Origin of the sequence: Deinococcus peraridilitoris DSM 19664 (assembly GCF_000317835.1) — a bacterium.
GTDB lineage: Bacteria > Deinococcota > Deinococci > Deinococcales > Deinococcaceae > Deinococcus_A > Deinococcus_A peraridilitoris.
In genome coordinates this window covers 2,023,690-2,474,540 of record NC_019793.1, presented here as the reverse complement: position 1 = coordinate 2,474,540, position 450,851 = coordinate 2,023,690, and the positions used below count along the sequence as shown (strand labels likewise).

The 450,851-nt window shown below is 64.7% G+C and carries 429 protein-coding genes, 9 tRNA genes, 1 pseudogene and 2 riboswitches (2 of these 441 only partly in view); of the genes and pseudogenes, 184 read left to right on the top strand and 255 right to left on the bottom strand.

Features of this window, described 5'->3' with window-relative positions; translation table 11 throughout:
* Window positions 1–518, bottom strand: the 5' end (the start) of a protein-coding gene (locus DEIPE_RS12035; protein ID WP_015236240.1) for an aldehyde dehydrogenase family protein. Its footprint begins 916 nt before the window's first position; the window shows 518 of its 1,434 coding nt (coding positions 1–518); it begins with the start codon at window positions 516–518; the stop codon falls past the left edge of the window.
* 189 nt (window positions 519–707) lie between these two features.
* Between DEIPE_RS12035 and DEIPE_RS22315 the strand changes: the two genes are divergently transcribed.
* The 7 genes from DEIPE_RS22315 (at window position 708) to DEIPE_RS12000 (ending at window position 8,379) form a co-directional block, all read left to right on the top strand.
* The gene (locus DEIPE_RS22315) at window positions 708–2,714 is read left to right on the top strand and encodes a PAS domain S-box protein (RefSeq protein WP_015236239.1); all 2,007 of its coding nucleotides are present in this window, start codon (window positions 708–710) and stop codon (window positions 2,712–2,714) included.
* A 170-nt stretch (window positions 2,715–2,884) separates the two neighbouring features.
* Window positions 2,885–3,481, top strand: coding sequence for a M23 family metallopeptidase (locus tag DEIPE_RS12025; RefSeq protein ID WP_015236238.1), 597 nt, complete (start codon window positions 2,885–2,887; stop codon window positions 3,479–3,481).
* Between the two features lie 87 nt (window positions 3,482–3,568).
* Window positions 3,569–4,651, top strand: a complete 1,083-nt coding sequence (locus tag DEIPE_RS12020; RefSeq protein WP_015236237.1) for an agmatine deiminase family protein — start codon at window positions 3,569–3,571, stop codon at window positions 4,649–4,651.
* A complete protein-coding gene (gene aguB, locus DEIPE_RS12015; RefSeq protein ID WP_015236236.1) occupies window positions 4,632–5,528 on the top strand; it encodes an N-carbamoylputrescine amidase in 897 nt (298 codons plus the stop codon). Before DEIPE_RS12020 ends, aguB begins: the two co-directional genes overlap by 20 nt.
* A 107-nt stretch (window positions 5,529–5,635) precedes the next feature.
* Window positions 5,636–6,508 carry a hypothetical protein gene (locus DEIPE_RS12010; RefSeq protein ID WP_015236235.1) on the top strand — a complete coding sequence of 291 codons (873 nt, stop codon included), beginning with the start codon at window positions 5,636–5,638 and terminating at the stop codon, window positions 6,506–6,508.
* A gap of 313 nt (window positions 6,509–6,821) precedes the next feature.
* Window positions 6,822–7,760 (top strand): acyltransferase, encoded by a 939-nt coding sequence (locus DEIPE_RS12005; RefSeq protein WP_015236234.1) that lies wholly within the window; start codon window positions 6,822–6,824, stop codon window positions 7,758–7,760.
* A gap of 43 nt (window positions 7,761–7,803) precedes the next feature.
* Complete coding sequence (locus tag DEIPE_RS12000) at window positions 7,804–8,379, top strand: 5-formyltetrahydrofolate cyclo-ligase (protein ID WP_015236233.1); 576 nt, start codon at window positions 7,804–7,806, stop codon at window positions 8,377–8,379.
* A 53-nt stretch (window positions 8,380–8,432) separates the two neighbouring features.
* Here DEIPE_RS12000 and DEIPE_RS11995 read toward each other — a convergent pair whose 3' ends face one another.
* The 3 genes from DEIPE_RS11995 to DEIPE_RS11985 all read right to left on the bottom strand — a co-directional run bounded on the left by DEIPE_RS11995 (window position 8,433) and on the right by DEIPE_RS11985 (window position 11,474).
* The gene (locus DEIPE_RS11995; protein WP_041230878.1) at window positions 8,433–9,632 is read right to left on the bottom strand and encodes a YbfB/YjiJ family MFS transporter; all 1,200 of its coding nucleotides are present in this window, start codon (window positions 9,630–9,632) and stop codon (window positions 8,433–8,435) included.
* 173 nt (window positions 9,633–9,805) lie between these two features.
* Window positions 9,806–10,192, bottom strand: coding sequence for a hypothetical protein (locus DEIPE_RS11990; RefSeq protein ID WP_015236231.1), 387 nt, complete (start codon window positions 10,190–10,192; stop codon window positions 9,806–9,808).
* Window positions 10,193–10,301: 109 nt separating this feature from the next.
* Window positions 10,302–11,474: a nitric oxide synthase oxygenase gene (locus DEIPE_RS11985; RefSeq protein ID WP_015236230.1), complete on the bottom strand. Its 1,173-nt coding sequence runs from the start codon at window positions 11,472–11,474 to the stop codon at window positions 10,302–10,304.
* Between the two features lie 250 nt (window positions 11,475–11,724).
* Between DEIPE_RS11985 and hemC the strand changes: the two genes are divergently transcribed.
* On the top strand, window positions 11,725–12,705 hold the full coding sequence (hemC, locus tag DEIPE_RS11980) for a hydroxymethylbilane synthase (RefSeq protein WP_015236229.1): 981 nt from the start codon (window positions 11,725–11,727) through the stop codon (window positions 12,703–12,705).
* Window positions 12,706–12,787: 82 nt separating this feature from the next.
* Window positions 12,788–14,305, top strand: coding sequence for a uroporphyrinogen-III C-methyltransferase (gene cobA / locus DEIPE_RS11975; RefSeq protein ID WP_015236228.1), 1,518 nt, complete (start codon window positions 12,788–12,790; stop codon window positions 14,303–14,305).
* 102 nt (window positions 14,306–14,407) lie between these two features.
* On the opposite strand, the gene DEIPE_RS11970 is transcribed toward cobA, so the two are convergent.
* Both DEIPE_RS11970 and DEIPE_RS11965 read right to left on the bottom strand, forming a co-directional pair.
* A complete protein-coding gene (locus DEIPE_RS11970) occupies window positions 14,408–16,603 on the bottom strand; it encodes a discoidin domain-containing protein (RefSeq protein ID WP_015236227.1) in 2,196 nt (731 codons plus the stop codon).
* Window positions 16,604–17,255: 652 nt separating this feature from the next.
* Window positions 17,256–17,648 (bottom strand): hypothetical protein, encoded by a 393-nt coding sequence (locus DEIPE_RS11965; protein ID WP_015236226.1) that lies wholly within the window; start codon window positions 17,646–17,648, stop codon window positions 17,256–17,258.
* 220 nt (window positions 17,649–17,868) lie between these two features.
* Between DEIPE_RS11965 and DEIPE_RS11960 the strand changes: the two genes are divergently transcribed.
* From DEIPE_RS11960 to DEIPE_RS11950, 3 genes are all read left to right on the top strand, one after another.
* On the top strand, window positions 17,869–18,423 hold the full coding sequence (locus DEIPE_RS11960) for a precorrin-2 dehydrogenase/sirohydrochlorin ferrochelatase family protein (RefSeq protein ID WP_015236225.1): 555 nt from the start codon (window positions 17,869–17,871) through the stop codon (window positions 18,421–18,423).
* Window positions 18,420–19,472: a glutamyl-tRNA reductase gene (gene hemA / locus DEIPE_RS11955; RefSeq protein WP_015236224.1), complete on the top strand. Its 1,053-nt coding sequence runs from the start codon at window positions 18,420–18,422 to the stop codon at window positions 19,470–19,472. Before DEIPE_RS11960 ends, hemA begins: the two co-directional genes overlap by 4 nt.
* A 726-nt stretch (window positions 19,473–20,198) precedes the next feature.
* A complete protein-coding gene (locus tag DEIPE_RS11950) occupies window positions 20,199–21,491 on the top strand; it encodes a hypothetical protein (RefSeq protein ID WP_015236223.1) in 1,293 nt (430 codons plus the stop codon).
* Window positions 21,492–21,621: 130 nt separating this feature from the next.
* Here the strand turns inward: DEIPE_RS11950 and DEIPE_RS11945 are convergent, their stop codons facing one another.
* The 4 genes from DEIPE_RS11945 to DEIPE_RS11930 all read right to left on the bottom strand — a co-directional run bounded on the left by DEIPE_RS11945 (window position 21,622) and on the right by DEIPE_RS11930 (window position 25,151).
* A complete protein-coding gene (locus tag DEIPE_RS11945) occupies window positions 21,622–22,218 on the bottom strand; it encodes a histidine phosphatase family protein (protein ID WP_015236222.1) in 597 nt (198 codons plus the stop codon).
* 98 nt (window positions 22,219–22,316) lie between these two features.
* Window positions 22,317–22,709, bottom strand: a complete 393-nt coding sequence (locus DEIPE_RS11940; protein ID WP_052326788.1) for a VOC family protein — start codon at window positions 22,707–22,709, stop codon at window positions 22,317–22,319.
* A 130-nt stretch (window positions 22,710–22,839) separates the two neighbouring features.
* Entirely contained in the window at window positions 22,840–23,733 is an 894-nt protein-coding gene (locus DEIPE_RS11935; RefSeq protein WP_015236220.1) for an RIO1 family regulatory kinase/ATPase domain-containing protein, read from the bottom strand.
* Window positions 23,734–24,260: 527 nt separating this feature from the next.
* Window positions 24,261–25,151, bottom strand: coding sequence for a DMT family transporter (locus DEIPE_RS11930; RefSeq protein ID WP_015236218.1), 891 nt, complete (start codon window positions 25,149–25,151; stop codon window positions 24,261–24,263).
* A 200-nt stretch (window positions 25,152–25,351) separates the two neighbouring features.
* On the opposite strand from DEIPE_RS11930, the gene DEIPE_RS23165 reads away from it, so the two are divergent.
* Both DEIPE_RS23165 and DEIPE_RS11920 read left to right on the top strand, forming a co-directional pair.
* Window positions 25,352–26,233 carry a DUF2171 domain-containing protein gene (locus DEIPE_RS23165; RefSeq protein ID WP_015236217.1) on the top strand — a complete coding sequence of 294 codons (882 nt, stop codon included), beginning with the start codon at window positions 25,352–25,354 and terminating at the stop codon, window positions 26,231–26,233.
* Between the two features lie 154 nt (window positions 26,234–26,387).
* Window positions 26,388–27,062: an SRPBCC family protein gene (locus DEIPE_RS11920; RefSeq protein ID WP_015236216.1), complete on the top strand. Its 675-nt coding sequence runs from the start codon at window positions 26,388–26,390 to the stop codon at window positions 27,060–27,062.
* 62 nt (window positions 27,063–27,124) lie between these two features.
* Here DEIPE_RS11920 and DEIPE_RS24020 read toward each other — a convergent pair whose 3' ends face one another.
* Both DEIPE_RS24020 and DEIPE_RS11915 read right to left on the bottom strand, forming a co-directional pair.
* Window positions 27,125–27,280 (bottom strand): hypothetical protein, encoded by a 156-nt coding sequence (locus DEIPE_RS24020; RefSeq protein WP_157448850.1) that lies wholly within the window; start codon window positions 27,278–27,280, stop codon window positions 27,125–27,127.
* 176 nt (window positions 27,281–27,456) lie between these two features.
* Window positions 27,457–28,422: a threonine ammonia-lyase gene (locus tag DEIPE_RS11915; RefSeq protein WP_015236215.1), complete on the bottom strand. Its 966-nt coding sequence runs from the start codon at window positions 28,420–28,422 to the stop codon at window positions 27,457–27,459.
* Between the two features lie 854 nt (window positions 28,423–29,276).
* Between DEIPE_RS11915 and DEIPE_RS11910 the strand changes: the two genes are divergently transcribed.
* Window positions 29,277–30,347, top strand: coding sequence for a M20/M25/M40 family metallo-hydrolase (locus DEIPE_RS11910; RefSeq protein WP_015236214.1), 1,071 nt, complete (start codon window positions 29,277–29,279; stop codon window positions 30,345–30,347).
* A gap of 66 nt (window positions 30,348–30,413) precedes the next feature.
* Here the strand turns inward: DEIPE_RS11910 and DEIPE_RS11905 are convergent, their stop codons facing one another.
* Window positions 30,414–30,638, bottom strand: a complete 225-nt coding sequence (locus DEIPE_RS11905) for a hypothetical protein (protein ID WP_015236213.1) — start codon at window positions 30,636–30,638, stop codon at window positions 30,414–30,416.
* A gap of 131 nt (window positions 30,639–30,769) precedes the next feature.
* On the opposite strand from DEIPE_RS11905, the gene DEIPE_RS11900 reads away from it, so the two are divergent.
* Complete coding sequence (locus tag DEIPE_RS11900) at window positions 30,770–31,990, top strand: aminopeptidase (RefSeq protein ID WP_015236212.1); 1,221 nt, start codon at window positions 30,770–30,772, stop codon at window positions 31,988–31,990.
* A 32-nt stretch (window positions 31,991–32,022) separates the two neighbouring features.
* A complete protein-coding gene (locus DEIPE_RS11895) occupies window positions 32,023–33,582 on the top strand; it encodes a Na/Pi cotransporter family protein (protein WP_015236211.1) in 1,560 nt (519 codons plus the stop codon).
* A 55-nt stretch (window positions 33,583–33,637) separates the two neighbouring features.
* On the opposite strand, the gene DEIPE_RS11890 is transcribed toward DEIPE_RS11895, so the two are convergent.
* From DEIPE_RS11890 to DEIPE_RS11880, 3 genes are all read right to left on the bottom strand, one after another.
* A complete protein-coding gene (locus tag DEIPE_RS11890) occupies window positions 33,638–33,958 on the bottom strand; it encodes a hypothetical protein (RefSeq protein ID WP_041230875.1) in 321 nt (106 codons plus the stop codon).
* A 240-nt stretch (window positions 33,959–34,198) separates the two neighbouring features.
* On the bottom strand, window positions 34,199–36,796 hold the full coding sequence (locus DEIPE_RS11885) for a DUF2339 domain-containing protein (RefSeq protein ID WP_015236210.1): 2,598 nt from the start codon (window positions 36,794–36,796) through the stop codon (window positions 34,199–34,201).
* Between the two features lie 70 nt (window positions 36,797–36,866).
* Window positions 36,867–37,793: a tRNA dihydrouridine synthase gene (locus DEIPE_RS11880; RefSeq protein WP_015236209.1), complete on the bottom strand. Its 927-nt coding sequence runs from the start codon at window positions 37,791–37,793 to the stop codon at window positions 36,867–36,869.
* Window positions 37,794–38,150: 357 nt separating this feature from the next.
* Between DEIPE_RS11880 and DEIPE_RS11875 the strand changes: the two genes are divergently transcribed.
* The 3 genes from DEIPE_RS11875 (at window position 38,151) to DEIPE_RS11865 (ending at window position 39,744) form a co-directional block, all read left to right on the top strand.
* Complete coding sequence (locus DEIPE_RS11875) at window positions 38,151–38,669, top strand: GNAT family N-acetyltransferase (protein WP_015236208.1); 519 nt, start codon at window positions 38,151–38,153, stop codon at window positions 38,667–38,669.
* Between the two features lie 106 nt (window positions 38,670–38,775).
* Window positions 38,776–39,540 carry an acetylglutamate kinase gene (argB, locus tag DEIPE_RS11870; protein ID WP_015236207.1) on the top strand — a complete coding sequence of 255 codons (765 nt, stop codon included), beginning with the start codon at window positions 38,776–38,778 and terminating at the stop codon, window positions 39,538–39,540.
* Window positions 39,541–39,670: 130 nt separating this feature from the next.
* A tRNA-Gln gene (locus tag DEIPE_RS11865) sits at window positions 39,671–39,744 on the top strand.
* A gap of 129 nt (window positions 39,745–39,873) precedes the next feature.
* On the opposite strand, the gene DEIPE_RS23160 is transcribed toward DEIPE_RS11865, so the two are convergent.
* The 3 genes from DEIPE_RS23160 to DEIPE_RS11845 are packed head-to-tail and all read right to left on the bottom strand — an operon-like array spanning window position 39,874 to window position 42,382.
* Window positions 39,874–40,782, bottom strand: coding sequence for a DUF4238 domain-containing protein (locus DEIPE_RS23160; RefSeq protein ID WP_015236206.1), 909 nt, complete (start codon window positions 40,780–40,782; stop codon window positions 39,874–39,876).
* A gap of 32 nt (window positions 40,783–40,814) precedes the next feature.
* Window positions 40,815–42,152 (bottom strand): tyrosine-type recombinase/integrase, encoded by a 1,338-nt coding sequence (locus DEIPE_RS11850; protein WP_015236205.1) that lies wholly within the window; start codon window positions 42,150–42,152, stop codon window positions 40,815–40,817.
* A gap of 2 nt (window positions 42,153–42,154) precedes the next feature.
* Window positions 42,155–42,382 (bottom strand): helix-turn-helix domain-containing protein, encoded by a 228-nt coding sequence (locus DEIPE_RS11845; RefSeq protein WP_083865803.1) that lies wholly within the window; start codon window positions 42,380–42,382, stop codon window positions 42,155–42,157.
* Window positions 42,383–42,554: 172 nt separating this feature from the next.
* On the opposite strand from DEIPE_RS11845, the gene DEIPE_RS11840 reads away from it, so the two are divergent.
* The 5 genes from DEIPE_RS11840 (at window position 42,555) to DEIPE_RS11820 (ending at window position 48,550) form a co-directional block, all read left to right on the top strand.
* Entirely contained in the window at window positions 42,555–42,893 is a 339-nt protein-coding gene (locus tag DEIPE_RS11840; protein ID WP_015236203.1) for a hypothetical protein, read from the top strand.
* Between the two features lie 52 nt (window positions 42,894–42,945).
* On the top strand, window positions 42,946–43,212 hold the full coding sequence (locus tag DEIPE_RS11835; RefSeq protein WP_015236202.1) for a hypothetical protein: 267 nt from the start codon (window positions 42,946–42,948) through the stop codon (window positions 43,210–43,212).
* 295 nt (window positions 43,213–43,507) lie between these two features.
* On the top strand, window positions 43,508–44,590 hold the full coding sequence (locus tag DEIPE_RS11830) for a DNA-methyltransferase (RefSeq protein WP_015236201.1): 1,083 nt from the start codon (window positions 43,508–43,510) through the stop codon (window positions 44,588–44,590).
* A 910-nt stretch (window positions 44,591–45,500) separates the two neighbouring features.
* Complete coding sequence (locus DEIPE_RS11825) at window positions 45,501–46,574, top strand: hypothetical protein (RefSeq protein ID WP_157448849.1); 1,074 nt, start codon at window positions 45,501–45,503, stop codon at window positions 46,572–46,574.
* Window positions 46,575–46,594: 20 nt separating this feature from the next.
* Window positions 46,595–48,550 carry a DUF2357 domain-containing protein gene (locus DEIPE_RS11820; protein ID WP_041230870.1) on the top strand — a complete coding sequence of 652 codons (1,956 nt, stop codon included), beginning with the start codon at window positions 46,595–46,597 and terminating at the stop codon, window positions 48,548–48,550.
* Window positions 48,551–48,996: 446 nt separating this feature from the next.
* Here the strand turns inward: DEIPE_RS11820 and DEIPE_RS11815 are convergent, their stop codons facing one another.
* The 6 genes from DEIPE_RS11815 to DEIPE_RS11790 form a co-directional block, all read right to left on the bottom strand.
* Window positions 48,997–50,013 carry a hypothetical protein gene (locus DEIPE_RS11815; protein WP_015236198.1) on the bottom strand — a complete coding sequence of 339 codons (1,017 nt, stop codon included), beginning with the start codon at window positions 50,011–50,013 and terminating at the stop codon, window positions 48,997–48,999.
* Between the two features lie 38 nt (window positions 50,014–50,051).
* Window positions 50,052–50,450 (bottom strand): hypothetical protein, encoded by a 399-nt coding sequence (locus tag DEIPE_RS11810; protein WP_015236197.1) that lies wholly within the window; start codon window positions 50,448–50,450, stop codon window positions 50,052–50,054.
* Entirely contained in the window at window positions 50,447–53,182 is a 2,736-nt protein-coding gene (locus tag DEIPE_RS22310) for a bifunctional DNA primase/polymerase (RefSeq protein ID WP_015236196.1), read from the bottom strand. The genes DEIPE_RS11810 and DEIPE_RS22310 overlap by 4 nt, the downstream gene beginning before the upstream one ends.
* A 115-nt stretch (window positions 53,183–53,297) precedes the next feature.
* Window positions 53,298–53,531, bottom strand: a complete 234-nt coding sequence (locus DEIPE_RS11800) for a helix-turn-helix domain-containing protein (protein ID WP_015236195.1) — start codon at window positions 53,529–53,531, stop codon at window positions 53,298–53,300.
* 243 nt (window positions 53,532–53,774) lie between these two features.
* Window positions 53,775–54,458, bottom strand: a complete 684-nt coding sequence (locus DEIPE_RS11795) for a hypothetical protein (RefSeq protein WP_015236194.1) — start codon at window positions 54,456–54,458, stop codon at window positions 53,775–53,777.
* A 358-nt stretch (window positions 54,459–54,816) separates the two neighbouring features.
* A complete protein-coding gene (locus DEIPE_RS11790; protein WP_015236193.1) occupies window positions 54,817–55,266 on the bottom strand; it encodes a hypothetical protein in 450 nt (149 codons plus the stop codon).
* 174 nt (window positions 55,267–55,440) lie between these two features.
* On the opposite strand from DEIPE_RS11790, the gene DEIPE_RS11785 reads away from it, so the two are divergent.
* From DEIPE_RS11785 to DEIPE_RS24015, 12 genes are all read left to right on the top strand, one after another.
* Complete coding sequence (locus DEIPE_RS11785; protein ID WP_015236192.1) at window positions 55,441–60,753, top strand: HAMP domain-containing protein; 5,313 nt, start codon at window positions 55,441–55,443, stop codon at window positions 60,751–60,753.
* Between the two features lie 217 nt (window positions 60,754–60,970).
* Window positions 60,971–61,801, top strand: a complete 831-nt coding sequence (locus tag DEIPE_RS11780; RefSeq protein WP_015236191.1) for a CheR family methyltransferase — start codon at window positions 60,971–60,973, stop codon at window positions 61,799–61,801.
* Entirely contained in the window at window positions 61,802–63,523 is a 1,722-nt protein-coding gene (locus tag DEIPE_RS11775) for a PAS domain S-box protein (protein ID WP_015236190.1), read from the top strand. It abuts the gene before it with no gap.
* A gap of 65 nt (window positions 63,524–63,588) precedes the next feature.
* Window positions 63,589–64,338: a bifunctional demethylmenaquinone methyltransferase/2-methoxy-6-polyprenyl-1,4-benzoquinol methylase UbiE gene (ubiE, locus tag DEIPE_RS11770; RefSeq protein WP_015236189.1), complete on the top strand. Its 750-nt coding sequence runs from the start codon at window positions 63,589–63,591 to the stop codon at window positions 64,336–64,338.
* A gap of 235 nt (window positions 64,339–64,573) precedes the next feature.
* Window positions 64,574–64,981, top strand: coding sequence for a hypothetical protein (locus DEIPE_RS11765; protein WP_157448848.1), 408 nt, complete (start codon window positions 64,574–64,576; stop codon window positions 64,979–64,981).
* Window positions 64,982–65,073: 92 nt separating this feature from the next.
* Complete coding sequence (locus DEIPE_RS11760; RefSeq protein WP_015236187.1) at window positions 65,074–65,928, top strand: sulfurtransferase; 855 nt, start codon at window positions 65,074–65,076, stop codon at window positions 65,926–65,928.
* 82 nt (window positions 65,929–66,010) lie between these two features.
* Entirely contained in the window at window positions 66,011–66,793 is a 783-nt protein-coding gene (locus DEIPE_RS11755) for an FAD-dependent oxidoreductase (protein WP_015236186.1), read from the top strand.
* Window positions 66,790–67,749, top strand: coding sequence for a tRNA (guanine(46)-N(7))-methyltransferase TrmB (gene trmB, locus DEIPE_RS11750; RefSeq protein ID WP_015236185.1), 960 nt, complete (start codon window positions 66,790–66,792; stop codon window positions 67,747–67,749). The genes DEIPE_RS11755 and trmB overlap by 4 nt, the downstream gene beginning before the upstream one ends.
* 19 nt (window positions 67,750–67,768) lie before the next feature.
* The gene (priA, locus tag DEIPE_RS11745) at window positions 67,769–70,078 is read left to right on the top strand and encodes a replication restart helicase PriA (protein WP_041230865.1); all 2,310 of its coding nucleotides are present in this window, start codon (window positions 67,769–67,771) and stop codon (window positions 70,076–70,078) included.
* 47 nt (window positions 70,079–70,125) lie between these two features.
* Window positions 70,126–70,608: a hypothetical protein gene (locus DEIPE_RS11740; RefSeq protein WP_015236183.1), complete on the top strand. Its 483-nt coding sequence runs from the start codon at window positions 70,126–70,128 to the stop codon at window positions 70,606–70,608.
* Window positions 70,609–70,653: 45 nt separating this feature from the next.
* Window positions 70,654–71,115, top strand: a complete 462-nt coding sequence (locus DEIPE_RS11735; protein ID WP_015236182.1) for a hypothetical protein — start codon at window positions 70,654–70,656, stop codon at window positions 71,113–71,115.
* A 67-nt stretch (window positions 71,116–71,182) separates the two neighbouring features.
* Window positions 71,183–71,323 carry a hypothetical protein gene (locus DEIPE_RS24015; RefSeq protein ID WP_157448847.1) on the top strand — a complete coding sequence of 47 codons (141 nt, stop codon included), beginning with the start codon at window positions 71,183–71,185 and terminating at the stop codon, window positions 71,321–71,323.
* A 65-nt stretch (window positions 71,324–71,388) separates the two neighbouring features.
* On the opposite strand, the gene DEIPE_RS11730 is transcribed toward DEIPE_RS24015, so the two are convergent.
* Complete coding sequence (locus DEIPE_RS11730) at window positions 71,389–72,576, bottom strand: glycine C-acetyltransferase (protein ID WP_015236180.1); 1,188 nt, start codon at window positions 72,574–72,576, stop codon at window positions 71,389–71,391.
* 96 nt (window positions 72,577–72,672) lie between these two features.
* On the opposite strand from DEIPE_RS11730, the gene DEIPE_RS11725 reads away from it, so the two are divergent.
* From DEIPE_RS11725 to tsaE, 5 genes are all read left to right on the top strand, one after another.
* Window positions 72,673–72,891, top strand: a complete 219-nt coding sequence (locus DEIPE_RS11725; protein ID WP_041230864.1) for a hypothetical protein — start codon at window positions 72,673–72,675, stop codon at window positions 72,889–72,891.
* Window positions 72,892–72,939: 48 nt separating this feature from the next.
* On the top strand, window positions 72,940–73,719 hold the full coding sequence (locus DEIPE_RS11720; RefSeq protein ID WP_015236179.1) for a roadblock/LC7 domain-containing protein: 780 nt from the start codon (window positions 72,940–72,942) through the stop codon (window positions 73,717–73,719).
* Window positions 73,716–75,353: a hypothetical protein gene (locus DEIPE_RS11715; RefSeq protein WP_015236178.1), complete on the top strand. Its 1,638-nt coding sequence runs from the start codon at window positions 73,716–73,718 to the stop codon at window positions 75,351–75,353. The genes DEIPE_RS11720 and DEIPE_RS11715 overlap by 4 nt, the downstream gene beginning before the upstream one ends.
* A 102-nt stretch (window positions 75,354–75,455) precedes the next feature.
* Entirely contained in the window at window positions 75,456–77,447 is a 1,992-nt protein-coding gene (locus DEIPE_RS11710) for a hypothetical protein (protein WP_015236177.1), read from the top strand.
* Between the two features lie 38 nt (window positions 77,448–77,485).
* The gene (tsaE, locus tag DEIPE_RS11705; RefSeq protein WP_015236176.1) at window positions 77,486–77,914 is read left to right on the top strand and encodes a tRNA (adenosine(37)-N6)-threonylcarbamoyltransferase complex ATPase subunit type 1 TsaE; all 429 of its coding nucleotides are present in this window, start codon (window positions 77,486–77,488) and stop codon (window positions 77,912–77,914) included.
* On the opposite strand, the gene DEIPE_RS11700 is transcribed toward tsaE, so the two are convergent.
* On the bottom strand, window positions 77,911–78,921 hold the full coding sequence (locus DEIPE_RS11700; protein ID WP_015236175.1) for a helix-turn-helix transcriptional regulator: 1,011 nt from the start codon (window positions 78,919–78,921) through the stop codon (window positions 77,911–77,913). The two genes, tsaE and DEIPE_RS11700, sit on opposite strands and share 4 nt — an antisense overlap.
* 86 nt (window positions 78,922–79,007) lie before the next feature.
* Between DEIPE_RS11700 and DEIPE_RS11695 the strand changes: the two genes are divergently transcribed.
* Entirely contained in the window at window positions 79,008–79,502 is a 495-nt protein-coding gene (locus DEIPE_RS11695; RefSeq protein WP_015236174.1) for a DinB family protein, read from the top strand.
* 103 nt (window positions 79,503–79,605) lie between these two features.
* On the opposite strand, the gene DEIPE_RS11690 is transcribed toward DEIPE_RS11695, so the two are convergent.
* Window positions 79,606–81,006 (bottom strand): hypothetical protein, encoded by a 1,401-nt coding sequence (locus DEIPE_RS11690; protein WP_015236173.1) that lies wholly within the window; start codon window positions 81,004–81,006, stop codon window positions 79,606–79,608.
* Window positions 81,007–81,277: 271 nt separating this feature from the next.
* On the opposite strand from DEIPE_RS11690, the gene cdaA reads away from it, so the two are divergent.
* From cdaA to fmt, 4 genes are all read left to right on the top strand, one after another.
* Window positions 81,278–82,033, top strand: coding sequence for a diadenylate cyclase CdaA (gene cdaA, locus DEIPE_RS11685; protein ID WP_015236172.1), 756 nt, complete (start codon window positions 81,278–81,280; stop codon window positions 82,031–82,033).
* Between the two features lie 37 nt (window positions 82,034–82,070).
* A complete protein-coding gene (locus tag DEIPE_RS11680) occupies window positions 82,071–83,015 on the top strand; it encodes a CdaR family protein (protein ID WP_015236171.1) in 945 nt (314 codons plus the stop codon).
* Window positions 83,016–83,103: 88 nt separating this feature from the next.
* A complete protein-coding gene (def, locus tag DEIPE_RS11675) occupies window positions 83,104–83,733 on the top strand; it encodes a peptide deformylase (protein WP_015236170.1) in 630 nt (209 codons plus the stop codon).
* Between the two features lie 12 nt (window positions 83,734–83,745).
* Window positions 83,746–84,660, top strand: a complete 915-nt coding sequence (fmt, locus tag DEIPE_RS11670; RefSeq protein ID WP_015236169.1) for a methionyl-tRNA formyltransferase — start codon at window positions 83,746–83,748, stop codon at window positions 84,658–84,660.
* A 14-nt stretch (window positions 84,661–84,674) separates the two neighbouring features.
* Here fmt and DEIPE_RS11665 read toward each other — a convergent pair whose 3' ends face one another.
* The 3 genes from DEIPE_RS11665 to DEIPE_RS11655 all read right to left on the bottom strand — a co-directional run bounded on the left by DEIPE_RS11665 (window position 84,675) and on the right by DEIPE_RS11655 (window position 86,353).
* Window positions 84,675–85,109 (bottom strand): hypothetical protein, encoded by a 435-nt coding sequence (locus DEIPE_RS11665; protein ID WP_015236168.1) that lies wholly within the window; start codon window positions 85,107–85,109, stop codon window positions 84,675–84,677.
* 2 nt (window positions 85,110–85,111) lie between these two features.
* Window positions 85,112–85,993 (bottom strand): CAF17-like 4Fe-4S cluster assembly/insertion protein YgfZ, encoded by an 882-nt coding sequence (gene ygfZ / locus DEIPE_RS11660; RefSeq protein WP_015236167.1) that lies wholly within the window; start codon window positions 85,991–85,993, stop codon window positions 85,112–85,114.
* Window positions 85,994–86,068: 75 nt separating this feature from the next.
* A complete protein-coding gene (locus tag DEIPE_RS11655; protein ID WP_169316602.1) occupies window positions 86,069–86,353 on the bottom strand; it encodes a hypothetical protein in 285 nt (94 codons plus the stop codon).
* An 18-nt stretch (window positions 86,354–86,371) separates the two neighbouring features.
* Between DEIPE_RS11655 and DEIPE_RS11650 the strand changes: the two genes are divergently transcribed.
* Window positions 86,372–86,779 carry a hypothetical protein gene (locus DEIPE_RS11650; protein ID WP_041230862.1) on the top strand — a complete coding sequence of 136 codons (408 nt, stop codon included), beginning with the start codon at window positions 86,372–86,374 and terminating at the stop codon, window positions 86,777–86,779.
* A gap of 144 nt (window positions 86,780–86,923) precedes the next feature.
* Here DEIPE_RS11650 and ribH read toward each other — a convergent pair whose 3' ends face one another.
* The 4 genes from ribH to ribD are packed head-to-tail and all read right to left on the bottom strand — an operon-like array spanning window position 86,924 to window position 90,378.
* Window positions 86,924–87,388, bottom strand: a complete 465-nt coding sequence (gene ribH, locus DEIPE_RS11645) for a 6,7-dimethyl-8-ribityllumazine synthase (RefSeq protein WP_015236165.1) — start codon at window positions 87,386–87,388, stop codon at window positions 86,924–86,926.
* Between the two features lie 54 nt (window positions 87,389–87,442).
* Window positions 87,443–88,630 (bottom strand): bifunctional 3,4-dihydroxy-2-butanone-4-phosphate synthase/GTP cyclohydrolase II, encoded by a 1,188-nt coding sequence (locus DEIPE_RS11640; protein ID WP_015236164.1) that lies wholly within the window; start codon window positions 88,628–88,630, stop codon window positions 87,443–87,445.
* Window positions 88,627–89,265 carry a riboflavin synthase gene (locus DEIPE_RS11635; RefSeq protein ID WP_015236163.1) on the bottom strand — a complete coding sequence of 213 codons (639 nt, stop codon included), beginning with the start codon at window positions 89,263–89,265 and terminating at the stop codon, window positions 88,627–88,629. The genes DEIPE_RS11640 and DEIPE_RS11635 overlap by 4 nt, the downstream gene beginning before the upstream one ends.
* Window positions 89,266–89,301: 36 nt before the next feature.
* A complete protein-coding gene (ribD, locus tag DEIPE_RS11630) occupies window positions 89,302–90,378 on the bottom strand; it encodes a bifunctional diaminohydroxyphosphoribosylaminopyrimidine deaminase/5-amino-6-(5-phosphoribosylamino)uracil reductase RibD (RefSeq protein ID WP_015236162.1) in 1,077 nt (358 codons plus the stop codon).
* Window positions 90,379–90,481: 103 nt separating this feature from the next.
* A riboswitch (FMN riboswitch) is annotated at window positions 90,482–90,673 on the bottom strand.
* Between the two features lie 215 nt (window positions 90,674–90,888).
* Between ribD and pulA the strand changes: the two genes are divergently transcribed.
* The 3 genes from pulA to DEIPE_RS24990 all read left to right on the top strand — a co-directional run bounded on the left by pulA (window position 90,889) and on the right by DEIPE_RS24990 (window position 96,540).
* On the top strand, window positions 90,889–94,191 hold the full coding sequence (gene pulA, locus DEIPE_RS11625) for a pullulanase-type alpha-1,6-glucosidase (RefSeq protein ID WP_015236161.1): 3,303 nt from the start codon (window positions 90,889–90,891) through the stop codon (window positions 94,189–94,191).
* A gap of 519 nt (window positions 94,192–94,710) precedes the next feature.
* The gene (locus DEIPE_RS24995) at window positions 94,711–95,469 is read left to right on the top strand and encodes a hypothetical protein (protein ID WP_041230861.1); all 759 of its coding nucleotides are present in this window, start codon (window positions 94,711–94,713) and stop codon (window positions 95,467–95,469) included.
* A gap of 33 nt (window positions 95,470–95,502) precedes the next feature.
* Window positions 95,503–96,540, top strand: a complete 1,038-nt coding sequence (locus DEIPE_RS24990) for a sensor histidine kinase (RefSeq protein ID WP_052326692.1) — start codon at window positions 95,503–95,505, stop codon at window positions 96,538–96,540.
* Between the two features lie 196 nt (window positions 96,541–96,736).
* Here DEIPE_RS24990 and DEIPE_RS11610 read toward each other — a convergent pair whose 3' ends face one another.
* The gene (locus DEIPE_RS11610) at window positions 96,737–97,657 is read right to left on the bottom strand and encodes an AEC family transporter (RefSeq protein ID WP_015236160.1); all 921 of its coding nucleotides are present in this window, start codon (window positions 97,655–97,657) and stop codon (window positions 96,737–96,739) included.
* Window positions 97,658–97,755: 98 nt separating this feature from the next.
* Here DEIPE_RS11610 and DEIPE_RS11605 point away from each other — a divergent pair, with 98 nt between their 5' ends.
* The 5 genes from DEIPE_RS11605 to DEIPE_RS11585 all read left to right on the top strand — a co-directional run bounded on the left by DEIPE_RS11605 (window position 97,756) and on the right by DEIPE_RS11585 (window position 101,968).
* Complete coding sequence (locus DEIPE_RS11605) at window positions 97,756–98,604, top strand: SDR family oxidoreductase (protein WP_015236159.1); 849 nt, start codon at window positions 97,756–97,758, stop codon at window positions 98,602–98,604.
* The gene (locus DEIPE_RS11600) at window positions 98,601–98,888 is read left to right on the top strand and encodes a hypothetical protein (protein WP_015236158.1); all 288 of its coding nucleotides are present in this window, start codon (window positions 98,601–98,603) and stop codon (window positions 98,886–98,888) included. Before DEIPE_RS11605 ends, DEIPE_RS11600 begins: the two co-directional genes overlap by 4 nt.
* Entirely contained in the window at window positions 98,878–99,888 is a 1,011-nt protein-coding gene (locus DEIPE_RS11595) for an NADPH:quinone oxidoreductase family protein (protein ID WP_015236157.1), read from the top strand. The genes DEIPE_RS11600 and DEIPE_RS11595 overlap by 11 nt, the downstream gene beginning before the upstream one ends.
* A gap of 393 nt (window positions 99,889–100,281) precedes the next feature.
* Window positions 100,282–101,184 (top strand): ABC transporter ATP-binding protein, encoded by a 903-nt coding sequence (locus DEIPE_RS11590; RefSeq protein WP_015236156.1) that lies wholly within the window; start codon window positions 100,282–100,284, stop codon window positions 101,182–101,184.
* Window positions 101,174–101,968 carry an ABC transporter permease subunit gene (locus DEIPE_RS11585; RefSeq protein ID WP_015236155.1) on the top strand — a complete coding sequence of 265 codons (795 nt, stop codon included), beginning with the start codon at window positions 101,174–101,176 and terminating at the stop codon, window positions 101,966–101,968. The genes DEIPE_RS11590 and DEIPE_RS11585 overlap by 11 nt, the downstream gene beginning before the upstream one ends.
* A gap of 29 nt (window positions 101,969–101,997) precedes the next feature.
* On the opposite strand, the gene DEIPE_RS11580 is transcribed toward DEIPE_RS11585, so the two are convergent.
* From DEIPE_RS11580 to galE, 3 genes are all read right to left on the bottom strand, one after another.
* Window positions 101,998–103,128 (bottom strand): site-2 protease family protein, encoded by a 1,131-nt coding sequence (locus tag DEIPE_RS11580; protein WP_015236154.1) that lies wholly within the window; start codon window positions 103,126–103,128, stop codon window positions 101,998–102,000.
* Window positions 103,129–103,302: 174 nt separating this feature from the next.
* A complete protein-coding gene (locus DEIPE_RS11575; protein ID WP_217218444.1) occupies window positions 103,303–104,388 on the bottom strand; it encodes a Gfo/Idh/MocA family protein in 1,086 nt (361 codons plus the stop codon).
* A gap of 15 nt (window positions 104,389–104,403) precedes the next feature.
* Window positions 104,404–105,420 (bottom strand): UDP-glucose 4-epimerase GalE, encoded by a 1,017-nt coding sequence (gene galE / locus DEIPE_RS11570; RefSeq protein WP_015236152.1) that lies wholly within the window; start codon window positions 105,418–105,420, stop codon window positions 104,404–104,406.
* A gap of 790 nt (window positions 105,421–106,210) precedes the next feature.
* Here galE and DEIPE_RS11565 point away from each other — a divergent pair.
* Window positions 106,211–108,082 carry a discoidin domain-containing protein gene (locus DEIPE_RS11565; RefSeq protein WP_015236151.1) on the top strand — a complete coding sequence of 624 codons (1,872 nt, stop codon included), beginning with the start codon at window positions 106,211–106,213 and terminating at the stop codon, window positions 108,080–108,082.
* An 83-nt stretch (window positions 108,083–108,165) separates the two neighbouring features.
* Here the strand turns inward: DEIPE_RS11565 and DEIPE_RS11560 are convergent, their stop codons facing one another.
* Window positions 108,166–109,254: a substrate-binding domain-containing protein gene (locus DEIPE_RS11560; RefSeq protein WP_015236150.1), complete on the bottom strand. Its 1,089-nt coding sequence runs from the start codon at window positions 109,252–109,254 to the stop codon at window positions 108,166–108,168.
* A gap of 152 nt (window positions 109,255–109,406) precedes the next feature.
* On the opposite strand from DEIPE_RS11560, the gene DEIPE_RS11555 reads away from it, so the two are divergent.
* Window positions 109,407–110,585, top strand: a complete 1,179-nt coding sequence (locus DEIPE_RS11555) for an MFS transporter (RefSeq protein WP_015236149.1) — start codon at window positions 109,407–109,409, stop codon at window positions 110,583–110,585.
* Window positions 110,586–110,596: 11 nt separating this feature from the next.
* Here DEIPE_RS11555 and DEIPE_RS11550 read toward each other — a convergent pair whose 3' ends face one another.
* The gene (locus DEIPE_RS11550) at window positions 110,597–111,817 is read right to left on the bottom strand and encodes a citrate/2-methylcitrate synthase (RefSeq protein ID WP_015236148.1); all 1,221 of its coding nucleotides are present in this window, start codon (window positions 111,815–111,817) and stop codon (window positions 110,597–110,599) included.
* An 80-nt stretch (window positions 111,818–111,897) separates the two neighbouring features.
* Between DEIPE_RS11550 and DEIPE_RS11545 the strand changes: the two genes are divergently transcribed.
* Entirely contained in the window at window positions 111,898–113,241 is a 1,344-nt protein-coding gene (locus DEIPE_RS11545) for an isopropylmalate/homocitrate/citramalate synthase (RefSeq protein ID WP_015236147.1), read from the top strand.
* Between the two features lie 439 nt (window positions 113,242–113,680).
* On the opposite strand, the gene DEIPE_RS22305 is transcribed toward DEIPE_RS11545, so the two are convergent.
* Complete coding sequence (locus tag DEIPE_RS22305; protein ID WP_015236145.1) at window positions 113,681–114,742, bottom strand: GGDEF domain-containing protein; 1,062 nt, start codon at window positions 114,740–114,742, stop codon at window positions 113,681–113,683.
* A gap of 425 nt (window positions 114,743–115,167) precedes the next feature.
* Here DEIPE_RS22305 and DEIPE_RS24010 point away from each other — a divergent pair, with 425 nt between their 5' ends.
* Both DEIPE_RS24010 and DEIPE_RS25280 read left to right on the top strand, forming a co-directional pair.
* On the top strand, window positions 115,168–115,632 hold the full coding sequence (locus DEIPE_RS24010; protein ID WP_052326690.1) for a hypothetical protein: 465 nt from the start codon (window positions 115,168–115,170) through the stop codon (window positions 115,630–115,632).
* 489 nt (window positions 115,633–116,121) lie between these two features.
* Window positions 116,122–116,253 (top strand): hypothetical protein, encoded by a 132-nt coding sequence (locus tag DEIPE_RS25280; protein WP_281167987.1) that lies wholly within the window; start codon window positions 116,122–116,124, stop codon window positions 116,251–116,253.
* A gap of 1,382 nt (window positions 116,254–117,635) precedes the next feature.
* On the opposite strand, the gene DEIPE_RS11525 is transcribed toward DEIPE_RS25280, so the two are convergent.
* Both DEIPE_RS11525 and DEIPE_RS11520 read right to left on the bottom strand, forming a co-directional pair.
* The gene (locus DEIPE_RS11525; RefSeq protein ID WP_015236143.1) at window positions 117,636–119,828 is read right to left on the bottom strand and encodes an MMPL family transporter; all 2,193 of its coding nucleotides are present in this window, start codon (window positions 119,826–119,828) and stop codon (window positions 117,636–117,638) included.
* A gap of 21 nt (window positions 119,829–119,849) precedes the next feature.
* The gene (locus DEIPE_RS11520) at window positions 119,850–120,356 is read right to left on the bottom strand and encodes an SRPBCC family protein (RefSeq protein ID WP_015236142.1); all 507 of its coding nucleotides are present in this window, start codon (window positions 120,354–120,356) and stop codon (window positions 119,850–119,852) included.
* A gap of 275 nt (window positions 120,357–120,631) precedes the next feature.
* Here DEIPE_RS11520 and DEIPE_RS11515 point away from each other — a divergent pair, with 275 nt between their 5' ends.
* Window positions 120,632–122,470 (top strand): glycosyl hydrolase family 18 protein, encoded by a 1,839-nt coding sequence (locus DEIPE_RS11515; protein WP_015236141.1) that lies wholly within the window; start codon window positions 120,632–120,634, stop codon window positions 122,468–122,470.
* 75 nt (window positions 122,471–122,545) lie between these two features.
* Here DEIPE_RS11515 and DEIPE_RS11510 read toward each other — a convergent pair whose 3' ends face one another.
* From DEIPE_RS11510 to DEIPE_RS11445, 14 genes are all read right to left on the bottom strand, one after another.
* Entirely contained in the window at window positions 122,546–123,223 is a 678-nt protein-coding gene (locus DEIPE_RS11510; RefSeq protein WP_015236140.1) for a V-type ATP synthase subunit D, read from the bottom strand.
* A gap of 95 nt (window positions 123,224–123,318) precedes the next feature.
* Window positions 123,319–124,737, bottom strand: coding sequence for a V-type ATP synthase subunit B (locus DEIPE_RS11505; RefSeq protein WP_015236139.1), 1,419 nt, complete (start codon window positions 124,735–124,737; stop codon window positions 123,319–123,321).
* Window positions 124,734–126,488: a V-type ATP synthase subunit A gene (locus DEIPE_RS11500; protein WP_015236138.1), complete on the bottom strand. Its 1,755-nt coding sequence runs from the start codon at window positions 126,486–126,488 to the stop codon at window positions 124,734–124,736. Before DEIPE_RS11500 ends, DEIPE_RS11505 begins: the two co-directional genes overlap by 4 nt.
* Before the next feature lie 110 nt (window positions 126,489–126,598).
* The gene (locus DEIPE_RS11495; protein ID WP_015236137.1) at window positions 126,599–126,946 is read right to left on the bottom strand and encodes a V-type ATP synthase subunit F; all 348 of its coding nucleotides are present in this window, start codon (window positions 126,944–126,946) and stop codon (window positions 126,599–126,601) included.
* Between the two features lie 181 nt (window positions 126,947–127,127).
* Window positions 127,128–128,111, bottom strand: coding sequence for a V-type ATPase subunit (locus tag DEIPE_RS11490; RefSeq protein ID WP_015236136.1), 984 nt, complete (start codon window positions 128,109–128,111; stop codon window positions 127,128–127,130).
* Between the two features lie 10 nt (window positions 128,112–128,121).
* Window positions 128,122–128,679 carry a V-type ATP synthase subunit E gene (locus tag DEIPE_RS11485; RefSeq protein ID WP_015236135.1) on the bottom strand — a complete coding sequence of 186 codons (558 nt, stop codon included), beginning with the start codon at window positions 128,677–128,679 and terminating at the stop codon, window positions 128,122–128,124.
* A 3-nt stretch (window positions 128,680–128,682) separates the two neighbouring features.
* Window positions 128,683–128,997 carry a V-type ATP synthase subunit K gene (locus tag DEIPE_RS11480; protein WP_015236134.1) on the bottom strand — a complete coding sequence of 105 codons (315 nt, stop codon included), beginning with the start codon at window positions 128,995–128,997 and terminating at the stop codon, window positions 128,683–128,685.
* Between the two features lie 90 nt (window positions 128,998–129,087).
* Window positions 129,088–131,067: a V-type ATP synthase subunit I gene (locus DEIPE_RS11475; RefSeq protein ID WP_157448844.1), complete on the bottom strand. Its 1,980-nt coding sequence runs from the start codon at window positions 131,065–131,067 to the stop codon at window positions 129,088–129,090.
* Window positions 131,064–131,381 carry a V-type ATPase subunit subunit G family protein gene (locus DEIPE_RS11470; RefSeq protein ID WP_041230859.1) on the bottom strand — a complete coding sequence of 106 codons (318 nt, stop codon included), beginning with the start codon at window positions 131,379–131,381 and terminating at the stop codon, window positions 131,064–131,066. The genes DEIPE_RS11475 and DEIPE_RS11470 overlap by 4 nt, the downstream gene beginning before the upstream one ends.
* A 347-nt stretch (window positions 131,382–131,728) precedes the next feature.
* Complete coding sequence (locus tag DEIPE_RS11465; RefSeq protein WP_015236131.1) at window positions 131,729–133,048, bottom strand: ammonium transporter; 1,320 nt, start codon at window positions 133,046–133,048, stop codon at window positions 131,729–131,731.
* Between the two features lie 20 nt (window positions 133,049–133,068).
* Window positions 133,069–133,446, bottom strand: coding sequence for a P-II family nitrogen regulator (locus DEIPE_RS11460; RefSeq protein ID WP_015236130.1), 378 nt, complete (start codon window positions 133,444–133,446; stop codon window positions 133,069–133,071).
* A 239-nt stretch (window positions 133,447–133,685) separates the two neighbouring features.
* Entirely contained in the window at window positions 133,686–134,732 is a 1,047-nt protein-coding gene (locus DEIPE_RS11455) for a M42 family metallopeptidase (protein ID WP_015236129.1), read from the bottom strand.
* A gap of 48 nt (window positions 134,733–134,780) precedes the next feature.
* Window positions 134,781–135,425, bottom strand: a complete 645-nt coding sequence (gene pth / locus DEIPE_RS11450) for an aminoacyl-tRNA hydrolase (RefSeq protein WP_015236128.1) — start codon at window positions 135,423–135,425, stop codon at window positions 134,781–134,783.
* Between the two features lie 10 nt (window positions 135,426–135,435).
* Window positions 135,436–135,840, bottom strand: coding sequence for a hypothetical protein (locus DEIPE_RS11445; RefSeq protein ID WP_015236127.1), 405 nt, complete (start codon window positions 135,838–135,840; stop codon window positions 135,436–135,438).
* A gap of 183 nt (window positions 135,841–136,023) precedes the next feature.
* On the opposite strand from DEIPE_RS11445, the gene DEIPE_RS11440 reads away from it, so the two are divergent.
* The 3 genes from DEIPE_RS11440 to DEIPE_RS11430 all read left to right on the top strand — a co-directional run bounded on the left by DEIPE_RS11440 (window position 136,024) and on the right by DEIPE_RS11430 (window position 137,295).
* Window positions 136,024–136,518, top strand: coding sequence for a DUF1999 domain-containing protein (locus tag DEIPE_RS11440; protein ID WP_015236126.1), 495 nt, complete (start codon window positions 136,024–136,026; stop codon window positions 136,516–136,518).
* 54 nt (window positions 136,519–136,572) lie between these two features.
* Entirely contained in the window at window positions 136,573–136,746 is a 174-nt protein-coding gene (locus DEIPE_RS11435) for a hypothetical protein (RefSeq protein WP_052326786.1), read from the top strand.
* Between the two features lie 252 nt (window positions 136,747–136,998).
* Window positions 136,999–137,295 (top strand): DUF503 domain-containing protein, encoded by a 297-nt coding sequence (locus DEIPE_RS11430; protein ID WP_015236124.1) that lies wholly within the window; start codon window positions 136,999–137,001, stop codon window positions 137,293–137,295.
* Window positions 137,296–137,364: 69 nt separating this feature from the next.
* On the opposite strand, the gene lepB is transcribed toward DEIPE_RS11430, so the two are convergent.
* On the bottom strand, window positions 137,365–138,129 hold the full coding sequence (gene lepB / locus DEIPE_RS11425; protein ID WP_015236123.1) for a signal peptidase I: 765 nt from the start codon (window positions 138,127–138,129) through the stop codon (window positions 137,365–137,367).
* 249 nt (window positions 138,130–138,378) lie between these two features.
* Here lepB and DEIPE_RS11420 point away from each other — a divergent pair, with 249 nt between their 5' ends.
* Entirely contained in the window at window positions 138,379–139,131 is a 753-nt protein-coding gene (locus DEIPE_RS11420) for a serine/threonine-protein kinase (RefSeq protein ID WP_041231450.1), read from the top strand.
* A gap of 25 nt (window positions 139,132–139,156) precedes the next feature.
* On the opposite strand, the gene DEIPE_RS11415 is transcribed toward DEIPE_RS11420, so the two are convergent.
* The 6 genes from DEIPE_RS11415 to queF all read right to left on the bottom strand — a co-directional run bounded on the left by DEIPE_RS11415 (window position 139,157) and on the right by queF (window position 142,779).
* Complete coding sequence (locus DEIPE_RS11415; protein WP_015236121.1) at window positions 139,157–139,639, bottom strand: single-stranded DNA-binding protein; 483 nt, start codon at window positions 139,637–139,639, stop codon at window positions 139,157–139,159.
* 180 nt (window positions 139,640–139,819) lie between these two features.
* Window positions 139,820–140,287 carry a hypothetical protein gene (locus tag DEIPE_RS11410; protein ID WP_015236120.1) on the bottom strand — a complete coding sequence of 156 codons (468 nt, stop codon included), beginning with the start codon at window positions 140,285–140,287 and terminating at the stop codon, window positions 139,820–139,822.
* Between the two features lie 149 nt (window positions 140,288–140,436).
* On the bottom strand, window positions 140,437–141,144 hold the full coding sequence (gene queC / locus DEIPE_RS11405; protein WP_041230858.1) for a 7-cyano-7-deazaguanine synthase QueC: 708 nt from the start codon (window positions 141,142–141,144) through the stop codon (window positions 140,437–140,439).
* Window positions 141,144–141,836, bottom strand: a complete 693-nt coding sequence (locus DEIPE_RS11400; protein WP_015236118.1) for a 7-carboxy-7-deazaguanine synthase QueE — start codon at window positions 141,834–141,836, stop codon at window positions 141,144–141,146. The genes queC and DEIPE_RS11400 overlap by 1 nt, the downstream gene beginning before the upstream one ends.
* 40 nt (window positions 141,837–141,876) lie before the next feature.
* Window positions 141,877–142,287, bottom strand: a complete 411-nt coding sequence (locus DEIPE_RS11395) for a 6-pyruvoyl trahydropterin synthase family protein (protein ID WP_015236117.1) — start codon at window positions 142,285–142,287, stop codon at window positions 141,877–141,879.
* Window positions 142,288–142,296: 9 nt separating this feature from the next.
* Window positions 142,297–142,779 carry a preQ(1) synthase gene (gene queF, locus DEIPE_RS11390; RefSeq protein ID WP_015236116.1) on the bottom strand — a complete coding sequence of 161 codons (483 nt, stop codon included), beginning with the start codon at window positions 142,777–142,779 and terminating at the stop codon, window positions 142,297–142,299.
* A gap of 449 nt (window positions 142,780–143,228) precedes the next feature.
* Here queF and DEIPE_RS11385 point away from each other — a divergent pair.
* The 3 genes from DEIPE_RS11385 to tig all read left to right on the top strand — a co-directional run bounded on the left by DEIPE_RS11385 (window position 143,229) and on the right by tig (window position 144,946).
* Window positions 143,229–143,305, top strand: a tRNA-His gene (locus DEIPE_RS11385).
* Window positions 143,306–143,366: 61 nt separating this feature from the next.
* Window positions 143,367–143,451: transfer RNA gene (locus DEIPE_RS11380), tRNA-Leu, on the top strand.
* Window positions 143,452–143,569: 118 nt separating this feature from the next.
* The gene (gene tig / locus DEIPE_RS11375) at window positions 143,570–144,946 is read left to right on the top strand and encodes a trigger factor (RefSeq protein ID WP_015236115.1); all 1,377 of its coding nucleotides are present in this window, start codon (window positions 143,570–143,572) and stop codon (window positions 144,944–144,946) included.
* Between the two features lie 76 nt (window positions 144,947–145,022).
* Here tig and murA read toward each other — a convergent pair whose 3' ends face one another.
* The 8 genes from murA to DEIPE_RS11335 form a co-directional block, all read right to left on the bottom strand.
* Window positions 145,023–146,312 carry a UDP-N-acetylglucosamine 1-carboxyvinyltransferase gene (gene murA / locus DEIPE_RS11370; protein ID WP_015236114.1) on the bottom strand — a complete coding sequence of 430 codons (1,290 nt, stop codon included), beginning with the start codon at window positions 146,310–146,312 and terminating at the stop codon, window positions 145,023–145,025.
* Between the two features lie 269 nt (window positions 146,313–146,581).
* Window positions 146,582–146,818 carry a ferredoxin gene (locus tag DEIPE_RS11365; RefSeq protein WP_015236113.1) on the bottom strand — a complete coding sequence of 79 codons (237 nt, stop codon included), beginning with the start codon at window positions 146,816–146,818 and terminating at the stop codon, window positions 146,582–146,584.
* 161 nt (window positions 146,819–146,979) lie between these two features.
* Window positions 146,980–147,765, bottom strand: coding sequence for a nucleotidyltransferase family protein (locus tag DEIPE_RS11360; protein WP_015236112.1), 786 nt, complete (start codon window positions 147,763–147,765; stop codon window positions 146,980–146,982).
* A 26-nt stretch (window positions 147,766–147,791) separates the two neighbouring features.
* The gene (locus DEIPE_RS11355; protein WP_015236111.1) at window positions 147,792–149,129 is read right to left on the bottom strand and encodes a HAMP domain-containing sensor histidine kinase; all 1,338 of its coding nucleotides are present in this window, start codon (window positions 149,127–149,129) and stop codon (window positions 147,792–147,794) included.
* 126 nt (window positions 149,130–149,255) lie between these two features.
* The gene (locus DEIPE_RS11350) at window positions 149,256–149,915 is read right to left on the bottom strand and encodes a response regulator transcription factor (protein WP_015236109.1); all 660 of its coding nucleotides are present in this window, start codon (window positions 149,913–149,915) and stop codon (window positions 149,256–149,258) included.
* A 176-nt stretch (window positions 149,916–150,091) separates the two neighbouring features.
* Window positions 150,092–150,661: a hypothetical protein gene (locus DEIPE_RS11345; RefSeq protein WP_015236108.1), complete on the bottom strand. Its 570-nt coding sequence runs from the start codon at window positions 150,659–150,661 to the stop codon at window positions 150,092–150,094.
* Between the two features lie 340 nt (window positions 150,662–151,001).
* Complete coding sequence (locus tag DEIPE_RS11340) at window positions 151,002–152,813, bottom strand: ABC transporter ATP-binding protein (protein ID WP_015236107.1); 1,812 nt, start codon at window positions 152,811–152,813, stop codon at window positions 151,002–151,004.
* Window positions 152,810–154,582 (bottom strand): ABC transporter ATP-binding protein, encoded by a 1,773-nt coding sequence (locus tag DEIPE_RS11335; RefSeq protein ID WP_015236106.1) that lies wholly within the window; start codon window positions 154,580–154,582, stop codon window positions 152,810–152,812. Before DEIPE_RS11335 ends, DEIPE_RS11340 begins: the two co-directional genes overlap by 4 nt.
* A 132-nt stretch (window positions 154,583–154,714) precedes the next feature.
* On the opposite strand from DEIPE_RS11335, the gene DEIPE_RS11330 reads away from it, so the two are divergent.
* The gene (locus DEIPE_RS11330; protein ID WP_015236105.1) at window positions 154,715–155,854 is read left to right on the top strand and encodes an LLM class flavin-dependent oxidoreductase; all 1,140 of its coding nucleotides are present in this window, start codon (window positions 154,715–154,717) and stop codon (window positions 155,852–155,854) included.
* Between the two features lie 93 nt (window positions 155,855–155,947).
* Here the strand turns inward: DEIPE_RS11330 and DEIPE_RS11325 are convergent, their stop codons facing one another.
* A complete protein-coding gene (locus DEIPE_RS11325) occupies window positions 155,948–157,459 on the bottom strand; it encodes an SLC13 family permease (protein WP_015236104.1) in 1,512 nt (503 codons plus the stop codon).
* Window positions 157,460–157,756: 297 nt separating this feature from the next.
* On the opposite strand from DEIPE_RS11325, the gene DEIPE_RS11320 reads away from it, so the two are divergent.
* On the top strand, window positions 157,757–158,983 hold the full coding sequence (locus tag DEIPE_RS11320; protein WP_041230856.1) for a lipase family protein: 1,227 nt from the start codon (window positions 157,757–157,759) through the stop codon (window positions 158,981–158,983).
* A gap of 14 nt (window positions 158,984–158,997) precedes the next feature.
* Here DEIPE_RS11320 and cobU read toward each other — a convergent pair whose 3' ends face one another.
* From cobU to DEIPE_RS11225, 19 genes are all read right to left on the bottom strand, one after another.
* Window positions 158,998–159,522: a bifunctional adenosylcobinamide kinase/adenosylcobinamide-phosphate guanylyltransferase gene (gene cobU / locus DEIPE_RS11315; RefSeq protein WP_015236102.1), complete on the bottom strand. Its 525-nt coding sequence runs from the start codon at window positions 159,520–159,522 to the stop codon at window positions 158,998–159,000.
* A complete protein-coding gene (locus tag DEIPE_RS11310) occupies window positions 159,522–160,928 on the bottom strand; it encodes a cobyric acid synthase (protein WP_041230855.1) in 1,407 nt (468 codons plus the stop codon). Before DEIPE_RS11310 ends, cobU begins: the two co-directional genes overlap by 1 nt.
* 7 nt (window positions 160,929–160,935) lie before the next feature.
* A complete protein-coding gene (locus tag DEIPE_RS11305; RefSeq protein WP_015236100.1) occupies window positions 160,936–161,964 on the bottom strand; it encodes an aminotransferase class I/II-fold pyridoxal phosphate-dependent enzyme in 1,029 nt (342 codons plus the stop codon).
* Complete coding sequence (gene cbiB / locus DEIPE_RS11300) at window positions 161,957–162,865, bottom strand: adenosylcobinamide-phosphate synthase CbiB (RefSeq protein WP_015236099.1); 909 nt, start codon at window positions 162,863–162,865, stop codon at window positions 161,957–161,959. Before cbiB ends, DEIPE_RS11305 begins: the two co-directional genes overlap by 8 nt.
* Complete coding sequence (locus DEIPE_RS11295) at window positions 162,862–164,238, bottom strand: cobyrinic acid a,c-diamide synthase CobB (protein WP_015236098.1); 1,377 nt, start codon at window positions 164,236–164,238, stop codon at window positions 162,862–162,864. Before DEIPE_RS11295 ends, cbiB begins: the two co-directional genes overlap by 4 nt.
* Window positions 164,235–166,094 (bottom strand): VWA domain-containing protein, encoded by a 1,860-nt coding sequence (locus DEIPE_RS11290; RefSeq protein WP_015236097.1) that lies wholly within the window; start codon window positions 166,092–166,094, stop codon window positions 164,235–164,237. The genes DEIPE_RS11295 and DEIPE_RS11290 overlap by 4 nt, the downstream gene beginning before the upstream one ends.
* Window positions 166,091–170,446, bottom strand: a complete 4,356-nt coding sequence (locus DEIPE_RS11285; protein WP_015236096.1) for a cobaltochelatase subunit CobN — start codon at window positions 170,444–170,446, stop codon at window positions 166,091–166,093. Before DEIPE_RS11285 ends, DEIPE_RS11290 begins: the two co-directional genes overlap by 4 nt.
* Window positions 170,447–170,510: 64 nt before the next feature.
* Window positions 170,511–171,617 carry a CobW family GTP-binding protein gene (locus DEIPE_RS11280; RefSeq protein WP_015236095.1) on the bottom strand — a complete coding sequence of 369 codons (1,107 nt, stop codon included), beginning with the start codon at window positions 171,615–171,617 and terminating at the stop codon, window positions 170,511–170,513.
* Window positions 171,614–173,218: a precorrin-3B C(17)-methyltransferase gene (gene cobJ, locus DEIPE_RS11275; RefSeq protein ID WP_015236094.1), complete on the bottom strand. Its 1,605-nt coding sequence runs from the start codon at window positions 173,216–173,218 to the stop codon at window positions 171,614–171,616. Before cobJ ends, DEIPE_RS11280 begins: the two co-directional genes overlap by 4 nt.
* Window positions 173,215–173,961, bottom strand: coding sequence for a cobalamin biosynthesis protein (locus DEIPE_RS11270; protein WP_015236093.1), 747 nt, complete (start codon window positions 173,959–173,961; stop codon window positions 173,215–173,217). The genes cobJ and DEIPE_RS11270 overlap by 4 nt, the downstream gene beginning before the upstream one ends.
* Entirely contained in the window at window positions 173,958–174,725 is a 768-nt protein-coding gene (gene cobM, locus DEIPE_RS11265) for a precorrin-4 C(11)-methyltransferase (RefSeq protein ID WP_015236092.1), read from the bottom strand. The genes DEIPE_RS11270 and cobM overlap by 4 nt, the downstream gene beginning before the upstream one ends.
* Window positions 174,722–175,540: a precorrin-2 C(20)-methyltransferase gene (gene cobI, locus DEIPE_RS11260; protein ID WP_245557531.1), complete on the bottom strand. Its 819-nt coding sequence runs from the start codon at window positions 175,538–175,540 to the stop codon at window positions 174,722–174,724. Before cobI ends, cobM begins: the two co-directional genes overlap by 4 nt.
* 60 nt (window positions 175,541–175,600) lie before the next feature.
* Entirely contained in the window at window positions 175,601–176,725 is a 1,125-nt protein-coding gene (cbiD, locus tag DEIPE_RS11255) for a cobalt-precorrin-5B (C(1))-methyltransferase CbiD (protein WP_015236090.1), read from the bottom strand.
* Complete coding sequence (locus DEIPE_RS11250) at window positions 176,725–178,317, bottom strand: precorrin-8X methylmutase (RefSeq protein ID WP_015236089.1); 1,593 nt, start codon at window positions 178,315–178,317, stop codon at window positions 176,725–176,727. The genes cbiD and DEIPE_RS11250 overlap by 1 nt, the downstream gene beginning before the upstream one ends.
* Window positions 178,314–179,000 carry a cobalt-precorrin-7 (C(5))-methyltransferase gene (locus DEIPE_RS11245; protein ID WP_015236088.1) on the bottom strand — a complete coding sequence of 229 codons (687 nt, stop codon included), beginning with the start codon at window positions 178,998–179,000 and terminating at the stop codon, window positions 178,314–178,316. Before DEIPE_RS11245 ends, DEIPE_RS11250 begins: the two co-directional genes overlap by 4 nt.
* 10 nt (window positions 179,001–179,010) lie before the next feature.
* On the bottom strand, window positions 179,011–179,709 hold the full coding sequence (locus DEIPE_RS11240) for a HoxN/HupN/NixA family nickel/cobalt transporter (protein WP_041230852.1): 699 nt from the start codon (window positions 179,707–179,709) through the stop codon (window positions 179,011–179,013).
* A gap of 73 nt (window positions 179,710–179,782) precedes the next feature.
* Window positions 179,783–180,415, bottom strand: coding sequence for a cob(I)yrinic acid a,c-diamide adenosyltransferase (cobO, locus tag DEIPE_RS11235; RefSeq protein ID WP_015236086.1), 633 nt, complete (start codon window positions 180,413–180,415; stop codon window positions 179,783–179,785).
* A 108-nt stretch (window positions 180,416–180,523) separates the two neighbouring features.
* Entirely contained in the window at window positions 180,524–181,393 is an 870-nt protein-coding gene (locus tag DEIPE_RS11230) for an ABC transporter substrate-binding protein (RefSeq protein WP_015236085.1), read from the bottom strand.
* A gap of 148 nt (window positions 181,394–181,541) precedes the next feature.
* A riboswitch (cobalamin riboswitch) is annotated at window positions 181,542–181,684 on the bottom strand.
* A gap of 17 nt (window positions 181,685–181,701) precedes the next feature.
* On the bottom strand, window positions 181,702–182,892 hold the full coding sequence (locus tag DEIPE_RS11225) for an aminotransferase class I/II-fold pyridoxal phosphate-dependent enzyme (protein WP_015236084.1): 1,191 nt from the start codon (window positions 182,890–182,892) through the stop codon (window positions 181,702–181,704).
* A 91-nt stretch (window positions 182,893–182,983) separates the two neighbouring features.
* Between DEIPE_RS11225 and DEIPE_RS24985 the strand changes: the two genes are divergently transcribed.
* Both DEIPE_RS24985 and DEIPE_RS24980 read left to right on the top strand, forming a co-directional pair.
* Window positions 182,984–183,496: a transposase family protein gene (locus DEIPE_RS24985; RefSeq protein WP_342663260.1), complete on the top strand. Its 513-nt coding sequence runs from the start codon at window positions 182,984–182,986 to the stop codon at window positions 183,494–183,496.
* Window positions 183,423–183,818: pseudogene (locus DEIPE_RS24980) on the top strand (transposase family protein); the annotation flags it as partial. The gene DEIPE_RS24985 and the pseudogene DEIPE_RS24980, both read left to right, overlap by 74 nt.
* Window positions 183,819–183,849: 31 nt before the next feature.
* On the opposite strand, the gene DEIPE_RS24005 reads toward DEIPE_RS24980, so the two are convergent.
* From DEIPE_RS24005 to DEIPE_RS22285, 3 genes are all read right to left on the bottom strand, one after another.
* Window positions 183,850–184,215, bottom strand: a complete 366-nt coding sequence (locus DEIPE_RS24005) for a hypothetical protein (protein ID WP_157448842.1) — start codon at window positions 184,213–184,215, stop codon at window positions 183,850–183,852.
* A gap of 10 nt (window positions 184,216–184,225) precedes the next feature.
* Entirely contained in the window at window positions 184,226–185,326 is a 1,101-nt protein-coding gene (locus DEIPE_RS11210) for an IS4 family transposase (RefSeq protein ID WP_015231253.1), read from the bottom strand.
* A 112-nt stretch (window positions 185,327–185,438) separates the two neighbouring features.
* Window positions 185,439–186,113, bottom strand: a complete 675-nt coding sequence (locus DEIPE_RS22285; RefSeq protein ID WP_245557530.1) for a transposase family protein — start codon at window positions 186,111–186,113, stop codon at window positions 185,439–185,441.
* 317 nt (window positions 186,114–186,430) lie between these two features.
* Here DEIPE_RS22285 and DEIPE_RS11200 point away from each other — a divergent pair, with 317 nt between their 5' ends.
* Both DEIPE_RS11200 and DEIPE_RS11195 read left to right on the top strand, forming a co-directional pair.
* A complete protein-coding gene (locus DEIPE_RS11200) occupies window positions 186,431–187,759 on the top strand; it encodes a lipase family protein (protein WP_015236082.1) in 1,329 nt (442 codons plus the stop codon).
* A gap of 131 nt (window positions 187,760–187,890) precedes the next feature.
* On the top strand, window positions 187,891–188,682 hold the full coding sequence (locus DEIPE_RS11195) for an HAD-IIB family hydrolase (protein ID WP_015236081.1): 792 nt from the start codon (window positions 187,891–187,893) through the stop codon (window positions 188,680–188,682).
* 87 nt (window positions 188,683–188,769) lie between these two features.
* Here DEIPE_RS11195 and DEIPE_RS11190 read toward each other — a convergent pair whose 3' ends face one another.
* Window positions 188,770–189,009: a hypothetical protein gene (locus DEIPE_RS11190; protein ID WP_015236080.1), complete on the bottom strand. Its 240-nt coding sequence runs from the start codon at window positions 189,007–189,009 to the stop codon at window positions 188,770–188,772.
* Between the two features lie 194 nt (window positions 189,010–189,203).
* Between DEIPE_RS11190 and DEIPE_RS11185 the strand changes: the two genes are divergently transcribed.
* Window positions 189,204–189,737: a hypothetical protein gene (locus DEIPE_RS11185; RefSeq protein ID WP_015236079.1), complete on the top strand. Its 534-nt coding sequence runs from the start codon at window positions 189,204–189,206 to the stop codon at window positions 189,735–189,737.
* 269 nt (window positions 189,738–190,006) lie between these two features.
* On the opposite strand, the gene DEIPE_RS11175 is transcribed toward DEIPE_RS11185, so the two are convergent.
* Complete coding sequence (locus DEIPE_RS11175; protein ID WP_015236077.1) at window positions 190,007–190,549, bottom strand: histidine phosphatase family protein; 543 nt, start codon at window positions 190,547–190,549, stop codon at window positions 190,007–190,009.
* A gap of 240 nt (window positions 190,550–190,789) precedes the next feature.
* On the opposite strand from DEIPE_RS11175, the gene DEIPE_RS11170 reads away from it, so the two are divergent.
* The gene (locus tag DEIPE_RS11170; RefSeq protein WP_015236076.1) at window positions 190,790–191,983 is read left to right on the top strand and encodes a hypothetical protein; all 1,194 of its coding nucleotides are present in this window, start codon (window positions 190,790–190,792) and stop codon (window positions 191,981–191,983) included.
* 137 nt (window positions 191,984–192,120) lie between these two features.
* On the opposite strand, the gene DEIPE_RS11165 is transcribed toward DEIPE_RS11170, so the two are convergent.
* Window positions 192,121–192,555: a hypothetical protein gene (locus tag DEIPE_RS11165; RefSeq protein ID WP_015236075.1), complete on the bottom strand. Its 435-nt coding sequence runs from the start codon at window positions 192,553–192,555 to the stop codon at window positions 192,121–192,123.
* A gap of 252 nt (window positions 192,556–192,807) precedes the next feature.
* Here DEIPE_RS11165 and DEIPE_RS11160 point away from each other — a divergent pair, with 252 nt between their 5' ends.
* Window positions 192,808–193,488, top strand: coding sequence for a hypothetical protein (locus DEIPE_RS11160; RefSeq protein ID WP_015236074.1), 681 nt, complete (start codon window positions 192,808–192,810; stop codon window positions 193,486–193,488).
* Between the two features lie 55 nt (window positions 193,489–193,543).
* On the opposite strand, the gene DEIPE_RS11155 is transcribed toward DEIPE_RS11160, so the two are convergent.
* From DEIPE_RS11155 to DEIPE_RS11080, 16 genes are all read right to left on the bottom strand, one after another.
* The gene (locus tag DEIPE_RS11155) at window positions 193,544–194,470 is read right to left on the bottom strand and encodes a nucleoside hydrolase (RefSeq protein ID WP_015236073.1); all 927 of its coding nucleotides are present in this window, start codon (window positions 194,468–194,470) and stop codon (window positions 193,544–193,546) included.
* Between the two features lie 191 nt (window positions 194,471–194,661).
* On the bottom strand, window positions 194,662–195,096 hold the full coding sequence (locus DEIPE_RS22280) for a helix-turn-helix domain-containing protein (RefSeq protein ID WP_015236072.1): 435 nt from the start codon (window positions 195,094–195,096) through the stop codon (window positions 194,662–194,664).
* Between the two features lie 49 nt (window positions 195,097–195,145).
* A complete protein-coding gene (locus DEIPE_RS11145; protein WP_015236071.1) occupies window positions 195,146–195,442 on the bottom strand; it encodes a type II toxin-antitoxin system HigB family toxin in 297 nt (98 codons plus the stop codon).
* 79 nt (window positions 195,443–195,521) lie between these two features.
* The gene (locus tag DEIPE_RS11140; RefSeq protein ID WP_015236070.1) at window positions 195,522–197,045 is read right to left on the bottom strand and encodes a CoA-acylating methylmalonate-semialdehyde dehydrogenase; all 1,524 of its coding nucleotides are present in this window, start codon (window positions 197,043–197,045) and stop codon (window positions 195,522–195,524) included.
* A gap of 67 nt (window positions 197,046–197,112) precedes the next feature.
* A complete protein-coding gene (locus DEIPE_RS11135) occupies window positions 197,113–198,483 on the bottom strand; it encodes an aminotransferase class III-fold pyridoxal phosphate-dependent enzyme (protein ID WP_015236069.1) in 1,371 nt (456 codons plus the stop codon).
* Between the two features lie 62 nt (window positions 198,484–198,545).
* On the bottom strand, window positions 198,546–199,373 hold the full coding sequence (locus DEIPE_RS11130; RefSeq protein ID WP_015236068.1) for a PucR family transcriptional regulator: 828 nt from the start codon (window positions 199,371–199,373) through the stop codon (window positions 198,546–198,548).
* An 8-nt stretch (window positions 199,374–199,381) separates the two neighbouring features.
* Complete coding sequence (locus DEIPE_RS11125; RefSeq protein WP_015236067.1) at window positions 199,382–200,689, bottom strand: Zn-dependent hydrolase; 1,308 nt, start codon at window positions 200,687–200,689, stop codon at window positions 199,382–199,384.
* 185 nt (window positions 200,690–200,874) lie between these two features.
* Window positions 200,875–201,939 carry an ABC transporter substrate-binding protein gene (locus DEIPE_RS11120; RefSeq protein WP_015236066.1) on the bottom strand — a complete coding sequence of 355 codons (1,065 nt, stop codon included), beginning with the start codon at window positions 201,937–201,939 and terminating at the stop codon, window positions 200,875–200,877.
* Between the two features lie 50 nt (window positions 201,940–201,989).
* Window positions 201,990–202,970, bottom strand: a complete 981-nt coding sequence (locus tag DEIPE_RS11115; protein WP_015236065.1) for an ABC transporter permease — start codon at window positions 202,968–202,970, stop codon at window positions 201,990–201,992.
* Window positions 202,946–203,845: an ABC transporter permease gene (locus DEIPE_RS11110; RefSeq protein ID WP_015236064.1), complete on the bottom strand. Its 900-nt coding sequence runs from the start codon at window positions 203,843–203,845 to the stop codon at window positions 202,946–202,948. The genes DEIPE_RS11115 and DEIPE_RS11110 overlap by 25 nt, the downstream gene beginning before the upstream one ends.
* Before the next feature lie 36 nt (window positions 203,846–203,881).
* Window positions 203,882–204,709 carry an ABC transporter ATP-binding protein gene (locus DEIPE_RS11105; protein ID WP_015236063.1) on the bottom strand — a complete coding sequence of 276 codons (828 nt, stop codon included), beginning with the start codon at window positions 204,707–204,709 and terminating at the stop codon, window positions 203,882–203,884.
* Window positions 204,706–206,115: a dihydropyrimidinase gene (gene hydA / locus DEIPE_RS11100; protein ID WP_015236062.1), complete on the bottom strand. Its 1,410-nt coding sequence runs from the start codon at window positions 206,113–206,115 to the stop codon at window positions 204,706–204,708. The genes DEIPE_RS11105 and hydA overlap by 4 nt, the downstream gene beginning before the upstream one ends.
* A 78-nt stretch (window positions 206,116–206,193) precedes the next feature.
* The gene (gene preA / locus DEIPE_RS11095; protein WP_015236061.1) at window positions 206,194–207,573 is read right to left on the bottom strand and encodes an NAD-dependent dihydropyrimidine dehydrogenase subunit PreA; all 1,380 of its coding nucleotides are present in this window, start codon (window positions 207,571–207,573) and stop codon (window positions 206,194–206,196) included.
* The gene (locus DEIPE_RS11090) at window positions 207,566–209,008 is read right to left on the bottom strand and encodes an NAD(P)-dependent oxidoreductase (protein ID WP_015236060.1); all 1,443 of its coding nucleotides are present in this window, start codon (window positions 209,006–209,008) and stop codon (window positions 207,566–207,568) included. The genes preA and DEIPE_RS11090 overlap by 8 nt, the downstream gene beginning before the upstream one ends.
* Window positions 209,009–209,817: 809 nt before the next feature.
* Window positions 209,818–210,702 carry a hypothetical protein gene (locus DEIPE_RS11085; protein ID WP_015236059.1) on the bottom strand — a complete coding sequence of 295 codons (885 nt, stop codon included), beginning with the start codon at window positions 210,700–210,702 and terminating at the stop codon, window positions 209,818–209,820.
* 149 nt (window positions 210,703–210,851) lie between these two features.
* Complete coding sequence (locus DEIPE_RS11080; RefSeq protein ID WP_157448841.1) at window positions 210,852–211,490, bottom strand: CAP domain-containing protein; 639 nt, start codon at window positions 211,488–211,490, stop codon at window positions 210,852–210,854.
* Between the two features lie 110 nt (window positions 211,491–211,600).
* Between DEIPE_RS11080 and DEIPE_RS11075 the strand changes: the two genes are divergently transcribed.
* Genes DEIPE_RS11075 through DEIPE_RS11065 form a run of 3 tightly spaced genes read left to right on the top strand, consistent with a single transcriptional unit; the run spans window position 211,601 to window position 213,023 of the window.
* Window positions 211,601–212,149, top strand: a complete 549-nt coding sequence (locus DEIPE_RS11075) for a TetR/AcrR family transcriptional regulator (RefSeq protein WP_015236057.1) — start codon at window positions 211,601–211,603, stop codon at window positions 212,147–212,149.
* Window positions 212,146–212,643 (top strand): DUF2867 domain-containing protein, encoded by a 498-nt coding sequence (locus tag DEIPE_RS11070; RefSeq protein WP_015236056.1) that lies wholly within the window; start codon window positions 212,146–212,148, stop codon window positions 212,641–212,643. Before DEIPE_RS11075 ends, DEIPE_RS11070 begins: the two co-directional genes overlap by 4 nt.
* Complete coding sequence (locus tag DEIPE_RS11065; RefSeq protein ID WP_015236055.1) at window positions 212,640–213,023, top strand: DUF6463 family protein; 384 nt, start codon at window positions 212,640–212,642, stop codon at window positions 213,021–213,023. The genes DEIPE_RS11070 and DEIPE_RS11065 overlap by 4 nt, the downstream gene beginning before the upstream one ends.
* A gap of 28 nt (window positions 213,024–213,051) precedes the next feature.
* Here the strand turns inward: DEIPE_RS11065 and DEIPE_RS11060 are convergent, their stop codons facing one another.
* The gene (locus tag DEIPE_RS11060) at window positions 213,052–213,237 is read right to left on the bottom strand and encodes a hypothetical protein (protein WP_041230849.1); all 186 of its coding nucleotides are present in this window, start codon (window positions 213,235–213,237) and stop codon (window positions 213,052–213,054) included.
* Window positions 213,238–213,328: 91 nt separating this feature from the next.
* Window positions 213,329–213,811: a response regulator gene (locus DEIPE_RS11055; RefSeq protein ID WP_015236053.1), complete on the bottom strand. Its 483-nt coding sequence runs from the start codon at window positions 213,809–213,811 to the stop codon at window positions 213,329–213,331.
* A gap of 329 nt (window positions 213,812–214,140) precedes the next feature.
* On the opposite strand from DEIPE_RS11055, the gene DEIPE_RS11050 reads away from it, so the two are divergent.
* Entirely contained in the window at window positions 214,141–215,922 is a 1,782-nt protein-coding gene (locus tag DEIPE_RS11050) for a PAS domain S-box protein (RefSeq protein ID WP_015236052.1), read from the top strand.
* 21 nt (window positions 215,923–215,943) lie between these two features.
* On the opposite strand, the gene DEIPE_RS11045 is transcribed toward DEIPE_RS11050, so the two are convergent.
* The 4 genes from DEIPE_RS11045 to DEIPE_RS11030 all read right to left on the bottom strand — a co-directional run bounded on the left by DEIPE_RS11045 (window position 215,944) and on the right by DEIPE_RS11030 (window position 219,712).
* Window positions 215,944–216,222, bottom strand: a complete 279-nt coding sequence (locus DEIPE_RS11045) for a hypothetical protein (protein WP_015236051.1) — start codon at window positions 216,220–216,222, stop codon at window positions 215,944–215,946.
* 166 nt (window positions 216,223–216,388) lie between these two features.
* Window positions 216,389–217,024: a flavin reductase family protein gene (locus DEIPE_RS11040; RefSeq protein WP_015236050.1), complete on the bottom strand. Its 636-nt coding sequence runs from the start codon at window positions 217,022–217,024 to the stop codon at window positions 216,389–216,391.
* 8 nt (window positions 217,025–217,032) lie between these two features.
* Window positions 217,033–218,250: a DUF790 family protein gene (locus DEIPE_RS11035; RefSeq protein ID WP_015236049.1), complete on the bottom strand. Its 1,218-nt coding sequence runs from the start codon at window positions 218,248–218,250 to the stop codon at window positions 217,033–217,035.
* 19 nt (window positions 218,251–218,269) lie between these two features.
* Window positions 218,270–219,712 carry a DEAD/DEAH box helicase gene (locus DEIPE_RS11030; RefSeq protein ID WP_015236048.1) on the bottom strand — a complete coding sequence of 481 codons (1,443 nt, stop codon included), beginning with the start codon at window positions 219,710–219,712 and terminating at the stop codon, window positions 218,270–218,272.
* Window positions 219,713–219,821: 109 nt separating this feature from the next.
* Between DEIPE_RS11030 and DEIPE_RS11025 the strand changes: the two genes are divergently transcribed.
* Window positions 219,822–220,499 carry a M48 family metallopeptidase gene (locus tag DEIPE_RS11025; RefSeq protein ID WP_015236047.1) on the top strand — a complete coding sequence of 226 codons (678 nt, stop codon included), beginning with the start codon at window positions 219,822–219,824 and terminating at the stop codon, window positions 220,497–220,499.
* A gap of 15 nt (window positions 220,500–220,514) precedes the next feature.
* On the opposite strand, the gene DEIPE_RS11020 is transcribed toward DEIPE_RS11025, so the two are convergent.
* Window positions 220,515–221,159, bottom strand: coding sequence for a GNAT family N-acetyltransferase (locus tag DEIPE_RS11020; RefSeq protein WP_015236046.1), 645 nt, complete (start codon window positions 221,157–221,159; stop codon window positions 220,515–220,517).
* Window positions 221,156–221,779 (bottom strand): FMN-binding negative transcriptional regulator, encoded by a 624-nt coding sequence (locus DEIPE_RS11015; RefSeq protein ID WP_015236045.1) that lies wholly within the window; start codon window positions 221,777–221,779, stop codon window positions 221,156–221,158. Before DEIPE_RS11015 ends, DEIPE_RS11020 begins: the two co-directional genes overlap by 4 nt.
* Before the next feature lie 98 nt (window positions 221,780–221,877).
* Between DEIPE_RS11015 and DEIPE_RS22275 the strand changes: the two genes are divergently transcribed.
* Window positions 221,878–223,485, top strand: coding sequence for a sensor histidine kinase (locus DEIPE_RS22275; protein ID WP_015236044.1), 1,608 nt, complete (start codon window positions 221,878–221,880; stop codon window positions 223,483–223,485).
* A 10-nt stretch (window positions 223,486–223,495) separates the two neighbouring features.
* On the opposite strand, the gene DEIPE_RS11005 is transcribed toward DEIPE_RS22275, so the two are convergent.
* The gene (locus DEIPE_RS11005) at window positions 223,496–224,677 is read right to left on the bottom strand and encodes an aminotransferase class I/II-fold pyridoxal phosphate-dependent enzyme (RefSeq protein ID WP_041230848.1); all 1,182 of its coding nucleotides are present in this window, start codon (window positions 224,675–224,677) and stop codon (window positions 223,496–223,498) included.
* A 225-nt stretch (window positions 224,678–224,902) separates the two neighbouring features.
* Between DEIPE_RS11005 and DEIPE_RS11000 the strand changes: the two genes are divergently transcribed.
* Window positions 224,903–226,006, top strand: a complete 1,104-nt coding sequence (locus DEIPE_RS11000) for an acyltransferase family protein (RefSeq protein ID WP_015236042.1) — start codon at window positions 224,903–224,905, stop codon at window positions 226,004–226,006.
* A gap of 67 nt (window positions 226,007–226,073) precedes the next feature.
* Here DEIPE_RS11000 and DEIPE_RS10995 read toward each other — a convergent pair whose 3' ends face one another.
* The 3 genes from DEIPE_RS10995 to DEIPE_RS10985 all read right to left on the bottom strand — a co-directional run bounded on the left by DEIPE_RS10995 (window position 226,074) and on the right by DEIPE_RS10985 (window position 229,547).
* Entirely contained in the window at window positions 226,074–227,012 is a 939-nt protein-coding gene (locus DEIPE_RS10995; RefSeq protein WP_015236041.1) for a nucleoside hydrolase, read from the bottom strand.
* A gap of 231 nt (window positions 227,013–227,243) precedes the next feature.
* Window positions 227,244–227,489, bottom strand: a complete 246-nt coding sequence (locus tag DEIPE_RS10990) for a hypothetical protein (protein ID WP_015236040.1) — start codon at window positions 227,487–227,489, stop codon at window positions 227,244–227,246.
* 174 nt (window positions 227,490–227,663) lie between these two features.
* Entirely contained in the window at window positions 227,664–229,547 is a 1,884-nt protein-coding gene (locus tag DEIPE_RS10985; protein ID WP_015236039.1) for an AfsR/SARP family transcriptional regulator, read from the bottom strand.
* A gap of 46 nt (window positions 229,548–229,593) precedes the next feature.
* Here DEIPE_RS10985 and DEIPE_RS24000 point away from each other — a divergent pair, with 46 nt between their 5' ends.
* Window positions 229,594–229,773, top strand: coding sequence for a hypothetical protein (locus tag DEIPE_RS24000; protein ID WP_157448840.1), 180 nt, complete (start codon window positions 229,594–229,596; stop codon window positions 229,771–229,773).
* 239 nt (window positions 229,774–230,012) lie between these two features.
* On the opposite strand, the gene DEIPE_RS10980 is transcribed toward DEIPE_RS24000, so the two are convergent.
* Window positions 230,013–230,097: transfer RNA gene (locus DEIPE_RS10980), tRNA-Leu, on the bottom strand.
* A gap of 136 nt (window positions 230,098–230,233) precedes the next feature.
* Here DEIPE_RS10980 and rpsO point away from each other — a divergent pair.
* The 5 genes from rpsO (at window position 230,234) to DEIPE_RS10955 (ending at window position 233,066) form a co-directional block, all read left to right on the top strand.
* The gene (rpsO, locus tag DEIPE_RS10975) at window positions 230,234–230,518 is read left to right on the top strand and encodes a 30S ribosomal protein S15 (protein WP_015236038.1); all 285 of its coding nucleotides are present in this window, start codon (window positions 230,234–230,236) and stop codon (window positions 230,516–230,518) included.
* Between the two features lie 127 nt (window positions 230,519–230,645).
* Entirely contained in the window at window positions 230,646–232,010 is a 1,365-nt protein-coding gene (locus tag DEIPE_RS10970) for a nitrilase-related carbon-nitrogen hydrolase (RefSeq protein WP_015236037.1), read from the top strand.
* Window positions 232,011–232,164: 154 nt separating this feature from the next.
* Window positions 232,165–232,252 (top strand) — tRNA-Ser (locus DEIPE_RS10965).
* Between the two features lie 72 nt (window positions 232,253–232,324).
* Window positions 232,325–232,413: transfer RNA gene (locus DEIPE_RS10960), tRNA-Ser, on the top strand.
* A 293-nt stretch (window positions 232,414–232,706) separates the two neighbouring features.
* Entirely contained in the window at window positions 232,707–233,066 is a 360-nt protein-coding gene (locus DEIPE_RS10955; RefSeq protein ID WP_015236035.1) for an HU family DNA-binding protein, read from the top strand.
* Between the two features lie 189 nt (window positions 233,067–233,255).
* Here DEIPE_RS10955 and DEIPE_RS10950 read toward each other — a convergent pair whose 3' ends face one another.
* Window positions 233,256–234,452, bottom strand: coding sequence for an alanyl-tRNA editing protein (locus tag DEIPE_RS10950; RefSeq protein WP_041230846.1), 1,197 nt, complete (start codon window positions 234,450–234,452; stop codon window positions 233,256–233,258).
* A gap of 114 nt (window positions 234,453–234,566) precedes the next feature.
* Entirely contained in the window at window positions 234,567–234,842 is a 276-nt protein-coding gene (locus DEIPE_RS10945) for a hypothetical protein (protein ID WP_015236033.1), read from the bottom strand.
* Between the two features lie 172 nt (window positions 234,843–235,014).
* Here DEIPE_RS10945 and DEIPE_RS10940 point away from each other — a divergent pair, with 172 nt between their 5' ends.
* Window positions 235,015–235,836 carry a histidinol-phosphatase HisJ family protein gene (locus DEIPE_RS10940; protein ID WP_015236032.1) on the top strand — a complete coding sequence of 274 codons (822 nt, stop codon included), beginning with the start codon at window positions 235,015–235,017 and terminating at the stop codon, window positions 235,834–235,836.
* A 45-nt stretch (window positions 235,837–235,881) separates the two neighbouring features.
* Here DEIPE_RS10940 and DEIPE_RS10935 read toward each other — a convergent pair whose 3' ends face one another.
* Entirely contained in the window at window positions 235,882–236,865 is a 984-nt protein-coding gene (locus DEIPE_RS10935) for an aldo/keto reductase (protein ID WP_015236031.1), read from the bottom strand.
* A 132-nt stretch (window positions 236,866–236,997) separates the two neighbouring features.
* Here DEIPE_RS10935 and dnaE point away from each other — a divergent pair, with 132 nt between their 5' ends.
* Together dnaE and DEIPE_RS10925 are read left to right on the top strand one after the other, a co-directional pair.
* Window positions 236,998–241,092 (top strand): DNA polymerase III subunit alpha, encoded by a 4,095-nt coding sequence (dnaE, locus tag DEIPE_RS10930; protein ID WP_015236030.1) that lies wholly within the window; start codon window positions 236,998–237,000, stop codon window positions 241,090–241,092.
* Window positions 241,093–241,189: 97 nt separating this feature from the next.
* Window positions 241,190–241,849: a DUF2270 domain-containing protein gene (locus DEIPE_RS10925; protein ID WP_015236029.1), complete on the top strand. Its 660-nt coding sequence runs from the start codon at window positions 241,190–241,192 to the stop codon at window positions 241,847–241,849.
* A 68-nt stretch (window positions 241,850–241,917) separates the two neighbouring features.
* Here DEIPE_RS10925 and DEIPE_RS10920 read toward each other — a convergent pair whose 3' ends face one another.
* From DEIPE_RS10920 to DEIPE_RS10900, 5 genes are read right to left on the bottom strand one after another with little or no spacing between them, the layout of a single operon-like run.
* On the bottom strand, window positions 241,918–243,102 hold the full coding sequence (locus DEIPE_RS10920) for a vWA domain-containing protein (RefSeq protein ID WP_015236028.1): 1,185 nt from the start codon (window positions 243,100–243,102) through the stop codon (window positions 241,918–241,920).
* The gene (locus tag DEIPE_RS10915; protein WP_015236027.1) at window positions 243,099–245,420 is read right to left on the bottom strand and encodes a DUF5682 family protein; all 2,322 of its coding nucleotides are present in this window, start codon (window positions 245,418–245,420) and stop codon (window positions 243,099–243,101) included. Before DEIPE_RS10915 ends, DEIPE_RS10920 begins: the two co-directional genes overlap by 4 nt.
* Window position 245,421: 1 nt before the next feature.
* Window positions 245,422–246,507, bottom strand: a complete 1,086-nt coding sequence (locus DEIPE_RS10910; RefSeq protein WP_015236026.1) for an ATP-binding protein — start codon at window positions 246,505–246,507, stop codon at window positions 245,422–245,424.
* On the bottom strand, window positions 246,504–248,003 hold the full coding sequence (locus DEIPE_RS22270) for a DUF5691 domain-containing protein (RefSeq protein ID WP_015236025.1): 1,500 nt from the start codon (window positions 248,001–248,003) through the stop codon (window positions 246,504–246,506). The genes DEIPE_RS10910 and DEIPE_RS22270 overlap by 4 nt, the downstream gene beginning before the upstream one ends.
* Window positions 248,000–249,373 (bottom strand): SWIM zinc finger family protein, encoded by a 1,374-nt coding sequence (locus DEIPE_RS10900; RefSeq protein ID WP_015236024.1) that lies wholly within the window; start codon window positions 249,371–249,373, stop codon window positions 248,000–248,002. Before DEIPE_RS10900 ends, DEIPE_RS22270 begins: the two co-directional genes overlap by 4 nt.
* 180 nt (window positions 249,374–249,553) lie before the next feature.
* Here DEIPE_RS10900 and DEIPE_RS22265 point away from each other — a divergent pair, with 180 nt between their 5' ends.
* Entirely contained in the window at window positions 249,554–251,407 is a 1,854-nt protein-coding gene (locus DEIPE_RS22265) for a diguanylate cyclase (protein ID WP_015236023.1), read from the top strand.
* 14 nt (window positions 251,408–251,421) lie between these two features.
* Here the strand turns inward: DEIPE_RS22265 and DEIPE_RS10890 are convergent, their stop codons facing one another.
* On the bottom strand, window positions 251,422–252,414 hold the full coding sequence (locus tag DEIPE_RS10890; RefSeq protein ID WP_015236022.1) for an aldo/keto reductase: 993 nt from the start codon (window positions 252,412–252,414) through the stop codon (window positions 251,422–251,424).
* 183 nt (window positions 252,415–252,597) lie between these two features.
* On the opposite strand from DEIPE_RS10890, the gene DEIPE_RS10885 reads away from it, so the two are divergent.
* The 5 genes from DEIPE_RS10885 (at window position 252,598) to DEIPE_RS23995 (ending at window position 256,671) form a co-directional block, all read left to right on the top strand.
* Entirely contained in the window at window positions 252,598–253,239 is a 642-nt protein-coding gene (locus DEIPE_RS10885; RefSeq protein ID WP_041230844.1) for a hypothetical protein, read from the top strand.
* Window positions 253,181–254,008, top strand: a complete 828-nt coding sequence (locus DEIPE_RS10880) for a choice-of-anchor Q domain-containing protein (RefSeq protein ID WP_041230843.1) — start codon at window positions 253,181–253,183, stop codon at window positions 254,006–254,008. Before DEIPE_RS10885 ends, DEIPE_RS10880 begins: the two co-directional genes overlap by 59 nt.
* A 186-nt stretch (window positions 254,009–254,194) precedes the next feature.
* Window positions 254,195–255,307, top strand: coding sequence for a DmpA family aminopeptidase (locus tag DEIPE_RS10875; RefSeq protein WP_041231423.1), 1,113 nt, complete (start codon window positions 254,195–254,197; stop codon window positions 255,305–255,307).
* A 158-nt stretch (window positions 255,308–255,465) separates the two neighbouring features.
* Window positions 255,466–256,059 carry an SMI1/KNR4 family protein gene (locus DEIPE_RS22260; RefSeq protein WP_015236020.1) on the top strand — a complete coding sequence of 198 codons (594 nt, stop codon included), beginning with the start codon at window positions 255,466–255,468 and terminating at the stop codon, window positions 256,057–256,059.
* A 153-nt stretch (window positions 256,060–256,212) separates the two neighbouring features.
* Window positions 256,213–256,671: an SMI1/KNR4 family protein gene (locus DEIPE_RS23995; protein WP_157448838.1), complete on the top strand. Its 459-nt coding sequence runs from the start codon at window positions 256,213–256,215 to the stop codon at window positions 256,669–256,671.
* Window positions 256,672–256,693: 22 nt separating this feature from the next.
* Here DEIPE_RS23995 and DEIPE_RS24695 read toward each other — a convergent pair.
* From DEIPE_RS24695 to DEIPE_RS10850, 3 genes are all read right to left on the bottom strand, one after another.
* A protein-coding gene (locus DEIPE_RS24695; protein WP_217218443.1) for an IS630 family transposase occupies window positions 256,694–257,720 on the bottom strand; the annotation gives its coding sequence in 2 pieces (ribosomal slippage) (window positions 256,694–257,596 and window positions 257,598–257,720; 1,026 coding nt in all).
* Window positions 257,721–257,759: 39 nt separating this feature from the next.
* Window positions 257,760–258,398, bottom strand: coding sequence for a TVP38/TMEM64 family protein (locus tag DEIPE_RS10855; protein ID WP_015236017.1), 639 nt, complete (start codon window positions 258,396–258,398; stop codon window positions 257,760–257,762).
* 294 nt (window positions 258,399–258,692) lie between these two features.
* Complete coding sequence (locus DEIPE_RS10850) at window positions 258,693–260,372, bottom strand: M3 family oligoendopeptidase (RefSeq protein WP_015236016.1); 1,680 nt, start codon at window positions 260,370–260,372, stop codon at window positions 258,693–258,695.
* 167 nt (window positions 260,373–260,539) lie between these two features.
* Here DEIPE_RS10850 and DEIPE_RS10845 point away from each other — a divergent pair, with 167 nt between their 5' ends.
* The 4 genes from DEIPE_RS10845 to DEIPE_RS10830 all read left to right on the top strand — a co-directional run bounded on the left by DEIPE_RS10845 (window position 260,540) and on the right by DEIPE_RS10830 (window position 264,486).
* Entirely contained in the window at window positions 260,540–261,007 is a 468-nt protein-coding gene (locus tag DEIPE_RS10845; RefSeq protein WP_015236015.1) for a CBS domain-containing protein, read from the top strand.
* Window positions 261,008–261,076: 69 nt separating this feature from the next.
* On the top strand, window positions 261,077–261,331 hold the full coding sequence (locus tag DEIPE_RS10840) for a hypothetical protein (RefSeq protein WP_015236014.1): 255 nt from the start codon (window positions 261,077–261,079) through the stop codon (window positions 261,329–261,331).
* A gap of 272 nt (window positions 261,332–261,603) precedes the next feature.
* Complete coding sequence (locus DEIPE_RS10835) at window positions 261,604–263,775, top strand: family 1 glycosylhydrolase (protein ID WP_015236013.1); 2,172 nt, start codon at window positions 261,604–261,606, stop codon at window positions 263,773–263,775.
* A 60-nt stretch (window positions 263,776–263,835) separates the two neighbouring features.
* A complete protein-coding gene (locus DEIPE_RS10830) occupies window positions 263,836–264,486 on the top strand; it encodes a response regulator transcription factor (RefSeq protein WP_015236012.1) in 651 nt (216 codons plus the stop codon).
* A gap of 51 nt (window positions 264,487–264,537) precedes the next feature.
* On the opposite strand, the gene DEIPE_RS10825 is transcribed toward DEIPE_RS10830, so the two are convergent.
* Window positions 264,538–265,266, bottom strand: coding sequence for a hypothetical protein (locus tag DEIPE_RS10825; protein WP_015236011.1), 729 nt, complete (start codon window positions 265,264–265,266; stop codon window positions 264,538–264,540).
* Window positions 265,267–265,386: 120 nt separating this feature from the next.
* Between DEIPE_RS10825 and DEIPE_RS10820 the strand changes: the two genes are divergently transcribed.
* Together DEIPE_RS10820 and DEIPE_RS10815 are read left to right on the top strand one after the other, a co-directional pair.
* Window positions 265,387–265,893 (top strand): hypothetical protein, encoded by a 507-nt coding sequence (locus DEIPE_RS10820; RefSeq protein WP_015236010.1) that lies wholly within the window; start codon window positions 265,387–265,389, stop codon window positions 265,891–265,893.
* Between the two features lie 65 nt (window positions 265,894–265,958).
* Window positions 265,959–266,861 (top strand): aminoglycoside phosphotransferase family protein, encoded by a 903-nt coding sequence (locus tag DEIPE_RS10815; RefSeq protein ID WP_015236009.1) that lies wholly within the window; start codon window positions 265,959–265,961, stop codon window positions 266,859–266,861.
* A gap of 33 nt (window positions 266,862–266,894) precedes the next feature.
* Here the strand turns inward: DEIPE_RS10815 and DEIPE_RS10810 are convergent, their stop codons facing one another.
* From DEIPE_RS10810 to DEIPE_RS10800, 3 genes are all read right to left on the bottom strand, one after another.
* Window positions 266,895–268,298, bottom strand: coding sequence for a flavin monoamine oxidase family protein (locus DEIPE_RS10810; RefSeq protein WP_015236008.1), 1,404 nt, complete (start codon window positions 268,296–268,298; stop codon window positions 266,895–266,897).
* A gap of 157 nt (window positions 268,299–268,455) precedes the next feature.
* Window positions 268,456–271,758 (bottom strand): glycosyl hydrolase, encoded by a 3,303-nt coding sequence (locus tag DEIPE_RS10805; RefSeq protein ID WP_015236007.1) that lies wholly within the window; start codon window positions 271,756–271,758, stop codon window positions 268,456–268,458.
* A 570-nt stretch (window positions 271,759–272,328) separates the two neighbouring features.
* The gene (locus DEIPE_RS10800; RefSeq protein WP_015236005.1) at window positions 272,329–273,585 is read right to left on the bottom strand and encodes a TCR/Tet family MFS transporter; all 1,257 of its coding nucleotides are present in this window, start codon (window positions 273,583–273,585) and stop codon (window positions 272,329–272,331) included.
* Window positions 273,586–273,819: 234 nt separating this feature from the next.
* On the opposite strand from DEIPE_RS10800, the gene DEIPE_RS10795 reads away from it, so the two are divergent.
* Together DEIPE_RS10795 and DEIPE_RS10790 are read left to right on the top strand one after the other, a co-directional pair.
* A complete protein-coding gene (locus tag DEIPE_RS10795; protein WP_015236004.1) occupies window positions 273,820–274,629 on the top strand; it encodes an SDR family NAD(P)-dependent oxidoreductase in 810 nt (269 codons plus the stop codon).
* 162 nt (window positions 274,630–274,791) lie between these two features.
* Window positions 274,792–275,031 (top strand): hypothetical protein, encoded by a 240-nt coding sequence (locus DEIPE_RS10790; protein ID WP_015236003.1) that lies wholly within the window; start codon window positions 274,792–274,794, stop codon window positions 275,029–275,031.
* A 282-nt stretch (window positions 275,032–275,313) separates the two neighbouring features.
* Here DEIPE_RS10790 and DEIPE_RS10785 read toward each other — a convergent pair whose 3' ends face one another.
* The 3 genes from DEIPE_RS10785 to DEIPE_RS10775 all read right to left on the bottom strand — a co-directional run bounded on the left by DEIPE_RS10785 (window position 275,314) and on the right by DEIPE_RS10775 (window position 277,956).
* Window positions 275,314–275,850 (bottom strand): SRPBCC domain-containing protein, encoded by a 537-nt coding sequence (locus DEIPE_RS10785; RefSeq protein WP_015236002.1) that lies wholly within the window; start codon window positions 275,848–275,850, stop codon window positions 275,314–275,316.
* Between the two features lie 23 nt (window positions 275,851–275,873).
* A complete protein-coding gene (locus tag DEIPE_RS10780; RefSeq protein ID WP_015236001.1) occupies window positions 275,874–276,212 on the bottom strand; it encodes an ArsR/SmtB family transcription factor in 339 nt (112 codons plus the stop codon).
* 400 nt (window positions 276,213–276,612) lie between these two features.
* A complete protein-coding gene (locus DEIPE_RS10775; RefSeq protein ID WP_015236000.1) occupies window positions 276,613–277,956 on the bottom strand; it encodes an erythromycin esterase family protein in 1,344 nt (447 codons plus the stop codon).
* Between the two features lie 440 nt (window positions 277,957–278,396).
* Here DEIPE_RS10775 and DEIPE_RS10770 point away from each other — a divergent pair, with 440 nt between their 5' ends.
* The 4 genes from DEIPE_RS10770 to DEIPE_RS10755 all read left to right on the top strand — a co-directional run bounded on the left by DEIPE_RS10770 (window position 278,397) and on the right by DEIPE_RS10755 (window position 282,729).
* A complete protein-coding gene (locus DEIPE_RS10770; RefSeq protein WP_041231418.1) occupies window positions 278,397–279,647 on the top strand; it encodes a cation:proton antiporter in 1,251 nt (416 codons plus the stop codon).
* Between the two features lie 183 nt (window positions 279,648–279,830).
* Entirely contained in the window at window positions 279,831–280,799 is a 969-nt protein-coding gene (locus tag DEIPE_RS10765) for a mechanosensitive ion channel family protein (RefSeq protein ID WP_015235998.1), read from the top strand.
* The gene (locus tag DEIPE_RS10760; RefSeq protein WP_015235997.1) at window positions 280,796–282,130 is read left to right on the top strand and encodes a DUF2254 domain-containing protein; all 1,335 of its coding nucleotides are present in this window, start codon (window positions 280,796–280,798) and stop codon (window positions 282,128–282,130) included. Before DEIPE_RS10765 ends, DEIPE_RS10760 begins: the two co-directional genes overlap by 4 nt.
* Window positions 282,131–282,186: 56 nt before the next feature.
* The gene (locus DEIPE_RS10755; protein WP_015235996.1) at window positions 282,187–282,729 is read left to right on the top strand and encodes a DUF421 domain-containing protein; all 543 of its coding nucleotides are present in this window, start codon (window positions 282,187–282,189) and stop codon (window positions 282,727–282,729) included.
* Here the strand turns inward: DEIPE_RS10755 and DEIPE_RS10750 are convergent.
* Complete coding sequence (locus tag DEIPE_RS10750; protein WP_015235995.1) at window positions 282,618–283,565, bottom strand: metallophosphoesterase; 948 nt, start codon at window positions 283,563–283,565, stop codon at window positions 282,618–282,620. The genes DEIPE_RS10755 and DEIPE_RS10750 overlap by 112 nt on opposite strands.
* Window positions 283,566–283,729: 164 nt before the next feature.
* Between DEIPE_RS10750 and DEIPE_RS10745 the strand changes: the two genes are divergently transcribed.
* The gene (locus DEIPE_RS10745; RefSeq protein WP_041230841.1) at window positions 283,730–284,098 is read left to right on the top strand and encodes a hypothetical protein; all 369 of its coding nucleotides are present in this window, start codon (window positions 283,730–283,732) and stop codon (window positions 284,096–284,098) included.
* A 394-nt stretch (window positions 284,099–284,492) separates the two neighbouring features.
* Entirely contained in the window at window positions 284,493–284,810 is a 318-nt protein-coding gene (gene yidD, locus DEIPE_RS10740; RefSeq protein ID WP_015235993.1) for a membrane protein insertion efficiency factor YidD, read from the top strand.
* Window positions 284,811–285,086: 276 nt separating this feature from the next.
* Here yidD and DEIPE_RS10735 read toward each other — a convergent pair whose 3' ends face one another.
* Complete coding sequence (locus DEIPE_RS10735) at window positions 285,087–285,977, bottom strand: PhzF family phenazine biosynthesis protein (RefSeq protein ID WP_015235992.1); 891 nt, start codon at window positions 285,975–285,977, stop codon at window positions 285,087–285,089.
* 411 nt (window positions 285,978–286,388) lie between these two features.
* On the opposite strand from DEIPE_RS10735, the gene DEIPE_RS10730 reads away from it, so the two are divergent.
* Both DEIPE_RS10730 and DEIPE_RS10720 read left to right on the top strand, forming a co-directional pair.
* On the top strand, window positions 286,389–287,303 hold the full coding sequence (locus tag DEIPE_RS10730) for a LysR family transcriptional regulator (protein ID WP_015235991.1): 915 nt from the start codon (window positions 286,389–286,391) through the stop codon (window positions 287,301–287,303).
* Window positions 287,304–287,575: 272 nt separating this feature from the next.
* Window positions 287,576–288,328 carry a DsbA family oxidoreductase gene (locus tag DEIPE_RS10720; RefSeq protein ID WP_052326687.1) on the top strand — a complete coding sequence of 251 codons (753 nt, stop codon included), beginning with the start codon at window positions 287,576–287,578 and terminating at the stop codon, window positions 288,326–288,328.
* A 63-nt stretch (window positions 288,329–288,391) separates the two neighbouring features.
* Here DEIPE_RS10720 and DEIPE_RS10715 read toward each other — a convergent pair whose 3' ends face one another.
* Together DEIPE_RS10715 and DEIPE_RS10710 are read right to left on the bottom strand one after the other, a co-directional pair.
* Window positions 288,392–289,411 (bottom strand): aldo/keto reductase, encoded by a 1,020-nt coding sequence (locus tag DEIPE_RS10715; protein ID WP_015235989.1) that lies wholly within the window; start codon window positions 289,409–289,411, stop codon window positions 288,392–288,394.
* A 162-nt stretch (window positions 289,412–289,573) separates the two neighbouring features.
* Window positions 289,574–290,464 carry a peptidoglycan-binding domain-containing protein gene (locus tag DEIPE_RS10710; RefSeq protein ID WP_015235988.1) on the bottom strand — a complete coding sequence of 297 codons (891 nt, stop codon included), beginning with the start codon at window positions 290,462–290,464 and terminating at the stop codon, window positions 289,574–289,576.
* A 200-nt stretch (window positions 290,465–290,664) separates the two neighbouring features.
* Here DEIPE_RS10710 and DEIPE_RS10705 point away from each other — a divergent pair, with 200 nt between their 5' ends.
* The gene (locus DEIPE_RS10705; RefSeq protein WP_015235987.1) at window positions 290,665–291,558 is read left to right on the top strand and encodes a DMT family transporter; all 894 of its coding nucleotides are present in this window, start codon (window positions 290,665–290,667) and stop codon (window positions 291,556–291,558) included.
* A 456-nt stretch (window positions 291,559–292,014) separates the two neighbouring features.
* Here the strand turns inward: DEIPE_RS10705 and DEIPE_RS10700 are convergent, their stop codons facing one another.
* A complete protein-coding gene (locus DEIPE_RS10700; RefSeq protein ID WP_015235986.1) occupies window positions 292,015–292,236 on the bottom strand; it encodes a DUF350 domain-containing protein in 222 nt (73 codons plus the stop codon).
* Between the two features lie 115 nt (window positions 292,237–292,351).
* Window positions 292,352–292,864, bottom strand: a complete 513-nt coding sequence (locus DEIPE_RS10695) for a GreA/GreB family elongation factor (protein ID WP_245557529.1) — start codon at window positions 292,862–292,864, stop codon at window positions 292,352–292,354.
* Window positions 292,865–293,036: 172 nt separating this feature from the next.
* Here DEIPE_RS10695 and DEIPE_RS10690 point away from each other — a divergent pair, with 172 nt between their 5' ends.
* The 3 genes from DEIPE_RS10690 (at window position 293,037) to DEIPE_RS10680 (ending at window position 296,822) form a co-directional block, all read left to right on the top strand.
* Window positions 293,037–294,692 carry a DUF3592 domain-containing protein gene (locus DEIPE_RS10690; protein ID WP_015235984.1) on the top strand — a complete coding sequence of 552 codons (1,656 nt, stop codon included), beginning with the start codon at window positions 293,037–293,039 and terminating at the stop codon, window positions 294,690–294,692.
* A 191-nt stretch (window positions 294,693–294,883) separates the two neighbouring features.
* Window positions 294,884–296,242, top strand: coding sequence for an MATE family efflux transporter (locus DEIPE_RS10685; protein ID WP_015235983.1), 1,359 nt, complete (start codon window positions 294,884–294,886; stop codon window positions 296,240–296,242).
* A 73-nt stretch (window positions 296,243–296,315) separates the two neighbouring features.
* Window positions 296,316–296,822 (top strand): GerMN domain-containing protein, encoded by a 507-nt coding sequence (locus tag DEIPE_RS10680; RefSeq protein ID WP_157448837.1) that lies wholly within the window; start codon window positions 296,316–296,318, stop codon window positions 296,820–296,822.
* A 52-nt stretch (window positions 296,823–296,874) separates the two neighbouring features.
* Here the strand turns inward: DEIPE_RS10680 and DEIPE_RS10675 are convergent, their stop codons facing one another.
* The 7 genes from DEIPE_RS10675 to DEIPE_RS10645 all read right to left on the bottom strand — a co-directional run bounded on the left by DEIPE_RS10675 (window position 296,875) and on the right by DEIPE_RS10645 (window position 303,565).
* Window positions 296,875–297,690, bottom strand: a complete 816-nt coding sequence (locus DEIPE_RS10675; protein ID WP_015235981.1) for a nucleotidyltransferase domain-containing protein — start codon at window positions 297,688–297,690, stop codon at window positions 296,875–296,877.
* Between the two features lie 169 nt (window positions 297,691–297,859).
* Window positions 297,860–298,429, bottom strand: a complete 570-nt coding sequence (locus DEIPE_RS10670) for a hypothetical protein (protein ID WP_015235980.1) — start codon at window positions 298,427–298,429, stop codon at window positions 297,860–297,862.
* A gap of 48 nt (window positions 298,430–298,477) precedes the next feature.
* Complete coding sequence (locus DEIPE_RS10665) at window positions 298,478–299,023, bottom strand: hypothetical protein (RefSeq protein WP_015235979.1); 546 nt, start codon at window positions 299,021–299,023, stop codon at window positions 298,478–298,480.
* A 71-nt stretch (window positions 299,024–299,094) separates the two neighbouring features.
* Window positions 299,095–300,369 (bottom strand): peroxiredoxin-like family protein, encoded by a 1,275-nt coding sequence (locus tag DEIPE_RS22255; RefSeq protein WP_015235978.1) that lies wholly within the window; start codon window positions 300,367–300,369, stop codon window positions 299,095–299,097.
* Between the two features lie 121 nt (window positions 300,370–300,490).
* Window positions 300,491–301,822, bottom strand: coding sequence for an MFS transporter (locus DEIPE_RS10655; RefSeq protein ID WP_015235977.1), 1,332 nt, complete (start codon window positions 301,820–301,822; stop codon window positions 300,491–300,493).
* Between the two features lie 402 nt (window positions 301,823–302,224).
* Entirely contained in the window at window positions 302,225–302,707 is a 483-nt protein-coding gene (locus tag DEIPE_RS10650; RefSeq protein WP_245557528.1) for a hypothetical protein, read from the bottom strand.
* 129 nt (window positions 302,708–302,836) lie between these two features.
* Window positions 302,837–303,565, bottom strand: a complete 729-nt coding sequence (locus tag DEIPE_RS10645; protein ID WP_015235975.1) for a Stf0 family sulfotransferase — start codon at window positions 303,563–303,565, stop codon at window positions 302,837–302,839.
* 260 nt (window positions 303,566–303,825) lie between these two features.
* On the opposite strand from DEIPE_RS10645, the gene DEIPE_RS10640 reads away from it, so the two are divergent.
* Together DEIPE_RS10640 and DEIPE_RS10635 are read left to right on the top strand one after the other, a co-directional pair.
* Window positions 303,826–305,613: an ABC transporter ATP-binding protein gene (locus DEIPE_RS10640; RefSeq protein ID WP_217218442.1), complete on the top strand. Its 1,788-nt coding sequence runs from the start codon at window positions 303,826–303,828 to the stop codon at window positions 305,611–305,613.
* Window positions 305,610–307,451: an ABC transporter ATP-binding protein gene (locus tag DEIPE_RS10635; protein WP_015235973.1), complete on the top strand. Its 1,842-nt coding sequence runs from the start codon at window positions 305,610–305,612 to the stop codon at window positions 307,449–307,451. Before DEIPE_RS10640 ends, DEIPE_RS10635 begins: the two co-directional genes overlap by 4 nt.
* 14 nt (window positions 307,452–307,465) lie before the next feature.
* Here DEIPE_RS10635 and DEIPE_RS10630 read toward each other — a convergent pair whose 3' ends face one another.
* Window positions 307,466–308,119 (bottom strand): AIM24 family protein, encoded by a 654-nt coding sequence (locus tag DEIPE_RS10630; RefSeq protein WP_052326686.1) that lies wholly within the window; start codon window positions 308,117–308,119, stop codon window positions 307,466–307,468.
* A 69-nt stretch (window positions 308,120–308,188) separates the two neighbouring features.
* The gene (locus DEIPE_RS10625; RefSeq protein ID WP_015235971.1) at window positions 308,189–308,617 is read right to left on the bottom strand and encodes a PaaI family thioesterase; all 429 of its coding nucleotides are present in this window, start codon (window positions 308,615–308,617) and stop codon (window positions 308,189–308,191) included.
* Window positions 308,618–308,817: 200 nt separating this feature from the next.
* On the opposite strand from DEIPE_RS10625, the gene DEIPE_RS10620 reads away from it, so the two are divergent.
* The 7 genes from DEIPE_RS10620 (at window position 308,818) to DEIPE_RS10590 (ending at window position 319,397) form a co-directional block, all read left to right on the top strand.
* Window positions 308,818–309,699 (top strand): aldo/keto reductase, encoded by an 882-nt coding sequence (locus tag DEIPE_RS10620; RefSeq protein WP_041230839.1) that lies wholly within the window; start codon window positions 308,818–308,820, stop codon window positions 309,697–309,699.
* A 470-nt stretch (window positions 309,700–310,169) separates the two neighbouring features.
* The gene (locus tag DEIPE_RS22250; RefSeq protein WP_015235969.1) at window positions 310,170–311,000 is read left to right on the top strand and encodes a PrsW family intramembrane metalloprotease; all 831 of its coding nucleotides are present in this window, start codon (window positions 310,170–310,172) and stop codon (window positions 310,998–311,000) included.
* 8 nt (window positions 311,001–311,008) lie between these two features.
* Window positions 311,009–311,593 carry a hypothetical protein gene (locus DEIPE_RS10610; RefSeq protein WP_169316601.1) on the top strand — a complete coding sequence of 195 codons (585 nt, stop codon included), beginning with the start codon at window positions 311,009–311,011 and terminating at the stop codon, window positions 311,591–311,593.
* A gap of 8 nt (window positions 311,594–311,601) precedes the next feature.
* Window positions 311,602–313,245: a S1C family serine protease gene (locus tag DEIPE_RS10605; RefSeq protein WP_015235967.1), complete on the top strand. Its 1,644-nt coding sequence runs from the start codon at window positions 311,602–311,604 to the stop codon at window positions 313,243–313,245.
* A gap of 127 nt (window positions 313,246–313,372) precedes the next feature.
* A complete protein-coding gene (locus tag DEIPE_RS10600; RefSeq protein WP_015235966.1) occupies window positions 313,373–314,725 on the top strand; it encodes a hypothetical protein in 1,353 nt (450 codons plus the stop codon).
* Complete coding sequence (locus DEIPE_RS10595; RefSeq protein ID WP_015235965.1) at window positions 314,722–317,610, top strand: outer membrane protein assembly factor BamB family protein; 2,889 nt, start codon at window positions 314,722–314,724, stop codon at window positions 317,608–317,610. The genes DEIPE_RS10600 and DEIPE_RS10595 overlap by 4 nt, the downstream gene beginning before the upstream one ends.
* Window positions 317,607–319,397, top strand: coding sequence for a hypothetical protein (locus DEIPE_RS10590; protein ID WP_015235964.1), 1,791 nt, complete (start codon window positions 317,607–317,609; stop codon window positions 319,395–319,397). The genes DEIPE_RS10595 and DEIPE_RS10590 overlap by 4 nt, the downstream gene beginning before the upstream one ends.
* Window positions 319,398–319,655: 258 nt before the next feature.
* Here DEIPE_RS10590 and DEIPE_RS23140 read toward each other — a convergent pair whose 3' ends face one another.
* Window positions 319,656–319,910 (bottom strand): zinc ribbon domain-containing protein, encoded by a 255-nt coding sequence (locus tag DEIPE_RS23140; protein WP_083865794.1) that lies wholly within the window; start codon window positions 319,908–319,910, stop codon window positions 319,656–319,658.
* Window positions 319,911–320,106: 196 nt separating this feature from the next.
* Here DEIPE_RS23140 and DEIPE_RS10585 point away from each other — a divergent pair, with 196 nt between their 5' ends.
* The gene (locus DEIPE_RS10585; protein ID WP_015235963.1) at window positions 320,107–320,787 is read left to right on the top strand and encodes a hypothetical protein; all 681 of its coding nucleotides are present in this window, start codon (window positions 320,107–320,109) and stop codon (window positions 320,785–320,787) included.
* A gap of 116 nt (window positions 320,788–320,903) precedes the next feature.
* On the opposite strand, the gene DEIPE_RS10580 is transcribed toward DEIPE_RS10585, so the two are convergent.
* The 3 genes from DEIPE_RS10580 to DEIPE_RS10570 all read right to left on the bottom strand — a co-directional run bounded on the left by DEIPE_RS10580 (window position 320,904) and on the right by DEIPE_RS10570 (window position 326,623).
* Window positions 320,904–324,011 (bottom strand): hypothetical protein, encoded by a 3,108-nt coding sequence (locus DEIPE_RS10580; protein WP_015235962.1) that lies wholly within the window; start codon window positions 324,009–324,011, stop codon window positions 320,904–320,906.
* Between the two features lie 171 nt (window positions 324,012–324,182).
* Window positions 324,183–325,727 carry an AMP-binding protein gene (locus DEIPE_RS10575; protein ID WP_015235961.1) on the bottom strand — a complete coding sequence of 515 codons (1,545 nt, stop codon included), beginning with the start codon at window positions 325,725–325,727 and terminating at the stop codon, window positions 324,183–324,185.
* The gene (locus DEIPE_RS10570) at window positions 325,724–326,623 is read right to left on the bottom strand and encodes an SDR family NAD(P)-dependent oxidoreductase (protein WP_245557527.1); all 900 of its coding nucleotides are present in this window, start codon (window positions 326,621–326,623) and stop codon (window positions 325,724–325,726) included. The genes DEIPE_RS10575 and DEIPE_RS10570 overlap by 4 nt, the downstream gene beginning before the upstream one ends.
* A 46-nt stretch (window positions 326,624–326,669) precedes the next feature.
* Here DEIPE_RS10570 and DEIPE_RS10565 point away from each other — a divergent pair, with 46 nt between their 5' ends.
* Window positions 326,670–327,575, top strand: coding sequence for a diacylglycerol/lipid kinase family protein (locus DEIPE_RS10565; protein WP_015235959.1), 906 nt, complete (start codon window positions 326,670–326,672; stop codon window positions 327,573–327,575).
* Between the two features lie 337 nt (window positions 327,576–327,912).
* Here the strand turns inward: DEIPE_RS10565 and DEIPE_RS22245 are convergent, their stop codons facing one another.
* Window positions 327,913–328,227, bottom strand: a complete 315-nt coding sequence (locus DEIPE_RS22245) for a DsrE family protein (protein ID WP_015235958.1) — start codon at window positions 328,225–328,227, stop codon at window positions 327,913–327,915.
* A 113-nt stretch (window positions 328,228–328,340) separates the two neighbouring features.
* On the opposite strand from DEIPE_RS22245, the gene DEIPE_RS10555 reads away from it, so the two are divergent.
* The 5 genes from DEIPE_RS10555 to DEIPE_RS25530 all read left to right on the top strand — a co-directional run bounded on the left by DEIPE_RS10555 (window position 328,341) and on the right by DEIPE_RS25530 (window position 331,982).
* Window positions 328,341–329,096: an ABC transporter permease gene (locus tag DEIPE_RS10555; protein WP_041230837.1), complete on the top strand. Its 756-nt coding sequence runs from the start codon at window positions 328,341–328,343 to the stop codon at window positions 329,094–329,096.
* On the top strand, window positions 329,093–329,857 hold the full coding sequence (locus DEIPE_RS10550; RefSeq protein WP_015235956.1) for an ABC transporter ATP-binding protein: 765 nt from the start codon (window positions 329,093–329,095) through the stop codon (window positions 329,855–329,857). The genes DEIPE_RS10555 and DEIPE_RS10550 overlap by 4 nt, the downstream gene beginning before the upstream one ends.
* Window positions 329,854–330,813: an ABC transporter substrate-binding protein gene (locus tag DEIPE_RS10545; RefSeq protein WP_015235955.1), complete on the top strand. Its 960-nt coding sequence runs from the start codon at window positions 329,854–329,856 to the stop codon at window positions 330,811–330,813. Before DEIPE_RS10550 ends, DEIPE_RS10545 begins: the two co-directional genes overlap by 4 nt.
* 169 nt (window positions 330,814–330,982) lie before the next feature.
* Window positions 330,983–331,228: an AAC(3) family N-acetyltransferase gene (locus tag DEIPE_RS10540; protein WP_041230836.1), complete on the top strand. Its 246-nt coding sequence runs from the start codon at window positions 330,983–330,985 to the stop codon at window positions 331,226–331,228.
* A 556-nt stretch (window positions 331,229–331,784) separates the two neighbouring features.
* Window positions 331,785–331,982, top strand: a complete 198-nt coding sequence (locus tag DEIPE_RS25530) for an IS66 family transposase (protein ID WP_425387732.1) — start codon at window positions 331,785–331,787, stop codon at window positions 331,980–331,982.
* A 228-nt stretch (window positions 331,983–332,210) separates the two neighbouring features.
* Here the strand turns inward: DEIPE_RS25530 and DEIPE_RS10530 are convergent, their stop codons facing one another.
* Entirely contained in the window at window positions 332,211–333,116 is a 906-nt protein-coding gene (locus DEIPE_RS10530; RefSeq protein ID WP_052326685.1) for a carbohydrate deacetylase, read from the bottom strand.
* 223 nt (window positions 333,117–333,339) lie between these two features.
* On the opposite strand from DEIPE_RS10530, the gene DEIPE_RS23985 reads away from it, so the two are divergent.
* On the top strand, window positions 333,340–333,510 hold the full coding sequence (locus tag DEIPE_RS23985; protein WP_015235953.1) for a hypothetical protein: 171 nt from the start codon (window positions 333,340–333,342) through the stop codon (window positions 333,508–333,510).
* Between the two features lie 257 nt (window positions 333,511–333,767).
* Here the strand turns inward: DEIPE_RS23985 and DEIPE_RS10525 are convergent, their stop codons facing one another.
* Window positions 333,768–334,868, bottom strand: coding sequence for an IS4 family transposase (locus tag DEIPE_RS10525; protein WP_015231253.1), 1,101 nt, complete (start codon window positions 334,866–334,868; stop codon window positions 333,768–333,770).
* Window positions 334,869–335,191: 323 nt separating this feature from the next.
* On the bottom strand, window positions 335,192–336,292 hold the full coding sequence (locus DEIPE_RS10520; RefSeq protein ID WP_015231360.1) for an IS4 family transposase: 1,101 nt from the start codon (window positions 336,290–336,292) through the stop codon (window positions 335,192–335,194).
* Window positions 336,293–337,147: 855 nt separating this feature from the next.
* Between DEIPE_RS10520 and DEIPE_RS10515 the strand changes: the two genes are divergently transcribed.
* Complete coding sequence (locus tag DEIPE_RS10515; protein ID WP_015235951.1) at window positions 337,148–337,348, top strand: hypothetical protein; 201 nt, start codon at window positions 337,148–337,150, stop codon at window positions 337,346–337,348.
* Window positions 337,349–337,541: 193 nt separating this feature from the next.
* Here DEIPE_RS10515 and DEIPE_RS22240 read toward each other — a convergent pair whose 3' ends face one another.
* Entirely contained in the window at window positions 337,542–340,424 is a 2,883-nt protein-coding gene (locus DEIPE_RS22240; protein ID WP_015235950.1) for a PAS domain S-box protein, read from the bottom strand.
* A 136-nt stretch (window positions 340,425–340,560) separates the two neighbouring features.
* On the opposite strand from DEIPE_RS22240, the gene DEIPE_RS23130 reads away from it, so the two are divergent.
* Window positions 340,561–340,698, top strand: coding sequence for an ATP-binding protein (locus DEIPE_RS23130; protein ID WP_083865793.1), 138 nt, complete (start codon window positions 340,561–340,563; stop codon window positions 340,696–340,698).
* Between the two features lie 116 nt (window positions 340,699–340,814).
* Here DEIPE_RS23130 and DEIPE_RS10505 read toward each other — a convergent pair whose 3' ends face one another.
* Complete coding sequence (locus DEIPE_RS10505; protein WP_217218486.1) at window positions 340,815–341,600, bottom strand: enoyl-ACP reductase FabI; 786 nt, start codon at window positions 341,598–341,600, stop codon at window positions 340,815–340,817.
* 135 nt (window positions 341,601–341,735) lie between these two features.
* Here DEIPE_RS10505 and pgeF point away from each other — a divergent pair, with 135 nt between their 5' ends.
* The 5 genes from pgeF (at window position 341,736) to DEIPE_RS10480 (ending at window position 347,287) form a co-directional block, all read left to right on the top strand.
* Complete coding sequence (pgeF, locus tag DEIPE_RS10500; RefSeq protein WP_015235948.1) at window positions 341,736–342,497, top strand: peptidoglycan editing factor PgeF; 762 nt, start codon at window positions 341,736–341,738, stop codon at window positions 342,495–342,497.
* A gap of 55 nt (window positions 342,498–342,552) precedes the next feature.
* Window positions 342,553–343,059 carry a YqeG family HAD IIIA-type phosphatase gene (locus DEIPE_RS10495; protein WP_015235947.1) on the top strand — a complete coding sequence of 169 codons (507 nt, stop codon included), beginning with the start codon at window positions 342,553–342,555 and terminating at the stop codon, window positions 343,057–343,059.
* A gap of 51 nt (window positions 343,060–343,110) precedes the next feature.
* Complete coding sequence (locus DEIPE_RS10490; protein WP_015235946.1) at window positions 343,111–345,777, top strand: ATPase, T2SS/T4P/T4SS family; 2,667 nt, start codon at window positions 343,111–343,113, stop codon at window positions 345,775–345,777.
* Window positions 345,778–345,827: 50 nt separating this feature from the next.
* Window positions 345,828–346,979: a type IV pilus twitching motility protein PilT gene (locus DEIPE_RS10485; RefSeq protein WP_015235945.1), complete on the top strand. Its 1,152-nt coding sequence runs from the start codon at window positions 345,828–345,830 to the stop codon at window positions 346,977–346,979.
* Window positions 346,980–347,071: 92 nt separating this feature from the next.
* Window positions 347,072–347,287 carry a hypothetical protein gene (locus DEIPE_RS10480; RefSeq protein ID WP_015235944.1) on the top strand — a complete coding sequence of 72 codons (216 nt, stop codon included), beginning with the start codon at window positions 347,072–347,074 and terminating at the stop codon, window positions 347,285–347,287.
* Between the two features lie 289 nt (window positions 347,288–347,576).
* On the opposite strand, the gene DEIPE_RS10475 is transcribed toward DEIPE_RS10480, so the two are convergent.
* Window positions 347,577–347,861, bottom strand: coding sequence for a hypothetical protein (locus DEIPE_RS10475; protein ID WP_015235943.1), 285 nt, complete (start codon window positions 347,859–347,861; stop codon window positions 347,577–347,579).
* A gap of 304 nt (window positions 347,862–348,165) precedes the next feature.
* Here DEIPE_RS10475 and DEIPE_RS10470 point away from each other — a divergent pair, with 304 nt between their 5' ends.
* Both DEIPE_RS10470 and DEIPE_RS10465 read left to right on the top strand, forming a co-directional pair.
* Complete coding sequence (locus DEIPE_RS10470; protein WP_015235942.1) at window positions 348,166–348,624, top strand: MarR family transcriptional regulator; 459 nt, start codon at window positions 348,166–348,168, stop codon at window positions 348,622–348,624.
* Window positions 348,625–348,818: 194 nt separating this feature from the next.
* Window positions 348,819–349,811, top strand: coding sequence for a metallophosphoesterase family protein (locus DEIPE_RS10465; RefSeq protein WP_015235941.1), 993 nt, complete (start codon window positions 348,819–348,821; stop codon window positions 349,809–349,811).
* A gap of 51 nt (window positions 349,812–349,862) precedes the next feature.
* Here DEIPE_RS10465 and DEIPE_RS10460 read toward each other — a convergent pair whose 3' ends face one another.
* Window positions 349,863–350,723 carry a sulfurtransferase gene (locus tag DEIPE_RS10460; protein WP_015235940.1) on the bottom strand — a complete coding sequence of 287 codons (861 nt, stop codon included), beginning with the start codon at window positions 350,721–350,723 and terminating at the stop codon, window positions 349,863–349,865.
* Window positions 350,724–350,874: 151 nt separating this feature from the next.
* Here DEIPE_RS10460 and DEIPE_RS10455 point away from each other — a divergent pair, with 151 nt between their 5' ends.
* Window positions 350,875–351,312 (top strand): SufE family protein, encoded by a 438-nt coding sequence (locus DEIPE_RS10455; protein ID WP_015235939.1) that lies wholly within the window; start codon window positions 350,875–350,877, stop codon window positions 351,310–351,312.
* Between the two features lie 197 nt (window positions 351,313–351,509).
* Window positions 351,510–353,153: a RecQ family ATP-dependent DNA helicase gene (locus DEIPE_RS10450; protein ID WP_015235938.1), complete on the top strand. Its 1,644-nt coding sequence runs from the start codon at window positions 351,510–351,512 to the stop codon at window positions 353,151–353,153.
* A gap of 49 nt (window positions 353,154–353,202) precedes the next feature.
* On the opposite strand, the gene DEIPE_RS10445 is transcribed toward DEIPE_RS10450, so the two are convergent.
* The 3 genes from DEIPE_RS10445 to DEIPE_RS22235 all read right to left on the bottom strand — a co-directional run bounded on the left by DEIPE_RS10445 (window position 353,203) and on the right by DEIPE_RS22235 (window position 354,637).
* The gene (locus DEIPE_RS10445; protein WP_015235937.1) at window positions 353,203–353,586 is read right to left on the bottom strand and encodes a hypothetical protein; all 384 of its coding nucleotides are present in this window, start codon (window positions 353,584–353,586) and stop codon (window positions 353,203–353,205) included.
* Between the two features lie 109 nt (window positions 353,587–353,695).
* Window positions 353,696–354,115 (bottom strand): hypothetical protein, encoded by a 420-nt coding sequence (locus DEIPE_RS10440; protein ID WP_015235936.1) that lies wholly within the window; start codon window positions 354,113–354,115, stop codon window positions 353,696–353,698.
* Between the two features lie 99 nt (window positions 354,116–354,214).
* Window positions 354,215–354,637, bottom strand: coding sequence for a response regulator (locus DEIPE_RS22235; RefSeq protein WP_015235935.1), 423 nt, complete (start codon window positions 354,635–354,637; stop codon window positions 354,215–354,217).
* A 160-nt stretch (window positions 354,638–354,797) separates the two neighbouring features.
* Here DEIPE_RS22235 and DEIPE_RS10430 point away from each other — a divergent pair, with 160 nt between their 5' ends.
* Together DEIPE_RS10430 and DEIPE_RS10425 are read left to right on the top strand one after the other, a co-directional pair.
* Entirely contained in the window at window positions 354,798–355,007 is a 210-nt protein-coding gene (locus DEIPE_RS10430) for a hypothetical protein (RefSeq protein WP_015235934.1), read from the top strand.
* 11 nt (window positions 355,008–355,018) lie between these two features.
* Window positions 355,019–355,339: a hypothetical protein gene (locus DEIPE_RS10425; RefSeq protein WP_015235933.1), complete on the top strand. Its 321-nt coding sequence runs from the start codon at window positions 355,019–355,021 to the stop codon at window positions 355,337–355,339.
* Window positions 355,340–355,404: 65 nt separating this feature from the next.
* Here DEIPE_RS10425 and DEIPE_RS10420 read toward each other — a convergent pair whose 3' ends face one another.
* The 9 genes from DEIPE_RS10420 to DEIPE_RS10380 form a co-directional block, all read right to left on the bottom strand.
* The gene (locus DEIPE_RS10420) at window positions 355,405–358,044 is read right to left on the bottom strand and encodes an eCIS core domain-containing protein (RefSeq protein WP_041230833.1); all 2,640 of its coding nucleotides are present in this window, start codon (window positions 358,042–358,044) and stop codon (window positions 355,405–355,407) included.
* Window positions 358,045–359,167: 1,123 nt separating this feature from the next.
* Complete coding sequence (locus DEIPE_RS10410) at window positions 359,168–359,626, bottom strand: phage tail protein (RefSeq protein WP_015235931.1); 459 nt, start codon at window positions 359,624–359,626, stop codon at window positions 359,168–359,170.
* Window positions 359,627–359,798: 172 nt separating this feature from the next.
* The gene (locus DEIPE_RS23980; protein WP_015235930.1) at window positions 359,799–359,972 is read right to left on the bottom strand and encodes a hypothetical protein; all 174 of its coding nucleotides are present in this window, start codon (window positions 359,970–359,972) and stop codon (window positions 359,799–359,801) included.
* Window positions 359,969–360,409, bottom strand: a complete 441-nt coding sequence (locus tag DEIPE_RS10405) for a hypothetical protein (protein ID WP_015235929.1) — start codon at window positions 360,407–360,409, stop codon at window positions 359,969–359,971. The genes DEIPE_RS23980 and DEIPE_RS10405 overlap by 4 nt, the downstream gene beginning before the upstream one ends.
* Window positions 360,410–360,541: 132 nt before the next feature.
* Window positions 360,542–360,985: a phage tail protein gene (locus DEIPE_RS10400; RefSeq protein WP_015235928.1), complete on the bottom strand. Its 444-nt coding sequence runs from the start codon at window positions 360,983–360,985 to the stop codon at window positions 360,542–360,544.
* Between the two features lie 128 nt (window positions 360,986–361,113).
* Window positions 361,114–362,697, bottom strand: a complete 1,584-nt coding sequence (locus tag DEIPE_RS10395; RefSeq protein WP_015235927.1) for a phage tail sheath family protein — start codon at window positions 362,695–362,697, stop codon at window positions 361,114–361,116.
* A gap of 473 nt (window positions 362,698–363,170) precedes the next feature.
* Window positions 363,171–364,139: a type I phosphomannose isomerase catalytic subunit gene (locus DEIPE_RS10390; protein WP_015235926.1), complete on the bottom strand. Its 969-nt coding sequence runs from the start codon at window positions 364,137–364,139 to the stop codon at window positions 363,171–363,173.
* Window positions 364,136–365,119, bottom strand: a complete 984-nt coding sequence (locus tag DEIPE_RS10385; protein WP_015235925.1) for an acetylxylan esterase — start codon at window positions 365,117–365,119, stop codon at window positions 364,136–364,138. The genes DEIPE_RS10390 and DEIPE_RS10385 overlap by 4 nt, the downstream gene beginning before the upstream one ends.
* A 41-nt stretch (window positions 365,120–365,160) precedes the next feature.
* A complete protein-coding gene (locus DEIPE_RS10380) occupies window positions 365,161–366,000 on the bottom strand; it encodes an ROK family protein (RefSeq protein ID WP_245557526.1) in 840 nt (279 codons plus the stop codon).
* Window positions 366,001–366,242: 242 nt separating this feature from the next.
* On the opposite strand from DEIPE_RS10380, the gene DEIPE_RS10375 reads away from it, so the two are divergent.
* The gene (locus DEIPE_RS10375) at window positions 366,243–367,262 is read left to right on the top strand and encodes an aldo/keto reductase (protein WP_015235923.1); all 1,020 of its coding nucleotides are present in this window, start codon (window positions 366,243–366,245) and stop codon (window positions 367,260–367,262) included.
* A gap of 271 nt (window positions 367,263–367,533) precedes the next feature.
* A complete protein-coding gene (locus tag DEIPE_RS10370) occupies window positions 367,534–368,478 on the top strand; it encodes a C40 family peptidase (protein ID WP_015235922.1) in 945 nt (314 codons plus the stop codon).
* On the opposite strand, the gene DEIPE_RS22230 is transcribed toward DEIPE_RS10370, so the two are convergent.
* The 4 genes from DEIPE_RS22230 to DEIPE_RS10350 all read right to left on the bottom strand — a co-directional run bounded on the left by DEIPE_RS22230 (window position 368,437) and on the right by DEIPE_RS10350 (window position 375,169).
* A complete protein-coding gene (locus DEIPE_RS22230; protein ID WP_052326682.1) occupies window positions 368,437–371,469 on the bottom strand; it encodes an EAL domain-containing protein in 3,033 nt (1,010 codons plus the stop codon). The two genes, DEIPE_RS10370 and DEIPE_RS22230, sit on opposite strands and share 42 nt — an antisense overlap.
* A gap of 562 nt (window positions 371,470–372,031) precedes the next feature.
* Window positions 372,032–372,733 (bottom strand): SDR family NAD(P)-dependent oxidoreductase, encoded by a 702-nt coding sequence (locus tag DEIPE_RS10360; RefSeq protein ID WP_015235920.1) that lies wholly within the window; start codon window positions 372,731–372,733, stop codon window positions 372,032–372,034.
* 23 nt (window positions 372,734–372,756) lie between these two features.
* Window positions 372,757–374,124, bottom strand: coding sequence for an MATE family efflux transporter (locus tag DEIPE_RS10355; RefSeq protein WP_015235919.1), 1,368 nt, complete (start codon window positions 374,122–374,124; stop codon window positions 372,757–372,759).
* A 145-nt stretch (window positions 374,125–374,269) separates the two neighbouring features.
* Window positions 374,270–375,169, bottom strand: coding sequence for a DMT family transporter (locus DEIPE_RS10350; RefSeq protein WP_015235918.1), 900 nt, complete (start codon window positions 375,167–375,169; stop codon window positions 374,270–374,272).
* Between the two features lie 180 nt (window positions 375,170–375,349).
* On the opposite strand from DEIPE_RS10350, the gene DEIPE_RS10345 reads away from it, so the two are divergent.
* From DEIPE_RS10345 to DEIPE_RS10335, 3 genes are all read left to right on the top strand, one after another.
* A complete protein-coding gene (locus tag DEIPE_RS10345) occupies window positions 375,350–375,601 on the top strand; it encodes a hypothetical protein (RefSeq protein WP_015235917.1) in 252 nt (83 codons plus the stop codon).
* Window positions 375,602–375,801: 200 nt separating this feature from the next.
* A complete protein-coding gene (locus tag DEIPE_RS25275) occupies window positions 375,802–377,136 on the top strand; it encodes a S8 family serine peptidase (RefSeq protein ID WP_015235916.1) in 1,335 nt (444 codons plus the stop codon).
* 76 nt (window positions 377,137–377,212) lie between these two features.
* Window positions 377,213–378,277, top strand: coding sequence for a tetratricopeptide repeat protein (locus DEIPE_RS10335; protein WP_015235915.1), 1,065 nt, complete (start codon window positions 377,213–377,215; stop codon window positions 378,275–378,277).
* Window positions 378,278–378,716: 439 nt separating this feature from the next.
* Here DEIPE_RS10335 and DEIPE_RS10330 read toward each other — a convergent pair whose 3' ends face one another.
* The 3 genes from DEIPE_RS10330 to DEIPE_RS10325 all read right to left on the bottom strand — a co-directional run bounded on the left by DEIPE_RS10330 (window position 378,717) and on the right by DEIPE_RS10325 (window position 383,182).
* Complete coding sequence (locus tag DEIPE_RS10330; protein WP_015235914.1) at window positions 378,717–379,544, bottom strand: class I SAM-dependent methyltransferase; 828 nt, start codon at window positions 379,542–379,544, stop codon at window positions 378,717–378,719.
* 30 nt (window positions 379,545–379,574) lie between these two features.
* Entirely contained in the window at window positions 379,575–379,742 is a 168-nt protein-coding gene (locus tag DEIPE_RS23975) for a hypothetical protein (RefSeq protein ID WP_015235913.1), read from the bottom strand.
* Between the two features lie 83 nt (window positions 379,743–379,825).
* Complete coding sequence (locus DEIPE_RS10325; protein ID WP_169316600.1) at window positions 379,826–383,182, bottom strand: ATP-binding protein; 3,357 nt, start codon at window positions 383,180–383,182, stop codon at window positions 379,826–379,828.
* A gap of 128 nt (window positions 383,183–383,310) precedes the next feature.
* On the opposite strand from DEIPE_RS10325, the gene DEIPE_RS10320 reads away from it, so the two are divergent.
* Together DEIPE_RS10320 and DEIPE_RS10315 are read left to right on the top strand one after the other, a co-directional pair.
* Window positions 383,311–384,102 (top strand): carboxypeptidase-like regulatory domain-containing protein, encoded by a 792-nt coding sequence (locus tag DEIPE_RS10320; protein ID WP_015235911.1) that lies wholly within the window; start codon window positions 383,311–383,313, stop codon window positions 384,100–384,102.
* A complete protein-coding gene (locus DEIPE_RS10315) occupies window positions 384,099–386,258 on the top strand; it encodes a tetratricopeptide repeat protein (RefSeq protein WP_015235910.1) in 2,160 nt (719 codons plus the stop codon). Before DEIPE_RS10320 ends, DEIPE_RS10315 begins: the two co-directional genes overlap by 4 nt.
* A 390-nt stretch (window positions 386,259–386,648) precedes the next feature.
* Here the strand turns inward: DEIPE_RS10315 and DEIPE_RS10310 are convergent.
* From DEIPE_RS10310 to DEIPE_RS10295, 4 genes are all read right to left on the bottom strand, one after another.
* A tRNA-Lys gene (locus DEIPE_RS10310) sits at window positions 386,649–386,724 on the bottom strand.
* 179 nt (window positions 386,725–386,903) lie between these two features.
* The gene (locus DEIPE_RS10305; protein ID WP_015235909.1) at window positions 386,904–389,402 is read right to left on the bottom strand and encodes a beta-mannosidase; all 2,499 of its coding nucleotides are present in this window, start codon (window positions 389,400–389,402) and stop codon (window positions 386,904–386,906) included.
* Window positions 389,403–389,930: 528 nt separating this feature from the next.
* Window positions 389,931–390,007 (bottom strand) — tRNA-Met (locus DEIPE_RS10300).
* 43 nt (window positions 390,008–390,050) lie between these two features.
* Window positions 390,051–390,126, bottom strand: a tRNA-Ala gene (locus DEIPE_RS10295).
* A 211-nt stretch (window positions 390,127–390,337) separates the two neighbouring features.
* Between DEIPE_RS10295 and DEIPE_RS10290 the strand changes: the two genes are divergently transcribed.
* The 14 genes from DEIPE_RS10290 to DEIPE_RS10235 all read left to right on the top strand — a co-directional run bounded on the left by DEIPE_RS10290 (window position 390,338) and on the right by DEIPE_RS10235 (window position 396,750).
* The gene (locus tag DEIPE_RS10290; protein WP_245557524.1) at window positions 390,338–390,712 is read left to right on the top strand and encodes a ComEA family DNA-binding protein; all 375 of its coding nucleotides are present in this window, start codon (window positions 390,338–390,340) and stop codon (window positions 390,710–390,712) included.
* On the top strand, window positions 390,712–392,532 hold the full coding sequence (locus DEIPE_RS10285; protein ID WP_015235907.1) for a ComEC/Rec2 family competence protein: 1,821 nt from the start codon (window positions 390,712–390,714) through the stop codon (window positions 392,530–392,532). The genes DEIPE_RS10290 and DEIPE_RS10285 overlap by 1 nt, the downstream gene beginning before the upstream one ends.
* Window positions 392,510–392,659, top strand: a complete 150-nt coding sequence (locus DEIPE_RS23970; RefSeq protein WP_015235906.1) for a CopG family transcriptional regulator — start codon at window positions 392,510–392,512, stop codon at window positions 392,657–392,659. Before DEIPE_RS10285 ends, DEIPE_RS23970 begins: the two co-directional genes overlap by 23 nt.
* Window positions 392,660–392,896 carry a hypothetical protein gene (locus tag DEIPE_RS10280; RefSeq protein ID WP_015235905.1) on the top strand — a complete coding sequence of 79 codons (237 nt, stop codon included), beginning with the start codon at window positions 392,660–392,662 and terminating at the stop codon, window positions 392,894–392,896.
* A complete protein-coding gene (locus tag DEIPE_RS10275; protein ID WP_015235904.1) occupies window positions 392,893–393,171 on the top strand; it encodes a hypothetical protein in 279 nt (92 codons plus the stop codon). Before DEIPE_RS10280 ends, DEIPE_RS10275 begins: the two co-directional genes overlap by 4 nt.
* A gap of 59 nt (window positions 393,172–393,230) precedes the next feature.
* Entirely contained in the window at window positions 393,231–393,542 is a 312-nt protein-coding gene (locus DEIPE_RS10270; RefSeq protein ID WP_015235903.1) for a hypothetical protein, read from the top strand.
* 29 nt (window positions 393,543–393,571) lie between these two features.
* A complete protein-coding gene (locus tag DEIPE_RS10265) occupies window positions 393,572–394,291 on the top strand; it encodes a DNA cytosine methyltransferase (RefSeq protein ID WP_015235902.1) in 720 nt (239 codons plus the stop codon).
* A 26-nt stretch (window positions 394,292–394,317) separates the two neighbouring features.
* Window positions 394,318–394,776 carry a DUF5662 family protein gene (locus DEIPE_RS10260; RefSeq protein WP_015235901.1) on the top strand — a complete coding sequence of 153 codons (459 nt, stop codon included), beginning with the start codon at window positions 394,318–394,320 and terminating at the stop codon, window positions 394,774–394,776.
* Between the two features lie 296 nt (window positions 394,777–395,072).
* Window positions 395,073–395,264 (top strand): hypothetical protein, encoded by a 192-nt coding sequence (locus DEIPE_RS10255; protein WP_015235900.1) that lies wholly within the window; start codon window positions 395,073–395,075, stop codon window positions 395,262–395,264.
* Between the two features lie 13 nt (window positions 395,265–395,277).
* On the top strand, window positions 395,278–395,529 hold the full coding sequence (locus DEIPE_RS10250; protein ID WP_015235899.1) for a hypothetical protein: 252 nt from the start codon (window positions 395,278–395,280) through the stop codon (window positions 395,527–395,529).
* A 7-nt stretch (window positions 395,530–395,536) separates the two neighbouring features.
* On the top strand, window positions 395,537–395,857 hold the full coding sequence (locus DEIPE_RS10245; protein WP_015235898.1) for a hypothetical protein: 321 nt from the start codon (window positions 395,537–395,539) through the stop codon (window positions 395,855–395,857).
* 16 nt (window positions 395,858–395,873) lie between these two features.
* Window positions 395,874–396,095, top strand: a complete 222-nt coding sequence (locus DEIPE_RS10240) for a hypothetical protein (RefSeq protein WP_015235897.1) — start codon at window positions 395,874–395,876, stop codon at window positions 396,093–396,095.
* Between the two features lie 13 nt (window positions 396,096–396,108).
* A complete protein-coding gene (locus tag DEIPE_RS23965) occupies window positions 396,109–396,285 on the top strand; it encodes a zf-TFIIB domain-containing protein (protein ID WP_015235896.1) in 177 nt (58 codons plus the stop codon).
* 282 nt (window positions 396,286–396,567) lie between these two features.
* Window positions 396,568–396,750 carry a hypothetical protein gene (locus DEIPE_RS10235; protein WP_015235895.1) on the top strand — a complete coding sequence of 61 codons (183 nt, stop codon included), beginning with the start codon at window positions 396,568–396,570 and terminating at the stop codon, window positions 396,748–396,750.
* 51 nt (window positions 396,751–396,801) lie between these two features.
* On the opposite strand, the gene DEIPE_RS22220 is transcribed toward DEIPE_RS10235, so the two are convergent.
* From DEIPE_RS22220 to DEIPE_RS10005, 50 genes are all read right to left on the bottom strand, one after another.
* On the bottom strand, window positions 396,802–397,734 hold the full coding sequence (locus tag DEIPE_RS22220; protein WP_015235894.1) for a tyrosine-type recombinase/integrase: 933 nt from the start codon (window positions 397,732–397,734) through the stop codon (window positions 396,802–396,804).
* A 244-nt stretch (window positions 397,735–397,978) separates the two neighbouring features.
* A complete protein-coding gene (locus DEIPE_RS10225) occupies window positions 397,979–398,479 on the bottom strand; it encodes a hypothetical protein (RefSeq protein WP_015235893.1) in 501 nt (166 codons plus the stop codon).
* 69 nt (window positions 398,480–398,548) lie between these two features.
* Window positions 398,549–399,061, bottom strand: a complete 513-nt coding sequence (locus tag DEIPE_RS10220) for a hypothetical protein (RefSeq protein ID WP_015235892.1) — start codon at window positions 399,059–399,061, stop codon at window positions 398,549–398,551.
* 38 nt (window positions 399,062–399,099) lie between these two features.
* Complete coding sequence (locus DEIPE_RS22215) at window positions 399,100–401,223, bottom strand: Ig-like domain-containing protein (protein WP_015235891.1); 2,124 nt, start codon at window positions 401,221–401,223, stop codon at window positions 399,100–399,102.
* 8 nt (window positions 401,224–401,231) lie between these two features.
* Window positions 401,232–401,657, bottom strand: coding sequence for a M15 family metallopeptidase (locus tag DEIPE_RS10210; protein ID WP_015235890.1), 426 nt, complete (start codon window positions 401,655–401,657; stop codon window positions 401,232–401,234).
* Window positions 401,654–402,067 (bottom strand): hypothetical protein, encoded by a 414-nt coding sequence (locus DEIPE_RS10205; protein ID WP_041230829.1) that lies wholly within the window; start codon window positions 402,065–402,067, stop codon window positions 401,654–401,656. Before DEIPE_RS10205 ends, DEIPE_RS10210 begins: the two co-directional genes overlap by 4 nt.
* Window positions 402,064–402,459, bottom strand: coding sequence for a hypothetical protein (locus tag DEIPE_RS10200; protein ID WP_015235889.1), 396 nt, complete (start codon window positions 402,457–402,459; stop codon window positions 402,064–402,066). The genes DEIPE_RS10205 and DEIPE_RS10200 overlap by 4 nt, the downstream gene beginning before the upstream one ends.
* Window positions 402,460–402,543: 84 nt before the next feature.
* A complete protein-coding gene (locus DEIPE_RS10195) occupies window positions 402,544–403,629 on the bottom strand; it encodes an SGNH/GDSL hydrolase family protein (RefSeq protein WP_015235888.1) in 1,086 nt (361 codons plus the stop codon).
* Window positions 403,630–403,845: 216 nt separating this feature from the next.
* The gene (locus DEIPE_RS10190; protein WP_015235887.1) at window positions 403,846–405,915 is read right to left on the bottom strand and encodes an SGNH/GDSL hydrolase family protein; all 2,070 of its coding nucleotides are present in this window, start codon (window positions 405,913–405,915) and stop codon (window positions 403,846–403,848) included.
* Window positions 405,916–405,923: 8 nt separating this feature from the next.
* On the bottom strand, window positions 405,924–406,436 hold the full coding sequence (locus tag DEIPE_RS10185; RefSeq protein ID WP_015235886.1) for a hypothetical protein: 513 nt from the start codon (window positions 406,434–406,436) through the stop codon (window positions 405,924–405,926).
* Between the two features lie 8 nt (window positions 406,437–406,444).
* Window positions 406,445–406,963, bottom strand: a complete 519-nt coding sequence (locus DEIPE_RS24495) for a hypothetical protein (protein WP_015235885.1) — start codon at window positions 406,961–406,963, stop codon at window positions 406,445–406,447.
* On the bottom strand, window positions 406,960–408,564 hold the full coding sequence (locus DEIPE_RS10175) for a hypothetical protein (protein WP_015235884.1): 1,605 nt from the start codon (window positions 408,562–408,564) through the stop codon (window positions 406,960–406,962). Before DEIPE_RS10175 ends, DEIPE_RS24495 begins: the two co-directional genes overlap by 4 nt.
* A 98-nt stretch (window positions 408,565–408,662) precedes the next feature.
* Window positions 408,663–414,962: a phage tail tape measure protein gene (locus DEIPE_RS10170; protein ID WP_015235883.1), complete on the bottom strand. Its 6,300-nt coding sequence runs from the start codon at window positions 414,960–414,962 to the stop codon at window positions 408,663–408,665.
* A gap of 62 nt (window positions 414,963–415,024) precedes the next feature.
* Window positions 415,025–415,366: a hypothetical protein gene (locus DEIPE_RS10165; RefSeq protein WP_157448835.1), complete on the bottom strand. Its 342-nt coding sequence runs from the start codon at window positions 415,364–415,366 to the stop codon at window positions 415,025–415,027.
* A 26-nt stretch (window positions 415,367–415,392) separates the two neighbouring features.
* A complete protein-coding gene (locus DEIPE_RS10160; protein WP_015235881.1) occupies window positions 415,393–415,854 on the bottom strand; it encodes a hypothetical protein in 462 nt (153 codons plus the stop codon).
* 17 nt (window positions 415,855–415,871) lie between these two features.
* Window positions 415,872–416,240, bottom strand: coding sequence for a hypothetical protein (locus DEIPE_RS10155; protein WP_015235880.1), 369 nt, complete (start codon window positions 416,238–416,240; stop codon window positions 415,872–415,874).
* A complete protein-coding gene (locus DEIPE_RS10150) occupies window positions 416,240–416,455 on the bottom strand; it encodes a hypothetical protein (RefSeq protein ID WP_015235879.1) in 216 nt (71 codons plus the stop codon). The genes DEIPE_RS10155 and DEIPE_RS10150 overlap by 1 nt, the downstream gene beginning before the upstream one ends.
* Window positions 416,455–416,940: a hypothetical protein gene (locus DEIPE_RS10145; RefSeq protein ID WP_015235878.1), complete on the bottom strand. Its 486-nt coding sequence runs from the start codon at window positions 416,938–416,940 to the stop codon at window positions 416,455–416,457. The genes DEIPE_RS10150 and DEIPE_RS10145 overlap by 1 nt, the downstream gene beginning before the upstream one ends.
* A 3-nt stretch (window positions 416,941–416,943) precedes the next feature.
* The gene (locus tag DEIPE_RS10140) at window positions 416,944–417,180 is read right to left on the bottom strand and encodes a hypothetical protein (protein ID WP_015235877.1); all 237 of its coding nucleotides are present in this window, start codon (window positions 417,178–417,180) and stop codon (window positions 416,944–416,946) included.
* A gap of 2 nt (window positions 417,181–417,182) precedes the next feature.
* Window positions 417,183–417,560, bottom strand: a complete 378-nt coding sequence (locus DEIPE_RS10135; RefSeq protein WP_015235876.1) for a hypothetical protein — start codon at window positions 417,558–417,560, stop codon at window positions 417,183–417,185.
* A complete protein-coding gene (locus DEIPE_RS10130; protein ID WP_015235875.1) occupies window positions 417,557–417,955 on the bottom strand; it encodes a hypothetical protein in 399 nt (132 codons plus the stop codon). The genes DEIPE_RS10135 and DEIPE_RS10130 overlap by 4 nt, the downstream gene beginning before the upstream one ends.
* 3 nt (window positions 417,956–417,958) lie before the next feature.
* The gene (locus tag DEIPE_RS10125) at window positions 417,959–418,348 is read right to left on the bottom strand and encodes a hypothetical protein (RefSeq protein ID WP_015235874.1); all 390 of its coding nucleotides are present in this window, start codon (window positions 418,346–418,348) and stop codon (window positions 417,959–417,961) included.
* A gap of 1 nt (window position 418,349) precedes the next feature.
* The gene (locus tag DEIPE_RS10120; protein WP_015235873.1) at window positions 418,350–418,742 is read right to left on the bottom strand and encodes a hypothetical protein; all 393 of its coding nucleotides are present in this window, start codon (window positions 418,740–418,742) and stop codon (window positions 418,350–418,352) included.
* 8 nt (window positions 418,743–418,750) lie between these two features.
* Entirely contained in the window at window positions 418,751–418,894 is a 144-nt protein-coding gene (locus DEIPE_RS23955) for a hypothetical protein (protein WP_015235872.1), read from the bottom strand.
* Window positions 418,895–418,898: 4 nt separating this feature from the next.
* Window positions 418,899–419,720: a phage capsid protein gene (locus DEIPE_RS10115; RefSeq protein WP_015235871.1), complete on the bottom strand. Its 822-nt coding sequence runs from the start codon at window positions 419,718–419,720 to the stop codon at window positions 418,899–418,901.
* A 13-nt stretch (window positions 419,721–419,733) separates the two neighbouring features.
* The gene (locus DEIPE_RS22210; RefSeq protein ID WP_015235870.1) at window positions 419,734–420,318 is read right to left on the bottom strand and encodes a phage scaffolding protein; all 585 of its coding nucleotides are present in this window, start codon (window positions 420,316–420,318) and stop codon (window positions 419,734–419,736) included.
* Between the two features lie 33 nt (window positions 420,319–420,351).
* Window positions 420,352–421,716 (bottom strand): hypothetical protein, encoded by a 1,365-nt coding sequence (locus DEIPE_RS10105; protein ID WP_015235869.1) that lies wholly within the window; start codon window positions 421,714–421,716, stop codon window positions 420,352–420,354.
* A 10-nt stretch (window positions 421,717–421,726) separates the two neighbouring features.
* Window positions 421,727–422,980, bottom strand: a complete 1,254-nt coding sequence (locus DEIPE_RS10100) for a PBSX family phage terminase large subunit (protein ID WP_015235868.1) — start codon at window positions 422,978–422,980, stop codon at window positions 421,727–421,729.
* Window positions 422,964–423,476, bottom strand: coding sequence for a terminase small subunit (locus DEIPE_RS10095; RefSeq protein WP_015235867.1), 513 nt, complete (start codon window positions 423,474–423,476; stop codon window positions 422,964–422,966). The genes DEIPE_RS10100 and DEIPE_RS10095 overlap by 17 nt, the downstream gene beginning before the upstream one ends.
* Window positions 423,477–423,485: 9 nt before the next feature.
* The gene (locus DEIPE_RS10090) at window positions 423,486–423,701 is read right to left on the bottom strand and encodes a hypothetical protein (protein ID WP_015235866.1); all 216 of its coding nucleotides are present in this window, start codon (window positions 423,699–423,701) and stop codon (window positions 423,486–423,488) included.
* 1 nt (window position 423,702) lies between these two features.
* The gene (locus tag DEIPE_RS10085; RefSeq protein ID WP_157448834.1) at window positions 423,703–423,906 is read right to left on the bottom strand and encodes a hypothetical protein; all 204 of its coding nucleotides are present in this window, start codon (window positions 423,904–423,906) and stop codon (window positions 423,703–423,705) included.
* Window positions 423,903–424,058, bottom strand: coding sequence for a hypothetical protein (locus DEIPE_RS10080; protein ID WP_015235864.1), 156 nt, complete (start codon window positions 424,056–424,058; stop codon window positions 423,903–423,905). Before DEIPE_RS10080 ends, DEIPE_RS10085 begins: the two co-directional genes overlap by 4 nt.
* A 137-nt stretch (window positions 424,059–424,195) precedes the next feature.
* Window positions 424,196–424,738, bottom strand: a complete 543-nt coding sequence (locus DEIPE_RS10075) for a hypothetical protein (protein WP_041230826.1) — start codon at window positions 424,736–424,738, stop codon at window positions 424,196–424,198.
* A complete protein-coding gene (locus tag DEIPE_RS10070) occupies window positions 424,735–424,917 on the bottom strand; it encodes a hypothetical protein (RefSeq protein ID WP_015235862.1) in 183 nt (60 codons plus the stop codon). The genes DEIPE_RS10075 and DEIPE_RS10070 overlap by 4 nt, the downstream gene beginning before the upstream one ends.
* A complete protein-coding gene (locus tag DEIPE_RS23950; RefSeq protein WP_015235861.1) occupies window positions 424,914–425,072 on the bottom strand; it encodes a hypothetical protein in 159 nt (52 codons plus the stop codon). Before DEIPE_RS23950 ends, DEIPE_RS10070 begins: the two co-directional genes overlap by 4 nt.
* Window positions 425,069–425,413 (bottom strand): VRR-NUC domain-containing protein, encoded by a 345-nt coding sequence (locus DEIPE_RS10065; RefSeq protein WP_015235860.1) that lies wholly within the window; start codon window positions 425,411–425,413, stop codon window positions 425,069–425,071. The genes DEIPE_RS23950 and DEIPE_RS10065 overlap by 4 nt, the downstream gene beginning before the upstream one ends.
* Window positions 425,410–425,826 carry a MarR family transcriptional regulator gene (locus DEIPE_RS10060; protein WP_015235859.1) on the bottom strand — a complete coding sequence of 139 codons (417 nt, stop codon included), beginning with the start codon at window positions 425,824–425,826 and terminating at the stop codon, window positions 425,410–425,412. The genes DEIPE_RS10065 and DEIPE_RS10060 overlap by 4 nt, the downstream gene beginning before the upstream one ends.
* Complete coding sequence (locus tag DEIPE_RS10055) at window positions 425,826–426,149, bottom strand: hypothetical protein (RefSeq protein ID WP_015235858.1); 324 nt, start codon at window positions 426,147–426,149, stop codon at window positions 425,826–425,828. Before DEIPE_RS10055 ends, DEIPE_RS10060 begins: the two co-directional genes overlap by 1 nt.
* Window positions 426,146–426,322 carry a hypothetical protein gene (locus DEIPE_RS24490; protein WP_015235857.1) on the bottom strand — a complete coding sequence of 59 codons (177 nt, stop codon included), beginning with the start codon at window positions 426,320–426,322 and terminating at the stop codon, window positions 426,146–426,148. Before DEIPE_RS24490 ends, DEIPE_RS10055 begins: the two co-directional genes overlap by 4 nt.
* A gap of 77 nt (window positions 426,323–426,399) precedes the next feature.
* Window positions 426,400–427,272, bottom strand: a complete 873-nt coding sequence (locus tag DEIPE_RS10050) for a hypothetical protein (protein WP_015235856.1) — start codon at window positions 427,270–427,272, stop codon at window positions 426,400–426,402.
* Entirely contained in the window at window positions 427,269–427,829 is a 561-nt protein-coding gene (locus tag DEIPE_RS10045; RefSeq protein WP_015235855.1) for a hypothetical protein, read from the bottom strand. Before DEIPE_RS10045 ends, DEIPE_RS10050 begins: the two co-directional genes overlap by 4 nt.
* On the bottom strand, window positions 427,826–428,110 hold the full coding sequence (locus DEIPE_RS10040; RefSeq protein WP_015235854.1) for a hypothetical protein: 285 nt from the start codon (window positions 428,108–428,110) through the stop codon (window positions 427,826–427,828). The genes DEIPE_RS10045 and DEIPE_RS10040 overlap by 4 nt, the downstream gene beginning before the upstream one ends.
* On the bottom strand, window positions 428,107–428,886 hold the full coding sequence (locus DEIPE_RS10035) for an ATP-binding protein (protein ID WP_015235853.1): 780 nt from the start codon (window positions 428,884–428,886) through the stop codon (window positions 428,107–428,109). The genes DEIPE_RS10040 and DEIPE_RS10035 overlap by 4 nt, the downstream gene beginning before the upstream one ends.
* Entirely contained in the window at window positions 428,883–429,686 is an 804-nt protein-coding gene (locus tag DEIPE_RS10030; RefSeq protein WP_015235852.1) for a hypothetical protein, read from the bottom strand. The genes DEIPE_RS10035 and DEIPE_RS10030 overlap by 4 nt, the downstream gene beginning before the upstream one ends.
* Before the next feature lie 203 nt (window positions 429,687–429,889).
* Window positions 429,890–430,699: a recombinase family protein gene (locus tag DEIPE_RS10025; protein WP_015235851.1), complete on the bottom strand. Its 810-nt coding sequence runs from the start codon at window positions 430,697–430,699 to the stop codon at window positions 429,890–429,892.
* Window positions 430,696–430,917 carry a hypothetical protein gene (locus tag DEIPE_RS10020; RefSeq protein WP_015235850.1) on the bottom strand — a complete coding sequence of 74 codons (222 nt, stop codon included), beginning with the start codon at window positions 430,915–430,917 and terminating at the stop codon, window positions 430,696–430,698. Before DEIPE_RS10020 ends, DEIPE_RS10025 begins: the two co-directional genes overlap by 4 nt.
* A complete protein-coding gene (locus tag DEIPE_RS10015; RefSeq protein ID WP_015235849.1) occupies window positions 430,914–431,120 on the bottom strand; it encodes a hypothetical protein in 207 nt (68 codons plus the stop codon). The genes DEIPE_RS10020 and DEIPE_RS10015 overlap by 4 nt, the downstream gene beginning before the upstream one ends.
* Window positions 431,117–431,407: a hypothetical protein gene (locus tag DEIPE_RS10010; protein ID WP_015235848.1), complete on the bottom strand. Its 291-nt coding sequence runs from the start codon at window positions 431,405–431,407 to the stop codon at window positions 431,117–431,119. Before DEIPE_RS10010 ends, DEIPE_RS10015 begins: the two co-directional genes overlap by 4 nt.
* 60 nt (window positions 431,408–431,467) lie before the next feature.
* Entirely contained in the window at window positions 431,468–431,599 is a 132-nt protein-coding gene (locus DEIPE_RS25270; protein ID WP_015235847.1) for a hypothetical protein, read from the bottom strand.
* Complete coding sequence (locus DEIPE_RS10005; RefSeq protein WP_015235846.1) at window positions 431,596–431,802, bottom strand: hypothetical protein; 207 nt, start codon at window positions 431,800–431,802, stop codon at window positions 431,596–431,598. The genes DEIPE_RS25270 and DEIPE_RS10005 overlap by 4 nt, the downstream gene beginning before the upstream one ends.
* A gap of 185 nt (window positions 431,803–431,987) precedes the next feature.
* Here DEIPE_RS10005 and DEIPE_RS22205 point away from each other — a divergent pair, with 185 nt between their 5' ends.
* The 7 genes from DEIPE_RS22205 (at window position 431,988) to DEIPE_RS09975 (ending at window position 436,558) form a co-directional block, all read left to right on the top strand.
* Window positions 431,988–432,479 carry a helix-turn-helix domain-containing protein gene (locus DEIPE_RS22205; RefSeq protein ID WP_052326681.1) on the top strand — a complete coding sequence of 164 codons (492 nt, stop codon included), beginning with the start codon at window positions 431,988–431,990 and terminating at the stop codon, window positions 432,477–432,479.
* Between the two features lie 11 nt (window positions 432,480–432,490).
* Window positions 432,491–433,138, top strand: a complete 648-nt coding sequence (locus DEIPE_RS09995) for an ImmA/IrrE family metallo-endopeptidase (RefSeq protein ID WP_015235844.1) — start codon at window positions 432,491–432,493, stop codon at window positions 433,136–433,138.
* Window positions 433,139–433,182: 44 nt separating this feature from the next.
* Window positions 433,183–433,527 carry a hypothetical protein gene (locus DEIPE_RS23945; RefSeq protein ID WP_015235843.1) on the top strand — a complete coding sequence of 115 codons (345 nt, stop codon included), beginning with the start codon at window positions 433,183–433,185 and terminating at the stop codon, window positions 433,525–433,527.
* A gap of 250 nt (window positions 433,528–433,777) precedes the next feature.
* The gene (locus DEIPE_RS23940) at window positions 433,778–434,020 is read left to right on the top strand and encodes a hypothetical protein (protein WP_015235842.1); all 243 of its coding nucleotides are present in this window, start codon (window positions 433,778–433,780) and stop codon (window positions 434,018–434,020) included.
* Window positions 433,962–434,372, top strand: coding sequence for a HEPN domain-containing protein (locus DEIPE_RS25525; RefSeq protein WP_083865788.1), 411 nt, complete (start codon window positions 433,962–433,964; stop codon window positions 434,370–434,372). Before DEIPE_RS23940 ends, DEIPE_RS25525 begins: the two co-directional genes overlap by 59 nt.
* A gap of 119 nt (window positions 434,373–434,491) precedes the next feature.
* A complete protein-coding gene (locus DEIPE_RS09980) occupies window positions 434,492–435,982 on the top strand; it encodes a recombinase family protein (protein ID WP_015235841.1) in 1,491 nt (496 codons plus the stop codon).
* 69 nt (window positions 435,983–436,051) lie between these two features.
* Window positions 436,052–436,558, top strand: coding sequence for a ComEC/Rec2 family competence protein (locus DEIPE_RS09975; RefSeq protein ID WP_041230823.1), 507 nt, complete (start codon window positions 436,052–436,054; stop codon window positions 436,556–436,558).
* A gap of 44 nt (window positions 436,559–436,602) precedes the next feature.
* Here DEIPE_RS09975 and DEIPE_RS09970 read toward each other — a convergent pair whose 3' ends face one another.
* The 4 genes from DEIPE_RS09970 to DEIPE_RS09955 form a co-directional block, all read right to left on the bottom strand.
* Entirely contained in the window at window positions 436,603–437,064 is a 462-nt protein-coding gene (locus DEIPE_RS09970) for a hypothetical protein (RefSeq protein ID WP_157448832.1), read from the bottom strand.
* 177 nt (window positions 437,065–437,241) lie between these two features.
* Entirely contained in the window at window positions 437,242–437,481 is a 240-nt protein-coding gene (locus tag DEIPE_RS09965) for a hypothetical protein (RefSeq protein WP_015235839.1), read from the bottom strand.
* 178 nt (window positions 437,482–437,659) lie between these two features.
* Complete coding sequence (locus DEIPE_RS09960; RefSeq protein ID WP_015235838.1) at window positions 437,660–438,751, bottom strand: LptF/LptG family permease; 1,092 nt, start codon at window positions 438,749–438,751, stop codon at window positions 437,660–437,662.
* Window positions 438,748–439,806 (bottom strand): LptF/LptG family permease, encoded by a 1,059-nt coding sequence (locus DEIPE_RS09955; RefSeq protein ID WP_041230821.1) that lies wholly within the window; start codon window positions 439,804–439,806, stop codon window positions 438,748–438,750. The genes DEIPE_RS09960 and DEIPE_RS09955 overlap by 4 nt, the downstream gene beginning before the upstream one ends.
* A 366-nt stretch (window positions 439,807–440,172) precedes the next feature.
* Between DEIPE_RS09955 and DEIPE_RS09950 the strand changes: the two genes are divergently transcribed.
* Window positions 440,173–441,225: a S8 family serine peptidase gene (locus DEIPE_RS09950; protein WP_015235836.1), complete on the top strand. Its 1,053-nt coding sequence runs from the start codon at window positions 440,173–440,175 to the stop codon at window positions 441,223–441,225.
* Window positions 441,226–441,251: 26 nt separating this feature from the next.
* Here the strand turns inward: DEIPE_RS09950 and DEIPE_RS09945 are convergent, their stop codons facing one another.
* Together DEIPE_RS09945 and DEIPE_RS09940 are read right to left on the bottom strand one after the other, a co-directional pair.
* A complete protein-coding gene (locus DEIPE_RS09945) occupies window positions 441,252–442,067 on the bottom strand; it encodes a hypothetical protein (RefSeq protein ID WP_015235835.1) in 816 nt (271 codons plus the stop codon).
* A 67-nt stretch (window positions 442,068–442,134) separates the two neighbouring features.
* Entirely contained in the window at window positions 442,135–442,935 is an 801-nt protein-coding gene (locus tag DEIPE_RS09940) for an HpcH/HpaI aldolase family protein (protein WP_015235834.1), read from the bottom strand.
* A gap of 342 nt (window positions 442,936–443,277) precedes the next feature.
* Here DEIPE_RS09940 and DEIPE_RS09935 point away from each other — a divergent pair, with 342 nt between their 5' ends.
* Window positions 443,278–444,138: a phytanoyl-CoA dioxygenase family protein gene (locus DEIPE_RS09935; RefSeq protein WP_052326679.1), complete on the top strand. Its 861-nt coding sequence runs from the start codon at window positions 443,278–443,280 to the stop codon at window positions 444,136–444,138.
* A gap of 63 nt (window positions 444,139–444,201) precedes the next feature.
* Here DEIPE_RS09935 and DEIPE_RS09930 read toward each other — a convergent pair whose 3' ends face one another.
* Window positions 444,202–445,293 (bottom strand): Gfo/Idh/MocA family protein, encoded by a 1,092-nt coding sequence (locus tag DEIPE_RS09930; protein WP_015235832.1) that lies wholly within the window; start codon window positions 445,291–445,293, stop codon window positions 444,202–444,204.
* Window positions 445,290–446,303, bottom strand: coding sequence for a zinc-dependent alcohol dehydrogenase (locus tag DEIPE_RS09925; protein WP_015235831.1), 1,014 nt, complete (start codon window positions 446,301–446,303; stop codon window positions 445,290–445,292). The genes DEIPE_RS09930 and DEIPE_RS09925 overlap by 4 nt, the downstream gene beginning before the upstream one ends.
* A 435-nt stretch (window positions 446,304–446,738) precedes the next feature.
* Here DEIPE_RS09925 and DEIPE_RS09920 point away from each other — a divergent pair, with 435 nt between their 5' ends.
* The 4 genes from DEIPE_RS09920 to DEIPE_RS09905 all read left to right on the top strand — a co-directional run.
* Window positions 446,739–447,713, top strand: a complete 975-nt coding sequence (locus tag DEIPE_RS09920; RefSeq protein WP_015235830.1) for an ABC transporter substrate-binding protein — start codon at window positions 446,739–446,741, stop codon at window positions 447,711–447,713.
* Between the two features lie 178 nt (window positions 447,714–447,891).
* Window positions 447,892–449,451 (top strand): sugar ABC transporter ATP-binding protein, encoded by a 1,560-nt coding sequence (locus DEIPE_RS09915; protein WP_015235829.1) that lies wholly within the window; start codon window positions 447,892–447,894, stop codon window positions 449,449–449,451.
* On the top strand, window positions 449,444–450,448 hold the full coding sequence (locus tag DEIPE_RS09910) for an ABC transporter permease (protein ID WP_015235828.1): 1,005 nt from the start codon (window positions 449,444–449,446) through the stop codon (window positions 450,446–450,448). Before DEIPE_RS09915 ends, DEIPE_RS09910 begins: the two co-directional genes overlap by 8 nt.
* Window positions 450,449–450,475: 27 nt before the next feature.
* On the top strand, window positions 450,476–450,851 hold the beginning of the coding sequence (locus DEIPE_RS09905) for an ABC transporter permease (RefSeq protein ID WP_015235827.1). Its footprint extends 620 nt past the window's final position; 376 of the gene's 996 nt are visible here — the first part of the coding sequence; its start codon is at window positions 450,476–450,478; its stop codon lies off the right edge, out of view.

The following is a 450,851-nucleotide window of genomic DNA, read 5'->3' as shown; positions in this document are numbered from 1 at the left end:
GCCAGCGCCGGGCCGACCTTGTGCAGCGCAAGGTTGAGAGGAAAATTGAACGGGCTGATGGCAGCCACGATGCCACGCGGAGCGCGCACGGTGAAGCCCAGCCGCTGTTCGCCAAAAGCGCTGGCGTCGAGCGGGATACCTTCTCCGGCAAGGTCGCTGGCGGCGTCGGCGGCAAAGCCGAGGTTCTCGACGCTGCGCGCCACCTCGACGCGCGACGCCTTGAGCGGTTTTCCGGCTTCCTGCGCGATGGTGCGCGCAAAGCGCTCTGCCTGGCCCGCGAGCAGTGTGGACGCGCGGCGCAGCGCTGTGGCGCGTTTGTGAGCGGGCCAGCGGCGCAGTTCTTCAAACGCGACTTGCGCCGCGTCCAGCACACGGCGCAAATCGGCCTCGGTGCCGCGTGCCACCTCGTACAGGGGGGCGCCCGACAGCGGTTCGAGCACGACATCGTGCTCGCGGCCGCCCAGGCGCACGCCGGCAATGAAGTGAGGCACCTGCTGAACGCTCGTTTGAGAAGTCATGTCTCAGTGTAGGGCGCGCCGGACGCGCGCAGGCCAAGTCAGGGCAGAAGCCGGCGCGAGCAGTTGAGAGACGGACAAGGTACGTGCCGAACGCCGTCTTTCCGCGACCAGCGTCCTGGAGAGCCTCCCAAATATTAAGTTGTCAAAAGAACAATCTCACTTAACTTAGCCGCTAGATTAAGTCTACTCATGGCTTCCCCGTCAAGTTCGTTGTCACAGGCAGAGTTCGGACCGTTCGAACTGCTGCCACAGATCGTCTGGTGCAGCGACCCGAACGGCGCCAACATCTTCATCAACCGTGAATTTGAGAGCTTCACAGGACGCACGCGCGAAGAGCTGCTCGGCTACGGCTTCAAGCATGCCATCCACCCGGACGACCGTGAACGGGTGCTGGAGCGCTGGCAACAGTCCTGGCTGGATGGGCATCCTTACGAATGCGAATTTCGCCTGCGGCGATTCGACGGCACCTACCGCTGGTTGTGCGCCCAGGCCCGTGGTGTGCTCGATGAAACTGGCCTGCTGCTGTATTGGGTGGGGACCTGCCATGACATTCACGCCCTCAAGACCGCCGAACAACACGAGCGCACGCTGCAGCGCATCACCTCGGCCCTGTCCACGAAAATCGAGGCGGCTGAGGTAGCCCGGATCGTGACAACCGAGTTGCGTGCCGGCCTGGGCGCGCTGGGCGGAGGGGTGTTGTGCTGTCAGGACCGTTCCGCGCCCATCGTCGTCGGTGCGCTCGGCCACGATGCGGCGGCCTTCCTTCACTGGAGCGGCATCAGAATGGAGGGTGGCGAGACCCTGGCGCAGGTGGTGCACGGGGGCCAGCTCGTGGTGACGCAGGCACTGTTGCCGGAACCCGACCCTTCATCTCACGACCCCCTGCTCCTCGCCTGCGTTCCGCTGATGTTCGAGGAGCGGGTGATCGGGGCCCTGGTGGTGACCTTTGGCGATCCGCGTGAACTGCCGCGTGAGGATCGCGCCTTGCTGGAAAAGGTGGCCGCCCAGACCGCGCAGGCGCTGGAACGGTCACGCTTATGGCACGGCGAGCAGCGTGCCCAGGGCGAGCGCGAACGGGTCATGGCGCAGCTTTCCTCGGTGCTGGGTGCTGCGCCGGTCGGTCTGGGCTTTCTCGATCGGCAGGGGCGCTTCGTGCGGGTCAACGAGCAACTGGCTGCGTTTCACGGTGTCAGCGTCGAGGCGCACACCGGGCGCACGCTGGCAGAGGTAGTGCCGCAGCTGGCCACGTGGGCCGAACCCCTGATCGCGCAGGTCCAGCAGGGCGCACGTGCCCTGCTGGACCTGGAGGTGCGGCTGCCCGCCAATCCCACCAGTCCCGAGCGTCACTGCCGCGTCAGTTTTTATCCCATTCCCGGCCAGCGGGACAGTGGCGTGGATGGGGTGGGCCTCATGGTGCAGGACGTGACCGAACAGCACGAGTCGGCGCAGGCCCTGCAGGCACTCAACGCCGCACTCGAAGGGCGTGTCGCCGAGCGGACCCGCCGCTGGCAGGACCTCAACGCCGAACTGCGTGCGCTGACGAGTTCCCTCGCCAACGATCTCGAAGAACCGCTGCGCCGTATTGGCAGCGTGCTGGCGCTCATCGAGAAGCGGGTGAATCAGCAGCTCGGCGGGCAGCTCGATGAGCGGACGCGCTACCATTTCAGCCTGGCACGCGATGAAACGTCACGCCTGTCGCACCTGGCAGGTGATCTGCGGCATCTGGCGCAACTGGAAAACCGTCAGCTGCGCCTCACACCGGTGGCCCTGACGCCGCTGGTGGTGCAGGTCCGCAGCGACCTGGAACCCATCAGCCGTGGACGGCACCTGACGTGGCGTGTACACGAACTGAGCAGCGTGCAGGGTGACCCGCTGCTGCTGCGTCAGGTTCTGGCCGAGCTGCTGCTCAACGCGCTCGAAGCCACCGCCGGACGTCCGGACGCCCTGATCGAGGTGGGTTGCTGGGAAGAGCCAAACGAACTGGTGGTGTGGGTTCGGAACAACGGCACGGGCTGCGAGTCCCATTTGGCCGAGGATCCGTTCACGACGGGCCTGCGCAGCGAGCACGCCGGCCATGGCATTGGCCTGCCCAACGTGCGCCGCATCATGGGTCGGCACGGCGGTCGTGCCTGGGCTGAATTTCGTTCCGATGACGGCGCGACCTTCTTTCTGGCCTTTCCGTCGACACCACGCTGATTCGAGCCGCCTGGCAGGGCCGCATCGTCACGTTCCCGTCTCCCGTCACGTTCCGGGAACAAGCGAAGCGACGGGCGGCCTGACCAAGCGCACTGCCTGACCAAGCGCACTTTGGCGCTGGTCCTGGCGGACTGTGCGGGTCCTCATCGGTCTGGGAGAGCATGAGGCACATGCGCCGCCTGCTGCCCACCCTGTTTACCCTGACGCTGCTGGTCACGCTGGGCTATTTTCTTTATCCCTACCTGAAAAACGCGGCCCGTGTGGCCCAGCTGTGGCGCGCGTCGCCGCCCACAGCGGGCAGCCTTGAGCATCCGCTCCCCGGACAGCGCTTCTCGGACACCTGGGGAGCGGCCCGGGGCAACGGGCGACGCCATGAGGGCGTGGATATCTTTGCTCCACGTGGCACACCCGTGCACGCCACCACGCGCGGGATGGTCATACGGGTCGGCGAAAACACGCTGGGCGGCCACACGGTGATGGTGATGGGCCCCGCGGGATACCGCCATTATTACGCGCACCTGGACCGACCGTCGGGGCTGTCTCCGGGCAGCTGGCTGAAGGCGGGCGACGTGATCGGGGTCGTGGGAAGCTCGGGCAACGCGCGGGGCACGCCGCCGCACCTGCACTACGGCGTCTACAGGCCGTCCGGAGAGGCGGTGAATCCTTATTCCCTGCTTCGGCGGGGCGAAGCGCCGGACGGCACGGGCCCACCCGGGCTTCGCCCCACACGCGGTGACCTGGGTCACATGCCGCGTTCCCCAGGGTGATATAAGGGGGATTCGTGATGCGCGTGAGGCTGGGGCATCCCTGACTCGCACCTTGCCCCTCGAAACTTCGGCCTTCAGGAGAACACCGTGAAGCACCTCAACGCCTCCCCGACCCCGCTCGAACTCGGATTCCGCATGCCCGCCGAGTGGACCGAGCACGCCGCCACCTGGACCAGCTGGCCTGCCGACGATGAGTTGTGGTTCGGTGCGCTCGAAGGGGTCCGCACGGAATTCGCGCAACTGGTGCGGACCATCAGCCAATTTGAGGCTGTGCATCTGCTGGTGCGCGACGAGGAGTCCGAACGCGACGCGCGCGCGCGGCTGGAGGGCGTGCGCGTAACCCTTCACCGTGTCCCCCTCGATGACGTGTGGTTTCGTGACAACGGCCCCCTGTTCGTGACCCGGCCCCGGGAGAGTGGGCCGGACGAGGTGTCTTTTGTCAATTGGGAATTCAACGCCTGGGGCGGCAAGTACCATTACCGGCGCGACACCCTGGCTCCCGAGGCGCTCGCCGGGTATCTGGGCGCTGCCCATTGGGATCAGGGCGTCGTGATGGAAGGCGGCAGCCTGGAACTCAACGGTGAAGGCGTGGCGCTGACCACCCGCTCGTGCCTGCTGTCCCCGGAGCGTAATCCGGGCCTCACCAAGGACGGCATTGCCGCGCTGCTGCGTGACTTTCTGGGCATCGAGAAGCTGCTGTGGCTCGACGAGGGCCTGGAGGGCGACCACACCGACGGCCACATCGACACCATCACCCGCTTCGTCGGTCCGCACACCCTCGTCACCAGCGTCGAGGAGGATACGCGGGACGCCAACCACGCCACCATGCAGGCGAACCTCGAACGCCTCAGGACGTTTACCGACCTTCAGGGACGTCCCTTCGAGATCGTGGAGCTGCCACTGCCGCGGCGCCGCCTGGAAGGACCTGAGGGACGCCTGCCGCCCACGTACGCGAACTTCTACATCGGCAACGGTTTCGTGGTGGTACCGACCTACCTCGATCCCAACGACGAGCGGGCCCTCGACATTCTGCGTCCGCTGTTTCCGGGACGCGAAGTGATCGGTTTGCCCTCACGCGAGATCATTCGCGGGGGCGGCAGTTTCCACTGCGTAACGCAGCAGCAGCCCATCGGCAGCATCTGGAAAGGTGATGACCTTGACGAAAGTTGACACTGCAAAACTCGCCGTCGTGCAGATGAGCATGAGCGATTCGCTCGAGGAGAACGTCACGAAAGCCGAACGCTTCGTGCGGGAAGCTGCCGCTCAGGGCGCCAACATCGTGCTGTTGCCCGAATTGTTCGAGAATCTGTACTTCTGTCAGGTCGAGCGTGAGGAGTACTTCGCCCTGGCACACGACGTGGAAGGCCATCCGTTCCTGCAGCGCTTTCAGCAGCTGGCGCGCGAGCTCGGGGTGGTGCTGCCCATCAGCTTTTTCGAGAAGAGCGGGCAGGCGCACTACAACAGTCTCGCCATGATCGACGCCGACGGGACCTTTCTGGGCGTCTACCGCAAAAGCCATATTCCTGACGGTCCCGGCTACGAGGAAAAGTACTACTTCAACCTGGGCGACACCGGCTTCAAGGCCTGGCAGACCCGCTACGGCACCATCGGCGTGGGCATCTGCTGGGACCAGTGGTATCCCGAGACGGCACGGGCCATGACCCTGCAGGGCGCCGAACTGCTGCTCTACCCCACCGCCATCGGCTCGGAACCGCAGGAAGTCGAGACACCCAACACGCACTTCATGTGGCAGCGCGCCATGCAGGGTCACGCGGTCAGCAACGTCGTGTATCTGGGTGCGGCCAACCGCATCGGTACGGAGAATGTCGAGGGGCACGAGCAGACCTACTACGGACACTCGTTCCTGGCCGACTTCACCGGCGAAAAACGCGCCGAGCTCGGTCCGCAAGAAGAAGGCGTGCTCCTGATGGACCTCGACTACGCCAAGGCGCGGCAGTTCCGCGCCGGAATGGGTTTTTTCCGCGACCGGCGGCCTGAGCTGTACGGCACGCTGCTGACCCTCGATGGCAAGACACGCTGTTCCTGAAGAACATTGGTCTGGCTGACGCCTGGTTCAAGTGACCCTGCGCCCTACTTACCGATCCGCAGCGGGTGGGGCGTAAGGCATGACACAATACAGCGAGGAAGTCGCTGATGAACCGAACCAATGAAACGCCAGTCTCGACCGCAGGCCACACCATCGTCACCTGGCTCACTGTTTTGCAATGGGTCAGCGTGGCCTCGGCCCTGCTGTTCCTGCTGACGGCCCTGACAGGACAAAGTTCCACCCTCGCGCCCGGCCTGCCGCGCTCGCTCGATCTTGCCGTTGCCGGGCTCCAGTTGCTCATGGCCCTGATCTATTTTCTGGTGATTCAGTGGACCAAGGGCTGGATGACAGACGTCCAGCGCTGGGCCACGGGCGAAGGCACGCCCGATAAAAAGCGCCTTGCCCGCGAGACGAAAACGTTGCGAGGCTGGATTCTGTTCGGACAGTGGGCTCCCCTGCCGCTGCTGGTCCTGCTGGGGGCCGGGCTGTACCTGTCGCTCGGGCAGATCGACCCGGCACTCCTGGCCACGCCCGAGGTGTCGAACACCGGCCTGACGCCCGACCAGCTGCGCTCGCTGGCGCAGACGAGTGCGGTACTGGCCCTGGTCGGCGTCGGCCTGCCTTCTTTCGTGATCAATTTCGTGGTGCTGGGCTGGGTGCGCCGCTGGATGACCGGGGTGGCCGACGCGGCACTGGAACGCGAAGTCAGTGAAACCCGGCTGCCCGAACTGGCCAGTTCGCTCGGTCGCTGGTTCACCTTCTTCCAGGTGCTGCTGGGCCTGATGATCGCCATGGTCCTGATCACCCCACTGCTCCCCGCTCCGGAAAACACCGACGGCATGCCTTACCGCCTGCAGCTGCTGGCCAACTTTCTCAGCCTGGTGGCGATGGTGGTGCTGCTGCAGGCGTCAAAGACCTTCCTGGCCGCCGTCACACCCCGCGCGCACGCCAAGCGGCGCGCTCTTGAAAAATCTGCCTGAGCGTTCCGTGGACCAGGCGCCGGGATTCACGTCCGGCGCCTGCTGTCTTGCCTGGCAGCTTCGTTTGGCTCAATCTTCCGCACCCGCATGGACACCCCGAGAACGGCCAGCTGTCTAGGGTTGATCGGGCACAGCCCAGCCTGGAATCCTGCCCTGCCTGCAAAAGCCTACACGGGCCACCGTCCAGAACACCAAAAAGGGCATGGATTCACATGACCCGCGGAACGGTGCCGATCTGCTCCGCAGTTTCAATTGAGACTTCAATTGAGACACGCACCGCTCCGCGTTTTTAAGACGTTGTTAAGATGCCCGCATGCCGTGGTTGCGCGCCCTCTCGATTCCCCATCATGCCCAGAGTGAGTTCTCCTCTTTGCTCCGTGACCTCGACGCGCAGCTTCGTGATCCCACCACCGACCGCAACGTGCTCGTGCGCGATCTGCTGGCCCAGTTCCTGTACGGCCGGAGCTACGAGGCGCTGCACGCCGACGCACCCATTGCGGCACTCAACTGCGACCCGCGCAACGTCACCCTGGAAGCCGAGTACTACGAGGCCACCGACCCCGAAAAGTTCGCGCGCGTGAAACCGCTGCTGTGGCTGTGGAAGAACTTCGATCTGTCACCCGGCGGACAGAGCGCGACGTTCGGCATTGCTTTTCGGGAAGTGCTGGCCCGCCATGTCTTTCGGCGCGTCGGACGCAACTTCAAGTGCTGGCAGCATGTCGAGTTCAGCGTCGGCTACAACATGGACGTCGGCGACGACGTGGTGGTGCACCGCCATGTCCTGCTCGACGACATCGGGGGCATCGTGCTGCACGACGGTGTGTCGATCAGCGACTACGCCAACGTGTACAGCCACAGCCACAGCGTCCTTGACATGCCCGACGTGACCTTGCGCACGACCGTACTGGGTCGCCGGGCGCGCGTCACGTATCACGCCACCGTGCTGGCCGGCAGCGTCATCAGCGACGACGCGATGGTGGCGACGGGCGCTTTGGTACGCGGCCCGATTCCGCCGCATGCCATCGCCATGGGTGTACCCGCACGCGTCTCGCGCTTCAAGGACCGCGCGCCTTTTGAGGGCTACCAGGTCGACAGCCGCCGCGACGCGCCCGACGAAGGCCGCAAGGCCAACCTGGATTTCCCAGGGCCCACCCCGGCCCAGACCCGCACCAGCGAACCGCAGGCAGCGGCAGACCATCAGCGCGATCAGACTCCCGAGCGCGGTCTGGAAGACTACGCTCCCAAGAGCTGAAACGCAGGTACACGCTTCGCTTCGCACTAAAATTCCCGTCATCATGGCCGAGCTCATCAAGCCAGGGCAACTGCGCGACGAAATCTGGGGCACGCTGATGCGGGCGCGGGCCGTCGGCTATCCTCTGCCGCCTCACGGACACCATCCGAACTTCACCGGCGCGACTGACGCGACGCGTGCGCTGCTGGGTCATCCGACGCTGGGAGCACTGCGGACACTGATCGTCGGTCCCGAGCGGGTCCTGTATACCTTGCGCAAACTGGCGCTGCAGCAGGGCAAGGTGCTGTACGTACCCGATCAGCGGCGCGAAGGCTGGTATGTGCGCTTGGAACACCAACCGAAGGGCGCCGAGCTCAAGCACATGTCCAAACTCGGCGAACCCAGACTGCACCCCGAAGACGCGCAGGGCGTGGTGCTGGCCTGTGTGGCCGTCGATCAGACCGGGGCGCGTCTTTCCAAGGGGTTCGGGTGGGGTGCTGCCGGGCTGAAGCTCGGTCTGCCCGAGTTCACGCTGGCCCATCCGCTGATGCTGCGCGAGGAACTGCCTTGCGTGGCCGACTCGCGGGTGGAACTCATCGCTACGCCCGGAAAAGTCTGGTCTCCGCTCAGCACGTCCTGAACGCACGGCGACGAGAAAGCACACAGGCTGACACGCGCCACTCGGATTTGGAATCAGTGCGGTGAACCGCTCGGCGCGGGCGCCTGTTGCCCCAGGGCAATCACGGCTCCCAGCAGCAGCAGCGCTGCCGAGCTTCCCAGGCCCACCGACAGCCCCCCGGACAAATCGGCTGCCCAGCCAGCCAGCACCGGACCCACCATCTGAAAAACCGCGAAGACCACGGTGAAGGCCGCGATGCCCGCACTCCAGTCGTGCGGTGGCAGGTGGTGACGGACCAGGGCGGTGGTGGCCGCGACCACCGATAAAAACGTACCGCCGAACAGCACCGCCGAGAACAGCGAAGCCAAGGTGGAGCTCCAGACCACCGGCAGGGCCGCACCCAGCGACAGGGTGAACATCAGCATCGCCAGCGCCCCTCCACCCTGAACACGCTGCAGCATGCGGCCCCACACCAGCGGTGCCACCATGCTGGAAGCGCCCAGGGTCATCCAGAACAGGGTAACCTGGGTGTCCGTGGCTTCACGCGTGCGCAGCAGGGCGACTGCAAAGGTCATGTATGCGATGTATCCGCAGGCAAAGAGTGCGTACGCCATGAAGGCCGGCAACAGGGAGCGCCACCTCACCACCCGCGGTCCGGTGACCGCGGGTGGGCCGGTCTTGTCCGAAGGGGGCACGGCCCAGGCTGCCACCAGCAGTGCCAGCAATCCGAGAATGCCCAGACCGAGCCACCCGGCGGGCCAGGCACCTGGACCGTACCTTGCCAGAAATCCGGGAAGCACCAGGCCCGAAGTCAGAATGCCCAGGCCACCTCCGGCGTAATAGACGCTCAGGACCGTGCCACTCGACGACGACGGCGCCCTTGACGCCACCCGCGCGGCCAGCACACCCCCTGCCGTGAACGTCAGCGCGCCCCCCAGCCCGGCCAGGGCGCGAATACACAAGAGCCACACGAGCGACGTGCTCGGCGCGGTGCACAGCAGCGCGACGGCCGTCATCAGCATGCCCCCCAGAAAAACCGCTCTCGCCGGTACCCGGGCAAGCAGCCCGGCCGAAAGAATGGCCCCCAGCAGGTAGCCGGCGGCGTTCGCGGTGTTCAGGCTGCCGGCCGTGGTGTAGGACCAGCCCAGATCAGCGCGCATGGCCGGCACGAACAGCGCATAGGCAAAGCGGGCGAAGCCCAGGGCCACGACCACACCCAGCGCCAGACCAAATGCCGAAAGGAGTGGTGAAGACCTGCCGGGGGACAGCTGCATTCCGGAGCGCCCGCTCATACGATTCGCTTGCCGGCGGGAACACGAGAGGCTGGCGTGGCCGCCCGAACAGAACTCATGACCTCACGGTACAGGACTTGACGACGGCGGCCACCAGACCCGCCTGTGGCCGCCGGACACTCACACAAGAAGGTGCTGGCCCTGCACCCGCGGCATCACGACATGGAGTGGAGCTGATCGTTGAGCGCGGCTTCCATACCGATCACGGCTTCGCGGACGCTGATCGAAAAGATTCCGGCCTCGTTGCGCTCAAACGCTTCCCGCCACGTCCGGTAGCCTTCCAGATCGAGCACCTCGGTGAGAAACCCGTCCAGATGCAGCACGCTGCCACGTACGGCCTCCTCATTGAAGGGCAGGTGTCCGATGGTGTCGGACACTCCACTCTGGGAACGCGGGTTCTGCAACCGCAGGCCCAGCACCGCCACGTGCACGATGGTGCCCAGGTTGGCGTCATGCTCGACTTTCAGGACCACCAGGCGTGAACCGTCGTCCTGAGGACGCGCGCGGTACTGCCAGACCTGACCGGCGGCAAAAGGCGGCATGGGTTCAGTGTAATTCGCTTCGCGCGGCTTGCCCTGAAGCAAACACAAGCCAAGTTTGAATGAAATTCACCCCCATCGGCACACAAAGTGCTCATGCACTGGCTGACACTCAGGGGTCTCGGGGAACATGAAAGGGACACCGGGCAGGCGCCTGGCGCCGTGAAGGCGCCCACAGACGGGTTTGCGGATAAAAGTTCGGGTTGTCGTGGCGGTCTTCGTAGCGTCGGTGATACACCGGCGTGGTGGCAGGCGAAAGTGGCGGGACGAGCCAGCTCCAGCGGCCTGCCACCCGACGGCCTGCCTGGCGCTCGCGCTCCTCGAAGCGCACGAAGTGACGCGTGACCGTGTGGTGATCGCTGATCTTGACCCCAGCCGCATCAAAGGAGTGCAACACCGCGACGTTGAGCTCCACCAGCGCGCGGTCCTGCCAGAGCGTGCGTGCCCGACGAGTATCGAGGCCCATCCCCCGCGCGACGGCGGGCAATTGATGGTAACGGTCCGCGTCGGCCAGATTGCGCGCCGCAATTTCGGTCTGCAGGTACCAGCCGCTGAAGGGCGCGCAGGCAAAACGGAGCCCGCCCATTTCCAGGCGCAGGTCGCTGATCACCGGCAAGGCATGCCACTTCAGGCCCAACTCCGTAAACCAGGCAAAGTCCGGGTGCGAAAGGGGCACCTCCCGTACCGCGTCTGCGGGCAGCTCGTAGAACTTTACGCTGCCGTGGGACTCGATGGCGATGGGCAACACGTCGAACGGCGTGCCAGGTCCGCCCGACCAGCCCAGGTGCTGCAGATACCGGGTCAGCTCGGCATTTTTCGGGTCGCCCAGCACTGTTCCATCGGCCTGACAGTACCCGGCGTAGCGGATGAGCTGGTCGTTGACGACGCGCACTCCCGGCCCGAAGACGCTCATGAGCGCCCGAATCTGGCCACCGTTCCAGGCGTCGTGCAGATGAGTCACCAGATGTGCAAAGACCTCGTCGGGCCGGGTCACGGTGCGCAGATCGCGCACTACCAGCGACGGCCAGTACGAACGGCCCACACAGCGGGCGCTGTTGCGCCAGGCCAGCTTGGCCCCGTAAGTCAGCTCTGCGCTGGTGGGCGTCCAGCATGCGGTGCGCTGAATCTCGGCTCGCACCTCGCTCCAGCGCGCCGCCCAGCCGCTCCAGCCCTGCTCCGCATAGACCACGCGGAGGAATCGTCGCGCTTCTCGGATCAGAGACTCGCCCGAAGGTACGCCCTGATGACCGGGATCAGGCGAGAAATCGGCTCGGCGGGCTTCCACGGAAGAAGTCTGGCCAGCATAGAGCGGCAAAATGTCCCGACGGCAAGCCCAGCCGTGAGATTGTAGCCCACACCAATATGCGGGCGGCGCAGTGGTCGCCAGGTCGGTGGCCCCAGGAGCCAGTTGGGCACTTGGCCGCTTTTTTGGGAAGAACTCCCTATAATGTCCGAGTTATGCGCCCCATTGCCGAACCGCGCGGCTTTCTCCAGCCGGAATCGAATCTGCGTCCCACGCCCGCGAGCGTGACGCCATGACCGGCTTTGGCAGCGACGCAGGCCCGACGAGCAGCTCCCGCAAACGTGCGATCACCATTGGCACCCGCGGCAGCGCGCTCGCCCTCGCCCAGACCCGCTGGGTGGTGGCACGGCTGAAAGAGGAGTGGCCCGAAACCGAATTTCGCATTCAGACCATCCAGACCCACGGCGACAAGGACCGCCGTTCACTTTCACAGGCCGTGAAAGGTGACAAGGGATTTTGGGTCGGAGAAATCGAGCAGGCCCTGCTGGCCAGCCGTATTGACATCGCCGTGCACAGCCTCAAGGACCTGCCGACCGAGCAGCCCGAAGGCCTGGAAGTCTCGTCGGTCCCCAAGCGCGTGGACGCCCGCGACGTATTGATTGGAAAAGAAGGACTCAAGAGCCTCGGCGCCCTGCCTCCCGGGGCGCGCATCGGTACGTCGAGCATTCGCCGCAAGGCCTTTTTGCGGGCTTTCCGACCGGATCTGGAAGTCAAGGACCTGCGCGGCAACGTCGATTCCCGGATCGCCGCCCTGGCCGGTGACGAGTACGACGCGATCATCCTGGCCGCTGCCGGGCTGATCCGGCTGGATTTCCGCAACCGCATCGACGAGTTCGTGGCGCCCGACGTGCTGCTGCCGGCCCCCGGTCAGGGCGCCCTGGCGCTCGAAACGCGCAGTGACGACGATCTCTCGATCGAACTGGCCTACGCCATTCACGACCGCGCGACCGACGACCGTACAGTCGCCGAGCGTGAGTTTCTGGCGGGTCTGGGTGCCGGCTGCATGGCCCCGGTGGGCGCGCTGGCCAACATCAAGGGGGGCACGCTCACGCTGGAAGGCTGGATTGGCAGCCTGGACGGAACCACGGTCATCAAGGCCACCATCGAGGGCGATCCTGAGGAGTGTGCCGACCTAGGCGCGCAGCTGGCCGAGGACATGCTGGCGCAAGGCGCGGGTCCCCTGATCGCCGCGGCCAAAGCCGAACTGTCCTGAAGGCAATACGGCTGAGAAGATCGCCGAATCGGCGATCTTCTCAGCGCATTTGTCCCGGCGCAAGGACGCTAGGCTGAAAACCATGACGGCCCAAGCGCGTGACGACGACCCGACATTCCGGCCCTCGCGGGCATTCGTTTCCCTGATCGGTGCGGGTCCTGGTGACCCGGGTCTGCTCACGCTGCGCGGCAAGGCCGCCCTGGAAGCGGCGGATGTGGTCCTCTACGATTACCTCGCGGCAGGCGAACTGCTGCAGTTCTGTCCGCGGGCCGAGCGCATCGATGTCGGCAAGAAAGGCTACAGCGAGTATGTGTCGCAGGAGGACATCAATGCGCTGATGGTTCTCAAGGCCCAGCAGGACGGTGGCAAGCGCGTCGCGCGCCTCAAGGGCGGCGACGTGTTCGTCTTCGGGCGGGGCGGTGAGGAAGCGCAGGCGTGCCGGGCTGCGGGCGTGCCTTTCGAGGTCGTTCCGGGTGTAACGAGTGCCATCGCCGCGCCCGCGTACGCGGGCATTCCGGTGACGCACCGGGGGCTGGCTTCTTCGTTTGCGGTCATCACCGGGCGGGAAAAGGAAGGAGACGCCCTTTACGGCAACCTGTCCGGCGTGGACACGCTGGTGCTGCTGATGGGCGTGCGCAATCTGGACAGCGTCGCTCAGAAGCTGATCGACACCGGTCGCTCGCCGGCTACGCCCGCAGCCACCGTGCAGTGGGGCACCACTTCCCGACAGCGGGTCGCGCGCGGCACGCTGTCGACCATTGCCGAGGAAGTCGCGCGCGCCGGGCTGGAGGCGCCCGCCGTGACCGTGGTGGGCGAGGTCGCCAGCCTGCGCGACACGCTGCAGTGGTTTGACACCTCTCCCCTGTTCGGCAGGACGGTCGTGGTGACCCGCACGCAGGAGCGCAACAGCGCCCTCGCCGATGTGCTGCGCCTTCGTGGCGCGCAGGTGGTGGAACTGCCGCTCATTCGCCACGAGAAAACGGGAGATCCGGGCACGCTGTACCGCGCGCTGTCGCAGCTTCACTCGTTTGATTGGACGTTGCTGACCTCCCAGCAGGCCGTCCACGAACTGTTCTGGCACCTGGAAGAAATGGGACAGGACGCCCGCGCTTTTGGTCGTGGCCGCGTGGCCGCGGTGGGGCCGGCCACCGCGCGGGCCCTGGAGGCACGCGGCATCCGTGCGGACTTCACGCCCGCGACCCCCGGCGCGGCGCACCTGGGACGTGAGTTGCCCGCCCGCCCGGGTTCACGCCTGCTGCACCTGGCGTCCCACCGGGCCGAGGACGCCCTGGAAGAGGCACTGAGCGCGCGGGGGCTGAACGTGGAGCGCGTGGAACTCTACCGCACCGAGCCACGCGAGCCCGACGAGGCGGCCCTGCGGGCCCTGCACAGCGCGGACGTGGTGACCCTGGCTTCAGGCAGTGCGGCGCGCGCGCTCGCAGAGGTGGCCGGTACGAAGTACCGGGTGGCGGTGATGGGACCGCAAACCGAGAAAGCCGCGCGCGAGGCGGGCTTCTCGGCGATCACGCTGGCACGCGAGGCCAGCCTGGACGCGCTCGCTGACGCTGCAGCGCAGGTGGTGACCGCCCGTTTCGAGTAATTATGGTGTGAGTTCGCGTTATTGAAAGAGAAAGCCGAAGACCAAGGTCTTCGGCTTTCCTCTTTCGGGGCGCGGTGTGATGGAGGCTGGGGTCCCGGAGGGTTACTGGGGGAAGACGCCGGCGGAGGGCAGTGGGGCGCCGAGCAGACGGGTGAAGTCGAGCGCGGCGGGGCTGGTGAACTTGGGATCGCCCCAGAAGCTGCTTCCGATGCGGTTGCGGTCCTTGACACCGGCGATGGTGACTTTGTACTGACCGTCAAGCTGCCAGAAGACGTTGTTGCTCTGGTCAAAGGCGCCGTCGGTCCAGAGGGTGTCTTTGGTCGCACCGGCACGCGTGACGATCACGTTGTTGTGCATGGACAGGATGTCAGGAGCGCAGCCTTCACCGCAGAAGACACCCAGGTTGCTGTTGTAGACGGTGTTGTTGTTGAAGACCGTTCCGGGGTTCGCGCCCCAGCTGCTCTTGCGTCCACGGATGACGAGCGCTTCACCACGCCCGTTGGTGTTCATGGGCGCGTAGAGGTTGAATTCGAAGCGGTTGTTGCTGGCCCACTTGCTGCTGTTGCCGCCCAGTTCAGTGAAGGTGGTGTCGTTGATCGAGGTGTTGTGGTGCATGTTGTTGTTGCTGCCCTTGTAGATTTCCAGCGAGGCACCTTCGACACCGTAGTCTTCGCTGCAGGCGGTGTTGCCTTCGAAGTAGTTGTAGGCGATCTCGTTGTTGTCCCCGTTCAGGAGCACACCCCAGGCGCCACTGTCGTCGTCGTACTTCTGCGCGGGAGGGGTGTTGGCGCTCATGATAGTGTTGTTCACCAGGCGGTTGTGGAACGCGTTGTTGTTGCTGGAGCCTTCGGCGAAGTGAATCGCGGCGGTCAGGCCGGTTCCGAGGCTGTGGCGCACGGTGTTGTCGCTCGACCCGCTGGCAAACATGAAGCCAGTGCGCCAGCCCATCGGCGTGGTCTTGCAGTTGACGGCATTCGGGTTGGGGCCGGGAATGCTGTTGGTGGTGACCTGCAGGTGCTCGAGCACCTGGAACTGACCGCTGATGTTCACCGAGGTGCTGCCGCTGCGAATCCAGGGGTTGGCGCCTTCGCCGTACGCACCGATGGTGATCGGGTTGGTGCTGGTGCCGCTCCACTTGGCGCTCAGGGTACCGCTGTAGCTCGTGCCGCGCTTGAAGAGCAGCGACTCACCGGGAGCAAGTACGGCCGCGTTGGCTTTACTGAGGCTCTTCCAGGCCGTTGCGGGAGTCAGGCCGTCGTTGCTGTCGCTGCCGTTGGCGCCGTCGACGTAAAAGGACTTGAAGGTGGGCAGCACGGGCGCCGGGGCCGGTGCGACTTCGACGACCGGAGCCACGTACAGGCCGGTGGGGCTGGTCGTGGTAAAGCTCACTTCGGTGTAGGCAGCGGCGGTGTTTTCGGTGTTGCCGAGGTTCACGACGCGCAGGTAGCGGGCGCCCGTGGCCGGAAAAGTGAAGGTCTGCGCAGCGAGGGTGGTGCCCGAGGACTGCCCGTTCGTGATGACCTTGGTCCAGGAAGCCGCGTCCGCGCTGACTTCGACGTCGAAGCTGGCCTTACGGACGTTGCCCTTCAGGAAGGCGATCGAAACGTTGTCGAGTGTCGTGCTCTTGCCGAAGTCATAGCGAACCCACTGGCCCACGCCGTTGGCACTCCACCAAGTGTCGAGTTTGCCGTCAACACTATTGGCGGCCGGGTAGCCCGAGTTGGCGGCACTGGCGCTCACGGCGGCGGGAATCAGGGCTTCGACTTCCAGGAAACGCACTTCGGTCAGGCTGATGGCCGTGTTTTCGGTGTTGCCGAGGTTCACGATGCGCACGAAGCGGGCCGAGGTGGTGCCGGGGAAATCGAACGACTCGAGGGCGTCGGTGGTGCCGCTCGACTGGGTGCCTGCCAGCACTTTGGACCAGGTCGTGCCGTCGGCGCTGACTTCTACGTCAACGGTGGCCTTACGGTTGGCGCCGCGGTAAAAGGCAATCTGAATTCCACCCACGCTGCGCGCCTCACCAAGGTCGTAGCGAATCCACGAACCCAGACCGTTCGCACTCCAGCGTGTTGCCAAGTCACCATCAATGCTTTGCACGGGTGCGTAACCGGTGTTGCTGGAGCTGGCTTCGACGCCGACAGTGTTGAAGGCCAGCGTGCTCACCGTCTGCTGATGAGCGGCACTGGGCACCGGGGCGCTGGTCGATCCACAGCCGGCGAGGAGCAGGGCGCAGCTGAGCAGTCCACCGATGGTGGCGAAGCGCGTGGAAGTGAAGGCGGAAGCAGCGGTTTTTGACATGAGAGACCCCTCTTGATGGAACTCAAGACTGTAGAAATCGGAGTTGTGTCGGACGAAAGCCGGTCGCACCAATGGCTCGACTCGTTCCAGGTGCCCGTGGTTACGGAACGAGGGTCGTCGCCTCTGTTCGTCAGAGAAGTCTCTGCTAAGAACAAGATGAGGTTACAGGTTAACCTCAACTTAATGCAAGTACTAATTTGTCCTAATTTGTTTTTGTGCAGCGACTCTCATCATAAATTTGAAATAACTCACACCCGAAGCGGCTGTTTTGCACATATTGCTCATAAAACGCCGACTTTTATTTGAAAAACGCACACATTGTGAGAGTGTGAGCTTTTACGCAGTGCAGTAAAGTATGACAGAACTTTACAGCGCCTTCACAAAGCAATCAGCCGTGGCCATCGCTGCCCGGAGCGGGGAACGGGTGAGTACCTGCAGTGGCAGGATGAAAGAGCCAGTCCCGGGTAGCCAACCCAACTGTCTACCGCTTCAGTTCTTCCGTCCTGGGAACAACACCCAGAACTCCAGAACCCAGCGGCAGACACGCTTCCCCGACTCGCCTCCGCCCGCCCCACGTGTTGGGAGAACACCAAAACTCAAGTGGGAGCTACTTAGCTGACAGCCTGGCACGGCCCCTGAGGCTTCCAAAGGGTCAGTCGCTGTACTCTGCCAGTTCCAGTGAGATGGCCTCTCCCAAATCCAGTCCCAGCAGACGACTGAATTCCCGCGAGAGTTCGGCAAGCGGCCGGCGCTTTGCCTTGGGTAGGGTATGAATCTGGTAATGCGCCAGTCTTTTGTGAAAGGCCACGATGGTCAGGTAGTCCAGCGCGTCCTGCGAGGGCACGGTCAGGCGCTCGCTCGCCACCTGCCTGCCTGCTGCCGCATCAAGGCGCGCTCCTGTGGCAGCACAGTACGTAAAGCCGCCCCGTACGGTAACAATCCGGTCATCGTGCGCTTCCACGCGAGTCAGTCGCCAGGGCCGACCCAAGCGCTCTACGATGACGAAATCATTCTCCTTGACATTGTCCAGGGTCCGCCGGGCCATACGACTCAGAATGACATTTCAAGATGAACGGCATCAGCGTTTTTGCGTTTTGGCTGCCCATTGCGACATAGATAGACACTTTCCCGACTGTTGGTCCGCTCGCCACGCAAGTCAGGGAGCCGCTGCCGGTGCCTGGCAGCGGCGAGGCGCTGAGGCACAGGCGTGAAGCGGGGACGTTCATCCTTACAATGCCCCCGGAGGACGCCGGTATACTGCATGCGTGACGCTGTACCCGGTGTTTTTCGACTTGAGGGGCCAGCGAGCGGTCGTGGTCGGCGCGGGCGAGGTGGCCCTCCGGAAGACCCGGGGGCTGCTGGCCGCCGACGCGCTCGTGACCGTGATCGCACCCGAAGTGCACCGCGACTTCGAAAGTCTGGATGTGAACATTCTTGCGCGAGGCTATCAGCAAGGCGACCTGCAGGGCGCCCGGCTGATCTTTGCCTGCACGAGCCAGCCAGACGTGAACGACGAGGTGGCTGCCCACGCGCGCGCACTGGGTGTCTTTTGCAACCACGCCTCATCTCCGGAACGCGGCGACCTGCGGCTGGGCGCAGTCCTGATCCAGGGTCCGCTGCAGGTGGCCGTCAACAGCGGCGCTGAATTGCCGCACCTCGCCCAGGCCCTGCGGGACAAGCTGAGCCACTGCCTGCCCACCGATTTGCCCATCCCTGCCTGGAGCGCCCGGCGCGAAGCCGCCCTGACCCTGCCCGAACCGCAGCGGGCGCTGGTGCTTTCTACCCTCAAAGCCGAAATCCGCAAGGCGGTCGGGCTGTGAGCTCACCGCTTGATTTCGCGGTGATCGGTCTGAACCACAAGACCGCGCCCCTGGGCGTCCGCGAGCGGGCCAGCGTGCTGCCGCAGGAGCAGGAAGCCATTCTGTCCCACCTCGCGCGTCACGCCGATGAGGTGATGCTGCTGTCGACCTGCAACCGCACCGAGGTTTACCTGGCGTCCGTGCACGGTGACCCGCTTTCGGCCTTTGAAGGTGCCTGGGGTCAGGCCCTGCGCCCTTACCTGTACCTCTATGAGGGCGACGAGGCCGTCCGTCATCTGTACCGCGTCGCGGCAGGTCTCGACAGTCTGGTAATCGGTGAGACGCAGATTCAGGGGCAGGTCAAGCGTGCCTGGCAGGACGCCAGCACCCAGTCGCTGACCGGCGCGCTGCTCAACAAAGCAGCCCAGGGTGCGCTGCGCGCCGGCAAGCGCGTGCGCAGCGAGACCGGCGTGTCCGACAAGGTGCTGAGCGTGTCGAGTGCGGCCGTCGAATTGGCGCAAAACATCTTCGGCGCGCGCGAGCACGGCGTCAAGGACACGCTGGCCGGCCGCACCGCCATGATCATCGGCGCGGGAGAGACGGCCGAGCTTACCCTGACCCACCTGCGCGCCGCGGGCATCGAGAACGTCATCGTCGTGAACCGCACGGTGGAACGCGCACGGGCGCTGGCCGACAAGCTCGGCGGGCAGGCCTGCCCCGTCGAGCTGGTTCAGGAAGTCCTGCCGCGCACCGACGTGGTGATCGCCTCGGCGGCCGCTCCGCACTACGTGCTGTGGCCGGACCTTGTGTCAGCGTCGCTGTCCGCAAGAGCGCACCCGATGTTCCTCATCGACATCAGCATGCCGCGCATCATCGATCCGGCCTGTGCCAGCGTGCCCGGAGCTTACCTGTATAACCTCGACGACCTGACCCGCATCGTCGAGCGCAATCTGGCCGAGCGGCTCTCGTTTGTGCCAAGGGCCGACGCCATTGTGGAAGAGGAAGTCGGCAACTTGAGACGCTGGTGGAGCTTCCGGACCACAAAACGGACGCTGGCTGCGTCCTGCTGACGCCAGGCCACTTGCACGAGGAGCGCGTCGGCGGAGGTCGGCGTTTCTGCTTCAAAGCGGTGGCCAGAAGAACTGATCGAATTCTGGTCGACCATATTGGCTGAGTGGAACGCGCAGTGCTAAAACCCCATTTGGGCACACCATGAGTGTTGGAACTGAATAAGCCATGTGCTGGAGTGGGCAGGCGACCCCGGATCGCTCAGCACCACAGAGGGGTCGTTCGGCAGACCGAGGCAAACCCAGCCAAGGAGTCGGTCAATGCCGGATTTGATAAGTCACCCGTCGTACAGGGCGTAGAGAGACAGCACACGCCCAGATTGCAGCGAAGTTACGCAGTGACGTGCCAACGTCGTTGTGCCAGGTGGCCATGTACTGTTGCCCATCCTATTTGGCATGCCATTTGTTGTGCCCTTCCCGCCAGGCCTTGCAGCCCATGACGTGCAATGTGATGCATCCTCTACAGCGCCATATTTCCTTGAATGAGTTAAAAATTAAGATACTATTCTTATATTACTCACTCTGATTATATGTACTCAGCTGGAAAGAGGCGCCCCTTGGCGCAAATGAGCATATATATCAAGCAGATTTACTGTCCTTTATTATTAATCGATAATTAAGCCGTTTTCCCGTATCTTTTCAATTAAGTAAGCCTAATCGACATATGGCTGAGAAAGGAGTTAAGTTGAAGCATTCAACTCGACTCAATTATTAGACGGGGGTAAAATTATGAAAGCAGCATTTCGGTACATCGGTCTGGGCCTTTCGGCAATGGTCTTGGCGGCGTGTGGAAGCACGCCCTCAAGCCAGAATTCCCAGAACAGTTTTTCATCGCTCACCACTTCCTCTGGCTCGTTCGAGGTCACCAAGACCGCCGTCGGTTACCGTGAAGAGACGACCGGCACAGACTGGCAGCTCACCAAAACCGTTACCCCCAGCAGCCTCCACTTGGCGCGCGGCGAGAGCGGCACCCTCACCTACACCCTGGCCTATGCCCAAAGCCAGGGCGCCTCGGAGGTCTATGGCGTACGCGGCGAAATCTGCGTCAAGAACATCAGCGCCACAACAACGGCGGACCTCAAGATCAAAGATGTCGTGCAAAAGACCTTTGACGGTGCAGGGTCATGGTGGGATTACGAAGGCGTCTCCATGTATGTTGACACCAGCGCCAAACCGAAACTCGCACCCGGAGAGCGCTACTGCTACGCCTACGACCTGCCGTTCGTCCCAGTGAACGAGCCTGGCAAGACGTTCCGTTACCGCAATACGGTGCAGGTCACCAGCCATGCCCACAGTGGCGCCGGCACGCTCGCTGCTCCCGTCCCGTTTACGCTGCCAAGCAGCACCGCCAGGGCCCTGACCGTCAGCACCACGCCGCCTGTCCCTGAAGACGCCACCTTGCTGGACACCCTGCTGTGTCCGGAAGGATTTACCTGCACTCCATCGGCCGACTACAACGGGTGGGGCCGCATTACCGGCAGTGGCAGCGTGATGTACACTGTGCACGTCACGAACGTCAACGCGGACTGCAACATGACCTTCAACCTGAAGAACACCGCAGTGCTGACGCCTGCAACTGGCGCATCCGTCGACGCTGACGCGACTGTCACCATTACCACCCCGGACTGCACGGTTTCCTCGGGCTGCACCCTGGCACAGGGCTACTGGCGAACCCACTCGAAGTACGGCCCCGCACCCTTCAACAACACCTGGTCTAAGATCGGCGAAGATACGACGTTCTTCCTGAGCGATCAATCGTACTACCAGGTGATCAACACGCCCTCGGCCGGCGGCAACGCGTACTATATCCTGGCCCGTCAATACATCGCCGCGCGACTGAACATCCTCAACGGAGCTTCCGGCACGGAAATCAGCACGGAAATGAGCGAAGCAGAAGCGTTCTTCGGTGCCCACACTCCAAGCACTTCCCTGGACGCCAGCACGCGCGAAAAAGTCGTCGCCCTTGCCACGACCCTCGCCATGTACAACGAGGGAGAGATCGGGCCCGGACACTGTGAATAATTGAACTGTGAATAATTGATACTGTCCGATCAAAAGAAGCGCTGCCGTGTGGGGCAGCGCTTCTTTTGATTTTCACGTGTCTTGCCGGCCTCAGGGATTTTGCCCTCCGGCTCGGCAGTGCTTCCGCAATTCAACCAACGCTGCGGGTCGCGCCCTCCGGAATGACGGTTCCTACCCGGCGCAAGGACGGCCACTCGAGCGTCAGCAGCATTGGCATGGCCAGCTCCTCGCGCCAGAAACGGTAGGCGTCGAGATGATTGGCCCGTGCGACCAGCAGGCTGAGCACCGTACCGTGCGTCACCACCAGTTCGTCCCCGGTCTTTTCCTGCATCAGGCCGGACAGCGCCGCGGAAAAGCGCGCGTGCGCCTCGTCCGCACTTTCCTCGCCGAACACCCGAGCTCCGGGATAAGCAAAAAAAGCCTGCAGGGCGGCTTGAAAGTCCTGTTGACGCGCGAAAAAGGGAGCGGTTACCCGCGCCTGCTCCTGCACGCCTGGCAAGATCACCACGGGCACCGCGAGGGCCACCGCCAGGGCCCGCGTGGTCTGCAGGGCTTTGGGCTCTTCGCTGCAGACCACGCGGGCAAAACGCCCGGGAAAGCGGGTCATCAGGTGACGTGCGAGCGCGGCCGCCTGATCGAGCCCTTCATCGCTCAGGCCCCAGGTGTGCGCGGGGCGGTCGGGTTCGAGGCGTGAATGTGCATGACGCACGAGGTGCAGGAAACGCATGCAGCTCACTTTACCGGCCGCCCGAACGACGCGCCCGAACGACGGCACGGGCACCCGTTCTTCGGCGCACGCCCGAACGCCCCTTGCGCTGCACCTGCTCAATGCATCTGCGAAAGTCCCCAGATCCGCGCGGGTGCCAGTTCCAGCAGGTTGCCACTGGGATCACGAAAGTAGAGACTTTCACCGCGGTCATCCCAGCGGTAGCGGGTCACGCTCACGCCCGCTCTTTCCAACTTGTCCTGCCAGACGTCCTGCTCTGCACTTTGCACCTCGAAGCACACGTGACCACCACTCGCGCCCGCGTGGGCCGGGGTACGGCCCACCATCGCACTTGCCGCAGGATCGAACAGCAACAGCATGGCACCCTCGGCGTATAAAAACAGGTGACGGCCCGTGACCTTGCCCTGCACGGCAAAGCCCAGCACGCCCACGTAAAAGGCTTCCGCCTGCTCCAGGTCATTCACGTACAGACAGGTTTCCAGAACACGCATGCCCAAGAGCATATCGGGCCAGGCGAGGTGGTCCACGGGCTTCGCGGCAGCGGGGCGGATCAGGACAGGTGTGAATAAAATTCATGGGGCCTTTCAAGGTGCAGCGGACGAACGTGGCGTCCAGCGTCGGTCAGGGAAGCTGCAGGGAGGTCTGCGGAACGCTGCGGGCGCGTTTGCGCACTTCACGCAGGGCGTTTTCGGGAGATTCACGCAGGCCCAGCCGTGAAAAGGACTGGGTCAGCGAGCGCACGTCGCGTTCGAGCAGCGTGTCAAAGGCGCGACTTTCCTCGCGCAGGACCATCTGAGGCAAATCGATCACGATCACTGTTCCTTCCCACCACAGCAGGTTGTAGGTGCTGTAATCCCCGTGGACGCGGCCCAGCCGCAGCAGGGCCGCGATGATATTCAAACTCTGTTCCCAGGCGCTGCGGGCCTCGTGAGGCGTGAGGCGCGCGTCGGAAAGCCGCAGCGCCGGACCGTCCTCGCTGCCGACGTACTCCATCACCACAGCCCGGCCCGCCTTGGCGCACTCGGAGAGGTCTGGGCCCACCAGGGGTTTCGGGACGGGCAGGCCAGCATTCCAGAGCGTCCACAGTTGCGCGTACTCGTGCATCACCCAGATCGACTGCTGCGCGTCTACGCCCGTGGAGGTGCGCTGCCGGATGGCTTTCTCGATGCGCGCGTCCCCGACGAACCGCCCCTCGCGGTAAATGGCGTCGTTCTTGAACGAACGCACGGTGAGTTCCTTGTAGAGCTTGACGGCCGTCAGACCGTGTGGGCCGCGCGCCAGATAGACGGTGGCTTCCTTGCCACTTTTGAGTTCGCCGATCAGCTCTTCGAGGTGCCCCAGCTGATGCAGCGTCTCCAGGGTCGGGTCATGGAAAGCAGCATCATCCTGACCGTCTTCGCTGATCAACGCGTTCACCGAACGCCGACCCTGCGGCTTGCGCTCCTTACGGCGCAGACGCTGATGCGTTTCCTCGAAATCCAGGGAAACGAGGTCCTTCGGGTAATGACGGGCCATCAGGCGGCCCGTTTCGTCAGGCGTTTACAGGCGCAGTTCCCGTAGCGCGAATTGCAGGGCTTAAATTTTTGGCGGACCTGCCCGCGTGAAGCCGAGGTGGAAGGGTGAAACAAAATGCACGCTCCTGTGGAGTGAGGACGCAGGGACGAAGGCCTCGTCGGAAACTCGGATCAGGTTGTCGGTCATTTGCTTCACCTCCTCGAAACCTTTCCATGTGGAAAGGTGATAACGACACCTTAGACGCCGCACACGCACATTGCAACATAGGCAAAAAGCATTAGCAGCGCCGGATGGGGCGCTGCTCATACATCCGTGGAAAAGTCCAGGCCCGCCGCGTCTCTCCCGGGTCTATGGAATTTACTTGACGCTGCGGTCGAGGTAGGCATCGGTGAAAAATCGCTGGCTTTGGCCCCCGCGGGCACTTTCTCGTTCTGCTGCAAGAACGTCACCGCCCGCTGCCAGTTGGTCGCGCCGATCTCCCACCACCGCGCCACCTTTCATCAGTGCCACGGACGCCTGCAAGATATTCAGACCACCACTGCAGGCTGCGGCGCACGACGGGCCCTTCCGAGGGTGTTCACCAGAATCACGCCCAGCAATGCGATGCCCCCGCCAATCAGGCTGACCGGATGGGGCACTTCACCCAGCCACAGCCAGCCGATCAGAATGGCGAAGACCGGTGAAACGTTCAGAAAGCTGGTGGTGCGGCTCGCGCCAACCCGCGAGAGCGCGTAAGTCCAGGTCAGGTAAGCCAGCGCCGCCGGAAAGAGCCCGATGTACACGACTGCCAGGTGAGCCTTCAAGGGCGCGCGGGTCAGTTCAGCGCCGAAGCCAGGCAGAAAGATCAGCAGGGGAAGCGTGCCCAGTATCAGGCTGTAGACCGTGAAGCGCAGCGAACCGACACGCGCCACCACCCCACGCTGAAAGACGAAGTACAGGCTGGTCACCAGCGCAGCGAGCAGTATCAGCAGCGCCCCACGTGTGAACTCCAGGCTTTCACCGCTGCCCAGCACGATCAGCGCCACGCCCGCCAGGGCGATCAGGGTACCGAGCCATCCCAACGCCGGGCGCCGCTCGCCCATGAACCACGCGCCCAGCAGCGCGGTGATGACCGGACCGGCTGCGACGATCAGACTCGCCGTACCGGCCGGGACAGTCTGCTGACCGTAATTGAGCGCCAGATGATAAGCGGTGATCCCCAGCAGCGACAAGCCGAAGATGCGCGCGAGGTCACGCGGCGAAGGCGGTTTCAGCCGCACCGCCAGGGCGTACAGACCAAGCGCCAGCGAAGCCACCAGGAAACGGTAAAGCGTAAGGTGACCGGGATCAAAGGCTTCCAGGCCGGCCCGTATTCCCGCAAAGGCCGAAGCCCAGAAAACGATGGTCACAAAAATTGCGCCGAAGCTCAGGGCGTCCATACCGTTTCAGGCTACTGCAGTCTTTGCAGGCCTCAGACGCGTATGAGCGTACGGCCCAGCAGACGCGCACGGGTGCGCTAAGGCTCGCTTCATTCCTGAAACGCCCCTCAAAGTTTCTCGGGAGAACGCACACGCGGCCTATAGGGAGCGTCCCAAGAATTAAATTACGAAAAGTGCGCTTCTTTTCGTAGGAGGAACGCATGAACCCCAGCGACATTCACGAGCACATGATGGTCCACGCGCGTGGCGAGGGCAGCATGATGGGCGCCCCGGGTGTGCACGTGGGAACCATCGACGGCGTCGACGGTAATTTCCTGAAGCTCACCAAGAATGACTCTCCCAATCACGAACACCGCTGGATTCCGATTTCCTGGGTCGATCACATCGACGAGCGCGCGGTGTACCTCAACCGCACCGCCGATGAGTTTCAGCAGGGCGCCATGACCAGCGATCCCAACGATCACACCGGCCAGGCCGCGCTCAGCGGGACGCCCTCGGGTATGAGCGGCAGCGAAGCGCTGGGCAGCGCGGGTGGATCGATCATCAGCGACCGCGACCTTGAGGTGAGCGGGCAGGAAAGCCCGATGGGTGACCGGAGCACCACGCTCGGCGGGCACCCGAACGAGGGCAGCACGACCGATTCTTACACGGCAAGTGGGGTGGGCAATACCATGGCAGACCAGGAATTGATGAGCGGTGCGGGCGCAGCCTCCGGGCAGACCGGCGACCGCAATGCCAACACCGGCGCGCAGGGAAACGTCAGCAGCGAGGACGGCCTGCCGGGTCAGGGACAGGACACCAGCTCAGGCAGCTTCGCGCAGACTCAGGGCAGCGCGCAGGATCAGGCTCAGGTGCAGGGCATGCAGGGCTACGACACCAGCTACAGCGGCGGCTCAAACGCCATGCCGGGAGAGGGTGGCCTGGTGGGTGGCAGCGCCGCGACGCCCAGCAGCACCATGAACACCAACCTCGACCCCGCGCTGGCCGGCACCGACTTCGATCAGCAGGCGATGGGACAGGCGGTCGACGAGCGTCAGAACGACGCTCCGGACAGCGAAGGCGACCCCAACCGCCCGGAGTGAGGGCGCCTCAGTGCGTCTTTCCCTCCCAACGCTAAAGATCCTCACGGATTCCTTTCACGGTCCCCGAACGTTCCCGGGACTGCAATTGGGTCAACATGAAGAGGTTAAGAGTTGGGAGTCCCGCTTGGGGCACTCGACTCAACAAGGAGGCATGATGGAAACCAATGTCAGCAGCAACGAACGACTGATTTCATCCCTCGGCGGCGGACTTCTCGCCATTCTCGGCCTGCGCCGGCGCGGCCTGGGTGGGCTGCTGCTCGCCGCCGCAGGTGGTTACCTGATCTTCCGGGGCGCCAGTGGGCATGATCCCGCTTATGCGGCGGCCGGCATGAACACGGCTGGTGAAGGCGCGGTTTCCAGCAAACCCGTGTTCGTGGAGCACTCGGTGGTGGTGAACCGCCCGGCCCGTGAAGTCTACGCTTACTGGCGTAAGCTGGAGAACCTGCCGCGCATCATGAGCCACCTCGAAACCGTCACTGAAATCGACGAGCGCCGTTCACGCTGGGTCGCCAAGGCCCCCCTTGGTACCCACGTGGAGTGGGAAGCTGAGATCGTGAACGACAAGCCTGGCGAACGCATCGGCTGGCACTCGCTGCCCGGCGCCACGGTCGACAACGCCGGCAGCGTGCAGTTCGAAAGCCTGCCGGGAGACAGCACCCGCGTGCACGTGGCACTCTCTTACCGCCCTCCGGCCGGAGCGCTGGGCGCCGCCATCGCCAAACTGTTCGGCGAGGAACCCAGCGTGCAGATTGCCGACGACCTGCAGAACTTCAAGAGTGTGTTCGAAGGCAGCACGGGCTCGGTGCCCACCCCACGCACTCAGGCCTGAACCGAAAAAAGAGAGGAAAACGCGCATAGCGCGTTCTCCTCTCTTTGGTGCGAGGCCGCCCTTCAAATGACCCCAAGGTCCGGTGCCTTGAGCACTGCGCGGGTCCGGTCACGCGCCCCGAGCCTGGAGAGCACACCCTCCTGCTCGGAGTTCGCCGTGGTGACAGGCAGTCGATTCGGGGCGGTGACGACCAGGACGACGAGGTCCAGAGCGTGCATGGCGTCCGCGTCGTTGCCGTGCGATGAGGGGCATAAAGTACCGAATCCCGCCTTCAACGGTTCGGATCAAGTCTCCCTGGATGCGTCCGCACTCGTAGATGGAGAGGCGCGCCTCAGGGAGGCCGCTCGCGATCTGGCAGATCGCTTCCAGCAGGTATGGGCGGCTGCGGTATTTCTCAATCTTCCGCGAGAACCGAGGCGAGCAGCGACGCCTCGACCGTGCCCCCGCTCAGGATGGCCACGGTGGGTCCCTGGGGCAGTTCGCCACGCCGGAAGAGCCCAGCCGCGATGGTCACGGCGCCGCTGGGTTCGGCTACCAGACGCGCTTCGAGCATCGTGCGGCGCATGGCGGCGCGAATCTCGTCCTCGCTGACCGTCACGACATCGTCGACATAAGCCTGAATGTGCGGCCAGTTGAGCGTACCGACGCGCTGCACCCGCAAACCGTCTGCCAGGGTCCGGCTGACCTGCGCGGCGTCCCACTCCACTACGGCCCCGGCGCGGAAGCTCGCCTGGGTGTCGGCGGCCAGCTCGGGCTCGACGCCGATCACGCGCACCTCAGGCCGGGAAAGCTTGATGGCAGTGGCCACTCCGGCCAGCAGGCCTCCCCCACTCACGGGGACCAGCACGGTCTGTACCTCTGGAAGGTCCTCCAGAATTTCCAGGGCGACTGTGCCGGTTCCAGCGATGATGTTGCGGTCGTCATAGGGCGGTACGGGCGTCAGGCCGCGCGCTTCCTGCAGTTCACGCGTCTTTTCGAGTCGTTCGCGGCTGGCCTTGCCCACGATCACCACCTCCGCGCCGTAGGAGCGGGTGCGTTCCAGCTTGATGCCCGGCGCATTTTCGGGCATCACGATCACCGCGTGTACCCCCAGCTGCCGCGCCGCGTACGCCACGGCCTGTGCGTGATTGCCGCTCGAGTGCGCCACCACGCCCCGAGCACGCTCCTCATCCGAAAGGCTCAGGATGGCATTGAAGGCGCCGCGCAGCTTGAAGGCGCCCGTGACCTGCAGATTCTCGGCTTTCAGTGTCAGGTCGGCCCCGGGAAAGACCACCAGCGGTGAGCGGGCGACAAGACCGTGCAGCCGCTCACGGGCCTGCTCGATGTCGTGCAACGTGACGAGACTCTCGGCAATGGTCATGCTTCAGGCTAACGCAAGATGGCTCAGGAGGCCTGGTGTGGGGTTGTCCCAGAATGTAACACTGATCGCGTTGCGCCGCTCAAATCTCTTTATACTCTTTTCTTGGCCCTGCGCAAAAGATGTTCAAGGCACGACGCCGCAATGCATGCGAAGTGGCGTTGAATTAGGGAGGCGTCCACCTCGACAAGTTGAAGGGTGTCATGGATATTTGCCCAGATGGGCAATGGCTGACCACACCGGACGACTTTGGATTAAAAGACGGGCGCACGAGCAGGACCAAGCGTAGGTCGGTGCAACTCCGACAACCTGCACCATCAAGGGAAGCCAAGCGGCTTCCCTTTTTCATGTCCTGAGGGCGCCAGATTTACAGCAGCCCAAGGCAAAAGGCATAGCGAGTTCCGCACCAGGTGGCGGTCACTCCCTAGGTAGTCTGACCGTGGTGTGCGTGAGCGAGGGCAAGGCAGCAAGGCAACGGTATGACATGACGGCAACGTTCCCTGGCAAGCCAGAACAAGCTTGACCGTTTGACGACGCCCATCGCAGCAGATCACGCTTCAAGCGGATGCCTGCGTTACCTCGAGCCGCTTGAGTTCATACTCAATTCGTTCGAGATCATCTGCCACCATGTCTTCTCGGTACTTTCCTCCGCACCGATATCATCGGTAAATTCCCGGACCAGCGCCCTGACCCGAATGCACTCCTCGTGTGAGAAATCCAGGCTGCGTGTCGTCCAGTACTACATTCTGGCCAATTGCCTCAAGGTGGAATACGCCAGGGTCATGTCCGTTGTCATTCCTTGACTTAGTGAAGCGGCGTCATAGCTGAAAGTCGCGCTGCTCCTATACACTGACCGGGTGCCGCTCGATTACCTCGTTCGTATCGCCCAGACTCCCGCCCCGACTTTTCATGAGGGTGAACGGGCGGCGCTGATGAGCCGGTTATGGCGCGCGCTGGGGCACGAGCCGGAGCAGGATGAGGTCGGCAACGTCGTGCTGCGCCTGGGCCCTCCGGAAGGCAAGGCCCTGGTACTCGCGTCACACCTCGACACCGTGTTTGCCGGGGACACTGACCTGACCGTTCACGAAACACGCGGACGGCTGAGCGGTCCCGGCCTGGGCGACAACAGTGCCAGCCTGGCGGTACTGACCGCCTTCCTGCGCGATCTGCAGCTTGAGCGTCTGCGCCGCCCGCTGTGGCTGGTCGCCAACGTTGCCGAGGAAGGTCTGGGCGATCTGCGAGGCGCCAAACATCTGCTCGCGCAGCATGCCGAACGCATCGGTGCTTTCGTGGCCGTCGACGGTTACCTGGGGCTGGCCGTCACGAAGGCTGTCGGCGTGCGCCGTTTCCGGGCGACCTTCAGCGGTCCCGGCGGGCACTCGTGGGGTGACAAGGGCCCGAGCGCCCTGCATGCGCTGGGGCTGGCTATCACGGCGCTTTACAGCCTGCCCTTGCCGCACAGTCCACGTACCACCCTCAACGTCGGAGAAGCGCGCGGCGGCAACAGCATCAACTCGATTGCCGCGAGCGCGCAGTTGCTGCTCGATTTGCGCTCTCTCGATCCCTACGCGCTGGAAACCCTTCAGGAACGCGCCCGGTCCGCCATTGAAGGTGCGGCCCGCACGGCTGGCGTGCAGGTGACCCTGGAGCAGGTAGGCGACCGTCCTGGCGGTGACCTGTCCAGCGAGGCCCTCCTGAAACTGGCCCGCCGCGCTGCCGAGAGCGTGGGCGTGGAACTGCGCACTGCGGCCAGCAGCACCGACGCCAACGCCGCCGCTCCTCATCACATTCCCGCACTGGCGCTGGGCGTGTACCGTGGTGGCAACGCGCACCGCGAAGATGAATGGGTCGCTCCGGACAGCCTGGCGACCGGGCTCAGGATGTTGTGCAAATTCGTCGATCTTTACCAGGAACGGCCGCTGGATTGAAGAGAAAGAAGGGCAGATCGGCGAATGCACGCCGATCTGCCCTCTGAGGCTCCACGAACCCTCCGGTCAGAAAATGCCGCCGCCGAGCATCAGGCGCAATCCGGCCAGCAGCAGCACCACCACGTTCAGCACCGTTCCGGCCCGACCACGGCCGATCAGGCCCAGGACCAGCCCGAGCAGCGCGGTCGGAACTGTCAGAATCCAGTTCAGCCAGCCAAAAAAGGGCAGGATGCCGAGCAGCAGGAAGAGGCCGGCGACCACGCCCGCGACGATGGAGAGTACGTTCAACATATCTGTAGATACGACACGACCACAGCAAAGGTTGCGAGGACTCGCGCCGGTTGTGCCGCGGTCATGCGGCGATGGCCCGGCAGGGTGCGGACAGCGAGCCGGAGGGTGGGCCTTGTAGGGTATGGTGCAGCATGCTGTCTTTTCAGGAGAAACTCGAACGCTACGCTGACCTGCTGGTGCGAATCGGCGTCAATTTGCAGGCGGGCGGCAAGCTGCAGCTGAACACCCCACTGGAAGCCGCGCCGCTCGCTCGCCTGATCGTGCGCAAAGCCTACGAGGCCGGCGCGCGGGCAGTCAGCGTACGTTATGACGATCCACAGCTGACGCGGATCCTTTTCGAGACGGCACCTGAGGAAGCGCTCGAATACGCACCTGAATGGCAGGTCCAGGAAACCCTGCACAAAATAAGTGATGGGTACGCTTTTCTGTCCATTGCCGGCAATGATCCCGACCTGCTTTCGGGACTGGACGGTGAGCGCATCGCGCGGCGCTCCAAGGCGCTCGCGCAGGCCAACAGGCCGGTCGCCGAACACATGGGCTCGTTCGCGGTGAACTGGAGCATCGGCGCGATGCCCGTGCCCTCGTGGGCGCGCAAGGTCTTTCCGGACCTCAGCGAAGAAGAGGCCATCGCGCGCCTGTGGGACGCCATCTTCACGGTCACGCGGGCCGACCGGCCTGACCCGGTTGGGGCGTGGCGAGCCCACACCGAGGCGCTGGCCCATCGGCGCGAGTACCTGAATCAGCGCCGTTACGAGGCGCTGCACTTTCGTGGTCCCGGCACCGACCTCACGGTGGGGCTCGCGAACCCACACGTCTGGGTGGGAGGCGCCTGGCCCGCGCAGAACGGCATTCCTGGCGTGCCGAACCTGCCCACCGACGAGGTCTTTACCGCGCCGCACCGGGAACGCGTGAACGGCACCGTGCGCGCCACCAAACCCCTCAGCGTACGCGGCACCCTGATCGACGGCATCGAGGTGCGCTTTCAGGACGGGCAGGTGGTCGAGGCCCGTGCGAACAGCGGTGAAGCAACCTTGCACTCCCTGCTCGACACCGACGAGGGTGCCCGGCGCCTGGGCGAGGTGGCCCTGGTCGCGGCGTCCGCGCCCGTGGCACGCACGGGCCTGCTCTTCTACAACACCCTCTTTGACGAGAACGCCGCGTCGCACATCGCACTGGGACACGCTTACGCCTTTAACGTGGAGGGTGGCCAGGGCGCGATGGGTGCTGCGGGCGCCAACGACAGCCTGATTCACGTGGACTGGATGATCGGCTCGGCAGAGGTGGACGTGGACGGCGTCACGGCAGACGGCGCGCGCGAAAGCGTCATGCGCGGCGGCGAGTGGACTTTCTGAAGCGCAGCGGCAACGTGATATAACCACGTTCTATGCTGCTGCTGCTCGGCGGACTGGCGCTCTTTTTGTTCGGGGTGCGCCTGGCCGGAGAGAACTTACAGGCGCTGCTGGGCACCGGCATGCGGCGCCTGCTCGCCAGCGCTACACGGTCAAACGTGGGCGCGGCTCTGGTCGGCACCCTGGTCACCGCGCTCGCACAGTCGGCGACCCTCATCACCGTGCTGACCGTGAACTTCGTAGACGCCGGCGTGTTGAGCCTGACCCGCGCGCTCGCGGTGGCGCTGGGAGCCGGGGTGGGCGGAACCTTCACGGTGCAGCTGCTGTCGCTCCACGTCGGGCGGCTCACCATGCCGCTGCTGGCCTTGGGCTTGCTGCTCAGCTGGCCGCGCCTGCTGGGTGGTCGTCTGGGCCGGGTATCGCTGGGGTTGGGATTGTTGTTTCTGGGGTTGGAAACCCTGCTCGCTTCGCTCGAGCCGCTGGCACAAAACGCACTGTTCGGCCAGGTGCTCTCGGCACTGGCAGCAAGTTCGCTGGTGGGAGGGCTGCTGGGTTTCGCGCTGGCCGTGCTGGTGCAGAGCAGCAACGCCGCCGCGACCCTGGCCCTGGCTTTTGTCGTGGGTGATCTGCTGACACCCGCCCAGGGTGTGGCGATCGTGGTGGGCGCCAACGTCGGCACCACCCTCACGGCGGCGCTGGTCAGCCGGTCAGGCAGCGTCGAGGGGCGGCGGGTGGCGTACGGGCACTTGGGGCTCAAGGTCCTCGGCGCGTTGGTGGTGATCGCCGTGATCGATCCGTTCACGAGGCTGCTCGCCAGTCTGGAGAGCGAACCCAGCCGGTTGATCGCCAATGCGCACACCCTGTTCAACGTGATGGTGCTGCTCGTCGCGCTGCCCTTCGGTTCGCTGCTGTCCCGTCTGTTGCGGCGCGTGCTGCCCACGCCGCCCAGCGAGGAAGGTCCGCGCTACCTGACGCCGGACGCCCTGAACGATCCCACGCTGGCCTACGGCCTGGCCTTCCGCGAGACGGTGCGCGTCGCCGAGGCCGTGCAGCGCATGTACCTGCTCGCAGCAGGCACCGTCACCCTGCGCAACGATCAGGCGAACGGGGTACAGCGCGCGGAAATCATTCGCCAGGAAAACAGGGTCGACGAGCTTGTACACGCGGTGGTACTGTATCTGGGGCAACTCAGCGGCAGGGTGGACTCAGGCCAGTTGTCCGCCCTGCTGGGCATTGCGAGTGAGCTCGAAGCCCTGGCTGACCTCAGCAAGCGCCTCGCGCGGCAACCCCTGAAGCTCGAACGGCACGGTGGACGCTTCTCGGATGCCGGTGGCCAGGCCCTCGCGCTGGTGGCCGGTGAACTCGCCGAGCGCATGCACCGGACGTTCACCGCGCTGGCCCTGCGACAATCGGACGCACACGAGGACGCGGCCTTTTCGGTCCACCTGGGTCAGCAGCGCCTGAGGCACCTTGAACGGCTGGCGCAGAATCCGGATTCGCAACGGTCGAGCAGCGTGCATCTCGACGTCCTGACGATTCTGGAGCAGATGAGCGCCGGGCTCAACCGGATTTCACGTCTGGCAGCTCAGCTCTAACGCGTTCAGGCCGCGCGTTTGTCCCGGTCAGTCGTGTATGAGTTTACGCCGCTTCTCAGGCTTCGACCAGCTTGAAATCGGCTTCGGCACCGCCCGGACGGGGTTTCGGTCCAGCTGGAACGAGCACGCCCGAAAGATCGTCGTGGTCATCCAGACGATCCGGCGTCGCCCGCCAGACCAACACGACACGCCGGGACGACTGAATTTCATTGCCTTTCGGGCGTGTCAGTCGGTCCTGGTGAGGCACACCCCCAGGTGCAAAGAAACGCATCGGTCCTGCAGGTGTCTTGCCCTCCAGGCGATGTTCTGCAGCGCTGGCAGGTTTGAACTGCTCTTTCTTGCTCGGACTCGGCTTCCAGCTGGAGAATCCGTTCATACCTCAGGCTACGCTCAAGTCATGGCGAGAGGATTGATGTAATTCCCGCCTGGGCTTCATCAACTGATGGTCTGAAACTCATGACACCATCCAGGTAGTCTGCCCGGCAAACGAAGAACGTCCCAATTACTTTGAGTTGTTCTATGGGTTTCACTGCGCCACAGGAAGCAGGAACCGTATATCTGCCGCACAACCGGCCTCTGGAGCGAAGCGTCCGATCCGCAATGAAAGCGGCAGGACTCAGCGGGACGTGCGGTCCCGAGGAGGCGCGGGTGAGAGGTAGCCGATCAGCAACAGCAGTGCCCCCACCGAAACGAAACTGACGATGCGCGCGAGCGCGGATGACCCGGCAAGATCGACCAGGAACAGCTTGACGGTCACGGCCACCAGCAGAACGGCCCCGACCAGCCAAACGCCACGTGCGCTTCGCTCGTCGGACTGGCCAGCCCGCCGTGCCCACCACATGGCGCCCATGCCCAGCCCGGTCCAGACGAGACTCAGGGTGGTCTGTACCGCACCCGAGCCAAGCAGCGCCGCCGCTTCCCACGGCACCCCGCCCAGAAAATGGACGCCCCGCAAGGCGGCGGTGCTCAGGCCGAGCAGGGCGCTCACGCTGAGCAGCCACGCGAAAGTGTGCGGCCGCTGCGCCGACCAAACGGGTTCCAGCGCTTCTGACAGTCCTGGTGTACGTCGCGTGCCGCTGCGTGTCAGGACACGCCAGGCCACGTACCAGCTGCCGGCCAGGGCCAGGTCGAGCGGGTTCAGCAGCGGCACAGGCCAGGACCCCATGCGTCCACTGTGCCCACTGGCCAGCCAGAACCACACCAGAATCGATCCCAGCACGGGCAACACTCCCAGACGCACGAAGGCTGCGAAGTCCCGCCGAATCCAGGGCACCCGCCGCCCCTCCGTCACGATCAACGCGACGCCCAGAGCCGGTACTGCCCCCCAGGCACACAGGGCCCACACGCCGCCCCAGGCGGACGCCGCACTCCACGCCAGGATCAGCAGGACAAACCAGAAGGCTAATGCGTGAAAGAGCACGCGAAAACGCGCCGGAAAGGCCAGCGCACGCCATTCCAGCACGGTCAGCTGCGCAGCCACTGCAACCGGCACAGACAGCCACCCCAAATCCGTCAGGGGTGACGTACCCAGCCAGGCCAGCTGGGCGACGATCGCCACCGGTAAAGGCAGGTACGCGGCTGCACGCAGCGCCGAAAGGCTCCACCGGGCCCCCAGGACGCAGAGGACGACGGCGCTGAGCGCCACATACACCACCAGCAGCGCCAGGGCCGGACGCCCGGCGTGTTCAAGAAACAGACCGTAGGCACCGCCCAGAAGCCACCACACCATGCCTGCGCCCGCGAATGCCCGCGCGAGAGGTGGCCATACGGATTGCACAAAGCGGGCGCTGAGCAGCGCGGCCATCGCCAGCAATGCGGCCAGGCCCCAACCTTCCAGCGCAATCGGCGGACCCTCACCGAGGGCCTTCCACAGCACTGCCAGGCCCGCGCCCGCTTGCACCACAGCACTCCAGATCGACCAGGCACGGGACCGCTTGCGCGCGGCGTACCACGCCAGGGCCGCGCCCTCCAGCGCCCAGGCAGCCGGGGTAAGGTTGACGCCCAGCGCAAACGGTAACCCCAGCGTCAGGGCACCGACCGCAATGGCCGCGTGGGCAATGCGCCAGCTTGCGGTGCGCGTCGCCAGCAAGGTGTAGAACGCGCTGAGGCCCAGGCAGGAGAGCGCCATGACTTCGCGTGCTCCTCCCGTCAGCGCCGCCTGCAAGCTCAGGAAGACCACCGGGGTCGCAAAGAGAAGCGCCACCGCCGTGCCCCTGGGGCCGGTCTCGCCGAAGCGCGCCCGCGCGAGCGGCAACAGGGCGTACATCAAAAAGAACAGCAACAAAAATGGCTCAGCGACCGCGAAGCTGTCCGGGCGGTATGCCAGGACACCCCACACGGTAGCTAGGCCAAAGGTCGCAGCAAAGCCCAGCAGCGGCAGTCCTTCCCAGCCGAAACGCACGCCCAGTGGCAGGGCCAGCACGTTGAGCAGGGCGTAATAGGCAAAGAGCTGTACACCGTTGGCCTGACCGGACGCGCTGGAGGCAGAGGTAAGCAGCGGCGCCAGAAAACCGCCCAGCGTGCCCAGCACGGCCAGCACCTGCGAGCGCTGCACGGTGGCCAGGGCGGCCAGCAGCCCACCCAGCAACGCCAGCAATGCAAACGCCCGACCCGTTGAAAGCAACCCGTAAAAATGCAGTGACGCGAACACCGTGAGGTACCACACGCCAAACGCGGTGCCCATCAGCGCGGCGGCGTACGCTGCGCGCACTTTCCTGAGGCGCCAGCCCACTACCAACAGCGCTCCTCCCAGGGCCACCACACCCCACAAGCGCAACGGCAAACCCAGCAGCCCGAGGTCTGCGGCGTACTTGAGGCCAAGACCTACGCCCACCAGCAAGACGACGGCACCGAGTCGCGCAAAAGCGCTTGGGCCACTGAAAAAACCGGTCAGCCAACGTCCGAGGCCGAAATCAGCCTTTTTGACAGTTTCGGTGGTGACAGCGGGTTCGAACGGACCGTGACTTCCTACAGCGAACTCTGCGGGAATCTGGGTGAGCTCGCCCGCACTGCCGCTCAGCGTTTCTTTTGTCGTGGGAGCAGGCTCAGCGGGATCCGGCAACGAGGCGCCGGCTTCGGGCCGCACCCGCCGCAACCGCAGTTGGCGCACTTCCCGTTCGAGCTCACCGATCCGGCGTTGCGTGTTCAGGGCTGAGATCAGCGCCCACAGGGGCGCCACCACCCACAGCACCACCAGCAGCGTGACAACTTCCATAGGCCTCCCCGCCCGCACTTCGGTCCGCGACACTCCTTGACCGTGTTGATGCCCGCTCGGACCTCACCGGTCAGGCAGCCACGTCCACGCACCCCAGCACCTGACGCAACCCGGCCAGGGTGTCCACGCGGACCAACGAATCACGCCATTCAGGCCGCGCCGGAAAATAGCGGGGCAGCACCTTGCGCAGCTGTCGCAGTCCTGTCCGCTCCCCGTAAAAGGCTATGTTCAGTGCCGCATGCCGCAAGGCCACCTCGACACGCTCGTCTTCGCCTGGAGCCGTCCCGCCACGTGCCTGACGAAAGATCCACGGATTCCCGGTGGCGCCGCGGCCCACCATGACGCCCGCCACGCCAAGACGGCGTTTCTCCTGTGCCTGCTCTACGCTCGTGACATCCCCGGACCCCACCACCGGCACCGGCACACTGGCAGCCACCTGCGCGATCGCGTTCCAGTCCGCCTGCCCCTCATAGCGTTGCGCGGCCGTGCGGCCATGCACGGCGATCAGGTCTGCCCCGGCCTCTGCCAGACCCTGCGCGATCTCGACCGACCGGTCAATGTCCCACCCCAGGCGCATCTTGGCACTGATGTCGCACGGAACCGCTGCGCGCATGGCCGACACCAGCCCATACGCCCGCTCGGGAGTCTGCAGCAGGCAACTTCCGCCCCTTCCACGGACTTTGGGCACCGGGCATCCCAGGTTCAAATCGATGGCCTCGGGGCAAAAAAGCTGATAAAGGCGTGCACTCGCTTCGGCGAGCAGTTCGCTGTCCGCGCCGAACAGCTGAATGACGCGGTCACGCTCACCGGGCAAGGGTCGGCCGAGGTCCAGGGTCGCGTCACCGTTCACGACACCACGGGCGCTCATCATCTCGCTGACCGTCCAGGCGGCCCCCAGTTCGCGCGCCACAGCGCGGAAGGGCGCATCGCTGTAACCGGCCATAGGCGCGAGGATCAGCCCCCCTGTGGCCAATTGGCGCGCGTAAAACCCCTGCATGGCGTCACTCTAGCAAAATGCCGGTGACTTTCCGGGAGCAGACTGGCTACAGAGCACTTCTCTGAAGGAACCGTTCCAGGCAGATTGAGCGCCTGCATGCTTTCGGGCAGGGCCCCTGCTGACAGCATCAGGCAGATGTCCCAGACTGAAAGGCGTTGGTCATTTATACGCCAAGAAAGTCCCAGCCAATTCGAAAGGTGCTCTTTCTCATTCCAGGCTTTCCAGGCAGTACACTGAATCCAACACATGTCAACGTATTCACGAGGGTCTCGCCCTGCGCTTGCGCCATCGCCCCACACCGGGCGGTCCGTCAGGCCAGGAGCGTGGCCATTACAAAAACGAATCAGGAGGAACACAGTGCTGGAGGAACGGGTACTCAAAGTTCAGGAAACAACCCTGCACGACGCGCCCTTGATGCACCAGCTGTACCTCGATACCCCACAGTATTTTGAGATGCTCGGAACCCCCATTCCCACCTTGCTCGAAGTGCAACGCGAAGTGGAGTTCGCGTTGCGTGATCCCAGGCGCCGATTGGAACTGCTCTTCGACGGTGAGCGTGCTATCGGCTGTCTCGATTACAAACTGCACTACCCGGCGCGCGGGGACATCACCATCAACCTGCTGATGATTGCCGGTCCGGCACAAAACCGCCGGTACGGTTCGCTGGCCCTGGGTCACCTGGAAGAGCGTCTGCCTGCCGGAACCCGGCGCCTGCTGGCCAGCGTACTGGGCAACAACGCCCGTGCGGCACGATTCTGGGAACGGCACGGCTTCAGTTTTGCCATCGATGCGCGCCCCGTGATGGAGTGGTACGCCAAGGAGATCGGCGGGTCGACCTCTCCCATGAGCCTCCGGCAGACCAAACTGCCAGCCTGAGCGCCCGAGCCACCTGCCTGGCCTTGCGCCTGCCCTGCGCCACACGTTTTGCGTTCCTGGCCCGCTTGTAGACGTCCGGTGCTGCCTGAGCTCTAAGCTGAATTCCATGATCGTGAAATACGGCGGAAACGCCATGAAATCCCTTGAGCTGCGCCGCGTTGTCGCCCGGGAAATCGCTGCGCTGCGCGCCCACCTGCCGGTCGTGGTGGTGCACGGTGGCGGGCCCGTGATCGAAGCGGAATTGAGCGCACGCGGGGTGCCCAGTGAATTTCGCCAAGGTCTGCGCGTCACGTCCCCGGAAGCGATGCACGTCGTGGAGATGGCGCTCGCCAAACTCAACAAGGAACTCAGTGCCGACATCGGGCAGGCGCTCGGGCTGATGGGCCGCGACGCCGCCCTGCTCGTCGGGGAGTTGCTGCTCGACGGGGCAGGCCTGGCCACCTTCGGCCGGGTGGGACGCGTGACCGAAGTGAACGCTGCCCTCTTGCGTACCTTGCTGGGAGTCGGGCTCACTCCGGTGGTGGGGTGCGTGGCCGTCGACGTTCAGGGAGAACCACTCAACGTGAATGCCGACTGGGCGGCGGGCGCCGTAGCAGGCGCCCTGGAAGAAGGCATCGTCTTCCTGACCGATGTGGACGGAGTGTACCGGGCGTACCCGGATCCCGACAGCCTGGTCCACATGCTCGGGGCGCAGGAAGTACGCCTGGGCATCGACGAAGGCTGGATCGCAGGAGGCATGATTCCCAAGGTGCAAGCCGCCCTGGAGGCACTTTCGCGCGGAGCACCCTTCGCGACGATCGCGTCGGGCATGGCCCCCGGTGTGCTGACACGCGCCGCCACCGGAGAAGCCGGGACACGCATCGTGCCCTGAGGGCGCTGGAAATTCTCTTTGAAGCCGCTTCGGAATGCCGCTGCCACTGCCTTGACCGTCTCCATGAGAGCCGCTATACTTCCCCTGCCCTGAGCAGTCCTGCGCTGAGGGTGAAGGGCGAAGCAAGCGGTGGGGCATCGTCTAACGGCAGGACAACGCTCTTTGGAAGCGTCGATCATGGTTCGAATCCATGTGCCCCAGCCAAGAAAGAACCGCGTCCTAGACGCGGTTCTTCTTCTTTACTCTCCTGCGCTACGAGGCAAGGTGAGGTGCTTTGGCGTAGTAGTGGCGTAATAGATCAGTAAGAGGGCTCAACCAAGTTAGCGCGTGCGCTTATCCCTCTTTGGGGAACTGCACATGGAGCTTCGCTGCTTCGGCTCTGAGCCGTTCCAATGCACTCTCGACTTCAGCACGTGTCCTCCCAATTGCTTGCTCAGATGCCATCCCTGCAATTATGAAGTTATAGTGATCCACCAGCTCTGGGGGAACGGCGAGCACGGCATTTTCTCCCTCATGCCCCTTTTCGTGGAAGCTTATGAAGTCCGTGGTATGCAGGAGAAATTCTGGGCTGATCGGAAACAGCACCTGCGCGTCATATGTGGTGAAACCAACACCCATCCATGGTGCGAGGGGTTGACCCAGCAACATCACCGGTGCGTCGTTCGTCATAAACGATCTACCTTCAGGCGCTTGGCTGATACGCCAAGCATGTCTATACAGAATTTCTGCAATAGTAGCTATTAGGTCATCTGTCAAGCCGAGCAGGAGGTGGGTTCGCGCTTCTACATTTGGGACGAGCTGAAGGTCGGGCGGTGCGCCCTCTACAACGTGATGAGCCAAGCGGCCAAGTACTTCGCCCAAGCGTTCGAGGTTGCCCCTCAACGCTTCACGGAACGTAGAAGTGCGAAGGTACTGCATAGCCATATGCTCGGCCAACCGTCTTTTATGCTTAGGGTCGAGCTCATTGCCTAATCTGAAATGGGCTACAACTTCTCTCAGAAGTGCGGCTAAGTCCCCTTCGACTTCCTGAGAAAAATACTTTTCGAGAACTTGCTCATGATCGTCTGGCCCTAGGTCATAGAACAGGGCTCGACTAGCGACACTATGAAGGGGAACCTCGACAATTCGAGCATTACGTGTGATGAGGGTCCATGCCCGCTCCACGCCTGAATTGGGAGAAGTCGAGGCAAAGTTTCTCAAGTAGGCTCGTGGAACGAAGTGCTGCCGAATCGTTCTGGTCATAGAACCTCTCCTCCAACCTGTATAAAGGGCCTTCAGTTGAGGGCCGCAACCGCTTCAGGCTCTCGCCTTGGTGGCATCGTTTCAAAGAGGTCCACCACATGCGCCCGCTTCTCGTTCTCGAAGACGTGGCGGTAAGTGTCGAGGGTAATACTCACGCTCGCGTGCCCCAGGATTTTGCTGACGACTTCCACCGGCACTCCTCGCTTAAGGGCCAGCGTTGCGTATGTATGCCGCAAGTCGTGAGGAGAGCGGCTGGGAAGCTTCTGTCCCTTTCCACCTGCCAGAACCTCTGCGCGTAACCTGGCAAGGGCTTCTGGGGACGTGCTGATTGCAAGGTGCCGGGCCTTCTCTTCGAACCTGTCTGGGTCGCTCCACTCAATCACGCGCTTCATGGTGCGGTTCAGGTTGTCTGGCGCTACCGGGCCACCTAACTCGCCTGCAATCACGTAGCCCGAATTTTCCCAGGCAGCTCCCGCCGCCTTACGCTCGCGCTCCTGCTTGGATTGCAGCTCCTTCAAAACCCGCACAAGGCTTTGAGGCATTGGAATGTCACGCCGCGAAGCCAGGGTTTTAGGCTCGCCTGTCACGGTGCCCTTCACGCCACCCGTGCGAACCTCGCGCACGCTGAGAATGCCACGCTCCAAGTCCACATGCTTCCACAGCAAGCCCGCCACTTCTTCGCGCCGCAAGCCCAGGGAAACGGCCATAAACAGGGCCGGAAACAGGCGGCATATTCCGACTTCTTCAAGCGCCCAACCGATTGCCGCGAAGCGCTGCATCTGCTCTTCGTCGAAGACTTCACCGGCTGAGATTGGGGCCGTGAGCTTGCTCCGCTTCACGCTGTCCATTGGGTTCACGTAAATGATCTGATCGCTTACAGCTTCGCGGAACATCGAGCGCAGCTTGGCGCGGATGTGCAGGAGGGTGCGGGGCGCCATCGTGCCGCCTCGCTTCATCTCACGGGCCGCGAGAGTCGCCATCAGGTCTTTCAGGTGCTGGGGTCGCACATCGCGCAAACGCTTCTTGCCGATGTGTTCGAGCGCGTAGGCCAGCAGCTCACCCGCTCGCTTTTGCGTCTTGGGCTTTACGTCGTGCTGGCGTTTCAGCCAGCGGGCCGCGTATTCGGCCACCGTCACATCATCGCTCGCGCCGATCAAACCGCGCTTGTAGTCCGTCAGCATCGCATTCCTGGCGTCCTCGGCTTCCTTCTTAGTGGAGGCGTAGCCAGAGCGTGAAATGCGCGTGCCGTCCGCACGGAAACCGAGCGTAATTTCCCAGCGCCACTTTTTCCCTACCTGGCGCACGGTCCCTTGCCCATTGCCGCGTTGCTTGGTCTTGCGCTCCTTGGGCACTGTTTGTGCACGCGCCATGATTACTTCTCGCCTTCTTCCCAGGTGAATACGTCGGCAGCGGTGAGGGGCTGCTTGGTGAGGCGGCGCAGGGCGTGAATGACTCTCTCTACCACGGGGAAGTCAATCCGTGTCGGCTTGCCGTCGTACATGGCACGGACCGTGTTCATGGCAATGTCTGCTTCCTTCTGAAGGGCGTACCGCGTCACACCATAGCGGTCCATCGTTTGCCTGAGGGTCCACCGGAACATTTGGTCAGGGTAAGGTATGGTTTCCACTACTTAATAGTAGGCTATTAATAGAAACTATTCAACTAATTGACAAGTATTCAATTAGTTGATACTATTGGGATACAAGGAAAGCGCGCCCCAGTCGCCAAACGAAGAGCGCGCTCCTTGAATCCCCCCTCAGCAGGAGAAGATCATGACTCAGCATACCAGCACAGCCCGCAGCTTCACCCTTCCCTTTACTGGAGTTGTCTTCGATGACCGCACGACCGGCGAGCGTGCCGAAGTCACCGCCCAGGGCCAAGCGCTCTACCGCCTGAACAGCCACAGCCCTGAAGAACTCGTCACCGTCACCCGTGGCCGCGCCCTCGCCTGGGCTCTGCGGGTCCGTGAGGCGCTGGACAGCGGCGCTCAGGGCTTCCTGTTCGGCGGGCTGGGCCTGACCCTGGAGAAGGAGCTGAGCTTCGGGCAAGCGGGCCTATTCGCCCTGCCCCAGTACAAGCCCGCCGACGATCTGGCGCAAGCGGCCGACTGAAGCAAGACGGGCCGGGACACCCTCGGCCCTCACTCCCTGAAAGGACGAAGCCATGAACGAATTGGACACCTCACCGACGCTACCCGAGAAGGGGATGGCATCACCCTGCATTACCTCGGCCGAAGGTCAGGAAGGCCAGCAGCACACCCAGCCGGGCGCACCCTTTGCCCTCACCGGTCGAGGCTCTGAGGAAACCCGTACGCTCTGCCTGCTCGAGGAGCTGACCCAGGATGGGCAAGGCCTCCGCTACGTCACCAGCTTCAAGGCGAGGCTCAGTCCGGCCACCTGGCGCACCCTCGCGCCGCTGCTCAGTGGTTAGGAAGCCCAAGCATGAGCCACTTCCAAAGCTAGAACCTGATAAATCCTGACACCCCGGCCCACTCGAGCTGGGTGTTCTCGTGCTTCCAGGTTCGATACCCCATGACAGGGATACGCCCCGGGTACCCCTTGATAGATCCACAACTACTTGAGCTTCAACGAGGGTTTGGGGTAAGAGGGATATGAGCCCCAGAACTTAGGCGGTTCAGCATCCACACCGTAAGCTGGGGCAGGCCGCTTCAATCCCTCGTACCTGACCAGTCACAGGTAACCTATTGAAGTTCCCACCCACGACTATGACCCAACTCCAAGAAGCTTCCCCAACGACCGCACCGGACGTAATCCTGCCGAACACCAGGGCTAACCGTGCCTTACGGCCTGAAATCACTTCGCAAGAGCTGTTCACCAATACTAACCTGATCGCACGTGCGTATTACGCCGATGAGTCCACATTGATTTTCAACGCCGATGCCCGTACGGCCCTGGGCTGGCTAGCCGAGGCTGGTCTTCAGGTGGATTGCATCGTTACCTCGCCGCCGTTTTATGGCCAGCGAGACTATGGAGCAGAAGGGCAGATTGGTCTGGAAGAGCATCCCAAGACCTTCGTTCAGAACCTCGTGGACACCTTCGAGGCAGCCCGACCCGTCTTGCGGGATACGGGAAACCTCTGGGTCAACCTGGGCGACACCTACTGGAGTGGAAAGGGGCAGCACCGCAGCGACGAGAAGAAGCAGAGCGCTCGCCGCTTCGGGCTAAGGCCCCAGGACCGGACCGGCGACGGCAAGTGGTGTCGGCCCAAGCAGCTGCTGCTAATCCCCCACCGTTTTGCCATCGCCATGCAGGACGCGGACTGGCTCGTCCGCAACGACAATGTGTGGGTCAAACCCAACCCGATCCCCGATCAGGTGCGCGACCGCTGCTCCATATCCCATGAGTACGTGTTCCACTTCGCCAAGGAGCGTTGGTACTACTTCGACCGTAAGGCGGTGGGCCGCAAGAGTGAGAAGGGCAAGATATTACCCCCACTAGACACCTGGGTGGTGCCCCCCTCACGGCAGAACAACGGCCACAAGGCGACCTTCTCCGAGGACCTTATAAGCATTCCGATTCGGGCCACCACTCCTAAGAATGGTATTGTCCTTGATCCCTTCGCCGGAAGTGGTACAAGCCTCCGGTTGGCCCGCAAGCTCGGCTTTCGCGCTATTGGCATTGACATCAGCGCGGCGTTCTGCGAGATGATGACGACTGAGGCCCGTCAGATAGCTGGGCAGCTGTTGGAGGCACCCCCCGAGGCAGCCACTGAGACCCCTGATCTTGAAGAGATGACGCAGGCCGTGGATCAGGCCACCCACACAACGGATGTTCTAGAAAATGCCTAGTTATGTAACTGCCAAACGTATAGAAGAAACTATAGAGCGTTTAGGTCGAGCAAGAGTTCGCGGTACCCTACTTGATTTTCTGATACTTAAGCGTGCTCTAAAGCTAAAAAATGAAGATGCCCTGCCACTTAAGAAAACTGAGCCCGCACTTATACAGGCTGTTAACGAGTATCTATCCACTCAGAAACCAGCCTCAACGTCAATCTCAATAAAAAACTTTAATTTTTTCAATCCAATTAAATCGGAGCACAAAACAAAGGGGTACAATACGAACGATTATTACTCCAATGGTTTTCCTGATACCATAGGGGGAGGGACGTTTGCTGGTATTATAGACGTTAAAACTTTGGGAGTTAGGCACGCCAGCCTATCTCAAGATTACCTATCTCATCTTGGTGATATTGTTACAACAGACAAGAGTAGGCAATTGCCAAGAATAGATGATGTTGCCCTATGGTATTATAGAGATCACGACTTAGACAAATACGTATCTTCAAAAACGCCCTTGGAAGCAATCGAATTTATAATAGAAGATTATAAAACGGACGGTAATATAACAGACGAAGAGGTAGAGACTCTATTCCAGCGGGTCGAAGCAACTGAATACACAGACTTCTCCTGGGTGACAGCAGAGGTTGCTGATCCACAGATTTACCTCCCCCCACGTGGCGCAAGGGCACAAAGTACGCCTCCCCAGACGACGGCCCCCACTCCCACTTCACCCACTCCATTGTCAGTTCCCACCGCTCCAAGCAGTCCAGTAAGCTGCTCGTTTGACCTCGTGGTGGCCCTAGCTGCTAGGGGGTTCGTCATCCTCAGCGGACCGTCTGGAACTGGGAAATCCCGAGGCGGTCTCCAATTAGCCGGGGCCCTCAAGATCCAACTTGACGATCAAGAACTCCTCGCGTTCGTGCCGGTAGGCGCTGATTGGACCGACACGCGACACATCCTGGGTTACCGCAACCCCTTCGGCCCTCCCCGTCAGGTGGGCGGCGTCGAAACCCATGAAACGTACCAGTTGGAAGAACCGCTGCGCCTCCTGCTGCGGGCCGCGCATCCGCAAAGGGAACACATCCCGCACCTGCTGCTGCTCGATGAGATGAACCTGTCCCACGTGGAGCGGTACTTCAGTCCCTTCCTGTCGTTGATGGAGTCCGGGCGCACGGAGGAGGGCCAGGGCGTTCCCCTAATCAGTGCCGACAACATCGCCCTGATTAGCGACGTGCTGGAGCATGTAGAGCCAGGCAGTTCCGAAGCCGAGGCAGCGCAACACTTAAAAACCGCTGGGCGGGGACTCACCCTGCCACCCAACGTCTTCATCATCGGGACCATCAATGTGGACGAGACCACGTATATGTTCTCGCCCAAGGTGCTCGACCGTGCCCAGGTCATCGAAATCCTCAGTGTGCCACCCAAGGTCTACCTGGACCCCAGCCACACGGAAACCGAGCTGACCCTGAGCGGTGCCGCCGCGCTGGCCGTGTTGCGACCCTTGGCCCCGACCTCCCTGAAGACCAGGCCCAACCAGGCTTTCCTGACGAGAGCGCAAGAACTTGGCTTCCCCGACCACTGGGCCAGCGATGTCTCCAAGACTGTCGAGTACGTTCTGCAAAAGGCTTACGAAGTGCTCGAACAGGTGGGGTTCGCTTTCGGCTACCGCCTGGTCAACGAGGTGTTCGCCTACCTTGAGGTCTGGATACTCGCACAGAAAGAGCAGTGTGACGAGACCGGGCAAGCCCTCAGCACGGACGGTTGGCACGACGCCCTGGACAAGGTGTTCTCGCAAAAGGTCCTGCCCAAGATTCACGGCAACCGCAGGCAACTGAATGACAGCCTCACGAAACTGGAGACGTTCTTGCGAGGGCTCAGCACCCAGGGCGTGCCGAATCTCGGCACCCCGGACCCCATGCCCGTGAGTCGTCAAAAGCTGGAACGTATGAACCGCCGTCTGAACGCCACCGGCTACACCACCTTCGTCGAATGACCCAGGGGCCGTCTTCTTCCATGCAACCCTTTCACCGTCTGGTCTTCCAGTGGGGGGAAGCTCTCGCGCTCGACCTCTCATGGAGAGAAGGCGAGGAGGGCGAGGAGCTGGCTCCACCCCCTGTCCCCGGGCTGTGGCAAGCCATCGAGGAGCGGAAGCAGGATGAGTTCGGGGTGCGGGGCATCCCGCCGATCTGCTGGCGTGATACCCAGGATGTCCTCTTCGAGGCGCTGCAACTCCGTGAGGCCACCCCCTACCTGCTGGACGTAACGGTGCCGCTGTCCTACGAGGAGGCTATCCGTCAGGCGAAGTCCTCACCCACCTGGCCGTTCTCTCGTGCGCTGGAGAAGTATTACCGGCGTGACCCGGAGCGGCGCTGGAAAGATGTTCCGGGTGGCGTCCGTATCGGGGGGTCCTTGAACTTCGGCTCGTCGGTCGGCATCGCGGACTTGGGCTTGGCGCCGTTCAGGACTGGGCCGGTGCGTGTGGAGGTGGCCTGCGCAAAGTTCGGGTACTTTGATGACCTGCGTGCCCTGCTTGATGCCCTGGCCGAGGAGGCGGTGTCCCTGCTGCTGACGGTAGAGGGGCCCACCTTCGCGCCCCTCGATTGGAACGAACTTGAGGACGCCGATCCCCTCGCCCTGCTGTTCAACCTGCGGCGCATCATGGGGGGCGGCGGCCTGGAGAACGCGGTCGAGACCGTGCTCCGGGCACCCCACAATGTCATGCGCTCACGCGAAACGCTGACCCTGCTGGCACTGGCGACTCAGCCTGCCATTGATTTGATTCCCACCCGGCTCTCGGGGGAACATCTGAGACCAGGCGGGCCGCTGGAGTCCCTGTTTCGTGGCTTCACGCCGACGCACCTACCGGAACGTCATGTGGCGGAGACGTTCGACACCCCCGAGAACCGTTTTGTCAAAGCGGTCCTGCTTGACCTGGAACGGCTCACGGAGGACCTATCCAGGCGACTGACTCTGGCGAAGAAGCCACTGAGCGCCCGGGTGGTCCAGGTGTGGGGCCAGCAGGTGCAGGACTGGCTGAGCGAGCCATTCTGGCGTGATGTGGGGGAGTTGCGGCATCTTCCCACCAACTCCCAGGTGTTGCAACGCCGTGAAGGGTACAAGGATATTCTGGCCGCCGATCTGAGTTTGCAGCTCGGCCTGCGCCTGCCTTGGAAGCGCGGCCAGGAGCTGGCGGACGGGCTGGACGGCCAGTTGAGGCCCATCAGCGAGCTGTACGAATACTGGTGTTTCTTTGTGCTCCGGGCGTGCCTGCGCGAAGTCTGTGGCCCTGAACTGCCTTCACCCCGCCCGCTGTTTAAAGAGGTGCCCGGAGGCTTCGGGCTCGACCTCCAGCAAGGGAAGCAGAGCCAGGTGAAGTTCCAGTACGCCTCCCCGTGCGGGAGGAGTGCGACGGTCTCACTCTATTACAATCGCCAGTTTAACCATGAGGTCAGGACCAACCCGGAGTGGGAGGGCAGTTACTCGGCCAAGTTCCACCCGGATTACAGCGTGCTGTTTCAGATGGAGGAGGCCCAGGGGACCCGCAGGCACTGGCTGCACTTCGACGCCAAGTATCGGCTGGACGGCTCGAAGTGGAAGGCCGTGCTGAGAGATGCCGCCGAAGAGGTCGAGAACGACCTTGTGGAGACCTCCTTGCCATTGAACCGGGAGCAGCGCGATACCTACAAGCGGGGCGACCTCTACAAGATGCACACCTACCGTGATGCGCTGCTGGGCACGCGCGGTTCTTACGTGTTGTTCCCAGGCTCCGGGGAGGACGAGACGATCTTCCTCCGTCACCCCACGGAGGAGTACCCTGCGAACTTCTTCTTCCCGGGTGTCGGTGTCTTCCAACTCCGGCCATCCGCGACGGACGTACATCGCCAGCGGTTACGCTCGTTCCTTGAGCAGGTCTTCTTGCAACTGGCTCAGGCCCCCGCTGACTATCAGGAGGAGTTGGGCTACTTCTAAGCGTTTGACCTGACTACCGTTGAAAACGAGGCGCGGTGCCAGCGATAGCAATGCGAAAACCTGCACGCGGCGCTGAGAACTTGAAAACCAGGCGGTCAATCTCGAAGACACTGGGCTCACGAAGGTGCGCACGTCTCGACCTTACACGTTGCCGTGTCGCTCGCCTTTGTGTGGGCGTATCTCACTGGCTAGTTCGAGGCAGCCCGTCACGCCTGAAGCGCAAAAGTATGGCTATGCCGAGATCCGCGTGTTCCGGCCGGGCCTCGATACCCTCCAAGACCACCTTCAATACCCTCGCCAGCATCTTGGCGTACTCTCGCTCTCACGTCCCGTTTCAAAGGATAGTCAGGATAGCTCCACCATTCCCAGCCGGAGGGAGGCCGCGTTCTACACAGAACGCGGCCTCCCTTGGAGGATGATTTTACCCAGGGCGCCGTCCCTGGGGCTCACGGAGTCCCGCCCGGCACTTCCCCGTGAACCTCCAGCCGGGCCAACGGCGTGGCGTTCCCTTTGCGGCGTTCCTGAATGGCTTCCAGCTCGTGCAGCGCCTTGTAAAGCTGTCGCTCGAGGTGCGCTTCATAGCGCTGTAGCTTCTCGAGGGTACGGTCATCCGGCAGCACCCGCGCCGCGTTGTTCCTGAGTTGCTCAGCCCGTGCCAGGTAGGCGGGCAGCAAGGCCGCTTCCCGCTCCCAGGTGCAGAGCGTGAAGTGGGCTTCCTGGGCCAGTTTGTCGCCCAGCACCTCGCGGGCGAGGGCCAGCACGCCGGGCAGCTCTGCGGCTTCCCATTCCCAATCCCCGTCCTCGATGGACTCCACCTGTTCTCGTCCCGGCTTGGACACACCCAGCGCTGCCCCGGCAATCCGCTTGGCACTCACGCCTTTCTTCTTCAGGGCTTTCATGGCCCACTCGCCCAGCATAAAGCGGGCCGCTTCACTCTCCGGGTGTGAAGCTTCTTGCCCTGCCACGAAGGCCCGCAGGAAGGCAGCAGCTTTCAGGCGTTCCTCGGCTTCTTCCTGTATGTCTGCTGCCCCGTTGGGCCTCAGGACGTGCTCGCTGCTCAGGTGCGGCAGGACGTAACGCAGGGCCGCCCGTAAGTCTTCAGCGTCCATGTATTCCACCGGGGCGTATAACCGGGCTTTGCTTTCGGCCATCTTCCGCAGAAAGGCGTCATGCTCGCCCAGCACCAGGCCGGACACCGCTTTTCGGGCCTGGGCGCTCAGGTGCGCCGCTTCCCAGCCTTCCAGCCTTGAGAGGCGCCACAACGTCATCGCCACCCGACCCGCGAGGCGTTCCTCGAGGTAGCCGACCGGCGCCAGGCTTGCCAGCACCCCGGACCGGTGCAGCTCGTAGGTTTCCCGTTCGTGATCGGGCACGTTTTCACTCATGGCGCCGTGCTTGACGGGGTTCAGGGCGCGCGGATCGGGTAAAGTTTGTTTTGTAATTTTGAGGTGTTCAGCGGTCATGCTGCCTCCCGTGGTGCGTAATTGTGCGTGGTTGGGCGTCATGCGGGCTTCCAGGCCTTATATGCGGCTTCCAGGCAGGCGAGGGTGTGCCTCGTGTTGCTTCCTGTCGCGTAGGTGGCGGCCCAGGCCAGCACGTAACCGCCCAGGTCGGGCACGAAGCCGCTTTCAAGCTGGGCCATGTGCCCAAGGTGCCCACTCGCCGCCGCATGCACCAAGCGGGCGAGGGTTTCGGGGAGTAGCGGCAAAGTGCTGTCATTTGTAGTCATTCCAGCCGGAACACTCAGGCTAGCGATCAGTGCGGCCTTGTGTTCGCGCAGCTCGGCCACGAGGTCGGGCGGTACACGGCTAGCCGGTTCAAGCCTCAGATTGCCACCAGGGGTGAGCGTGGCCCGCACGCCCAGGCCGTCGAGAGTGTCGAGCAATACACGCGCGCTCACAGCTCCACCGCGTCTTCGCCGTCTTCTGGCTGACCCACGAATAAAACACCTGAAACACCTGAAACACCTTGCGTGCTGTTCTGGCAGCACTCCACGTCCCGGTGTTTCTCCGGTGTTTGGGCGGGCGTCTGGAGAAACACCGCAGAAACACCGGGTGTTTCTGGCGGGGTCGCTTTTTCTGGGAAGACCGTTCCCACCGGCGTTTCTCGCCCCTCGCCCGGTGTTTCCGATGTTTCAGGTGTTTTATTCCACCCCTCGCCCACCGGCACCACCCGGTACGCCGCATTGCCGGTCGCAGTCTTACCAGCGGCACGCACCCGGAAGCCTCCGAACACTCGGTCCCGGCGCTGGGTAACGGCCCGTCCCACCCGTCGCAGGGCCGAAGCGCGCGTCTTGCCTTCCCAGTAGTCGGAGCAGGCGTCAAGGCGCTGCATAGCTGCCTGAAATTCACGTGCGCCAATGCTTTCCGCCCCGTGTTGCTCGTATAGCACAGCCAGCACCGCCGCCCACTCTTGCGGCTCGGCGTTGGCCGTTTCATACAGGTGTTCACGCCCGGTTAAAAAGCCCAGCACCCCCGCCACGTCGAGTATGCCGCCCATCGTCGCCGCCCAGCCTTCATAGCTGCCCAGCTTGCCCGTACCAATTGGCCGCCCCGCCCAAAGCCAGGCGGATACTAGGCTGAGACACGCCGACACCAGCGCCGGGCGGTTCTCCTTCACCCAGCCCAACAGGTTTTCGTGCCTGAAGCCGGTACGCTCTTCGGGACGTTCCACGCCGGGGTCGAGCCGGATGGGCACGATGCGTCGGGGCATGTCGTCGTCTAGGGCCACGTTGTTGCCGGTCGCCAGCCATAGAGCGTCATTGGGTAGGGTGAGCATTTCGCTTTTGCCCAGCCGTCGCCCCTTCCAGGTCCGGGCCGTCAGCGCGGCGGCCAGCGCCTCACCCTTGAGGGTGTGAACGTTGTCGAGCAGGATGATTCGCGCGCCTTCCAGCAGGGTGCTCGTCACGCGCTTCTCGAATTCGTCCCCGTCTTTGGGTTGCACCATCACGCCCGCCGCGTGCCCTAGCGACACGTGGGCGATCACCTCGGAGAGCAGCCCCTTACCGGTGCCGCGCGTAGGCGCTTCGATCAGGTGCAAGGGGGTCGGGCCGTCGATCATGGGCCGCACAAAGGGCAGCAACAGCGCGGCCAGGGTGTGTGCGAAGCCCGCTTCACCCGTGAAGGGAAAGTCGCACAGCAACTCGCGCAGCAAGGCGAGGGCTGAAGACGTGGAAACATCGTCGCACACGTTCTCCAGTCCTCTTGAGGCAAGGTAGATGCCGCTCTCGGCGTGATAGCCCTCTTCGCACACCAGCTCGCCGCCTTCGCTGAACAGGGGCGAGGTGGCGAGAATTCGCAGGCTGGGCAGCGGCAGGCGGTCCACACGTGCCAGGAGGTCCGGGGCGAGGTCGGCGGGCGGGCGCGCGGGCTTCACTTCCTCGACCACGCTCTTGCTGCCATCCTCGCCTTTTTCCACGCGCTCTTCGAGCTTCACGAAGTCTGCCGTACGGTCAAGCACGCCCTTGAGGGCCACGGCATCGAGAGGCACGGCGCGCGCATCTTCTTCTTGGTCGAGGCGCACCACTGCGCCCCCCCGCCGAAAGAGCGTGGGCGGGTCGTTCGCGCCCTCCAGTGCCCGCACCGCGTCTTCAGCAATCTCACGCAAAAAGCGCCCGTTCACGACGATTTCCGGCCGTTGTTCGGCAATGTCCGTCTGTGTTTGTGCTGAGCTTCTGCGCCGGGTCGCGTGGCCGCGCTGCCAGGCTTCGCGCGCCGGGGCGCTGTACGCTTGCCGGAGGCTCGCCTCAAACTCGTCCAGGGTATACGCCTCGTTTTGCCCTTTGGTGTTCTCTTCGGGCGTGTAGTCGAGGTAGCGCCGTCCAACGTCTCGTGCCTCCACTTCGCTATACCCGTTGTCGCGCAGCTGACACGCCAGCCAGAAGCCGCCATTATTGCGACCACTTGCGGCGGCTTCCTTCAGCGCACCCTCAAGGAGCGTTGCCTCGTCGGGCCGCTTGCCCCGCGAGGATTGGACGCGACCCGCAAGGCCCAAGCGAGCAGTCGGGGGCTGAGGCTCTTGCGGCGGCGCGATCAGGCCCAGGAAGGCGCGCAACTCTTCGGGCAAGGATTCCAGCGGCTCAAGGTCCGAGAAGTTGCGCAGTTGCTCGTAAGGCCCGCTGACGTTCTTCGATGGGGGCAAGACCGCATAGCCGCCATCGGCGCGAATGTCGAGGCCGGGGTAACGCTGGCCCAGTTCTGCTTTGGACTTGCTGTTGAGGGTTTGCACCTTCCAGCCGGGATGTGGAAAGTACACATGGAAGCCGCCCGAACCCGTTCTGACGTGCGGCTGGAGGTTCAACTGCTTGAGCAGGGCGGCGCCCGCCTGGCCGTCGAAGTCGAGCACGATGACACCCGACAGCTGGCCGGTGATGACGGCCACGCCCTTCCCCCTGATATGACTCAGCCAGGTGCGGACGTACTCTGGGGTGGGCCGCTCGCGCTGCAAAGCTTCCCAGGACGGGGCCAGCTTGCCTTCTTCCTTGCCGGGCTTGCTGTGGCCTGTGTCGGTGAGGCAGTAGTGCGGCTTCTTGGCGTACTCGCCCTCATTCGCCACCGGCAGCACTGACCAGCCGCGCTCAAGGGCGGCGAGGGCGGCTTCTAAAACCGGCGGGTAAGTCTTCACCGCCGTCACGGTGTTTCCCCTTGATGTTCGGCCAGCCACAGTAGGGAATCGAGGGCGCGGGACAATTCGGCGGGGAGTTGAAGGGCGGCGGTCATACTTCCGCCCCCGGCAAAATCGGCGGCACTTAGTGCCCTCGGCTGAGGAATTCGTCGAGGGCACTTTTCGGGATAAGCACCCGCGCTCCGGCCCGAACGGCGCGCAGTTCGCCCATCTTGACCATTTTGTAAATTAGGTTGCGGCCCACGCCGATGATGTGCCGGGCCTCTTCGGGCGTGTAAGTCGCTTTTTTGCGCTCTTCGCTAGTCGCGTCAGGTGTGGTCAAATTGTGGTGCTGTCGCGCGTTTTCCTGTACTGTCATAAGGCAACCTCCCAGGTTGCGAGAACGCGCTACGGGTGCTCTTCCGCCAAGATTGCACACCCGTAGCGCTGCCGTTTTGCCGCTGAGCCTTGGTACGCCAAGGTATCCTGTAGCTCACACAGGCATTCTACGCAATACGCAGGTTCGAAACAAGAAAAAGTACGTGCCAGTCAGTACTAAGGCATTAGTACCCAAGTATATAGTTCGGAGTTTTGTAGTAAGTGCATAACTCCGAACATGACATCAGAATGGTAGGTCATCCCAAGGAGACGGCTCTCCCTTGGAGCGCGCAACGGCTTCTTCTAGTTCCCATGCGAGCCAGCGCATACCCTGCTCGTGTTCCCGCTCGTATTGTTCTTGAGTTGTTGCTTCACCAGTGGACAGGTCAAGCAGCACTCCTCCCGACTCTTCAAAAGCCGCGATGCCATGAGAGTAAGTTTCGTGTAGTTTGGCGCGCTGCTGGCGCAGCTCCCACACACGCTTACGCCAGTATTCCTTTTGCGCCTCCTCGAGCACTTGGCGCCGCGTCTTGCCGTGTTCCTTCTCGAATACAGCAGCTTCACGGCCGATCACAGAAAGCTTGAGGTGCGACGTTCGACGGTTCGGCCCTAATCCGGGCGTGCGCGGCTGATTTGCATACGCACCGTCATAGGCCGGAACAAGCAACCCCCGTTTCACCAGCGCGCCAAGGGATTCCGAGATGGTCGAACGGCTGAGGTCAAGTTGAGCGACGCGCATAAAGGCTTTCGCACTCCAGGGAACGCCGAGCTTGGCAAGTTCACGTCGTCCTTTAAACGACCCGTCCTTGAGGCGCTGCTCTTCAGCAAGCACCCACACAAGAATTTTTCGTTGCAGTTGCGAAAGCTGGGCGTCCTTTGCAGCCTTGCCACGCTTGTACTGGGCGGGTTGCCCTGTCAAGGTTGCCATGCCCCATCATACCGTCTCGTGCCTTCTGCTTTTTATCGTCTCAGCGCGGCTGAACAAGCTCTGAAGCTTGGCGTAGTAGCGGCGTAGTAGCCCTGTAAACTCGCCCAAAACGGGCAGTTACGCGAAAACACACGAAGAGACGCGAGCCCCGTGCAGCGCGGCATTTTCTAAACCTTCCCAACACCGGGCAACATGCCCGTCCCGCTCTTTGGAAGCGTCGATCATGGTTCGAATCCATGTGCCCCAGCCAAGGCAAGAGTCTCGACAGTGTCGAGGCTCTTCTTTTTGCCTCCTTCTCACACGCAGCTTCTGCCCGTCGAGCTAACAACCTGAAGCCGACCTGCCGACGAGGTTCGCATCAGCGCGGCGCCATTTCCACGCGGCGCGTCAGCGTCCATCCCGGCAGCCTCGGTGTCAGCCGACGCCAGAAGTCACCTGACCGGCGCGCCTCCAGACTTGCTTCAGTGGGCAGCATGGGGAGCAGCTCGCGGCAGTGCCGACTGATCTGAGGGTTGGAATGCGACGTGCCGGCCTGCACTGCCGGGCGTGCCAGGACCCCCGCGGCGGCCAATGCTGCCCGCGCCTGGGTGCAGACGCGCTCATTTCGGGAGGCAAGCAGGGCCACCAGTTCCTCGGGTGAGAAGTTGGAGGACATGCTGCTATTGCAGCGCAGCAAGTTCTCATTTACATCCCGGCAAAAGCTTAAGCCAGAGAACGGGTACAGCAGCCTGTTGACCGTTCCGGAAAGTGAGTCAATATCACCGTGCTGGAAGCGAATTTTTTCATAGGAACCCCGGGTGGTCGGCACTCGCCACCCTCATCCCGCCCAACGGTGCCTTATGGCTTTCTTTAGCGAATAGGTAACTCACTTTAAGACTCGCTAAAGGCCGCTAACATTGTTTCAGAAACCGCCAAAACGCGCGGACGGGACCCGAGCACCTGCACGAGGTACCCGCCGCGCACTGGTGCCAAGGAGCCCCAAGTGACTCTCCCCGCGGAAACTTCCCAACTCGACGAAAAGCAACTGCTGGCCGCCTTGACGGCCTTTAAAAAAGGTGATTTCACCGTCCGCCTGCCCGTGGACTGGACGGGCATTGCCGGCAAAATCGCCGACGCCTTCAATGACGTGCTGGAACTCAGCGAGGGCATCTCGCAAAATCTGGAACGCGCCGGGCGGGTGGTTGGCAAGGAAGGCAAGGTCACGCAGCGCCTTCCCCTCGGCACCGCGAGTGGTGCCTGGATGGGCCTGATCGAGTCGGTCAACACCCTGGTCGATGACCTTGTGCGGCCCACCTCGGACATGGCGCGTGTGATCACGGCAGTCGCCAGCGGGGACCTGTCGCAGACCATGGCACTGGAGGTCGACGGACGGCCCATCGAAGGACAGTTTTTCCAGACGGCCAAGACCGTCAACACAATGGTGGACCAGCTGAATGCCTTCGCGGGCGAGGTGACGCGCGTGGCGCGTGAAGTAGGTACGGAAGGCAAACTCGGCGGACAGGCGCAGGTGCGTGGCGTCGCCGGGACCTGGAAGGACCTGACGGACAGCGTGAACGGCCTGGCAGGCAACCTGACTTCGCAGGTGCGCAACATCGCGCAGGTCACCACGGCGGTGGCGAACGGTGACCTGTCCAAGAAGATCACCGTCGAGGCGCAGGGCGAGATCCTGGAACTCAAGAACACCATCAACACCATGGTGGACCAGCTCAACAGCTTCGCCGCCGAGGTGACGCGCGTGGCGCGTGACGTGGGCACCGAGGGCCGCCTCGGTGGTCAGGCGGACGTGAAGGGCGTGTCGGGGGTCTGGAAGGACCTGACCGACAACGTGAACAGCATGGCCTCGAACCTCACGACCCAGGTGCGCGGCATTGCCAAGGTTGTGACGGCCGTCGCCAACGGCGACCTGGAGCAGCAGCTGACCCTGGACGCCAAGGGCGAGGTCGCCGCGCTAGCGGACACCATCAACAGCCTCTCGGACACCCTGGGTGTGTTCGCCGCCGAAGTGACGCGTGTGGCGCGCGAGGTGGGTACGGAAGGCAAGCTCGGCGGACAGGCCGTCGTGAAGGGCGTCTCGGGCACCTGGAAGGACCTGACGGACAGCGTGAACGGCCTGGCAGGCAACCTGACTTCGCAGGTGCGCAACATCGCGCAGGTCACCACGGCGGTGGCGAACGGTGACCTGTCCAAGAAGATCACCGTCGAGGCGCAGGGCGAGGTACTGGAGCTCAAGAGCACCATCAACACCATGGTGGACCAGCTCAACGCCTTCGCCTCGGAAGTGACCCGTGTGGCGCGCGAGGTAGGTACCGAGGGTCAGCTGGGCGGACAGGCCGAGGTGAAGGGTGTCTCAGGCACCTGGAAGGACCTGACCGACAACGTGAACTTCATGGCCGCCAACCTGACGACCCAGGTGCGCAACATCGCCTTCGTCACGACCGCGGTGGCCACGGGCGACCTTTCCAAGAAGATCACCGCCGACGCCAAGGGCGAGATCCTGGAACTGAAGAACACCATCAACACGATGGTGGACCAGCTGAACGCCTTCGCGGGCGAGGTGACGCGCGTGGCGCGTGAAGTGGGTACGGAAGGCAAGCTGGGCGGTCAGGCCGAGGTGCGTGGCGTTGCCGGAACCTGGAAGGACCTGACCGACAACGTGAACTTCATGGCCTCGAACCTCACCAACCAGGTGCGTAACATCGCCTTCGTCACGACCGCGGTGGCCAACGGCGACCTTTCCAAGAAGATCACGGTGGACGTGCGTGGAGAGCTGCTCGAACTGAAGAACACCATCAACACGATGGTGGACCAGCTCAACAGCTTCGCGGGCGAGGTGACGCGCGTGGCACGTGAAGTAGGTACGGAAGGCCGCCTGGGCGGTCAGGCCAACGTGCCCGGCGTCGGCGGAACCTGGAAGGACCTGACCGACAACGTGAACGGCATGGCGACCAACCTGACCAACCAGGTGCGCGGTATCGCGCGGGTCGTGACGGCAGTCGCCAACGGCGACCTGAAAAAGAAGCTCACGGTGGAGGCCAAAGGCGAGATTGCCGAGCTGGCCGAAACCATCAACTCCATGACCGAGACCCTGGCGACCTTCGCGGATCAGGTGACCGGCGTGGCGCGAGAGGTGGGCGTGGAAGGCAAGCTGGGCGGTCAGGCCAGCGTGCCCGGCGCGGCAGGCACCTGGAAGGACCTGACCGACAACGTGAACCAGCTGGCCGCCAACCTCACCACGCAGGTGCGCGCCATCGCGGACGTGGCCACCGCCGTGACCAACGGCGACCTGACGCGCTCGATCACCGTGCAGGCACAGGGCGAACTCGATTCGCTGAAGCAGAACGTCAACCAGATGATCTCCAACCTCAAGGAGACCACCGAGAAGAACACCGAACAGGACTGGCTCAAGACCAACCTGGCGCGCTTCACGCGCATGCTGCAGGGCCAGCGCGACCTGCTGACGGTGTGCCGCCTGATCCTTTCGGAACTCGCGCCCCTTGTGAAGGCCAACCACGGCGTGTTCTACACCTCGGACGACAGTGCCAACGAGCCTACCCTGAAGCTGCAGGCCAGCTACGCTTACCGAGAGCGCAAGGGCCTGGCCAACCGTTTCCGAGTGGGCGAGGGCCTGGTCGGCCAGTGCGCGCTGGAGCAGGAGCCTATCCTGCTGACCAACGTGCCCAATGACTACATCCAGATCAATTCGGGCCTGGGCGCCGCCGCTCCCATGAACATCGTGGTGCTGCCGGTGGTGTTCGAAGGCCAGACCAAGGCGGTCATCGAACTGGCCTCTTTCGAGCGTTTCAGCGCCACGCACCTGACCTTCCTGGAGCAGCTGACCGAATCGATCGGGATCGTGCTCAACACCATCGAGGCGACCATGCGCACCGAGACGCTGCTGGTGCAGTCGCAGGGCATGGCCCAGGAACTGCAGAGCCAGCAAGAGGAGCTGCGCCAGACCAACGAGGAGCTGGAGGAAAAAGCCCGCCTGCTCGCGCAGCAGAACCAGGAAGTCGAGCGCAAGAACAGCGAGGTCGAGGCCGCCCGGCAGGCGCTGGAGGAAAAAGCCTCGCAGCTGGCGCTCACCAGCAAGTACAAAAGCGAATTCCTGGCCAACATGAGCCACGAACTGCGCACCCCGCTCAACAGCCTGCTGCTGCTCTCGCAGCAATTGCGCGACAATCCCGACGGCAACCTCTCGGACCGTCAGGTGGAGTACGCCCGCACGATTTTCGCCTCCGGCAACGACCTGCTGACCCTGATCAACGACATTCTCGACCTCAGCAAGATCGAGTCGGGCACCGTCACGGTGGACGCGGCTCCCGTGGCCTTCCGCGACCTCAAGAACGCGCTCGCGCTCACCTTCCAGCCGGTTGCGGAAGCCAAAAAGCTCGCTCTCAACCTCGATTTCGATCCCCGTCTGCCAGGAGCCCTGCAGACCGACGAGAAGCGCCTGCTGCAGATTCTCAAGAACCTGCTCTCCAACGCCTTCAAGTTCACCGAGCGCGGTGAGGTCAAGGTGCGCGTCGCGAGCGCCTCGGGCGGCTGGAGTTACGATCACCCGGTGCTGTCACGCACCGAGCACGTGGTGGCCTTCAGCGTGATCGACACCGGCATCGGCATCGCTCCCGACAAGCAGCAGGTCATTTTCGAAGCCTTCCAGCAGGCCGACGGCACCACCAGCCGCAAGTACGGCGGCACCGGTCTGGGCCTGGCGATCAGCCGCGAGCTCGCGCGCATTCTGGGCGGCGAGATCCGCCTTGAGAGCGTGCCGGACCTGGGCAGCACCTTCACGGTGTACCTGCCGCTCACCTTTACACCCGTCTCGGGCCCCAGCAACTTCGCGCCCGGGGTGGGACCGCGGCCCAGCAGCACGGTTTTCAATGATTACAGAAGTTCGGGGCACAATCCGCATCCTCAGGAGTCTGGCGTCTCCCCCACCCAGGAAGCCACCCCGTTCCCGTCTCCTTCCGTGGACGATGCCCCGCGCGTCGCACGCCGCGAGGAAATGTACAGCGCGCGACGCGACGAGCATTATGAGTCCGAGCAGGGCGCTCCCGCCGTGGAGGCAGAGCTGCTCGATCCGGTGCTGGCCGACGACCGCAACGAGATCAGCGCCGGAGACCGCACGCTCCTGATTGTCGAGGACGACCCGGCGTTTGCGGCCGTGCTGCTCGACCTGGCGCGTGAGCGTGGCTTCAAGGGCCTGGTGGCCGCGCGAGGTGACCAGGCGTTGGCGCTCGCCCAGCGCTACCGCCCCAGCGCGCTTACGCTCGATCTGCATTTGCCTGACATCAGCGGCTGGTCCGTACTCGACCGTCTCAAGCACGACCCGACCACCCGTCACATTCCGGTGCATATCATCTCCAGCGACGAGGAAGCGCTGCTGGGGCGCAAGCTGGGCGCACTCGACTTCCTGACCAAGTCTCCGGACAAGGCAGCGCTGGAGCGCGCTTTCGGCAAGCTCGAAGACTTCCTGGCACGACGCGTCAAGAATCTGCTGGTCGTCGAGGACGACGAAGCGCAGCGTGAGCGCATCGTGGACCTGATCGGCAACGGTGACGTCAAGACCACGGCCGTCACCACCGGCAAACAAGCCCTCGCCGTGCTGAAAGAGCAACCCTTCGATTGCCTGGTGCTCGACCTCAAGCTGCCCGACATGACCGGTTTCGAGCTGATTCACAAGATGCAGAAGGATCCCAGCCTGAAGACACTGCCGGTGATCGTGTACACCGCACAGGAACTGACCCGTCAACAGGAGACGCAGCTGCGCAAGGTTGCCAAGAGCATCATCGTCAAGGACGTGCGCTCGCCCGAGCGGCTGCTGGACGAGGTGACCCTTTTCCTGCACCGCGTGGAGGCTGATCTGCCCCAGGCGGCACGCGCGCTGCTGGAAAACGTCCGTAAAAACGATCCCCTGCTGGCGGGCAAGCGGGTACTGGTGGTGGACGACGACATCCGCAACATCTTCGCGCTGACGGCGGTGCTGGAGCGCCACTCGATGCAGGTCTTCACGGCCGAGAACGGCAAGGACGCCATCAGCCTGCTCGACAGCACCCCGGACATCGACATCGTGCTGATGGACGTGATGATGCCCGAACTCGACGGCTATGAAACGACCCGCCTGATTCGCGGCAATCCCAAGTACAAGAACTTGCCGATCATCTCGCTGACGGCCAAGGCGATGCTGGGTGACCGCGAGAAGTCCATCGAGTCGGGCGCGAGTGATTACATCAGCAAACCGGTCAACACCGAGAAGCTGCTGTCGCTCCTGCGGGTCTGGTTGTACCGTTCGTGAGGCACCAGGCCGGGTGAAGGGATCAGGCGTCCCTTCACCCGGCCTGACTTCAGGCTTTTTGCTTCAGACTTTTTCAAGGGCTTCAGGAAAGAAGTGAAAAACTTCTGTGAACACTCTTCACACGCGGCGGCATGACGGTCAGCAGACACTTTGTATGGGAAGGCCAATGCTCTATCCTGAGGCGCGCCCGTCTCACCATGAACATCCTCGTGTACGCATGATTCACACTGCCCCCGACCTGGAACACATCGAAATTCAGCTGCTGCTGGAAGGCATCTATCAGCGCTACGGCTTTGATTTCCGTCAATATGCCCCGGCCACCTTGCGCCGCAGGGTGTTGCACGCCTTGCGCGAAGAGAAGCTGGCGAACGTTTCCAGCCTGCAGGCGCGGGTGCTGCGCGACGAGGCGGCCTTTGAGCGGCTGGTGGCCTGCCTGGCCGTCAACGTCACCGAGATGTTTCGTGACCCTCAGTTTTATCAGGCCTTTCGCCAGCAGGTCGTTCCCGTGCTGCGCACGCACCCGTTTCTGCGCATCTGGCACGCGGGCTGCTCCAGCGGTGAGGAAGTCTACAGCATGGCCATCTTGCTTCAGGAAGAGGGACTGCTCGAGCGCAGCCGGCTGTACGCCACCGATCTCAGCACTGCCAACCTGGCGCGGGCACGCGACGGCATCTACCCGCAGCGTCACCTCGCGCAATACGCCAAGAATTACCGGGCGTCGGGTGGCCAGGGTGATTTGGAAAGTTACTTCACCTCTCAGTACGAGCATGCCATCATTCGCACGGAACTCAAGCGCAATATCATCTGGGCGCAGCACAATCTCGTCACCGACGGTTCGTTCAACGACTTTCACGTCATTCTGTGCCGGAACGTGCTGATCTACTTCAATCAGGATCTGCAGGCCAAGGTGCACCACCTGCTGCACGACAGCCTGGCGCCCTTTGGTCTGCTGGCCCTGGGGCGCTTCGAACCGCTCGATATGGGCCTGCTCGCAGGGCGCTACAGCACCCTCGACGCCCGCGAAAAGCTTTACCGAAAGGTGGCCTGAGTGGACGCACAGCAAGTATTGCCCGGCAGCGGACGCAGTGACGGCGGGCGCGTGAACATCCTGCTGGTCGACGACAACGACTCCAAGCGCATGGCGCTTGAGGCCGCGCTCGAACCGCTCGGGCAGAACATCGTGCAGGCGGAGTCCGGGCGTGACGCGCTGCGTCTGCTGCTGAACGAAGACTACGCGGTCATTCTGCTCGACGTGCGTATGCCCGGGATGGACGGTTTCGAAACGGCCGCGCTGATTCGCAGCCGCCAGCAGACCGAAAGTACCCCCATCATCTTCGTGACAGCCTACGACCGCGCCGAAACCGACATGCTCGACGGCTACGCCCTGGGGGCGGTGGACTACATCTTCGCGCCGGTCGTGCCGGAAATTCTGCGCGCCAAGGTTTCGGTGTTCGTGGACCTCTACAAGAAAACCGAGGCCATCAAGCAACACGAGCAATTGAGGCGTGAACACGAGGCCCTCAAGGCCCGCCGCACACAGGACAAGCTGAAGCGCGAGACCGAACGGGTCCGAAAAAGTGCCGAGCAGGAAATGCGCAAGCTCTCCAGCGCGCTCGAACAGACGGCTGACCCGGTCTTTATCTGCAACCAAAGCGGCCTGATCGAGTACGTCAATCCCGCCTTCGAGCGTGTGACGGGCTACAGCAAGGCCGAAGCGATCGGGCAGCCGCCCGAGAAACTCCGCTCGGCACCCAACGACGACAGCTTCACGCAGCACCTGCGCCGGGTTCTCAGCGAAGGGCGGGTCTACCGCGGCGAGATCGTGCAACGCCGCAAGGACGGCACGCTGTTCGTCGAGGAGAACACCATCACGCCCATCAAAGACGAGCATGGTCAGATCACCCATCTCGTCTCGACCGGGCGCGACGTGACCGAACGCAAACGCACCGAAGCGCAGGTGCGGCAGCTCAACGCCGCCCTGGAAGAACGCGTGCGTGAGCGCACCGCGCAGCTCGAGGATCTCAACCGGGAACTCGAAGCCTTTGCGTACAGCGTCTCGCACGATCTGCGCACGCCCCTGCGGCACATGGCGAGCTTTGCCGAGCTATTGCGCAAGGAACTGGGGCCTGATCCTTCGGACAAGGCGCGGCGCTACCTTGACATCATCGGCACGAGCGCGGGCCGGATGGACGCGCTGATTGCGGACCTGCTGTCCTTTTCGCGGACCGGCCGGCAGGATCTGCGCATCGTTCCGGTTGACCTCGGCCTGCTGGTGCAGGATGTGTGGCAGGAATTGAGCAGTGAAATCACGCACCGCCACGTCGAGTTTCGTCCGCCCGACCTGCCAACCGTGGCCGCCGACATCCCGACCTTGCGTCAGGTCTTCGTGAACCTGCTCTCGAACGCCCTCAAGTACTCGCGCACCCGTGAGCTGGCGTGTATCGAGGTCGGTTATGCCCAGGAAGGCCCGGAGCACGTGCTGTACGTGCGTGACAATGGTGTAGGCTTCGACCCGGCCTACGCGCACAAACTGTTCGGCGTGTTTCAGCGCCTGCATAAAAGTGAGGACTTCGAGGGTACCGGCATCGGCCTTGCCAACGTGCGCCGCATCGTCACCAAGCACGGAGGACGCACCTGGGCCGAAGGACGCCCCGGTGAGGGCGCGACCTTTTACTTCTCGCTGCCCCGGCGTGAGAATCTGCAGCTGACCACGGCGCCGGCACGCCGGGCCAGTGAAAAACGCACCGTGTCCACGGCCCGCGAACAGTGAGTCCACGAACAGTGGCCGTTTCCGGACGGCCTGCAGCACCGCCCGATTTGCTATAGGCTCGAAGCATGCCGCTTGATTCGCCGAGCCCGCACCTCAACCCCGTCAAGCCGCCGGTGGGGGAGCACGCCGAAAAAGCGCAGGACGTACAGGCGATGTTCGCGCAGATCGCGCCACGCTATGACCTGCTCAACCGCGTGCTCAGCCTGGGCGTCGATGTCCGCTGGCGCCGGGCAGCTGCGCAGGAAGCGCTGCTGCTCCGACCAGAGCGCGTACTGGACGTGGCGACGGGCACTGCGGATTTCGCGCTGGAACTCAAACGCCGCGCTCCCGAAGCGCAGGTGATCGGTTGCGACTTCGTGCCCGAAATGCTGGAAATCGGCCGCCGCAAAGCCGTGCAACAGCAGCTCGACATCCGCCTCGAGGAAGGCGACGCCCTGGCCCTGCCTTACCCGGACGCCTGCTTCGACGCGGTCACCTGCACGTTCGGATTCCGGAATTTTGCCCGTTACGCCCAGGGACTGAGCGAGTTTCACCGGGTGCTGAAGCCCGGCGGGCGGGTGGTGATCCTGGAGTTTCCTCCACCCTCGCCGGGCGCCTTCGGAGCGCTGCTGCGCTTTTATTTTCGGCATATCCTGCCGCGTGTGGGTGCTCTGGTTTCGGGCAATTCCGGTGCCTATACCTACCTGCCAGAATCGGTGCTGGCTTTTCCAGACCCGGCCCGTCTGGCGCTGCTGATGCACGCTGCGGGATTTGATCCCCGCTATCGCCTGCTGACTTTCGGTATTGCGGCGCTGCACGTGGGGGACAAACGCTGAATTCCGGTCCGGGCAACCGGCCGAAGAGCGCTCCACGCGCCTGACAAGCAAAAGAAACGCTTAACGTCCGGTGGAGACTTGGCCTTTTCGGCGCTCTTTCGGGGCGGCGTACCCTGAAAGGGAAGTCGCACAAAGGCGGTGGGACATGAAATTCTCGTTGGCCACACGACTGCTCTCTTCAGGTCTGCTCCGGCCAGGCCTCCTTTGCGCCTGCCTGCTGTCCGGTGGTCAGGGTTTGGCTCAGAGTCCAGCCCCAAACCCGGTCCGTCCGGCCCAGAGCGCACCCGAGGCGACGGAGCGCGTCACCCGGCAGGGGCGCTCGGTCGTGCAGCAGTTCTACGCAGTAAAAATCGACTCGGTCTGGGCCACCTTCACGCCCGAACTGCGTGCCTCGCTGGGCAGCCTGGCCGCGTTCCGGGCCTACCGCGAAGCGGGCGTTCGGGAATATGGCGCTGAAACCCGCGTGCTGAGCGAGCGTCTCCTGGAAGCCGACGGTCTGCGCTATTACGTGCGGACGGCAGTCTTCGAGCGTCATCCCGGGCAGGCGTGGTCGGTGATCGTGGGCTTTGACGCCAAGAATCGCGTGGCTGCCTTTACCATCTTGCTGGCCGGTGAACTGGAGGAGGAGGAGGTGCGAACCTGACCGGCGGTGCTCTCGCCGTGAACCGACGGTTAATCTTCTCATCAGTTGTGGGCTGGGGTCTGAGCGTACACTGAGACTTCGGAGGAACCGTTGTGGCTCAGGGACCGCTGGTAAGCGCCGACTGGCTGATCGAGCATGCGCGCAGCGACAAGGTTCGCGTCGTGGACTGTCGCTTTTCACTGAGCGACCCCGAAGCGGGCCGCCGTGCCTACCGTGCCGGACACATTCCGGGCGCGCTGTATCTGGATCTGGAGCAAGCACTTTCTGCACCAAAACGGCCTGACGGGGCAGGCGGGCGCCACCCTCTGCCGGACCCGGAGGCGCTCGCGGTCTGTCTGGGGCAGGCGGGCATTGGCGGCGAACACCTGGTCGTTGCCTACGACGAACCGCCCGGCGGCGGAATGTACGCCGCGCGCCTGTGGTGGCTGCTGCGCTGGATGGGGCATGACGCCGTCGCGGTGCTCGACGGCGGCCTGAGCGCCTGGATCGAAGCGGGCGGCGGGCTGGATGTTTCCGTGGTCCGTCATCCACCAGCGAGCTTCACCCCGCGCGTCCGACCGGAGCTGGTCACCGACGCCTCGGGCGTCATGACTCGCGCGGAGAACGTCACCCTGATCGATTCACGCGCCGCCGCGCGGTACGCTGGAGAGACCGAGCCGCTGGACAAAAAAGCCGGCCATATTCCGGGGGCCGTCAACATCGACTGGTCCGCGTCACTCGATGAGCATGGGTATTTCCGAACGCCGCAAGAGCAGCGCGCGCGCTTTGGGCCGCTGCTGGAACAGCAGGCCATCGTGTACTGCGGCTCGGGGGTCAGCGCGACCGTCAACCTGCTGGCGCTGGAGCTGGCCGGCAAGCCACCAGGCACGCACACTCGCCTGTACGCCGGTTCATGGAGCGACTGGGTCAGCGACGACGCGCGGCCCATTGCCACCGGGCACCGCTGAAGCGTTCGTGCGGGCAAGCGCGTCCGTTTGTCAAGTGCGCGCTCCCCCACCGTGAGAACATGAGAGGCATTAGACTCCTGGGGTGTTTCGCTCGGTGACTCCCCGCTCGCTTCCCCAGCCGGGGCATCTGTATGACGTGGCCATCGTCGGGGCCGGCCTCGCGGGCAGCGAACTCGCCTGGCGCCTCGCGGGCGCGGGGCAGGATGTGCTGCTGGTCTCACAGGCGCTCGACAATGTCGGCAACCTCTATCACCAGGAGGTGGACTTTGGCTTTCCGCCGGGCAGCCTGTTCGAGGAAGCCCGTGAGCGCGCTCTGCCGGAGCGTACCAACTGGGCCCTGCACCGTCAGGTCAAGTTCCTGCTGGAGATGACTCCGGGCGTCCACCTGCTGCAATCCTGCGTGTCGGCCTTGGAAGTTCAGCCGGAAGCGCCGTACCAGTTGCGCACCTGGGAAGGTCCGCTGCTCAGTGCCCGGCGGGTGGTGCTGGCCGTCGGAAGTTTCTTGCGCGGGCGCCTGCTGATCGGCCATGTGGAGGAGGAAGCGGGGCGCCTCAGCGAGGTGGCGTACGACTTTCTGGCGCACAACCTGGCCGATCAGGGCCTGCAGTTCGCAGAGCGTCAGGACGAGGCTCCGGGCGAGTCGGGTGGCATGCCTTATCAGGTGCGTTATCTGACCCTGTCGGCCGGGGAACTCCAGGACTTTCGCGTGACACGCTGGCCCGAAGTGTACGCGCTGGGCCGCTGTGTGCCAGGTGAACTCGATTACGCCGCGACCCTGCAGGCGGCCGCGCGGCTCGCTTCGCACCTCACCGCGCAGCTGCCCGTCTCACCCCCCGCCTCACCGAACGAGGAGCACTCCGCGTGATTCTGCGTCTTGCGGACTTCCGCTTTCCCGACGCTCCCGAGCGCCTGTATCCCGAGAATCCCAATGGCGACTGGGTACTGGAGATCGGCTTTGGTGACGGACGCTTCTGGGCCGAACACGGTCCGAACGAGGCCGACGCGAATTACCTCGGGGTAGAGCTGTCCGGCGTGAGCCTCCTCAAGGCGCAGCGGCGATTGACGGCGGCCGGCCTGAACAATGCGCACCTGACGCGTCTGCCCGCCTCCACCCTCGTGCGCGCGGTGACAGGGCCCGGCAGCCTGGCGCGCATCATCGTGAATTTCCCGGACCCCTGGCCCAAAGCGGGCCACGAAGAGCACCGCCTGCTGCGCGCGCCTTTTTTCACGCTGGCCGCCAGCCGCCTGCGCCCGGGCGGTGAGGTGTGGTTCACGACCGACCACGAAGAGTATTTTCAGTTCGCGCTGCAAGAAGCGCAGAAAAGTGGCTGCTTCACGGCCACGTTCCCTGAGCCCCCGGCAGCGGCGCTGCGCACCAAGTACGCCCTCAAGTGGCGTGAGCTGGGCCTGAGCGTGCACCACGTGCGCTGGCGGGCGGTGCAGTCCCCGAACGTTCCCGTGCTGCCCGTGGAAGACAGCCAAGGAGATCATGTGCCCCACGCCATCGTGCGCCTGCCCGAAGACTTTCAGCTCAGCAACTTCCGGAAGACCGTGGACCGCACGGGCGAGCACGTGGTGGTGGTGCTCGACGCTTACCGGCACGCTTCGCGTGACCAGTGGGTGCTGCTGACCCACGTCGAGGAACGCGACCTCACGCAGGAAGCGCTCGTGAGCGTGACCGTACGCGAGGACGGCAGCGCGCTCGTGCGTCTGGAGCGTTTCGGTGGCCCGATCATCACGGCAGGTCTCAAGGCGGCGGTGGGGGTGGTGACGACGTTCCTCGAGGAGCGCGGCGCCAGCGTCACGCACCGCTCTTACTGAGCCCCCTTCGGTCATTCTTATGCCTGCCCTGCCCGCTTCTCCTCCGGCCGTCCTGACCTGGTCGGTGGCCGTGCCGCTGCCGTTGCCACCGTACGATTTCGGGGTGCCGCACGGATTTTCAGGTCCTGTACCGGTAGGACACCGGGTGATGGTGCCCTGGCAGGGCGAATTGCGGGTGGGCATCGTGCTGGGGCCCGGCAAAGAAGCGGGCCACCGGCTGCGCGACGCCGTGGCGCTGCTCGATTCGCCCGCCGAGGCGCCCTGGGTGGGGCCTGCATTTCTGGCCGCCCTCGCGGAGGAAGCGCGCCTGTCACGTGTTCCGCTGGGCCTGCTGCTTTCCGACATCCTGCCGGTGGGGCTGAGTCCGCGTCTCTGCCACCGGGTACGCGCGGTGGAAGACGCCGACCTCAGTCCCTTCGGCCAGCAGGTGCCAGGGCCGGTGTGGCAGGACGCCAGCGCGTTCGACGCCGCACTGCTCGACTCGGTTCGGGCGCAGGGTCTGCTGGAAGAAGACCTGCGCCCCAAAGCACGCACGGTCAGCGTCGTTCGGGTCAGTGACCGCGAGGGCGGGACGCCGCTCACACCCAAGCAGAAGGTGGCCTGGGCGTGGCTGCGCGAGCAAGGTCACGTGGAGAGCCTCAGCACGTGGGCTCAGGGCGCGGGCGTGAGCACTTCGGTGGTCACCGGCGTCATGACCCGTGGCTGGGCCGAGCGGGCCGAGCACCCCGCGCCGTTGCCAGTACTCACGCCGACCGGCGAAGCCCCCAAACTCACCCTGGACCGTCTGCCGGAGGCGCGGGAGTGGCGCCTGCACGGTGGGCGTCCGGCAGTGCGTCACCGTCTGCTGGCTTCCCGCCTGGCGCGCGAGCTTGACATCGGGCGGAGTGTAATCGTGGCCGTGCCCGACCACGCCACCCTGCGGCGCACCTGGACAGCGCTCTCGGGCCTGAGCAGCGAGCAGCGTGGACGGGCCGTACAGCTTTCGGGCCAGCTGTCCGAAGAAGAGCGCGAGCACGTCTGGCAACTCATCCGCAGTGGCGAGGCGCGTCTGGTGATCGGCACCTGCACCGCCCTGTGCGCGCCCGTGCACGATCTGGCCACCGTGGTGGTCAAAGAGGAAGGCAGCGACGCGCACAAGCTGCTGTCGGGCAGCCACGCCTTCGTGCCTGAGCTCGCGCGCCGTCTCGCCCGGCACGCCGAGTGCCAGCTCGGCTGGACCGGCAGCGTGCCCAGTGCCGAGGTGCTCGACGTGCCAGGGCAGGTGCTGCCCCCACCGGTCGCGCGCGTGCACGTGGTCGATTACGCCAACCCCATCCAGGCACCGGCGCTGGGGCCGCTGTCGCGCGCGGACCTGAAGCCCGGCGCGCAAGGCTATCCCCTGTCGCACGATTTGCAGAAGGTGCTGCGGCAGGTGGCCGAGCGCGGACGGCAGGCGGTGCTGCTCGCTCCCCGCCGGGGATACAGCGCCCTGCTGCGCTGCCCCAGTTGCGAACACACCCCCATGTGCAGGCACTGCGACGTGCCCTTGCGCTTTCACCAGGAAACGCGTGAACTGACCTGTCACCAGTGCGGCTACCGCGAGCGGCTGCACGAGCGCTGCGCCGAGTGCGGCGAACGGATGTGGCAGGCGCGCGGGCCCGGCACCGAATGGATCGCCCAGGAAGTTCGCAAGCTGCTGCCCGACTTTCCGGTACTGCGCTTCGACCGTGACCGCCAGGACGACCTCAGCGCCCTGCAGCAAGGCCACAGCGGCGTGGTCATCGGCACCCAGGCGCTGCTCACGCAGGACGCACTGCCCGACCTGGCGTTGATCGGCGTGACGCTCGCGGACACCTGGCTGAACGTCAGCGACTTTCGCGCCTCGGAGCGCTACCACCGTCTGCTGCGCCAGCTGATCGAATGGCACCCGGTTCGCGCGCCGCTGCTGGTCGTGCAGACCTTTCAGGCCGGGCATCCGGCCCTCAGGTGCATCGTCGACGGACACGACGCGGGCGCCTACCCCGCGCAGGAACGCCAGGGGCGCCAGCTGCTCAGGTACCCGCCGTTTGCACGCCTCGCCCAGATCGAAGTCGCCGCGAGGGACCAGGGCAAAGCACACGCGGCCGCCACGGCGGTCGCGCAGGCGCTGTATGGCAAGGGCGCGGTGGACGGGGAGCTGCTGGGGCCAGCACCCTCTCCCATCGCGCGCCTGAGGGGCGTGTATCCCTATCACCTGCTGCTGCGCGTGCGTGACGACGCTCGCCTGGAAGTACTGCTGAGCGCCCTTGACCGTTCGTTTCCAGGCCGGGTGCGGGTGGATGTCCATCCGCGCGGCGTGTTCGGCGCCTAAGCCGGATGGGCAATGGGCAGACAGGAAAGGGCCGTTTAACGTAAGGCATGAGCGATCAAGCATTCGTACAAGGCTGGCTCGACGTCCTGCAGGAAGCCTGTGAGGGTGGGCAACCCGGACAGGGCACCGGTTTTCTCGACGGCACCAGGGCCGACGGCAGCGGTAACCACGGCCTTTTTGCCACCTTGGACGCCCTGAGCGCGACGCAGGCGTCCGATCCGACCCTGCTGGGGCTGAGCGTTGCCGCGCACGCCGCGCACACGGCCTTTCACCTGGAAGTCGGCGTCCGCTGGGCTCAGGGTGAGCGCGGTCCGTTTGACTGGCCGGGCAGTTTCGAACCTCGCACGGTGGATGAAGCTGCTTGGCAGGATGTGCGTGCACGGGTCCGCGCGGCCTACACCGGCCTGGTGTCCCTCGCACGCCGCACGAACGACTGGGACGAGGACGCTGCGGGCGGTCTGGCCGCCGCCCTGGCCCACGTGAGTTACCATCTGGGCGCGGTCCGGCAGATAGTCAAGCTGCTGGCCTGACTCCGCCGCGCTGCACTCCTGAAAAGCGCCCGCTATCCTGATCGCATGGAAGCGTCGACTTTTCTCCAGGGTTACCTCGCCGTGCTGCAGGAGACCTTCGAGGGCGCGCAGCAGGAATGGTCGTGGTACCTCGATCAGGACAAGAACGCCGGTCTGCTCGCCACCCTGAGCGGTCTCTCGGCCGAGCAGGCGTCACGGCCCACCCCGCTGGGCCCCAGCGTCATTGCGCATACCGAACACGTCCGCTTTCACCTGTCGGCCACCACCGCCGCGCTGCGCGGCGAGACGATGGCGCTGGACTGGGCGGGCAGCTGGGCCGTGCAGCAACTCGACGACCGTGGCTGGCGCGAGTTGCGTGGGCAGCTTCACGACGGGTACCTCGAACTGCACCAGTTGGCCCAGGACCGCGTGAATTGGGATGCCGACGAGGCGGGCGGGGTCGTCGCGGGCCTCACGCACGTCGCGTATCACCTCGGGGTGATTCGTCAGCTGATCAAGTTCCTCTGAAGTGCCGGTGAAGTCCGCTTGATGACCCGCATCACCGAAGATTCACACCATGCGGCAGACTGCGGGCATGAAACGACTTTTGGGGTATCTGCTGTGCGGAGCGCTACTGGTCACGGCCCTGGCCGGCTGCCGTCAGGACGACGACGGCGATGATGACGGGGGCAACGGCGGACAGGACGGTCGCGTCGCCATTGTACACGTGGTGTAGGAAAGCCTGCTCAAACGAAAGCGGGGAGGCACACGGCACCCCCGCTTTCGGCTGATCGCCGGCGCTCAGCCCGCGACCACGCCCAGCTCGCGTCCGACTGCTTCGTACGCCGCGAGTGCCCGGTCAAGCATGTCCCTCGTGTGCGCTGCGGTAACAATGTTGCGAATACGCGCCGAGCCGCGCGGCACGGTCGGAAAGCCGATGCCCACCGCGAACACCCCACGTTCCAAGAGCAGGCGGCTGGCCTCGAACGCCGCGCCCGTCTCACCGAAGATCACTGGAGTGATCGGCGTTTCACTGCCAAAGGTATCAAAGCCCAAACGGGACAGTTCGGCCTTGAAGTAGCGGGTGTTGTCCCACAACGTCTCCATGATGTGAGGCTCGCGCTGGATCAGTTCAACGGCGGCGCTGAGCGCTCCGACGACGGCTGGCGGGTGACCGGTACTGAACAGGAACGGGCGCGCCTTGTTGATCAAAAGGTCACGCAGATCACGCGTACCGGCCGCGTAGCCGCCCACCACGCCCCAGGCTTTGCTGAGGGTGCCGATCTGGATGACGTCGTCGGCGTGCTCGAAACCGAAGTGATGCACGGTGCCGCGTCCCGCTTCACCCAGCACGCCCGAACCGTGAGCGTCGTCGACGTAGGTGACGGCGCCGTAACGGCGCGCGATCTCGACGATCTTGTCGAGGGGCGCGATGTCTCCGTCCATGCTGAACACGCCGTCGGTCACGATCAGTTTCAGGCCGTCCGTGGGGTTCTCCAGCAGTACCCGCTCCAAATCCTGCATGTCCTTGTGTTTGAAGACCTTCTTGGTGGCCTTGGCCAGGCGCAGGCCGTCGATGATGCTGGCGTGGTTGAGTTCGTCGCTGACGACCAGGTCACCTTCCTGCAGCAGGCTCCCCAGCACACCCTGGTTGGTGGTGAAGCCGCTGTGCAGCACCAGGGCACTGCCGGTGCCCTTGAATTCGGCCAGCTGCGTTTCAAAGTCCTCGTGAATGGAGAGCGTGCCGGCAATCGTACGCACGGCGCCCACGCCCGCGCCCCAGGTCTCCAGAAACTGCCGGGCGCGCTCTTTCAGGAACGGGTGATCGGCGAAGCCCAGGTAATTGTTACTGGCGAGGTTTACCACCTCGCGCCCCAGCACGCGCGTGATGGGTCGCTGCGGCGCTTCGAGCACCCGGGGAGAGATGTAGAGGCCCGCGCTGCGCAGGCGCTGCAGTTCGGCGTCAATACGTGAGGTCAGGCTGGTCACGCTTCAGTGTAGCCGGGAAAAAGCCTCATGCAAACGAGCGTTAGGTGAAGCGTTCAAATTCGGGACACAAAGGCGCCTCAAGGCTTCGATTCCGACGTGGCGCTGCTGACGGCTCTGGCCCACGTCACGGGCGCCGGCAGGCATCAGTGCGGGTGGGTCTTCAGCCCGGTCGACGTCTATCCTTACAAGGAGGCCTGGACGCCGCAGGAGGCCTTACAAGAGGTGAGGCGAGGAGCTGGCGCTCAGTTCGATCCGCTGCTCACCGAGCAGTTCATCAGCATGGTGAAGATGAGCAGCAGCACGAAAAAAGCTTGAAATTTAATCTTTAAAATATGAGATATCGCTTATAGTAGGTTTACTTTGATGCAGAATCCCGTCTATACCCTGGTGAGCGAGGCGCTGGCACGCGTGGTATCCGAGCGAGCGGCCGACCATATGCTCCGTGCCGCCCTAAGGGACGCGCGGCTGTCTCCCGAAGAGGTAAGCGCGGAGGAAATGCAGCGTGTGCTGGCCGGTCCTCTGGAAAACCGCTTGCGGGCCGTCATGCCGGTCGCCCGCGCCAAGCTGGAACTCAGCGCCCTGGCCAGCCACGTCCAGCAGCAGTACCCCAAAGCGCCCACGCTGTTTCCCAGCGCCGCTCCGCCTGCAGCGGCCACCCTCGCGGTGTCCGCGGCCCACCAGGGTGTGCAGCTGGCACCCACGGCCAGCCCGGTCCCAGTGGACGCCGCCCCGGAAGACGACATCGAATTCGACCTCGACGACTTCGAACTCGACGATCCGGGTGAGGGCACACGCCACACGCTGCCCGAACGTTTCTACGACCTTTCGAACGTCAGTGGCCAGGACGCGCTGCTCGCGGACCTCGCACGCTTTGACGGGGTGCTGGGCGTGGTGCTGTGCGACGCCAGCGGCAAGGTGCTGCGCACGCGCGCCCAGCGCGGCGCCGAAGCGCTGGGCAGCGTGATGGTGACCACTGCCGGGCTGCTTCGTCACAAGCCCTGGCGAATGCTCAGCGCCGATTTGGGACAGCAGACCGTCTGTGTCCGTCCGCTGGGCAGGCACTTCGTCGCCCTGCTCGCGAACAACACCACCAATTTCGGACGGCTCATCGCGGAGCTGTCGGTGCTCAAGGAGTCCGCATGACCGTTGCCTCGTTCCACGCTTCCCGGAAGGCCTTCGGGCTCCGTGTGGGCGCCCTGACCCTGTGCCTGCTGAGCGCAGCCCAGGCACAAAGCGCGCTGACCCTGAATGCGGCGCAGTACCGCGCGATCACCGGCGCGGTCGATTCGGCGCTCACGCAGCGTGGCCGCGCCCCGGCGTCCAGCCTGGCCGAACTCGATCGGGCGCGCACGCTGTTCGGCGAGGCTATACCGGAGGCCAACAACTCACCGCTGGCCAGCGGGGTGCGCACCGCCCTGCAAAACGCGCGCATCGCGGTCAGCCGCTCGCAGGCCGACCTGGAAGCCCAGACGGCCCAGGTACGCGGACTGCTGCGCAAGATCATGCACGACAGCGCCCTGGAAGCGCTCAGCCGCGCCGAAGCAGGCGCCGTGAGCAACGTCGGGCTGCTGGCCGACGACTTCGGAGTGCGCGGTGACGCGCGCGCAGCGCTCGTCGGTGCGGCACGCGCCGGCAACGTCGACCTCGTGCGGGCCCAGTTCGAACGGACGGCGGCCAGCAAAATCAGCGCCTCGCTCAAGCGTGCCAACGGCGCCGGGCGCGCGGATGCCTACCTGGAAATGGCGCGCGCCACCAGCTGGTTCAGCGTCGTGCAGGATTCGCCGCGCACCGGTGAGCTCAGCACCCGCACGTTTGTCGAAGCGATCACCAGCCTGACCGCCGGCAACACCGACGCCTTCCGCGAACAGTTGGCAGCACTGCAAAGCGGCACCGACCGCTTCGCGAGCGCGGCCAGCCAGGCAGTCCGGGCCGCCGGGCGTGCGCCACAACAGGCTCCGGTTCAGAATTCTGCGCCACCACAGGAGCCTGCCGCGTCCCCGGCCACCACACCAACCACAGCGCCTGGCGCACCGGCAAATCCGGCACCCAGTGGCCCGGCGGGCAGCGCTGCCGACCTGGGCGCCGTGTACGCACCGCTCGCTCGCGCGCTGGTCGCCAGCGGGCACGGTGACAATCGCGCCGCCCGCGAAGCGCTCGCGGACGCCCTGCGCCAGCTTGGCACGCTGCCCCCGAATGTCGGCAGCACGCCCGAAGTGCAGCGCCTGCGCGCCCAGGTCGAACGGGTCCGTGATCTGAGCGCCCTCCGTCCGGATGATGTGCGTGCCCTGCTGGGCACACTCGGCAACGCTGAGGCTGCCCGTGCGGGCACGGCGACGAGTGCGGCCGAAAGTGTCAGCAGCACGCTCAACCGCGGCCTGGGTGGCCCACTGCGCGCCGGGCTGTTCATGCTGCTGGCGCTGCTGGCCGTGTACCCCCTGTACCTGCTCAATCTGGCCTTTGGTGGGCGCAATCCATACTGGCGTGCGATCAGCGCGGCCCTGGTGGTGCTGCTGCTGCCGGTGATGCTCGAGGGCGTCGCCTCGCTGGGCGCCCTGCTGGGGGACGTGACGGGCGTGAGCGCCCTGGGCAGCCTGGCCAATCTCAGCATTCTGCAATCCCCCCTCGGCACGCTTGCCTGGGCGCTGCTGGCCGCGCTCGCCATCGGGCTGGCCACCTGGGGATTCCGGGGAATCTGCCTGCAGTTTGGACTGTTCGGACGGCGCGCCAGTGAAGTGCCCGGCCAGCAGCCCGCCGTGGAATGGGACGAGGAACTGTAATCCTGCGGCAGTCACGCTCGCAGCCGACCTGACCCCGTTCCCAACCCGCCTCCGGGACCGTTTCGTGCCATCCGCCTTTCTCTTTCTCCTGTGAGGTCTGCCGTGCTCTACCGCACCCCTTTGCGCATGCTGGGCGATCTGGTTTCTCCCAAAGCACTCGAGCGCATTTTCGAAAGCAGCGCCCATGCCCGCGGCAAGGCGCTGGCCGACCTCGACCACGGTGACCTGGCCGAGATCCTCAAGCGTGACATCTTCAAGCGCCTGCAACTGAGCGTGCCCGCGCCGCTGGCCAAGAAACGTATTCAGGATGTGCTCGAAGTGCTTGAGCAGGACGGCCTGAAAAACACCATGATCCGCAACGAGGACGCCATGCTGGCCGGCCTCGAGCAATCGGTCAAACGCTTCTCGCTGTATTTTGACTGGCCGGAGGCGCAAAAGCTGCGCGCCCTGATTGGGGTGGCCCGCACCGAAATGGACGCCGGCAAGAGCGTGCCCGGCCTGCTCGACGAGGGCATGGCGCTCGTCGCGAGCCTGGAACGGCGCCTCAACGAGGGACTGGTCGCGCAGGCCAACGAACTCGCCGAGCTCAAGGCCGAACTGACACGTTTCATGGGCGTGGGTGGTCCCAAGCTGCGCCGTCTGGAAGGCCTGATCGCCCAGATCGAGACGGCACAGGCCCAGGACACCCTCTCGCTTGCGGAAATCGAGCGGGCCCGGCACATCGCCCTCAATCTGCGCAAGCTGGTCGAGTCGTCGGTGATCAGCGCCGATCCGCTCAACATGGCGCAGGAGCTGCCCGACACCTCGCTGCTGCCGCTTGATGCCCAGCTGCGCATTTCCGAACTCGACCGGGAAAGCGAGGCACGCGACCTTCACGACCTGGCGCGCGATTACGACGTGCTGCTGCGTACCCGTCCTGACCTTGGGCAACAGCTGATGGGCCTGAGGGTGCGCAATGAGGCGGGCGAGGTGCTGGGGGCCAGCCTGGCCGGATTCAAGGAAAGCCTCAATCACGAGCGCAACATCGTTCTGGCGTCACAACGCGAGCAGATCAAGACCCTCGCGGTCCGGGTGGACGCGCTGGGCGCCAACGTGCCGGGCACCACGCGTGACGAGGTACGCCTGGCGCTGGAAGTCGCGCGCGGCACCCTGAGCGGGGGCGCGCTGGCCAGCGGCGAGATCGAGCGTCTGGAGGACATGCTGCGGACCCTCGAAGGGCAGGCGCACGCCACCGCCGAGCGCACCGGTGCATTGCTGGCCCTGCAGCGGGAACTCTACCAGCTCGAAGGCTCGGCCCGAGGGGTTCGCGGCGCCGAAGCGGACCTCGCCCCGCGCATTGCTGAGGCGCGCGCGGCGATCGCACGCGGTGAGCTGGTCAGCCTGGACGACCTGTGGAGTGCGCTCGAACGCCGTATGGGGCAGCTCGCGCAGGAACGCGAAAGCTTCGACGCCCGTGCCGACTACGTCGTGCAGGAGTACGACCGTTACCGCCACCTCGCCGGGGAAACCGTCCAGACCCTGGGGCGCCTGGCCGACAACCTGCGGCGCGTGCGCCGTCTGGGCACGCTCTCGACCGAGGCCAGCGGCAAATACGAGGACACCCTGATCCAGGCCGAGGCACTGCTCGGTGAGGCCCGTGCGGAATTCGAGGCGGCGCGTGAGCTGACCAGCACCTTTGGTGCCGACGCCCTCGAGGGCTTGCTAGGCGTCTTCGATTCGGGGGGAGCGCTGGACAGCCTGTTCGGAACGGACACGCCCAGCGCACCTGCCCTGTCCGTAGTCCGCACCGCCAGCGAGCCGCTGGCGCTGGCGCTCGAAGCGCTCTCCGCGCACGGCGGAGCGCAGCTCGCCTTGCTGCGCTCGGGCACGCTCAGCTGGGGAAAGCTTGACGCGACCAGTGAAAAAGCCGCCCTGAGCCTCGCGGGTGCCGGCGCGCTGCTCGGTGGCACCCGCCTTGCCACGCTCGAACTCGAAGACGGCGGGCTGCTCGCCCTGCCGCTGCGTGACGCCATCCTGATCGCCCGGGTGGACGGCGCCGAGTCGCTGGCCGCGTGGCGCGAGCAGCTGCTCGAAGCGCGCGCCTCGCTGGTCTGACCGGGCACAGCGTGCCATTGGCGCGCTAGCATCACGCCATGCACCGTGGAGAAATACGCCTGCTGCCCGACGAACACGCGCAAGAGGCATGCGGAAGGGCGCTCGCGAGCGCCCTTCCGCATGGCACGGTGGTGTTTTTGGAAGGCGAACTGGGCAGCGGCAAGACGACCCTCACTCAAGGGCTGGTGCGCGCGCTGGGTTTCGGGGGCGAGGTCAGCAGCCCCACGTACGCCTTGATGCAGTTGTACCCGACTTATGAGGGGCCGGTCCTGCACGTCGACGCTTACCGGATCAGGCACGCGGCGGAGCTGTACGCGATGGACCTCGAGCGCCTGATCGACGAGAGCCGGCTGTGCGTGATCGAGTGGGGGCAGCTGTTCTACGAGGACTTTCCCGAGGCCTGGCTGCTGCGCCTGGAATACCTGGACGGCGGGCGGGCGGGCCGGCAGATCACCCGGCTGCGTTAGCTCAGGACGTCTGGCAGGCCCCGAGTCCACACCGGCGCCGGACCGGGTTCGGGGCCTTCGCCCGCCGCGCAGCGGGCGGCCCGCGCTGAAAGCCGCGCGAATACGGTGTGCAGCTCCTGGGGAGCGTGGACGGTAAAGTCGCAGCCCAAACCCAGCAGCATCGCGGCGAAGGGCTCCAGATGTTCGCGGGTGCAGCGCAACCGCGTACCATCTCGCTCGCCCTGCAAGGTCACCCTCCAGGGCGCCAGCAGGGACCGTGCCTGCGTGAGTGGCATGTCCAGCCAGACCTCAACGTGATGCGGCGTGTACGCGAAAGGCAAGGTCGCCTGCAGGTAAGCGCGCGCGTCGAAGTCCTCGGGACGTTGAAAGGTGGCGTCCTGCACTTCCAGGTTGGTGACACGGTCCAGGCGGAACGTGCGCAGCGCCTGACGCAACTGGCAGCGCCCCACCAGGAACCAGCGGCCGTCCTGGTGCACCAGACCGTACGGCTGAACCACACGCTGCCCGGCCGTCCCGGCGTGCGCGCGGTACGCGAAGGTCACTTCCCGGCGCGCCCGCACTGCCGTCGCTGCCCGGACCAGCGCTTCCACGGCCACCTCGACCGTCCAGACCGGATCGCTGAGCTGGGTGGCGGCTTCCACGTCACGCACATGCTCACTCACCGCGCGGGGCAGCACCCGCTCCAGCTTCGCGCCCGCGCCCTGTGCGGCGGGCGCGAAGGCGCCCAGGCCCAGATGGCGCAGCGCCCGCAGCCCGAGCGACAGAGCCAGCGCCTCGTCTTCACTGAACATCATGGGAGGCAGACGGAAACCAGGACGCAGGCGGTAGGCACCACCCGTGCCCCGCGTTGATTCTACTGGTATGCCCAGGTCCTGCAGGCGGGCCACATAGCGCTGTACGGTGCGGGAACTCACTTCCAGACGGCGCGCCAGTTCCGGCCCGGTGACGCGCTCGCGGGCCTGCAGCAGCTCCAGTACCGCCAGTACCCGCATCGAGGGGTCGTACATGACACCAGCATGCCACGCCAACACGACAGGTTCTGACGGGAACCCCACTTAAGCTGCCCTTGGCACACCAAGATCCAGGAGGTCTCATGACGAACGCCGTAGAATCCAGCGCACAAACCTTACCGTCATCTACCGAACTGCTGGCCCACTGGGAAGGTCATCGCCGTCTGACCCGGCGCACCATCGAACGCTTTCCCACAGACGCCCTGTTCACTTTTACGCCTGCACCACCGATGCGCCCCTTTGGAACCATGATGCTGGAGGTGCTCGGCATGGTGCAACCCACCCTGCACGGCCTGCTGCATGGCGTCTGGGAACGCTCGCTGCAGGATTTCAGTGCGGTCGAGACCAAAGAGGCGCTGCTGGCCGCCTGGGACGAAACCGGCAGCTGGCTGCAGGCGCAGTGGGCCGTTCTGCCGGCGCAGCGGCTCGCCGACGTCGAGAGCGTGTACGGCATGCCCCGTCAGACCAACGTCCACGTCGTACTGTACCTGCTCGACAACGAAGTGCACCACCGCGCCCAGGGTTTCGTGTACCTGCGCTTGCTGGGCATCGAGCCTCCCGCTTTTTACGAACGCTGAGGAAGCCGCTCACCCTGCGGATGGGGCCACACCCACACTCACGCGCAAGAGCAGAGCGTCGGGTCCGGATCTCCGGACCCGACGCTCTGCCACACCCGACGAATTACGAGCGCAAGCTGGCCGGAAGGCGCGCTTCGGCGTTGAGCCGCACACGCAGGCCCTCGGCATACTCGCCCAGACCGCGCAGCATGTCGTGCACGTCGGCACGCAGGTAGTACTGACCGTTGCCCAGCGGACTGAGCGCCGAGAAGGGTGCGCTGGCCAGGGTCTCCAGCACGCCTTTCAGCTCGGCGATGTTGACGCCACTGCCAAGACGCTCGGCCAGCCGGGCGGTCGTCACGACGCTGTGGGCAGGCTGCTGAGCGAGCGACAGCAACACAAAGGAGAATACCCCGCGCTGCGAAAGCTGGGCACTCACCAGCTCGGCGACACTCGCGGCGCTTTCCAAATCGAAGCTGCCCGCGTTCCAGTAGCCGCGCAACTCGATGGGTGTGAGTTGTGCCAGACGTGCATTTTCCAGAATCGCGCCGAGGGCCTCACGGGTCAGGCGCGGCAGGCCCTGAGGCCGCTCGGCCTCGCCCACGACCACTGTCAGGTAGTCGGCCTCGCTGCGCCACTCCGGGCGCGCGGTCGCGGCGAGATCGAGGGCCACCAGCACGCTGTAGCTCTGCGCGCCCAGTTCGGCTTTCAGGCGCACGACCCCGTCGGTCAGCCGCTCCAGGCGGTAGCCGATCCGTTGCGCGAGTTCCTGCAGCATCTCTTCGGTGCTGGCCTCACCCGAAACGCGAGTCGGGGGTGCGAAGGGCGCCACACTGTCGCTCGGAGCGGCCCGTGGTGCGGCGGGCACGCGGCGGTCCGCGATTGTTGGCGTGGCGCTCACCGGCGTGCCGGAATTTGTTTCCCGCATCGATGACGCAGCCGGGCTGCCGGCCCTTGAGGTTGTCGGCGTGCCAGCAGGCAACCGCGAAGAAGCAGGTTTGGCCGTTTCCGGGACGGCGGGCGCCGCGGGTGCCACTGGCGTCTGCTCAGGTGTCTGCACAGCGCCTCCCTTGTGTCCTGCCTCGCTGTACGCTGCGGGGGCAGTGGCAGGCGCCTCGACGGAGCGGACTCCCGACGCCGGACGACGTTCCAGGCGCACTTCGCGTACATATGGGCTCTCACTGACCACCACGCGCTGCGGCGCGTCGCTGGACCGCCCCCGGGCCAGTGTGGCCTGGCGGTCACTGATGGGCTTGACCACACACTCCACCTGAAAGCGCCCTTCTGCCAGGGGGGTGATCAGCAGCACATCATTGACGCCGAGGTTATGGCGGTGGTAAAGGTCCTGCAGACCGTACACCCGACCAGCCGAACGGTCCACGCGCGCCTGATGCTCAGCACCGCGTTCGTCGAGCAGGCTGACCGGACCGTCGGTGGGGAACACCGAATCAAGATATTTGAGCAGACGCACACTGCCTTCGGACAGGCAGGGGCGGGTGATGATGTAGCGCACGGAACCCTTCATGCGGTGCCTCCCATTCAAGACGCGGCCCCGCCCGTCAGGTGCGGGAACACGATGAGAACTTCTTCAAGCTCGTTTTACAATACCAGTTTTCCCCCGCGTGCTGCACGCGGTTTCCTGAGGGCACCAGGGGAATTCTGTTGGCACCCGAAGCCAGTGCACTCCTTCGTGTATCACCGGATTTCCGCATGCCCTACCGCCTGCCAACCCACCGTATATTGAGAGCATAAACCTGCCGTGCGCAGGCATCATTACGACCAACGCAGGAGGAAGCGTGCTGAATTGGGGGACCGGAGCGCTGGGCGTCAAGGACATCGTAGACATTGCGCTCGTCGCCACCCTGATCTACCAGGGGTACCTGCTGGTGAGCGGAACGCGCGCCGTCAACGTCGTGCGTGGTGTCATGGTCTTCGGCGGCGTGTGGCTCGCATCGAACCTGTTGAGCCTCACCACCCTCAGCTACCTGCTGGGCCGGGCCGGCACCGTCGGGCTCTTCGCGCTGGTCGTGGTGTTTCAGCCCGAACTGCGCGCAGCGCTGGAGCGCATCGGGCGGCCACGCGCGCGCGGCGCGACCGACCTGGGCGCTACCCTGCAGGAACTGGCGCGCGCCGTCGAGCGGATGGCCGAGCGCAAGATCGGCGCGCTGATCGCCATCGAGCGCCGCACGCCGCTGGGCGAGTACGCCGCCACCGGCGTGCCGCTCGACGCACAGCTCAGCACGCCTTTTCTGGAAGCGCTCTTCGCCCGCAACGCGCCCCTGCACGACGGCGGGGTGATCGTGCAGGGCTCACGGGTGATCGCGGCCGCCTGCCTGTTTCCCTTGCAGTCGAGCGACGGCCTGTACCGCCGCTACGGCACGCGCCACCGCGCGGCGCTGGGCCTGAGCGAGGTGTCCGACGCGGTGATCGTGGTGGTCAGCGAAGAGCGCGGTTCAGTGCGAATCGCGCTCTCGGGGCGCCTCTCGCCCGAGTTGTCGAGCGGCGAAATGCGCGAGCGCCTGCGCGAACTGGTCTACGAGGAAAACGCGTGAGCGCGCCCTGGCCCACGCAGGTTTGCAGGAGGTGCGCGTGAAACCCCGGGCGCTCGCGCACCGGGCCTGGCGGCGTACGCTGCACAATCTGCCCCAGAAGTTGCTGGCCGTGCTGGCGGCGCTGGGCCTGTGGTTCGTGGCCACCTCGGACCGCCGCGACACCATCGAGCGCTCGTTTGCCACCCCGCTGCAGATCAACGACGAGACCGCCAACGCCCCACAAGGCGAGCGGCGCTCGGTGACCGGCGTGGCAGCCCGCACGGTGCGCGTCACCATGCGCGGACCGCGCAACCAGTTGCTGAACCTCAGCGGTGAGGACATCGAGGCGTCCATCAGCGTCACCGGGCAGCCGGCCGGAGCCTTTCAGGTGCCGGTGCGAGTCCGCGCCCCGGGGGGCTTTCAGGTGGTGCGTTTCGATCCGGCCTCGGTGAGCGGCTTTATCGATTCGGAAATCACCCGCACCCTGGGCGTGCAGCTGGCCACCACCAACCTGCCCGAGCGTGCGCTGCCCACCTTCGAGCTGACTCCCCGCACCGTGCAGGTCAGCGGCGCGCAGCGGGTCGTGCAGGACGTGGCCAGCGTCGCTACCGTGCCGGTCAGTTTGCCACGCGGCGCCACCGCCGAAGTGCGCCTGATCGCCATCGACGCGACCGGACGCCCGGTCACCGACGTGCGCCTCAGCCCAGCCACCGTGAACGTGGCCCGCACCGACAGCGCCGATCTGCCCATCAAGACCGTCGACGTGGAACTGCCCGAGCCACCCGCCGGTCTGGAAGTGGTTTCCGCCGAACTCAGTCCGCCGCGCGTGCGGATTCTGGGCGACCAGCAGACGCTGGCCAATCTCTCGGCAGTCACCGCACGCGTCAATTACCGCGCAGGGCAGTACAGCGCCCGCGCCAGCCTGAAGTTGCCCGCTGGGGCGCGCAGCCTGGAGACGGTCACGATCACGCTGGACGTGCGGCGCCGCGCCGAAACGCCCTGAGTGGGCAGGAGTGGGCAGGTGCCCGAGAGGAGATCGCCCCGAGACGTTACGATGCCACACGCCACGACTTGATAGAACTAAGGGCATTGTGCCGACCATCTACCCCATTCGGTTGTACGGCGATCCGGTGCTGCGCGGCAAAGCGCGACCGGTGAGCAACCTGGACGCGCCCCTGCGGGTGCCGGGCTTCGCGGCCTCGTCCCTGCGCGAAGTGGCGCGCAACATGCTCGAGACCATGTATGAAGCGCGCGGCGTGGGCCTCGCCGCGCCGCAGGTCGGTCTGCCGGTGCGCATGTTCGTGGCAGCCGAATACGCGGACGACGAGGATGAAAACGAAGGCAAGGAGACCCCACTGCGCTCGCGGGTGCTGCGGGAACTGGTGATCGTGAATCCGGTGCTGGAAGTCATCAACCGGCGCAAGGACACCGATTACCAGGAAGGCTGCCTGTCGATTCCCGGCATCTACGAGGAAGGCGTCGCGCGTGACCGGGCCGTGCGCCTGCGCTACCAGGACCTGAGCGGCGCCGTGCAGGTCATCGAGGCCGAAGACTACCTCGCGCGGGTGTTTCAACATGAGTTCGATCACCTGGAAGGCCGGCTCTTTCTGGACCGCCTGCCCCCGGCTGTGACCGAAACGCACCGCAAGGCGCTGGCCGGTATGCAGCGCGACGCCAAGGCGTACCTGCGCCGTCTCGGGGTGGCGGACCGTGGACTGTAAGGACACGCCGTCATGAGGGTCGCTTTTTTTGCCTCGCCGGCCTTTGCACTGCCCGTGCTCGAAGCCGTCCGTACGCACTTCAAGGTGGTGCTGGTGGTAACGCAACCGGACAAGCCCGTCGGTCGTGGTCTGAAACTGACCGCGCCTCCGGTCGCCGCGCGCGCCCACGAACTGAATCTTCCGCTCGCGCAACCTGCGCGGCTGCGCCGCAACACCGAGTTTGAAGAACAACTGCGCGCTTCGAGCGCGGACGTCGCCGTGACCTGCGCCTACGGCAAGATTCTGCCCGCATCGCTGCTGGCCGTGCCAAAGCACGGTTTTCTCAATACCCACACCAGCCTGCTGCCCAGGCTGCGCGGCGCCGCACCGATCCAGTGGGCCCTGATTCACGGCGAAACGGTCACGGGCACCACCATCATGCAGACCGACGAAGGCATGGACACCGGGCCCGTGCTGTTGCAGGAGCCGCTGCCCATCGCGCCCCACTGGACGAGCGTGGAACTCTCGCACGCCCTCGCGCAGCAGGCCAGCGGCCTGATCGTGCGCGCCCTTCGGGAGATCGAGACGCTCACACCGCAAGCCCAGAACGACGCAGAGGCGACGCACGCTCCCCTGCTGTCCAAGGAGGACGGCGTGGTGCGCTGGCAGGAAAGCGCGGCGGCCGTCTACAACCGCTTCCGGGGAGTGTATGCCTGGCCGGGCACGACCGCCTCGTGGGGTTCCGTGCGCGTAAAGCTCAACGCCCTGCGACCCACCGATGGCCAGGGAGAGGGCGGCGAGGTGATCGGGACGCGCGAAGGGTTGATCGTCGCGTGTGGAGAGGGGGCCGTCGAAGTGCTCGCCCTGCAAAGCGAAAGTAAGAAATCACTGCCGGCCCTGGAATGGTGGCGCGGCGTGGGCGGCAAAATCGGTGAACGCTTCGCTTGAGACAGGGGCCGGCCTCAGGGACGCGACAGCCAAAAACCTACCATGAAGATCAGCAGCGCGAGACTCCACAGCGCCATGACCGCACTTGCCTGACCCAGCAGCGCGCAACCCATCAGAAACGGAACGGCGGGCGCCGCCACGAGCTGAAAACAAGCCCGCACCGCACCCGCCAGCGGCGTCTCTTCCTGGGCTTTTCCGCGCGCGGCCAGCCAGATGGCCAGCAGGGCCAGCAGCGCAGCCAGCACGAGCAGCACGATCACAAAAGCGCCATCCAGACGCAAAGCCCGGCCGAACATCAGGCCCAGCAGCAGGCCTGGCGCTGCCAGCAACCCAAAGGCCGTCAGGTAAGCCTCCCGCAGGGCCGCACGCACCTGAGCAGGATCAGGTGATTTGCCCAGGCTGCGCAGACGCCCGAACAGCCCGGTCCGCCCGGAGTTGGCCGCGTTCACCGTTACCTGCCGGGCTCGAACGACGCCACGACCGGGGCTCTGGCTTCGGTGACACGCGCCGTGACTCCGCCCACCTGTACCTCGCTGCCCAGCTCGACTTCCTTGCGAAGCTTCACCAGCACCCGCTCACCCACCGAGTGTCCGCTCTGTCCGACGACCTTTCCGTTGAAGACGACCTCGGAATACGACGGCAGGTCCTCGCCTTCCAGCGCCGCCAGCCGTGAACGGGTGTTGCCGCGCGCCTCCAGGCGGGCCATGATTTCCTGCCCGACATAACACCCCTTGCGGTACGAGATCGCGTCATCCAGGCCAACCTCCTGCAGCAGGCTGCCCTGCCAGCGGTCCCGCGTCGTGTCGGCCAGACCCGCCAGCACCCGCGCCCGCTCCAGATGTTCGAAAGAACGTTCGACGCCTCCCAGCGCTGCCAGCACCGCGCCCAGCTGCCGGGTCAGCACGTGCAGATCCACGCCCAACTGCCCCGTGCGGTTCACGCGCGCGCCCAGCACGCTGCCACCGGCCAGCTCGAACTGCTGCACGTCCGCCCCCGCACTGTCCCAGTTGGGAAAATCCTGCGACCACACGTGCAGGGTGGTGAGCGTCTCACCGAGGTCCTCGATTTCGACCTGGTCGAAGATGATGTAGCGGCGCAGCCGGGCCTGCAGCGCCACCGCCTCACCCTCGGCAAGGTGCAGGTACACGTCGTCCGGACGCCGGTAGACCCGCGCGAAGAACTCGATCTGACCACGCACGTTGAGAAAGAGGGCCGGCACCATGCCTGGCACGGGCGCGCGTTTGAGGTCGCCCGTCATCTGACCCTGCACGAAGTCCAGTCGGTCGGTACCGGTCAGTTGCAGAGCAGAACTGGGAAGGCGGGTGAAGTTCATGATGTCAAGGTAGCGGACCGGGAAACGGGCGTTTGGTCGCGCGTTACAGGACGGCCGCCCACCTGGCGGGAGATCTTACCGGGGCTCAACCACCCGCTCGATTTCCCGGAGCAGCGTTTTGTACCCTTCGATATCGTGCGGTTTGTCATGATAAGCGGCGGCGCCTGCAGCCAGGGCACGCTGGCGTTCTTTGGGATGTGCGTGACCGCCCCAGACCCAGATCGGGACCGCGTGCAAAGCACACAAGTCACTGACCAGTCCCTCCCAGGACACATCATGAAGGGAAGGGCTCACCAGGACCAGCTGAACGTTGCCTTCCTGCAAGAGACGCCTGACCTCTGCAACGTCAGGGGCAGCCACGATGTCCACACAGGAGCCTTGCAACTCGCAGACTTCCTGCAACAACAAGGTATCGAGCCTTCCCGGATCTGCGCACAGCACCTGTCCGGCAACTCGGAGAGACTGCCCTGGCAGCGCGTGGTTGACCTGCGTCAACACCGGGCGGCCGCCTTGTCCGTCACCGGCGGCCAGAAGGTCGGGCCCGGTGTGGCTGAAGCCTGTACTGCGCTTCCGGCTGAGAAGATGGCCTGTCACCGAACGCCTCGCTCGCTTGAACGCGAGATCCGGGCGATCACCGGTGACACCTGGACGTGCAGAGACGACAACACGAAAATCATTCGACCGTCGATTGCCATGTCCATCAGATGCGCTCCTTTTCTGGGCGGTACGACTGTCCTCAGGTTAAAAAGGCTGCTGTCACCAGCTTCTTACAAGGGGCTCATCTGAAGGTTATGTGAAGTGTTCTTTTGGAGCAGCTGAAGGCAGGCGTCCGCTCACGCTGCCAGTTGCCCGGACCGTGCCAGCAAGCTTGAAGAGCGTCTGTCTCACAGCCGCTGTTGTCGGGCTGGTGCCTGCAGTTTTACCCAGCGATCAGCCAAGTTGCCGCAGCAGGTTGGCCGTCTCGATTACAGCGAGTACGGCCTCGGCCCCTTTGTTCCCTGCCTTGGTGCCGGCCCGCTCGATGGCCTGCTCGATGCTGTCAGTGGTCAGGATGCCGAACGCCACCGGAATCAGGGTGTCCAGCGAGACGCTCGCCAGCCCCGAAGCGGCGTTGCCTGCCACGAAGTCGTAATGGTCGGTGGCGCCCTTGATGACGGCTCCCAGGCAGACCACACCGTCGTAGCGACCGCTCTGCGCCAGTTTCTTGGCCAGCAGTGGCACCTCGAAGGAACCAGGCGCGGTCACCAGGGCCAGGTTTTCCTGGTTTCCACCATGCTGCACAAAGGCAGACACGGCCCCCTCGACAAGACGGTCGACGATGAAGTGATTCCAGCGGGTATTGACGATGGCCAGCTTCAGGTCGGTGGCGAGCAGGGTGGCTTCGATTCGTTGCATGAGTGCTCCTTGAAGGCGGGCCAGACAACACGTCTGGCCCGCACTGAAATGAGGTTACAGCAGGTGGCCGAGTTTCTCGGCTTTGGTGTTCAGGTAACGCTGGTTGTGTTCGTTGTGTCCGGAGTGCAGCGCCACGCGTTCCACGATCTCCAGGCCAAAGCCTCTGAGGGAGTGCAGCTTGCGCGGGTTGTTGGTCAGTACCCGCAGTTGACGCGCACCGAGCTGAGTGAGCATCTGCGCGCCCAGACCGAAATCTCGCGCGTCGGCCGGAAAGCCCAGCTGCAGATTTGCCTCGACCGTATCTGCCCCCGCGTCCTGCAGGGCGTAGGCACGAATCTTGTTGAGCAGGCCGATGCCGCGTCCTTCCTGACGCAGGTAAATCAGGATGCCCCGTCCCTCCTCGGCGATGGCCGCAAGGGCCGCGTCACGCTGCGCGCCGCAGTCGCAGCGCAGGCTGTGCAGACCGTCTCCCGTGAGGCATTCGCTGTGCACCCGCACCAGAATCGGTTCGGGCGTTACCTCTCCTTTCACCAGTGCGACGTGCTCGGCGCCGGTGAGGGTGTCCTCGAATCCCACCAGACGAAAGTGGCCGTAGGCGGTGGGCAGGTCAGCTTCCGCGACTTTCTGGACAAAGCCGTCGAATTGCAGGCGGTAGGCGATCAGGTCGGCAATCGAGCCCACCTTGAGGTCGTGCTTCTCGGCAAAAAGAAGCAGTTCGGGCAGGCGTGACATGGTGCCGTCGTCGCTCATGATCTCGCAGATGACCCCGGCCCCCGCGTGACCAGCAAGGCGCGCGAGGTCGACGGCCGCTTCGGTGTGCCCGGCGCGGCGCAGCACGCCTCCCTTGCGCGCCACCAGCGGAAAGATGTGGCCGGGACGGCGGAAATCCGCAGGCTGCGCCTGCGGATCGATCACGGCCGCGATGGTCGCGGCGCGGTCGAAGGCGCTGATGCCGGTGGTGTTGCTGACATGGTCGACGCTGACCGTGAAGGCCGTGCCGTTGGGGTCGCTGTTGACGTTCACCATGGGCGTCAATCCGAGCGTCCGGGCACGCTCCTCGGAAAGCGCGAGGCAGATCAGCCCGCGGCCCTCGCGCGCCATGAAGTTGACCCAGTGCGGGGTGGCGTGCGCGGCGCTGATCACCAGGTCGCCCTCGTTCTCGCGCGACTCGTCGTCGACCAGAATGACCGGACGGCCCGCGCGCAGCTCGGCGAGCAGCTCCTGAACCGAAGCGAAGCTCACGCGCCCACCTCCTGCAGTTCACGCACCGCCAGCAGGCGTTCGACGTATTTGGCCAGCTGATCGGCTTCGAGGTTCACGCTGTCTCCTGCCTTCCAGTGCTGCAAACTGGTGACCTGCAGGGTGTGCGGCACCAGCCAGAGGGTGAATTCGTGAGGCGCAAGGTCGGGGCGAGACCCCGCCGGGCCGCCCACGTCCACCAGGGTAAGGCTCACGCCGTCCACCGTGATCGAGCCCTTGGGAACCAGGTACCCGGCGAGCGAACGCGGAGCGCGCACCCGGATGACGTAGGCGCCACCCTGAGCGTCGATGGAGACGATCTCGCCGGTGCCGTCCACGTGCCCGCTGACGAGGTGCCCGCCCACGCGGGCGCCCAGGCGCATGGCGCGCTCCAGGTTGACCAGGGCGCCCACCGTATAGCACGGCGCGGTCTTGGCGACGGTTTCGCGCGACAGTTCCACCGTGAAGTCCTGCGCGGTCCATTCGGTGACGGTGAGGCAGGCGCCGTTTACGGCAACGCTCTCGCCGAGCTCCACGTCCGTCCACATCTGTTGGGGGGCGACGGTCAGGCGGAGGTTTCCGCCGTCCTCTATAGCGCGCGAAACGCGGCCGGTCTGTTCGATGATGCCTGTGAACATGCTGCTCCTTGAACTGCCACAGCGGGCAGCAAACACTCAGATGGTCTGGATTTCTTCGGGGGTGAGGGTGGATACGGTCGGCAGGGGATGCAGAAAACCGCGGATCAACACGTCATGACCGACCGTTTCCGTGCGGACGCCCTGCAGCTCGCGGGCCTGCGCCATGAAGTCATGCAGCGGCCCCCCGAGCGGACTTTGTCCGGCGCCCAGCAGCTTCGGCGCGACGAACACCCGCACCTCGTCGACCAGATCGGCTTCCAGGAATGCGCCTGCCAGAACCGGCCCACCCTCCAGCAGCACGCTGGCAATGTCGAGTTCGCCCAGGGCGCGCAGGGCGCCCGGCAAATCCTCATGGGCGATCACGGTGGTGCCGTAAGCCTCGAACGGCCGCGGGTCGGTCTGCGCCGAGGTCACCAGGACGCTGCCCGGCCCCAGGGTGCGCGCGGCGGCGGGCACGCGGCCGCGCCGGTCGAACACCACACGGCGCGCGTCGCGCCCGCCGGGCACACCACGCGTGGTGAGCTGCGGGTCATCAGTCAGCACCGTCTGGGCGCCCACCGCAACGGCGTCGAGCTCGTCACGCCAGCGGTGCACCAGCGTGCGCGCCTCCTCCGAGGAGACCCAGCGGCTGTCGCCGCTGCGGGTGGCGATGGTGCCGTCGAGGGTCATGGCGTACTTGAGCACTGTCCAGGGCCGCGCGCGCGTGATCAGGCTGCGAAACCCGGCCTGCTGGCGTGCGGCCTCGTCCTGCAGCACGCCCACCGAGACCTCGATGTCCGCCTCGCGCAATTTCCGCACGCCCCGACCCGCCACCCGCGGATTGGGGTCGAGCGCCGCCACGACCACGCGGCGCACGCCCGCAGCGATCAGGGCGTCCGCACAGGGCGGGGTGCGTCCGAAGTGGCTGCAGGGTTCGAGCGTGACGTAGGCTGTCGCGCCGCGCGCGCGCTCGGCCGCCTCACGCAGCGCGAAGACTTCCGCGTGCGGCTCGCCGGCCTTAGGGTGAAACCCGCGCCCGACGATCTCACCTTCCCGCACGACCACGCAGCCGACGCTGGGATTGGGCGAAGTGCGTCCCAGTCCGCGCGCGGCCTGACCCAATGCCGCGCGCATAAATTCCTCGTCGTGAGGATGGCCGGGAATGTCGGGGGGACCCTGTCCTTGGTGTTCTCTGGTTCTATACACGCTCGACGTCAACCCGCCGGGTGCGGGTTGACTCCTCCTTCTCTCATCCGGACTAAGAGGCAGCGTCTGTCTGAACGCGGCTTCGTCACCGTCGGCCCCGGAGTTGCACCGGGTCGGGCCTCGCCGTCTTGCAATCTGGCTTGGCTTCGCGGGCTGACAGACCAATTCTTCTCTCGGCCTGATCACCGCCGGTGGGGAATTTCACCCCGCCCCGAAGGATGGCTTGCGCCACGTTTACTGTAGCGTGCCCGGTGGGGCGGACATGTTGCCCAACTCACGCTATGGAATCAATAGCGTCACTCATCGGGGTACTCCCCGAATGCAGGGCTCGCCGTGATGACAAAAAGGTGAAGCTTCGGAAACCGGTCCCCGTGGTGCGCTCGCCAAAAACGGAAGCGATTCCGTAAGATGGTGCGAACTGCCCGACAAGGAGACCCAATGCACAAACTGGCCATGCTCATGACGCTCGCGCTCGCCGCGACGGCTGCCGCCCAACCGCCCATTTTAAGCGGCAGCGCGCGCATTCACTATCTGCGCGAGGACCACGATTATCAGGACTGGGGCCTGCACGTCTGGGAAGACACCACCGAGGTGGTCGAGTGGACCAGGCCGCTGGCCCAGAGCGGCAAAAGTGCAAGCGGTGTGTACTGGGACGTCAAGCTCAAGCCGGACGCGAAGAAGCTGGGCCTGATCATTCACAAGGGCGACACCAAGGATCCTGGCGAGGACATGTTTGCCAACGTCGCCGAGGCAAAAGAATTCTGGATCGTCAGCGGCAAGAACGAGCTGCTGACCAAAAACCCCGTGCAGGCCGCTCCCGCCGTCCCGGCAAACACCGTGCGCGTCAACTACTTCCGGCCCGACAGGAACTACCAGGACTGGGGCCTGCACATCTGGGGAGACACCACCATTCAGGGCGTGGAGTGGACCAAACCCTTTGCGCAGACTGGTGTGAACGACTTTGGGGCCTACTGGGACGTGCCGGTCAAGGCTGACTGGCAGAAGCTGAATTTCATCGTGCACAAGGGTGACGAAAAAGATCCCGGTCCCGACCAGAGCGTGTCGCGCGAGCAGGGCAATCAGGTGTGGATCGTGTCCGGACAGAATCAGGTGTTCACCCAGAAACCCGACGTCACCGTGCGCCAGATCGGCGACCTGACCAAGGCGCAGGCGCACTGGCTCAACCGCAACACGCTGGCCGTCAAACCCCGGCTGACCGAAAACGGCGCGCTCGTCAACCTGCACTACAGCCCGGCAGGAGAACTCAAGCTGGGCGCACGGGGCATCGAGGGCGGCGACAGCATTCCGCTGATTCCACTGGACGGCGGCATGAGCGCCGCACTCAAAGCCAAATACCCGCACCTCGCGTCTTACGCCCTGGTGCAGATTCGCCCGGAGGAAGCGGCGCGCATTCCCGAAATCCTGCGCGGCCAGTTCGCGGTGTCCTCGGTGGGCCTCGACGACAAGGTGGTCGAGGCGACGGGCGTGCAAGTCAGCGGCGCGCTTGACGACCTCTATGCCTACCAGGGTCCCCTGGGCGTGGAGTGGAAGGGCAGTGCCCCCACGCTGCGCTTGTGGGCGCCCACCGCACAGAGCGTGAAACTGCACCTTTTTGAGGCCCCCTCCGGTGGTCAGGCGCGCGTGCTCGACATGACCCGCAGTGCGCAGGGCGTCTGGAGCGTGGCGGGAGACCCGAGCTGGAAAAACCGCTCTTACCTCTACGAGGTCACGGTGTACTCCCCCTTTTCCCAGAAGGTCGAGAAGAATTTCGTGACCGACCCCTACTCGCTGGGCCTGAGCCTCAACAGTACCCGCAGCCGCCTGGTCAACCTCGCCGACGCCGCGCACAAACCGCAGGGCTGGGACGCCCTGAAAAAACCCGAGCTGCGCAGCGTGAGCGACCTGTCGTTCTACGAACTGCACCTGCGCGACTTCAGCGTGCGTGACGCCAGCGTTCCCGCGGCGCAGCGCGGCACCTACCTCGCCTTCACGCAGGCGGACAGCGACGGCATGAAGCATTTGCGCTCATTGGCGGCGGCAGGCCTGAAGGCCGTGCACCTGCTGCCGACCTTTGACATCGCGACCATCAACGAGGACAGGAAAAGCTGGAAGTCGCCGGGCGACCTGTCCAAGATGCCCCCGAACGGCGAGGGTCAGCAGGCAGCCGTGAACGCCATCCGCGATCAGGACCCCTTCAACTGGGGATATGACCCCTTTCACTACACCGTGCCCGAAGGCAGCTACGCCGTGAACGAGGCCGAGCGCACCCTGGAGTACCGCCGCATGGTGCAGGCCCTGAACGGCGCGGGCCTGCGGGTGGTGCAGGACGTGGTGTACAACCACACCAATGCGAGCGGTCAGGGCGAGAAGAGCGTGCTCGACAAGATCGTGCCCGGCTACTACCACCGCCTGAACCTCGACGGCGCCGTCGAGACCAGCACCTGCTGCGCCAACACCGCGAGCGAGCACAAGATGATGGAAAAGCTGATGATCGACTCGCTGCTGGTCTGGGCGCGTGACTACAAGATCGACGGCTTCCGCTTCGATCTGATGGGTCATCATATGCTCGTGAACATGCAGAACGTCCGCAAAGCCCTGGACAGCCTGACCTTGCAGAAAGACGGCGTGGACGGCAAGAAGATCTACCTGTACGGCGAAGGCTGGAACTTCGGAGAAGTCGAGGGGGGCAAGCGCGGCGTGAACGCCTCGCAGCTCAATTTGTACGGACAGGGCATCGGAAGCTTCAACGACCGCGTGCGTGACGCCATCCGGGGCGGCAATCCTTTCGGCGGTCTGCAGGACCAGGGATTTGCCACCGGCCTCTTTACGCTGCCCAACGGCAAGACGCAGAACACCGACAAGGCCAAGTTGCTGCGCCTCAGCGACCAGATCAAGGTTGCCCTCAGCGGCAACCTGCGCGATTACCGCTTCGTGAACGCCGAAGGCAGAACGGTCAGCGGCAAGGACGTCGATTACAACGGCGCGCCTGCAGGCTACGCCGCCAGCCCGCGCGAAACCATCAACTACGCCAGCGCGCACGACAACCAGACGCTCTTTGACGCGGTGCTGCTCAAGGCGCCCCCGAGCGCTTCAGGCGCGCAGCGCGTGCGCATGCACAACCTCGCCACCAGCCTCGTGGCGCTCGGGCAGGGCCTGCCCTTCTTCCACGCCGGCGACGAACTGCTGCGAAGCAAGAGCTTTGACAACGACAGCTACAACAGTGGCGACCACTTCAACGCCATTTCCTGGACGGGCACCGATAACGGCTTCGGGCGCGGCCTGCCCATTGCGGAGAAGAACAGGGACAACTGGCCGCTCTACCGTACGCTGCTCGGCAACGCCGCCCTGAAGGTCAGCGCCGCCGAGCGCGCGCGCGCCGCGGACCATCTGCGCGAGCTGCTCGCGGTGCGGGGCAGCTCCCCGCTCTTCCGCCTGTCAAGCGCGCAGGAAGTGCAGCAGAGCCTCAGCTTCCTGAACGGCGGCCCCGGCCAGACGCCGGGCGTGATCGTGATGAAACTCAGTGCAAAAGGCGCGCCGGGGGGCGCCTACAAGGACATCGTGGTGGTCTTCAACGCCAGCGCGAAGACCGTGAACGTCACGGACCCCAGCCTGAAAGGTCTGCAGCTCAACTTGCACCCGGTTCTCGCCCGGTCCAGCGACGCGGTGGTGAAGCAGAGCCAGGCGCGAAGCGGCGCGCTCAGCGTACCGGCATTCACGACCGCGGTGTTCGTCGGGAAGTAAACCGGGGAACAAGCCACGGTCACCCCCAGGAATCACCCGAAAGCAGAGAAGCAGGGCGCCTCCGGCGCCCTGCTTCATCTGTGAAAGTTCGGGAGCTCACGCGACCCCCTGGCACCCGATATTCTTGGCGCAGGCCATGACCTTCCCTAAGCATCCGGAGCACCTTCCGTTCCCCAGTGCTCCCTACCTCCTCTTCGGAGAGGGCACGGAGATGGGCTCGCTGATGCGCAACTTTGACTGGGAGCGCACGCCTCTCGGCTCTCCCGAGACCTGGTCCGCCGCGCTGCGCACCTATGTGCACCTGATGCTGGTGTCGAAGCAACCCATGTACCTCGGCTGGACGCACGACCTGATCGCGCTGTACAACGACGCCTACCGGCCCATCCTCGGCGCGGACAAGCATCCCTGGGCTTTGGGGCCCGCACCGCCGATATCTTCGGACGGGACGGCTACCCGGGCCTCAAACCCATTTTCGACGCCATACTCGAACGGGGCGAAAGCGCGTCCTTCGAGGCCCTCATGGTGCCCCTGGTCCGCCACGGCTACATGGAGGAATGCTACTTCGACGTCAGCTACACGCCGGTCTACGTCGGGCGCCAAGTCGAGGGTATCTTCGCTTCCGTCAACGAGATTACCGACCGGGTGCTGGCCACGCGCCGCATGCAGACTCTTGCGGCCCTCACCACCAGCCTGATCGGCGTCGGCGATCTTGAGCACGTGGCCCGGACCGCGCTGGACGTGGCCGCGCAGAACCCGCTGGACTTGCCTTTCGCACTGCTGTACCTGCCAGACGTCCAGGGTGAATTCCAGCTGGCAAAGTCGGTAGGACTCAGCGAGACCCAGCTGAGGTCGTGGCAGCGTGCTCCTGCCCACTGGAGCGAGCGGTCCCTGGCCGGGGCCCTGGCCATCACCCCGCTCGCCGCAGGTCCCTGGCCGGAACCTGTCCGTGAGGTGGCGCTGTCATCATTGATGACGCTGGAGACAGCCACACCGCTGGGCCTGCTGGTGACCGGCATCAACGCCCGCAAACACCTTGATGAAAGCTACCGTGACTTCCTGCGCCTGTTCAGCGCCCAGGTGGCCTCGGCCTTGCACTCCGCCCGACTGTCAGAGGTGTTGCGCCTGCGTCACGCCGAACTCGAAGCGCGCACGCGTGCGCTCGAAGCGTTCGAAGTCTGGACGCGTGACCTCGGCATCGACACGGACCCCTTCGAGCTGATCGGACAGGCCCAGGCGCTGCTCAGCAGCCTGCTGCCGGTGGACGTGGTGGTGTACTAGGAGCGGAGCGGCGAACGCTGGTACGTGAAACGCATGCTCGGTGAATATGGCAATGACCAGCTGAGACGCGCCCACGAGAAAGGACTGCTGCACGCCTCCACCGGCAATCTGCGCACTGCTTACGAGACGGGCAGAACGTACTTCCAGGACGTCTACAACACACAGTCAGATCAGCTCGAAGAGCACATGAGCCACGTCACCGCGACGGCGATGGTGCCCCTCAACACGTCACGGGGCATGCGGGGCATTGTGGGCCTGGCAAAGTTCGGACGGTCAGGCTGGCCGGCAACGGAGCGCACGATCATCGAGACGGTCGGGCGGAGCCTGGCGCTGGCACTCGACCGGGCCGAGAAGGTGGCGGAGCTCGCGCAGGAACGCGCTTCACTGATGGTCGCCAACGACGAACTGGAATCCTTTGCGTACTCGGTCTCGCATGACCTGCGCACGCCCGTACGACACATCACCGGCTTCAGCAACCTGCTGCGGGGAAGCCTCGAGGGGAAGCTGGACGCCAAAGCTTCGCGCTACCTCGACGTGGTGGACCAGGCGGCAGGACGCATGAACAGCCTGATCGACGCGATGCTGGAGTTGTCACGCACCTCGCGCCAACCCCTGCGCCTGGGATGGGTGGACCTCGGGGCGCTCGTGGCGTCGGTGCGCATGGAGCTGGAAATGGGCGACCAGGAGCGGCAGACGATCTGGCAGACCGGGAACTTGCCGCTCGTATCGGGAGACCAGGACCTGTTGCGCCAGGTCCTGCTGAACCTGCTGTCCAACGCGCTGAAGTACGCACGCGATCGAAACCCGGCGGTCATCGAGGTCTGGGCGCAGGAACATCCGGAGGAGTGGGCAGTGTTCGTTCGGGACAACGGCGTAGGCTTCGACCCGCGCTATCAGGGCAAGCTGTTCGGGGTCTTCCAGCGGTTGCACCGTGCCGAGGAATTCGAGGGCACCGGCGTGGGCCTCTCGACGGTCCGGAGAATCGTGTTGCGCCACGGCGGACGCGTGAGTGCGACCGGCGTGCCCGGCAGCGGGGCCACGTTCGGCTTCACGCTGCCCAGAAAAGTCTGATACCCGAGCCGGATCACGGCGTACCGTCCGCAGCGAAGCGCGGGCGCTGAGCGGCAACGTGGAAAGCGACATGACGCGAATCCGCGCCCCCACGTGGGTGTGACCGGACGGCGGCCTGCGTTTGGCGACATGATCCGGCTCGAACTGACAGTCCAACCGGCGACCGGCCGTAAACCCGCACGAGGCTGCCTGACCCTCAGTACAGGGCCAGCACCGCGGTCAGGGTCAAGAGACTCGCCAGCGTCGAGAACAGCACGCAGGCCGTCACGAACTGCGGAAGCAGCTCGTATTCGATGGCGATGATCGAAGCCAGCACCGCCGCGGGCATCGCGCTCTGCAGCACGCCGACCGAGCGTTCCAGTCCGGTCACGCCAAACGGAGCGGCCAGCAGCAGCGCCAGCAGCGGCCCGGCGAGCAGCCGCACACCGCTCGCGTACACCACGTCGAGGGTCAGGCGCGGCCAGGCGCTGCTGGCCAACTGCACACCCAAAGCCAGCAGCATGATGGGAATCATCGCGCTGCCCAGCAGGCCTACGGCGCGCTGGGCGGCCAGCGGCACCTCCAGGTTCAGGGCGTTGACCAGCACCGCCGGGGGAATCGCCAGCAACGCGGGAGTCTTGACGACCGCCATCACGGCACGGCGCACGGCCAGCGGCCCCGACACGCCTCGGGGCGCCGACGCTACCGCGACGCCCACCACGAACGACACCGTGAGGATGGCCAGGAAGTACACCGTGCCCGCTCCCTGCGCCCCCGGCCCCAGATCGAACTGCACGATCGGCAGCCCAAAATTGCCGACGTTGCCGAACACCGCGACCAGCGCGTAGGCTGCAGCGACGTTGGGCGGACGGCGCAGCAGCCTTGCCAGTCCGTACCCGAGAATCGCGCACAACAGGTGCACCACCGCCGCGTGCAGTCCCATGCGGGTTACCTGTGCGAGGGGCAGCTCTGCGCGGGCCAGCACGTCGAACACGTAAGCGGGAATCAGCAGGTAGTAAGCGACGCGCGAGAGGGTCCGGGCGTCGAGCCCCAGGCGTGGTCCGGCCAGCACGCCCATTAGGACCAGCACGAACACCGGCACCACGGTATTGAGAAAAATCGACCCGAGCAGGGGCATCGACGGTCAGCTTAGCGCTCACGGTGCGCGGCGGCAGGTGGGACAAGACGGAAAGAAGACCGTTGTACCGTGGCAGCAGCGGTACCAGGAGGAAATCCATGAGAATTCTCGTGACCGGTGGAACCGGAACACTGGGTCGGCAGGTCGTGCGTGCACTGCAGACGGGCGAGGAAACCCGCGTCCGTGTCCTGAGCCGCCGGTCTGCCGGAGCGAAACCCGCAGGGCCGGAAGCCACCGAGCCCCAACGCGGTGTGGAGTGGGCGCAGGCGGACTTCACCCGGGGAGCCGACCTGAGCAGCGCGCTGGCAGGCGTTGATACCGTCGTGCATGCCGCGCACGACAGTGCCAGCCTGCTGCGTGGCGATCTGGGCGGCTTGCGTCATCTGCTGCGTGCCGTGGAGCGGGCGGGCACGGCGCACTTCGTGTACGTTTCGATCGTGGGTGCCGACCGCGTTCCTGGCATGCCCTACTACGCCGCCAAAGTCACCGCCGAGCGCATGGTGCAGCAAAGCGCCGTACCGCACTCCATCTTTCGCGCGTCACAGTTTCACGGCCTGATTGACGCGCTGCTGGGCGGGCTCAGTCGCGCGCCCTGGCTGCTGCTGCCCTCTGGCTGGCAGTTTCAGGGCGTCGACGTGGGCGAGGTCGGTGCACGGCTCGCCTTGCACGCAAGGCGTCCCGAAGCGGGTGAAGTGAACTTCGCAGGGCCAGAAGTGCGCACCCTCGGAGAGCTCGCGCGAGCCTGGCAGCAGGCTCGGGGAAAGCGCAAGCCCATCCGCGAGCTGCCGCTGCCTTTCGCGGCGTCCCGCGCCGTGGTGGCAGGACACCTGACCTCACCTGGCGCCGAGCGCGGACACCTGACCTGGGAGGAATGGCTGACCCGGCGCGCAGACCGTGCACAACGGCAGGGCTGCTCCTCAGGAGCGCCTGGTCAACTGAGGTCATGACGCTTCGTTCGGCGGGCGTGGTGCTTCTGATCGCGGCCGCCACCCTGCATACCCTGGAGCGGCTGGTGGCCGGCTACAGCCTGCCTGCACAGGCTGCCTCGCTGGGCGCGCTGCTGCGGGGACGCGACGCGGCGCTGGCGCTGCCCGGTGCGTTCGACAACGCCTACACGGTGCTGCTGGCCGCACTGGGCCTGCTGCTCTTGGGCTGGTCACTGTGGCTGGACAGTCGCGTGAAACGTTCACCTGCGGGCTCCGGGCAGGGTAAGCTCGGGCATGACGACTGAACCCGGTACAAAATCTGCCGTGAAAACCATGCGCGCCCTTTTCATCGAGCAGCTCGGCGGGCCGGAAGTGTTGCAGGTGCGCGAACTTCCCCTGCCCCTGCCCAGGGCGGGCGAGGTGCGGTTGAAAGTCGAAGCGGTCGGCATCAACTTCGCCGACATTCTGACGGTACGCGGTGAGTACCTCACCCGCACCCGCCTGCCGCTGGTTCCCGGTATGGAGTATGCTGGCACGGTCGAAGCGCTCGGTGAGGGCGTCAGCGGTCTGCAGTTGGGGCAGCGCGTCGCAGCCCTGGGCGGTAGCGGTGGTCTGGCCGAGTACGCCACCGTGCCGGTCACCTCGGTGCTGCCAGTCCCGCCCAACCTCAGCGCGCGGGAAGCGGCGGCTTTTCCGGTGTCGTTTTACACGGCCTACTTTTCGCTGGCGACGCTGGGTCAGGCCCGTGAGGGCGAGACGGTCGTCGTGCAGGCGGCCGCGGGGGCGCTGGGTACGGCCAGCATCCAGCTGGCCAAAGCCATGGGGCTGCAGGTCATCGCCCTGGCTTCCAGCGAGGAAAAGCTGCAAGTAGCGCGCAGCCTTGGCGCGGATCACGCCTTTCTCTCCGGACAAAAAGACCTCGTGGCGACCGTCAAGGCAGCAGCGGGCGGCAACGGCGCGAACCTGGTGCTGGAAGTGGTGGGAGGTGCGGGCTTTCAGGACAGCCTGGCCATGCTGGCTTTTCGCGGCCGGGTGGTCGTGATCGGCGCAGCCAGCCAGGAAGCGTCGAGCATGCGCCCCGTGGAGCTGATGAAAAAGAACCTCAGTGTCATCGGTATGTGGCTCACCTCTATGATGGGTGACGCGAACGCCATGCGCGAAGCGAACGCCTTTCTGAGCAGTGTGCTGGAAAACGGTCAGGCCCGGCCACAGGTCGGACAGGTGTTCACGCTGGAGCAGACCGGCGAAGCTTTCGAGTTCATCATGAGTCGGGCCAGCACCGGCAAGGTCATCATCGAACCCTGAGGGGTCAGCAGGCCGCATTTCAGCGTCGTTGTCAGGTACTGCTGGCCTATTGTCAGAAGATGAACTTGAGCGTAGAGTCGAATCAACGTGGGACCGGTCCCCATAGGCCGAACTGGTGGAGTCAGCTCAAGCTGGCTCCACTGTTTCTTTTGGTCCGGTCGTTTTGGTCCGGTCGTTTGGTCCGGTTTCCGCGTGACCTGGAGGTGCGGTCATGAACCGTGCAGAGGAATGGCAGGGCAACTCAGTTCCGGCAGGCTGTCTGCGGCAATCGGTCACTTCGGCGACCCCACCGCCATGGCGCGCTTTTCCTGACGCCGCCAGGATTCTGTCGCGAGCCTGCCCTCTCGCACAGGACCCCACAGATGACCCCGGTTACCTCTGCAGGAGCACACCATGACCGACCGTGTCATCCACACACGCGCACTTGCCAAGCTGTACCGAAATGGGGCCGGCCTCAAGCCCCTTGACCTCGAGGTGCAGCGCGGTGAAATCTTTGGCTTCCTGGGGCCAAACGGCGCCGGGAAAACCACCACCATCCGGACCCTGCTGGGGTACGTGCGTCCGACGTCAGGCAGCGCGCAGGTACTGGGGCTCGACATCGCGCGTCAAACCCGCCAGATTCACGCGCGAGTGGGTTACCTGCCGGGCGAACTGCGTCTCGACCCTGGTCTCACGGGCTGGCAGCTCTTCGACCTGATCGGCCGTCTGCGCGGCGGGTACACGCGCCCTTTCCTGACCGAACTCACCGAGCGTCTGGCCCTCGACCCCTCGCGGCGCCTCGGTACGCTCTCCAAGGGCAACAAGCAGAAAGTCGGCCTGATCGCGGCCTTGATGGGACAACCCGACCTGCTGATCCTCGACGAACCCACCGACGGCCTCGATCCGCTGGTGCACGACGAGGTGCTGCAGCTGCTGCGCGAAGCGCGCGCCGAGGGCCGCACGGTCTTTCTGTCCTCGCACGTGCTGGCCGAGGTGGACCGGGTGGCCGACCGGGTGGGCATCATCCGTGCCGGAGAACTGGTGACGGTGGCGAGCGTCGCACAGGTCAAGGCGCGCCTGCCGCACCGGCTGGAAGTGCGCTTCGCCTACCCCGTGCCAGACGGTGTCTTCAAAAAGCTCACCGCTCTGCAGGACGCCGAGATGCGCGGTGACACCCTGCACTGCGTGCTGGTCGGGGACGCCGACGGGTTCATCAAGACCCTCGCCGCTTATCACGTGCTCGACGTGCGCGGTCGTGAGCCCAACCTCGAAGACGCCTTCCTGACCTATTACCGTGAGGAGCACCATGTGGTCTGAACTGCTTCGTGACGATCTCCGCAACACCCGGCGCAACACCCTGTGGTGGGCGCTGGGCCTGGCCCTGTACGTCGCCCTGACCTGGGCCTTCTACCCCACCGTGCGCGACAACCCTGACATCGCACAGTTCGCGCAGCGCCTGCCCGAAGCGTTGCGTGAAGCGTTTGGCATGCAGGATTTCGTGTCCCCGGGTGGCTACGCCTGGGCGCGGATGTTCAGCCTGCTGCTCCCCATCACCCTGATCATTTACGCCGTTCGCGCCGGAACCCGCGCCATCGCGGGAGACGAGGAGCAGGGACGGCTCGAACTGCTCCTGGCCCAGCCGGTCACGCGCGGAGAGTTGCTGCTGGGCCGTGCGCTCTCGCTGGCGGTGAGCCTCGTGGTGCTGGGGCTCACGGTGTTCGTGGTGACACTGCTCGGCGCACGGCTGGTCGCCGCCGAGCTGGACCTGGCACGCTTGGCGCTCGCGAGCGTACAGGTGACGCTGCTGGCCTGGGCGCTGGGCGCGCTCGCACTGGCCGTCGGAACGGGGACCGGACGGCCGGGGCTGGCCTCGGGATTGACCTTCGCGTTCACCCTGGGCGCCTACCTGGTGCACAGCCTCTCGCCGCAGGTGGAGGCCCTGAAGAGCCTGCGAACCGTTTCACCCTTCTGGTACGCCATCGGCGAGAGCCCCTTCCGGGGTGAGGTCAACGTCACGAACGCGTTCGTGCTGCTGCTCGCGGGCACGCTGGTGGTGCTGCTGGCCGTCCCTGCCTTCCTGCGCCGCGACATCGGCCGCTGAAACCAAGAACGCAGCAGGAATGCCTCGGGTCAGGCACTTTCGATGCGGCGGGGCGAGCGGTCGTTGCCCTCGCCGCTGTACAGCTGCAGCAGCGCCATCAGCTGGTCGCGGCTGATCATGCCGTAGTACACGCCCTGCGCGTCCAGTACCGGCAGCTGGTGGACGTTGTGCTGCGTCATGACGCGCAGCGCGTCCATGGCGCCCGCCGTGGGAAGCACACTGTGCACTTCGGTGAGCAAGGCCGCGTCGGCGGTCATGAAGGGCCAGCGTTCACGTCCGGCGCCGCGCAGGGTGACCAGCGTCACGAGACCGAAGAAGCGGCCGTCCTCGACGACCGGATAGGCGCGCCGCCCGGTTTCCAGCACCAGATCGGCAATGGTCTGCAGCCGGGTGTCGCGCGGCACGGTGGGCCAGTCGTCCTGCGCGAGCGTTCGCGCCCGAGGTACCTGCGCGAGGGCCTGCTGCGCGCCGCTCTGGCTGGCTTCGGCAACTGCGGCGTTCTGCAAGAACAGTGCGATCACGATGATCCAGATGCCGCCGAAGAGGTTGCCGCGCAGCACTGTCAGCACCCCATAGGCAATCAGGCCCCAGCTGACAAGCGCACCGACGCTCACGGCCACCTGGGTGGCGCGGGCGAAGGACTTCGTGGCCGCCCAGATGGCGCCGCGCAGCACCCGGCCTCCATCGAGGGGAAAGCCCGGCAGCAGGTTGAACAAGGCCAGCAGCAGGTTGATGCGCGCCAGCCAGGCGCTCGCGACGCCCACCTCACCTCCGACCTGGGAAAGCAGCCAGAACAGTCCGGCCAGCACAAACGATACCACCGGACCGGCCAGCGCCACCCACACCTCGCTCAGACCGTTCTTGAGGTTGCCCTCGAGTTGCGCCACCCCGCCGAAAAAGAACAAGGTGATGCGCCGGACCTTGACACCCAGGCGAATGGCGGTCAGCGAGTGCCCCAGTTCGTGCGCGATCAGGCACACGAAGAACACGACCGAGGTGAATGCAGCGAGCAGCCAGTACACTGCCGGGGCGCGGTCCGGCAGGGCACCGGGAAAGGCCCCCGCCGCGAGTGACCAGGTCAGCAGAAGAAAAATGAACAGCCACGAAGAGTTGATTTCCAGCGGAATGCCGAACAGCCGACCCAGCGGCACGCCGCGCATCAGCGCACCACCGGGGACAGGGCGGGGCTTTGGAAGGGAGAAGTGCAACAGTACGACCGCATGACTGGCCTCCTGAGACAGACAGTAGGTTCAGTATCGGCATCTCCCGGGTGAGGCGGGTGCGCGGCAGGTTCAGGGGCCATACAGAAATGAAGCCAGCGTCCGAACCTCCATCTACCCGGCGCCTTCGGACAACTCGACAATCCGCCGCTCCTGGCTGGAACGAATGGCAGCCAGCGCGAGCGCGAGGCTGCCCAGGTTCTCCCGGCCAGAGCTGGGTGGCTCGGTACCATCACGGACCGCCTGCACGAAAGCGGCCAGCGCCCCGGCGCGATCGAGTTTTCCGGTGTCCGGCAGCGGCAGTGGCCGGGGGCGCCCATCCAGCGGGCGCAGGGTCACGTGGTCGGGGGTGGGCGTGTCACGGCTGGTCCAGCGTAACTCGCCACCCTCAGCGTCCATGCGCCACTCGCCGGCCCAGGGCGTCACTGGCCCAGAGCTCGCCCAGCTGCCCCGGTAGCTGACGACCACGCCGCCTTCAAATTCGATTGTGGCCACGCCGCTCGCCGGATCACGAAACGGGCTCCACTTCGGGTTGAAGGTCTGGCAGTCGATGCGCAGCGGCTCGCGGCCCAGTACGAAGCGCATCAGGTCGAAGTGGTGGATGGCCATATCGAGCAACAACGGATGAGGCAACGCATGGTGCGCGGTGGGTGCAGGACGGGCGCGGGCGCTGTCCCGGCGAAAATCGACTTCCACGAACCCGATATCGCCCAGTGTGCCCTCACGGACAATTTGGGCGGCCAGCTGAGGCGCCGGGTGAAAGCGGTAGTTTTGGCTGACCATCAGTGCCAGCTGGCGCTCACGCGCGGCGGCGATCACCTCGCTGGCCTGCGACAGATTCTCTGTGAATGGTTTTTCGACCAGCACCGGCAAATTCATCTGCAACGCGGAGAGCGCGATGGGAGCGTGCCCGGCCACCCCGGCTGTGATGAGTACTGCGTCGGCTGGCTGTGCTTCCAGGGCCTCGGCAAGAGAGGTGAAACAGCCCTCCTTCGGGGCGCCCTGCTGCTGCGCCAGGGACAGCGCCGTGATGTCGGCGTCGACCCACGCGACCGGCCTCACGGCGCGCTCTTTGTGCACGATGTTCATCCAGTCACGGCCCCAGCCACCCAGGCCGATTTGAATGAGGCGAAGGGGGGCAGCGTCCGACGGGACTTCGTGTTCGTTCATCATGCTCACCTCGACAGGCGGGCGTTTCACCACGGTAATCCGAATTTAACGTGTGGCTTTCTCAAAACCATGCGGATAGCGCCGGTGCCAGCGCCAGGCGCTCTCCACGATCTGGTCGAGATCGGTGTACTGCGGGGCCCAGCCGAGTTCGGCTTTGATGCGGCTGGATTCGGCCACCAGAAAGGCGGGGTCACCCGGGCGGCGCGGCGCGATTTCACGCGGGATCGGTGTGCCTACCACCCGGTCGGCCGCGTCCAGCACTTCCTTGACCGAAAAGCCGTGTCCCAGACCGACGTTGTAGGCGGTGCTGGGTGATCCGTCGAGCAGCGCCTGCACCGCCAGCACGTGCGCGCTCGCCAGATCGTCCACGTGGATGTAGTCGCGGACGCAGGTGCCGTCCGGGGTGGGGTAGTCCGTGCCGAAGATCTTCATCTTTTCGCGTTGCCCCAGGGCGGTGAGCAGCGCCAGCTCGATCAGGTGGGTTTTGTTGGGGTGCGCTTCACCGATTTCACCGCTGGCGTGGGCTCCCGACACATTGAAGTAACGCAGGTTGATGTGCGGCAGGCCGTAGGCCCGGTCATAAGCGCTCAGCACATGCTCGAAGGACAGCTTGGTCTCGCCGTAGACGCTGGTGGGACGCTTGGGGGCGTCTTCGGGAATCGGAATGACTTCGGCTTCACCGTACACGGCGGCAGTCGAGGAAAACACCACTGGTACGGGCGTATTTTCGGCAGTGCGGGTATCGAGCAGGGCGTTGGCGAGGTTCAGGCTTCCCAGCAGGTTGTTGCGGTAGAAGCGGCGCGGATCGCTCATTGACTCGCCTACCTCGATCAGTGCGGCGAAGTGGACCACCGCGTCCGGCTGATGGTCACGCAGTGCCGCCCGAACGGCCTCCTCGTCGAGCAGGTCGGCCTGCACGATGGCTACACCGTCAGGCAGGGCCTCCAGGTGCCCGGCTGAGAAGTTGTCGAGCACCACGACCTCGTGGTTTGCGTCCTGCAAGGCGCGAACCGTGTGCGATCCGATGTATCCTGCGCCGCCCGTCACCAGTAGTTTGCTCATGCTGATCTCCTTCACTCGGCGCAACGGTTTCCGACGAAAGCGTGCGCCATCGATCTCAGTATAACGAAAGAATCGAAGATTGCGAAAGATACGAAATAGCGATACTGCAACCCCTTGTCAGGATAAGACGTGTCAGACGGTCCGTGCTCAAGGCAACAGAAACGATGAACCTGGCCGCTCGGACCTTTCACGACAGGGGAGCAACGGTCACGGCAGGGCACGAACTCGCGCACTGGCCGACAAGTGGTCTTGCCAAGATATACGGACCTTTCCCGGAGCTGCTGAGCGGGAAGCGAGTGATGCTGGAACCAAAACGTGTCGGGCAGTATTCAATACCTTTAATTTCTAATAGACGCAGAAAAATGAGTGACTGGGATCAGGAGCATTTAGTGAGTACTCACTGAGAAACCTATCTTAATCCCGGCGAGAAACGCTCGATTTCTTTATACACCGTTCATTTTATTGTTGTAAAGCGAAGAATTTAATGATAACCAACAAGGGTGAGTACCGTGTGAGTATGCACATGAGAACGCGCTGTCCAAATATTTTTAATTGTTCCTTATGTGAAGCTCACTGTGTCTCCGCTGAAGAAATAGGCAAGAGGACTTCAACACTCTCCACACAAAAGGGAATCGGGCAAGCGACTTGGCGTTCACTCCTCTGACGCTGTCGCTGGTTGATGAGTATCAGCCTCAAGCACAAAAACCCCATTTCGAATCTGACTTCGCGTATTGCGCGTTCATACGGCAGGAACCTGCCGTTCCACCTTCCGGTACAAAGGAGAACTCACGTGCCCCAGACCAACCAGCTTCGACCGACCAGAACCTTGCAGTTCACCTTGCTCGGACTGACCAGCCTGCTGGCAGCATGCGGTACGGTGGGCCCCCAGCCAGGACCTGAGTCCAGCGAAGTTCAGGCGGACCAGCAGATACTGACTCCTTTGGCCTTGCCCGCAGATGCCCACCCCATCAAAGGCAGCACGGCCAGCAGCGCCACCAGTGACAGCAAGGCCAGCAGGTACTCCTGGGATGACCAGCTCAGCACCTGGTGGAGCGCCAGCAGCCTGGGCAGCTGGGTTCGCTACGACCTGGGCAGCGAAAAGACCATCGACTCCATCAGCCTGGCCTTTTACCGCGGCGCCAACCGCAAAGCCACCTTCGATGTCGAACTGAGCCGGGACGGCAGCAACTGGACCAAAGTGCTGAGCAAAGTGACCAGCAGTGGCAGCACCACCAACCTGGAGCGCTACAACGTCTCAGATCAAAGTGCGCGCTACATCCGGGTCACCAATCACGGCAACACCGAGAACAGTGCCATCGCCATCACCGAAGCCGTCGTTCACGGTGTGGGCAGCACCAGCAGCAGCGGTGACACCACCACCAGCACTGGCCGGACGTACTATGTGGACTGCTCGAACGGCAGTGACAGCAACAGCGGCACCTCGACCGGCAGCGCCTGGAGAAGTGTTGGCAAAGTGAATAACAGCTGGCTCAACGCCGGTGAACGCCTGCTGCTCAAGCGCGGCTGCACCTGGAATGGTCCCCTCAACGCACGCTGGAATGGGACCAGCAGCGCGCCCATCGTGATCGGAGCCTACGGCGAGGGTGATCTGCCGCGCCTGTACGGCGGCAATCCCGGTGCGGTCGCCATCACCGGCACCCACCAGATCATCGAGAATCTGCAGGTCACGGCGGACAAGCCCGCTCCGTACAAGTACGCCGTCAAGTGCAAGACCACCCCGATGGGTTGGCGCATCGGTTTCGCGTTCACGAACGGAGCCAGGCACAACACCGTGCGTCACTCCAAGGCTTACGGTCTGACGGGCGGCGTGCACCTGGCCGTCGGCGCCACCTACAACAAGGTGCTGAACAATACCCTGACCAACAACACCACCATGTCCTCCAACACCAACGATCCGGCCCTGGATAACTCGGGTGCCTGGGGCGTACTGATCAACGGAGATCACAACGAGGTCGCCTACAACTACTTCTCGGGAAATTCCGCATGCTCGGAGAAGTACACCATCGAAGGTGCCAGCCTGGAAGTGTTCCGCGCCAGCAACAACTACTTTCATCACAACACCTCGATCAACGACACCACCTTCACCGAGATGGGCGGCAAGCCCGACGACCGTGCCGAGAACAACGTGTACGCCTACAACCTGTTCGCGTCCCTCAACACGCCCTACAAAACCGGGGAAATGCTGGTCATTCGCGGCTGGAAGAGCTACTGGGGCGCCAATCCTGGCACGAAGTTCTACAACAACACCGCCTTCAACGTGAACGTCGGCATCTACTGCGGCGAGGGCTGTGACAGCAGCATCCTGAGTGCGCGCAACAACATCATCGTGATGCGAAGCGACGCCACCAAGGCCGCCCTGTGGACCGACGGCAACATCGACGAGGGCAACAACATCTACTGGCGCAACGGCGGCGGCAACCCCGGTGTAACCCGCCCTGGCGGCGTCAGCAGTTCTTCTCGCATTACCGAACCTCGCTTCGTGGACGCCTGGGGGCGCAACTTCGATCTGCGCTCTGACAGCCCGGCGGTGAACAAAGGCGTCTATGCTCCGGTGCAAAACCTGGGCATCAGGCTCGACCTCAAGAACCGCAACAATTTCGTGGGCGGCGCGCTCGACCTGGGCGCCCTCGAACGCCAGTAAACCCGGCGGCAAGTCATGAAGAAGAAGGCGCCGCCTCCGGGCGGCGCCTTCTTTTCGCTGCGCCGACGCTTACTGCCGGAAATTCAGGGGTGGGTGGGCACGGTGCGTCTTGGCGCTGTGGTGCCACGCACGACCAGCTCGGTTGGCAGCAGCTCGGGGGCAGCGGGCGTCTCACCTGCGAGTTGCGCGAGCAGCAGTTCTCCTGCCAGACGGCCCTTGCGCACCGTCGGCTGATGAACTGTCGTGAGGTTGAGCGCTCCAGCACTGGGCACATCGTCGTAGCCCACGATGGAGAGGTCCTCGGGAACACGCAGGCCCAGGTTGGCAGCCGCCCGCAATGCGCCCAGGGCCAGCTGGTCGCTCATGGCGAGCAGTGCGGTAGGCGCGCGCTCACCGCTCAGCAGCTCGCGGGCAAGGGTTTCTCCTTCCTCGGGGCTGTTCTCGTTGGCTTCCAGCACCTGTACGGCTTCCTCCCAACGCAGTCCCGCCGATTCGATCGCCCGACGGTAACCGCTCAGACGCTCCAGCGGTGGGCGAAAGGAAGCGCCCGCCTCGCGATCGGTGCACGGGCGGCCCCGGCGGCGGGGGAACTGCAGTTCCAGCGAAAGAATCCCGAAGGTGCGGTGTCCGAGATCAAGCAGATGCTGCGCCGCCTGGTGCGCGCCACCTTCGTCATCGATATACACGGCAGGCTGCCCGTAACTTACCAGCTGGTCGACCAGCACGCAGGGCACGCCGCGTGACAGCGCCGCCTGCAAAGAAGAGCTGCCTTCAGGCAGACAGTAGATGACGAAGCCATCCACGGCGGCACTGGTGACGGTGTCAGGACTGTCGGGGGTGGGCAGCAGCAGCAGGCTCAGGCCAGCCTGTTCAGTGGCGCTCGCTACCCCCTGCAAAAACAGCGCGGCTGCCGGGTCCGCGAAGGCATACGACAGGCGGTCGGCGTACACCACACCGATGGCGCCGGCCTGACCGCGCCGCAGGTTGCGGGCCAGCGGGTCCGGGCCCAGGTAACCCAATTCCCGCGCCGCAATCAGAATGCGCTCGCGCAAGGCGGGTGAAAGCTGGTCCGGACGGTTGTAGGCGTTGCTGACAGTTGCCGGCGACACCCCGAGGGCTGCAGCGACATCCTTGAGGGTAGCCCGCCGGCCGGGTAGCTTGGCGCTCGACATGAGGCCATGCTAGCATCTTCAAAAGTGCTCTGAATCGTTTCAGACAGGAAACAGAACGCGCAGCAACGGTAAGTTCCGGAGTAAGGTGGTCAGCAGGCCGTTCAGGCGCCGACACGCAGCAAAATTCACGCGACCAGGTCACCGAGGAATTCATGAGTGCAACCGAACTCTCCCCGCCCAACTCAGCGTCCGTGGCCATCCGTGGTCGCTGGGGCACCTCTGCCGTCTTCTTCCTGAACGGTTTCGTGTTCGCTTCCTGGGTGTTGCACGTGCCCACCATGCGCGACAAGCTCAACCTCTCCCCCGCCGTGCTGGGCCTCGCCCTGCTCGCCATCGCCGTTGGCAGCCTGCTCACCATGCCGCTCACCGGGACACTCGTGGCCCGCTTCGGCAGCCAGCTCGTCACCCGGCTGTTCGCGCTCGTCAACCCACTGGTCCTGCTGCCCTTGCTGCTCGCGCCCAACCTGGGCACACAGGTGGTGGCCCTCGCACTCTACGGCGCCGTATCGGGCGGGCTCGACGTGGCGATGAACGCCCAGGGTGTCGCCGTCGAACGGGCACTGAAAAAAGCAGTCCTGTCGTCCTTTCACGCCTGGTGGAGCCTGGGTGGGCTGGCAGGTGCGGGCCTCGGCAGCCTGCTGCTCTCACTGGGAGTCGCGCCCCTGTGGCACGTTTCCAGCGTGGCGCTGCCGTTTGTGCTGGTCGCCCTGCTGGCCGGCACGATTCTGCTGCCTCCCCGCTTCGACCTCCACGAGAACACCCCAGAAAAACCTCGCCAGCGTGGAATTCCACGTGTGATCGTCCTGCTGGGCGCGCTGGGCTTTGTGGGATTGCTGGGTGAGGGCGCGGTGGCCGACTGGAGCGCCGTGTACTACCGCGACTACCTGGGCGCCAGCATCGGGGGCGCGGGTGTGGGCTACGTCGCCTTCATTTTCGCCATGACCGTTGGACGCATGCTGGGCGATCAGGCCCGGGCGAAGCTGGGCGGCCAGTGGGTGTTGCGCGGTGGCGCGGCCCTGTCGTCCCTGGGGCTGCTGGCCGCGCTGCTCAGTCCTTCTCCGCTGCTCGCCGCGCTGGGCTTCGCCGCGTCGGGCCTGGGCATCGCCAACATCGTGCCAGTGCTGTTCGACGCCGCCAGCCGCGCGGGAAACGCCGGACCGGCCATCGCGCAGGTGTCGACCATCGCGTACCTGGGGTTTCTGGCTGGCCCGCCGGTGGTCGGTTTCGTTGCCGAGGCCACCAGCCTGGGCCTAGCGCTCGGGCTGGTGGCCGGCCTGATCGCCCTGGTGGCGCTGCTGGGCGGCCTTGCCTGGCGCCCGGCACGGCACTGATACGGCACACACTACGTGTCTCCCGGGGCGGCGAACGGGCGCGGCCCTACGTACCGCGCCCGGGGACGCAGCAGCTGCTGGCGTGATGCACTTTCCAGCGCGTGGGCCAGCCAGCCGACCGTGCGGCCCAGCGCAAAGAGCGCCACCACCTGGCCTGCCGTGAGCCCCATGATCCGGCCCAGCAGCGCCAGACCGAAATCGATGTTCGGCTGCTCACCCAGTTCGTTCTGGCTCAGCTCCTGCAATTCCCGGGCCGCGCGCAACGCCGGATGAGAAGTGCTCAACTGCGCGCACACGTTCAGCAGTTCACGGCCGCGCGGATCACCCTGGGGATACAGACGGTGCCCGAAGCCGACGGCTGCACCGTGCTGTGCCAACGTCGTCTGCAGGGCAGTTCGCGCACCTTGGGTTTCGGCGTTCGCCAGCAGTTCGTAGGCCAGCCCGCTCGACAATCCATGACGTGGCCCTTGCAGGGCGCACAGGCCGCCCAGAGCCGCGTGATAGAGGTTTGCGCCGCTGGAGGCCACACAGCGCGCCGTGAAGCTGCTGATGTTGAGTTCATGATCCGCGCACAGCACCAGCGCCGCGCGCAGCGTGTCCGCACCGTGTCCGCCCTTGAACCAACGCGAAGCGAGCTGCTGGTGCAGCAGTGCATTGACATCTGCAGGTACAGCGGGCACCCCCTGCGCCACGGCAAACAGCAGCTTCAACACCCGCGCCGCTGTATACGCTTGCGCTTCCGGCCGCAGGTCGTGGGCGCCCAGATCGTGCGCCGCGCCATGAGCGAGGACCAGCGCGAAGGACTCTGTCAATGGCGCGCCTTCAAAGCGCAACTGTGCCGGAGCTGTGACTTCACGGGCAAAAAGCCAACTGGCGGCCTCCCGATCTCCGGTCCAGAGCAGCGCGGCGACCTCTTCCAGGCTGGCGCGGCGTGACAGCGTCAACGCGTCTTCGCCTCGGTAGTACAGATGCCCGTCCTCGATCAAGGTGAGGGCAGAGTCGAGCAGCGGCGCGCCCCAGTGCAACGCTTCTTGCACGTTCCGGGCCGGGTCGCGCCTCGCTTCCTTGTGTCCGACGAGGGCGTGTACGTCCTCGGCCCGGTAGCGGCGATGACGCCGACCCGCCGGACCTTCTTCCGAACGAATGAGGCCGCGGCTCACGTAGGCGTACAGCGTCGCGCGGCTCACGCCCAACTGGGCTGCCGCTTCTTCAGCACTCAGGGTTTGGGACACGCCTCAGCGTAACATTGATTCTTTAATCAAGATTGACGACATATTGATAACAGAACTAGGCTCGAAAGCAGGAGGTTCTTATGACAGCGCTCCTCTCCAGCCGTATTCAGGACACACCACACCCCGAACTTTTCTTTGAAAGTTATCCGCCTGAAGGGTTTCCACGTTTTGCCTGGACCACGCGACCCGCCGGGCTCCCCCTGCAGGCCTGGACCACTGAAACGACCCATCGTGACGGCCAGCAGGGCGGTCTACCACTCACGGTCGAACAAGGCGTCATGCTTTACGACCTGATGTGCGCCTTTACCGGTGACAGCGGCGCCTTGCGACAAGCCGAGTTCTTCGTGTACCGTTCCTCGGACCGCGCCATGCTGGAAGCCGCGCTCGCCCGCTTTCAGGACGGAACCCCCGTCGAGCCGACCACCTGGATTCGCGCCACGCGCAAAGACGCCGAGCTGGTCAGCATCCTGGGTGTGCGGGAAACCGGCATGCTCGCGTCTGCAAGTGACTACCATACGTTCTACAAATTCAAACCGGCCGGACGGCAGGGCGCCGCCCACGCGTACCTCGGCGCGGTGGCAGCGGTGCTGGACGCGGGGCTGCGTCCCCGACTCCACCTCGAGGACGCCACGCGCGCTCCCCGTGAATTCCTGTTGCCCTTTGTTGAGGCGGTGCAGGAGCTTTGCTCGACTTACGGCGAAGCCCAGCGCCCCAAATTCCGGCTGTGTGACACCATGGGCCTGGGCTTGCCTTACGACTTCGTGGCCTGGCCGCGCAGTGTGCCCGGCATGGTTCGTGAACTGCGCGCGCAGGGCGTTGAGGGCGCATTCCTCGAATTCCATCCGCACAACGACACGCATCTGGCCGTGGCCAACTGTCTGGCCGCCGTGCTCGCCGGATGCGCCGCGATCAACGGCACGCTGCTGGGCAAAGGAGAGCGCACCGGCAACGCCGCGCTGGAAGGTGTCCTGCTGCACCTGATCGGCATGGATTTCTTCGAACGCGCTCAGCCGGACTTTCATGTGCTCAACGACCTGGCCGCCCTGTACGAGACGCTGGGTCATGGCGTACCCGCCAAATACCCGCTGTACGGCAAGGACGCCCACCGCACCCGCGCGGGCATCCACGCAGACGGTCTCAACAAGTTCTGGCCGATGTACGCCCCCTTCGATGTTCCGAAGTTACTCGGACGTCCGCTCGAACTGTCACTCACCAAGGACAGCGGCCTTGCCGGGTTGATCTTCCTGATCAAAAGCCACACGGGCATCGAGCTGCCCAAGACCCACGTGGGCCTGCATGCCCTGAACGCCGAGCTCGCTGTCGAATTCGATGCCGGACGACAAACAGCCGTCGAGTGGGAAGAAATCGCGACACGCGTGTATCCGCTCATTAACGCTCAGGCCAGCGAAGCCGAACACTCCTGAGACAGCTGAAGGCGAACCCACCAGGACACCCGACCTCAGATAAAGTCCCTCCCACTTGAGTTTTGGTGTTCTCCCAAAACGTGGGGCGAGCGGAGGCGAGTCGGGGAAGCGTGTCTGCCGCTGGGTTCTGTAGTTCTGGGTGCTGTTCCCCGAACGGAAGAACTTAAGCGGCAGACATTTAGAGCGTTATCCGTTCCAGTGTCGGGCCCACCCGCTCCGCTCGGTCGGCGCCACCGATCGGTAGAGGGCCATGACGCTGACCACCGTTATGAATCACCCGCACGCCTTATTCGGCCAAGGTTCGTTTGTGCGGCGCCAGCCGGTCCTGCGCCTCCTCGGAGTCAATGTCCCCCGTGTGCGCCGCGCCATCACCTGCGCCGCGCACCAGCGATTTGCGCTGAAGTAGCCATGTCGTATGTTGCCCGAGCTGCCCGGCCGGTCACGGCTCGGCGGTCCGTTCGTCGTTCTCGGCGCATACCCGGTTGCGGCCTTCGCGTTTGGCGCAGTACAGCGCCTCGTCGGCGCGGCGCAGCAGGTCTTCCAGCGAGTCTCCCGCCCGCCAGACGGCCACGCCGAAACTGGCCGTTATGCCTCGGCCCGGCAGCAGATCGGACTGCTCGACCTGAAAACGCAGGCGTTCGGCCACCTGCAGCACATCGGGCAACTCAGCACGGGGCAACACCACCAGAAACTCCTCGCCTCCCCAGCGGCCCACCTCGTCCCCGTCGCGTACCCCGGTTCGCAAGGCGTCTGCCACCCCACGCAGCACCAGATCGCCCACCGCGTGCCCGAGGTCGTCGTTGACAGCCTTGAAACGGTCCACGTCGACCAGCACCACACTGAAGTTCATGCTGCCCATCACCTGCTCCAGCACGCGGTACATGCCACGCCGGTTGGGCAGGTCGGTCAGGGCGTCGGTGTCCGCCAGGCGTTGCAGTTGCAACCGGGACGAACTTTCCTCGGCACCCCATTGCCGCAGCCACACCAGGCTATAGAGCAGCACGATAACAGTGAGGTCAGCCGTTTGCCGGATAAGGGCCGCGAACCAGAGTTCATGACCAGCGTCCTCGCTGGCCAGCACGGCCCAACCGGTCGTCACCATCACGGCGTACAGAGCACCAGAAGCCACCACGGCGGCGCGGGGTTGCAGTTGCAGGTAAGCCGTGAGCGACACGATGATCAGCAGGGTATTTTCCAGCCCCCGAAGCGGTTGCGGAGTTGGCCACAACACGCGCGAAACGAACACCAGGATGGCAAACAGGTACAACAGCGCAAATCCGTAACGCTCGGTGCGTGGTGCGGGATCGCCCCGGGCAAAAGTCGCCAGCGCCCACAGCAGACACAACGACAGCAGGGGCGGCGAGATCAGCAGCAACAGGTTGTTCCCGTCGTACGCGTGGGTATATACCCACCAGGCGAGCAGCGCCAGCAACGCCAGCGCGATCGACAACACCGATACGCGTTGTTTGGTGGGATTGAGCAGACCGGAATGTGGGGGCATAAGCAGATGACGTTCGCGTCACCAACGAACATCTCTCATTCAGCTTACATACTCAGCGCATTTGTGAGAAAATCGAGGCTTTCGAATGCCTTCATGCTCAGGAACGGCGTGCCAGTTGGCGACAGATGAGTGGCACCTCTGCCCTTGCCCGAAACCTATGGCAGGCCTCAGGCGAGGTCCTAAAACTGGCAGGCACGTCACCGGAAATAGCGAAAGTGGCGGAACATTCCGCCACTTTCGCTATCTCCCAGAACCTTTCTGTTTGTCCTTTCCGTTGTCTTTTTTGTCTTTCTCGTTCTCTTTGTTGTCCTTGTCCCCTTTATCTTTGTTGTCCTTATCCCCTTTGTCCTTCTTCTCCTTCTCACCGGGCGTGTCCTTGGGAAGGTCAGGAAGCACGGGCCCTGGGGGGGGCGTCGGCACAGGTAATGCCGGCGCAGGAGAAGGGTCTGGAGCGGGCGGTGTCGGAGGCGTTGGCGCAGGGGCCGGAGCCGCCACAGGAGGAGTCGGAGCAGCGGGAGGCTGGGGTACTGGCGGTTCTGGAACAGGAGCAGGAACCGGAGGAACAGGCAGTCCAGGTTTCTGCGGTGGTTCAGGTTTCTGCGGTGGTTCAGGTTTCTGCGGTGGTTCAGGTTTCTGCGGTGGTTCAGGTTTCTGCGGTGGTTCAGGCTTCTGCGGTAGTTCAGGCTTCTGTGGTAGTTCAGGCTTCTGCGGTGGTTCAGGCTTCTGCGGTAGTTCAGGCTTCTGTGGTAGTTCAGGCTTCTGCGGTGGTTCAGGCTTCTGCGGTGGTTCGGGGGGCGTGGGTGCCGGAGGTGTGGGTGCCGGAGGTGTGGGTGCCGGAGGCGCAGGGATGGGTGGCGCCGGGGCGGGCGGCAGTTCCGGCGCAGGCTTGACTGGGTCGGGAGTTGGCTGTGGTTCACGAGGCACCACAGGCTCAGTCGGCACTGGAACCGGCGGAATCGGCGGGGTAGGCGTGGGTAAAGAGGGCACGGGCGGCGGAGTTGGGGCCGGCACCGAAATGACCGGCTTCGGTGGCTTGGGATCGGGAGAAGGCTTCTGGGGCTCAGGTTTCTGGGGTTCAGGCTTTCCAGGCGCTGGCCGCTGAGGAGCCGGCTTCTGAGGCACTGGTTTTTCAGGCACTGGTTTCGGCAATACCGGGCTGGGCGGCACACCTGGTGGCACTGGGCTCGGCAAGGGTGGTGCCGGGGGCGCCGGTTTGGGGGGTGTCGGCTCGGGTGGTGCAGGTTTTGAAGGTACAGGCTTAGGCGGGGGTGGGCTGGGCGGCGCAGGTTGTACGGGCGCCGGTGTGGGCACGACAGGGGCGGGTGGCACCGGTCGGGAAGGCAGGGGACGCGGCTGGGGTGCCGGCTGAGGAACGGGTTGTGGCGGCTGAGGCCGAGTCGGCGGAGTTGGCGCAGGAGCAGGACTCCACCTGGGAGGTTCCGGCGCGGGCTGGGCTGGCGGCGCGGGTACAGGAGCAGGCAGGGGTTGAGGCGTTGCCGGGGGAGCAGTGATCGGCCGTGGCGCGACCGGCTGAGGCGCGGGGGTCGGGGGAGCAGTGACATCGCGGGGTGCTGGCTCACCCGAAGTCGGCTCGCTCGGCGGACTGGGCCGCTGAACGCTAGCCGGAGGCTCGGGCAGGTCGCGGGACGCTGGAGGAGCGGTTGGCGTGGGAGTCGGTAAGGCTGGGATGGGCTGGGCGGACGTCTGCCCAGCCGGAACTGGCGGTCTCGGAACTTGGGAACGTGACTCCAACTGCGCCGGGGCGCTTCGCCCCTCCGAGGCCACCCCGACGCGCACCACGGGGGCTGCCTGGAGCGCAGGAGCCGCCTGTACGGGCGTGGTCCGGGCAAGTGGGGCTGACGCGTCAGCAGGAACGCTGGCGTTCAGGGCGACGGGTTGCCGAATGGCTTCCTGCTGAGAGGGCGCCGCACCAACCACTGGCACCCTGGCCCTGACAGACGGTGCAGGGATGCTCGGTGCGGCAGTTCTTGGCGGTGCCACTTCACGCACGTCAGGCACAGGGGTGCGGACTGGAGCTGCCTGCTGGGCGGCGTTCGTGCCAACAGGGCGCGCAGGCGCCCGAGGTGTGGGCTGCGGGCTTGGCACCGCACCGCGAGTCCTCAGGTTCAAGGCGGCGACATCCGATGCGGCCTGAGGCTTAGCTGCCAGCGGCGCGGCGGACACCGTTCGCGGGACCGGCGGACCGGCCGGTGACTCGAGCAACCTCGCCGTCAGGGGCAGGTTTCGAATGAGCGACAACGTTCCCACTCCATCCGGAGCCAGGTAAGCCACGCCCAGCAGGGCCAGTCCGACGGGCACCAGCCCGCCACTCCAGCGTAGGCGACGCGTACCTTTTGCCAGGTGCCAGGCATGCACGCCGAGCATCAGGCCAATGGCGACCAGAAAACCACCGCCAAGCCATAGCACGCTGGCGCTGCTGCTCTCCGTACGCCACAGCAACGGCAGACCGACGGCGCTCACGAACAGGGAGCCAGCAGTCCAGGCGCGGCGGCTGAGCGGTCCGAAACCGAAGACCGGCGGGGCAAGGAGCAGCAGCGCGCCGCCCAGCAGCAACGCCAGATGAGGAACTGTCAGCGCCAGAATTGCGCTGAGGGCCACCCCGGCTGCCCACACCGGACGAATGCCACGCTTCAAGAGCGTACCCGTTTCGGCAGGCCACGGCGCGTCTCAGTGTCGGGACAGGGAACGGAAGGGCGAGCCGATCCCGCCATGATGACCTCTTGCATAGGCCAACACTACGGCGTCACCATGACCCCCAGGCACGCATCTCTTAAGCTCCTGGTAGACAGTTTTTCATGAGTGGCGTTTTCGCTCCGGCCCTTAGCCGGAGCGGGGCGTTGCCAGCAAGGCTCCTGACTGATCGTGAGTCACCTCAGTGTTCCAGGCTGACCTGAGGCAGCCGCCGGTCGAGCCAGCGGGGCAGCCACCAGTTCCAGCGCCCGGCGAGCTTCAGAAAACCCGGCACCAGCACCATACGCACCAGGGTCGCGTCGAGCAGTACCGCGACTGCCAGCCCCAGCCCGATGCTCTTGTTGGCCACCACCCGCCCCGAAATAAAAGCGCAGAACACGATGAACATGATCACGGCCGCCGACGTGATGATGCGTCCGGTCCGGCCCACTGCCAGCACCACCGCCTCGTCGTTCGAGGCACCCCTCAGATGCTCTTCTTGTACGCGTGACAGCAGGAAAATCTCGTAATCCATGCTGAGGCCGAACAGCACCGCGAACAACAGCAGCGGCAGCGAGGAATCGAGTACCCCCACGTCCTGCGGAATGCCGAGGGCGGACGCGAAAACGCCCTGCTGCACCACCAGCGTCACCACACCGTAGGCCGCACCGACGGTGAGTAAATTCATCACGACGCTCTTAAGTGGAATGACGAGGGAACGAAACGCCACGGCCAGCAAAACGAAGGTTCCCGCGAGCACCACTGTGATGGCCAGGGGCGTGGCATCCACCAGCGCCTGCGTGAACTCGCGGCCTCCGATGGGCGCGCCGCCCAGCAGATACGGCCGCCTTTGGGCGTCGAGCACCTCACGCAACCGGGAAGCAAAAACGTCCACCTGATCGGTCCGCAGATTGTGTTCGGGCAGTACGGTCACGCGCAGAAACTGGCGGTCACGCGAAAAGGTACGGTTGGTGATCGCCACCAGATCACTCAGGCCACCGGCGCCCGCCACCTGCTCGGGTCGTACGAACGGCGAAACGACGGCACTCACCCCGGGCACCGCTTCCAGCCGGTTCACGAGGTTCCGGAATTCCGCACGGGTCTGGGCGTCGTAAGGCTGTCCTTGCAAGTCGAGCACCACCTCGAAGGCCGAGAGCAGTCCTCCCGCCCCCAGGCCCTCGACGGCTTTCAGGGTGTCGCGCGACTCCACGCCGGGCGTCAGGCCCCAGGCGCCCGCGTACCCCAGGCGCATGTCGAGTGCGGGCAGCGCCAGCACCAGCAACACGGCGCTTGACGACAGTACCGCCAGCCACGGACGCCGGATGACGCGCCTTGCGAAGTTGCTCCAGGCGCGGCTGGCCCCGGCATTCTGACTCCAGGTGATCCGCAGGATTCTGGGGCTGTTCACCCGGGCGCCCAACAGCACGAACAAGGCAGGCAGCGCCGTGATGCTGGCCAGCACCGTCAGCAGCATGACCAGCACACCACCGACTCCCATCGAGCGGACAAAAGCCAGCGGCGGAATGAGGAGTGCCGCCATGGCCAGCGCAACCGTCAGTCCCGAGAACACCACGCTTCGTCCGGCGGTGAGCACGGTGCGCCGCGCCGCTTCGGCGGCCGGATGGGTCGTCAGCTCCTCGCGAAAGCGGTTGACCATCAACAGGGCGTAATCGATTCCGGCGCCCAGCCCCAACAGGGTCACCACGCTCTGCGCGAAGGTGCTGACCTCCATGAACTGTGCCAGGCCGTAAATGCCCGCGAGCGCCACGGTGATCGACATCACCCCCATCAGAAGCGGCAGCAGGGTCGCTACCAGGGCGCCGAACACCGCGAGCAGTACCAGAGCGGTGATTGGCAGGGCGGCAAGTTCACTGCGCTTGGTGTCCTGCTCGGCAAAGGCCGTAAAATCCTCTGCAATGGGCTGCCCACCGGTCACGCTGACCTTCAGAACACTCGACTGCTCACGTGCGAGGCGGCGCACTTGCGCGAGGGTGGCACGGTCCTCGGCGTTCAGCTGCACGACCGTCAGGGTGACCTTGCGGTCAATGCTCTGCGTACGCAGCGGGCTCGCCGCGTCGAACGGGCTGACGCTCAGCATACCCCTCAGCGCGCGCAGCTCACTCACGAAGGCGTCGTAGCGAACGCGAAAACGAGGATCGTCGGACAGGTAGGCAGCGCGCGTGACCAGCAGCACGGCACTGTCTCCGCGCTCACCGAACTCGCGCTCCAGAATGCGCGTGACGCGCGTACTTTCGGCCTGCTCGACCGCTCCCGGGTTGGCGCTGAGGGCGCCGGGCGCCAGGCGGGCAAAGGGCAAGGCAAGGAGCAGCGCCAGGACCCAGAGTCCCAGCACCACCAGCGGAAAACGCGTCACGAAACGGGCAAGGAACGACACCCACCAAGTAGACCATGCCCCTCAGGAGCGCGGCAGTGTGTTTGCTTGCCGGAATTCGCCCACGGGCGACTCCTCAGCGCCGAGCTGACAGGCTTCACGTTCCAGCCGCTGAAAGAAGTGCTCAGCCTTCTGCTGCACGACGCCACCCAGCAGCCGGCTGCCGAACGTGGCCAGCAGGCCGCTCAGTTGCGGGGTTCCTGCCCAGCGAACGCGCGTGCCTCCATCCTGCTCGGTCAGCTCCAGACGCCCGCTGGCTTTCACCACGCCAAAGGGCGCTCGGGCTTCGAGGGCGAGGGTCATGCGCTCGGGTGCCTGCGTCTCCGTGATCGTGACCCGCCCGTGAAGGGTACCTCGCAAACGGCCCACCGCGAGTTCCACCGCGCCGAGCAGGACCCCGTGGGTGTCACGCGTCAGGCTCTGGACGCCCGGGACACAGCGTCTCAGGATTTCCAGGTCGTGGAGTGCGGCCCAAACCTCCGCGCGGTTTGCTCGTATGGTTGATTCCCCTTCGATCAGCAGAGTTGACACCTCATCATCATGATCTTTTTGTACCTGCCTCAGGGTCCCGACGGCACTTTTTCGGTGTCAGGGGGATCTGTGTCCGTCGCCTTCGGCCCCAAAGCGCAGGCGCAAGAGGCGTGAACAATTTCATCGCCTGAAAATTTTATTCATAAGACAATAGCGAAGCCGGCAAATAATTTCTCCGAAAAATCGCAGACCGTTCGAAAGCGTTTTCACAGCTTGGCGTACCCGTAGCATTTGTGTCTCCCGCAAACTGCTGGCTCGCCGCAAAGGAGTGATGCATGTTCTACGGATCGCGCCATGCCTACGCCCTCGGCCTCGTCATGCTCACGTTAGGACTCAGTGCCTGCGGTCAGGAAGCGGCTTCCACCTCCGGTGCGCGCCTCCAGGTCGCGGCAGTCTGTACCAGCTGGACCGAAGGACCCACGTACACGGTCGGACAGGTCGTCACCTATCAGGGCCTGACCTACACCGCCCTGCAGACCCACACGGCCCATCCCGGCACCAATTGGAACCCCAAGGATACGCCCAGTCTCTGGAAGCAGGGCGGAACCTGCGACGGGGCGCCCCCTCCCTCCGGCGACACCACCGCACCCAGCGTCAGCCTCAGCGCCAGCCCCAGCAGCCTGAGCGCCGCCGGTACCGTCACGCTGAGCGCTTCGGCCAGCGACAACGTCGGGGTCAGCAAAGTCGAGTTCTACAAAAACGGCGCCCTGCTGAGTACCGACACCAGCGCGCCGTACAACGCCAGCGACACCTTCAGCAGCGGCGCGCAGAACGGCACGTACAGTTACACCGCCAAAGCCTTTGACGCCGCCGGCAACACCAAAACAAGCGCTGCCGCGAGCGTGACGGTGAACATCTCCGGCGGCACGACCCCACCCCCGCCCTCCACCAACGGCCTCAAGCACGTCGCGTACTTCGTGCAGTGGGGCATCTACGGACGCGGCTACAACGTCAAGAACATCGACACCAGCGGCTCGGCGGCCGGTCTGACGCACATCAACTACGCCTTCGGAACGGTGACGCCGGGTGGGGAATGCTCGGTCACCTACGGTGGACAAAGCGACTCGTTCGCCGATTACACCAAGGCCTTCGACGCGGCCACCAGCGTCGACGGCGTGGCTGACACCTGGAGTCAGACGCTGCGCGGCAACTTCAATCAGCTCAAGAAGCTCAAGGCCAGACACCCCAACCTCAAGGTCATGATTTCCCTGGGTGGCTGGACCTGGTCGAAGTATTTCAGTGACGCCGCGCTCACCAGCGCCTCGCGCCAGAAACTCGTGAGCTCGTGCATCGACCTGTACATCAAGGGCAACCTGCCCAGCACCGACGGCGCCGGCGGACCCGGCTCGGGCCTGGGGGTCTTTGACGGCATCGACATCGACTGGGAGTACCCGGCGAGCGAAGGCAACCCTGGCAACATCGTGCGCCCCGAGGATACCCAGAACTTCACCCTGCTGCTGCAGGAGTTCCGGCGTCAGCTCGACGCACTGGGCAGCCAGACCGGCAAGCGCTACTGGCTGTCGGCCGCACTGCCCGCCGCGCCCAGCAAAATCGCCAAGCTGGAAGTCTCCAAGATTTCCGGCGTGCTGGACATGCTCAACCTGATGACCTACGATTTCCGGGGAGCCTGGAACGCCACCGGACCCACCAACTTTCAATCGAACCTCTTTCCCCATCCGAACGATCCCGGCACCGGAGAGGAAAAGAACTTCAGCGTCGACAACGCCGTCAGCACTTACCTGCAACGCGGCGCGAGCGCCAGCAAGCTGGTGGTGGGCATTCCCTTCTACGGCCGGGGCTGGACCGGCGTGCGCAACGCCAACAACGGCCTCTACCAAAGCGCGACGGGTCCGGCACGCGGCACCTACGAAGCGGGCATCGAGGATTACAAGGTGCTCAAAAACGCGCCGGGCAGCGTTTTCCGTGACGCGACCACCAAGCAGATCTGGAAGTTCGACGGCAGCACCTTCTGGAGCTACGACGATCCGCAGGTCATTGCGGACAAGACCGCCTACATCAAGCAAAAGGGCCTGGGGGGCGCCATGGTCTGGTCGCTCGACGGCGACGACGCCAGCGGCACCTTATCGAAAGCGATCGGAAACGGCCTGCGCTGAAGCGCCGATCCGCCGCAACTTCATAGCAATCAAAAGACAGGACCCTACAAAGGGGTCCTGTCTGGCCGCTCGCGCTCAATCGGCAGCAGTATTGCTCAGGCTGCCCTGCGCCTGTGGCTTGGCGGCCTCGTCGGCTTCGCGCTCCAGCTTCGCCTTGATCTTCTTGAGGCGGAAGCTTTCTTCGCGTTCACGCTGGTCGAGCACACCACGGATAAAGCGGATGTCGTCCTGAATGCCGGGGACGACCACCTGCTCCAGGGCGTTCACGCGGCGGGAGGTCTTCTTGATTTCCTCGCCGATGCGGCGCAGCTTCGTTTCGGTCGCGGCGACGCGAATAACGGCGCCCATCACGCGCTGAAAGTCCTCGGCGGCCTGAATGGTGCGCGCGCCGACCGTGATGGGGGAAAAGCTGGCGTTGTTCTTCGCGTCGGGCAGTTCGATGCGCGGCACCTTCACGCCGTACACGCTCTCAATCTGCATGTTGACGCTCAGTTCGCCGCCCTGCGCGAGCGAGAGGCTCTCGACCGCTTCGGGGCTGTCCCAGGCTTTGGCGCCGAACAGCGAGACGTAAGCGCCCTTGCTGACGCCGCTGAGTTCCTCGCGGGCGCTCAGGGCGTCCTTCACGAGCGCGAAAAACTCACCGATGAGGGCGTCGCGCTTGCGCTTCAGGAGTTCCGCGCCGTTGTTCGCCAACTTCAGCTGCGCCTTGGAGGCGAGCAGCGCGGTGCGGGTGGGGCTGATTTGTCCGGCCATAGTTCCTCCAGGAAGAAAATGCTAGGGGTGAAGGGACGCCGTTCTCGTGAAAGTGTACAGGACGGCGCCCGGCACCCCTAGGACTCGGCTTCCTTTTAAACCCCCATGCTCCGCCCGCCGCGCCACATGTCGTCAAGTTTCTGTCCGTAGAACTTGTCGATGGAATCCTTGGAAAGGCGGGTGAGCTGAGATTGCGGCAGCTTGGACAGGATGCCCCACGCCACGGTCAGGCTGTCCTCGATCGAGCGGTCCGCGTCGCCCTGACCGATGAAGTAGGTCTCAAAGTCATCGGCGAAGCGCAGGTACAGCTTGTCGGTCTCGGTCAGGGCGTCCTCACCGGTGATCGCGACGAGCTTGCGCAAATCGAGGCCGTTGGCGTAGGCCGCGAACAGCTGGTCGGAGACGTTCTTGTGATCGGCGCGGGTCTTGCCCTTGCCGATGCCGTTGCCCTGCAGGCGCGAGAGGCTGGGCAGCGGGTTGATCGGCGGGTACACGCCCTTGGCGTTCAGCGCACGGTCCACCACGATCTGGCCTTCGGTGATGTAGCCGGTCAGGTCGGGGATGGGGTGCGTGATGTCGTCGTCGGGCATCGAGAGAATCGGGAGCTGCGTGACGCTGCCCGGCTTGCCTTCCACCACGCCGGCGCGCTCATAGAGCGACGCCAGGTCGGTGTACATGTAACCGGGGAAGCCGCGCCGTCCGGGAATCTCTTCGCGCGCGCCGCCGATTTCACGAAGCGCTTCGCAGTAGTTCGTGAGGTCGGTCAGGATAACCAGAACGTGGTAGCCGTGCTCGAACGCTAGGTACTCGGCGGTCGTGAGCGCCATGCGCGGCGTCAGGATGCGCTCGACGGTCGGATCGTCAGCCTTGTTGAGGAACAGGACCGAGCGCGCCAGGGCACCCGTGCGCTCGAACTCCTGGGTGAAGAAGCTCACTTCGCGCTGGGTCAGACCCATCGCGGCGAACACTACCGCGAAGTCACCTTCGTGGCCGGGCACTTTGGCCTGACGCGCGATCTGTGCGGCGAGTTCGTTGTGCGGCAGACCCGAGCCCGAGAAGATCGGGAGTTTCTGGCCGCGGATCAGGCTGGTGTTCACGTCGATGGTGCTGATGCCCGTCTGAATGAACTCTTCGGGCTTGGCGCGCGACGCGGGGTTCATGGCCTGACCGTTGATCGACAGGCGCTTGTCGGCCACCACGGCCGGGAGGCCGTCGATGGCGCGGCCCAGACCGTCGAAGCGGCGGCCGATCATGTCCTTGCTGACGCCCAGACGCGCGACGTCCTCGACGAGGCTCACGCTGGCCGTGGCAAGGTCGAGGCCACGGGTGTCCTCGAAGATCTGGATGACGGCGTGCTCGTTGCTGACGTCGATGACCTGTCCACCGCGAATGCGTCCGGCGCCGTCACGAATTTCGACGATGGCGTTGTAGGCCAGGTCGGCGGCAGCGTTCACGAACAAGAGCGGGCCGGAGATATACGCGACGTCGTTGTATTCCTTCTTGAGAAGGGTCATGCGCGGACTCCCTTGAAGGTCGTGTCGAGGTCGTTCAGGACGCTGTCACGGTACGCCTCGAATTGATCTTCGGGCGTGTAGCGCGCGCGGCTGAGGCGCTCGATCACGGGGTTCTGGATGATTTCGTCGATGGTGGAGCCCGACTGGAGGGCCTGCATGGCGCTGTCGTAGAACTTCAGCATCATCTTCATCAGGCCGTAGTTCTTGGGCATCGAGGCGCTGGCGTCGACGGGGTCGAAGCCGTTCTGCTGCAGGAAGTCCTGCCTGAGCATCCGGCCCGCTTCGATCACCAGACGCTCGTTGTCCTGCAGCGCGTCGGGACCGACCAGCTGCACGACTTCCTGCAGCGAGGCTTCCTGCTGCAGGATGTTGCCGATGCGCTGACGCAGTTCCGGGTAGTCAGAGCCGACGTTCTGGCGGTACCAGGAATCCAGGATCGGCGTGAACAGCGAGTAAGAGCCGTTCCAGTTGATGGCCGGGAAGTGACGGCGGCGCGCCAGGCCCGCGTCGAGACGCCAGAACGCGCCGGTGATGCGCAGGGTAGCCTGCGTGACGGGCTCGGACATGTCGCCGCCCGCGGGGCTCACGGCGCCGATCACGCTGACCGCGCCGTCTTCACCGGCCAGGGTCCGCACGGCGCCGGCACGCTCGTAGAAGGCCGCGAGGCGCGCGCTGAGGTAGGGCGGGTAGCCTTCTTCGGCGGGCATTTCCTCGAGGCGCGAGGAAATTTCACGCAGCGCCTCGGCCCAGCGGGAGGTGCTGTCGGCCATCAGGGAGACGCTGTAGCCCTGGTCGCGGAAGTACTCGGCGAGGGTGATGCCGGTGTACACGCTGGCTTCACGCGCCGCCACGGGCATGTTGGAGGTGTTGGCAATCAGGATCGTGCGGTGCATCAGGGGACCGCCGGTCTTGGGGTCTTCGAGCTCGGGGAATTCGACCAGCACGTCCGTCATTTCGTTGCCGCGCTCACCACAGCCGACGTACACCACGATGTCGGCGTTGCCGTACTTGGCGACCGACTGCTGGGTCACGGTCTTGCCGCTTCCGAAGGGACCGGGAATCGCGGCGGCGCCGCCCATCACGAGCGGGAACAGCACGTCGAGAATGCGCATGCCCGTGAGGAAGGGCAGGCTGGGGTCCTTCTTGAGCGCCACGGGACGCGGGGCGCGCACCGGCCAGTAGTGCGCCAGACGCAGCTGGGTACCGTCTTCGAGCGTGGCGATGACGTCGTCGATGGTGTACTCGCCGGCGTCCACGATCTCGCGAATGCGGCCCTTCTTGTCCGGGGGCGTCAGGATCTTGTGAACAAACGAAAACTCGGGCACGGTGCCGAGAATCGAGGAGCCGCTCACCTCGTCGCCCGCCTTGACGGTGGGCGTGAAGGACCACTTCTTGGTGCGGTCGAGGCTCGAAACCTCAATGCCGCGCGCGATGAAGTCACCGGAGGCTTCGCGGATCTTGTCGAGCGGGCGCTGGATGCCGTCGTAGATGCCGTTGAGCATGCCGGGGCCAAGCTCGACGGAGAGGGGCAGGCCGGTCGTGACGACCGGTTCACCGACGGTCAGGCCGGAGGTGTCTTCGTACACCTGCACGAAGGCGGTGTCACCTTCGAGACGGATGATTTCACCGACGAGGCGTTCGTTGCCGACGCGCACGATGTCGAACATTTTCATGCCGTACGTGCCGTGGGCAATGACCGCCGGACCGGAGATGCGCTCGATGACACCGGTTTTGTTGGTGGTCTGGGTCATTGGGGGTACTCCTTGAGAAAGCGGATCAGCGATCAGCGGTCAGCCGTCAGAGGCTTGTGCGAAAGCTGGGCGAAAGCGGACTGGAGGCTGAATACCGGTCGCTGACCAGCTTAGAGCTTGATGTCGAAACCGATGGTGTCGCGCACCAGCTTGCCCATGTAAGCCTTGGCGTCCACCGTCTCGGTGGAGAAGGCGTCCCTCAGGCTCGGCACGGGCAGGATGATGGGAAGGTCACGCCCGCGCATGGCGCGTGAGACGGCCTGCTGTGGATCGCTGAGCAGGCTGGTATCGACGGCAACCAGGCCGTAGCGGTTGCTGGTCACCAGGGTTTCCAGTTCCCGTGCGGCGTTCTCGCTCGTCGCGACGATCACTTCCACGCCCGCGAGGCGGTAGCCGGTGGCCGTCTCGCTGTCGGCGAGCACGGCCACCCGGTGGGTATTGGCCTGGGTCTGGGTCACAGCGCACTCCGTTTCCGCTGAACGGCAGAATGACGCTGCCGTTCAGCTCCACCTTCGGCGCCGTGAGCACAATTCCTACTCCCCGCCCCGACTACGCGGTCAAAACTGCTTCTGACCGCTGGGCGGTTCGCTCCGCTCGCCTTTGCCCACGAAAAACACATGGTCAAAGTGGACTTCTTCGTCATTCTGAAGCCACCTCCCGCCTGAGCTGCTCGGCGGGCAAGCCGTAGAACTTGCCGCGTCCGATCAGGCGCAGCTTGGCGATCTCGATTTCCTTGCGGCGCAGAAAGTCCACCGCAACGCCGACGCCCAGCGGGTCTCCCATGGCGACGTCACGCGCGGCCGTATCGATCAGGCGACGGGCGGCGGTTTCGGCTTCTTCCAGCGTGGGCGCTTCCACGATCGGCGCGAGGTCCCCCGCGCCGGTGGCGTCCCCGCTCGCGAGCCGCGGGAAATCCGCCGCGCTCAGGGAACGCCCACCGGGCACGAACAGGCTCGCGTCGGGAGTCTCGCCGCGCATCGCACGGGCGGTGAGCACGTTGTTGATGTCGATCTCACGCGCGAGGTAGCGGCGCAAGCTGCTGCCCCGCGCCACCCGCAAGGCCCCACGGTAGTAGCCCTGGTCGAGGGTGACTTCGAGGTCGAGCAGGCGCCCGGAGGCGTTGTAGGCCCCGACGCCGGCGCGGAAGGACCGCGCGAGCGGGTGGCCGCTGAGGGTGATGGCCTGGGTGGCGCTCGCCAGGTCACCGCTGTTGGCGGCGGCCGTGAGGGCGCTGGTCTTGAGGGTGCCGCCCGGCACGAGGCTCGCCAGAATATCCTCGGCGCTGCGCCCGGTCGTGAGACCGCGCGCCAGCGTCTTGAGGTTGTTCAGGTCCCACTTTTGCAGCAGGATCCCGATTTCGTCGCGGGCTGTGCCGTCGGCGAGGTGCACGACCTTGTTGGCGGTCGTGAAGAAGTTGCGTGACAGGGCCGCGTCGAGTTCAGCGAGGCCCGCACCTTGCGCGGTGGCGTCACCGAGGTCGGCGCTGAGTTCGCTTTCGCTCAGCACGCGCAGAAACTCCGGGTAGCTTTGCGCGCCGAGGGCCGCATCAAGCATGCGCCCGTCGAGCAACTTGGTGCGCATCACCTTGATACGCGCGTTGATGTAACCGTAGTCGTCGGGCAAAGGGCGTCTCCTATTCCGCGAGCATGCGCGCGACTTGCGGCGCGATGCTCTCCCGTACACGCGCGAGGCGTCCGAGCAGGGTGTTGGTGACGCCGCTCTTGCCGCCACGCGTGATGCCGCGCACGCCTCCCTCGATGGCGGGGTTTTCCCGCACTTCGAGGTCCGGAGCGACTTCACGGGCGATGGCCGCTTCGCGCGGATTGACTTCGATCGCCTCGACGGTGCCAAGGGTGCTGCGCACCTCACTGATCAGGCGCGAGAGGATTTCGCGGTACTCGGGCGCACTCGTCACGCCGCGCAACTGCTCGGCGGCGAGATCGAAGGCGCGCTGCAAACCGGTGTCGCTCGCGCTCAGGCGGGCGGCCGAGACTTCCAGGTTGGCCCCGGAGCGGGCCCGCACCAGGCCCGCCTGCAGCTGCCCGTCGAGGGTACGCTTCTGGCTTTCCACCTGGGCCTGCGCACGTTCCTGCGCGGCCCGGATGATCTCCTGGGCGCGGGCGCGCCCTTCGGCGCGGATTTGCTCGATCTCGGCACGCGCCTCGTTTTCGAGAATCGTGTCCAGTCGCATGGATTAAGCAGCCAGACCGGGGATGAGGAAGGCGATCAGCAGGCCGAAGATCACGAGGGTTTCGGGAATCACGACCAGAATCAGCATCTGACCGAACTTGCTGGGGTCTTCGGCGATGGCGCCCGCGGCGGCAGCGCCGATGCGGCCCTGCGCAATGCCTGCACCGATGGCGCCCAGGCCGATGGCCAGACCCATGCCGACGCCCAGCAGACCACGGCGAATGCCGTCATCGGCGAGAGCAGTGGCGGCGCCGGCTTCCTGAGCGAAACCGAAGGAGACGAGGGCCAGAGCGAGCAGGGCAACGAGGTACTTGAACATAGGATTCCTCCGAGGATTTTTTCGAAACTTCACGTCTGCGTGAAGTTTTGCGAGCACAAAAGCTGAGAAGGCGAAGGGGAAAGCACCGGGTTAGCGGTCGGTACTGAGGCGGCGGAAGGGCGAGTAACGGCGTCCCGAGCCTTCGTAAAAGCCGGTGCGCGTGAGGAACTCGACGTAGTTGAGACGCAAGGGTTGCAGCACGTGACCGATGATGGTGAAGAGCACCGCGATCACGTGAATCAGCAGGCCGACGATGATGCCGAGCACCGCGCCGATGGGACCGTACAGCTCGTACAAACTCCAGCCGGTGTCGGTGGCAAGGCGCGCCAGCACCGCCGAGGCCAGACCGACCGCGAAGAGTCGGCTGTAGGAGAGCAGGGCGCCCCCGTTGGAGATCAGCTCCAGAATCATCAGCGGCACGCGCGCCATCACCAGGCCCAGCAGGAACACCGCGAAGCCGAGGTACATGATCAGGTTGAGCGGATTGCCGACGTTGCCAAGAACACCGAAGCCGCCCTGCAGGTACTGATAGCTCAGGAAAATCAAACCGATCAGGCCGCCCAGCATGCCGATGGCTTCCCACATGTGGTGCTTGTGACCGTGGCGGGCGGTGAGCTGAATGCGGATCAGCCAGGCCCAGATGACCTGAATGATGCCGAAGGCCAAACTCACGACCAGCACCACCGACACGAAGCTGGTCTCGAGGCGGGGGAACAGGATCGGAATCAGCCCGCCCTCACCATGACCGGGAATGTAGAAGACGTGCATGTGTTCGAGCAGGGTGCCGAAGAACTCTCCGGTGAGAAAGCCCCACAGGATGCTCCAGCCCGCCATCCACTTCACGATGTACGCGACGTTGCCGAGGGTGACCGGCGGAACGGTCACGCCCATCAGGCCGATCACCAGCGGGCGGCCCGCGCGCGCCATGTTGGCCAGGGTGATGCCCAGCCAGAGCAGCAACAGCCCGTAGGCAATGTCGGCAATCACAAAGCCGAAGAAGAAAGGAAAGAAGACCCCGATGATGGGCGTCGGGTCGAAGGTGCCGTAGCGCGGCGGTGGGAAAAGGCCCAGCAGCGGTTCCATGCGCTGGAAGTATCCGCGGTTTTTGAGTTCAACCGGAACTTCCTCACCGTGATGCTCGTCGGCGGGCGTGAGTTCGTAGCTCACGGCGTCGCCAAAACCGTCCAGGGTGCTGCGCAGGGCGGGCACGCGGTCGTCGGGCACGAAGCCGCGCAAGACGATGCTGTACTTGCCGCGCGCAGCGAGGCCTTGCACGTCATACACCGCAACCTGGTCCACCAGGGCGTCACGCGCCGCGAACAGGCGCGCGCCGTGCTGTTCGGCGAGCTGCGTGCGTTGTGCTTCGAGGCGCTGCAGCTGCTCGTCGCCGCTCTTGGCCACAACGGCCAGTTCACTGGCCGCCTGAGAGAGCGGCATGCCTTCAAAGCGTCCCGGAAGGCGCAGTTCGCCGATACGGGCCTTGCCCAGTGCGGCGCGCGCCTTGTCGCGTTCACGCGCAAGCGCCACAACGACGCCCGCGGTGACGTTGCCGACCACGCGGGTATCCAGGGCGAAGCGTTCCTCGAGGTCCTGGCGAAGCACGCGTTCGAGCTCGCCGACCCCTTCGTTTTTGGGCAGCACGAAGGGCAGCACCGCCATGCGGCGGCTGCGGTCGAGACCCGAGGCAAGCTCGGCGAGGGCGCGCACGACATCACCATAGGTACGTGCGGCGTCCACGTCGGCGCGCACATCGCCGAGTTCACGGGCGAGCTGCGCACTGGGCGCGGCCGCAACTTCCACGGCGCTCTCCCACTCGTCCTCACCGACGCTCGGCAGCGCGCCCAGCGGGCGGCGCAGACCAAGTTCGGCGATGGTGGACTCGGCGCGGGCCAGCAGACGCTCGGCGGTTTTGCGCTCGTCGCTGCTTCCTCCCGCCACGGCCGAGCTGGCCAGTGGACCGGAGGAAAGCGGAACGACGTGCATCACACCCGCGTCCTGCAGGGCGGTCACCAGGGTCTGGGCGTCGCGCCTGCGCCCGACGATCAGCACCTGCTGCATCTTGTTGATCAAGGCAACACCGCCCTCAGAATGGTCTCGACCGCTTGTGCGAGCTTGCCTTCACTGCGCGTCTGGGCGGCGTGCACCTCGCTTTGGGCCTCGGTTTGGGCCCGCTCGCGAATCTCGGCGCTTTGACGGGCGAGCACTTGCTCGAACTCGGCTTGCATGGACTGCAAGTCCGCTTCGGCCTGACGCATGATACGCGCGGCCTCCGCTTCGGCAGCCTCGACTTCACGAGCGGCTTCGAGGCGGGCGGCTTCGATCTGCTGATCGAGCGCCTGCTCGCGGCTGGCGAGTTCACTCAGAATACGACTTGAGGCGTCCAAATTGCTCCTCCTTTCTTTCTTGATGCACGGTCTCCACTTGGCACGGTTTCCGTGGTTCATGGCGCCTCACCCGCAAAGGAGGTGGGGCGCCGGGGGCGAAGCCCGAAATATGCTTTGAAAGCTCGATGTGAGTAAGGACAATCAAGCTCGGGCAAATAGTACCATAACGGCCAATCCCTGGTGAGAGGGACAATCATCCTCCGGGACGATGAACACGAGAAAAAAGAAGGGTAGATACGCACTGTTTCTGTCCAGCGTCCCGCCTGAACACAGTAAAAAATCGGTAAAAAGCAGGACTCGCCCAGGCGAGTCCTGCGAGCAACGAAGCTGCCATCCTTATGTTTTTCTTAATCGCCACCCAACAACACCGGAGCGCCCAGTGGGCCTTCGTCATCACTGTACCCCTGCTCCTGATGGGCGCTGATGTCGATGCCCGTCATTTCCTGGTGAGCACCCAGACGTAAGCCTCCGGTCAAAGCGCCAACCAGTTTCAGCAGCAGGAACGAACCGAGCCCGACAAAGGCGATGGTGGCAAGCACACCGGTCGCCTGCACCCACAGTTGCGCCCAGTTGCCGTCCAGCACGCCAGATCCGGCCTCGTTGTAGGCGCTCTGTGCGAACACGCCGGTGAGTATCGCGCCGACGATGCCTGCCACGCCGTGGCAGGCGAACACGTCGAGCGCGTCGTCGGTCTGAAAGCGGTGCTTGAGCTGCACAGCCCAGAAAGACGCCGTGGCCCCGAGCGCACCGATCAGCAGGGCCGAGAGCGGGCTCACAAAGCCACAGGCCGGCGTGATGGCGACCAGACCGACGACCATGCTGGTCGCCGCGCCCACTGCCGTGGGCTTCTGATCCCGCACGCTTTCCCAGGCAAGCCACACCAGCATGGCGCTGGCCGTGGCCACGCTCGTCGTCACGAAGGCCAGCGCCGCCGTTTGGTTGGCGCCGAGCGCACTGCCGGCGTTGAAACCAAACCAGCCAAACCACAGCAGGCCCGCGCCGAGCAGCACGAACGGCACGCTATGAGGCACGGCGGTGCGCTTGACGCTCGCCATGCGCGGGCCGAGCATCAGCGCCGCCACGAGGGCCGCTACCCCGGCAGAGATGTGAATCACCGTACCACCTGCAAAGTCGAGTGCGCCTTCCTTGAAGAGCCAGCCGTCGGCACTCCAGACCCAGTGCGCCAGAGGCGAGTAGATCAGCAGGGACCACAGGGCGATGAACAGCACGAACGCCCCGAACTTCATGCGGTCCACGACCGCCCCACTGATGAGGGCGAGCGTGATGATGGCGAACATCGCCTGAAAAATCGCAAAGACGTACGCGGGAATGCTGCCGCTCAGTTCACCTGCCAGTCCGGCAAAGCCGACGTTTTTCAGGCTGCCGATCAAGGCGTTGCCGCCCTCGCCGAACGCCAGGCTGTATCCGGCCAGCACCCACGACACGCCACCCACCCCGAGGGCAATGAAGCTCATCATCATGGTATTCAGAACGCTTTTTCCGCGCGTCAGACCGCCGTAGAAAAAGGCCAGGCCAGGGGTCATCAGGAACACCAAGGCGGCCGCCACCAGCATAAAGGCAGTGTCGCCCGTATCGAGGATCGGCGTGGCGGCGAAAGCCGTGCTGAGCGTGCCCAGCAAAGAGAGAGGAAGTGCGAGTCGCTTCATGTCCGGGCTCCTTGGGTCGTTCATTTGAGGACGGGCTGACGCTTGGTTTCGTTCACGGGGGTCAGGGCTTCGTCGTCCTGCTCTCCGGTCCGAATGCGCACCACGCGGTCGAGGGTCTGCACGAAAATCTTGCCGTCACCGACTTCGCCGGTGTGGGCGGCGCGGCGAATGGCTTCGATGGCCACGTCGACGAAGGGTTCACTGACCGCCATCTTGAATTCGACCTTTTCGCGGAACTCGATCACGACGCGGCTGCCTCGGTAGTGCTCGATGATTTCCTGCTCGCCGCCGTGTCCACTGACCCGGGTCAGGGTCACGCCAGAAATTCCGGCCTGAAAGAGCGCTTCCTTGACCTGTTGCACGCGCTCAGGCCGCACGATCGCGGTGATCAGCTTCATAACACCCCTCCTGAAGAGAGCGTAGACGGACGATCCCGGCCTGTCAACGCGATTTGTGCAACTTGTCCAGGTTTTTTCGTACGTCTTGCACGATTTATGGATCTACATAGAGTATTTTCTGGCTTTCTCTGCAATTTGTCATCATCAACCTAAACAGTGCCTGACCGCCCTACCAGACCCTCAGGCACAAAGACACGCCGCCCCGTGCGGCATCGGGGCGGCGTGTCTTTGTCAGGCGTTCAGTGTTTGAGATAAGCGACGAGCAGGTCCAGGGTGGCCTGCAGGTCCTTTTTGTGGACACTTTCCACCACGGTGTGAATGTAACGCGTGGGCAGGCTGAGGGTCACGCTTGGCACTCCACCACGCGAACGCTGAATGGCGCCCGCATCGGTGCCGCCCAACGGCAGAACCTCCAGCTGGTAGGGAATGCCGTTGGCTTCGGCCAGGGCGATCATCTCGTCGACCAGGAAGCGCGTGGAGATCATGCTGCCGTCGAAGAGCTTGATGCCCACACCCTCTCCGGCCTTCGAAACGGCCTCGTCAGGCCCCACGCCGGGGGTGTCGACGGCCAGGGTCACGTCGAGAGCCACACCCAGGTCGGGCTCGACACTGTACGCCGCGACCACCGCACCGCGCAGGCCGACTTCCTCCTGGGTGGAAAACACCGCATACACGTCATGGCGCGGCGGCGTGTCCTGCAGCGCGCGCAGTGCCTCGATCTGCACGAACACGCTGGCGCGGTCGTCCATCGCCTTACCGGTCGCCAGGTCGCCGACCTCACGAAATGCCTGATCGAGCGTGACACTGTCTCCCACCCGCACGCGCCGCCTGACTTCCTCTGCGCCCAGACCGAGGTCCACGAAGAATTCGCGCAGTTCGGGCACTTTCTTGCGGTCCTCTGCCGACGCGATGTGCACCGGGCGCCCGCCCGGAGTGAGAATGCCCGGCAGCTCTCCCCCGTTCGTCCAGACCTTGACGTTGCGCGCAAAGAGGTTACGGGTATCGAAGCCACCCAAATTCTGCAGGCGCAGGTAGCCTTGATCGTCGATGAACTTCACCATGAAACCGATTTCGTCGAGGTGTGCCGAGAGCATCACGCGCAGGCGTTCACCCTCGGGCGCCGTTCCACGCTTCAGGGCGATCAGGTTTCCCAGGGCGTCCTCGCGCAGCTCATCGACCAGGCCCTCGATTTCGGTGCGCACGAGGTCACGGGCATGCTCTTCACGGCCAGGCACACCGTCGATTTCCGAAAGCCGACGCAGCAGATCCAAATTGAGTTGTGTCACCGGGCAAGAATACGGCAAGAAGCGCCGAGTACAACCTCAAGCGAAACCTTAACTCCCAGATGACTCTCCGGTTGCCGCAGCGTCCCGAGCCGCTGCGGCAATCTTTTCGGGAGTGGGAGGCTTCGGCCGAAGGTCCGTGCCGTTGAAGGCCCGCTGCGCTTCGAGCAGGCCACTTTCGGCCCAGATCGCGGCGGCGCGCGTTCCCAGATCGATGAGCGTGCGCAAGGTGGCTTCTTCTTCCGCGCGCCATTTGGACAGCACCCAGCCGCTGACATCCCAGCCGGGAGGCGGACGAGAAATTCCGATCTTCAGGCGGGCAAAGTCCTCGCTCCCCAGGCCCCGGATGATGTCCTTCAGGCCGTTCTGACCACCCGAGCGTCCTCCCAGGCGCACTTTCAACAATCCGAACGGTGAATCGAGGTCGTCCTGAACGACCAGCAGGTCGCTCAGCGCCAGCTTGTAAAAACGCACGAGCGGCACGACTGCCCGGCCCGAGGTATTCATGAAAGTCTGCGGCTTGACCAGCAATACTTTTTGTGCTCCCAGCCGCACTTCACACACCTCGGCATCCCGGTCTTTGCGCCAGGTCTGCTCTCCCTGCCGGGCCAGTTCGTCCACGACCAGCCAGCCGACATTGTGACGCGTCGCGGCGTATTGCGCGCCGGGATTGCCCAGCCCGACGATCAGCTTCAAGCGGCGTTCCTCACGCTTCGAGGCCCCGGACGAGTTCACGCCAACGCTGCTCGGTTTCGCGCACGTCGGGCAGATGCCGGGCGCGCTCGTAGCCGGCACGAAACTCGCCGAAGCGCGTATCGAGCGGGCTGAACAGCGCCCCCAGCGCCTGCCGGACGTCCTGCACATGACGCTCCGAGAGGGGCTCTTTACGGTCGATCACCTCGTCGAGGGTCGCCATCAGGCCCGACAGCGGACGCAGCCACTGAAAGTGCGGATCGTTCAGGACGAGTCCCCACAGGGCAATCGGGCCGGCGATGGTGCCTCCCTGGGCCTCGTATTCGCGTTTGGCCTGGTCCAGCAGGGCCGCGTGAAAGTGCCGCAGGGCCGTCGCGAGGGACTTGAGGTGCGTGCGAGTCGACGCGTCACTGGTCATAGGGCAAATGATAGTGCCGCCGTGCGATCTGATGCTGCAACGTCAGGCAAGCACGCCATCACCGAGTCCTCACGGCAAAAACCGTCCGGCTGGCGGCGGGCCAGCCGGGCCCTGCCCGGCGCCAACAGGGCCTCGCAGTCAGGACGGTCACGGAACTGCGACAGAACTGTGTAGTCTCCTGTCATGCTGTACCGCGCTTTCACTCCCGCCGATTTTGGTCCCCTGGTGGACCTCGACCTGACCGTCCTGCGCCGCGAAGATCCTCTCTTTGACACCCTGAGCGAGCGCGAACGCGAAGGGCGCGTGCGCACCTCCCTGGCGGCCCTGCGGTTTTACGAGCGCAGCGAGCACTCTTTCGTGGCCGAGGAGGATGGGGAACTGCGCGGCGCCATCTTTGCCCAGAGCGTCTGGCAGGGCGACCGGCCCACCGTGCTGGTGACCCGGCTGTGGCTGGCACGCCCGGCGGACGCCGACGTGACTTCCGGACTGCTGCGCGCCTGCTCGAAAAGTGCATACGACGCGGCCATCTACGAACTTCATCTGGGAGTTACGGCTGAGCTGCAAGAAGGCGCGGCACGTGAACACTTTCGCGAGCAGGGGGTATATGCGGTGCGCCTTTTGGGATCACGGGCGGACTCAGCCCCAGGCCGTGAAATGAAACGTCATCATGAGTCATGAAGGAAGCCTTAAACTGAAGCGGTGAATACTCGTGTACTGATTGGCGTGCGGGGCATGACGAAGGAAGCTGGCGAGCGTATCTCCTCGCTGTTGCTGGCCCAGTCAGGCGTCACAAAAGCCATCCCCGATGATGGACAGATCGAGGTGCATTACGATCCCTCGCAGCTTACGGTGATGGACCTGCTCCGCACCGTCCGTGGCCAGGGCTTTCTGGCCGGCATGCTGTAAGTCGCAACAAACCTGCCGACGTTCGTGCATCCAGCGAAGGATAAGCGCTTTCGCTGGATGTTCTGACTGGCCTACACGACGTTTTTTCCAGCCCGGCCGATCCTGGATCGGCCGGAGTCGGTCGTACCTGGGCTCGTCAGTTGCCTTCGATCGCCCACTCCTGCACGACACGGTGTCGCCGCTCAAGTCCCTGCTCACGGCAACGTGGCGTGGCGGCACTTGCCCTCGACCACTTTGCTTTAGTGTCGGTGCATGTTGGGTTACATCGGAACGTACACCTGCCGCCTGGAAATGCCGTGGGTGGACAACCTGAAGGAAAAGCGCGCGCTGGTCCGTCCTGTGGTCGAACGTCTCAAGTCACGCTTTCCCGTGTCGGTCGCGCGTCTTGACGGCCTTGACAGCCACGATTGGGAAGTGATCGGGGCGGTGACCATTTCGAGCGATCCTCAGTGGATCGAGGAAACCTTGCATAAGGTTGCCGAGTTCGTCGCGGGCAACGGCGAGTACCGGGTCACCGACGAGACCTTTGACGTGCTGCCCCTGGAGTGATCCGGCCTGGCAGCCGAGAGGCAGGGACAACTTCGTCCCTGCCTCTCGCTCATTTCTGTTTGTCCCAGCTCAGCGGACGTTGAGTTCCCGAAAGGCGGGGGGGCGGCTCAGCAGACGCCAGTTGAGCTTGCTCTCGCCGCTGTAGGTGACGTAGCGATCCGGGGACGCGCCGGCGAGGTCGCAGTTGTAGCTCGCGTTTTCCTGTCGCATGATCGGCCACACCACCATGGCGGCGCGTCCGGCGATGTCCCGCATGGGCACCGGGCCGAACAGGCGGGAGTCTTCGCTGCCCGTCGCCGTGCGGTTATCGCCCATCAGAAAGTAGTGACCCTGAGGCACGGTGAATTCCTGCTGTGTTTCGACGATGCCCTGCACGCCACTCTGAACGTTGACGGCGATTTCGCTCTCGGTGTCCCAGCAGCCCTGCTGCTGCCAGTAATCGGTGGTGAAGCTGCCGTTCAGCCGCTCACCATTGACAAACACCACCCCATTCTCGATTCGCACGGTGTCTCCCGGCAGGGCAATCAGGCGTTTGATCAAAAAGGGGCGGAAGTTCCACAAACCCAGAAAGCTGCGCGTACCCGCTTCGGCAGGCGGCTTGAACACCAGAATGTCACCGCGCGAGAAATCTCCGATGCCGGCCTTGTGCAGCCAGGTTTCATATTTGGGGACCAGCACCCGCTCGTGATGGCGCAGATTGGGCATCATGCTCACCCCGTCCACGCCGACCAGGGTGGCGATGAACTGCGTGATCACCACGGCGAACACGATCGGTTCGAGCAATTCGCGCCACAGGCGTTGCAGGAAAGAGGGCTTGGCTTTGGGTTGCGTCATGAATCTCCTTTGTCCCCCGGAAGCATAGCAGCCCCGGATGTGGGGGCGCCGTCCGGTGAGCGCCAAACTTCCCCTTCAGGCACGCCGCTTTCATGGCGGGGCGCGCTGCAAGTCAGGCACAACCACACCGGCGACTCCAGGCACCCTCGCCCCGGAGCACACGCCGAACGCACCCTGGCTGGAGTCGACAGACCCATGGGCCTGTAAAGTCTGCATCAGCGCCGCGTGATCTGGTATACCGTGAAGCAGATGCCGCTTGCCGGAACGCTCGTTGACGGGCGCTATCGTCTGGTTCGTCCGCTGGGACACGGGGCGAGCAGCGTCGTGTATTTTGCGGTCGGCACCGACGGCCTGCCTTACGCAGTCAAGCTGTTTCCGCCGGAGCTTTCAAGACGGGCCGAACGCGAGTACGACACCGCCGCGCACCTGGTGCACCCGCGCATCGGGCAGGTTCACAAACGCGTGCAGATCGAAGGGCGGCCCAGCCTGATTCTCAGCTTTGCGCGGGGACGGGTACTGTTTCAGCGCTATACACAGCGTCCCGCGCTGCAAACCGAGCGCAAGCCGTACCTGCTGACCCTGGCGCACGTGCTCGAAGCACTCGCTTACCTGCACGGGCACGGACTGGTACACCGCGACCTCAAACCCGAAAACATCATCGTCGACGGCGATGGCAGTGCCAAAGTGGTGGATTTCGATTTGTCCGGCCCGATCCGCGAGAATTTCGGCACACCCGTCCGTATCGGCACGCTGGCCTTTCAGTCTCCCGAAGCGACGCGCGGCGAGCCGCTGGGCACCGAGAGCGATCTGTACGGCGTGGGTCTGCTGCTGTACTGGGGACTGCACGGCGAGTTGCCCGAGGAGGGCGCGCCACTGCCGCCTTCCCCGGACCCGCTGGATGCGCTGCGCGTTCAGCTGATGATGCCCGAACGCGAGCAGCGCCTCGCGTCGGCCGCCGAGGCCCGCCGGCAACTTCTGCAACTGGCGGGCCTGCCCTACTGACCCAGGACGGGCCCAGACCGGAGCGTCAGCGGCGCCGGACCGGCTGCCCGGCCCCACGCACCGGCAGGCTCGCTTCACCGGGCAGGGCGTAATTGGGATTGCGGCGTCCGCTGCGGAAGATCGCCAGCGTGACGTATTCGATGTCGCCGTCACTTTTTTCGCGCAGGTGCTCGGGATCGGTGGGACGCGCGCCGCGTGAGTACTTCACGGCAGCGGGCAGGCGCAGCTTTCGGGTGTCGACTGCCGCCAGCTCCCGCCGCTTCCAGACCGAACCACGGCAATACACTGCTTCTTCTCCGTCTTCCAGCACAAATTTCCGTCCACCGAGAAGCGACCAGTCGAAATCGGCCTCATTGTCGAGCGGGAACTGAAATCCACCGGCGGGAACGTCACCGGAGTACCAGCCCTGTTTTCCATAGCGCCGCTGAACGTCCAAAAGCGTTTCGGGGCCTTCAACATCGACGGTGACCTTGGCCCCGAGGTCCGTGGTGAATTCAATGTGTAACATCCTACCTCCCTTACGCAAATAGCGTAACATATTGTTCGGCCGGTCGCGTCCCAAGAGGTGCACGACGATCCTCGGAGGCGCGCCCTTCGTGGCGCCTGCTTTGAACTCTCCGGTAGACCTGGACCGCTCAGCAGACGCCAGGAGGAATGAAGTGGGTCTGCCCGTTTCCGCGCCGCCCGGTCAGGGAACGGTGACGCGGACCGTGACGGTCGTTCCCGCACGCGGATCGGTGGACATCGCGTCGAGGGGCTCAGGCCAGCCGCTGACGTGCACTTTGGCGGTCACCTCGATGTCCTGTGACCCACGCGCCGGAACACCGTGCACTCCCGGCTGCGGCTGCCATGTCGTCTGGAAACGGATATCGCGCAGGTTGCTCACCCGTTGCGCTTCGAGCAGCGTGCCCCCCACGAAATAGTCCACGCCCTCGACCGGATAGCCGGTGCAGCGCTCCCCCGCCAGCGGCGTGGTGACCTCGATCGTCACACGCTCACCGGACTTTGCCTCGGTTGGCGAGACAGACAGCGTCGGAACGACGAACACCGCCGGACACACCTCATCCGGCGGCGCTGCCGGGGCGCCACACCCTGACAAAGTCAGCACCAGCACGCTGCTCAACAGCAGGTTTCCCTTTCGGCGCCCCGGGGTCATGTCTCAGTCTGGACGGGGCACGTGCGGGCAGGCTGAAGGCACGGTGAAAGCAGTAAAGCTGTTTTCACCGTGCCTTCAAGTCGAAGAGCGAGGAGCAGCCGGGTCCGCCGCAGCCTGAACCTCCAGGGCAGCATGCGATTCTTTATCGATCACAAGCCAAGCCGGGCGCGTCCCTGGCGGGACGCCAGTTCTCCGTGACCGGCCTCGATCAGCGCCTTGTCCCGGATGCGGCAGCTGTCGCACACGCCGCAAGGTTCCTCGCCGCCCTGATAGCAGCTCCAGGTCTGCTCGATCGGCACACCCAGCTCCAGCGCGGCCCTGACGATGTCGGTCTTGGTCATCATCACCAGAGGAGCAACGAGTCGCGCACCACGTCCCTCCAGTCCACTTCTGGTCGCCAGGTCCGCCAGCCTCTGGTAGGCCGCCAGGTACTCCGGCCGACAGTCCGGGTAACCGCTGTAATCCACGGCATTGATTCCCAGGTAGATGCACTCGGCGTCGATCGCTTCTGCCAGCGAGAGCCCCAGTGCGATAAAGACGGTATTGCGCCCGGGAACATAGGTGGGCGGAATCACGCCGTCCGGCGTGCCGTCCGTGGGCACGTCGATGCGTTCGTCGGTCAGGGCACTCGCACCCCACTGTGAGATGTTGATGTCCACCACCTGGTGCTGCGCTCCGAAATGCTGCGCGATACTCGCCGCGCATTCCAGCTCGACGGTATGCCGCTGCCCGTAACGAAACGACAGCGCGCTCACCTCGTAGCCGTCACGCCTGACGGCCATCGCCAGCGTGGTGCTGGAATCGAGTCCACCTGAAAGTAAAACCACCGCGCGTTTTGCAGGTGCTGCAGCCGTCATCAGTACCCCAGTTCTGGGTTGCCCCCCAGTGGAATGAGCGTCTTGACGCTGTTCGCATCAAGGTCGTCGGCCCGGTACAGCTTGTGCATCTGGTAGCCGGCGCGTAAACGGGGATTTTGCTTCACGGCCTCCGTGATGGCGTTCAGCACCCTGCGGTCGCGGTCGCGGGCCTTGCTCCACTCGGGGTGCAGCCAGATCACCGCGTCGTCGCGCAGGCCGCTCAGTGTCCTCAAGCCGGCGTCGATGTCCAAAACGTCGTGCACGATGATCTTGACTTCATCGGTCCGCGCGACGACCGAAGGCAACGGCCACGTTCCGAAGGGCTTTGGGGACAGCGTCACCCAGTCGATCTCGCCGCGCAGCTCGGCAATGCCGCTCGTTTCCAAGTGCACGGCGCGGCCCAAAGCGTGCAGTTCCCCCACCAGGGGAGCGAGGTCGAACAAGATCGGCTCGCCGCCGGTCACCACCACGACCGCACCCGAAGGGCTTTCGCGCTCCACGCCGGCCGCGATTTCCCGAGGCGTCATCAGCGAAACGCGCTCGGGGCGGAATTCCGTGTGCCAGGTGCCCGCACTGTCGCACCAGGGGCACGCCTGCGGGCAGCCGTACAGCCGCACGAAATAAGCAGCGCGCCCCAGGTGGACACCCTCGCCCTGCCAGGTATAGAAGCGCTCGTGAACCGGGTATTTCATGCCCGAGTCTCACGCGGAAGGCCGAGGGCAGTCTCGCTGCTCATTCCCAGTACTCGCAGGCGCTGTCGGGCGTTTCCCACACGGTGACCTTCAGCTGCAGGTCCGCACCGTCGTCGCCCGCTTCCAGGGCCTCGCGCACGCGCTGCAGGGTGTGGCAGTGAATGAACTGCGCGATCACCTCGGCCGTGGTGTCATCGCCCAGTTCGGCAATATCGTTCAGGTAGGCGTGGTCGAGTCCGCCCGCTTCCACGTCTTTTTTGGCCCACTTGAGGGTGCGGTAATCGGCGACCATGATGTTGCGCTTGACATGCGCGCTGGGCCGCAGACGCCCGGACTGCAGCTCCAGGCGTACCCGGTAGGTGTGGCCGTGCAGCCGCCCACAGGGACCGTCGTAGCCGACGATGGTGTGGGCGCTGTCAAAGGTGAATTCGGTGCTGAGCTTCCAGGGCACGCTTAACTTCTACTTTCTGCGCGCCGCGTCGTCTGCCGTATAGCGTGCGGTCACCACGGTATTGATTCCGCCACGCACCCCGTAATCGCAGGTGATGGTCATGCTCAGCGGATCGAGCAGCTTCACGAGGTCGGCCAGCACCCGGCGCGTGGCGTGCTCGTGGTAGATTCCCACAAAGCGGTAGCTGGTGAGGTAGTACTTGAGGCTCTTGAGCTCCACACACTCCGCGCGCGGCACGTAGCGGATCTCCAGCTTGCCGAAGTCGGGCAGACCGCTCCAGGGGCACACCGGGCTGAATTCGTCGGTGGCGATCACGATCTCGATCGGCTCGCCCGGGTACACGCTGCGGTCGTCTTCGCGCACGTGCGCGAAGGTGCCGAGAACCTGCGTGTCGATGGCGTCGAGCCCCCGCACGTCGTAGCGGCGCTCGAAGCCTTGCTGCTGGGGCGCGGCCGTGCGGTTTTCCTGATTCTGGGGTTCTTGAATGGTCATGACAGTCTCTCCTGAGGCGCCGCCCTGCCACCTGCGCGCGCCAGGTGAACAAAACAGGTCCACCCGTCAAGAGTCTAGAGGGTACACGCCGCCCCCGGAGCTTGCCAGCTTACGGTTGAGCACGGAGCTGACCGAGCAAAAGGAGCGCAGACGAAACAAAACGCCGGTCATCCACGCCCGTTCGTACGCTCTCCGTGTGCTTGCGTCAAGCCGCAGGAAACCCCAGACTTCAACGTTGGCGCCCAAAACCCCGTCTGACGTGTCCGGGCGTCCGGCGAATCACCTCCGGATGTGGGGAGTGGATATCGTATTTTCCCCAGGCTTTTCTTGACAGGCCCGCCGTCACGACTTAGGATATTGAAGCCCCTTTGAGGGGTGGGGTTTCGGGCCGTTGGTGCGAAACCAGCGGGAGAAGGCGGCAGGACGAAGTTCACGCCGAACGGCGGATGGTGGGTTTAGCTCAGCTGGTTAGAGCGCCGCTCTGTGGAAGCGGAGGCCGTGGGTTCAAGTCCCATAATCCACCCCACAATTATTCCGGGTCGCGCGCAGTTCGTACGTCGGGGCCGCACGAGCTACTCTCCCAGCGGGCGAGGATGGCGGAACTGGTAGACGCGCTAGACTTAGGATCTAGTATCGAAAGATGTGAGGGTTCAAGTCCCTTTCCTCGCACCAACAGCGCAACGGCCCCATCGTCTGGGGCCGTTTTTTCGTATAAGGTAGTTCTTTGGCACGTGAGCCCCGGCAGTAACGCGGGAAAAGCACCAGCAGGACCAAGGCAGAATGGAGACGTATGGCAGAGCTGATCAAACGTGACGGCAACAAAGTAGAGTTTCGCGTAACCGTTCCGAAAGCGGACGTGCAGAGCGCGTACAACCAGGTCTGGAGCGCTGTATCGCGCGATGTGCGCGTGCCCGGCTTCCGCCCTGGCAAGGCGCCTCGCAGCGTGATCGAGAAGCGCGTCGGGCGCGGTTACATCGAAAGCGAAGTGCGTGATCGCCTGCTCGAGAATCACTACCCGCGTGCCGTGCGTGACCTGAAGCTCAACCTGGTCGACGCCGAGATTTCTCCCGCGTCCCTCAAGGAAGGCAACGACTTCGACTTCACGGTGAAAGGGGAAACTTACCCGGAAGTCAAGCTGCCGGAATGGAAGGGCTTTCAGCTCGCCGCGAGCGCCCCGGAAATCACCGACGATGTACTCGAGCGTACCCTTTCTGACCTGCAGGAACGCAACGCGACCTTTGAAAGCGTGGAGCGTCCTGCTGAGGGTGCGGACATGGTCACCATTGAGGAGCTCGGTGAGGAGGGTGGCAGTTACCCGATCTACCTCGACGTGGCCGAAGAGCACGTCCGCGCGGCCCTGACCGGCAAAAGCGTCGGTGACGAGGTCACCATCGAAGTGCCCGCGCACAGCCACGGCGACCACGAGCATCCCGCGCACAGTGTGCAGGTCAAGATCGTCGATATCAAGCACAAGCAGCTGCAGGAGCTGAATGACGAGTTCGCGAAGGGCCTCAACTTCGATTCGCTCGAGCGTCTGCGCACCGACCTGCGCGGTGAGCTGGAGCGCCGCGCCCGCCAGGAAGGCGACAACGCCCGCCGCGAAGAGTTCGTGACGCAGCTGACCGAGGGCATGACGGTGGACATCCCCGCCACGATGATCGACCGCCGTCGCGAAGCGATGCTGAGTGAAATTCAGGACGACCTCGGCCGTCAGGGTGTCAAGTGGGACGAGTACGAGACGTTCATGAAAGAGCAGGACAAACTCGATGATTTCATGAACGACCTGCGCAAGAACGCCGAGACCCGCGTCAAGCGTGATCTGGCGCTCGAGCAGCTCGCCGAGGACCTGAACGTCGGCATGACCCAGGCAGAGCTCGACGCCAACCTGAATTCGCTCGCACAGGCCAACCGCATGACGGTGCAGCAGCTGCGCAGTCAGCTTGGGCCGAACGGCCTGAACGGCTACTACGCCACCCTGGTGCGTGAAAAGGCACTCTCGCAGGCCGTGGCCCGACTGGGTGAAGCAGCCACGGCCAAGGCAGATCAGCCGCACGCTGCCGCCATCGAGGGCTCTCAGGAGCCCGTCGAGGAGCCGCTGCAGCAATCGGTCGACGAGGCCGAAGGTGCGCCGGACAGCAGCGAAGACCGCAACGAACAAAGCGAATGAATCAAGAGAAGCCCCGAGTGCGGGGCTTCTTCTCTTGATCAGAGGGAAGCCGGACGGACGCCTGGCTTCCCTCTGATCAGTCCATGGCCAGCGGCAGGGTGGCTTCGTGGTGCTGAACCTGCGCGCCCAGGGGGGTTAACCGCGCGGCCAGATCCTCGTAGCCCCGCTGCAGAAAGTGCACATTCTCAATCACGCTTTCACCTTGTGCGGCCAGCGCCGCCACCACCAGGGCCGCTCCCGAACGAATATCAGCGGCCTTGACCCGGGTGCCCCGCAGGGAGGCGCCGGTCACGACCATCACGTGGTCGGCCAGTTCGATCTGGGCACCCATGCGGCGCAGCTCAGCAACATGGGTGGTGCGGGTGTAGATCCGGTCCATCAGGATGCTGGTGCCCCGCACCGTGGACAGCAGCGCCCCGATGATGGGTTGCAGGTCGGTGGGGAAACCGGGATATTCGGTGGCGGTGACGTTGACGGCCTGCAGACGGTGCTGGCGTGCATCGACGCTCAGGGCAGTGCCATCCGGGTGCTCGGTGATGGTCACGCCGACCTCACGCAATTTGGCGCTGACGGCGCGCAAATGGGCGGTCCGGACGTTGGTGAGGGTAACCTGACCGCGTGTCGCGGCGGCAGCCAGCATCAGGGTGCCTGCTTCCAGGCGGTCGGGAATGACGTGGTATTCGCCGCCGCGCAGCTCCTTCACGCCACTCACGGTAATGGTGGCAGTGCCGGCCCCATGAATGTCGGCGCCCAGGGCGTTGAGAAAGTTCACCATGTCCACCACGTCGGTATCGGTCGAACAGTTTTCCAGCACCACCTGCCCTTCACCCAGCACGGCCGCCAGAATGGCGTTCTGTGTTCCACCCACGGTGAGCAGCTCGAAGAGGTAATTGCCGCTCAGGGGTGCAGGACGCACCACGTGGAACGCACCGTTGTTCTCGCTGACCCGCGCGCCCATCGCCCGCAGGGCTTTGAGGTGCTGATCGATGGGACGCTGACTGAACGTGCAGCCTCCGGGCTGCCCCAGGCGCGCTTCACCGGCGCGTGAAAGCAGGGCGCCCAGCAAGGTGAACGAGGCGCGCAGCTGCCCCACGAGTTCGGCGGGTGGCTGCACGGTCAGGATTTCAGGGGTGTGAATCACCAGGCTATGCGGGCCGATCCAGGCGTGCCGGGCCCCGATGGTGCCCAGGATACGCAGCAGGGTGTACACGTCGCTCAGTTGCGGGACACCGTGAACGGTGACGCTGTGGCGGGTCAGCAACGTGGCTGCCAGGATGGGGAGGGCTGCGTTTTTGCTGGGCTGAATGACAAATTCGCCGTGCAATGGCTGCCCACCCTGAATGACCAACAAACTTTCAGACGGCATCATGGCTCCTTGCCCCCGCGCCGAGAAGGAGCGCTTCGCCCGGGGAGCTGAGTATGTTGTGCGTCATACTCAGCTGAGTATAAAACGACCATACATGAGACGGTGAACGCTCAAGCTGTCCTGATCTTGTCAGGTGAAATCGAAGTCGCCCAGCAGTTGAAGCTTTATTTTCTTGTCGCAGGGTTCATATATTCCTGAATAAACCAAGAGCTTTTGCTGCGACGCAGCAAAAGCGTGGGTGCCTTTGGCACCCACGCTCACCCCTGAAATCAGAGGCCGAAGAATTCGCGGTTTTTGGCGATGAAGGGCAGCTGGTCCTGCGGGGTGTCTTCCTCGGGGTAGATGGCCGCGACCGGGCAGGCGGGCACGCAGGCACCGCAGTCGATGCACTCGTCAGGATGGATCAGGAACATCTCGCCCGCGTCGTAGATGCACTCCACCGGGCAGACTTCGGTGCAGCTCTGGTCCTTGACGTCGATGCAGGGGCTGGTAATCACGTGGGGCATAACGCACCCATTATGGTGGGCCTCCCAAGCGAAGGCAAGGACAAATTCCGACCGGACGCAGGCCAGCTTCACGCATGGGGCGCCCCAGGAAAGGCAGAAAGACCGGAACCCCGGAAAAAACAACCGGGCACCGCTCAGCTCAGTACCGGGCACCACTCAGCTCAGTCCGCCTCTGCCTTTCCTTGAGCCTTCTCGGGCAGCAGACGCGCCCGCACCAGCGTCAGGTCGGCCTCCTGATCCACGTCCACACCGATGGCCGCATGAGGGGTCACGAGCGCCCGCACCGGCACCCCGAGAATCTCTCCCACCCGCCGTTCCAGCTCCGCGACGCGCAGGCGTCCCACCAGCAGTTTCAGCAACACCGACCAGCCGATCAGACCGGCCAGGGCCACCGGCCGCTTGCGCATCGCGAACAGCTGGCGGATCTTCGGCAGGAACCGTTCGATCAATGCCGGGTCGAGCAGAAAGACGTTGCCCCCGGTAAAGGTCCCGTCCTGCAGACGGGCATAGGTTCGTCTGCCCCCGGGGAACGCCGCTTCGCACACCTCGCGGCGCACGATGGGATACACCAGCGCGACCTCCGGGGCGGCACTCAGGACGTCACGCAGCATGGTGCCGGTCATCAGCGGCACATCGGCGGTCACGACCAGCACCCGCGCCGATTCCGTGGATGAGGCCACCAGGGTCCTCACGCCAGCTTCCAGGTTGCCCAGCAGCGAGCCGCTGTCGGGTACCACCTCATCGACCAGGGCGCGCATGTCCGCATTGAGCGGTCCGACGTACACCACCCGCGCCACCCGCCGCGAGTCATGCAGCGCCTCCAGCACGTGTTGACCCATCGGTTTACCGGCCAGCTCGATCAGGGCCTTGACGCCCGCGCCATGGGCCGCGGGAAAAGGATCTCGGGCGTCGCCACCACCCAGGACAACGGCATTCCAGGCCTGCATGCCTTACGCTAGCAAGATTTTGCTCCTCAGCCCTGCCAGGCGACCCGGTCCTGCGGCTCGTGTGCCTGCTGGTCTTGTGGCACTTCCGGGTCTTCGTCATCGAGCGTGCTGGCACTGGGAATGACCAGCACAAACTCCGCACCGCCCTCTGGCCGGTTGCCGCCGCCGAGGGTGCCGCCATGCAATTGCGCGATCTGCCGCGAGACACTGAGGCCAAGACCGCTGCTGCCACTGCCCGAGACGAACGGATCGAAAATGCTTTCTCCCAGGCCCTCGGGCAGGCCAGGCCCATCGTCACGCACGTGAAAGCGCACCTCGCCCGCTTCCTCGTGCAGATACAGCTCCACGTGACCGTCCGGGCCGACCGCCCGCCGCGCGTTGGCGAGCAGGTTTCGCACGGCCTGCACCAGGCGGTCGGGGTCGCACAGCACCATCACGTTCCAGTCACCGCTGTACACGACGTCCGGCACCAACCGGTCAAGCCGCTCGCGCAGCGAGGCCGCGCTCAGGTAGTGCAGGGCCAGCGTCAGGTCCATCTGGCCGCGCGCGAGCTGCATCAGGTCCTGGGTCGTGAAGGTCATCTCCTCGGCCACCAGTTGGGCGCGTCGCACCTCCTGGTCACCCGTGCGGGTGCTGGCGCTGGCCAGGTAGGCCTTGAGCACGGTCAGGGGCGCGCCGAGTTCGTGCACGATCTGACCCAGCAGGGCCTTTTCACTTTGCTTTTGCGTCTCGATGCGGCCCAGCAGCCGGTTGATCGCTTCCAGCAATCGGTAGACTTCGTCTTGCCGTTCGGGCAGGGGAATGCTGCCCGAACTGGGGTCGAGGCGCTCAGCCACCCGCGCTGCCGACGCCAGGCCACGCAGGAAATAGCGGCCCACGAACCAGCCCACCAGCAACATCAGAGCCGGCGCCACGGCCAGGGCCGCGATCAGAAACTGCCAGGCGCTGGCCTTGGCTTTCTCCAGGCTGTCGTCGGGCAGGGCGATCCACACGTTGAGCCCGCTGACACCGGGCATCTCGATGGGCTGCACCAGGCCGCGCACGCCGATGCCGTTGGCCAGTTCCTGGTGGCCGTCGATGATCAGTGGATCGAGGTCGCCGAGACTTTGCGAGCGGGTCACTTCCCGCCCGGTGCTGTCAAAGACCATGATCAGGGCGCCTCCGGAAGGCCGGAACTCACCGGGCTGCACGTCGGGGTTGGGCAGTACCAGCGCTGCCACATACTCGGCCTGATCGATCAAGCGGCTGTTGAACTGTCCGTCGAGCGCCCGGGTGAACAGAAACACACCCAGGCTGCCGGCCGTGGCGATCAGCACAAAGGCGATGATGGTGTACACCAGCGCCAGACGAAAACGCAGGGTCATCCTGGAACCCACTGGCGCGTGAGACGCTGCGCCGGGACCCGCGAGGCAGACAGGACGTGTGTTTCTCCCAGCGCCCAGCCTTCTGCCCTCTGCATGCCGCCCTCCTACCCACCGGTGTGGCAATCCTCAGGACTGCAGCACGTAGCCGACGTTGCGAATGGTCCGAATGCGCAGGTCCGAGCCTACCTGCTCGAGTTTCTTGCGCAGCTGCGAGATGCGTACCTCGACCGAGTTGCTGTTGGGGGTTTCCCAACCATACAGGTGCGACTCGATGTCTGCACGCGAAAAGACCCGGTCCGGCGTGCGCATCATCAGTTCAAGAATGCGCGCTTCGTGCTCGGTCAAAGTCGCATTTTCCTCGCCGGCCTGCAGGGTGAGCGACGAGGTGGACAGGCTGGTGTTGCCCAGCGAAACGCCTCCTCCGGCGGCCGTGCGACGCAGCAGGGCGCTGATGCGCGCGTCGAGTTCGGGCATCGCGAACGGTTTGGTCAGGTAATCGTCCGCGCCGGCGTTGAGGCCCGAGACACGCTCCTGTACCGCGCTGCGCGCCGAGAGAATCAGCACCGGGGTGCTGGAGTACTGACGCAGGGCGCTCACGAGGTCCAGACCGTCACCATCCGGCAGATTGAGGTCGAGCAGGATCAGCTGTGCGCTGTGGGTACCCAGCCAGCCTTGCGCGTCACGAATGGTGGGCGAATGGTGCACCTGATAATCCGCCGAAAGGTAATCGCGCAGCAGCGGCCCCAGATGGGGATCGTCCTCGACCAAGAGCAGTTGAGCTAACACAGAAGGCCTCCTGAAAGACAGGCGACTCGGAGCGGACCGGTCGCCGTGGATGGTGCAGTGGGTTGCCAGAATCCAATCGGAGCGGACCGGTCGCCGTGGATGGTGCAGTGGGTTGCCAGAATCCAAAATTCATGCAGGGGGCTGGCAGGGAATACAGCGGCAAAGACATGGAGAACTCAGGGCTTGCCTTTCCCTTTGTCCTTCTCTTTTTCCTTGTCTTTGCCGTTATCTTTTCCCTTGTCGTTCGCTCCCGCGTTGCCGTTTCCACCCTGACCGGAGTTCCCGCCATTTCCGCTGCCAGAGGCCGGGCTGCTGCCCGAGGCCGGGCCAGACGACGTACCTGACGCAGGTGTCGAGCTGGGAGTGGCGTTCTGGGTCGTGTTGAGGCCGGGGAAATTGAAGGTACGCGGCGCGGTGGACTCGACCACCTCGGTGGTCAGTGAAAAACCACGCCCAGCGAGCAGCTTGGACAAACTCGTCTCCGGCTGCCCTTCCAGCAGAATCTGATCACCGCGCAGCACCGCCCGGTAACTGGTGACGGTGCCACCGTCGTAGATGAACACCATCACCGGTCCGGAAGCCGCCGCCGCCACCCGCAGGTTCAGGCGGTTGCCGTTCGACTCTCCCTGGGCAATCAGGCCCTGCAAATCACGGTCGGTGATTCGCAGGGTGATCGCTGAGGCCGAGCTGGCCAGTGCCAGCATGGACGCCATCACCAGCGCAAGAAATTTAGAAGTTCTCATCATCCTTGACTTCCTGAGTGTACGAAACTTTTCGGTCGCTGCCGAGGGGCAAACCTCACCCCCTACCGTTTGATGGAGACAAAGGCGTACGCGCCACATCTGCACTTCATTTCGCGCGGCCCTGGGCTCGGCACGGATTGACGTTCAGCAAAAAGTCAGCGTGGCCCTGCGGGTCGGCATCTGGCCGAAACTCCACCTCGGGTGTCCCCAAAGTGACGCTCCTATTCTAAAAAACGAACCTGATTGACTTTTGAAGTGCAGCTGAGCGACCCTGAGGAACCCTTGGGTACGTCCGGGAACCCGCTTTAGCAAGTAGTATGCCAGCCCTTCAGGCACACCACGCTCAGGACTGCGGCTCTTCGTCCCACAGTGCGCGCATCTCGGGACTGCGCGCCAGCAGCTCTCCCAGCCTCCCTTGGTCCACTGCGCGCCCACCTTCGAGCACCACGATATGGTCGGCACGCAGCAATGCCGAACGCCGATGCGACACGACCAGACAGGTCACCTGCACACCGTCTTCGCGCTGCCCGAACACGTTTTCCCACAGCTGACGCTCGGTTTCTGCGTCCAGCGCGCTTGACAGGTCGTCAAAGACCAGCAGTTCCGCTTCACGCGCGAACATCCGGGCCGCAGCGGCGCGGCTCACCTGCCCGCCCGAGAGCTTGACACCGCGCGCACCGACCGTGGTGTCCAGGCCACGCTCGAAGCTGTCCACGTCGGATCGCAGCACCGACTGGTCCAGTGCGCGTTCCAGCTGCTCGGGACGCGCTCCCTGCAAGACGTTCTCGCGCAGTGTTTCCGAGAAGAGCTGCGGCAACTGCCCGGTGTAGGCGCTGCGCGGCGGCACGAAGAAGCTGGCGCGGTCCTCGACCTCGCGGCCGTTCCACAGTACCCGCCCCTGAGCGGGAATCAGGCCCAGCAGGGCGCGCAGCAGGGTTGTTTTGCCGCTGCCGATGCGGCCGGTGATCACCACGAACTGTCCGCGCCGCACCGTGAAGCTGACGTCCTGCACACCCCGGCCGTTTTCGAACTGCGCGCCCAGCTGCTCCACGCGCAGTTCGTGCAGCTCTTCTCGCGCCGGGGGCCGGGGCGCCTCGGGAAGATCGCCCCGCAGGTGCAGGTCATGAGGCGCCACGATGGTTTCAGGCTCGGCGTCCTGCAGCAGGCGGGTCATGCGCTCGAAGCTGACCCCGGTGCGGCGGTGCTGCGCGAACATGCCGCCCAGAAAGGTCATGCTGTGCGCCAGACGCGGCAGATAGGCCGCGAACAGCGCAAAATCACCCACCGTGAAGGTCCCGTCGCGGAATTTGGCTGCCGAGAGCAGCAGCACGAAACCGATGCCGACGTTCACCATGCCGCTGTTGACCGAACGGATCAGCTCGGTGAGCAGCACGTCGCGCAGTGCGGCGTGGCGGCGCGTTTCACCCAGCTTGTGCAGGTGCGCCACCATCTGCCCTTCGCGCGCCGAGAGCTTGACGGTGCCCACCGCCCCGAAGGCTTCTCCCACAAAATCAGTCACGCGGGCGGTCGCTTCGCGCGAACGGCGCCGGTAGGCGCGGATGGTGGGGCTCAGCTGGCGCACCAGCAGCACCATCAGCACCAGGGGCGCACAGACCACCAGCGTGACCAGCGGGTCGATCCGGGCCATCAGGGTGATGGCGATGACCGCGTACAGCAAAATGCCCGTGGCGTCCACGAAATACTCGGTGTATTCGGCCACCGACTCGACATCGTCACGAAAGCGGCTGACCGCTTCGGCGGGCGTGTCGGGCAGGCGGCGCGAACCCTTCGCGGTCAGCAGGTAGCCCAGCAGGTTGCGCCGCACCAGGGCGTCAAGCATGTACCACAAGCTGATCCAGGTGCGAAAGGCCACCGTGAACACCCCGAAGCGCGCCAGGCGTACCAATCCAAAGCCCAGCAGGGCCAGCCAGGCGAGCGAGAAGGCCCCCTCGCCCAGGCGGTCGAAGATCAGCTTGGCAAAGTAACCAAAACCAAGCGGCAGGGTGTGAAACACCGCCCACAGGCAGAGGTTCACGAAAAACAGCAGCGGCCGGTATGAAAACAGCCCGCGCATCAGGCGCGTGGTCGAAAGGCGGCGGCCACTCGGTCCGGTCACGCCCGGCTCGCCTGTCTTGCTTTGGCTGGCCCGGGTCATGACAGCACCCCTGTCGCTTGGTCTGCTTGTGGGGCCTCATCCTCTTCGAGGTCGAGCCGTCCTGCACGCAGCAGCGCGCTGTAGCGCGAGTGGGGATCGTGCGCCAGTTCCTCACGCGGAGCGAACTCCAGCACGCGCCCGTCGCCCATCACCAGGATGTCGTCGGCGCGCGCGATCGTGTCCAGGCGGTGCGCGATCACGATGGCCGTGCGCCCGGCCAGCAGCCGTTCCATCGCCTGGGTCAGCAGGGCCTCGGTGGCGGGATCGAGGCGGGAAGAGGGCTCGTCGAGAATGATCAGGCCCGGATCGCTCAGCAGCACCCGCGCAAAGGCGAGCAGCTGCGCCTCGCCCGCCGACAAACTGCCGGCCTGCAGCCGGGTGTGCACGCCGTCCGGCTGACCCGCAAGCCAGTCGCCCAGGCCCACCTCACGCAGGGCCGCCTCGACAAGGGCGTCGTCAACGCGGTCATCGAAGAGGGTCAGGTTGTCGCGCACCGAGGCTTGAAACAGCTGCACGTCCTGGGTCACGACCGCCACCCGGCTGCGCAGCGACTCCGTGCGCAGCTCCCAGGTATCGAGTCCCGCCAGCCGCACGGCGCCCGCAGTCGGGTCGTACAGCCGGGACACCAGCCGGGTGAGGGTGGTTTTGCCGCTGCCGGTACGGCCCAGCAAGCCCACCCGGCGCCCCACGCCCAGGGTGAAGGACACGTCCGAAAGAACCGGCGCCTCACCGTAGGCGAAGGACACCCGGTCAAACTGCAGTTCAAGGGGACCGGAGGGCAGTTCCAACGTTCCCTCCTGCAGGGCCGGGCGCAGCTGCAACAGTTCCCCGATGCGAATCAGGCTGGCCCCGGCCTTTTGCAGTTCCTGCAGCTGCTGGGTGAGCTGGTCGATGGGATCTTCGATCAGGGTCATGTACTGGTAGTAGAGGTAGGCGGTGCCGATGGTGATGGCGCCCGCCGCGTAGAGCCCCAGGGCCATGGCGAGCACACCGACGTAGCCCAGCGCGAACAGGATGAACGAGAGCTGCCACACCGTGGAGCGCGCGATCCAGGCCCGGCGGGACTTCCAGAAGAAATCGCGCTGCACGGCCAGAAAGCCCCTGAGGGCGTGCCCTCCGGCGCCCAGCGCGCGCAGGTCGTCGAGACCAGTCAGGCGCTCCTCGATGTAGCCGTACAGCTTGGCGCTCGCCTCGCGTTCCTGCCGGGTGGGTTCCACGCCCACCCGCCGCACGCGCAGCAGCACGAACAGCGTGAAGGCGGCGAACAGCGTCACGACCAGGCCGACGCGCGCATCCTCGAACCAGAACACCGTGAGGGCCCCGAACAGCAGCAGCAGCGCCCCGAACACCCGCACCGAGAACTGCGAAAAGAAGTTGCTGAGCGCCGTCACGTCACCGTCGATGCGCTCGATCATCTCGCCGGGGGTGCGCTCCTTGTGGTAGCTCATGTCGAGGGACATCAGGTGGCGCATCAGGTCGGCGCGCAGGCGGTTAGTGGCGGTCCAGCCGACGTCGGCGCCCACATACGTCGCGCCCGCCGTCAGAAACTGCACCGCCGTCGCCGCAGCCAGATACACGGCCGCGAAGCGCACCAGCGTGGACAGCGCGCCCTGACTTTGGGCGCTGTCGAGAAAGGCGCGCAGAATCTGCGGGGTGAGCAGCTGCAGGCCGATGGAACTCAGCAGCAGCGCGGCCAGGAGCGTCGCCCGTTTCCACTGCGGGCCCACATAACGCACCAGCACGCCCAGCGCAGATCGGGAAGATGACATGAGGCCAGCCTAATAGGGCGCGCCCGGCGATACATCGGCAGGATGCACTACCCCCACTGCAGACTTCACCCACGTTCATGCAAGCCTGAACCACCGCGCCGCGCGGCGCGGCAGCCTGAAACGGGAGACGACATGCCAAGCCCTGCCCAACCCTTCGAACTCGGCCTCTACACCTTTGCCGAGCGCACCCCCGACCCTTTTTCGGGCGGGCTGATCAGCGCCGAGGAGCGACTGCGAAACCTGCTGGAGGAAATCGAGCTGGCCGATCAGGTGGGCCTCGACGTGTTCGGGCTGGGCGAGCACCACCGCCCGGACTTCGTGGTCTCGGCGCCTGCCGTGGTGCTGGCCGCCGCGGCGGTGCGCACCAAAACCATCCGCCTCACGAGCGCCGTCACGGTGCTCAGCTCCGACGATCCCGTGCGGGTCTTTCAGGAGTTCGCCACCCTCGACCTGCTGTCGGGCGGGCGCGCCGAGATCATGGCGGGCCGGGGATCGTTCATCGAGTCCTTTCCGCTGTTCGGGTATGACCTACACGATTACGACACGCTGTTTGCCGAGAAACTCGAACTGCTGCTGGCACTGCGTGCCGGGGAGCGCGTGCGCTGGTCCGGCCGTCACCGCGCGGCTTTGGAGAACCAGGGCGTCTATCCGCGCCCGCTGCAAAATCCGCTGCCGGTGTGGGTCGCGGTGGGCGGCACGCCCGAGTCCGCCGTGCGCGCGGGCACCCTGGGGCTGCCGATGGCCATCGCCATCATCGGTGGCCTCTCCGAGCGTTTCGCGCCGCTCGCACAGTTGCACCGCGACGCGGCGAGGCGGGCCGGGCACGCTCCCCCACCCATCAGCATCAATTCACACGGCTATATCGCGCCGACCTCGCAGCAGGCCGCCGACGAGGCTTACCCGTACCATGCGGGCATGATGAACGCCATAGGCCGCGAGCGCGGCTGGGCGCCCTTTTCCCGCGCGCAGTTCGACGCCTCGCGCACCCTGCGCGGCGCCCTTGTCGCGGGCGATCCCCAGGAGGTCGCCGAGAAAATCGTGTTTCAGCACGAAATCTTCGGGCACCAGCGCTTTTTGCTGCAGCTGACGGTCGGCACCATGCCTCACGCCCAGATTCTGCGGGCCATCGAGCTCTACGCCACCCGGGTGGCGCCGGTCGTGCGCCAGGAGATCGGGCGCCGCACCTCGCAGGACACCCCCTTACAGAACACCGCTTCGCAGGACGCAGAGGCACAGAAGACGGCGGCAGACAGCGGCGAAGCGCGCCCATGACGTTGCAGACCGGGTGGACCCACAAGGGACCGGCCTCACCAGGAAAAGCCCCAGCGCTTGATTACGCGCTGGGACCAGCACCAGTCCGCCGCGCTACTGCCCGCTGCTCCTGGGCGCCAGGGGCACGCCCGGTTCGATCCCAAACACCGGCCCCGCCAGGAGCGCCAGCAAAGCGACGATCACCGTGATCGAGGCGATGTTGAGCACAAAGCCCGCCCGCACCATGTCACGGATCTTGAGGTCCTCGTAGGCAAAGACGATGGCGTTCGGCGGCGTCGCCACCGGCATCATGAAGGCCGCCGAGGTCGCGATAGCCACCGGAATGGCGAGCAGCAGCGCGTTCTCGCCCAGACCCCCGGCGACCGCGCCCATGATGGGCAGAAAGGTCGCCGCCGTGGCGGTGTTGCTGGTGAGTTCGGTCAGAAACACGATCATGGTCGTGACGAGCAGCACCAGCAGCCACACGTTGATGCCCGACAAACCGCTCACCGCCCCACCGATGGCCTGCGCGAGGCCGGTCGCTCCGAAAGCGGACGCCAGCGCCAGCCCGCCACCGAACAGCAGCAGCACACCCCAGGGAATCGACTCGGCGTCGCGCCAGGTGAGCAGGCGCCGCCCGCCCGAGGACAGCACGAACAGCAGCGACACCGCGATCAGCCCGATGGCCGTGTCGCTCAGGGTAAGGCCGGTCAGCTCGGCAAGCTGCGGACGGAAGATCCAGGCCAGGGCGGTCAGCACGAAGATAACCAGCACGCCGCGCTCGCCCCCGCGCAGGGCGCCCAGCTTGGCCAGCTCGGTGTCCACCACGCTCGCCGCGCCTTCCAGGCGCAGTTCGTTCACGCGCCCCACCACGCGGGTCAGCCAGAACCAGGTGAAGGCCAGCATCAGGATCACAAAGGGCACGCCCAGCAGCATCCAGCGGCTCATGTCGATGGCCACGCCCAGTTCGCGCCCGGCGTAGGCGGCCAGCAACGCGTTGGGGGGCGTGCCGATCAAGGTCCCGACGCCGCCGATGCTGGCGCTGTAGGCGATGCCCAGCATCAGGGCCACCCCGAAACCGCGCAGCTGCGCCGCCGGCAGGCCGCTGCCGCGCAGGTACTCGATCAGGCTCACGCCGACCGCGAACATCATGACGGCGGTCGCGGTATTGGAAATCCACATCGACAGAAAGGCCGTGGCGAGCATGAAGCCACCAATGATGCCCGCGGGGCTCGTCCCGATGCGCCGCACGATGTTCATCGCGATGCGGGTGTGCAGATTCCAGCGGCGCATGGCCGCCGCAATCAGAAAGCCACCCAGAAACAGAAAGATCAGCGGGTCGGCGTAGCTGGCGGTGGTGGGCCCGGCCTCGTTGATGCCCAGCAGTGGCATAAAAGGAATGGGCAGCAGCGCAGTGGCGGCCAGCGGCACGGCCTCGCTGAGCCACCATGTCACCATCCACAAGGTCAGCCCGACCAGCCGCCAGGCACTTTCCGGCAAGTCTCCCGGCGCGGGAATCACCGACGTGAGCAAGGCCAGCAGCGGCCCGAGCAGCAAAGGAAGCCAGCGCACGCTCCCCGGGCGTTCGGGGCCCGGTGTCGGGTCGCGGGTCACGTCTTCACTCACGGCGAACTCCTCTCTTCCGTGTTGTTCTGCACAAAACTCCAGCACACGGTGTCGCGTTGTCCTTCAATTGACGTCGATCCAGCGTAAAAGGCAAAAACCACCTTTTCATGTGGGGGCGATTGAGTCTGGCCCGCCGGCCTTGAGCTGCGGACCGCCTGGCGGCCCGGTGAGCCTTTTGCTCGGCCCACAGTCCGCCACACCGGGTTGCCGCAAACGCCACATCGGGTACTTTTTGAAGAAGCGTTCAGACAGCTCGTATCAAGCCGGAAGAAAGGAGAGCTGACACTGATCACAACCATGCGACGTCCCTTGTTGATGCTCAGCGCACTGACCGCTTCATTGTTGATGACTGCCCAGGCCGCAACGCCCCGCACCCTGACCGGCGCCAAAGCCTCGGGCACCTACACGCCCGCCGCCATCACGCAGGCCGGGCAGGCCCTGTATTCGCGCAACGCACCGCCCGCACCACGCTACAGCGTCGCGCGCTACGACCTGACCCTGCGCTCCACCGACGAGAAGGGAAAACCCCTGACCGTGCGGGCGCAGATCTTCGTGCCGCAGGTGCCCAAGGGCACCAAGCTGCCGGTGTACGTCCTGGGACCCGGCACCACCGGCCTCGCGGACGCCTGCTCGGTGTTCAACGAACGCCCCGAGGTGGCGTCGTGGGGCTGGTACCAGGGGCACATGCTGTCCTACGCCGCGCAGGGCTTCATCGGGGTGATGACCGATTACGCCTACTTCAATGACAAGGACCGCCTGCAGCCGTACTTCGTGTCGGCCAGCGAGGCGCGCATCATGCTGGACGCCGCGCGCGCCGCCTACCAGTTTTTCGAGGGCGCCGGAAAGAGCCTCAGCGCCCGTCCGCAGGACGCGGTGTTCTTCTCGGGGTACTCGCAGGGAGGCCACTCGAGTTTCGCCGCCGCCGACCTCGCGCGTCGTTATGCCCCTGATGTGCCGGTCACGGGCGTGGCCGTCTTCGGCGCGACCACCAACGTCGAAACGCTCTGGCGTGAGAATGCTGCCTTCGCGCCGTACGCGGTCGCGGCCTACGAAGCGTACTACGGCAAGAATCAGGCCGATGCCCGGCAGATTCTGCTGCCCAAGGTGTACAACGGGCTCAACACCAACGCCCGCAGCCGCTGCATCGCCGATCTCTACAGCATGTACAGCAAGCGCCCCGAGGACGTCTTCCAGCCGGAGTTCGTCCGTGCACTGCGAGACGGCACCCTGGCACAGAAATACCCGACCTGGGCCAAGGTGCTGCGGACCAACAACGCCGGCATGAACAAGGCAGGCGCGAGCATTCCGGCTTTCGTGGCGCAGGGCAGCACCGACGACATCGTCACCGAGGCGGCGCAACGGGCCTTTGTGGGCGAGCAGTGCAAGCTGGGTCGGGCGGTGACCTACAAGACCTACCGCGGGATCAACCACTACCAGACCCGTCAGGTGGCGCTGAACGACGCGCTGGAATGGATGAAAAATGTCGCGGACCGCAAGCCCGTCAGCCTGTACTGCGGCAGCTGACCCACCCGAGCGCCCTACGGTTCGGATTTCAGCGTGAGTGGCAAACCCGCCACGACCAGATACGCTTCCTGCGCGGCGGCGGCCATGCGCTGGTTGGCCCAGCCCAGCACATCGCGGTACCGGCGCCCCAGGGGGTACTCGGGCACGATGCCCGAACCGACCTCGTTCGAGACGACGATGAGTGTGCCTTCCCGCTCCCGTCCGGCCTCGATGAGGTCCTGCACGCGCGCCAGGATGTCCTCGGCAGGCAGGTCCAGCAGCAGCAGGTTGGACACCAGCAGCGACAGGCAGTCGAGCAGCACCACCGGGGTGGGCGCTTCATGCAGGGCGCGGGCGGCGTTCAGTGGCTCCTCCAGCGTCTGCCAGCCCGCCGCGCGTTCGCCCTGGTGACGGGCGATCCGCTCGCGCATCTCGTCGTCGAAGGCCTGGGCGGTGGCGATGTAGGTGCGCTTCACGGGCGCGAGTTGCAGCGCGCGCCGCTCGGCGAAGGCGCTCTTGCCGCTGCGCGCTCCCCCGGTCACGAAGATCAGGCGGCCCATCAGACTCCCAGCGCCAGGTCACGCACACGCGCCCAGTCGAGACCGGCCTTGACCTGCTCTGCCAGGGCGTCAAGGCGTGAATCGAGGGTGTCGAGCGCCGCCGTGGACTGCAGGCCCGCCCAGCCCAGAAACGCCTCCAGGTAAGCGGGATTCTCCAGCAGGCCGTGCAGGTAGGCGCCGCGCACGTTGCCGCTGCGCCAGGCCGCGCCCGGCAGGGTCTCGGTCACCTCTGGCCCCGCGACGGTGCGGCCGTGGTGAATCTCGTACCCGCGCAGGACGCTGCCCGTCTCGGCGTCCTTCAGGGCGACTTCGCGGGTGATCTTTTCGGGCTCCAGGGTCGTTTCCAGGTCCAGCAGGCCGAGTCCGCTCGCTTCTCCCCCACCTTCGATGCCGTGCGGGTCGCGCAGCGTGCGGCCCAGCATCTGCAGGCCACCGCACACGCCCAGCACCGGCACACCCTCGCGGGCCAGGCGGGTCACGGCGCCCGCCAGACCGGTTTCACGCAGCCACGCGAGGTCGGCGCGCACGCTCTTGGAGCCCGGCAGAATCACCGCCCGTGCGCCCGCCAGCTCGGCCGGACTTGTCACCCAACGTGCCAGCTCTCCCAGCGGCGCGAATTCGTCGAGGTTGGCCACCCGGGGCAGGCGGGCAATGGCCACCGAGCCCGCCAGGGCACCCGCTTCGAAGAGCGGCGCGGAGCGGTCAGGCAGCAGCCCGTCCTCCTCGGGCAGGGGAATCCCCAGCATCGGCACGATGCCTACCGTGGACACCCCGGTCTGCTGCTCCAGCCACTCGGGGGCGGGGCTGAGCAAAGCGGGGTCACCGCGGAACTTGTTCAGGATAAACCCCCCCAGCAACGCGCGCTCCTCGGCACTGAGGCAGTGCCAGGTGCCCAGCAGGTGTGCGAAGGCGCCTCCCCGGTCGATGTCGGCGGCCAGCAGTACCCGCGCCTGCGCCTCCAGCGCCACGCGCATGTTCACGATGTCCCCGGCGCGCAAATTCACCTCGGCCGGGCTGCCCGCCCCCTCGATCAGCACCAAGTCGTAGTCGGCCAGCAGGCCGTGCAGGCTGTCGCGCACGAAGGGCCACAGGTGCGCCTTGCGCTCACGCCAGGGAAGCTGCGAGAGTGCCAGGTCGGCCTTGCCGAGCACCACCACCTGCGAGCGGGAATCGGCTTCCGGTTTGAGCAGCACCGGGTTCATGCGGGCCTGCGGCTCCACGCGCGCCGCGCGGGCCTGCACGATCTGCGCCCGCCCGATCTCGCCGCCCTCGCGGGTGATGCCGGCGTTGTTGCTCATGTTCTGCCCCTTGAAGGGCGCCACCCGCACCCCCTCGTTGGCAAAGGCGCGGCACAGGGCGCTTACCAGGTAGGACTTTCCCGCACTCGACGTGCAGCCCTGCACCATCAGGGCCCTACCCACCCAATACCTCCGAAACTGCCTGAACGAGGCGGGCGTTCTCGTGGGGTAGGCGGGCCGAGATCCGCACCCGCCCGGGAAAGCCGTAACTCGTGCAGTCGCGCACCTTCACGCCGCGCGTGAGGAGCTGCGCCGTCACGCCGCGTGCATCGCCGACACTCATCGTGAAATAGGGTAGCGCTTCGTCGTGGACAGGGGCGAGTGCGCGCAGCTCCGCCTTGAGGGCGCGGGCCGCGTCCTGCCAGCGCGGCAGGCTTTCATGCACGAATTCCTGGGCAGCGGGCAGCGCGCGCAGCAGCGCCAGGGTCGGCGCCCCGACGCTCCAGGCGGGCGCGAGGTTCACCAGGACCGCCGCGACCTCGGGAGCGGCCAGGGCGTAGGCGGGACGCACCCCCACCAGGCCGTGCAGCTTGCCGGGCGAGTGCAGGCGCACCAAGGCCGGGTGAGGGGGCACGGGTTCCAGAGCGGGCGCGAGGCCGACGTAGGCCTCGTCGAGAATCAGCAGGGCCCCCATCTCCCGGCAGGTGTCTGCAAGGGCTGTCGCGTTCTCGGCGACCAAGCTGACACCCAGCGGATTGTGCGGCCGGCACAGGTAGACCAGGGTGGGTGACTCCGCGTGGACGGCCTCGCGCGCCCCTTCGGGCTCCACGACCGACAGCGCGGCCCCCTGCAGCGCGGCGGCGCGGGCGAACTCCCCGAAGGGGGCAAGCACCGACAGCACCCGGTCATGGCCGCCCAGGTACGCGCGCGCGAGCCGGTGCAGCAGTTCGGACGCGCCCGTGGCGGGGACCACCTCTGCAGGGGACACCCCGTGCCAGGCGGCCAGCACTTCCTGCTCGGCGCGCATGCCAGGATCGGGGTAGGCGCCGAGGTCCGCCGCCCGCGCCGCCGCGAGCAAGACCGGGTTGGGCCCCAGAGGATTGGTGTTGACGCTGAAGTCGATCCCGGCAAAGGGAGCGGTGCCGGGCCCGCCGTGCGGCGCGCGGGGCAACTGCGGATGGCGGGGCTGTGGCCCTTCAGGCACGCCCTCCCCCGATCAGCAGCACTGCCCCGAGCGCCAGCGCCGCCGCGGCGAGCCGCAGGCCCCCTGCGAGGTCGCCCGCCTGGGGTGCCCGGCCTGCCGCGTTGAGGATGTAGTGTCCGCGTTTGTCCAGCCGCACGCCCAGCGCGCCCGCCGCGACCGACATGGGATGACCGGCGTTCGGGGAGCTGGTGAGGTGTGCGTCTGCGCGCCAGACCCGCGTGGCCCGCGCGGCGTCCTCTCCGGTCACGCGGGTTCCCAGCAGAATCAGCAGCGCGCTCACCCGCGCGGGCAAAAGGTTCAGCGCGTCGTCGGCGCGCGCGGCCACTTTTCCGTTCCACTCCAGTTCCGGTGTCCGGTAGCCCCACATGGCGTCGGCGGTGTTGGCAAAGCGGTAGAGGTACGCCAGCCCCAACCCGCCCAGCTGAAAGGCCAGCAGCGGTCCCACCACCGAATCCGACAGATTCTCGAACAGGCTCTCCAGGGCCGCGCCCGCCACCTCTTCCTCCATGAGGTCGCCCGTGTCGCGGCTGACGAGGTGCCAGGACAGCATCTGCCGTGCCTGCGCGAGGTCACCGGCGCGCAACGGCCGCTCGACCTCGCCCACTGCCCGAAACAGACCGCGCGCCGAAAAGGTCGGCTTGAGCAGCGCCGCCAGCGCCAGATCGCGCAGAGGGCGCGGCAGGGCCTTCACGGCCCCCTGCGCTCCTCGCCCGAACGCGTAACTCCCGGCCGCTCCCAGTGCCCACCACGCCGCGCCCTGCAGCAGCTGACCGCGCGCACCCCGCGCCTGCCAGCGGCGGCGGGCGAACTGCAGGTAGTTCCCCATCAGCACCACGGGGTGGACTTTCGCGGGCGGCTCTCCCAGGGTGAGGTCGAGCAGCACGGCCAGGGGGACGCTCACGGGCTCGCCTCCGGCGTGCCCTGTGCCTCCTGGGTCCGCCCCGTCCACCGCGCGGCCAGCTCTACAAAGTGCTCCGCCGCTTCAGGGTGGGCGGCGAGGTGCAGGTGAACGTAGCTGGCCAGGACGTTTCCCGCCGCGTACCCTTCGGTTTCGCCTCCGCCCACCCGTCCGTACGCGGGCGGCTGCAGGGGCGTCTCCAGCTCGGAAAAGTGAAACTCGTGACCGCGCAGCCCTGTTCCGGCCGGACCGTAGGGAGTCTGCGAGCGGGTGACGACCTCGCGGTATCCCAGGATCGGGCGCTGGCGCATGACCGTACGGGCGGGAATCACACCGCACATGCGGTGAGAGCGCCCGCCCAGGTCGCGCAGCGTCTCGCCGAGGTACATCAGCCCACCGCACTCGGCGATCACCGGACGGCCCGAGGCCGCAAAAGAGCGCACCGAGGCGCGCATGGCCGTGTTCGCGCTCAGGGGAGCGGCGTGCAGTTCCGGGTAGCCGCCGCCGATCAGGAGGGCGCCCGCGTCGGGAACGCACCCGTCTCGCAGGGGCGAGAACTCGATCAGTTCGGCGCCGAGGTCGCGCAGAACGTCGAGCGCGTCCGGGTAATAGAAGTTGAAGGCCTCGTCACGCGCCAGGGCGATGCAGGCGCGGGCCGGTCGTGGGGTGCGCGGCAACAGGGCGGGCGGGTCGGGCAGGGGGGGACTGGAGCGCGCGACCTCCAGCAGCCCGGGCAGGTCGAGCTGCTGCGCGGCATGCGTCAGCGCCGCATGGTCGATGCGGGCTTCTCCCGCCAGGACGAGCCCCATGTGCCGCTCGGGCACCCCGACCCGCTCGTCACGAGGCAGAAAGCCAAAGGAGCGCACCCCAACCTGCGCCAGGGCCGCTTCGCACAGCCTCGCGTGCCGCTCGCTGCCCACCCGGTTGAGGATCACGCCCGCGATGTTCAGGTCCGGCGCGAACCGGGCAAAGCCCAGCGCCATCGCGGCGGCGGAGCGGGCCGCTCCCCGCACGTCGAGGACCAGCACGACGGGCACCCCCAGACGCCGGGCCAGGTCGGCGGTGCTGGCGTCGTCGCTGAGAGGGTCGCGGCCGTCAAAGAGGCCCATCACCCCCTCAATGATCGAGACGTCTGCACCGCGCGCCGCGCGCACGAACAGCGCTTCGAGCGTGCCGGGGGGCAGCAGAAAGGAATCGAGGTTGCGCGCCGCCACCCCGGCGGCCGCCCCGAGGTGCGTGGGATCAAGGTAGTCCGGGCCGGCCTTGAAGGGCTGCACCCGCAATCCGTGCGCCCGCAGGCCCGCCAGGATGGCTGCCGTGACGGTCGTCTTGCCTGCCCCCGAGTGCGGCGCGGCGACGATCAGGCGTGGCGTCATGGCGTGCCCCGGTACTGAGCGGCTGCCGATGGGGTCCTCGCGCGCAGGGCCAGCGTGAGGGTCTCGGCGGACAGCGCCTCGGGCGTCAGGCACTCGGCCCCCAGGGCCCGCGCGAGTTCGGCGGCGCGCCCGGCACGCACGACGCCTGTTTCGGTATCCAGCACCAGGGCGGGTGTGCCCGCCAGGGCGGCGGCGGCGCTCAGGGTCTGCGCCCAGGCGTCCCCGCCGCCCGGCAGCGGCACGTTGCCCCGACCATCGGTCAGCACGACCAGCAGGGCGCCGTCCTGCCGGGAATGCAGCACCTCGCCCGCCAGCGTGAGGGCGTGCGCGAGCGGCGTGCGCCCGCCGGTCGGCAGCTGCTGCAGGGCCCGCTGCGCGGTGTCGGTGTCACGCGTGAAGGGCAGCAGCAGCTCGGCGCGGACACCCCGAAAGGCGATCACACCCACCTCGTCGCGGCGCGCGTAGGCATCGGCCAGCAGGCCCAGGGCCGCGCCCTTCACGGCCTCCATGCGCGCGCGCGCGCCCATGCTGCCGCTGGCGTCCACGACGAACAGCACCCGCACGCCGGTGCGCTCCTCTCGCACCCGCTCGTAAAGGTCGTCGCGGGTGACGCTGAGCGGGGTGCCCGCACGGGCCGCACGGTCGGCGGCGCTCAGCAGGGTGGTGCTCACGGCCAGGCTGCCGGGCTGTTCGTTTTTCCGCTCACGCACGGTGCGCCCGCGCGGCGCGCCCTGGCTGAGCGAGGAGCGTCCGCTCTGTTCACCCGGCGCGCCGCGCAGCTCGATGCGCGCGACCCCCCGGGATGACGCCGTGAAGGTGGCTTCCGGGTGGGTATCAGTTTCCGTGGGAAGCGCGCCGTCCTCGGGACCGTTGTCCTGGGGCTCGGGGTCCTGAGGTTCACCCAGTTCGCCGGGTTCGCCTGGCACGTCCCGGGGTGGGGGCGGCTGCAGCCCGTCCAGCAGCTCGTCGAGGTCCTGCCCGTCCTGCCCGCCCCCGGGCTGCAGTGGGTTCTGGCGCCCACGGTGCGCGAGCACCAGGGGCGCGGCGCGCTTCACGTCCTCCAGCGTCACCGTTTCGCGGCCCTCCAGGGCGGCCAGGGCCCGCGTGGCGCGGTGCAGCACGAGGTCGGCCCGCAGGCTGCGCACGCCGAACGACCGGCACAGGGCGCTGATGGTTTCCAGCAGCCCGTCGGGCAGCTCCACGCCCGGCAGCCGAACGCGCGCGTCATGCAGGGCCCGGCGCAGGGCGTCCTGTTCCGCCTGCCAGCCCGCCGCGTAGGCGTGCGGGTCCGCTTCGTAGCGCACCCGCCGCCGCACGATTTCCGCGCGCTCGCGGGGGTCGTCGGGCGTAGCGACCTCCACGCACAACCCGAAACGGTCGAGGAACTGCGGACGCAAGTTGCCCTCCTCGGGATTCATGGTCCCCACCAGGGAAAAGACCGCCGCGTGCTCGGCGCTCAGGCCTTCACGCTGCACGCGGTTGACGCCCATGGCGGCCACGTCGAGCAGCACGTCCACCAGATGATCGGGCAGCAGGTTCACCTCGTCGATGTACAGCACACCACCGTGCGCCTGCGCGATCAGGCCGCGCTGCAGCGCCTTCTCGCCTTTCAGGGCGCGCTCCAGATCGAGGGTGCCGATCACGCGGTCCTCGGTTGCGCCGAGGGGCAGCGTGACGAAGGGCGCTCGCTCTTCCCCGCCCGGCATCAGCTCGGCGAGCGCGCGGGCGGTGGTGCTCTTGGCGCTGCCCTTGTCCCCGCGCACCAGCACCCCTCCCACCGCCGGATTGACCGCCAGCAGCAGCAGCGCCAGCTTCAGGTCGTCCTGCCCCACGATGGCGCTGAACGGGAAGCTCACCGCTCTCCTCCCAGGGTGGGCGAGACGGGCGCGCGGCGCCCCGCCTCACCACGCGCTTCCAGCCACGCTTCGCTGTCCAGGTGCAATTGCTGCAGCTGTCTCAGGGTCTCTTCCTGCGGCGCCCACATCCCGCGCGCGTTCGCTTCGAGCAGGCGGTCGGTGATGGCGTTGAGCGCCCAGGGATTGGACTCGCGCAGAAAGTCCTGGGTGTCCGGATTCAGCGCGTACTCCTGGGCCACGCCCTCGTACATGAAGTCGTGCGCCACCTGCGCGGTCGCGTCGAAGCCGAACAGGTAATCGACGGTGGCGGTGAGTTCCAGCCCGCCCTTGTAGCCGTGACGTTTGATGCCCTCCAGCCACTTGGGATTCACGACGCGCGAGCGGTACACCCGCAGGGCCTCTTCCTGCAGATCGCGCACGCGGGCGCGCTCGGGGTTCTGGGTGTCGCCGAAGTAGTGCCGGGGCTGCGCCCCCGACAGGCTGCGAATCGAGGCGATCATGCCGCCAAAAAACTGCAGGTAGTCGTCGCTGTCAAAGAGGTCATGTTCGCGGTTGTCCTGGTTGTGCAGCGCCACCTGGGTGTGCGCGAGACGCTCGCGGAAGTCGTCACGGGCGTCCACCCCGCTCTCCCCGGCCGTGTACGCAAAGCCACCCCAGTTCACATACGCGCGTGTGAAGTCCTCGTCGCCCTGCCAGTTGCCTTCCTGGATGAGCGGCAGGATCCCTGCGCCGTAGGCGCCCGGAGCGCTGCCGAAAATGCGGTAGGACGCGCGCGCCTGCGCTTCCTCGGGCGGCAGGTCGGCCAGACGCGTCGCGAGGTCGTCGAGGTAGTGCTTGCGGGGGTAGTTCTGCTCGGGGGGTTCGTCGGCGTGCATGGCCAGCTGTACGGCGTCGTCGAGCAGTTGGATCAGGTGCGGAAAGGCGTCGCGGAAAAAGCCGCTGATGCGCGCCGTCACGTCGATGCGGGGACGCCCGAGCTCGGCCAGGGGCACGAGCTCCACACCGTCCACCCGGCGGCTCTGCGGGTGCCAGGTGGGCCGCGCGCCGAGCAGGGCCAGGATCTCGGCGACGTCGTCACCCTGGGTGCGCATGGCGCTCGTGCCCCACACGCTGATGCTGACGTTCTCGGGGTACTGGCCGCTTTCACGCAGGAAGCGCGCCAGGACCTCACGCGCGAGGCTCTCCCCCACCTGCCAGGCCGCCTGCGACGGCAGGGCGCGCGGATCCACGGCGTAAAAGTTGCGCCCCGTGGGCAGAATGTGCGCCATACCGCGCGACGGTGCGCCGCTCGGCCCGGCGGGCACGTACTCGCCCGCAAGCCCGTGCAACAGGTGATCGATTTCGGCGCTGGTCGCGTCGAGGTTGGGCTTGAGCTGTGCACACACGAAATCGAGGGTGCGGGGCAACCCGCCCCATTCTTCGCGGGCTCCGAAGACTTCGGTGAGGACCGCGGGAATACGGGCCGCATCGAAGGTCTCGCGCTGCAGCAGCTGGTAGAGGTGCAAGGCCAGCTCGTCGATCAGCTCGAGGACGTCCGCGTGCGTGAAGAGCGCGCGACCGGCGAGGTTGTTGAGCTCTGGGGACGTTTCGGCGAGCCGCGCGCCGGGCCGCTCCAGCAGGGCGCCGTGGTCGAGGCCCAGTAACCGGGCAATCTCGCTTCCCACGCCGGGCACGTCGAGGTTGGCGAGGCGGGTGAGGGCGCGCAGCATCTCGGGCAGGTGTTCACCCGCCGGCACCTGACCCAGGACGTGCAGCCCGTCACGAATCTGCGCGGCGCCGATCTCGCAGAGGTAGCCGTCGATGTCCTCGAGCAGGTGCGCGACCTCGTCCCCGCGCATTTCAGCCAGGGTGACCGGCACGCCCTCGGGAGTGAATTCGTCGTCCCATTCGTGCACGTGGTCGCCGTGATCGCGCCGCAGCACCTGGCCGAGGTCAAGGCCCAGGTCGCTGCCGAGGTTGGTCTGCTGCACCAGCGCCCAGATCTGCCCTTGCAGCAGGGGCAGCTTGGCGGGATCGAGCAGTTCGAGCTGGTAGTACTCGTCGACCAGCGCCGCGAGCTCGGCGAGGGGACCATAGGTGTCGGCGCGCGTGAGGGGCGGCGGCAGGTGATCGATCACGACCGCGTGCGCGCGCCGTTTGGCCTGGGTGCCCTCGCCGGGATCGGAGAGGATGAAGGGATAAAAGAGCGGCAGGTCGCCCAGCAGCGCGTCCGGAAAGCAGTTGGCGCTGAGGCCCACGCCCTTGCCGGGCAGCCATTCCAGCGTACCGTGCTTCCCGACGTGCACGATGGCGTCGGCGCCCCAGCCGCCCTCCTCCGGGCTTTCCCGCAGCCAGCGGTACAGGGCGTAGTAGTGGTGGGTGGGTGGCAGTTCCGGGGTGTGGTAGATCGCGTCGGGGTCCATGCCGTACCCGCGCGGAGGCTGCAGCGCCACGAAGGCGTTGCCGAGCTCCAGGCCCGCGAAGGCCAGCTGAGCGCCGTGCACGTACGCCTCGCCGGGGGCCTCGCCCCACTGCTTGACCATCCGGCGCTGCAGGGTCGGGGGAAGCTCGGCAAACCACTCCCCGTAGCGCTCCACGCTGACCTGCCCGGCGGCGCGCCCCAGCTGCGCGGGCGTCAGGTAGAGCTGGTCGTAGGCGCAGCGGTCGATCAGTTCGTGAATGAGGGCGTCGGGCGTGGCGGGCAGTTCTCCGACGTCGTACTCGTGCGCCCGCAGCGCCTGCAGCAGGGCGAGCAGCGAGGCGGGCGCGTCGAGCCCCACGGCGTTGCCGATCTGGCTGGCCTTGCTGGCCGAATTGGTGAACACGAAGGCGATGCGTTTCTCGCTGTTCGCGAGCCAGCGCAGGCGGGCCAGGCCGCGCGCCTGACCCGCGACGCGCGCGCAGCGCTCGAGGTCGGGAACGAAACGCGCGCCGTCCTGGTCGCGCTCCTTGAAGGACACCGGCACGCTGATGATGCGGCCGTCGAATTCGGGCAGCGCGACGTTCATGGCGGTGTCGAGCGGGTTCAGGCCCCGCGCGCTCGTTTCCCAGGGACCGCGCGCGCCCCCGCTCGTGACGGCCTGCAGCACCGGCACGCCCAGACGCTCCAGGGCGCCCACCGACCAGCCGGCGTTCGTGACCCCGCCCGCGTTCACCTCGCCCATCGCAAAGGACAGGGTGTTGATCAGCACATCCACCAGCGGGGTGCCGCCGGAGTCCTGCAGGAACTGAAACACCGCGGGCTGACCCTCGTGCGTGGCCTTGAGGCTCGTGGTGAACACCGGCAGGGCGTTCAGGCCCGCGTCGTCCAGGGCGCGCACCAGCGCGTCGACAAAGGCGGTGTTGCCGCTCAGGGCGTGGGCCCGGTAAAAGGTCAGGCCTGCCGTGGGCCGCTCGGGCCGCGCGAGGCGTGACCAGTCCTCCAGGGTGGCGTGCTCGGGCAGGTCGGGGTGATAAAGACCGTGCTCGGGCAGCGCGAGGGGCGGCGCGAAGCCGAAGCCGGTCAGGCGCAGTGAGTCCGAGAGAAAGCACAGCAGTTCGCGGATGTTCTGCCAGCCACCCGCCTGCAGGTACGCCAGGGCGTCCTGCTGCACTCGCGGCGGGGCCGAGCTGCTCGCCGCGAGTTCCGGGTCGCTTTCCCCGGTGCCGCTGAGCAGCAGCAGGCGCTGCCCGGCCCGGCGGGCATGATCGAGCAGCAGCCCGTAGCCCGGCACACCCGAAAGGCGGCCGTGAATCCGCGCCACGACGATTTCGGCCCCGCCAACCGCGCCGCTGAGCAGTTGCTGCATCTGCGCGTCGCTGCGAATACCGCTCAGGCTCACGCCCGTCACGAGCGGAAACTCCGGCGGGAAGCTGTCACGCGCCGCGTCGAGGCACAATAGATCGGTGTCGGCGTGGGTCAGAAAGGCGATCCCGCTCAGCGCCTCCGGGGAAGCGTCCGCTTCAGGCGCCACTTTCGCTGCTCCGCCCTCTTCGCGCCCGTCCCAGGTGTAATAGTTGAAGGTGTACTCCAGCAGTTCGGGCGGCGGGGGCAGAAAACGGTCGGCGGCCAGCATCGCCTCGACGTAGTCGTAAATGGCGCGCACCTGCCAGGCGTCATTCACGCTGTGAAACCACACGCTGTGACCGTCAAAGAGCAGCTGCGCGACGTTGGCGAGCGTGCAGGGTCCCAGGCAGCCGCTTTTGGTGAGGTGCACGCGGTTTCGCAGCTTGCGGCGAATCCACTCGTCTTTATAGACATCGACCGGCACGGCGGCGTAGCCGCGCTTCACGTGACCGCAGCAGCATCCGTGGTAGCAGTAGCTGAGGTGGCCGCGTCTCTGCACGACATTGATGGTCTTTCCGTCGACCCGGGTGACGCGCTGGCGTTTCATATCCTGCCTCCTGCCCACGAGGGGTGACACCGACTCCTGAATCCAGGATGGGACAAGTCCCGTATCAGGCCCAGCTCTTTCCGGTCAGTTCGGTGATGCGCGCCGCGACATGCTTGCGGCGCGGATGGTACCCGATGAAGATGATTTCGGAAGGACCCTCCACGCGAACATCGTCCGTGCGGGTCTCGACGCGCGTGCGCACCGCCTGCACCACGAGGCGCCCCTCGGGCAGGCGCGCGAAGCCCTTGGCGCGCAGCAGCGGGAATTCCTGCGTGACGCTGCGGATCGCGCCGAGCAGCTCGCCCGGGTGTTGCGCCTCGTCGCTGCGCAGGCGGAAGGATTGCCAGCCGTTGTCGTGCTCGTGAAAGTGCTCGTGCGTGCTGAGGCTGTGGACGTGCGCGCCGAGGCCGCCGTGGCTGTGCCCGTCGAGCACGCGCTGATCGGCCAGCGGCGCGTCGCCCTCGCCGGGCGCCGTGCGGACGGGTCCATGATGGTGTCCGCCCGCGCGGGCATGCTCGTGCAGGTGCAGGCCCAGCGTGAGCCGGGTGTCGAGCCTGGCGCCGTACGCCGTTTCCATGAAGCGCACTCCCGGCGCGAGCCGGCGCAGCTGTTCCTCGGCCCTGAGCAGCTCGTCTTCGCTCAGGGCGTCGATCTTGTTGAGCACCACGACATCGGCGAATTCCAGCTGCTGCCCGAACAGGCTCGCGACGCTGCCCTGCACGTCCTGTGCGCCGGGTACGGGTTTCCCGGCCCGAAAAGCGCCCTCCAGCAGCAGGGGGGTATCCACCACCGCCAGGGTGGCGTCGAGCACGAAGTCATCGCGGAACTCCTCGCTTTGCAGCACCACGAAGATCGCGGTGGGCACTGCCAGCCCGGAGGTTTCGATCAGCACGTGGTCGATCAGGGAGCGGCGCTCGCGCAGGGCGCGCAGGGTCGGCGCGAAGGCGTCGTCGTTACCGTAGGCGACCAGGCCGCCGGGCAGGTCGTGAATCTCGACGTGCTCTCCTTGCGGAGCGCCGCGCAGCAGCGCGCCGTCGATGCTGACCTCACCGAATTCGTTCACGATGACCGCGAGGCGGCGGTCATGGGTAGTGCCCAGCAGGTTGGAGAGCAGGGTGGTTTTGCCGGACCCGAGAAAGCCGGTGACGACGGTGACGGGAATCTGCTTCATGCGAGTTCGGTCCTTTCGAGAGAGGAACGCAGGGCGCGCAGCACGTCGGCGCGGGCGCTGTAGCGGTTGGGGTAGGGCAGGCTGGGACGCTCCACGACCAGCAGTGGCACCTCCAGGGCGCGGGCGGCGGCAAGCTTCTCTGAAAAACCGCCCGCGTCGCCGGAATCCTTGGTGACCACCAGATCGATGTTCCAGGCGCGCCAGAGCGCTTCGTTGAAGTCACGGCCGAAGGGGCCCTGCATGGCGCACAGGTGCGCGCGTGGCAGGCCGGCGCGCACGGCGGCGGCGATCACGCTTTCCTGCGGGGTCACGCGCGCGAACCACACGCGCCCGTCGGCACCGGGGGCCTTCAGGAAGGTCGTGAGGTCCTTGCTGCCCGTCGCGAGGAAGATGCGCCGTCCACGCTCCACGGCCTGCGCGGCGGCGTCGGTCATGCTGGCGCAGCGAAGCACGCCCTGCGCCTCTGGCAGGGTGGCGTCCGGCAGGGTGCTGGGGCGCTCGAAGCGCAGGTAGGGCAAGGCGAGTTCGTGAGCGAGTTCGAGCAGCTGCTCACTCATCTCGCCCGCATACGGGTGGGTGGCGTCGAGGATGGCGCGCGCCCCGCTCTCGCGCAGCAGGCGGCGACGCGCCTCCACGCCGAGACGTCCGCTGACGACGTACGCGCCGGGCACAGACGCCTGCGCGCGCTCCCCGCCGTACTCGCTGGCAGTCGACACCACGACGCTGTGTCCTTCGCGCACCAGGTCGGCGGCGAGGGCGTTGCCGTCGCTCGTGCCGCTGAACACCCACACGGCCTGCGGCGGGGGAAGCGTGGCGGGGGCGTCTTCTCGCTCCGCGTCCCAGTCGTTGTACCCGCGGGGCGTGAACATCCAGCGTCCCTTGCGGCGCGTGAAGCGGTTGCCGATCACCAGGGAGGTCAGCATGTCGAATTCGCGCGTCAGCAACTCGTGCAGGGTGGTGACCTCGACCGTCTGGTCGGGCCGGTAGGCGTTGCGCACAATTCCGCACACGGTATCGGGCCGTTTGTGCTCCAGCATCAGCTGCAGCACCTTGTAGACACCCTCGCGGCGGCCCTGGCTCTGCACGTTGTACATCACGCACGCCAGGTCCGCCTGCGCGATGTGCCGCGCGCGCGTCTCGATCCACTCCCAGGGGCACAGCAGGTCGGACAGGCTGAGGGTCGCGAAGTCGTGCGAAAGCGGAGAGCCCAGCAGCGAGGCGCAGGCGTTCGCCGCGGTGATGCCGGGAATGACCTGCACCTGGAGCGTGTCGTCCTCGCGCAGTTCCTCGAAGGCCAGGGCGGCCATGGCGTACACGCCGATGTCGCCGCTCGACACCAGCGAGACGGTGCGGCCCTGCCGGGCCAGATCGAGGGCGAGTTCGGCGCGTTCCTTTTCACGGGTCAGCGGCGGGGCGTGAATCTCCTTGCCCTCGATCCACGGCCCGATCCAGCGCAGGTAGAGTTCATAGCCGACGATGACGTCACTGGCCTGCAGAGCCTCACGTGCGGCGTCCGGAATCAGGGCCGCGTCTCCCGGCCCCACCGACACCAGAAACAGCATCCCGCCCGCTTGCCCGCTGCCGACAACTTGATTCCTCATGCAGCCTCCCAGGAGTCCTGAGCGACGGCGACGGCGACGCCGTTCAGGGTGGTTTTCGGAACGAGCAGGGTAGCGCGCGCGCTCGCCAGGAGCGCGCAGGGCTCACAGACGCCCACGGCCCCGACGTGACGCTCGACCCAGGCAGACGGCCGCGTCACCCAGGGACGGGCGGCCAGCGCGGCGCGCGAAAAGATGCGCAGTGGCAGGCCGTGCCACTCGCAGAATTCCAGCAGGCCGCGCTCCTGCGCCTTGAGGTCGACCGTGGCCACTTCACGGACTTCACCGAGGTCGCGCGTTCCGAGGGCGAGCTTCACGCACGCCTCGATGGCCTCGGCGCGAGCGCCAAGGCGGCAGCCGACGCCCAGGGTGAGGGGCCGGACTGCTTCGGAAGCGGTCGTGACGATGGGCACGGCGTTCACGGCGTTCGCGACCCGGTAGGCCAGGCGGTTGGCGCCGCCTTCGTGGCCGCACAGCAACGACACCGCGAAGTGCGCGCCCTCGTCGAGCACCACGACCGCCGCGTCACGGCGCTTGTCCGTCATCAGGCCGTCCAGAAAGCGCACCGCGATGCCGGTCGTGCCGATCAGCACCCACTGCGCGCGGGTCGGGTAGAGGCGCGCAAAGACCTCCCGGCTGCGGCCTTCCTGCAGCCAGGGCCGCACGACCTCTCCCCCGACCGCCTCGGCGACGCGCTGCCCCAGCGCCTCGGCAGCAGGCCGCACGAGCCACACCCCGACACTCACGCGCCGCTCCTGGCCTTGCGAAAGCGGTGCGCGTAGGCGGCCGAGTACAGCCGTGACTCGACACCGTCCTGATGGTCGAGGGCCTCGCCGATCAGGCACATGGTGGTGAGCTGCCACTCGCTCACCCGGATTTCGTCCAGGATGCGCGCCAGGGTGCTGCGGTGCACGCGCTGCTCCGGCCACGAGGCGCGCTGCACGAGCGCGATGGGTGTGTCGGGACCGTAGTGCGCCAGCAGGTCCTCCACGATGGTGGGCAGCTGTGGCCCGGACAGGAAGATGCACAGGGTCGCGCGGTGCGCGGCGAGCCCGGCCAGGGCCTCTTTTTCCGGCACGGGCGAGGCGCGGCCCGAGACACGCGTGAGAATGATCGTCTGGGACACCTCGGGCTTGGTGAGTTCCTCGCCCAGCGCCGCGGCCGCGGCGGTAAAGCTCGAGACGCCCGGCACGACCTCGTAGGGAATGCCGTTTCTCTCCAGGCGGCGCATCTGCTCGGCGGTCGCGCCGTAGATGGCCGGGTCACCCGAGTGCAGCCGCACGACGTCCACTCCAGCCTCCCGGGCGCGCGCGTAGACCGCCTGCTGCTCTTCAAGGTCGAGCGCGGCGGTGTCGATGAGCTCGGCGTCCGCACGGCAATGCTCCAGCACCGCCTCCGGCACCAGGGACCCGGCGTACATCACGATGCGCGCCCCCGCCAGCAGGCGCGCGCCGCGCAGGGTGATGAGGTCGGGCGCGCCCGGTCCGGCCCCCACGAAGTACACTTTCATGCCTGGCCTCCCGCACGGGCGGTGCCCGCGCTCGAACTGTTGCGCGGCGGCGCCTTGCGGATCAGCAGGGTGCTGAGGTAGCCCAGGCGCTCACCTGTGGCCTGTGTCAGGTCTGTGGCCTGTGCCAGGTTTGAGGGTGCGGTCAGGTCCCCGCTCAGGTCCCCGCTCAGGTCATGGTGCAGCGCTTCACCGGGCAGGCCGAGGCGCGCCGCGAGCACGCAGTGCTGCGCGATGCCCAGGTCGTGCAGCAGCGTCCGCACCGCGCCGAAGCGCTGGGCGATCTTCATCAGGATCACCACGTCGTGGGTCTCGATTTCCCGGCGCAACTGCGCCATGTCGTCCGGGCAGGGCAGGATCAGGGTGCGCTCCTTGCCTTCCCCCAGCGGAAATTCCAGCGCGGCGGCAGCGGCGGCGTAACTCGTCACGCCGGGAAACGTGATTCGCGGCGCCTCGGGGAGTTCCTCGCGCAGGGCGGCCAGGGTGTAGCCATAGGTGCTGTAGGTGAAGGTGTCACCGATGGTGAGGTAGGCCACGTCCCGCCCGGCGCGGAGTTCATGGGCGATCTCGCGCGCGAGCTGGGCGTACTGCCGCGCGAGCTGCGCCGGGTCGGTGTTCATGAAGAACTCCACCTCGCGGAAGCGCTCTTCGGGCAGGCCCAGGCCGCGCAAACAGTGCCGGGCGACCGAGTCCCCCGAGACGCTGGAGCGCGGGGTGAAGATCACGTTCACCGTGCGCAGCGCCTCCAGCGCCGCGACCGGCAGCAGCCCCTGCGGACCGGGACCGACACCGACCCCGTAAAAAGTACCGGGCTTCAAGCGGCCGCCCCCCATGCTGGACGAGCGTTCAAGCGGCAGCTCCCCATGCTGGATGAGCGTTCAAGCGGCAGCTCCCAGCGGCGTGCCGTCCAGGGCAAACAGGCGCACCTGCACTTGCCGGACGCTCGGGACGCGCGCGTGGCAGGCGCGCGCAATGGCGTTTTCCACGGCGAGCCACAGGTCGCGGCGGATGGGGTCTTCGAGTTGCACGATGATGTCCTCCACGGTGTTGGCGTGTTCCAGGCGGCGCGCGAGGGCTTCACCGAAGCCGCAGTCCCGTGCCACGCGCGCCACGGCGGGCATCGCCATGGGGCTGCGCTGGCTGTGGGTGTCCCACGCGCCGTCGATGGTCTTGGCCAGCTTGCCGGGGTGCCCGGCCAGCCACAGGGTGTCGAGTTCGAAATTCAGTTCCTGCAGGGCAGTCTGGGCCGCGTCGAGGGCGTAGCCGACAAAGTTCGAGATCTGCACGAGGCGCTTGCCGTCCAGCTTGAGGTGCGCGCGCGCGTAGTCACGCCCGAGCTTGCCGGGCGTGAAGATCACCGCGTCGGGCCGGTCTCCCAGCGCGACCCGCACGTATACCTCGACGCTCGCCATGTAGGCCTCCTGGCTCATGGGCTCCACGACGCCGGTCGTGCCGAGAATGCTGATGCCGCCCAGAATGCCCAGGCGCGGATTGAAGGTGCGCCGCGCGATTTCCTCGCCGTTGACGCAGCCGATTTCGAGGTCGAGACCGGGACTCGCGAGCTCTGGCAGCACTTCGGCGACCGCCCGGCGCATCATGGCGCGCGGCGTGGGGTTGATGGCGGGCTCTCCGACGGGCACGCGGATGCCCGGCTGCGTAACCGTCCCGACGCCCGCTCCCGCCAAAAACCGCAGCTCACCCACGGTGTTTTCCCGCACGACGGCGGTGATGGTCGCGCCATGGGTGCTGTCCGGATCGTCGCCGCCGTCCTTGAGCACTTCGGCGCGGACCGCGCCGTCCGCCAGACGCTCGACGCGCCCGACCGGCACGGTCAGGAAATGCTCGCCGTCCGGCAGGCTCACGTCCACCTCCGTGACCACCTGCTCATGGCGCAGCAGCAGCAGTGCCGCTTTCACGGCGGCAGTCGCGCAGCTTCCGGTCGTGCGCCCGCGCCGCAGGCCGTTCTCGGCAGGGGCGAGCAGGTCAAGGCGGCGCAGGGGCATCAGGCGCGCCCGGCTCCCTGACCGGCTGCCAGGCGGTTTTTCGCTTCGATCATCAGGGCGTTCACGGTCGCCGCGGCCCAGGGGGAGCCGCCACGCGTGCCCCGGTTGGTGACGCGCGGCACCTGCAGGGTGCGGCGCAGCTCCTCCTTGCTTTCGCGTGTGCCGACAAAGCCCACCGGCAGGCCGATCACCAGATTGGGGCGCCAGCCGTGCTCCCTGATCAGGCGGACGGTTTCAGCGATGGCCGTGGGCGCGTCGCCGATGGCCACGACCACGTCGTTGCCGAACTTCTGCCAGGCACGGCGGATGCCGGCCGCCGAACGGGTGATGCCGGCCTCGCCGGAAAGCAGGTGGGTCTCCCTGTCGTGGACCCCGCACCAGGTTTCGATCTGCAGCTCTTCGAGCAGGGCGCGTTTGAGGCCGCTCTGCACCATCGTCACGTCGGTCACGACGCGCCGGCCGAGCAGCAGGGCGCGCACGCCCGCCTCGACCGCGCCGGGAGACAGGAACACGTCCTCGACGATGTCATAGGCGCCGCTGGTGTGCACCAGGCGCTGCAGCACGCCCCGGTGCTCGGCGGGGACGTCCGACCAGTCGCGTTCGCGCCCGATGATCTCGAAGCTTTCCGCTTCGATGGGGTGCGGTTCGTACGGGGTCCACACCGCTTGCCGGGGCGCGTCCTCGCGGGCGAGCAGGCCGCGCACGTGCCCGTGGTGCCCCATCTGCGGCTGGCCCACCTGTTCCTCGAAGCCCACGATCTGAATGCGGTACTTGCAGAGCGAACAGTTCATGTGGGCCTGTCCTTCGCGCCCCTCGCGGGCCCGCTCGAAAAACACCTCCGCGACGTGTGGATGGGCCCCGAGGTAAGAGGCCCGGAGCACCTCGATTTCCGGATGACGCTGCGCGAGGGCGTCCGCGGCGGCGTACACCCGCTTGACCAGCACCCCGTCGAACAGAAAGTACGGCAGCACGATCAGGCGCCGGAACCCCAGGCGGGCCGCGAGGCGCAGACCGTCCTGCACCAGGGGCCGGGCGGTGCCGCTGTAGCACACATAAGAGGCGCCGAAGCCCAGGCCTTCTTCGAGCATGCGGGCGAGTTTGCTGATCTCGCTGTTGGCGTCGGGGTCGCTGGTGCCGCGCCCCACCACCACCAGCAGCGTCTCGTCGCGCCGCACGACCCGCCCGGAGGTGCCCTCGGCGGCCAGCAGGCGCTCACGGCACAGCTCCAGGATCAGCGGGTGCAGGTCCATCGCGGCGGCGTAGTGAAACTTCACGTCGGGGTACTCGCGCTGCAGGGCGAGCAGCTCGCTGGGCATGTCGTTCTTGGCGTGGCTCGCGGCGAGCAGCACGCCCGGCACCATCACGATTTCCCGGCTGCCGCGCGCGATGTTCTCACGCACCGCCTCGTCGATGGTGGGCGAGGCGAACTCCAGATAGCCGTGCGTGAAGACCTGCTGGCCCGCACGCTGACGCATCAGCGCGGCCAGCGTTTCGAAGTGACGCAGGCCGTCCGGGTCACGGCTGCCGTGACCGGCCAGCACGATGCCGTAGTCAGGCGTCAAGTGGTCAGGCGTCAGGTGGTCAGGCGTCAAAACGTCTCTCCTTCCAGGCCGGTGGGAAACGGCTGCAGGTTGCGGATCAGCATGATGCTGAGGTCCGAGAAGTCGCCGGTGAGCTCCGCGAGCGTGCCCTTCCACTGCGCTTCCTCGCCGGTGAGGTTCTCCCACACCTCGACCGGGTGCTGCGCGGACGTGCCCTGCGCCAGCAGGAAGGCCGCGATGTCCCTCGGCATGAAGTCCCAGGGGCGCGGAATGACGATGGCGTTGCGCCCGTCGGCGAGGGCGTTCGTGAGGTGGGTCCGGAAGGGCGAGAGGTCGCCGCGGCGGTGAAACGTCACGAAGGTGGTCTCGTCGAAGCAGACCCGTCCGCGTGACGCCATGACCTGCGCGCTGGAGATGCCGGGAAAGGTCTCGACCGGGTGCCCACAGGCTTTCTCGACGCGCTCCAGAAACTGAAAACCGCTGAAGTGGATGTCACCCATGAACACCACCGCGCAAGTCTTGCCGCCCTGGTGCAGGGCGGCGACCTGCTGAAGTTTCTCGGTCTGGTCCCGGTAGCCCATCGTGATGACGGTGGCGTCCGGGCGAATCAAGGGCCGCACGAGGTCCACCACGGTGCTGAAGCCCGCGACGACCTCTGCCTCCTGCACGCGGCGGGCCCCGCCGCGCGTGAGGTAGTCGAGGTGGCCGGGACCGGCGCCGATGCAGGAAATCACGTGCCCACCGTCACGTGCCCACCGTCAATCTGGCCTGCGGATCGCGCAGGCACCACAGGCGCAGCGCGACCAGGGCGCTGAACATCAGCACGCCGAGCGGCAACGCGAGCGTGCCCAGGTCAAGGCCCGCGAAATGCCCGAAGGCGAAGGCAGTCGAGAACGCGACCACCAGCCAGCCGATGACGCGCGACGCGCTCTCGGCACGCGGGCCCCGGCTGCGCTGCACCCGCGCCGCCAGCAGGCCGTTCACGCCGTCGGTGATCAGCATGCCGAAGGTGAAGGCGGCGCCCAGCAGCAGCGGGCTGACCTGATTGGCAAGCGACAGCGCCGAGAGTTGCGTGACGGTCTCAAAACCGATGGCGAGCAGCACGCCCATCGCGAGCGGCCCCAGCACGAGCCAGCGGCCCGGCAGGCCGGCCCCCGCCCCGGCGTGGGTATGCGCGGCGGGGCGCAGCAGGCGGTACAGGTTGGCGCCCGCGACCAGCAGGAACAGCCAAGGCGAGAGCCAGTCCAGCTCGACCTCGCCCAGGAGGCGGTCCACCCCGAGCGCGAGGACCGTGACGACCCCACCGTGCCCCAGCGCGAACAGCACCCCGTTCCAGCGGCTCGGCCGCAGGCGCGCGAAGCCGTCGATGATGGCCAGGTGATCGGCGTCGAGGCCGTGACGTAAGCCCAGGGCGAATACCAGGGCGAGAATCGAGAAGTCCATATGGTCCTTTCTGTGCCAGCAACATGGCGCTCGGCCTGCAGGTGCTGGTGTGGCGCTCAATACTGGTGTACTCTCAGTGCTCGATGCCTGCCTGCGCCCCGATGCCCGCCTCGTAGGCGTGCTTGACGGGCTGCATCTCGGTGACGGTGTCGGCGAACTCGATCAGCTCCGGCAGCGCCCGGCGGCCCGTGATGATCACGTGCACTTTGGGGTCGCGCGCTTCCAGGGCCGCCCTCACGTCCTCCCAGGCGACCCAGCCGTAGGCGAGCGCGTAGGTGAACTCGTCGAGGACGACCATGTCCCACTCGCCGGACAGGATTGCTTCCTTCGCGGCGTCCCAGCCCGCCTGACCCAGCGCGGCGCTCTGGTCGAGGTCCTTGCTGCGCCAAGTGAAACCGTCCCCCAGGCCCTGAAAAGGCACCTCGAGTTTTTCCAGGCTGCGGTGTTCACCGAACTTGGCGCGTTCGTGCTTGATGAACTGAAAGAGCTTGACCTTCAGACCGCGCCCGCTGGCGCGCAGCATCAGGCCCAGCGCGGCGGTGGTCTTGCCCTTGCCGTTGCCGGTGTTGACGATCACCAGGCCGCGGCGGCGCGCGCCGGACGGGCCTCCCTCTTTCTTGTGGCGTTCGCGCTGCGCCTCGAGCTCCTGCTGTTTGGCGGCGCGGCGCTCCTCCAGGCTCTTGAATTCCTCGCCTTGCTCGCTCACAGAACAACTCCCTCCTGGCAGCAGGTCGCTCCACCATGAGGGAGCGCGAAGGAACGCGCCTCAAGCTGGCCAGAGACCAGGAAAACACACGCCACAACAAGCCTCACCTCAGAACCGCTCGGGGTGCAGCAGCTTGGCCAGCACGCGCAAGGCGACCGCCAGACGCGGGCCGGGGCGCGACAGGGCGTCGATCTCCTCGGAGGTGGGCTGGTACACCTTGCCGTTCTTCACGGCGGCGATGGTGTTCCAGCCGGGCCGCTTGGCGACGTCCTCGGCTTTGGCGTTGATGATCACGCTGGGGCTGGCGCTCACGACCAGTTCCGGGCTGATCTTGGGGAAATCACCCAGATTGGCGGGAATGACGTTGCGCCCACCGGCCTTGTCGAGCAGGCTGCCGATAAAGCTGTTGGGGCCGGCGGTGTAGCCGCTCGGGTCGACCTCGTAGTACACGCTGACCTTGGGCGCGCCGCGCACCAGGTTCTGCACCTCGTTGAGGTCACGGCGCAGCGAGGTGATCAGGTTGAGCGCCTGCGGTTCGCGGTTCACCAGCTTGCCGATGGTGGAGATCTTTTCGAAGACCTCGTTGTAGGTCTGGGCAGTGCCGCCGTACACCGTCAGTCCGGCCTTTTCGAGCTTCTCGGTCAGGCGCGAGCTGGCGCTTTCGTCGGCGAGGACCAGATCGGGCTTGAGCGCCACGATGGCCTCGATGTTGGGCTGAAAACCGCTGCCGACCTTCGGGATCTTGTCGGTGACTTCACGCGGGTAGTTGCTGAAGCGGTCGATGCCCACCAGGTGGTTGCCGACCCCCAGCGCCACGAGGGTCTCGGTGTGGCTGGGCAGCATCGCCACGATGCGCTTGGGTTCACTGTTCAGGGTGACGCGGCGCCCGAGGTCGTCGGTGACGGTCAGCGGATACTGGGTGGCCAGGGCCGAACCCAGGGACAGGGCGAGCAGGGCGGTCAGGGTACGAATGGACATGAGGACTCCTCAGGGGTGAATGGCGTTAGTCCGGGCGCGAAGGCATGACAAGCCGCCCTGTCTCCCAAAGGGACAGAGCGGGCTGAAAATCAAGAGTTCTGCGAAACCACGGGTGATGCCCCTTTCGTCGAGAGGTGCCCTCAGCGTCGTATAGAGGGCTTCCCTGGCAGGCATTCGGGCTCGCCGATCATAATCGGCACACCGCTGCGCAACAGCGCCGGATTCTCACCGGACTTCCCCATCTTTCAGTTCGGGCTACGCGCCGCGAACACCAGGTGAGGTCATGCTAGAGTCCGGCGCCCGCAGAATCAACTCGCGCCCTCCACGCCTTTGGCCAGGAACGCCGCGAGGCGCTCCACGGCCCCCGCAAGGGCGCCCGGTTCGCGCACCAGCGCGAACCGCACGTACCCCTCGCCTAGCGCGCCGAAGGCCGAACCGGGCGCCAGCACCAGACCGGTCTGCACCGCGAGCTGCTGCGCGAATTCCAGCGAGTCCTGCCCGGCGGCCGGGGGAAGTTCCCACCAGACGTACATGCTGGCGCGGGGCAGCTGCACCTCCCAGCCCTGAGCGCGCATGGCCTGCACCAGGGCGTCGCGGCGCGCCTGGAAGACCGCAGCTCCCGCGCGGGCCACTTCGGGAGGCAGGCTGAGGGCGTGCGCGGCCGCGCGCTGGATACCCAGGTACTGGTGAAAGTCGACGGCGCCCTTCACCCGCGCAAGCGCCGCGAGGGCCTGCGCGTTTCCAGCGGCAAAGCCCACCCGAAAGCCGCCCATGTGAAAGCTCTTGCTGAGAGAGTGCAGTTCCACGGCAATGTCCAGCGCACCTTCCACCTGTAGCACACTGGGCGCGCGGTATTCGCCGAAGGTCATCTCGGCGTAGGGATGGTCGTGCACCAGCAGCAGGCCGTGCTCGCGGCAGAAGCGCGCGGCGTCCTCGAAAAAGGGCAGCGGGGCGGTGGCACTCGTGGGGTTGTTGGGATAGTTCAGCAGCAGCACCTTCGCGCGGCGGCGAACGTCTTCGGGAATGGCCCCGAGGTCCGGCAGAAAGTCACGCTCTTCACGCAGCGCCAGAAAGTGGACATCGAGCGAGGCGAGGCGGGCAGCACCCAGATACGGCGGGTAACCTGGGTCGGGCAGCAGGATGGTATCGCCGGGGTCGGTGACGGCCAGCAGCAGGTGCGCCAGGCCTTCCTGCGCACCGATCAGCGGCAGCACTTCGCGCTCCACGTCGAGGGTGACCCCGAAACGTCCCTGAAAGTACCCCTGGGCGGCACTTCTGAGTTCTCTGGTGTCGCTGTGCATGGGGTAGCGGTGGGTGGCAGTGTCCGGAACGGCGTGACAAAGGGCGTCGAGCACGCTGGCCGGTGGAGGCAGGTCACTGGAGCCGATCGACAGATCGATGATGTCCAGCCCTGCTTCGCGGGCCCGGGCCTTGGCGCGGTCCATGGTGGTGAAGACACTGTGCGGCATCGAGGCCGCCCGCCGGGAAACAAAAGACATACCGGCAGTCTAAAGCGGGTGGCCGTTGCATTGCTGGAGAAAAGCACTCCATCAATAGACCTCCTGCGAAAGTCGTGGGCTAGGGTAGGGGATGGCGCACGAGCGGTACGAACGGACGATGAAGTTGAACCGCGTGCGGTTCAAGCGGCGAACCGGGGTGTACCCCGAAACCTTCGAGGCGATGCGCGACGTGCTTGATCAGCGCGAGCAGGCCAAGACAAAGGCGGGCCGTCCCGCAGCGCTCACCCCGGACGAGCAGTTGCTGCTCACACTGGAATTCTGGCGGGAGTATCGCACTCAAGCTCACCTCGGCGACGACTGGGGCGTGCACGAGACCACCGTGCTGCGCACCGTCGAGCGTGTCGAAGCCGCCTTGCTGGCCAGCGGCCAGTTCTCCTTGCCGCGTCGCTCGGCGCTGACGACCGAGACGGTGTACAGCGCGGTCCTCGTCGACGTGTCCGAAGTGCCGTGCGAGCGACCCAAAAAAACAGCGGACGTGGTACAGCGGCAAGAAGAAGCGGCACACCCAGAAGATGCAGCTGATGATCGAAGCCGTCACGGGGCGGATTCTGTGCGTGGGAACCGGTCGCGGTGCGACCCATGACCTCACGCTGCTGCGCGACTCGGGCGTTCGGGTGCACCAAGAAACCGCTCTGATCACCGACGCCGGGTATCAGGGCATCGCCCACGATCACACGCTCTCGCTGACCCCGCATAAAGCCACAGCGCGCGTCCCGCTCAGCGAAGAGCAGCGGCACGAAAACCGCGTGCTAGCGCACTTCCGCCAGAGGATCGAGCATGTCATCCGACGGCTGAAGATCTTCCGGGTGCTCAAGGAGACGTATCGTCATCGTCGCAGGCGCTTTGCGCTGCGCCTGCACCTGATCGCCGCCCTCGTCAACCTTACCCTTGACGTGCAGTCATGACTTTCGCAGGAGGTCTAATGCATATACGACGTTACTCTACTTTTTCAAAGTCATCGCTCTTGTATTCACTCCCTGATATAACGACTCCTCCTCCAGTCCTAGTTATATTCAAATTGATATTAGCTTTTATATCCTCCTTGCATTCATTTTCGAAATTTTCCAATATCTCTTGGTTTGGGCATATGTAGATCCGGAGAAAACCATCAGGTCTCAGTTCCCAGTAGCCTTGTATATCTTGTTCATTTCCTACGATGTAGAAGTCCTGGTCATTCTCTAAGCTCAGCGTCGCGCCGAAGCCATTTTTATATGTTCCTTTCAATTCATCGGCCTTAATATTGATTCCGCCATCGCATGAGACTAAACAGAACAGAAGAATTAACGCAACGACTGATTTCAAGTCACTCACCTCAGTACCCCACAACTTGGATTGAGTGGTGTGCTGGAGCGGGAAAAGGCTGCATGACAAGCGCCAAAAGTGTCAGGCAGTCACTCGTGTCCCAACGCAAAGAAGCGGAAAGAAGCTCCAGGCCGTACCTGACGAGGCTCACTGCACGGCGTCCGTGTTTTTTGCGTTTGATGGGCCGCTGCTGGTGACACCACACGCCGACACGCAAACACCATGCCAAAGCCAGCGTGACTACCCCGAACAAGCGTTCCAGCCGATCCGGCCTGGTCATGGCACTCGCCTCCAGGTCGAAGCCTCTGGATTTCTGAGTGCTGAAGGTACACTCCACGGTCCAGCGCAAACGATACACCGCCCGCGTCTCGTCGATCTTCAGGTCGGTCGCCAGGGCGAGCAGTTCCCCGGCGTCGGTGCGGGTGACGACCAGTTGCATGACGTTGCCGTACACATTCGCTTTTTCGAGCAGCGCGACCACTTGTCCGGGCTGCACGTACCCCCAGCCCTCGTCGAGCCGCACGTCGTCGATCCGAGCGTCACCTCGGATGCGCAGGCAGCGTTTGATGCCGCGCCGCCTCAGAAACGTGAACCACGCCGCCCCGACGAACTCACGGTCGGCAACCAGAACACGCCACCGCTTCGCGGGCAAGACCTTGAGAAGTTGAGCGACCAAACGCTCACGCACTCCGGTGTCGCTGCTACCCCCGTGCGGCAAGGCCATCCACACGAGGGGCAAGGTGAAGCCTTCAAGCACTACGCCCAGCACAAGGAGGTTCAGGTCGGCTTCGCCGTGTTCCCAGTTCGTGCGGTCCATGGTCATGACCAGCTTCTCGTCGGGCAGCAGTGGCACGAGGAGCTTCAAGAAAACGTCGCGATCGAGCTGAGGGTCGTGTAGGCAGCGCTCGACTCGGCGCAGCTTGCTGACGGCACCGACTGTGCCGGGCAGATGGAGGGCAAGCTGGGCGTGCTTGGTCGAGCGAGCTTGAATCAGGGCGGTGACGACGTCGGCGAGGCGTTGCAGGGTATCTCGGCGTAGGAATGGCAGATGGTGCTTGATGACCTCGCCGAGCTTGGTAGGATCAGCCAGAGCGGCTTCTTGGAGCGACACACTCCCTTGATGCCGCTCTTCTTGTGTCTACGCTGCGATCAAATCGCCCTTCAGGACGTTACCCGAACCAAGTTGTGGGGTACTGAGGTCACTCACCTCGCCCATACTCCAGCTATTTTGGAGTTGAGAAGTAGTAAAACTGCTGATAATCACCTTTGTAAGTACCTGGCGCGGAGGACCGTGGCTTGCTCTCTCCGCTGGTGCTTTCTGGGTTGAACGGGTTCCTGAGTAGCGACTCTGATCCCGTCTTGTTATAAATGACGACGGTAGTGGAATTACCAGTCTTGTCGACGGTCAGATTATACGAGCCGGTGAAAGTGACAGCTCCGTTTCTACCTTCACACCCGTGACGGCTTCGATCATCAGCTGCATCTTCTGGGTGTGCCGCTTCTTCTTGCCGCTGTACCACGTCCGCTGTTTTTTTGGGTCGCTCGCACGGCACTTCGGACACGTCGACGAGGACCGCGCTGTACACCGTCTCGGTCGTCAGCGCCGAGCGACGCGGCAAGGAGAACTGGCCGCTGGCCAGCAAGGCGGCTTCGACACGCTCGACGGTGCGCAGCACCGTGGTCTCGTGCACGCCCCAGTCGTCGCCGAGGTGAGCTTGAGTGCGATACTCCCGCCAGAATTCCAGTGTGAGCAGCAACTGCTCGTCTGGGGTGAGCGCTGCGGGACGGCCCGCCTTTGTCTTGGCCTGCTCGCGCTGATCAAGCACGTCGCGCATCGCCTCGAAGGTTTCGGGGTACACCCCGGTTCGCCGCTTGAACCGCACGCGGTTCAACTTCATCGTCCGTTCGTACCGCTCGTGCGCCATCCCCTACCCTAACCCACCACTTTCGCAGGAGGTCTAATCCATTTCCACCCGCTCCAGCACCGAGTTCACTCGCTCCGCTCGGTCATATGGATTGGCAAAAATTTACCAATCCATATGACAGCGCTTTAGGCCTGTCTGGCCACCGACGGGAAGTACGCCCGGGGGCGTGAGGGCTACAGGCCGGGAAGTGCAGAAATCCTGACTGGCACGTACGTCTTCATGAGTGAACAGGTTTAACTTTTCTTAACTGCGCTCCCAGTTCTTGCGTCACGATAGTGCAGAGGTTCAAGTTGCCACACCTGCCCCGCTTTCCCCGTCCGCTTTCCGTCTTCCTTCTCGTCGCCCTGACCGGTGGAGTGAGCAGCAGCGCACTCGCGGCGCCCGCCGTAAAGCCCTCCGTTTCCAGCACTCCGGGCCGCGTGTTGTCAGTTCAGGACCGCGGCGCCGTGACCCAGGCCGCCGTCGGCCCCGCCACGGCGAAGCTGTATTCGCGCTCGGGTGCGCCAGACGCCAAATACGGGGTGCAGCGCTACCGCCTCAACTTTCAGAGCACCGACGAGCGCGGGCAGCCCATCACGGTCGCGGCGCAGCTGTACGTGCCGGTCATGGCGACGGGCGCGCGGGTGCCGCTGTACGTGATGGGTCCGGGCACCACCGGCCTCGACAATGCCTGCGCCCCGACGCGTGAGGTGGTCAGCCAGGACAATTGGGGCGACTATGAAGCGCACATGCTGTCCTACGCCGCGCAGGGGTACGTGGCGATTTTGCCCGACTGGGCGAACTTCGACGACGCCTCAAAGCCCCAGCCGTACTTCGTGGCGAATTCCGAAGGGCGCATCATGCTCGACGCGACCCGCGCCGCCCGCAGCTTTTTCCAGGGCGTGAGCGCCGTCACGCCAAACGAGCACACCTTTTTTGCAGGCTTTTCGCAGGGCGGGCACGCCGCCTTCGCCGGGGCCGACCTGGCGGCTTCCTACGCACCCGAACTGCGCATCAGCGGTGTGATCGGCTACGCGCCCGCCATGGACGTCGCGACACTCTTTCGTGAGCGCCCGGCCCTCGGACCGTACCTGGCCCGCAGCTACGCCGCCTATTACGGCCTTGACCCCGCCAAGGTGCTGCAGCCTCGCTGGCTGGCCGCACTCGACCGGGAAGCGGGCAAGATGTGCGTGACCCAGGTCTACCGTCACTATCCCCACGTGGCCGAAAGCATCTACCGCCCCGAGTTTCTGGCAGCGTTGCGCAGTGGGCAGATTCAGCGCTACGACGCGAACCTCGCCCGCATGCTCAAGAGCAATGCGCCCGGTTTCGCGCCGCAGGGCCGCGTGATTCCTGCCCTGGTCCTGACCGGCATGACCGACCCCATCGTGACCGCGAACGCGCAGCTTTCGTTCATGCGCAAAAGCTGCGCGTTCGGGCGCGCCATCGTGCAGCGCGAGTACGCGGACGCCAACCACTTCCAGGCACGCCAGTTCGGCTTCCGTGACACCCTGGCGTGGATGGAAGATCTCAGCAGGGGCAAGGTCGCTCCCAGCAGCTGCACCGAGGCGAAATACAACATCCCCAAGCGAGCCAAAAAAGCCGAGGGAACGCCGGTTTTCGTCAGCCAGAACCGCTGATTGACGGCTTGCAGGGCCGGTGCCGCCATGACACCGGCCCTGCTGGCATCCTGGCCTGCCTGACTTTTTGCTTTCGCCAGGATCACGATCTCCTCAATGAATCCCTGACCCGTGGGCGCTAGCCTGTGGGCATGCTGCTCGCCTTTGACCTCGACGGAACCATCGTCACCCGTGACCGCCAGCTGCCAGAGCGCATCCGGCAGGCCATCCTCGCCGCCCGGCAGGCCGGACACGTCGTGACGGTCATCACCGGGCGTCACCTGAAAGGCACCCAGGCCATTCTGGACGCGCTGGAGATCGACTGTCATTACGGTACCTGCCAGGGCGCGCGCGTACACGGCATCGGCACAGACCACCATGTAGAACTGCACCTCGAGGACGAGGTGGTACAAGAACTGCTCACGCGCTTTGGAAGTGACCCACGCGCCGAGTTTTTCCTGTCGACACGCGACACGATGTTTGTGCGCGACCCGAATGCGCAGGGCTGGGCCTGGGCGCGGGGGGAAGGTCAGCGGCTGGTCGCTCACGGCACTTATGCGGGGGAACGGGCACACAAATTCATCGTGGTCAGCGAAGACGCGCCAAAGGTGCAGGCGGAGTTGCAGGCGCGCTTTCCCGAGCTGGCCTATTACCTGTGGGACGACCGCTTCCTGGAAGTGGTGGCGTCGGGCGGCACCAAGGGAAACGCGCTGGCGCACCTGGCGGCGCTGCACAGCGTGCCCCGGGAGGAGACCATTGCCTTCGGCGACGGCGTGAACGACATCAGCATGCTGCAGTGGGCCGGGCGCGCAATTGGGGTCGGTCACCTGTCGCCAGGAGTCGCCGAGGTGATCGACGAGCACATTCCCGCTCCCGAGGAGCTGGGCGTGGCGCACTGGCTCGAGCAGCACCTGCTGGCCCCCGCACTGCAGCCCACCAACTGAGCGCCCGCCTGCCCAAGGCTTCTTGCCAGAATCAAGGGCGGGATCAAGGGCGGGTCTTTTCAGACCCGCCCGCTCACCGGCATCCGGCTACCCGTTGCTGACGTGGTAGATTCGCACGGCCATGTCGTCACCCGTGCTGGGGTCGCGACGGGCGACAAAGGTATGCTCACCCGCCTGAATTTCGTAGAGGTGGTTGTTGACGGCGCGCTGCGAACCGGGTCGTTCGATCAGCACACGCGTGCCGGGCGAAAGCACCGGTCCGTCACTGGTTTCCTGCAGCAAACCCTCGTTGCCGACTTTGTCCGGATGATAGATGACGAGTCGCATATCTTAGGCTAACGCGTGTGCATCAGTGTTTTCCTTGGTTTGACTAAAGTAAGCGTTCTCTTCTTGCCGCTCTTGAGCGTGTGAAGATGAGTCGGCGATTGAATAATGCCCAAGCGCTTCTCACCGTTGGGCGCTTGCCTTTCATGCTGGGCCCCGTAGGGTAGGCAAGACATTCGCGCCCAAGGAGGACCATCGTGTCAATCACTCGCTTTTTGATTCCGCTCATGCTGCCCCTGGCACTTGGCGCCTGCGGACAGACCGCGGGAAACAACCAGGACAGGGCGCCCCGTCCTGCGCCGGGCACCCCCGGGAACCCGGCGCCCGGAAACCCGCAAGCTGTCCGCGCGGACATGTTCCGCGGCACGTCTCAGTGGACCATCACCCCACCGGCACCCGGAGTGGCCACTCAGGGCAGAATCCAGTGGAGTGCACCCAGCAATACGGGAGGTGGCTTCACGGTCAGGGGCACGCGGCTCGACTGCACCGACGCGGCCCAGGCAGGGACCTGCTCACCGGCGGGCACGGCAGAACTGACCGTGAACGGTGAAATGATCGAACTCGAACTGCGCGGCACTGACCAGGGTCTGTTTTTCCGCGGGCAGGACAATGACCTTATGGCCGAAGTGAGTGGCAGTTCATACAAACTGCAAGGATCGGGATCGTTGCAGCGAGCAGAAGACCTGTTTCCCCGCAGCGCCGATTTCGAGCTGATCACCTCGGCGCCGTAACCGGATCACCGGCCCGGGTGACCCTCACCCGGTTGTCGGCTTCGGTAGCAGGCGCAGCACCCCCGACGGAACAATGGCAAGGTGACCGTCGGCGAACTGCACACGTACGTTGGCGGGTCTGCTGCCCGGCCTCGGCAAAGTCACCACCTGGCAGAGCTCGCCACGCCGGGCTTCATCACCCTTTCCGCTCTTCGGCCCGTAGCGGTAAAGCTGACCTTCGACCAGCCAGCGGTACCGGCGTGCGTCGGGTGGGCTTGCCTTTTCAGACGTCATGAGATGGAGATCCGGCGAACCTGAGACCCCTGGTCCGTCAGATCAAGGCGGTACACGTCAGGATTGCGCAGTGCCTGCCAGTGCTCAAATCCTGCGGTGCCATCGAAGTAATGGAGCAACAAAGTCAACAGGTTTCCGTGGGTCATGATCACCGTCCGCTGCGGCCGGTCAAGCACTTCGTGAAGGACGCTGACGCCACGCGTCATGGCCACACGGCTCGACTCACCTCCTGGCAGACACAAGTCGAAGTCGACAAAGGACTCCGAAAGCCGCTCGCGCCAGTCCTCACGGGCGTGACCGCTCAAGACGCGCTCTGACAGACGCGCGTCCGTCTCGACTGACAACCCCAGTCTGTCTGCGAGTGGCTGAACGCTGTGCACGGCCCGGACAAACGGGCTCGACACGATGCGCTCGATGCGCTCTCCCAGCAGACACTGGGCGAGAGCCTGTGCCTGGAGTTCTCCCGAAGGCGTCAGCGGCGCGTCCGGCGCCTGTCCGGTGGCCGCACAATGACGAACAAGAAACAGCGTCCTGCACATTACTGCATCTTGGCATGTCCTCGGGCAGTACGCCTGCCAACCTGAGGGCAGACTCTACAGGCAGGGTGGAAACACAGATCAACCCGCCAGCCCAATGCCCAGGGCAGAAACACACGATTTCTTGGGAGAAATACCAACGCCGGCGCCGGCTGTATTACCCTCGGGAAAACCCCTTACCGGTGACCGATGAAATACACTGATGAAATACACAGTGCAGCAACGGCATCAAAGGATTAACCCATGAACTGGAAAATACCAGCACTCCTCGGACTGACTGCCGGACTGCTCGGGCTCGCCGTCGAGCGGGAGCAGTCCGGCAATTTGCGCGCACAGGTGAGGGCGGGGTCAACCGTCCTTGCCCGGGCGCCCGGTACGGTCGCGGTGCCCGGCTCGGTTCGGGAACGGTCGGCCACGCTGCGCACCCCCGCACCCCAGAACTTCGGCGCCCTGCAGTTCACCCGGGCCTTTGGCACCTTTTCGGCGGCGAATGGGCGCTTCACGCCGCAGCCTTCTGCCAACGGGGCGGGCATCAGGCTCGGCGCCGGCACGTTCGTGCGGCTGCGGCTGCACAATCCCGGGCCGCGCACACTCACGGGCGTCACCCTGAGCGAACAGCCCGACACGCCGCTGGGGCCCGCTCACACCTGGCAGCTCATCCAGGTGCCGCCGGGCGTGACCGTCAAGCCCAACGGACAGGGGGGGTTCAGCGCGGGCGGCCTCACGCTGGGCGCCGGTGAGACGGTCGAACTGATCTACCAGGTGCAGCCGGGCGGCAGTGGTGAGTACTGTGCGCTCGCGCGCGCCACCGCGCCGCAGAACCCGGTATCCACCCAGAGCACGGTGTCTACCCAGAGCACGGTGTCTAGCCAGAACCCCGTGTCCGCCCGTGCCTGCCTCACGGTGCGCGAGTTCCGCCCGGACGGGCACGTGTACATCGCGGAGTCCCGTGACGCCGACCCCAGTACCCCCATCCAGAAAAACCGCAACTACAGTGTCATCGGCGGCTTCGAGGTCAACCTGGGCGAAACCTACGAGACAGTGGTGTACGTCGAAAATCGCTGGCAACCGTGGCAATCGAACGCCAGTGGCGTGAACGTGCCAGTGTATGGGCAACTCCCCCTCGGCAGGGGAGGCCACTTCACGGGCGAGGGCTTCGAGGTGGAGTCCGTCCGTTACGCCCTGATCGACCAGCGCAAGGAGCCGGGCGTCACGGTCGCGTCCGGAGAGGTGAAAGTCGACGCGGGTGGGCGCTTCGGCCTGTGGCGCACACTGCCGCGCGAACACGTCCTGACGCTCACCACACGCATCAAGTACACCAGGCCGGGCCGCTACTGCACGTACGGGCCATTCCTGAACGGGCACGGCTACCCCAACACCATCCAGTACCCCAAGCAGCACTGTGCGCTGGCGCGCGCCACAGCAAACGAACGCTAACACTCCCGCACGCCGCCTGGCCCGCCGAGCGGCTGAGTGCGTTTGTCCGGTTTCTTGCTGAAAAAAAGTACTCCATCAATTCCATTGCTCGGTCAAAGACATTGCAAGCAGTCCGGAAAGGAGCCGCATATGTGCAACTACCCGCACCCTCGCAGCTGGACAAAGTCCGCCTCGTCGAAGGTGACGCTGTCAACGTTTGGAATGCGCTCAAGGCGCTCCGGTGGATACAGGGTCACGCGGTCGCCGAACCACTCGACACGAACCTCCTCGTGGTCCGCCCACTCGTCGGGGCCCATCCAGTAGGCCTTGCGAACTTCACGTGGCTCCCTGGCACCACAGGCGAGCACCACCTCCTGCCGAGCGATGGTCGTCCACGCCACGCCGATCAGTCGCAAGTCTGGAAGCGCCGTGTTCGCGGTCGGTGGCCGCCATACAGCAGCCTGCACTTCTTGCGGCCGCGTCGTCCAGTGGCCCCAGGCCAGCACTGCGAACAGAACGAGAGCAGCGAGGGCAAAGAGGCCGCCGATGACGAGCCCAACCTTGCCAGCGATGTTCAGTGCGACGCCGAGCATGCCGCTACTCTACAACCAGTCCGATACATCGTATTGCCGGCGACAGAAGCTCAGCGCCTATGAGGCAGCGCCGTCGTCAGCACCCACCGGAACTTGGTTATCAGGTCTGAGTGAAACACGCTTTTACGTGGCCCTATAACTACCGCCGAAACATTCGCTGGGAGCGCAAGCTCAGGCCAAGTCCTAGGTATGGTGCAATCGTCCGCCGTATTGTTGTTGTTACACCGGCTCGTCGGCGTGTTATGACAATTCATGGCCACCCGAGAAGCACTCGCTGACGTCCTTGCCTACCTGCGACAGCATGCGGAGCGGGCGGACGACGCAACAACCAAGGCGGACGTGCCACATCAACAAGCCGATGATGCCGATTGGGACCGTACCCCTGCTGCTCTCGCGCTTCGGAGTGCCTTGCTTGCCCAGGCGGCAGAATGTCTCACGACTCGCTTCCACCATTGGAGTGAGGGCGGTGACGAGGAGTTCGATTCATTTTTGGAGGCCCGGCGCACCGTCGTTCGTGAAAAGGTCGCGGGAGACTGGGAAGCAGCGGAGGCTGAGCTGAGTCGGCCCAGGTCCTTGCTGGTGGCAGACCCGGCAGCCTCGATTTTTGATGGCGCGGCACAGGCGGCCAGCCAGGGGTACCTTGACTTCAATAACATCCCACCTTGGGACACCTGGCTGATGACCTTGCCCCCGGTGCAGGACAGCAGCGGCCAAGCTCTGTTATTGTGCTGGGTCCCCAGGTGGGCGGAGGATTTCGTCAATTTTGGGATTGCGGTCGAGCCTGTTCAGTGTCTCTCCTGGGCCTCCTTGATTGACGGTGCAGTTCAGTTACGAGGCTGGGGGCAAGAGTGGGACCCACAACCAGTGGAGGCTGAATGGCCAGGCTCACAATTCCAGCCGGCAAAACACTGGCGTACGCCAGCGCTTCTATGAGAGGCGTTGATCAGGTGCCACAAATAAAGAGACCTGCCTCTGCTTGACGGACCGCTCAGGGGTAGCGGCCGATGCGCTCGACGAGCAGATCGTAAAACCCCTCGACGTTCACGTCCAGCGCCACCTCGGCGTTGGGCGCGCGGCCTGTGACGCGCCACACGTCGCACACTGTGCGGCCGTAGGCCAGGCCCTCGTTGACTTCGACATCCACGAAGTAGGACGCCGTGCGGAAGAGGTCCGGGCGCAGCAGGTAGGCCACCGTGCAGGCGTCGTGAATCGGCGCGCCGTTCCAGCCGTAGCGTTCCTCGTGGTGCTCACGGAAGAATTCGAGCAGCTGCGCCGTGAACTCGCCCATCCTGGTGCCAAGCTGCCGAAAGCGCTCCACGCGCTCGGGCGTGGCGGGCGTCTGGTGGGTGGCGTTCAGGCCGAACATCACCAGCGGCACCCCCGCACCGAAGACCACCTTGGCCGCGTGCGGATCGCACAGGATGTTGAATTCGGCGCTCGGGGTCCAGTTGCCGCTGTCCAGCGAGCCGCCCATCACCACAATTTCCTTGATGGCGGGAACGATGCGCGGCTCCAGGCGCATGGCGAGCGCGAGGTTGGTGAGCGCTGCGGTGGGGACCAGGGTGACCTCGCCCGGACTGGCCAGCACCGAATCGATGATGAACTGCACGGCGTGCCCCTCCTCGACGCCACGCGAGGGGGAAGGCAGGAGCGGGCCGTCGAGCCCGGAGGCGCCGTGCACCGCCTCGGCGCTGATGCGCTCACGGACCAGTGGGCGGTCGGCCCCGGCGTAGACCGGCACCTCCGAGCGGGCCAGTTCACGCACGGCGAGGGCGTTGTGGGTGGTGTTCTCGAGGCCGACATTGCCGTATACCGTCGTGATGCCCAGCACCTGCAGTTCCGGGCTGGCCAGGGCCAGCAGCATGGCCACCGCGTCGTCGTGGCCGGGGTCGCAGTCCAGGATGATCTTGGTCACGCGATCAGTGTAGTGTGCCGCCCTCCAGGACGAGGGGAAGTGAGATCGGTCAGTGGGTGCCCCAGACATCCGACGGTTCAAAACGCGCATTACCCCAGGTGGGCCATTCGTATGGAACAGCTGTGGTTTCTCGATACGCTCGTCACGGTTCGCATTCCCGCCCAGGCCGGCGAGGGCCTGCTCTTCGCGCCTTACCCCACCCTCGGCAGGAACACCACGGGGTTGACGTGAAAGTAGGCGCTGAGGCGCACGATCTGCTCGGTGTTCAGTTCGCGTTTGCCGCGCAGCAGTTTGCTGAGGTTGCTCTGGTCGATGCCGGTGGCGGCCTCGATTTCTTTCTGGGTGACGCCGCGCTGCTCCATCAGAAAGGCCAGCACGTGATGCGCGGGCGCGTCGGGAATGGGCACGCTCAGCTCTTCGTACTGACCGATGCGCTCGACGAGCAGCTGCAGCAGGCTGGTCAGGGCGTGCCGGGCGTCCTCCTCGACCTGCTCCCAGACCACGCCGACAAAGGTCAGCGCGACTTCGTACTGCCCTTCACCCTCGATGGGCGTGAGAACATCGTGCGCGAGGCGGTCGAGCTGCTCCCAGGCGCTGAGGGTGGCGCGGATGGTGTCGTTGTGCATGACCTGCCTCCTTTCGCAGGGCCGAGTCGGCGCGAGTGGCCCAAGAGCTTCAGTCGCCCGGGGTCCAGGCGCTGTATTCATCGTGGGTCAGCACGTCCTTGATCCACAGGGTCTTGGCGACGTACTTGACACGGGTGATCAGGCGGTAGCGGTTGCCCTTGATGTTGAAGATCAGGTAGTCGGGGCCGACGTGGTCGACGTACGGAAAGGTAGTCCGCAGATCCTCGAAGCTCACGAGGTCGCGGCTCCGGATGGTCTTGTACCAGGCCTCAAGGGGCTCCCTGGCATCGGCGTGCTTCTCCCAGAAGGCCTGCAGGGGTCGCTTGGAGATCACGTTCATGCCCATGACCGCACTATAGGTCAATTTGACCTAAGAGGCAAACCGAAAAAAGCCTGCCGTTTGGCAGGCTTTCTCGTTCGGTCCCTTAGCGGGTGCGCGGGAAGCCCAGGTCCACGCTGCTGCTGGCCGGGTCAGGCCAGCGGCTGGTCACGACCTTGCCGCGGGTATAGAACTGGATGCCTTCCGGGCCGTACATGTGGGTGTCCCCGAACAGGCTGGCCTTCCAGCCGCCGAAGCTGTAGTACGCCACCGGCACCGGAATCGGCACGTTGATGCCCACCATGCCGACGTTGACGTCGAACTGAAACTGCCGCGCCGCGCCGCCGTCGCGCGTGAAGAGCGCCACACCATTGCCGAACTCGTTCTCGTTCACAAGCCGCAGCGCCTCCTCGTAGGAGTTGGCGCGCGTGACGCTCAGGACGGGTCCGAAAATCTCGTCGTCGTAGCATTTCATGCCGGGCTTGGCAAAATCGATCAGCGAGGCGCCCAGGAAAAAGCCGTCTCCCGGCACGCCGTGCTCGCGCCCGTCCACCACGACCGTCGCGCCTTCGTCGGGGGCTCCCGCCACGTAGGAGGCCACCCTGTCGCGGTGCTCGCGCGAGATCAGGGGGCCCATCTCGCTTTCCGCCTGATCGCCGGGGCCGACCTTCAGCCTTGGCAGTCGCTCGGCAATGGCGTTCACGAGCGGTTCGGCAATGTCACCCACCGCCACGACCACGCTGACCGCCATACAGCGCTCCCCGGCCGAGCCGTAGGCGGCGCTCACCGCCGCGTCGGCGGCCATGTTCAGGTCCGCGTCGGGCAGCACCACCATGTGGTTCTTGGCGCCGCCCAGTGCCTGCACGCGCTTGCCGTTGCGGGTACCCGTTTCGTACACGTACTTCGCAATCGGCGTGCTGCCCACGAAGGACACCGCCGCGACGTCGGGGTGCGAAAGCAGGCGGTCCACCGAGATCTTGTCACCCTGCACGACGTTCAGCACCCCGTCGGGCAGCCCGGCGCGCTGGAGCAGCTCTGCGATGAACAGGCTCGCGCTGGGGTCCTTCTCGCTGGGTTTGAGGATGAAGGTGTTGCCGCAGGCGAGCGCGTTAGCGAGCATCCACAGCGGCACCATCGCCGGGAAATTGAAGGGCGTGATGCCCGCCACCACCCCCAGCGGCTGGCGGATGCTGTACACGTCCACTCCGCGCGCCGCGCCTTCACTGAAGCCGCCCTTGAGCAGCTGCGGAATGCCGCAGGCGAACTCGACGTTCTCGAGGCCACGCGCGATTTCTCCCAGGGCGTCCGCGTGCACCTTGCCGTGCTCACGCGTCAGGATGCGTGCCAGGTCATCACGGTGATGATCGAGCAGCTCGCGGAACTTGAACATGATCTCGGAGCGGCGCGAGAGCGCCGTCGCGCGCCAGGCTGGAAAAGCCGCCGCCGCGATGCCCACGGCCTCGTCGACTTCCTCGACCGACGCCAGGTCCACGTGCGCGGCACGCTCCCCGGTCGCGGGGTTGAAGACGGGCGCACTGCGCCCCGAGGTGGAAGCGACCGCCTGCCCGCCCAGCCAGTGGTTGATGCGAACGAGGTCACGCGGTTGTGGTGGGTCTTGAGTCTGGGTCATGGAACTCCTGAGGAAGGAACGGGTTCGGTACGAGGATTCGGAGCGGGGAGCCGTGAACTCACGGCTCTCAGTCGTCGGCGGCCACCGGTACGGCGATCAGGTCGTCCACCAGCGCGAGGGCGCCCTCGATGATGTCGAGACCGAAATCCAGTTCGTCGCGGGTGATCACCAGGGGTGGGCAGACCCACAGCATGTTGAAGCGGCTGAAGGCGTACAGGCGCTGGCTCTTGAGGTGGACGGCCAGTTTCTGCATCTCGGGCGAGGTGCCGTTGAAGGGCGCCAGGGGTTCCTTGGTCGCCTTGTCGCGCACCAGTTCCAGCACACTGAACAGGCCCTTCATGCGCACGTCGCCGACGCAGGCGTACTTGTGCTTCATGGCCAGCAGGCGCTCTTCGAGGTGCGCGCCGAGTTCCAGCACGTGCTCGAAGATCCGCTCTTCCTCGTAGATGTTCAGGTTCGCGACGGCGGCGGCGCAGCTGACCGGGTGTCCGCTGTAGGTCAGGCCGCCCCACAGCATGTTTTTCTCGAAGTAATCGGCGATGTGCTGCGACACCACGACTGCCCCGAGGGGCATGTAGCCGCTCGTGAGGCCTTTGGCGCAGGTGACGATGTCGGGCTTGATTCCGTAGTGCTGCGTGGCGAGCCACTTGCCGGTGCGCCCGAAGCCGCTCATGACCTCGTCGTCGATGAGCAGGATGCCGTACTTGTCGCACAGGGCGCGCAGCCTGGGATAGTAATCGTCGGGCGGGACCAGCAGGCCGTTGCTGCCGGTGATACCTTCCACCATGATGGCCGCGATGTTGTGCGGCCCTTCCATCTGAATGACTTCCTCGATGTGCGTGACGCATTCGCGGCCACAGCTGTCGGGTGTCTTGCCAAAGGGGCAGCGGTAGCAGTAGGGATCGAAGACCCGCACGATGTTCGGCACGCCCGGCTCGACCGGCCAGCGCCGGGGGTCACCGCTCGCCGTCATGGCGCCCATCGTCGCGCCGTGGTACGAACGGTAACGGGTGATGATCTTGTCGCGTCCCGTCACCAGCCGCGCGATCTTCATGGCGTTCTCGTTGGCCTCGGCGCCGCCCAGGGTGTAAAAGCTCTTGGCGAGTCCGGTCACCTCGGCGAGCTTCCTGCCCAGCTGCCCGCGCGGACCGGTGGCGAAACTCGGCCCGGCAAAGCACAGCTCGTCCACCTGCTTCTTGATGGCCTCGAGCATCTTGGGGTGCTGGTGCCCGACGTTGATGTTGATCAGCTGCGAGGAGAAGTCCAGGTAGCGGTTGCCGTCGCCGTCCCAGAACCAGCAGCCCTGGGCGCCGGCCATATGAATGGGATTCGAGGTGCTCTGCACCGACCAGGAAAAGAGGGTGTAGTCGCGGTTGTCGCGCACCACCGGGTCGAGCGAGTCGTCAGGGCCGCCGGGCGTGGGTACGGGTGTGGGCATGAGGTGTCCTCCGGTGGGCGCCTCCTGAAAGGAGGAAGGGAAGCTTGAAGCGTGCCTTCATGCTAGGGCGAGCGCAGGCGCTCCTCAAGAGACAGCCTGTCCAAAGTTTCCCGGTCCAAAGTGTCCTTGTTCAGGGTGTCCCTGTACAAGGTGCCACCCTGCAGAAAGTCCACGGCGCGTGAGTCTCCACGGCACAGTTCCAATGCGAGCGACAGCGCCACGTGCCTGCGGGGGTCCTCGAGGTCGCCCAGCATGCCGCGAATCTGCTCCAGGCGGTAGTACACCGTCTGACGGCGCACGCCCAGCTTGCGCGCGACTTCCGCGACGCTCCAGTGGGTCATCAGCAGGGCGTCCAGGGTGCTGATCAGGGTGGCCCGCGGCCGCAGCGGCAGGCGCAGCAGCGGCCCGAGCTGCGCCTGCAGGAACGCCTCGGCCCGCCCGGTTTCGAGCAGCGCGGCCAGGACCGGCTGCAGACCTCCCTCTTCCCCTCCCTCTTCGCTGGGCCGCAGGATACGCGCGTGAGCGGCCTTCGTGAGGTCTGCAAAGCGCACCTCCGAGCGGAACACCACCACCGGGAAGTCCAGCAGACGCGCGGCCTGGGTCATTTCAGGGGGCAGTTCGCGCAGGCCCCGCACGAGTTCCAGTACCAGTCCGTGCGCGCCGCCCTGCGCGATGGCGTGCAGGAAGCCCACCCGCGCGTGGGGATCGGCGTTCGCGAGTTCCAGGCCGGTGGAGACCAGCAGCTCCCCGCCCGACAGGAAACGGTGAGCGTCGAGCACCTCGCTGACGTGAACCCAGGTGACGCGCTGCGACAGCTGCCCGTGCCCGGTCAGCACCTCGGCGCCCGCGAAGGCGGGCAGATCGAGGATCTCGTGCAGGGTGGGCAGCATGGCAGCGCTCAGCCTTCGGCGCGCAGCTCTTGGATGTCGCCCGCCGCTTGCGCCTGAGGGGGCTGAGACTTGACGGCAGAATGCTGCGCGCCCGAAATCCAGGCCATGGCCTTGTCCGCCAGGCGGTCAAGGGCCTCGACGCTTGCCAGAATGTGCTCTTCTCGGGTGTCCTCGATCTTATTGTGGCTGATGCCGTACAGGCTCTGCACGAACAGCATCACGGTCGGCACGCCCGCGCGGGCCACCTCGGCGGCGTCGTGCAGCGGACCGCTCGGCAGGCGGTGCGAGACCTCCACGGTCTCGACAATGGCCTCGTCGCACAGCTCGATCAGCTCGGGGTGAAAGGGCATCGGGTCGATGCGCCACAGGTCGGCGAACTTCACGCTGACCTGGCCTTCCTGCGCGAAACGCTGCGCGGCGTCCTGGGCGTCGTGCCACATGGCCGTGAGGGTGTTCAGGTCGAGGTGCCGCTGGTCGAGGGTGATTTCGCATTCCTCCACAACGCTCGTGACGATGCCGGGCCTGGTCTTGCAGCTGCCAATGGTGCTAACCCCGCCGTGCCGGTCGGTGACGCGGTACACCTCGCTGGCCATCCTGCCCGCCGCCAGAAAGGCGTCCTTGCGTTTGTCCATCGGGGTGGAGCCGCTGTGCGCCGCCTGCCCGTGAAAGGTGATGGTATGGCGCTCCACCCCGAAGGTGCCCAGCACCGCGCCCAGCGGCAGGTCCAGGCTTTCGAGCACCGGGCCCTGCTCGATGTGCAGCTCCAGGTAAGCCGCGGCGTTCTTCAGTTCGGCGTGGGCGTCCAGCATGCGGTCGAGGTCGATCCCGTGCCCGGCGAGCGCTTCCGGGAGGCTCACACCGTCCTTGTCTTTCAGGCCGCGCACTTCGTCCGGAATGAGGGTTCCGCTCACGGCGCTCGACCCCAGCAGGCTGCGCCCGAAGCGCGCGCCTTCCTCGTCGGCCCAGTCCACCAGACGCACCGTAAAGGGCGGTGTGCCTGCGGCGGCCATGCGGCGCAGCACTGCCAGTCCGGCCAGCACGTTCAGGCAGCCGTCGAGCCAGCCACCGTTCGGGACACTGTCGAGGTGACCCCCGATCAGGAGTTCGCGCTCGCTTTCGCCTTTGAGGGTCGCCCAGAGGTTCCCGGCGGCGTCCTGCGAGACGGTGACCGGCAACTCCGAGAGTTTCTCCCTGTACCACGCGCGCGCCCGCGCCCAGGTGTCGGTGAAGGCGACGCGCTGGGCGCCCTGCTCGTCGCCCGTGAGGGCGCGCAGTTCCTTGAGTTCGTCGAGTGTTCGTTGTGGATTGACGGGCATGGCCCTCCTTTCGGGCGAAGGGGAGGGTGACCCTCCCCTTCTTTGGGCTCTAGAGCGTTTGTCCATTTCATTGATGGAGGAAGACGCTCCATCAATTTCATTTCCAAACGCTCCTCACTACGGTTACTCGCTCCGCTCGGTCAGAGATATTGATCAAAAATCGATCAATATCTCTGACAACCGCTTTAGCGCTGGGCTTTCTTACCGGTCGCGGCTTCCCAGACGCTGTAGTCCACGGCCGCCGCCACCGGGTCGGCCTTCAGGATGCCCAGATCACGCAGCAGCTTGACGTTGTTCTTGTAGGTGCCAGGGTCCAGGTATCCGGCCTGCCCCTTGAGGGTTGGGCCGGCGTTGTACAGCTTGGCGATTTCGGTCATCTGCCAGGTCTGGTGCCCCTTGGCGTCGGCGCGATTGCCGCTGCCCTTGCAGGTGTTGCCGCACTTGGGCAGCACGATGTTCACGGCCTCGGCCTGGTTCTTCACGGCGTAATCCCAACCCTTGAGGCTGGCGCGCACCAGTCTGGCGGCCACTTCACGGCCGCTCATGCCGCTGTTTTTGAAGTTCTTGTCGTTCAGGACCCGCTCGCTGGTGAACATCAGGTCCTCGAGCAGGTTCACACCCAGGTCGGCCATGCGGAACACCTGCAGTTTGTCGAGGCTGTACCCCAGGCCCTGAATCTGATTGAGTTCGTTGTAGGTCATGGCCGACACCAGATCCACCTTGTCCGGGAAGACCAGGCTGGGGTCAAAGGGGTAGGTGACGGCCTGCACGTCGGGCCGCGCGGCATTGGCGTCGAGGCTGGAGGTGAGCTTGTTGTTTTTCAGCAGCGCCACGGCGGGGTATTCGTTGCCGCTGGGCCAGACACCCAATTTCTTGCCCTTGAAGTCCGCCACGCTCTTGATGTTCTTGCTCTTGAGGGCCACCAGGGTGTAGCCGCTCTTCTGAAACACCTGCGCGATGTGCACCATCGGCAGGCCCTGCTGGCGCGCGGTGAGCAGGTCGGTGATCCAGGTGGTGCCGAAGTCGGCCGCGCCTGTGGCGACGGTCTGGATGGGGCTCTGGTCACCGATGGGGAGCAGCTGCACGTCGAGCCCTTCGGCCTTGAAAAAGCCCTTTTCCTGCGCCACGAAGAACCCGGCGAACTGCGCCTGCGGGAACCACTTGAGCTGCAGCTTTACGGGCACCAGTTTTTCCTGGGCGCTGGCCGTGCCGAGAATCAACAAACCGAACAGTACGAGGCTTTTCTTCATGGCTTCCTCCTGGGAAGGTGATACGCGAAAAGGAGATGTTTAAGAGGGCCTCAGCGGTTGCTGGCATGCCAACCGGTAAAGCGCTGCTCGGCCCACTGCACCAGGCCGTAAAAGGCAATGCCCAGAATGCTTGCGACGACAATGGCCGCCCAGACGATGTCGAGGTTGAAGCGGCCCGCTTCGATCTGAATGCGAAACCCCAGGCCCGCGCCGGTCGTGCCGAAGAACTCCCCGACGATCGCGCCGATCATCGCCAGGGTCGAGGCGATCTTGAGGGCGTTGAACAAAAAGGGCAGCGCGGCGGGAACGCGCACCAGCAGGAAGGTCCTGGCGGGTGAGACAGCGTAGGTGCGCATCAGGTCGAGGTGCAGTGGACTGGCGCTCTGCAGGCCACGCACGACGTTCACGACGACCGGAAAGAACACCGTGATGCCCACGATGATGGCCTTGGAGGTCCACTCCAGTCCGAAAGCTTTCACGATGACCGGAGCGAGCGCCACGATGGGAATGCTGGAAAAGAGCCCCGCGTAAGGCAGCATGCCGCGCTCCAGAAAACGAAAGCGCACGATGGCGAGCGCGGTGAGAATGGCCGCGACACTGCCGCCGAGGTATCCCACCAGGGCTTCTTGCAAAAAGGTCACCTGCGTGTCGCGCAGCAGCACCACGCGGGCATTCACCAGGGCCTGCCAGACGCGGCTGGGCGTGGGAATCAGGCCCGCCGGAACGTTGTAGGCGCGCAGCAGCACCTCGACGGTGAGCAGGGTCAGCGCGAGCGTGATCAGGGCAGGCAGGAAACCGCGGGTGCGGGCCGCCACCGCGCCGATGCCGAGTGCTCCGGCCAGGACGCCGAAGAGTGCAAGCAGCACGCCCGGCCACCGGGTGCCGGGCGGCACGGCCTGTTCGCTGTAAGGCAGCATCAGCAGCAGGGCCACGCCGAGCAGCAGCACGGAAAGGGCGATCAGCCCCCAGCCGCGCGCCAGCGGCGAGAAACGCCCACCGGAGAGGCTCACTTCGGCTGTCCGGCTCGCCACGGGGTCACCCACCTTTCGAGCAGCCCGATGAACGCGACCAGCCCGATGCCCAGGGCCGCGCCGTAAAACATGATGGTCCACAGCGCCAGGGTGTCGCTGGCGCGTGAGTTCTCGGCCAGCATCTTCCCGAGCCCGCTGAAGCTGATGGTGCTGATCTCCGCGACGATGCTGCCGATCAGGGCGCTCGTCGCGGCCACTTTCAGGGCGGTGAAGAGAAAGGGGACGCTGGCGGGCAACTGCAGCTTCCAGAACACCCCTGCGCGGGGCGCGTTGTAGGTGCGCATCAAATCGAGCTGCAGCGGGTCGGGGCTGCGCAGACCGCGCGCGACGCCCACCGCCACGGGGAAAAAGGCGATATAGGACGCGATGAGGGCCTTGGGCAGCCAGCCCTGCACGCCGTACTGCCCCAGCACCACGGCCAGCATGGGCGCGAGCGCGATGATCGGTACGGTCTGCGAGGCGATCAGCCAGGGCAGCACGGCCCGCTCGAAGCCGCGGCTCACCACCAGAAAGAGCGCGAGCAGCACGCCCAGCACGCTGGCAATCGCGAGGCCGACCAGGGTCTCCCCCGCCGTGACGAGGGTGTTGTAAGGCGCGCTGGTCGGCGCGAGCGGGGGCACGCTGAGGGCCTTGAAGGCCTGCGCGAGCTGGCCAGGCGCGGGCAGGACAGGGTTTCGCAGCTGCGTCGCGCACGAGAGCGCGGTGGCGCACCCGAGGTCGGCGCCGCTCTCGAGGGCCCGCGCGGCCTGCCCGGCGTTCACCCACAGCATCAGCGGCCAGTAGAGAAAGAGCACCACCAGCGCCACCACCAGCATTGGCCCCAGGTTGCTGCCACGCGGCGAAAAGCGGCGGCCTGGAGCGGCCCGGACCGTCACGCGGCACCTCTTATCATGGTGTCTCTCGTTCCAGGCTCACTCATGCAGGTCAAAACCGTGCCCTCTGCGCAGCAGCTCGCGCACCTGCGTGGCGAGTTCGAAGAAGCGTGGCAGCTCGCGCACCTCCGCCCCGCGCGGTTGCGGCAGGTCGATGTCGACGACGCCCTCGATCTTGCCGGGTCGCGAGGTCATGACGACCACGCGGGTCGAGAGAAACACCGCCTCGCTGATGCTATGGGTGACGAACACGACCGTCTTGCCGGTTTCGCGCCACAGGCGCAGCAGTTCCATGTTGAGGTTCTCACGGGTGATCTCGTCGAGGGCGCCGAAGGGCTCGTCCATCAGGAGGATCTGCGGATCAAACGCCAGGGCGCGTGCGATGGACACCCGCTGCTGCATGCCTCCCGAGAGCTGCCAGGGGTACGAGCGGGTGAAGTTCTGCAGCCCGACCAGCCGCAGCATCTGCTCGGCGCGCGCCTTGCGTTCGTTTTTGGGAAAGTCCATCACCTCGAGGGGCAGCGTGACGTTGTTGAGGACGCTGCGCCACTCGAAGAGCGCCGGCGCCTGAAAGACGTAGCCGTAGGCGCGCTGCTCGCGCGCCCGGGTGGGCGTGAGGCCGTTCACGCGGATTTCGCCGCTCGTGGGCTGCGTGAGGTCGGCCATCAGACGCAGCAGGGTGGTCTTGCCGCAGCCCGAAGGACCGATCAGGCTGATGAATTCGCCCGCACCGATCTCCAGGTTGGCGTTCTGAAGCGCGATGACGTCCCCGCCGGGCGCGCCGAACACCATGTTGAGGTTGCGCACGCTGATGGCGCCCGGCGCCTCGCCGGGAGGCGCTCCGCGCTGCGCGGCGGTGAGGGTCACGCCACGGGCTCCGCGGGTGCGGGCGCGCGGACGCCCGTGGGAGTGCGGCGCAGCAGCTGCCCGCGCGCGGGGTCACCCACAAACTGCCCGTCACGCACGGCCACCTGTCCGCGCACCGTCACGACCACCGGGCGACCGTCGATCTCGAAGCCCTCGAAGCCGCTGTAGTCGTTGTTGACGTGATGCGTGGCGGCGCTGATGGTGCCGCGGTAGGTGGGGTCAAATACCACCAGGTCCGCGTCACTGCCCACCGCGATGGTGCCCTTGCGCGGAAAGAGGCCAAAAAGCTTGGCCGCTTTGGTGCTCGCGGCGTCCACGAAGCGGTGAATGTCGAGCCTGCCGCGGCTCACGCCGTAGGTGTAGAGCAGGTTCACGCGGTCCTCGATGGCGGGAATGCCGTTGGGAATCTGGGTGAAGTTGTCCCGACCCAGTTCCTTCTGGGCCACATCAAAGGGGCAGTGGTCGGTGCCGACCGTGTCGATCATGCCGCTCGCCAGGGCGTCCCAGAGGGCCTTCTGGTTGCGTTTGTCGCGCAGCGGCGGGCTCATGACGTGCTTGGCACCCTCGACGCCGGGCCGCTCGGCGTAGGTCTTGTCGAGCAGGAAGTGCGGAATGACGCTCTCGACCGTGAGGTCCACCCCGCGCTCCTTGGCGGCGAGCGCCATCCTGAGGGCCTTCTCGCACGACAGGTGCACCACGTAGCCCCTCGCGCCGGTGGTTTCCAGAAAGGTCGCGAAGCGGTTGGTGCCTTCGGCCTCGACTTCCTCCGGGCGGCTTTTCTCGTGCCACTCCGGGCCGGTCTTGCCTTCCGAGAGCAGCTGTCCCTGCAGGCGGGACACCAGTTCGGCGTTCTCGCAGTGCGCCGTGACGATCACCCCGAGTTCACGCGCGAGCATCAGGGTCTGGTAGAGTTCGCCGTCCTCGACGCCGAAGAAGTTCTTGTAACTCAAAAAGACCTTGAAGGACGTGATACCGTCGGCGACGATCTGGCGCAGTTGCGCTTCGGTGTTCTCGTCGAACTTGGTGACGGACATGTGGAAGGTGTAGTCGCAGGCACTTTGCCCCTCTGCCTTGGACTTCCACAGCTCGTAGCCCTCCAGGGCGTCGTCGTTGCGCGAAGGGCAGCACATCTCAATAAAGGTGGTGGTACCGCCGATCAGGGCCGCCCGGCTGGCGGTCGCGTGGGTGTCCTTGGCAAAGGTCGCCATGAAGGGCAGGTAGACGTGCACGTGCGGATCGATGAAGCCGGGAAACACCAGTTTTCCCGCCGCGTCGATCACCTCGGCGCCTGCGGGCGCTTCCAGGTTCACGCCGATGCGGGTGATGGTCTCCCCTTCCGCGAGGATGTCCGCCCGGTAGCGGGCGTCGGCCGTGACAATTTCACCGTTCTTGATCAGCAGGGGCATGCCGTGAACCTCCTTGAAGCGCGGGAATGTTGCCTTGAGCCGTTTGCCGTTCGCTTTTGGCCAAAGGGCTCAATCTCTTCAGTGTATGTCGATGCCGACCTGCTTGCGGTAGGCTTCCATGGCGTCCCAGTCCTGCGTGACCTGCGGCTGGGTAGCCGAGAGCTGCTTCCAGGTCACGCTCTCGCGGCCCGAGGGCACGCTGACCATCTCGATGCAGCCGTCTACCGGGCAGACGTTGTAGCACAGCGCGCAGCCCACGCAGTCTTCTTCACGCACGCTGGGGGTGGGACGGGAGTCGGCCACCTGACGACCGTTCACGCGCGGGTCGTAGCCGGGATCGACGCGAATGCCCTCGGGGCTGACGAGGTCGATGCACTGGTGCGCGGTGTCGTTGCAGGCCACATAACAGAGATTGCACTGAATGCACTTGTCGGGGTTGATGCGCGCCACCGCCGAGTAGGCCAGGTCGAAGTCTCCAAAGGCGCCGACTTTGGGCAGGCTGAGGCCGATGACGTCGTGCACGCTCGCGAAGCCCTTGTCGTCGAGCCAGTTGCTGAGGCCGTCGGTGAGGTCCTCGATGATGCGAAAGCCGTAGTGCATGACGGCGGTGCAGACCTGCAGGCTGGTCGCACCCAGCAGCAGAAACTCGGCCGCGTCGCGCCAGGTCTGAATGCCGCCCATTCCGCTGATGGGCAGGCCGCGCGCGCGCACCTCGGCCACCCGGGCGACCTCGGAGAGCATGTTGAGCGCGATGGGCTTCACGGCCGGGCCGGCGTAGCCGCCATGACTGCCGTAGCCACCCACGCTGGGGGTCAGTTCGAAGGTGTCGAGGTTGACGTTGATGATGCTGTTGATGGTGTTGATCAGGCTGAGGGCCTGCGCTCCGCCGGCCACGCCCGCGCGGGCAGGGTGGGTGATGTCGGTGATGTTGGGGGTGAGCTTCACGATCACCGGAATGCGCGCGACCTCGGTGACCCAGCGGGTGATCTGCTCGCAGTATTCGGGAACCTGACCGACGGCGCTGCCCATGCCCCGCTCGCTCATGCCGTGCGGACAGCCGTAATTGAGTTCGATGCCGTCCGCGCCGGTGTCCTCGATGCGCCGCACAATGTCGGCCCAAGCTCTGGGGTCGCTTTCCACCATGGCGGACACGACCACCGCACGGTCCGGGAAGTTGCGCTTCACCTCGGCGATTTCGCGCAAATTCACCTCCAGCGGCCGGTCGGAGATCAGCTCCATGTTGTTCAGGCCGACCAGGCGCTGCCCGTAGACGCTCAGGCCGCCGTAGCGGTTGCTGATGTTCAGCACGGGCGCGCCGATGGTTTTCCACACCGCGCCGCCCCAGCCGGCTTCAAAGGCCTTCTGCACCTGGTAGCCGCTGTTGCTGGGCGGCGCACTCGCGAGCCAGAAGGGGTTGGGCGAGCGGATACCGGCAAAGTCGATGCTCAGGTCAGCCATGGGGCGCCTCCGGGGCAATGGTGATGGTTTGGGCGTGCGCAGCCTGGTCCTGCAGTATCTGGTCTTGTAGTGTTTGGTCTTGCAGCGCGGCGTGAATGCTTCTCGCGGCGATCTTGCCGTCCTCGACGGCCATGACGGTACTGGCAGTGCCCTTGGCGCGCACGCAGTCACCACCGGCGTACACGCGCGCGATGCTGGTGCGCAGGTCATCGCCGACCTTGATGTAGCCTTTTTCCGTGTCGAGGCCCAGCGTCTGCGCGAGGCTGGGCTTTTCCTGCCCGATGGCCTTGATGACCTGATCGCAGGGCAGCACGAACTCGCTTCCTGCCACCAGGACTGGCGCAGGCCGGCCGCTGGCATCGACTTCGCCGAGCTCCACCCGGATGCACTTGAGGCCGGTGACCTGCCCACCCTGCACTTCAACGCCGATGGGCTGCGTGAAGAACTCGTACCGGATGCCTTCGCGCAGGGCGAAGAGGAACTCGTGCTGATAAGCGGTCATTTCGCTCTCGCCGCGCCGGTAGACCATGGTGGTCTGCGCGCCCTTGCGACGCGCGATGGTGGCGGCGTCCACGGCGGTGTTGCCCGCGCCGATCACCGCGACCTGTCTGCCGACCTGCAGTGCGTCGATGTCGAGCTTGCCGTCCTCGATGAACTGCAGACCGTCCACGATGTACTCTTCACCGGGAATACCCATGGCGGGCACGGCCCCCAGGCCGACCGCCAGGAACACCGCGTCGTAGCTCGCGAGGAGCGCTTCGAGGTCCACGCGCGAAGTAATTTCGCTGCCCGTGCGGACTTCCACACCCAGATGGCGCAGGGACTCAACTTCACGCAGCGCGACCTCGATAGGTTCGCGCAGCACAATGATGCCGTACGTACTGAGGCCGCCACCAAGTTCGCGCTTTTCGAGCAGGGTGACCTCATAGCCGAGCTTGGCGAGTTCGGCGCTGCAGGAAATCCCGGCGGGCCCGGAGCCGACGACGGCGACGCGGCGCCCGTTGCGCGCACCTGCCTGAAAGACCTCGATGCCGCGTTCCTGTACGTAATCGACGGCGTGCCGCTGCAGGCGCCCGATGGCGATGGGTTCGTGGTCCTTGCCCAGGACGCAGGCCCCTTCACAGAGTTCCTCGACGGGGCAGACGCGTCCGCAGGTGCCACCCAGGAAGTTGGCTTCCAGGATGGTGCGGGCGCTGCCGCGCAGATTACCGGTAGCGATCTTGCGGATGAAGGTCGGAATGTCGATGTGGGTCGGGCAGGCCTGCAGGCAGGGCGCGTCGTAGCAGTACAGGCAGCGGTTTGCCTCGACGACGGCCTCGTGGGCACTCATGGGCGGATAGACTTCCGCGAAGAGCGCATTTCCCGGAGCGGTCTGGCTGGGGTGGGGGGCGGTCGGCGATCCACCCTCGTCTCTGGGCCGGCGGTATTCGTCCATGCTTTGACCTCGCGAAGGAAAGGACTCGAGTCAGCTTGAGTGAACACGGCGCCCGCCGCAAAGCGCTGCTTTTTTCGCTTTTTCAGATTTGAGCGGGGCGGCGCACAGCGGTCTGACCCTCGCGGGAGACGATTAACCGCAATACCGGATTATACAATGATTAATGTATAAAGTCAACAAACGCGAGAGATTTCTTACAGACAATCACCTCGCCAGTCTACGGATTTTTCTTTCTGACACACTGTCCAACAAGTTATGCGCACTCGACGATTTCTGAGCGCCTTGCATAAAAATGCAAAACCGAATCTACACGCGTCTTCTGCGTGCGCCAGGTCGCGAGCTTTTGGTATGGCCATTGTACAGCCAAATACCAACAAAATACAAAAGGTGGTGCCGTAAGCGTCAATTCATGACGAAAAAATGACCACTTGTGTCAATATTCGGTGACAAGCGAGCAGTGAACGAACACATCGTCAATGCCGTCCAATTGAATCCGCCCTGCTCGACCCGTTGTGCTTGACCGTAATGTACTCCTCTGCCCGGCGCACGAAAAGCCCCTGTCGCGGTCTCTGGACATCACGACCTGCTTTCCACGGGACGCGCACGAACAGCGGCCATGCTCTTGAGCCGGTCACTTGCGACAATGCGCGGCCCGACCTACCGCACTGGTGTTCGCATCTCACTCCGGGAAACGGCGTGAGGGCGTCTATCAGCTCGCTTTGGGGAAGTTTACGAGCAGGGGTGATCGCCCCTGCTCGTACTCGGAGACAACCAGGAGAAAGTGTGGGTACCCGCGGAAAAACCCTGCCTTACTTCAGCCCGTGGCGCAAAATCTCGGTCAGGTGACGGGTGGTGGTCTTCTGCAGTTCGTCGAGTTGGTCGAGCCCCTCGCGCACCATGCTTCGCCATTGATCGAATTCACGCTGTGCTCCTCCGGTCATGCGCACGACCGTGCTGCGAACGGCGAAGTGCGCCTCGGGCAGGCGTTCCAGGGCGCGTCCGGCGTCCTTGTGCCGTGCGCCGAGCAACGCGCCAAGCATGCCGACGCTGTTGCTGCGCTCCATCAGTTCACGCTGAAAGTTGCGGTCCTTGATCGACATAATGGCGTCCCAGGCAGCGTCCGCCAGGGCGGTGCCCGGTGAGGCGGGACGGTGGACCTCGACGGCGAGGGTCTCGCCCTGCCGCCAGGTGCGCACGAAAGCGCCACCGCGCTCGCTCGACCAGTGGGTCTCGAAGTCGCGGGCATCCTCGACGAGCACACGCATCTGGTTGTTGCCTGCCTTGAGGGTAACGCGGTGACCTTCCGGCAGTACGCCCCAGTCGCTCAGGTCGTCGGCGTTCTGAGCGCGCATGGTTTCATAGGTAGCAGAGATGGCGGCGGCCCCTTGCGAAAGCCGCGCGACCTCGCGTCCGTCCACCAGCAGGATCACGTCGGTGTCCTCACCACGGTCCAGACGGGCTTCGTGGCGCAGGTGCAACAGCCCGAGCCCCCAGCGGTCATGGGCAAGCTGCAGGCTGCGGGTGAGTTCGTCGTTCAGGGTCTGGCTGTCGGCCCCGCTCGCGGCGTGCTTCACAATGGTGCTTTCCACACCGGCAGTCGCCATCAGGGCGTCGAAACCACGCAGGGCGTCCTCGCGGGGGGTCGGCGCTTCGCGTGTCCGTGGTGCATCGGATTTTTTGCTGGCTTTGGTCATCTGTCCTCCAAGAGAAGTGTGCATATTATGCTATAAACAGATCGAATCTGCCGGAACTGCGTTACTTTGCCCGGTTTGTCAGGTACAACTCTGCAAAAAGCAGAAAGGCACCTGAAGGCCAGACGTGCGGGTGACCTGCTGTCCTCGTTTCAAGGTCCACTCAGTACCACGACGAACGCCGTACCGAACGCACCGGGTGTGACACTGGCTCCGACATGGGCGTAACGAGGGTCGGTCAGGACGTTGCAGTGCACGCTCGAATTGAGCCACCAGCGCAGCGCGTCTTCTTCCTGTCCGCCTCGCTGCAGGTAGATGACCTCGGAGACGTAGGCAGCGTTCACTCCAAGGCGAGCGACACGCTCTCGGGGCGCCGAGTTGTCAGGACCCACGTGCGTGATGCGACCGGAATTCGCCATGAACGCAGCTTGTGCCCGCGCGGCCTCGGTGAGCAGCACCTGAAAGCGAACGGCCGGCACGCTCGTCCGTGGACCGCTGGGGCAATGGACGCCCGCCTGACGCAGGTCGTTCAGCCGCGCCATGATGTACGCCGCACCGATCAGCGGGGTAGGCAGGGCGACCGTCGGCATGACGGGCGGTTCCGGCAGCAGCGGCACGGAAGGCGGATTTCCTGCACTTTGCTCCACATGGCCGGCAGCCGGGGGCATGGCCGCCTGACCGACGGGTGGAGCGATGGGTGCGCGCGCGCTGCGGGGCGCGCAGGCGGTCAGCAGACAGAGTGAGGCCAGCACAAAACGCGTCACGGGCATGCTGCGTTCATGGTAGTTCACGGGCGCGCTTTTTCTACTTGTGCAGCGGTGGTTTTGGCCTGCTCCCCTGGGGAGCAATGTCCCGGACAGCTTTCCATACCATACGGTATGGTATGGAAGAAGGGAGAACGATGAATCGCAGCACCCCCGAGCAGTGGCTCTCGGCGGCACTGGAACTCGTGGTACACGAAGGTGCCTCTGCGCTGACCGTTGAAAAGCTCACTTCGTACGTCGGGCGGACCAAAGGTTCCTTCTACCATCACTTTCAGAACCTCACGGCGTTCAAGGCCGCCCTTCTGGAGCACATCGAGGAAGTCGGCTACCGCTCGGTGACGCGTCTCGCCGACGAAGCCCTCGATCCCCACGAGCGCTTTGCCCGCCTTGCGGACGAGGTGGCCAGCGGATCACCGGCATTCGAGACGGCCTTACGTGGCTGGGCCAGCTACGACGCCGAAGTGGCATCGCTGCTCGAGCGGATGGACGACGAAAGACTCACGTACCTGCAGCGCCTGCTGAGTGAGGTTACCGGCGACTCCGAACGCGGAGCGCAGCTCGCACGCCTCACCTACGCCGTGTATCTGGGCGCACTGCAGCTGCGGCCCGCCGTCAGCTCCTCGGAATTGCGCGCCATGCTGGCCGAACTCCAACACCTCATGTCTTCAGAACAGGACTCCCCATGACCTATCCAAGGGCGCTTCAGGACGCCATCCGCACGGCATCCTACGTCGAAGAAAAACAGGTCCGGTCCACCAGCAACCTGCCCGACTTCCTGGCAAGCCTGCTCGGTTACGCGCCGCCCTGGTTGCGCGCCCTGTACCGCGTGCGGGTGGTGTTTCTGGGGGTGCTGGGCCACCGGACCACGGGCATTCCGGATTTTACGCGTGCACCACGTCTCGTGCCGATGCAAAGCGGAGAACGCGTGTCGTTTTTCGAGGTCGAAGCCGCACATGCAGATCTCTACTGGGTGGCGGTGGCCCGCGAAGCCCACCTCAGCGCGCGCCTCGCGGTACTGCGTGAGCCCGCTACGCACGACGAAGCCGTCTTCCGGGTGATCACGGTCGTGCACCTGCACAATGCCGTGGGCCGCGTGTACTTCACGACCATCCTGCCTTTTCATCATCTGGTGATCAGCGCCATGATGCGCTTTGCCGCGAACCGTCGGGTAAGGTCGTGAACGCCCTGCGGGACGCCGGATTCTGGTTTCGCTTCCTTGCCGTCTTGCATGGCGCCGTGGGTCTGGCAGTGTACCCGGGACCGCTGGTCGACCTGTTGCGCGCCGGCCTGTGGAACAGCGTGGACGGCAGCACGCCCCGCCAAGCCGCGTTCTGGTTCCTGATGTTCGCGCCGATGCTGTACCTGATCGGCCTGCTGGCCACGCAGGCGCGCGCCCGCACGGGCGTTTATCCGCGCGCGCTGATCGGGACGGTTCTGGCCGTCTGCCTGATCGGGACGGTCCTCATGCCCGTCTCCGGTTTTCCGTTGGGGCTGCTGGTGTGCGTGCTCGCACGGCACCACACAGACCGACGCAGGTCAGCAGGAGTTCGCGCTCCCTGAGCAGGCCGGCAGGCTTTGCAGGCCGGGCTCACCCTGATGTTTCGCGGATTTCGACTTCTCCCAGCGGCAGGCGCTCCTGCGTCAGCAACCGCCACCGCTCGGCTTCCTCGTGACTGGGCAGGTTCACGACGCTGCCGCCCTCGTTTTCCGGGTGGTGCAGGCACTTCCACCCTGCATCCGGTTTTTCACGGTACCAGATCTGGTAGTTCGGCATGACCGTCATGATAGTCGGGGCCGCGGCCCAGTGCGTGCGAGGAGACTGAGCATTTGCACAGCGACAGCTTGTTTGCCCACGATAAGGCGGCTTATCCGGCCTGCGAGGTCCAGGCCTGCAGTACCGGCTTCAGGATGGCTTCGAAGGAATCGAGGCAGGGTGGTTTCACGAGGTAGCCGTTGGCGCCAAGCTCACGACCGACACGCATATCGTCGGCATCGTCGCTGGTGCTGCACAAGACGATGTTCAGATGGCGGGTCTGCGGATCGGCACGCAGGGTCGCGAGCACCTCGAAGCCATGGATGCAGGGCATGTTGATGTCGAGCAGCACCAGATCCGGCTGAACTCGCTCACGCTGCGCGTACGCTCCCTCGAAGGCCAGGTAGTCCAGCGCGTCCAGCGGGCTGTGCAGCACCGTGATTCTGGCGTCGGGCTCCAGCGCCATCAACACCAGTTGTGCCAGTTCAGTGTCGAGCGGGTTGTCGTCGATGATCAGGATGTGTGGGATGTCATTGAACGCGTTCAGGGAATGGGGCAGCGAAACAAGGCTGGCAGAGGGGATACGGTGCGTCATAAGGTCTCCGGCACCCAGGGGAGCCACTCGCCAAGGGAAGAATGAGCAAGACCGGACGGGTCAAGCCCGGGAGTTCGCCTTGGCATCCGGTTGTTGACGTGTCGCGGAACTTAATTTCCTTGGCTTCAGGTTAAGACATCTTTAGTCAGATCCCGGTAAGGTTTCTCTCCCGGGAAACCGAACGAACAAAAATGTCACGCGTTATGAGTCTTTAATTAGAATATATTTAAAAATTGCCTCGGAATAAGGAATATATATGAGATTTTTCACATCTTGGAATGCTCGTTGCCTAAACTGAAAAACATCAGTATTGGTTCTGGAGGTGCCCTATGACCGAGGCCTCCCCGTCCGATCCCCAGCCCCCCAGGCAGGTGCCTGAACAGCAAATCAGTCACGCGCTCATGCAGGCCGCCCGTGCCCTGGTGGTCCTCACGGACGCGGCAGGCCACATCGTGCGCTTCAATCAGGCCTGCGTGCGCTTCACCGGCATCGCCGAAGCGCACGCGGTGGGACGGTACGTCTGGGAGCTGCTGCCCCCCGAATCCATACCAAGCGCGCAGGCTTTTTTTCAGGGAGTGGCCGAAGAGCGCCTGCCGCGCGAGAGTGAGCTGGTCCTCACGCGCCATGATGGCCAGAAACGCACCATCGCCTGGTCCAATACACCGCTGCTCGATGAACAGCAGCACTGGCAGTTCGTTCTCTCGGTTGGGGTGGACGTCACGGTCGAACGTATCCTGACCAGCGACCTGCAGGAAAACACATCGCAGCTGGAACAGCTGCGTGACCATCACGCCCTGATCGAGCTTTCGCAGGACGCCATCACGGCCCTTGAGCCCGACGGCACGGTTCGTCACTGGAATCCGGCGGCAGCGCGCCTGTATGGCTGGACGAGCGAAGAAGCGCGTGGGCTGAATCTGTACGACCTGCTGCACACCGTCTTTCCGGTCTCACGCCAGGACATGCTGCACACCGTTCGGCGCCACGGTCACTGGGAAGGCGAACTGCTTCATACCACCCGGGCCGGAGCAAAAGTGACCACCCTCAGCCGCCTCGTTCTCCACGTCGACAACGCGGGTAAACCCACCAGCTTGCTGGAAGTGGGCAGTGACGTCACCTCCCTCAAGCAAGCGGAGCAGGAACGTGAACGGCTCCTCGAGCAGCTTTCGATGGAGCGGCGCCATTTCGAGGCGGTGCTGCAGCAGCTCCCCGTTGGCATCATGCTGGTCGACCTCTCCAGCAGACGTATCTCATTCACCAACGCCCGCTTCGAGCAGCTGATCGGTCAGGAAGTTCAGCCGGGCGCCCCGATCACACCGGTACTGCAGAGGCTCCTTCACGGCAACGACCGCCCACTCAAGGCATCCTCTCCATTGGTTCAGGCATTGCAGGGCGCGCCGGGTGCCGCCAATCAGGACCTTTTCGTGCAGCACCCGGATGGTCGGCGGCTGCACGTCTGGGCGAGCGCAGCCCCGATCCACAACCGCCTGGACGTGCCCGTCGCGGCTGTTTTCACCCTCGATCACGCTGACGACCGCTGGCAGCAGGCCCTGAGCAGCAATGCACAGGACGGCCTTCCCGCCGAGGACAGCGTCACACCGCAGGTGTTCGTTCGCAAGCTCGGGCGCAGCCTGGCGGCGCTGGGCAGCTCACCACTCGAAGGCCGCCTGGTGGCCCTGCTGCTGCTGAGCACTGCGCCAATGTCGATGTCGCAGGCTGCACAGGCCCTCAGCGTGACCAAAGGCGCCCTTTCCAAGGTCGTGCATGAGATGCAGCAGCGCGGCGACCTGCTGGTGACCCGGCACTTCTCCACGCGCGAGCATTCCCTGGCCCTGGCCCACCAGATGTATCTGCGTGACCTGATGGAGCGGCGGGACCTCAGTGCGGGAGTGGCGTCGCTCGCCTACGCCTTCTTGCGCGACAACCCGGACCTTGATCCGGAAGTCGCTGTCCGCGTGCGGGACCTAGCCGACATTCGCGCCCAGCACGCCCTCAACATCGCGAAGCTGCTGCAGGTCCGGCAGGATGCCCAGCGCCGCGAGCGTGAGCAGCATCTGCGAGACAACTGGGACGCCGTGCCTCCCAAGTCGGGTGACCACACAAAATCGACCTAGCCCCGACTGCCAGCAGGCTCTTCAGGCGGGGCGCCGTGTCCGCTCCCATTCCAGACAGGTCAGGGGTTCTTGCTGGTAGGTCCACAGCAGGGCTCGAAACGCGTCAAGCCCACCCTGACGGATGGACTGCAGTTCACTTTCGCTCGGCGTGCGCCCGGTCAGGTGCGCACAAAGCTCGACCAGCAGCAGGTTCAGGTGGGCAGATTCCTCGGGCGAGAAGGCGCCCCGCTCCGGTGCGGCGTCCCTCAGCAATTCGGTTACTTCGTCAGCCAGACGAGCGGTTGTCCCGTGAAGCCACATCCTTGCCTCCCTCTCTACTGTGTTGGTCTGGTTTACACAGGGTAGGCGCGCCGACTGATGAACGGCTGACAGGTCTTCTCACCTGGGCACGGCACAAATCACGGCTTTTACATGCAGCGCCAACGTGCGTCACAGGAAGGCCCGTCAGATGAAGATTCTGAACTGTTCAGGGCTTCTGTTGCGCTTTTCGCGCCTGCGTCAGGGTCAGACGCGGCATTTCGAACAGATCGGTCGTGCGTGCGTAGCCGCCGCGCCCGCCCATGCGACCGATCAGGTGCAGCGAGGCGCTGTCCACGTGGAATCTGGCCGGGTCGAGCATCAGGTCATCGCGAATGTGCAGCGCCAGCACCTCTCCCAACACGATGCGGGTACGTCCCAGTTCGAGGGTCATCGCCTCACGGCATTCGAGCTGCACGGGGGACTGCGCGATACGCGGGGTACGGACCTGCGACGAGGGCGCGGCGGCCAGCCCGGCTGCCGCCAGTTCGCTTTCCCCCTGCGCGAAGTCGCTGGCCGTGAGGTTCATGGCGTCCGCGAGTTCCAGCGTCACCAGATTCACCACGAACTCGCGTTCACGGCGGATGTTGGCGGCAGTGTCCTTGGGCGCGCTCGCGCGGTCACCCACACCCAGGGCCAGAATGGCCGGGTCGCTGCCCATCATGTTGAAGTAGCTGAAGGGGGCGGCGTTGACCCCGCCATCCGGATTGAGGGTCGTGACCCAGGCGATCGGGCGCGGCACGATCACGCCGGTGATGAGCTTGTAGCGGTCATTGGGCGCGAGTTGGCGAAAGTCGAACTCCATGCCTCACCCTACTCCTCCAGAACTTCCAGCACGGCTTTTGGTTCCAGGCGGCCCTTGAAGAACACCAGCCGGACCCCAGGCGGCAGGTCACCCACCTTCACGCCCGCCGCTTCGAGGTTGAGGCGCTCGGATACCGCCAGGATCAGGTCAGTGCGCCCGCTGCTGTTCACGCTCCGGAATTTCTTGCGCAGATACTCGGGCCGCCAATACCCCACAATTTCGAGCAGGGTGCTGCGTCCGTCCGGGTGAAAGAGGCGGAAGTCCGGCACGATCACGCCCCCCGTCACGGGCACCAGGTCCACCTCTCTCTCGAGCGTCCATTCGCTGTTCTGTTTGGCCCAGCGCGCCGCGAACGCTTCTTCCACGATGGAATCGAACTCGCCCTCGATTTTGTAATGGCTGACCAGGCCGCACTGGGAGTCCAGTTCGAAGTACGCCACCTCGGGCCCGCCTTCCAGGTCGCCGCGTGGCCGCAGTTCGGCGCTCAGGGTCCAGCGCGTGACGTGCAGCAAGGCGGGCAGCAGCTTGGCCATCGCGAGGCCGTAGCGGGTGGAGGGCCGGAACAGCGAGCTCGGACCGTCGAGGGTCAGGGTGAAACCATGCTCGGCGTCGCCCTCGACAATCACCATCAGACCGAACAGCTTGAGGTATTTGAGAAGCTGCTTGTAACGCGCCGGCTCGTTGCGGTGCGCGGTGATGCGCAGGGCGTACGCGCGGTAAAGGATACCCTGCACCTGCGCCAGGTTGTAGCGGTGCAGCAGCTCGTCCGGCGTGGGTTCGCTGAATTCGCTCAGCACGTGGTTGTGGGTGAGGTCAGCGTACAGGTGCGACTCGACTTCCTCGGGGCGCAGCGGAATGCCTTCCTGGGAAAGCTGCGCGGCGACCTTCGCCAGCACGGCGGGGCGCGCCTCACGGCCGGTCATGTGGGCGGCGAGGCCGAACACCCGCGCGCGCAGCAGGGTGGGTTCGATGGGCGCGCGCATCTCGAATTTCGCGTAGCTTCCGGCCAGCAGGTGCGCCATACCCCGCACCACCCGGTATCCGGCCGCCGAGCCTTCCAGGGCAGCCACCCGCTCGGCCACCTCGGCGCGGCTGAGGCCCACCGACGTGCGAAACACCTCGATCAGGTCACCTGCGAGCTTCTGGTGAGGAAAACTCAGCGCCAGGCGTTTGGGCACGACAGTCTCGTCACGGTAGCGGTAGAGCAGCAGTTCGGTGGGCAGCATGGTGGGCAGGCACGAAGCCTTAGAGCTCCTCCCAGTTGACGGAGGTGGGCAGATCCTCCAGGTAAGGCAGCGGGCGGAGGCGTTCCTCACGCCCGGGCCCTTCACCATGACGACGGCGGGAAACGTGCTCCTCGCTGGTGTTCTCGGCGATCACCTCGTAGAGCACCGCATGCTTCTCGCCGCCGCCTTCTTTCTGTGCGCGGCGCAGAATGCGCCCGAGGCGCTGGGTGTGCTCGCGCTCCTCTCCGGTGCCCGAGAGCACGATGGCAATGCTGGCTTCGGGCACGTCCACACCTTCGTTCAGCACGCGCGAGGTGATTAGCACCCGGTACTCGCCGCGCCGAAAGGCGTCGAGCAGGGCCACACGCTCCTTGACGGGAGTCTGGTGCGTCAGGGCGGGCAGCAGAAACTCCTGCGAGATGCGGTACACGGTGGCGTTGTCGTCGGTGAAGACCAGGGTTCGCTCGTCCGGGTGCTGCGCCAGCAGTTCTTCCAGGACGCGCAGCTTGCCCTCGGTGCCAAAAGCCAGCGCGCGCGCTTCACGGTGGGCGAGCATCGCGGCGCGTCCTTCCAGGCTGCCACTCTGCATCACGAACGAGCGCCAGCCGTCCAGGCTCGCGAGGCTGATGCCGCGTGAGCGCAGAAAGTCGTTGCGCCGCTTGATGCAGGCGTCATAGCGTGCCCGTTCCTGCGCGGAAAGCTGCACGGTGATGCGCACCTCGCGGTAGGGCGCCAGCGCACCGCCGGCCAGTTCCTCGCTTTTCTTCTGGTACACCAGCGGACCGATCAGCTCACTCAGGTCGCGCAGCCGCTCGCCGCGCGGCGGGGTGGCGGTGAGGCCCAGCCGGTAGGGAGCAATGGCGTATTCGGCGATGGGGCGGGTGAACTCGCCGCCCAGGTGGTGCGCTTCATCGAAGATCAGCAGGCCGTAGCGGTCCCCCAGCCGCTCGGCGTGAATGGCCGCCGAGTCGTAGGTGGCGATCAGGAGCGGCGTCTCGTCCTTGCTGCCTCCTCCCAGCAGCCCGACACTGGTGTCGGGGTAGGCGCTCAGCAGCGTGACGTACCACTGGTGCATCAGATCCAGGGTGGGTACACAGATCAGGGCGCTGCGCGGGGTGGCCTGCATCGCGAGCTGCGCGAGGTAGGTCTTGCCTGCGCCGGTGGGCAGCACGACCAGCCCACGCCGTCCGGCGTTCTTCCAGGCCTCCAGCGCTTCTTGCTGGTGTGGGTAAGGCTGCTGGGCCCGGGCAGCACGAAGCTCCAATGGCTCGAAGCGTCTCGCTTCGTCGTGCACCGACACTCCATCAGCGCGCAGCCCTTCCATCAGGTCGCGGTAACGCCAGCCCGGCGCACGGAAACGCGAAACGCGCTCATCCCACTCCACGAAACGCGTCCAGTGCGCTCCACGCGGGGCAGGATGCAGCAGCAGCGTTCCGCGCTCGTAACGCAGGGTGGTCCTCACCGTTCTGCCCTCTTCATAACGCTCCAGTCTAGCTACGCTGTTTATGAATTTTATTGCGCGGTTTTCATGTTCACCGTGGTCCGCGGCACCGAAGGGCTAGACTGAAGGGGTGAAGGTCGACATTCGCCGCTCGGCGCGCCGCCGCACGCTGGCCCTGCGCGTCACCCGCGAAGGTGTGACGCTGCACGCGCCACAGCACCTCAGCGAGGCCGAGGTGTGGCGCTGGGTCGAACAGAAACGCGAGTGGATCGAAAAAGCCCGGCAGCACTTTGACGCCCGCTGCCCGCCCGTCTACCAGTTCGTGGACGGTGAGAAGCTGCCCTGTCTCGGCGAGGAGCTGACAGTGCGCCGCACACCGGGCCGCACGGCGCGGCGCAGCGGGAACGTGCTCGAAGTGCCCGACGGTGACACCGAACGGGTGCGCCGCGCCGTGGAGGCCTGGTACCGTGCCCAGGCGCTGGCGTTCTTTACTCCGCTCGCCCACGACCTCGCGCGCCGACTGAATCGGGAAGTGCGCGCGGTGAAGCTCACCAACGCCCGCACCCGCTGGGGCAGCTGCACCGCCAGCGGGGAGCTGCGCCTGAACTGGCGGGTGCTGCTCGGCCCGCGCGCCGTGGCCGAGTACCTGTGTGCGCACGAGGTCGCACACCTGCGCGAGTTCAACCACTCGGTGCGTTTCTGGCGCCTCGTGGCCGTCCTGATGCCCGAGTATGCCGCCGCTCGTGCGCACCTGCGCGAGCACGGCTGGCGCTACACTCTCGGCGGCGAAACGCCCGGCGCTCAGTAAGACCCGAAGCCTGGTTCAGGGTGCGAGGCGAGCCTGCAAATTCTGCCGAACCTCCGGCCATTCGGGCCGGATGACGCTGTACATCGCCGTATCGCGTACGCCCCCGTCCGCCGCCGGGCTGTGCGCCCGCAGGACGCCTTCGAAGCGCGCCCCCAGCCGCTCGATGGCCGCGCGGGAACGTTCGTTGCGCGCATCGGTCTTGATCGTCACGCGTTTGACACCCCAGCTTTCGAAAGCGTGGGTCAGCATCAGCAGTTTGGCTTCGGTGTTGACCCCACTGCGCTGCGCGCGCTGCGCAAGCCAGGTCCAGCCGATTTCCACGGCGTCCGGAAACTGGGAGCGCTCCCGACCGTCCGGCCAGATCCAGTGCTCGATATTGCCAAAACGGGTGGCACCCAACACTTCCCCGCTGGCCGAGCAGGTGGCAAAAGGCAGCGCGCGGCCCGCGGCCGCGTCGGCCAGGGCACGCTCCACATAGCGCGTCATCGCTTCGAACGAGTCTGGCACCGTGGTCCAGCGAAACGTCTCGCGCTCCGCGCTTGCCGCCTGCAGCAGGCCGGGCACGTGCACTTCCCGCAAGGGTTCCAGCCGCACCAGCTGCCCCTGAAGGGTCAGCTCATCGAGGGTCACGGTGTTTGGGATCACGGTGTTTGGGGTCACGGGGTCCCCTCCAGGCAAGTCTCCTGCTCCAGGGCGCGCTGCATCAGCCTCGCCGTGTCGCGGTCCGAAGCGCGCTCCGACAAGGCCAGCGCTGCCACGACGTTGCTTCGGTCCTGTGCGCTCTTGTTCTGGCTGAGCTTGTACTTGCCTTCCAGACGGGTCACCCGCACCTCGAAGGTCACCACTCCCGCCAGCAGGCGCCGCTCGAAGTCCTCGGGAATGTCGTGCATGTCGGGAGTATGCTGCCTCACCAGACCGTAGGCGATTTCGCGCGTGGCTTCCCCTTCCACCACCCGCGCCGCGCCGTAGGCGTGCACCGCCGCGTAATTCCAGGTGGGTACGTTGGGCGCACTGTCATACCAGTTGGCGTGCACGAGCGCGTGCGGTCCCTGAAACACCACCAGCACTTCAGAATCGCCAAAATGCTGCCATTGCCGGTTGGCGCGCGCCATGTGCGAACGCAGGTACACCTCGCCCTGCTCTTCGTGAACCAGCAGCGGCAGGTGCGAGGCATACGGAACGCCCTCGGGCGCCGTGACCAGCAGGGCAAAGCCGTGCTCACGCATAAAGCGCCGCAACTCCTGGGGATCGTCCTGACGGAAGTGCGCGGGAAGATACATGTCCTCACTGTAAGCTGGCTGATCGCGGGATGAAACGACCACTGGGGGCCATTCCGGCCGGTCCACTTTCGCAGGCGCGAGTTCGATTAAGATAAAGCATGTCGTCAGCTCATCCCGACGCCCCCACGCTCGTCGGCGAGGCCCTGTGGCGTGTGGACGCCGATGACCGCTTCGTCTTCGTCAGTGCGGCCGGTGCCGCACTGCTCGGCCACACGCCAGGCGAACTGCTCGGTCGGCCCTGGCGGGAATACTACCCTGGCGCCTCTACCTCGACCATCGCGCGGGTCCTGCACGAAGCCCGCCGCGCCCGCGAGCCGCTCTCGGTCGAAGCGCACTCGGTCACCCTGGGACGCTGGCTGGAGGTGAACGTTTATCCCGACGGCGAGGGGTTCCTCGTTCACCTGCGTGACACCCACGAACGGAAACTGGCCGACGTGCGCGCCGGACGCCTGCAGGCCGTGACCGAGGCGCTCGCGGCTGCCCTGACACTCCCTGAGGTGGTCGAAGTGGTCCTGGAGGCGGCCACGCCCGCCTCGGACGCCGAGGCGGGCGCCGTGATGCTGCTCACCGAGGACGGACGCTTTCTCGATCTGATCGGCCAGCAAGGTTATCCGTCCGCCACCACCAGCGCCCTCACGCGTGTTCCCGTCGAAGCGAACACCCCGCTGACGCACGCCTTGCGCGCCGAGGACGCGCTGTTCCTGTCAGGCAAGCAGTTCGCCGCGCAGTACCCGCACCTGCCGCGCCCGGAAGATCTGTCACAGGACGCTCTGCTGGTGGTGCTGCCCCTGATGGTCGGCGGCGAGACGCTTGGTGCCTGGCAGCTCACGTTCCTGCCCGAAAATTCGCCTGGCGACACCGAACGTGGCTTCATCGAGACGCTGGCGCGCATGAGCGCCCTTGCGCTGGCGCGGGCGCGGCTGTACGCCGGTCTGGAACGCGCCGTCGAAAAGCGCACCCTCAAGCTGCAGGAACTGAACAGCGAAATGCGCGCCTACGCCGACGCGGTCTCGCGTGACCTGGCGCCCTCACTGCGGCGCATCCGTGATTTCGCCGACGTCCTTTCACGTCGGCTGCTGCCCCATCTCGGCCAGGGCGAAGCGAGATTCTTCGAGCACATTCAGACTGAAGGTGAACGGATGTCGCGCCTGATCGAGGAACTGGGAACGTTCGTGATGAGCGGTCAGGACCTGGTTCCCTACGGCAACGTGCCACTCTCGCAGATCGTCACGGAAGTGCGCACCGACCTGGCGCCCCTGCTGCGACAGCGCAGTGTCATCTGGAAGGTACTGCAGCTTCCCACCGTGCGTGGCAACGCCCAGTTGCTGCGTCAAGCCTTCGCGGCGCTCCTGAGCAACGCGCTCAAGTACACCCGCACGCGCCAGGAGGCGTTGATCGAAGTCGGGGCGCGGCGTGAAGATGACGGTTGGCTGGTGTGGGTGCGTGACAACGGTGTCGGCCTCAAGGCAGGTCCGCCTTCCGATCTGTTTCATGTGTTCAGTTCAGGCCCCATCTGCACGCCGGTCACGTCCGCACTCTTTCCACCCGAACAGTCTCCCGAAGGGCACACCGGCGGGCTCGGGCTCGCGAATGTCCGGCGCATCGTGGCCCGGCACGGCGGACGCGTGTGGGCCGAAGGCGCCCCCGATAAGGGCGCGACGTTCTACTTCTCCCTGCCCGACCAGCCCTCACCCCGCGACGACTGATCAGGCAATCCTACCGCAGGCGGTCCAGACGTGCCGCCGCTTCTTCGAGTCCGCTCAGGGTCTTGCAGAATACGAACCGTGCCAGGTGCGCACCCTGCGCGCGGTGTGGCGCCGAGAAGAAGATGCTGGGTGCGATGGCGGCCACCCCTACTTCGCGCACCAGCCAGCGGCAGAATTCACGGTCGTCGTGCGTTCCCGCCTGCTCTGCGAAAGGTGACCAGTCAGCCAGCAGGAAGAAGGTGCCGTCGCATGGCAGGACCTCGAACCCCACCGCGCGCAGGGCCGCCGTGAGCAGGTCGCGTTTCACCCGGTACTCGGCGCGCATGGTGTCCTCGTAACCCTGCTCGCGGGCCGTGCGCAACCCCTGTGCCACGGCTGCCTGCAGGGGCGTCGGTGCGCAGAACGGCCCGAAGGTATGGGCGCCACGCAAAGCTGCCGTCAGTTCGGGTGACGCCACGGCCCAGCCGATCCGCCAGCCGGTGGCCGCGAAAGTCTTGCCCACCGAACCGAGCGTCACCGTGCGCTCCCGCATGTCTGGCAACGACGCGATGGAAACGTGCGGACGCTCGAACGTCAGGCGGTCGTAGACTTCGTCGGAGAGCACGTACGCGTCCCACTGCCGGGCAAAGGCAGCGACGGCGGCCAGCTCCCCGGAAGAGAACACCTTGCCGGTGGGGTTATGGGGCGTGTTCAGTACGATGGCCTTGGTGCGCCCGTTTCCAGCTTCCTGCAACGCGGCCAGCGGCAAATCCCAGCCTGCGGCGCTCCGCTGCAGCGAGACGCTTCTGGGCGTACCGCCGGCCATGCGCACCTGTGGCGCGTAACTGTCGTACGCAGGTTCGATCAGCACCACTTCGTCACCCGGTTCGATCAGTGCCAGCAGCGCGGCGGCCAGACCTTCTGTGGCGCCCACCGTGATGGTCACCTCCTGCTCGGGATCGGCCACGAAACCCAGCGTCGGTGCGAGCATCTCCGCGACCGCTTCGCGCAGCGTCGGCAAACCGGGAGGTGGACTGTACTGGTGCGCCGATGACATGGCGGCGTGCAGGAGCGCGTCTTGCAGAAAGGCAGGCGGACCAAAATCGGGAAATCCCTGCCCGAGATTCACGGCGCCATAACGCTGTGCCAGGGCGGTCATCTCGGCAAACGGGCTGGGGCCAAGGGCGGCCACGCGGGCCGCAATCGCTTTCATGCCGGTCAGCTTAGCAAGGGTGATATCAGCAGGCTGTACAGGGAGGCCGGGACGGCCCACCTTCCAGGACATGAAAGGGCCAAAAGCCTTGTTTCACGACCGGACCACGCGAACCCCGCGCCATGAGAAGCCTGGAAGGGGGCATTGAGTCACTCTTCAAATAGGCGCAGGTAACACTCCCGCGGCAACGGCGGTTACTTAAGGTAAGTCTGGAGGGGAACCCACGTGACCGCACCACAGCCAGACTCATCCCGTTTCAACAACTTCGACGTCCTGCGTTTTTTTGGAGCACTGCTGGTCTTCATTTCGCACGCGACTTTCGTGCCGACCGGTTCCTTGTGGGCCGATCCCCTGTACGCTCTCTCAGGCGGCCAGATGACCATCGGCTGGATTGGTGTGGGCCTCTTTTTCGTGGTCAGCGGTTATCTCATCACGCAGTCCTGGGAGCGGCGACGGGGGGTGCTCGCCTTTTTCCGGGCGCGCGCCATGCGCATTTACCCTGCGCTGATTGTGGTGGTGCTGGGCATCTTCCTGATCGGCGGGGCCATCTCCACGAGCCCTGCCTACTTCTCGCAGCCCGGCGCGCTGTCCTACCTGGGCAATATTCTGGTGCCCTTCAGCGACAACCACTTGCCCGGGGTGTTCGAGGAGCTGCCCTCCAGCGGCGTGAGCGACAACTTCTGGACCCTGCGCTACGAAATCGGCGCGTACGTGCTGCTGGCCTTGATGGGAGCGTTGCAGGTGTGGCGGCGCGACACGGTGCTGGTGCTGTTTCTGCTGGTCAGCCTGCTGTTCGCGCTGGGCGGCAGTGCCACCAACAATGGCTGGTTCGATCTGCCGCGCTACTTCCTGGCAGGCTCGCTGGTCTACCTGTACCGCGACAAGATCCGCTGGACGCCCGGCTTCGCGCTCGCCTCGCTGATCGGCCTGGCGCTGTTCACCTTCACGGGCGGGATGAAACTGGCCTTTTCGGTGTTCGGCACTTATCTGACGCTGTATCTGGCCTTTGCGCCCTGGCTGAAACTGCAGCGCTTCGGGAAGTACGGCGATTTCAGCTACGGCCTGTACCTGACCGGGCTCTTCATTCAGCAGCTCGTGCAGCGCGCTGATCCCAGCCTGGGCATGGTGGCCAACTTCATGATCAGTTTCCCCATCGCCATGCTCGCCGCGGTGGTGCTGTGGTACACCGTCGAGAAGCCCGCGCTGACCTTCAAGGGCGGCAAACCCAAAACCCGCTCGGCCGCTCCTCGCCCGGAGTACTCCGGCACGTACGCCGTGCGGCGCGCGCCGGTCAATTCACAGGGATACCCGCGAAACTCGCGTCGCTGAGCAGCCGTTCCCCTCAAGCACCACGGCCTTGCCGTGGCACTTCGTTTCGGCGCTCCGTCAACCGGCTTCAGGGCAGGCGCGCCAGACGCTCGGACAGGAGAGTATAAAAACCGTCCGCATCGGCCTGCATGGCCACGAAAGCATTCGGCATCTCGCCTGACACGCCGTTCACGTCGCACGACGAGCGGCCAAAATTCGGTCCTTCGCGGTCGTCGATCTGCACGAACATCTCGCGGACCCCAAACAGTTCCGGCTGCAGCAGAAAGGCCACCGTGCACGGATCGTGCAGGGCCCCACGCTTCTGGCGTCCGCGTGACGCGACCCGTTTCAGGTAATCTTCCAGAAAGCGAGACGCTACCCGGCCCGCGTTGGAGTTCACGTCCTGCAACTGCTGGACGCGGGCCTCGTCCACCGGTACCTGGCGGCTAGCGTTGAGGCCGAACATCGTGATCTTGACGCCCGACTCGAACACCACGCGGGCCGCGTGCGGATCGGCAAAGAAGTTGAACTCGGCCGCCGGAGAGGCGTTCCCCCAGTCGGCGCTGCCGCCCATCAGCACAACCTCACGCACGTCGCGCGCGAACCGCTCGTCGAGCCGCAGCGCCAGCGCCAGGTTGGTGAGCGGCCCCGTGGCGACCAGCGTGACTTCCCCTGGCCGGCCACACACGGCGTCGATCATGAACTGCGCGGCGTGTCCTGACTCCGCTGCGCGCCGGCAGGGCGGCAACTTCACGTCGCCAAGTCCACTTTCGCCGTGGACGTGCGTCGCGTGTAAGGCTGGACGTATCAGTGGCCGCCAAGCCCCGGCATAGACGGGAACGCGTGCTCCCGCTTCACCGGCCAGTTCCCGGACCAGCAGCGCATTGGCCAGCGTGCGCGGCAGTCCGACGTTGCCATGCGTGACGGTCACGCCAAGCAAGTCCAACTCCGGAGACGCCAGGGCCAGCAGCAGGGCAATCGCGTCGTCGTGCCCCGGATCGCAGTCGAGGATGATCGGTAAAGCCATGCGCCGAGTCTATCCCCGATGCCAGCACTGCTAAGTGTCTACCGCTTAAGATCTTCCGTCCTGGGAACAGCACCCAGAACGACAGAACCCAGCGGCAGACACGCTTCCCCGACTCGCCTCCGCTCGCCCCACGTTTTGGGAAAATACCAAAACTCAAGTGGGGGCTACTTAATCGCCGTGGACTCCAGTGTCCACGCTCAGCTCCGGGACCTGAAAACCGCCAGAAGTTGATCAGCCCTGACGTGAAGAACTCGGGCTGGTCACGAACTGTGCCAGCAGCCCGAGAGCGATCAGGGCCAGCCCGGCCGCCATCAGAAAGGGCGAACTGCGCAGCGAGCCGCTGACCAGCAGTCCCAGACCACTGGAGGCCGTGATGGCGCAGACAGCCGCACGGTCCCGACTGCCGGGCGCGGAGATATCGGTGAACAGGATGACCAGAAACGCGCCGACAAACAGGGTGATAAAGCCGCCTTCCATAGTTAAGGAAAGCTTAACAAAAATTCGAGAAGTTGGATGAACTTTTGACGTGCCGTCCGCTGCACCCCCGGGCCGTCGTGTTTCAGGCTGGCGCCGCTTCAGCCGCATCATTTGCTTCCACTCACGCAGCACAGCGTTCAGAAATCAGGGAAGACTCCTGAACGCAAAACGCCATCAATTATGCAGGCGGTTCAGTTCGGCCACGTATTTCGCCAGTTCCTGGCTGGGCGCCACGACTTTCGCTGCCTCAACCCGGCCTTCCAGCACTTCCCGGTCAAAAGGATCAGCGCGCAGATACTGGTTGGCGAGCAGGATATAGCGCCGGTAGTCACCGTCGGCCTGGTACCGCGCCATCTGGGTGCGCAGCTCGAAAGTCAACGCCAGCAGGGCCTCGTCGCGTTTCTGCTCGGCCCACTCGCTGTCTTCGATATCGGGCATGAAGTCACCCCGGTACAAAGCCAACGCCCGCGCCACCTCACCCTTGGACAGCGCCTCGTGGAAGTGCAGCAGATCGAGGTCCACGTGCACCAGACGACCCAGGCGGTACCAGGGCGCGTTGTGTGGGCCCTCGAAACTCACCACTTCCTGCCCGAGTTTGTCGCGCAGCTCCTTGATGGCTGCCCGGATGTAGTTTGCACCCGTCACGCTGTCCTTGTCCGGATACAGATCGAGCTGAATTTCCGCCCGTGTCCGGCCCGGGTGAAGCGCCAGGTACGCCAGCAGCAGGGGGCTTCCCTTCAGCGTGAACTCTACGGGCGCGTTGTCCTTGAACACCACCACCCGCCCCAGCGTCGTGACCTGCAGGCGCATCAGGCCGTCTTCCGGCAGGCGCGGCGCCCCCGCCAGATTGGCCAGGTTGTCGAGCACCGGCTCCATGTACGGCGCGAGGTCAGGCTCCAGCACCGCGAAGTGCAGCAGTTCGGACAGCTCCTCGAGGTCAGGGCGGAACGCCACCAGGTAGCGCAGGCGCAGCATCTCCATCAGGGCTTCACGCAGGGCGCTCGCGGCAGTCGATTCGTGCCCGGTGTGCAGGGCGGCGTCTGCGAGGTGCAGCAGGCAGCGAATAAGCTCGGGCGTGCGGCCACGCTCCCTGAATATCCGGACCGCACGGTCAAGGTCTGCCTCGGCTTCGGCATACTGGCCGCGGCGCCGGGCGATGACACCACTCGTGGCAACCAGCTCTGGTGGCCAGTCAGAGGGACGCTTGCCATAAGCATGCAGAACCTCAATCGCTTTGCCATGCAGCCCCACGGTGCTGTAGTGCTCAGCAAGGCGAGACGTGACCCAGGTCAGCAACAAATAATCTTGTAAATCCTCGCTCAATGGCCGCAGCCGCTCGAGCACTTCGACATACTGGGCGTAGCTCCCGGTCAACCGATACAACTCCGCTTCCGAAGTCATCAGTACTGCCCTGGGACGGGCCTCCTGGGTAAACTTCAGCACGCGGTGGGCTTCCGTCAAGATGTCTTTGGCTGCCGAGAAGTCACCGGTCTCGATGAGCAGATCAAGCAGGTTTGTCAGCGCCGTCAAGCGCGGATAAGGAACAGGCTGTTCGGGCAGTGCGCGAATTGCTTCGGTATACAACTGTTGGGCGCGCTTATAGTTACCGCTTTTTGCATGCATCCATGCAAGCGATTGCGTAACCCGCGCAGTGATTTCGTCATCTCCAAGGGCCAGATAGCCATGCCATGCCCGCTCACAGCGGCGCAACCCCTCTTCAGCTTTGCCTGACTGGAATTCCGCGACACCCCACCACCGCAAGGCACGCAGCTGCAATTCGCCCGAAAGAGTGTCAGTAACGTTCTGAAGATGCGCCGTAGCTTCGTCGAAACGGCCCAGAAGCCGCAACACATTCCCCAGTTCCACCTGAGCTTCTTGATCACCCAGCATGGCGGCCTTCGTCAGCGGCAGTTCTGCGTCAACAAAGCGCCCCACACGAAGCAGCGAAATTCCCAATATCGCCGTCGAACGGGCTGCCTGCTGGTCGTCAGATCCATTGAACGCCGTGATTACTTCGGTGTAGCGACCTGCCTCGAAGTCCAATATCAGCTGATCCATTGCGCTCCTAAAGCTTACTCATTGCCTTGTCTCTAATCTAACAGGTATGAATAAGCTTCTGCGCGTAAAAATTCTCGTAATGCTTCTTGGTGTTCTGGTCGGTTCGTCCTCGCTTGCCCTGGCCGGTGGATGTGGTGACGCAGGAACCATGAAACCAACCAAGCTGACCAGTTCTACCCTGCTGAGCGTTGCAGCTGGAGGTTCTGGCGATGCGGGGACGATGTAAATGAAACGCCCAGAGCAGTCACTCAAAACCACGCCGACCCCAAAGCCCAGCCCCGTCACCTGGTCGCCCAACGTTGTGCGAAACGAGCCAAAGCGTATTCAGGTGCATATTATGGCGGGGCCCGTCGGCGACGCGGGTGTGATGTAGTCGAGCTGGCTTCCGGGCATTTTGCTCTACCCTTCTTCCGAAGAGCATAAACGCAGGACGAACAGAACAAGGCTCCCTTTCGGGAGCCTTTCTGGTGCTGGAGATGGGACTTGAACCCACACGCCTCGCGGCGCTAGCACCTCAAGCTAGTGCGTCTACCAATTCCGCCACCCCAGCAAGGTGCGAGTAAAAGGATAGGACCCTGCCGGTTTTTTGTCAACTCGCGCTGAACGTGATACACTGCCGTGCCGCTTGGTGGGTGCGTATTCGCGAAGCTCACCTCGTCGGGACTTTTCAAAAGTAGAGGTTCAACGTGCCGAACGCCGAACAGAAAGCCGAAACCATCCAGCAGTACGCCACGAGCGCAGGCGACACCGGCAGCACCACCGTGCAGGTGGCCCTGCTGACCGAACGGATCAACAACCTGAGCCGTCACCTGGCCACCAACAAAAAGGACAAGCACGGCCAGCGTGGTCTGCAGCTGCTCAACGGCCAGCGCCGCCGTCTGCTGAAGTACCTGGAGCGCGAGAACTACGAGGCGTACATTGCGCTGACCGACAAGCTCGGCATCCGCCGCGGCCAGCGCGTCGTTCGCTAATTCGCCTACCGCACCGTCTCATCCCGGCAAGAAACCGGAACGTCGAGGCCCGCTGCACTGCAGCGGGCCTGATGTATTTAAAGATGGCGCATCTCTTTTCGACAAGGCGTTTTATGCTGCTCGCACCATGCGCACGCCTTCTTCGTCGATCAATCCGGGCATAGGCCGATTGGCTCCCTCACGTGTGGTGCGTGCCATCGCCGTGCAGCCGCAGTGGCGAGTCCGTGATTTTCGTTCCCGGGAAAGCTTTCGTGTCTGGATGCGGGCGCAACTGGAGCATTCCCGTCCGCATCTGGCTCCGGATCGGCCCAATCTGGTGGTGCTCACCGAACTCAACGGGTTGCCGCTGCTGCTGCGGGGAGCGCGCATGGCGCAGCGCGCACCAACCCTGGATCTCGCGCTGGGACTGACCATCATCAAGCACGGGCCCGCCACGCTGTACTGCGCCATGCGCCAGCGTGTAAGCCTGCCGCGCGCCCTGCAGCTGGTGCTGGCCCCGCGTCTTGCCGCCGACTACCTCAGCGTGAGCCGTGACCTCGCGCGCGAGTACGGTGTTTACCTGCTGGCGGGCACGGCACCGCTGCCACATTTTGTGCTGCAGGGTTCACGACTGGTGGTTCAGGGCAGCCAGGTCTACAACCAGGCGGTACTGATCAGCCCGGAGGGTGAACTGATCGGCCTGGCGGACAAGGTACACCTCACCACGGGCGAAGGTCCGAGCGGTCTGGACCTGTCGCCTGGAAAGCTCGCAGATCTCCGGGTCTTTGCGACGCCGGCGGGCGAGCTGGGCATTGCGACCAGCCTCGACGCCTTTCGGGAGGACGTCATCACGCACCTGGACGCGCAGGGAGCGAGCGTGCTGCTGCAACCCGACGCGAACGCCGGGCCCTGGACCGGGATGGAGCAGGAGCCTCCAACCGGACGGAACCAGCCCGAAGCATGGCTGGACAGCGCCTGGGCAGCGGTGCAGCGGGCGCGCAATATCCGGTACGCGGTCAATCCGATGGTCGTGGGAAATTTGTTCGACGTGGCCTTCGACGGACAGAGTGCCATTGTCGCCAAAGCGTCGCAGGCGCCGCAGCTGCGCTCGTACGTGATGACCGAGCCGCGCGCAGGCTTTCTGGCGCTGCAGCCCTGGGTGACACAGGGAACCCCCGAGGAACTGCGCCGCGCCGGGCTCGAACTGGCCCCGCGTTCCGGTGCCGTGCGTGAGAACCGCTACCGTACCGCCGTCCTGGCAGCTGACCTTCCGCTGAGCGCGCCCATCAAATCTCCCCTCCCCCTGCGGCCGTTTGAAGAGGCTGTGAACGGGTATCTGCTGGGGCGTGCGGCGTTGCGCCAGGATCCGGCCGTACAGACCCTCGGTGCGCTGTGGCGCCTGCTGGGAGTCGGTGTGCTGCTGACCGGGGCGCGACTCGTGGCCCGCCGACGCAAGCGCGGTCTGGTTCTGACCTTGCTGGGTGCATCGATTACGGTCCTGGGCTGGTTTTGATGAAGCGCCCCGGTCTGTTGGTAGAGCTTCTTTTGATTGACAAGGTGGGGGGTGAAGGCTATACTTCGTGGCGCGCTGGTGGCCGGTCGTCACTTGCCTCACGCCTTGCCGAATCGCGGATTTCCAGTCTGGGCCGCCTCGGGAAACAGTGAACGGGGGGTTGGCCGAGCGGTTGAAGGCAGCAGTCTTGAAAACTGCAGTAGGGTGACCTACCGGGGGTTCGAATCCCTCACCCTCCGCCAAAGACGTCAGCAACACCACGCGACCAAGCACCGCACAGTACCGACTGTGACATCCCGGCCACGGGAACACCTGGAGAGGTGGGTGAGCGGCTTAAACCACAGTCCTGCTAAGACTGCGTACTCAAAAGGTACCGAGGGTTCAAATCCCTCCCTCTCCGCCAGAACATCGATCCCTGCTTCGTGCGGGGATCGTGCTTTTTTGTTTATGAGAGCCTGCGAAGCTGAGAATGGCCTTGAGCGAGCCCTTTGCCCTCCCAAACGGCCTTTCGGTCTGTTTTACAAGTATATGCGTCCAGCACGCATTTTTCAGTACAGCAATCCTCTGGAGCAGCGCTTGGCGCGCATTCTCCTGCATGAGAGACTCTTGACGACAGCCGCGCGGCCCGTTAAGGTCGTGGAGAAGCCGAAACCACCGTGTCTACAGACCACCGGGTTGAGGAAAGGGAGTTGAAACATGACGAAGAGCAGCAAAGCCAAGACCAGCAAGGCCGCCCCCAAAGCCGCCGCTGCCCCCGCCGCTCCGGCGAAAGCCGAAAGCACCAAGCTCGGCAAGACCCACATCGTGGAAGCCATCGCCGACAAGGCCGGCCTCTCCAAAAAGCAGGCTGCCGAAGTGTTCGACGCTTTTGGTGACATCGTCGTGGACGCCCTCAAGGGTGGCAAGAGCGTCGGTCTGCCCGGCCTGGGCACTTTCAGCGTGACCAGCACCGCCGAGCGTCAGGGCGTGCGCCCCGGCACCAGCGAGCGCATCACCATTCCCGCCGGCAAGAAAGTCCGTTTCAAGATCGCCAGCAACCTCAAGGGCAACCTCTAAAGCGGTTGTCACAGACATTGATAGGTTTTTGATCAATGTCTGTGACCGAGCGGAGCGAGTGACCTTGACCAGGCGGTTGGGAATGGAGTTGATGGAGTGCTTTCCTCCATCAATGAAATGGACAAACGCTCTAAGCACTGCCGGTCCAAGCGCGCCTCTTGTGCGGGGCGCGCTCTTTTTGGTGCCACTTCAGGACTGCTCGCGCCACTGTCTGACGGCCGCTTCGAACGCCGCGCCATCCTGCGCCTGTCCCTGGGCCAGCTCGGTCTTTCCGCCGCCCCGGCCACCGGCCTGCGTCAGCCACGCACCGAGCAGTTTTCCGGCGTGCCGGTCCGTCAGGGTGCTGGTCACTCCACAACGCCCATCCGGCGCGATGACCACGCCCAGCGTCTGTGGGCAGGCGAGCAGGGCCCGCAGTGCCGGTGTAACCAGGGCGTCGTGGTCAACCTGCACGACGCGCAGTTCGCCGTCCCCGATCGGGTCAGCCTTGGCCGACCGTACGTACGTTGTGGCGAGCTCGCTGCGCGTGCGGTCGAGCTCGCCACGCAGGCGGGCTGCCTCGTCCAGGGTAGCCTGCACACGCTCGATCAACCGTTCGGGCGAAACGCTGAGCAATTGCGCCGCTTCGCGGGCGCTGCGGTAGTGTTCTCCGAGAAACTCACCTGCTTCTTCTCCGGCCATGAAGGTCATGCGGGTCAGGCCGCCCTTGATGCGTTCATGGTGCAGCACCACCACAGGAGCGGCGAAGGCCGTGGACCGGAGGTGAGTCCCTCCGCAGGCGCTCATTTCCCACCAGCCTGCGTGGTCACGCACGCCCACCAGCCGCACCCGGCCGTTCACCTGAGGCGGACGGCGCAGCGGAAAGGCGGGAAGTTCCTCCTGAGCCACGTCGAAAGTCTTGATTTTCAGATTGCGCCGGATGATTTCGGCGAGCACGTTTTCAGCGGCGCGGGCATCTGCTTCGCCCGGCAGACCTTCCAGGTCGAGCGTACATTGTGCCGAGCGCATGCCGACCGCCACGACCCGAAACGCCGGGTTGACCCGCAAAAAGGCTTGCGCGAGCAAATGCTCGCCGGTGTGTCGCTGCATGTGCCGGTAACGCCGACGCCAGTCCAGCTCGCCCTGAACGGTCGCACCGATGGGTGGCAGGGGGCCCTGCAGCGTGTGCCAGACGCCGTGATGGTCCTCCTCGGCTGCAGCCTTCTGCACGTCGGTGACCTGCGCCTCGGCGCCCGCCCAGCGCAATACGCCCTGATCGGCCGCCTGCCCGCCCGCTTCCGCATAAAACAGTGTGCGGTCAAGGCGGACCTGTGCGCCTTGCACGGCCTCTACCCGGGCCACGAACGATGTCGCGTAGGCGTCTTCTCGAAACAGCAGTTGTGTCATGCTGTGCACGATAGCGGAGACACTTTTCAGCCGTTCAGGGCCTGCGACACCAGAAGGCATGAAAAATGCCGGGTTCGTGGCAGAACCCGGTGGGGAACGTGGGACCGGATGCGGTCAAACTGTAGCTTCGACCAGCAGCCCGAGGCGGGCCTCCGCCAGGCGCACGGCACGGTGCACGCGCGTCTGCAGGTCACCCGAGCTCCAGCCGGCAAAGGGCTGGCCTGCACGCCATACGATGAAAGAAGGCTCGTCGCTGGAAGACGACTCTTCATCGTCGCTGATCTCAGCCCAACCGAAGGTGCAGCCGTGGGTTTCCAGACGTGTCAGGGCGTCTTGCAAAAAGGGGTTCACGGTCGAACGCCATTCACCAATTACTAGGGATTCGCTCACGTTTTTTACGGTAGCGAACTTTTGGGCATTTTTGGCAAGAGGAATTTTCTTTCATGAGAATTGCCACTGTGTGGACGACCCGCTCAACGAAGCTTCACGTCGGGCACGGCTCTCAGGTGGATCCGGTGAAACGGCAGACCTTGTACGGCCCGGCCCTGTGTCAGGCTCGGGCATGCCGACCACGTCCGGGCTGCTCGAGGACTACCACACCCATCACCGCCGCTGCGGCCACGCCGCAGGAGAACTGCGCGACATGATCGAGGCCGCGCACAAAAAGGGTCTGCGGGCCGTGGGCCTGAGTGACCACGCGCCCATTCTGCACCTGCCAGGCGACTGGCCGCTGCCCAACACGGCCATGCCGCGCTCGATGTTTCCCGAATACGTACAGGAGATGCACGACCTGCAGCGCGAGTTCGCCGGAATCATGCCCGTAAAGGCCGGGGTCGAGGCCGATTACGTGTCCGGTTTCGTGGAGGCTTACCGGGAACTGCTCGCACCTCACGACTTTGATTACGTGATCGGCAGCGTGCACTTCGTGGACGGCTGGAGCATCTTTTCAGCGAAGCTGCCCCCACAGGCCACGCGTGAAGACGTGTGGGAGCGTTACCTGACGCTCACCGGGGAAGCCGCGGCGTGCGGTCTCTTCGACATCCTGGGGCACCTGGACTGTCTGAAGACCAAGGGACACCTGCCGCGCGAATGGCGTACGCCCACGCTGCTGCGCACCCTGGACGCCATCGCCGACTGCCAGGTCAGCATCGAGCTGAACACCAGCGGCTGGCGCAAGCCCGTTGGAGACTGCTTTCCGACCTTCGAGATTCTGCAGCTCGCAGCTCAGCGCGGCATTCCCGTCTGCCTGGGCAGCGACGCCCACCGGCCAAAGGACGTGGCCGCCGATTTCGGGCGTGCCGTGAAGCTGCTGCGCCAGGCGGGATACCAGTCGCTCGCTTCCTTCACCCGGCGCAAGCGGGAAGAAATTCCGCTGAACACCTGAGAGGCAGTCCTGGCCGATTGCCCGCCAGGGCTTCCTCTCGGCGCCTTACCACATCGCGTGAACCTCGGGACGGATCAGTTCGTCGTAGACGCGCTTTACCTCTGCCATCTGCTCGTCGCTCAGGGGCGCAAGGTCGGACGCCGCCACGTTCGCCTGCACCTGCTGCGGATTGCGTGCGCCGGGAATGGCGCAGCTGACCTCAGGAAACATCAGAATCCAGCGCAGCGCGAACTGCGCCAGGGTCACGCCCTGCGGCAGCAGCGGACGCAGGCGTTCTACGGCCTCCAGGCCGGTTTCGTAATCGACGCCGGAAAAGGTCTCGCCCTTGTCGAAGGCCTCGCCGTGACGGTTGAAGGCGCGGTGGTCGTCTTGCGCGAAGGTGCTGTCACGGCTGAGTTTGCCGGTCAGCAGGCCGCTCGCCAGGGGCACGCGCGCGATGATGCCGACCTCGCGCTCACGGGCCGCGGCGAAGAATTCCTCGGCAGGCTTGAAGCGAAAAGCATTGAAGATGATCTGCACGGTCGCAACGTTCGGGTGGGTCGTGGCGCTCAGGGCTTCCGCGACCGACTCGACGCTCACGCCGTAAGCGCGCAGCAGGCCTTCACGGACGAAGTCGTCGAGGACCGCGTAGACTTCCTGCTGCTCGTACACCTCGGGCGGCGGGCAGTGCAGCTGCAGCAGGTCGATGGCCTCGACGTCCAGGTTTTTCAGGCTGCGCTCGATGAAGCCGCGCAGATTCTCCCGGTTGTAGCCGCCCGCCGTGTGCGGGCTGAGGCGCCGCCCGGCCTTGGTGGCCACGTAAAAGGGCTCGGGGCGCTCACGGCGCAGGCGGGCGATCAGGCGCTCACTGTGCCCGTCCCCGTACACGTCGGCAGTGTCGAAGAAGTTCACGCCGAGGTCAAGGGCGCGGTGCAGCGCGGCCATGCTGTCCTGGTCATTCACCTCGCCCCAGGTGCCGCCGATGGCCCAGGCGCCGAAGCTGATAGTCGAGATTTCATAACCGGTCTTGCCAAGGGTGCGGTATTGCATGTGAATCCTTTCGGTCGGGAAGCAGTTTTGCTGTGATGACACGTTATCTGTAACGTATCAGTTCCGGCGCGCGAAGCGCACCCGTGGATGCTTCATCACCCAGGCGTTCTGCCCTCAACGTAGAATGAAGACATGACCGCCGCCCCCGACCCAACGGCTCCACCCTCCAAGGACGAGGGGCGCCTCGACCACCATATCCACACCCCCGACGGGAGCTGCTGCGCACACAACGGCTCGCCTGCGGACGCGCCCCGAATCCGCAAGTTCGCGCACCTGCACCAGCACACCCAGTATTCCCTGCTCGACGGCGCGGCGAAGCTCAAGGACCTCTTGAAGTGGGTCAAGCAGGTCACCCCGAACGATCCGGCCTGCGCCATCACCGACCACGGCAACATGCACGGCTCGGTGCACTTTTACAACTACGCCCTCCAGATGGGCGTCAAGCCCATTCTGGGCTACGAAGCCTACGTCGCGGCCGGGTCACGCTTTGACCGCAAGCCCGGCGAAAGCGGCGAGAAGGGCACCTTTCACCTCACCCTGCTCGCGCGCGACTTCGAAGGCTACCAGAACCTCTGCCGCCTGACCTCGGCCGGGTATCTGGAGGGGTATTACTACAAGCCGCGCATTGACCGCGAACTGCTCAAGGAGTACAGCAAGGGCGTGATCGCCCTCTCGGGCTGCCTGGGGGCCGAGGTGCCGCAGTTCATCTTGCAAGACCGCCTGGAAGACGCCAGGGCGAGGCTGCTGTGGTACCAGAGCGTGTTCAAGGACAACTACTTCATCGAGGTGCAGGACCACGGTCTGCCCGAAGACAAGAAGGTCATGGACGTGCTGCGCGAGTGGGCGCGCGAACTGGGCATCGGCATGGCGGCCACCAACGACGGGCACTATGTCAAGAAAGACGACGCCCTGGCGCACGAAACGCTGCTCGCCATCCAGACCAAGGCCACCATGGCCGACGAGAAGCGCTTCAAGTTTCCCTGCGACGAGTTCTACGTCAAGAGCCTGGAGGAGATGCAGACCTCCATGCCCGTCGAGGTCTGGGGCGAGGAACCCTTCGACAACACCGCCCATATCGCCAGCCTGTGCAACGTGGACCTGCCGGTCGGCAAGAAACGGGTCTACCAGATGCCCGCCCTGCCGATTCCCGAGGGCCGCACAATGTCCGAGGAACTGCGCGTCCAGACCTACCGCGGCAGCGTAAAACGCTACGCCCGGCACCTGACCGAAAGCTTCCTGCGGCGCTACGCCGCGCGGTCCTGGCAGAAGGTGCAGGACGCCCCGGCCCTGCGCGCGTATTACGACGCGATCTACGCCCCCAAGATCGACGGCGAGAAATGCAGCGCCGAGAAGTTTGCCGCCATCGACTTCGCCGCGCACGGCGCAAGGCTGCGCGCGCGATTGCCGAACTTCGACGCGAACACCGCCGACCCCGAAACCCTCTACACCGCGCTGGCCTTCATGGGCAGCGTGTGGGAGGAACTCGGCAAGGCCTGCGACGAGAAGTACACCAAATACCCCGCGCTCGAAGAGCTCGAGGCCGAGCGCGAAGCGTCCGATACAGAGGCAGGTTCCGTGCTCGACGGCATGGATCGAGGCGCGTCCGGGCACGGCGAGGCGCTCGACGAGGCCACCTACCGGCATGCCCTGGTCCTGATGCGCCGCGCCGAGTACGAACTGTCGGTCATCAACAACATGGGCTTTCCGGATTACTTCCTGATCGTCGCCGACTACATCAACTGGGCCAAGGACCAGGGCATCAGTGTGGGACCGGGCCGTGGCTCGGGTGCCGGCAGCCTCGTCGCGTACGCCATTCGCATCACCAACCTCGATCCGCTGGAGTACGGGCTGCTCTTCGAGCGCTTTCTGAACCCCGACCGTGTCTCGATGCCGGACTTCGACATCGACTTCAGCGACGCCCGCCGGGAAGAGGTCATTCAGTACGTGCGCCGCAAGTACGGCGACGACAAGGTCGCGCAGATCGCCACCTTCGGAACGATGGCGTCCAAAGCCTGCCTCAAGGACGTCGCGCGCGTCATGAGCCTTCCCTACGGCGACGTGGACAAGGTCAGCAAGCTGATTCCCATCAAATTCGGCAAAAGCTACTCCCTCGAGGAAGCGCGCGAAAGTGTCCCGGACATCCAGGAGATGCTGAGGGCCAACAAGGAGCTCGAGGAAGCCTACAACTTCGCCCAGAAGCTCGAAGGGCTCACGCGCCACGCCAGCGTGCACGCGGCCGGGGTGGTGATCGGCAAGACCCAGCTCACCGACCTCGTGCCCCTGATGCGCGACACCAGCGGTGAGGGTGTGGTCTGTCAGTTCGACATGAAGGCCGTCGAGGACATCGGCCTGATCAAGATGGACTTCCTGGGCCTGCGCACGCTGTCCTTTCTGGAAGAAGCCCACCGCATCCTGAAAGAGTCCAAGGGCCTCAGCGTCAACTTCGACGAGATTCCCCTCGACGACGAGGCGACCTTCGAGCTGCTGTCGCGCGGGGACACCAAGGGCGTCTTCCAGCTGGAAGGCGCGGGCATCGCCGACGCCTCACGACGCCTCAAGCCAAGGCGTCTGGCCGACATCATCGCGCTCTCGGCCCTCTACCGCCCCGGCCCGATGGAGAACATTCCCACCTACGTGCGCCGTCACCACGGGGTCGAGGACGTCGATTACGTCAAGGACGGCTTCCCAAACAGCCAGCAGTGGCTGGAGAAGATCCTCAAGGAAACCTACGGCATTCCCGTCTACCAGGAGCAGATCATGCAGATCGCCTCGGAAGTGGCCGGGTACTCCCTGGGGGGCGCCGACCTGCTGCGGCGCGCCATGGGCAAGAAAGACGCCGAGGAAATGAAGCGCCAGCGCCAGCTCTTCATCACCGGCAGCAAGGACAACGGGATTCCGGCCGATGAAGCCAACCGGCTGTTCGATCTGCTCGAGGCCTTTGCGAACTACGGCTTCAACAAGAGTCACTCGGCCGCCTACGGCGTCATCACCTACCAGACGGCGTGGCTCAAGGCCAACCACCCGGTGGAGTTCATGGCCGCCCTGCTCACGGTGGAGCGGCGCGATTCGGACAAGGTGGCCGAGTACGCCTCGGACGCCCGCAAGATGGGCGTCTCGGTGCTGCCCCCCGACATCAACCGCTCGGGCGCCGACTTCAAGGTCGAGGGCGAGGAAATCTACTTCGGGCTCTTCGCCATCAAGGGCCTCGGGGAAAACGCCGTACTGAAGATTCTCGAAGAGCGCGAGCGCGGCGGGAAGTACACCTCGCTTGCGGATTTCTGCAAGCGGGTCGACAGCAAGACCTGCAACCGGCGTGGCCTGGAATCTCTCGTGAAAGCGGGCGCCTTCGACGCCTTCGGAGAAAGAAAGCAGCTTCTCGAGTGCCTCGACGAGGCGGTGAGCTGGGCGCAGGGTGCGGCGAAGGTCATGAACTCTGGCATGGACTCGCTCTTCGGCGCGGCCGAGGTGGCGCCGGAGCCGAAACTGAAACCCGGCGTCGAACCGCTCAGCGAACTCGAGAAGCTCTCGCTGGAAAAAGAAGCCCTGGGCCTCTACATCAGCGGGCACCCGCTGGAGCAGCATGAAGGGCTGCGCGAAGCCGCCACCTGCCGCATCGCGGACCTGGAGACCTGGTTTCAGTCGCAGGGCGCCAAGGGCCGGGTGAAGGCCGTGCTGGCGGGCATGGTGGAAAACGTCGTGAAGAAGCCCACCAAGTCGGGGGGCATGATGGCGCGCTTCAACCTGGCCGACGAGTCCGCGACCATCGAACTGGTGACCTTTTCGCGCGGGTACGAGCGCATGCAGGAAAAGCTGATCAACGACACGCCCTGCCTCGTGATCGTGGAGATCGAAAGCGAGGACGGCGGTCTGCGCTGTATCGCCGAGGAACTGGTGACCGTAGAGGCGCTCGCGGACGTGCCCAAGGTCATGTACGTCGACATCGACCTCGACGTGGCCAGCCCGGACGACCTGGGCGACTTTCAGAGTTACCTCGACGAGCACGCGGGCAGCCTGCCGACCTTCTTCAAGTTCGTGTCCGGCGAGCACTTCGTGGTGTACCAGCTCGACAAGGGCATCGGCAGCCACGAGGCCATGCGGGTGGTGAACCAGACCTTCGGCTGGGCCGAAGCTTATCTCGCCTACGACAACGCCTCGATCCTGTCGCGCTACGCGCCCAAACCGCCCGCCTGGCAGCAGCGCGCCGGGCAGAAAAGCGTGCAGGCGTAAGTGCGGCAGCGTCCACGGGGGGTCCATCCGCGGGTAAACTCCCCGCCTTTTTTGGCCTTGACCTGAGAAGCGCGAAAGTCCAAGATCAGGACACACCGTGAGCGTCCCTAGGCCCAGCACCTCACCCGCCAGCAGCGTTCAGGCCCCGCTGTCGGGCAATACGGCCAACAGCCTGATTCACCTCTACCGGGCCGAGGTGGGCCGTATGACCATGTACCGTGTGCGGCTGGATACCACCACCAACTGGGCCGTGGGCATCACGGCCGGTCTGCTGGGCTTCGCCTTTACCCCGGAAGGCCCGCACGCGGCGCTGCTGGCCGCGATGCTCGCCAACTACTTCTTTTTGCACGTCGAGGCGCGTCACTTTCGCGACTTCGAGATCGCGCATTTGCGGGTCCGCATTCTGGAGCGCAACTTCTACCCCAGCATGCTCGGTCAGGAAGTCAGCAGCGAATGGCAGTCGTACTTCGTGCGGGAGCTGCAACGCCCGCACGTCCGGCCTGACCGCCTGCAGGCCATCGGCTGGAGACTGCGTCATAACTACCAGTGGATTTTTCTGGGCGTGCTGGCCGCGTGGCTCTTCAAGCTGGAGTTGGGAACGACCGGGCAGCCCGAGGACAGCTTCAGGCTGTTCGTGTCGATGGCGAGCCTCGATTTCATTCCCGGCGCCCTGGTCTTCTCCCTGGTGCTGATGTTCTATTTGATCCTGTTCCTGCTCGCGGTGCGCGCGCATTCCTATCCGCTGGAAATGGACTGACAGCGCAACCAGCGTTCTGCCCGATCCTTGCGGCCCGAGGTGACGCCTCCACACGTCACCTCCCGGCTTTACCTGGATTTGCGCGTCGTGACAAGATCGTGCGCCGCGGCCCACTGGCCCACGTCCTGCTTTTGCAGGGCCGCGGCCATCAGCTCCGGAAAGAGGTCGGGCGTGCAGGCGAAGGCCGGCGCACCGAGCGCGGCAAAGGCCGCGGCCATTTCGTGGTCGTACATCGGCGCGCCCTCGTCGCTCAGGGCCAGCAGCGAAATGACCTGCACCCCCGAAGAGACGAGGTTGCCCACCCGCCGCAACAGACGGCCCTGGTCTCCCCCTTCGATCAGGTCACTCACCAGCACCAGCACGGTGTCTTCGGGCCGCGTGATGTGCGCCTCGCAGTACGCGACCGCGCGGTTGATGTCGGTGCCTCCCCCCAGCTGGATGCCGAACAGCACGTCCACCGGGTCCTCGAGGTTCTCGCTGAGGTCCACGACGCTGGTATCGAAGGCCACCAGGCGGGTACTGACCGCGCTGAGGCTCGCCATCACCGCGCCGAATACCCCGGCGTACACGATCGAGCTCGCCATGCTGCCGCTCTGGTCGAGGCACAGCACCACGTCGCGCAGCGAGCGGCGCCCCCGGCCGTACCCCAGGCGCCGCTCGGGAATGACCGTGCGGTGCTGGGGCTGGTAGTGCTTCAGGTTGGCGCGAATGGTGCGTCCCCAATCGATTTCCTGATGTCGGGGGCGACTGTTGCGCGAAGCGCGGTTGAGGCTGCCCGTGACGGCCTGCCGCATCGGCTCTGAGAGGCGCGCCTCCAGATCGGCCACCACACGCCGCACCACCACCCGCGCGGTGTCCTTGACGTGATCGGGCATCACGCCCTTGAGGGCCATCAGGGTCGTGGCGAGCTTGAGGTCGGGCTCGAAGGACTCCAGCAACTCGGGTTCCAGCAGCATCGCGTGCAGATTGAGCCGTTCCAGCGCGTCCTGCTGCATCACCCGCACCACGCTGGAGGGAAAGTAGCTGCGGATGTCGCCCAGCCAGCGCGCGACGCTGGGCGCGCTGCCGCCCAGACCTCCGCGTCTGCCGCGCTCGCCGTACAGGGCCTCGAGCGCCCCGTCCATGCCCAGGTCGATCTGCGACAGCAGGTCCCCGGAAGGGCCCTCACCGCCGATACCGTCGGCGTCTCCTCCGCCCAGCACGAGGCGCCAGCGGCGCAGCCGTTCGATTTCTGCCGCTGTGTTCTGAGTCATGCCATGACCTCCAGACCGAGCAGCTGCGCCACCACTGGCAGCACCAGTGCCGCACGTTCTGCATCGAGTTCTTCCGCCCGGGTGTGCAGGGCGCGCACCTCACCCGAGCGGATCCGTTCACCCAACGTACGCCGTTCGGGCGCGGGAAAGCGCGTGAAGGTGCGGCGCAGCAAGGGCAGCACTTCCTGAAAGGCGTCGCCGGACAGCCCCACCAGCCAGTCGTCGATCAGGCCGAGCAGCCGCGCGTCGTGCACCAGCACCAGACCGCTGCCCTCCAGAAAGCCTTCGAGCCACGCGGCCACCCGCGAAGGCGGATTCACGCCAGCAAGGGCCTGCTTCAGGCGCACTTCGACGTCTGCGGGATTCAACTCGCCCAGATCGAGCAGCAGCCGCGTCGCCCGACCGTGAATCAGGCCGTGCCCGCCGGACAAGGTCGCCAGCGAGTGCAGCGCGTCCGTCCAGGAGGCGGTGTGCTCTTCGTGCTGCAGCAGGGTGACGGCTGCGTGCACCTCGCCGAGGTGCGTGCGCATCTCTCCTGCCGCGTCGTCGTCGAGCGACGCGCAGGCGGGCGGCAACCCGATGCAGGCCCGCACCAGCAGCGTCCGAAAGACTTCACCCGCCTGCGCGCTGTCGGTGCCACGCACGTCTCCGTAGCGCATCACGCGTGCCAGAGGGGGCAAAGCCTGCATGAGGTGCGTCACGTCACTGGCGTTCGCCGCCTCGCCCGAAAGCTGGCGCAGCACGAGGCGCGCCGCCCCTGGCAGGGCCGCGAGGATCACCTGATCGAGCAGGGCCGTGAGCTTCGGCAGCTTTTCTTCGTGCCGGGCGCGTTCGGCCGCGCAGGCTTCCGCCGCTTCACCAACCGTCTGTCCCCACAGACTCGCTTCGATCAGCCGCAGGGCAAACTCGGGGTGCCACTGCAGACGCCAGGCTTCCCGGAAGGTACCCCTCGCGCCCGAAACGCGGCGCTCCTCACCCCAGGCCACGCCCAGCAGGTGCAGGCGGTGCAGCAGCGCGCTGCGCTCCAGGTCGGTGTCCTTGCGCAGATCGAGGTCGAGGTCACGCGCGAGCGCTTCGGGCTTGAGGCGCAGGCGTTTCTGTTCGGCGGCGAGGTGCTGCGCCAAAGGCACGGCCGGGGTGTCCTGGGGCACGCGCCCCAAGGTCTCCCCGACGACCAGGCGCTCGTGGATGAGCCGCATGGGCAGATCGCTGTCCCAGCAGAACACCGCGCGCGCCGCTTCGGTCACGTCCTGCAGCCCCGGCAGCGCCTGACCGCGCAGCGTCGCCAGGGTCCCGGCCAGGCGCACGGCCTCGATCACGCTCGCAGAAGACGCGTCGAGTCCTTCCTCGCGCAGCAGACGCGCGGTGCGCGTCATCCAGGGCGCGAGCACGTCACCTTCGGTGCCAAAGAGGTGCTGATACCAGCCGGGAGAGTCCACGCCCGCGCCGTACCCGCTTTCACGCGCGAGGCGGCCGTGGGTCCAGGGCACCCAGGTGGCGCGCACCTTGATTTTCGGCAAGGTCTTCAAAAGTCTGGCGTCCGTGCTGGCCTGTCCGCCTTGCAGGGCTGGGGCGTGCCAGGCGCCGCAGACCACCGCGATGCGCGAGAAGCCTTCCTTTTGGGCCGCACGCAGGGTCTGGCGCATGTGCGCTTCACGGCATTCTTCGAGGTGGGTTTCCCAGGAAAAGGCTGCCCCTTCAGGACCCGGCGCCTCCACCTCTTCGCGTAGGGCCTTCATGGCTTCGGTGATGGCCTCGAAGACGCTGGAGTCGTTGCCGCCGCGCGACTCCACCAGAAATTCCCACCAGCGTTCGCCGTCCGTGAATCCAGCCGCTTCGGCGAGTGCGGAGAGGGGATCACGCCGGATAAGCAGGCGCGTGGAGTCCGGCAGGGGCAGGTCGGTCGCGTCCTGCTGTGGGGTGTTCCCGCTTACCTCGCGTGGCGCCTCGCCCGCTTCACGCCCGACGACCTGCAGATCCGCCTGGATCCGCGCTTCCCACGCCAGGCTGTGCGAGACCGGCAGGTCCATGAACCACACGGGCAGCGCGCGTGACAAGGCGTGCCGGATCGCCACCGTTTCCGGCGAGAAGTCCGCAAACGGGTAGTAGACCGCGCGTCCAGGTTCGTCGGCCGCGTAAATGAGCAGTGCGGCGGGCAACTGCATTTCCTCATGGGCCAGCAGGGGCAGCAGCGCGTCGGCGTCAGGTGGCCCCTCGACCAGCACCAGGTCGGGCTGCAATTCCTCCAGGGCCCGGCGCAGGCTGCGCGCCGAACCGGGTCCGTGGTGACGGATTCCAAAGATGTGCGCCGTGCTCACCTCACGACACCGTGCGGCAGGCGCGGTAAAAGTCCTTCCAGCCGTCGCGCTCCTTGACCACTGTCTCCAGGTATTCCTGCCAGGCCACGCGGTCTTGCACGGGGTCCTTGATGACGGCCCCCACCAGGCTCGCGGCCACGTCGTGCGCGCGCAGCTGCCCGTCGCCGAAGTGCGCGCTGAGCGCCAGGCCGTGGCTCACCACGCTGATCGCCTCGGCGGTGCTGAGGGTGCCGGTGGTGGTCTTGAGTTTGGTTTTTCCGTCTCCGGTCAGGCCGGAGCGCAACTCGCGAAACACGGTCACGACGCGCCGCACTTCTTCGATGGCGGGCGGAACAGCCGGAAGTTCCAGTGAGCGCCCCAGGCTTTCCACCCGGCGCGTCACAATGCTCACCTCGTCTTCCAGGCTGTCCGGAACGGGCAGAATAACGGTGTTGAAGCGCCGCTTGAGGGCGCTGGAGAGTTCGTTGACGCCACGGTCGCGGTTGTTGGCCGTGGCGATCAGGTTGAAACCGCGCACGGCCTGCACCTCGTCGTTGAGTTCCGGAATCGGCAGGGTCTTTTCGGAAAGGACCGTGATGAGGCTGTCCTGCACGTCGCTGGGAACCCGGGTAAGCTCTTCCAGACGGGCGAGCTTGCCCGTCTGCATGGCGCGCACGATGGGACTTTCAACCAGGGCGGCCCGGCTGGGCCCTTCGGCGAGCAGGCGGGCGTAATTCCAGCCGTAACGAATGGCTTCCTCGCTCGTGCCGGCCGTGCCCTGCACCAGCAGGGTGCTGTCACCACTGATGGCGGCGGCGAGATGCTCGCTGACCCAGCTCTTGGCCGTACCGGGGACACCCAGCAGCAGCAGCGCCCGGTCGGTGGCCAGGGTCGCGACGGCAATTTCTATCAGACGGCGCTCCCCCACGTACTTCGGGGTGATGTCGGTACCGTCCTCCAGCGTGGCGCCCATCAGGTACGTCACGACGGCCCAGGGACTGAGCTGCCAGTTGGGCGGACGCTGCCGGTCGTCGAACTGCGCGAGGGCGCGCAGTTCGTGGGCGTATTCGTGCTCGGCGTGCTGACGAAGAATGGGGATCGCAGTCATGAGGAAAGCTCCTTGTGTATGGTGTGGCGCAGGTGCAGGGTGGCGGTGAACTGTTCGGCAAGGTGTTGGTAGGCCTCCCAGTGCGGAGCCTGGGTCGGCCACGCGGCCTGAATTTCATCCGCGAGTTCGGGTGGGGCATGCAGCGCCGCGTGGGTGAGCAGACCCTGCCAGGGCCAGCGGGCGCTGTCAGGTGCCTGATGCATCAGGGCGCGCAGCCGGGCGAGCAGGGCGCGGGTGAGTTCGGCACTCCAGGGGTGCGTGCTGGCGTGCAGGATCAACGCCACGCCTGGGGGCAGGTGCTTTCCGGTGTAGCGCAGCTGTCGCAAGGCCAGGGCTTCCCGGCGCTCCTCGGGCAGGGCGGCGACAAGCAGGCGGTACTGCTCGTCGAAGGTGTCACGTTCCTGCAGCAGCGCGTCCGCCCACCGGGCGTGAGCGCAGCGTGCCGCGCTTTCGGCAAAACCGTTCAGCAGGGGACCGGCCCACTCGCTCGCGCGCGCGAGTTCCACGATGCGCGCCTCGGTCAGGTCCCAGCGGTGCGTCCAGAAGTCGGGGTGCGTGCGGCCGACGAGTTGCTGCAGCCACCACGCGCGCTCACCCACGCCCGTGCCGCCGCTGAATTTGGGGTTGAGACCGTCGCGGACCATGCTTTTGTCGCACTCACCGGGCAATTCCACACGAAGTACACTGCGTTTGAGCAGGTGACCGCGCTCCAGTTGCAGCAGGGGCGCGAGGCGCGAGTGCATGCGCCGGGCCAGGCGGCTTTGCGGCAACTGGGCCAGCAGGTCGGCAGCCTGGGCGCGCACTTCGCGGCGCCGGTCGTCGAGGGCGGCTTCCAGGAAGTCCTCGTCGGCCTGGCTGAGATTGACGCTCAGGGCGGCCATGAAGGCGGCGCGGTCGTCGGGGGGTTCGCTGGCCCAGGTGGAGCTCAGCAGTGCCAGGGCGGCACGTGGATCGCGCTCGCGCTCACGGCGCAGCGCAAGCGCGCGCGCTTCCCGTCCGGCCGTCTGCCAGATCTCCGCTGTTTCACCTTCGTCTTCCGCGCCCAGTGCCCAGCTCCAGTCCCGGTTGTGCTGCGCCAGCCAGGCGCCGCGCCCTCCCAGCAGGGGCAAAACGAGCGGGCGCAGGGCACGGCTCTGCCGTCCGGCGTCCAGCAAGGCAGGCAGTGCACCGTGCGGCGCGCGGCGACCCGTGCGGGCGGCCAGCAGCAGCCACTCGGGGAGCAGGGTGGGGTGCGCGACGAGGATTTGTCCCAGACGCCGGGCAGCGTGTTCGTCCACGGCGGGCCGCTCCTCGGGCGGGCTGGAAGGCAGGGGGGTGCGCGCGGTCGTCTCGACCTGCCCGCCCGCGCGGCGCTGCAGGCCCAGCGCGGCGGCCTGTCCCAGCACTTTTGATTCGGGGTCCAGTGCCTGCAACTTCAGCAAGCCCGCCTCGGGAATCTTCGCCTGCCGCTCTGTCCCGATCAGCGCGGCGGTGACGAGCTCGGTCCAGGCGCTCATGCGCTCACCCCGGCGGCCTCGGTTTCCTGGGGCAGGTCCACGCTGAAGCCCAGTGTGGTCAGGGCGTGCCAGCCCTGCGCGTTGCCGACCGCGAGGGGAGAGAGGGTCTGACCGTCCCATTCGCCGCACAAACTGACGCTTTCGCCGCCGCTGAAGGCCAGCAACGACCAGCCGCCCTGAAAACTGGCAGGCAAGGACAGGGAGTGACCGGATTCGTCCTGCACCTGCCAGACCGCTGTGCGCCCCCCCGGCGGCCACACGTGGACACGCTGGAGCGTGAGCGGAAAGCGTTCCAGCCAGGGGTTACGGGCCAGCGCCCCGGCAAAGCGGCGCAGGGCGCTCGGGATATCCGGGTGGCCCGGTGGGCCGCGCCACGGACGCTGGCTTCCCTGCTGCCTGACCAGGGCGCGCAGAGGCAGGGTGGCGGGGTAAAAGCAAAGTTCGGCGTCCTGCACGGTGCCCACCGGCAGAGCGGGCGCAAGCGGCGTACTGGCGTGCGCGAAATCGAGGATCAGGGCCTCCTGTCCCTGGGGACCGCTCAGCCAGGTGCGGCGCACCGTGAGGCGCTCTTCTTGCTCACTGATCTGTCCCACCACCGCCCAGGGCCCGGAGTGCGCCGGGCCGCTCAGCACGCTGGCCGCGTCAGGGTTCCAGCCGAGCGCAGAGCGCAGTTCGCATTGCAGGTCAGGGGGTAAGGTCTCCAGACGGCGGTAGCCTTCCACCAGCAGGTGCAGGCGTCCGAGGCGCTCCAGCAGACGTTCGGGCCAACCCTCGCCGCTGGCGGGAACGGTGGCCAGTTCGCGCACCAGGCGTGCGGCACCCGGCGCCTGGGCGTCGACGAGGCGGGCGGCCATCAGTTCCCAGAAGCGGTAAGGCTGGGTTCCCAGGGACACGAACCCACTGCGCACCAGGTCGCGCAGCCACAGGCCGAGTTCTTCCAGGCCCGCGCGAATCTTCTCGTCACGGGCTTCCTGACGCCTGGCTTTGGCGCTCGGGTCGCCGTCCTGCCGGGCAGTTTTTTCGGCCCGGGCCTGTTGACGGCTGGCGCGGCTCTCGAGCCACTCGACCACCCAGGCGGGCGGGGTCGCGTCCTGAAAGGCTGAGGAATCGTGGCTGCGCAGCAGCAGCAGGCCGAGCGCGTGCTTGCAGGGAAACTTCCGGCTGGGACACGAACAGCGTGCGGTGAGGTCGCTCAGGTCGACCTGGGTCTGGTAAGGCGTTTTGCCGCTTCCCTGACATTCGCCCCAGGCTGCTCGCGAGTTGCCGCCCAAACCGGACCACCGGGCAGGAACGCTCAGCGCACCGGCCGCCTTGGCAGAACTGGTGTCGGGAGCAAGCGCCATCACCTGTTCGGCGGTCAAGGACGACACGGCGGGATGATTCCTCTTTCAATGAATGTCCTCATGCTTGAAATCAGAGTAACATTACAAAGTGATTATGTAAATAGCATAAAACAGCTGTAGATTCTCCTCGGCTGTAAGTATTGTGTGACTAAATTAAAGATAAGATGAAGCGTCCCTGGTGACGTGAAAGGACCGCTGAGCCACCCCATGACCCTCGCTGCTTATATCCTGCGCACACTGGCCATTCTGTGGCTGTTCGTGGCCGTCATCGCGGCGCTGCTTTATCTGGGAATCGAGCGCCAGACCGGGCATGCCCGCACCACGGCGCGGTTGCAGGGCGAGAGCAAACAGCTCAAGGTCATCCTGAAGAGCGTCGTCGACCTCGAGACCGGCGTGCGCGGATATCTGCTGGCACGTCAGGACGTATTCCTCGAACCCTACCATGCGGCGCAGGCGCGCCTGGACGCGGAGTTTGCGACCCTGGAACGCCTGATCGCCGCCCAGCTTCCGCCCGAGGCCGTCCAGGCGCGCCAAGCACGCGTCATGCAGGCACGCACCGTGCTGCAGCGCTGGGAGCGCGAAGTGGCCGTGCCAGAGATCCGCGCGGTTCGGGAAGACAATTTCGATCAAGCCGTCGAGCTCGTCAAGACCCAGCACGGCAGGCGGCTGGTCGACGAGTTCCGGCAGATCATCTCCTCGCTGCAGAGCGATCTCGACGCCGAGCTGAGCGCTCAGCAGCAACGGGCCGCTGCCGTGACGCGGTGGGTACATCACCTGATCATCCTCAGCCTGCTGGCTCTGGTGGCCACTTCGGTCCTGATCGGCTACTGGCTTGCCCGGCAACTTTCGCGTATTTTCGGCCAGCTCACCGAGGTGACCAGTTGCTTTTCCGCCGGAGACCTGCAGGTCCGTGCCCCACAGGCCAGCCTGCACGAAGCGCAGACGCTGGCCATGAACTTCAACGGCATGGCTGACGCCCTGCAGGCCAGCCACGCGCAGCTGCAGCAGCGCAACGAGGTGCTGCAGGACAAGAATGCCGACATTCGGCGCGCTCACTTCGAAGGCGCGCAGCTCGCCGCGCTGAGCGACACCCTGCAGGCCTGCTATACCGTGCAGGAAGGCTATGAGGCGCTGCAGCAGGCCCTGCCCACGCTGTTTCCAGGCTGGAGCGGCGCCCTGAGCGTCATCGCCGCGTCGCGCAACGTCACCGAGGTCAAGGCGCAGTGGGGAACAGGCGAGTGGCGCACCCAGGAAACCGTCGCTTCGCCTGGTGCCTGCTGGGCTCTGCGGCGCGGACAGGCCTACACCCTGGAAAATCCCATGCACACGGCCTGTCCGCAGCAAGGCGAGGATCGGCAGGGTGTCTACGTGTGCCTGCCCCTCGTCGCGCACGGCGAAGCGCTGGGCACCTTGCGCCTGAACGCTCAGGACAAGGAAGCGGATTACCCGACGACTGCGCCCACGCGCGCCTTTGCCACGCAGATCGCCAGGCAGGTCGCGCTGGCCATCGCCAATCTGCAGCTGCGTGACACCCTGCGCCACCAGAGCGTGCGCGATCCCCTCACGGGCCTGCACAACCGCCGCTACCTCGAAGAATCCCTGACGCGCGAACTGCAGCGTGCGACACGCCAGCGCTCACCGCTCAGCCTGCTGGCCCTTGACATCGATCATTTCAAAGCCTTCAACGACACCTTCGGGCACGACGGCGGCGACGCCATGCTGAGCGCGGTCGCGCAGTGCATGCGCGAATTTTTCCGCAGCGAGGACATCGTGTGCCGTTTCGGCGGCGAGGAATTCGTGGTGGCGCTGCTCGACACGCCCCACCACGAGGCCCTGCAGCGCGCCGAAGGGTTCCGGCGCCTGATCAGTGCCCAAAGCGTGCAGCACAAGGGCGTCTCGCTTGGCTGCGTCACCGTCTCCATCGGCGTCTCCGCCTTTTCGGCAGACGGCCAGGACCACCAGGCCCTTTTCGCGAGCGCCGACCGCGCGCTCTACCAGGCCAAACGGCAGGGCCGCAATCAGGTCGTAAGTGCCCAGGCAGCCCTGGAAACGCCCGCCTGACGGCCCAGCGGCGCTCAGGTCCAGGGCAGCTGAGCGCGTCGTCGCCAGTATTCTTCAGGTCGCTCCTGCAGGCTGCCCAGTTCCTGCAGCGTCTCTTCGTCCAGCGTCACGGAGAGCGCTTCCAGGTTGCTGTGCAGCTGCGCCTCGCCGGTCGCGCCGCTCAGGACCACGTCCACAAAAGGCTGGGCGAGCGCCCCCGCGATGGCCAGCGCGTCGGGTGTGACGCCCAACCGCACACTGACCTGGCGCAAGACAGGAGACGCAGCTTCAAGGCCACGGATGGTAAGGAGGCCGTTGGCCACGGCCTCCTTGATGATGACCCCCCAGCCACGTGCCCCTGCCTGCTGCAGGGCCGCTCCTGCACTGGGATCGAGCAGGTTCCAGGTGGCCTGCACGACCTGAAACAGCTCCTGTCCGTCCACGCGCACCTGCAAGGCGCGCTCCAGCGTTTCGGCCTGCCGTGCGCCGCTCACCGAGAGGCCGACCGCGATTCCCGTTTCACGCAAGGCCAGCAGGCGCTGCTGCAGCCTTTCGTCGTGCAGGGCCGGGCTGTCCGGCGTGACGGAATGCACCATGTACAGCCGCAGCCAGGGCTGTAGCAGCGCGCGGGTCTGGGGCCATTGACGCTCGAAGGTGGCCAGCGAGTGCTCCTTGACTTCGTGCTGCTCGGCCTGGGTCTGCCAGTTCGCGGTGTAGGTGTAGCCCCACTTGGAACCCACGGTCACGTCCTCAGAAGACAGGCTACGCTCACGCAGCCAGGCGCTCAGGAACTCCTCGGCCCGGCCGTACGAGCGGGCCGCGTCGAAGTACCGCACGCCACGGGCAAGGGCGGCGTCAAGCACCGCAAAAGCGCGTTGCTGCATGGCCTCTACTTCGTACTGCCCGCCCAGATCGTCTGCGTGCCCCAGGTTGATGTACCCTGGTCGGCCCAGGGCCGCGAGACCCAGGCCAAGGCGGGAAACGGGAATGGCCGTGTCACCCAGCGTGGGCGCGTCAGGAAAAGGCATGCCCTCGTATACCACGTCCAGCTTTGACTGCCCGGCTGCGCCTCATCAGATTCCGGGCTGACGCCTTATGAGGTGTGAGTGAAGCTTCCTTGATTCCCTCAACCTTTATGAAGGCAGACTCCAGGCTAGAATTCTGGCACTTCCCCGCAAAGCCTGTGTTCCCCTCAGCTGCAGGAGCGCCTCATGCTCGACCTCCGCTTTCGTTCGCTTTATCCTTTCGCCCTGCTGGGGTTCCTCGCTACCGCGTGTGGCACCGTGCCTCCTGCACCCGCAAACCGGTCTTCTCTTCCGGACCCTGGAGACTTGCAATTGCGTGTGGCCAGTTCCGGCAACACCTATTACGTCGACTGCAAAAACGGCAACGACGCCAACTCGGGCCTGAGTGAAACCCAGGCCTGGAAATCACTGGCCAAAGCCAACGCCGCCGGCCTCGGACCTGGCAGCGCCTTGCTGTTCAAACGCGGCTGCACCTGGGATGGGCAGCTCAGGGCTGGCTGGACCGGCGAGGCCACCCTGCCCGTCGTCATCAGCGCGTACGGCAGCGGCAGCCTGCCGCGGATCCGGACTGTCGGATCACAGCAGATTGCCGTGGACGTGCGCGGAACACATCAGCTGCTCGAACACCTTGAAGCGATGGTCGGAAACCGGACCGGGTCGCGGCGCCGTGCGCTGCCCAAAACAGGCCGTCGGATGGCGGGTCGGTTTCACGTTTCACGGCAGCCACAACACGGTCAGGTACTCCACCGCCAGCCGTTTCACCGCTGCTATGCACTTTGTCAGCGGAAGTACCGGCAACAAGGCCCTGCACAACACCCTCAAAAATAACGACATCATGAGCCGCAACGACGCCGATCATGGCGACAACGACAGCGGCGCCTGGGGCGTGCTGCTCAACGCGAGCGGCAACGAGGTCGCGCACAACAGCTTCAGCGGCAACATCGCCTGCAGCGAGGATTACGGCATCGAGGGGGCCAGCGTCGAGATCTACCATGCGGGCAACAACCTGATCCGTCACAACAGCAGCGTCAACGACTCGACCTTCAGCGAACTTGGCGGCCAGAGTGAGGGCAACACCTTCGCCTTCAACCTGTTCGCACCCCTGAACGAAACGTCACAGAAAGCCGCCGAGTTCCTGATCGTGCCGGGCAACAAGGGCACGCGGGTGTACAACAACACCGCTTACAAGGTGCAGGTGGGTCTGGCGTGCTTCAGAACCTGCGATACGAGCGTCCTGGATTTTCGCAACAACATCGTGGTGGGCGCGAGCAACGCCCGAAAAAGTGAGTTTTACAGCGACGCCGTCCCCCTGGAAAGCCACAATGTCTTCGGACGGATCGACGCTTTCCCGCAGTATTTCAGCGGAGGATCATCTCCCCCGGCCAGCACGCTGCTGCTCAGCGCCGGTCAGACGAACACGCTGTTTGTCTCTTCCAGCGAAAGCAATTTCCGCCTCGGTGCGAGCAGTGCTGCCGTGGATGCCGGCAATCCCGAGTTGACGTTTCTCGCCGAGCTTGGAATCAGCACCGACCTTGATAACAGACCCGTACCCTATGGTCGGGCACCGGACGCCGGGGCTTACGAGCGACAGTACTGATCGACAGCGACTGCACTTTTTCTGTGCACCCGGCAGTAGGGCGCGGACATCCTGATACCCTCGAAAATCGCACATGGCCTGCAGCAAATGATCGGCGCAGCGCAGGCAATGACCGCGCAGACCAGGCGTCGCCACGACTGCACACCCGACGCGGGCTCACTGATCGGCCGTTTGTTACAGTGCGGCATGCCTGACCCGCCGTTTCCGACTCGCGGACGCCTGCGCGACCTGGGTTTTGCCCCGGGTATTCTGCCCACTGGCCCGTTCAACGCCATCACCGACGTGAGCGGCGTGCAGGTCGGCCACTTCACGCTCCTGATCGGCGATGCAGTTCAGACGGGCGTGACGGCCGTCGTACCGCACGACGGCAATCCCTTCGAGGAGCGCGTTCCGGCCGGCGTGGCGGTGGGAAACGGCTTCGGGAAGTTCGTAGGGCTGACCCAGGTACAGGAACTCGGCGAGCTCGAAACGCCCATTCTCCTCACGAATACCCTCAGCGTCGCTCCTGTCATGCAGGGACTGCTCGACTGGACGCTCGCACGCAATTCTCGGGCACGCAGTGTGAATGCGGTCGTGGGGGAAACCAACGATGGCGTCGTGAATGACATTCGCGCGCGTGCCGTGCAACCCGAGCACGCCCTGAGCGCGCTGGGGGTCGCCCGGAGCGGCCCGGTGGCCGAAGGTTGTGTCGGCGCGGGCACCGGCACCGTCGCTTTCGGCTGGAAAGCAGGCGTGGGCACCAGTTCCCGCGTACTCCCCGCGGCGCTCGGCGGATACACGGTGGGCGTCCTGGCGCAGGTCAACTACGGGGGCGTCCTGCAAGTCGCCGGTGTTCCGGTGGGACAGCTTGCCGGTCAGTACTACCTGCGTGAATTTCAGGACCGAGGCGACGCCGATGGCTCGGTCGTGTTCATCATCGCCACGGACGCGCCGCTCTCGGACCGCAACCTGGAGCGTCTCGCTTCGCGCGCCTTCCTGGGCCTCGGACGGACAGGTTCGGCCATGACCAACGGCAGTGGGGACTACGCCCTGGCATTTTCCACCGCACCGCAGGTGCGCCGCACCCCGCAGCGTCGCGCAATGGTCTGGTCACCGCTCGATTTGCCCAACGATCTCGTCTCGCCGCTGTTTCAGGCCGTCATCGAAGCCACCGAGGAAGCCATCCTGAACGCCCTGTGCAAGGCCGCACCGGTACGCACGTACGATGGCCGCCAGATCGACGCGTTGCCTCTCGACCTGCTCGTTCGCGTTTGTGATTTTCAGCTCCGGGTTGAACAGGAGGCACGCAACAGACCGTGACCGCCCACGCTTACTGACTCCTGCTTTACTCAGGTACGAGTTCTGGTGAGGCCGGCAACCCCATCAGCACTACAAGGTCCTGTCAGCCACAAAGTTGTCAGCCACAAGGTACGAAAAGTGAGCGCAAGAGATCCACGGTCACGCGCTACCCTAAAAAGATGTCCGACGCAGACTGGGACCAGCTCTTCGACGAGCAGCACGAACGCCCACCTGGCGCGACGCCAGCTCAACTGGAACAGTTGAACGTTAACCTTTTTCGACCCTTTTCAACTCGCGAATTGGCTGAAGCCAACATCGTCACGGTAATGGACGCTCAACACATCGCCGCCCTCAAGGATGACGCCCCACAGCTTCTTGCCACTGCACAACGTTCTCCAGCTCATTCCTGGGTCCTTCCCAAACGGCAGCTTCCCATCACGTTCCTCGATCTGCTGCGCTGGTCCGACGGCCCAATCGTCGCTCACAAGAAACTCTTCCTGCAATTCTTCACGACCAGCGGCATCAACGGCATACGTGAGATGCTGCTCGCCTACCACTTCCCAAAGTACCTCCCGGGCTTCGTACCCTTTGCACTCGACGGGTGTGGCAACTTCGCTGCGTTCGACATGCGCGGCGCACCCGCAAACGGCGAGTACCCCATTGTGGCGATGTCGTCGGGGAATCTGTTCGAAGACGACGCCGTTGTCGTCGCGGACAACTTCGTTGAATTCTGTTATGGCTCCCGCTCGCTAGAAAGCTACCTGTTTGATTGACCAATCAGACCTTTTCACCTGTGTATGCCGTCTGGGCACAGTATGCACAGAGACACAGCGCTGAATAAGCGTCCAGCCAACACCGACACAACCCGGTCCGAGTGCCCCCACAGCCATCTCCATAACTTGATTCTGCTGCTGTTACCCTCAAGCATGCCCATTGTGTTACCCGAGAGTGTGGAACGCCAGCTGACGAGTGATAACTACCAGCGAGACAACCCATCTTGCGTTACAGCGGCCCTGAACGACCTCGGCGTGCGTCCCTCAACGGCGTTTGTCGAGTTCTACTCACGGTTCACAGGAGCGGTTGGGAGTGACACGGTGCACTTCGAGCTGCTCGATCTATGCGAAAACGGCGAGGACAATATCCTGCATCTGACTCAGGCTGCGCGGGAACACATCGGTCTGGCACATCGTTTCCTGATGCTTGCTCCATACGGGGATGGTGGTTTTCTGATTCTTGATACGGAAAGCGATCAGGTGTTCTACGTGGACGCAGAAGGTGGTACTGACGACGTTGCGAATGGCGTCGTCGAACCCGAAGCAACATCATTCCATGAGTTTCTCGCTTCGTACTTCGCCGGCCCTGTCGATACCCCGTCCGTAGCCTGACTTGATGTTTACCTGGGGCAGTTCAGGTGGTACACGGCAAAGCGAAGGCGCAGGCGGCGAAGAACGATGGGACCAGTTGATTTCGGCGGAGGCGTTGCCAGGCGTACCGCAAACGCTCCTTCAAGTCGGCCACGCTCTTGGCGCAGAAGTTCCCAAACACGTTCTTTTTCACGTACGCCCATAGCCACTCAATGGGATTCAGTTCCGGCGCGTAACCCGGCAGGTATTCCAAGCTCAGTCGTGGGTGCTGCTCGACCAGCTCGCTCACGCACTTCGCCCTGTGGATCATCGCTTGATCAAGCACGACAACAATCGTGCCGGGAACGTGGTCGAGCACGTGCTCCAGAAAGGCGACTACCTGAGGAGCTTTAATCGCTCCCACGTGCGTATGCTGCAAGAATTTCCCGCTACTGGTGATCGCTCCGATCACAGATAGGTGCGTCCAACGCAACTTCGTAGGAACAACCGGAGTTTGGCCTTTACGCGCCCAGGTTCTCGCTGCGGTGGTTTTCAAGCTGAAGCCGCTTTCGTCTAAAAACACAACTGTTGTGCCCTGCTCGATTTTTTCCCCCAACTCCACACCGCGAGTCCTTATCCACGTCTGGATACTTTCTTCGTTTCGCTCCACAGCGCGTTTATCGGGCTTTTGAACACTGAAGCCCAGTTTGATCAGTAGCTTGTAGACGTGGTCGACGTGATACCACACCCCGAACTGCTGGCCAATCACTTCTCGGACCCGTGGCGAGGTCCATTGCTCATTTGGAAATCCGTACGACTTGGCGCCAGCGTCGATCAATGCGCCCAAGCGTTGCTCCTGCTCGGTGGTGAGCTGCTTGGGTCTTCCGCCGCCGGTGCTGGCGATGAGGGCACGGTCTCCGTATTCTCGGAGCTTTTTGCGCCATTTTCGGACAGTGGCGTCATTCACCACCGAGGTACCGCGCTATTTCTGTGCAAGTATGCGTATCTTCGTCGAGGAGACGCTGACCCTCCAAGCGTCGTTCTTCGAGTTGCTTGCGGCTGAGGGTGCTGGGCTGCCACTTCCCGTTCACGCCTCACCGGCTATAAACCGTACCTGAGAAAAACAGGTGTCAATAACGGGTGCCAATGCCTCTGCGCGTCAGCGCCCATCCGACCAGCCAGGTGATCCCCGCCACGGGCAACACCAGCGCCACCACCAGCGGCAAGGGAAGCTGCAAGGCCGCGACGCCCAGCAGCGAGTACAGCAGCGCCGCCGGCAGGGACCCCAGCAGGGTCATGCCGAGCGCGGTCCGCCACGGCATATGCGAAGTGCCCGCCAGGATGGTCACGACCTCTGCCAGCAGTGGCAGGGGCCGTGTCACCACGATGGCCAGGGCGCCCCAGCGGCGCAGCAGTTCTTCACCGCGCTCATGGGCAGTCCTCGGAACGAGCCGCTGCACGAGCGGCCCACCACGGCGACCGATGGCAAAACTCAAGGCGCCCGCGCCCAGGCTGCCGGTCAGCGACAGCGAGGCACCCACGGCGAAGCCGAACAGTGCGCCGTTCGCCACCATCACGACATTCGACGGAACCGGCACCAGCACGTCCACGGTCAGCAGCGCCACGCCCAGCAGGGCCGTACCCGGTCCCGCGTGTTGCAGCCACGGCGTCGGGTCGCTCAGCAGGGGAAACTGCAAGGCCTCGAAGATCACGAACAGCAAAATCAGTACCCCGAGCAGTGCGGCGACGACGGCGAGGTAGCGCTTCAAGCGGGCGCCTCCATCAGAGGAGCACAAAATGAAGTCAACACCCGACGATTCTACCGACCGCTAGAGCGGTCCGGCGTGACAGGGGCATGACGCGTGGCAACGACGGTCCACCTGGTCATCAGGCCACCCGGTCATCAGGGAGGTCAGCTGCGAAGAGAGACCCGGAGCCTGCCGGGCACCCTGATGCCGGGCGCCCTGATGATCGGGTGCGCGCAACATCCGCCCCGCACGACCTGCGGCGCACCTGGTCCGGCGGAAAGGGAGCGCCGCGGCGGCACTCCCCCGTGTGTTGACTCAGGCGCGGTATTGCTCTTCCAGGAATGCCATCAGTCGGCCCACGTGCGCTTCGTCGAACGCCAGGGTCGTTCCGGCGACCTCGAAGAGTTCGGGCAGCGAACGCGTTCCGCCCAGCGACAAGGCGTACAGGTACTGCTCCAGCGCCGTCTGCTGATCGGCCAGTGCACCTCGCCACACCTGAATTGCCCCCAGCCACGCGATGGCGTAATCCAGATAGTACAGCGGGTATCCGTACAGGTGCAGGTACTGCCAGCCTTTCTGAATGTAGCCTTCCAGCCCGTCATAATTCACGTGCGGAAAGTAGGCGCGCATCAGGCTGAGCCACTTGGCGTCCAGTTGCCCAATCGAGACATCCTCACCGGTTTCGGTGTAGACCCAGTGCTGAAAACTGTCGAGCACTGCGGCGAAAGGCAGAAAGGTGATGATGCTGTCCAGTTGCTCCTCGCGTACGCGCGGCAGATCCGCTTCGTCGTACAAGCCGCCCTGAGCGCGCGACAGGAACGGCAGGGTCAGCAGTTCCATCGATTGTGACGCGACTTCTGCGAACTCCGCGCCGGGATGGCGCGCGAACACCAGGATGTCAGGCCGGCTGGAAGCAAAGACGTGAAAGGCGTGTCCGGCCTCGTGAAACAGCACCGAGGCGTCGCGCACCGTGCCCACGAAGTTTCCGTGCAAAAAAGGCACGCCCTGCGTGGGAAAAGAAGCGCAGTACGCGCCAGGCGCCTTGTTCCTGCGGGATTCGAGGTCCAGGTAACCGCGCTCGCGCATCAGGTCGAACTGCTCGCCCAGCTTTGGGGCGAGCCGGTGAAAGATGCGCGAAGAGGCGTCCTCAAGCTCCTCGATGCTGCCAAAGGCCGCAATGGCTTCCCGACCGAGCGGATCGGCCCGCAGGTCCCAGGGACGCAGCGACTCGACGTTCATCTGTCGGCGGTGCGCTTCCTTGCGGCGTGACACGAGCGGAACCACGTGTGCCTGAATGGCCTGATGCAGCAGCTGACTGTCGCCTGGCGTGTAGTGAAAACGTTTGAGCTGCAGCCAGCGATAATCGCGGTAATTGTCAAAACCGGCGTTTCGCGCGGCCTGACGGCGCAAGGCGAGCAACTCCAGAAAGATCCGGTCGAGTTCAGGTGCGATGCGCGCAGTCACGTCCTGCATGGCACGCCAGGTGCGTTCACGCAGCTCGCGGTCAGGACTGAGCAGCTTCACCTGCGCCTGCGGCAGCGTCAGTTCCTCACCGTTCAGGGTGACGGTCAGGCCACCGGTGAGTTTGTAGTACTCATTGACGAGGTTGGTCATGCGCACTTCCAGCTCGACGTTCTCCTCGCGGTAAAGTTCGGCGTCCGTGCGCAGCTTGCGCAGCATCAGCACTTCGTTCTCACCGGGCTGGTAGCCCTCCACTGCCAGCAGTTTCCGGTTCAGTTCCTGCGAGGCCTGCTGCACTTTCGGGCGGACCTCGCGCACGAAGCTCAGGTAGGCTTCTTCTGCGGGCACATCGGCCGTGTTGCGGTCACGCGCGCGGCGCAGGGTGATGTCGGTGTCACCAACCAGCTTTTCGAGGTCGCTCCAGTCACGCAAAAAGGCCGGCACCTGCGCCGGGTCGAGCGGGCGTTCCCGCAAGGCTTGGTAGCGGGGTTCGAAGTGCGTCCAGTCGTGCGTCGCTTGGGGTGTATTGGTCATATTCGGTCTCTGGCAAGGTAGCACCGTGGCCCCAACTCACGCACCCCGTCGCGCCCAGGTTCCCTCGGGTGCCGGGCGGCCAGCGTTCGGCTGCATGATGACTTCTTGGTCCTTCACGATGCTGCGTTTCAGGCTCGGCCGGTACGGTTGAAGCCTGGAGGTGGATCATGCAGGTAAGGCAAGTGATGACCAACGATCCCGTCTGCTGCACGCCGGACACCAACTTGCGCGATGTCGCGGCCATGATGGTCGAGTACGACTGCGGCAGCGTTCCCGTCGTCGAGAATTACGACAACATGCGTGCCGTTGGCGTCGTGACCGACCGCGACATTACCGTCCGTACCGTCGCCGCCGGTAAAAATCCGCTGGAGTGCTGCGCGCAGGACGCCATGACGGACACCGTCGTGAGCATCTCCCCCGAAGCGGACCTGATGGACGCCATCCGCCTGATGGAGGAAACCAAAGTGCGCCGTCTGCCGGTCACGAGCGCGAACGGGGCAGTCGTCGGCATGGTCGCGCAGGCGGACGTGATTCGCAACGTCGACAACGAGGATGCCGGTCTGGTGGTGCGGGAAGTCTCACGACCGACAGACGGGCCCAACGAAGTCAATCAGGACGTCCGCCACGACAGTTGAACACCTGACGGGTCACGCGGCAGGCTTAGGGTGAACGTTTGCGCCGCACGACCCGACGAGGGAGGAACGTTGCACACATTGACGAAACGCTGGCTGGAACTGCTGTCCATCGTCCTGATCGGCGACGGGGTGGTCTCGGTCGTGCGCCCGGTGGGACACAGCCTGACCTGGTGGGCGCCCCTGCCCGGCGTGCAGCCCCTGATGGAGTGGTGCGCCGAGCGGCCCCTTGCCACGCGCCTGATCGGCGCTTCGCAGGTAGCCGTCGGCTTGGCGATCAACGCCGCGCTGTCACGAGACGAACGGCGAACTCTTCCCGAGAACTGACACAGGCCAAAAAACTGGAAGGGTCGGCGGTAGCCGACCCTTCCAGTTTTGCCGAAGAGACACCCGCACGGAGACACACGCACGGGGCTGAAGGCACCCAAAGCCGTGAGATGACTCAAGACGGGGTTCATCTGTTTGAGGTACACCGCGAGAACTTGGCCCAGACACTTTCACGTCCTTGCCAATCGTTTGAGAAGGCTGCCCGGCACAATACCCTACATGCCCGTTTTCTTTCGTTTTGCCCGCCGGCTGCAGGCTATCCGGAAGTCTGCATGAATGCGAACCCGAGTCAACCCCCCAAGGAGCAGCGTCCGCTCGAACTGTGGATTGGTGTGGAATGCACGCTCAACCGGGTGCAGGACCGTTACCTGAATCAGTTGACCGTGTGCGGCCATGACCGCCGTCAGGAAGACCTCACGATGCTCGCAGGGCTGGGGGCCAAAAGGATTCGATATCCGGTGCTGTGGGAACAGGTCGCACCTGAACGTCCGGACCTGCTCGACTGGTCGTGGACCGACGAGCGGCTGCAGATGCTGCGTGAACTGAATCTGCAGCCCATCGCGACCCTGCTTCACCACGGCAGCGGCCCGACGTACACCGACATGCTCGATCCGGAGTTTCCCGAGAAACTGGCGGCTTACGCGCGCCAGGTGGCCGAGCGGTACGGGTGGCTGACAGCGTACACGCCTGTCAATGAGCCCCTCACCACCGCGCGGTTCAGCGGGCTGTACGGCGTGTGGTATCCACACCACAAAAGCGACGAGAGTTTCGTACGAATGCTGCTCAACGAATGCAAGGGAACGGTGCTGGCGATGCGGGCCATTCGCGAAGTGCGACCCGACGCGCAACTCGTGCAGACCGACGACCTGGGCAAAGCGCACGCGACGCCCGCCATGCAGCACGAAGCAGACTTTCAAAACGAACGGCGCTGGCTCGCGTACGACCTGCTGTGCGGCCGCGTGAACGAGGAGCACGCCCTCTGGGCCTATCTCCTCAGCTCAGGCGCGACGCCCGAAGAGCTGGCGTGGTTCGCCCAGAATCCCTGCCCACCGGACATTGTGGGCGTGGATTACTACGTGACGAGCGAGCGTTTTCTCGACGAGCGCAAGGAACGCTACCCGGCGCACCAGTGCGGTCCGACGCACGCGGACGTGGAGGCCGTGCGGGTCTATCAGGACCTCGCGGGCATCGAGAAGTTGCTGCGAGAAGTCTGGCAACGCTACGAAATTCCCGTCGCCATCACCGAGGCGCACCTGGGAAGCACCCGCGAGGAACAGCTGCGCTGGTTCGATCAGTTCTGGCAAGCGGCCAAGCGGGTCCGCTCGGAAGGCGCCGACATTCGCGCGGTCACGTCCTGGGCGATTCTGGGCAGCTTCGACTGGAACACCCTGCACACCGAATTCAAAGGCCATTACGAACCTGGCGCGTTCGACGTGCGGGGTCTGTCACCGCGACCCACCGCGCTGGCGCAACTCCTCCGGGCGCGCGCTTCGGGCGTTGAACCTCAGCATCCGGTGCTGGCCTCTCCGGGTTTCTGGGAACGACCTGACCGCTTCTTCTATCCGGTGGTAGGAGCATCCACCCCGCAAGCGCACACGACGGGTTTCGCCCGGCCCCTGCTGATTCTGGGCGAGGGCCGCTTGAGCGCGGCCCTCAGTGCGCTGTGTTTCGAACGCGGCCTCACGCATCGGTGCCTGTCCAAGCATGAACTGAATGTAACGGACGCTGCAGCAGTCAGGACCGCCCTGCGGCAGTTTCAACCGTGGGCCGTGGTGAACGCGGGCGCGTACGGCCAGATCGAGGAAGCACAACATCAGCGCCGGGCGTTCTGGCAGCGGCACGCGGTGGGTCTCGCAGTCCTGGCACGTGCATGCGCCGAGCATGACATCCAGCTGTTGACCTTCTCGTCGGATCAAGTGTTCGCCGGTGACCGGCACGCTCCGTATGAAGAGCACGATCCTGCCGGCCCCCTGAACGTTTACGGGCGTACGCTGCTCGAGTCCGAACGGCAAGCGCTGGCGTTTCATCCAGGCACGCTGATCGTGCGCAGCAGCGAACTGTTCGGCGCGAGTGGTGAGCAGGACCTGCTGAGCAAGGCAGTCCAGGTCCTGCGGGCGGGCGGGGCAGTCTCGCTCGACCGTGAACACCGCTTCTCGCCGACGTACCTGCCGGACCTCGTTCACACCAGCCTCGATTTGCTGGTGGACGGTGAACGGGGCACCTGGCACCTCGTGAATCGTGGAGAAACCACCTGGGCAGATTTCACGAGAATGGTGGCCGAAGCTCGCGGAATGTCTGCGCAAGCGGTGCGGGGTGTCCACGGCACCTCCATTGGCTGGATCGCGCCGCGACCGCGTTACAGCGCCCTGGGCAGCGTGCGTGGTCAAGTCATGCCGAGTCTGGAGCACGCGCTGGAGCGCTACCTCGCCGACGCCGCCGATTGAAAACCGGCCCCAGGGGCCCGTCCACCGCCAGGTCCGTTCGTGGGAAAGGAGTGGGGCGCAATGAAAACCGTCTTGGTGCTCGATGACAATACGCAGCGGCGGGACATGTTCACGGCCTTGCTGCGCGACGCTGGACACCGCATCCGAAGTGCTGCCCTGACCGTGAACACCCTGGATACGGACGCCGATCTGGTCCTGCTCGGTGCGGACGATCAGGACAGCACTGCTCACCAGGTGTTCGGGCAGTGGCGCCAAGTTCAGGTGCCGGTGCTGCTGCTGACGGACCTGAACGGCGAATCCTGCACCCTGACTTTCAAGGACGCCACTGGAAAAAAAGAGGTCATCGGGTCGTGCGCTGCGTCCACCCTGCGGGCGCGCGTGGAGCAGCTGCTGAAAGAAGAGGCTGTGATTCGGCTTGGTGCGCTGGCGCTGCATCCGCAGCGCAGGGAAGCAAGGTGGCGAGGCCAGGAGCTGAAGCTGAATCTTCAGGAGTTTGACATCCTGCTGAAACTTGTCCGGCAGCCCGGTAGAGCGTTGACGCGTGAAGAGCTGAGCTGTGACACGACCCGTGGCGAGATCCCCAAAGACACCAGCCGTATCGATGTGAATCTGATGAGTCTGCGCAGAAAGCTGCGCAAAGCGGGTGCTGACGGCCTGGTGCGAAGCGCGGGCGGGCTGGGGTTTCGCCTGCAGATCCCGGTGACACCCTGAAAGGACCTGCGGGGGTGTGCAGGCCGGACGGCGCAGCTTCGCGTCCCGTTGTCAGACGAGCTTCGTGTACCCGGCGTGCGGAAAGGTGAAGTTGGAAACCCCGACCACGGGCGTCAGAAAGGCGTGCGCGAGGTACAAGCCGCTGCCCTGGTGGGTGCGGTAACGATCCAAGAGTTCGTACAGTTCGCGTTCCAGCGCTTTGGCCTGCGGGTAGTCGAGCAACAGCGGCCCACTGCCGTGAAAAAAAGCGGGAGTGCCGGGCACATTCGGGTCCCACTTCTGTGCGTGGGCGTTGGCGGGAATCAACCAGAGACCGTCGTGACGCGCCTGAAAGATCAGGCCCGCGACAGGGTTGGGACCGGTGGTAGAAGCCAGGGCAAGCTGCTGACGCATCAGTTCGTGGTACGGCTCGAAGGTTTCACGCATCTGCTCTTCCAGGGAAAGCAGTTCACGAGGAAGAAAAAAGGAATGCTCACGGCAGATGTAATGACGAACCGCACGTCCGGCGCGACGTTCTTCGCGCAGCACGCTCAGCAGGCCAAGCCGTTCGAACTTCTTGACTTTGCGAAAAGCGGCGTGCAAGGCAAGCCCAAAGGCGTCGGCGAGACTGCTCACCGTCGAGCCGTACACGGGCATGAAATGCAGCAGCATCTGAAATTCACGGACGTTCTGGAAGACCTTGGCCACTTCAGGTGAAATGACCCGCACAGGTCTGAGTTTCGCTTCGGTTGCCGTCACGCCACGCAGGATAAAACGAACTTCCCCTGCTTGCAGATGCATATTCGTATGCAAGCAGCCCGACGTCATATTGGTTCGGTCGGCGCGGGATACCTGCCCATCACCTCACTTCACGGTCCTGGAGCGGGGCCGTTGCCCGTGCCGAACTCTTGGAGGAACTGCATGAAGCGATTTGCACTCACCCTGACTCTCCTGCTCGTCCCCGCGCTCAGCGCCTGTGGGGGCAGCGGTGGCACCACGACGACGCCCGGCACCGGAAGTGGCAGCGGCACAGGAACCGGTCCCGGCTCCAGCAGCGGCACCCTCACACACGCGATGCTGACCTCGTGCCCGGAGTCCAACAACTCTCAGGACCGCGAGGTGGCCAACTGCCTGAAAGGCAGTGTGGTCGGCAAGACCCTGGCCGGGAGCGTCTGTACGTTCACCGTCGGTGACAACCTGTCCATCACTTACGACAGCCCGTCCAGCAAGTTCTCGCATACGGCCAGCAGCAAGGCATACTTCGCATATACGTACCGCAAGGATGCCAATCTCCTGATGTGGGAACTGGACGACTACGTCGGCGATCGACGCATCCTCATTGATTTCGACTATGACCTGGGCACCCGCAAGGTCGAAATCAACGCCAAGAACGGCAACGTTGCCAGTACCTGCACCGCCACGCTGTAACGGTCACCTGACGTAGGCACATTGATGGACGTCGGCATCTGCCTGAGCGTATTACGCTCAGGCAGATGCCCAAAAGCAAGATGCACGCTGACGAGTTCGACATCGACACGCCCCTGGTAGGGCGCCTCGTGGCCACGCAGTTTCCGCAGTGGGCCGGCCTGGCCATATCACCCGTGCGCTCTTCGGGAACCGACAACGCGATGTTCCGTCTGGGCAATGAGCTGGCCGTACGCCTTCCCCGCATCGGTTGGGCGGTCGGAAGTGTTCACAAAGAGCAGCGCTGGCTGCCGATGCTGGCCCCACTGCTTCCGCTGCCCATTCCGGTTCCGCTTGCTCAGGGCGAGCCCGGCGAGGGGTACCCCTCGCCCTGGTCCGTCTGCCGTTGGCTTGAGGGAGAGAATCCGACGCTGGAAGGCCTGCGTGAGCCCAGCGAAGCGGCCACCGACCTCGCGCGCTTTGTCGTGGCCCTTCAGGGCATCGACGTTCCCGGCGAGGCACTGGCCGGGTTGTCCGGGTTCTCGCGGGGCGTGCCACTCGCGCAGCGCGACGAAAGCACCCGGGAAGCGATCACTGCCCTGCACGGGGAACTGGACACCGAGGCCGTGACGGCCGTGTGGGAGGCGGCCCTGCACGCCCCGGCGTGGCAGGGCCGTGGCGTGTGGGTGCACGGCGACCTGCAGGCCGGCAACCTGCTCGCCCGCAACGGCCGGCTCAGCGCCGTCATCGATTTCGGGGGCCTGAACGTCGGCGACCCGGCAGTCGAGTTGATCGTCGCCTGGAACCTGTTCGACGCGCCGAGCCGGCGTGTGTACCGTGCAGTGCTCGGCGTGGACGAGGCGACCTGGACGCGCGGTCGGGGGTGGGCGCTTTCGGTCGCCCTGATCGCCTTGCCCTACTACCGGCACACCAACCCGGCGATTGTGGCGGCCTCCTGGCAGACCATCGAAGCGGTCCTCAGCGACGCCTGAAGCGCCTCATCCTGTGTCCCGAGCGAGGCCGGGTCAGCGTGGCGGGTGCTTCGTCAGGCACGCCGTGACTTCTTCGGTGACACGCTCGGCGGATTCCAGCGCGCCTTCCAGGTAACCGAAGCCGGTCCGGGCGCTTTCCGTACCGGCCCAGAAGAGGGCCCCGACCGGCTCGCGCAGCGCCGACCCGGCGGCCGTCCACAATCCAGGAGGCATCAGGCCGGCGTACGCGCCCATGATGTAGGATTCGTTCGTCCAGTCCTGCTCGGTATACGCGCTCGGGTTGAGCGCCGCCGGGCCAAAATAACGGGTGAGTTCCCGCACGACCATCCGGCGGCGCTCCCCAGGAGAGCGCCGCGACCACGCGCGTGCCCGCTCACCGGCCATGAACACCACCAGCACGCCCGGAGCGTCACCACCGCGCGAGCGGTCGAACACCAGCTCCAGCTCGCTCGCGCAGCCCAGCAGCTCACCAGAGTGACCCTGAGCACGCCAGAACGGGCGAGGATACAGGACGTTCGCCTTGATGATGGCGCCCATCGGCATGTCGCACATCAGGCGCTGGCGCGGCGGTGGCAGCGCGGGTTCGAAGGTGATTCGCCCGGCCACCGGTGGAGGCGCGGTGACGACGGCGCACCGCGCTTCGAAGACGCCCCGGGGCGTGTGAAGCCGCACTCGCGTCCGTTCATGCTGGATTCGCGTGACGGGCGTGTTCAGCAGCACCCTGCGCTGCAATGCGCGCGCCAGCCGCGCGGTGAGCTGTCCGGCGCCACCACTGAGCGTGTCCTGCTGCGCGCCACCCCGCACACCGATCAGCCGCAGGAGTCCTCCGTTTGCCTGCAGGTAATACAGGAAGTGCAAAAAGGACAGCTCCTCCGGTTCGGCGGCGAACACGGCCCGCACGACCGCACCGAGAACCTGGCGTGCCGCTGCCTGCTGCAGATGGCGCCGCGTCCAGTCGGCCACGGTCATGGTATCCCACCGCGCGGCGCTGGCGTCGGACACCGGACGGTGCAGATCCACCCCGGCGCGCAGCCACTCGGTGGTCCACACGCACCACGCCAGCTCCAGTGCGGTCGCCACGTCGACAGGGAGGCGCAGGGTCTTGTACGGCCGCAGTTCACCGTTCAAATCCACGAAGGCCTGCCCGGTCGTGTATTGCGGCGCGGTCGTCAGACCGAATTCGCGCGCGAGTTGCCGAATCCGGTGCTGATGAGGGCCGATCCACTGCGCTCCCAGATCGACGGCCTCTCCGTCGAGGTGGCGCGTCATGACACGGCCACCCACGTGGCCTTGCGCCTCCAGCACCTGCACCATGTACCCACGCGCCTCGAGCAGTGAGGCGGCGCGCAGACCGGCCAGTCCGGCGCCGACGACAATGATATCGGACGGTTCGTGTTGGCCCGCGGAGGCTGTGATCAAGCGCTCGGTACTGGTCATGAAGTCCCTTCCTGCATGATGCTGCCTTGTTCACGCATCCCTGATGGTGTCCGCTGCATGAAGAAAACGGCGGACTTGCCGCGTTGCGGACCGGCACGGGGCAGATGGCGTGAAAAGCCCGCCAGCAGAACGCGGCGGGCTTTTTGTTCTGTCGATCTCAGCGGGTGAAGACCAGCCAGTTGAGGTTGACGAAGTCGGCGCTCTGACCGCTCTTGAACACGATGTACACGTCGTGCGTGCCGGTCACGGCCGAGACGTTGTAAGGAATGGTGGTGTAAGCGTCCCAACCACCTGTGTTGCCCACCGAGGGGTTGGCGAGCAGCGTTCCGGTAGGGCCGCCGAGGCGCACCTCGACGGTGCCGCTCACCCCGCTCGCGGCGCCCGAAGCTACGCGCAGCTGCACCGTGCGGGCTGCGGTCGAGCCGAAATTCACGCCCCGGTAGACCAGCGAGTCGCCGTTGCCGACGTAACCGACTGCCTGGCAGCCGCTGCCGTCGCCACAGGTGACGTTCTGGGTGCCGGTCTGGCTGTCGTAGCTTTCCGCCTGGATGGTGGCGTACGCGTCGCGCGTGGTGGGCGTGGTACCGCTGGCGTTGGTGGTGACGGTAATGGAGTTCGATTGGGCCGAGACGTTTCCGGCGGCGTCACGGGCCCGCACCGAGTAGATGTAGGAGGTGCTGGGGTTCAGGCCACTGTCGGTAAAGGAGGTGGTGGTGCTGGTGGCAATGGGCACGCCGGCACGCAGCACGTCGTAGCTGCTCACGCCGACGTTGTCGGTGGAGGCAGTCCAGCTGAGCGAAATGCTGGTGCTGGTCTTGCTGGGCGAGGTGAGGTTGCCGGGCGTGCTGGGCGCCTGGGTGTCGCCGCCCGAGCTGCTGATGTTGACGGTAACGTTCACCGCGCCGCTGGTCGCGTTGTTGCCGGCGTTGTCGAAGGCCCGGGCCGTGTAGCTGTAAGTGCCGTTCTGGGCGCTGGTAAAGCTGTCGGTGTGGGTGTACGGGCTGCTGGTGTCGGTGGAGACGAGCGCACCACCCCGGTAGAACTCGACCTTGCTGATGCCCCCCGCATCGCTGGCGTTCGCAGTGACGGTCACGCTGCCGGCACTGGTGAGGGTGCTGGGCGAAGCGCTGACGCTGACGGTCGGCGCGGTGGTGTCACTTCCGCCGCCTCCGCTGCCGGTGCCGTTCAGGACGTTCGAGCGGGCGGGCACGTTCATCTGCCGGCCGTCGCTGAAGGTCACGGTAATGGCGCTGGCGGTGGGGTTGTAAGCGGCATAATTGCGCGTGCCGTTCTTGTTGAACACCGCCGAGGTGGGAATGTTGCCGGTCACGGCAGTGTCGAGCCGTCCGAGGGAGTTGAGGGCATGAATCCAGTGGTAGGTGTGCGCCTTGCTTTCGCCTTCCTCGGGAGTGTAGTTGCCGCTGCCGAACTTGGCAATGGCGCCCGGTGCATCGTACAGGGCGTACACTTCCCAGAACACATCGCGCCAGTACTGAGGTTCACGGCCCAGGTAGTCGTAGTTCTGCTTGAGGTAGTTGGGGTTGCGTCCCAGGTACAGCGAACCGGCCGTGACGGGAAGGAAGTTGATGCCCTGAATCATTTCACGCTCGCCGGAGAACCAGGTGGAGTAGTCTCCCCCGTCGCCCCACACCATCCCGACCACCGGGTGCGGGTAGTTGGTGGGGAAGGTCTGGTTGTTGATGTCGAACCAGTACTGCTCGACGGCGTGCACCTCGTTGGTATAGAGGTAGATGCCCAGGTCACGGATGGTGGTGTTGCCCGTCACGGCGCCCCACAGAATCAGGGCGTTGGCGAAGTGCAGGTCCTCGCTGGAGGATTCCTGATTGTTGCCGGCCCCGAAACCCGCGTGCCCCGAGGCCCACGAGTGCCCGGCGTAGGGATCGAAGGCGCGCAGGCGCGGGTAGCGTTTGTTGGCGTCATCGATGTTGGCGACGTCCAGAATGAGTTCGTTGACGGTGTTCCGCCAGCGCCCGTTTTCGGCCGTCAGCCAGGCCGGGTCGTACTGCGCGACAATGGCGGCCGCCTGAATGAAGTAACCCCAGTGGAAGTGGTGGTCGTTGAGCTCTTCTTCGCTGCCAAAGCCTTTGGGGTAGCCGATCAGGGTGCCCCAGGTGCTGTTGTAGTAAAAGTTGTTGGGTGACTGACCATCGAACCAGTCCTGCAGGTAGCCTTTCATGGCGTTCAGGAAGGCGTCACGCGCACCGGTATTCCCGACCTGCTCGGCCACCGGCACGATCTCCGCGAGGCGTCCGAGCGATTTGCCCGCCCAGTACGAGTCTCCACGGTACGGCAGCAGGTCCGGGGCGTTGCGGACTTCGTTGATGTAGGCGTTCAGTTGATTGGTGTCCGCGCTGCCCTTGGTGGGCAGCCACGGCAGCGTGCCGTTGAACTTCATCTGGGTGCTGAAGGAGCTGCCGCGCACAACCTGCATCTCGCCACGCGGAGAGGTGTAGCGGTAAGCGGTGTTGACGTTGCCGGAATTCATCCACTGGTGGCGGTAGAGCGCCATCAGGGTGCCGCTGGCCGTGCCTTCCTTGGGCGTGGTGGTGATGTTGTAGGTGGTGCCCAGGGTGCCGCCGGAGGCGTTGTAGTTCCAACTGACCCGGGTACCCGTGATGAAGTTGTAGGCGTACTGCTTGAAGTCGTTGAGGGTGCCCACCGAGCCGTCGGGCAGCGCGGCGACCGAGTAGTAGTCCTTGCCGGCCAGCGTGCTGGTGAAGGTCGCGCCCGACTGCGCCCAGGTCGCGCCAGAGGGCGCGAAGATGCCGTAGTGGTGCCCGTTGATGGTGACGCCCAAAACGTTGCCCTGGTTGGACCAGACATTCGGGGTGGCCGTGAAGCTGATCTGGGCGTTGCCGCCGCTTTTGGTGGCGTACACGAAGGGAATGCCGTGCCCGAAGGTGGTACGCAGGCTGCGCACACCGTCATCCCAGGCGGCCGTGACGGTCCAGTCGGACCAATCGTCGGCCTTGGTGTCGGGGGCGCTCAGGCCGCTGACGCCCAGGGTGAAGTCGGGGCTGTAGGCGTACTGATACTTGCTGTTGCTACCCGCGCCAGTGATCTGCAGATTGGTGGGGTAGCTGACTCCCAGGCCGTTCGCGCCTGCCTTGAGGGCCAGCGGGTGCGCGAACATGTTTTCGGAGTGCATGTTGGCCGGCTTGTAGCGCTTGAAGACCAGCGACGACCAGAATTTGTTGGTGGGCACGGCGCCTTTGGTCTTGGCGTTCGTGGTGACGTACGGCGTGAGCAGTTCACCGTTCTGGCTGATGGGGCCACCCGCGACTCCTTGGGGCGGTGTCGTACTGATGTCCTGGCGCTGCAGGGGCGCTCCGGTGGGCGCGCTGCCCGCACCGGTCGTGGAATTGCCGCCGCAGGCGGCGAGCAGCAGGCTCAGACCGAGCAGGATTGGGAGTCGGGCGCCAGTGGGTTGCTGATTCATCTTTTCCCCTTTGTGGGCGAGGGACGGGTGCGGCGGGTGATCCGATCGCAGGCTAGACATCTGGAAACGTTTACATTTGTTCGCAAAAAGAAGGGTATCCAGGCAAGAGCGCAACTTCTGACGAGCAGCACGGCCTTCGTATGGTTTGAAGGAGGCACCGACTGAGGACGAAGCAATTCACACCTCCCACACAACGCTGCTGAGGTTACGCTGTCAGACTCTCTATGCCCGTTCGCTATAAACCATGAATCCGTCCTTTCTGTTCGAGCGTCAAACCATTCGGGCCTCCCCTGACTACAGCGGAGAAACCGGACGTAAAAAGATTGAGCAAAGCCTGACCATCGTGGTGAGTTCTCTGCTTTTAGGTGTGGTCCTACAGTAAAAATTTCTGAAAGCGCTGTCAACTGGGCCGATATGGAATTTTTCACTTCAAGAACGTCTCTCCTTATAAAAATCGGAGATTCGCGCCCGCTTTGGCCTTGAAAACGGCTTCAAGAACCTGTTTATATTTGCTTTAATCTCCACTCACTGCAGCTTGTGACCATACTTGTCAAGCGTCGCCGTCCGGAATCAGGGTTCACCGGGCAGGGGTTCGCCGGGCAGAGTTGCGGTCTTCCTTGGTTCGCGTGGCAGGACGATCGCCGTCAGCAGGGTGCCCAACAGAAAGCACACGCCACCCAGATAGAACGCCGCGCCGGGCACGCGCACGCCCGCTCCTCCCCCGTTGTAGTAAGCGAACACCCAGGTGGCCAGCAGCGGCCCGACAATGCCGACCACGCTGTTCAGGCTGGTGATGGCGCCCTGCACCGTGCCCTGCTCGCGCTCGGTGACGTTGCGGCTGATGAGGGCCTGCATCGCTGGGCCTGCCACGCCGCTCAGGCTGCCGATGATGATGGCGATGTAGAACATCAGGTCGGTGCGGGCCAGGCCCAGCAGACCGAACTGCACCACGCCGACCATCAACCCGCCCAGAATGGTGCTGCGCTCGCCGAAGGTCTTGATGGCGAAACCGACGAGTCCCGCCTGCACGACGATGGCCAGCACTCCCACCAGGGCGAGCGCAGCACCATTCTGGGCGGGGCTCCACTTCAGCACACCCTCGGTAAAGAGCACCCAGGTATTGAAGATGACCTGATTGGCCAGACCGAACAGGATAAAGCTCCCGCCGAGGTTGCGCACGAGCGGGTAGCGCGTGAGGGCCGCGAGGCTCACCAGCGGGCTCAGGTTGCGGACCCCGATCCGGGCGTTGCGGTGTTCGGGCCGGAGCGACTCGGGCAGCACGAACAGGCCGTAAAGCGCGTTGACCAGTGCCAGGCCGGCGGCCGCCGCGAACGGCAGGCGCAGATCGATGTTCCCGAGAAAGCCACCGACCACGGGCCCGATGATGAAACCCAGACCAAACATCGCGCCCAGCAGGCCGTAACTTTTGGCGCGCTGCTCGGGCGGCGTCACGTCGGCGACGTACGCGTTGACGACGGCCATGCTGGCACCCGTGATCCCGGCGAGCACGCGCCCCACAAAGAGCCAGGCGAGCGTCGGGGCAAAGTACAGCAGCAGGTAGTCGAGGCCCAGCCCGAAAATAGAAAGCAGCAGCACGGGACGGCGCCCGAAGCGGTCACTGAGCGCTCCCAGCAGCGGCGCAAACAAAAACTGCATCGCGGCGTACACCGCCGTGAGAATTCCCAGCATCTGCGCGCCCGCCGCTTCGCCGCCCGCCAGCTGCTTCACGAGCGAGGGCAGCACCGGAATGATGAGCCCGATGCCCATCACGTCGATCAGCAGGGTGGCGAGCACGAACACCAGGGCGGCAGGCTTGCGCAAATTCATGCGCCCACGCTACTCCCCAGGTGTCAGCGGCAGAAGCGCCATTTAGCCTAGGGCAGAATCTGGCTCAATTCTTGTGCGTTTTGCCAAGTCCCGCGCACCCGGCAAGTATCTGGCAGGGCACACCGGCAGCCGCCCCTGTGCCCTGCCTGCCCGGCTGTTCAACCGAGCCGTAGTGTCGGCGGGGCTCAGGCGGTATACGGTGGGTGCAGCTGTTGAAACAGCGAAGGGAGCAGCATGAATCAACGTTTTCAGGGAAAAGTCGTGTTTATTACGGGTGCAGGCGGAGGCATCGGCCGTGCCGCCGCACTGCGCTTCGCGGCCGAGGGTGGGCGCGTGGTGGTAAATGATGTGAAGCAGGACGCGGCCCACACGGTCGCAGAAGAAATCCGCGCGGCAGGCGGTGAGGCGCTGCCCGCTCCCGCTGACGTGTCCAGCAGAGCGGAGGTCGAAGCCTTGTTCTCGCAGGTTGAAAACGAATTTGGTCCAGTCGATGTGCTGCTCAACAACGCCGCCCTGATCGACGAGGCGCGGCATTTTCTGGATGGTGACGAAGCGTGGTGGGACCGCGTGCAGCGCGTGAATCTCAAAAGCGTGTTTCTCTGCTCGCATCGCGCGGCGCACACGATGGCCCGCCGCCGCCGGGGCGTGATTCTCACAACGTCCTCGGGCGGTGCGACGCGGGCTCACCGTGGGAACGTGGCGTATGACGCGACCAAGGGGGGCATCGAGGCCATGACGCGCGCCATGGCCCTCGATCTGGCACCGTACGGAATTCGCGTGAACGGCGTGGTGCCCGGCTTCATCAACACCTACGGTCTTTCGGGCGAGGTACTGCGGGAACGGGAGAGGGTGGTGCCGCTTGGCCGGTACGGTGTCGCCGAGGACCTGACGGGCGCCGTGACCTTTCTCGCCTCAGATGACGCGGCGTACATCACCGGGCAATTTGTCGTGGTGGATGGCGGTGTGCTGGCACAGCAACGCTCGGCCAATGTCGATACCTTTCCCCTCACCAGCTTTCCTGATATTCCGGCCGACCTCATCTGAAACGCCGGCAGGTTCGCCCGCGTTTCCTGACCAAAATTATGGGAAAAGTGCTGCCACAGCAGACCAAAAAGATGTGTCGGTCGGGCCTGCACTTCTCATCAATGAAAACTTCATTCATATATTTAAGAAGTAGTTTCAGGTGACATGTGTGAACAATGAGGAATGACCGACGCAGCAGTCGCAACATTTCAGGTGATGAGCGTGATGGTGCTGCTCTTCACACTACTCTGGTATGCCCAACGTGCCGTTCAGTCCTGGGCTGAACACACCGGCCCAGACTCCCCACCCGAGCAACCAACCGTCCGGGCCATCAAGTCGATGGCAGTGCGACTGAAGGTCGAGGATGACCTGCCTCCCTACATCCGCCTTCCCAGCGCGAGCCAGCAGCGACAACTACACTGAAGAACAGAACAGTTGTTCTCCGCGCTGCCCCAATGCGGCACGAGACCACAGGGTTACGGCAAGAAAACGAAATTCTGTGTCGGGAACCAAAATTCTCAAAAGAACGGCGTGCCCAACAGCGGTTTTGGGCACGCCGTTCTTTCTCGGTCAAAAGGGCTGACCAAATCGGCCCATCCTTATGACCCGCCTGCGGTCCCTTCCGGTTCATTTTGAGGTGTGGTCCTTAAGCTGAGCCCGACGGGAAAGAACGGGCACCCTGTCTCAACCGCTCGAAGCGGAGCATCAGGTGTGCATGGACTCCAGATACCTCGCCAGGTGGTCCCAGGTTTCAGTGATGCCCTGGAGCATGCCCATATCCATGACCGTCTTCAAGGCTTCTTCGGAGTTGTAGAGGGCGCGGTTGACCACTTTCGTTCCACCCTCGACTGTTTCGAACGTCAGCGTCGAACGGGTCGGAGGCAGGGCCTCATTGATGTTGGCCTCGGCGTCCGAAAAATAATCGGTGTACACGATGCGCGCTGGAGCGTCGATTTCCTGATAAACGCCCAGACCCCACGATTCCATGCCGTAGAAATCGCCTTGACTGCCGTCGACGCACTTCATGCAGTAATGCCACCGGCCTCCGGGGTGAAAGTCGACGGTGCAATGGGAAATTTCCCAGCCGCGGGGTGCCCACCATTTGCTGAGATGCTCGGCCTTCGAGAAAGCGTCGAACACCAGTTCACGGGGAGCTCGAAAGACACGCTCGAGGATGAGTTCTTTCCCTGCTTCGACGCGTGAGGTCATTGGGAATGGTGCGCTGCTGGTGCTGCCGGTCATGAAGGCCTCCTGGTGGGGTTGATTCACTTTTCGTCGGAATCTGTCGTGCGGCTTTGCTGAAGTTCTTGCAGATACTCGTCGAGCCGGTCGAAACGGTCGTCCCAGAGCTGCCGGTAGGTGTTCAACCACTGATCGAGTTCCTGGAAAGGCTCCGGGCGCAGCGTACAGATACGCCGGTTGGCGACGGCTTCGACCTTGACGACACCTGCATCGCTGAGTACGCGAAGGTGTTTGGACGCCTGTGGTTGACGCATCTGCAACCGGGCAGCAATTTCACCGACGGTCAAGGGCTGCCGGGCCAGCAGTTCGACGATGTGGAGCCGGTGAGGTTCGGCCAGCGCGCTCAGGATCGCGGTGTTCATGGCGTTGGTTCCTCCTTTCCTCGCGTCTTCTGATGCTGAGTCAAGTATTCCACATATTGAATATTCCTGTCAATGCATATTTAGAGGATGTGAGCCAGGCCCAACTCCGGGCGTGCCCTGTACCCAGGCAGATGATGCACAAGGAGCACAAGCATTTGTCGGCACTATGGGCAGGGCGCCAGCGAGCCTGCCAACGATGCCACTCGGGGTGACGGCAGTGCAAGCTCCGTGAGGGCGACAGGAAAAATTCAGCGTTTCCAGGTCGTAACAGCTCAATAAAGCGCCGAACCTGCAGAGCGGCATTTCGACATGCAATCAGCCCCGCAGGGCAGCCAGCAGACGAGCGGAACGAACTTGCGGCCCTCTTGCAGCCTCTCGCACCGCCGGTTGCTGCCCTTGCTCACCGCGCGGCAGGATCAAGCGGCTCCAGCGCACGGGTTTCATCGAAATGCACCACCGCGTCAAATTGCCGGGGCAGATTCGCACGGAAGTAGTGACTCTGACGCTCGGAGGCAGGCAGGTACTGCACGCCGATCGCGCGCTCCAGCCGTTCCTGCTGCAGCCCCTGTGGAGCCCGGCGCAGATCGAGCAGAAAATTCGGCAGGCCCGTGTCGTGGAAGAGACGTTCGTAACTGCCCTCCAGCGAGGGACGCACCTGCATGCGCTGCGCCGGGGCGTCCCACGCCTGCGCGGCAGTCACACTGCCCGTGTGGGTGGTGAAACCTACCAGCAGCGCCGCCTGACCGTGGCGCTGGCGCACCAGCTGCCCGACGTTCAATTCACCCCCGCGCCCCATTTCGGTGGCGCGCGCGTCGCCGAGGTGCGAATTATGTGCCCATACCACGATCCGGGCGTCCTTACCAAGATGGGTACGGATGGCTTCGAGCGTTTCGAACATGTGCTGATCGCGCACGTTCCACGACGAGGCCCCGCCGAAGATGTTCCCGGCAGTGCGTTCGTAGGCCACGGCGTTCTTGACCAGCCGGGCGTTCTGCACCAGATCGAACAGTGCTTCAGCGGACGTGCCAGGGCGTCCACGCCGCTCGTCTGCGAAGCGCTGCAGGTCGGTGAACACGTTCTGTACGGTCTGCTCGCAGGCCTGCGCATTCCCGGTGGCGGGCGCACCACGGTTGTCCTGAAGATCGGCTCCAAAGGCGCCCAGACAGGCGTACTGCGCCCGGACGCGCTCGGCCCTGGCCGGATCGAGGGTTTCGAAGGCACGCAGCACTTCGCGCCGTGAGCTCGCCAGGCTGTAGAGGTCCATGCCGTAAAAGCCGGCCCTCGCCGTGTTCTGGCGTCCGTCGTTGTGCGCCCGCAGCCAGGTCGTGAAGTCGCGCACGACGGTGTTGCGCCACAGCCAGCGCGGAAAACGCTCGAAGTTTCCCAGGGCGAGTTCGGCAGTGCGGTCGCTGCCCTCACCGCGCACGAAACGGTTCACCCGCTGCGCGTCTGGCCAGTCTCCTTCGATCACCACCGCGTCGAAGCCGTGTTCCTTGATCAGGCGCCGGGTGATTTCTGCACGGGCGTGGTAAAACTCATGCGTTCCATGCGAGGCCTCACCGAGCAGCACGTACGTCGCGCCCCGCGCGAGCTGTACCAGGGCATCGAAACTGCGCGGATCGTCCGTGACGGGCACGGCAGCTGCACGCACCGCTCCGGCCAGCGTGCTCGCGGGCGGCGGGGCCGCACTGGTGGTGACGGACAGGGTGAGCGCGGCACTCAGCAGCCAGGATTTCACGGTCATAAGCGTTCCTCCGAAGACGTGGCAACTTGCGGACGTGGGTCAGGGCGGACTACTTAGAAGCTAAAGCGCCAGGCTGAGGCGTTGATTCGTAGCCCGCCAAGCCGGGCAGAGAAAATTCGGAATCTGGCCGCGAATCGCCTGAAGACCTGCATGGTTCTCAGGCCAGGGAAACTGCGCTGTCAGGATCTGGTCCGCCGCAAGGGAATCCGCCACGCGAAACCCAACAGCAGCAAAATGCGCCGTTCGCCGAGCAGGTTCGGCAGGCGGTCGGCGTCACCGGAATTGGGCACAGCTTCAAGGGGACATGGGTTGGCTGCGGAGAAAGCTGAGGATAAATTGAGGTTTCTTGACACATGGGCCTCGATGTGCCACACAAGCTGAAGCGTGGGAACAACTTGTGTGGGCAACATTTCAGGCAGGAGTGGGACGGGAGCGTCGAAATGGACACCCTGAACGCCGCGCTCGTCGTCGTGGGTGGTCTGGTGCTGCTGTTGGGATTCTTTTCGGCATACATCAAGAACCGCTCGGTGCTGTCCCTGCCCCTCCTGGCGCTGCTGCTTGGTCTGCTGCTCGGTCCAGGGCTGAACGTCCTCGACCCGGCCGAGTGGGGGCACCAGGAAACCATTTTGGAAGAAGCAGCGCGCCTTACGCTGGCCATCGGACTGATGGCCGTGGCCCTCCGTCTGCCGCGCGCTTACTTGAAACGTCACTGGCGCGCGCTGTTGGTACTGCTGGGCCTGGTCATGCCGCTCATGTGGATCGCCAGTGGTCTGCTGACGTACCTGCTGCTTGACGTGCCGATTCTGCTGGCCCTCCTGATCGGCGCGGTGATCACGCCGACCGACCCGGTGGTGGCTTCTTCTCTCGTGTCGGGTGAGGCGGCCAAAGACACCTTGCCGGATGACGATCGGCATCTGCTTTCTGCCGAGTCGGGCATCAACGACGGGCTGGCCTACCTGCTGGTGCTGCTGCCGATACTGCTGCTGCTCAATTCGACGGGTACGGCACTGGAGCACTGGTTGAGCATGACGCTGGTCAGGGAGATCATCGGGGGCGTGATGGTGGGGATCGCCGCAGGTTACGGGGCCGGTCGTCTGTTGGAATGGTGCGAACACCGCCGGCTGATCGAACAGCCATCGTTTCTTTCGACCACCATCGCGCTGGCACTGCTGGTGTTGGGCGGCGCGAAACTGCTCGGCACAAACGGTGTGCTGGCTGTGTTCGTCGCAGGTATCGCCTTCGATCAGGTGGTCGGTGGTGGGGAGCGTGCCCAGGAACACAAAGTGCAGGAATCGGTGAATCAATTCTTTTCCCTGCCGATATTTACCTTGTTCGGCTTGATGGCCCCCGTACAGGAATGGCTTGACCTGGGCTGGCCGCTGCTGGTGCTCGGTCTGGGCGTGTTGCTCTTTCGACGCCTGCCGTTCGTGTTCCTGGCGAGGCGAGCCTTGCCACAACTGCCACGCAGGCGGGATCTGCTGTTCCTGGGATGGTTCGGGCCGGTCGGGGTGTCGGCGATGTTCTACGCGATGCTGGCCTTGCGAAAAACCCAGGAGCCGGTCGTATGGGTCGTGAGCAGCCTGGTCATCCTGGCCTCGATCGTGGCGCACGGCCTCTCGGCCACGCCCTTCGTCAAGTGGTACGGACGGCAGACAGCGGCGCAAGAAGGCGTCCAAAGCCCACGGCATTGACCTTATGGACAGTCACGCCGGGGAACCTGGGATACGCCTTTGGCGCCCTGCAGAGCGCCACGACTTCTCGCAGGTCGCGGGTTCTCGCAAATCTCAGGAAGCATTGACGTTTCTCTGCACAATCAGCCTGCGGCTTTTCCGAGGCTGAAGCATGATGAAATTCGACAGGTTCCGAGGAGGTTCGTGAGCACGGGCGTGAATGCCGCGGTCGAGCGCATTCAGAACATCGGACGTGACCTGATGGCCGCGCTGCCCAATGTCGCCATCGGGCTGGTCGTCGTGCTGATCTTCTGGTTTGCCGCGCGCGTCGTCCGCACGCTCATCCAGCGCATCTGGGCCACCCGAGGATACGAGCGGGACCTCGCGCTGCTCTTCGGGCGCCTCGCCTCGGCCGCGCTGACCGTGCTGGGCGTGCTGGTGGCGCTGACCATCATCTTTCCTTCTGTCACACCTGCCAGCCTCTTCAGTCTGCTGGGCGTGGGCGGCGTCGCCATCGGCTTCGCCTTTCGTGACATCCTGCAGAACCTGCTGGCGGGCATCCTGATTCTGCTCACCCGTCCCTTCCGGATTGGGGACCAGATCATCGTGAGCGGTTCGGAGGGCACCGTCGAGGACATTCAGGTACGCGCCACCCTGATTCGCACCTACGACAACCGGCAGGTGGTCATTCCCAACGCGGATCTCTTCACCAACACCGTCACCGTGAACACCGCCTATGACAAACGCCGCCTGCAGTACGACGTGGGCATCGGCTACGGCGATGACATCGACATGGCCAAACAGGTGATTCTGGAAACCCTGCAGGGAGTGACTTCGATCCGCACGGACCCTGTGCCGGAAGTGCTGGTGGTGGACCTCGCGGAGAGCAGCGTGAATCTGCGGGTGCGCTGGTGGATTGACCCCCCGTTGCGCAAGGACGCGCTGGACACCCAGGACGAGGTGCTGCATAAGCTGAAAGAAGCGCTGCTCGCGCATGGCATCGATCTGCCCTTCCCGACCCGGCAGGTGCTGCTGCATGACCAGACCGAAACGACCGATGGAGACCGCGCCCGGCAACGGGAAGGCTGGCCGAGAGGTCAGGGTGACGTGCCGGGTGCGCGCTGGATCCCACGACGCAGCGACAAGGAGCGCGTTGACAAGGAGCAGCCTTGAACCTTCAGCTCGGTCAGGCCTGGGCACGCGTGCGGGACAGCTTCTGGTTCCTGCCTGCCATGATGACCTTAGGCTCCATGGCCCTGGCCGAGCTGGTCGTGAACATTGACGAGCGCTTCGAAGTCAATGACCTCGATGGTCTGGGCTGGCTGTACGGTGGCAGCGCAGAAGGTGCGCGCGCCATGCTCGCGGCCATCGCGGGTTCGCTGATCGGGGTGGCGGGAACGGTCTTCTCGATCACCATCGCGGCGCTGTCACTCGCCTCCAACCAGATGGGTCCGCGCTTGCTGGAGCACTTCACCCGGGACCGGGGAAATCAGGCAGCGCTCGGCACGTTCATCGGGACCTTCACCTTCGCGCTGCTGGTGCTGCGCACGGTGCGCAGCACGGAAAACGAGTTTGTTCCGCACCTGGCCGTCACCCTGGGGTTGGTGCTCACCCTGAGCAGTCTCGGCGTCCTGATTTACTTCATCCATCATATTTCCAGTGGCATCAACGTCAGCCGGGTCATCCAGCTGGTTTCGCAGGATTTGGAACGCTCCATTTCACGGCACTTCGTTGCACGGTCAGCGCAGCAGACTGCCGACCGGCGAGACGAATCCCTCCCACAAGATTTCGACGAACGTGCCACGATTCTCCGTGCAGAGCACGGTGGGTACCTGCAGACCGTGGACGTCGGCGCGCTGCTGAAGCTTTCAGTGCGTCATGACGTGATCGTCCGTCTGCTGGTGCGTCCGGGAAGTTTCGTGTTCCACGGGGCGCCCATCGCCCAGATCTACCCACAGGCCGTAGCGCGCGACGAACTTCTTCAGACCCTTGTCGTCGGGACCCGGCGCACATCACCGCAGGACGTCGAGTTGGCCGTACGGCAGCTGGTGGAGGTTGCCGTCCGTGCTCTCTCGCCGGGCATCAACGATCCCTTCACGGTTCTCACGGTTCTTGACCACCTGGGAAACGCGTTGTGTCGTGTGGCCGAGAAAGTGCCGCCTCCAGCCGTGCACTTTTGTAACCGCAAAATCCGTGTGGTGATTCCGGTGACCGATTTCGATGGACTGACGGACGCGATGTTTCATCAGATCCGCCAGAATGGCGCTTCGCATCCCGCAGTGATGATCCGACTGCTTGAAGTCCTTGCCGTCGCCATCGAGCAGTTCGGGGATTCACGGGAGCAGTCGACACTGCACCGGCACGCCAGCCTCGCACGAACGGCAGGAATGCAGGGAGCGCAGCTGAGCGCCGATCAGCACGACATTGAAGAGAGATATACCCGCTTTCTGGCCGCGCTCAACCAAGCGAGCGCTTCACGCGGGCCACGGAAACAGGCACGCTGAACGGGGACGCGGGTTATCGGCAGTGAATTCTCTTTTTGGTACCTTTGGGGGTCGACATGGATGTAGTGCTTCAGGTTCTACGGGAAATTCTGACACCTCAGGAAGGCTGGACGCCAGAATTCGTGGTGCGCGTCGTTCTTTCGACCACGCTGCTGTTTGCTTTTGTGATTGTGCTGGCGCGTACGTTCGGCGCGCGCACCTTCGCGTCGTTCACGTCGTATGACTTTCTGATCAACATCGCCGCCGGTTCGCTGGTCGCGTCGTCCATTCTGGGCCAGAACCTCATCGAGGGCGCCCTGTCGCTGCTGGCCCTCGCGGTGCTGCAATGGGCGACCTCCTGGGTCAGTGCCCACTCGCGCCGCGTGCACGATGTGGTCGACAATCCACCGGTCGTGCTGATCGAACGCGGTGAGATCAACGAACAGGCCATGCGCAAGGTACGCGTTTCACACCAGTCGCTCGAGCAGCAGTTGCGCAACAAAGGCGTTCAGTCGATCGAGAACGTCCGGCTGGCCGTGCTGGAATCCGGCGGAACCATCTCGGTGATGACCGGTGAAGAGGACGCTTCGCTGGAAACCACCCCACGCCGTTCCTCCTGAGGGCAGGTCGGGCGCCCTTCGAGCGGCTGCAAATCGAAGACACTCAGTTCGGCGGGACTGCCAATTCTCATGGGAACCCACGTCACACCAAGGCCACGCGACACGTATCCCAGTGCTGGCGCGTGAACGAAGCCCTCCAGGCACAACGCTCCAATGGGTGTCCAGCGGTACAGCCAACGCAACCCCGGAAACTTCAGCTGACCGCCGTGCGTATGCCCACTCAGACTCAACGTGACATCCTGCGGGACCGTGGGCAGCACGTCCGGATGATGTGACAGCAGTACGGTCGCGCTGCCCGGTGACCGTTTGCGCAACGCTGCAGGTACATCCGGCGTTCCCTGCAGGTAATCATCGACGCCCGCGAGGAAAAAGTCCGGACGCAGCTGGATTCCAGTGTTGACGAGCAGTTGCACGCCCACCTTCCGCAACTGCCTTTCGAAATCCCCCAGGCGCTCACGCAGGCGCAGGTGGTCATGGTTGCCCCACACACCCCACACACCCAGCGGGGCACTGAGTTGCTTCAGGGCGCGCAGCAGGGCCGGGCGGCCATCACCGACACGGGAATCCACGAAGTCACCCGTAATCACGATCAGGTCCGGCTGCTGCGCCAGCACGGCCTTCACCCAGGCGTCCACGGAAGCTGCCCGGATAAACCGCCCGAAATGCAGATCACTCAGCTGCACGACCCGCAATCTTTTTTGCAGCCAGGGCAACTTCAATTGATGGTGAACAACTCCAAAGGTGTAGGCGCCGCGGACTCCAACGCCGGCCAGTACGGTCAGGGCCACCAACGCGGCTGCAGGGGCACGAAGGCGCGGTGACATACGCAGCGACATACGTCGAACCTACCGCATGCATCTTCGTGGCGCTGCAAATCAGCTGAAGGGACCTTGAGAACAAGAGCCGGAGGCTTCCCAGCCTCGGACAAGCACAGCGCAGTCCGGGCGTTCTGCGTTGCGGCCACCGGATTCTGGTTGCCACCTTGAGCGGCGCGTCCTGCTTGACTCAAATCGAATTCGGCACGAAAGACGTTGTTGTCCTGACGCTGCACATGCAGAGCGACCATGCCGTCTTCGCGCTGGTACTGTCCGCGCACTTCTTCGTTCCCACTGCTGGTCTGCGAGGTGCGCCGAAAGCCTTGCCGGGTGAGTTCACGGTCGTGCTGGGCAAAAGCGCCTTGCAGGGTAACGTCGGCACGGTACGCCAGAATGGCCGTCCGGTTCTCGTATTTGGCGCCTACCACGCGGGCACCTTCGGGTGCAGAAACCTGCAGCGTGGCTCGGGCATCGTTGCTCAGTCCCTGCAGCTGTCCGGGACCGTAGAGCGTCCAGGAAAGGCTGCCACTGGTGCCGGAAAGTACGCCACCTGACGGCAGGCTGCGTCCGAAGAGTTGCAGATGTCGTTCCAGAGGGCACCAAAAGTGCCTCGCCCCCGAACAACCTCACTCACCTTACCGCCGGCTTGTGGCACTCCCATGACCCGTCTGTCAAAAGGGGCAGAGCGCCCGCACGGCTGGGCCTCAGCTTTTGCACTCGCCATGAAAAAAGCTCCCGGTAGACGCCGGGAGCCTGCACAGGAAGCGAGAGGTACTTCTGGCCTCACACCTTCCAAGCCCAATTGGAGCAAACCTGTCGGAGTCCTGCCTGAGCATCACCTGAGGCGCAGCAGAGAGGTTAAGCCGGGCTCTGCACCCGGCCAATAATGTTTTACAGAGCACTCAAGTTCGCGCCACGGCCACAGGTGAGGATCAGGACGAGGACTCCATGAACACGAACCGCTTCGCACTGGCAGGCATCGACGGCTACAGACGCTACCTTTCCCCCTACAAGGGCTTTCGTTGTGCGCACGCCGCCTTCTTCGGCGGGCCCTCGTGTTCTCAGGCGGTGCGTGACATCATCGAGCAGCGTGGCCTGCAGGACGGATGGAGCGAGATTCAGACCCGTTTTGCCGCGTGCCGCTCGGCGTACGCTCACCTGCGTGGCGCGCCGGGTCGCTCGGCCTGGCTGCCGGGCCGAAGTGGCGTGACCACTCGGGGCGTGTGCTGCTGCGGCCCCATCCCGATTCCGTTTCGCTGCGGATAATACGAACCCGCGTTCTTTCGGAGCGCCCGAGAACCACACTCGGGTGCTCCTGCTTTGCTGCAACCCCGTTGCTGGGTCCCCTCACTGTCTTGGGCAAAACGGACGCGCGCAAGCCCTCACTACGTCCAGCAGTGCGACCCTGAATGCCGGCGACCAGCAGCCGAGGACCAAGGAATTTCGGGTCGTTCGCAATGAATGTCGGCTTGCTGTCACCATCCTTGAAATAATGTAATGATCCGAACAAGCAGCCGCCCGGTGAGGTTTTGTGCAGCGCAGTTAGTTCACCTCGACCTGGATGACGTCCGCTTCACGTGCCCATCCGCCAACCATCAGGCTGCGCACGCCTCCTTCGTCCGTCTGGAGTCGGACTTCGAGTTCACTCAGCGAAGGGGGTGACATGTGGCCGCCCTGCTCAATCAGCAACGGGGTGGCCTTCAGACCCAGCACATCGTGAAGGTACGCGCCCAACGGACCTGCAGCCATCCCGGTGGCGGCTTCTTCTGGAATGCCGTAGCGGGGGCCGAACATCCGGGCAGCCGCGTGACGGCCAGGCTCGCTGACCTCCAGAGAAAACGGGTAGATGCCCACCAGGTCCAAGGCGTCACTGATCGTCAGCAGCCGCTGCTGATCCGCTTGAATGCTCCGCACGATGGCATCGGCCTTGAACGGGACCAGCAGGAAAGAATTCCCAGTGTTGACCACCATCGGATCATGGCCCATCAACAGGTCCTCGGCACGCACGTTGAGGGCCTGCAGCACTTCCGCCCGGGTGACGGTGGTCTGCTCGAGCGGAGTGTACTGCGGAGCGCGCTGCTCCATGTACACGCGGTCCCCGTCCAGCAGGATTTCACGGCGCCCGTCCACGGTTTCTTTGGAACTGGTCGTTGACATCAGCCTCCCCCTCTGCACCAGCAGGGAGAACGTCGCGATGGTGGCGTGACCGCAATGCGCGATCTGGCGGCTCGGCGTGAAGAACTCCAGCTTGAAGTCGGCGCTGGTGGACCTCGACACAAACGCAGTCTCAGACAGGCCAACCTGCGCGGCAACCTGCTGTTTCTGGGTCAGGGTCAGCTGGTCAGCGTCCAGCACGACGCCCGCCGGGTTCCCACCGGTGCCGCGGTTGGTGAACGCGTAGACGATGCTGACTTGGACAGGTGAATTTTGCATGGAACTCCTTCGGAACGGCATGAGGCGGGACGGGAGAGGCACTCGGGGTGCCCGGGCACCCCGAGTGCGGGTTGACGCTTCGAGAGTGCGGCGTGACCACCGCATGACACGCGGTGGGTGGCAGGCGACCAAGGCGTCTGGCGACGGGCTGCGGGATGAGGTGGACTGCGTGAAGACCGCCGATGACGCAGGTGTGCGGCACGGAGGTCGCTGAGCGGCTGTGCGGCTGTGCGTTCGCGGTGGCGTCCTCGACCGGGGTCCCGATTCGCGGTACCGTGAGTGTGGCGCACCGGGTGCCCTCCCACAGGAGGATACCCGCTCAAGGGAGAGCGCTCTATCGTCAGCCACCCCTTGACCGGGCCCTGGTATCGGTGCTGCCGATGTCGACGAGGGGAGCAGTGACCTGAACGAATGAACGCGCAACCTACCCTCGCCCAGTTGAAGTTCTTTGTCGCGGTGGCGGATGCCGGCAGCTTCAGCGAGGCCGCCGCGGAACTGAACGTCTCGCAGAGCAGCCTGAGTGAAGCCGTCGCGAAGCTCGAAAAAATCCTGGGGCAGCCGCTGCTGCGGCGGACCACGGGCGGCACCACACTCACACCTGCCGGGCAGCGCGCGATGGAGCACGCCCGCGTGGCCCTGCTGGCGATCAGCGACCTGCACCTGGCCGTGGCCATGAACGACGCGCTGAGCGGCACCCTCCGGATTGCCACCCACCGAAGCCTGGGCGTGCACATCCTCGCGCCGGTGCTGTTCGCGCTGAACCAGAAGCACCCCGCGTTGCAGGTTCACGTGCAGGACTCGGAAAGCGACGGAGCCGGCGGGCAGGAGCTGATCCGCAGCGGGCAGGTGGACGCCGGATTCATCGATGCGCCCAGCGGTGACGGGCTGCTGTGGTGGCCGCTGCTGGCCGACGAGTACCACGCGGTGGTGCCCGCCAGCCGAGGCGCGGCCCCACTCACCTGGGCGGAACTCCGCACGGCGCACCTGATCCTCACGCCCAGCGCCAACACCTGCCACCGGCACGTGCAGGCGTACCTGCGTGCGCATGACGTGCAGGCCACGCAGCTCCGTGAAGTGGAGGAGGACGGCGTCATCCTCAAAATGGTCGAACATGGCCTGGGGGTGACGTTGATGCCCCGTTTGGCCTTTGAACCGCTGCTCCCGGGACTGCGCGTGGTGGCCTTGCCTGCACCGCTCACGCGCCATCTTGGGGTGGCAGTGCGCCCGGGACGCGCAGGTCTCCCGCACATCAAGGCGTTCATGCAGGCGGTCCGCCTGCACCTGCCAGCGCCGCAGGGCGCGTACACACCATTGCGTCCCACCTAAGTGTCTACTCGCCTCCGCTCGTCCCACGTTTTGGGAGAACACCAAAACTTCAGTGGGAGGTACTTAAGACAGCTTCGCTACAAGGCATCCTCTTGACGTCAAACTCAATTGCTTTGAGGGCTGTTCTGCGCAAGACGCCCTGCAGGACGCCTGCCCACTCCGTTCGGCGCCCACTTCTCCCCTCGCTCGGTCGCGGGTGCAACTGGGTGCAACTCCTGCAGACTGCAGAAGGGGTAACAGAAAAAGCGCGGCGCGGCGCGCAGACTGCGGGCATGACTTCTGCTCTTTCTCCTACAACCACCCAGCCGCGCCTCAAGGTAGACGTGTGGTCGGACATCGCCTGCCCCTGGTGCTACATTGGCAAACGGCGCCTGGAAGCCGCGCTGGCGCAGTTCGCGCACCGTGATCGGGTGGAGGTGGTGTGGCACAGTTTCGAACTGGACACCTCCGCGCCGGTCAGCACCCCTCAGAGCGCCCGCGAGCACCTCGCGGTGAAGTACGGCACGACCAGCGAAAAAGCACAGGAAATGCAGGAGCGCATGACCGGAGTCGCCGCCGAGGAGGGACTCGATTTCCGTTTCGATAACCTCAAAATCACCAACACCTTCCAGGCACATCAGGTGGTGCACCTCGCGGCGCAGCGTGGTCTGCAAGGCGCCATGAAAGAGCGCTTTTTTCGGGCCTACCTGACAGAAGGAGAGCAGCTCGGTGACACCGCGACCCTCGTGCGTCTCGCCGGGGAAGTCGGCCTGGAAGAGGACGAAGTCCGCACGGCCCTGGAGCAGCAGACACACGCTGACGCGGTGCGCGCCGACGAAGCGAAAGCTTATGCGTACGGTATTTCCGGTGTGCCGTTCTTTGTGCTGGGCGAGAAATACGGCGTCAGCGGCGCGCAAAGCGCCGACGTGCTGCTCGGCGCCCTGCAGCAGGTGTGGCAGGAACAGCAGCCGCTGCAGCTGCTTGCAACGCCCGCCGAGGACGCCGACGGGTGCGAGGACGGTTCCTGCGCGCTGCCGCCGCGCTGAGCGATCCTCCACAAGAAGACGCTGTCCAGTGTGGACAGCGTCTTCTTGTGGCTTCTTCCGGGCTCAGTATTCCAGTTCGGTGCGCGCGCGTTCCCAGTCACTGACCTTCGTGATGTCTTCCAGGTCCTGCGCGCTCAGCTGCAGCTGCAAGGTGCCGAGCAGCTCCTGCAGTTGCGCCACACTGTTGGCGCCGATGATGGGCGAGGTCATGGCCGGCTGCGCGAGCATCCACGCGAGCGCCACCTGGGCCGGTTTGGCATTGTGTCGTCCGGCGACGGTCTCGAGCATCTCGATGATGTCGAAGTTCTTGTCGCTGAAGCGTCGTGCGGCGTTCTCGTCGGCGCGCACGCTTTCCGGAAGAGGCTGGCCGCGCTTGTACTTGCCGGTCAGCATGCCGCCGCCCAGCGGGCTCCACGGCACGATGCCCAGGCCAAATTCGACGGCGACACGCTGCAGTTCACGCTCGAAGTTGGCGCGGGTCGGTGACAGCAGGCTGTACTCGGGCTGGATGCTGACAAAAGACTCCAGTCCCTGGCGGTCACTGACCCACAGGGCGTGCATCAGGCGCCAGGCGCTGTAGTTCGAGCAGCCGATATAGCGCACGTAGCCGCGCTGCACCAGCTCCGTGAAGGCCGCGAGCGTCTCCTCGATGGGGGTCTGGCTGTCGATGGCGTGGGCCTGGTAGAGGTCGATGTGATCGACCTGCAGGCGTCGCAGGCTGTCCTCGCAGGCCTTGATGATCCAGCGGCGCGACAGGCCTTCACGTTGGTGAACACTTTTTCGGCCCTGGCTGCCACGCTCACCCATCGCGCCGCGCACTTTGGTAGCGACCACGATGTCGTCGCGGTTGCCGCGCGCCTTCATCCAGCGTCCGATCATCTCCTCGGAAATGCCACCGGGATTGCCGTCCGTCCAGGTGGTGTAAATGTCGGCGGTGTCGATGAAGTTGCCGCCTGCCTCATAGTAGGCGTCCATGATGTCCTGGGAGGTCTGCTCGTCGGCCGTCCAGCCGAACTGCATGCTGCCGAGACCGATGGGAAAGAGGTGCAGGCCGCTGCGGCCCAGTCTGCGGTAGATCGTCATCAGCTTCCTCCGTTGGATGTGCGTGCCCGGCGAGCCAGCCCAAAAGCCGTGATCCACTTTAGGTCGGATCGCGTGACCCAGCCAAGTGAATCACGCCCACCCCAGCCAACGGCGGGAGGTCGGTGAATGAACCTTCAGGATCAGGCGCCTGAAGACCTGACTTCAGGGCCGGGCGCGAACCGCGTTCGGGTCAAAAGGACGGGCTTCAGGCGAAAACAGGCGTTCCCAGGTCGTCCGGTCGACCATTCCGGTGACCGGCAGCGCGTTGGCCGCCTGAAAGGCCCGCACGGTCGCCGAGGTGACCGGCCCGTACCAGCCGTCACCTCCGGCACCGCGGGCCATGCCCGCCACGTCCATCAGGCGGTTCTGCACGGCCCGCACGTCCTCACCGTTCAGGCGTGGCTCGCGCAGGACGAGCGGGCGCGCGAATGTCAGGCGTGGCGAAGCCGCCCTCGCCGCCGGAACGGTTCCCGCTCCCGCTGCTGCTCCCGGCGTCTCCCGGTTGGCCGCACCGGTGGAAGCTCCCGGTTGGGCGGGCGACGAACCCGAGGGGGACGCTGACGGCGTCACGGTTCCAGGCGCCGGAGTGGACGCCTGCGATTCCTCACGGGGTTGCGGCACGATCCGGACGCTTTCCTCGTCGCGTCGCAGGTCGGCGCGGTCCGGCACGGCGTCGAACACCAGCAGCGTCGATTTGCCGTCACGTGCCGCGGGCCCGGCGACAATGCCGACAAACTCACCGGCACTGCGCAGGTAGTTATACGAGTAGATCGGATTGCTCTGCGCGCGCCAAGCCGACACGAGCGCGGCACCGAGACTGCGGTTCAGGCGCGCCTTGATTTCTTCGGGTTCTCCGGGAACACGCACACACCGCCGACTCTCGGTAAAGTTCCGAAAGGTTTCGGGACACGCCACGATGGTGCCGTCCACCGCGCGGGCTGCCGCCACGGCGGCGCCTTCGACCTGGGCCGGCGTGGCGGCGGCAAGCGCACCCGTGAACGACGTCAGGGCAGTCAACAGGAGGGCGCGGAGAATCGACGGCAAGGTGATCATGGAACTCCATGCTGCCGCACCGCGCCTGACGCACGGTGATGAGCAGGTGAGAGTGCCGGTAAAGACTGGCAATACGAACGGAACGCCATATTCTTCAGAACCCATACACTACAGAATCCATACACTACAGAACACAGTGCCCGGTGGGCGCTGCCTCCTCAGCTTCCGCTCTGCCTTTTCCCTCTGCCTCCAGGATTTCCTTGTCTCACTCCCGTCATACGGCCCTTGTCCGCGGACCACAACGCCCTCTGCGCGGGGTGGCGTTCTTCGCGCTGGCACTCCTGCTGTTTGCCTGCCTCGACGCGACCGCCAAGTACCTGACCACGCACTACCCGGTTCCCTTGATCGCCTGGGTGCGTTACGCCGGGCAGTTTCTGCTGATGACCGCCCTGATCGTACCGTTTCAGGGACGCCGCATTCTGGTCACCCAGCGCACCGGTCTGGTGGTGCTGCGTTCGATGTGCCTCGTCGTGCTGACCTTTCTGATGATTTCGGGCCTCCGGTTGCTGCCCCTGGCCGAAGCCACCTCCATCGTGTTCATCGCTCCCCTGCTGGTGGTGCTGCTTGCCCGCCCGCTGCTGCAAGAGCGCATCGGAACGGCGCGTGCCGTGGCGGTCGTGGTGGGATTCGCGGGCGTGCTGCTGATCGCGCGTCCCGGCGGTGACCTGCACCCGGGTGGTGTGGCGCTGATCCTGATGGCCGCAGTGCTCAATGCCTCCTATCAACTGCTCTCACGCCTGCTCAGCACCACCGAGCGCACTGCGAACCAGCTCTACTGGTCCGCACTTCTGGGAACCGTCAGTTTCTTATTGTTCCTTCCCTGGTTCTGGAGCGGCCCGGCACCTTCCCTGGAACTCACGCTCCTGCTGCTCAGCCTCGGTGTTACAGGGGGATTGGGGCATCTGTGCTTCACCTTGGCCTTCCGGGACGCGCCCGCTTCGTTGCTGGCGCCCGTCACTTACTTGCAGCTGGTATGGGCGGGCCTGCTGGGGTGGCTGGTCTTCGGGCAGCTTCCCGATGCCCTGACCCTCACGGGCATGCTGGTCGTCGCGCTGTCAGGCGTCACTGTCACGGTCTTTGGGCGCCGCGCATGACAAAGCGTCCGCTGCGGACTTGTCAGGGCCCGGCGAACGTGTGCATATCACGGGCAGCAGTCCGGAACTCCGTCTGCGCCGCAGCGGGCCTCCCTGCGCACTACTGCGGCCCACAGGCTGTTTTCTCGCCCTGTATGTATCCACGCTTCCTCTGGGCAGGAATCTCAAACGCATAATTTGACTTTGGTTGCATAGGGCGCTATATTTATTGTCATCAGCGGCGAAGGCCGCTTTTTTGTTTTCTGTGTTTCCGCTGTGGCGCAGCATTGTGGGCCGCAGGGCAGCAATTGCGGCGGCCGGGCGCTGAACGGTGACTTCAAGCGATGGTTGTGGAGAGCGCCCGGCATGACCGTCCGGACCCGAATTTTCCTGGACCGCGGTTTTCCGGAAATTTTGGGTCTTTCCGGGACGGTACGGTCAGTCTTCGGACGTACGCCGGCCCGGACAGGTCTGACTTCAGCCGGTCATGGCGGCCGCGATGACCAGTGCCAGCCCCAGCACGAACGAGCCCATCAGAATGGCGACGGCCACGTTCCCCTCTTCGAAGATCTTTTTCTGGGCATCGGTGGGCGTGAAGCGGTCGACGATCCAGTACCCCAGAATGAGCAGGGCCAGCCCGAGAATGGCGTACAGAATCGTGAGCAGCAAAATCGACGTCTGGCTGGTAGCTTCGAGCATGCCGCAGTGTAGTCCGGTTCTCCCGGATTTTTCGAGATCAAAGCCAACCGATGGCTGTCCAGCCCGAAAAAGCATCCGGCACGGCTCGCCCTGAGCCGTGCACCTTCATCCGCAGTCAGGCGTCGTATTCGATGCTTTTCACGGTGTAGTGAACACGGCGCGCACCAAGGGCCACCTCGAACGAATCGCCCACCGAGCGACCCAGCAGCTGCACACCCACCGGGCTGCTGCTGCTGATCTTCGGTACCGCTCCACCCGGCACCGAGGCCTCGGCGGCGCTGACCAGCTGCACGCGCATCTCACGCTGGCCCTGCAGGTCGAGCAGCACCACCGTGGCCCCCAGGGCGCAGCCGTCTGCTGCCTCGTCCACTGTGACGACACTGGACCTCGCCAGGATGTCTTCGAGTTCCTCAATGCGTACCTCGATGGTCATCAGGTGCTGCTGGGCTTCAACCAGCCCCAGGCTTTCGTTTTCGTTGGCCTCAAGCTGCTCACGGACCACCCGCCTCGCTTCGTCGAGCCGTTCCTGTTCACGTTGCAGCGCGCGCTCGAGGCGCTCGTATCCTTCTCGCGTCAATTTGGCGTCCTGCCTCAAGTTTTCCACGCTCCTGGCTTTGGGTGCACGCATTGTGGCACATGCAGCCCGCAGTGCGCGCCAAAGAGTGGCAGATCCAACGGGAACCGTCTCAAGAGCGACGCAAAATTCATCGTGCACCGGTATTCGCTGCCTGCCCACGACATTACGCCGGGCCTTGGCACTTCGGCTGTCTATAGTGGACTGACGAGAAACGGGTCTTGCGATGAAGAACAAAATCGGTCTGCTGATGTTCTGCCTGCTGTTCGGTCTGCCTTTCAGCGCGTTCGGGGTGCTGGCCATCAAAAGCATGGCTGACACCCTGAGCAGCTGGTGGACGGCCCGGGACTGGATGGCCGTGTCGGCGCACGTACTGCGGCCCGAGCCCGCCGCCGTGAACGGTGAAGCCACCCTGCGTTACATCTATCATTTCAGAGGGCGACGCTACGAATCATCGAGGCTTGGGCTCACGGCGGACAATGACATCGGGAATTGGCAGCAGGCGCAGCGTCAGCGGCTTGCCGGGGCACTGAGCGAGGGAAAGACCGTCACCGTGTGGGTCAATCCGGCTCGGCCCGACCACTCGGTGTTCAATCGTGATCTGCACTTCGGGCAGCTGCTGTTCTTGTTGCCCTTTGCCACGCTGTTTCCCCTGGTGGGTCTGGGTGCCTGCTGGGGTGCCTGGCACACGGTACGGATGACCCCAAGCAAGGAGCACGGGCCGCCGGCCAATCAAAAACGCATTCGGTCAAGTGAAGGGCAGGGAGAGGGGGCGCTTGCCTTGTTCGCTCTGTTCTGGAATCTGCTGACCATGCCGATCGCCGCCTTCGTTTTGCTCGAACGCCCAGGTCTGGGCGCGCACTGGCTCGTCCTGATCTTTCCATTGATCGGCCTGGCGTTGATCAAAACCATCCTTCGCAGCCGCCTGGAGCGACGCCGCCTGGGCACCACGACCCTGACGCTCTCGCCGACCCAGCCGACGCTCGGCTCTCTGCTCATCGCCCACATCGAGTTCGAGAAACCACCTGGAAATGACGTGTTCGCGCTGGAACTGATCAGCGAGCATGTGGATCGGCGCGGGAGTGGGAAACACACGACCACCCGTACCCGCCTGCTGTGGGAACAGGAACTCCGCATTCGCGCTTCGAACAAGACCCTGCGCTGTCAGTTCGAGCTGCCCGCGGAAGGTCAGGCGAGCGAAGCGGAAGGCCGGCACTTTATACGCTGGTTCCTCAGGCTCAACTGGCCGGATGGCCGTCACAGCCGTGATTTTCCGCTGACCATCACGCAGGCTGGACCGGACACACCCAGCGCCGCAGAGCCGGGAACGCCGGCTTCAGCGCTGCCTGCCGTGACCGCACCCGAACCCGTTGATCTCCCCTCCTCGCTGGTGACGCTCACACCGTTGGCAAATGGCTTGCGCCTTGATTACGCCGTCAGCCGTCACCGAAGCCTGGCCGGAACACTGGCACTGGTGGGAGCGGTTTTCTTTGGGACTGCCGTTCTGCTGGGGTCACGCGCGGTGAGTGGACCGTCAATTGTGCTGCTGGTATTCGCGGCGCTGGGCGTGGCCCTGCTGGTGGTCGGCTTTCAGCACTGGAACTGCCCCCTGCGAATCGAGGCGTCGAGTCACGGACTCACCGTGCGCGGCCGCACGCTGCTCAGGCAGGTCGATGGTCGGTGGCCGGCTGGGGTCGTCAGGCGCATTCGGCCCACGGTGTCTTATTCCAGTAGAAGCTACCCCCAGCAACGGTATTTCTACGCCTTGCAGGCAGAGCTGGACTCCGGAGCGAAGGTCAGTCTGGGCGACGGCATCGCGTCGCGGGCGGTCGCGGACCTGCTGGCGCGCCGTATTGAGGAAGCGCTGCGCAGACCGTACTGAACTGCCGGAAGCTGCCGTCGCTGCCGGACGTGAGGAGTGGCGGTCCGCTTGTTTCGGTCTGTGGCGGGTGTCCGCCACGAGGTTTTGTGAAGTGCGGCTGCCCTGGCATGTGTGTGTCCTGAAGGGAACACCAGAAAGCTGATGCTTCGGCTTCACTGAATCGGTTTAGAGTGGCCTTCGGAGGTTCTCCCTTGACCCGCGCCCACCTTCGCAACGTCCTGCGTCTGGCCCTGCCCGCCAGCTTCGAAGCGGTCATCCAACTGGTCTTCAACTTTCTGGCCCAGCTGATCGTGGCCACCCTGGGCGCCACGGCCGTAGCTGCCGTGGGGTTTTCCAACAACGTCACCCTGCTCGGCGTGTTCACGCTGGGCACCCTGGGGGCGGGTGCGGGCATTCTGGTCGCGCGGGCCTACGGCGCGCGCGACCACGCCACCATCCGCCGTGTCACCAGCACGGCCCTGGTGGTCGCGGCGACCGTCACGTTGGCCCTCGCCCTTGGTGTCGCCGCCTTTGCCCAATCCGTACTGGGCGCGCTGGGCGCCCCCGAAGAGCTGTCCGAAACAGCCGCCCCCTTTTTCCAGGTAGCACTGTTCGCAGTGCCCCTGATCGTCGTGAGCGTGGTGGCCGGCAGCGTGCTGCGTTCGCTGGAGCGTCCACGCATTCCGATGTTCGCCACGCTGGCGGCGGCAGCCCTCAACGTTGCGCTGGGATACGGACTGGTGCACGGTGTCAGCGGCCTGCCCCGCCTGGGGTTGGCGGGAGCGGCCTGGGGCGCCCTTGCCGGGCAGGGGCTGCGGGTCTGCTGGCTGTTGTGGGTGCTCTACGGGCGAAGCGGCCTGATGCGCTGGGCCTGGCCAAAACCCGATGCTGCCGGCTGGCGTCAGTTGCGCGAACTGCTGCACCTGTCCCTGCCCCTGGCCGCCACGCAGCTGGCCTGGAGCGGCGGGAACCTGCTGTACGCCCTGCTGCTCGCGCGTCTCAGCACCACCGCACTGGCGGGCGTACAGATCGCCTACACCATCGAAGGCATCTTCGTGGTGGCGTCGTTCGGGCTGGTCCCAGCGGCCACGGCCCTGATCGGCCAGGCCGTCGGGCAGGGTGACGAGCGCCGGGCCCGGGAGTGGGCACTCGTCATTCAGCGCTTCGGGCTGATCACCGGCGTGGTATTCGGCGCGCTGTTCGCCCTGACCGCTTTTGCGCTGCCCAACCTGTATCCCGGCGTCGGCGAAGGCGTGCGCAAGATTGCCTTTGGCGCCATTTTGCTCAACGCCACGTTTCAGGTGGCCAAAGTCGCCAACATGGTCCGTGGTGGTGGGGTGCTGCCTTCCGGAAGCGACACGCGGGGTGTGCTGATCGGTGACGCGGCGGGCGCCTTCGTGATCGGTCTGCCGCTGGCGTGGCTGCTGGCCTTCGAGCTGAACTTCGGCGTGTGGGGCGTGCTGTGGGCGCGCGTCGCCGAGGAACTGGTGAAGCTGGTCATCTTTACATGGCGTACCCGAAAACTGGTCTGGCGGCGGGTCATCGAAGAGCGCGCACTGCAGGCCGTCTGAAGGTCAAAGCCGAGCCTGGCCGAAGGAGGCTATGCACGAACCGGCCAGACGCGGCAGCGCCTACCATGAGGGTGTGACTGACCGATTACGCCGACTGCTGGCCCTGCTGACCCTGCTTGCAGGAGTCACGGCATCTGCCCAGGCCACAACCGCAGTAAAGCTCTATCTGACCGCGATGGGTAACGGACCGGGGAAGCAGATCGGCTGCGGAGACCGGCTTGTATCCCTATCGCGGACGCTGCCCTTTACGCGCACACCCCTGCGCGCGGCACTGACGGCCCTGCTCGAATCGCGCCCTTCTTCACCAAAGGTGTACAACGTGTTTGAGCGCTCCTCTCTCCGGGTGGAACGCATCGATCTGCGTGGCGGGAATGCCGTCGTTCGTTTGTCCGGCCAGTTGGTGCTGGGTGGGGTGTGTGATTATCCACGGGTGACCGGGCAGCTTCAGGCGACCGCCCGGCAGTTTCCCTCGGTGCGGGCGGCCTGCTTTTTCGTCGATGGCGTGCCGCTCGAACAGCTGCTTGACGAGTCTGGGCGCCGCCTTCCCGTCGACGTCTGCACGTCGCGCGTTCGACGCTGACACTCGCCCGGTCCCGCGGGGTGCGCCACACTCCCCTGACGGTCACAAGACGTCAGCGGTCTTCCAGCGGCGTGCGCAGTTCCCGCCAGTTCCACTCGCGGTTCTCCAGAAAGTAACGCGTCGCATCACCGAAATCCATTCCCCAGTCCTGAAAACCGTTCACGCATTCCAGCAGGGCCTGCGCCGTTTCGCGTGAGGGCGTGGCAAGAAGTTGTTCCAGACGCGACGTGAGGTCGGCCGGTTTGTCGGGCGCCTGCTGCAGACGGCGCATGAACCACTTGTGGTAGGGATACAGGATGCGGTTGTGCGCCAGAAAGAGCCGCCCGGCATAGAGCGCGAGCTCAGTGCTGGTGTGGCGCAGCAGGTACAGGTCACCGCGTTTCTCGGCTTCTCCAACATACCAGTTCATGATCAGGACGTGACCGTAAAAAGCGCGCATCTTTTCCGGCCGTTCGTCGTCCGGATAGGCGGTGATGCGCTGCAGCAGCCTTTCCAGGTCTGGCAGGCGGGAAAAGGCGGGGTAGGCGCCGACAAAAGCAGCGCGGGCAGGTTCGCTGCCGCGCCGGGCCACGTCCTGCAGAAACGCCAGGTCGAGAATCTTGCCGTCAACGTATCCCCCGGCGTAATCGCATTCCTCTTCGGAGAAGTAGCTGTAGTCGCCGCGTGCCTGACGCTGACGGAACTCGTCGGGCGTGGCGATCAGCATGATGTCCACGTCGGAATCCTCCCGTCCGAAGCCTTTGACGAGTGAACCGCCGACCAAGAGCGCCTCGAAGCGTGGATCGTGCTCGAAGCGCCGCACGAGGCGCTCGACGGTTCGTTGGTGGTGCGGCCACAGCAAGGCGCCCGAAAAAGCCGTATCGGTCATGCTGCATGCTACGCGACCCGCACGGGACAGCAAGAAGCCCGGCACGTTCGGTGCCGGGCTTCTCAGGCGGAGGGACGTCGTGGAGGAGAACCGCCTTTCACCGTTCACGTTAAGCCCCGAGGTCTGACGAAACTCTTACAAACACGATGAAGGCCCGGGGCAACACCCGTCAGGACGTGCAGCCCGGATGACGGGCACGCAGGCGAATCCGCCATCCGTTTTTCTGGCGCACGAAGCCGAGGTCCTCACCCCACATACCGCCTTCCATGCGCCGTCCCCAGGCCCGCGCGCCCTGCACCAGCACCTCGCGCAGCTCCTCTCCCAGAAACAGGCTCGAACTGACCGAACCGCCTCGCCCGCATGCCCGGCCCAGCCGCTCCAGTGCGGCCGTGAATCCGGCCAGGTCGGGGACCGCTCTGAGCATCGCCTTGCACGACCGGTCGACTTCGCCCACCAGACGCCGCTGCTGTCCGCCATCGTACTTCGCCCTGCCTCGCCGCTCGGCGTGGGCCACCAGCAACGTCAGTGACATCGTAAAGTGGCCGGACAGCTCCGCCGGAATGGCGTGCCGGTGCAGCAGCGCCGGGAGCTGCTCGTCGTCCCACAGGCTCAGCAGGCTGTTGCGGGCCAGCAGGCGCAGGTCGTGGTCGGACAGGCAGGCAAAGAAGCGCTCCCAGTCTCCTGCCTCAAGCGCCGCCTGCGCAGCCTGGAACACGGAGGACGGACTTTCGCCGCTCATCCGGAAAGGCCCCGTCCTAAGAAAGCGTCAGCCTGCCAGGCGCAGAAATCATTCACCGCCTGCCTCCAGCCACGGGTAGGCTCGCGCCAGCGCCTGCTGGTACTTTTCGCGCAGCCGCTGCGCGAGCGTCAGCTGCTGGCGGCGTGACAGACCCGCCAGCTGGGTGCTGGCCTGGGACTGCACGGCGCGCAGCAATTCCTCGTGGGCGGCGAAGGCCTTGTGTTTGGCACCGCGCCGCACCGCCACGGGTGAAATGACCGGATTCCAGGCGTTCACGAATGACTCGATCTGCAATTCCTGGGCGCGAACACGTGAAGCGCGCGCCCGCTCGGCACGGTCGCGGGCGTCCATCGCGCGGCCCTGCGCCACCAGAAAATCCTCTTCCGATTCAACCTCGTCCACGCGTTCGCGCCGGTACAGCTTGACCGGAGGCAGGCGCCGCCGACTGCCCAGGCGCATCAGGTTCGGGCGGGTGGCGTCGTGCGGGCCCAGAAAATCACGAACAAGCGTGGCCGTCCAGCCGCGCTGCTTGAGTTCGTGCGTGCTGAGCCACTCCTCGTCGTGCGCCCGCTGTTCTTCGCGCTTGGCGACCATCAGGAGGTCATTGTGCAGCCTGCGCCCGGCCCGGACAAGTGCGCGTTCATTGAGCTGAGAGTCTCAGGGCTTCAGCTTCCCGCGCGTCCCCACCCGAGAATGTCCTCGATCGGCAGAAAATCCGCCGCGTAAGCATTGTAATGGGCGCGCTCGATTCGCAGGCCAGGGCCGATCAGGAATTCGGCGGGCATCCGCAGCAGTTCTCCATCGGTCGCCCGGCCAAAGGTCGGCATGCGCACACCGCGCAACATGGTGGGCAGGTTGCGTGGATCGAGAAAACCCAGCAGAGAGTACCCGACGCCATACTCGGCGTGCGAGGTGTCGTGCGGATCGCTCAGCAGCGTGAACGGGGGCTGCAGTTGCCCGACGTGGGCCTGCAGGGCCTCGACGGTCGAGCCGAACACGCTGAGCACTTCCACGCCCGCCGCGCGCAGCACCGGATAAGCTTCGATCAGCCGCTGGGTGCGCGGATTGCAGAAGGCACAACCGGCCTGACGGTTGAAGGTCAGCAGCAGCTTGCCGTGCCGGTAGGCGCTCAGCGAGACCGGGCGCCCGGACACGTCCGGCAGGGTGAAGTGCGGCGCGAAATCGCCGGGCACAAGGCGCACCCCGGCGCGCGGCGCGAACGAACTCGCCTCCACCCGAATAAAGCCTCGCCGCTCCAGCCGCCGGACACTGAGGGTCAGTTCGTCCCAGGGCAACACCGCCCGCCGCGCCACTTCGGCCAGCGTCAACCCTTCGGACAAGAGCGTCAGCACATTCCAGTGCTGCTCGGGTAAGCCTTGCAGCGATTCGGGCACCACGGTTGCGCCGCTCGTCAGACGGCAGCGCTGGTGGGGCTGCAAGGCCGCTTCCAGTCCGTCCAGCCGGGCCAGCCGCTCGTCGGCGTCGGCCAGCAGTTCGGTGGCGAGCACGCCGGGACGCGGCAGGTTGCGGTGCGGCGCGGCCACCGTGAACCGCAGACGGCTGTCCTGGGCGCGCACCAGCGGTAGCAGCGCCATCAGGACCCGCTCGCGTGCGAGGCGGGCCAGGTCATCGCGCGAAACGTGTCCGTCACGCTCCAGGGTGCGCAGCATCTCCAGTGCACTGCTTGACACCGTCTGAGCCCTCTCGATGGCGCGGGCATTCACACGGCCGCGTTGCAAACTCACGCTCCACGGAAAAAGCAGCGGGCTGTCGACCGCACTCAACCGGCCACGCTCGAAGGCAAGGCAGGTGCGGAGCTGACCACCGAGTTGCACGTCGAGCACTCCATGCTGTCCCCGCCGCTTGATGCCCATCAGGGTTTCACCCAGGGCTGCGCCTGTCCTGAAATACAAATTGGCCAGCTGTGATTCTGCCAACATAAGCACCCCGGAGAAACGGTGTCGCCGCCTCGCGTTTCTCACCTTGCTCTTACGCAAGTGGAGGGCGCTTGGATTGCAGCAGCGAAAAATCAGCTGCCATCCAACCAGGGTACGGGAGAGTTCAGCTTCGTCCGGTCCAGCGAAGCCGCGTGGCGCGCGCGGCTTCGCGCACCCGGATCGCGCCCGGCTCCTCGACCCGGCGCAGCAGCACCCAGGCCTGAGCGCGCGCCAGGCCGGACAGGGCGAACAGCGTGTGATAACCCGTCCAGGTGAAATACGGCGTTTTCCAGACCAGGGGCAGAAAGCCGGCCAGCAGCGGCCCGGCGATCAGGCCACCCAGACAGCCGGCCAGGCCGCTGGCAAGGCTGAACATGGCAAAAAAGGCCGTGCGCTCCTCGCGCGGGGCGCTGCCCAGCGCGAGGTTGAAGATGGCCGGGCCGATGGCGCCCCAGGCGAAGGCGTCCAGCACCGCACTGAGCCAGATGAATTCGATGCGCCCGCTCAGGCCGGCCAAAATCCAGGTTCCGGGCAGGCCAACGCCCGCCAGCACCGTGCCGAAGCGCAGCACGGTCTTGTTGCCGATGGCGTCTGCCACCCGGCCCCACCACCAGCTGGTGCCCAGCGCGCAGGTCGAGGCGATCGCCGACCAGACGGCCACCTGCGTGAACGTCAGCCGCAGCTCCTGCAGAAAATACGGAAACACGAACGGAGCGGCCAGCATCACCGCGAAGTGCCAGAACAGTGTGAAGGACAGAAAACGGCGAAAATTGGTTTCGCGCCACGGCGCACTGAGGGTGCGCCGAAGGTCGGCCTTCACGGCGTGCATGGGGGGTTCGTCGTGCAGCAGGTAGAGGGCCGCACCGATCAGCGAGGCGAGCACCGCCACGGCCAGCACCACCTGGAAGTTGAAGGGCGCCGGCAGACGGTCGAGGAAAAACCCCGCGACCAGGTTGCCCAGCATGCCGACCACGCCCAGCACGCCTGCTCGCAAGCCAAAGTAACGACCGCGTTCCTGCTCGGGCACCACGTCCCCCATCCAGGCGGACCACAGTGTGCCGTTGCCGGCCTGGAACACGCTGGACAGCGCCACCAACGCCACCAGCGCACCGCCCTGCCACTCTGGGGGCAAAGCGAGCAGCGGCAGCAGCGCGGCCAGCACCCACAGGCCACGCCCGATCACGGCCAGCAGGACGGTCAACAGCTTGCGTCCTCCCAGCGAGGCCGCCAGGGACGCCACGAAGGGACTGACCACCTGCGCGAGCAGGGGCACGCTCGCCACCAGGGCCAGCTCGGTCGGTCCGGCACCCAGGTGCAGCATGTAGCCGATCAGTACGCTGCCCGTCGTCCAGTTCAGGAACAGCTGCGTGATGCTGCCTTCCAGGATAGAGAGGCGCATGGTGCGGCGCACGCGGCGCGAATCGAGGATGGAAGAGACGCCTGACGGGTGGGACATAAGAAGCACCGGGGAAAGGAGTTTGAAGTGGAAGGGGCTGCCGTCAATCGGCGCGGCGTGCGCCCATCGGCGCCAGGCAAAGCGGATTCTTGCACACGGCGTCGGGGAACGGAAGCGCTCCGGCGCCGTGACGTCAAATCCTCATCGAGCGGCGCGCGGGCACTTTTGTTCGGTTTCAGAGTAACCGCGAACCACAGAGCCCAGCGGTAGACACTTCATCCCAGCGCGGGTCGGGCCGTTTGATGTTGAGCTTCGGGGGCGCCAGACACGCCTGGATCAATACCCCTTGTCGCCGATCCGTTTTGGTCCACCGTAAGTACGCCAATTTGGGCAGGCAACGCTTGCCATCATTCAGGCGTCGCACTCCCAGTCTCTTCGCACTTCAGGTTTCGCGCCGTTATTTCAGCCGTTTCCGGTTTCCGCCCGCGACATCGAGCGGTAGACCGCCGCTGCCGAGAGTCCTCCAGCCAGGTACCAGGCGACCGTCAGCAGCGGGGTCACCGGGGACTGCTCATTCGGCTGACGGCCCAACCCCAGCGGACGCGGCAGAACGACGGCGCCCAGACCCGCCGCCAGGCCCAGCGCTCCACCCCGGGGCAAGGCACCGGCTGGTGATCCCAGGCCCACCAGGGCGTAGTAGAGCGAGTTCGACACGAGGTCACCCAGCATCGTCCAGCGGTACAGCGCCTTTCCACGGGGCGGCTTTAGCCCGGCCGCGTCAAGTGTCCGGCTCAGCGCCCGCTCTCCGATGACGTCCATGCGCGGCGCGTGCGGCACCACCCGGCGCACGCTTTCGTTCAGCAGGGTCACGGTCAGCGCGCCCACCACGCCGCTGACCAGCAGCAGCTGCCAGCGCGCGAAGCGCCGTAACCGTTCAGTGGTCACTCGAGGCGTGTGCAACCCTGTCGCGTTCTGTCCGACTTCGTTCTGTCCGGTGTGGCTCTCTTCTGTCATGTTTCACTGAGTACACCAAGCGGGCGTCTCGCAAACGCTGTCTGAAGATCTGCTGCAGGTTCACCAGATGCGTTTGGTCCAGCCGGACTGGCTCTCCTGCCGAAAGCGCTGCACCCACGCCTCTGCGACCTCGTCGGCGATTCGGTCGTAGTGCGGCTGAAGGACGGGCGCCTCGCCCAGATCCAGGAAGTCAAGGACGCGATGAACCGTCTCCTCGTAGTTCGCCACGAAATCCTCGTACACGAGGGTGAGGGGCGTGATGTCACCCTGCGAGAAGAACTCCTGCACAGCCGCTTCACGAAGGTCAGCTTCCAGCAGCAGGTGGCGGATCGCCGCGAAATCGTAGCGGTCTGCAAGATCAGCCTGCAGGGGTGGCTGTCCATGCACGCGGTGCCACTCGCCTGAAACGATGGCCCTCCACCAGGACACCGCCAGCCGCACCTTGTTGCGGCGCGTCATGAAAATGTGCTTCCCGTTTGGAAAAGCACTGTCCCACACGACCGGGCGTGAAGCGTCCTGCGGAAGCGGGCTGGCTTTTCTGAAGACCCCGAACCACTGCTCGAAGAGTGGCCCGTCCCAGGAGCACTTCACACCGAACACGCCGTTGGGCGTCGTTCCCCGCCGCCAGATCTCCTGCAGTTCGGGCAGGCCAGCACTGCTCTGGTCCTGATCGGTCAGTAGCCACTCGCCGGGTCTTCCAGCCAGCCCGGTCGAGGCCAGTGCGGCGTACAGCAGGGTGCTTCCCGTGCGCTGGGCAAACCAGATCGTGTAGGACTGCCTGGGCCTCACCCTCGGGTCCGCCCGACCGGCCAGGCGGCCAGCATCCCTGAGGGCGTCTCTATGGGCGCGCCTGAGCGGGCAGGATGACAGGCCGTCAGCATGTGACTTTCGGGCAACAACGCTCGAACATGCCCCAGTGTGGCGCGCTTCCATCCAACGCGCCTGGGTCAAAAAGCGTAGGCCATCTGCCTTGGCCGTCTGGCGCGAAAGGAAAGCGCGGCGTCACTCGCGCACGGCGAGGTATGCCAGACTGCGACTTCGGAGATCCCTTGCTGCAAGTCCTGAGCGAACTCGCGCCTTACCTGCGCCGTCACACCCGGCAGTACCTGCTGGGCACCGTAGCGGTCGTCATGACCGCCCTCTTCATCACCGCGACCCCGCGCGTGCTGGCGCTGGCCATCGACGCCCTGCGCAGCGGCGGGGCCGGAAATGGGGAATTGCGACGCTACGGCCTCACCATTGCGCTGCTGGCGCTGAGCGCCGCTGTTTTCAACCTGATGCAGCGCCGGCAGATGATCGTGGCCTCACGGCAGATTGAGGCCGAACTGCGTCACGATCTGTTCTCGCGCCTCACCACCCTCGACCGCGCTTTTTACGACCGCTCTCGCACGGGTGACCTGATGAACCTCATGACCAGCGACCTGGCGACGGTACGCGAAGTGCTGGGACCGGGCTTCAACATGGGCAGCCGCGTCACCCTGATCGCCGTGGGTGCCCTGATCGGCATGCTGGCGCTGCAACCCGCGCTGGGCGCATTGATCGCGGTCGCCGTGCCGGCCCTCATCGTGGTGGCCGCACTGTTGCGCCGCCGTGTCTCGCAGCGCTTTCAGGAAGCGCAGGCCAAGCTTTCCGACATCGCGGCGCGCGCCCAGGAGAACTTCGCGGGTGCGCGCCTGGTGCGCGGGTACGCACTGGAGGAGCGTGAGCAGCGCGGCTTTGACGACCTCAACGAGGAGTACGTGCAGCTGAACTTGTCGCTGGCGCGCGTCGAGGCGGCCCTGCCCGCCGTGATGGGCCTTCTGATGGCCGCCGCGTGGCTGGCCATTCTGCTGATCGGTGGTCGCCTGGTGATTTTCGGTGCAGGCCTCAGCGTCGGGGAGTACGTGGCTTTTACCAGCTACCTCGCCCTGCTGGCCGGACCGGTGGTGGATTTCGGACGGCTGCTCAACATCTATCAACGCGGCGTGACTTCGTGGGAGCGTTTGCGACGGCTGCTGGACGCCCGCCCGCTGGTCCGCGACTCGGGCCGCACCGACTTCTCGATTACCGGCGTGCAGGGAGACATCGAGTTTCGTAATGTCACGCTCAGCATCGACGGCGCCCAACTGCTGTGCGGCGTGAACTTGCGTGTACCGCGCGGCAGCAGCCTGGGCATCACGGGACGCACAGGGTCGGGCAAGTCCCTGGTGGCCGCGCTGATCGCCCGGCAGCTCGATCCCACAGGAGGCCGGGTTCTGATCGACGGACAGGACGCCCGCGAACTGCCCCTGCTGGTGCTGCGCGAAAACATCGGCTTCGTGCCGCAGGAACCCTTTCTGTTCAGCGACACCCTCAGCGAGAACATCGCCTTCGGCCTGCCCGAAGCGCGCAGCCTCGACGAAGAGCGCGCCCTGCCCATGGAGCGCGTACGCTGGGCCTCGGGTGTGGCGGCGCTGGAGCGCGAAGTGGCAAAATTTCCCGGACAGTACGACACCCTGCTGGGCGAGCGGGGCGTGACCCTGTCGGGCGGGCAGCGTCAACGTACCGCCATCGCGCGGGCGGTCGCGCGCCAGCCTCGCATTCTGATTCTCGACGACGCCCTCTCGGCCGTCGACACCCGGACCGAGCGCCGGTTGCTCGCCAACCTGCGTGAACTGCTGCATGAACGTACGGTGCTGCTCGTCTCGCACCGCGTATCGGCGCTGCAGCACCTCGATCAGATCGTCGTGCTCGACGAGGGCCGGGTGGCCGAGCAGGGAACTCACGAGGAGCTGCTGGCCCGAGGTGGCCTGTACGCCGAACTGCAGCGCCTGCAGGCCACCTCGGGCGGACCGGGCGAAGAGGCAGAGCCCGTATGACGCACGACACGCCACGCACCCCTTCCCAACACGACCCTTCGGAGCACGAACTGCGCGTCCGCCTGCTGGCCTTTGTGCGGCCTTACTGGAAAACAGCCCTGCTGGCGCTGGCCGTGATGCTGACTTTTGCCCTGGTCGACACCGCCCTGGTCAGCCTGCTCAAGCGGGCGGTCGACCAGTCGCTCGCGCCGGTCGGTGAATTTCGTGACCTTTCCCCCGCAGCGCGCTACGCCAACCTCATCAACATCGCGCTGCTGTACGGCGCCCTGGCGCTGGTGGCCTTTGCGATGCGTTTCGCGCAGGTGTACGTGCTGACCTCGCTCGGTCAGCGGGTCGTGCGCGATTTGCGCCACGCCCTGTTCGCCAAGTTTCAGCGCCTGCACCTGGCCTATTTCGACCGCAATCCGGTCGGGCGCCTCATGACGCGCGTCACCAGCGATGTCGACGCCATTCAGCAGTTCCTGACCCAGGGCCTGGTGGGTCTGGCGCAGGACGCGCTGCTGCTGGTGGTGTTCTCCAGCGCGATGCTGCTTTACGACTGGCGTCTGGCACTCGTCGCCTTCACGTCATTGCCGGTGATGCTGGCCGTGACAGCCTGGCTGCGCGTCCGGATGCGCACGGCCTTTCGTGAGACCCGCACCCGGCACGCCATCCTGAACGCCTACCTGGCCGAGAACATCTCGGGAATGGGCACGGTGCAGTTGTTCGGGCGCGAAAAGCGCAACGGTCAGGCCTTCGGCAAACTCAACCATGCCCTGCTGCGCGCCAACCTCGATACCATCAAGTGGTACAGCCTGTTCTATCCGGCGGTCGCCCTCATCGCCGAACTGGGATTGGCCCTGACGCTGTGGTACGGCGGTCTACGCTCCCTGGACGGAGCGGTCACCATTGGCACGCTGGTCGCCATGATCGAGCTGCTGCGCCGCCTGTTCGTGCCGCTGCAGGATCTGGCCGACAAGTTCAACATTCTACAGGCCGCGATGGCCAGCGCCGAGCGGATCTTCGAAGTGCTCGACGAAAAAGAAGTGCTGCGCGATCCGCCCACGCCCCGGCCCTTGACGCGGCTGAGCGGCGAAGTGGAACTGCGCGACGTGTGGTTCGCGTATCAGGATGGCGACGGGGAGGTCGCCCAGGACGAGTGGGTGCTGCGCGGCGTGAATCTGCACATCCGCGCCGGTGAAAGCGTCGCGCTGGTGGGCGCCACGGGGGCGGGCAAGACCAGCGTGATCAGCCTGGTATCGCGCTTTTACGACGTGCAGCGCGGCGCGGTGCTGGTAGATGGGGTGGACGTGCGCGAATTCGCGCAGCGTGATCTGCGCCGCTCGGTGGGCCTCGTGCTGCAGGACGTGTTTTTGTTCACCGGTACCATTTCCAGCAACCTGACCCTCGGGAATCCCGAGATTCCCCGCGAGCGCCTGATCGAAGTGTGCCGCTTCGTGGGCGCGCACGACTTCATTGTGGAGTTGCCGCACGGGTATGACAGCGAAGTCCGTGAACGTGGCGCCACGCTGTCCAGCGGACAAAAGCAACTGCTGGCCTTCGCGCGGGCCCTGATTCAGAATCCGGACGTGATTCTGGTGCTGGACGAGGCGACCGCCAACATCGACACCGAAACCGAGCAGCGCCTGCAGAGCGCACTGGAAAAACTGATGCTGGGCCGCACCAGCATCATCATCGCGCACCGTCTGAGCACCATCGAGCACGTCGACCGCATCGTGGTGATGCGCCAGGGAGAGATCGTCGAGCAAGGACCGCACCGTGAGCTGCTCGCGCGCGGCGGCTACTACGCGCGCCTGCACGCAGCGCAACAGCACGGCGCGACTGCGGCGCACGACTGACGGAAAGCCGGCGTTTACGGTGCCTTGGCCGTGCTTGCCCGTTTCAACGACTGCAGGTAGGCCGTTCCGGGTCCGCAAAGGCGCGTCATGAAGAGCCCCTCCCCGCCGAACAGCAGCTTGCGCACGCCTCCGACCGCTTCGATACCGTAATCGACCGAAGCACTGAACGCCGCCAGGTGGCCCGTGCTCACCAGCTGGCTTTCACCACCGTGCAGCTTGTGCTCCAGCAGGTCGCCGCTGCCCTGAATCAGCACGGTGCCCTGTCCACTGAGGTGCTGCAAAAACAGCCCCGCACCCCCGAACAGGGCCGCACCTGCCCGGCGCGCAACCGTCACCGAGATGTCCACCTCACCCCAGGCGGCCAGGAAAGCGCCACGCGTGGTGAGGAGCGGTCCCTGCGAAAGGTCCCAGGCGCGGATATGCCCCAGCGTGCCCGGCGCGGCGCGCAGGTGCTGACCGGGCGAGGTGGCCCGCGCGTGGGTCAAGGACATGCCCTCGCCCGACAGTGAGCGGCGCAGCGCGCCCGACAGGCCCGCAGGTACCTGCAGACTCCACTCGACGTGCCGGGTGTGTGACATGATCGAGCCGTTACTGAGCCACAGCTGATCATCGCGTTCGAATTCGAACAGGACGTGCTGGGCAAGCGAACCGACGATCTCGCAGTGCATACCCGAGCTTACCCTGCGCTTGTCCGCCGACATCCCGAACTTGAGGACAGCCGCGCTTCACCGCCGTTTTCAACCATCCGCACCGGGGTACACCGCCGGCTGGGCCGCGAACTTGAACGTGCCCGAAGCGCGTGCCACGGGGCGGCCCTCCTCGTCGGTGACCTGCGCTTCACAGAAGGCCAGGCTGCGCGAAGTGTGAATGCAGCGCCCCACCGCGCGCAGCGCTCCCCGTCCCGGCTGCAGAAAAGTCGACTTCATCTCGATGGTCACCACGCCGCGCCCCTGCCCGTCGAGCGAGCGGGCGGCCATGGCCATCGCCACGTCGAGCAGCGTCATGGTGACGCCGCCGTGGGCCATCTGAAAGCTGTTGAGGTGCTCGGGGCGCAGGGTCAGTTCCACCTCGCCGCTTCCATCCTCGGCGCGGCGGCCCTGCACACCCAGAAACTCCAGAAAGGGAATCGGCACCGGAAAGCCGTTGTGGGATGGCTGGTCGCTCATGGTCCGTCATTCTTTCACTTCTGCGCTCCCGGCGCCTGCTGCGAGCAGGCGCGCGAGGAGCAGCACCGGGACATACCGTCACGCCAAGAGCGCACCTGTCAGCTCAGGTGCGGAAGTGAACAGGCTGGTCCGTGCGGACGGGAGCCACGTTCTGTCGCGCCCGTCCGCGCCCAGGTCGTGTCTTGTTAGAATGGCGCACCATGGAAACACGTGACTTCGGCCGCACCGGCCTGCGGGTCTCCGCACTCGGCTTCGGCGCCGGGCAGATTGGCAGCCAGGAACTCAGCGAGCAGGAAGTCGGGACCATCCTCAATCAAGCCGTCGACCTGGGCATCACCCTGATCGATACCGCCCGAGGTTACGGGCTGTCAGAGGAACGCATCGGACGGCACCTGAGCGGACGACGCCAGGAGTTCGTGCTGTCCAGTAAGGGGGGTTACGGTGCCGAGGGCGCAGCAGACTGGACTCCCGAGGCGGTGAGGCTCGGCATCGAGCAGGCGCTCAGACGCCTGAACACCGATGTCATCGACATTTTTCACCTGCATTCCTGCCCGCTCGACACCCTCAGGCACGATGACCTGCTCGCCGCGCTCGAACGGGCACGCGCAGAAGGGCTGATTCGCGTGGCGGCGTACAGCGGCGAAAACGAAGCGCTCGCCTGGGCCGTTTCATCCGGACGTTTTGGCAGCGTGCAGACCAGCGTCAATCTGGCCGACCAGTGGAGTTCCCAGCACGTTTTGCCCGAAGCCCGACAGCGCGGACTGGGCGTCATTGCCAAGCGGCCCATCGCGAACGCTGCCTGGCAGTACACCGAGCGTCCGACCGGACAATACGCCGAGACGTACTGGCTGCGTCTGCAGGAGATGCGACTCGATCCCGGTGAGCTGGCATGGGACGAGTTCGCCCTGCGTTTCAGTGCCTTCTCTCCCGGTGTGAGCAGCGTGATTGTCGGTACGGCCAGCGCCAGGCGTCTTGAGCGCAACGTGGCACTGCTGCAGCGGGGGCCTCTCGATCGGGAACACCGCGAGTACATCCAGGCCAAGTTCGCCCGGCATGGCCTTCATTGGGCAGGTGAAGTCTGAGAAGAACCCGGGCGGAACGTCTGCGTCCCTGAGTGTGCCGGTCACGCACAGGGGTGACGGGTGTCATCGCTCTTGATTCCGGTGTTCCCGGAAACTTGGGAATCCTTCGCGCGAAACGGCATGGCCGTCGGCCCGTCATCACTGCCCTGATGCAGCCCGCTGTGCCTCCCGATTCCACTTCCGCCTACCGGGCTGAGGCACAACGCTCCTGCCTGACTGCCAGCAGCCAGCACTTCTTGGGAGTGCTGGCTGCTGGCAGGTAGCCACTACCCACCACGCGAGCGAAGAGCGCGGTGTCCGTCATCGTGTGATCGTCGGCCCCTCCAGAGGCAGGGCGGCGCCACAACCCGTGCACCGCAAATCCCCGCTGCCCACCTGAATTTCTCATGAGGCTCTCGCCGCTTCAAAATTGGCCTTTTCCGTCAGCGCGGCGTCAGTGGACTTCATGGAATCTGAAGGCGGAGGAAACTATGCATCGTTTTCGTGCGGTCAGGCAGTCCATCCTGCTGGAAGTCAGTGCTGTGGTGGTCTTCGTGGCCCTCATCGCGCTTCTTTCACCCTTGCTCCCCCCACTTTCCGGCACGCCGCTCGTGCTGGCAGGGCTGCTCATTGCCCTGGTCCCGGCCACGTTGTGGCTCACTGCCTTCTACCGGCAGGACCGTCTGGATCCCGAGCCCAAGGAATACATCCTGGGAGTATTCGCGCTGGGCGTAGTCCTGGCCCTGGGTGTCGGCCAGCCCCTCCTGCGCAACGTCTTTCACCTGCAGGACTGGGTGGGAGGCAGCCCCTTTGCCAGCCTGATCGGTTTGATTTTTGTGGCGGGCCTCACGCAGGAATTCCTGAAGTACGCCGCCGTCCGTTACGGGGTCTTCAACACACCAGAATTCGACCACCCGGTTGACGGCATCGTCTACGCCGCAACCGCCGGTCTGGGCTTCGCCACCTCCCTGAACGTCGCTTACGTTCTGGCGGGCGGCGTGAATCTGGGCATGGCCGCGCTGCACGTCTCGATTTCAACGTTGGCGCACGCGTCCTTCGCGGGGGTCATGGGGTATTTCCTCGGGCGCGCCAAGTTCGAGGCGCGGCCTGTCTTGTGGTTGCCCGGCGGTCTGCTGCTCGCCGCGACCCTGAACGGTGTGGTGTCGTACGCCCTTCGGGAAGTGCCCTTTTTGACCTTCACCTTCAATCCCTGGCTGGGCCTGCTGGTCGCGGCAATCGTGGCACTCGCGACCTTCTCGTTTCTGTTCGCTCGCATCCGTTCGCTGGAACAAACCGTCACGCAGCGTGGAGGCGTGCTGTGAGCGCTGTCATGTCACACACCAGCCCAGCACAACGGGCAATGTCCGAGGTCCTGGTGTGGATCACGGTCCTGTTCGGGCTTCTGGTGGGTTTTTTGTACATGCGCTCGACCACGGACCGCACGACCCTGCTCACCCAGTCCGGGGCGTCGCTCAGCGTCCCCCTCACCTGGAGCAGCGAACGCGTGGAAGGCACCCTGGTCAGCGCGCACGACTGGCGCGCCGGATCGTTCGGACCACGCGTCAGCGTCACCGCCCTGACACACGCACTGATGCCCGAAGAGACGCTGAGCGCCAGCGTCGCCCGTTACAGCCTGAACCGTGGTGAGCCGCTCGAAGGATACCGGGTACTGGGCATCAAGCCTGCCGGCCTGCGCGTGAACGGCACGCGCCAGGACGCCGTGAACCTGACCTTCGCGTACCTGCAGGACGCCCCGGCGGGCAGTGACGTTCCGCCCGCGGTGATGATCCGCACCGACACCGTCACCCGTTGGAAAGGCGCCTTGTACGCCGTGAGTTTCGCGGCCGAACGTGACGAGTACCCCCGACTTGACTCCCTGCGCGCGCGCCTCACGGCAGACGTGCGTCTTCCCTGAGGTTCAGCATGCAAAAAATACTCGCGGGCTTTGGCGCGGTCATGGCCGCCGTTCTCGCCCTGCTTCTGGTGATCGGTCTCCTGGCTCCTGATCCGGATAAACCCTCCGAGAATTCCCGTACGCCCATCATCCCCGTCAATCCGGTGCAGCCCGGACCCGGGGTGGCAAGCGACACGGAGATCATCGCGCAGGCCATGCGCTCCAGCGTGAAACTCTGGGCGCTCGACCGTCACGGCAAAGACATCGCGACCTGCTCGGGAACCATCATCGATCCGTCCGGACTGATTCTCACGAATTACCACTGCATCGGCAACCAGGACGCGCGTGCAGAAGGTGGTCTGCAGCCCGGCGAACTGTACCACCCGCGCGGATGGCTGGTGGTGGGACCGACGGTCAGCGACCGTGAAGTTCCGAAACCCACCTACTTCGCCAAATTTCTGGCCGGCAAGCGTGAACTCGACATTGCCCTCATTCAGGTGTTCGGTGTGTTCACCGGTGACACCAACCGCCCGAAACCCCTGGCCGGGCAGGCGTTGCCGATCACGCCCATCGTGATGGGAGACGGTGGTGAAGTCAAAGTCGGTGACGCCGTCACGGCAATCGGCTATCCCGGCATCGGTGGCGACCTGATCACCGTCACGCGCGGCAGTGTCGCGGGGTTTGACGATCACGATGGCGACGGCAACATCGACGCCATCAAGACCGACACGGAAATCAATCCCGGCAACAGCGGTGGGCTGGCCATCAACGCGGCCGGTCGGCAGATTGGCATTCCCACGTACTACAAGGATCTGGGCAAAAGCGGAACCGGCAAGATCGGGCGCTTCATGATGGTGAACGTCGCCGCGCCTTACATCACCCAGGCCCGCGCGCTGGCGAACACCGTGACGGCGGAATCGAGCGTCGTGTATACCCCCGCCGCGCAGAACGACGCGCCCGCTGCCCCGTCCAACGCCACCTTCGGCAGCATCGTGATCGCCCAGAAGATGAACGAACAAGGAGAAGCGGTCGGCGCAGGTGACGTGCAGCCCACCGGCAGCACGAGCATCGCTGGCATCTTCCGGTACGCCGGATTGCAGGACGGCATGAACTGGGGTCAGGTGTGGACCTATAACGGGCAACCCGCCTGGGGTGATCCGCGCGGCAGCACCTGGGAATCAGGTGCTCAAGGTACTTTCGGGGTCAGCCTCGGTGCCAAGCCCGGCCAGGGACTGCCCGATGGAACCTATGAACTTCAGCTCTACCTGGCCGGGCAGCTGGTACAGAAACGCGCGTTCAGCATCGGGGGCGCTGCCGCCACGCCACCGGCTCCTCCCCAGCCCGATCCGGCGCAAGCGGGCGTCAGCGTCAGTGGCCGCCTGATCGACGCCGACACGAAGGCAGGCATTCCCGACGCGGTTGTGGCGTTTCTGAAGCCCGGTACGGACGTTCAGGCCTGGGCCCGTGCGAACTTCGACGAGAACCTGATGGTGGCCAGTGCCCGCTCCGGCGCCGACGGAACCTACACCGCCAGCCCACTCCTGGCCCGCAACGCCACCTACCCGATGGTGCTGCTCGCCAAAGGGTACCGCGCGCGCAGCGTCTCGCTCGAAGTCACCGCCGATGATCCCGCGGCGCTCCCACTCGAAGATCTGGCGTTGCAACGCGAGTAACCTGCCCGGACCCGGCCTCCCTTCCAGGCGAGACCACCCGTGACGCACTCCCCGTCGGTTCACCGTCCACACGAGCGTCGTTTCCATGAGCGTCACGACATTTCTTCCCACTCCTGGAGGAATAAAGATGCCCGGCACCCCTGATCTCCCCTCCTCTTCCGAAATTGGTGATACGGCCCTGAGCGACGGGCTCGCGCGCATGCTGGAGTCCGCACGTTGGCATGGCGTCGAGATGGACGCGGACGAAGCCGCCGCGTGGCTGTGTGCCATGCAGGCTCCTGACCTGCATCAACTCACGCACGACGACCAGAGTGGTGTCTTTGGTGCGCGGGCCGCCCTGCTGGACTTTGACGCGGGTGATCTTGCCGAGTGGCGCCTCATCGGCGAACTGGTTCGCCTGCCGGATGGGCCCACGGTGCGCACCGCGCTGGCACTTTCCGGCTCGGCGGCACAGTCACGCATCCAGCGCTATCCGGGTGACCGCGACTTCATGCAGCGCGTTCACATTCAGGCGCCGACGCGTGAAGACGCCTGCACCGTCTTGGGGCAACTGATGCGCGAAAAAGCGTTGCGCTGCTCGAGCGGACCCGGATACCGCTTCGCGCGTCTGAAGTTCGGTGAGGCACCGGAGAACCTTCGTGTGCGCGGACAGCCTGTGCGTGCCGGCCGGCCACTCGAATGGACGCTGGACGACGTGCGTGCGGGAGTACTTCTGGCCCAATCCGAGTCAGGTGAAACGCGTCACGTCCGCTGGGAGGACGCCGCGTGCGCGCCCGGCTGGTGCAAGCTCGACTGGGTGCTGCTGGACGCGGCACGCCGGGAAGTGCTGTGGGCCAGCAACGTTCTGGATCCCACCTGGGAAACTCCGGACGGTCAGATCGTCACCCTCGACGGGCAACTCGAACCGATGTATCAGGAAATCTACCTCGATCCCGAAAGCGCCCCCCTGGTGGAGCACCTGGCACGGCAGCTCGACGACGACGCCCTGAGCGCGTACGTCGGCATGATGGAAGAAGAAGTCGAGAAATACCTGGGAGCACCCCCCAACTACGGTAAGGCAGCCAGACGTCTCTACAACCTCTTTCGCTGCACCGGGCGTTTCGATGAAGCCGCGTACCTGCGTGAACTGTTCGACGAGCCCACGACCGCGCTCTACAAAGTCTGGGCAGGTCTCGGGGTACTGAGCGAGCGCGCCACGCAGCTCGATACTGCCCGCACCCGCGAAACCCTGGGCGCCCTGATGCTGACCACCCGGCGTGCCCTGCCGGACGACACCGGGTCTGCACTGCTGCGGGAATTGCAATCCCTGCATGACGCCATCACGGACAGCATTTCGGCGGAACACCACCATACCCTTCTGGCCGTACGGGCCAGCGCCCTGGCCATTGTCAACGCTTACTTTTACACGCGCCTGAGCGCCGTTCCGGCCATTCAGGCTTTCCTGGGCGTGACCGCCGGGCAGGAAGTGCACTCCGCGTGAGCGCCGAGCAATCGCTCGGCACCCGCGATGGTCAAGGGTCTGCACTGACCGTCGCGGGATTCCTGCTGACCAGCCTGGCCGTCGGCATGGCGTTGGTCTGGCCGTACTGGGACGCCTCACGGCACGCACCACGTGAACTGGACCGCTATTGGCCACCCGACCGATCCTGGGGGCTGCAGGTCAATCTGGATGCGAGCGGACGCGCGGTCGAGTGGACCGGTTACTCCCAATCGGAACTCCCGGTGGTCCAGGCCCTCACCACCCTCAACGCCGACACCGTTCAGGCCCTGTCCGATCTGGGGGTCAAGGACGCGCGAGGCGCGGCCGGCGTCAGGATCCAGCGTCTTGCCGCCCGGATCGTCCAGAAGGAAGGTGGTTCGCGCAATGTGCTGGTGTACACTGCCCGGACCCCCGACGGTCACTTCTACCTGGCCGACCGCGACCTCGCGGCGGCGGAAACGTATGTGTACCGCCCGCCCCTGCGGGTCATGCCAGCGCAGCCAAGACCGGGGGCGCGCTGGACGCAGCAGGGAAAAATCAACCGGCAGCTCGATTACCGGTTGCAGGGCGCGATCGAGCGGGCCACGCCCGACGCGTCGTATGGGCGGAGCGACTGCCTGCGCGTTCAGCGCAAGCTCATCCTCAGCAGTCAGGGCACCACCCTCGATTCGAGCAGCACCACCGAACTCTACTGCGCGCACGAGGGATACATGGCCGGAGAAACGCGCAACGCGCGGGGCCTGAAACGCACCGTCGAATACGGCCGGGCGGGCCACCGCGCCGGGTGGCTGCCTCCGGCTGCTCCCGTGGCCCCTGATCCCGCACCAACGCGTGTCAGCGCGGCCCTTCCGACAACGTTCACGCTGCTTGGCCGGGTGACGCCGCACGCCCGTGAACGGGTCAGTGAAGCGCCCACCCTGCTCAGATCACCCTCGGGCCTGCTGGCCGTGGTCACCAACACTTCCGAGACGGTCACGGCACTTCAGGTCAGCGGTGACGCCGGACGCGTGGCCTGGCGCTTCATGCCCGGCGGCAGCGTCACGGGAGGCGTGGTCGTGGATGAACGGCGTGGCCGGGTGTACTTCGGGTCCAGTGCCCGGCAACTCTACGCCCTGGACGTACAGGGGCTGCCCCTCTGGAGCGTGAAGCTTCGCGATCACATGGCCGCCCGCCCTCTGGTGACCGCCGACGCCATCATCGCCGTCAGCGAAGACGGCAGCGTACTCAGCGTCGATGCCTCCGGAAAGGTGCGGTGGACCGCCGATCTTGGCGCGCTCAGCAGGGCCACGCCGGTTCTGGCGGGGTCCCTGCTCGTGTTCGCGAACAACAACGGCAGCGTACTCGCCCTGCGCGCGCGCGATGGCCAGGCCGTCTGGCGGACCGAACTCGGCGCGCCCATCACTGCGCCCCTGCAGGTCAACGGTGAAAGCGTCATCGCGGCGAGCACTTCGGGCGAGGTGGCCCGGCTGCAGCTTCGGTCAGGACAGCCCGTGTGGCAGGCCACGGCCGGACGTGGAGGAAGCATCCGGCACACCCCGGCGATCGGCGGCGAGGAAGTTCTGGTCAATGCCGACGGAGAACTCGTGACGCTTGACTTCAAGAGTGGCGCAGTCGTCGCGCGCGCCAGCGGAGGTTATGTCGGCGCGCCCCTCATGGTGGACCAGACCGTGCACGCCGCGACAAAAAACGAGCTGCAGCGACTCACGACCGATCTGCGGGTGCTGGACCGAACCCCCGCACCGGGCGAGCACACCCGCTTCGTGACCGGCGCGACCCGCGCCGCAGACGCCTTGTTGCTGGGAGACGCACAAGGAGGTCTCTGGCGTTCCGGCCCCACGCAGCCCGGAGTATTACAGGCCGCCTGGCAGGGCACCACCCGCGCTTCACGGGCGGGCCTGCCCGCGATCATTTCACCACCCGTGGTCCTGCCCGAGCGGACCGTGCTGCTGGATTCGGAAGGTGGCGTGTACCGGGTGGACGAAACTGGAGCGTTCCATGACGTGGCGCAGCTTGACTTGCGCGGTTTTGGCCTGACGGCCCGGCCGGGAAGCGACGGGCGGTCGTTGATCGCTTTGAGCAACCGTGAGCAGTTACAGCTGCTCGACGTCACACGCGGCCAGATCCGCTGGTCCGTCGACGTCGGGGGCGTGCTGCTGCAGACGCCCATCTTCACCAAGGACACCGTCATCGTCGTGAGCACCGCCCCGGAAGTGGTGGCACTCGACTTGCAGACGGGCAAGACACGATGGCGGCGTGCGCTGAAAAACAGCCTGATGGGCGCGCCCCACACGGATGGCCGCACGGTCTGGATCAGCTCGCCGGTCATGGCCCTGGACGCCATGACGGGCGAGCCCATCTGGACAAGTGAAGCCGCAACCTTCGGAGCCTCAGAGCTCGACGTGCAAGACAAGGTGATGTACGTGCGAAGCATTCAGAACAACCGGCCCTGGCTCAACGCGCTCGATCTGCGTTCAGGGCGTGTACTGTGGCAAAAGGCGCTGCCGGCGAACGCGACCACGCCACTCGAACCGCTCGGTCTTACCCGTCAGAGCGTTGTGGTCCCCACCGGCGGGCGAGAACTCATCGCACTTGACCGCACCTCCGGTCAGGTCCGCTGGAAGCACGACGGCTCGTCGCTGCGTTGGGGTTCGCTGAGCGCCCAGGAAGACCGGGTCGCGTACCTTGGCACCGACGGTCATGTCACGTTGATCGGTGACACGGACGGTGCGGTGCTTGCACGCTGGCGCGCCGCGGAAAGCGAAATGAAAGAAGAGACGTACCGTCTTGCGCGGCCGGTCTTCACTCCCGGAGGCCTGCTCGTTCCACACGGTCTTGAGCTGGTCAAGCTCGAAGAAAGTTCTACCTCCACGGGGAGCAGGCCGTGAGCCTCGTTCGTGACCGTGCGGTGGTCGCCGGCCTGGTGGCCATCTTGTGGGGTGTCGCGAGTGGCGCGTGGCGTCAGCTGGTCTGGCAGGACGTACGTGAAGGCCTGACGGACCTGAGCCCGTTCGAGCGGGCCACCCGACTGGTGCTGCGCGGCGGATTCGCGCTGCTGCTCGTGGCCGTGGTGTTGCTGCTGGCGTCGAACGTCACGCGCTCGGTGGGTGTGCTGCTGCCGCTGGGGTCCGCCGGGCTGGTTCCACTGCCTTTGCTGCCGGTGACGCTGCTGCTGCTGTCGTTTTCCTGGGCGTTCGTGTTGACGGGCGCACTGGGCAGCCACCCGCTGCTGCGCGTCGTGCTGCTCGGCGTCTACCTGTCGGGGGCGCTGGGACGCGTCGGTCTCGCGTCCAACCTGTCAGGCAGTACCTGGGAAATTGTGCTGGCGATGGTGCTCACCCTGCTGATTCCGGTGTTCGCGCTGCTGCGCTGGCGCCGCGCGTTGCGCGGCGCGCCGGAATTCACGGTGATGCTGCTGCTGGTCGGACTCAACTACGCGTTTGCACAACGCGAAGCCATCGCGCAGTGGTCGAACACCGGCGTGCCGCTCGGGCTGACCGGGCTGGTGCTGAACGTCACCGAACTCGGTGATCTGGTGGCCGTGCTGCTGCTGCTGGTCGGCCTGGACATTGCCACCTTCACGCGCTCGGTGTCCGGCTGGGCTCAGGAGATCGCCGAGACCCGCTTTCCCCGCGCCCTTGCGCTGCTGGCGTTCATGACGCTGCTGGTGGTTCTCGCGGTGCTGAACGGGCGTGAACTGCTCGGCTGGACCAGCGAATGGGACGCTCCGCGAGTGGTGGGCACGCTGGCACTTCCGTTGAGCGTGCCGCTGCTTGCCTTTGCGGCCCACGCGCTGGTGCGTCGCTGGAGTCAGACGGTCTTGCCCGACCAGGAAGAATTGACCACTCAGGCGCAACGCACGTCGCTGCCGCTTGTCATGGCCGTCAGTGCTCCGCTGCTCGCCATGATCGTCCTGACCGCCCTGGTCTCACTTCTGCTGGGCCTGGGAAGCTTTTTCGGGGCGGGCGTGGTGCAGTGGGTGCAGGGCTTTCCGCAGCTCCTCTCCTGGCTCGCAGACACGACCCTTGGCCCGTGGGCGGCGCTGGTGACGCTGGCCAGCGTACTGTTCGCCCGCAAGGCAGCCCGGCAGGGGCAAGTGGCGGTTGCACTGTACCTCACGACCTTCGCCTTTCTCGAAGTCCGCGCCCTGCTGTTTCAGGACGGCTGGCTGCTGGCGCCTTTCGTGGAGCTGCCCTCTGCCGGCGTGCGTTGCGCGTGGCTGGCCCTCGTCGCCGGTGCGGCGGTCTGGCTGCACCGGCGACGCGAGCTCGACGGACCACGGGTGGCGTCCCTGCTGGGCGTGACGGTGGGGGTCTTGCTGCTGGCACAGGAAAGCTTTATCGAGAATCCCTTCAGCCCGATGTTTGGCGCGATGGGCGCCGCGTTCATCGGCTTCTCGCTGGTGTGGGACGCGCTCACGTCGGGCGCGTGGACCAATCAGCACTCACCGGCCTTTCCACGCCTCGGACGGGTCTTTTTGTACCTCGGCTACGTCCTGCTGGTCGCCGCACTCGTCAATTGGTCCGTCACCACACATGACCTCGCGCTCACCGAACGTTTTACGGGTGAGGCGGCCCTGCAAGGCTTCAACCGCTTCGGGAAGCCGCTGGTGTACGCCGCGTTCGTGATGACCCTGGTCCGCACCCTGCAACGCCAGACGCCCTCGGGAACGTGACCCGAAAGCTCAGGCACAACACGCCACGCGCCGGATCTGTGTTTCCTGATGACACATTTCCTGATGACACGAGCGCTGAACGCGACGTTGTCGGGCCGCTGCCTTTCATCGCCCAGCGATGAAAGGCAGCGATCATGTCAGGCGGTTTGCGGCCCCTCCCGAAACTTCAGCGCCGGTACAAAGCTGCGGTCATGAATGACCGCAACCTGGTAACCCCGTCCACTCGCCCGGCTCGGCGGTTCCTCGCCCGGAGCCCCTTCAGGAATCCCGAGGGGACAGAACGCCGCGCCGCTGGCCTTCTTCGTGATGACGGTGGGTCAACGGCGCGCCGCAGCCCGTGCAGTAGCGCGCGTACGGTGTACGGATCACCTCACCGCAGGCACCACACGCAGTGATCAGGCGCGCGCCATCGTTTGGGCAGAAGCGCTCCTGGGCCTGGGCATTCACGGCCCGGGTGCATTGAGGACAGAGGTGATACGTCGCTTCTTTTGGCGGTGAGGGTAGTTCGGACATAGGCGGCTGGAACCTCCGAACCCCAGTGTGACGGGTGACTGCTCACGTGCGCCTGACGAAAGACGTGGGTCACGCCGCACCTTCGGCGAACGCCCTGAGAAACGTCAGCGCCGCGTGAGTGTGTCAGGTGAACACTGCACTCAGGCCTGCAGGTCACCTTGCAAAACGTTGAGGGTCCAGGCACGGGAGGCAGCGTATGACAGCTACAGGTACCACCACAGTTCCCCTCACCCTCAGTGAAGGGGTGTTGCTGCATGGCGAGCAGTTCGCGAAGAAACTGGGTGCGGTCAGCATCGGCGACGTGCAGGTCGACCTGCCGCTCGTGCCCGATAAGGTCAGCAGCAACGAACTCGCGCGGGTCCTGCTTGCCACTGCCCTGCTGGAGCTGGAAGCATGCGGCAGCCTCAAGCTCGCCATGCAGCACCGGAAAACCCTCTTCGGCCTGCGGAAAGTGTCCGTTCTGGAGCTCTCAGCGGGCCTTTCGCACGAGGTCCTTCCGGAAGGCAGCCTCGAAGCGCGCATCCTGCAGGCCGTGCAGCAGCTGAATCGCGCTTCCGACCTGCCGGACCTGATCGCTTTGCTCGTGCCGCTCAGCCACCAGCCACGTCTGGACGTCGTGAATTTCGTGAAAGAAGCGCTCGCTCGACGCGATCTGCTCGAAGTGCAGAACACCAAAATGCTGGGGCTGCTTCCGGTGCGCAAATACACCGCCACCAAAGTCACCCTGGCTTATACGGCGTACGCCAGCCCGCAGCTTGCACGGGACCGGCTGACAGCCTGCGAGACGCAGCGGCCCGAGGTGTGGCGCGCGCTGGTTCGCGGCATCGAAACGGGTCTGGACCGGCAGACGAAAAGCAATGACAGCAGTCTGGATTGACCAAAGGCGTGAAACCTCAGCCGACACCCATCAAAGTGGTTGTCGGCATCATGACCCTCCTTCGGTCGATGAAGCTCACCGATCGGAGCGAATAAGCCTCTCAACAGAAGGGGAAGTCAATCCCTCGACTGCGCCATGAATGCCTGCCAGCTTTCCGGGAGCCGCTCGCCCACTTCCTGAAAGCGTTCGCGCGCCTCGGCATACACCCGTGTGAGCCGACGATGCGCGCGCGTTGCACGCAGGCCCATCAACGTGAGTCGTAAGGCGCGCAGGTCATAAGGATCAGTGGCCAGCAGCAGTTCGCCCGCCCGTGCCGCGCTTGCCGGATCCTGCGTCAGGCAGGCCCAGGCTGCCTCATGCAGGGCCGTCTGAAGACGCGCCTGCAGCCTGACGTCTCCTTCCGGACCATCCAGAAAAGGACCCCGCCACAACTGCAGGTTCCCCGTCCGTAAGAATTCCTGCGCATCGATGCTGATGTCCGCTCCCAGGGCGTACCCGACCGGCGTACTGACCACCAGGCCCGGACCAAACATGTCCCGCAGCCGGTGCACCAGCTGTTGCAGTGCCGCAACGCCGCGGGATTCGTGCTGACCTGGATACAACACGTCCACGAGTTCCAGCTGGGGAACTTCCGAGCGACCGGCCAGACACGCCTGACCGAGGTGGGCCAGCAGGGAACGCGCCTGACGTCCCCGGAGTGCCTGAGACTGCCCGTGCTGATGCAGCTCCAGGGTGCCGAGCATCAGCAGGCGGTAACGCCCGCTCGAGCCGGCGTCCTGCGACGTGTGCGGCATGGGCCTGCCGTTTCCGCTGAGGTCCACCAGGTACCGGTGACCGGGGGCCGCCCGACCGTGCATGCCACGCGCCTCGAAGTACTGCACGCCCCGCCGGGCCAGCTCGGCGTCATGGGAAAGCCGTGCCACTTCGAACTGCACCCGCCACGCGAGCACGTCGATGTTCGCCGCATGTAACTGCTGCGCCGCTTCACGCAAGGCCGTGAGCGCCGCTTGCGGCTGCCCGGCCGCTTCCAGGGCGAGGCCACGTGCCCAGGTGGTGTAACACACGACGACACGCGGCCCACCGGTCGCCAGTGCCTGAAGCTCTTCCACGAGGGCGAACGCTTCATCGACCTCGCGTCGCGCCGCCGCGGCCCAGGCGGCCACAAACAAGGCGTCCGTGAGGTAGGCCTGCACCCGGACCTGCCGGGCGAGTTTCAGTGCACGTTGCGCGTGACGGGCAGCGCGCGCTTCACCGCCCGGTGGACCCCACTCCAGGTAGAGTTTGGTCAGTTCACTTTCGCATTCGGCCAACCAGCCCAGCGCGTCCGAGCGGGCGAGCACCTCACGCGCTTCGAGCAGCAGTTCCTCTGCCCGCTCAAACGCACCGGCGCGGGCATGCAGCGCCCCGAGCCGTTGCTGCTGAAAAGCGAACTGCCGTCCGTCGCCGACGAGCGTCAGCAGCCGCAAGGATTCCTCGAGATCCAGCATGGCGTCTTCAAGACGTCCTTGCGCAGACCGCGTCAGGGCACGGTTGCCGTACAGCCCGGCGGCCTCCACGAAGCGCGCCTCCTGCAGGTGCAGCCCGATCGCTTCCGCCTGGCACGCCTCTCCCAGATCGTACTCTCCCTGAAAGTAATGCACTCCCCCGAGGACGTTCAGAAACCGCGCGCGCACCGCGCCGTGCACACCAGGTCGCGCCAGGCCCGCCTGCGCCAATTCGCGCGCTTCCGTCAACTTTCCCAGGTTCAGATAGGCGCTTGCCATCAGTCCCTGCGTGAGGGCCGACATGTCATCTTGCAGGGGTGCTGCCGCGTGCCACGCGGACATTGCCCCATGCAGATCGCCCCGTTGCACCAGCACCTCGATCCAGGCGTCGTACCAGGCCGGACTGTGTTCCCGGCGCGCTTCGAGCAGCGCCGCGGCTTCTTCACCCTGCCCGACCTGCGCCAGCAGCACGGTCAGCAGGGACAACGTTTCCAGGGTCGGATGCGCCGCGTACGCGGCGCGCGCATACCCGCTGGCCAACACGACATTTACCCGCCGCGCGAGCTGGGCAGCCCTGAGCGCGAAAAGCGCGCCTTCCACTCCCCCAAGCCATTGCGAAGCCCGCCAGGCGTGCGCGGCGGCGCCCGCGTCATTGCCGCGTGCGGAGGCGGCGTCCATGGCCCCGGTCAGCACCCGCAACGCCTCCTCGCGCGAGATGTCCACGAACTCCAGAAAGTGCACGGCAGTTTCCGCTTCTACAGCTGGATTTTTCAGAACTTGCACTGCAAAGACACGTGCGCGATCTGGCGGAAGATGCGCGCGGTGCACTTCACGGTACAGGGGGTGCGTGAACACACCCGAGTTCAGGATCCCCCGGCGTTCCAGAATCCTCAGTGCCATCTCCACGCGTTCTGCGGACATGTTCGTGAGGGCGGAAGCGCGCTGGACCGTGGCAGTGGCCGGCAGCAACGCCAGAGCGTCGAGCAGCAGTGTGGCGTCCGGGTCCGCGTCGACGCTCGTCAGCACGTCCTCGATGATGGTTTCTACCGTCAATGGCCGCAGGTCCGTCTGCGGCTCACGCCATCGCCAGCGCCGACCGTCACTCCACAAATTTCCGTTGCGCGCCAGCGCCCGAAAGTACTCCAGCGTGAACAAAGGATTCCCGCGCGCCCAGTCGTACACCCAGCGTTTTGCTTCTGTCGGCAGCGGGGCTTTTGCTTCACTTTCCAGCAACAACCCCGATTCATGCTCATCAAGAGGTGCGAGATGCACGACCTCGAAACCCGCCAGGGGCGCACCACGTGTCGTGCCCAGCAGCGTCACACCGGTCAACCGCGGCGCGGTTCGCGCAAGCGCACTCCAGAAGGCGCATTTCGCTTCTGTCGTTTCGTGAAGATCCTCGATGTGCAACACAAACGGTGAGAGCGCCACCAGTTGCTCCGCCAAGGCGTCCTGCAACGCCTGCACCGCGACGTATTCACCACGCGCGGCTTTGCCGAGGGCAGTCTCGGCCCAGGCGGCCAGCTTGCTGGCAGAAGGCAGCGCGCGCGCCAGGGCGCGCGCGCTGATGTTGGCGTGTATCGTGACGCTTCGGTAGGACAGGGCCAGCAATGCATTTCTGGACGTATGCGTTTTTCCAATGCCCGCTTCACCCTGCAAGACCAGGGCCTGGCCTTCCCGGCGTCTGCTGGGAAGGCGCAATCGCCCTTCCAGCATCAGCGGAGCCTGCGTAGCTTTCATGAATCCTCAAGATAGCGAACACCACCGCCACCTTGCATGAATCTTCAGGCATTCACGTCGCAAATCCGGAGGTCTGAATTGTCCGGCACCTTCATCAGGCCCTCCGAAAAGACCACCCCACACGGCATGCCCCACCGCACCGGGAACGGCGGCAGATCATCCGGGGAAGCGTCAGGATTCGGGCGATTCCCACAGGGAACCAAGCCGCTGGCGATCCAGTTTTCCCAGTGCGTTCCGCGGCAATTCATCGACCAATGCCAGCCGCGTGGGCCGCAGCATCCTGGGCAGCAGCGGTCGGCAATCACACTCGACCATCTGCCGCGTCACGTGACCCATCCCGGGATTCAGGACCACGAACGCGGCCAGACCCTGTCCGTACTCTTCGCTTGGAATGCCCATGACCGCGCATTCACGCACGTAGGAGAGCTGCTCAATGCGCGACTCGACCGCTTCAGGAGAGACGTTCTCACCGCCACAGATCAGCAGGTCATCGCGCCGTCCGGCGAGCGTCAGCAGACCTGAAGCGCTCCGTCGACCCAAATCCCCCGTAGGGAGCGAATTGCCGAAGCCACCGCGGACCATCACGCCCTGCACCATTACTTCTCCAGTTTCCTCCGGGCGTGCGGGTGTGCCGTCCGCACGACGGATACCCACCTTGACGCCGGGCAGAACGTACCCCACGCTGTCCGGTGCCGCCAGAAGATGTTCCGGCGTCGCCAGGGAAATCAGGCCGCACTCGCTGGTGCCGTACAGGTTGTACAGCACCGGCCCGAACCGCGAAAGTGTACGCCCGGCCAGCGCCGCCCCAAGCGGAGCCGAACCGCAGACGATCGTCCGCAGGTGCGGCGCAGGTGCGGCGCATGAAACCTCCAGCAAGCGGTACAGCACGGTCGGCACGACAACCAGCACCTCGATGTCCTTCTGCTGCAAGGCCTGCCAGTAAGCTTCGGGTGTTCCACGCGCGAACACATGCAGCGGTGAACCCATGGTCAGACACAGTGCCAGGGTCGAGAGTCCATGACCGTGAAACAGGGGGACCGTCAGCAGTGTAGGCGCGTGCGCACGAAGCCGAAGCTGCTGAAGCAGGGCGACGGCCGTCGGGAGCACTTCCAGGAATCTGGCGTCTCGCCGAACAGCTTTGGGTGGCCCGGTACTGCCCGACGTGAGGATCACGATGCTGCCCGGAAGGCCGTGCGGTGGGAACTTTCCGGGAGCCAGGCCGCCCTCCTGCGCCTGAACTTCGGAAGTTGTCCAGCAACGCAAGCCCTCGTCGAGTGCCAACAGATCAGGCAGGAAGTCGTCGTCGACCACGACCAGTTCCAGCGCATGTGCCCGGCAGGCCTCCAGGGTCTGCCGGGCGGACCAGGAGGTGTTCAGCAGCACGGTCCTGAGCCCCAGACGCTGGCTGGCCAGCAGCGTCGTCACGAATGTGCCGTGGTTGCGGGCGAGCAACCCGATGACCGAGCCGGGCGTCACGCGCTCGGCGAGGGCAGCGGCCACCCGGTCGGTCCGGTCGACGAGCTGCCGGAAAGTCAGGCTTCCCTGAGGTTCCACCAGCGCCGGTACATCGGGGAAGCGCCGGGCTGACCAGCGTGCCACGGCGTACAGGGAGGGTCCATGGCGCAGCGTCATGGCCACGCCACTTCCCAGCGACCGCAGGGGCTTCTTCAGCCCGGCCTGCCGGACCACCCGCAGCACCTGAGACAGTCCGGTCATGACCGACCGGCCCGGCGCCGCTCCCGAGCCTGCTCCCACCCTTCCAGACTCCCGAGCAGGCGATCGACGAATCCAGGAAAGAGCCACGCCGCAAGCACCTGACCACGCAGCCACCAGGGCTCGATGCGCTCCCGGGGACGAACCACCGCGCCCGCGATCACCTGGGCGGCCTCCAGTGCACTCAGGGCAGGCGCGAAGCGGTACAGGTCACTGGCCGCGCTCATCCGGGTCCGCACCAGGGGCAGGTACACGCTGCTCACCGCAACACCCTTTTCCCGCACTTCCAGCCCTACACTCCTGAGCCAGAAGTCAAAACCCGCCTTGCTTCCCTGATACGTGGCCCAGCGAGGTGCCGCGGGTGGCTTGACCGACACCGTCGAGACGTTGATGACCTGACCCTCCCCCTGGGCGATCATGCGCGGCAGCAACGCCAGCAGCAGCGCTGCCGGGCTGCTGAAGTTCACTGCGAGCGAACGTTCCAGGTCACGCCGCTCCAGGGACTCCAGGGCCGGACGGCGAATGGATTTCCCGGCGTTGCTGATCACGACGTCGATGCGGGGGTGTCTTCGCTGGAGCTGCTCGGCCAGCGGCCCAACGTCCTGCGTGCGGTACAGGTCCAGCGGATACACGAAAGCGCGTCCTCCTGTGGCGCGGATGCCCTCTGCCAGCGCCCGGAGTTTGTCTTCGCTGCGCGCGATCAGCAGCACTTGCGCTCCTGCCTCCGCGAAAAGGCGCGCGGTCGCTTCTCCTATGCCAAACGAAGCGCCGGTGATCAGGACCGTCTTCCCCGCCACGGCCGCCCGCAGCGCCGTCAGGTCACGGCAACTCGGTGGGGACAGCAGCAGACGCGCCAGACCCGGCATGTCTCTATCTACCACGGCGGCACCGAAAGTCACGCAGGTCTTGCTTGATTGACCGAGGGGTGGCCGGTACGTTGAGTCCATGACACAGAGGCCTGCCATTCCTTCGGCACAGCCGGTCACGCTGATGGTCAACGCGCAGTCACGGCGTGGTCGGACAGGGCTGAACCGGGCGGTGGCACTTTTGAGCGCAGCCGGGCTTGCCGTTCGTCCTGTCATCGTGCACGACGTCTCACAGGCGAACGCGCTGCTGCGCGCCGAGGTGGCCCGGGAGGCGCCGTACGTCATCGTCGGCGGCGGAGACGGCACCCTGTCACACGCGGCGGGCATCCTCGCGAGAAGCCGTACGGCCCTGGCCGTCATGCCCCTCGGAACCGGCAATTCCTTTGCGCGCAGCGTGGGCGTACCGCTCGACCTGGCCGGCGCGGCACGCCTCATCGCCGACGGTACACCGACCCAGGTCGACGTCGGCCTCGTCAACGGCAGGGTGTTCCTCAACAGTGTGGCGTTGGGCCTGTCCGCTGAAATCGCCCGGTCCCTGACGCCGGGAGTCAAACGTCACCTGGGACTCATGGCCTGGCCGGTTGTCGGTTCAAAGGTCTTGTGGCGGCATCGCGCGCTGCATCTGAACTTGACCTCCGAATCGGGCGCCTGGGTCTTCCATACCCATCAGCTGCTTGTCGCCAACGGGCGCTACGTGGCAGGGCCGCTGCGCGCCACGCCACTGGCGTCGGTCGCCGATTCGCAGCTCGACATCCTGGTGTTCGGCAACGGCAGCCTCGTGAGTCTGCTGCAGGTGGCGCGTTGGGCGTCCGGCGGAAAAATTCGGCACATCACCGCCCACCAGCTGAGCGTCGTCAGCAGGACCGGAGACGTGTGGGCCAGCGTCGACGGCGAAGTATTCCAAACGTCGGAGTTGCGGCTGACGCTTGCGCCGCAGGCCCTGGGTGTGCTGGTTCCCGCTGACTTCGACGCCCGGTCCGTCTGACCGGCAAGTCGCTCGTGGGGCAAAGGCCACTGCAGGGAAATGCACGGACTGCTCAACAAAAATCTGGGTCAAGGCGCGTTTGAGCCCTACCACATTCATCTGGCCTGTCAGGTTTCCCAGCCCTCGCCCTACCGAGCTCCCCGCTGCCGTTTCGAAGTCACTCCAGTTGCATGCCCACCGGGCACCGTAGCCTGGAAACGGATTATCCTCGCTCAGTCCTTGTTGCTCATTTCAGCCAGATAAGCACGCCCTCGCCATTGTCAGCCGCTCGCCGTGATGATCTAAATGTCTCCCCGGCGCTTTCTCGGCACACTCCTGCGAGGGGAATAACGGGCAGCTACGGGCGAATGTAAGCGTAGCCTTTTTGCTGCGCTTCGACCAATCCAATGATGCCCGCCGCGACGACTTCGACCCAGTCGGGCAGCTCTGCCCTGTTCAGCCCCTGGCGTTGTATCGCCTGTGCGCAGAGAAGGACACGGGCGTTTCTCGTCGTGAGCTGCACCAGCCGGTCCATCTGTGCGGGGAGATGCACGCCCTCCCCGTTCGCGACAAAGGTGACCTCCACGTCGGTCCCGAACTGGTAGAGGTTCTCCGCTGCGCTGAGGGCGGCGGGCCAGCGCTGAGGATCGTTCACGTGAAAGACAGCTTTCATGGTGTTTTATGTTGCGCCAAATGTGCGAGCTCTTCAACCCATACAAGTTACATATCTTGTCAACTTATCGTGCTAGGGTGCACATCACCGCGGTCTTCGCGCACGGGAAGAACATGACAACGAGAAGCAACCTGATCGCGTACCTGACAGCCTTGCTCAGCATCCTGCTGACCTGGCAGGTCGCGTCCGTGTTCCTGCCGGGATTCCTGTTCCCCTCGCCCGCCGAGGTGCTGCCACAGCTCCCCACCGCCGCCGCGCAACCTGAATTCTGGGAAGCCGTCACGCTCAGCCTCGTGCAACTTCTGGCAGGCTTCGCCATCGCGGTGGTCCTGGTGAGCGTGCTGATCTGGCCCACACTGGCTTCACTCCCGTTCCGCCGCTACATCGGCGCATTCACCGGGATCCTGCAAGCCATTCCACCCGTGGCCCTCATCCCGCTGCTGGTTCTGCTCCTGGGGTTCGGGGGAGCGCCCGTCCTCGCGGTCGTGGCGGTCGCCGCATTCTTCCCGCTCAGCCTGAGCATGATCGGCGCGATCGACCACCTCAACACACTGCACCTGGACGCCGTGCGCGTGCTCGGCGCCAGCCAGCGTCAGGTACTGCGTCGCGTCGTCGTTCCGGAAATGCTGCCGACCCTGCTCTCCGGCGCGCAGGCGGGCTTCGGGAATGCCTGGCGTTCCCTCATCGCCGCCCAGATGGTCCTGGGTGTCAGCGAAGGGCTCGGTGGAAGCATTCAACGCGCTTCACAGGTAGGAGACATGACGACGGTCCTTCTCGACGTGACGGTCATCGCCGTGCTCGCGGCCGGGCTCAACGTCTGGCTGTTCGAAGGTCTCAAGCGACGCTTCCTTTCGTGGAGAACGGCATGAGTTCGGTCACGTTCGAACACGTCAGCAAGGACTTCGGGACGCTCAGTGTCCTCCAGGACGTTCACCTGCACGTGAATTCGGGTCAGTTCGTCGCGCTGGTCGGCCCGTCCGGAACCGGGAAATCCACCCTGCTTCGCATGGTCGCTGGGCTGGAGCCACCCACGTCCGGGCAGGTCACCGTGGACGGCCAATCCGTTCGCAGGCCTCACGCTTCCCGCACGCTCGTCTTTCAGGAGCACGCCCTCCTTCCCTGGCTGACCTTGCAGGACAACGTCGCGCTTGGCCTGGAATTCCAGGGCTCACCACGCTCCGCAGCGCGCCAGCAGGCCGTGGAGTGGCTCGCGCGCGTCTCCCTCGGTGACTTCGGCACGTACTACCCTCATCAGGTGTCAGGGGGAATGCGCCAGCGGGCCGCCATCGTCCGTGCCCTGGCGGTCCGGCCCCGGGTACTGCTGCTCGACGAACCGTTCGGTGCGCTCGACGCCCTCACACGCCTGCAACTCCAGCGGGAACTCAGCGGACTCTGGACCGGCGGGAACATGACCGTGCTGATGGTCACGCACGACGTTGAGGAAGCCCTGTACCTCGCTGACCGCGTCATCGTGCTGGGCCCACGGCCAGGGCGGGTCATCGCTGACCACCCGGTACCGTTGCCCCGCCCGCGCAGCAGGACCGCGCCTCCCCTGCTAACGCTGCGCCAGCGTATCCTCGCCGACCTCGGCGTTGACGAATCCAGCCAACTGAAAGAGGTAACCCTATGATGATCAAGAAATTGCTGTTTCTGCTGCCACTTGCGCTTGTTGGTGCCGCCGAAGCCGAGAAAGTCCGGATTGGTTACGTGCAAGTCCTTCCCACCTCCCTGTCCCTGATCGCGAGAGAACAGGGTTACTACAAGGAACAGGGCCTCGACGTGGAGCTCGTTCCCTTCGGAAGTGGTCCGGTTCTGATGCAGGCACTGGCGAGCGGGAAGCTCGACGCGGCACAGGTTGGTTTCGCGCCGGTGTACGTGTGGGCCGCGCGAGGCGCCCCCGTGCGGGTGATCGGAAAAGCCGCGAACGCCGACCTGAGCATCCTCGCCAGAAACGACTCTGGCATCAAGGGTCCAGCCGATCTGAAGGGCAAGCGCGTAGGCGTGCTGCCCTCTGGCAGCGTTCCCGAGACCCTGTTCTCCGGGCTGGTTCTTCCCAAGTTCGGGTTGGACGACAAGTCGGTGACCGTCGTGAATTCCGAAGCACCGAACCTGGTGGGTGGGCTCGCCACCAACCGATTCGACGCCGCGGTACTCCTGGAGCCCTGGACGACCATCGCGCAACTGCAACTCCCACTGCGTGAGGCTTACAACATCAACACCGTTTGGAAATCATCGCTTGGTGCGGTGCTCGCCGCGCGAGCCGAGCTGATCAACAAACAGCCCGAAACGGTCAAAAAGCTCGTGGCGGCCCAGGCGAAAGCCGTGAGCTTCGTGAAGCAGCAGCCTGGGGAGGCCGCGAAAATCCTGGCCAGGGAGTTCTTCCCCAACGGCATCAAGACCGAGAAAGGCACCATTCCTGGCGAGCAGGTCGTTCAGTCTGCACTGAAGGGGTTGTCGTTCGACTCGAAGATCACAGGCGCGGACCTGGAGTCCGCCGAGGAGTACGCACAGTTGCTGCAACAACTCGGCAACGTGCAGAAAACCGTTCCCATCAACCGCGTCGTCCATCAGCGCTTCACACGCTGACGCTCACAGCAGTCAATGGCCCGAAGGCGGTGGCTCCATGCAGGAGCCCCGCCTTTGCGCTGAGCCTCCCTTCTCAGGGCGGCTCCCATCAGTCGAAGTCACTCCAACTGCATGCCCACTGGGTATCCGTAGCCTCGAAACGGCGTGAGTTCGGTCAGGACAACTGTGGATGACCTTCGAAGATGTCGACTACGACGACGCGATCTTTCCGCCGTTGAAGGCGGACCTCGAAGCGGCGGGATTGGTGAAGGTGGGCAAGGTGGGTTCGGCGACCGCGCGACTGATGCCGCAGCGGAAGGTGGTGGACTTCGCCGCCGCGTGGTTCCACGCCCGCCCATCATCAGGAGCATTGGCTTTAGCAGGACTTTGTTACTTCGGATGGTTGTCAGTCCGGCCTTCCGGGCGCCGACGTTAAGGTACCCTTCACAATGCCAACAGTGCGGTCCCATCACACCAAGAGGATGTCACTGTCAAACAATGAACGTTACCGCGCGAGCCCCCGCAGTCATCCTTCTGACGATCACCAGCGCGCTCGCCCAGCAGGCCCAAGGCCACTTCAGGGTTTCGAGAAGCTGGTCAAGCCTCAAGACAAGACGTACAACCTCACGATCACGTTCGAACGACTCAAGCGACCGAACCCTCCAGGAACGGATGAAGCAGCAGAAGTGTGTGCATCACGTCATCCGTTCCTACCAGGAGGCCCTGAGCGAGCAACTCAAGCTTGCGGGTCGGGGTCGCGAGTACGCGCGCGGGCTGCTGGAAGACTTTCGCTCAGCACTTCAGCTGCATCAGCGTTATCAGCAGGGGTACTGCACCCTGGAGGAATACCAGCGGGAGGGCGAGTCGCTGAGCGCCCAGATCGAGCAGCGTCTCCGGAAAAGCTGCCGCTCCAAGGAAAACCGCCGGCTACAAAAAGGGCTGCGTAAGCATCACGAGCGGGGCAACCTGCTGCGCTTCCTGGCGGACCCACGATCGAGCCCACCAATAATGCGGCAGAACGGGCTTTACGTCCAGCCGTCATTGCCAGGAAGGTTTCGCAGTGCAGCAAGACCACCGCGGGCAGTCAGGCCTTCGCCATCTTCAAGTCATTGACGCAAACTGCCCGCCTGCTCGGCCTTGACCCCCTTCAATTCCTGCTTGACCATCCCCTGAGTCAGAACACCCGGTAATCACATACCTGGTGTAACGAACAGCGTGGACTGCGCCTTAAGCTGTATGAGCCGCAGGGACGGCGGCAGTACCAGCAGCGCACCCCAGCCCCGGCCATCGGCCTCACCTCCAGCATCTGGTCGGTCGCTGACCTCCTCCACTACCCCGTCTATCGGGGGCCGGCATAGTTGCCCAGCATCCCTGCCTCGTCGCAGGCAACGTCTGTATCTGGTCAGTGCACATGTGTCCTACGCAAGAGGCCTCCGGCTCCACAATGCTTGTATTTCTCGGTAATCCACAAGAACGATACCCTCCTGCTGAATGACCTCCAGCGCCTCATTTGACATGACAAAATCAAAATCCGTTTGCCGTACCTGCCAACTGGGCATCGCAGCCTGTAACTCGTTGGTCCCCAGGCCCGGATGAACCGCCCACTCAGAAAGACCGACTGGCAACACGTGCAACATTTGCAAATAACGCTCAGTCTTATCCGCAATATCCACATCATAGCTGTCCATTAAAGGATGATTGTTGGTTGGATACCCCTGATGCTGCAGCTGAGCAATAAAGGGTTGCTCGTATACTCGGAGTGCCACGTCATACTCACGTGCTAAATCGAGCGTCATCTTAAAGATCTGTTCCCGTCGAGTATGTATTCCACAGTGACTATCAAGATGACTTGGTCGCAAGTTTGCAGATAAAACACGCTCAATCTGCAAGCGAAACTCGCGCTCCAACTCAGTTAGATTGACTTGGTCTAAAAACTCTTCAATACGCGACTCAGCATAAAAGTACCCGTCTTTATCGACAAGCGTTGGCACCTCTGATCGGCACGCTATGGGCCCCCATCGGTACGAGGGCTGCTCGCTAATGACGGTCAAGTGAATACCAAAGGGTATATGGGGTGCTTCTCGTAACCATTCGAGGGCATGCAGTGCCCAAGGGCACGGCACCATCACACTGCAGGACTTCACGATACCGTCATTCAGGGAGCGGATGATGGCTTCATTGACCGAATGACACATCCCGAAATCATCGGCATTGATAAACAACAGCCGGGCTTGAGCGGGGTACCCTAAACGAGCGTTAGTCAGGCTTCCATCTGGCGTATTCATCACGTTACCCTCCGAGAGAAGCTGAGCATAGATCGTCATGCCTCCACGTGGCGCTGGGCCCTCTTATTTCACATAGAACTTGGGCTTGGAAGTGAAGCAGGCACTTGGTCCGTCAGTTCAGTAAAGTTACGCCGAACGGTGACGATCAAGTCGTGTAGCCACTGTGCCTCGGCTTTCTTACGCGACTCCATCAGCCGACTCTTTCGAGGCTATACCCTTACCGTGGGGTAGGTCTGGTTCCCCTCAACGGCCGGATGCCGCGATGCTGGACCGTTTGATGCCGAGGGCCGGGCGTAGCCCGGCCTGGCGGTTGGTGCTGGCCGTGGCCGCCTTGCTGCTGGTTTCCGAAGGCACCTTGACCGTCGACACCGGGGTGCGGAGAAGTGTGGATTCCCACTGGCGGCGGGGATTATCGTATTTCAAGCTGGGCTAGAAAACCGTGCAGCGTGCCTTGTTGCAGGGGAAGCCCTTCTTCGCCGTGTTGCGGCTGGTCGGCGGAGCTGATCCTGATCCGTCCCGACCGACTTCCCCAAACGTCGAAGACCTTCGCCTACAGACTCCCTCAATGCCGTCTGGACCCTCGCTTTTCGATCACCCTCATAAAGTTTGTCGGGCCGTCAGGGCTCAAGTGACAATGTCCTGCATGTGCCTCCGTTTTGAAGTGTGTATTGTTAGAATATACTATGCGCCTCAGTACCCCACAACTTGGATTGAGTGGTGTGCTGGAGCGGGAAAAGGCTGCATGACAAGCGCCAAAAGTGTCAGGCAGTCACTCGTGTCCCAACGCAAAGAAGCGGAAAGAAGCTCCAGGCCGTACCTGACGAGGCTCACTGCACGGCGTCCGTGTTTTTTGCGTTTGATGGGCCGCTGCTGGTGACACCACACGCCGACACGCAAACACCATGCCAAAGCCAGCGTGACTACCCCGAACAAGCGTTCCAGCCGATCCGGCCTGGTCATGGCACTCGCCTCCAGGTCGAAGCCTCTGGATTTCTGAGTGCTGAAGGTACACTCCACGGTCCAGCGCAAACGATACACCGCCCGCGTCTCGTCGATCTTCAGGTCGGTCGCCAGGGCGAGCAGTTCCCCGGCGTCGGTGCGGGTGACGACCAGTTGCATGACGTTGCCGTACACATTCGCTTTTTCGAGCAGCGCGACCACTTGTCCGGGCTGCACGTACCCCCAGCCCTCGTCGAGCCGCACGTCGTCGATCCGAGCGTCACCTCGGATGCGCAGGCAGCGTTTGATGCCGCGCCGCCTCAGAAACGTGAACCACGCCGCCCCGACGAACTCACGGTCGGCAACCAGAACACGCCACCGCTTCGCGGGCAAGACCTTGAGAAGTTGAGCGACCAAACGCTCACGCACTCCGGTGTCGCTGCTACCTCCGTGCGGCAAGGCCATCCACACGAGGGGCAAGGTGAAGCCTTCAAGCACTACGCCCAGCACAAGGAGGTTCAGGTCGGCTTCGCCGTGTTCCCAGTTCGTGCGGTCCATGGTCATGACCAGCTTCTCGTCGGGCAGCAGTGGCACGAGGAGCTTCAAGAAAACGTCGCGATCGAGCTGAGGGTCGTGTAGGCAGCGCTCGACTCGGCGCAGCTTGCTGACGGCACCGACTGTGCCGGGCAGATGGAGGGCAAGCTGGGCGTGCTTGGTCGAGCGAGCTTGAATCAGGGCGGTGACGACGTCGGCGAGGCGTTGCAGGGTATCTCGGCGTAGGAATGGCAGATGGTGCTTGATGACCTCGCCGAGCTTGGTAGGATCAGCCAGAGCGGCTTCTTGGAGCGACACACTCCCTTGATGCCGCTCTTCTTGTGTCTACGCTGCGATCAAATCGCCCTTCAGGACGTTACCCGAACCAAGTTGTGGGGTACTGAGACTATGCGCTTTTACTCACCACTAGATCGAATTGTTGGTGTGGGGTTCACCATTTTACTGCTATCTCAAGTAAGACGATTTTATTACGACGACGGTGTTCTTGTTGCTACGGCCATGATTGTTTTTTCAATTGGATCTTTTATCGTAAGTCTGGGAATATCTGACCGCCGACTTGGTCTTGGCGCAACGCTTTTGGCTTCTGGTATCCTTCTTGTCGCCCACGGCGTACTCGATCCTCAGTACCCCACATCTTGAGCTGAGTGCTGTATTGGAGCGGGAAAAGGTTGCATGACGAGGCTCAGGAGGATGGTTCGATCACTCGTTCCCCAGCGCAAAGCGGCAGCAAGGCGTTCCAAGCCGTACTTGACGAGACTCACCGCCCGGCGTCCGTGCTTTTTGCGCTTGATGGGCCGCTGCTCGTGGCACCATGTACCGATCCGCAAGCACCAAGCCATCGCCAGCGTCACTACGCCGACCAGCCGCTCCAACCGAGCGGGTTTGGTCATCGCACTCGCCTCAAGGTCGAACCCCCTCGATTTCTGCGCGCTGAAGGTGCTTTCTACCGACCACCTCAAGTGGTACACGCCTCTGGTCTCGTCGATTTTCAGGTCGGTGGCCAGGGCGAGCAGTTCACCCTCGGGCGTGCGCGTCACCACCAGTTGCATGACCTGACCGTAGATATTGGCTTTCTCCAGCAGGCCGACCACCTGTCCCGGCTCGACGTACGCCCATCCCTCATCGAGCCGCAAATCATCCACGCGGCTGTCGCCTCGAATGCGCAAACAGCGTTTCACACCCCGACGCCTGAGAAAGGCAAACCACTCCCGCCCCACGAACTCTCGATCAGCGACCAGAACGCGCCATTGCTTCGCAGGCAGCACCTTCAGCAGTCGAGCGACCAGACGCTCGCGTGTCCTGGTGTCGCTGCTGCCCCCATGGGGCAGGGCCGTCCACACCAGCGGTAATGTGAAGCCTTCAAGCACCACGCCGAGCACAAGGACGTTCAAGTCGGCTTCGCCGTACTCCCAGTTCGTACGGTCCATCGTCATGACGAGCTTGTCATCAGGGAGGAGCGGCAAGAGCAGCTTCAAAAAAACGTCCTGATCGAGCTGAGGGTCGTGTAGGCAGCGCTCGACGCGGCGCAGCTTGACTGAACTGCTGGCGTGTCCGGGCAGATGAAGTGCGAGCCGAGCGTGCTTGGTCGAACGCGCTTGGATCAGAGCGGTGACGACGTCGGCGAGGCGTTGCAGGGTGTCTCGGCGCAGAAAGGGCAAATGGTGTTTGAACACCTCGCCGAGCTTGGTAGGATCAGTCAGAGCGGCTTCTTGGAGCGACACACTCCCTTGATGCCGCTCTTTTTGCGTTTATGCCGCGATCAAATCGCCCTTCTGGACGTTACCCACTCCGAGTTGTGGGGTACTGAGTACTCGATCTTGGCAACGGCTTTGGGCGGTTGTTTTCGTGGGAAGTGCTTGGGGTAGTACTCGTTGGGAGCGGAGTCTTAGAAATTCTTAAATTAATAAAAATTATGAGGCATATTCGTCCACGCAAAGAATTTTAATCTCTATACTGGAGTAGTGAAGCAGAAAAGTCTAAGGATTTCGCCTGCTGTAAGAAGCGTGTGAGCAGGCGCAGGCGCTTGAACGACCGTTCAGCCTCACAAGGCCACGGCTAACCATTACCTATCTCCAAGCAAATCTATTTGCTTGAGGTGCAATATGTTCAAGGGCAGCTGCTCACAACATTTCCACCCGTGCCCACTGGGGTGAGGCGAACGCCGTCGTCGCGTAAGTCGATTCCGTTGCTGGCGTTTCGTTCAATACGAAATTTGTAGTTCCACTGGTAGGTTGAATCTCGGGGGTCGCGGACTTCAATACAAACAGGCGTCCCAAAATAATGTGCTTCCGTTGACAAAAAGAGCTGGCCAGGCGCCACGTGGTAATAAGCGCCGTCGGAGGGATAGATACGTCCTGCCATGAGGTACCTGTAATTGGCTTCAAGTTTGGAAAGTGAATTCGTCAGCCGAAAGCTTTCTACAGGAGTCGGAGCATGGGCGCAACCTACGAGAACGGCTCCCAATATGGTTAGGGTAATCGCGGCTTGGTACATAAGTTACTCTACCTTGAGGGTTTCTGCTTGATAGCAATAAATAGTGTCGGGGACGCGTGCCCGGCGCAAACGCAGGTGGTTAAGTGGTGCTGGTCAGCCGGGGCGTGACCGAAGGGTTGGCCGGATTGAGCGCCGAACTCCAGTCGGCGTCGCTGGTAATCGTTGCGGCGTTGCTGGGTGTGTTCTTCCTGCAGCGCTTTGGTGATTTCGTATTTGCCAGGGTACTCCAGAGCTTCTCGGGCGTGTATCTGGGTCGTCCGAAAGTCATGCCCGTCGTTACGTAGTCACGGCGGCCCTGATTCTGCCTGGTGGTGTACTGGCCACACGCTCACCCCGGACAGCTTGAGCTCGCGGTAACGAATGACTTACCCATGGTGAGGAGGCCGGACGGCGGCGATGCCTTCCTTTCGGAGCCCCGGTGTGGCTGCCGGTCATCGTCGAGCGGCCGTGTGCCCTGCATCGCCGTTTGCGGCCATGTCACGGCTGAGAACACGGCAGGGAAAAGGCGAACAAGGCTCCCTCATCCGGCTTTCCGTGAGCCCAGACACGCCCACCGTGGCGCTGCACGATACGACGCACGTTTGCCAGCCCAACACCAATTCCCTCAAACTCCACAGCTCGGTGCAGGCGCTGAAATACGCCAAAGAGCCGCTGCTGGTACTTGGGGTCGAACCCCGCGCCGTTGTCCTGCACGAACACCTCCCATTCCTGCGGATTCTCCTCTGCCCACACCCGGATGACGGCTTCGTCACGCAGCGTGGTGTACTTCACCGCGTTGGACAGCAGATTCATGATCACCTGCTGCAAGGTCGCGTGGTCCCCGATCACCCGCGGCAGTGGTGCGATCTCCCAGCGCACATGACGACCACCGATGGCACTTTCGAGGTCCTGCTGCGCCCGGTGAACCAGTTCGTTCAAATCCACCGGACCCTGACGCAACGGCTGCATCGACGTCTTCGCGAGCGTCAGCATCGCATTGATCAGTACATCCATCCGTTCCGCGGCACCTTCGGCCACCGAGAGATACCGGTCGACCTTGGGATCGCTGTCAGCACCCAGAGCGCGGCGCGCCAGGCCCAGGTATCCGGTGATATGCCGGACAGGGGCGCGCAGGTCATGCGAGACGCTGTACGCGAACGCTTCGAGTTCCTGGTTGGCATGGATCAGGGCCAATGTCCGCTCCCGAACCTGCTCTTCGAGGGTTTTCTGCCAGGCGAGCAATTCTTCCTGCAAGCGCTGTTGTTCGGTGATGTCCACCAAAACAGCCACGAAGTATTGTGCCTCACCCCGCGCTGAGCGGACGGCAGACATGCTCGAACTCGACCATACCAACGATCCGTCGGGTCGCAGGTAGCGTTTGGTCAACGTGAACGCGTCCATTTCACCGGAGCGCAGACCCTGAAGGGTCAATGTCGTCTCGGCACGGTCTTCCGGATAAGTGACGTCCAAGACGCTCAACTGACGCAACTGGGCAGGCGTGCGACCCAGCATCGTGGCGCAGGCTGGGTTGATCTCCAGGAAGGTTCCATCGGGCGCCACCAGCGCAACACCGACCACGGCGTGCTCCACCAACGCGCGGTAACGCGCTTCGCGTTCACGAAGCGCTGCCTGCGCCTGATGACGCTCTGTGACATCCTGATGGACACCCATCCACTCGCGCGGCACGCCTGTGTTGTCGCGGACCAGTTCGGCTCGTGCGCGCATCACGCGGTACTGACCGTCACGACGTTTCAGTCGGTACTCCAGCTGATACGGCTGCTGGGTCTCCACTGACCGCGTCCAGGCTTCACGGACCATTGACTGGTCCGCCGGATGTACAGCCGCCAGCCAGCCCCATCCCCTGTACTGGGCGTCTGCCTGCCCTGTAAACTCCTCCCACTGTGTTTGGGGCTCGGTGAACACGCCGTCCAGCGAGCACTGCCAGACCATTTGACTGCTGGTTTCCACCAGCGACCGGAAGCGACGCTCGCTCACGCTGGCCTGCTCGTGCAGCAGGGCGTTATCAAGTGCGGCTGCGGCCCGTTTGGCGAGATCAAAAGCGAAATTGACGTCGTCCTGCGTGTATCGACGATCCTTCCGGGTGGATACGAACTCCAGCACGCCCAACACTCGGCCTTGAGCGATGAGGGGGACGTCTATAACCGAACGCATGCAGGAACGTTCAATTTCTTCCAGCACTTCGGCGGGGATGACTCCTCGCAGTGCTTCGTAATCAATCCACTCGATCAGCTCCGGTTGGCCGGTCCGAAAGGCCTTACCGGCTCCAAGATCAGCGTCCACTCGAATCGGCCAGCGGTGCAGGGCACCCTTGAGGGCTTCGATTTTTTCGGGGTGTATGTGGGCGACCACTGCCGGCTCGAGGGCGTCGCCGTTAGGCAGGAAGACCGTACACCAGTCCGCCAGGTGACCAACGGCCAGGTGAGCGAGGTGGTGCAGCACGACTTTCGGTTCCAGGGTCGAGGTCAGCAGGTCGCTGATTTCGACCAGGTATTGCTGCCGGTGAAAACGGGCGCGCTCCAGCGCACTGAGGCGACTGCGTTCCAGTGCTCCCGCGCAGAGATCCGCGAGCGTCTGCAAGAAGCGCTGCTCTTCCGCTGAGAACACCCCTGGTTCCTGAAAGGTCAGGCCAATCACGCCGAACGGTTGCTCTGCTACTTGCAGGGGCAGGGTGACGATCTGGTGTGTAGCCGCCTGCCAGTGTGAGGCCATCGCCGGGTACTGTTCTACGAACATCGTTTCGGTCAGAAAGCGCGGTCGGCCATCGCGCACAGTATCGGTGATCGGTGTACCGACGGTGAGCGGCACCTGCTGCCAGGGTTGTATGAACAGCTCCTCGAATCCGCGTTGTCCGGCGAGGATCAGGTGCTCTCCTTCACCACTGAGACGGTAGACATGCCCGGCGAATGCGCCGAAGGTCGAGAAACCGACGGTCAACGTCGCTTCGAGCACTTCTGCCTCGGTGACCGCGCGCGCCAAGGCACGGCTCAGGTCCGTGAGGGCCTGCTCACGCAACTCTGCAGTCTTGCGTGGCGTGATGTCGCGAAACAGAACCCCGATCCCGTCCGCCAGCGGGAAGGCATCGATATCCTCCCAAAGGTCCAACCCGGGCAGGTACACCTCGAACCGCTGAGGCTGCCGGGTGGACATCACCCGGTAGAAAGGCCCGGACAACGCGTCGTGCTGCGCTTCGGACAGCAGCGCCCATAAACTCTGCCCCAGCAGCGCCTCGCGTGGCACGCCCATCAGACTTACCGCCGCTTGGTTGACGGACGTGTAGCGCCAGGAAGCGTCGACAGTGTAGAAGGGATCTTGAATTCCTTCCAGCAACGCTGCAGGCACGGCAGGGTCAGTTAGGGGCATGGCGTGTTCACTTAACCCTCAGAGTACTCCCCGTGTGAGAAGGCTCATAGTAGGTATTCAGATATAGGCTGCCCGGAGCAGTTTTCCCGGGCTTCTGTGAGTTCTGCATCTTCATGAGCAGTACGATGGAACGGGAATGGGCTTAGCAATTGTGAAGCGGGTGGTGGAGCGGCACGGTGGGCGGTTGTGGGTGACGTCCGTGCCGGGCGTGGGCAGCGAGTTTCACTTCGCCCTGCCGACGAATGTGACGAGCGGGCGATTTGCGGTCGAGTAGGCGAGGATGAGGATGCAGAGCTTCACGTGTTGTGCTGAGTTGGTGTCAAGCAAACGCGTGATGACCCGTGTACAGACGAACCTTGAGGCAAGAAGCGCTCAGGACGCTGGCCATGCCTATTCCAACTGCATGCCCATGGCGTTGTATCCGGCGTCGACGTAGGTGACTTCGCCGGTGATGCCGCTGCCGAGGTCGGACAGGAGAAAGAGTCCGAGCTTCCCGACTTCTTCCTGGGTGGCGTTGCGACCCAGCATGCTCATGGCGGCCGCCTTGTCGTACATGCTGCCGAAGCCCGGGATGCTGCGCGCGGCGACAGTGCGCATGGGTCCGGCGCTGATGGCGTTCACACGGACGTTCTTCTTGCCGAGTTCGTAGGCCAGATAACGGGTGGAGGCTTCCAGCGCGGCCTTGGCAATGCCCATGACGTTGTATTTCGGCACGACCTTCTGGCTGGCGTAGTAGGTCAGGGTCACGATGCTGCCTCCCTCGTTGAGCAGAGGCTCCGCATGACGTGCCACCGATACCAGGCTGTAGGCACTCACGCTGAGGGCGGTGTTCCAGTCCTCCGGCGTGGTGTCGATGAAGCGGCCGTCCATGGCGGCACGCGGGGCGAAGGCGATCGAGTGCACGATGTAATCGAGTCCGCCCATTTCCTCGCGCACCCGCGCGAAGAGACGCTCCAGCTCGGCTTCCACGGTCACGTCACACGCTTCGGTCCACGCGTTCGGGTGCGGCGCGGTGAGCTTGTCCATGTCGCCTTTGAGGCGTTCACCCTGGTAACTGAACGCGCAGGTCGCGCCCGCCTTGAGAAGTTGCTCGCCGATCGCCCATCCCAGGCTGCGGGCGTTGGTGACGCCCATCACGAGGGCTTTTTTACCGGTGAGGTCAATGGGAATCATGATTGGAATGTATCACTGCCGCTGTGCGGGCGTACGGAGCTTGGACCGGGCCCAATCTTCGCCGGGTCAGGCAGGCACCTGGTGCCCAAAGCCGGGCACCACCACAGATTCACTTTCGGCCCTCAGAATCGAGGCAGGATGTCCGTTCAAACCGATCAAGCAATGTGGCTGCATGCGCCCAACCTGCGCGCCTCTCACGGTTTCTCGACCCGGCAGGGAGGCGTGTCCGGGTCACCCTTCGATTCACTCAACCTGGACGACCGGCAGGACGATCCGGCGCGGGTCGCCGAAAACCGTCGGCGTGCGCTGGGCCGCTTGGGCTTTGATCCCGAGCGTTCCGCGCATCTCGATCAGGTGCACGGCACCCGGGTCGTGCACGCCAGAAGCGGAATTCAGACAGGCGACGCGCTGGTGACAAGCGAACTCGATTTGCTCCTCACGATCATGACGGCCGATTGCTACCCGATTCTGCTGGAGGATTCGCACGCCGGGGTGATCGGTGCCGCGCATGCCGGATGGCGGGGTACGCTGGGCCGCATCGCCGCCGCCACCGTACAGGCCATGACCGGGCTTGGTGCTGACCGGAAGCGAATTCAGGTGGCGATTGGGCCGGGCATCTGTGCGCGTCAGTACGCGGTGGGAAGCGACGTGGTGCGGGCGGTCACCGAAGCCGGGCTAGGCGAGGCGCTGCTCGACATCGGCGGAACAACTCACCTCGATCTGCTGTCGGCCAACATCAGCGTCTTGTGCGACGCTGGAATTGAGCGGCCACACATCTGGGCAGCCGGGCGCTGTTCGACTGAAGCCGCTTTTTTCTCGTTTCGGCGTGACGCAGGACGCACCGGGCGCATGTGGGCCGTGATCGGCAGACACAAAAACCTCATGCGCACCAGCTCCTGAGCTTTACAATGGATTAAGTTTTGATGATGGTTTTCTTGATGTTCCGGAGGACGACATGAGCATGCTGCGACCCAAATTGGTGCTGGACCACGTGAGCGAGATCACCCCCTCGCTGCTGGCCGAGCATGGTTTGGGGGGCCTGCTGCTGGATCTCGATAACACATTGATCGAGTACGGCTCGTATCAGGAAGCGCGCGAGGTACAGGCCTGGGCTGCCGAGCTGATGCTGGGCGGCGTGAAACTGTACCTGCTCTCGAACGCCTTGCCCGAGCGGGTGCGTTTCTGGACTGCCCGACTGGGATTCTCAGGTGTCGGTCTGGCCAGCAAACCTGCACCGCGCGCTTTTCGCGTGGCCGCCCGACAGATGGGACTCGCCCCCGCACAGGTGGCGATGGTCGGTGATCAGCTCTTTACCGACGTGCTGGGCGGGAATCTGGCCGGCATGTACACCATCATGGTCCGCCCGCTGGCGGACAACGCCCTGCCGCACACCCGACTCGCCCGGCGCGTCGAGCGGCTGGTCCTTAAACGATACGGCCTGCAGCCCTGGAGCAAGACGTGAACATCGACAGCCCAAAGCACCGCGTAGGGAAAGGATTTCGGAGGAGAAACTGTGGCACTTTCCATTGGTGACCGGCGTCTTGGCGCGATTCTGCTCGAGCAGGGCTACGTCAACGACAACGACCTGCAACGCGCACTCGACCGCCACGGCGAAGTCGGTGGCCGACTCAGCGACATCCTGATCGACACCGGTCTGGTGGGCGCCAAGCGCATCGCACGGGCCGTGGAAGAAGCCCTGGGCATCCCCCTGGTCAACCTGGTGGTGGTGCAGCCCACTCCCGAAGCGTTGGCCGTACTGCCCGCCAAAGTGGCGCAGACGTTGCTGGCCGTGCCGTTTGCAGTGGTGGGTGGAAACCTGCGGGTGGCCTTTGTCGATCCGCTCAATTCACTGACCATCGAGACCGTCGAGGACGAGTGCGGCATGACCGTCGAGCCGTACCAGGCGTTGCGTGAGCAGGTGCAGTGGGCCATCGCTCACCACTATCCGGAGCTGGGCCTTGACGTTCCCCAACCGACGGACGGCAGCGAGGGCCAGGGCGAGCAGCTCGGCGCACGGCTGGTGCGGCGCGGCTACGTCTCGCAAGAAGACCTCGATGCGGCACTTGTCAAGCAAAAAGAGCTTGAGGAGCCGCTGGGCACCGTGCTGGTGCATTTGGGCGCCCTGACCGAGGAACAGCTTTACATGGTGCTGGCCGAGCAGGCCAACGTGATCTTCATTCGCAATCCGCGCGATTACGAACCCGACGAGGCGACGCTCGGCCTGCTGCTGCGCGCGGAAGCGCTGCGCCTGAGCGCCGTGCCGCTGGAGGAAAAAGATGGCGTCGTGACGGTCGTGACCAGCGATCCACGGCGGCGTGAGGAGATCGAAAGGGTGATCGGCAGGCCATTGCAGCTGGCGCTGTCCCGCCCTAACGATGTCGAGAACCTGATCGAGCGGCTGTATCCCCAAAAAGGACGCCTCGGTGAGGCCATGGTGCAGCAGGGCACGCTGTCGCGCTCGCAGCTGCGCGAAGCCCTGCAGGTCCAGTCGCGCGAAGGCCGGGTCAAACCCCTGGGCGAGGTGATCGTCGAACTGGGTTACGCGGGCAGCGGCGAGATCGAGGAAGCGCTCGAGAAGCAGCACAGCGGCGGCGGCCGACTTGAGGATACGCTGGTGCAGTCGGGCAAGATCAGCCCCGAAATGCTGGCGCGCAGCCTCGCGGTGCAGTTGGGCTACGAATTCCTCGACGGCGGCAAGACCACTCCTGACGCGGGCGTGGCCACCCTGGTTCCCGAAGCGACCGCCCGGCGCTACAGCGTGATGCCCATCCGTATGCAAGGGGGCTCCCTGGTTGTCGCCATGAAAGACCCGCGCAACGTCTTCGCGCTTGACGACCTGCGCATCGTGGTAGGGCGCGACATCGTTCCGGCGGTGATGGCGGAAAAGGACATCACCCGCCTGATCGAACGCACCTTTGGCGGCAGCGACATGGCGGCCCTCAACAAGGAGCTGGCCGCGAGCGCCAAGGCCAAGGAAAGCGCGCGTGACGAGGCCGACCTCAACGCGGCCCTGGACGACAACGCCGTGGTGCGGGTGGTGGACAACATCATCCGTGAAGCGGCGCTGCAGGAAGCCAGCGACATTCACATCGAGCCCGGCGAGTCGAGCATCAAGGTGCGCCTGCGCATCGACGGCGCGCTGCGCGAGTACCAGGAACTGCCCAAGGCCTCGGGTGCCAGCATCGTGGCACGCATCAAGATCATCGGGCAGCTCGACATCGCCGAAAAGCGCGTGCCCCAGGACGGCCGGGTGCGCTTCAAGCGCGGTTCCATCGACCTCGATCTGCGTCTCTCGACGCTGCCCACGGTGTACGGCGAGAAAATCGTGATGCGCCTGCTCCAGAAGGCCAGCAACATTCCCGAAGTCGAGCAGCTGGGTTTCAGCGAGCACAATTACCAGCGCTTCATCGACACCATCGAAAAACCGTACGGCATCTTCCTGATCACCGGACCGACCGGCTCGGGCAAGTCCTTTTCGACCTTCTCGATTCTCAAGCGCATCTCGACGCCCGACAGCAACACCACCACCATCGAGGACCCGGTCGAGTACGAGATTCCCGGCATCAACCAGACCCAGGTCAACAACGCCGCTGGCCTGACCTTTGCGCGCGCGCTGCGCAGCTTTCTGCGACAGGACCCCGACATCATCATGGTCGGCGAAATCCGTGACACCGAAACCGCGCAGATCGCCACCGAGGCGGCCCTCACCGGACACCTGGTGATCGCCACCCTGCACACCAACGACGCGCCGGGCGCCATCACCCGCCTCGAGGAGATGGGCGTGGAGTCCTTCAACATCGGCGCGGCGCTGATCGGCGTACTGGGACAGCGCCTGGTGCGCAAGATCTGCCAGGAGTGCAAGATCGAGACCACCCCCGACCCCGAGGTGCTGCGCAAGCTGGGCATCCCAGAAGAGCAGCTTGACGGCGCCAAGCTGTACCGGGGCGCGGGCTGCACGCGCTGCAACGGTACCGGCTACAGGGGCCGCATGGCCATTCACGAGCTGATGGTGGTGGACGACAGTGTCCGGCGCGCGGTCAGCCAGAAACTCGACGCCACCGGCATCCGTGAAGTCGCGCGCCGGGAGTCGCACATGCGCACGCTGCGTGAGGACGGCCTGGAAAAAGCCATGGCCGGTCTGACCACGCTCGAAGAAATTCTCGGCAACACCAACGCCTGAACCCGCACCTCCCTCCTCTTCTGACTTTTTCTGCCTTGTAAGGAGCGTTTATGCCCACGTCCACCGACATCACCGACATCCTGCGCCTGGCCGCCGAACGGGGCGCCTCGGACGTCATCGTGACGGCCGGCCTGCCGCCCCAGTTCAAGGTGCACGGCGACTACACCGGCTTTGATTTCGAGCCGCTGGAAGCCACCGACACCCGCAAGCTGATGTACAGCATGATGAACGAAAAGCAGCAGCGCACCTTCGAGGAAAAGCGCGAGCTCGACTTCTCGTTCTCGCTGGGAGACCGCGCGCGCTTTCGCGTGAATGCCTTTCAGCAGCGTGGCGCGGTGGGCGGGGTGCTGCGTCTGATTCCCACCAAGATCAAGAGCGTGCAGGAACTGGGCCTGCCCGCCACCTGCGTCGAGATCGCCAACGCCCCGCGCGGCCTGGTGCTGGTCACCGGCCCCACCGGCTCAGGCAAGTCGACCACGCTGGCGGCCATGATCGACCACATCAACGTCACCAAGCGCATGCACATCATGACCATCGAGGACCCCATCGAGTTTCTGCATCCCCACAAGAACTCGATCATCAACCAGCGCGAGATCGGCAGCGATTCCTGGGGCTTTGACAACGCCCTGCGCGCGGTGCTGCGTCAGGCTCCCGACGTGATATTGGTCGGCGAAATGCGTGACTACGAAACCATCAAGGCCGCCGTGACCGCCGCCGAAACCGGGCACCTGGTGATGGGCACCCTGCACACCAACAGCGCACCCGAGTCGATTGACCGCATCGTGGACGTCTTCCCGGAAGAGCAGCAGGCCCAGATCCGCGTGCAGCTCGCCAACAACCTGGTGGCGGTCATGACACAGCAACTCCTGCCCCGGTCCGACCGCGAAGGGCGCATCATGGCTTACGAGATCCTGGTGGCCACCCCGGCCGTGCGCGCCCTGATCCGCGAAGGCAAGACTTACCAGATCACCAGCGTCATGCAGACCGGCGCGCAGCTGGGCATGCAGACCATGGATTCGTACCTGGCAGGCCTCTACCGCCGCCGGGTGATCAGCTACGACGTGGGCCTCGAGCGCGCCGTCGATCCCAAGGAGTTCGCGCGCCTCGCGACCGACGCTGCGGGCAGCGGCGCGCCGGGCAAGCCCGCTCCGGCGCCCGCGCCGCAGCCCGCGTCGGGCAGCACCCAGTTCGGGCGCCGCTGAAGTCAGGCGAGCAGGACCCTGAAGAAAACTTCAGGGTCCTCTTCCTTTCCGAAGAACCGCGCGCGGAATACTCGGCGCAAAAGGAGGGTGCGATGACGCAGCCTGGAGACCTTCCCCCGATGCCCGCGGGCGAGCCCCCATACACGCCGCCCCAGATGCCCGAGCAGCTTCCACCCGGCGAGGCGCCCATTCCCATTCAGGACCCACCGACCAACCCGGACGTGCCCGGCCTGCCGAGTGACCCGCCGGTCATGCCGCCGGACACGCCGCAGCTGCCCGACCCCGCCCCATTTCCTTCTCCGGTCTGAATTCGTCTGGCCTGAATTCAGTGGCGCCGGTTCTGGGCCGTGGGGGCTTGCCGGAACACGGCACCGCGGCGCGGCGCTGGTGCTGAGCTGCCCGGTGAAGGTCTTCACCCAGGTCCAGGGCAGGGAGATATCCCCGGATCACCCAGCCGACACCCTACGAATTTTTGAAGATGAAAGAGGCGTAAGTGTCAGCGATCAGCACGCCGGGCAGCTGCCTGCCGGGCAAGATTCTGGCTGGGAACAAAGCCCGTGAAGGTCATTGCGTGTCATGACCTTCACCAAAGCGCGCTCAAGACTCGGTGTGGTCCACCCGGCCCTCAGCCCGCTCCAGCGCACGCTCCGCTTCCTGCTGGGCGGGATCGGCCGTCTGCTGCAGCTGCGCGACTTCCTGAGCCGAGAGGGCCTGACCGCTGGGGCGCACGGATGGCCTCTCACCTTGATCTTCCAGGGCGTGTTCGGGCACCTGTTGTCCGGCCGGTGCGGGCGGAGGGGCGTCACTGGTCGGGGTCATCGGGGGCAGCAAGGGGTCCATGCGGATACCGCGCCCCAGCAGATCGTCCTGGTCGTGGCTCATGGTCTCAGCCTGACCTGACTGGGGGTCCGTTGGGCGCAGGCTGTCTCAAGCTTCCTTCACATGCAGCGCACGCAAAGCTGAGAGAACACGGGCACGCTGCCCGAACGCCGATGCAGAGGCTTCACGAAGGGTGAAGACCGGGCGCTGCGGCGGGCTGCTAGGGTGAAGTGTTCAGGCGCCGCGCTCTCCACTTTGCGTCCACAGCGAAATCCTTTCCGGACGCTGTTTGCCCGGCCGCTTCACCGGCCCGCTCTCCGAGCACTACGCACCTTGACGTCCTGATAGGACGCGCGAAAGGGGCCACATGACCGAAATGCCGATGTTTTCCGCCAGCGAGGCCAGCCGAGGGTTTCCCACTGCACGCCGACAACTGATCGGCCTGCTGCACTCCCGCGAGGAATGGACCGAGGTGGGCCTGCGCAGCGAGATGAACATCAGCGTCTCGGTCCTGCGCTCCCTCATGCGCCAGCTGGTCGAGGACGGCGAAGCGTGGATCGTGCAGAGTGCACGCGCGCACTACCGCACCTACAGCGTGCCCCCGCGCGCGGTGGTGCCTGATGTCGTGCCGACCGAGCCGCTCACGGGCGCCGCTCACGCCGTGCTGGCCCGTCTGCTGCTGAGACCGGATACCATCCGTCATCTGTGTGATCACCTGAATCTGGGGCGTACCCAGGTGAACAGCGCGCTCGACGAGCTGGAAGCGCGCCGTCTGGTCGAGCGGCGCTACGTGGGCATGCTGGCCATCTACCGCCTGAAGGCCTGACGGCACCGACCGCAACAGGAGTCAGGGCCGCGTGCAATCCGGGCCCAAGCCGACGCGAGATCGCCTGCCCTACAGGTCCTCGGTCTTCCTGCTGCGGGCGTACCCTGAGGTGATTGAGGGGTTGGGGCTGGCCCTGCACTTCCGAAAGTCAGCTCCTCACCCGGAAGGCGAAGCGCCCTGCTACAACGGGCGGCATGAAGCAGGCGCCTGTCCTCTGGCTGCTCGGTGTGTTGCTGTTGACCAGCGCGCTGGCCGCCGCGCCCTCCACGCCCGCGCAGACTGGCCGTTTTCGTGCGGTGATCCTCAGCGATTTCAACGGCCCTTACGGCTCGACTTCCTACCCGGCCCCGCTGGCGCGCGTCATGACGCGCACGCTGAACGAATGGCAGCCCGATCTGTTCCTTTCCGCCGGCGATGTCATCGCTGCCCAGAAGCGCAGCCTCACGGACATGAACGTGCGGGCGATGTGGCGGGCCTTCGATCAGCAGGTTGCCGGGCCGCTGCGCCGCGCGGACATTCCCTTCGCCTTCGCCGTGGGAAACCACGACGGTTCATCAGCGCGGGCGGGCGGGCAGTTTTCCTTTGCGCGCGACCGTCAGCTGCTCGCTCGGTACTGGAACACGCCGGGCAAGGCGCCGCCGCTTGACTTCGTCGACCGCTCGCGTTTTCCGTTCGCCTTCACCTTCACCTTCGGTGGGATGTTCTTCGCGGTGGTGGACGCCAGCAGTCACGACCTGCAGGACCGCACGTGGCTGGAGATGCAGCTGGCGTCTTCAGCGGCTCAGGCGGCGCCGATGCGGATGGTGATCGGCCACCTGCCACTGTACGCGGTGGGCATGGGCCGAGCTGGTTCTGGTAATGTCCTGGCGGGTGCCGAGTCCCTGCGGGCCATGCTGGAGCGCTACCGGGTGCACACCTACGTCAGCGGGCATCACGCGGCGTACTATCCTGCCCGGCGCGGAGGGCTGAATTTGCTCGCCACTGGCGGCATCGGTGCGCGTGACCTGCTCGGCTTTCCCGGTACGGCGCGCTCCACGGTCACCGTTGCCGACTTTGATGTGCGGGCGGGCATCATTCGACTCTCCACCTTCGACGTGGAGACGGGCAGGCGCATTGACGAAGACACCCTGCCTGCGCGGCTGGGCAGCGGAAGTACGGAAATAGAGCGGGTGCGGAAGCTGCGCTGAGATCGCCAAAGAAAAAGGGACGCATAGCGCGTCCCTTTTTCTTTGGCACCTTTATTCGGCGACGTAGGTTTTTTCGATGGGCAGGCCGACGCCGTTGCCCCATTCGGTCCACGAACCGTCGTAATTGGTGACCTTGGGGTAACCGAGCAGCTTGGTCAGCACGAACCACGAGTGGCTGCTGCGCTCGGCGATGCGGCAGTAAGCGATGATTTCCTTGTCAGGGGTGACGCCTTCGGCTTCGTACATGGCTTTCAGCTCGTCAGCGCTCTTGAAGGTCCCGTCCTCGTTGACGGTGCGCGCCCAGGGGATATTGCTGGCGCCTGGAATGTGGCCGCCACGCAGCACGCCTTCCTGAGGGTAGTTGGCCATGTGGGTGACCTTGCCGCTGAACTCGTCGGGGCTGCGCACGTCCACCATAGCGCCCTGACCGGCGCGCACCTTTTCGATGTGCGCCCTGACCTCGTCGCGGTAGGCGCGGATGCTCTCGTCGCGCACGCCGACGGGGTACTGGGTCGGGGTAACCTGCGGCACGTCAGTGGTCAGTTCACGGCCTTCGGCGACCAGTTTCTGACGGCCTCCGTTGATGATCTTGGCGTTGGTGTGGCCGTTGTACTGAAAGAACCAGTAGGCGTAGGCGGCCCACCAGTTGCTCTTGTCGCCGTACAGGATCACCGTGGTGTCGGGAGTGACGCCCAGACGGCCCATCAGGGCGGCGAACTCTTCGGGACCGATGAATTCACGCATGACCGGGTCCCAGAAATCCTGCTGCCAGTCCACCTTGACAGCACCGGGCAGGTGGCCGGTTTCGTAGAGCAGGATGTCCTCGTCGACCTCGATGAAGCGCAGCCCCTCGTCGTTCAGGTGCTCGTAAGCCCAGTCGGTGCTGACCAGTACGTCGTTGGCGTAGTCCATGTGCATTCCTCCTCAGGGTGATTTTCTTTGAAGCTCGTCCTCGGATGCCCTTACCGTGCAATCTTACCTGCATATTCGTCTTGTTGACAAAACCAGTCAACTGAAAGCGACTTCCCATATCTAGCCCGCGCCCTGCGCTAGCGTAAAGAACATGACGCAAAGTGCCCTGCCCGACAAGCTCCAGAACATCGTCAAGATGTTTCGCAGCGCGCCCAAGCCGCTGCGACTGCAGGTGCTGCTGGAGTACAGCAAGAAACTCCCCGGCCTGCCCGAACGCTACCAGAATCACCCGGAGTTGCTTGAGAGCGTTCCCGAATGCACTTCCCCGTTTTTTCTGGTCACCGAGGTCGAGGGCGGTCAGGTGGACCTCTTTTTCGACGTGCCACCCGAAGCGCCCACCGTGCGCGGCTACGCGGGCATCCTGACCGAGGGCCTTGCGGGCGCCTCTCCCGAGGATGTGTTGAGCATCCCCGATGATTTTTACAACGAGATGGGTCTGAACGAACTGATCACCCCCATGCGTCTGCGCGGCATGGGCGCCATCCTGCACCGACTCAAGAACCAGGTTCGCGAAAAAGCGCAGGCCTGAACGCATCGCGAATCACCAGCAGTCCGGCTGGCCATTCGGCCCGCCGGACTGCTGTCGGCAGGTCATTACAGGCAGGGCTGCAGACAATGTGAACACGCATTCAGGCCGCCTCTCACCGCGCCAGCATCACCGGGAGCACAGTAGAGAAGCCCGGGCGGCGTCTGTGCCTTGGCTGTTTCACCGCTCTCCCCTTCGATATGACCACATCCAACTCCGCGAACACCGCGGGGCGGCAAGCCCGTCGTCTCGCCCGAAAAGTCTTCGGCTTCAAGCAACTTCGTGCCGGTCAGGAAGAAGCCATCAAGGCCGTCCTGGAAGGTCACGACACCCTGGCCGTCATGCCCACCGGCTCCGGCAAGTCGGCCATTTACCAGATCGCCGCCCTCTCACTCGACGGTCCCACCGTGATCGTCTCACCCCTGATCGCCCTGCAGCGCGACCAGGTTGACGCCCTTGAGCAAATCGAAAGTGGTCAGGCGGCGCTGCTCAACTCCACCCTCAAAGAAAGTCAGCGCGAGGAAGTGCTGCGCGCTTTCGAAGCGGGCGAACTGGAGTTTCTGTTCCTGGCCCCCGAGCAGTTCGTGAGTGAAGACACCCTGGCGTGCCTGCGCCGCGCCCGACCGTCACTTTTCGTGGTGGACGAAGCGCACTGCATCAGCGAGTGGGGTTTCGACTTTCGTCCGGAGTATCTCCGCCTGGAGCGCGCCATCGACGCACTGGGCCGACCCACCATCCTGGCCCTGACGGCCACGGCCGCGCCACCTGTGCGGGCCGAGATCGTGGAGCGGCTCGGCATGCGCGGGGCCCAGGTGATCGTCAGCGGCTTTGACCGCCCCAATCTGGATTTGCAGGCCGAACAATTCGAGGAGGACGGACCAAGGCGCGCCGCCCTGATCGAGTACGTCGTGAAGGCCGCCAAACCCGGGCTGGTCTACGCTGCGACACGCAAAAAGGCTGAGGAAATCGCCCAATCCCTCTGCGAACGTGGCGTGCGTGCCGCCGCCTACCACGCCGGGCTGAACAGCGAAATCCGGGAGACGGTACAGGCCGCCTTCATGGGAGACGAGTGGGATGTGGTGGTCGCCACCACTGCCTTCGGAATGGGTATCGACAAACCCAACGTGCGCTTTGTGGCCCACGCGGACCTGCCCGGCTCGCTTGACGCCTATTACCAGGAGATCGGCCGCGCCGGGCGCGACGGGCAGGACGCTGAGGCGCGACTCTTTTTCGCCGAAACCGATTTGCGTCTGCGCAAGTTTTTTGCGCAAAGCGCGCCCATCGAGGAAGACGATCTCGAACGCCTCGTGCGGTTGCTGGAAGCGGCGGACCGGCCCGTCACCACCGCGCAGCTGGCCGAGGTGAACGGCATGCCACAAACCAAGTTTCTGGCCGCCCTGTCGCGCCTGGAGGAAGTGGGTGCCATTCGAACGCTCAAAAACGGCAAGGTGAAGCTGACAGGCGAGCTTGACGCGCACGACGCCGCTGCCGAGGCGGCCACCGCACAGCAGCATCGCCGCGAGTACGACCGCAGCCGTCTGGAGATGATGCGTGGGTACGCGGGCACTTCCGGCTGTCGGCGGGAATACCTGCTGGGATATTTCGGACAGGCGTTTACGCCGCCTTGTGAACGGTGCGACAACTGCCGCGCGGGACGGGTACACGCGCCCAGCGCCGAGGGACCCTTCGCAGTGGGCGCGCGTGTCCGGCACACGTCCTTTGGCGAAGGGCAGGTCATGCACGTCGAGGAAGACAAGCTGACAGTGCTGTTCGATGAGCGAGGCTACCAGACGCTGGCACTCGGCGTGGTACTCGAAAACCGGCTGCTGGAAACCGTGGACTGAACGGTGCCTGCAGCAACCGGTGGAACCGGTTGCTGCAGGCAGGTGGCGATTATTCGGCCTTGTGCTGGTGGTATTCGCTGATGTGCGTGTAGACCCGCTCGGGAAAGTTGAGGTCGCGGTAGACATTGCCGGCGTCCGGGTCCTGGGCATTGGGCAGAATTGGGAAATCTTGCTTTTCCATGTACTCCAGGATCTTTTCGCGGCGCGGCGGATTGTAGTCACGTTCCTGCACTTGCTGCACCAGGCCGCGCGCTTCCTCCTCGCTGAAATCGTGGTCCTTGGAGAGCAGCTTCACCAGCTCGTCTTCGTTTACGAAGTGGCGCGCGACAATGGCAAACACCAGCCGTCCGTAGTGGCCGATGTCCTGCTTCTTGTTCAGGGCGTCCAGCAGATGGGCCATCATTTTATTACCACGCAGATCATCTAATGCCATAATCACCTCTTGATGTTCAGTCTTAAGCGTAATCATGGCCCAGCTGTGACGAATGCCTGAGGAAGGCTTTACCAAGCCCGTTCAGGGTTCAGAAATTCAAAAGGCGCGTTCAGCTGGGATTCGGCACGCCCGCCTTGTCCTCGGGCACGGCTTCGTGACCACGTCCGGTTTCGAACCGCGGAATGTGCGCTGCAACTTCAGGTGGAAACACCAGACCGGCGTATACGTCGTCCTGACCGGGGTCGTGCAGATCCGGCAGAATCGGAAAGGCCTGACGTTTCATGTATTCCACGATCTTGCCTCGACGCGGCGGGTACTCCCGGCGCTCGACGACTTCATGCAGCAGATTCCGTGCCTCACCTTCACCCACGTTGCGTGACAGCAGGCCCAGAAGTTCGTCCTCACTCAGAAAGTGCCGCCCGACGCTCGTCACGATACGCCGACCGTACTCACCGATGTCCTGCCCGCCATCCAGCGCCCGAAGCAGGTGCGCCATCATGGGGTTCGCCTCCAGAGCTGCTCTCGCCATGTTTCCTCCTGATCTTCAGGGTAGAAGGTCCGGGCGTGAGTCAGCCTGCACGGGCATCAATCCGGCCTTAAGGCAAACAGCTCAGGCAGACTGCAGGCGTCAGCCCGTCGGAGCCCGGTACAAGGGCAGCAGGACATGCGTAAACCAGAAGGCATGAATGGCCGACAGCATGGTCCGCAGCTCCTCCTCGTCGGGCTTCACCACAAAGGCATTCGCCAGTTCGTGGTACGCCTCCCAGGCGTTGTGGTCGTGACTGTACGCGGTCAACACGACCACGGGAATACGGGTCAGCTCGTCGCTGCTTTTGAGAAGTCGCAGCAGCTCGAGCCCGGTCATATCGGGCATGACCAGATCCAGCAGCACCAGGTCGGGCTGCAGGTTGGCGATCTGGTCCAGCGCCATGTGACCGTCCTTGGCGACACGCAGCGTCACGTCCGGGGCGACCTGACTCCACAGCCGCCCGATCAGGTACGCGTAACTCTGGTCGTTCTCGACAAGCAGCAGCGAGCGGGAAGAAGGCATGATTATTTGCATTATGGAGCGTGAGCGGTGGTGCCGTCTCAATACGCCAGGCTCATGAACTGGCCTGGGCTCTGATCCGAAGTTTGACATCAATGCAGGGAATGAACCTGGCTTGACGGCCAACACACCCTCCCCATCGGCTGGCGCCTAGCCTTGAAGCATGACCGACAAGCACAACGAAGCAGAGGAAATGCGAGACGCCTACGCACAGCGCCAGCAGCACGAAGCCGAAGGTGCACCCACCAGCGCCGGTGGCGCCGGCAGTACCTCGACGCCGGGCAACACCGAGGCGGGCACCGAGGACACGGGCAAGAACCAGGCTGGCAGCGACCAGTCCCCCATCGACCCGACTGCGGACGCGGGCCGCTGAAACGAGGAGTGATGAACGACGACCAAAAAGGCGGCGCGCACCGGACCGACCGCATTGAGGGTGTAGACGTGCAGAATGCCGAAAGTGGCGTACCCGACCGGAGCGACACGGGAGGAGGCCCACGCGGCGGCAACACCGTCGACGGCCGCACCGGACCGGGTCTGAGCGGCGCACAGGGCGCACCGGAAAGCAGCCTGCGCGCCGAAACGAACGACCTGAGCGGCGACGGCAACCTTGGTTCGGCGGGTCAGGGTGACGATCTGCGTCCGCTGGGTGGCTGGAGTGATGATTTGGACCAGGCGTCCACCAGCGAAAAAAACCGCGAATCCTGAGGACCATCCCTCCCCTGTACGCCAGGTTGCCAGGGTCGAGACGCCTGGGCTGAGCCCCCAAGGGCTCAGCCCAGGCGTCTCACTTCCGCCGCCAGGCGGCGTTTGAGCAGCATGTACACCTGTCTGGCCAGCTGATCAAGGTCCGGGGTCGCCGGTTGCCGCGCGCGCTCGACCGCTGCGCCGCGTGGGCTTTCAGCGAGGGCCGTGCGCCGATCAAGGGGTGCGGCCTGCACGCCCGTCGGTAAGCTCGAGGGCGCCGCTGGGGGTGTAAAGACACGGCCGGGCAGTGTCGCAGCAGGAGCAGAAGCGGACAGGCCTGAGATCACCTGCCGACCCGCAGAAGCGCCCGAAATCGGCAACGCTGGAGCGTCCGCCTCCCAGTACGGCAACGGCTCCCACGGCGCTGGCAATCCCTGCCAGACGCTGCCCCCGGTATTCTCCGGCGGGTGCACCGTTCGAATATCGACGTGCACAGGAGCTGCCGGAGTACCCGATAAAGGCACAGCAAAGCCATCGCGGACGCGTTGGGAAGCGGCCCCGTTGTGCGGCCTGACCGACAGATGCGCACGCACCCGGTGCTCGACCTGCTGCGCGAGTGCCTCCTCTTCCAGCGGTGCTCCAAAAGCACCATCCCGGATCACCGTCGGAATGAAACCGGGATCACGCCTCAAGGCGACGTGCGTCAATTCGTGTGCCAGCAGTCCCAGGGTTCGCGCGCCCCGCAGGTCATGCCCGGGAGCGAGCAGCACAGTGTCCCGCTCGACCGTTGCGCCAGGGTCGTCCGGTGACACTGTCGAACGCGGCACGAAAAGCGCTTCGGCACCCGCGTCCCAGACCGCTTGTGCAGCGGTGGCATCCCGCTGCAGATCGACGTCAGGCAAGTCGGCTCCCAACAGGGACGCCAGGCCGTCACGCACCGAGAAAGGCAGTTCCTCACGGGCATCCTTTTGCGACACTGCACGGGTCAGGGACGCCCGAGCGGACCCCTCAGGCGTTTCGGGCGAGCCGTTTTCGTTTTTTTTTGCCGTGCGCGGCTCACCCGGCTGCACCGGGCGGGCAGTCACCCGCCGGCGCGCCGTCTCTGCTGGGCGCCAGGCCGAGTCGGCTCCGGTCGAACTGCGGAACTCTGTTTGCTGCCCGAGGGTCTGGCCGACCAGTCGCGGCGCAGGACGATCTGCCGTCCACAGTTCACCCGACGACGTATCCCGCATTGGGTTCGGCAGAGCCTCCGTCGCCGGCAGAATCCTGGTGAAGTCGCTGCTGCCCGACACAGTCGGCGTATGCGGCGCCTGTTCGGCGGCGCTCTGATTGCGTGAGACGGCCGCGCTGCCAGGAGTATCGCTTCGGGAATCCTGCAGGGACTCGTTTGACTGGAGCCCTCCGGGCTCTGACGGCCCCAGGGAACCGGGCGGCCCGTCCGTGAGCAGTGGCGCCGGTGCTTGTGGGTCGTCCGGTGCGGCGCGCTGATCTGACCAGGCGAGCATCTCACCGATGCCCAGTGACCGGAAACCGGCCTCACCACTCCGCTCGGCTTGCGCCACCCGGTTCAGCCGCTCCAGCCACGACCGTGCTTCCTGCGGCGTCGTTTCTACCCGGGGTGCTTCCAGCGCTTCCACCCTGGCTTTCTTGAAGGGCACCGGTCGCGGACGGCGGGGCATCACGATCTCCACGTCGGAATTCTGACCCAGTTGGCTCAGCAGGGCCTGCAGGTCTGCTTTTGCCACTGTCTCCGACACAGGTGGTGTTTCGCCCGGTTCATCCGAAACCACGCCCCTCACTTCCTCTCCGTGCCGGGGTGCCCCGGACAGCGGCTTGTCCTGAATGTCATCTTCTGGTGCCGTCACCGTCCAGTCGGCTTCCACACGCCTTTTTAGAGCGGTTTCAATGTCACCGAGGGGCGCAGTCGAGGGCACCGCTGCTCCGGACGACGTTTCCTCGTTCAAAAAAACCACGGACGACACCGCCAGGGCGGGCCGCGCCGGGTCGGGAGGTACCAGCGTGACCGTCTCCGACAGTCCTCCGGGAGCACGCGTGTGGTTCTCCGGACCGACACGGGTTGTCGCCACGGGCGCCTCGTCGTCTGGCGCGCGAATCCGCGCGCCCTCAGGCCCCCTCACAAGCGGAGGAGCCACCGACATCGACGCCTTATCGGCGGCAACGCCGGGCAGCATCCCGCTGGGTTCGTGAAGCGCGTGTTTCGCAGGGGCCTGCGCAGCAGGGGACCGGACAGCCGAAGGTGGTCGAGCGGCTTCACGTGACCTTTCCGGCAGATCAGGACTCGGGGGCTGGGCTTGCGCGTCCTCCGGAGCCGTCTGATCTTCGATCATGGCCGGTCCCGTCCAGGCAGCCTCGAGCGGAGGCACGGACACCTGGTCCACGTGGTCGTCCTGCGGCCCGTCCGTGAGCAGTGGCGCCGGTGCTTGTGGGTCGTCCGGTGCGGCGCGCTGATCTGACCAGGCGAGCATCTCACCGATGCCCAGTGACCGGAAACCGGCCTCACCACTCCGCTCGGCTTGCGCCACCCGGTTCAGCCGCTCCAGCCACGACCGTGCTTCCTGCGGCGTCGTTTCTACCCGGGGTGCTTCCAGCGCTTCCACCCTGGCTTTCTTGAAGGGCACCGGTCGCGGACGGCGGGGCATCACGATCTCCACGTCGGAATTCTGACCCAGTTGGCTCAGCAGGGCCTGCAGGTCTGCTTTTGCCACTGTCTCCGACACAGGTGGTGTTTCGCCCGGTTCATCCGAAACCACGCCCCTCACTTCCTCTCCGTGCCGGGGTGCCCCGGACAGCTTCTCTTCTGTGACGACAATTTCGGTGTCCAGTGCTGCTGATTCCTGGTCAGTCGGTCCCGAGTGTGCAGACCGCGTCGCGAGAGAACGGGTCGACTCAGGCGAAGGTGCAGGTGACGCACGCTGCGGAGCAACCAGTGGCCAGTGGGGCGAAGCGGCTGCAGAACCGAACCATGTCGAGCCTTCTTGCGATGAAGGCGACTCCGGGAGCAATGCAACGGTCAGGGCGTCGTCTTCCGTCAAGGACGGTGTCGGTTGTGTTATTGGATCGGCAGCATGATCGTCCAAGGTCAATGGTGGGCCAGGCGGAGCCGGCCGGATTTCGGGCAGGCCTGTCTCGCTGCGCTCACCTCCAGCATTTGTGGCCGAATCCTTTTCGTGCGCACCACGCTTGGGCTGCTCTCGAGCGACTGTGTCGGGCGCAGGCGGCAAGTTGACCGGCGTTTGCGTGCCGACTGGCGCTTCTGCAAGGTGGCCTTCAAGACCACGTGCATTGAGGGCCAGCAGATCGGTAAAACGTAAAGGAGTGAGACGGGCGGGCAGCGCTGCCTGGGCAACTGCCGCGTGTTGTGTCAGGTGCGGCTCGGACTGACCCGACCGGTTCACGGCAGGCTGTGCTGGCCCGGCGGGCGCCACCCTCGACGGCGCCGTCGAGGCCTTCTCCTCCGGTGGGTCAAGCCAGAGCGGTTCCGGTTCGGGGGCGTCCTGGGCTGCCTGCTCGGGGGCAGTGGACACCTGTCCGGCAGGAAAGCCGTCTGAGCGTTGGGCTACCGGCACTGCAGAAACACGCAGACGGGCCGGAACAAACACACGGCGGAGTGCAGGAGGTGCAGAGGGGATGAAGAGTGCGGGCAGGTTGTGTTTTGCGCGCGGTTGCTCGGCGGCCATGGCGGTGTTCGCTCCCGGGGGGGCACCCGGCGCAAAAATTACCGTGAAATGTTCACGGTAGCGCTTGAGTTGTTGTGCGCGTTGCTGCAAGGTACTCATCACAAGGCTCCCGAAGAGCGTGGCACCGGTCAAGCGCCGCGCCCCTGCTGTTTCAAAGATCGATGGAAATCACACCGGAATGGGCCAGTTCGATGCTTTCCACTGCCACCGTCACGCCACTCGCCGCGAACTGCGGCCCGGACCACTTCACCGGAAAGGCCTGGTCCAGGTGCCAGGTAATCAGCGGCTCACCGCTGGTACTGAAGGTCTGGACGCTGACACTCCGCAGGTCCATCACGCCCTGCGCGACGCGCAGATACCAGCGGAAGAGTTCGTTTCCACGGGTGATCCCGCGCTTCAGCGTCAGGTTGCCAGCCTTGGTAAGCCCGGGAAACCGATGAACGAAGCCGTTGTTGCCTCCCTCGACGTACTCAAAAATTTCAGTCTCCATTTGTAAGCCGCCTACTTCGGAAAACACCGCTTTTTGCGTGCTTCCGGTGATTGTGACGTAATAGCGGCTGTTGGCATTGGTCTGATAACGATCAATCTGGTCCTTGGTCAGGGTGGTCATGTGTCCCTCGAACGTGAGTTCGTTTCATCCTGTAAAAAGGGCTCTGTCAATTCCCCGGTCCGAGACTGCATGATGGGCGAACACCCCATGCCGGTCCTTCCGAGCACCTACTTCAGCGTCTGGTACTGCAGCGTCTGGTACTGCAGCGTCTGGTACTGCAGCGTCTGGTACCTCAGCGTTTGGGGCGGGCCAGACGGACCTGCTGCAGGCGAAGGTCTTCAAGCAGCAGCTGATAGACCTTTTCGGTCAGTGTCTCGAGGTTCACCCCCGGCTCGGCCTTCCTGGCCGACGGGTGGCTTTCGAAGGTAGTGGGACTGGGCAATGTGGGCTTGAATGGTGGGATCATCCCGGCATCCCTGACAAGGGGTCAGCGGTCTCTGCCAGATCGAGCAGCAGTTCTGCGCCGCATTGCGGACAGGCACTTTCGATCACGCCTGCCGGTACGTCAGGCAGGGCCACCGCTGTGGGAAAAGCGTTGTCCATGGGCACCGACGCTGGGGGCTGGCCATTGATCCGGGTGTAGAACGCCTGCAGGTAAGCGAAATCGGCAGCGTACAGGCGGGCGATGACGTCCATGGGTACGGGTGTGAGCGTGCCGAGACTGCGCACCACCCGGCTGAGGACCAGCAACCCAAAGAAGGCTTCGTTGTTTTTCACGCGCGGATCTCCGAGCGGCTCGATTTCGTCGAGGGCTGTGGCAAGCCGCATGACGCCACGGCGATGAACGTGACCATACGCGTCCACATAGCCGAGTGGAAGAAGAAATTCGTACTCTGTTCGCACGCTGGGCCTCACCGGGTTCGGGTGAAAAGTTGCCGGGAGCGCTCCCGGCGGGAAGCGGGAACGCGCCCGGTCCCGCCGGCGGGAAGATCAACTCGCCCGAGGCTCAGGCGAGTTGATCTTCAAACGCCAAACTCACTTGGTGCGGCGATAGCCGTGGTGGGTGATGGTCAATTCTTCGATGGCAACTTCGTTCGTTTTGGCGTCATACGTCGGCCCGTTCAGCTTGCTGGGCCAGGCCATGTCAATGGTCCACTCGGCGACAGGTTCGCCTTTCTGGTTGAACAGCGTCACGGTGCCGCTGCGACGGGCACCGGAAACATCGCCGTCCTCGACCTGCTTGCGCCACTGCCACATATCCATTTCCGAGGTGATGCCGCGCTTGAGCACGATGTCGTTGTACTTCATGGTGCCGGGTTCCCGAATCAGGATGGGCTTGCCACGCTCGTCGGTCGCGCGGTATTCCACAACCTGGCTTTCGCTTCCCAGACCCGTGCATTCACGAAAAGCACCCTTCACACCGTTCTGAAAGTCCACTCCGAAATACGCTGCCACCAAAGGATCTGCTGCTCCGGTCATCTTTCTCTCCTCCTACTCGATCAGGAATTCACAAGGGTTGAATAAACTCACCGTTCAGGCTCGGCGCGCCTCGGTTGAGTTCAGGCCGAACACTTTCAGGCAAGGATCAGGGCACCTTGCCCGGACATTCACATTCCGCCGCCCGCATACTGACTGAAACGCAGCACCACGAACTCGGCCGGCTTCACGGGCGCCAGGCCCACTTCCACAAAGAGGATGCCGCGGTCACGCACTTCGGGCGGATTGAGTTCGGCGTCGCACTTGACGTAAAACGCTTCGCCGGCCGTGTTGCCGAAAAGCGCACCGTCGCGCCAGACGGTCGTGAGGAAAGCGGTGATGTCACGGCGGACTTTTGACCACAGCATGACGTCGTTGGGCTCGAAGACGGCCCACTGGGTACCCTGCTCAACGGATTTTTCCACGTAGTTGAAAAGCCGGCGGACGGAGACGTAACGCCAGCGCGCGTCACTCGACAGCGTACGCGCCCCCCACACCCGCAGACCCATGCCCGTGAAGCTGCGAATGCAATTCACGCCGATGGGGTTGAGTACGTCCTGTTCGCCCTTGGTGATCTGCATGGCAGGCTCCATCGCCCCGCGCACGATTTCGTTGGCGGGCGCCTTGTGCACGCCACGCTCGACGTCACTGCGCGCGTAGATGCCCGCCACGTGGCCGCTGGGTGGCACGGCGATGGGCTGACCGTTTTCACCGTTGATCTTGATCCAGGGGTAGTAGAGCGCGCCGTACGCCGAGTCGAAGTTGGTTTCCTGCTCGCGCCAGCGTTTGACTTCCTGGGGGGTCATGCCGGGCAGCGGGTCGAGGATCGCCATGCGGTTCTGGTTGCGCTCGCAGTGATTGAGCATGGCGAGCTGCACCGCCTTGACGCCGTCCTTGTCGATCAGGCCGTTCTGGTAGGCACTCATCAGATCGGGCACGCAGATCATGCTGACGTCCTCGGCGATTTCCAGCCCGTCGATGCCGCTGCGCTCGCTGAGCGAACCGATGAAGTCGTTGCTGCGAATGGGCATGCTGCCGGCGTCCCGGGGGGCCGACCCCTTGATCACGAACGATCCCAGTTCAGGAACGCGCTCGGCCAGGGTCCCGGAGGAGGTCTGCTCGGTGATCTCGACCAGCTTGCTGGCCTGGTTGACCACCTCGACAACGTTGCGCGGGTGCTTTTTGGCCACCGAGACGTTCTCGAAGGTTTCTTCGTGGTTGTCGACCCTCACCCTGATGGTAAAGACACCCTCGCCGGGCTGTGCGTCACCCTCGCCGGGCGTGGCCGCTGCGATCTCGACGTTGATGTCGCTGCTCATGGCCCCGCGGGCACCGATGGTGAGGGCCGGGACGGCTTTGGACGCACGGGTAGGCAACTGCAGCAGGGCGGGCTGCTCGATGGTCTTGCTGTCCTTGCTTCGTGCCGGAGGCACGATGCGGGTGACGTAGCAGCGCGTTCCACCGTTGTTGAAATAACCGAAGACCGCGTGGGACAGGTAAGCGCCGCTCATGTGCGGATTGCGGCTGCCATCGCTTTCCAGCGCACCGAAAGTGCTCACGAACTGCGACCAGTTGGCGACCAGCACAGGCTGGTTGGCCGGACCCGACGCGGTGAAACCGACAAAAGCGGCCGTGGTGGTGCTGACGCCTTCAATCGGGCGAGGTCCGGAATTGCTTTCCTCGATATAGATGCCTGGGGACAGGTACTCGGCCATATTTCTTCACCTCGGATGCACTATGGGGGCGGCTAAGCGGGGCCATGACGCACGATCGGACCGCAGCCCGAAACGTCAGATGGCAGGAGAACGACCTGAAGAGCATGACTGCGCCACTTCTCAGGCTTCTTCCGTCCACTCTTCATTGCGACTCATGGCCTGGAATGCACCGTGCTTCAAGACTTCGTGTGAAGTTCTTGACAACGTGCAGCCCACTGTTTTTCACTCAGGCTTCCACCTCTGGGAAAAAGCATACGGGCTTGTTTTTGCTGGCGATGCGCAAACTAGGCATCATTCTTCCAACACAACAAAGCAGGAGCCAGAATCGCCGAGAAACCAGTGATCGCCGCCCTGGACGCTGGATTTGAAGAACTGTCTGAAGAAGCCGGTGGCCAATGGCCACCGGCTTCTTCAGACAGTTGTGGGGAGTTGGCCCGCGGCGGTATCACCACTCCCGCACCTTCAGGCAGGGCTCAGCCGACCATTGGCACGCTGGCCCGCAGGGCCCGCGCGTTGCCCGAAACCGGGCGCACCTCGTAACCGGACGTCTGCGCCGCGACAAGCAGGGTTTGATGAGGACTCAGCGTCACCGTCTGATCGGCGCAGAACACCTCGACCTGACCGGCCGTGACGGTAATGACGTGTGCGGACTGACCGGCCGTCTCACCGCGCAGCGCTGTTCCTTCCAGCTGCAGCACGTCCAGCTGGAAAAAGGGGCAGGAGACCGCCTGCTGCTCGCCTGTTCCCCGCAGCACGGGCGGTGGGGTGACATCGGCACGCAGGGCGGGATTGGTGACCTCCACTGATTCGTCCAGGTGGAGCGCGCGTCCGGCGCTCGCAGGGCGGTCCCAGTCGTAGACCCGGTACGTGGTGTCGCTGACCTGCTGCACTTCGTAAAGCAGCATGCCAGGTCCCAGGGCGTGCAGGGTGCCCGCCGGAATGAAGACGGTTTCACCGCTTCGCACGCTGGCGCGCTCGGCGACGTCCAGCACCCGACCGCTGCGAATCGCCCGGGCGAGTTCCTGTGGTGAAGTGCCGCTTTTGACGCCGGCCAGAATGGTGGCGCCCTCGTCGACTTCCAGAAAATGCCACGCCTCGGTCTTGCCGAACTCGCCCGGGCCAACCAGCCGCCGGGCCTGCTCGTCGTTGGGGTGCACCTGCACGGACAGCCAGTCGGCGCAGTCGAGCAGCTTGATCAGCAACGGAAAGCGTCCACCGAAACGTCGCGCGACGTCGGTGCCCAGGAGTGCGGCGCCGTAGCGTCCGGCCAGCTCCCCTACCGTCTGTCCGTCGTGCTCGCCACCCTGTATCTCGCTGCGCTCGTAGGCGATCCAGGCTTCACCGACCGGCGGTGAAGCCTGCTGCAGTTTCTGGCCACCCCAGACGCGCTGTTGATACTGGGGACGCAAGAGAAAAAGGCAGGTGTCCAGTGGCTCGTTCATGAAGGCACTTTCGCACCGAACACTTCCCGTAAAAAATGGATTTTCTTCAGGTCCTGGTGGGCCTGCCCGCCCTCGTGGCGGTTGAAGGGATACTCGACCATGCGTTTTTCACCGCCATAGTGGTTGAACGCGGCGTACACGGTGCTGGGCGGGCAGATATCGTCCATCAGACCGACGCTGAACAGCGCCCGGGCGCGCGCGCGGGCCGCGAAGTGCAGGCCGTCGAAGTACGACAGGGTGTGCATGGCCGCCTGGGTAGCGTCACGGTGAATGCGCAGGTACTGCGCGATCTCGCCGTACGGAAAGCTGTCGGTGATGCGCAGGGCACGCTCGAAGTGACACAGGAACGGCACGTCGGGCAAGCAGGCCTGCACGTCCGGCATCAACGCGGCGGCCGCCAGGGCCAGCCCCCCACCCTGACTGCCTCCGGTCACCGCCACGCGCGAAGCGTCGACGGCCGGATGCGTGCGGGCCGTTTCGACGGCGCGCGCCGCGTCGGTGTAGACACGCCGGTAGTAGTAGCGGTGGGGATCGTGCAAACCCAGGGTCATGAAGCCTCCCAGGTGCGGCTCGCCCCCACTGCCCTCGTCGGGCGTGTCACCCTGACGCCAGCCGCTGCCCTGACCGCGGGTATCCATCACGAAATGCGCGTACCCGGCGCTGGCATACAGCAGCCACTCGTGCGGCAGACCACGTCCACCACCATACCCGATGAATTCGACCACGCACGGCAAAGGGCCGGTGCGCTGTCTGGGAAGCACCAGCCATCCCCGCACGGGCGAGCCGAGGGCGCCGCTGAAGGTCACGTCGAACACCTCCAGGGTCGCGAGCAAAGCCTCGACGGGCACAAACTGCGGGTCCTGGGCTCGCTCCCGTGACTCGGCCAGCGTCCGGGCCCAGAAGGCATCGAAATCGGTGGGCTCGTGGCGAGGGGGTCGGTAGGTGCGCAGTTCGTGTTCCGGAAGATCGAAGTAAGCCATGAATTCCTTTCTGCGGCGCTGCATTGCTCGGCAACCGCGCTTCAACCGTGCTGATCGAGAACGAGGGCCGCCGCGCCCAGCAGGGCCGCCTCGTCGAGCAGCCGGGACGCTTCGCAGGGCACGCCCAGCAGCTTCAGGGGAGCGCTGAACAGAGTCCAGGCCTGCGTCAGGTTTCCCCCGACGACCACGACGTCCGGCTTGAAGTCCTGCACGACGGGTGTCAGGACGGCGGCAAGGTGCTCACCGAATTGCTGCCAGACCTGCCGGGCGCCGACGTCTCCCTGGCGCGCCCGGGCCGCCAGATCGGCCGGGTTGAGCTGTGGTCCGCCGCTCCGCGTGTAAGCGTCCACGAGCGCACGCGTGGAAACCGAATCTTCGGCCAGGGCGCCTGCGTAGGGCGTATTCCACAACTCGCCCTCCGGAGGCACGCCTTCGCCGGAGGTGACGACCCGGCCCGCAACGACAAAACCGCTGCCGAGGCCCGTGCCGAGCGTGACGCCCAGCACCCGCGTCCGGCCGCGAGCAGCGCCCGCCCAGGCTTCGCCGAGCGCGAACAGATCGGCGTCGTTTCCGAAGACGGGCGAGGTGTCGGCCAGCGGAGTGCCTGCCCAGGCGTCTCTCAGTGACTCGCGGACGTTCACGCCGTAGAGCGCCGCGAACTTGTGTCGGTGCCGGGCGACGCCGCGCGCATACTCAAACGGACTCGGCATGGCGACGCCGACGCCCGCCACGCGGCCCACCTCGTTCGCGCAGGCCAGCAGGGCCACTCGGGCCCAGCCGTCCGTGAGCAGGCTGGCAGGCGAGTCGTGAGCGACGTGCAAAACGGTGCGGCTGTCCCGCCGCACTTCACGGGCCCCCGGGTCCACGAGTGCCGCCGTCACGTGACTTCCGCCAATATCGAGCCCGAGAACTGGCCGCGCCTGCGGCGTCACGCACGAACCTCGAGCGGTGCGTCCGGCCGTTCGGGCAGCTGCGGTCTGAGAGAAAGGCAGGGCGGGCACTCCATCCTCAGAGTAAACACCAAAACACACCGGGCGGCGAGGTTGGGCCAGACGAGAGGCGTGCGGCAGGTAATGTGACCCGCACCGGCCCGATGTTCTGGCGTTGGTGTACAACGCTCAGCATGAACAGCCCTTACGCTCCCCGGACCTTGTCCCGCAGCAAGCTCTCGCTGCCTTCGCTGGGTTTCGGAACCGCGCCGCTGGGTGGACTGCACGAGGCGGTACCCGACACTCAGGCGCGCGACGTGCTGCAGAGCAGCTGGCAGCTCGGTTTTCGCTATTACGACACGGCCCCCCTGTACGGGTACGGCCTGGCCGAGGAACGGCTGGGCGCACTGCTGCAGGACCACTCGGATTTCATCGTGTCGAGCAAGGTCGGGCGGGTGCTGCGCCCGGACATCCCGCCGCACCCCACGCAGCTGGAAAGCGACGGCAGCTTCGGCTTCAAATCGACGTCGAAACTGAACGTCGAGTACGACTACTCCTACGACGGCGTGCTGCGGTCCTTCGAGGACAGCCTGAGGCGCCTGCAGGTCGCGCGCATCGATTTGCTGTTCATTCATGACCCTGACGCGGTGGGCGTGGGAGTCGGCGAGCTGATGCGAGGTGCTTACCGCGCCCTGCACGAGCTGCGCGAGCAAGGGATGGTCACGGCCATCGGCGCGGGCATGAACCAGTGGCAGATGCCAGCCGAACTGCTGAAGGCAGGTGAGTTCGACGTGTTTCTGCTGGCGGGCCGCTACACCCTGTTCGAACAGGACTCGCTGCACGGTTTCATGGACCGCTGTCAGGAACGCGGCATCGGGGTGGTGATCGGTGGTGTGTACAACAGTGGCCTGCTCGCGGCGGCGCAGCCGGGCGCTACCTACAATTACAGCCCCGCTTCCCCGGAAACGCTGCAGCGTGCGCAGGCCATTGACGCGGTCTGCGCGCGCCACGCCGTCAGCCTCAAGCAGGCCGCCCTGCACTTCCCTTTCGGTCATCCGGCCGTGACCTCGGTCCTGGTGGCCAGCCGTCATGCCGGACACGTGCTCGAAAACACGACCCTGCTGCAACAGACCGTTCCGGCGGAACTGTGGCAGGATCTTAAACACGAAGGTCTGCTCGGCGCCCACGTGCCCGTTCCGGCGCCCGGAGCCTGACCGGCAGGCAGCGTTCTGTGGCCCGTCCGCACTTCAAGGTCGGCTCAACGCTGACCGAAGCCGGGCTTCACCGGCTGCAAACGCAAAGCGGACAAATTCCGCGCATGCTGTGATCAGCAGAACGCGAGGTGTTAGAGACGGGCCTGACCCCACGTCGCGCTTCTTCGCCTCCTGGCCCGAGTGAAGGTCAGGAGGCGAATTCTATGAGCACGGGCACCTGCTGGTCTCGGCCAGCAGCACTGTGCGGCCTTCGGCATGCTGAAATGACGGCATGTACAGCCCTGACACCGCACCCCTGCCGGATCCACGCGTTCACGCCTTCGACGAGCAACGGCGCGTGGCCGAAGACGCTTTACGGGGAGAGTTGCCCGGGGAGTGGACATGGCTTACGCCTCAGAAGGCCGTCGCCGCGCGAGGCCGGGTTTCCCTGCGTGAGCGCCCCACCACCGGCAGCGCGCAGGTCACCGAAGCCCTGCACGGCGAGGCGATGCAGATTCTCGAGGTGCGCGACGACGGCTGGGCCTGGGTGCGCACGCTGCACGACGACTACCTGGGCTTCGCCTGTCAGCGCGCGCTTGGCCGGGAGTTGCCCGCTTCGGCAACGGTGCGGGTCAGCGCCCTGCGCGGGCACCTGTTTGCCGCACCGCGGGTCAGCGCCACCCTGCTGGACGAAGTCAGCCACGGGGCACTCTTCGAGTTGCTGGATCGAGAAGCCCACCACATCGACGGCCGTCGGTGGTGGCGGGTACGCTACGCCGAGGGTGAAGCGTTTCTGCAAGCGGCCCTGACGGCGCCGGACGCCTCGCAGGGCCAGCGCAGCCTGCACTTCGCACGCCGCTTTCTCGATACGCCGTACGTCTGGGGAGGCCGCAGCGCCTGGGGCATCGACTGCTCCGGACTGACGCAGCTGTTTTACCCTGCGGGAGTGCTGCCACGCGACGCCGACCAGCAGCAGGCTTTCCTGACCCCCACGGACACCCCGCGGGCGGGTGACCTGGCGTTTTTTCCGGGGCATGTCGGCATCATGCTGAACGAGCGAGAGATGCTGCACGCCAACGCGACGCACATGCGCGTCACGATCGAAACGCTGGGAGAAGGCGAGTACGGGGCGCGACTCGCGCGGGAACTCCGCGGCTTCGGGCAGTGGGTGAACCCGGGGCGTGACACGGCGGATTCAGCTGCCGTGTCCGCCGCTTCCGCTGACCTTCATTCCTGAGGCTTCTTTTGGGGTGCCCGGCAAAGGCTGATTCTGGCGCAGCACGTCGAGCGCGTCTTCCGGCACGAGGGGCTTTGCGAAAAAGAAACCCTGGGCGTAAGTGCAGCCTGCTTCGCGCAACCACGTCCATTGCTCCTGACATTCCACTCCTTCGGCCACGACGGCGATGTTGAGGTTTCGCGCCATGGAGAGGATCGTGCGGACCAGTTCGGCACTCTCGGAGTGCATGGGGACGCGCTGCACGAATGAACGGTCGATTTTGAGCACGCTGGGCGCGAACTGCTGCAGGTAACCGAGTGACGAGTACCCGGTGCCAAAATCGTCGATATACAGCTGCACGCCCAGTTCGCGCAGCCCTTCGAGGTTGCGCTGCACCACGGGCGCGCGCTGCATCAGCAGGCTTTCGGTGATTTCGAGTCGCACGTCGGCCGGGCAGAGTCCGGTATCCCGCAGCACGCCTTGCACGGCATGCACGAAATCGGCTCGGGAGAACTGCGTGGTGCTGACATTGACGCTCAGAAAGCAGTCTCTTGCCTGTGGTACCTGTTCACGCCAGGCGCGCAGGCAGTCACACGCCTCGAACAGCACGAAGCGGTCGAGATCCACCACCAGCCCCGCTTCTTCGGCCACCGAGATGAATTCACCGGGACTCACGAAGCCCCGCACGGGATGCACCCAGCGCGCGAGCGCCTCAAATCCCCGCAGGGTACCGCTCTGCACGTCGACGATCGGTTGATACTGCACCGAAAGCCCACCGCGACTGAGGGCCTGACGCAACTCGGTTTCCAGCCGGGAGCGGTTGAGGACCCGTTCGTGCATGGTGACTTCGAACATGGTCGTGCGGCCCGGTCCCAGCGACTTGGAGTGGTACATCGCGATGTCGGCGTCGCGCAGGACGTCTTCGTACTTCGAGTACCCTCCGGCACTGGTGACGATGCCCATGCTGGCCGTCACCGCGAAAGGGCGACCCAGCAAGTCCATCGGTTCGCTCAGCGTATGCTGAATGCGCTCGGCGATCATCATGACGTCAGGCGCTTCAAACACATCTTCGAGCAGGACCGCGAATTCATCTCCGCCAAAGCGCGCGACGGTGTCCTGCGGGCGCACGCTTGTTGACAGGCGTCCGGCAAACTCGATCAGGAAGTCATCACCGACGCTGTGGCCCATGGTGTCGTTGATGGACTTGAAGCGGTCACAGTCAAGGAACAACACCGCGTAGCCCTGCGTGCTGTCCCGCTCGGCCTGCGCCACCACCCGCCGCAGGCGGTCGTGAAAGAGCGCGCGGTTGGCAAGGCCGGTCAGGACGTCATGCACGGCGTCGTGCTGCAGTTGCTCGTTGAGGCGCTGCAATTCCAGGGTGCGGTCGGCCACCCGCCGCTCCAGGTCGTCGTGCGCGCTGCGCATCGCGTGAAGCTGCTCCAGGTGCCGGATGGACCGGCTGATGGTGTGCTGCGGCGTTTCCTCGTCGAAATACACGCCGTGCGGCTGATCGACGATCAGGTAACCGTACTGCGCGCCCGTCGTGAACAGCGGAATGATCATCAGGTGACCTTCGAAGAGTTCACCTCGCATCCCTTCCGGCAGAAGCCGGGCAGTCGGGAACAGGTCACGGTCGAGGGCGCTGCGGGTCCCTTCGGCGAACATGACGCGGGCCAGTTCGCTGGGGAGGCGTCCGAAGCGCTCGTAGAGCACCAGCACCACCCGGTTGAGGCGCAGGTGCTTGAGGTAATTCAGCGCCGCACCGAACATCGCTTCATAGCTGAGGGCGGAGACCATGTTGGAGATCAGCACGGCGTTGGTCGCCTCCGCCAGGCGCTGCTTGGCGTAGGCCATCTGCAGCGCGTCATACAGCAGCGTCTGCACGTCGGCGAACAGAGCGTCGAAGTCACTGAGCACCACTCCCGAGAGTTCCGGACGCAGCGCGGTGCGAAAATCGTTGAGCAGGTGACGCCACGTGACCAGGTCATGCTCGCGGCCCAGATTGCCGAGCAGCTGGTTTTTCCAGTACGCCAGAAAAGGCTGGCGTGCCTGTGGATCACGGCTCACCTGACGCAGGTAGTCCAGCACCTCCTGCTGGGCTTTTTGGCGGTCCAGCGTGCGGGGCAGTGCTTCGTGCGCCAGGCTGAGCGGTCCCGAACCGCCTTTCGTGCCGCACGATTCCCGCACGACCAGCTGCGTATCGATATGGACGTCATGACGAGGATCAAGCGAGCAGAGCAGTTCTACGGCCGCCACGCCCTGCTCGACCACCGGCTGGCGTACGGTGGTGAGCGGCGGAATGGCATGCCGGAAGTCCTCGTCATCGTCGAAGCCCACCACGGCCACGTCTTCGGGCACGCGCAATTCGTGCTCTCGCAAGGCCCGGATGATGCCTTCGGTCATCTGGTCGTTGGCAGAGACCACCACATCGAAATCGCGGGTGGTGGCCAGCAGCGTTCGCATGGCGTCATACGCGGCGTGTGCCCGGTAATCCCCGCAGAGCGTCCAGTCGGAACGAAAAGGCAGGCCGTGCAGCGCCAGCGCTTCGCGGAACACCTGCTCACGGTCATTCGAGTCGTCGTTGCCTTCACGGCCCCGCACGAATACGAAACGCCGGAACTGGCGCTTGACGATCAGGTGTTCCATCAAGGCCTGCATGCCCGGTCGGCTGTCCACCAGAATCGAGGGAACACCCGCGATTTTCTTCCCGACGGATACGACCGGCAAAGGCGCAAACTGCCGCGCGAAGCGCATCAGGTCGTCACCGCTGACCGCACGCCCCAGGTTGGCCGTCAGCAGAATCACCCCGCAGTGCTGATCGGGCCTGATCAGACGGTACACCGCGTTGGCGTCGTGCACGGGATGCCCCGGCGGGAACAGTTCCCGTCCGACGTACACCGTGGAAGCCAGTCCCCGTTCGTTGAGGGCTTCACGAATGCCCACCAGCAGGTGCGCCTGGTAGTTGTGAACAAAATCCGTGATGATCGCGACGCTGAGCGGTGCAGCGGTCATGAGCGTCGCCTTCCCGGCCATCCATAACGCGGGCTCCCGGCAGCGGGCACGGTGGACCGCTCCTGCGCCGGGTCACTCACCAGGCAACGAGCGGCATGCTGCGCAGCGAACCGCAAGAGCCACGAGCGTTGTGGAGAGTTTCGAGCATGTCCGGTCGCACCCGTTCGGGCAGTGAGGGTCCAGGCAGAGTGATGCAGGACAAATGAACTGTTCATGCCTTACTCCCTTCCGGGCCGTTTCAGGGTGGCGTCCGGCCACGCGACGTATCGCCGAATAACTTCAGGACCATCGCGGCATTGGCCAGTGAAATTCAAGGTACGAAAACAGCTCTTGCAAAATCCTGACATAGCCAGCAGTGCCCGATGTGCTCAGCCCAAGTCATACGAAGTTGCCGTGCATTTCGCCGCAGCCGAGAACACCACCCAGGTGCTGCATTGCTGCCACCTCGTTGCCGATCGGCGCCGATCAGCATTGACTGCCTTGCTCGGTCGTCAACGCCACCTGGGATCAAAACGTCAAAAAACGGGAAACCCGATGAGTTCCCCGGTTTCAGTCGCGTGTTTCAGTCCAGGTACTTGAAGTCCTGCGCGGCGTACAGTCGGCCACTCGGACCATGATCTTCGAGCAGGGCGGGCACCAGCGCTCCGGGCAGCACCGTTTCCACCGGCCACTCACCGTTGGGGCCGCCCAGGTCAGTGCGCAGCCAGCCCGGATCGAGGTAGTTCACCAGCACGTTGCTGCCGCGCAGTTCGGCGGCCAGATCGCGTGAGTACTTGTCGATGGCGGCCTTGGAGACACTGTAGGGCGCAAGTTGCGGCACATCCTGAATGCCACTGGTCAGGTTGATGATGCGCCCGAAACCCCGCTCGCGCATCTGCGGAGCGAACGCCGTGCACAACTGCACCACGGCGTACAGATTGATCTGAAAGCTGTCCTGCCAGTCTCGCGGAGTGATCTCGAACAGGGGCTTCCAGGGATTCTGGATCGCGGCGTTGTTGTAGAGAATATCGATGGATCCTGGTCCGGCCCGCACGCCTTCGATGATCGCCTGCACGCCCTCTTCACGGGCGAGTTCTCCGGCGACCGCGTGGGTCTGCACGCCGTACGCCGCCAGCAGATCCAAAGTCGCTTGCGTGTGCGCCAGGGTGCGGCCGTGCACGATGACGTTCGCGCCACGCTGAGCCAGGCCCAGGGCAATCTGCTGTCCGATACCGCGCGTCGAGCCTGTCACGAGGGCCCAGCGGCCCTGCAGAGTTTGTTTCATTGGTGTTCCTTTCCGTGTTCCGGTCATGCGGCCTGCTGGGTCACCGTCGCCCTGGGAGCTGTCAGGGCCTGCCAGCGCAGACGCCGCACACGCCAGGTGAAAAACGAGGCTTTGGCCACCTCATCGGCAATGCGTCCCCAAAAGACGCCCCACACGCCCAGTTCGAGGGTGAAGCCCAGCAGATAAGCAAGCGGCAGCCCCACCACAAATGGGCCGATCAGATCACCGATCACCACGCCCCGTGCGTCTCCCCCGCTGGGCAGCACGCCGCCGCCGAGAATCATGTTGCGCACCTTCACGACCTGAAAGGCTGCGTTGATCACGATGCCCCAGAAGGCCACCTGCAAGGTCGCGGGACTGATGTTGGGGTAAAGGTGCGGCAGCAGGTACGCCGAGGCCATGAACAGCACACCGAAGCCCAGGCCTGTCGCCATGCCCACCCGCTGCAGGATGACCGACCAGTCCTGCGCGCGCCGATGGTCACCCTGACCGACCGCGTGCCCGATCAGGGTGGTGGAGGCCGACATCAACCCGTACGAGGCCACGATGAACACGCCTTCGAGTGACAGCACAATCTGGCTCGCTGCCAGCGCAGAGACACTCAGGCGCGCGAACAGCAGCGCGTACAGAAAGGCGCCAGCGCTCCAGGACAGCTGGGTCATGGCCAGGGGAAAGGCCAGCGTGAGCAGCTGCCCCGCTGCCTGGCGCCAGGTCGTGAGCGAGCGTGACCAGCTCAGCGGCACCCGGCCGGGGCGCAGGTGCAGCAGCCAGAACAGCAGCGCGGCGCGCAGACCCTGAGCGATCAGGCTGGCCAGGGCCGCACCGCCAAGGCCCAGCACCGGCAGCGGACCCAGACCGACGACCAGCGCGTAGGCCAGCAGGCCGTTGAACAGCACGGCAAAGATCGAGACCTGCATCGGAATGCGCGCCTGACCCAGCGAGCGGAACACTCCGCTGGTCACGGAGGCATGCACCATGAACGGCAGCGCCAGCACGGTGAGCTGAAAGTACCGTGCGCCAGTTGCGGCAATTTCAGCGGTGGCGCCCAGGCCCAGCAGCAGGGGCTGCGCGAAGAACGCTGCAGGCAGGCACAAGGTGAGCGTGAAGAGGAAAGCCAACACCCCCGCCGTGGTGGCCACGCGCGCCACGGCCTGCGGACTGCGGGCTCCGTGCGCCCGGGCGGCCAGAATGGCGGCCGCGGCCCCGATGGTGCTGAGGCTGACCATGCCGACCACGACGAGGCTGTTGACCAAACCGACGGCGGCGAGTGCCAGGGTGCCCAGCACGCCGACAACGAGTTGTACGCCAAAGTTCAGCAGCAGCTGAAAGGTCATCTCGAGGCTGACGGGCACGGCAATTCGTGCGATGTGACGATGATCCGAGAGATTCAAAAGCGCTCCTGAAAGGGAATAAGGGGTACGGTGAGACCGGCGCGCACGCCGTCTCTGAATCGTTATAGTCTACTTGTAGCACGGTCTGGTAACGTTTACAAAGCGCGCCGAACGGCTCAGGCTTTTCGGCAGTCAAAGCACGGTTTTACCGTGACAGGCGGACCACACTGACCAGCACGCCCAAGGTCACCACCATCACCCCGGCCACCGACACCGCAGAGAGCGACTCTCCCAGGAGCGGCACGGCCGAGAGGGCTGCCAACGCCGGCGTCAGGGACGTGATGGTGGTCGTCAAGGCCGGTCCCAGCGTCTGCAATGCGCGGGTATAAGTGATCAGCGCGACCACCACGGCCAGAAAACCCTGATAAATGCCTTGCAGCAACACCTCTGACAGGGGAGCCGCCAGCAGGCCCGACTGTCCTGAAAGCAGGTACGGAGGCCAGTACGTCACCAGGCAGAACACCCCGATGACCGCCGTTGCCTGCAGCGGCCCAACGCGCCACTGACGCGCCAGCAGCCCGTAGGCCGCCCACAGCAGTGAAGCCCCCAGGAACAGCAGGTCACCCCGCCAGGTCGCTCCTCCGGTGCGAACAAGCTCGTCGGCGGCCAGCAGCGCGATGCCCACCCCAACGACGGCCAGACCCAGAAAACGCGCACGGGTCCAGCGCTCACCCAGCACGCCCCAGGCGAGTGCAGCCGTGAAGAACGGCAGCATACCCGGCATGAACACCGCGGCGTGGGCCGCCGGCGCAAAATGAAACCCCGAGTAAGCCAGCAGCGCGTACCCCAGCCCTGCCGTCACGCCCAGAGCGGCCACCTGCCACAGCCGCAAGCCTCCCGTGCCGCTTCGCAGCAAAAAGGGCAGCATCACCAGCCCCGAAACGCCAAAGCGCAGCGCCGAAATGTCAAACGGCGACAGTGAGCCCTTGGCACCGAGACGCGACACCAGAATGAAGCCCGACCAGATCAGCACCGTCACCAGCGCACAGGCCAACCCGATCCACTGTTCACGCTTCCAGCCGAGCGACGCCCCGAAGGCGGTCACCGGCGCCCATCCGGAAAAAGGACAGAACAACGTGGCGGTTGTGGTTGGGCGGCAGGTGAAGTCATGAAGTCATCTTAGGGCGCCGACTGGTCAGTTTCGCGCCCGGTAAGACGCCCCGGACACTGGCAACCATAAGAAACCCTCAGGGTGCGGGCAAAGGACGCAGGGTTAAGGTACGGCATGACCGACGATCACACCCCCCGCCCGGACACGACGCCACTTGGCCGCTCCGTCGAGGAAATCGAGCAGGACAGTGGCAACGCTCAGACCCAACCGTCAGACGACGCCCGCACGGTGCCCGTTCCCCCCGTGGCCGCGCCGATGGGCGGTGGCGTGAGCGGGGTTCCAGCAGTAGGAGGCTCGGTGCTGCCAATCGTTCCCGGCGGTGAAGATGTCACCCGGCGGGACGATGAGGAAGCAGAGCCTTCCTGAGGCACCCCACTGAGGCACCCCAGGACACCGGAAATTTCCCACCAACGCGCGCAGCCTGTGGGCCAAGATGGTCTTGTGGCCCTGCCGAAGAGCCCAGGACCACGAATAACACATGAAGGCCGTGAGACGAAGAAAAAGATATCCTGAGACTCAGCCCCGGCCACCCAGGTTGACCAGCGCCGCTCAGGCTGCGGAGAGAAATGCGCGACTCCTTGAATCCCAATACGTCCAGCTACCGAAACGTCACCTGCAAGGCCGCCTTCGCGCTCCTGCTGTTACCACTCTTTGCCGCCTGCGGCCAGCAACCAGGCAGCGAGTCATTCCGTCTGGACGTCGCCTCCACAATCAGCAGCCCCAAGAAACCCAACGTTGCCAGGGTCAAACTGCTCAGCACCGACACGGTTGAATCCCTCGAAGTGCTATACAACGGCAAAGTCATCGCCTTCAAGCCCAGCCAGGGCTTCGCGATTGTCACCACCTCCCTCACCGATTCCACCGAGCCTGCCGAAACCGCGCACCTGTCCGCCATCGAACCGGACGTGGGCGTTGTGCGTCTCAGCGGCACGGGTGGCGCGTGGTCCGACGGGACCGGCGGTGCCTGGTCGGATGGTACGGGTGGCGCGTGGTCCGACGGGACCGGCGGTGCCTGGTCGGATGGCACCGGGGGCGCGTGGTCGGACGGGCAATTCACGGCTCTTCCTGCCAACAACGATGCCTGGAAAGCCATCCGGCTCGAAAGCGCACAGAAAGCGATTCCTGAACTCGGTTCCGGCATCATGATCGCGGTAATCGACAGTGGCGTCGACACCGGCCACCCGGCCCTGAAAAACCGGCTCGCGCCCAGCAGCATGTGGCGCGATCTGGTCGACAACGACAATCTGCCCGATGAAGTCGGCACCCCAGCCGATCCCGCTTTCGGGCACGGCACGGCCGTCGCAACCATTGCCGCGCAGATCAGTCCCCGCGCACAGATTCTGCCGTACCGTGTTATCCGTCCTGACGGGTACGGTAACCTTTCGGACGTGGTCAACGCCGTCGTGCGTGCCGCCGATCAGGGCGCGCAGGTCATCAATCTCAGCCTGGGTACGGACAGACGCTCCCCTGCCCTGGAAGCCGTCATCGACTACGCCGAGTCGACTGGCGCGATTGTCGTCGCAGCCAGCGGCAACCGCAACCTCTCCGAAATCGATCTGCCGGCGCGTAACGCCACCAGCAGTTCACAACGCCTGTCGGTTGGCAGCGTCGGCAACACCCTTGCCCGCAGTCCCTTCAGCAATTATGGTGCCGGGCTGGAGCTCCACGCGCCCGGTGAAGCGATTGGGGCGGCGGCGCCCGGCGAGCGGCTCATTGCCTGGACGGGCACCTCCATGAGCACCGCCGTCGTGTCCGGTGCGGCGGCCCTGGGTCTTTCGAGCCGCGCGACTCCCGTGCTGGTCGGTAACGCGCTCACCAATACCACCGTCCCGCTCAGTGGCGCCAGCAGCGCCGCCGGGGCAATTGATCTGGCAGCGTTCGCCCGTACCCTCGGGCGCTGAAGCACAGCACAAGCACGAGGGGTCCGCACTGAGCGGACCCCTCGTGCTTGTGGCTTAATAGGACGAGAGGGAGGCCATGGGCCCAACAAGCGAAGGACCTGACAGTCAAGCGTTGCTCGGACAGGCACGAATTGCCCGAGAGCAGGGCCGTCTGGCGGACGCACGTGAACGTTTTCAGGCCCTGCTGACCAGAGATCTTGACGCGACGACGAAAGCAGAGGCCCGGGCAGGGCTCGCCAGCGTCCTGCACATGAGTGGACTCAGCGCCGAGGCGCTCGTCGAATTTCACCTTGCACTCGAACTGCGTGAGCAGGCAGCAGACCTGTACGGAGCGGCCGGCATTCACCTCAACCTCGGTTTGCTGTGGGGCGACCTCGGCAACCAGGTCGCCGCCTTCGAGCATTACGAGCAGGCCAGCGAAATCCTCAGGCAGGGTGGGGATCCCGTACGACTCCTGATCCTGCACATCAACCTGGGGCGTGCCCACATTGAGCACGGCGACCTGGAGCGTGGCGAGCGAATCACCCGTGAAGGTCTTGAGCTGGTCGACGCCGGCACTTCAGTACGTCACCATACCCTGCTGCAACTGAACCTCGCCGAAGCACTGCGCCGACGTCAACAACTCGAGGAAGCCGCAGCCCACTACCTCAGCGTGATCGAGCAGGCCACCGCACACCGGATGCCCTACTTGAAACAGCGCGCCCTGCACGGACAGGCGCTGGTGCAGATGGCGAGCGGCCAACACGTGAAGGCACGCGAGTTGCTCTTCGACGCCCTCACGATGGCGAGACAGATGAACGATCTCGATGCCGAACTCCTCGCCATGACCGGTCTGGCGGAAGTCTCGCTGGACGCCGGACAGTTCGGCATTGCCCTGACTGACGCCGAACTCGTACTGATCCGCGCCGGGGAGGGAGCGCGAAAGCGCTTTCTGGTCCAGGGGCACGAACTGATGGCCCGTGCCTGCGAGGGACTCAACGACTACCGCTGTGCCTATGAGCACGTCGGTCAGGCCCGCAGCCTGGAGCAGTCACTGTACGCCGAGGACAGCCAGGAGCGCATTCGTATCCTGCAAACGAAGTACGACCTCGACCGTCAGCACAGCAGGCACAGTCGCGCTGGTCAAAAGGAGCCCTCTTGACCAGCGAGCTTGAGCGGTGCGTCCGCTAAGTTCGTGATTTAACCGTAGCTACGGTACTGGTGGCCATTTCTCTTCATGGTCAGCCAGACCGTTTGACGGCTCGATGGTGCGGTGTTCGACTTGACCCGCGTCTACCCCGCCGGCCCGATCGCTGGCCCCCCTTCGACCCAGCGATGTCCTCCTGATGAAGCTGTACCGCGCCACCCGCACACGCCTCGGCACCTATCGAGGTGGGTCGAGGTGGGGTTTGTGCACGCTCGAAAAACCACTCGTGCTCGTCCTGATACCCGGCGACCTGCACCGGCACCCGACGGTGCCCGGTAGCGCCTCGGCGAGGTCAGGCACGACGCACTGCACGTGACGCGACAGCGACTGAATCTGGTGCCCGCACGCCGGAACCTGAAGGTGGAGGGGACGTTCCCTCCACCTTCGTCTCCGCTCAGCCTCGCGTCGCCCTCACTTCGAGGTACTCGCTCTCGATGGCACTCTCCCCTGGTCCAGCAATGTTGTGCTCCGACCAGAGGCGGACCAGGTCCGCCTCGAGCGCGTCCTGTCCCGCCTCGTCAAGCGCGGCAAACGCGCGGTTCGTCGGACCGTAGTACTCCCGGAAGAACGCGACCACGTCCTGTGGGGGGAAAGGGTAAGCGAGCCGGTAGTGGTAGCGCTGGAACCGCAGGTCGCTCGTCCCGCTGCCCAGCCGGTCACGGACGGTCTGCTCGTCTCCCCACAGGAGCGGCGACGGCATGAGCGGAGAGGGCGGCACGTGCTTTCCGATGGTCTTGAACATCTGGCCGATGAACCCCGCCGGCGTCCAATTGGCCAACAGGATGCGGCCGCCGGGCCGACACACCCGCAGCAGTTCGGCCGCCACGCGGTCGGGACGGGGAGCGAACATCGCGCCGATGAGGCTCACGACCGTGTCGAAGCTCGCGTCCGGGTAGGGCAGGCGCTCCGCGTCACCCTCGTCGAAGGTGGCGCGGACCCCGGCGTCCTCGGCGCGCCGCCGCGCCTGCGCGATGAGGTTCGCCGCGATATCCACGCCCGTCACGTCAACTCCGCGTGCCGCAGCGGGAAGAGCGATCTGCCCAGCGCCGCAGCCCACGTCCAGAACGCGCTCGCCGGGCTGGAGGTCCCAGCGTTCCAGGATTTCCAACGCGCCCGGTTCGAGGTACCGGGCGAACACGCCATAGTCGCCGCTCATCCAGGTGACCTTCAGCCGGTCCTTGAGTGCGAGCATCTCCGGGGCCATGGTGTCCGTTGTGGTCATGTTCCTCTCTCCTTCCCGACGGCAGGGCCGTCAGCGCAGTCCCGGACGCAGCAGGGACCGGACGAACTGCGCCAGCGCCACCCACGACGTGAACTCGTGCTGTTCTCCCGTACGGACGTCGAGCAGGACCAGACAGGTTCCGCCCGGCGTGTCGCGAACGCGCAGGATGAAGCTCGGAGGGCGTGTCCGGATGGGCATGCTGGCAGGGTAGGCCTCACCCGTGACGCTTGCGTAATGGGTGTCAGTTCATCGCCTCGGTCACCTCCCAGCTGTCCGAGTGGTCAATCCTCGGCCTGTTCCGAAGCCAGGGCAACCGCCACGTTCACGGGATTGCGCTTCAGGAAGGCCTGCACGTGAGCGGGTGGAACGTGCCGCGCGACTGTTTCCCGGATCCACTCGCCCGCCGCACGCAGCGCCTCGAAGGCGCGCCGGTCACCGACTCCCCAAAGAGCCCGGTGAAGCGTGAGGTGCGTCTCCGCCGGAGTGGCCCCCGAAGCGTAGGTTCCCGACATCGCGATGCACGTCCGCGCGGCCTCGGCAGCCTCCACGAACCGACCCAGAGCGATGGCTGCCTGCGCGGCGCGCAAGTGAGCCAGCGCCTCCACGCCGGGAAGGTCGAGAGATCGCGCGTCCTTCAGGGCCTGCCGCGCGAGGTCGAAGGCCTCGTCTGGAGCGCGGGTCACGGCGCGGTCGAGTTGGGCGAGCACAATTCCCTTGGGCTTCCCGACACGGCCCGCGATCTCCTCGGCCTCGTCGAGGGCCGGGTCGGGGTTGCGCCCCTGAATCAGGTCGAGCTTTCCCTGAACGCGCAGGATCGCGCAGCGTTGAAGCGGGCGGACATTCGGCCGCGCGAGGGCCTCGTCGAGGTACTGCTGGGCGAGCTCAAGCTCGCCCAGGTCCACGTACACCCCGGCGATGGAGCGGAGCACGGTCGGAAGCGACCAGAACTGGAGGTCACGGGCAAGCCGCTCGGCCCTGGCGTACGCGTCGAGCGCCCCGCCGTACTCCCCGAGCTCGTGGAGACGGAGACCAACGGCGGTGTCATGCTGGATGCGCAGGGCCTCGGTGCCGCTCGTGGGCTCCAGCAGCGCCTGCGCCCGAAGGAGCGTTTCCAGCGAGTCGCGTGTGCGCCCGAGCTCTCCCTGGCTGACCGCCAGGTTGTTGAGGGTCGACACCCGACCGACCGGATCGACCGGGCCGGTCGTGATGTCGAGCGACTGCTGGAGGTACGTGATCGCCTCACGATGCCGTTCGAGGTTGCTGCTGATCACGCCCAGATCATTGAGCGCAGATTCCAGCTCGCGGAGATCGCCCGAGGCGCGCGTACTCCCGGCACGCCGCTCAGTGACGGGCAGAGCTTCCGCGACACGGCCCTGTGCCCACAGGCTCGAGGCGAGCACGGCGCACAGCGAGCCTTCCAGGGAGGCGTCCGTACCGTGCAGCGCGAGGAACTCCAGGCCGCGCCGTGAGGTCTGCTCGGCGCGCGCCGCGTCGGCGCGCACGTAGGCCAGATGTGCCTCGGCATGCGCGGCCCAACCGAGTTGCAGGGGCGTGCGGGCGAGCCGCTTCAGGCGCTCGACCAGCGCGTCGGCCCTGGGACCGGTATCGAACTCGGCGAGCATGCGGTGCTCGGCCACGGTCGCGTCGACGGCTTCATCCGCCCGACCGGCGAGTTCCAGCAGTTCCGCCGCGCGAGCGTACAGCTCGGCGGCGACGTCGCGGCGGGAAGTGTCCTCTGCCAGGCGCGCGGCGTTCAGGAGCTGGTGGGCTGCGGCTTCGGGCTGCGCAGCCCGGATGAAGTGCTCGGCGACCACCAGCGGTGTGGCCTGCCTGGCCGCGAGTTCGCGGGCGATCCTCGTATGCGTAAACGCGCGCCGTGCCTCGGGCAGACTGGCGTAGAGCGTCTGTCGGAACAGGTCGTGCGCAAAGGCGTCCCCTCGTGTGATGCCCGCGCGTTCCGCCGCGTCGAGCGCCTCCATCACGGCCCAGTCGCTGAGCCCCACGATTCCGGACAGCAGCGTCGGGTCAAGGCCCGTGGAGAGGACGCACGCCACGTCCAGCACCCGCCGCGCCTCCTCCGGCAGGGCCTTCACACGCCTCAGGACGGACTGCGCAACGCGGGGCGGCACGCTCAGCTCGCGGTAGTCGCGCGTGACGTCGTCGACCTCGGTCCGCCAGCCGCCCGGCTCGACGTGCAAAACGCCCGTCTCGGCCAGGAAGCGCAGGGTCTCCAGGGCGAAGAAAGGATTGCCCCCCGTCCGTTGGTGCAGCCAGCGCGTGAAGACCGGTGGTCCCTGCGCCGTTTCCATCAGCGTGGCGAGCAGTGCGCGCACGTCGTCCTCGCTCAGCGGGGCGAGGGTGTGAGTCTCGGCGCCCGCGGACACCAGCGACGACAGTCCCTCTGGCCCTTCCAGGGTGCGGCACGCGCCGAGCACGCGGACGCGTCGGCCCGAGAGGCCATACGCGAGCACCTCAAGGGTGTACGGGTCCACCCACTGCAGATCATCCACCACCAGGCCGAACGGGCTCCCCGACGCCACGGTCTCCAGGCAGCGCGTGAGAGCCTCGACCACACGCGTCCGGGCGGTCTCGGGATCAAGCAGGGCGGGTGTCAGGCCGGACGCGAGGTCGGGTGCGAGGTCCGGAGCGAGACGCGCGAGGTCCTCGCGGTAGGGCCCCAGGTCCGGCAGGTCCGCGGCACGCGCCCGCAGGAGGTCGAGCAGCGCCAGGTAGGGCACCCGCTCCAGGCCCTCCCGGCACCGCAGCCACGGCGCGTCGGGCGCCAGGGCCTGCAGAAAGCGGGTCTTGCCGATTCCGGGGTCACCCATGATGATCAGGGCGGGCGCAGTGGACGCGCGCAACCGCGCGAGATCGGCGTCGCGTCCGACCAGCCGGCTCGCCTCCATGGTCGCCGTCGGCTGACGCGCCGGCACCCTGGCCACGGGAAGCTCTCCCCTGCCGATCTGCTCGGCCAGCTCTCGGGTTCCCGCGAGCGGCTCAAGCCTCAGTTCCCGGTCCAGCCTCTCCCGGAAGCTGCGGTAAGCCCGCAGGGCGTCGTCCCGACGGCCGAGCCCCGCAGCGCAGCGCATGAAGGTCTGCAGCGCGTCCTCGGCGAGCGCGTCAGTTTCGAGGATGCGTCCGGCCAGCTCGGCGGCGCCGCTCATGTTTCCGTTCGCCTCCAAGTCGGCAGCCCGGCGCGTCGACACGCGCAGCCACGCGCTTCGCAGCGTCTCGCGCTCGGCATCCACCCACTCCTGAAGTCCGTCCGGCAGGGCGTCCATCCCATCGAGGAACTCGCCGTGATACCCCTCCACGGCGGAGGCCGCGTCACCCCGGCCAAGTGCGTCACGGAACGCCTGCACGTCGTTCGGCACGAGCCACCGCACGCGCGTGCGCTCCGCCTCGACATTCGCGGCCCACGCGTGAGCCCGGGCGCGTGCCAGCACCTGCCGGAGGTTCGTGAGGGCAACCTCCTCATCCTGATCCGGCCAGAAGAGCGTGGCGAGCCGACCCCGGTCGGCCCAGTCCGCGCGGCACGCGAGGTAGGCCAGCAGCAGCACGGTGTTGCTGCGTGGCGGCGCGATCACCCGCTCGCCATCGACGACGCGGAACCGTCCCAGCATCCGGACGTGAGGCATGACCATGAGTATCCCGATTGTACGCACCGCACGGCGCGACCGGATAGGAGACCGGCAACCGTTACGGACGCGTCACGGGCCCCACCTACCGTTGCCTTGACGCCCGGGTCGGGCGCCCAGGAGGACGTATGCGCAACCCACGGACATGGCTCGGACTCGGCACTCTCGCCCTCTCTCTGGTCGCCTGCGGTGGTGCCACGGCGACCCCCGGAAGTGGCGGCACGGGAGGTACGGCACCCGGTGGTGGCACGAATGCCACGCCGCAGAGCTACGTGGTGCGGGGACAGGCGGTCGACGCCACTGGCAAGCCTCTCTCCGACGTGAAGATCACTCTTGACAACACCATCTACTACAACGCGGCCATCACCGGCCGGACCGCGGCAGACGGGCGGTACGACCTGCGGGTCCAGCAGGGCTCCTGGCGGGCCTACGCGCAGATCACGAGAGCGTATCACGGCCGGAACTACACGATGTACCTGCATCCGGACAACAGCGACAGCTTCGCCGGGATCGACGGCGCGGTGCGGAACTTCACCTGGAAGCTGACCGGAGCGCAGGCCGAACCCCTCACCGGAACGTACGGCGCGACGGTCGTCGGATTCTGGGGCGACCACAACAGCGATTACTCCACGGTCGTGCTGTATTTCGAGCCGAACGGTCCGCTGATCGACGGAAGCACCACCGAGCCGTTCGCCGCCCGCCTCGGCAGCGACGGAGCGCGAGTCAACGAAATCGCGGACATTCCGCTGGGGCGCTACCGCATCGCGGGTTTTCACGTAGTGCAGGGTCAGGATCCGGTGCCACTCCTGATCCGAAAGCGCAACACCGGCGAGTACGCGCAGACGCTCGACGGTCTGTTCGATCCCGAGCACCCGACCTGCGGAAAACTGTGCCTGCAAGTCGAGGTGGTGTTCCCTTGAACGCGCCAGGCAAGGGGAGGACTGTCAAGAACATCTCTTCCCTGGGTCTTGCCTGCCTGCTGGGGCTCAGCTTCGCTTCCGTCGCGGACGCGCAGACCACCCTTCGTGCATGGAGCGACTCGAGCGCCCTGCCGCCGCTCGCGGAGCACGAGCGGCGCATCGCCGAGCTGTCTGCGGGTTGCGTGGATGAGGTCGACGTCTCGCCGTCCAGCCCGACATTGCGGGCCGGCGGGCTCCCCATCGAGGACGCGATCCGCGAACTGGAGAAGCGGCTCGCGCAGATGCAGCCTGGCAGCCCCGGTTACGCGGAGCTCGAACGGGTCCTCAGGGAACTTCGCGAGCAGCGCAAGAAGAGCGGCGGAGGGGCGCCGGGTGGCCCAAGTATGGGCGCGTCGACTGACGTGACCGTCACGCTTGAGCGGGCCCTCGAGGCCCGGGTGGGCCGCGCGGCCTGGACGGCCTTCCGGTCGAGTGTGGAGGTGAAGAGCGCCGAGCGCGCCCGAGGTGCGGCCGTCGTCGCCCTGGCACGCAACATCCCGGAGGCCGCGCTCGCCGCACTCCTGGCGGCACACCAGTTGGAGCCGAAGAATGCCGCGCACCTCGTGAATGCCGCGGGCGTCGCGAACAGCCTGGGCTGGGCACGTGAGGCGCTCGGCCTCCTGAAGAAGGCCGAGGCGCTCAAGCCGGACCCGCCTTCCATCATGAACATCCCCGGGCGGGCCGTGCTGCTCAACAACAAGGGTCACGCCCTGCTGAACTTGGGACGGCCGCGCGACGCGGAAGCCGCGCTGCGTGAAGCGGTCCGGCTCGCGCCCCTGCTCGCCGAGGCCAACACAAATCTGGCCCGAGCTTTGGCGTGCCAGGGAAAAACCGCCGAGGCCGTGAAAGTGTTCCAGGAAGGCATGCGCCGAACGCCTTCCGCTCAGGCCGGGAAGGATCATCCTGTGGACACGGAGACGCCACGCGAGGGCGAGGCGGCCCCGCCCCTCAAGCGGCCCGAGCAGTCGCGCCTGGTTCGCCCGGCCGCGACCGTGTTCGACCTCAGCCGAGGGCAGAACTGGACCTTTCCACAGGCGCCCCTGCCACGCTCGCTGGACGACGTGCTTGCCATGCAGGACCTGTATGCCCGCATTCATGCTGAGGGAGAGGCGCGGGAACGCGCACTCCGCGCGGAGTACGACGCGCTCGCCGCCCGCCTCCGGCCGCGCTCGCCGGCCACGACGCGACGGGCGCGGGACGTTCACCGTGCGATCGCCACGTCGTTCGCCGAGCCCGGCCTCTCTCCGCTCCACAAGGCAGCCTGGGACGCCCACGCGCAGATGCTCCGGGCATTCGACCGCGGGCGCCGGGCGGCAGAGGAGGAACTGGAACGTATCCCGATGGACCCCCTGGAGGTATGGCAGCGGGAGTGCCGCCGGATCTACAACGGATTCCTCAGCGACTGGCACGGCCGCATGATGGGGCAGAACGACGCGATCGCACGGTACACGACCGCGGCCGTCCAACACAAGACGGCCGTGGCTGCCAACGTGGCCGACGCCATCCAGCACCAGATGCTCATCGTCGAGGTCCAGTTGTGGGCGGAATCGATGTACTACGGCACTGTCGCGGGATTCACCTGGGAGTACGTCACGGAAAATCTCGCAGGACAGGCGCTGAGCTGCGCCGCCACCCCTGGGGCGACCATCTCGCCGGAAGTCGCGCCCAAGCCCTCCAGGCTGACGTTCGACCCCTGCCCCGACGCGCTGCGCGGCGCGAAGTTTGGCCTGTCGGTCGGCGTGGCGTCGTTCGGCATCTCCTGTGAGTCATTCGAGATGGAGGTGAAAACGCCCTCGTGGATCGGGGCGTTCGCGAACTACTCGAAGGGGTTCAACGGTGGGTCATCCACGGTCTTCTTCGGGGTCAAGGCAGACAAGAGCCTCGGCACGGCGGGCGTGAACGTCGCGGCGTCCGCGGCGGCGGGGATGTACGTGCGGTGGGGAAAGAAAGGCCTGGAGGACGGCGGGTTCCGCGTCGCCGCGTCCGCCGGAGCCTCGGCCGGAGCGGGACCCGTGAGCTACGGTAAAGACTACGACCTGAGCCAGGCGGCTGCGGCGCTGAACGTGGACTTCAGCGTCGTGTCGGCCGTCTCGTATTGGACGGAAGAGGGAACCTGACATGCACGAGCCGTTCAATCCGACCGGCGTCATCTCCCTCGCGTTGGTCACCAGTATGCGCCGCGGCGAGTTGCCAGGGTTGCACTGGGAAACGTGAACCTGGAACGCGGTGTCCTCAAGGTGCATCGGACCTCACGAAAGTGAAAGGGCAGTTGATCCTGAAGTTTCCGAAGACGGCCAAGAGCCGACCACCTGGGGCACGCCGACGTGGGATTCACCTTGCAGCGCTACACGCATGTGTTCGCGGAGCAGCGTCAGGGATCGGCGTTGTCGCTCCAGGAGCTGCTCGGCGAGCCTTCCGCTTAGCGGGTTCGTAGCGGGGCGCTCTTGAAACAACGAAAGGCGGCGTAGCTTCTTTCCCGCAGGGAACGTCTACGCCGCCTTTTTCCTTGGTGGGTCGTGTAGGAATCGAACCTACAACCCGCTGATTAAGAGTCAGCTGCTCTGCCAATTGAGCTAACGACCCGTTGGCGCACAGTATTCTATTGGGCCGCACGCCGCTTGTCAACAAGAGCGTCAGGGATGGAGCTCCCCCTCCTTTCCCCTCCCTGCCACCCGCTCTGACGGCAAGGAAAGGGAGCACTCCTGGCTTCATGTCAAGCTCCAGGCATATTGTCAGGAGGGGTCACTGCGCCGTCTCTCAGGTCAGGAAGGTTTTGGCGCCACCGACACAGTCAAAGCTTCGGGCGCGTTCAGAAAACGCACGCGTACCGTCTGCCCGTTCAGCGCGCGCGCCGTGACGGTGCGCGACTCGCCAGGACGCAAATCAAGGAAGTTGTCGTCCCAATGGGCCGGGCAGTCGGTGTCCAGCCACACCCCCTTGGTCGGCTTGCGGGCGGTGAGGCGCAGCGCGTTCTCAGCGACCCATTCCACCTGCAGTTCGGGATGCGGAAAGTCGTAGAACTTGAACGGCTCGGGAAACTCGGCAGCGCGCGCCACCACCTCACCGTTCAGCGTGAGCTCCGCGAAGTACACCTGGGGTACGCCGGAGGCACAACGGGCGGACAGCTCCGTCTTGCGGCCCGGCCACACCCGCACGTCACGGGTTTCGTGCAGGGCGAGGGTGCCGTCCAGCCCGTAGACGTACACGTCAAGTTGCGCGTCCAGCGCCATGGTCCTGGCGCTGGACAGCCAGATTTCCAGCTCGCCCTCATTCAGGCGCAGTCCGACCGAGAGGGACGCGAGTTCGCGTTTGATGGTGTAATACGCGGGCTTCTCGAAGCCCTGCGAATCGATGATCGCCCAGCTCGTTACGGGCCAGCAGTCGTTGAGCTGCCACACCAGCGCGCCTGACACGGCGTACTTACCAGGACCCTCAAAGCGCGCGCGAAAGTCACGGTAGGCGTAGCGCATCGCCTCGCCCTGCACAAACTGGGTGTTGTACACGAACTCGTCCAAGGTGCGGTGGGCACGCAGGTTATCGGCAAGGTACACCGCGAGGCGGCGGTGGCCGTCTCCCTCTCCGTTGGGGCCGGTCGCTTTGTTGTGATGGGTGATGGTGCGGCTTTCGGGAAAGCGCTCGCGCTCGGGCGTGCAGGCATGCAGCGTGCTGAGGGCGGGTGCGGACTGCAGTCCGAACTCACTCACGAAGCGCGCCTCGTACCTGGCGTACTTCTGGTATGGCGCCATCGGGCCGTGCCAGATCTCCCAACTGTGTCGGTCACCGACGGTGGGATCGGCAGAGTTGACGCCGCCCCACGGACTGCCGGGCCAGTAGGTCCGCGCTGGATCAAGCTGCGCGCACACCTCCGGCAGGAGATCTTCGTAGATGACCCTCGCGTCAAAGCGCGACTCGTCGCCGCCCGGACCGGACGCCCCGACCGACTCTGCGATGGCGTAATCCTCGTTGTTGCCGCACCACAGCGCCAGGCAGGGGTGGTGGCGAAGCCGCCGCACGGCCGCTTCGGCCTCCGCGCGTACGCTCGTGAGGAACCCTTCATAGGCGGGATACATGCCGCAGCCGAACATGAAATCCTGCCACACCAGCAACCCCAATTCGTCGCAGATGTCGTAAAAGACGTCCGGTTCGTAGATGCCGCCTCCCCACACCCGGATCATGGTCATGTTGGCGCCTTGCGCCTGCGTCAGGCGCTCGCGGTAGCGCTCGGGCGTGATGCGGTTGAGCAGCAGGTCGTCGGGAATCCAGTTGGCCCCGCCCGCAAAAAAGGGCACGTTGTTCACCTCGAAGGTGAAGCTGGTACCCGGCTCACCATGCACCGCTTCCTGCACGACGCGCAGGCGGCGCAGCCCGATGCGACGGCAGCACGCATCCACGACTTTTTCGCCGTGCCACAGCGTCACCTGCACGCTGTAGAGCGGTTGCTCGCCCAGGGTGTTGGGGTACCACAGCTGCGGACGCGGCAGCTCGAAGAGCGTCCCGGCGGTTTGAGAAGCGGGCAGCTCCGCGCGTTGCAGCACCTCACCAACGGGTGAGCGCAACTCCACGACCAGTCGCTGGGCCGGGTCGTCCTGGGTGAGCTGCACGCGCACCGGCACAAAAGCGGTCTGCAGGTCGGGTGTGACCTCGCCTGGGACGTGCACATCCTCGATGGCGTTACCAAAGGCGCGCAACTCGACGCTCTTCCAGGGGCCGGTGGTGAGCAGCACCGGCCCCCAGTCCCAGCCGTAGTGGTACTGCGCTTTGCGGACGTACAGGCGGCTCTTGTCACCGTTCCAGGCGGCGCGCTTTCCATGCTGTGCTTCCAGGGCGCGCCCGACGCGCAGGGGACTTTCGAACAGCAGCTGCAGGATGTTGCGCCCGGCGTGCAGGTGCTGTTTCACGTTCAGGGTACGCGGCACGAACATGTTCTCGCTGCGCAGCACTTCTTCGCGGTTCAGCCACACGGTGCAGAAGGTGTCGAGGCCCCCAAAGTACAGGCGCACGTACTCTTCGTGCAGGGTGGCCTCGTGCACGTCGAAGGTGACGCGATACAGCCAATCCTGCTCACCGACCCACTGCACGTCGTGCTCGTTGATACCGTAGTAGGGGTCGGGAATGCGGCCTTGTGTCAGCAGGTCCTGCTGCACGGTGCCGGGCACACTGGCGCTCAGCCAGCCGTCCGGGGAAGCGAAGTCGTCGGAGAGGGGCAGGGCCGGGTTGCGAGGTTTCAACTGCCAGTCGGCGTGCAAATCGAGGTGGGTCATTCAGAAGCTCCAGGGCGGAGGTCAGCATCTCGCGCGCAAGCGACGCGACAAAGGGACGGGTGAAGGCTCAGCCTTTGCGTCCAGTGAAGGCGAGGCCTTCTACAAGGTAGCGCTGAGTGAAAAAGAACAGCACGAATCGCGGCGATACGAAGACGGTCGCGCAGACCATCAGCAGCGCCCACTCCTGCCCGTAGGCACCGTTGAACTGTTGCAGACCCAGTCGCTGGGTATACTTCTCGGGATCTTTCAGCTACACGAACGGCCCAGAAAGTCCTTGAAGGCGTTCAAGAACTGGTTGAGAAGACCACTCCCAACGCGCGTTGTACGCGCTGATGCTCAAGGGCGGAAGATGGCTGCTCACCACTGGTCGTGATGGCCACGACGCGGAGCCTCAGGCTGTACGCACCCCTGCACGAGCTTGTTTTCGACAGGTTTCTCCTTTGCTGGAGCACAGACAACAACTTCATCTGGTTGGCGATGGGGTTCCACCAAAGAAAAGAACCCCGTCCAGGACGGGGTTCTTTTCTTTGGTGGCGATGCGCGGACTTGAACCGCGGACCTAACGATTATGAGTCGTTCGCTCTAACCAGCTGAGCTACATCGCCTAAATTGCCAGAAGCCCCCGCCATGCGGGGGCCTCCGGTCTCCTGGTGGAGCTGAGCGGGATCGAACCGCTGACCTTCTGAATGCCATTCAGACGCGCTCCCAGCTGCGCCACAGCCCCAAAGGCTTTGTTAGGTTAGCAACAGGTGCCGCGAAAGTCAACGGTGTCTGCAGCGCGTGACCTGAAATCACCCCACTGTGTTCGGCACGGCAGTCAGCCGGGTTATTTTCTGCCCGGATCACCGGAGCCTGCCCACCCTTACCAGGCGGGCTCTGGGCGGAACGCCAACTTTGCGCCGTCAAGCAAGGCGAGCGTGTCCTACCCTGAAGCGGTGAAGTTCAAAGACCACGCTGCGGGTGCCGTGCTGACGCTTGCCGCCGTATGCTGCGGGGGCTGGGCCGTGTGGCCTCACCTGTTCCCTGCCCCGCAGGACGTGCAGGTCGCGCGGCACGAGCTGCCCTCACCCACGCCGCGCGATGTTGCACCCGAGTACCGTCACACGGCGAGCGTCGCGCCCCTCATCAGTGGCCGGGTGAACGTGAACACCGCGTCCAGGGCGCAACTGGAGGCGCTGCCGAGAATCGGCCCGGCCCTCGCGGAGCGCCTCATCGCCGGACGCCCGTACCGTTCACTCGCAGACCTCGACACCGTGAAGGGCATCGGGCCGAAGCTGCTGGAGACACTGGCTCCGCTCGTCGCCTTCTGATGCACGTGCCGGGTCGCGCCGCAGAGGTCCAGCATGAGGCGGTCCTATCGCCACTGAGCGGCAGGCCCAGCGTCGAGACAGGACGCGCGCACGGTGCCGTACTGATCACCTGGCCGGTGGCGACCTTCGCCGGATTGCTGGCCGGCGTACTGATGTCGTGGGGTGCCCTGTGGGGCGCGCTGTTTCTGCTGGTACCCCTGTGCGGCCTGTCGTGGCGTGCCGATACGTTCGGGCGAAGCTGGTCATTGATGGCACTCGCCTTGATCGCCTGTGCTTTCGGTGCGGTGCGCGAGCGGCAGTGGAGCGGCGCTCCGAGCGCACTGGCCGAGTGGCGCGGAGCGGTGGTGACCCTCGACGGCGAGTGGGATGGGCAGTTTCTACGTCTTGCCGAGCCAGGTGCGCGTGTGGCGCTTTCTCCCAAGCCACAGGTACCCGCTGGAACGCTGCGTGTGCGGGGGACCCTGAACGAGCCTGGCGGCAAGCGCAACCCGGGCGGCTTCGATTACGCGTTGTGGTTGCGGGTGCAGGGTGTGCACGAGGTGGTGTACGGCGCGCAGGTCCTGCACGCCAAACATGAAGGAGGTGTGCGTGGCTGGTTTCGGCGTGGTTTGCGTTCGGGCCTGGGCGCGCACGAAGGGGCGTTGATGGAGGCCATCGAGCTCGGTGATCGCCGTGAGATTCAGCAGACGGAGTTGCAGGGAGGCCTCAACACCCGCGACGCCTTCGCGCGGGCCGGGCTCGCACACCTGATGGCCCTGAGCGGTCAGAACGTCGCGCTGCTGGTGGGAGCGGCCACCTTTCTGCTGGCCCGCACCCCGCTGAAACTGTGGCGCTATCCGCTGCTGCTGGCCTTGCTGGGTGCTTACCTGTGGCTGGTGGGACCCTCACCCAGCATCACCCGCGCGGTGCTGATGGGTGGGGCCGTGCTGCTGGGGCTGTGGGTGGGGCGCGGCAAGCTGGAGGCGCTGGGTACGCTGGGGCTGGCCGGAACGGTATGTCTCGCGGTGTACCCACTGTGGGTGTTCGACCTGGGCTTTCAGCTGAGCTTTCTGGCGGTGCTGGCCCTGACCTTCACCCCGCGTCTGGAGGCGCGCCTGCCGGCACGTTGGCCCCGGCCGCTGAAGTTCGCCCTGGCTGGCACGATCCTGGCCGAACTCGGCACGCTGCCGGTCATCGCGCACCACTTCGGTCAGGTGCCGCTGGTGGGCCTGCCGGCCAACCTGCTCGCCGCGCCGCTGATGGCTGCCCTCGTGCCGCTGGGATTTGTGGCCGGCCTGCTCGGTCCCTTCAGCACGCCGGTCAATCTGGTGGTGTTGCCGCTCGCTCAGCTGCTGCTGACGCTTGTGGGGGTGTTTGGCCGCGTGCCTGCCCTGCCGTGGGGAAATCTCGGCCCGGTCGGGTTCGTGGCTTACGGTGTGTTCGCGGGCGCGTTCGTGCTGTGGCTGCATCAGCGGGTGCGGGTGCGCCACCTGGGACTGATCATGGGGCTGTGTGTGCTGGGCACCGGACTGCCTGCCCGCCTCGACCCGCCGCGCGAGATTGTCTACCTCGACGTGGGACAGGGGGACAGCTCCCTCGTTCGCCTGGGAAAGTTCACGATGCTGATCGATGGGGGCGGCACGCCGCGCGGTGACTTTGACGTGGGCGCGGGCACCGTGGTCCCTGCCTTGCGCGCGATGGGTATCTTCCGACTGGACGTTGCCCTCGCCAGCCATGATGCACGAACGCGTTACATCCAACTTGTCATGCTGAGGTGTGGACACCAAAAAGACACCACGAAGGACCGTGGAACGGCGCATGACCTTGCGTCTCGACGCTGAAGATGCCCAGGCACTCGACACCCTGAGTCTGCTGGAGAAGCTCAGCGCGTCCGACGCAGCTCGCCGCGCCATCAGGCAACACGCTGCTGCAGTGCTCAACCGAGGACCGGAAGAAGCGGAATCGTGAATGCCCCGACCACCCCCGTACTGCCGGCTGCAGGTCGAGCAACGTCAAAGCGACGGTCGCTGGATCACTGGCGCAGCCTACCCTTGTACCTGCCTGGAGGAGCTGCACGAACGCTTGGCGCACATCGCCACCCGCGAGGACATGCGGCCCATCGGGTTGATCGTCAATGGCGTGCTGATTCCGATGGACTTATCCACAGGATTCAGCCTGCCTGTGGATTCTGTGGATAACTCATGACTACACTCCACCTTCCCCGTCCGATCACCGCAACTTCTGCCGCTCTCCTGCGCGCCCTGGCCTTGCTGATCTTCGCCCTGTGCCTCCTACCAGCCTGTCACGGCCTCCTTCACGCCCGGCCGATGCCACGCACGAGCACAGGCCGGTTTCAAACCACCCGCCTTCCCAGTGAAGCGATCGTCGCAGGCGCGCTGCTGATGGGTGGCGCTGTGGTCGTATCGGAAGTCTTGGACCGTCTGCCGCCCCTGAAGTTCGACCCCTTCGCGGCGTTCTGACGTCGGACTATCCCTCCACTCAGGCGCTGCCCGCGCGTTATAGGGCGAAAGGACAAACCATGACCAACCGCGACAGGACCCTGAACGTGACCGCCCGCGCCATCCTCGACGTGCAAATCAGCGAGCGCGACCTCGCGCTCGCCCTGATGCAAGTCGTGCGCGAGTACATCCCGCAGGACTTCGATGACGGCGGATGCGACTGGACCACCACCAAAGACACCCGGCACATCTGCATTGCCCACGAGCGCGATTGGGTGGCGTCCACCAACCCGAATGCCGCCGCGCTGCTGGACGCCGCGAACATCCTGCGATTCGGGCATGCCATGCACGTTGAGGACGAGGAGCAGCGCAAAACGGAAGCAGCCCTCTAAGTAACCTTATCGACCCACCGGAGGAACGAATGACACTCACCGTAGGCTCGCTGTTCGCAGGAATCGGAGGACTGGAAAGCGGACTCGAGCTGACCGGAGGATTCAAGACCATCTGGCAAGTCGAAATCGACCCCTTCGCCCGCGCCGTCCTCGAAAAACACTGGCCCGACACACCGAGGTTCACCGATGTACGAGACATCACCGCAACCCTTGTTTCCCGACCTGATGTCATCTGCGGCGGTTTCCCCTGCCAGGACATCAGCAGCGCCAACACGGCGAGCGACCGACTCGGCCTGGCAGGCGAGAAGTCCGGCCTCTGGAGTGAATACGCCCGCATCGTTCACGACTTACGCCCTCGATGGGTCATCGTGGAGAACTCCCCACGCTGGCGGGACTGGGTGCCCGACGTGCGGCGCGACTTGTGGGGAATCGGGTATGCCAGCCTGCCAATTCGAGTGCGAGCCGCTGACGTTGGCGCCTTGCATCAACGACCCCGCGTTTTCGTTCTTGCCCACACCGACCGCGACGGCAAACCACTGCGCGCCATCCATGCAGAAGCATCCCGCTTACAAGCGCTTCCAGTCGCTCACGGGTACTGGAGGCACACCCCACCCGGAACTTTTCGAGTGGCTGATGGGCTTCCCGAGGGGATGGACCGCGCTCGAAACCGGACGCTCGGGAATGCCGTCTCGCCGGAAGTCGCGCGTTGGGTCGGCCAGCGCATCTTGAACGCCCGCACCGCCCAATAACAGGACAACAACAGCGAAAGGAAGCCATGACCTACGATTCACGACCCGACACGCACGAACACATCAACCAAGTCCGCGCCTACCTCATGCGCGCCACGCACGAACTCCTCTACCGCAGCGAAGAACACGACCGCAGCAAACTCCTCAGCCCTGAAGTCGAAGTCTTCAACCGGGTCACGCCACGACTGCGCGAACTGACGTACGGCTCAGACGAGTACAAAGCCAGCCTCGTAGAGATGGGTGAGGCCCTCACGCACCACTACCAGCACAACCGACACCACCCGGAGCATCACGAGAACGGCATCAAGGACATGAACCTGATTGACGTGCTGGAGATGCTGTGCGACTGGGCCGCAGCGTGCAAGCGTCACGCGGATGGCGACATCTACAAATCCATCCGCATGAACGCTGAGCGCTTTGGGTTCAGCGCTGAGTTCGAGCGGCTGCTGAATAACACCGTCGAAGCGCTCGACCTTCGCGCCTGACTTTAAGGTCTATCGCCTGGGCGTTGACGGCGCGAGCTCGTTCCTGCCTATAGGTGGAACAGTGACCTCAGGGCCACGCTGGAGGATACCAGGAGATGTCACATCGAAACGATGGGGCCCGTTGCGGGCGCCATCTGGAGAGAGAGTCTTGAACAGCACGAGTACGCCAAGAACCGCAACCGCGAACCACAACACCGGGTTGATGAGCTGCTGTACTCGCTTCATACGAACAGCGTACCTGCTCTTTGCTGGTATTCACGACAAGGCACTTCACCGCACGTTAATAGGGGGTATCAATGCAGGAATTTGACGCAAAAGACGTGCTGAAGAAGCTGCAAGCCATCTGCCGGGACTACGACGTGGAATTCGACGGCTGGGGCAGCATCACCGACCGCCACGGCACCCCGCTGCTGGAGGACCTGATGGTGTCACCCGACGAAGCGACGGCCATTGACTCGCAGAACGCTCGCAGCGAAATCGCCCTCTAAGAACGGGTATCCGATGAACAGCAAGCTTCTCGCCATTGACAGCCTCATCCTCGACACCGAACTCACCCCGGACGGCCCGGAAGACGAGGTTGTTCACGTGTACCGCCTCGACAATGGCCGCGCCCTCCTCGCATGCGAGTGGGGCATCCTCGACGCCAATGATGTTGACCCCACGCGGCCACTCGGACCGCAAGAGCACATGTACGCCTCATGGGACGAACTACTTACCCTGCTCGACGCCATGCGCGGCGCAGCGAAGAACTAGGAGCCCAATGGACGCCAGCAAAGTACAGGCCCTCACCCAAACCGGGTTTCAGTACCTCACTGAGAAGCACCCAGACGCCACCCAGAGCAGCGGGCCGCAGCTGTGCCGTGAACTCCTCTGGAAGTACACGGAAGGCATGGACGACGAAGCACGCGCGCCCCTGTTCGGCATGCTTGGCTCGCTCCTCGCGACTGTTCAGGCTGCGCAGAGCAGCAACCGGCAGTACAAAGTCGCGTTGGAGGAAATCCTGAAGCGCCCCGCTGATGCGTCCTCGATTGCCGCGTGGGGATTGGGCGTGAGCGACGAGGACTTGGAACCGAGCACCTGAGAAGAGAGGAAGTACGATGGAATACACCGAACCACAACCCGCATCCCGCGCACTACTCGACGAGTTGGGCAACGTCTGCCTGAACTACCCGCTGCCTCCCGGCCACACCATCAGCCACGCCACCGCGAACGAGCTGGTGCGGCGTGGCTGGGCAGAGCGCAACCGCGACAGCCATTTCATTCCGACCCGTGAAGGCATCCGGCGTTACGAGCGCGCTGAGCGCATGGGCGACCTCTAAGGAGAGGTATCCGATGAATGACAAGTACGACGTTCCCGAAAGACCTGAAGGCGAGCCGCCTACCCCTTGCCCTTCTTGTGGCAACAGCGCTCCCGAGAGTATCTACTCCGCGATGGAACTGTGGTACTGCGACGAGTGCGATTACGCCTACGCGCATGGCGACCCACCGCTTTACCGGACCACCCGATAAAAGGAATTGGAGTGCGGAAAGGAGATGGTTTGTTGAAGTGTCCCAAATGTCGTTCAGTACGTGTCTTCGTCTGGCAGAGGGTTTCAGGGTTGGACGAATACGAACAGTCTGAAGATGGCACCTTCTCAAAATCCAATTCCACCGGCTTCATGGTCAATGACTCTGCGCGAGCACTTCCTGGCCTTCGGGCGTCCTGTGGCAGTTGTGACCACTCTTGGCGAGTCAGGGGAGTGGAGTTCGTCGAACAACTGCCCAATTGGACTGACGTATAAAGGAAAGTAGATGCCCAAGGACGCAGTGAGTTTTGAGTACGTGCCTGAAGGCGTGCGCGTGATTGACAGGGAGTTTGGCGAAACGGTTTACACTCACGCCGAGTTGCGGCAACTGTACGAGGCGCGAAACCAGCCGGGTATGTCATATGCGCGAAAGATGCTGGAACTCATGGGCTACACGCCCGCCCGATAAAGTTCAAACACCAACAGAAAGGCCCTGTGAATTCACAGGGCCTTTCGTCATTCAACTCGCCGCTGCTTCGCCCCAGTGATTCACCACGGCTGCGATCTTGCGCCGGTCTCCCTTCGCGTACGTCTCGGTGGTCTGTGTGCTGCTGTGCCGCATGTGCGCTGCAGTGAGCATCAGATCGCCTGTCTCGTCATGCAATCTCGTCGCGCAATGGTGCCTCAGACCGTGAAACTGCCGCCTGGAATACCGCACCTGCCCTTTCTCGCACAACCGCTTCAGGTGATCGCGCAAGGTGCGCTCCTGACGCCAGCGCAACACCCGACCTTCACGCGCTGGCAACGCCTCCAGGGCTGACACCAGCGCCGCACTCAAATGGACCTTCGCGGCCTTGCGGCCCTTGCCAATCACCATCACCTCGCGCGCCTCCAGGTCGATGTCCGACCACTGCAGCTTCACCACCTCGTGAATGCGCAGGCCAGCTTGGGCGGCCATCAGCACCATCACGCGCTCCATCGGATCGGCGACGGCCAGCAGCTTCTCCACGTCCTCCACCGAGTACGCCTCTCGTTTCAGGTGAGCGGGCACGTTGTCCCGCACGGGTGGAATGTCCGCGAAGGGGTCGCTCTGCGTCGCTCCGGCCCAGCGCAGCGCACGGTACAGGGCGCGCACGCCGGAGCGGGCATTGTTGACACTGCCGGGCTTCAGGTCCCGGTGCAAATGCCCGAGGAAGGCCGCGCCCAGGTCCGGGTCACCTTCCAGAAGACGTTTGGTGCTCATGCGTTCCGTGAACCGCAGGAACTTCCGCAGGGCACCACGGTACTGCAGGAAGGTGCGCGGGCTGGTCTGTGAGGCAGAACGGCCGTAGTGCAGCTGGTGATGCTGCACGAGACTGCAGAGGGTGAGGTAGTCGCGCTCATCGAGGGCCTTGAGGGCCACTTTGGCTCGCTTTTTCTTCGACAGGTCCGTCCAAACAAAAGATTCGCTCACGGTGTCTCCCGTGAGCCGGTCTGGATGTGGCGTGACCAAGGGCCATAAAATGACCCTTGGGCCGCTAGTACCGGCTCCACGCTCAGGGCTGCTCGAACAGCGCCTGAGCACTTTTATTTTATTTCGCCTGTAGTTAAAACGTTATCGCCCTACACGCGGTTTTCTTAACGCAAACGCCTGATAATTTCGCAAACAACAAAAAACGCCCCGCTCACCGGCACGAAGCCAGGAGCGGGGCGCTGAATTACTTCTTGGCGGACACGAACGCGTCGTACGCGAACTGCACCAGCATCGGCAGTACCGTACGGATCATCATGCTGGGCACCGGCCCCAAGCGCGACGCGGCGAACGTGTTAAAGAGCCACAGCACCACGGCCGACACGATCGCCTTGGCCTCGCCGCCCTTCACGAGTGGCAGACCAGTCTTCACCGCCTGCGAGACATGCACGATCAAGGTCATGGCGTCCTCGAAAGCTTCCGGGACGCCGCCCTGACGTTCAGCTTTGAATACCGCGAGCGTCTCGGCGATCAGACTGTCGAGATGCTCGGTCAACCAGCTTTCCACCGTGCTGTCCGGCGTCGGTGCGGGTGCCTCGACCATCTCCGGCATGGTTGGCAGGCTGAGCGCCTGCAGGCGTGCTTCAGCGGCCGCAGGCGGCGTCTGCGCCTGCACCTCGGCGAGGGTGAGGACTTTGATGGACTTGCGCGCTTCGAGGATGGCGGTAATGCGGGGATCTACGGTCATGGTGTGCTCCTTGAGCCAATTGAAAGGACTACCTGTCGTGAGACAGGTAGTCAGCGAAGAGTCGAGCGGTCAGGGCAATTCGAAGGCACCCATGTCGACGGTGCCGACAGGTGTGGTTTTTCCCGCGAGGTCTTTCGTGACGGTGTACGTCGCGGTGGTCGTGTCACTGGTGTAGTACGTGATGCTCAGCGCCGCATTCGACCCCATGTCCTTCGTCCACGGCGTGGTCGTCACGCCTGTGCGAAGATCGAACTTCTGCGCCGCCGGATCGGCGAACACCAGCGCGGCGTCCGTCGGGGAGATGTAACGGGTGTTGGTGCCCTTGGTGTCACCCCCGTTGCGCTGGTACTGCCCCCACGACCCCAGGCGGCCGAAAACGTTGTGGCTCTCGTCGCACAGCAGGTCGCAGAACAGCTCCCCTTTGTACGCGCGCTGCGCGGCAATCACGATGTTGTTGCGCGCTTCGAGGATCGAGGCGTCACACCCGTCACTGCACGCGATGCCGGTCAGCACCCCGAATGCCGTGTTATTGAAGAACTTGGTGCCCGGGTTCGCGCCCCAGCTAGCATTCGCGCCACGCACGACCAGCAGCTGACCACCCCGCGGGTGCGGGTAGTTCGTCAGCGCGTACAGGTTGTACGCGTCACGTTGCGTTCCGCGCGGTTGTTGGTGCTGCCACCCAGCTCAGTGAAGGTGCCGCTGTTGATGCTGGTGTTGTGGTGCATGAAGTTGTTGCGTGCACTGAAGATTTCGAGGTCGCCGCCTTCGATGCGGTAATCCTCCGAGCAGTTGGTGATGTTCCCCTCGAAGTAGTTGTACGCGGCGATGTTGTTGTGCCCGTTGATCAGCAGCCCGAACCCACCCGAGTCATCGTCGTACTTCACCCCGACGGGCGTGTTGACGCTCGCGAAGATGCTCTTGGTGATCGCCGTCGCGATGACCTGGTTGTTCGACGTGGCCGGGCGGCCGCTGCTGTTCGCCCCGCTCAGGTGAATGCCCGCCGTGGTGTACTCGGTGCGGCTGTTCTGGATGACATTGAAGCGTCCCGAGTTCGCGTTGTTCGCGTAGTCCTCCGCGGAGATGTTGATGCCGACCCGCCAGCCGGTGCGCTGCCGGAAGTCGTAGGGTTGCCCGTTCCCGCCGTTCGCGGTCTGCGCCCAGTAACTCGTGCCGGCCGTGTCGTTGATGCAGCGCTCCGGGCTCGCGTCGTACGCCGGGTAATGACTGGGGGCCGTGCGAACCAGCAGGTTGTCGATCGTCAGGTACGCTCCGGTGACGAGCACACCCTTCTCCCCGCCCGTGAATTCGAAGATGGGTTTGGCGCCGTTACCGTACGCGCCGATCAGGATGCGGTTACTGCTGGTGCCGTACCACTTCGCGTGCAGCATCGAACTGTACGAACTGCCGGCCTTAAAGAGCAGCGCGTCACCGGGCAGCAGGGTCACGGCGTTCGCTTTCGTGACGGTCTTCCAGGGCGCGCCCGTACTTGTGCCGGAGTTGCTGTCACTCCCGTCCACGCTGTCCACGTAGTACGTCGTGCCCGTCACGGTTGGAATGGGGCTGTTCGCCGTCTGCGTGACGGTCGCCGTATCCGCCGTGCTGCCCATCGGCACGACGTTCGACGACGCGATGTTCACGATGACCGTCACCGTGCCGCTGGTCGTGGCGTTGTTGTCCGCGTCATACGCGCGGGCGGTGAAGTTGTACGTGCCGTTGCTGAAGTCACTGCTGTACGTCTCGGTGTGCTCGTACGGCGCGACCTGCTCGGTGTGCGCCAGCACGCCGTCGCGGTAGAACTCCACTTTCGTGACGCCTTTGTTGTCACTGGCCGTCGCGGTGAGCAGCACCGAACCCGCCGCCGTGACGTTCGTGGAGGTCGCGCTGAGGCTGACCGTCGGTGCGCTTGAGTCCGCTGCGGGGATGTTCACGACCACCGTGACCACTTCGCTGCTGCGGGTGTTCCCAGCCGCGTCGTACGCCAGCACCGAGTAACTGTAGGTGCCGTTCGCCGCGCTCGACAGGTACGTCAGGGTCGAAGTGAACGGCGCGCTAGTGTCCGTACCGTACAGCGTCCCGTTCCGGTAGAACTCCACTTTCGTCACACCACGGTTATCGGTAGCGTTCGCGACAAGTTCCACCGAATCATTCGCGGTCGTGACGCTCGTCTTGCTCGCCGCGAGGGTCACGCTGGGCGGCGTGACATCAAGGTCCACCGGTCCCGCCACGCCGTTCCCCGGAATGAAGTCCGGCAGGGCGGCACCGATCAGGGTGCCTGCGGATTCGAAGCGGGCTTCACTCACACCCACCATGTTGTTGCGGCTGCTGCCGTACCCGACGAACAGCACGTACCGGGCACTCTCCCGCAGGAACGTGAAGCGCTGAAAGCCGTCCTTGTCGAGCGGATGCTTCGCGGGCTGGGCGAGGGCGCGCCTCAGGACCTGCTTCCAGGTTATGGCGTCCGTGCTGACCCACAAGTCGAACACGCTGTCCTGCGTCCGGCCGTTGTAGAGCGCCAGGTCAACCGAGGCGACGTTCTGCACGCTGCCGAAGTCCCAGCGAATCCATTGACTGGCCGGGCGCGCGATCCAGCTCGTGAGGGGGTTGTTGTCCGCCGTGAGGTACGCGGGCGTCTCGCGCACGGCGCTGCTGGCCGTGACGGTCACGATGGGAATGCGTGCGGCGCCTGCGAAGGACGTCAGCACGAAAAAGAGCGCCACCAGGGCGCTCAGGGTTCTGTGGTTCATGCTGCTCCTCACGTGATCACCAGGCCGGCGGGGCGCCGGGCGAGAATGGCGTCCGAGTTGATGAGTTCCAGGTGCACCATTTCAAAGTCGAGGGGCCGCAAACCATACTTCTCGGGCGGCACGGCCTTATAGATTGCCCGCCACACGCGCCAGTCCCACTCGGCCTTGAAGGGCGTGAGTTTCCGCGTGACGACCAGATCGACCGCGAGTCCCGCGCGGTGCCGGCTGTCGAGGGTGTACGTCACGACCGGACCTGGACGGGTACGGCCTTGCGCGTACAGCCACTCCTGGCGTTCCTTGGTGCGGCGTGTTTCGCTGACGTTGATGTTGAACTGCGGGAACGTCGCGCGGGCCTGCTTCAGCCACGCTTCAACAGCAACGCGGCACTCCGGGAAGAGTGCCGCGAGGTCCTTGTTCTTCTTGGGTTCGGTCATGCTTCCTCCTGGCAGGCGCGCAGCTGCGATTCCAGCTCGCTGATTCGGGCGGCCTGCAAGCGGTTCTCGTCGTCGAGTTCCTCGTTCTCTCGCGTGAGGCGATTGTTGTCACGCAGCAGGATGGACTCGCTGTGCTCCAGCGCCACGACCTTGCCGCTCAGGGACCCCACTTCACGCAGCAGCTCCCCGACTTTCGCGTTAAGGTCACGGATTTCTTTGCGGGCCTGCTCGAGTTCCGTCAGGACGGTCTGCATGACCTGCGCCTGCTGGCCTTGCGCGTTCACGCTGGCCTGCAAGTTCACGTCGATGCGTTTCCCGTACACTTTCGCGAGCGTGCCGATCAGCAGCAGCACCGCACCCCACGCACTGGGTTGAACGAACTTCTCCAGTCCACCCAAGTCCAGGCTCATGAGTCACTCCGCGCGTACGCGAAGAGGCTCAGCAGACTGGCCAGGCAGTACAGCAGAGGTGCGACTGCAAAGCCGACCGACAGCACGAACGAGTAAGCGACGGTGCCCATCACGACGAACACCCCGAGCACGGCGAAGCGCGCGATGCTCAAGTGCAGGCACGCGAGCGTGAGGAACGCCGGCACGAAGAGCGCCAGGCCGAACGCTTGTGATGGACCCCAGCTGCTGAGCTTCAGGTACGCGTGACTGGTGTCGTAGATATGCGGATTCAGACATAACGGTAAGGACGCGAGGAGCGCCATCAAGGCACCAATCGCAGCGAAAACCCGCCAGTCCGTCGCCCACACGAGCGAAACGAGCAGACGGACGGGTGGTGGAATACGGTCTTTCATGGCGCCTCCAGGCGCGAAGGCGCCAGCTTCTGAAATGGAAAGAGCACCCCGAAGGGCGCTCAGTTCGTGCTTGTTTGTGTGGTATCAGGGGGAGATTTTCTGAAGGACGACGCGGCCCACTCGAAACGCTCCAGCCGTCGCATGCATCTTGATCCCCTGCGTGAGCGTCGTCGCCTCCTTAGGAATCACGAACGGAACCGTGCGCAGGACAACACGCCCAGGGTTCTCCGCCAACGCAGGCGCCGTGGACTCATGGAACAGCGCGTTGGAGGAAGCGTGAATGGTGCTCCCGGTACGCGCCGAGAGCTGCAACTGGATGCTGGCGAGGTCTACAACGCCTGGCCCCACCTCCACTTCCGCCACCGCGATGAACACGTCACCGGCTTGCCAGCCGTCCGTAATGTTCCGGTATAAGCTCGCGGCGCGTCCGCCCGCCTCAAGGTTCACGTGCTGCCACTCGCCATCCGAGCCGCCGACCTTCGCGCCGCTCACCGCGCCGTCCGTCGCGTCACGCGTAAGAATCCAACCGTCAGCCACTTCGCCTGTCGCGCCGTTGTACAGACTCCCACCGGTTCCTGTGAGGTGTTCGGCATCAAGTGCAAGCAACGACGCTGGGGCTGCCACTCGGACTGCTCGTGCGGTGCTCTGGCCGATCAGGAAAGCGCCACGCGCGTTGAGGTGCACGCCGTCAATTGTGTATGGCTCCGGGTCGCTGTACAGCGCGGCATCCGCCACGATGACTTTCATGCGCGGTCCTTCCATGCGGATGATTTCGTTGAGCTTCTGGTACTCCGCTTCGTTCGTCATGCTGACCGTGCGGGGTACGGTCAACGCGACCACCTTGATGTTCGCGTCGAGGAGCTTCTGCCAGATTTGCTTGATGTTTCCCCACGCAACTTCCGCCCTGACGTTCTGCCCAAGGTCGTTCGCTCCAGCGAGCACGAACGTCCAGTCGGGTTTGCGCGCAATAACGTCCGTCTCGACTCGCGCGAGGATGTGATCGCTCCGTTCGCCACCCACCCCGGCGTTGTATGTGAGGTCGAACGCCTGGCCGAGCAGGGCGTTCGACCAGTTGAAATACCCCTTGTCGGGTACGTGTGGGTTACTGGCGTCCTGTTGCCCATTCTGAGAGGTCAGGCTGTCTCCGAGGAGAATGACGGTGCGACCCACAGGGAAGGGTTCAGCAGGTTGCGGTTCGGTTGAAGGGGGAGGCAGTGCGGGTGGTTCGTTTGGACCGCTGGGGGGGGATGTAGGTACGGTGGGTGATGTGCTCGTCTCCCGCGTGTGACCACATGACGTAAGTACCATTGCCATGAGCAGAAGCCGAGCGTTTCTCATAAAACTACCGTATCAATTCTGTGCTCCCGCATTCACGAATGCGGGGATTTACAGCACATCCCAACGGCTGCCCGTGCTGTAGAGCCGCACCGTCTGGTTCGCGTTGAGCGTCAAGCTGGTCGCACCATCAATCGTTTCCGTGCTTGCGGGCGTCACGGTGATACCCGAGCCCGTGATGTTCTTGATGATGTACACCGTCCCAGCGGACGACGTGATGTTCGGCAGCGTCACGTTCCCCTGAGCGCGCACGTAAGCGTCCGTGGCGCTCATCGTGTACGCGCCCGCCGCTGGCGTGTTCGCCGTGAAGCCAAGCGGTAACTCCAGCTTCACCTGCTGGCTCGTGACCTCCACGCCCACGCCGTTGCGCGCGAGGCGCGCGTTTCCGTTCACGCCCTCGAAGCAGGCTTTGTTGCTCGCATCCACCCAGACTTTCATGGCGGGCGCGCTGGTACTGCCCTGCCGGAACGCAGCGAGGACCGTGCTGCGGCTTGACGTCGGGAAGCCCGTAAAGATGGCGCTGCTGTTCCCGTTGAAGCCCACACGGCCCACCTCGCTTCCGGCGAGCTTGATGCTGATGCCGTCGCTGAAGGGGAACGAGAAGCCCGTTTCGTAGGTGGTCGAGGTGACTTCATCCCCCAGGGTGTTGATGCCGTACGCCCCGAAGAAACCCGTGCCGACCAGCACCCGCAGGCTTTTCGAGAAGGTGTTGTCACTGTCGAGGCTCGCCGCTTCCCCCACAGCTTGCGGCAGCAGGCGCATGAAGCCCGCCACCCAGTAGGCCGCGCCGAGGTTGCTGGGGTGAATGAGGTCAGCGTAGAGCCCACCCGACCAGGCGTCCGGGTGACTCGGCCAGTAGCGCTGCAAATCCCACAGTGAAACGTCCCTCGTCCTGGCAAGGCTCAGCAGGCGCGAGCGGTACTCTTGCACCAGCGCCTTGTACGCGGTGTCCTCCACGCTGGCGTCCGCTTCCGTGCCACGCCACCAGGGCGTCAGCAGAAGTGTGTCACTGAAACGTGGAGGCGTGAAGCTCCCCAGCAGCGTGGTCATGTCCGCTTCGAACTGCGCGCCCGTGCGTTTCGAGGTGCCCGCGTCGTTCGCGCCCAGCATCACGAGTGACTGCGCGGGTTGCGTGACCGCCAGGAACGCCTGCAGGAAATTCCCGCCGTTCTGCGCGGCGGTTGCCCAGTGCGCCGCCTGCGTGCCGCCCGTGTTCAGGTACAGCGGAGCGACACCGTACGCGCGACGTGACCAGGTTTCCACGCCGTACAGCGTGACGTTGCCGCTGCTAACGGTCAGGACGAGACTGTGCGTCCCTGGAGCGCCGCTGGTGTTGGTGGCAAGCTGCACTTCCACGTACCCCAGGCCCGCACTCGCCGCGCTGGTGTCCACGGTGGTGCTCGCGCCACCATCCACCGCGTACGTGAATTGCCCTTTGCCTGGCCCTTTGTAGTACCACACGCGGAAGGTATCGAACGGGTAACGGCTGCTCGGTGCGTACGTGACGCTCGCGCCCGCGTCCGCGGTGATGCTGTTCCCGCTGACACCCCACTTCTCGATGCTGGTGGGGTCACTGTTGCCGCTGCCGTACGTCGTCCAGGTGCCGCTCTTGGTGAGGGTGACGTTCGTGCCGTACCGCCCGGCGTCCAGAGGGTCGTATCCCAGGCCGTTCACGCCGTGCGAGCGTTCCAGGGCACGCAGGAGGGTGGCGCCCATGTACCCGAGGATGCTGTCACCCAGCAGCGCCACGCGGTACGGGCCGCCCGTGTTGTTCAGGTATTCCCGACGGACCAGCTGGTACAGCGCGTGCGGCTGGTTGGCTTTACTGCTGGGGTAGAAGCGTGAAGCGAGCGCCACGCGGTCAGTCGTGGTGAGCGTCGTGATGGGAGTCCAGGCGATGCCGTCACTCACCAGGATTTCCATGCTGCCATCCGCCAGGATACGCCGCCCCTTCGCGCCTGCCGGGCCGATGGGGGGATACGCGGCAGTGTCCGACGCATACTGCGCGGTATCCGCCATTTGTGCCTGCTGCTGCGCGGTGGTGGTGCGGGCTTCCGTGGCGGCACTCTGAAGTTCGTCGAGGAGGTCCTGCGGGGCGGTACTGCTGATCTTTACGGGCATGCAGCCTCCTAGCTCTTGGCGCTGTAGTACCGCACGAAGACCGTCGCGGTGGCGCTCTCGGCGATCAAGCGGGCGTTGAGAAGTTCGTCCAGGGTGCGGAAAGCGTACGTGTCCCCGCGCAGCAGCTGCTCGCCGTCCGTGGGTGCGGGGTTCGTGAGTTGCTTGTGTCGCACGTTCGCTTGTTGAATTTGCGCTTCCGCGTACCGCGCGTCCGCTGGGACGGTCGGGAAAGCGGAAACGCTCGTGCTGGTGACTTCGAAACTCGTTTCGAGCAGCAGCGTGCGGTTCGCGCTGTCTCCCAGACCACCACTGCCACCCCCAACATCCGGAGGCAGCACGACGTACCCGGTCATGGGGTCCACGTCCGCTTTTCCTTCCAGCAGCGTTACGACTGCGTCTCCGAGGGTCTGGAAGGCGTTCTCGTAATCCTCCGGCCAGGTGGCGATGTTGCCCCGCGTGGGGATCGTCACGACTTGCTCGATGGCGTCACGCACGGTGAGCGCCAGGTCTTTGGTGGTCATGCTGCCTCCTAGATGGGGAGTTCTTCGGTGCCGTCGTACCCTTCACCCAGCGGGAACGCCCCAAGCGGAGCGTCACCGAGGGCGAGCGTGGCGCCGGGCGTCCAGTGCGGACCGGTCGGCAGGAGGGTCAGGGTGACACTCCAGGCGTCCGGACGGTCGAAAGCGGGCGTGAGGCTCGCGTACGGGTAGGGTTGCGGAATGAGCGCGCGATAACGGATCTGGCCACGCCAGAGCTTCACGGCGTGCTTCTGCGCGTCGAGCAGGTCACGCAGCATCAGGGTCGCGTGGTACTCGCTGGGCGCGATGACCAGGCCGGATAGCGTGAGGGGTTCCGGGATGGGCAGGCCGTCACCGGTGGTGAACCACTTGGTGCTGCCCGGTGCGCGTTCGAGTTGCGTGCTGAGGTTGTACCCGATTCCTCCATTCGGCGCGAAGGTGAGCGGCAGGGGGACTTTTGTACCGTCCGCGAGTTCGAACTCAAACCCGACGGGTTCGGCGTCACTGAACGTCGGTTCTTTGGCTTTCATGGTCCGTACCTCACGGCGTTCAGCGTCGCCTGGTTGTCACGCTGCTCAATGACGGCTTTCAGGGCGCTCGCTTCCGGGTCGTCACGCTGTCCGACGTGAAGGTACGAATCCCCGTACTCTCTCGCGCTGATGCGGTACTCGATTTTCTGCACGGGCCGCGAGAGGGTCTCGATGAGGCTGCCGTCCAGGGTGCGGCGCTGAATGCTCGCCGTGGCGCCGGGCGTCACGAATCCCGGCAGGCGGATGGTGGCGGGGTCCGGGCTGGGTTCGCGGTAGTACAGGCTCGCGAGGCGTTCGAGCGTTACGCGGTCCACCAGCAGCGGTCGTGCGGTGCCGATGGTGGCGCTGCCGTTCGTGGGTCCCGTGATGCTCAGGGTGATGCGGCAACTGTCGTACAGCGGATTGGCTTGCATCAGCGCGCGAATGTCCGGCCCTCCGAACAGCAGCAGGCCGTTCTTGAATTCCGTCGGGCTGGGGTAGAAATCCAGGAACTGCGCGGGGTCACTGGCCTGGTACACGATCACGCCGACATTCACGAACGTCGCGCCTTGCGCGTTCTGCAGTTCGAAGCCGAGCAGATCGAGGGCTTCTGTCATGCTGATGTCCCAGCGGACCTCGACGGTCTGCGTGCTGCCGACGGAATAATCACCGAAGTTGATTCCAGCGACCGTGCTGGGGTTGTCATCCGCGAGGTGGCTGATGTTGCTGACGCTGCTTCCCGGATTGGCGGCAGAGGCATGCACGGGCGTGCCGCTGGGTTTGAGGTAATCGCGTGGCGTGGTGAGCGCGAGGACTTTCGCGGCGTACCCGAACGCGCTGTTCAGGCTGGAGCTGCTACTGACGATCCCAGCGGGCAGCACCTCGTACGTGCCCATGCCCGTGAAGGCGTACAGCACTTTCGGGCGGTTGCCGATCAGCCAGCGCACGGCGGTGATGAGTTCCTCACTGCCACTCGGCGTCCACTCGATGCGCGTGCCCAGCACGGCCTCGTCGATGCTGACGACGCCTTCTCCCCGGTCAATGACGAGCTGGAAGTCCGCGTTGTACCCCCAGCTTTTCCAGCCGGGCACAAGACTCACGAGCTTGTCGAGGACTTCCTTGCCGCTCTGGTAATTCGGGTGCAGCGCGCCCGCCGTCACGGACGGGTCCGGCACCTGCGTGACGTTGTTCATCTGCGCGGGCAGGCGTCCGTTCGTGAGGTGCGCGATGACCTGGCTGATGGTCGTGTGGACGCTCTGCTGCGGGTAATGCGAGGTCGTCACGTCGACTTCCTCCAGGCGTTTCTTGAGGCCCACCAGCTTGAAACCCGTCGCGTCCGGAGCGTGCCGCGCGCCGGAAAGCACCGCGATGCCCGCGAACCGGGAAGTCCACAGCACCGTGTCATCCGTGACGTTCGGGTCACTCGGGCGCGTCTGAATCTGCACGATGTCCCGGTCACCGATCCCGAGAGAGGACGCCTTCGCGCTGAAGTTGGCTTCCAGGCAGTTGCCGTACGGTTCGAGGGTCATGGTGAGCCCGGCCTGCGTGACTTCCGCCTGGTCGAGGGTGCGGTCGTACCGGTACGCTCCGGTCGGACTGTAAATTCGGAGTCTCCAGCGCACGTCAGCCTCCTTTCTGGGCGTGAGGAGCCACACCCGACTGTCAGAAGAAGGAGGTGCGGCGTGAATGCCGCACCCCACGAGAACGAAGAACAGAAGAATCAACGGAAGGCAGCGGTGCTTGATGATGAACCTCCATCAATGACGACCCTCATGCCCTGCTGCCCGAATACCCGCACGACATCCTGGAACAGTTGCGCGGCCTGTAGTTGAGTCTGGGCGGCCTGCAAGTAGATCGGCGCGGCGTTACCGATCTGCTCAAGCCCGATCAAAAAGGGTGTGCTGACTGAGGCGAACCCCAGGTCAGGTGTGCGTCCAAAGAGGTCTTTGGTGCTGCTGTTGGTGAGCCCGGATGGTTCGGGGGGTTTCAGGTATCCGCCGTCGACCAGTCGCTGCCGGACGGGCGCGATGCCCGCGTAGAACTTCTCGCCCAGTGCCGTCGCTTGATCCACGGCGTTGAAGAGTCCATCCAGCGCGGCGTTGTCGTCTGCCAGGTCGTCCGTCTTGAGGGCGTCGACGAAGTTCTTGATGGCCGGCGCGATGATGTTCTTCAGCAGTTCACCTTGCAGGAAAGACTCGATGATCGCGTTGAGAATCGCATCCCCGACGCTTTCCTTGAGGCTGGTCGTGAAGAGGCTGAAGTCATTCTGCAAGATGGCCTGTTTGAGGCCGTTGCGCAGTCCGGACTCGAAGCCGCCGCTGATACTCTTCGCGAACTCCAGTCCAACCTTGTCGATTTCCTGCGTGACTTCCGGTCCACCGCCGAACAGATCCGCGAAGAAACCCCGTGAACGCACGCTCGTCTTCCCGAAGTCAGCGGCTTTGATGAACGTCCCGGTGAGGGAATTCTCGAAGTCCTGCTGTTTCTTGGCGGCTTCCGCGTACGCGCGGCTGTACCCGGTGAAGGCGTCCGCAAGGGTGCTGATGAGGGTCACGGCCGCACCGATCAGGTTGCCGCTCGCGAGGTCCTTGGCGATACTGAAGCCGCTCTTGAAGAGGTTCACGACGCCGTTGATGTTCGCCTGCAAATCGTTCGCGCCCACGGCACCCGCGAGGTTCCCGAACGCGGAGGCCAGCTGCGCGTACTCGTTCACGAGGCCTTCCAGGAATTCCCATTGCTGCTTCAGGGCGGCGTTGTGGTCGTACGTGCTCTGCGTGGTGCTTTGCAGGCGCCGCTCCTGCTCGGCGAGGATGTCGAGGTACTGCCGGGCGTTCTTGTTGGTGATGGCGAGCGTGAGGGCCGCGTCGAGCTGCTCGTCCGTATAGCCTTGCAGTTCTGCACGGCGCCGGTCGAGGTTGAGGCGGTCCATCAGCTTATTCCACTCGCGCAGTTGATCGAGTTGCTTCTGGAAGGCCGCTTCGCTGCCGTCATCACCCCGAGCGAGTTCGAAGGTGGACGGCAGGGCGCGCGTTTCACGTCCGATGCGGTTGAAGGCTTCGCGTTCGCTTTCCACGCGCGGCCCACTCCCTTCGGGGGTGGATGGCCCGAGAAACGAGAACGCAGAAGAAGGCTTGGTGTCTTCGAGGCGTGAGGCGGCTTCGACGAGCTGCTTGACTTCCCCGGCCGCCTGGTTGCCTTTGCTGATCAGCTGATCGAGGAGTTGCACGAACCCGCTCTGCTGCGGGTCGAGGCCGTTCGCGTACACGCGACGCAGCATCTTCCACAAGTCATCGAAGGTCAGCTGCACGTCCTGAATGTCCTGCTCTTCCCGGATGCCTTTCAGGAGCAGGTCGATGTAATCCGCGCTGGCTTGCGCGGCAGTCTGGTTGGCGGTGGTGATGAAGAACAGCACGTCCGCGTACGCTTCGCGCAGCAGCGCGGCGACTTGGGTGGTGCTGCTCTGCAGGTCCGCGACATCCCGGAAGCCGTACGCGCGCAACGCGGCATTCAGGCCGTCCTCCCCGAAGCTGAAACGCAGCAGGGCGGGCGTGAGGGTGAAGCGCCGCGCGTCACTCAGGGGCGCGGCGTCCTGCAGTTTGCCGAGTTCCTCAGCCGTCTCACGGGCGGTTTCGATGACGTCCGCGTACGCTTGCTCGATGATCTGCGCGACCTGCGGAGCGTAGGCCTTGAGTTGCTCCAGGCTGCTCGCGCCGTACGCGCTGAGGGCGCCCTGCAGGCCGTCCTCGCCTCCCCCGAAGGAGAAGCGCAGCAGTTCCGGTGAGAGGGCGAACCGGGCGGAGGTGATCTTCTGCGCGGCGTCGAGTTGCGTCACGACGATCTTGTTCGCGGCGGAAGCGATGTTGTCCGCCGCGGTGGTCGCCGCGCTGCTCATGCTCGCGTAGAACGTGCGGTACGCGCCACTGAGCTTTCCATTGAAGGCCGCTTCGATGCTGCGCTCCAGTTGTGCGCGTTTAGCTTGCGGAATGCCGTCAGGAATGGCGCTGAGAGCCGTCTGGCGTTCTTCTTCAGCGTTGCGTTTCGCGAGCGTCAGGCGAGCCTGAGCAGCTTGCGCCTGGGCACTCTGAATGCGTCCAGCGAGTTGGTTTTCCACCGCGAGGCGTTTCTGTGCGTCCTCCCCGGCTGCTGCGAGTTCGCGGGTGCGGAGTGTTTCGAGTTGCCGGGCAGCGTCCTCGCGTCGCTGCACTTCCTGCTGCAGTTGCTGCTGGGTGAGGTTCACGAGTTGCTTCGCGGCGTTCTCCGCGTCTCGTTTGGCGTCATCCTGGCGTTTCTTTCGCTCCTGCGTGAGGCGGTCCTGCGCTTGCAGTTCATCCCGAGCGCGGCTGAGGGCAATCTTCCCCGCGTCGGTTTCCTCCAAGGCGCGTTTGGCTGCGTCCGCTGGGGCGACTTTGCTGCGATCCTTTTCGGCTTGCTGAATGAGCCGCGCGACCCGCAAGGCTTCCTGCCGGTGCGCGAGAATCGCCTGTTCAGCAGGGCCTTGCTCTTTGTTCAGGCGGGTCTGTTCCCGTACGGCGTCCCGCGCGAGCTCCAGCACGGCCTTCTGGGCTTTGCCTTCCGCCTCGAAGCCTTCCACGCGGGCTTTCACGCGACCTTTGAAAGCCACGTCGCCGCTTTGGCCGGCCTGAATTTCCTGGCGGGCGATGGCGAGCGCTTCGCGGCTGTACCTCTGAATGTCCGCCTGGGTGGCGATGTAGTCCTTCGCGCTGGTCGTCTGTTCCTTTTGAATCTGCGCGAGGGCCGCGAGTGCCCGTGCGTTGCTGTCAGAGGCTTTCCGGAACGTTTCGAGCGCTTGGCTGGCACGGTCGATGGCTTTCGGATCACGGGCTTTCTGCGCGGCTTCCAGGGCGACGGTGAGTTCTTTCGCCTTGAGGATCTGCGCGTCCGTGATGCCTGAGAAAGCGGGTGCACTGACTGCCGTGTCCGTCGTCCCTCCTGTGCTTTTTGCGAATGGGCTGCTGGGCGCGCGGTAGAACGACGCGTTTTTGGTGTCGTACAGAGGCACCACTTGCGTATTGCCGCTGCCAGGGTTCTCGATGATGAGCAGGCGTCCCTTGTCATCGCGTCCAACCACGACCGCGACGTGCGTGCCGTTCCCGAGTTTGTCTTTGATGGCGCCGTATTGTGGACCTCGGAGTGCGACGAGGTCGCCGGTCGCACCGTCACTCACCTGCTGAAAGCCTGCTTTTTTGGCGTTCGTGACGAGTTGCCCTGCGACCGGAGTACTTTCGATGGTCGCGCCGATCAAGTTGAGGATGCGGCTCGCGATGATCGCGCAGTCGCTGCTGACTTTCGGGTCATTCACGAACACGTCCTTGAGGGACGCGACAAATTCCGCGCTGAAGCCACCAGCGGCGTTCTGAGCCTGCTGGGCGCCCAGCAGGGGGGGCAGGCCCAGCACGGACGAGTTGCTGCCACCATTCGCGGCGAGGCTCGGGAAGTCCACGCTGGCCGCCTGGCGGTTGCGGGCCTGGATGGCTTGCGCGATGGGGCTCAGCTGGAACGCCGGGAAGGCCGCACCGGCACGTCCGCCCGCGAGGTTGTCAAACTGGCCTTTTTCATCGAGGAATTTCGCGAAGTCATTCAGGCCTTTGAAGGCGCCGGAGAAGAACTTCAGCGTCGCGAGGATGCTGCCGTCGCCGTCCTTGATCTTGAAGTCGTTCAGTTCCCGCAAGCTGCGCAGGGCCTGCCCGAGTTCACTCGTGAAACTCGTCGCCCAGTCCAGCACGGGCGTCAGGGCGGGCAGGAGGTTGCTGCCGGCGGTGGTCTTGAGGTTCTCCAGTGCCGCGTTGAACTTCTCCTGCTCTCCCCGCAGGCCTTTCAGTTGATCCTCAGCGGCTCTTTGCGCGCTGCCGTTCTGATCGAGCAGCTGCACGCGTTCCGCGAGGCCCTTCTGCCCTTGTTCGATCAGGATGTTGAACGCGCGGATGCCGTCACTCCCGAAGATCGTTTCGGCGGTGAAAGCCCGCTGTTCAGGGGTGAGTTTCGAGAACTTCACGCGCAGTTCCTCGACGATCTGCGCGAGGGGTTTGAATTCCCCGTTCGCGGTGAAGGCCGAGAAGGTCAGGTCGTTCATGGCTTGCGAAGCGGCTTTGCTGTTCGGCGTGAGGGACTGCAGGAAGGTTTTGAAGCTCGTCCCGGCGTCCGACGCGCTGATCGCTTTGTCCGTCATGAGGGAGATCGCGGCGGTGAAGGTCGTGAAGTCGATGCCGCTGGTGGTCGCGACCGCGCCCGCAGCGGCGATGCTCTGCGAGAAATCCTGCATTTTGATGCTGGTGGCGTTGACGGCGTTCGTGACGACATCCGCGACTTCACCGAGGTCGGACGCTTCGAGGTTGAAGGCTTTCATGCTGCTCGCCGCGACGGCTGCCGCGACGGCCATGTCGCTGCTGGTCGCTTTCGCGAGCAGCGTGGCGTTCACGAGACCGCCATTCAGGATGTCCGCCGTTTCCAGACCTTGCGAGCCGAGCTCCTCGATGCCGGCGGCGGCTTCGATGCCACCCACGCCGAGTTGAATGAAGGTGTCGTCGAGCGCGAGGCTGGTGAGGCTCTTGAGCTGCGCGCCCGTGGCGTTGGTGGTGGCGCCCGCTTTGTTCATGGCCTGCTCGAAGTCCGCAGCGGTATTCACGCTGGCGGCCATTGCGGCACCGAGGCCCACCACGGCCGCGCCGGTCACGGCGAACGCAATCGCGGTTTTCGCTTCGTTGATGGCGGTCTGCCTCGCGGCGGGGTCGTTTTCCTTGTGGGCGAGGGTGAGGGACTTCACGCCTTCCGTAGCACCCCCGAGGTCCACCCCCGCCCCGGCCGCCGCTTCACCGGCCGCGTTGGTGGCTTCAGCGGCTTGCTGAGCGGCTTTCGGGAGGTCCTGACCGAGTTGCTGCGTGACTTGCCCGACGGACTGCGACAGGTTCGCAAAGGCGCTCGCCGCGAAGACGTTGCCACCCAGAGCGCCACCACTGACCGCACTTGCCGTCGTGCGCGCCCCGGCGCCCGGTACGGCGTTACGTTCGATGGTGTCACTGAGGCTTTTCGCAGCGCGTGCCACGTCATCCTGCTTGCTCTTGAGGCCGTCCACCAGGCCTTGCGCGGTGAACACCCCGAGGTTGAACATCACGCGGCTGGGGCTGCGGATGTCGAGGGTCTTCTTGATGGTCTGCGTGACACCTTCAGCAGTTTGCCGGGCAGCGTTTGCCGTCTCGGCGGCACCGCTGCGCAACCCACCCTGCAGGCCGTCACTGATGTTCGTGCCGATGTCCTGCGCTTCACGTTGCGTGGTCTGCGCGGCTTGATCGAGTTGCGTCTTCAGGAGCGCTTCGAGGGCCTGGCCGAACGGTCCGAGGTTCCCGAGGGCACTGAGAAGGCCTTGCTGAATGCCGAAGCTGAACCCGCCGAAGGTGTTGCGGCCCTCAGCGGCGTCGATGGTGCGTTGCGCGGCTGCGGCGACTTGCGTGAGGCGGCGGTATGCGTCACTCTCCCGATCGAGGCTCGCGGCGGCTTCCAGCGCGCGACGCTGGATGTTCGTCTGGAGCTGCACGACTTCCTGGTTGGTGAGCTGGTTGGCTTGCCGCAAATTGCGCGTGGCGCGTTGTTCGTTGTCGAGGGCGCGGATAGCGATATCTGACGCGGCCTTGAGGGCGCGTGCTTCGCGTTCCCGCTCGCGGGTGGTCTGCGCGGCGAGTTGCGCGGTGACGCGCGCTTCCGCGCCCTGACGACGCAGGGCGGCCGTGAGGACGTTCTGCTCGGCGGCCTGCCGGCGCAGTTCCGCCGTCTGCGCTTGCGCTTCCGTGCGTTGCGCGCGGGCACTCTGCACTTGTTCGTTCTGCGCTCTGGTGACGTTCTGCGTGGCCGTCGCGGCCTTCTGGATTTCCTGGGTGTCGAGGCCGAGTTTCACCTCGTACTTGCCGTCCGTGAGGCGACGAACCTTGCTCAGGAGGTCGTCCAGTTGCCGTTCGGGACCTTGCAATGTTATGCCGAGGGCTGCGATCTCAATGGTTTCTGCACTCATACGTCACCTCCTGAGAAGCCATGAAAAAACCGCCCCGAAGGGCGGTCAGCGTGTCCGTGGGGTTACTTGATGTTTTTGGGTCCGAAGACCACGCCGTACTTGCGGACGTACGTGCCGTTGTAATGCACCAGCATCACAATCACCACGACCGGCCACAGCGTCCCACCGGACATGAGGGACAGCGCTCCCCCCGCGAAGAGCCACAGCAGACCGAGACCCCACTCCCCGATGGTCATGAAACCCACCCCCAGGATCACCAGGTTGAGCAGCAGGCCCGCCCAGTAACTCGGTCGGGGTTTCGGGGTGCTGGGATGCTCCTGAAGTTCCGCGCGGATTTGCGCGCGGTAGTGTTCCTCTTCGCGGATGCGGGCTTTCTCCGCGTCACTCAAGCCAGGGTCGGGCATGTCTTGAGCGTACACGTTCCAGGCGCTCATGAGTGCCTCGTCTGCGCGGCGGTGGCGTTCAAGGCACGCCAGAGGGGCGCGACGTCCCGCGCGAAGATCTCTTCCGGCAGGCCGCCCGCTTTCACGAAGGCGATCACCGCTCGCGCCGTCGCGGGATGCACGCCCGGCAGGGGCTGAGCGGTGCCGCGTTGTCCTTCGTCGGGGTCACCGAGGTACTCACGGTGCTGAATGCGGTACGCGCGCGCCCGGCGTTCCTCACTCGAGGTGAGCTCTACTGTCTGCCCGGCTTGCTCGCGTTCGTACGCGTCGATGATCTTATCCACGCCGCTCGGTTCGCCATTCGCGCCTTTCTCCCCGCTGACATTCGCGAAATTCGCGTCCAACAAGGGTTTCAGGCGTGGGTAGAGGATGCGGCCGCGTTTGCGGGTCACGAACTGCAGCTGCCGGACGGTCATCGTGCGGATCTGCTCGAACGTCCAGCCGGTCACGCCGATCACATCCGCGATCAGGTCGTCGAGTTCGTCGTCACTGAGCGCGCGGCGTTGATTTTGTCCTCCAGCGCTTTTTTTTCGTGATCCCCATCCAGCAGGGCGTTCAGGATCGTCACGAGGGCGGACCAGGTGAACTGCTTCATCAGCCAGTCGAGCGTGACTTTCTCCCGCTCAGCTTTTTTGGTGCCCGCGATGAAGCGCGCGTGGAGTTTCTCCACCATGAAGTCGTACAAAGCGTCCTTGGGGATGTTGCCCTGCTCGTCTTTCGGAAGGGCGCCCCACTCGTCTCGCTCTTCGAGGGTGAAGGGAGCGAGGTAGAACTTCACGCCATCCACGCCGAACGTCACGTCACTGATGGCGGGGTTGAGTTCGATGTGCGGCATTACGCCTCCGTGATGGTGATGTCAGCCAGAAAAAACCCACCGTGCGGTATGGCGGGGAACTTGTATTTGTGGTTCTCGTGTTTGAGTCGTGCACCGGCACGTACCGGAGCGGTCGTGTAAACCGCTCCGGCAGTGATCGTGCCGTTTTGCACCGTGGCGTGGAAGAGCGTGACTTCCACGCCACGCCCTTTCAGCACCAGGCGCTCGTGAGTCATTACGACAGGGTGTTTCCGGCCATGTCGACGTACTGCGAGGACAGGGTTTCGAGGGTGAAGGCCCAGTCGGGGAAGTCCTGCGCGCCGCCCTGCATGCCACGGTCCTGAATGGCGCTCTCGCCCCACACCTGAATGTTGGCGCTGGCGTACACGGCCTTGTACACGACCGGCTGGCCTTTGCTGGCCGCGTTCAGCAGGTTCTTGAAGGTGGCGTTGCTGGCGTCGGACGCCATGCTGAACTGGATGCTGCCGCCGTCCACGCTGATGTTCACGAGGCTGCGCTTGGTGCCGTCCGGCTGGATGTACAGCTTCTTGCGGTTGACGTTGCTGTTCGGCTGGAAGCCGCCGAGTTCGCTGATGAGGGGAACTTGCACGAAGACGATGGGGTCACCGGAGACGGCGGGCTTGAAGCCGACGAGCAGCTTGTCGATGTCGCGGGTGGTGGCGTTGGTGGTGCTGAAGGTGGGTTCGGTCGCTACGGCCATGATTTATTCCTCCTGTGCTTTGAGGTACTCGCGGATGGTGGCTTGCGCTTGCTCTTCGGTGTCGGCGGTCACGTGGTACGCCGCTCCTCGGTACTGAGCGCTGACGGTCACTTGCTTCCCGTGCGGAACGGGAGCACCAAAAACAAGACCGCTGAGTTCCTCAGCGGCTTCTTCTGGTTCGGGTTGAGGTTCCACCGTGGGGAGAACCCGAGGGGGTGGAGCGTTGAATTTGTTGTTCACGGTTACTCCAGGTAACTGAGAATCAGCCGGACGGCTGCGAAGGGACGCTGAATGTCACCCGGCACGTCCGGCGGGAGGCAGGCGCCCAGCTGCACGCCTCGCACGCGCTCCAGGCCCGGATGCGCGGTGAGGGTGCCGGGTGAGCTGAGGGCGCGCGTGGTGTGGTACAGCGCGTTCAGGGTGGTTTTGCTGCTACCCGGTGCGCCGTACAGTGCGACGTTCACCGTACGGCGGTGAGCGTGCCCGCCGTACTGCCGGCTGGTGTTGGTGTCCGTGAGGTCACTGACGACCGCGTACGCTTCTTTGGGGACACTGGCAGGCGCCACGTCGTACACCTTCGTCAGCCCGGCGTTCCGTAAGGCTTGCGCGATGGTTGTCATGAGGCACCTCGCAGTCCTTCGAGAATCGCCGTATGCAGCTGCGGATCGTGCAGCAGCTTCGTCGCCCAGGCGCGTGGGCCTGAACCGGGCGTCTGCTCACTGACCGGCCTGAACTCCAGGTACGCTGCCCAGGCGGGTGGGTTGTTGATCGCCCCGACGGACCACGTGAGGCTGCTGAGGCGGCGTTTGTCGATGCTGTCCCGCAACGCGTGGCTTTGCGTGGCCGGGTACTCTCCCGGGCGTGAGGAAGGGTTGGGGTTGCCAGGGTAATGGACGCCCGAACCGGCCGTGTTCAGCGCGTCGTAGGCGTACCCTGTGGCGGCGGTCGCGGCGCCTTCCATCGCGCGGGCAATGCGGGCCCGGAGGGCCTGCGCGCCACGTGAATTGAACGCCACGCTTTACCCCCGGTTCCCTGGTGCGGCGAGTGGCACGACCAGCAGCACACCTTGGCTGCCTTCGTCGATGGCGTCCGCTGTGGGGTAGTAATTCACCCCGGCGAGACGAATCACGAAGCCGGGCTCGGTGACGGGCGCGTCGTGCGGCAGCAACGCCTCGAAGGCGGGAATGGCGAGCTGCCCACCGGTCGCGGCGAGTTTGACGCGACGGTCCGTGCTGATGGGCAGCAGCAGACCACGCACGATCGCGCTGACTTCCACGCCTGGGGAGTCGAAACCATCCGCGTTTACGGTGGTAGTCGGACGGACGATCAGCAGGTCATTGCCGAGCGCTTCGAACACCCTCTTGAGTTGCGGACGCGTGAGGCTTTGCAGCTGCGCGGTGGTGATCATCTCACCACCCGCTGAACGTGAGGTTCAGCGCGGCAATGCCGCCCGTGACGCCCGCGTCTTTCAGGTGCTGCGTGGCCGTGTCGAACCAGCTCGCGGCGTGCTCTTTGCTGAGCGCCGCGCCGGCCTGACCGCTGAGTTTCAGTTTCACGCTGCCGATCTCCACGCTTTCCGTGCCGGCGTCCGCTCCACTCGCGCCGAGGGACGCAAGGAGATGCAGGGTGTAAGCACTGACAGCGTCTTGCGTGTCGGGCGTGTCACTCAGCGTGACGCTGACTTTCGCGGCTTCTGCCTCCGCCCAGCGTTGCGCCCGGGAGAGCAGCTTCGTGAGGGTCGCGTCATCCGGCAGGGTGAGTGTCGGCGCGTAATCCCGCACGTGTTGAGGAGTGGCGGGCATGCGTCACCTCATTTCTTCCTGGGGGGTTTGGGCAGCGCAGGCGGCGGGGTGGGTTCCTGCAGCACCTCGTACTCATCAGTTCTCGTGAGGCTGAAGTGCCCCTCGGGAACCTGATGCGTGAGTCCCGTCTGCTTGTTACGCACGCGAGGCATGCGTTTACTCCGTCAGGGTGATCGTGCCGAGCATCGAAGGCTCGATGACTTTGCTGCCCCACGCGAGACGACCGCGCACGGCGTCCTTGAAGCTGGCTTCCAGGCGGAGGGCTTCCGGGTTGCCGGTCAGCTGACGGGCGTGCGTGACCGCGCCATTCGTGCCGTACAGGGCCTTGCGGGCCACGGCGGCCGTGCCGTCCGCATCGACCAGGTTGTTGCTGACGATGATCGTAAAGCCCGCCGCGCGACCTACTTCACCGCTGCTGATGACGCTGTCACCACTCTGGGTGGCGTGAATGAACTTGTCGTTCTTCAGCAGTGCCGCGTACCCGGCGGGGCTGGTGACGTGCCAGCGACCCTGACGGGGCACGTTCGCTTCGTCGAGCTTTTTGCCGGCTTCGACGAGGGCGTCGTAGTAATCACCGGTGGAGAGGGTGAGGGCGATGTCGGTGAGTCCCGCGGCGGTGTAGAGGGACGCGATGCTCTGATCGACCTTGTCGGCCAGCGCGTACGCGGCTTCGCTGGTGTACTTGTCGATCAGCGTGACGTTCGCCTGCACCTGGTCGAGGTCATCGATGGCGAAGGCGTAGTACTGATCCTGGTCGATGGTGAGCGTCTGGGTGCTGCTGGTGGGCGTCTCGTACGAAACGCTGCCCGCGTACGCGCTGACGGCGATGCGGCCGGGCCGTTGGATCTTGACGGTGCCGCCGGGCGTGACGTCCCCGCTGTAGTCCATGTTCACCAGGTTGGCGAGCACGAGGTTCTTGTTGAGGTTCGCTTGCAGGCGAGCACTCCAGATGGTGGGCTTGAAATTCGCAATGGTCATGGGTGGCTCCTCCTCAGGAGTTCAGGTCTTTCTGGATGGCGTCCCAGTTGGCGTTGATTTCCGCTGGGGTCATGCGGTCCAGGTCAGCCTGGGTGTACTTCTTGCCTCCGGTGCCTTGTGAGCCTCCACCGCCACCGGGCGCGGTTGGAGCAGCTGCGGGTGATGCCGCGAGGAACGGGTAGCGTTCAAGGAACGCATCAACTTTCGGCGTGCCGTCCTCCGCGAGGTGTTCGGTGCCGAGCAGTTTGAGGGCAGCGTCGACATCCACGACTTTCCCGGTCAGGCTCGCCTTGAGGCGTTCCTGCCTGAGTTCGGTCCTGGCGGCTTCGAGTTGTGTCTGCAGTTCCGTGAGTTGAGCTTGGGTTTCCTCGGCCATCCTGGTCTCCTTTTCCGACTTGAGGGATTCAAGCTGCGCTTGCAGCGCGGTGAGTTGCTCACGCGCGGCGTTGCGTTCACGCCTGAGGCGTTGCTCGGTGCGGGCGTGCTTGTCGGTCGGTTCGGGAGTCTCTGCACTGGCGATTTCCACGTCCGGCGTGGCGGGTGCAGGCGGGGTCTCCGTCGCCACGTCCTGCGTGGTTCCGGTGGGTTCGTCTGTCATCTGGTTGCCTCCTCAGCGCGACCAGCGCGCCGGTTAGGGTTGAAGGTCAAGCGGCCCGGTGGGAACCGCGGGGGTGGGTGGGGGTTGGTCGTCTTGCGTTTCGGCTTTCTCGATTTCGTCATCACTGATCGCCACGCCCGTGCTTTGCAGCAGACGCAACCAGGTGCCGGTCGGCAGGCCTTGCGCTTTGGCGTCCAGCAAAAACTGCCGTTCCGCCTGAATGTCCACCGCGAACTGCGGTTTCAGGGTGGCTTGCCAGCCGTCACCGATGGCGCTGTCCATGCCGGCCGCAAGCGTGATCGCTTCCGTGAGGGCGTCCGCGAGGAGGTCGCAGAGGCTGGTCGTGAGTTGCGTTTCGGCGTTGCGGCCTTCCGCGAGCTGCAGACCGCTGCTTTCCCGTCCGCTGATGTCGTACGAGCTGAGTTCTTCCTTGAGGGCCCGGCGGGCGTTCGCGACGCGGGTTTCGAGGGGGCTCAGGTCGATGGGGTTGAGGCGTTCGTAATCGTCGGTGCTGCGCAGCACTTTGCCTTGCCGTGGGCCGATGTTGAGGTTCTGCTTCGCGAGTTCCTTCTCCGCGCCGTCCGGTCCGCTGAGCGCGTCGACCATCCAGTCGGAGAGGAACTTATGCTCTCCGAACGCGCCTCGTTCAGCGGCGGCGTTCAGGGCGACGCTGGCTTTGACGAACTCCTTGAAGGCGGGCATGGCGGCCTGCGCGAGGCCTTCGGGTTCGCGTTTGGCGTCGCGGGTGAAGACGCGAAACGCGACGGGCAGGCGGTCAGGCGCGTGCTTCTGCGGGTAGCTGGTGTTGGGTGGGCGGTCGTTGTACTTCTGCCAGTCATCCAGGCCCGTCCATTCCTCGAGGAGCGCGGGCGTGAAACGCCAGACAGTGTAGAAGGTGTGACCGTGCTGCTGGTAACTTTCGACTTTCAGCAGGCCCAGCACATTCGTGATGTTCCCCGGGTCGGTGATGGGGTGCAGGAAGCCTGTGAGGACGCTGATGCGTACCGGTCCGCCTGGTTCGTCCCGGTAGGGGAAGAAGGCGAACTTGCCGCTGGTGAGGGCGTCGATGCTGGCGTCTTCCGTGAGTTGCTGCGCGCCTCGCAGGAGCAGCGTCAGGGCGCTGTCGTCGCGTTCGCTTTCGGTTTCGTCCGCGTGATCCCACTGGAGTTTGGCGTTGCGGACGTTGTTGCTGATCTTCCGCACGGTCTTGCGCAATTCGTTGCTGAAGTGCCCGTTGGCGCGCGCGAAGTCCACGCTGGTGCCGGGGAACAGTTCGGTGATGAGCTGCTCGATGCCGACGCCACTGACGGCGTTGCGGGCGTTGAGTTCGTCTTCGCGGTTGAGGCGGATGTGGGTGAGGTTGGCCTTCATGGCCATGATGGCTTGATCCAGGTCCATGAGTGCCCTCCTAGAGGCGAGTGTTGACGGTCATGATTCCGCCAGGCTGGAAGTAGCGGGTGTGCAGTCCGTACCTGAGCGCGTCGAGCGCGTGGTCGTCCTTCTTGACGGGCTCATTGCCGGGGTCTCTGGCGCTGGTACCTTCGGGCCACTTGTAGCGACCGAGCTCACGGATGAGGTTCTTGCAGGAGTTGAAGATCCGCACACGTGGCTGCATGTTCTGCCCGACGGGCTTGAGGAACTGCTGCACGGTGGCGATGCCAGGCATCTTCTCTTTCTTCGCGGGCCTGAGGCCTCGGACGTTGTACGTGCGTTCCAGCGTGAGGCTGTCCGCGACGTCATGGTCCCGGTAGATGACGCTGACCTCGTCCTTCTTGATAGCCGCAGCGACCGCGTCAAGACCCACTTGTGCTTCGTACCATTCACCCGTGACGTACACGTACCCCTGGCTGTCCTCTGCGAACCACAAGAGCGCGTGCGGGTTGGCACCACCGAAGTCCAGGGCGGCCCAGCGGGTCATGCCGGTGAGCGGCTTGGGTTCGATGATGTGCGTCTCGCGTCGGAAATCCTTGTACACCAGACCTTCGAAGTTCACCCATTCGCCGCGCAGGTAGCGTTGCGCCATCTCGTGCCCGAGGGATTGCTCGAGTGCGCGGATGTAATCGGCGGGCAAGAAGGGGTTGGCGTAGGTGTTGCTCTTGACGAGCTGGAAGCCTTCTTTGGGGTCATCGACGAACCAGCCGTGCAGGTAATGCTCGGGATTGTCGGGGTTGCAGCTGGCGTACAGGCGGCGGCTGCCGATCTTGCGGCGCAGGCGTCCGAGTACTTCGAGCACGGTGGCTTCCGGGATGGACGTGACTTCCTCGATCACGGCGAAACCCAGGTTCAGCGAGCGGATGCGGTGCCGCTGGCGCTTGGCGTCTCCGCCCACGAGCGGCCAGAAGAGCACCTGGCTGCCATTCCAGAAGGTGTACTTGCGGTCACTCCCGTGGTACTTCACCAGTCCGGCGAGCATGTACCCGGCGATCAGCGCCTCGAAGTCCGCCTGGAGGGTCTCCTTCAGTTGCGGCGTGGTTTCCGCTCCGGCCAGTCCGAGCGTGCCGGGATGCTCCAGGCATTCACGCAGGATGATCCAGGCGTTCGTGAGGGTCTTGCCGCTGCCGTACGCGCCGCTTTGCAAGGTGAACTTCGCGGTGCTGCTGTACGTGTCCCACTGGTGCGGCAGGGTGGGTTCGGGCAGGCCATGCTCAACCTGCAGGTGCACGGGCCGCCTCGATTTCCTCAGGGGTCATGGCGCGCTGAGGCATGTTGATGATCACGGTGGGTTTCACGCTGCCGTCGTCATCTTTGTTGAAGTCACCCTGCATCTTGCCGAGCAGCTCTGCGGCTTTCAGGCGGCTTGGGAAATCCGGCGCGCCTTCGGTCAAGCCTTCCCGGGTGACGAACGTCGCCCGGCTCTGCCCACGCAGCACGGCCGTGAGGAATTCCTGGCGTTCGCGGGCCGTGGCGATCGCAGCGGAGGCGGCTTCGTCCGCGAGTTCTTTCAGTCGCGCCTGAACCTTGTCACTTCTCAACAGGCGGGAGCCACTGGAGGCGGCGGTCTTTTCGCTGTAGTTGGCGGCGATGGCGGCTTTGGTGGCGTTGGGCTCGGCGTGGTAGGCGAGGCTGAAGTTTTCGATGCGTTTGGCGCTGTCGGTCTTTTCGCCTTTGGGTGCGTTGCGTTTGGTGGGCCGTTTGGCCGCGGGTTGTTTTGCGGCCATGGACTCTCCTTACTGGAAGCTCTGCAGGAACGTGTCGAGCGCTTTTTGTTTGTCGTTGCTGATTCGGGCAACGACGGCGGGCGCGACGCTGGCGGGTGGTTCGTCGAGCAGCCCGAGGTTGCGCAGGATGCTTTCGTACCAGCGGGTGATGTCAGCGAGTTGGCGTCTCGTCAGGTTCGGCAGTGGCGTCGGTGCAGCCAGCGGCGTTTTTTGCTGCCGGGCCATGTCACTCGTTCCTCGCGTCGTGCATCCAGGGACGCCGTTTGCGGTACTCGATTTCTTCGAGGAGTGCCCGGCGGTACTCGTTGGGGAGGTGGGTGCGGTCGAGCTCCTGGAGGGCTTGGAGGCTGCGGGCGCGGCTGTGCATGGCGAAGTCGGCGGGGCTGCGGTGCAGGTGGGTGATGAGCGTGGCGTAGTCGTGCTGGGTCACGGGAGCACGCACCATTCGAGCCGGACTTTGTTGTCTTTGACTTCGACCCGGTAGCGGCGGAGTTTGCCGGCGTGGCTGTTGAGTCGCCGGGCGGTCTGCTGCGCGACGGGGAGGTCCGTGGGGATATAGGTGCGAGCCAGGTTCCAGACCATGCGGACCTCCGGGTGCAACGAAAAAGCGCCCCGGTTGGGGGCGCTGGTGTGGTTTTGAGTCAGTGCTGACTGATACCACAATCTTAAGGTGTCTTGTCAAGCTTTTCAAGTTTCCTTCAGGTTGCGGGTAAGTGCGTTTAAGAAAGCTTTACTTTTGTGCGTTTGGCGGAGTGGGTGATGAGCTCACTGACGGGCACGCATTCCGCCTCGAGGATGCCGGGTTGTGCGCGTGGCGTGTATTCGCTGACGCTGAGCACTTCGATGTCAAGCCCCAGGGAGTGCAGCAGCGCTTCGTACGCTTCGAAGGCGGCGTTATCCCCGACGATGCCTTGCTGGTGCAGAGCGATGAGGGTGCGTTCCTGCTGCGTGAGGTGACTCAGCGCGGCGGAGTAACGGACGCGGGTGAGGTCATACCGGCAACCGCACGTCAGGAGCAGGCTGCCTTGGCGGGCGGGATGCGTGACGTACAGGTTGATGACTTCCCACTGTGGAAAGCCGCGGGATTCACCCGGGGTGCCGTACGTGGCGTTCGGGCGGGTGATGGGGTATCCCTCGCCGTTGCTGACGCGCGTCATGGTCTGAATGACGAGCGCTCGCCACAGGAGGTCGTAAGTATTGCTGGGCACGGTGGGCTGGGGAGCCATGAAGCCTCCTGTGAAGCGGGCGAGGGTTTGGGTCATGGGCGTTTTCCTTTCCGGAGGGCGCAAGGCTGGCATCTGTAATGGCCGAACTGCAGTTCGGTGAGGGGGCCGTTGCAGTGCCGGCAGGTGCTTTGCAAGCTGGGTGCGAAGACCCGGTCGAGCTGGGCTTCGAGTTCCTGCCTGTCTTTCGCTTCCGGGTACAGCACGAGGGCCATCATGGGGTGACCTTGACGGGCTGCAGGGTGAGGGTGCCGTTCTGACGGCGGATGATGACGTACTGCCTGCAGTTGCCGCACCGGGCGAGGTCACCGTCACGATAGGCGTGCGCGACCCGGCAATCCAGGCCGCACGAAGGGCAAGGTACGGTGGTCATGGCTGGTAGACCTCCTGAGACGCGAGGGCGTGCTGATGCCGGGCGCGGGTGTGCAGGAGCGCCACGACCTGCTGCTCATCACGGATTTCGTGGACGGTGATGCCGCACGCCGCGGCTCGGGTGCGGAAGGCGAGTTGCGCCTCGCGCATCTTGCCTTTGAGCGTCTTGAGTTCCAGCAGGATCGCGCGTTCACCTTTCACGGCGAGAACGTCGCAGAACCCCACGAAGAACGCGCCTTTGTGTTTCGTTTTGCCCATGCTGGCCCGGTCTGCTTCCATCACGAGCCAGCCGGCGAGCTCGAGCAGGAACACCACGCGGGATTGCAGGTGCGCTTCGCTCATACGTTCACCGCCCGTCGGTACACGCGCGCTCCGCAGGTGGTCTTATCGAGGCGCAGGTAGCCTTCGTTCAGAAGGGTCTGCAGCACGACCGGTGAGCAGCCGGGGATGAGTTGAGCGGCTTCCTGGCGGGTGAGTTCCACGATCGGGTCGGCGAAGTGCTCCCGCACGAGTTGCAGGCGTGAACGGACAGTCTCCTCGGGAGGCTTGGGGGTCGCGCTGGCGAGTGTGACGATGACGCCCTGACCGAAGGCGGAGCGGCGTTTGTTCACGCGTCCTTCGCGATCGAGGTCCCGGACGAGTTGGCTGGCGCAACCCTGGGTGATCCGCACGGCGTCAGCGATGCCAGTGATGCTGTCCCCATGGGGATGCGCCTGGAGGTGCGCGAGGATCCGTTTGGCAGCCGGGGTGATCATCAGATGGCCTCCGCTTCCACGTCGAGCAGCCAGGCGAGGTCGTCGAAGTCACGCGCAACACTGCGCCCGATGCACATCAAGGTCGCCTGCATGTGCCCATCAGGCGCCAGGTCGGCGGCGCGCAGCAGATACTGGGTGAGGTCCGCAGCTTCCTCCAGGGCGTGCTGCAGTACGGTCGCGTAATCACCCGGGTAGGTGTCGAGCGTCTGGCCGTACTTGCTGATGCCTTTGTCGGTCTGCTTCTGGAGTTGCTGGCGGGCGCGGTCACGCTGGACGAGACCCTGAGCGCGCTGGAGGATGGTGGGCGGGGTGTACCGTGTCATCGGCCCGCTCCCCAGTGGTCGCGTTTGGGGAGGACTTGCTGTTCGAGGGTGCTGATCCGCGCGGCTTGCCGCTGGGCGAGGCGTTCGGCTTTACGGGCGCGGGTGTCGGCACTGACAGCGAGACTGAAGAGGATGACGTTCAGGGCGATCAGGATTAAGAACAGTTCGGGCATGCCTTTACTCCATTCTGTGAAAAACCTCATGTGGAGGGCGAAAAGCAGGGGCAACGGTTGAGGCTGCCCCGGTCAGGTCAAGCGGCGCGGCTGCTGGCTTGCTCGCGCAGGTACTGCCGGCAGAAGGCAGCGTGGTCCGTGACGAACTGACGCCACTCCCACAAGTCCGGCGACTGTCCGCGCTCACGTTGCTGGTAGGCGTGCCAGCTCATGCGCTCGAGGGCCGTCGTGGGTGCGAGGGTGGTGTTTTGGGTGTTCGGCATGCTGGCCTCCGTGGGCGCGGTGAGCGTTTCGAGTTCCTGGTTCAGGCTGGCCACGACTCCACGCAGGGTGCCGAGGTCGTGCTGCAGTTGCCTGCGCTCCTCGTTGAAAGTGCGCTCGCGAGTGATAAACGTCTGACGCTCCCGGGAGAGCGTCTCGCGAAGCTTCGCGAGTTCCTGCGCGTGCGCTTCGCGTTCCCGGACCAGTTGGGCAGAGGCGGCCTGCAACTGGCGTTCGAGTTCCCGTGCTTCTGCTTGCACGGCCTCCACACCAGCGAGGGCCATGTCCATCGCGGTCCGCAGCTCCAGCGTTTCCTGCTCCACGTACGCCGGGACGCGCACGGTGGTCTCCTCGAGGACGCTGGCTTCGTAGTTGCCCTGCGCGACCGAGCGGGCTTCTTCGTAGGTCGCTTCGAGTTCACTGACCGGGCAGCCTTCGTGGACCTTGCGCGCCAGGATCAACACGGTCGTGATGCCGTGCTCGAGAATCGCCGCGCCGATGTTGTTCTTGTTGTGGTCGTAGCGGCGCCCGGCGAAATCCGTGGCTTTCTTGACGCTCTTGCCGAGTTCGGCGTACGTCAGGCGCGTGAAGTACTCGGTGGAGGCCCGGCTGGGTTGAACCTGGCGGCCTTTGAGGAGCGCGACGACGTGCGGGTCGATCAGGGTGGTGAGGGTGTTCGTTTGCGTCATGCTCCTCGCTCCTTGAGCCACGCGCCGAACTGCCGGGCGTGCTCGGTCGTGAATTCCACGCAGAGGCTCGTGATTTCCGGCAGTTCGGCATTCAGGCCCGCGCGCAGTTCATCGCGGATGGCTTTGAGTCTCTGGTGCGCTTCGAATGGGACGGGCACGCTGATAGTGCCGCCGTTACGCGCGGATTGCGCGCGCTCACGGACGCTGCCGGAGTTCACTGCTGACTGCACTTCTGCTTCGCTGGTCCCACCCGCGAGCAACTGACCGGCCGCGCGGAGGTCCGTGGCGGTCGGGGCGGTGATGCCTTGCGCGAGCGCGCGACCCTGATCGAGGAAGTAACTGATGCTGCCTTCCTTGATGTCCGTGCGCCGTCCGCACAGCCACGGTTTGAAGCCCTGCGCGCGTGAGATAGGACTATCCAGGAAGCGTTCGTGTAACGCGAACACCTTGCGAGCGAGCCCCAGGCCCTGCAGTTCGTGTTGCGCGAGCATCTCCGCGACCTGGTCGGCTTCCTGCTCGAGCGGGAGGGGTGCGACCTGCTGGTAAGAGAGGGTCACTCCTGCCTCCAGGTGAAACGCCAGCCTTCATGGGTCTGGGTGACGTAACCCCGGCGGATGGCGTGACCGAGGGCTTTCTCCGCCCGGTCGACCAGGGGCACGCCGTTGTCTTTGGTGTACGGGTTCATCGCCATGACGTCCGCGATGGCCTGCACCCACGCGGCGTAACTGGCGGGCTGGTAGCGCATCATGGCCGCGGCGAGTCCGGCGAGCTGACGGCATGAGCGGGCCTTCCGGCGCTCCTCGATGGCTTCATCCGTGTGGTACGCCTGCCCGGTCATCGGGTCGCTCCCGCCCACAGGCGACTCACGAGGTCCGCGACTTCCTGGCGTTCGGTGTGCTCGCGGTACTTGGTGGTGAAGCTGATCTCCATCACGCGGCCCTTGATGCGCCCGGCCGCGCGGTCCCCGATGACTTCCGCGAGCAGCTGCGGTTTGAAGTTCACGGTGAGCAGGGTGGGTTTCCCGGCGTCGTAGCGGCGTCCGATGACTTTCTCGAGGCGGGTGAGGCTGAATCTGTTGTTCTCAGCGTCTCCGCTGCCGATGTCGTCGAGCATCAGGAAGTCCACGGCGACGAGGCGCTGGAGTTGCTGACCTTCGCTTTCGAGGGTGCGGTCGTTGAAGGAATCCCGCACGCCATCCAGGAAGCGGGACCAGTCGAGCTTCATGGCGGTCGCTCCTCCTCCCATCGCGGCGCGGGTGATCAGGACACCGGCGTGCGTCTTACCGGTGCCGGTGACGCCACTCAGCACGACGTTGAGACCGCGTTCGATGACGTCCTCAACATGCCGGGCGATGCTGTGCGCGGCCTGCCAGGCGCGGCTGGTGAGGTCGAGGTCATTCCAGCTGGCGGTGTACGCAGCGTCCGTGAGCCCGGACGCTTCGAGGCCGCTGGCGTGCGCGGTCGCCGCGAGGTGCGCTTCCCATTGCCGGCAACGCGCGACGAGGGGCGCGCGGCCCTGTTCGGGTGGGTACTGTTCCACTTCGATCCAGCCGGCGTCGCAGCTGCGGTCGGTGCGGAGGGTTTGCTGGCAGACCTGGCAGGTGTCCTGAGTCATCGTGTTCCTCCGACTGCGGCGAGGGCGCGCTGAATGGTGGCTTCCTGTTCGGCTTCGACGTCGCTCCAGTCCTCCGCGTCGATGCGGTTGCGGGCCGGGAGACCCGTGAGGGGCAGGTTTCCTTTCAGCCCTGCCTTCCAGGCCGGGGCGCGCTCGGCGAGGGTGGCAGGCGCGAGCGGTCCGGACCGCCAGGCTTCGTTGGTGCGGATCCACGCGACCACCTGGGGAATGTCCGTGTCGCTGTACCCGGCAGTGGCGAGGCTCTTGGCGGCCTTGCCGACCCGGCCACGGGCTTCGTTGGTGAGGTTTTCCGCGCCGCCGTAGCAGGCCAGGGCGATGGAGGCGAAGATCAGCTGGAACCCGGAAGGCAGCGCTGGGGTTTTCCGGGCTGGCTTCGGGGTGGGGACCTCGACAACCGGCGCGGGTTCCTCCGCGCGTGTCTGTTGTTTTTGTTCTTTATTCCTTACTTCCTTACTTCCTTTATTCAGGGAGTCACTGGAAGCCGTATCAGACGTGCTTTTTTCGCTTTCGACGCGAGTAGATTTGCAAGAGCGTTGCGGAAGCTTTGCAAGAGCGTTGCACGCGCAGTGCTGACCATCCGCACTCAGCACGTACCCGAGGGCGGCCAGTCGAGCGAGTCCGGCCTGCGTGGTTCGCAGGTCAATCTCAAGCGCGATGGCGAGTTGTTTGGTGCTGTAGGTGTTGTCGCGGTAGAGGCGGTGTCGCACCAAGTAGTTCAGGAGTTTGATGTCACTGGCGAGCGTGAGGGTCTCGTAGGCTTCGAGTGCCCAGTTGGGCATCAAGGTCTCCTCGCCGCGCTTCATTGCGCTTCACCGGCGCAATTCAACAGAGCGTGAAGTTTTTCATAGGGCGTCTTTGTTGGGAACTCAGACGCGAGAGGGAGCGTACTTTTATCATTCATGCAAGACCTCGGCTGTGGTTGGCTGGGACGACAACAATCGGAAGAGAATGGAGGGACCGTTGGCGCGGCCCCTTTTTTTTGTCAGTTCGTATTTGCCAGCAGGCGAGACGCCTGCCAGTTCGCCAGTAACTCCTGCGGCTCCTTGCAGGCACTCAGCACGGTCAGGACCGTTCTGGCCTGGTCTTGCGTGAGGTCCTTGCTGCTCGCCAGCGCGGGCAGGCTCAGCAGCCACGCCAGGAAGTCGAGCTTCTGCGCCCGTTCGTCGTCCGTGAACTCGAAGCGGCTCTGCAGGTACCCGTTGATCGCACCGAACTGGCCTTTGGTGGCCTTCTCGGGCTGGTCAGCGGGCATGGAGATGACTTCTGCATCCATCACTTGCGTCGGGGCTTCGATGGCGCGTTGTGGGGCAGGTGGTGCCTGCACGGTCAGGTCACGTTGCGCTTCCTCGTCCCAGCGTTCCTCAGCAGCGCAGAGGGCCACGTCGAACGCCCGGCGCAAGGCCATCACCTCACCGCACTTCACGGCCATCTCGGGGCCGTACTCTTTCGCCATGCGCTGCGACTTCGGAAAACGGCCGATATAGGTGAACGGGCGCCCCATGTCCTTGCGGTACACGGCGACTTTCGCGGTGTAGTGCGTGTCCGTCTCACCCTGCTCCAGCACTTCGATGCCGTCAAGTTGCCCGCTGGCGTGCGCGACGTGCAGCAGACCATCCCGGGTGACGTACATGCGGCCCTGGATCAGCACGGCGTGCTTGAGGATCGGGTCGAGGCTGTACCGCTCGCACACCAGGACGAGGGCCTGCGCAGCAGGGTCGCGCATGTTGAGGTTCAGGTGCCGGAGGATCGCTTCACGGTCGATACCGTCATGCAGCTTCTCGATGGCGGTCATGCGGCACCGTCCATGAGTTGATCGACACCCCATCCGAACATCAGCGCGACGGTCATGAGGGAGAAGAACCACACGGCGTCACGGACTTCTCCCCCGACAGACCAGGCGATCAGGAACGAGACGGCTCCTGCCAGCGCCACGAGGCCGATCAGGGCGAGCAGGACGGGCAGCAGGCCTACACCGGCCGCGCGCTTGAAACTCCGGGCGAGGGTGGTCATGACTGGCCACCGACGCGGGCGATGGCGTACAGCTGCAACGTCCAGCCGAACAGTTCCGGGGTCTCCCCTTTCAGGGCGAGGGATATCAGCGCGCCCACTTCGCGTCCGTCCATACCGGTGACGCGCATGATGCTGTGGGCGCTGTGAAGCGTGGCGGGAAACAGGTGGTTGCTGCTGCCTCGGGTGAGCAGGAAGTGCGTCATGCGGTCCGTCCTTTCGTGACTTCCTGAGTGCGCAGGGTGCTGGCGCGGTGGCCGCTGCGGTTCCCGCGGGTTTCCTGCAAAGCGAGGACGCGCAGCTGCTTGGTGCTGGGCGTGTCGAGCTTCTCGTCGATGGCGGCGCAGGCAGCGGCGAGGCTGGGGTGGCTGCCGTAGCTGGTGTCGTAGGTGCCGTGGTTGCCCCACTGGTCGATGAAGTGAGCTCGGTACGCCCAGCCGGTTTTGACGCCGGGAACGGTTGAGCGCGCGTGGATGGTTGGGGTATGCTGCATGGAGAAGTCCTTTCCTTACAGGCGCCCGCGACTCTGACCTCGCGGGCTCTTCTTGTGGTCTCAGCTCGCCGATTTGACGGGCTGACCATCACGCGCGGTCGGCGCGGTTTTGGCGGTGTTCTGTTTGGCTTCCTGGCGGCGCATCCAGTCGAGGAGCCAGATGGCGCGCTTGGAGAGGTGAGGCGAGGTCATGCGACGGCCTCCTGTTCTTCGAATATGGGATTTTGAATATTCGAGATCGGAAAAAGATCCTCTTCGGGCATCGCCAGGAAAAGGGAGATGACCTTGCGAGTTGCTTTTTGGGTCTTCTTGCCCTGAGTCACGTGCCAGACGGTTTTAGTGTCCAAGCCGGTTCCAGCGGCAATTTCTGCGAGCGATAGGCCGCGCTGATCCATTACCTGCCTCAACCTGTTCACCTCTACATAGTAATATTCCTATTCCCATTTTGTCTATGGGCCATATGGGTTTCATACTTTAAGGCCTTTGGGAACTTTCCTAGGAATATTACGTATATGCGGGCATGGAATCAGGAATATGGCGCCCGGCGTACCAACCCCCAATCCTGGCGAGCGCCGTGTTTATGACGACGAAACTCGAACCGCGTGAATGGCTGCGCGAGGTAAGACAGGACCGCAACATGCGGCAAGAGGACATTGAGGCGAAGACCGCCGAGCTCGGTGCAAAAATCAGCCAGTCCCATCTCTCGAAGATCGAGCGCGGTCATGCGACGTTCTCTTCGCTGGGACCCGAACGGATGGATGCCCTGCGCCGGGCACTACGCATCAGCCCAGAAGAATGGGCAGCGAACACGGGGCTTAAGATCGTCTCACCCGAAGATGTCTCCCCTGCCTCCACCAAGCTCGACGTCACTGCTCCCCCACCCCTGGAAGTGACCGACAGCCTCCGCGAAGCCATCGAACGATTCGCAAAACCCGGCAGTCGCTACGCCGACATGGGCGAAGACCGCTGGTTGCGCCTCCTCACCAACATCGACCACCGCGTCGAACCAGAGACCCCCGAAGAGTGGCTCGAGGTCTACATCGACCTCTCCAAACACATCAACCCGAAGTAACCGGAGGCCATGTGGACGCCCTGATTGCCGACTTCCTCAATTACGTTCAGACCGAACACCAGCGCACGGGATATGAAACAGACCCACAAGCGCTGTGTCGGAAACTCAACATCGAGTACCGGATCGGCGGTAAAAACATGGCCTACGGTGGCGACCCCGCATTCATCTACGTCAAACGAGACGAAAACGGACCCCGCCGCCTCTTCAACAGTGCCCATGAAATCATCCACGTCCTCATGGCCCGCGGTGGGTACAAGACCCTGATTCAACACGAACACGCCTGCCTCGGCAAGAAAATCAAAGAGCACATCGAACAACTCGTCAACTTCGGCGCTGCACAACTGATCATGCCCCACCCCCTGCTGACCGAAGCCCACCGCCGGTTTGGCGACACACCCGCCGCCATCATCTACCTCACCACGCACAGTGGCGCCAGCATCGAAGCAGCCATGCGCCGCTGGGCCTGGCAGGACATCACCGAGCGCCGCGCGGCCTTCCTCACGTACGGCAGCTACGTGCACGACATCACCAGCTGCAACTACCAACTGCCGTTCTGGCTGTACGACCGCATCCCAGAGCCACACGTCGTATTCGAAGAAGCCAAGCTGCTCTGCCTGCCCGACAGCCGGAAGTACTTGGGCACCTTTACCGCGAACTGACCGCACATTCGGCCCGGCTGCAAGTTTCAGCACTGAAAGGAAGTATGACAAGACGCACCCAGATCCCAGTTCCAGAAGGAAGCAAAGCCCTGAATGTGCGCTTCGAATCCAAGCCAGATTTACCTATCACGTTCACAAATGCAGTGAATGTCAATGTTGCAGGAAGCATGGTTTACTTCGACTTTGGGGTAATCGACAGCTTCAGGGTTGGCGACCTCCTGCAGAGTGGAAAGAAGGAGCTCACAGTGACAATCCCTGTCATCTTCAGAGCAGCCATGCCCATTGACGACATGCGCCAATTGCACGCCCGACTCACGCTGCAAATGCAAAGACTTGGGATTCCCCCCCTTGAACCCTCTGAGATCGAGGACCCTCATGCCGAAAAATGAACAAAGAAAGTTCGTGAGTAACGAGGGATACAACCAACGTTTCACGCAGGTTGCCATAAGGCCAACCGTGCACGGGAGAGTAGCCTCTCTCCTGCGTACCTCGACTCAAGCCTACGACGAACCTTCATTCCGTGCAGTGCAGCGATATCCGTCTGGGACGAGTATTCCAACTGCAATCGCCATACCCAGCAACGCCGAATTTGGCACTTTTCGGGATGCTGTAAGAGTTCAGGTAGTACCATCAGAACACATGATCCAAGAACTCGTTCAAGGCAAGCTGGAGGAATTCCAGGACTTGGGCTATATCGGCCACCTTGAACCAGTTCAGTTTGACGGCGAGTCACTCACAGCGACAGCCTACATTCCTCGTGAACACTGGAATCGCCAAGATCGTCAACGCATCCTGAGTGCCCTGACAGATCTCGAAGACGAGCATGACATCACCGTTGAAGTTCGTCTCACGCGCGAGCGTGAACATGCCCCAGGCGAGTGAGCATTACGGCCAAGCGGACAGCAACGAACGGTTTATCAGTGATGTAGACGACCAGCGTTTCCCGGACTGGGCGATTACATCTCGATACTACGAAGCTGTTCACTTGGTACGAGCTTGGCTCGCTGAACGTGGTGAGGATAGTTTTCCGGATCACAGCACAGTTCGTCGATTGTTGCGCGATAAGGGATTTCCACGGGCGGCAAAGGAGGCGTACAAGGACCTTGAGCAGCTGAGCCAAGACGCCCGTTATGAGTGCTACGACGCTACCGTTTTGGCACCTGACATTGCTGATGCCCAGCATCATCTTGAAGTTATCCGTCGTGTTGTTCGGCCTCGAAGACAACCTCAATAGACGGGCTCAAGACCTGCCGTAATAGTTGGACCCGAAACATACAAAGGCCGACGTTGCAATGGGACGATGTCACCAGACCTATAAAGCCGCTCGATAGCTACCAGCACTGAAAGGTTGTCGTGACCCGCCGCTCCAAATCCACCCCTGAACCCACCAGCACCCGCCTGCTGGCCTACGTTCGCGTCAGCACCCAACAGCAGGTCGATGATGGCTTCAGCCTCGCCGGCCAAAAAGCCGAACTGCAAAAATGGGCCGCCTACCAGAACCTGCCCCTCGACGAAAACCTGATCTTCGAAGACGCCGGGATCAGCGGACGCCACAACCTCCGGCCCGGCCTCGAAGCGATGCTCAGCACCCTCAAGCCGGGAGATACCGTCGCCACGTACGCCCTCAGCCGCCTCGCCCGCGGAGGGGCCATGCAGACCCTCGCGCTCGTCGAACGCATTCACGACGCCGGGGCGCGCATCGTGTTCCTCAAAGAGCAGATCGACACCACCAGCCCGTACGGCCGCATCATGCTGGTCGTCCTCAGTGAAATCGCCCTGCTTGAAATCGAGCAGATGCGTGAACGCAGCGAAATGGGCCGCTTGCAAGCCGCCAACGAAGGCCGCATTCCCCTCGGCAGCAGCAGTCGCCCGTACGGCCTGGAGATCGACGATGACGGTTACCCCGTCTGGGATGAAGAACGCGCCCGCACCATCCGGCGTCTGTTCGACCTGCGCAACCAAAAACTCAGTTTGCGCGCCGTCGCCAAGGCTCTCGAAGAAGAAGGCCACCCCACCCGGCGCGGCAAGAAAGCCAGCTGGGAGAGCGGCGTGGTGCACCTCATCCTGCGCAACCCGGTCTACAAAGGCGAACTGATCTACCGGCAGGACCGCGAACGCATCGTCATTCCCGTGCCGCCGCTCGTCAGTCCTGAAGACTGGCAGCGCGCACAAGGCGGCTACGCCGGCCAGCGTTCCCACGTGAACCCCGAGAAGTTCCCGCTCACCGGTCACCTGGTGTGCACGTGCGGAAGTGCCCTGGTGGGTCAGTTCGCCCCACGCGCCAAAGCGCACTACACACCGCACCTGTATTACGCCTGCCTGCCGGAAGTGCGCCACACCGAGCACTGCCCCACCAACGGCAAACGCCGCCGCCTGTGGCGCACCGATGAACTCGAACGCGCGTACGTCGAAGCGCTCGCTGCCCTGCTCGAAAATCCACATGACCCCTTGCGCATCCAGGCGGCGTTCGGCGCTCCCCTGCCGGAAGACCCGCACGTGCAGGAACGCCAGGACGTGAACGCCATGCTCGAAGAACTGCTCGACCTGCGCCTGAAAGGCCAGGTGACCCGCGCCGCGTACGAACGCCAGTTCGAGATTCTCAGCGACCGCCTGAAGCGCCTCAACGCACCCGCTCCCCTGCCGATCCGCGCGCCGGACGTGCCGGACCTCTCACACCTCGCGCAGCTGGTGCGCGGTGCGAAAGGACGCGACCTCGCGGAATTCCTCGATGAGCTGGGTGTCGTCGGTCAGGCACGCGGAGAGAGCCGGGGGTTGTCGCGCAGCCGGGACCTGCCGCGGCCTGAGATCACGGTGGAGATCATTGACTTCCAACCGCTGGCTTGATGCTTGGGTTGGATGTGACGCGCTCGTTTGTAGCACGCGGACGCGGATCATATCGAAGGGCTCACGAGCGTGCTGCGGTTGCTGCCGGTGGGCGAGCTGTGGATCGGACATCGCGCCGACGACCCGGTACTGCACGAACTGCTGCGAGCCGCGCGTGAGCGGGACGTGCCGGTGCGCGAGGTGCGGCGTGGCGACTCGCTGACGGTGGAGGACGCGACCTTCACCGTGCTGTGGCCCCAGGGCGTACCGTGGAGCTCGAAGGACAACGAGAACAGCGTGGTGGTGAAGCTGCAAGACCGCGGGTTTCGCACGGTGTTTCTGGGAGACATACCCGCCCCGCTGGAGGATCTCCTGGGCATCGGAGAGGTCGACCTTCTGAAGGTCGCGCACCATGGCTCGCGCTTCTCGACGGGTGAAATGTTGCTGAACGAGACCTCACCGCCAGACGCGGTGATTTCGCTCGGTCGGAACACCTATGGCCATCCCAGCCAAGAGGTACTTGCGCGTCTGCAGACGCACGGCGTCCGGGTGTGGCGTACCGATCAGCAGGGCGCGGTGCGCTGGCCCCTGCCTTGACGGAAGGTCAGTTTGCGCCGACTGGTGCAGGCGGCGAAAGGGACTTAGTTGAGCGGTCCGCGCGGCGCTTTCGGGCGTGGGCCCCGCGAGGAGCGGCGTGGGCCGGGCAGCGCGGCAATGCTGCCGAACAGCAGCAAGAAGGCCAGTGCGCTCACCACGAAGTTCGCGAGGGCTGCGGGCAAACCGATGGCCAGCACGATCAAGGCGATCATTACGCCGAATCCCCACTTCTGGAGTGCGCCGGGGGTACGCAACTCGAACTGCACCTTCGAACGCAGGCCCACCAGCCAAGCCCGCCACGCAAGCGGAATCGGCACGTTTCCACTGCGGCTTTCCCAGAACACCAGGGCGATCAGCACCACGCGAAAAGCATGGCTGGCCGCCAGCCACCAGTCCTGGCGCCAGGCGGCGGCGACGCCGCTGTAGACGCTCAGCGCGGCGTACAGGGCCAGCAGCCACAGCATCATGACGCTCAGGGTCGGCTGGGACGAAGGAGAAGGCCTCATAACTTTTCTGTTATACGGTATCTGGACCAGCAGCTGGTAACACGCCGCGCAGAATCACGCGGTCTTTTCCTTTTCGGACACGACCAGCCGGGCACACCCTGGTACTGCGCCCCCTCGTGTGGGTTCGGCGGGCAATACGCGACTTGTGAATGAACTGCAGCGCCGGGTGGGTGTCGCTCAGGCTTTCGCCAGCGCCTTGAAACTGCTGGCCTTCTCGCCCAGCCCCATGCGCTCGTAGCACACGCTCAGCTTGCTGGCGAAAAACTGGATGGCCTGCTCGTCCTCGCGCCGCTCGGCGGCTTCGAGACAGGCCCGGTACATTTGCACGGCGACGTGAAGGGAACCCTCGGAGGCGGCGGCTTCGGCACGGCAGTGACAAAGGCGCAGGGCAACGATGTTGAGCGGTGGGTGTTCCATCAGTTCCCCAAGTGTACGAGGCGCCCCACCGCCTTGACTGGGAGTTAACGCAGTTTTCACGTCACCGATTCGTTTCATTAACCTTGCGTATGAGACGAGCAAATTTTGCGGCGTTTCGGCAAGCAGAATCGTCCAGATACGGCGGGCAGGACTGAAGTTCCTGCCGCTCCGCAGAAATTCAGCGTCGTTCGGCCAACACCAGCAGCACCGCACCCGCCACCAGGTACAGGGCGTCCGGCGCCCAGGCAGCCAGCGCCGGCGCGAGCGCGCCCTGCTCACCCAACACCCGAAAGACACTCCAGGTGGCGTAATACGCGAAGGTGAGCAGCAGCACCCACACCAGTCCCAGCGCCCCCCCGGTTCGGAAGGTGTAGAGCGCCAGCGCCACCCCGAAAAACGCAAAGGCCAAGGCGGCCAGCGGCTCTGCAAACTTGCGGTGCAGGGCCGTCAGTTCAAAGCTGGCATCCGAGCCGTTCTGACGCAGGGTCTGCACTTTGGCCAGCAGTTCCCCGATGGGCAAATTCACCGGCAGGACACTTCCGGCTCCGGTGTCCAGGGTGGCCTGCAGATCCTGCACGGGCAGCAGCGCCGTCTCGAACGTCGCCACCGTGGAAGGACGGGCGTTCTGGAACGTCACGCGCTGCCCGTCGTACAGTTTCAACACCGACGTGCCGGGCAGCAGCTCACCACGCGCGGCCGTGATGACCTCGCGCGCCGGGCTGGCCAGCTGCGTCTGCACCACGCTGACCCGCTCGAAACGCCCACCGGGCAGCACCCGGTCCACCGTGATGGCCCGTCCGAAGGCGTCGCGCAGCACCGTCCCTTCCTGACCCAGGCCCAGCACGCGCGGATTGTCGAGCAGAATTTCACGGCTGGTGGACAGGCTTTTTTGCGCAGCGCGCGGCACCAGCGTCTCGGAATTGGCGAAACTGACGACGGCCACCAACGCCGCCAGGCCCAGTGCAGGCCACATCAGGCGGTAAGGCGAAAGTCCGGCGGCCAGCATGCTCTTGATCTCGGCGTCCGAGGCAAGGCGGGAAAGGGCCAGCAGCACCGCGAAGAGCAACGCGATGGGCAGTCCGCGCGAGACGCCTTCCGGAATCGAGTAGGCGGCCAGTTTGGCCACCAGCAGTGGAGCGGCACCTTTGGCCAGCAGGGGAGCCAGCACGCCATACAGGGCGGCCAGCAGGTAAAGCAGCACGGCAACCAGCAGACCGGCGGCGAGCAGGGGGGTGACCTCGCCCAGGATGTAGCGGGTGATGCGGCTCACAGCAGTCTCCGGGCAACAATCAGCGAGGTCAGCAGCAACAGCACGTTGGGCAGCCACGCGGCCAGCATTTCGGGCACCGCGCCCAGCTTGACCAGCTGCGGCATGGCGCTCCACACGACGTAGAACGAGAAGATCAGCAGCACGATGGCAGCAAAAGACCAGGCGCGGTTGCGCAGCAGCAACCCCAGCGAGCCGGCGGCCAGCGCGAACCCCAGCGCGGTGAGGGGATCGGCGAAGCGCCGCTGCAGCTCGAAGCGGTACGAGCGCTGATCGCGAATGTCGAGGGAGGTGTCGCGGGCACGCTGACGCAGTTCACCCAGCGTCAGGTGTTCCGGAGGAGCGCTGGGCGGGCGCAGCAGGTCGGTCTGGCGGACACGTCTGGTTTCCGCGCGAAAGACCGGCGGACGGTCGGAGCGCGTTTCCCAGTACGAACGAAATTCCCAGACCTTGCGGCGCGCGTCCCAGATGCCGGTCTGCGCGCTGTAGGTGACCGTCGGCGTCTGAATCAGCACCCCGCTGAGCGTCGCGCGGCCAGAATCGTTCTGGTCACCCTGGACCCGTCCGGCATAAAACAGCGTGTCACCGTTCTGCGAGCGGAAAGTGTAAAGGTCCTGGCTGGGCGGGTTGGGCGAGCCGTTGAACCACACGCGGGTCCAGGCATCGTTGAAGCGGACATTCCCGGAAGGAGTGAGCACGTTGGCGTTGTAAAAGCCAAAAGCGCTCACCAGCAGACCCAGCAATACCAGCGGCCAGAGGGTGCTGATCGGGCGCACGCCGCCGGCCGCCAGGGCCTTGAGTTCGCTGTCCTTGGCGAGCCGTCCGAAGCCGATCAGGATGGCAAAAGGCACCGCGAGGGGCAGGACCCAGCCGATCAGGAACGGCAGGCGGGCCAGGTACAGCTCCAGGCCAAGTGCGAATGAGGCATTGTTGCGCAGTAGGGCGCCGACAATCGAGGAAATCAGATCGGTCGTGGTGAGCAGCAAGAACACCGCGAAGCCGGCCGCATACAAGGGAAGCACCTCGCGAACGACATACCGTGCAAGTCGAAGGGGCACGACGGCAATTGTAGAGCCTTCCGGGATGAGCGCGTTCGCCGTCTCGATGAGGAGTGCCGCCCGCGCGCCTGGCTCCGGGGGCGGCCAATGCAGCCTGGGCCTTCACCGTGAAGTGCCGGGCTGGGAAGGTCAACCCGGCATGCGGGAATCCTTTTAAAGAATTCTCATATTTGAGACGTTCCTTTCTGTGCTGCTTCTCCAGAAGCAGCTGAGCCCAGCGTCATGAGCTTGCACGCTCACACAACTAATATTGGGTTTTATGGCGCCTGACACCCCTGCGGCCCGCGCAATAAAAATTCAGAAAAATGAAGGTGTCTTTGTGTTACCTTAATTTTAGCTTCAGCTAATTCACCGAGGAGCACTGCCTTGACGCCCGTCATCTCCTTCACGCTTTCCCGTCTGACCGCGCTCGTCGCGCTGAGCCTTTTTTCGGCCACGGTGGCCCGCACGACCTCACCAGTCACCTCAGAGGAAATGCGTATCCACGGAGAAGCCTCGTGGCGCGTCGCGACCAGCCTTTGGGGCAGCGCGCCCTGGCGGCCCAGCGGGCCGAGCGGCTTCGGACCGAGTGCCAACCGCCTGCGCTTCGAACAGATCCGGCTGCAGGTTGCCCGGCAACTGAGCCCCCGGCTGGGTGAAGGCGTCACGGTGGCCATTCTCGACACCGGCGTCGATTCCGAGCACCCCGATCTGCGGGGTGTCCTGAATCACGCTGCCGCGTACGACTTCATCACGCGGCAAAGCGGCGCGGGCGAAGAAGAAGGTGGAAGCTACACCGGTCATGGCACGGCCGTGGCGGGCATCATTCACCAGATCGCGCCCAGAGCCCGTCTGCTGCCCCTGCGGGTCCTGACGGCCGAGGGGCGCGGCGCTTCGGACAACGTGGCGCGCGCCATCCTGTACGCCGCCGATCAGGGCGCGAACGTCATCAACCTCTCGCTGGGCTGCGCACAACGCAAGCCGGTCATCACCGCGGCCATCGAGAACGTGATGGCGCGCGGCGTGATCGTCGTCAGCTCGGTCGGGAACCAGAACCGCGCCAGCGCCGACTATCCGGCAGCCGAAGCGCCACAGGCTGCGCTGCTGGTCAGCGTCGGAAGCGTCGATGCGCAGGGCACCAAGAGCAGCTTCAGCAATTACGGCAACACCGAGGTGAATGCCAACGGAGAGCGCGTCGCCACCCTCTTTCCAGGCGGGACCACCAACGTTACCGGCACCTCCTTCGCCACCCCGCAAGTGGTGGGCCTCATTGCGCTGGCCCTGGCGGAGGGACGCACGCCGAGGGAGGTTACCGAACGCCTCGTCGGGGGGGCCGAGCGTCTGGATGCACTCAGCGCCAACGCGCCTTACCTGGGACAGCTGGGCGGACTGGTCAACGCCACCCGGCTCTACCCGGCGCCCAGCCTTGCTCAGCGCTGAGCGGACCCCTCCACGCGGTCCTGAACCTACTCCGCATCGCCACCTTCGCTCGGCTGCAGCTGCACCGTGGGAAAACGCTGCACCACGCTCAAAACGTCAGCGTGTAAAGCGGCAGGAAGATGCAGGTGCACGATGCTCGCCCGCGCCAGGGGAGTCAGCAGGGTGTGCAGTGCGCGCTGCAGCGCTTCACGTTCACTGCGGCCACCGGCTTCCACCTCGGGCCAGTCCAGCTGCAACTGCGCCCGCACCTCGGCGCCGATCCGGTGGAAACGGACGCCCTCCAGGCGCAGTTTCCAGGGCTCGAGCACACCGGGAAGGGCCGCACCGGCTGCGCGGGAAAGCGGCGCTCCGGAAGCGGCGCTCCGCGACAGCTCACGCGCTTCCGCGGCCGCGTTCTGCACGCCGGATCCCGGTCGTGAGTTTGTTTCGGCTTCACGGGCCCCTTGTTCGGCGGCCCGTGAAGCGCGGTGCATGGCCGCCTGATGCACGCCGGTGTTGCGCAACACCGGCTGTACGAACACGTCACAGAGGTGCGCGCGCGCCGCTTCACCGGCCGGTGAGCGCAAGGCGCCCTGGATCGCCTGCAGCTCGAGGTCCGAGTGCAGCAATGCGCTGGCGCCCGCCGGGAGCAGACGCAGGCCGGCATGAATCGCTTCGCTTTCCGCCCACAGCGAGTCGCCGCCTGGCACAGCGCCGCTCACCTGAAGCACTTGCCGCGTGGCAGGCTGCACGGCGCGCGCCGCCCAGCCGCAGAACGTCTGCCGCCGCTCGTGTCGGCAGCTTCCATCGGTATACACCAGCCAGGTGCCGGGGGTGGAGGTCTGATCGGAAGCAGCGGGCATGCCCCCTCACGCTACTTCTTTGCGCCCGAAGTTCCTGGAGTGGACGTTGATTCTTTCTTGGGGCGGCTCAGCAACGCGTGGAATCCGAAAGTGCCTCATCCAGGTCCCGCAGGGCGCTCACGGCAGCACTGAGGGCGGCCTGATACACCAGCACGTCGGCGCCGTAGGCGATCATGTCGTACCCCAGGATGCGCCAGGCGCGGGCCTGTTCGAGGTTGGTGACGAAGATACCGGCGGTGAGGTCTCGTTCGCGGGCCGCGTCCGCCACGATGCGAAGCGCCCCGAGAAACTCGGGGTGGTCGTACTGGCCGCTGATTCCCAAATCATGCGCGAGGTCGGCCGGACCGACGAGCAGCACGTCCACCCCGGGCGTCGCGGCGATCGCGTGCACTTCACGCAGTCCTTCGCGGCTTTCGATCTGGCAGATCACGGTGGTGCTGTCGTTGGCACGCCGCGTGAACTGGGCCGCGTCGACCACCTGGAAATCGGTGTTGGCCCCGGCCAGCAGCACGCCCCGCCGTCCTTGCGGCGCGTACTTGGCGGCCTGCACGACGTCGCGGGCCATGGCGGCGCCCGTGACGTTGGGAACCATCACGCCCAGCGCCCCCGCATCGAGCACGCGCGAAATGAAGTGGGCCTGCGCGCTCGGCACCCGCACGAACGGCGTGACGGGAGTCGCTTTCAGCCACGCGATGAGGTTCGCGACGTCCGCGCTGCTGAGCGCGGTGTGTTCCATGTCGATCAGCACGAAGTCCAGCTGCGCGGACTGCAACAGCTTGGCCACGCCACGCGAGGTGAATTCCAGCAGCAGGTGACCGACGGCCACGCGGCCTGCTGTGCGCACTTCCTGAAAGGTGTTGGGTTTCATGTCTCGCCCGTCATCTTGACAGGGCGAGGGCAGCGCGGACAGGCCCGGGAGGCCGATCACAGGCTCTGGCGGACCTGAAGCGCTTTCCTGCTTACACAATAGTGGCTTTCCTGAGTGACCACCGGTTGCTTCTTATCTGGAGCGGCTGATAGCCTTGAAGAAGCTCAGGCACTCCCTCCCGCTGTTGGTCCGCTTCACGGTTTCACCGCCGCATCCTCGATTTCGCTCGCCACGTCAGGGTCAGTTCTGATGACCGGGTACGTCGGTCCTCTTTCGATCACACAGACAGCCGAAGGGGTGTTCTGTGTGCTGGCGACAAAGCCAACCTTCAAGGAGAACAGCATGACCATCACCAGCCAGGAGCAAGTCACCCCCGTCATCGCGCCGCCCGCCGACTTCGATGTCGCCAGCGTGATGGGCGCCCTGTACGGCCCCGGCATCACCGCTCAGAAGGGTGCCTTCGAGCGTCAGTGGGTACAGGAACTCGGCGAGGACATTGCGGTGCTCTACGAGGAAGCCCTCAAGCGCCCAGGGGGGGCCGTGGGGCGCGGACCCAAACGCCACTACGTGGAGATCCATCCCGAGGATATCCGCGGCTTCGTACACCTCGTGACGCACCCGTGGGTCACGGCGGTCTGCGAAGCGGTGCTGGGCCCCCACTACAAGGTCGTGGAGATCGGCTTTGACGTGCCCAATCCCGGCGCGGTCGATCAACCCTGGCACCGGGACTTTCCCGCGCCCGACGACACGGTGGTGGGACGGCGCCTCAACTCGCTCGCTTTCAACCTCACCACCGTCGACGTCTACGAAGACATGGGCCCGTTCGAGATCGCTCCGGGTACCCAGTGGGACGACGCCAGCGAATTCGAGCACGGCATGTTTCCGCCCAAGTCGTTTTACCCGCGCTACTTCGAACGCGCCGAGCGCAAGATGCCCAAGATGGGTGATATCTCGGTGCGCTCGGCCCTCACGATTCACCGGGGCACCGCCAACCATTCCAACAAGGCCCGCCCGGTGCTGGTCCTGGGCGTGGACGCGCCCGGCGCCACCAACGCCGAACGTCACGATTTGCAGGTCAGCCGGGCTTACTTCGAGCAGTTGCCCGAATACGTCAAGCAGCACCTCACCTACCGGCTGGTCGACGAGCTCGAACCCATCGTGCAGGGCCACACCATCGAGGGCCTGATGATGGGCGAAGCCTGAGCCGCAGTCCCACATCCGCTTCTGAACAGCAGGAACGCCCGCTCCCTTGGGCGTTCCTGCTGTTCAGTCGCTCAGGAGAAAACGGACCCACGAGCGGGTCCGGCCGGCCCGGTAGATCGCCTCGATCAACTCGACCGTCTTGCGTCCTTCCTCACCGGGCACCAGCGGCGGGCGGTCTTCCAGAACGGCCGAGGCGAAATCGGACACCTGCAGTGCGTGGTAGTGGGTCATCACGTCCAAATCCTGCGCGCGCTGCCGGTCTGCCGCCTGCCAGCCGGCAAGCAGGGCTTCCTCGCCTGGCACCGTCCATAGATCGTTGAGCGGTGGTTCGACCTGCTGCGTGACGCCGGCCACGAAACTCGAGCCACCGTCGGTCTGCACGCCCACCGAGGCGCCGTTCGATCCGTGAATGTGCAGGCGTCCCCACAGGCCGGGACGCTGTGAATTGCTGACCACGATGCTGCCGAGCGCCCCGCTCCGAAAGCGCAGGGTGGCCACGGCCGTGTCCTCCACTTCGATTTCCGGGTGATTGAGGTTGGCCCAGTCGGCTGAGAGTTCCTGCACCTCTCCCATCAGCCACTGCAGCAGATCGAGCTGGTGCACGGCCTGATTCACCAGCACACCACCGCCCTCACCTGCCCAGCTGCCCCGCCAGGCGTCCATGGCGTAATACTCGGGACCACGCCAGCCCAGCAGGTTGAGCGTGGCCAGAACGGGACGCTGCAGCGCGGCGCGCACGATGGCCTGCCTGACCCGCTGCACGCTTTCGTACAGCCGCCGCTGACTCACCACTCCGAGCTTGACGCCGCTTTCACGCGCCGCCCGGATCATGCGGTCGGCGTCCGTGACGCTCAGGGCCATCGGCTTCTCGACCAGCACGTGTTTGCCCGCGCGGGCCGCCAGCTCGGCCTGTAAAGCGTGCTGTGGATGTGGAGTACACAAAATGATCGCCTGCACGTCAGATTGGCCGAGCAGCTCCTCCAAATCGGTGTAGGGCCGCGCGCCATAGGCCTGAGCGAAGGCCGCGGTGCGCGCGGCGTCACGTCCGCACACGGCCCTCAGGTGGGTATGAGGCAGCTGGGAAAGAGCGGCAGCGTGCGTATGGGCCACTTTGCCCGGGCCCAGAATGGCAAACCCAACCCGCCCGCCGGTCACGGTTCCAGCACCACCTTCACGGCGTCCAGCTGCCCTCGGGCAAGGTCACGCACCAGTTGCGGACCCTCGTGCAACGGGGCGACGTGCTCGATCAGCGGGGTAAGGTTCAGCCGTCCGGAACGCAGCAGCGTCATGGCGGCCGCGAATTCTGCCGTGAAAGCGTAAGCGCCCCGCACGGTGATTTCACGCGTCACGATTTCCTGCATGGAAATCCTGACCGTGGGCGCGGAGTTGCCGACCCAGGTGACCGCGCCGCCATTGCGGACCATCTGCAGCGACTGTGCGGCCGTGACCTCCAGGCCCACGGCTTCCAGCACGGCGTCGGCGCCGTGGTTTCCGGTCAGGCGCCGGACCTCGTTCACCGGGTCGCCGTCGGCAGGCAGGGTCAGGTCGGCACCCAGTTGACGCGCGAGTTGCAGGCGGTGCGCGCTCAGGTCGCTGACCAGTACGCGCCCGGCCCCGCGCAGCTTGAGGGCCAGCACGCACAGCAGGCCGATCGGCCCCGCGCCCAGCACCACCACGGTCTGCCCGAAATCGAGTGGCGTCAGATTCACGGCGTGCAGCGCAACCGCGAGGGGTTCGATCATGGCGCCTTCGTGCCAGCTGATTTCACTCGGGAGGGGCAAGGCGTTGCGGCTGGGCACTCGGACCAGTTCGGCGTAACCTCCATCGACCGACCAGCCGATACCACGGCGCTGCAGGCACAAGTTGGCGCGGCCGGCAAGGCACTCGGCACACTGCGCGCAGGAGATGATCGGCTGCACCACCACCCGCTCACCTGGAGTGCGGTCTGCGGTCTCCTCACCCAGCGCTTCGATGACACCACAGAATTCGTGGCCCATCACGACGCCCGGGGTGCGGCGCCCGGTGGACCCGGTGAAACCGTGCACGTCCGAGCCACAGATGCCGGCAGCCTGCACGCGGACCAGTACTTCGCCCTGCTGGGGAACGGGCGAGGGGTGATCGCGCAGCGGCATCTGCCAGGGACCGTCATAGACCAGTGCCTTCATGGTGTACCTCGGGAGGCTTGCGGTGAGGTGGCCTGTGCGGCTTTGCCGCACATTCAGGATGAACGTGTGAACCTGTGTCCAGCGTACAGCCCACTTCCCCCATCGGCCAAGATGAAGAAATTATTAAGACATGAAGATTGCTTTACAGTGGGCAACAAGTTAGCTTGAATTCGTAATCAACGAAAACAACGAAAGTATGCATGATTGGCTTGCCCGCGAGCGGCTGCTCGGCAGGTGAAAACGTTTATATCGGTGATGCGGAGTCGCCATCCTGGGAGGGAGGGCCCGCGCCGCAGCCGCCGATCCACATCGGGAAAGGAGTGAAAACAGCAGTCCGTGACACGAACGTTTCGCCTTCGGTGATTTTCGGCATGTCAGAGCCGGTGTTGATTTCCACGCATTCTCGCCGCCCGACCAAGGCAAAAAGGATTCCCCATGAAGCGTAAAACTGCTGTTTCACTCATTCTGGCCGCCGCCGCCGTCGGCGCCCCGGTCATCGCCTACGCCCAGGGCCTGCCCAAACTCGCCCAGAAAAAGACTTACAAGGTCGGCTTCGCGCAGACCGAAAGCAACAACCCCTGGCGCCTCGCGCAGACCAAAAGCATGCAAGACGAGGCCAAGCGTCTGGGGCACCAGCTGGTGTACACCGACGCCGCCGGCAGTGCGGCCAAGCAGGTCAGCGACGTCGACAGCATGATTGCCCAGCGCGTCGACGCGATCTTCCTGGCACCGCGTGAGGAAAAACCCCTGGCCGCCGCCGTCAAGAAAGCGCGCGCCGCCGGTATTCCGGTGATTCTGCTCGACCGCAACGTCGATCAGAAGCTTGCCAAGGCCGGCACCGACTACGTGACCTTCATCGGCTCGGACTTCATCGAGGAGGGCCGCCGGGTCGGCGAGTGGCTGGTCAAGAAAACCAACGGACAGGCCAAGATCATTCAGCTTGAGGGCACCACCGGATCGAGCCCCGCCAACGACCGCCGCACCGGTTTCGAGAACGCCATCAAAGGTCAGGCGGGCATGAAGATCCTTGCTTCGCAGACCGGAGACTTCGCGCGCGACAAGGGCCGTCAGGTCATGCAGACCCTGCTGCAGGCCCATCCGGACGTGAACGTCGTGTATGCCCACAACGACGAGATGGCCATCGGCGCCATCGCCGCGCTGGAAGCCGCCGGCAAGAAGCCCGGCAAGGACGTCATGGTGCTCTCGATCGATGGAGGCCGCGAAGCGGTGCAGCTGGTCGCCGACGGCAAGATCAACTACATCGTCGAGTGCAACCCCAAGTTCGGGCCCAAAGCGTTCGAAACCCTCGCTGCCTACGCGGCCGGCAAGAAAATTCCTGCCAAGATCATCAACCCGGACCGTGAATTCACGGCCGAAAACGCCAAGCAGCTGCTGTCCTCGGCGTACTGAGCCGGGCGTGCCCTGAGGCCGCGGCCATCACCAGGTGATTGAGTTCGGGCAGGTTCACGGAAAAGGAACACCGTGAACCTGCCTTTTGCGCCGTGTCGTCGGGCCGCACCACCGGTCGTATCTGCTCCGCCGGGTCATTTCTCGGGAACGGTCCGCACCTGGAAACACAAGGAGCTTTGTGACAGAGACAGAACCCCTGCTCGTGATGGAAAACATCACCAAGACCTTCCCGGGTGTCCTGGCCTTGCAGGACGCCTCGCTCCGCGTGGGAAGCGCCGAAGTGCACGCGTTGATCGGTCAGAACGGGGCGGGCAAAAGCACCATGATCAAGGTGCTGACCGGCGCCTACCGCAAGGACCATGGCTCCATCCGGCTCGCCGGAAAGGAAGTGGAATTTCATTCGCCCGGCGCGGCCCAGCGGGGAGGCATCAGCACCATCTACCAGGAAGTCAATCTGGTGGGCTTCCGCTCGGTGGCCGAGAACATCTTTCTCGGGCGTGAACCCCGGCGCGGCCCCCTGATCGACGGGCGGCGCATGCACACCGAGTCGCGGCAGTTGCTCGCGCGCTTCGATATTCACGTCGACGTCACCGAGCCCCTTGGAGCGCAGAGCATTGCCGTGCAGCAGATGGTCGCCATCGCGCGCGCCGTGTCATTCCAGAGCCGCCTCGTGATCATGGACGAGCCGACCTCCTCGCTTGACGAGCGCGAAGTCGAGACGCTGTTCGGCGTGATTCGCCAGCTCAAGCAGGACGGTGTCAGCGTCATTTTCGTCTCGCACCGCCTCGACGAACTGTACGCGGTATGCGACCGCGTCACCATCATGCGTGACGGCCGCACGGTCGACGAGCGCGACATGCGTGAGATCAGCAAACTCGAGCTCGTGGCGCGCATGCTCGGCAAGGAAATCGGTGAACTGCGCCGCCAAGGTGAAACCGCCTTCGCCCAGACGCAGGCCACCAGCGACGAACTGCTGCTCGACGCGCGCGGTCTTCAGACGGGCCCCGCCCTGCGAAACGCGCACGTGAACGTCCGCCCAGGAGAAATCGTCGGCCTGGCGGGCCTGCTGGGCTCCGGTCGTACCGAGACGGCCCGCGCGCTGTTCGGTGCCGACGAACTGCAGGGCGGCGAGATTCACCTGAACGGACGGCCCGTTCACCTGCACGCTCCCGCCGACGCGATCGGGCACGGCATCGGTTTCTGCTCGGAAGACCGCAAGACCGAGGGCATCATTCCGCACATGAGCGTGCGCGAGAACCTGACGCTGGCGCTGCTGCCCGCCCTTTCGCGCGCCGGCATCGTGGACGCCGCCCGGCAGGCCGAGATCGTGGATCGCTTTATCGCGCGTCTGGGCATCAAAACCAGCGGACCGGACCAGAAGATTCGTGAACTCTCCGGCGGCAATCAGCAGAAGGTGCTGCTCGCCCGCTGGCTGTGTCTCAACCCCAAGCTGCTGATTCTCGACGAACCCACCCGGGGCATCGACGTGGGTGCCAAAGGTGAAATTCAGGCGCTGCTCAGCGAGCTCGCGCAGGGCGGGCTGGGCGTGCTGATGATCTCCAGTGAACTCGAGGAACTGGCCGAAGGAGCCTCGCGCGTGTTCGTGCTGCGTGACGGGCACACCGTGGCCGAACTGCCGCGCGCCGAACTTTCGCAGGACGCCATCATGCAGGTCATGGCGCACGGCGAAGGGGCGAGTGTGGCTTCTGTGGCTTCTCAGGGAGGCGCGCATGCCTGACCCGAATGCCGGAACCGCTCCTTCACTGCCGCGGTCCCGTGCCGGGCGCAACAACTGGTGGCGCGGCAACGGGCAGATTGTGGGCGCCCTCGTCGCGCTGGTGCTGCTGGTGCTGTTCAACGCGATCTTTACCCCGAATTTTCTGACTGCCCAGACCTTTTACGTGAACATGACCCAGGTCGCGACCATCGTGATCGTCGGCGTCGGCATGACGCTGGTGATCGCCACAGGCGGCATCGACCTTTCGGTGGGCGCGCTGATGGCCATCGCGGGCGCCCTCGCGCCGATGCTCTTCATGAACCCGCCGCTGGGCAATCCCGTGCTGGGCCTGATGCTGGCCTTCACGGTGCCGGTGCTGGTCGCGGGCGCCTTCGGGCTCTTCAACGGCGCACTCGTTTCACGTTTTGGCATTCAGCCCTTCATCGCCACCCTGATTCTGTTCATCGCGGGACGCGGCATCGCGCAGGTCATGACCAACGGCAATCTGCAGGTCTTTTCCAACGGTGCCTTTCAGTACATCGGCCTGGGGCGCCCGTTTGGCATTCCCTTTCAGGTGGTGCTGATGCTGCTGGTCGTGGCCCTTTTTGCCTGGATCATGGCGCGGACCATCTTCGGTCGGCAGGTGCTGGCTGTGGGCGGCAACGAAAAAGCCGCACGGCTTTCCGGAGTGCCAGTCGGGCGCGTGAAACTGGCGGTGTACGCCATCAGTGGTCTGCTGGCGGGCCTGGCCGGCCTGATCGTGATTGCCATCAACTCGTCCAGCGACGCCAACCAGGTGGGCCTCAACATGGAACTTGACGCCATCGCGGCCGTGGCCGTCGGGGGAACGGCCCTCACGGGCGGGCGCGCCACGGTGATCGGCACCCTGCTGGGCGCGCTGATCATTCAGCTGATTCGCTATACCCTGCTGGCCAAAGGGGTGCCCGACGCGGCCGCGCTGGTCGTCAAGGCCGGCATCATTCTGCTCGCGGTCTATGTGCAGCGCCAGCAGCACTGAGCGGTCCGCATCCACTGAAAGGAGCCCATGACCACCGCGACTTCCACACCCCCGGCCAGCCTCACCCGACGCGCCCGCTGGGCCAGCCTGCTGCAACGCTACGGCGTGCTGGCCGCACTGGCGCTGCTCGTCATCTTCGGTGCCCTGCGCTACGAAGGTTTCTTGTCGGTCTACAACGTCTCGACCGTGCTGTCGTACAACTCGATGTTCGGCCTGATCGCCCTGGGCATGACCTTCGTGATCATCTCCGGCGGCATCGATCTGTCGGTGGGCAGTGTTGCCGCCTTCGCAAGCGTCATCGCCGCGCTGCTCAGCCCTTTTGGTCTGTGGCCCGCGCTGCTGGGCGCCGTGGCCGCCGCCGCCATCCTCGGGCTCATCAACGGCCTGCTGATTGCCTACGCGC

What these genes read in the sequence shown, in the direction of transcription:
- ribH (WP_015236165.1), bottom strand. Translation starts at nt 87,388, where the DNA reads ATGCAACGAATCGAAGCCACCCTGCTCGCCACCGACCTGAAGCTGGCC.
- DEIPE_RS11695 (WP_015236174.1), top strand. Translation starts at nt 79,008, where the DNA reads ATGACGAACGCCGTAGAATCCAGCGCACAAACCTTACCGTCATCTACC.
- DEIPE_RS10120 (WP_015235873.1), bottom strand. Translation starts at nt 418,742, where the DNA reads ATGCCCGCCACTCCTCAACACGTGCGGGATTACGCGCCGACACTCACC.
- DEIPE_RS10820 (WP_015236010.1), top strand. Translation starts at nt 265,387, where the DNA reads ATGAAGCGATTTGCACTCACCCTGACTCTCCTGCTCGTCCCCGCGCTC.
- DEIPE_RS10080 (WP_015235864.1), bottom strand. Translation starts at nt 424,058, where the DNA reads ATGGTCTGGAACCTGGCTCGCACCTATATCCCCACGGACCTCCCCGTC.
- DEIPE_RS25525 (WP_083865788.1), top strand. Translation starts at nt 433,962, where the DNA reads ATGACATCACCGTTGAAGTTCGTCTCACGCGCGAGCGTGAACATGCCC.
- DEIPE_RS22250 (WP_015235969.1), top strand. Translation starts at nt 310,170, where the DNA reads ATGCATCGTTTTCGTGCGGTCAGGCAGTCCATCCTGCTGGAAGTCAGT.
- DEIPE_RS10105 (WP_015235869.1), bottom strand. Translation starts at nt 421,716, where the DNA reads ATGGACCTGGATCAAGCCATCATGGCCATGAAGGCCAACCTCACCCAC.
- DEIPE_RS10260 (WP_015235901.1), top strand. Translation starts at nt 394,318, where the DNA reads ATGACCTACGATTCACGACCCGACACGCACGAACACATCAACCAAGTC.
- DEIPE_RS10205 (WP_041230829.1), bottom strand. Translation starts at nt 402,067, where the DNA reads ATGAGCCTGGACTTGGGTGGACTGGAGAAGTTCGTTCAACCCAGTGCG.
- DEIPE_RS10555 (WP_041230837.1), top strand. Translation starts at nt 328,341, where the DNA reads ATGACAACGAGAAGCAACCTGATCGCGTACCTGACAGCCTTGCTCAGC.
- DEIPE_RS10465 (WP_015235941.1), top strand. Translation starts at nt 348,819, where the DNA reads ATGAAGCAGGCGCCTGTCCTCTGGCTGCTCGGTGTGTTGCTGTTGACC.
- DEIPE_RS10710 (WP_015235988.1), bottom strand. Translation starts at nt 290,464, where the DNA reads ATGATCACCTTGCCGTCGATTCTCCGCGCCCTCCTGTTGACTGCCCTG.
- DEIPE_RS10875 (WP_041231423.1), top strand. Translation starts at nt 254,195, where the DNA reads ATGCCTGACCCGCCGTTTCCGACTCGCGGACGCCTGCGCGACCTGGGT.
- DEIPE_RS10545 (WP_015235955.1), top strand. Translation starts at nt 329,854, where the DNA reads ATGATGATCAAGAAATTGCTGTTTCTGCTGCCACTTGCGCTTGTTGGT.
- DEIPE_RS10065 (WP_015235860.1), bottom strand. Translation starts at nt 425,413, where the DNA reads ATGAGCGAAGCGCACCTGCAATCCCGCGTGGTGTTCCTGCTCGAGCTC.
- DEIPE_RS10390 (WP_015235926.1), bottom strand. Translation starts at nt 364,139, where the DNA reads ATGAACGAGCCACTGGACACCTGCCTTTTTCTCTTGCGTCCCCAGTAT.
- DEIPE_RS10375 (WP_015235923.1), top strand. Translation starts at nt 366,243, where the DNA reads ATGAACAGCCCTTACGCTCCCCGGACCTTGTCCCGCAGCAAGCTCTCG.
- DEIPE_RS11945 (WP_015236222.1), bottom strand. Translation starts at nt 22,218, where the DNA reads ATGCGTTTCCTGCACCTCGTGCGTCATGCACATTCACGCCTCGAACCC.
- DEIPE_RS11310 (WP_041230855.1), bottom strand. Translation starts at nt 160,928, where the DNA reads ATGGTGCAGGGCTGCACGTCGAGTGCGGGAAAGTCCTACCTGGTAAGC.
- DEIPE_RS10330 (WP_015235914.1), bottom strand. Translation starts at nt 379,544, where the DNA reads ATGACCACAACGGACACCATGGCCCCGGAGATGCTCGCACTCAAGGAC.
- DEIPE_RS10845 (WP_015236015.1), top strand. Translation starts at nt 260,540, where the DNA reads ATGCAGGTAAGGCAAGTGATGACCAACGATCCCGTCTGCTGCACGCCG.
- DEIPE_RS23970 (WP_015235906.1), top strand. Translation starts at nt 392,510, where the DNA reads ATGACCTTGCGTCTCGACGCTGAAGATGCCCAGGCACTCGACACCCTG.
- DEIPE_RS11295 (WP_015236098.1), bottom strand. Translation starts at nt 164,238, where the DNA reads ATGACGCCACGCCTGATCGTCGCCGCGCCGCACTCGGGGGCAGGCAAG.
- DEIPE_RS24990 (WP_052326692.1), top strand. Translation starts at nt 95,503, where the DNA reads ATGCTCGGTGAATATGGCAATGACCAGCTGAGACGCGCCCACGAGAAA.
- DEIPE_RS22315 (WP_015236239.1), top strand. Translation starts at nt 708, where the DNA reads ATGGCTTCCCCGTCAAGTTCGTTGTCACAGGCAGAGTTCGGACCGTTC.
- DEIPE_RS10225 (WP_015235893.1), bottom strand. Translation starts at nt 398,479, where the DNA reads ATGACCGTAGATCCCCGCATTACCGCCATCCTCGAAGCGCGCAAGTCC.
- DEIPE_RS12010 (WP_015236235.1), top strand. Translation starts at nt 5,636, where the DNA reads ATGAACCGAACCAATGAAACGCCAGTCTCGACCGCAGGCCACACCATC.
- DEIPE_RS11845 (WP_083865803.1), bottom strand. Translation starts at nt 42,382, where the DNA reads ATGTTCCGGTGGACCCTCAGGCAAACGATGGACCGCTATGGTGTGACG.
- DEIPE_RS11605 (WP_015236159.1), top strand. Translation starts at nt 97,756, where the DNA reads ATGAGAATTCTCGTGACCGGTGGAACCGGAACACTGGGTCGGCAGGTC.
- DEIPE_RS10150 (WP_015235879.1), bottom strand. Translation starts at nt 416,455, where the DNA reads ATGACTCACGAGCGCCTGGTGCTGAAAGGGCGTGGCGTGGAAGTCACG.
- DEIPE_RS24020 (WP_157448850.1), bottom strand. Translation starts at nt 27,280, where the DNA reads ATGCACGCTCTGGACCTCGTCGTCCTGGTCGTCACCGCCCCGAATCGA.
- DEIPE_RS10910 (WP_015236026.1), bottom strand. Translation starts at nt 246,507, where the DNA reads ATGACTGCGATCCCCATTCTTCGTCAGCACGCCGAGCACGAATACGCC.
- DEIPE_RS11560 (WP_015236150.1), bottom strand. Translation starts at nt 109,254, where the DNA reads ATGTCGAGCGCCAAGCTACCCGGCCGGCGGGCTACCCTCAAGGATGTC.
- DEIPE_RS10135 (WP_015235876.1), bottom strand. Translation starts at nt 417,560, where the DNA reads ATGACAACCATCGCGCAAGCCTTACGGAACGCCGGGCTGACGAAGGTG.
- DEIPE_RS11935 (WP_015236220.1), bottom strand. Translation starts at nt 23,733, where the DNA reads ATGGCCCGTCATTACCCGAAGGACCTCGTTTCCCTGGATTTCGAGGAA.
- DEIPE_RS11415 (WP_015236121.1), bottom strand. Translation starts at nt 139,639, where the DNA reads ATGTTACACATTGAATTCACCACGGACCTCGGGGCCAAGGTCACCGTC.
- DEIPE_RS10170 (WP_015235883.1), bottom strand. Translation starts at nt 414,962, where the DNA reads ATGAGTGCAGAAACCATTGAGATCGCAGCCCTCGGCATAACATTGCAA.
- DEIPE_RS10055 (WP_015235858.1), bottom strand. Translation starts at nt 426,149, where the DNA reads ATGACACGGTACACCCCGCCCACCATCCTCCAGCGCGCTCAGGGTCTC.
- DEIPE_RS10440 (WP_015235936.1), bottom strand. Translation starts at nt 354,115, where the DNA reads ATGGCGAGAGCAGCTCTGGAGGCGAACCCCATGATGGCGCACCTGCTT.
- DEIPE_RS11420 (WP_041231450.1), top strand. Translation starts at nt 138,379, where the DNA reads ATGCCGCTTGCCGGAACGCTCGTTGACGGGCGCTATCGTCTGGTTCGT.
- DEIPE_RS24985 (WP_342663260.1), top strand. Translation starts at nt 182,984, where the DNA reads ATGGCGCACGAGCGGTACGAACGGACGATGAAGTTGAACCGCGTGCGG.
- pulA (WP_015236161.1), top strand. Translation starts at nt 90,889, where the DNA reads ATGCACAAACTGGCCATGCTCATGACGCTCGCGCTCGCCGCGACGGCT.
- DEIPE_RS11700 (WP_015236175.1), bottom strand. Translation starts at nt 78,921, where the DNA reads ATGTACGACCCCTCGATGCGGGTACTGGCGGTACTGGAGCTGCTGCAG.
- DEIPE_RS22260 (WP_015236020.1), top strand. Translation starts at nt 255,466, where the DNA reads ATGTCCGACGCAGACTGGGACCAGCTCTTCGACGAGCAGCACGAACGC.
- DEIPE_RS10565 (WP_015235959.1), top strand. Translation starts at nt 326,670, where the DNA reads ATGACACAGAGGCCTGCCATTCCTTCGGCACAGCCGGTCACGCTGATG.
- DEIPE_RS10690 (WP_015235984.1), top strand. Translation starts at nt 293,037, where the DNA reads ATGAAGAACAAAATCGGTCTGCTGATGTTCTGCCTGCTGTTCGGTCTG.
- DEIPE_RS23985 (WP_015235953.1), top strand. Translation starts at nt 333,340, where the DNA reads ATGCTGGACCGTTTGATGCCGAGGGCCGGGCGTAGCCCGGCCTGGCGG.
- DEIPE_RS11890 (WP_041230875.1), bottom strand. Translation starts at nt 33,958, where the DNA reads ATGAACGGATTCTCCAGCTGGAAGCCGAGTCCGAGCAAGAAAGAGCAG.
- DEIPE_RS12000 (WP_015236233.1), top strand. Translation starts at nt 7,804, where the DNA reads ATGGCCGAGCTCATCAAGCCAGGGCAACTGCGCGACGAAATCTGGGGC.
- DEIPE_RS10475 (WP_015235943.1), bottom strand. Translation starts at nt 347,861, where the DNA reads ATGAGCCACGACCAGGACGATCTGCTGGGGCGCGGTATCCGCATGGAC.
- preA (WP_015236061.1), bottom strand. Translation starts at nt 207,573, where the DNA reads ATGGCTGACCTGAGCATCGACTTTGCCGGTATCCGCTCGCCCAACCCC.
- pgeF (WP_015235948.1), top strand. Translation starts at nt 341,736, where the DNA reads ATGTCCGTTCAAACCGATCAAGCAATGTGGCTGCATGCGCCCAACCTG.
- DEIPE_RS10450 (WP_015235938.1), top strand. Translation starts at nt 351,510, where the DNA reads ATGACCACATCCAACTCCGCGAACACCGCGGGGCGGCAAGCCCGTCGT.
- DEIPE_RS11175 (WP_015236077.1), bottom strand. Translation starts at nt 190,549, where the DNA reads ATGTGCAGGACGCTGTTTCTTGTTCGTCATTGTGCGGCCACCGGACAG.
- DEIPE_RS10270 (WP_015235903.1), top strand. Translation starts at nt 393,231, where the DNA reads ATGACCAACCGCGACAGGACCCTGAACGTGACCGCCCGCGCCATCCTC.
- DEIPE_RS10630 (WP_052326686.1), bottom strand. Translation starts at nt 308,119, where the DNA reads ATGCACTGCGAGATCGTCGGTTCGCTTGCCCAGCACGTCCTGTTCGAA.
- DEIPE_RS10480 (WP_015235944.1), top strand. Translation starts at nt 347,072, where the DNA reads ATGACGCAGCCTGGAGACCTTCCCCCGATGCCCGCGGGCGAGCCCCCA.
- DEIPE_RS10950 (WP_041230846.1), bottom strand. Translation starts at nt 234,452, where the DNA reads ATGACACAACTGCTGTTTCGAGAAGACGCCTACGCGACATCGTTCGTG.
- ygfZ (WP_015236167.1), bottom strand. Translation starts at nt 85,993, where the DNA reads ATGAACTTCACCCGCCTTCCCAGTTCTGCTCTGCAACTGACCGGTACC.
- priA (WP_041230865.1), top strand. Translation starts at nt 67,769, where the DNA reads ATGCCTGCCCTGCCCGCTTCTCCTCCGGCCGTCCTGACCTGGTCGGTG.
- DEIPE_RS11465 (WP_015236131.1), bottom strand. Translation starts at nt 133,048, where the DNA reads ATGAAGCGACTCGCACTTCCTCTCTCTTTGCTGGGCACGCTCAGCACG.
- DEIPE_RS10235 (WP_015235895.1), top strand. Translation starts at nt 396,568, where the DNA reads ATGCCCAAGGACGCAGTGAGTTTTGAGTACGTGCCTGAAGGCGTGCGC.
- DEIPE_RS22265 (WP_015236023.1), top strand. Translation starts at nt 249,554, where the DNA reads ATGACCCTCGCTGCTTATATCCTGCGCACACTGGCCATTCTGTGGCTG.
- DEIPE_RS11995 (WP_041230878.1), bottom strand. Translation starts at nt 9,632, where the DNA reads ATGCAGCTGTCCCCCGGCAGGTCTTCACCACTCCTTTCGGCATTTGGT.
- DEIPE_RS10800 (WP_015236005.1), bottom strand. Translation starts at nt 273,585, where the DNA reads ATGAATTTGCGCAAGCCTGCCGCCCTGGTGTTCGTGCTCGCCACCCTG.
- DEIPE_RS10070 (WP_015235862.1), bottom strand. Translation starts at nt 424,917, where the DNA reads ATGATGGCCCTCGTGCTGTACCCGGAAGCGAAAGACAGGCAGGAACTC.
- DEIPE_RS11895 (WP_015236211.1), top strand. Translation starts at nt 32,023, where the DNA reads ATGCTGCTGCTGCTCGGCGGACTGGCGCTCTTTTTGTTCGGGGTGCGC.
- DEIPE_RS10285 (WP_015235907.1), top strand. Translation starts at nt 390,712, where the DNA reads ATGCACGTGCCGGGTCGCGCCGCAGAGGTCCAGCATGAGGCGGTCCTA.
- DEIPE_RS11355 (WP_015236111.1), bottom strand. Translation starts at nt 149,129, where the DNA reads ATGACCCTGCGTTTTCGTCTGGCGCTGGTGTACACCATCATCGCCTTT.
- DEIPE_RS10095 (WP_015235867.1), bottom strand. Translation starts at nt 423,476, where the DNA reads ATGGCCGCAAAACAACCCGCGGCCAAACGGCCCACCAAACGCAACGCA.
- DEIPE_RS10635 (WP_015235973.1), top strand. Translation starts at nt 305,610, where the DNA reads ATGACGCACGACACGCCACGCACCCCTTCCCAACACGACCCTTCGGAG.
- DEIPE_RS11885 (WP_015236210.1), bottom strand. Translation starts at nt 36,796, where the DNA reads ATGGAAGTTGTCACGCTGCTGGTGGTGCTGTGGGTGGTGGCGCCCCTG.
- DEIPE_RS10155 (WP_015235880.1), bottom strand. Translation starts at nt 416,240, where the DNA reads ATGCCGCACATCGAACTCAACCCCGCCATCAGTGACGTGACGTTCGGC.
- DEIPE_RS10020 (WP_015235850.1), bottom strand. Translation starts at nt 430,917, where the DNA reads ATGACCACCCTCGCCCGGAGTTTCAAGCGCGCGGCCGGTGTAGGCCTG.
- DEIPE_RS23945 (WP_015235843.1), top strand. Translation starts at nt 433,183, where the DNA reads ATGACAAGACGCACCCAGATCCCAGTTCCAGAAGGAAGCAAAGCCCTG.
- DEIPE_RS09920 (WP_015235830.1), top strand. Translation starts at nt 446,739, where the DNA reads ATGAAGCGTAAAACTGCTGTTTCACTCATTCTGGCCGCCGCCGCCGTC.
- DEIPE_RS09965 (WP_015235839.1), bottom strand. Translation starts at nt 437,481, where the DNA reads ATGGAACACCCACCGCTCAACATCGTTGCCCTGCGCCTTTGTCACTGC.
- DEIPE_RS09940 (WP_015235834.1), bottom strand. Translation starts at nt 442,935, where the DNA reads ATGAAACCCAACACCTTTCAGGAAGTGCGCACAGCAGGCCGCGTGGCC.
- ubiE (WP_015236189.1), top strand. Translation starts at nt 63,589, where the DNA reads ATGCCGCTTGATTCGCCGAGCCCGCACCTCAACCCCGTCAAGCCGCCG.
- DEIPE_RS11005 (WP_041230848.1), bottom strand. Translation starts at nt 224,677, where the DNA reads ATGAAAGCGATTGCGGCCCGCGTGGCCGCCCTTGGCCCCAGCCCGTTT.
- DEIPE_RS11160 (WP_015236074.1), top strand. Translation starts at nt 192,808, where the DNA reads ATGGCCACCCGAGAAGCACTCGCTGACGTCCTTGCCTACCTGCGACAG.
- DEIPE_RS10280 (WP_015235905.1), top strand. Translation starts at nt 392,660, where the DNA reads ATGCCCCGACCACCCCCGTACTGCCGGCTGCAGGTCGAGCAACGTCAA.
- DEIPE_RS11735 (WP_015236182.1), top strand. Translation starts at nt 70,654, where the DNA reads ATGGAAGCGTCGACTTTTCTCCAGGGTTACCTCGCCGTGCTGCAGGAG.
- DEIPE_RS11045 (WP_015236051.1), bottom strand. Translation starts at nt 216,222, where the DNA reads ATGTGGCTTCACGGGACAACCGCTCGTCTGGCTGACGAAGTAACCGAA.
- DEIPE_RS10015 (WP_015235849.1), bottom strand. Translation starts at nt 431,120, where the DNA reads ATGACGCACTTCCTGCTCACCCGAGGCAGCAGCAACCACCTGTTTCCC.
- DEIPE_RS11610 (WP_015236160.1), bottom strand. Translation starts at nt 97,657, where the DNA reads ATGCCCCTGCTCGGGTCGATTTTTCTCAATACCGTGGTGCCGGTGTTC.
- DEIPE_RS10125 (WP_015235874.1), bottom strand. Translation starts at nt 418,348, where the DNA reads ATGATCACCACCGCGCAGCTGCAAAGCCTCACGCGTCCGCAACTCAAG.
- DEIPE_RS10075 (WP_041230826.1), bottom strand. Translation starts at nt 424,738, where the DNA reads ATGACCCAAACCCTCGCCCGCTTCACAGGAGGCTTCATGGCTCCCCAG.
- DEIPE_RS10360 (WP_015235920.1), bottom strand. Translation starts at nt 372,733, where the DNA reads ATGAAACAAACTCTGCAGGGCCGCTGGGCCCTCGTGACAGGCTCGACG.
- DEIPE_RS09935 (WP_052326679.1), top strand. Translation starts at nt 443,278, where the DNA reads ATGACCATCACCAGCCAGGAGCAAGTCACCCCCGTCATCGCGCCGCCC.
- DEIPE_RS22240 (WP_015235950.1), bottom strand. Translation starts at nt 340,424, where the DNA reads ATGCCCCTAACTGACCCTGCCGTGCCTGCAGCGTTGCTGGAAGGAATT.
- DEIPE_RS10400 (WP_015235928.1), bottom strand. Translation starts at nt 360,985, where the DNA reads ATGACCGGAGCAGCAGATCCTTTGGTGGCAGCGTATTTCGGAGTGGAC.
- DEIPE_RS11240 (WP_041230852.1), bottom strand. Translation starts at nt 179,709, where the DNA reads ATGGACTTCTCGATTCTCGCCCTGGTATTCGCCCTGGGCTTACGTCAC.
- DEIPE_RS10305 (WP_015235909.1), bottom strand. Translation starts at nt 389,402, where the DNA reads ATGACCCACCTCGATTTGCACGCCGACTGGCAGTTGAAACCTCGCAAC.
- DEIPE_RS11720 (WP_015236179.1), top strand. Translation starts at nt 72,940, where the DNA reads ATGCAGAATCCCGTCTATACCCTGGTGAGCGAGGCGCTGGCACGCGTG.
- DEIPE_RS25275 (WP_015235916.1), top strand. Translation starts at nt 375,802, where the DNA reads ATGCGCGACTCCTTGAATCCCAATACGTCCAGCTACCGAAACGTCACC.
- DEIPE_RS10485 (WP_015235945.1), top strand. Translation starts at nt 345,828, where the DNA reads ATGCCCACGTCCACCGACATCACCGACATCCTGCGCCTGGCCGCCGAA.
- DEIPE_RS11145 (WP_015236071.1), bottom strand. Translation starts at nt 195,442, where the DNA reads ATGGGCATGAACGTGATCTCCAAGCGACCCCTGCAGGCCTTCTGGGAG.
- DEIPE_RS10715 (WP_015235989.1), bottom strand. Translation starts at nt 289,411, where the DNA reads ATGACGATCTACCGCAGACTGGGCCGCAGCGGCCTGCACCTCTTTCCC.
- DEIPE_RS10255 (WP_015235900.1), top strand. Translation starts at nt 395,073, where the DNA reads ATGCAGGAATTTGACGCAAAAGACGTGCTGAAGAAGCTGCAAGCCATC.
- DEIPE_RS10720 (WP_052326687.1), top strand. Translation starts at nt 287,576, where the DNA reads ATGACTTCTGCTCTTTCTCCTACAACCACCCAGCCGCGCCTCAAGGTA.
- DEIPE_RS10790 (WP_015236003.1), top strand. Translation starts at nt 274,792, where the DNA reads ATGACCGACGCAGCAGTCGCAACATTTCAGGTGATGAGCGTGATGGTG.
- DEIPE_RS10955 (WP_015236035.1), top strand. Translation starts at nt 232,707, where the DNA reads ATGACGAAGAGCAGCAAAGCCAAGACCAGCAAGGCCGCCCCCAAAGCC.
- DEIPE_RS11715 (WP_015236178.1), top strand. Translation starts at nt 73,716, where the DNA reads ATGACCGTTGCCTCGTTCCACGCTTCCCGGAAGGCCTTCGGGCTCCGT.
- DEIPE_RS11950 (WP_015236223.1), top strand. Translation starts at nt 20,199, where the DNA reads ATGAAAGCAGCATTTCGGTACATCGGTCTGGGCCTTTCGGCAATGGTC.
- DEIPE_RS10145 (WP_015235878.1), bottom strand. Translation starts at nt 416,940, where the DNA reads ATGGCCGTAGCGACCGAACCCACCTTCAGCACCACCAACGCCACCACC.
- DEIPE_RS10240 (WP_015235897.1), top strand. Translation starts at nt 395,874, where the DNA reads ATGGAATACACCGAACCACAACCCGCATCCCGCGCACTACTCGACGAG.
- DEIPE_RS10345 (WP_015235917.1), top strand. Translation starts at nt 375,350, where the DNA reads ATGACCGACGATCACACCCCCCGCCCGGACACGACGCCACTTGGCCGC.
- DEIPE_RS10675 (WP_015235981.1), bottom strand. Translation starts at nt 297,690, where the DNA reads ATGACCGATACGGCTTTTTCGGGCGCCTTGCTGTGGCCGCACCACCAA.
- DEIPE_RS11850 (WP_015236205.1), bottom strand. Translation starts at nt 42,152, where the DNA reads ATGGCGCGTGCACAAACAGTGCCCAAGGAGCGCAAGACCAAGCAACGC.
- DEIPE_RS11515 (WP_015236141.1), top strand. Translation starts at nt 120,632, where the DNA reads ATGTTCTACGGATCGCGCCATGCCTACGCCCTCGGCCTCGTCATGCTC.
- hydA (WP_015236062.1), bottom strand. Translation starts at nt 206,115, where the DNA reads ATGCCCCTGCTGATCAAGAACGGTGAAATTGTCACGGCCGACGCCCGC.
- DEIPE_RS24010 (WP_052326690.1), top strand. Translation starts at nt 115,168, where the DNA reads ATGCCGGCGCAGGAGAAGGGTCTGGAGCGGGCGGTGTCGGAGGCGTTG.
- DEIPE_RS23165 (WP_015236217.1), top strand. Translation starts at nt 25,352, where the DNA reads ATGAACCCCAGCGACATTCACGAGCACATGATGGTCCACGCGCGTGGC.
- DEIPE_RS10035 (WP_015235853.1), bottom strand. Translation starts at nt 428,886, where the DNA reads ATGACTCAGGACACCTGCCAGGTCTGCCAGCAAACCCTCCGCACCGAC.
- DEIPE_RS10665 (WP_015235979.1), bottom strand. Translation starts at nt 299,023, where the DNA reads ATGGTCGCCAAGCGCGAAGAACAGCGGGCGCACGACGAGGAGTGGCTC.
- DEIPE_RS11365 (WP_015236113.1), bottom strand. Translation starts at nt 146,818, where the DNA reads ATGCCCCACGTGATTACCAGCCCCTGCATCGACGTCAAGGACCAGAGC.
- DEIPE_RS11595 (WP_015236157.1), top strand. Translation starts at nt 98,878, where the DNA reads ATGACGACTGAACCCGGTACAAAATCTGCCGTGAAAACCATGCGCGCC.
- DEIPE_RS10445 (WP_015235937.1), bottom strand. Translation starts at nt 353,586, where the DNA reads ATGGCATTAGATGATCTGCGTGGTAATAAAATGATGGCCCATCTGCTG.
- DEIPE_RS11840 (WP_015236203.1), top strand. Translation starts at nt 42,555, where the DNA reads ATGACTCAGCATACCAGCACAGCCCGCAGCTTCACCCTTCCCTTTACT.
- DEIPE_RS11970 (WP_015236227.1), bottom strand. Translation starts at nt 16,603, where the DNA reads ATGTCAAAAACCGCTGCTTCCGCCTTCACTTCCACGCGCTTCGCCACC.
- DEIPE_RS10775 (WP_015236000.1), bottom strand. Translation starts at nt 277,956, where the DNA reads ATGACCGTGAAATCCTGGCTGCTGAGTGCCGCGCTCACCCTGTCCGTC.
- aguB (WP_015236236.1), top strand. Translation starts at nt 4,632, where the DNA reads ATGACCTTGACGAAAGTTGACACTGCAAAACTCGCCGTCGTGCAGATG.
- DEIPE_RS10785 (WP_015236002.1), bottom strand. Translation starts at nt 275,850, where the DNA reads ATGACCGGCAGCACCAGCAGCGCACCATTCCCAATGACCTCACGCGTC.
- DEIPE_RS11120 (WP_015236066.1), bottom strand. Translation starts at nt 201,939, where the DNA reads ATGAAGAAAAGCCTCGTACTGTTCGGTTTGTTGATTCTCGGCACGGCC.
- DEIPE_RS10890 (WP_015236022.1), bottom strand. Translation starts at nt 252,414, where the DNA reads ATGCCTTTTCCTGACGCGCCCACGCTGGGTGACACGGCCATTCCCGTT.
- DEIPE_RS12005 (WP_015236234.1), top strand. Translation starts at nt 6,822, where the DNA reads ATGCCGTGGTTGCGCGCCCTCTCGATTCCCCATCATGCCCAGAGTGAG.
- DEIPE_RS11075 (WP_015236057.1), top strand. Translation starts at nt 211,601, where the DNA reads ATGAATCGCAGCACCCCCGAGCAGTGGCTCTCGGCGGCACTGGAACTC.
- DEIPE_RS10585 (WP_015235963.1), top strand. Translation starts at nt 320,107, where the DNA reads ATGACAGCTACAGGTACCACCACAGTTCCCCTCACCCTCAGTGAAGGG.
- DEIPE_RS23940 (WP_015235842.1), top strand. Translation starts at nt 433,778, where the DNA reads ATGATCCAAGAACTCGTTCAAGGCAAGCTGGAGGAATTCCAGGACTTG.
- DEIPE_RS11410 (WP_015236120.1), bottom strand. Translation starts at nt 140,287, where the DNA reads ATGACCCCGGGGCGCCGAAAGGGAAACCTGCTGTTGAGCAGCGTGCTG.
- DEIPE_RS11445 (WP_015236127.1), bottom strand. Translation starts at nt 135,840, where the DNA reads ATGACCAGTGACGCGTCGACTCGCACGCACCTCAAGTCCCTCGCGACG.
- DEIPE_RS11435 (WP_052326786.1), top strand. Translation starts at nt 136,573, where the DNA reads ATGACGAAGGAAGCTGGCGAGCGTATCTCCTCGCTGTTGCTGGCCCAG.
- DEIPE_RS11600 (WP_015236158.1), top strand. Translation starts at nt 98,601, where the DNA reads ATGACGCTTCGTTCGGCGGGCGTGGTGCTTCTGATCGCGGCCGCCACC.
- DEIPE_RS11830 (WP_015236201.1), top strand. Translation starts at nt 43,508, where the DNA reads ATGACCCAACTCCAAGAAGCTTCCCCAACGACCGCACCGGACGTAATC.
- DEIPE_RS10550 (WP_015235956.1), top strand. Translation starts at nt 329,093, where the DNA reads ATGAGTTCGGTCACGTTCGAACACGTCAGCAAGGACTTCGGGACGCTC.
- DEIPE_RS10990 (WP_015236040.1), bottom strand. Translation starts at nt 227,489, where the DNA reads ATGGAAGGCGGCTTTATCACCCTGTTTGTCGGCGCGTTTCTGGTCATC.
- DEIPE_RS11905 (WP_015236213.1), bottom strand. Translation starts at nt 30,638, where the DNA reads ATGTTGAACGTACTCTCCATCGTCGCGGGCGTGGTCGCCGGCCTCTTC.
- DEIPE_RS11135 (WP_015236069.1), bottom strand. Translation starts at nt 198,483, where the DNA reads ATGCCCACACCCGTACCCACGCCCGGCGGCCCTGACGACTCGCTCGAC.
- dnaE (WP_015236030.1), top strand. Translation starts at nt 236,998, where the DNA reads ATGACCGCCGCCCCCGACCCAACGGCTCCACCCTCCAAGGACGAGGGG.
- DEIPE_RS10755 (WP_015235996.1), top strand. Translation starts at nt 282,187, where the DNA reads ATGGATGTAGTGCTTCAGGTTCTACGGGAAATTCTGACACCTCAGGAA.
- DEIPE_RS11170 (WP_015236076.1), top strand. Translation starts at nt 190,790, where the DNA reads ATGAACTGGAAAATACCAGCACTCCTCGGACTGACTGCCGGACTGCTC.
- DEIPE_RS11345 (WP_015236108.1), bottom strand. Translation starts at nt 150,661, where the DNA reads ATGATGAGAACTTCTAAATTTCTTGCGCTGGTGATGGCGTCCATGCTG.
- DEIPE_RS24000 (WP_157448840.1), top strand. Translation starts at nt 229,594, where the DNA reads ATGAATAAGCTTCTGCGCGTAAAAATTCTCGTAATGCTTCTTGGTGTT.
- cobJ (WP_015236094.1), bottom strand. Translation starts at nt 173,218, where the DNA reads ATGAGGAATCAAGTTGTCGGCAGCGGGCAAGCGGGCGGGATGCTGTTT.
- DEIPE_RS10770 (WP_041231418.1), top strand. Translation starts at nt 278,397, where the DNA reads ATGGACACCCTGAACGCCGCGCTCGTCGTCGTGGGTGGTCTGGTGCTG.
- DEIPE_RS11400 (WP_015236118.1), bottom strand. Translation starts at nt 141,836, where the DNA reads ATGAAATACCCGGTTCACGAGCGCTTCTATACCTGGCAGGGCGAGGGT.
- DEIPE_RS22275 (WP_015236044.1), top strand. Translation starts at nt 221,878, where the DNA reads ATGTCGTCAGCTCATCCCGACGCCCCCACGCTCGTCGGCGAGGCCCTG.
- cbiD (WP_015236090.1), bottom strand. Translation starts at nt 176,725, where the DNA reads ATGCCCCTGCGCCGCCTTGACCTGCTCGCCCCTGCCGAGAACGGCCTG.
- DEIPE_RS10210 (WP_015235890.1), bottom strand. Translation starts at nt 401,657, where the DNA reads ATGACCGAACCCAAGAAGAACAAGGACCTCGCGGCACTCTTCCCGGAG.
- DEIPE_RS11140 (WP_015236070.1), bottom strand. Translation starts at nt 197,045, where the DNA reads ATGACCCAGACTCAAGACCCACCACAACCGCGTGACCTCGTTCGCATC.
- DEIPE_RS10185 (WP_015235886.1), bottom strand. Translation starts at nt 406,436, where the DNA reads ATGACCACCAAAGACCTGGCGCTCACCGTGCGTGACGCCATCGAGCAA.
- DEIPE_RS10850 (WP_015236016.1), bottom strand. Translation starts at nt 260,372, where the DNA reads ATGACCAATACACCCCAAGCGACGCACGACTGGACGCACTTCGAACCC.
- DEIPE_RS10115 (WP_015235871.1), bottom strand. Translation starts at nt 419,720, where the DNA reads ATGACCATTGCGAATTTCAAGCCCACCATCTGGAGTGCTCGCCTGCAA.
- lepB (WP_015236123.1), bottom strand. Translation starts at nt 138,129, where the DNA reads ATGACGCAACCCAAAGCCAAGCCCTCTTTCCTGCAACGCCTGTGGCGC.
- DEIPE_RS10200 (WP_015235889.1), bottom strand. Translation starts at nt 402,459, where the DNA reads ATGAAAGACCGTATTCCACCACCCGTCCGTCTGCTCGTTTCGCTCGTG.
- DEIPE_RS09945 (WP_015235835.1), bottom strand. Translation starts at nt 442,067, where the DNA reads ATGCCCGCTGCTTCCGATCAGACCTCCACCCCCGGCACCTGGCTGGTG.
- DEIPE_RS10610 (WP_169316601.1), top strand. Translation starts at nt 311,009, where the DNA reads ATGTCACACACCAGCCCAGCACAACGGGCAATGTCCGAGGTCCTGGTG.
- DEIPE_RS11195 (WP_015236081.1), top strand. Translation starts at nt 187,891, where the DNA reads ATGCTGCTCGCCTTTGACCTCGACGGAACCATCGTCACCCGTGACCGC.
- DEIPE_RS09910 (WP_015235828.1), top strand. Translation starts at nt 449,444, where the DNA reads ATGCCTGACCCGAATGCCGGAACCGCTCCTTCACTGCCGCGGTCCCGT.
- DEIPE_RS10245 (WP_015235898.1), top strand. Translation starts at nt 395,537, where the DNA reads ATGGACGCCAGCAAAGTACAGGCCCTCACCCAAACCGGGTTTCAGTAC.
- DEIPE_RS11480 (WP_015236134.1), bottom strand. Translation starts at nt 128,997, where the DNA reads ATGTTCAAGTACCTCGTTGCCCTGCTCGCTCTGGCCCTCGTCTCCTTC.
- DEIPE_RS11040 (WP_015236050.1), bottom strand. Translation starts at nt 217,024, where the DNA reads ATGGAGTTCGACTTTCGCCAACTCGCGCCCAATGACCGCTACAAGCTC.
- DEIPE_RS24015 (WP_157448847.1), top strand. Translation starts at nt 71,183, where the DNA reads ATGAAACGACTTTTGGGGTATCTGCTGTGCGGAGCGCTACTGGTCACG.
- DEIPE_RS11915 (WP_015236215.1), bottom strand. Translation starts at nt 28,422, where the DNA reads ATGACCATTGCCGAGAGTCTCGTCACGTTGCACGACATCGAGCAGGCC.
- DEIPE_RS11500 (WP_015236138.1), bottom strand. Translation starts at nt 126,488, where the DNA reads ATGACCCAGACCACCAACAAAACCGGTGTCATCGAGCGCATCTCCGGT.
- DEIPE_RS23140 (WP_083865794.1), bottom strand. Translation starts at nt 319,910, where the DNA reads ATGTCCGAACTACCCTCACCGCCAAAAGAAGCGACGTATCACCTCTGT.
- DEIPE_RS10540 (WP_041230836.1), top strand. Translation starts at nt 330,983, where the DNA reads ATGACCTTCGAAGATGTCGACTACGACGACGCGATCTTTCCGCCGTTG.
- DEIPE_RS11835 (WP_015236202.1), top strand. Translation starts at nt 42,946, where the DNA reads ATGAACGAATTGGACACCTCACCGACGCTACCCGAGAAGGGGATGGCA.
- DEIPE_RS10265 (WP_015235902.1), top strand. Translation starts at nt 393,572, where the DNA reads ATGACACTCACCGTAGGCTCGCTGTTCGCAGGAATCGGAGGACTGGAA.
- cobM (WP_015236092.1), bottom strand. Translation starts at nt 174,725, where the DNA reads ATGAAAGTGTACTTCGTGGGGGCCGGACCGGGCGCGCCCGACCTCATC.
- DEIPE_RS22280 (WP_015236072.1), bottom strand. Translation starts at nt 195,096, where the DNA reads ATGCACAACGACACCATCCGCGCCACCCTCAGCGCCTGGGAGCAGCTC.
- DEIPE_RS22210 (WP_015235870.1), bottom strand. Translation starts at nt 420,318, where the DNA reads ATGACAGACGAACCCACCGGAACCACGCAGGACGTGGCGACGGAGACC.
- DEIPE_RS10250 (WP_015235899.1), top strand. Translation starts at nt 395,278, where the DNA reads ATGAACAGCAAGCTTCTCGCCATTGACAGCCTCATCCTCGACACCGAA.
- DEIPE_RS11015 (WP_015236045.1), bottom strand. Translation starts at nt 221,779, where the DNA reads ATGTATCTTCCCGCGCACTTCCGTCAGGACGATCCCCAGGAGTTGCGG.
- DEIPE_RS11585 (WP_015236155.1), top strand. Translation starts at nt 101,174, where the DNA reads ATGTGGTCTGAACTGCTTCGTGACGATCTCCGCAACACCCGGCGCAAC.
- DEIPE_RS10495 (WP_015235947.1), top strand. Translation starts at nt 342,553, where the DNA reads ATGAGCATGCTGCGACCCAAATTGGTGCTGGACCACGTGAGCGAGATC.
- DEIPE_RS22245 (WP_015235958.1), bottom strand. Translation starts at nt 328,227, where the DNA reads ATGAAAGCTGTCTTTCACGTGAACGATCCTCAGCGCTGGCCCGCCGCC.
- DEIPE_RS10750 (WP_015235995.1), bottom strand. Translation starts at nt 283,565, where the DNA reads ATGTCGCTGCGTATGTCACCGCGCCTTCGTGCCCCTGCAGCCGCGTTG.
- DEIPE_RS10940 (WP_015236032.1), top strand. Translation starts at nt 235,015, where the DNA reads ATGCCGACCACGTCCGGGCTGCTCGAGGACTACCACACCCATCACCGC.
- DEIPE_RS11280 (WP_015236095.1), bottom strand. Translation starts at nt 171,617, where the DNA reads ATGAAGCAGATTCCCGTCACCGTCGTCACCGGCTTTCTCGGGTCCGGC.
- DEIPE_RS11225 (WP_015236084.1), bottom strand. Translation starts at nt 182,892, where the DNA reads ATGTCTTTTGTTTCCCGGCGGGCGGCCTCGATGCCGCACAGTGTCTTC.
- DEIPE_RS11740 (WP_015236183.1), top strand. Translation starts at nt 70,126, where the DNA reads ATGAGCGATCAAGCATTCGTACAAGGCTGGCTCGACGTCCTGCAGGAA.
- DEIPE_RS10700 (WP_015235986.1), bottom strand. Translation starts at nt 292,236, where the DNA reads ATGCTCGAAGCTACCAGCCAGACGTCGATTTTGCTGCTCACGATTCTG.
- DEIPE_RS23950 (WP_015235861.1), bottom strand. Translation starts at nt 425,072, where the DNA reads ATGACCACCGTACCTTGCCCTTCGTGCGGCCTGGATTGCCGGGTCGCG.
- DEIPE_RS10995 (WP_015236041.1), bottom strand. Translation starts at nt 227,012, where the DNA reads ATGGCTTTACCGATCATCCTCGACTGCGATCCGGGGCACGACGACGCG.
- DEIPE_RS25270 (WP_015235847.1), bottom strand. Translation starts at nt 431,599, where the DNA reads ATGACCTCGCCTCACCTCTCCAAGCGCGCCATCTGGCTCCTCGACTGG.
- tsaE (WP_015236176.1), top strand. Translation starts at nt 77,486, where the DNA reads ATGCACCGTGGAGAAATACGCCTGCTGCCCGACGAACACGCGCAAGAG.
- DEIPE_RS10780 (WP_015236001.1), bottom strand. Translation starts at nt 276,212, where the DNA reads ATGAACACCGCGATCCTGAGCGCGCTGGCCGAACCTCACCGGCTCCAC.
- DEIPE_RS10005 (WP_015235846.1), bottom strand. Translation starts at nt 431,802, where the DNA reads ATGGATCAGCGCGGCCTATCGCTCGCAGAAATTGCCGCTGGAACCGGC.
- DEIPE_RS22285 (WP_245557530.1), bottom strand. Translation starts at nt 186,113, where the DNA reads ATGAAGTTGAACCGCGTGCGGTTCAAGCGGCGAACCGGGGTGTACCCC.
- DEIPE_RS10320 (WP_015235911.1), top strand. Translation starts at nt 383,311, where the DNA reads ATGCGCAACCCACGGACATGGCTCGGACTCGGCACTCTCGCCCTCTCT.
- DEIPE_RS11320 (WP_041230856.1), top strand. Translation starts at nt 157,757, where the DNA reads ATGCGACGTCCCTTGTTGATGCTCAGCGCACTGACCGCTTCATTGTTG.
- DEIPE_RS22205 (WP_052326681.1), top strand. Translation starts at nt 431,988, where the DNA reads ATGACGACGAAACTCGAACCGCGTGAATGGCTGCGCGAGGTAAGACAG.
- DEIPE_RS11815 (WP_015236198.1), bottom strand. Translation starts at nt 50,013, where the DNA reads ATGACCGCTGAACACCTCAAAATTACAAAACAAACTTTACCCGATCCG.
- DEIPE_RS22235 (WP_015235935.1), bottom strand. Translation starts at nt 354,637, where the DNA reads ATGCCTTCTTCCCGCTCGCTGCTGCTTGTCGAGAACGACCAGAGTTAC.
- DEIPE_RS22230 (WP_052326682.1), bottom strand. Translation starts at nt 371,469, where the DNA reads ATGACCGCTGCACCGCTCAGCGTCGCGATCATCACGGATTTTGTTCAC.
- DEIPE_RS11635 (WP_015236163.1), bottom strand. Translation starts at nt 89,265, where the DNA reads ATGTTCACAGGCATCATCGAACAGACCGGCCGCGTTTCGCGCGCTATA.
- DEIPE_RS11580 (WP_015236154.1), bottom strand. Translation starts at nt 103,128, where the DNA reads ATGCGCGGCGTGCCGCTGGGTCGGCTGTTCGGCATTCCGCTGGAAATC.
- hemC (WP_015236229.1), top strand. Translation starts at nt 11,725, where the DNA reads ATGACCGGCTTTGGCAGCGACGCAGGCCCGACGAGCAGCTCCCGCAAA.
- DEIPE_RS10815 (WP_015236009.1), top strand. Translation starts at nt 265,959, where the DNA reads ATGCCCAAAAGCAAGATGCACGCTGACGAGTTCGACATCGACACGCCC.
- DEIPE_RS10040 (WP_015235854.1), bottom strand. Translation starts at nt 428,110, where the DNA reads ATGACCGGGCAGGCGTACCACACGGATGAAGCCATCGAGGAGCGCCGG.
- DEIPE_RS11920 (WP_015236216.1), top strand. Translation starts at nt 26,388, where the DNA reads ATGGAAACCAATGTCAGCAGCAACGAACGACTGATTTCATCCCTCGGC.
- DEIPE_RS11820 (WP_041230870.1), top strand. Translation starts at nt 46,595, where the DNA reads ATGCAACCCTTTCACCGTCTGGTCTTCCAGTGGGGGGAAGCTCTCGCG.
- DEIPE_RS23975 (WP_015235913.1), bottom strand. Translation starts at nt 379,742, where the DNA reads ATGCCCATCCGGACACGCCCTCCGAGCTTCATCCTGCGCGTTCGCGAC.
- DEIPE_RS10730 (WP_015235991.1), top strand. Translation starts at nt 286,389, where the DNA reads ATGAACGCGCAACCTACCCTCGCCCAGTTGAAGTTCTTTGTCGCGGTG.
- DEIPE_RS11060 (WP_041230849.1), bottom strand. Translation starts at nt 213,237, where the DNA reads ATGCCGAACTACCAGATCTGGTACCGTGAAAAACCGGATGCAGGGTGG.
- DEIPE_RS11085 (WP_015236059.1), bottom strand. Translation starts at nt 210,702, where the DNA reads ATGACCAAAGCCAGCAAAAAATCCGATGCACCACGGACACGCGAAGCG.
- DEIPE_RS09970 (WP_157448832.1), bottom strand. Translation starts at nt 437,064, where the DNA reads ATGAGGCCTTCTCCTTCGTCCCAGCCGACCCTGAGCGTCATGATGCTG.
- DEIPE_RS10010 (WP_015235848.1), bottom strand. Translation starts at nt 431,407, where the DNA reads ATGCAGCATACCCCAACCATCCACGCGCGCTCAACCGTTCCCGGCGTC.
- ribD (WP_015236162.1), bottom strand. Translation starts at nt 90,378, where the DNA reads ATGCGCGCGGCATTGGGTCAGGCCGCGCGCGGACTGGGACGCACTTCG.
- DEIPE_RS11990 (WP_015236231.1), bottom strand. Translation starts at nt 10,192, where the DNA reads ATGCCGCCTTTTGCCGCCGGTCAGGTCTGGCAGTACCGCGCGCGTCCT.
- tig (WP_015236115.1), top strand. Translation starts at nt 143,570, where the DNA reads ATGGCAGAGCTGATCAAACGTGACGGCAACAAAGTAGAGTTTCGCGTA.
- DEIPE_RS11795 (WP_015236194.1), bottom strand. Translation starts at nt 54,458, where the DNA reads ATGGCAACCTTGACAGGGCAACCCGCCCAGTACAAGCGTGGCAAGGCT.
- DEIPE_RS23995 (WP_157448838.1), top strand. Translation starts at nt 256,213, where the DNA reads ATGCCCATTGTGTTACCCGAGAGTGTGGAACGCCAGCTGACGAGTGAT.
- DEIPE_RS11055 (WP_015236053.1), bottom strand. Translation starts at nt 213,811, where the DNA reads ATGACGCACCGTATCCCCTCTGCCAGCCTTGTTTCGCTGCCCCATTCC.
- DEIPE_RS11800 (WP_015236195.1), bottom strand. Translation starts at nt 53,531, where the DNA reads ATGACAGTACAGGAAAACGCGCGACAGCACCACAATTTGACCACACCT.
- DEIPE_RS11555 (WP_015236149.1), top strand. Translation starts at nt 109,407, where the DNA reads ATGAGTGCAACCGAACTCTCCCCGCCCAACTCAGCGTCCGTGGCCATC.
- DEIPE_RS11590 (WP_015236156.1), top strand. Translation starts at nt 100,282, where the DNA reads ATGACCGACCGTGTCATCCACACACGCGCACTTGCCAAGCTGTACCGA.
- DEIPE_RS11965 (WP_015236226.1), bottom strand. Translation starts at nt 17,648, where the DNA reads ATGGCCCGGCGGACCCTGGACAATGTCAAGGAGAATGATTTCGTCATC.
- DEIPE_RS23965 (WP_015235896.1), top strand. Translation starts at nt 396,109, where the DNA reads ATGAATGACAAGTACGACGTTCCCGAAAGACCTGAAGGCGAGCCGCCT.
- DEIPE_RS11440 (WP_015236126.1), top strand. Translation starts at nt 136,024, where the DNA reads ATGCTGTACCGCGCTTTCACTCCCGCCGATTTTGGTCCCCTGGTGGAC.
- DEIPE_RS11330 (WP_015236105.1), top strand. Translation starts at nt 154,715, where the DNA reads ATGCCAAGCCCTGCCCAACCCTTCGAACTCGGCCTCTACACCTTTGCC.
- DEIPE_RS10325 (WP_169316600.1), bottom strand. Translation starts at nt 383,182, where the DNA reads ATGCCTCACGTCCGGATGCTGGGACGGTTCCGCGTCGTCGATGGCGAG.
- DEIPE_RS10600 (WP_015235966.1), top strand. Translation starts at nt 313,373, where the DNA reads ATGCCCGGCACCCCTGATCTCCCCTCCTCTTCCGAAATTGGTGATACG.
- DEIPE_RS10795 (WP_015236004.1), top strand. Translation starts at nt 273,820, where the DNA reads ATGAATCAACGTTTTCAGGGAAAAGTCGTGTTTATTACGGGTGCAGGC.
- DEIPE_RS10050 (WP_015235856.1), bottom strand. Translation starts at nt 427,272, where the DNA reads ATGACGCAAACGAACACCCTCACCACCCTGATCGACCCGCACGTCGTC.
- cobA (WP_015236228.1), top strand. Translation starts at nt 12,788, where the DNA reads ATGACGGCCCAAGCGCGTGACGACGACCCGACATTCCGGCCCTCGCGG.
- DEIPE_RS10385 (WP_015235925.1), bottom strand. Translation starts at nt 365,119, where the DNA reads ATGGCTTACTTCGATCTTCCGGAACACGAACTGCGCACCTACCGACCC.
- DEIPE_RS10970 (WP_015236037.1), top strand. Translation starts at nt 230,646, where the DNA reads ATGCGCACGCCTTCTTCGTCGATCAATCCGGGCATAGGCCGATTGGCT.
- DEIPE_RS10395 (WP_015235927.1), bottom strand. Translation starts at nt 362,697, where the DNA reads ATGGCCGAGTACCTGTCCCCAGGCATCTATATCGAGGAAAGCAATTCC.
- DEIPE_RS11035 (WP_015236049.1), bottom strand. Translation starts at nt 218,250, where the DNA reads ATGCTGCCCACCGAACTGCTGCTCTACCGCTACCGTGACGAGACTGTC.
- cobU (WP_015236102.1), bottom strand. Translation starts at nt 159,522, where the DNA reads ATGGGCCGCCTGATCTTCGTGACCGGGGGAGCGCGCAGCGGCAAGAGC.
- DEIPE_RS10190 (WP_015235887.1), bottom strand. Translation starts at nt 405,915, where the DNA reads ATGCCCGTAAAGATCAGCAGTACCGCCCCGCAGGACCTCCTCGACGAA.
- DEIPE_RS23955 (WP_015235872.1), bottom strand. Translation starts at nt 418,894, where the DNA reads ATGCCTCGCGTGCGTAACAAGCAGACGGGACTCACGCATCAGGTTCCC.
- DEIPE_RS10625 (WP_015235971.1), bottom strand. Translation starts at nt 308,617, where the DNA reads ATGAGCGACCAGCCATCCCACAACGGCTTTCCGGTGCCGATTCCCTTT.
- DEIPE_RS11485 (WP_015236135.1), bottom strand. Translation starts at nt 128,679, where the DNA reads ATGCGACTGGACACGATTCTCGAAAACGAGGCGCGTGCCGAGATCGAG.
- DEIPE_RS11070 (WP_015236056.1), top strand. Translation starts at nt 212,146, where the DNA reads ATGACCTATCCAAGGGCGCTTCAGGACGCCATCCGCACGGCATCCTAC.
- DEIPE_RS10455 (WP_015235939.1), top strand. Translation starts at nt 350,875, where the DNA reads ATGACGCAAAGTGCCCTGCCCGACAAGCTCCAGAACATCGTCAAGATG.
- DEIPE_RS11880 (WP_015236209.1), bottom strand. Translation starts at nt 37,793, where the DNA reads ATGCAGGGGTTTTACGCGCGCCAATTGGCCACAGGGGGGCTGATCCTC.
- argB (WP_015236207.1), top strand. Translation starts at nt 38,776, where the DNA reads ATGATCGTGAAATACGGCGGAAACGCCATGAAATCCCTTGAGCTGCGC.
- DEIPE_RS11510 (WP_015236140.1), bottom strand. Translation starts at nt 123,223, where the DNA reads ATGGCCGGACAAATCAGCCCCACCCGCACCGCGCTGCTCGCCTCCAAG.
- DEIPE_RS24995 (WP_041230861.1), top strand. Translation starts at nt 94,711, where the DNA reads ATGGTGCCCCTGGTCCGCCACGGCTACATGGAGGAATGCTACTTCGAC.
- DEIPE_RS11340 (WP_015236107.1), bottom strand. Translation starts at nt 152,813, where the DNA reads ATGACCCGGGCCAGCCAAAGCAAGACAGGCGAGCCGGGCGTGACCGGA.
- DEIPE_RS10825 (WP_015236011.1), bottom strand. Translation starts at nt 265,266, where the DNA reads ATGCATCTGCAAGCAGGGGAAGTTCGTTTTATCCTGCGTGGCGTGACG.
- DEIPE_RS10985 (WP_015236039.1), bottom strand. Translation starts at nt 229,547, where the DNA reads ATGGATCAGCTGATATTGGACTTCGAGGCAGGTCGCTACACCGAAGTA.
- DEIPE_RS11335 (WP_015236106.1), bottom strand. Translation starts at nt 154,582, where the DNA reads ATGTCATCTTCCCGATCTGCGCTGGGCGTGCTGGTGCGTTATGTGGGC.
- DEIPE_RS10880 (WP_041230843.1), top strand. Translation starts at nt 253,181, where the DNA reads ATGCACTTTGTCAGCGGAAGTACCGGCAACAAGGCCCTGCACAACACC.
- DEIPE_RS10670 (WP_015235980.1), bottom strand. Translation starts at nt 298,429, where the DNA reads ATGAGCGGCGAAAGTCCGTCCTCCGTGTTCCAGGCTGCGCAGGCGGCG.
- DEIPE_RS11545 (WP_015236147.1), top strand. Translation starts at nt 111,898, where the DNA reads ATGACAGCGCTCCTCTCCAGCCGTATTCAGGACACACCACACCCCGAA.
- DEIPE_RS11125 (WP_015236067.1), bottom strand. Translation starts at nt 200,689, where the DNA reads ATGCCCGTCAATCCACAACGAACACTCGACGAACTCAAGGAACTGCGC.
- yidD (WP_015235993.1), top strand. Translation starts at nt 284,493, where the DNA reads ATGAACACGAACCGCTTCGCACTGGCAGGCATCGACGGCTACAGACGC.
- DEIPE_RS11940 (WP_052326788.1), bottom strand. Translation starts at nt 22,709, where the DNA reads ATGCGTGTTCTGGAAACCTGTCTGTACGTGAATGACCTGGAGCAGGCG.
- DEIPE_RS10530 (WP_052326685.1), bottom strand. Translation starts at nt 333,116, where the DNA reads ATGACGATCTATGCTCAGCTTCTCTCGGAGGGTAACGTGATGAATACG.
- DEIPE_RS10695 (WP_245557529.1), bottom strand. Translation starts at nt 292,864, where the DNA reads ATGCGTGCACCCAAAGCCAGGAGCGTGGAAAACTTGAGGCAGGACGCC.
- DEIPE_RS22305 (WP_015236145.1), bottom strand. Translation starts at nt 114,742, where the DNA reads ATGCCCCCACATTCCGGTCTGCTCAATCCCACCAAACAACGCGTATCG.
- DEIPE_RS11690 (WP_015236173.1), bottom strand. Translation starts at nt 81,006, where the DNA reads ATGAAGGGTTCCGTGCGCTACATCATCACCCGCCCCTGCCTGTCCGAA.
- DEIPE_RS22255 (WP_015235978.1), bottom strand. Translation starts at nt 300,369, where the DNA reads ATGTTGGCAGAATCACAGCTGGCCAATTTGTATTTCAGGACAGGCGCA.
- DEIPE_RS11090 (WP_015236060.1), bottom strand. Translation starts at nt 209,008, where the DNA reads ATGGACGAATACCGCCGGCCCAGAGACGAGGGTGGATCGCCGACCGCC.
- DEIPE_RS09925 (WP_015235831.1), bottom strand. Translation starts at nt 446,303, where the DNA reads ATGAAGGCACTGGTCTATGACGGTCCCTGGCAGATGCCGCTGCGCGAT.
- DEIPE_RS10575 (WP_015235961.1), bottom strand. Translation starts at nt 325,727, where the DNA reads ATGACCGGACTGTCTCAGGTGCTGCGGGTGGTCCGGCAGGCCGGGCTG.
- DEIPE_RS11130 (WP_015236068.1), bottom strand. Translation starts at nt 199,373, where the DNA reads ATGCTGCCCACCCTGCACGAGATCCTCGATCTGCCCGCCTTCGCGGGC.
- DEIPE_RS10830 (WP_015236012.1), top strand. Translation starts at nt 263,836, where the DNA reads ATGAAAACCGTCTTGGTGCTCGATGACAATACGCAGCGGCGGGACATG.
- DEIPE_RS11460 (WP_015236130.1), bottom strand. Translation starts at nt 133,446, where the DNA reads ATGAAGCTGATCACCGCGATCGTGCGGCCTGAGCGCGTGCAACAGGTC.
- DEIPE_RS10620 (WP_041230839.1), top strand. Translation starts at nt 308,818, where the DNA reads ATGGAAACACGTGACTTCGGCCGCACCGGCCTGCGGGTCTCCGCACTC.
- DEIPE_RS10060 (WP_015235859.1), bottom strand. Translation starts at nt 425,826, where the DNA reads ATGATCACCCCGGCTGCCAAACGGATCCTCGCGCACCTCCAGGCGCAT.
- DEIPE_RS23980 (WP_015235930.1), bottom strand. Translation starts at nt 359,972, where the DNA reads ATGATCCCACCATTCAAGCCCACATTGCCCAGTCCCACTACCTTCGAA.
- DEIPE_RS10470 (WP_015235942.1), top strand. Translation starts at nt 348,166, where the DNA reads ATGACCGAAATGCCGATGTTTTCCGCCAGCGAGGCCAGCCGAGGGTTT.
- DEIPE_RS11780 (WP_015236191.1), top strand. Translation starts at nt 60,971, where the DNA reads ATGATTCACACTGCCCCCGACCTGGAACACATCGAAATTCAGCTGCTG.
- DEIPE_RS11930 (WP_015236218.1), bottom strand. Translation starts at nt 25,151, where the DNA reads ATGGACGCCCTGAGCTTCGGCGCAATTTTTGTGACCATCGTTTTCTGG.
- DEIPE_RS11505 (WP_015236139.1), bottom strand. Translation starts at nt 124,737, where the DNA reads ATGACCCTTCTCAAGAAGGAATACAACGACGTCGCGTATATCTCCGGC.
- DEIPE_RS10410 (WP_015235931.1), bottom strand. Translation starts at nt 359,626, where the DNA reads ATGACCACCCTGACCAAGGACCAGATTGATCGTTATCAGACCAATGCC.
- DEIPE_RS10335 (WP_015235915.1), top strand. Translation starts at nt 377,213, where the DNA reads ATGGGCCCAACAAGCGAAGGACCTGACAGTCAAGCGTTGCTCGGACAG.
- DEIPE_RS11430 (WP_015236124.1), top strand. Translation starts at nt 136,999, where the DNA reads ATGTTGGGTTACATCGGAACGTACACCTGCCGCCTGGAAATGCCGTGG.
- DEIPE_RS11190 (WP_015236080.1), bottom strand. Translation starts at nt 189,009, where the DNA reads ATGCGACTCGTCATCTATCATCCGGACAAAGTCGGCAACGAGGGTTTG.
- galE (WP_015236152.1), bottom strand. Translation starts at nt 105,420, where the DNA reads ATGAGCAAACTACTGGTGACGGGCGGCGCAGGATACATCGGATCGCAC.
- DEIPE_RS11050 (WP_015236052.1), top strand. Translation starts at nt 214,141, where the DNA reads ATGACCGAGGCCTCCCCGTCCGATCCCCAGCCCCCCAGGCAGGTGCCT.
- DEIPE_RS24490 (WP_015235857.1), bottom strand. Translation starts at nt 426,322, where the DNA reads ATGCCCGAACTGTTCTTAATCCTGATCGCCCTGAACGTCATCCTCTTC.
- DEIPE_RS11230 (WP_015236085.1), bottom strand. Translation starts at nt 181,393, where the DNA reads ATGTCCATTCGTACCCTGACCGCCCTGCTCGCCCTGTCCCTGGGTTCG.
- DEIPE_RS10735 (WP_015235992.1), bottom strand. Translation starts at nt 285,977, where the DNA reads ATGCAAAATTCACCTGTCCAAGTCAGCATCGTCTACGCGTTCACCAAC.
- DEIPE_RS10605 (WP_015235967.1), top strand. Translation starts at nt 311,602, where the DNA reads ATGCAAAAAATACTCGCGGGCTTTGGCGCGGTCATGGCCGCCGTTCTC.
- DEIPE_RS10025 (WP_015235851.1), bottom strand. Translation starts at nt 430,699, where the DNA reads ATGACCGCCATCGAGAAGCTGCATGACGGTATCGACCGTGAAGCGATC.
- DEIPE_RS24495 (WP_015235885.1), bottom strand. Translation starts at nt 406,963, where the DNA reads ATGAAAGCCAAAGAACCGACGTTCAGTGACGCCGAACCCGTCGGGTTT.
- DEIPE_RS10805 (WP_015236007.1), bottom strand. Translation starts at nt 271,758, where the DNA reads ATGAATCAGCAACCCACTGGCGCCCGACTCCCAATCCTGCTCGGTCTG.
- DEIPE_RS10165 (WP_157448835.1), bottom strand. Translation starts at nt 415,366, where the DNA reads ATGCCCGACCCTGGCTTGAGTGACGCGGAGAAAGCCCGCATCCGCGAA.
- DEIPE_RS10460 (WP_015235940.1), bottom strand. Translation starts at nt 350,723, where the DNA reads ATGGACTACGCCAACGACGTACTGGTCAGCACCGACTGGGCTTACGAG.
- murA (WP_015236114.1), bottom strand. Translation starts at nt 146,312, where the DNA reads ATGCCGTCTGAAAGTTTGTTGGTCATTCAGGGTGGGCAGCCATTGCAC.
- DEIPE_RS11900 (WP_015236212.1), top strand. Translation starts at nt 30,770, where the DNA reads ATGCTGTCTTTTCAGGAGAAACTCGAACGCTACGCTGACCTGCTGGTG.
- DEIPE_RS10580 (WP_015235962.1), bottom strand. Translation starts at nt 324,011, where the DNA reads ATGAAAGCTACGCAGGCTCCGCTGATGCTGGAAGGGCGATTGCGCCTT.
- DEIPE_RS10885 (WP_041230844.1), top strand. Translation starts at nt 252,598, where the DNA reads ATGCTCGACCTCCGCTTTCGTTCGCTTTATCCTTTCGCCCTGCTGGGG.
- DEIPE_RS23160 (WP_015236206.1), bottom strand. Translation starts at nt 40,782, where the DNA reads ATGACCAGAACGATTCGGCAGCACTTCGTTCCACGAGCCTACTTGAGA.
- DEIPE_RS23130 (WP_083865793.1), top strand. Translation starts at nt 340,561, where the DNA reads ATGGGCTTAGCAATTGTGAAGCGGGTGGTGGAGCGGCACGGTGGGCGG.
- DEIPE_RS10810 (WP_015236008.1), bottom strand. Translation starts at nt 268,298, where the DNA reads ATGACCAGTACCGAGCGCTTGATCACAGCCTCCGCGGGCCAACACGAA.
- DEIPE_RS12025 (WP_015236238.1), top strand. Translation starts at nt 2,885, where the DNA reads ATGCGCCGCCTGCTGCCCACCCTGTTTACCCTGACGCTGCTGGTCACG.
- DEIPE_RS11285 (WP_015236096.1), bottom strand. Translation starts at nt 170,446, where the DNA reads ATGAAACGCCAGCGCGTCACCCGGGTCGACGGAAAGACCATCAATGTC.
- DEIPE_RS10370 (WP_015235922.1), top strand. Translation starts at nt 367,534, where the DNA reads ATGTACAGCCCTGACACCGCACCCCTGCCGGATCCACGCGTTCACGCC.
- DEIPE_RS10275 (WP_015235904.1), top strand. Translation starts at nt 392,893, where the DNA reads ATGACTACACTCCACCTTCCCCGTCCGATCACCGCAACTTCTGCCGCT.
- DEIPE_RS10655 (WP_015235977.1), bottom strand. Translation starts at nt 301,822, where the DNA reads ATGTCCCACCCGTCAGGCGTCTCTTCCATCCTCGATTCGCGCCGCGTG.
- DEIPE_RS11165 (WP_015236075.1), bottom strand. Translation starts at nt 192,555, where the DNA reads ATGCTCGGCGTCGCACTGAACATCGCTGGCAAGGTTGGGCTCGTCATC.
- DEIPE_RS11360 (WP_015236112.1), bottom strand. Translation starts at nt 147,765, where the DNA reads ATGCAGGCCTGGAATGCCGTTGTCCTGGGTGGTGGCGACGCCCGAGAT.
- DEIPE_RS10430 (WP_015235934.1), top strand. Translation starts at nt 354,798, where the DNA reads ATGACCGACAAGCACAACGAAGCAGAGGAAATGCGAGACGCCTACGCA.
- DEIPE_RS10090 (WP_015235866.1), bottom strand. Translation starts at nt 423,701, where the DNA reads ATGGCCCGGCAGCAAAAAACGCCGCTGGCTGCACCGACGCCACTGCCG.
- DEIPE_RS10425 (WP_015235933.1), top strand. Translation starts at nt 355,019, where the DNA reads ATGAACGACGACCAAAAAGGCGGCGCGCACCGGACCGACCGCATTGAG.
- DEIPE_RS22215 (WP_015235891.1), bottom strand. Translation starts at nt 401,223, where the DNA reads ATGAACCACAGAACCCTGAGCGCCCTGGTGGCGCTCTTTTTCGTGCTG.
- fmt (WP_015236169.1), top strand. Translation starts at nt 83,746, where the DNA reads ATGAGGGTCGCTTTTTTTGCCTCGCCGGCCTTTGCACTGCCCGTGCTC.
- queC (WP_041230858.1), bottom strand. Translation starts at nt 141,144, where the DNA reads ATGACGGCTGCAGCACCTGCAAAACGCGCGGTGGTTTTACTTTCAGGT.
- queF (WP_015236116.1), bottom strand. Translation starts at nt 142,779, where the DNA reads ATGACCATTCAAGAACCCCAGAATCAGGAAAACCGCACGGCCGCGCCC.
- DEIPE_RS10030 (WP_015235852.1), bottom strand. Translation starts at nt 429,686, where the DNA reads ATGCCCAACTGGGCACTCGAAGCCTACGAGACCCTCACGCTCGCCAGT.
- DEIPE_RS10835 (WP_015236013.1), top strand. Translation starts at nt 261,604, where the DNA reads ATGAATGCGAACCCGAGTCAACCCCCCAAGGAGCAGCGTCCGCTCGAA.
- DEIPE_RS22270 (WP_015236025.1), bottom strand. Translation starts at nt 248,003, where the DNA reads ATGAGCGCCTGGACCGAGCTCGTCACCGCCGCGCTGATCGGGACAGAG.
- DEIPE_RS10935 (WP_015236031.1), bottom strand. Translation starts at nt 236,865, where the DNA reads ATGCAATACCGCACCCTTGGCAAGACCGGTTATGAAATCTCGACTATC.
- DEIPE_RS10920 (WP_015236028.1), bottom strand. Translation starts at nt 243,102, where the DNA reads ATGACTCAGAACACAGCGGCAGAAATCGAACGGCTGCGCCGCTGGCGC.